The sequence below is a fragment of the Phyllobacterium sp. LjRoot231 genome, assembly GCF_964253365.1.
Classification (GTDB): Bacteria; Pseudomonadota; Alphaproteobacteria; order Rhizobiales; family Rhizobiaceae; genus Phyllobacterium.
Genome location: NZ_CAXUQT020000001.1, coordinates 1586160 through 2040457, shown reverse-complemented (window position 1 = coordinate 2040457; position 454298 = coordinate 1586160). Strand labels below are relative to the sequence as shown.

At 56.7% G+C, this 454298-nt stretch carries 446 protein-coding genes, 2 tRNA genes, 5 pseudogenes and 1 riboswitch (2 of these 454 cut by a window edge); of the genes and pseudogenes, 234 read left to right on the top strand and 219 right to left on the bottom strand.

Annotated features, from left to right (window positions below; genetic code table 11):
* The 3 genes in view from ACSQ3H_RS10015 to ACSQ3H_RS10005 are tightly spaced (at most 42 nt apart) and all read right to left on the bottom strand, a layout consistent with a single transcriptional unit that may run on beyond the window.
* A protein-coding gene (locus ACSQ3H_RS10015) for an alpha-ketoacid dehydrogenase subunit beta (protein WP_436116919.1) crosses the window boundary here: on the bottom strand, positions 1-356 show its start. Its footprint begins 643 nt before the window's first position; 356 of the gene's 999 nt are visible here — the first part of the coding sequence; the start codon lies at positions 354-356; the stop codon falls past the left edge of the window.
* An 8-nt stretch (positions 357-364) separates the two neighbouring features.
* Positions 365-1396, bottom strand: a complete 1032-nt coding sequence (gene pdhA / locus ACSQ3H_RS10010; RefSeq protein ID WP_436116918.1) for a pyruvate dehydrogenase (acetyl-transferring) E1 component subunit alpha — start codon at positions 1394-1396, stop codon at positions 365-367.
* Positions 1397-1438: 42 nt separating this feature from the next.
* Positions 1439-2758 carry an NAD(P)H-dependent oxidoreductase gene (locus ACSQ3H_RS10005; RefSeq protein WP_436116917.1) on the bottom strand — a complete coding sequence of 440 codons (1320 nt, stop codon included), beginning with the start codon at positions 2756-2758 and terminating at the stop codon, positions 1439-1441.
* Between the two features lie 160 nt (positions 2759-2918).
* On the opposite strand from ACSQ3H_RS10005, the gene ACSQ3H_RS10000 reads away from it, so the two are divergent.
* A complete protein-coding gene (locus tag ACSQ3H_RS10000; RefSeq protein WP_436116916.1) occupies positions 2919-3599 on the top strand; it encodes an HAD family hydrolase in 681 nt (226 codons plus the stop codon).
* Here the strand turns inward: ACSQ3H_RS10000 and ACSQ3H_RS09995 are convergent.
* Entirely contained in the window at positions 3596-3889 is a 294-nt protein-coding gene (locus tag ACSQ3H_RS09995; protein ID WP_436116915.1) for a hypothetical protein, read from the bottom strand. The genes ACSQ3H_RS10000 and ACSQ3H_RS09995 overlap by 4 nt on opposite strands.
* Before the next feature lie 146 nt (positions 3890-4035).
* Here ACSQ3H_RS09995 and ACSQ3H_RS09990 point away from each other — a divergent pair, with 146 nt between their 5' ends.
* Positions 4036-4767 carry an SIMPL domain-containing protein gene (locus ACSQ3H_RS09990; RefSeq protein WP_436116914.1) on the top strand — a complete coding sequence of 244 codons (732 nt, stop codon included), beginning with the start codon at positions 4036-4038 and terminating at the stop codon, positions 4765-4767.
* A 66-nt stretch (positions 4768-4833) separates the two neighbouring features.
* Here ACSQ3H_RS09990 and ACSQ3H_RS09985 read toward each other — a convergent pair whose 3' ends face one another.
* Positions 4834-5187, bottom strand: a complete 354-nt coding sequence (locus tag ACSQ3H_RS09985; RefSeq protein ID WP_436116913.1) for an antifreeze protein — start codon at positions 5185-5187, stop codon at positions 4834-4836.
* Positions 5188-5331: 144 nt separating this feature from the next.
* On the bottom strand, positions 5332-5787 hold the full coding sequence (locus ACSQ3H_RS09980; protein ID WP_436119403.1) for a YcgN family cysteine cluster protein: 456 nt from the start codon (positions 5785-5787) through the stop codon (positions 5332-5334).
* Between the two features lie 217 nt (positions 5788-6004).
* Here ACSQ3H_RS09980 and ACSQ3H_RS09975 point away from each other — a divergent pair, with 217 nt between their 5' ends.
* Both ACSQ3H_RS09975 and ACSQ3H_RS09970 read left to right on the top strand, forming a co-directional pair.
* Positions 6005-8098 carry an OmpA family protein gene (locus ACSQ3H_RS09975; protein ID WP_436116912.1) on the top strand — a complete coding sequence of 698 codons (2094 nt, stop codon included), beginning with the start codon at positions 6005-6007 and terminating at the stop codon, positions 8096-8098.
* Between the two features lie 125 nt (positions 8099-8223).
* Positions 8224-8748 (top strand): TIGR00645 family protein, encoded by a 525-nt coding sequence (locus ACSQ3H_RS09970; protein ID WP_436116911.1) that lies wholly within the window; start codon positions 8224-8226, stop codon positions 8746-8748.
* A gap of 66 nt (positions 8749-8814) precedes the next feature.
* Here the strand turns inward: ACSQ3H_RS09970 and rpoD are convergent, their stop codons facing one another.
* On the bottom strand, positions 8815-10842 hold the full coding sequence (rpoD, locus tag ACSQ3H_RS09965; RefSeq protein ID WP_436116910.1) for an RNA polymerase sigma factor RpoD: 2028 nt from the start codon (positions 10840-10842) through the stop codon (positions 8815-8817).
* A gap of 312 nt (positions 10843-11154) precedes the next feature.
* Complete coding sequence (gene dnaG / locus ACSQ3H_RS09960) at positions 11155-13110, bottom strand: DNA primase (protein WP_436116909.1); 1956 nt, start codon at positions 13108-13110, stop codon at positions 11155-11157.
* 372 nt (positions 13111-13482) lie between these two features.
* On the opposite strand from dnaG, the gene ACSQ3H_RS09955 reads away from it, so the two are divergent.
* On the top strand, positions 13483-15153 hold the full coding sequence (locus ACSQ3H_RS09955) for a Na/Pi cotransporter family protein (protein ID WP_436116908.1): 1671 nt from the start codon (positions 13483-13485) through the stop codon (positions 15151-15153).
* Positions 15154-15237: 84 nt separating this feature from the next.
* Here ACSQ3H_RS09955 and ACSQ3H_RS09950 read toward each other — a convergent pair whose 3' ends face one another.
* Positions 15238-15402, bottom strand: a complete 165-nt coding sequence (locus ACSQ3H_RS09950) for a hypothetical protein (protein WP_436116907.1) — start codon at positions 15400-15402, stop codon at positions 15238-15240.
* A gap of 125 nt (positions 15403-15527) precedes the next feature.
* On the opposite strand from ACSQ3H_RS09950, the gene ACSQ3H_RS09945 reads away from it, so the two are divergent.
* Both ACSQ3H_RS09945 and ACSQ3H_RS09940 read left to right on the top strand, forming a co-directional pair.
* Complete coding sequence (locus tag ACSQ3H_RS09945; RefSeq protein WP_436116906.1) at positions 15528-15989, top strand: GNAT family N-acetyltransferase; 462 nt, start codon at positions 15528-15530, stop codon at positions 15987-15989.
* Entirely contained in the window at positions 15989-16537 is a 549-nt protein-coding gene (locus ACSQ3H_RS09940) for a DUF1003 domain-containing protein (RefSeq protein WP_436116905.1), read from the top strand. The genes ACSQ3H_RS09945 and ACSQ3H_RS09940 overlap by 1 nt, the downstream gene beginning before the upstream one ends.
* A gap of 279 nt (positions 16538-16816) precedes the next feature.
* On the opposite strand, the gene ACSQ3H_RS09935 is transcribed toward ACSQ3H_RS09940, so the two are convergent.
* Positions 16817-18199, bottom strand: a complete 1383-nt coding sequence (locus tag ACSQ3H_RS09935) for a M20 family metallopeptidase (RefSeq protein WP_436116904.1) — start codon at positions 18197-18199, stop codon at positions 16817-16819.
* A 375-nt stretch (positions 18200-18574) separates the two neighbouring features.
* Between ACSQ3H_RS09935 and ACSQ3H_RS09930 the strand changes: the two genes are divergently transcribed.
* Positions 18575-20971, top strand: a complete 2397-nt coding sequence (locus tag ACSQ3H_RS09930) for an arylsulfatase (RefSeq protein ID WP_436116903.1) — start codon at positions 18575-18577, stop codon at positions 20969-20971.
* Between the two features lie 96 nt (positions 20972-21067).
* On the opposite strand, the gene ACSQ3H_RS09925 is transcribed toward ACSQ3H_RS09930, so the two are convergent.
* From ACSQ3H_RS09925 to ACSQ3H_RS09845, 17 genes are all read right to left on the bottom strand, one after another.
* Positions 21068-22428 (bottom strand): IS3 family transposase gene (locus ACSQ3H_RS09925; RefSeq protein WP_436116471.1). Its coding sequence is split into 2 segments (ribosomal slippage): positions 21068-21948 and positions 21948-22428, totalling 1362 coding nucleotides; the frame shifts between segments, so codons are not numbered across the junction.
* 485 nt (positions 22429-22913) lie between these two features.
* Entirely contained in the window at positions 22914-24800 is a 1887-nt protein-coding gene (locus ACSQ3H_RS09920; protein ID WP_436116902.1) for a TniQ family protein, read from the bottom strand.
* Positions 24797-25954: a TniB family NTP-binding protein gene (locus ACSQ3H_RS09915; RefSeq protein ID WP_436116901.1), complete on the bottom strand. Its 1158-nt coding sequence runs from the start codon at positions 25952-25954 to the stop codon at positions 24797-24799. Before ACSQ3H_RS09915 ends, ACSQ3H_RS09920 begins: the two co-directional genes overlap by 4 nt.
* Positions 25955-25958: 4 nt before the next feature.
* Complete coding sequence (locus ACSQ3H_RS09910; protein ID WP_436116900.1) at positions 25959-28181, bottom strand: Mu transposase C-terminal domain-containing protein; 2223 nt, start codon at positions 28179-28181, stop codon at positions 25959-25961.
* Positions 28178-28900, bottom strand: a complete 723-nt coding sequence (locus ACSQ3H_RS09905) for a hypothetical protein (RefSeq protein WP_436116899.1) — start codon at positions 28898-28900, stop codon at positions 28178-28180. The genes ACSQ3H_RS09910 and ACSQ3H_RS09905 overlap by 4 nt, the downstream gene beginning before the upstream one ends.
* The gene (locus ACSQ3H_RS09900) at positions 28897-29055 is read right to left on the bottom strand and encodes a hypothetical protein (protein WP_436116898.1); all 159 of its coding nucleotides are present in this window, start codon (positions 29053-29055) and stop codon (positions 28897-28899) included. Before ACSQ3H_RS09900 ends, ACSQ3H_RS09905 begins: the two co-directional genes overlap by 4 nt.
* A 1740-nt stretch (positions 29056-30795) precedes the next feature.
* Entirely contained in the window at positions 30796-32664 is a 1869-nt protein-coding gene (locus ACSQ3H_RS09895) for a mechanosensitive ion channel family protein (protein WP_436116897.1), read from the bottom strand.
* 12 nt (positions 32665-32676) lie between these two features.
* A complete protein-coding gene (locus ACSQ3H_RS09890) occupies positions 32677-33948 on the bottom strand; it encodes an alpha/beta hydrolase (RefSeq protein WP_436119402.1) in 1272 nt (423 codons plus the stop codon).
* A 76-nt stretch (positions 33949-34024) separates the two neighbouring features.
* Positions 34025-34198, bottom strand: a complete 174-nt coding sequence (locus ACSQ3H_RS09885; protein WP_436116896.1) for a hypothetical protein — start codon at positions 34196-34198, stop codon at positions 34025-34027.
* Positions 34195-35109 carry a formylglycine-generating enzyme family protein gene (locus ACSQ3H_RS09880; protein WP_436119401.1) on the bottom strand — a complete coding sequence of 305 codons (915 nt, stop codon included), beginning with the start codon at positions 35107-35109 and terminating at the stop codon, positions 34195-34197. The genes ACSQ3H_RS09885 and ACSQ3H_RS09880 overlap by 4 nt, the downstream gene beginning before the upstream one ends.
* A 71-nt stretch (positions 35110-35180) precedes the next feature.
* On the bottom strand, positions 35181-35390 hold the full coding sequence (locus ACSQ3H_RS09875) for a hypothetical protein (protein WP_436116895.1): 210 nt from the start codon (positions 35388-35390) through the stop codon (positions 35181-35183).
* A gap of 25 nt (positions 35391-35415) precedes the next feature.
* Positions 35416-35883, bottom strand: coding sequence for a DUF992 domain-containing protein (locus ACSQ3H_RS09870; RefSeq protein ID WP_436116894.1), 468 nt, complete (start codon positions 35881-35883; stop codon positions 35416-35418).
* A 90-nt stretch (positions 35884-35973) separates the two neighbouring features.
* A complete protein-coding gene (locus ACSQ3H_RS09865; protein ID WP_436116893.1) occupies positions 35974-36543 on the bottom strand; it encodes an OmpA family protein in 570 nt (189 codons plus the stop codon).
* A gap of 27 nt (positions 36544-36570) precedes the next feature.
* Complete coding sequence (locus ACSQ3H_RS09860; RefSeq protein ID WP_436116892.1) at positions 36571-36993, bottom strand: hypothetical protein; 423 nt, start codon at positions 36991-36993, stop codon at positions 36571-36573.
* 87 nt (positions 36994-37080) lie between these two features.
* Positions 37081-37449 carry a response regulator transcription factor gene (locus ACSQ3H_RS09855; RefSeq protein ID WP_436116891.1) on the bottom strand — a complete coding sequence of 123 codons (369 nt, stop codon included), beginning with the start codon at positions 37447-37449 and terminating at the stop codon, positions 37081-37083.
* A gap of 94 nt (positions 37450-37543) precedes the next feature.
* Complete coding sequence (locus ACSQ3H_RS09850; protein WP_436116890.1) at positions 37544-38179, bottom strand: response regulator transcription factor; 636 nt, start codon at positions 38177-38179, stop codon at positions 37544-37546.
* Positions 38176-40065 carry a sensor histidine kinase gene (locus ACSQ3H_RS09845; protein ID WP_436116889.1) on the bottom strand — a complete coding sequence of 630 codons (1890 nt, stop codon included), beginning with the start codon at positions 40063-40065 and terminating at the stop codon, positions 38176-38178. Before ACSQ3H_RS09845 ends, ACSQ3H_RS09850 begins: the two co-directional genes overlap by 4 nt.
* Before the next feature lie 397 nt (positions 40066-40462).
* Between ACSQ3H_RS09845 and ACSQ3H_RS09840 the strand changes: the two genes are divergently transcribed.
* The 3 genes from ACSQ3H_RS09840 (at position 40463) to ACSQ3H_RS09830 (ending at position 44137) form a co-directional block, all read left to right on the top strand.
* The gene (locus tag ACSQ3H_RS09840; RefSeq protein WP_436116888.1) at positions 40463-42181 is read left to right on the top strand and encodes an arylsulfatase; all 1719 of its coding nucleotides are present in this window, start codon (positions 40463-40465) and stop codon (positions 42179-42181) included.
* Positions 42182-42249: 68 nt separating this feature from the next.
* Positions 42250-43248, top strand: a complete 999-nt coding sequence (locus tag ACSQ3H_RS09835) for an HAD family hydrolase (RefSeq protein WP_436116887.1) — start codon at positions 42250-42252, stop codon at positions 43246-43248.
* A gap of 58 nt (positions 43249-43306) precedes the next feature.
* Positions 43307-44137, top strand: coding sequence for a hypothetical protein (locus tag ACSQ3H_RS09830; RefSeq protein WP_436116886.1), 831 nt, complete (start codon positions 43307-43309; stop codon positions 44135-44137).
* 63 nt (positions 44138-44200) lie between these two features.
* On the opposite strand, the gene ACSQ3H_RS09825 is transcribed toward ACSQ3H_RS09830, so the two are convergent.
* Together ACSQ3H_RS09825 and ACSQ3H_RS09820 are read right to left on the bottom strand one after the other, a co-directional pair.
* Positions 44201-44989 carry a hypothetical protein gene (locus ACSQ3H_RS09825; RefSeq protein WP_436116885.1) on the bottom strand — a complete coding sequence of 263 codons (789 nt, stop codon included), beginning with the start codon at positions 44987-44989 and terminating at the stop codon, positions 44201-44203.
* A 137-nt stretch (positions 44990-45126) separates the two neighbouring features.
* Entirely contained in the window at positions 45127-45555 is a 429-nt protein-coding gene (locus ACSQ3H_RS09820) for a DUF2721 domain-containing protein (RefSeq protein ID WP_436116884.1), read from the bottom strand.
* A 301-nt stretch (positions 45556-45856) separates the two neighbouring features.
* Between ACSQ3H_RS09820 and ACSQ3H_RS09815 the strand changes: the two genes are divergently transcribed.
* Positions 45857-46513 carry a hypothetical protein gene (locus ACSQ3H_RS09815; protein WP_436116883.1) on the top strand — a complete coding sequence of 219 codons (657 nt, stop codon included), beginning with the start codon at positions 45857-45859 and terminating at the stop codon, positions 46511-46513.
* A gap of 233 nt (positions 46514-46746) precedes the next feature.
* Here ACSQ3H_RS09815 and ACSQ3H_RS09810 read toward each other — a convergent pair whose 3' ends face one another.
* A complete protein-coding gene (locus tag ACSQ3H_RS09810; RefSeq protein WP_436116882.1) occupies positions 46747-47751 on the bottom strand; it encodes an anion permease in 1005 nt (334 codons plus the stop codon).
* Positions 47751-48395, bottom strand: a complete 645-nt coding sequence (locus ACSQ3H_RS09805) for a DUF47 domain-containing protein (protein ID WP_436116881.1) — start codon at positions 48393-48395, stop codon at positions 47751-47753. Before ACSQ3H_RS09805 ends, ACSQ3H_RS09810 begins: the two co-directional genes overlap by 1 nt.
* Positions 48396-48635: 240 nt before the next feature.
* Between ACSQ3H_RS09805 and ACSQ3H_RS09800 the strand changes: the two genes are divergently transcribed.
* The 7 genes from ACSQ3H_RS09800 to ACSQ3H_RS09770 all read left to right on the top strand — a co-directional run bounded on the left by ACSQ3H_RS09800 (position 48636) and on the right by ACSQ3H_RS09770 (position 55109).
* A complete protein-coding gene (locus ACSQ3H_RS09800; RefSeq protein ID WP_436116880.1) occupies positions 48636-49115 on the top strand; it encodes an NUDIX hydrolase in 480 nt (159 codons plus the stop codon).
* A gap of 139 nt (positions 49116-49254) precedes the next feature.
* Positions 49255-49764 (top strand): hypothetical protein, encoded by a 510-nt coding sequence (locus ACSQ3H_RS09795; protein WP_436116879.1) that lies wholly within the window; start codon positions 49255-49257, stop codon positions 49762-49764.
* A gap of 396 nt (positions 49765-50160) precedes the next feature.
* Positions 50161-50781 carry a hypothetical protein gene (locus tag ACSQ3H_RS09790; RefSeq protein ID WP_436116878.1) on the top strand — a complete coding sequence of 207 codons (621 nt, stop codon included), beginning with the start codon at positions 50161-50163 and terminating at the stop codon, positions 50779-50781.
* Between the two features lie 49 nt (positions 50782-50830).
* Positions 50831-52762: an AAA family ATPase gene (locus ACSQ3H_RS09785; RefSeq protein WP_436116877.1), complete on the top strand. Its 1932-nt coding sequence runs from the start codon at positions 50831-50833 to the stop codon at positions 52760-52762.
* Positions 52763-52910: 148 nt separating this feature from the next.
* Positions 52911-53234 carry a hypothetical protein gene (locus ACSQ3H_RS09780; protein WP_436116876.1) on the top strand — a complete coding sequence of 108 codons (324 nt, stop codon included), beginning with the start codon at positions 52911-52913 and terminating at the stop codon, positions 53232-53234.
* Positions 53235-53340: 106 nt separating this feature from the next.
* A complete protein-coding gene (locus ACSQ3H_RS09775; protein ID WP_436116875.1) occupies positions 53341-54480 on the top strand; it encodes a hypothetical protein in 1140 nt (379 codons plus the stop codon).
* A gap of 29 nt (positions 54481-54509) precedes the next feature.
* Positions 54510-55109, top strand: coding sequence for a hypothetical protein (locus ACSQ3H_RS09770; protein ID WP_436116874.1), 600 nt, complete (start codon positions 54510-54512; stop codon positions 55107-55109).
* A gap of 350 nt (positions 55110-55459) precedes the next feature.
* Here the strand turns inward: ACSQ3H_RS09770 and ACSQ3H_RS09765 are convergent, their stop codons facing one another.
* A complete protein-coding gene (locus ACSQ3H_RS09765) occupies positions 55460-55909 on the bottom strand; it encodes a GatB/YqeY domain-containing protein (RefSeq protein WP_436116873.1) in 450 nt (149 codons plus the stop codon).
* Positions 55910-56179: 270 nt separating this feature from the next.
* On the opposite strand from ACSQ3H_RS09765, the gene carA reads away from it, so the two are divergent.
* A complete protein-coding gene (gene carA / locus ACSQ3H_RS09760; protein ID WP_436116872.1) occupies positions 56180-57424 on the top strand; it encodes a glutamine-hydrolyzing carbamoyl-phosphate synthase small subunit in 1245 nt (414 codons plus the stop codon).
* Between the two features lie 144 nt (positions 57425-57568).
* On the opposite strand, the gene ACSQ3H_RS09755 is transcribed toward carA, so the two are convergent.
* The gene (locus ACSQ3H_RS09755; RefSeq protein ID WP_436116871.1) at positions 57569-58486 is read right to left on the bottom strand and encodes an aldo/keto reductase; all 918 of its coding nucleotides are present in this window, start codon (positions 58484-58486) and stop codon (positions 57569-57571) included.
* A gap of 91 nt (positions 58487-58577) precedes the next feature.
* Between ACSQ3H_RS09755 and ACSQ3H_RS09750 the strand changes: the two genes are divergently transcribed.
* Entirely contained in the window at positions 58578-59051 is a 474-nt protein-coding gene (locus tag ACSQ3H_RS09750) for a DUF1348 family protein (protein WP_436116870.1), read from the top strand.
* A 49-nt stretch (positions 59052-59100) separates the two neighbouring features.
* On the opposite strand, the gene ACSQ3H_RS09745 is transcribed toward ACSQ3H_RS09750, so the two are convergent.
* Positions 59101-60372 carry a TCR/Tet family MFS transporter gene (locus ACSQ3H_RS09745; protein ID WP_436116869.1) on the bottom strand — a complete coding sequence of 424 codons (1272 nt, stop codon included), beginning with the start codon at positions 60370-60372 and terminating at the stop codon, positions 59101-59103.
* A 183-nt stretch (positions 60373-60555) separates the two neighbouring features.
* Complete coding sequence (locus tag ACSQ3H_RS09740; RefSeq protein ID WP_436116868.1) at positions 60556-61020, bottom strand: Lrp/AsnC family transcriptional regulator; 465 nt, start codon at positions 61018-61020, stop codon at positions 60556-60558.
* Positions 61021-61166: 146 nt separating this feature from the next.
* Here ACSQ3H_RS09740 and ACSQ3H_RS09735 point away from each other — a divergent pair, with 146 nt between their 5' ends.
* Entirely contained in the window at positions 61167-61889 is a 723-nt protein-coding gene (locus tag ACSQ3H_RS09735; RefSeq protein ID WP_436116867.1) for an aspartate/glutamate racemase family protein, read from the top strand.
* Positions 61890-62080: 191 nt separating this feature from the next.
* On the opposite strand, the gene ypfJ is transcribed toward ACSQ3H_RS09735, so the two are convergent.
* The gene (ypfJ, locus tag ACSQ3H_RS09730) at positions 62081-63016 is read right to left on the bottom strand and encodes a KPN_02809 family neutral zinc metallopeptidase (RefSeq protein ID WP_436116866.1); all 936 of its coding nucleotides are present in this window, start codon (positions 63014-63016) and stop codon (positions 62081-62083) included.
* Between the two features lie 338 nt (positions 63017-63354).
* Between ypfJ and carB the strand changes: the two genes are divergently transcribed.
* From carB to ACSQ3H_RS09715, 3 genes are all read left to right on the top strand, one after another.
* Positions 63355-66840 (top strand): carbamoyl-phosphate synthase large subunit, encoded by a 3486-nt coding sequence (carB, locus tag ACSQ3H_RS09725; RefSeq protein ID WP_436116865.1) that lies wholly within the window; start codon positions 63355-63357, stop codon positions 66838-66840.
* A 115-nt stretch (positions 66841-66955) separates the two neighbouring features.
* Positions 66956-67192, top strand: coding sequence for a type II toxin-antitoxin system Phd/YefM family antitoxin (locus ACSQ3H_RS09720; RefSeq protein WP_436116864.1), 237 nt, complete (start codon positions 66956-66958; stop codon positions 67190-67192).
* Positions 67189-67587, top strand: a complete 399-nt coding sequence (locus ACSQ3H_RS09715) for a type II toxin-antitoxin system VapC family toxin (RefSeq protein WP_436116863.1) — start codon at positions 67189-67191, stop codon at positions 67585-67587. Before ACSQ3H_RS09720 ends, ACSQ3H_RS09715 begins: the two co-directional genes overlap by 4 nt.
* A 50-nt stretch (positions 67588-67637) precedes the next feature.
* On the opposite strand, the gene ACSQ3H_RS09710 is transcribed toward ACSQ3H_RS09715, so the two are convergent.
* Positions 67638-69422 (bottom strand): ABC transporter ATP-binding protein/permease, encoded by a 1785-nt coding sequence (locus ACSQ3H_RS09710; protein ID WP_436116862.1) that lies wholly within the window; start codon positions 69420-69422, stop codon positions 67638-67640.
* A gap of 333 nt (positions 69423-69755) precedes the next feature.
* Between ACSQ3H_RS09710 and ACSQ3H_RS09705 the strand changes: the two genes are divergently transcribed.
* Positions 69756-69968: a cold-shock protein gene (locus ACSQ3H_RS09705; RefSeq protein WP_099998246.1), complete on the top strand. Its 213-nt coding sequence runs from the start codon at positions 69756-69758 to the stop codon at positions 69966-69968.
* Between the two features lie 81 nt (positions 69969-70049).
* Here the strand turns inward: ACSQ3H_RS09705 and ACSQ3H_RS09700 are convergent, their stop codons facing one another.
* Positions 70050-70664: a glutathione S-transferase family protein gene (locus ACSQ3H_RS09700; protein ID WP_436116861.1), complete on the bottom strand. Its 615-nt coding sequence runs from the start codon at positions 70662-70664 to the stop codon at positions 70050-70052.
* A gap of 386 nt (positions 70665-71050) precedes the next feature.
* Here ACSQ3H_RS09700 and ACSQ3H_RS09695 point away from each other — a divergent pair, with 386 nt between their 5' ends.
* A complete protein-coding gene (locus ACSQ3H_RS09695) occupies positions 71051-72253 on the top strand; it encodes a pyridoxal phosphate-dependent aminotransferase (protein WP_436116860.1) in 1203 nt (400 codons plus the stop codon).
* Between the two features lie 41 nt (positions 72254-72294).
* Here the strand turns inward: ACSQ3H_RS09695 and ACSQ3H_RS09690 are convergent, their stop codons facing one another.
* The 4 genes from ACSQ3H_RS09690 to trxB all read right to left on the bottom strand — a co-directional run bounded on the left by ACSQ3H_RS09690 (position 72295) and on the right by trxB (position 75206).
* Complete coding sequence (locus ACSQ3H_RS09690; protein ID WP_436116859.1) at positions 72295-72615, bottom strand: type II toxin-antitoxin system PemK/MazF family toxin; 321 nt, start codon at positions 72613-72615, stop codon at positions 72295-72297.
* The gene (locus ACSQ3H_RS09685; protein WP_436116858.1) at positions 72609-72863 is read right to left on the bottom strand and encodes an AbrB/MazE/SpoVT family DNA-binding domain-containing protein; all 255 of its coding nucleotides are present in this window, start codon (positions 72861-72863) and stop codon (positions 72609-72611) included. Before ACSQ3H_RS09685 ends, ACSQ3H_RS09690 begins: the two co-directional genes overlap by 7 nt.
* Positions 72864-73274: 411 nt before the next feature.
* Complete coding sequence (locus tag ACSQ3H_RS09680; RefSeq protein ID WP_112530710.1) at positions 73275-74171, bottom strand: LysR family transcriptional regulator; 897 nt, start codon at positions 74169-74171, stop codon at positions 73275-73277.
* 60 nt (positions 74172-74231) lie between these two features.
* Positions 74232-75206: a thioredoxin-disulfide reductase gene (trxB, locus tag ACSQ3H_RS09675; protein ID WP_436116857.1), complete on the bottom strand. Its 975-nt coding sequence runs from the start codon at positions 75204-75206 to the stop codon at positions 74232-74234.
* A gap of 261 nt (positions 75207-75467) precedes the next feature.
* On the opposite strand from trxB, the gene ACSQ3H_RS09670 reads away from it, so the two are divergent.
* Positions 75468-75938, top strand: coding sequence for an Lrp/AsnC family transcriptional regulator (locus tag ACSQ3H_RS09670; RefSeq protein WP_436116856.1), 471 nt, complete (start codon positions 75468-75470; stop codon positions 75936-75938).
* On the opposite strand, the gene ACSQ3H_RS09665 is transcribed toward ACSQ3H_RS09670, so the two are convergent.
* The 3 genes from ACSQ3H_RS09665 to greA are packed head-to-tail and all read right to left on the bottom strand — an operon-like array spanning position 75935 to position 78205.
* Positions 75935-76666 carry a glycosyltransferase family 25 protein gene (locus ACSQ3H_RS09665; protein WP_436116855.1) on the bottom strand — a complete coding sequence of 244 codons (732 nt, stop codon included), beginning with the start codon at positions 76664-76666 and terminating at the stop codon, positions 75935-75937. The two genes, ACSQ3H_RS09670 and ACSQ3H_RS09665, sit on opposite strands and share 4 nt — an antisense overlap.
* Positions 76663-77712, bottom strand: a complete 1050-nt coding sequence (locus tag ACSQ3H_RS09660) for a glycosyltransferase family 4 protein (protein WP_436116854.1) — start codon at positions 77710-77712, stop codon at positions 76663-76665. The genes ACSQ3H_RS09665 and ACSQ3H_RS09660 overlap by 4 nt, the downstream gene beginning before the upstream one ends.
* Positions 77713-77731: 19 nt before the next feature.
* The gene (greA, locus tag ACSQ3H_RS09655; protein WP_436116853.1) at positions 77732-78205 is read right to left on the bottom strand and encodes a transcription elongation factor GreA; all 474 of its coding nucleotides are present in this window, start codon (positions 78203-78205) and stop codon (positions 77732-77734) included.
* Between the two features lie 290 nt (positions 78206-78495).
* Between greA and ACSQ3H_RS09650 the strand changes: the two genes are divergently transcribed.
* Positions 78496-79632, top strand: a complete 1137-nt coding sequence (locus ACSQ3H_RS09650; protein WP_436116852.1) for a PQQ-dependent sugar dehydrogenase — start codon at positions 78496-78498, stop codon at positions 79630-79632.
* A 67-nt stretch (positions 79633-79699) separates the two neighbouring features.
* Positions 79700-80617 carry a DMT family transporter gene (locus ACSQ3H_RS09645; protein WP_436116851.1) on the top strand — a complete coding sequence of 306 codons (918 nt, stop codon included), beginning with the start codon at positions 79700-79702 and terminating at the stop codon, positions 80615-80617.
* Here ACSQ3H_RS09645 and ACSQ3H_RS09640 read toward each other — a convergent pair.
* Positions 80607-80957 carry a DMT family protein gene (locus tag ACSQ3H_RS09640; RefSeq protein ID WP_436116850.1) on the bottom strand — a complete coding sequence of 117 codons (351 nt, stop codon included), beginning with the start codon at positions 80955-80957 and terminating at the stop codon, positions 80607-80609. The genes ACSQ3H_RS09645 and ACSQ3H_RS09640 overlap by 11 nt on opposite strands.
* Positions 80958-81158: 201 nt before the next feature.
* On the opposite strand from ACSQ3H_RS09640, the gene ACSQ3H_RS09635 reads away from it, so the two are divergent.
* Positions 81159-82148 carry an extensin family protein gene (locus ACSQ3H_RS09635; protein WP_436116849.1) on the top strand — a complete coding sequence of 330 codons (990 nt, stop codon included), beginning with the start codon at positions 81159-81161 and terminating at the stop codon, positions 82146-82148.
* Between the two features lie 82 nt (positions 82149-82230).
* On the opposite strand, the gene ACSQ3H_RS09630 is transcribed toward ACSQ3H_RS09635, so the two are convergent.
* Positions 82231-83442, bottom strand: coding sequence for a low temperature requirement protein A (locus tag ACSQ3H_RS09630; RefSeq protein ID WP_436116848.1), 1212 nt, complete (start codon positions 83440-83442; stop codon positions 82231-82233).
* A 302-nt stretch (positions 83443-83744) separates the two neighbouring features.
* Between ACSQ3H_RS09630 and ACSQ3H_RS09625 the strand changes: the two are divergent.
* Positions 83745-84035 (top strand): annotated as a pseudogene (locus tag ACSQ3H_RS09625) (VOC family protein); the annotation flags it as partial.
* On the opposite strand, the gene ACSQ3H_RS09620 reads toward ACSQ3H_RS09625, so the two are convergent.
* On the bottom strand, positions 84032-84370 hold the full coding sequence (locus tag ACSQ3H_RS09620; RefSeq protein WP_436119400.1) for an acyl-CoA thioesterase: 339 nt from the start codon (positions 84368-84370) through the stop codon (positions 84032-84034). The pseudogene ACSQ3H_RS09625 and the gene ACSQ3H_RS09620 overlap by 4 nt on opposite strands.
* Positions 84371-84595: 225 nt before the next feature.
* Here ACSQ3H_RS09620 and ACSQ3H_RS09615 point away from each other — a divergent pair, with 225 nt between their 5' ends.
* From ACSQ3H_RS09615 to uvrB, 4 genes are all read left to right on the top strand, one after another.
* Positions 84596-85792, top strand: a complete 1197-nt coding sequence (locus tag ACSQ3H_RS09615) for a mandelate racemase/muconate lactonizing enzyme family protein (protein ID WP_436116847.1) — start codon at positions 84596-84598, stop codon at positions 85790-85792.
* 202 nt (positions 85793-85994) lie between these two features.
* On the top strand, positions 85995-86252 hold the full coding sequence (locus ACSQ3H_RS09610) for a SemiSWEET family sugar transporter (protein ID WP_436116846.1): 258 nt from the start codon (positions 85995-85997) through the stop codon (positions 86250-86252).
* A gap of 154 nt (positions 86253-86406) precedes the next feature.
* Positions 86407-87297: an HNH endonuclease gene (locus ACSQ3H_RS09605; protein WP_436116845.1), complete on the top strand. Its 891-nt coding sequence runs from the start codon at positions 86407-86409 to the stop codon at positions 87295-87297.
* A gap of 103 nt (positions 87298-87400) precedes the next feature.
* On the top strand, positions 87401-90214 hold the full coding sequence (uvrB, locus tag ACSQ3H_RS09600) for an excinuclease ABC subunit UvrB (RefSeq protein WP_436116844.1): 2814 nt from the start codon (positions 87401-87403) through the stop codon (positions 90212-90214).
* Between the two features lie 7 nt (positions 90215-90221).
* Here the strand turns inward: uvrB and ACSQ3H_RS09595 are convergent, their stop codons facing one another.
* Entirely contained in the window at positions 90222-90803 is a 582-nt protein-coding gene (locus ACSQ3H_RS09595) for a TetR/AcrR family transcriptional regulator (RefSeq protein WP_436116843.1), read from the bottom strand.
* Positions 90804-90921: 118 nt separating this feature from the next.
* On the opposite strand from ACSQ3H_RS09595, the gene ACSQ3H_RS09590 reads away from it, so the two are divergent.
* Together ACSQ3H_RS09590 and ACSQ3H_RS09585 are read left to right on the top strand one after the other, a co-directional pair.
* Positions 90922-92226, top strand: a complete 1305-nt coding sequence (locus ACSQ3H_RS09590) for an MFS transporter (protein WP_436116842.1) — start codon at positions 90922-90924, stop codon at positions 92224-92226.
* A 123-nt stretch (positions 92227-92349) separates the two neighbouring features.
* Entirely contained in the window at positions 92350-93867 is a 1518-nt protein-coding gene (locus ACSQ3H_RS09585; RefSeq protein ID WP_436119399.1) for a helicase HerA domain-containing protein, read from the top strand.
* Here ACSQ3H_RS09585 and ACSQ3H_RS09580 read toward each other — a convergent pair whose 3' ends face one another.
* On the bottom strand, positions 93868-94569 hold the full coding sequence (locus tag ACSQ3H_RS09580; protein WP_436116841.1) for an HAD family hydrolase: 702 nt from the start codon (positions 94567-94569) through the stop codon (positions 93868-93870). It lies immediately after the preceding gene.
* A 196-nt stretch (positions 94570-94765) separates the two neighbouring features.
* On the opposite strand from ACSQ3H_RS09580, the gene ACSQ3H_RS09575 reads away from it, so the two are divergent.
* From ACSQ3H_RS09575 to ACSQ3H_RS09565, 3 genes are all read left to right on the top strand, one after another.
* Entirely contained in the window at positions 94766-95611 is an 846-nt protein-coding gene (locus tag ACSQ3H_RS09575; RefSeq protein WP_436116840.1) for a transglycosylase SLT domain-containing protein, read from the top strand.
* A gap of 394 nt (positions 95612-96005) precedes the next feature.
* Positions 96006-96221, top strand: a complete 216-nt coding sequence (locus tag ACSQ3H_RS09570; RefSeq protein ID WP_106718536.1) for a cold-shock protein — start codon at positions 96006-96008, stop codon at positions 96219-96221.
* 345 nt (positions 96222-96566) lie between these two features.
* Positions 96567-96983 carry a BA14K family protein gene (locus ACSQ3H_RS09565; RefSeq protein ID WP_436116839.1) on the top strand — a complete coding sequence of 139 codons (417 nt, stop codon included), beginning with the start codon at positions 96567-96569 and terminating at the stop codon, positions 96981-96983.
* A 49-nt stretch (positions 96984-97032) separates the two neighbouring features.
* On the opposite strand, the gene ACSQ3H_RS09560 is transcribed toward ACSQ3H_RS09565, so the two are convergent.
* The 3 genes from ACSQ3H_RS09560 to ACSQ3H_RS09550 form a co-directional block, all read right to left on the bottom strand.
* Positions 97033-97680 (bottom strand): MBL fold metallo-hydrolase, encoded by a 648-nt coding sequence (locus tag ACSQ3H_RS09560; RefSeq protein ID WP_436116838.1) that lies wholly within the window; start codon positions 97678-97680, stop codon positions 97033-97035.
* Positions 97681-97802: 122 nt separating this feature from the next.
* The gene (locus ACSQ3H_RS09555) at positions 97803-98114 is read right to left on the bottom strand and encodes a hypothetical protein (protein ID WP_436116837.1); all 312 of its coding nucleotides are present in this window, start codon (positions 98112-98114) and stop codon (positions 97803-97805) included.
* Between the two features lie 134 nt (positions 98115-98248).
* Positions 98249-99139 carry a branched-chain amino acid aminotransferase gene (locus ACSQ3H_RS09550; protein ID WP_436116836.1) on the bottom strand — a complete coding sequence of 297 codons (891 nt, stop codon included), beginning with the start codon at positions 99137-99139 and terminating at the stop codon, positions 98249-98251.
* 246 nt (positions 99140-99385) lie between these two features.
* On the opposite strand from ACSQ3H_RS09550, the gene ACSQ3H_RS09545 reads away from it, so the two are divergent.
* The 3 genes from ACSQ3H_RS09545 (at position 99386) to ACSQ3H_RS09535 (ending at position 102101) form a co-directional block, all read left to right on the top strand.
* Positions 99386-99889 (top strand): MarR family winged helix-turn-helix transcriptional regulator, encoded by a 504-nt coding sequence (locus ACSQ3H_RS09545; protein WP_436119398.1) that lies wholly within the window; start codon positions 99386-99388, stop codon positions 99887-99889.
* A gap of 58 nt (positions 99890-99947) precedes the next feature.
* On the top strand, positions 99948-100649 hold the full coding sequence (locus tag ACSQ3H_RS09540; RefSeq protein ID WP_436116835.1) for a response regulator: 702 nt from the start codon (positions 99948-99950) through the stop codon (positions 100647-100649).
* A gap of 156 nt (positions 100650-100805) precedes the next feature.
* Positions 100806-102101, top strand: coding sequence for an ATP-binding protein (locus ACSQ3H_RS09535; protein WP_436116834.1), 1296 nt, complete (start codon positions 100806-100808; stop codon positions 102099-102101).
* Here the strand turns inward: ACSQ3H_RS09535 and ACSQ3H_RS09530 are convergent.
* Complete coding sequence (locus ACSQ3H_RS09530) at positions 102098-102418, bottom strand: ribbon-helix-helix domain-containing protein (RefSeq protein ID WP_436116833.1); 321 nt, start codon at positions 102416-102418, stop codon at positions 102098-102100. The two genes, ACSQ3H_RS09535 and ACSQ3H_RS09530, sit on opposite strands and share 4 nt — an antisense overlap.
* Before the next feature lie 220 nt (positions 102419-102638).
* Between ACSQ3H_RS09530 and ACSQ3H_RS09525 the strand changes: the two genes are divergently transcribed.
* The 3 genes from ACSQ3H_RS09525 (at position 102639) to ACSQ3H_RS09515 (ending at position 105321) form a co-directional block, all read left to right on the top strand.
* Positions 102639-103034: a VOC family protein gene (locus tag ACSQ3H_RS09525; protein WP_436116832.1), complete on the top strand. Its 396-nt coding sequence runs from the start codon at positions 102639-102641 to the stop codon at positions 103032-103034.
* 97 nt (positions 103035-103131) lie between these two features.
* Positions 103132-103704, top strand: coding sequence for a gluconate 2-dehydrogenase subunit 3 family protein (locus tag ACSQ3H_RS09520; RefSeq protein ID WP_436116831.1), 573 nt, complete (start codon positions 103132-103134; stop codon positions 103702-103704).
* 45 nt (positions 103705-103749) lie between these two features.
* Positions 103750-105321, top strand: a complete 1572-nt coding sequence (locus tag ACSQ3H_RS09515; protein ID WP_436116830.1) for a GMC family oxidoreductase — start codon at positions 103750-103752, stop codon at positions 105319-105321.
* Positions 105322-105430: 109 nt separating this feature from the next.
* Here ACSQ3H_RS09515 and ACSQ3H_RS09510 read toward each other — a convergent pair whose 3' ends face one another.
* Both ACSQ3H_RS09510 and ACSQ3H_RS09505 read right to left on the bottom strand, forming a co-directional pair.
* Positions 105431-105778: a tRNA-binding protein gene (locus ACSQ3H_RS09510; RefSeq protein ID WP_436119397.1), complete on the bottom strand. Its 348-nt coding sequence runs from the start codon at positions 105776-105778 to the stop codon at positions 105431-105433.
* A 15-nt stretch (positions 105779-105793) separates the two neighbouring features.
* Positions 105794-106294 (bottom strand): YbjN domain-containing protein, encoded by a 501-nt coding sequence (locus ACSQ3H_RS09505; RefSeq protein WP_436116829.1) that lies wholly within the window; start codon positions 106292-106294, stop codon positions 105794-105796.
* Positions 106295-106798: 504 nt separating this feature from the next.
* Between ACSQ3H_RS09505 and ACSQ3H_RS09500 the strand changes: the two genes are divergently transcribed.
* On the top strand, positions 106799-106972 hold the full coding sequence (locus tag ACSQ3H_RS09500) for a hypothetical protein (protein ID WP_436116828.1): 174 nt from the start codon (positions 106799-106801) through the stop codon (positions 106970-106972).
* 73 nt (positions 106973-107045) lie between these two features.
* On the opposite strand, the gene ACSQ3H_RS09495 is transcribed toward ACSQ3H_RS09500, so the two are convergent.
* The gene (locus tag ACSQ3H_RS09495) at positions 107046-107363 is read right to left on the bottom strand and encodes an accessory factor UbiK family protein (RefSeq protein ID WP_436116827.1); all 318 of its coding nucleotides are present in this window, start codon (positions 107361-107363) and stop codon (positions 107046-107048) included.
* A 155-nt stretch (positions 107364-107518) separates the two neighbouring features.
* Here ACSQ3H_RS09495 and lgt point away from each other — a divergent pair, with 155 nt between their 5' ends.
* From lgt to ACSQ3H_RS09440, 11 genes are all read left to right on the top strand, one after another.
* Positions 107519-108382, top strand: a complete 864-nt coding sequence (gene lgt / locus ACSQ3H_RS09490; RefSeq protein WP_436116826.1) for a prolipoprotein diacylglyceryl transferase — start codon at positions 107519-107521, stop codon at positions 108380-108382.
* Entirely contained in the window at positions 108379-109461 is a 1083-nt protein-coding gene (locus ACSQ3H_RS09485) for a class I SAM-dependent methyltransferase (protein WP_436116825.1), read from the top strand. Before lgt ends, ACSQ3H_RS09485 begins: the two co-directional genes overlap by 4 nt.
* A gap of 63 nt (positions 109462-109524) precedes the next feature.
* Positions 109525-110316 (top strand): peptidoglycan editing factor PgeF, encoded by a 792-nt coding sequence (pgeF, locus tag ACSQ3H_RS09480; RefSeq protein WP_436116824.1) that lies wholly within the window; start codon positions 109525-109527, stop codon positions 110314-110316.
* Positions 110317-110320: 4 nt separating this feature from the next.
* Positions 110321-111472 (top strand): M24 family metallopeptidase, encoded by a 1152-nt coding sequence (locus tag ACSQ3H_RS09475; protein WP_436116823.1) that lies wholly within the window; start codon positions 110321-110323, stop codon positions 111470-111472.
* Positions 111473-111536: 64 nt separating this feature from the next.
* Positions 111537-112223 (top strand): hypothetical protein, encoded by a 687-nt coding sequence (locus ACSQ3H_RS09470; protein ID WP_436116822.1) that lies wholly within the window; start codon positions 111537-111539, stop codon positions 112221-112223.
* A 145-nt stretch (positions 112224-112368) separates the two neighbouring features.
* Complete coding sequence (locus ACSQ3H_RS09465; protein WP_436116821.1) at positions 112369-113301, top strand: ribose-phosphate pyrophosphokinase; 933 nt, start codon at positions 112369-112371, stop codon at positions 113299-113301.
* Positions 113302-113534: 233 nt separating this feature from the next.
* A complete protein-coding gene (locus ACSQ3H_RS09460; RefSeq protein ID WP_436116820.1) occupies positions 113535-114167 on the top strand; it encodes a 50S ribosomal protein L25/general stress protein Ctc in 633 nt (210 codons plus the stop codon).
* 30 nt (positions 114168-114197) lie between these two features.
* Entirely contained in the window at positions 114198-114923 is a 726-nt protein-coding gene (pth, locus tag ACSQ3H_RS09455; RefSeq protein ID WP_436116819.1) for an aminoacyl-tRNA hydrolase, read from the top strand.
* Positions 114924-114935: 12 nt separating this feature from the next.
* The gene (ychF, locus tag ACSQ3H_RS09450) at positions 114936-116039 is read left to right on the top strand and encodes a redox-regulated ATPase YchF (RefSeq protein ID WP_436116818.1); all 1104 of its coding nucleotides are present in this window, start codon (positions 114936-114938) and stop codon (positions 116037-116039) included.
* Positions 116040-116053: 14 nt separating this feature from the next.
* Positions 116054-116521, top strand: a complete 468-nt coding sequence (locus ACSQ3H_RS09445; RefSeq protein ID WP_436116817.1) for a MaoC family dehydratase — start codon at positions 116054-116056, stop codon at positions 116519-116521.
* A complete protein-coding gene (locus ACSQ3H_RS09440; protein ID WP_436116816.1) occupies positions 116518-116988 on the top strand; it encodes a MaoC family dehydratase in 471 nt (156 codons plus the stop codon). Before ACSQ3H_RS09445 ends, ACSQ3H_RS09440 begins: the two co-directional genes overlap by 4 nt.
* 6 nt (positions 116989-116994) lie before the next feature.
* On the opposite strand, the gene ACSQ3H_RS09435 is transcribed toward ACSQ3H_RS09440, so the two are convergent.
* The 6 genes from ACSQ3H_RS09435 to ACSQ3H_RS09410 all read right to left on the bottom strand — a co-directional run bounded on the left by ACSQ3H_RS09435 (position 116995) and on the right by ACSQ3H_RS09410 (position 124419).
* Positions 116995-117540, bottom strand: a complete 546-nt coding sequence (locus ACSQ3H_RS09435) for an adenine phosphoribosyltransferase (protein WP_436116815.1) — start codon at positions 117538-117540, stop codon at positions 116995-116997.
* A gap of 106 nt (positions 117541-117646) precedes the next feature.
* Complete coding sequence (locus ACSQ3H_RS09430) at positions 117647-118510, bottom strand: cytochrome c1 (RefSeq protein WP_436116814.1); 864 nt, start codon at positions 118508-118510, stop codon at positions 117647-117649.
* 20 nt (positions 118511-118530) lie between these two features.
* Positions 118531-119829 (bottom strand): cytochrome b, encoded by a 1299-nt coding sequence (locus ACSQ3H_RS09425; protein ID WP_436116813.1) that lies wholly within the window; start codon positions 119827-119829, stop codon positions 118531-118533.
* Between the two features lie 21 nt (positions 119830-119850).
* On the bottom strand, positions 119851-120414 hold the full coding sequence (gene petA, locus ACSQ3H_RS09420; protein WP_436116812.1) for a ubiquinol-cytochrome c reductase iron-sulfur subunit: 564 nt from the start codon (positions 120412-120414) through the stop codon (positions 119851-119853).
* A 187-nt stretch (positions 120415-120601) separates the two neighbouring features.
* Positions 120602-122452: an ABC transporter ATP-binding protein gene (locus ACSQ3H_RS09415; RefSeq protein ID WP_436116811.1), complete on the bottom strand. Its 1851-nt coding sequence runs from the start codon at positions 122450-122452 to the stop codon at positions 120602-120604.
* A gap of 119 nt (positions 122453-122571) precedes the next feature.
* Entirely contained in the window at positions 122572-124419 is a 1848-nt protein-coding gene (locus ACSQ3H_RS09410) for an ABC transporter ATP-binding protein (protein WP_436116810.1), read from the bottom strand.
* Positions 124420-124472: 53 nt separating this feature from the next.
* On the opposite strand from ACSQ3H_RS09410, the gene ACSQ3H_RS09405 reads away from it, so the two are divergent.
* Positions 124473-124988 (top strand): tRNA (cytidine(34)-2'-O)-methyltransferase, encoded by a 516-nt coding sequence (locus ACSQ3H_RS09405; RefSeq protein ID WP_436116809.1) that lies wholly within the window; start codon positions 124473-124475, stop codon positions 124986-124988.
* Between the two features lie 15 nt (positions 124989-125003).
* On the opposite strand, the gene ACSQ3H_RS09400 is transcribed toward ACSQ3H_RS09405, so the two are convergent.
* The gene (locus tag ACSQ3H_RS09400) at positions 125004-126107 is read right to left on the bottom strand and encodes an ABC transporter substrate-binding protein (RefSeq protein ID WP_436116808.1); all 1104 of its coding nucleotides are present in this window, start codon (positions 126105-126107) and stop codon (positions 125004-125006) included.
* A 221-nt stretch (positions 126108-126328) separates the two neighbouring features.
* Complete coding sequence (locus ACSQ3H_RS09395; protein ID WP_112530662.1) at positions 126329-126601, bottom strand: hypothetical protein; 273 nt, start codon at positions 126599-126601, stop codon at positions 126329-126331.
* A gap of 155 nt (positions 126602-126756) precedes the next feature.
* On the opposite strand from ACSQ3H_RS09395, the gene hemF reads away from it, so the two are divergent.
* Positions 126757-127671 carry an oxygen-dependent coproporphyrinogen oxidase gene (gene hemF, locus ACSQ3H_RS09390; protein WP_436116807.1) on the top strand — a complete coding sequence of 305 codons (915 nt, stop codon included), beginning with the start codon at positions 126757-126759 and terminating at the stop codon, positions 127669-127671.
* Between the two features lie 124 nt (positions 127672-127795).
* Positions 127796-127978, top strand: coding sequence for a DUF1059 domain-containing protein (locus ACSQ3H_RS09385; RefSeq protein ID WP_436116806.1), 183 nt, complete (start codon positions 127796-127798; stop codon positions 127976-127978).
* On the opposite strand, the gene ACSQ3H_RS09380 is transcribed toward ACSQ3H_RS09385, so the two are convergent.
* Genes ACSQ3H_RS09380 through ACSQ3H_RS09370 form a run of 3 tightly spaced genes read right to left on the bottom strand, consistent with a single transcriptional unit; the run spans position 127979 to position 130493 of the window.
* A complete protein-coding gene (locus ACSQ3H_RS09380; RefSeq protein WP_436116805.1) occupies positions 127979-129250 on the bottom strand; it encodes a CCA tRNA nucleotidyltransferase in 1272 nt (423 codons plus the stop codon).
* Positions 129247-129888 (bottom strand): CoA pyrophosphatase, encoded by a 642-nt coding sequence (locus ACSQ3H_RS09375; RefSeq protein WP_436116804.1) that lies wholly within the window; start codon positions 129886-129888, stop codon positions 129247-129249. Before ACSQ3H_RS09375 ends, ACSQ3H_RS09380 begins: the two co-directional genes overlap by 4 nt.
* Complete coding sequence (locus ACSQ3H_RS09370) at positions 129885-130493, bottom strand: DUF1285 domain-containing protein (protein ID WP_436116803.1); 609 nt, start codon at positions 130491-130493, stop codon at positions 129885-129887. Before ACSQ3H_RS09370 ends, ACSQ3H_RS09375 begins: the two co-directional genes overlap by 4 nt.
* A 138-nt stretch (positions 130494-130631) precedes the next feature.
* Here ACSQ3H_RS09370 and ACSQ3H_RS09365 point away from each other — a divergent pair, with 138 nt between their 5' ends.
* The 4 genes from ACSQ3H_RS09365 to ACSQ3H_RS09350 are packed head-to-tail and all read left to right on the top strand — an operon-like array spanning position 130632 to position 137466.
* Positions 130632-131639, top strand: a complete 1008-nt coding sequence (locus ACSQ3H_RS09365; protein ID WP_436116802.1) for an AAA family ATPase — start codon at positions 130632-130634, stop codon at positions 131637-131639.
* On the top strand, positions 131639-132553 hold the full coding sequence (locus ACSQ3H_RS09360) for a DUF58 domain-containing protein (RefSeq protein WP_436116801.1): 915 nt from the start codon (positions 131639-131641) through the stop codon (positions 132551-132553). The genes ACSQ3H_RS09365 and ACSQ3H_RS09360 overlap by 1 nt, the downstream gene beginning before the upstream one ends.
* The gene (locus ACSQ3H_RS09355) at positions 132550-135381 is read left to right on the top strand and encodes a DUF4159 domain-containing protein (protein WP_436116800.1); all 2832 of its coding nucleotides are present in this window, start codon (positions 132550-132552) and stop codon (positions 135379-135381) included. The genes ACSQ3H_RS09360 and ACSQ3H_RS09355 overlap by 4 nt, the downstream gene beginning before the upstream one ends.
* 9 nt (positions 135382-135390) lie before the next feature.
* Positions 135391-137466 (top strand): hypothetical protein, encoded by a 2076-nt coding sequence (locus ACSQ3H_RS09350; protein ID WP_436119396.1) that lies wholly within the window; start codon positions 135391-135393, stop codon positions 137464-137466.
* Positions 137467-137469: 3 nt separating this feature from the next.
* Here the strand turns inward: ACSQ3H_RS09350 and ACSQ3H_RS09345 are convergent, their stop codons facing one another.
* A complete protein-coding gene (locus ACSQ3H_RS09345) occupies positions 137470-137982 on the bottom strand; it encodes a GNAT family N-acetyltransferase (RefSeq protein ID WP_436116799.1) in 513 nt (170 codons plus the stop codon).
* Between the two features lie 323 nt (positions 137983-138305).
* On the opposite strand from ACSQ3H_RS09345, the gene ACSQ3H_RS09340 reads away from it, so the two are divergent.
* Positions 138306-139283 (top strand): glutathione S-transferase family protein, encoded by a 978-nt coding sequence (locus ACSQ3H_RS09340; RefSeq protein ID WP_436116798.1) that lies wholly within the window; start codon positions 138306-138308, stop codon positions 139281-139283.
* 3 nt (positions 139284-139286) lie between these two features.
* On the opposite strand, the gene ACSQ3H_RS09335 is transcribed toward ACSQ3H_RS09340, so the two are convergent.
* Positions 139287-139757, bottom strand: coding sequence for an NUDIX domain-containing protein (locus ACSQ3H_RS09335; RefSeq protein WP_436116797.1), 471 nt, complete (start codon positions 139755-139757; stop codon positions 139287-139289).
* 85 nt (positions 139758-139842) lie between these two features.
* Between ACSQ3H_RS09335 and ACSQ3H_RS09330 the strand changes: the two genes are divergently transcribed.
* Positions 139843-140766 carry a metallophosphoesterase family protein gene (locus ACSQ3H_RS09330; protein ID WP_436116796.1) on the top strand — a complete coding sequence of 308 codons (924 nt, stop codon included), beginning with the start codon at positions 139843-139845 and terminating at the stop codon, positions 140764-140766.
* 3 nt (positions 140767-140769) lie between these two features.
* Here ACSQ3H_RS09330 and ACSQ3H_RS09325 read toward each other — a convergent pair whose 3' ends face one another.
* The 8 genes from ACSQ3H_RS09325 to putA form a co-directional block, all read right to left on the bottom strand.
* Entirely contained in the window at positions 140770-141420 is a 651-nt protein-coding gene (locus tag ACSQ3H_RS09325; protein ID WP_436116795.1) for a hypothetical protein, read from the bottom strand.
* 126 nt (positions 141421-141546) lie between these two features.
* On the bottom strand, positions 141547-143244 hold the full coding sequence (gene leuA / locus ACSQ3H_RS09320; protein WP_436116794.1) for a 2-isopropylmalate synthase: 1698 nt from the start codon (positions 143242-143244) through the stop codon (positions 141547-141549).
* 298 nt (positions 143245-143542) lie between these two features.
* A complete protein-coding gene (locus ACSQ3H_RS09315) occupies positions 143543-144493 on the bottom strand; it encodes an alpha/beta hydrolase (RefSeq protein ID WP_436116793.1) in 951 nt (316 codons plus the stop codon).
* 291 nt (positions 144494-144784) lie between these two features.
* Positions 144785-145366 carry an NUDIX domain-containing protein gene (locus ACSQ3H_RS09310; protein WP_436116792.1) on the bottom strand — a complete coding sequence of 194 codons (582 nt, stop codon included), beginning with the start codon at positions 145364-145366 and terminating at the stop codon, positions 144785-144787.
* A gap of 26 nt (positions 145367-145392) precedes the next feature.
* Positions 145393-146301, bottom strand: a complete 909-nt coding sequence (locus ACSQ3H_RS09305) for a cation diffusion facilitator family transporter (RefSeq protein WP_436116791.1) — start codon at positions 146299-146301, stop codon at positions 145393-145395.
* Complete coding sequence (locus ACSQ3H_RS09300; RefSeq protein WP_436119395.1) at positions 146298-148481, bottom strand: anthranilate synthase; 2184 nt, start codon at positions 148479-148481, stop codon at positions 146298-146300. The genes ACSQ3H_RS09305 and ACSQ3H_RS09300 overlap by 4 nt, the downstream gene beginning before the upstream one ends.
* A gap of 233 nt (positions 148482-148714) precedes the next feature.
* On the bottom strand, positions 148715-150394 hold the full coding sequence (locus ACSQ3H_RS09295) for a formate--tetrahydrofolate ligase (RefSeq protein ID WP_436116790.1): 1680 nt from the start codon (positions 150392-150394) through the stop codon (positions 148715-148717).
* Between the two features lie 89 nt (positions 150395-150483).
* Entirely contained in the window at positions 150484-153576 is a 3093-nt protein-coding gene (putA, locus tag ACSQ3H_RS09290; protein ID WP_436116789.1) for a bifunctional proline dehydrogenase/L-glutamate gamma-semialdehyde dehydrogenase PutA, read from the bottom strand.
* Between the two features lie 110 nt (positions 153577-153686).
* On the opposite strand from putA, the gene ACSQ3H_RS09285 reads away from it, so the two are divergent.
* Complete coding sequence (locus ACSQ3H_RS09285; RefSeq protein ID WP_112530643.1) at positions 153687-154148, top strand: Lrp/AsnC ligand binding domain-containing protein; 462 nt, start codon at positions 153687-153689, stop codon at positions 154146-154148.
* Positions 154149-154598: 450 nt separating this feature from the next.
* Here the strand turns inward: ACSQ3H_RS09285 and ACSQ3H_RS09280 are convergent, their stop codons facing one another.
* The gene (locus ACSQ3H_RS09280; protein ID WP_436116788.1) at positions 154599-155729 is read right to left on the bottom strand and encodes a DUF2333 family protein; all 1131 of its coding nucleotides are present in this window, start codon (positions 155727-155729) and stop codon (positions 154599-154601) included.
* Between the two features lie 156 nt (positions 155730-155885).
* Between ACSQ3H_RS09280 and ACSQ3H_RS09275 the strand changes: the two genes are divergently transcribed.
* Both ACSQ3H_RS09275 and ACSQ3H_RS09270 read left to right on the top strand, forming a co-directional pair.
* The gene (locus ACSQ3H_RS09275; RefSeq protein ID WP_436116787.1) at positions 155886-156719 is read left to right on the top strand and encodes a hypothetical protein; all 834 of its coding nucleotides are present in this window, start codon (positions 155886-155888) and stop codon (positions 156717-156719) included.
* Positions 156720-156760: 41 nt separating this feature from the next.
* The gene (locus ACSQ3H_RS09270; protein WP_436116786.1) at positions 156761-157090 is read left to right on the top strand and encodes a hypothetical protein; all 330 of its coding nucleotides are present in this window, start codon (positions 156761-156763) and stop codon (positions 157088-157090) included.
* 55 nt (positions 157091-157145) lie between these two features.
* Here the strand turns inward: ACSQ3H_RS09270 and ACSQ3H_RS09265 are convergent, their stop codons facing one another.
* The 5 genes from ACSQ3H_RS09265 to ACSQ3H_RS09245 form a co-directional block, all read right to left on the bottom strand.
* Entirely contained in the window at positions 157146-158429 is a 1284-nt protein-coding gene (locus ACSQ3H_RS09265; RefSeq protein WP_436116785.1) for a DUF6638 family protein, read from the bottom strand.
* A complete protein-coding gene (locus ACSQ3H_RS09260; RefSeq protein WP_436116784.1) occupies positions 158429-160339 on the bottom strand; it encodes an AAA family ATPase in 1911 nt (636 codons plus the stop codon). Before ACSQ3H_RS09260 ends, ACSQ3H_RS09265 begins: the two co-directional genes overlap by 1 nt.
* Positions 160340-160352: 13 nt before the next feature.
* Positions 160353-161504, bottom strand: a complete 1152-nt coding sequence (locus ACSQ3H_RS09255) for a hypothetical protein (protein WP_436116783.1) — start codon at positions 161502-161504, stop codon at positions 160353-160355.
* A gap of 3 nt (positions 161505-161507) precedes the next feature.
* Positions 161508-162596: a hypothetical protein gene (locus ACSQ3H_RS09250; RefSeq protein ID WP_436116782.1), complete on the bottom strand. Its 1089-nt coding sequence runs from the start codon at positions 162594-162596 to the stop codon at positions 161508-161510.
* 136 nt (positions 162597-162732) lie between these two features.
* Positions 162733-163329 (bottom strand): thymidine kinase, encoded by a 597-nt coding sequence (locus ACSQ3H_RS09245; protein WP_436116781.1) that lies wholly within the window; start codon positions 163327-163329, stop codon positions 162733-162735.
* Positions 163330-163519: 190 nt separating this feature from the next.
* On the opposite strand from ACSQ3H_RS09245, the gene ACSQ3H_RS09240 reads away from it, so the two are divergent.
* The 3 genes from ACSQ3H_RS09240 (at position 163520) to choV (ending at position 166430) form a co-directional block, all read left to right on the top strand.
* Entirely contained in the window at positions 163520-164461 is a 942-nt protein-coding gene (locus tag ACSQ3H_RS09240) for a choline ABC transporter substrate-binding protein (protein WP_436116780.1), read from the top strand.
* An 86-nt stretch (positions 164462-164547) separates the two neighbouring features.
* The gene (gene choW, locus ACSQ3H_RS09235) at positions 164548-165390 is read left to right on the top strand and encodes a choline ABC transporter permease subunit (protein ID WP_436116779.1); all 843 of its coding nucleotides are present in this window, start codon (positions 164548-164550) and stop codon (positions 165388-165390) included.
* Positions 165387-166430, top strand: a complete 1044-nt coding sequence (choV, locus tag ACSQ3H_RS09230; RefSeq protein WP_436116778.1) for a choline ABC transporter ATP-binding protein — start codon at positions 165387-165389, stop codon at positions 166428-166430. Before choW ends, choV begins: the two co-directional genes overlap by 4 nt.
* A gap of 6 nt (positions 166431-166436) precedes the next feature.
* Here choV and ACSQ3H_RS09225 read toward each other — a convergent pair whose 3' ends face one another.
* Genes ACSQ3H_RS09225 through ACSQ3H_RS09200 form a run of 6 tightly spaced genes read right to left on the bottom strand, consistent with a single transcriptional unit; the run spans position 166437 to position 172007 of the window.
* Positions 166437-166697, bottom strand: coding sequence for a hypothetical protein (locus ACSQ3H_RS09225; RefSeq protein ID WP_436116777.1), 261 nt, complete (start codon positions 166695-166697; stop codon positions 166437-166439).
* 27 nt (positions 166698-166724) lie between these two features.
* Positions 166725-167558 carry an ABC transporter ATP-binding protein gene (locus ACSQ3H_RS09220; RefSeq protein WP_436116776.1) on the bottom strand — a complete coding sequence of 278 codons (834 nt, stop codon included), beginning with the start codon at positions 167556-167558 and terminating at the stop codon, positions 166725-166727.
* Positions 167555-168412 (bottom strand): ABC transporter ATP-binding protein, encoded by an 858-nt coding sequence (locus ACSQ3H_RS09215; protein WP_436116775.1) that lies wholly within the window; start codon positions 168410-168412, stop codon positions 167555-167557. The genes ACSQ3H_RS09220 and ACSQ3H_RS09215 overlap by 4 nt, the downstream gene beginning before the upstream one ends.
* Positions 168413-168416: 4 nt before the next feature.
* Entirely contained in the window at positions 168417-169334 is a 918-nt protein-coding gene (locus ACSQ3H_RS09210; RefSeq protein WP_436116774.1) for an ABC transporter permease subunit, read from the bottom strand.
* Between the two features lie 7 nt (positions 169335-169341).
* Positions 169342-170349: an ABC transporter permease subunit gene (locus ACSQ3H_RS09205; protein WP_436116773.1), complete on the bottom strand. Its 1008-nt coding sequence runs from the start codon at positions 170347-170349 to the stop codon at positions 169342-169344.
* A 53-nt stretch (positions 170350-170402) separates the two neighbouring features.
* On the bottom strand, positions 170403-172007 hold the full coding sequence (locus ACSQ3H_RS09200) for an ABC transporter substrate-binding protein (RefSeq protein WP_436116772.1): 1605 nt from the start codon (positions 172005-172007) through the stop codon (positions 170403-170405).
* A gap of 333 nt (positions 172008-172340) precedes the next feature.
* Here ACSQ3H_RS09200 and ACSQ3H_RS09195 point away from each other — a divergent pair, with 333 nt between their 5' ends.
* The 5 genes from ACSQ3H_RS09195 (at position 172341) to ACSQ3H_RS09175 (ending at position 176222) form a co-directional block, all read left to right on the top strand.
* Positions 172341-173102, top strand: coding sequence for an SDR family NAD(P)-dependent oxidoreductase (locus tag ACSQ3H_RS09195; RefSeq protein WP_436116771.1), 762 nt, complete (start codon positions 172341-172343; stop codon positions 173100-173102).
* 145 nt (positions 173103-173247) lie between these two features.
* Positions 173248-174441 carry a hypothetical protein gene (locus ACSQ3H_RS09190; RefSeq protein WP_436116770.1) on the top strand — a complete coding sequence of 398 codons (1194 nt, stop codon included), beginning with the start codon at positions 173248-173250 and terminating at the stop codon, positions 174439-174441.
* The gene (locus tag ACSQ3H_RS09185) at positions 174441-175028 is read left to right on the top strand and encodes a protein-S-isoprenylcysteine O-methyltransferase (protein WP_436119394.1); all 588 of its coding nucleotides are present in this window, start codon (positions 174441-174443) and stop codon (positions 175026-175028) included. The genes ACSQ3H_RS09190 and ACSQ3H_RS09185 overlap by 1 nt, the downstream gene beginning before the upstream one ends.
* A gap of 21 nt (positions 175029-175049) precedes the next feature.
* Positions 175050-175724 (top strand): hypothetical protein, encoded by a 675-nt coding sequence (locus tag ACSQ3H_RS09180; RefSeq protein WP_436116769.1) that lies wholly within the window; start codon positions 175050-175052, stop codon positions 175722-175724.
* Between the two features lie 105 nt (positions 175725-175829).
* On the top strand, positions 175830-176222 hold the full coding sequence (locus tag ACSQ3H_RS09175) for a DUF930 domain-containing protein (protein WP_436116768.1): 393 nt from the start codon (positions 175830-175832) through the stop codon (positions 176220-176222).
* Between the two features lie 21 nt (positions 176223-176243).
* On the opposite strand, the gene ACSQ3H_RS09170 is transcribed toward ACSQ3H_RS09175, so the two are convergent.
* The gene (locus ACSQ3H_RS09170) at positions 176244-177176 is read right to left on the bottom strand and encodes a cell wall hydrolase (RefSeq protein ID WP_436116767.1); all 933 of its coding nucleotides are present in this window, start codon (positions 177174-177176) and stop codon (positions 176244-176246) included.
* Between the two features lie 238 nt (positions 177177-177414).
* Here ACSQ3H_RS09170 and ACSQ3H_RS09165 point away from each other — a divergent pair, with 238 nt between their 5' ends.
* The 3 genes from ACSQ3H_RS09165 (at position 177415) to ACSQ3H_RS09155 (ending at position 179319) form a co-directional block, all read left to right on the top strand.
* Complete coding sequence (locus ACSQ3H_RS09165; RefSeq protein ID WP_436116766.1) at positions 177415-177606, top strand: hypothetical protein; 192 nt, start codon at positions 177415-177417, stop codon at positions 177604-177606.
* Between the two features lie 100 nt (positions 177607-177706).
* Positions 177707-178477, top strand: a complete 771-nt coding sequence (locus tag ACSQ3H_RS09160; RefSeq protein ID WP_436116765.1) for a HugZ family protein — start codon at positions 177707-177709, stop codon at positions 178475-178477.
* Between the two features lie 29 nt (positions 178478-178506).
* Positions 178507-179319 carry a TrmH family RNA methyltransferase gene (locus ACSQ3H_RS09155; protein WP_436119393.1) on the top strand — a complete coding sequence of 271 codons (813 nt, stop codon included), beginning with the start codon at positions 178507-178509 and terminating at the stop codon, positions 179317-179319.
* Here ACSQ3H_RS09155 and ACSQ3H_RS09150 read toward each other — a convergent pair.
* A complete protein-coding gene (locus ACSQ3H_RS09150) occupies positions 179287-180339 on the bottom strand; it encodes a hypothetical protein (RefSeq protein ID WP_436116764.1) in 1053 nt (350 codons plus the stop codon). The two genes, ACSQ3H_RS09155 and ACSQ3H_RS09150, sit on opposite strands and share 33 nt — an antisense overlap.
* Before the next feature lie 116 nt (positions 180340-180455).
* Positions 180456-181034 carry a DUF1134 domain-containing protein gene (locus tag ACSQ3H_RS09145; RefSeq protein WP_436119392.1) on the bottom strand — a complete coding sequence of 193 codons (579 nt, stop codon included), beginning with the start codon at positions 181032-181034 and terminating at the stop codon, positions 180456-180458.
* 319 nt (positions 181035-181353) lie between these two features.
* On the opposite strand from ACSQ3H_RS09145, the gene chpT reads away from it, so the two are divergent.
* From chpT to ACSQ3H_RS09130, 3 genes are all read left to right on the top strand, one after another.
* Positions 181354-181983, top strand: a complete 630-nt coding sequence (gene chpT / locus ACSQ3H_RS09140) for a histidine phosphotransferase ChpT (protein WP_112530603.1) — start codon at positions 181354-181356, stop codon at positions 181981-181983.
* A gap of 127 nt (positions 181984-182110) precedes the next feature.
* A complete protein-coding gene (locus tag ACSQ3H_RS09135) occupies positions 182111-182467 on the top strand; it encodes a response regulator (protein ID WP_436119391.1) in 357 nt (118 codons plus the stop codon).
* Positions 182467-183072 (top strand): YdeI/OmpD-associated family protein, encoded by a 606-nt coding sequence (locus ACSQ3H_RS09130; RefSeq protein ID WP_436116763.1) that lies wholly within the window; start codon positions 182467-182469, stop codon positions 183070-183072. Before ACSQ3H_RS09135 ends, ACSQ3H_RS09130 begins: the two co-directional genes overlap by 1 nt.
* Before the next feature lie 48 nt (positions 183073-183120).
* Here ACSQ3H_RS09130 and ctrA read toward each other — a convergent pair whose 3' ends face one another.
* Positions 183121-183822 carry a response regulator transcription factor CtrA gene (gene ctrA / locus ACSQ3H_RS09125; RefSeq protein WP_106718609.1) on the bottom strand — a complete coding sequence of 234 codons (702 nt, stop codon included), beginning with the start codon at positions 183820-183822 and terminating at the stop codon, positions 183121-183123.
* A gap of 493 nt (positions 183823-184315) precedes the next feature.
* Here ctrA and ACSQ3H_RS09120 point away from each other — a divergent pair, with 493 nt between their 5' ends.
* Positions 184316-184702 (top strand): flagellar export protein FliJ, encoded by a 387-nt coding sequence (locus ACSQ3H_RS09120; protein WP_436116762.1) that lies wholly within the window; start codon positions 184316-184318, stop codon positions 184700-184702.
* Between the two features lie 140 nt (positions 184703-184842).
* Here ACSQ3H_RS09120 and ACSQ3H_RS09115 read toward each other — a convergent pair whose 3' ends face one another.
* Together ACSQ3H_RS09115 and ACSQ3H_RS09110 are read right to left on the bottom strand one after the other, a co-directional pair.
* A complete protein-coding gene (locus ACSQ3H_RS09115) occupies positions 184843-185139 on the bottom strand; it encodes a GNAT family N-acetyltransferase (protein ID WP_436116761.1) in 297 nt (98 codons plus the stop codon).
* Positions 185140-185201: 62 nt separating this feature from the next.
* Positions 185202-187313, bottom strand: a complete 2112-nt coding sequence (locus ACSQ3H_RS09110) for a carboxy terminal-processing peptidase (protein WP_436116760.1) — start codon at positions 187311-187313, stop codon at positions 185202-185204.
* 231 nt (positions 187314-187544) lie between these two features.
* Between ACSQ3H_RS09110 and ACSQ3H_RS09105 the strand changes: the two genes are divergently transcribed.
* Positions 187545-188003: a paraquat-inducible protein A gene (locus ACSQ3H_RS09105; RefSeq protein ID WP_436116759.1), complete on the top strand. Its 459-nt coding sequence runs from the start codon at positions 187545-187547 to the stop codon at positions 188001-188003.
* A gap of 50 nt (positions 188004-188053) precedes the next feature.
* Here the strand turns inward: ACSQ3H_RS09105 and sciP are convergent, their stop codons facing one another.
* Positions 188054-188329, bottom strand: coding sequence for a CtrA inhibitor SciP (gene sciP, locus ACSQ3H_RS09100; RefSeq protein WP_091878079.1), 276 nt, complete (start codon positions 188327-188329; stop codon positions 188054-188056).
* 297 nt (positions 188330-188626) lie between these two features.
* On the opposite strand from sciP, the gene mnmA reads away from it, so the two are divergent.
* The gene (gene mnmA, locus ACSQ3H_RS09095) at positions 188627-189814 is read left to right on the top strand and encodes a tRNA 2-thiouridine(34) synthase MnmA (RefSeq protein ID WP_436116758.1); all 1188 of its coding nucleotides are present in this window, start codon (positions 188627-188629) and stop codon (positions 189812-189814) included.
* A gap of 34 nt (positions 189815-189848) precedes the next feature.
* Here mnmA and ACSQ3H_RS09090 read toward each other — a convergent pair whose 3' ends face one another.
* Both ACSQ3H_RS09090 and ACSQ3H_RS09085 read right to left on the bottom strand, forming a co-directional pair.
* Complete coding sequence (locus ACSQ3H_RS09090) at positions 189849-190973, bottom strand: DegT/DnrJ/EryC1/StrS family aminotransferase (protein WP_436119390.1); 1125 nt, start codon at positions 190971-190973, stop codon at positions 189849-189851.
* A gap of 163 nt (positions 190974-191136) precedes the next feature.
* The gene (locus ACSQ3H_RS09085; RefSeq protein ID WP_436119389.1) at positions 191137-192099 is read right to left on the bottom strand and encodes a Gfo/Idh/MocA family protein; all 963 of its coding nucleotides are present in this window, start codon (positions 192097-192099) and stop codon (positions 191137-191139) included.
* A gap of 423 nt (positions 192100-192522) precedes the next feature.
* Between ACSQ3H_RS09085 and ACSQ3H_RS09080 the strand changes: the two genes are divergently transcribed.
* Positions 192523-192599: transfer RNA gene (locus ACSQ3H_RS09080), tRNA-Met, on the top strand.
* A gap of 299 nt (positions 192600-192898) precedes the next feature.
* On the opposite strand, the gene ACSQ3H_RS09075 is transcribed toward ACSQ3H_RS09080, so the two are convergent.
* From ACSQ3H_RS09075 to ACSQ3H_RS09060, 4 genes are all read right to left on the bottom strand, one after another.
* Positions 192899-193198 (bottom strand): hypothetical protein, encoded by a 300-nt coding sequence (locus ACSQ3H_RS09075; protein ID WP_436116757.1) that lies wholly within the window; start codon positions 193196-193198, stop codon positions 192899-192901.
* On the bottom strand, positions 193191-194426 hold the full coding sequence (locus ACSQ3H_RS09070; protein ID WP_436116756.1) for a hypothetical protein: 1236 nt from the start codon (positions 194424-194426) through the stop codon (positions 193191-193193). Before ACSQ3H_RS09070 ends, ACSQ3H_RS09075 begins: the two co-directional genes overlap by 8 nt.
* Before the next feature lie 99 nt (positions 194427-194525).
* Positions 194526-195290, bottom strand: a complete 765-nt coding sequence (locus tag ACSQ3H_RS09065; protein WP_436116755.1) for a hypothetical protein — start codon at positions 195288-195290, stop codon at positions 194526-194528.
* A 119-nt stretch (positions 195291-195409) separates the two neighbouring features.
* On the bottom strand, positions 195410-196132 hold the full coding sequence (locus ACSQ3H_RS09060; protein ID WP_436116754.1) for a hypothetical protein: 723 nt from the start codon (positions 196130-196132) through the stop codon (positions 195410-195412).
* Between ACSQ3H_RS09060 and ACSQ3H_RS09055 the strand changes: the two genes are divergently transcribed.
* From ACSQ3H_RS09055 to ACSQ3H_RS09015, 9 genes are all read left to right on the top strand, one after another.
* Complete coding sequence (locus ACSQ3H_RS09055; protein WP_436116753.1) at positions 196088-197278, top strand: hypothetical protein; 1191 nt, start codon at positions 196088-196090, stop codon at positions 197276-197278. The two genes, ACSQ3H_RS09060 and ACSQ3H_RS09055, sit on opposite strands and share 45 nt — an antisense overlap.
* Positions 197278-197700, top strand: a complete 423-nt coding sequence (locus ACSQ3H_RS09050; protein WP_436116752.1) for a phage tail protein — start codon at positions 197278-197280, stop codon at positions 197698-197700. Before ACSQ3H_RS09055 ends, ACSQ3H_RS09050 begins: the two co-directional genes overlap by 1 nt.
* Positions 197697-197927: a tail protein X gene (locus ACSQ3H_RS09045; RefSeq protein ID WP_436116751.1), complete on the top strand. Its 231-nt coding sequence runs from the start codon at positions 197697-197699 to the stop codon at positions 197925-197927. The genes ACSQ3H_RS09050 and ACSQ3H_RS09045 overlap by 4 nt, the downstream gene beginning before the upstream one ends.
* A 4-nt stretch (positions 197928-197931) precedes the next feature.
* On the top strand, positions 197932-198960 hold the full coding sequence (locus ACSQ3H_RS09040; protein ID WP_436116750.1) for a phage late control D family protein: 1029 nt from the start codon (positions 197932-197934) through the stop codon (positions 198958-198960).
* Positions 198961-199000: 40 nt separating this feature from the next.
* On the top strand, positions 199001-199696 hold the full coding sequence (locus ACSQ3H_RS09035) for a TIGR02594 family protein (protein ID WP_436116749.1): 696 nt from the start codon (positions 199001-199003) through the stop codon (positions 199694-199696).
* Between the two features lie 34 nt (positions 199697-199730).
* Positions 199731-200042, top strand: coding sequence for a cell wall anchor protein (locus ACSQ3H_RS09030; protein WP_436116748.1), 312 nt, complete (start codon positions 199731-199733; stop codon positions 200040-200042).
* 48 nt (positions 200043-200090) lie between these two features.
* Positions 200091-200630, top strand: coding sequence for a hypothetical protein (locus ACSQ3H_RS09025; RefSeq protein WP_436116747.1), 540 nt, complete (start codon positions 200091-200093; stop codon positions 200628-200630).
* Positions 200631-200645: 15 nt separating this feature from the next.
* The gene (locus tag ACSQ3H_RS09020; RefSeq protein WP_436116746.1) at positions 200646-200918 is read left to right on the top strand and encodes a hypothetical protein; all 273 of its coding nucleotides are present in this window, start codon (positions 200646-200648) and stop codon (positions 200916-200918) included.
* Between the two features lie 211 nt (positions 200919-201129).
* Positions 201130-201609: a hypothetical protein gene (locus ACSQ3H_RS09015; protein ID WP_436116745.1), complete on the top strand. Its 480-nt coding sequence runs from the start codon at positions 201130-201132 to the stop codon at positions 201607-201609.
* 147 nt (positions 201610-201756) lie between these two features.
* On the opposite strand, the gene ACSQ3H_RS09010 is transcribed toward ACSQ3H_RS09015, so the two are convergent.
* The 4 genes from ACSQ3H_RS09010 to ACSQ3H_RS08995 form a co-directional block, all read right to left on the bottom strand.
* Positions 201757-202539: a putative nucleotide-diphospho-sugar transferase gene (locus ACSQ3H_RS09010; RefSeq protein ID WP_436116744.1), complete on the bottom strand. Its 783-nt coding sequence runs from the start codon at positions 202537-202539 to the stop codon at positions 201757-201759.
* 169 nt (positions 202540-202708) lie between these two features.
* A complete protein-coding gene (locus ACSQ3H_RS09005; RefSeq protein WP_436116743.1) occupies positions 202709-203668 on the bottom strand; it encodes a hypothetical protein in 960 nt (319 codons plus the stop codon).
* A gap of 24 nt (positions 203669-203692) precedes the next feature.
* A complete protein-coding gene (gene ligD, locus ACSQ3H_RS09000) occupies positions 203693-204751 on the bottom strand; it encodes a non-homologous end-joining DNA ligase (RefSeq protein ID WP_436116742.1) in 1059 nt (352 codons plus the stop codon).
* Between the two features lie 27 nt (positions 204752-204778).
* Positions 204779-205342 (bottom strand): hypothetical protein, encoded by a 564-nt coding sequence (locus tag ACSQ3H_RS08995; RefSeq protein WP_436116741.1) that lies wholly within the window; start codon positions 205340-205342, stop codon positions 204779-204781.
* 147 nt (positions 205343-205489) lie between these two features.
* Here ACSQ3H_RS08995 and ACSQ3H_RS08990 point away from each other — a divergent pair, with 147 nt between their 5' ends.
* Both ACSQ3H_RS08990 and ACSQ3H_RS08985 read left to right on the top strand, forming a co-directional pair.
* Positions 205490-205894 carry a hypothetical protein gene (locus ACSQ3H_RS08990; protein WP_436116740.1) on the top strand — a complete coding sequence of 135 codons (405 nt, stop codon included), beginning with the start codon at positions 205490-205492 and terminating at the stop codon, positions 205892-205894.
* Complete coding sequence (locus tag ACSQ3H_RS08985; RefSeq protein WP_436116739.1) at positions 205891-206496, top strand: hypothetical protein; 606 nt, start codon at positions 205891-205893, stop codon at positions 206494-206496. Before ACSQ3H_RS08990 ends, ACSQ3H_RS08985 begins: the two co-directional genes overlap by 4 nt.
* A 170-nt stretch (positions 206497-206666) precedes the next feature.
* Here ACSQ3H_RS08985 and ACSQ3H_RS08980 read toward each other — a convergent pair whose 3' ends face one another.
* Positions 206667-207473, bottom strand: coding sequence for a class I SAM-dependent methyltransferase (locus ACSQ3H_RS08980; RefSeq protein ID WP_436116738.1), 807 nt, complete (start codon positions 207471-207473; stop codon positions 206667-206669).
* 534 nt (positions 207474-208007) lie between these two features.
* On the opposite strand from ACSQ3H_RS08980, the gene copC reads away from it, so the two are divergent.
* The 11 genes from copC to ACSQ3H_RS08925 all read left to right on the top strand — a co-directional run bounded on the left by copC (position 208008) and on the right by ACSQ3H_RS08925 (position 216555).
* A complete protein-coding gene (copC, locus tag ACSQ3H_RS08975; RefSeq protein WP_436116737.1) occupies positions 208008-208376 on the top strand; it encodes a copper homeostasis periplasmic binding protein CopC in 369 nt (122 codons plus the stop codon).
* 7 nt (positions 208377-208383) lie between these two features.
* Positions 208384-209256 carry a copper homeostasis membrane protein CopD gene (gene copD / locus ACSQ3H_RS08970; protein WP_436116736.1) on the top strand — a complete coding sequence of 291 codons (873 nt, stop codon included), beginning with the start codon at positions 208384-208386 and terminating at the stop codon, positions 209254-209256.
* 526 nt (positions 209257-209782) lie between these two features.
* Entirely contained in the window at positions 209783-211462 is a 1680-nt protein-coding gene (locus tag ACSQ3H_RS08965; protein WP_436116735.1) for an arylsulfatase, read from the top strand.
* Positions 211463-211898: 436 nt separating this feature from the next.
* Entirely contained in the window at positions 211899-212297 is a 399-nt protein-coding gene (locus ACSQ3H_RS08960; protein WP_436116734.1) for a YkvA family protein, read from the top strand.
* Positions 212298-212310: 13 nt separating this feature from the next.
* Positions 212311-212916, top strand: a complete 606-nt coding sequence (locus tag ACSQ3H_RS08955) for a methyltransferase family protein (protein ID WP_436116733.1) — start codon at positions 212311-212313, stop codon at positions 212914-212916.
* Positions 212917-213715: 799 nt separating this feature from the next.
* Positions 213716-213934 (top strand): hypothetical protein, encoded by a 219-nt coding sequence (locus tag ACSQ3H_RS08950; RefSeq protein WP_436116732.1) that lies wholly within the window; start codon positions 213716-213718, stop codon positions 213932-213934.
* Between the two features lie 320 nt (positions 213935-214254).
* Positions 214255-214449, top strand: coding sequence for a CUE domain-containing protein (locus ACSQ3H_RS08945; RefSeq protein ID WP_436116731.1), 195 nt, complete (start codon positions 214255-214257; stop codon positions 214447-214449).
* A 558-nt stretch (positions 214450-215007) separates the two neighbouring features.
* Complete coding sequence (locus ACSQ3H_RS08940) at positions 215008-215682, top strand: SOS response-associated peptidase (RefSeq protein ID WP_436116730.1); 675 nt, start codon at positions 215008-215010, stop codon at positions 215680-215682.
* A gap of 15 nt (positions 215683-215697) precedes the next feature.
* Positions 215698-216054 (top strand): hypothetical protein, encoded by a 357-nt coding sequence (locus ACSQ3H_RS08935; RefSeq protein ID WP_436116729.1) that lies wholly within the window; start codon positions 215698-215700, stop codon positions 216052-216054.
* Positions 216051-216293 (top strand): hypothetical protein, encoded by a 243-nt coding sequence (locus ACSQ3H_RS08930; protein WP_436116728.1) that lies wholly within the window; start codon positions 216051-216053, stop codon positions 216291-216293. Before ACSQ3H_RS08935 ends, ACSQ3H_RS08930 begins: the two co-directional genes overlap by 4 nt.
* Positions 216286-216555: a hypothetical protein gene (locus ACSQ3H_RS08925; protein WP_436116727.1), complete on the top strand. Its 270-nt coding sequence runs from the start codon at positions 216286-216288 to the stop codon at positions 216553-216555. Before ACSQ3H_RS08930 ends, ACSQ3H_RS08925 begins: the two co-directional genes overlap by 8 nt.
* Positions 216556-216587: 32 nt before the next feature.
* Here the strand turns inward: ACSQ3H_RS08925 and ACSQ3H_RS08920 are convergent, their stop codons facing one another.
* The 9 genes from ACSQ3H_RS08920 to ACSQ3H_RS08880 form a co-directional block, all read right to left on the bottom strand.
* Complete coding sequence (locus ACSQ3H_RS08920) at positions 216588-216776, bottom strand: hypothetical protein (protein WP_436116726.1); 189 nt, start codon at positions 216774-216776, stop codon at positions 216588-216590.
* Positions 216777-217310: 534 nt separating this feature from the next.
* Complete coding sequence (locus tag ACSQ3H_RS08915) at positions 217311-218693, bottom strand: HipA domain-containing protein (RefSeq protein WP_436116725.1); 1383 nt, start codon at positions 218691-218693, stop codon at positions 217311-217313.
* On the bottom strand, positions 218690-218980 hold the full coding sequence (locus tag ACSQ3H_RS08910; protein WP_436116724.1) for a helix-turn-helix transcriptional regulator: 291 nt from the start codon (positions 218978-218980) through the stop codon (positions 218690-218692). Before ACSQ3H_RS08910 ends, ACSQ3H_RS08915 begins: the two co-directional genes overlap by 4 nt.
* Positions 218981-219653: 673 nt before the next feature.
* The gene (locus tag ACSQ3H_RS08905) at positions 219654-220433 is read right to left on the bottom strand and encodes a transporter (protein ID WP_436119388.1); all 780 of its coding nucleotides are present in this window, start codon (positions 220431-220433) and stop codon (positions 219654-219656) included.
* Between the two features lie 326 nt (positions 220434-220759).
* A complete protein-coding gene (locus tag ACSQ3H_RS08900) occupies positions 220760-221143 on the bottom strand; it encodes a DUF1214 domain-containing protein (RefSeq protein WP_436116723.1) in 384 nt (127 codons plus the stop codon).
* Positions 221082-221903, bottom strand: a complete 822-nt coding sequence (locus tag ACSQ3H_RS08895; protein ID WP_436116722.1) for a DUF1254 domain-containing protein — start codon at positions 221901-221903, stop codon at positions 221082-221084. The genes ACSQ3H_RS08900 and ACSQ3H_RS08895 overlap by 62 nt, the downstream gene beginning before the upstream one ends.
* On the bottom strand, positions 221842-222264 hold the full coding sequence (locus tag ACSQ3H_RS08890; RefSeq protein ID WP_436116721.1) for a hypothetical protein: 423 nt from the start codon (positions 222262-222264) through the stop codon (positions 221842-221844). Before ACSQ3H_RS08890 ends, ACSQ3H_RS08895 begins: the two co-directional genes overlap by 62 nt.
* 30 nt (positions 222265-222294) lie before the next feature.
* Complete coding sequence (locus tag ACSQ3H_RS08885; protein ID WP_436116720.1) at positions 222295-223767, bottom strand: DUF1254 domain-containing protein; 1473 nt, start codon at positions 223765-223767, stop codon at positions 222295-222297.
* Between the two features lie 383 nt (positions 223768-224150).
* A complete protein-coding gene (locus ACSQ3H_RS08880) occupies positions 224151-224945 on the bottom strand; it encodes a metallophosphoesterase (protein WP_436116719.1) in 795 nt (264 codons plus the stop codon).
* A 394-nt stretch (positions 224946-225339) separates the two neighbouring features.
* On the opposite strand from ACSQ3H_RS08880, the gene ACSQ3H_RS08875 reads away from it, so the two are divergent.
* From ACSQ3H_RS08875 to ACSQ3H_RS08860, 4 genes are read left to right on the top strand one after another with little or no spacing between them, the layout of a single operon-like run.
* Positions 225340-225741 carry a hypothetical protein gene (locus tag ACSQ3H_RS08875; RefSeq protein ID WP_436116718.1) on the top strand — a complete coding sequence of 134 codons (402 nt, stop codon included), beginning with the start codon at positions 225340-225342 and terminating at the stop codon, positions 225739-225741.
* Positions 225738-226085 carry a hypothetical protein gene (locus ACSQ3H_RS08870; protein WP_436116717.1) on the top strand — a complete coding sequence of 116 codons (348 nt, stop codon included), beginning with the start codon at positions 225738-225740 and terminating at the stop codon, positions 226083-226085. The genes ACSQ3H_RS08875 and ACSQ3H_RS08870 overlap by 4 nt, the downstream gene beginning before the upstream one ends.
* 3 nt (positions 226086-226088) lie before the next feature.
* On the top strand, positions 226089-226355 hold the full coding sequence (locus ACSQ3H_RS08865; protein ID WP_436116716.1) for a CopG family ribbon-helix-helix protein: 267 nt from the start codon (positions 226089-226091) through the stop codon (positions 226353-226355).
* A gap of 10 nt (positions 226356-226365) precedes the next feature.
* Positions 226366-226800, top strand: a complete 435-nt coding sequence (locus tag ACSQ3H_RS08860) for a hypothetical protein (RefSeq protein WP_436116715.1) — start codon at positions 226366-226368, stop codon at positions 226798-226800.
* Between the two features lie 138 nt (positions 226801-226938).
* Here the strand turns inward: ACSQ3H_RS08860 and ACSQ3H_RS08855 are convergent.
* Positions 226939-227289, bottom strand: a pseudogene (locus ACSQ3H_RS08855) (recombinase family protein); the annotation flags it as partial.
* A gap of 62 nt (positions 227290-227351) precedes the next feature.
* On the opposite strand from ACSQ3H_RS08855, the pseudogene ACSQ3H_RS08850 reads away from it, so the two are divergent.
* Positions 227352-227609 (top strand): annotated as a pseudogene (locus tag ACSQ3H_RS08850) (transposase); the annotation flags it as partial.
* A 12-nt stretch (positions 227610-227621) separates the two neighbouring features.
* On the opposite strand, the gene ACSQ3H_RS08845 reads toward ACSQ3H_RS08850, so the two are convergent.
* A complete protein-coding gene (locus ACSQ3H_RS08845) occupies positions 227622-228785 on the bottom strand; it encodes an IS30 family transposase (RefSeq protein ID WP_436116132.1) in 1164 nt (387 codons plus the stop codon).
* A 58-nt stretch (positions 228786-228843) separates the two neighbouring features.
* On the opposite strand from ACSQ3H_RS08845, the pseudogene ACSQ3H_RS08840 reads away from it, so the two are divergent.
* Positions 228844-229731, top strand: a pseudogene (locus ACSQ3H_RS08840) (IS3 family transposase); the annotation flags it as partial.
* A 566-nt stretch (positions 229732-230297) separates the two neighbouring features.
* On the opposite strand, the gene ACSQ3H_RS08835 reads toward ACSQ3H_RS08840, so the two are convergent.
* Together ACSQ3H_RS08835 and ACSQ3H_RS08830 are read right to left on the bottom strand one after the other, a co-directional pair.
* On the bottom strand, positions 230298-231971 hold the full coding sequence (locus ACSQ3H_RS08835; protein ID WP_436116714.1) for a SulP family inorganic anion transporter: 1674 nt from the start codon (positions 231969-231971) through the stop codon (positions 230298-230300).
* A gap of 101 nt (positions 231972-232072) precedes the next feature.
* Positions 232073-232561 carry a hypothetical protein gene (locus ACSQ3H_RS08830; RefSeq protein ID WP_436116713.1) on the bottom strand — a complete coding sequence of 163 codons (489 nt, stop codon included), beginning with the start codon at positions 232559-232561 and terminating at the stop codon, positions 232073-232075.
* A 172-nt stretch (positions 232562-232733) separates the two neighbouring features.
* Here ACSQ3H_RS08830 and ACSQ3H_RS08825 point away from each other — a divergent pair, with 172 nt between their 5' ends.
* From ACSQ3H_RS08825 to ACSQ3H_RS08805, 5 genes are all read left to right on the top strand, one after another.
* A complete protein-coding gene (locus ACSQ3H_RS08825; RefSeq protein WP_436116712.1) occupies positions 232734-233672 on the top strand; it encodes a polyphosphate kinase 2 family protein in 939 nt (312 codons plus the stop codon).
* Positions 233673-233764: 92 nt separating this feature from the next.
* On the top strand, positions 233765-234106 hold the full coding sequence (locus ACSQ3H_RS08820) for a hypothetical protein (protein WP_436116711.1): 342 nt from the start codon (positions 233765-233767) through the stop codon (positions 234104-234106).
* A gap of 136 nt (positions 234107-234242) precedes the next feature.
* Positions 234243-234650, top strand: a complete 408-nt coding sequence (locus ACSQ3H_RS08815; RefSeq protein ID WP_436116710.1) for a YkvA family protein — start codon at positions 234243-234245, stop codon at positions 234648-234650.
* A 179-nt stretch (positions 234651-234829) separates the two neighbouring features.
* Positions 234830-235300, top strand: a complete 471-nt coding sequence (locus ACSQ3H_RS08810; RefSeq protein WP_436116709.1) for a (2Fe-2S)-binding protein — start codon at positions 234830-234832, stop codon at positions 235298-235300.
* Positions 235301-235302: 2 nt separating this feature from the next.
* A complete protein-coding gene (locus tag ACSQ3H_RS08805) occupies positions 235303-237498 on the top strand; it encodes a molybdopterin cofactor-binding domain-containing protein (protein WP_436116708.1) in 2196 nt (731 codons plus the stop codon).
* A gap of 21 nt (positions 237499-237519) precedes the next feature.
* On the opposite strand, the gene ACSQ3H_RS08800 is transcribed toward ACSQ3H_RS08805, so the two are convergent.
* Positions 237520-239121, bottom strand: a complete 1602-nt coding sequence (locus tag ACSQ3H_RS08800; RefSeq protein ID WP_436116707.1) for an FAD-dependent oxidoreductase — start codon at positions 239119-239121, stop codon at positions 237520-237522.
* A gap of 545 nt (positions 239122-239666) precedes the next feature.
* Between ACSQ3H_RS08800 and ACSQ3H_RS08795 the strand changes: the two genes are divergently transcribed.
* Entirely contained in the window at positions 239667-240314 is a 648-nt protein-coding gene (locus tag ACSQ3H_RS08795) for an adenylate/guanylate cyclase domain-containing protein (protein ID WP_436116706.1), read from the top strand.
* A gap of 69 nt (positions 240315-240383) precedes the next feature.
* Here the strand turns inward: ACSQ3H_RS08795 and ACSQ3H_RS08790 are convergent, their stop codons facing one another.
* The 14 genes from ACSQ3H_RS08790 to ACSQ3H_RS08725 all read right to left on the bottom strand — a co-directional run bounded on the left by ACSQ3H_RS08790 (position 240384) and on the right by ACSQ3H_RS08725 (position 251560).
* The gene (locus ACSQ3H_RS08790) at positions 240384-240860 is read right to left on the bottom strand and encodes an SRPBCC family protein (protein ID WP_436116705.1); all 477 of its coding nucleotides are present in this window, start codon (positions 240858-240860) and stop codon (positions 240384-240386) included.
* Positions 240857-241201, bottom strand: coding sequence for an ArsR/SmtB family transcription factor (locus ACSQ3H_RS08785; protein ID WP_436116704.1), 345 nt, complete (start codon positions 241199-241201; stop codon positions 240857-240859). Before ACSQ3H_RS08785 ends, ACSQ3H_RS08790 begins: the two co-directional genes overlap by 4 nt.
* Positions 241202-241272: 71 nt before the next feature.
* A complete protein-coding gene (gene dhaK, locus ACSQ3H_RS08780) occupies positions 241273-242277 on the bottom strand; it encodes a dihydroxyacetone kinase subunit DhaK (protein ID WP_436116703.1) in 1005 nt (334 codons plus the stop codon).
* A 74-nt stretch (positions 242278-242351) separates the two neighbouring features.
* A complete protein-coding gene (locus ACSQ3H_RS08775) occupies positions 242352-242762 on the bottom strand; it encodes a hypothetical protein (protein ID WP_436116702.1) in 411 nt (136 codons plus the stop codon).
* Positions 242763-242827: 65 nt separating this feature from the next.
* Complete coding sequence (locus ACSQ3H_RS08770; RefSeq protein WP_436116701.1) at positions 242828-243172, bottom strand: HPr family phosphocarrier protein; 345 nt, start codon at positions 243170-243172, stop codon at positions 242828-242830.
* Positions 243169-243570, bottom strand: a complete 402-nt coding sequence (dhaM, locus tag ACSQ3H_RS08765; RefSeq protein ID WP_436116700.1) for a dihydroxyacetone kinase phosphoryl donor subunit DhaM — start codon at positions 243568-243570, stop codon at positions 243169-243171. The genes ACSQ3H_RS08770 and dhaM overlap by 4 nt, the downstream gene beginning before the upstream one ends.
* Complete coding sequence (dhaL, locus tag ACSQ3H_RS08760) at positions 243567-244214, bottom strand: dihydroxyacetone kinase subunit DhaL (RefSeq protein ID WP_436116699.1); 648 nt, start codon at positions 244212-244214, stop codon at positions 243567-243569. The genes dhaM and dhaL overlap by 4 nt, the downstream gene beginning before the upstream one ends.
* Positions 244171-245850 carry a dihydroxyacetone kinase subunit DhaK gene (locus ACSQ3H_RS08755; RefSeq protein WP_436116698.1) on the bottom strand — a complete coding sequence of 560 codons (1680 nt, stop codon included), beginning with the start codon at positions 245848-245850 and terminating at the stop codon, positions 244171-244173. The genes dhaL and ACSQ3H_RS08755 overlap by 44 nt, the downstream gene beginning before the upstream one ends.
* 66 nt (positions 245851-245916) lie before the next feature.
* Positions 245917-246924, bottom strand: a complete 1008-nt coding sequence (locus ACSQ3H_RS08750; RefSeq protein WP_436116697.1) for an ABC transporter ATP-binding protein — start codon at positions 246922-246924, stop codon at positions 245917-245919.
* On the bottom strand, positions 246917-248014 hold the full coding sequence (locus ACSQ3H_RS08745; RefSeq protein WP_436116696.1) for an ABC transporter ATP-binding protein: 1098 nt from the start codon (positions 248012-248014) through the stop codon (positions 246917-246919). Before ACSQ3H_RS08745 ends, ACSQ3H_RS08750 begins: the two co-directional genes overlap by 8 nt.
* Before the next feature lie 3 nt (positions 248015-248017).
* Positions 248018-248224, bottom strand: coding sequence for a hypothetical protein (locus tag ACSQ3H_RS08740; RefSeq protein WP_436116695.1), 207 nt, complete (start codon positions 248222-248224; stop codon positions 248018-248020).
* Positions 248221-249174 carry a carbohydrate ABC transporter permease gene (locus tag ACSQ3H_RS08735; protein ID WP_436116694.1) on the bottom strand — a complete coding sequence of 318 codons (954 nt, stop codon included), beginning with the start codon at positions 249172-249174 and terminating at the stop codon, positions 248221-248223. Before ACSQ3H_RS08735 ends, ACSQ3H_RS08740 begins: the two co-directional genes overlap by 4 nt.
* Positions 249171-250160 (bottom strand): carbohydrate ABC transporter permease, encoded by a 990-nt coding sequence (locus ACSQ3H_RS08730; RefSeq protein ID WP_436116693.1) that lies wholly within the window; start codon positions 250158-250160, stop codon positions 249171-249173. The genes ACSQ3H_RS08735 and ACSQ3H_RS08730 overlap by 4 nt, the downstream gene beginning before the upstream one ends.
* A 74-nt stretch (positions 250161-250234) precedes the next feature.
* Positions 250235-251560 (bottom strand): ABC transporter substrate-binding protein, encoded by a 1326-nt coding sequence (locus ACSQ3H_RS08725; protein WP_436116692.1) that lies wholly within the window; start codon positions 251558-251560, stop codon positions 250235-250237.
* 327 nt (positions 251561-251887) lie between these two features.
* On the opposite strand from ACSQ3H_RS08725, the gene ACSQ3H_RS08720 reads away from it, so the two are divergent.
* The 5 genes from ACSQ3H_RS08720 (at position 251888) to ACSQ3H_RS08700 (ending at position 259629) form a co-directional block, all read left to right on the top strand.
* Positions 251888-254110 carry a bifunctional diguanylate cyclase/phosphodiesterase gene (locus tag ACSQ3H_RS08720; RefSeq protein WP_436116691.1) on the top strand — a complete coding sequence of 741 codons (2223 nt, stop codon included), beginning with the start codon at positions 251888-251890 and terminating at the stop codon, positions 254108-254110.
* A gap of 131 nt (positions 254111-254241) precedes the next feature.
* Positions 254242-254985, top strand: a complete 744-nt coding sequence (locus tag ACSQ3H_RS08715) for a Tll0287-like domain-containing protein (RefSeq protein ID WP_436116690.1) — start codon at positions 254242-254244, stop codon at positions 254983-254985.
* Positions 254982-257696, top strand: coding sequence for a response regulator (locus tag ACSQ3H_RS08710; RefSeq protein ID WP_436116689.1), 2715 nt, complete (start codon positions 254982-254984; stop codon positions 257694-257696). Before ACSQ3H_RS08715 ends, ACSQ3H_RS08710 begins: the two co-directional genes overlap by 4 nt.
* 11 nt (positions 257697-257707) lie before the next feature.
* On the top strand, positions 257708-258073 hold the full coding sequence (locus tag ACSQ3H_RS08705) for a response regulator (protein WP_436116688.1): 366 nt from the start codon (positions 257708-257710) through the stop codon (positions 258071-258073).
* Positions 258074-258078: 5 nt separating this feature from the next.
* The gene (locus tag ACSQ3H_RS08700) at positions 258079-259629 is read left to right on the top strand and encodes an adenylate/guanylate cyclase domain-containing protein (RefSeq protein WP_436116687.1); all 1551 of its coding nucleotides are present in this window, start codon (positions 258079-258081) and stop codon (positions 259627-259629) included.
* Between the two features lie 30 nt (positions 259630-259659).
* On the opposite strand, the gene ACSQ3H_RS08695 is transcribed toward ACSQ3H_RS08700, so the two are convergent.
* A complete protein-coding gene (locus ACSQ3H_RS08695) occupies positions 259660-260559 on the bottom strand; it encodes a LysR family transcriptional regulator (RefSeq protein ID WP_436116686.1) in 900 nt (299 codons plus the stop codon).
* A gap of 132 nt (positions 260560-260691) precedes the next feature.
* Between ACSQ3H_RS08695 and ACSQ3H_RS08690 the strand changes: the two genes are divergently transcribed.
* Entirely contained in the window at positions 260692-261306 is a 615-nt protein-coding gene (locus ACSQ3H_RS08690) for a pyridoxamine 5'-phosphate oxidase family protein (RefSeq protein WP_436116685.1), read from the top strand.
* Between the two features lie 9 nt (positions 261307-261315).
* Here the strand turns inward: ACSQ3H_RS08690 and ACSQ3H_RS08685 are convergent, their stop codons facing one another.
* On the bottom strand, positions 261316-261576 hold the full coding sequence (locus ACSQ3H_RS08685) for a hypothetical protein (RefSeq protein WP_436116684.1): 261 nt from the start codon (positions 261574-261576) through the stop codon (positions 261316-261318).
* 328 nt (positions 261577-261904) lie between these two features.
* On the opposite strand from ACSQ3H_RS08685, the gene ACSQ3H_RS08680 reads away from it, so the two are divergent.
* Positions 261905-262564 carry a peroxiredoxin gene (locus ACSQ3H_RS08680; RefSeq protein ID WP_112530554.1) on the top strand — a complete coding sequence of 220 codons (660 nt, stop codon included), beginning with the start codon at positions 261905-261907 and terminating at the stop codon, positions 262562-262564.
* Between the two features lie 60 nt (positions 262565-262624).
* Here ACSQ3H_RS08680 and ACSQ3H_RS08675 read toward each other — a convergent pair whose 3' ends face one another.
* A complete protein-coding gene (locus tag ACSQ3H_RS08675) occupies positions 262625-263203 on the bottom strand; it encodes a transglycosylase SLT domain-containing protein (RefSeq protein WP_436116683.1) in 579 nt (192 codons plus the stop codon).
* 220 nt (positions 263204-263423) lie between these two features.
* Here ACSQ3H_RS08675 and ACSQ3H_RS08670 point away from each other — a divergent pair, with 220 nt between their 5' ends.
* Positions 263424-264251, top strand: a complete 828-nt coding sequence (locus ACSQ3H_RS08670) for an alpha/beta fold hydrolase (RefSeq protein WP_436116682.1) — start codon at positions 263424-263426, stop codon at positions 264249-264251.
* A 38-nt stretch (positions 264252-264289) separates the two neighbouring features.
* Here ACSQ3H_RS08670 and ACSQ3H_RS08665 read toward each other — a convergent pair whose 3' ends face one another.
* On the bottom strand, positions 264290-265036 hold the full coding sequence (locus tag ACSQ3H_RS08665; protein WP_436116681.1) for an isochorismatase family protein: 747 nt from the start codon (positions 265034-265036) through the stop codon (positions 264290-264292).
* 230 nt (positions 265037-265266) lie between these two features.
* Here ACSQ3H_RS08665 and ACSQ3H_RS08660 point away from each other — a divergent pair, with 230 nt between their 5' ends.
* From ACSQ3H_RS08660 to fic, 4 genes are all read left to right on the top strand, one after another.
* Positions 265267-266262 (top strand): ABC transporter substrate-binding protein, encoded by a 996-nt coding sequence (locus tag ACSQ3H_RS08660; protein ID WP_436116680.1) that lies wholly within the window; start codon positions 265267-265269, stop codon positions 266260-266262.
* Positions 266263-266277: 15 nt separating this feature from the next.
* Positions 266278-267039, top strand: coding sequence for an ABC transporter ATP-binding protein (locus ACSQ3H_RS08655; RefSeq protein WP_436116679.1), 762 nt, complete (start codon positions 266278-266280; stop codon positions 267037-267039).
* Positions 267040-267048: 9 nt separating this feature from the next.
* A complete protein-coding gene (locus tag ACSQ3H_RS08650; RefSeq protein WP_436116678.1) occupies positions 267049-267885 on the top strand; it encodes an ABC transporter permease in 837 nt (278 codons plus the stop codon).
* Between the two features lie 158 nt (positions 267886-268043).
* Entirely contained in the window at positions 268044-269144 is a 1101-nt protein-coding gene (gene fic, locus ACSQ3H_RS08645) for a protein adenylyltransferase Fic (RefSeq protein WP_436116677.1), read from the top strand.
* A gap of 39 nt (positions 269145-269183) precedes the next feature.
* On the opposite strand, the gene ACSQ3H_RS08640 is transcribed toward fic, so the two are convergent.
* The 5 genes from ACSQ3H_RS08640 to ACSQ3H_RS08620 are packed head-to-tail and all read right to left on the bottom strand — an operon-like array spanning position 269184 to position 274444.
* Complete coding sequence (locus ACSQ3H_RS08640; RefSeq protein WP_436116676.1) at positions 269184-269999, bottom strand: FAD binding domain-containing protein; 816 nt, start codon at positions 269997-269999, stop codon at positions 269184-269186.
* Between the two features lie 15 nt (positions 270000-270014).
* Positions 270015-270506 (bottom strand): (2Fe-2S)-binding protein, encoded by a 492-nt coding sequence (locus ACSQ3H_RS08635; protein ID WP_436116675.1) that lies wholly within the window; start codon positions 270504-270506, stop codon positions 270015-270017.
* Positions 270507-270524: 18 nt separating this feature from the next.
* Complete coding sequence (locus ACSQ3H_RS08630) at positions 270525-271031, bottom strand: SRPBCC family protein (RefSeq protein ID WP_436116674.1); 507 nt, start codon at positions 271029-271031, stop codon at positions 270525-270527.
* A gap of 13 nt (positions 271032-271044) precedes the next feature.
* On the bottom strand, positions 271045-271986 hold the full coding sequence (locus ACSQ3H_RS08625; RefSeq protein WP_436116673.1) for an ABC transporter substrate-binding protein: 942 nt from the start codon (positions 271984-271986) through the stop codon (positions 271045-271047).
* 16 nt (positions 271987-272002) lie between these two features.
* Positions 272003-274444: a xanthine dehydrogenase family protein molybdopterin-binding subunit gene (locus ACSQ3H_RS08620; RefSeq protein WP_436116672.1), complete on the bottom strand. Its 2442-nt coding sequence runs from the start codon at positions 274442-274444 to the stop codon at positions 272003-272005.
* 223 nt (positions 274445-274667) lie between these two features.
* Here ACSQ3H_RS08620 and ACSQ3H_RS08615 point away from each other — a divergent pair, with 223 nt between their 5' ends.
* The 3 genes from ACSQ3H_RS08615 (at position 274668) to ACSQ3H_RS08605 (ending at position 277679) form a co-directional block, all read left to right on the top strand.
* Positions 274668-276302: a UbiD family decarboxylase gene (locus tag ACSQ3H_RS08615; protein ID WP_436116671.1), complete on the top strand. Its 1635-nt coding sequence runs from the start codon at positions 274668-274670 to the stop codon at positions 276300-276302.
* A gap of 103 nt (positions 276303-276405) precedes the next feature.
* On the top strand, positions 276406-277092 hold the full coding sequence (locus tag ACSQ3H_RS08610; protein WP_436116670.1) for a GntR family transcriptional regulator: 687 nt from the start codon (positions 276406-276408) through the stop codon (positions 277090-277092).
* A 2-nt stretch (positions 277093-277094) separates the two neighbouring features.
* Positions 277095-277679, top strand: a complete 585-nt coding sequence (locus ACSQ3H_RS08605) for a UbiX family flavin prenyltransferase (protein ID WP_436116669.1) — start codon at positions 277095-277097, stop codon at positions 277677-277679.
* On the opposite strand, the gene ACSQ3H_RS08600 is transcribed toward ACSQ3H_RS08605, so the two are convergent.
* Both ACSQ3H_RS08600 and ACSQ3H_RS08595 read right to left on the bottom strand, forming a co-directional pair.
* Positions 277674-278180 carry a TIGR02444 family protein gene (locus tag ACSQ3H_RS08600; RefSeq protein WP_436116668.1) on the bottom strand — a complete coding sequence of 169 codons (507 nt, stop codon included), beginning with the start codon at positions 278178-278180 and terminating at the stop codon, positions 277674-277676. The genes ACSQ3H_RS08605 and ACSQ3H_RS08600 overlap by 6 nt on opposite strands.
* Positions 278181-278286: 106 nt before the next feature.
* Complete coding sequence (locus ACSQ3H_RS08595; protein WP_436116667.1) at positions 278287-279234, bottom strand: homocysteine S-methyltransferase family protein; 948 nt, start codon at positions 279232-279234, stop codon at positions 278287-278289.
* A 241-nt stretch (positions 279235-279475) separates the two neighbouring features.
* Between ACSQ3H_RS08595 and ACSQ3H_RS08590 the strand changes: the two genes are divergently transcribed.
* Complete coding sequence (locus ACSQ3H_RS08590; RefSeq protein WP_436116666.1) at positions 279476-280141, top strand: TetR/AcrR family transcriptional regulator; 666 nt, start codon at positions 279476-279478, stop codon at positions 280139-280141.
* 10 nt (positions 280142-280151) lie between these two features.
* Here ACSQ3H_RS08590 and ACSQ3H_RS08585 read toward each other — a convergent pair whose 3' ends face one another.
* The 3 genes from ACSQ3H_RS08585 to ACSQ3H_RS08575 all read right to left on the bottom strand — a co-directional run bounded on the left by ACSQ3H_RS08585 (position 280152) and on the right by ACSQ3H_RS08575 (position 282266).
* The gene (locus ACSQ3H_RS08585; RefSeq protein ID WP_436116665.1) at positions 280152-280832 is read right to left on the bottom strand and encodes an HAD family hydrolase; all 681 of its coding nucleotides are present in this window, start codon (positions 280830-280832) and stop codon (positions 280152-280154) included.
* 163 nt (positions 280833-280995) lie between these two features.
* On the bottom strand, positions 280996-281520 hold the full coding sequence (locus ACSQ3H_RS08580; RefSeq protein WP_436116664.1) for a Holotricin-3 precursor: 525 nt from the start codon (positions 281518-281520) through the stop codon (positions 280996-280998).
* A 122-nt stretch (positions 281521-281642) separates the two neighbouring features.
* A complete protein-coding gene (locus tag ACSQ3H_RS08575) occupies positions 281643-282266 on the bottom strand; it encodes a TetR/AcrR family transcriptional regulator (protein WP_436116663.1) in 624 nt (207 codons plus the stop codon).
* A gap of 192 nt (positions 282267-282458) precedes the next feature.
* Between ACSQ3H_RS08575 and ACSQ3H_RS08570 the strand changes: the two genes are divergently transcribed.
* From ACSQ3H_RS08570 to ACSQ3H_RS08560, 3 genes are read left to right on the top strand one after another with little or no spacing between them, the layout of a single operon-like run.
* Positions 282459-282935, top strand: a complete 477-nt coding sequence (locus tag ACSQ3H_RS08570) for a (2Fe-2S)-binding protein (protein ID WP_436116662.1) — start codon at positions 282459-282461, stop codon at positions 282933-282935.
* Positions 282932-283915: an FAD binding domain-containing protein gene (locus ACSQ3H_RS08565; protein ID WP_436116661.1), complete on the top strand. Its 984-nt coding sequence runs from the start codon at positions 282932-282934 to the stop codon at positions 283913-283915. The genes ACSQ3H_RS08570 and ACSQ3H_RS08565 overlap by 4 nt, the downstream gene beginning before the upstream one ends.
* On the top strand, positions 283912-286206 hold the full coding sequence (locus ACSQ3H_RS08560; RefSeq protein WP_436116660.1) for a xanthine dehydrogenase family protein molybdopterin-binding subunit: 2295 nt from the start codon (positions 283912-283914) through the stop codon (positions 286204-286206). The genes ACSQ3H_RS08565 and ACSQ3H_RS08560 overlap by 4 nt, the downstream gene beginning before the upstream one ends.
* A 198-nt stretch (positions 286207-286404) precedes the next feature.
* Here ACSQ3H_RS08560 and ACSQ3H_RS08555 read toward each other — a convergent pair whose 3' ends face one another.
* Entirely contained in the window at positions 286405-287439 is a 1035-nt protein-coding gene (locus tag ACSQ3H_RS08555) for a Tim44 domain-containing protein (protein ID WP_436116659.1), read from the bottom strand.
* A 194-nt stretch (positions 287440-287633) separates the two neighbouring features.
* Between ACSQ3H_RS08555 and ACSQ3H_RS08550 the strand changes: the two genes are divergently transcribed.
* Complete coding sequence (locus ACSQ3H_RS08550) at positions 287634-288734, top strand: nucleotidyltransferase family protein (protein ID WP_436116658.1); 1101 nt, start codon at positions 287634-287636, stop codon at positions 288732-288734.
* Positions 288735-288746: 12 nt separating this feature from the next.
* Here ACSQ3H_RS08550 and ACSQ3H_RS08545 read toward each other — a convergent pair whose 3' ends face one another.
* The 4 genes from ACSQ3H_RS08545 to ACSQ3H_RS08530 all read right to left on the bottom strand — a co-directional run bounded on the left by ACSQ3H_RS08545 (position 288747) and on the right by ACSQ3H_RS08530 (position 291706).
* Complete coding sequence (locus ACSQ3H_RS08545; RefSeq protein WP_436116657.1) at positions 288747-289523, bottom strand: molybdopterin-binding protein; 777 nt, start codon at positions 289521-289523, stop codon at positions 288747-288749.
* A complete protein-coding gene (locus ACSQ3H_RS08540; protein WP_436116656.1) occupies positions 289520-290392 on the bottom strand; it encodes a cytochrome b/b6 domain-containing protein in 873 nt (290 codons plus the stop codon). The genes ACSQ3H_RS08545 and ACSQ3H_RS08540 overlap by 4 nt, the downstream gene beginning before the upstream one ends.
* Before the next feature lie 204 nt (positions 290393-290596).
* Positions 290597-290890: a hypothetical protein gene (locus tag ACSQ3H_RS08535; RefSeq protein WP_436116655.1), complete on the bottom strand. Its 294-nt coding sequence runs from the start codon at positions 290888-290890 to the stop codon at positions 290597-290599.
* A 102-nt stretch (positions 290891-290992) separates the two neighbouring features.
* Entirely contained in the window at positions 290993-291706 is a 714-nt protein-coding gene (locus ACSQ3H_RS08530) for a DUF1223 domain-containing protein (RefSeq protein ID WP_436116654.1), read from the bottom strand.
* A 193-nt stretch (positions 291707-291899) separates the two neighbouring features.
* Here ACSQ3H_RS08530 and ACSQ3H_RS08525 point away from each other — a divergent pair, with 193 nt between their 5' ends.
* Positions 291900-292463 (top strand): sigma-70 family RNA polymerase sigma factor, encoded by a 564-nt coding sequence (locus ACSQ3H_RS08525; RefSeq protein ID WP_436116653.1) that lies wholly within the window; start codon positions 291900-291902, stop codon positions 292461-292463.
* A 251-nt stretch (positions 292464-292714) separates the two neighbouring features.
* Positions 292715-293365, top strand: a complete 651-nt coding sequence (locus ACSQ3H_RS08520; RefSeq protein ID WP_436116652.1) for an NrsF family protein — start codon at positions 292715-292717, stop codon at positions 293363-293365.
* Positions 293366-293533: 168 nt separating this feature from the next.
* Here the strand turns inward: ACSQ3H_RS08520 and iolB are convergent, their stop codons facing one another.
* The 5 genes from iolB to ACSQ3H_RS08495 all read right to left on the bottom strand — a co-directional run bounded on the left by iolB (position 293534) and on the right by ACSQ3H_RS08495 (position 299485).
* Positions 293534-294331 (bottom strand): 5-deoxy-glucuronate isomerase, encoded by a 798-nt coding sequence (iolB, locus tag ACSQ3H_RS08515; protein ID WP_436116651.1) that lies wholly within the window; start codon positions 294329-294331, stop codon positions 293534-293536.
* Positions 294332-294334: 3 nt separating this feature from the next.
* Positions 294335-294574: a DUF3329 domain-containing protein gene (locus tag ACSQ3H_RS08510; protein WP_436116650.1), complete on the bottom strand. Its 240-nt coding sequence runs from the start codon at positions 294572-294574 to the stop codon at positions 294335-294337.
* On the bottom strand, positions 294571-295455 hold the full coding sequence (iolE, locus tag ACSQ3H_RS08505) for a myo-inosose-2 dehydratase (RefSeq protein WP_436116649.1): 885 nt from the start codon (positions 295453-295455) through the stop codon (positions 294571-294573). The genes ACSQ3H_RS08510 and iolE overlap by 4 nt, the downstream gene beginning before the upstream one ends.
* Before the next feature lie 205 nt (positions 295456-295660).
* Complete coding sequence (gene iolD, locus ACSQ3H_RS08500; protein WP_436116648.1) at positions 295661-297523, bottom strand: 3D-(3,5/4)-trihydroxycyclohexane-1,2-dione acylhydrolase (decyclizing); 1863 nt, start codon at positions 297521-297523, stop codon at positions 295661-295663.
* A gap of 21 nt (positions 297524-297544) precedes the next feature.
* Entirely contained in the window at positions 297545-299485 is a 1941-nt protein-coding gene (locus tag ACSQ3H_RS08495) for a bifunctional 5-dehydro-2-deoxygluconokinase/5-dehydro-2-deoxyphosphogluconate aldolase (RefSeq protein WP_436116647.1), read from the bottom strand.
* Positions 299486-299673: 188 nt separating this feature from the next.
* Between ACSQ3H_RS08495 and ACSQ3H_RS08490 the strand changes: the two genes are divergently transcribed.
* Both ACSQ3H_RS08490 and ACSQ3H_RS08485 read left to right on the top strand, forming a co-directional pair.
* Positions 299674-299976: a hypothetical protein gene (locus ACSQ3H_RS08490; protein WP_436116646.1), complete on the top strand. Its 303-nt coding sequence runs from the start codon at positions 299674-299676 to the stop codon at positions 299974-299976.
* Positions 299973-300308 (top strand): type II toxin-antitoxin system PemK/MazF family toxin, encoded by a 336-nt coding sequence (locus tag ACSQ3H_RS08485; protein ID WP_436116645.1) that lies wholly within the window; start codon positions 299973-299975, stop codon positions 300306-300308. Before ACSQ3H_RS08490 ends, ACSQ3H_RS08485 begins: the two co-directional genes overlap by 4 nt.
* On the opposite strand, the gene ACSQ3H_RS08480 is transcribed toward ACSQ3H_RS08485, so the two are convergent.
* Positions 300305-301138 (bottom strand): MurR/RpiR family transcriptional regulator, encoded by an 834-nt coding sequence (locus ACSQ3H_RS08480; RefSeq protein ID WP_436116644.1) that lies wholly within the window; start codon positions 301136-301138, stop codon positions 300305-300307. The genes ACSQ3H_RS08485 and ACSQ3H_RS08480 overlap by 4 nt on opposite strands.
* Before the next feature lie 153 nt (positions 301139-301291).
* Between ACSQ3H_RS08480 and ACSQ3H_RS08475 the strand changes: the two genes are divergently transcribed.
* From ACSQ3H_RS08475 to ACSQ3H_RS08465, 3 genes are all read left to right on the top strand, one after another.
* A complete protein-coding gene (locus ACSQ3H_RS08475) occupies positions 301292-302401 on the top strand; it encodes a Gfo/Idh/MocA family protein (protein ID WP_436116643.1) in 1110 nt (369 codons plus the stop codon).
* A gap of 73 nt (positions 302402-302474) precedes the next feature.
* Positions 302475-302759, top strand: coding sequence for a type II toxin-antitoxin system RelE/ParE family toxin (locus ACSQ3H_RS08470; RefSeq protein ID WP_436116642.1), 285 nt, complete (start codon positions 302475-302477; stop codon positions 302757-302759).
* Positions 302731-303051: a HigA family addiction module antitoxin gene (locus tag ACSQ3H_RS08465; RefSeq protein ID WP_436116641.1), complete on the top strand. Its 321-nt coding sequence runs from the start codon at positions 302731-302733 to the stop codon at positions 303049-303051. The genes ACSQ3H_RS08470 and ACSQ3H_RS08465 overlap by 29 nt, the downstream gene beginning before the upstream one ends.
* 45 nt (positions 303052-303096) lie before the next feature.
* On the opposite strand, the gene iolG is transcribed toward ACSQ3H_RS08465, so the two are convergent.
* The 7 genes from iolG to ACSQ3H_RS08430 form a co-directional block, all read right to left on the bottom strand.
* The gene (iolG, locus tag ACSQ3H_RS08460; protein WP_436116640.1) at positions 303097-304086 is read right to left on the bottom strand and encodes an inositol 2-dehydrogenase; all 990 of its coding nucleotides are present in this window, start codon (positions 304084-304086) and stop codon (positions 303097-303099) included.
* Between the two features lie 258 nt (positions 304087-304344).
* A complete protein-coding gene (locus ACSQ3H_RS08455; RefSeq protein WP_436116639.1) occupies positions 304345-305373 on the bottom strand; it encodes an ABC transporter permease in 1029 nt (342 codons plus the stop codon).
* 176 nt (positions 305374-305549) lie between these two features.
* Complete coding sequence (locus tag ACSQ3H_RS08450) at positions 305550-307091, bottom strand: sugar ABC transporter ATP-binding protein (RefSeq protein WP_436116638.1); 1542 nt, start codon at positions 307089-307091, stop codon at positions 305550-305552.
* Positions 307092-307335: 244 nt separating this feature from the next.
* Complete coding sequence (locus ACSQ3H_RS08445; protein WP_436116637.1) at positions 307336-308265, bottom strand: sugar ABC transporter substrate-binding protein; 930 nt, start codon at positions 308263-308265, stop codon at positions 307336-307338.
* Between the two features lie 860 nt (positions 308266-309125).
* Positions 309126-310052, bottom strand: a complete 927-nt coding sequence (locus ACSQ3H_RS08440) for a calcium-binding protein (RefSeq protein WP_436116636.1) — start codon at positions 310050-310052, stop codon at positions 309126-309128.
* An 827-nt stretch (positions 310053-310879) separates the two neighbouring features.
* Positions 310880-311707, bottom strand: coding sequence for a TIM barrel protein (locus ACSQ3H_RS08435; protein WP_436116635.1), 828 nt, complete (start codon positions 311705-311707; stop codon positions 310880-310882).
* Positions 311708-312018: 311 nt separating this feature from the next.
* Positions 312019-313050: a LacI family DNA-binding transcriptional regulator gene (locus tag ACSQ3H_RS08430; protein ID WP_436116634.1), complete on the bottom strand. Its 1032-nt coding sequence runs from the start codon at positions 313048-313050 to the stop codon at positions 312019-312021.
* 136 nt (positions 313051-313186) lie between these two features.
* Here ACSQ3H_RS08430 and ACSQ3H_RS08425 point away from each other — a divergent pair, with 136 nt between their 5' ends.
* The 4 genes from ACSQ3H_RS08425 to ACSQ3H_RS08410 are packed head-to-tail and all read left to right on the top strand — an operon-like array spanning position 313187 to position 316679.
* On the top strand, positions 313187-314290 hold the full coding sequence (locus ACSQ3H_RS08425; RefSeq protein WP_436116633.1) for a fatty acid desaturase family protein: 1104 nt from the start codon (positions 313187-313189) through the stop codon (positions 314288-314290).
* A 30-nt stretch (positions 314291-314320) separates the two neighbouring features.
* Positions 314321-314635, top strand: coding sequence for a MocE family 2Fe-2S type ferredoxin (locus tag ACSQ3H_RS08420; RefSeq protein WP_436116632.1), 315 nt, complete (start codon positions 314321-314323; stop codon positions 314633-314635).
* Positions 314635-315873 (top strand): NAD(P)/FAD-dependent oxidoreductase, encoded by a 1239-nt coding sequence (locus ACSQ3H_RS08415; RefSeq protein WP_436116631.1) that lies wholly within the window; start codon positions 314635-314637, stop codon positions 315871-315873. Before ACSQ3H_RS08420 ends, ACSQ3H_RS08415 begins: the two co-directional genes overlap by 1 nt.
* Before the next feature lie 8 nt (positions 315874-315881).
* The gene (locus tag ACSQ3H_RS08410; RefSeq protein WP_436116630.1) at positions 315882-316679 is read left to right on the top strand and encodes a 3-methyl-2-oxobutanoate hydroxymethyltransferase; all 798 of its coding nucleotides are present in this window, start codon (positions 315882-315884) and stop codon (positions 316677-316679) included.
* 7 nt (positions 316680-316686) lie between these two features.
* Here the strand turns inward: ACSQ3H_RS08410 and ACSQ3H_RS08405 are convergent, their stop codons facing one another.
* The 12 genes from ACSQ3H_RS08405 to ACSQ3H_RS08350 form a co-directional block, all read right to left on the bottom strand.
* Positions 316687-317772, bottom strand: a complete 1086-nt coding sequence (locus ACSQ3H_RS08405; protein ID WP_436116629.1) for a 2Fe-2S iron-sulfur cluster-binding protein — start codon at positions 317770-317772, stop codon at positions 316687-316689.
* A gap of 5 nt (positions 317773-317777) precedes the next feature.
* Positions 317778-319019 (bottom strand): aromatic ring-hydroxylating oxygenase subunit alpha, encoded by a 1242-nt coding sequence (locus tag ACSQ3H_RS08400; RefSeq protein ID WP_436116628.1) that lies wholly within the window; start codon positions 319017-319019, stop codon positions 317778-317780.
* Between the two features lie 117 nt (positions 319020-319136).
* Positions 319137-319480: riboswitch (cobalamin riboswitch) on the bottom strand.
* A 124-nt stretch (positions 319481-319604) separates the two neighbouring features.
* Positions 319605-320882 (bottom strand): L-fuconate dehydratase, encoded by a 1278-nt coding sequence (locus ACSQ3H_RS08395; RefSeq protein ID WP_436116627.1) that lies wholly within the window; start codon positions 320880-320882, stop codon positions 319605-319607.
* 21 nt (positions 320883-320903) lie between these two features.
* Positions 320904-321638 carry an SDR family oxidoreductase gene (locus ACSQ3H_RS08390; protein WP_436116626.1) on the bottom strand — a complete coding sequence of 245 codons (735 nt, stop codon included), beginning with the start codon at positions 321636-321638 and terminating at the stop codon, positions 320904-320906.
* Positions 321639-321657: 19 nt separating this feature from the next.
* Positions 321658-322113 carry a MaoC/PaaZ C-terminal domain-containing protein gene (locus ACSQ3H_RS08385; protein WP_436116625.1) on the bottom strand — a complete coding sequence of 152 codons (456 nt, stop codon included), beginning with the start codon at positions 322111-322113 and terminating at the stop codon, positions 321658-321660.
* Entirely contained in the window at positions 322114-323187 is a 1074-nt protein-coding gene (locus ACSQ3H_RS08380; RefSeq protein WP_436119387.1) for a Gfo/Idh/MocA family protein, read from the bottom strand.
* A 10-nt stretch (positions 323188-323197) separates the two neighbouring features.
* The gene (locus tag ACSQ3H_RS08375; RefSeq protein ID WP_436116624.1) at positions 323198-323527 is read right to left on the bottom strand and encodes an L-rhamnose mutarotase; all 330 of its coding nucleotides are present in this window, start codon (positions 323525-323527) and stop codon (positions 323198-323200) included.
* 4 nt (positions 323528-323531) lie between these two features.
* Entirely contained in the window at positions 323532-324644 is a 1113-nt protein-coding gene (locus ACSQ3H_RS08370) for a mandelate racemase/muconate lactonizing enzyme family protein (protein ID WP_436116623.1), read from the bottom strand.
* A 5-nt stretch (positions 324645-324649) separates the two neighbouring features.
* Complete coding sequence (locus ACSQ3H_RS08365) at positions 324650-325747, bottom strand: ABC transporter ATP-binding protein (RefSeq protein WP_436116622.1); 1098 nt, start codon at positions 325745-325747, stop codon at positions 324650-324652.
* Between the two features lie 6 nt (positions 325748-325753).
* Entirely contained in the window at positions 325754-326620 is an 867-nt protein-coding gene (locus ACSQ3H_RS08360; protein ID WP_436116621.1) for a carbohydrate ABC transporter permease, read from the bottom strand.
* A gap of 1 nt (position 326621) precedes the next feature.
* Positions 326622-327518 carry a carbohydrate ABC transporter permease gene (locus ACSQ3H_RS08355; RefSeq protein ID WP_436116620.1) on the bottom strand — a complete coding sequence of 299 codons (897 nt, stop codon included), beginning with the start codon at positions 327516-327518 and terminating at the stop codon, positions 326622-326624.
* Positions 327519-327708: 190 nt separating this feature from the next.
* The gene (locus tag ACSQ3H_RS08350; RefSeq protein WP_436116619.1) at positions 327709-329025 is read right to left on the bottom strand and encodes a sugar ABC transporter substrate-binding protein; all 1317 of its coding nucleotides are present in this window, start codon (positions 329023-329025) and stop codon (positions 327709-327711) included.
* Between the two features lie 175 nt (positions 329026-329200).
* Between ACSQ3H_RS08350 and ACSQ3H_RS08345 the strand changes: the two genes are divergently transcribed.
* The 5 genes from ACSQ3H_RS08345 (at position 329201) to ACSQ3H_RS08325 (ending at position 335293) form a co-directional block, all read left to right on the top strand.
* The gene (locus tag ACSQ3H_RS08345) at positions 329201-330001 is read left to right on the top strand and encodes an IclR family transcriptional regulator (protein ID WP_436119386.1); all 801 of its coding nucleotides are present in this window, start codon (positions 329201-329203) and stop codon (positions 329999-330001) included.
* 14 nt (positions 330002-330015) lie between these two features.
* Entirely contained in the window at positions 330016-330867 is an 852-nt protein-coding gene (locus ACSQ3H_RS08340; RefSeq protein ID WP_436116618.1) for an amidohydrolase family protein, read from the top strand.
* 127 nt (positions 330868-330994) lie between these two features.
* Positions 330995-332830 (top strand): monovalent cation:proton antiporter-2 (CPA2) family protein, encoded by a 1836-nt coding sequence (locus ACSQ3H_RS08335; RefSeq protein ID WP_436116617.1) that lies wholly within the window; start codon positions 330995-330997, stop codon positions 332828-332830.
* 18 nt (positions 332831-332848) lie between these two features.
* A complete protein-coding gene (locus ACSQ3H_RS08330; protein ID WP_436116616.1) occupies positions 332849-333400 on the top strand; it encodes a DUF924 family protein in 552 nt (183 codons plus the stop codon).
* Positions 333401-333718: 318 nt separating this feature from the next.
* Positions 333719-335293, top strand: coding sequence for a TerC family protein (locus ACSQ3H_RS08325; protein ID WP_436116615.1), 1575 nt, complete (start codon positions 333719-333721; stop codon positions 335291-335293).
* Here the strand turns inward: ACSQ3H_RS08325 and zigA are convergent.
* The 4 genes and pseudogenes from zigA to aztA all read right to left on the bottom strand — a co-directional run bounded on the left by zigA (position 335290) and on the right by aztA (position 339254).
* A pseudogene (gene zigA / locus ACSQ3H_RS08320) lies at positions 335290-336494 on the bottom strand (zinc metallochaperone GTPase ZigA). The gene ACSQ3H_RS08325 and the pseudogene zigA overlap by 4 nt on opposite strands.
* A 101-nt stretch (positions 336495-336595) precedes the next feature.
* Entirely contained in the window at positions 336596-337525 is a 930-nt protein-coding gene (gene aztC / locus ACSQ3H_RS08315) for a zinc ABC transporter substrate-binding protein AztC (protein WP_436116614.1), read from the bottom strand.
* Positions 337526-337544: 19 nt separating this feature from the next.
* Positions 337545-338411: a zinc ABC transporter permease AztB gene (aztB, locus tag ACSQ3H_RS08310; protein WP_436116613.1), complete on the bottom strand. Its 867-nt coding sequence runs from the start codon at positions 338409-338411 to the stop codon at positions 337545-337547.
* 3 nt (positions 338412-338414) lie between these two features.
* The gene (gene aztA, locus ACSQ3H_RS08305; protein WP_436116612.1) at positions 338415-339254 is read right to left on the bottom strand and encodes a zinc ABC transporter ATP-binding protein AztA; all 840 of its coding nucleotides are present in this window, start codon (positions 339252-339254) and stop codon (positions 338415-338417) included.
* A 165-nt stretch (positions 339255-339419) separates the two neighbouring features.
* On the opposite strand from aztA, the gene ACSQ3H_RS08300 reads away from it, so the two are divergent.
* Positions 339420-339824 (top strand): Fur family transcriptional regulator, encoded by a 405-nt coding sequence (locus ACSQ3H_RS08300; protein WP_436116611.1) that lies wholly within the window; start codon positions 339420-339422, stop codon positions 339822-339824.
* A gap of 19 nt (positions 339825-339843) precedes the next feature.
* On the opposite strand, the gene ACSQ3H_RS08295 is transcribed toward ACSQ3H_RS08300, so the two are convergent.
* Positions 339844-340539 carry a TetR/AcrR family transcriptional regulator C-terminal domain-containing protein gene (locus ACSQ3H_RS08295; protein WP_436116610.1) on the bottom strand — a complete coding sequence of 232 codons (696 nt, stop codon included), beginning with the start codon at positions 340537-340539 and terminating at the stop codon, positions 339844-339846.
* Between the two features lie 239 nt (positions 340540-340778).
* Between ACSQ3H_RS08295 and ACSQ3H_RS08290 the strand changes: the two genes are divergently transcribed.
* From ACSQ3H_RS08290 to ACSQ3H_RS08265, 6 genes are all read left to right on the top strand, one after another.
* On the top strand, positions 340779-341975 hold the full coding sequence (locus ACSQ3H_RS08290) for an HlyD family secretion protein (RefSeq protein ID WP_436116609.1): 1197 nt from the start codon (positions 340779-340781) through the stop codon (positions 341973-341975).
* A 24-nt stretch (positions 341976-341999) separates the two neighbouring features.
* Positions 342000-343589, top strand: a complete 1590-nt coding sequence (locus ACSQ3H_RS08285; protein ID WP_436116608.1) for a DHA2 family efflux MFS transporter permease subunit — start codon at positions 342000-342002, stop codon at positions 343587-343589.
* Between the two features lie 393 nt (positions 343590-343982).
* Positions 343983-345086, top strand: a complete 1104-nt coding sequence (locus ACSQ3H_RS08280; RefSeq protein WP_436116607.1) for an ABC transporter substrate-binding protein — start codon at positions 343983-343985, stop codon at positions 345084-345086.
* Between the two features lie 160 nt (positions 345087-345246).
* Positions 345247-346146, top strand: coding sequence for an ABC transporter permease (locus ACSQ3H_RS08275; RefSeq protein WP_436116606.1), 900 nt, complete (start codon positions 345247-345249; stop codon positions 346144-346146).
* Entirely contained in the window at positions 346143-346934 is a 792-nt protein-coding gene (locus tag ACSQ3H_RS08270; protein ID WP_436116605.1) for an ABC transporter permease, read from the top strand. Before ACSQ3H_RS08275 ends, ACSQ3H_RS08270 begins: the two co-directional genes overlap by 4 nt.
* Positions 346935-346949: 15 nt before the next feature.
* Positions 346950-348017, top strand: coding sequence for an ABC transporter ATP-binding protein (locus ACSQ3H_RS08265; RefSeq protein WP_436116604.1), 1068 nt, complete (start codon positions 346950-346952; stop codon positions 348015-348017).
* Between the two features lie 39 nt (positions 348018-348056).
* Here ACSQ3H_RS08265 and ACSQ3H_RS08260 read toward each other — a convergent pair whose 3' ends face one another.
* The 7 genes from ACSQ3H_RS08260 to ACSQ3H_RS08230 all read right to left on the bottom strand — a co-directional run bounded on the left by ACSQ3H_RS08260 (position 348057) and on the right by ACSQ3H_RS08230 (position 355576).
* Positions 348057-348437, bottom strand: coding sequence for a type II toxin-antitoxin system VapC family toxin (locus ACSQ3H_RS08260; protein WP_436116603.1), 381 nt, complete (start codon positions 348435-348437; stop codon positions 348057-348059).
* Positions 348437-348649: an AbrB/MazE/SpoVT family DNA-binding domain-containing protein gene (locus tag ACSQ3H_RS08255; RefSeq protein WP_436116602.1), complete on the bottom strand. Its 213-nt coding sequence runs from the start codon at positions 348647-348649 to the stop codon at positions 348437-348439. Before ACSQ3H_RS08255 ends, ACSQ3H_RS08260 begins: the two co-directional genes overlap by 1 nt.
* 90 nt (positions 348650-348739) lie before the next feature.
* The gene (locus ACSQ3H_RS08250; RefSeq protein WP_436116601.1) at positions 348740-349906 is read right to left on the bottom strand and encodes an iron-containing alcohol dehydrogenase; all 1167 of its coding nucleotides are present in this window, start codon (positions 349904-349906) and stop codon (positions 348740-348742) included.
* A 152-nt stretch (positions 349907-350058) separates the two neighbouring features.
* The gene (locus ACSQ3H_RS08245; protein ID WP_436116600.1) at positions 350059-351444 is read right to left on the bottom strand and encodes an aldehyde dehydrogenase family protein; all 1386 of its coding nucleotides are present in this window, start codon (positions 351442-351444) and stop codon (positions 350059-350061) included.
* Between the two features lie 203 nt (positions 351445-351647).
* Positions 351648-353018, bottom strand: coding sequence for a glutamine synthetase family protein (locus ACSQ3H_RS08240; protein WP_436116599.1), 1371 nt, complete (start codon positions 353016-353018; stop codon positions 351648-351650).
* Positions 353019-353101: 83 nt separating this feature from the next.
* A complete protein-coding gene (locus ACSQ3H_RS08235; protein WP_436116598.1) occupies positions 353102-354682 on the bottom strand; it encodes an APC family permease in 1581 nt (526 codons plus the stop codon).
* A 72-nt stretch (positions 354683-354754) separates the two neighbouring features.
* On the bottom strand, positions 354755-355576 hold the full coding sequence (locus ACSQ3H_RS08230) for an N-formylglutamate amidohydrolase (RefSeq protein ID WP_436116597.1): 822 nt from the start codon (positions 355574-355576) through the stop codon (positions 354755-354757).
* Between the two features lie 148 nt (positions 355577-355724).
* Between ACSQ3H_RS08230 and ACSQ3H_RS08225 the strand changes: the two genes are divergently transcribed.
* The 3 genes from ACSQ3H_RS08225 (at position 355725) to ACSQ3H_RS08215 (ending at position 359018) form a co-directional block, all read left to right on the top strand.
* Complete coding sequence (locus tag ACSQ3H_RS08225) at positions 355725-356558, top strand: MurR/RpiR family transcriptional regulator (RefSeq protein ID WP_436116596.1); 834 nt, start codon at positions 355725-355727, stop codon at positions 356556-356558.
* A gap of 122 nt (positions 356559-356680) precedes the next feature.
* Positions 356681-358099: an NADP-dependent phosphogluconate dehydrogenase gene (gene gndA, locus ACSQ3H_RS08220; protein WP_436116595.1), complete on the top strand. Its 1419-nt coding sequence runs from the start codon at positions 356681-356683 to the stop codon at positions 358097-358099.
* 304 nt (positions 358100-358403) lie between these two features.
* A complete protein-coding gene (locus tag ACSQ3H_RS08215; RefSeq protein WP_436116594.1) occupies positions 358404-359018 on the top strand; it encodes an alpha/beta hydrolase in 615 nt (204 codons plus the stop codon).
* 33 nt (positions 359019-359051) lie between these two features.
* Here the strand turns inward: ACSQ3H_RS08215 and ACSQ3H_RS08210 are convergent, their stop codons facing one another.
* Both ACSQ3H_RS08210 and odc2 read right to left on the bottom strand, forming a co-directional pair.
* Positions 359052-359666, bottom strand: a complete 615-nt coding sequence (locus ACSQ3H_RS08210; protein ID WP_436116593.1) for a GNAT family N-acetyltransferase — start codon at positions 359664-359666, stop codon at positions 359052-359054.
* A 178-nt stretch (positions 359667-359844) separates the two neighbouring features.
* On the bottom strand, positions 359845-360978 hold the full coding sequence (odc2, locus tag ACSQ3H_RS08205) for an ornithine/lysine decarboxylase (RefSeq protein WP_436116592.1): 1134 nt from the start codon (positions 360976-360978) through the stop codon (positions 359845-359847).
* Positions 360979-361521: 543 nt separating this feature from the next.
* Here odc2 and ACSQ3H_RS08200 point away from each other — a divergent pair.
* From ACSQ3H_RS08200 to ACSQ3H_RS08185, 4 genes are all read left to right on the top strand, one after another.
* Positions 361522-362712, top strand: coding sequence for an amidase (locus ACSQ3H_RS08200; RefSeq protein WP_436116591.1), 1191 nt, complete (start codon positions 361522-361524; stop codon positions 362710-362712).
* The gene (locus ACSQ3H_RS08195; protein WP_436116590.1) at positions 362712-363611 is read left to right on the top strand and encodes a LysR family transcriptional regulator; all 900 of its coding nucleotides are present in this window, start codon (positions 362712-362714) and stop codon (positions 363609-363611) included. Before ACSQ3H_RS08200 ends, ACSQ3H_RS08195 begins: the two co-directional genes overlap by 1 nt.
* Positions 363612-363691: 80 nt before the next feature.
* On the top strand, positions 363692-364351 hold the full coding sequence (locus ACSQ3H_RS08190) for a DUF1007 family protein (protein WP_436116589.1): 660 nt from the start codon (positions 363692-363694) through the stop codon (positions 364349-364351).
* Between the two features lie 11 nt (positions 364352-364362).
* Complete coding sequence (locus ACSQ3H_RS08185; protein WP_436119385.1) at positions 364363-365427, top strand: nickel/cobalt transporter; 1065 nt, start codon at positions 364363-364365, stop codon at positions 365425-365427.
* On the opposite strand, the gene ACSQ3H_RS08180 is transcribed toward ACSQ3H_RS08185, so the two are convergent.
* Both ACSQ3H_RS08180 and ACSQ3H_RS08175 read right to left on the bottom strand, forming a co-directional pair.
* Positions 365424-365636 (bottom strand): hypothetical protein, encoded by a 213-nt coding sequence (locus ACSQ3H_RS08180; RefSeq protein ID WP_436116588.1) that lies wholly within the window; start codon positions 365634-365636, stop codon positions 365424-365426. The genes ACSQ3H_RS08185 and ACSQ3H_RS08180 overlap by 4 nt on opposite strands.
* A 220-nt stretch (positions 365637-365856) precedes the next feature.
* Positions 365857-366537 carry a GNAT family N-acetyltransferase gene (locus tag ACSQ3H_RS08175; RefSeq protein ID WP_436116587.1) on the bottom strand — a complete coding sequence of 227 codons (681 nt, stop codon included), beginning with the start codon at positions 366535-366537 and terminating at the stop codon, positions 365857-365859.
* Between the two features lie 359 nt (positions 366538-366896).
* Here ACSQ3H_RS08175 and ACSQ3H_RS08170 point away from each other — a divergent pair, with 359 nt between their 5' ends.
* Positions 366897-368072: a pyridoxal phosphate-dependent aminotransferase gene (locus ACSQ3H_RS08170; RefSeq protein WP_436116586.1), complete on the top strand. Its 1176-nt coding sequence runs from the start codon at positions 366897-366899 to the stop codon at positions 368070-368072.
* A gap of 176 nt (positions 368073-368248) precedes the next feature.
* Here the strand turns inward: ACSQ3H_RS08170 and ACSQ3H_RS08165 are convergent, their stop codons facing one another.
* Positions 368249-368962, bottom strand: a complete 714-nt coding sequence (locus tag ACSQ3H_RS08165) for a tellurite resistance TerB family protein (protein WP_436116585.1) — start codon at positions 368960-368962, stop codon at positions 368249-368251.
* Positions 368963-369052: 90 nt separating this feature from the next.
* Positions 369053-369982 carry an oxygen-dependent tRNA uridine(34) hydroxylase TrhO gene (gene trhO, locus ACSQ3H_RS08160; protein ID WP_436116584.1) on the bottom strand — a complete coding sequence of 310 codons (930 nt, stop codon included), beginning with the start codon at positions 369980-369982 and terminating at the stop codon, positions 369053-369055.
* A gap of 168 nt (positions 369983-370150) precedes the next feature.
* On the opposite strand from trhO, the gene ACSQ3H_RS08155 reads away from it, so the two are divergent.
* Positions 370151-370789: a 2-dehydro-3-deoxy-phosphogluconate aldolase gene (locus ACSQ3H_RS08155; RefSeq protein WP_436116583.1), complete on the top strand. Its 639-nt coding sequence runs from the start codon at positions 370151-370153 to the stop codon at positions 370787-370789.
* A gap of 244 nt (positions 370790-371033) precedes the next feature.
* Here the strand turns inward: ACSQ3H_RS08155 and ACSQ3H_RS08150 are convergent, their stop codons facing one another.
* Complete coding sequence (locus ACSQ3H_RS08150) at positions 371034-372944, bottom strand: DUF882 domain-containing protein (protein WP_436119384.1); 1911 nt, start codon at positions 372942-372944, stop codon at positions 371034-371036.
* Positions 372945-373338: 394 nt separating this feature from the next.
* On the opposite strand from ACSQ3H_RS08150, the gene ACSQ3H_RS08145 reads away from it, so the two are divergent.
* From ACSQ3H_RS08145 to ACSQ3H_RS08135, 3 genes are all read left to right on the top strand, one after another.
* A complete protein-coding gene (locus ACSQ3H_RS08145; protein WP_436116582.1) occupies positions 373339-375213 on the top strand; it encodes a M3 family oligoendopeptidase in 1875 nt (624 codons plus the stop codon).
* 263 nt (positions 375214-375476) lie between these two features.
* A complete protein-coding gene (locus ACSQ3H_RS08140) occupies positions 375477-376379 on the top strand; it encodes a heme-dependent oxidative N-demethylase family protein (protein WP_436116581.1) in 903 nt (300 codons plus the stop codon).
* A gap of 151 nt (positions 376380-376530) precedes the next feature.
* The gene (locus tag ACSQ3H_RS08135) at positions 376531-377976 is read left to right on the top strand and encodes a homospermidine synthase (protein ID WP_436116580.1); all 1446 of its coding nucleotides are present in this window, start codon (positions 376531-376533) and stop codon (positions 377974-377976) included.
* 49 nt (positions 377977-378025) lie between these two features.
* Here the strand turns inward: ACSQ3H_RS08135 and ACSQ3H_RS08130 are convergent, their stop codons facing one another.
* Positions 378026-378538 (bottom strand): GNAT family N-acetyltransferase, encoded by a 513-nt coding sequence (locus tag ACSQ3H_RS08130; RefSeq protein WP_436116579.1) that lies wholly within the window; start codon positions 378536-378538, stop codon positions 378026-378028.
* Between the two features lie 118 nt (positions 378539-378656).
* On the opposite strand from ACSQ3H_RS08130, the gene ACSQ3H_RS08125 reads away from it, so the two are divergent.
* From ACSQ3H_RS08125 to ACSQ3H_RS08085, 9 genes are all read left to right on the top strand, one after another.
* Positions 378657-379046, top strand: coding sequence for a hypothetical protein (locus ACSQ3H_RS08125; protein ID WP_436116578.1), 390 nt, complete (start codon positions 378657-378659; stop codon positions 379044-379046).
* A gap of 248 nt (positions 379047-379294) precedes the next feature.
* Positions 379295-381181 (top strand): 5'-nucleotidase C-terminal domain-containing protein, encoded by a 1887-nt coding sequence (locus ACSQ3H_RS08120; protein WP_436116577.1) that lies wholly within the window; start codon positions 379295-379297, stop codon positions 381179-381181.
* Between the two features lie 244 nt (positions 381182-381425).
* The gene (gene hemH, locus ACSQ3H_RS08115; RefSeq protein WP_436116576.1) at positions 381426-382475 is read left to right on the top strand and encodes a ferrochelatase; all 1050 of its coding nucleotides are present in this window, start codon (positions 381426-381428) and stop codon (positions 382473-382475) included.
* A 74-nt stretch (positions 382476-382549) separates the two neighbouring features.
* The gene (locus ACSQ3H_RS08110; RefSeq protein WP_436116575.1) at positions 382550-382831 is read left to right on the top strand and encodes a type II toxin-antitoxin system RelE/ParE family toxin; all 282 of its coding nucleotides are present in this window, start codon (positions 382550-382552) and stop codon (positions 382829-382831) included.
* A 19-nt stretch (positions 382832-382850) separates the two neighbouring features.
* The gene (locus tag ACSQ3H_RS08105; RefSeq protein ID WP_436116574.1) at positions 382851-383162 is read left to right on the top strand and encodes a HigA family addiction module antitoxin; all 312 of its coding nucleotides are present in this window, start codon (positions 382851-382853) and stop codon (positions 383160-383162) included.
* A 75-nt stretch (positions 383163-383237) separates the two neighbouring features.
* Positions 383238-384230 (top strand): SPFH domain-containing protein, encoded by a 993-nt coding sequence (locus ACSQ3H_RS08100; RefSeq protein ID WP_436116573.1) that lies wholly within the window; start codon positions 383238-383240, stop codon positions 384228-384230.
* A 16-nt stretch (positions 384231-384246) separates the two neighbouring features.
* Positions 384247-384705: an NfeD family protein gene (locus ACSQ3H_RS08095; protein WP_436116572.1), complete on the top strand. Its 459-nt coding sequence runs from the start codon at positions 384247-384249 to the stop codon at positions 384703-384705.
* An 82-nt stretch (positions 384706-384787) separates the two neighbouring features.
* Positions 384788-385021, top strand: coding sequence for a DUF1902 domain-containing protein (locus ACSQ3H_RS08090; RefSeq protein WP_436116571.1), 234 nt, complete (start codon positions 384788-384790; stop codon positions 385019-385021).
* Positions 385022-385219: a type II toxin-antitoxin system HicA family toxin gene (locus ACSQ3H_RS08085; protein ID WP_436116570.1), complete on the top strand. Its 198-nt coding sequence runs from the start codon at positions 385022-385024 to the stop codon at positions 385217-385219.
* Here ACSQ3H_RS08085 and ACSQ3H_RS08080 read toward each other — a convergent pair.
* Positions 385216-386211, bottom strand: coding sequence for a KpsF/GutQ family sugar-phosphate isomerase (locus ACSQ3H_RS08080; protein ID WP_436116569.1), 996 nt, complete (start codon positions 386209-386211; stop codon positions 385216-385218). The genes ACSQ3H_RS08085 and ACSQ3H_RS08080 overlap by 4 nt on opposite strands.
* Before the next feature lie 281 nt (positions 386212-386492).
* On the opposite strand from ACSQ3H_RS08080, the gene ACSQ3H_RS08075 reads away from it, so the two are divergent.
* Entirely contained in the window at positions 386493-388250 is a 1758-nt protein-coding gene (locus ACSQ3H_RS08075; RefSeq protein ID WP_436116568.1) for an outer membrane beta-barrel protein, read from the top strand.
* Positions 388251-388262: 12 nt separating this feature from the next.
* Here ACSQ3H_RS08075 and ACSQ3H_RS08070 read toward each other — a convergent pair whose 3' ends face one another.
* The 3 genes from ACSQ3H_RS08070 to galU form a co-directional block, all read right to left on the bottom strand.
* Complete coding sequence (locus tag ACSQ3H_RS08070) at positions 388263-388622, bottom strand: type II toxin-antitoxin system RelE/ParE family toxin (protein WP_436116567.1); 360 nt, start codon at positions 388620-388622, stop codon at positions 388263-388265.
* On the bottom strand, positions 388622-388984 hold the full coding sequence (locus tag ACSQ3H_RS08065; protein WP_436116566.1) for a CopG family ribbon-helix-helix protein: 363 nt from the start codon (positions 388982-388984) through the stop codon (positions 388622-388624). The genes ACSQ3H_RS08070 and ACSQ3H_RS08065 overlap by 1 nt, the downstream gene beginning before the upstream one ends.
* Positions 388985-389050: 66 nt before the next feature.
* Positions 389051-389950 (bottom strand): UTP--glucose-1-phosphate uridylyltransferase GalU, encoded by a 900-nt coding sequence (gene galU / locus ACSQ3H_RS08060; protein ID WP_436119383.1) that lies wholly within the window; start codon positions 389948-389950, stop codon positions 389051-389053.
* 220 nt (positions 389951-390170) lie between these two features.
* Here galU and ACSQ3H_RS08055 point away from each other — a divergent pair, with 220 nt between their 5' ends.
* On the top strand, positions 390171-391397 hold the full coding sequence (locus ACSQ3H_RS08055; protein WP_436116565.1) for a lytic murein transglycosylase: 1227 nt from the start codon (positions 390171-390173) through the stop codon (positions 391395-391397).
* A gap of 112 nt (positions 391398-391509) precedes the next feature.
* Positions 391510-392757 (top strand): SGNH/GDSL hydrolase family protein, encoded by a 1248-nt coding sequence (locus tag ACSQ3H_RS08050; RefSeq protein WP_436116564.1) that lies wholly within the window; start codon positions 391510-391512, stop codon positions 392755-392757.
* A 153-nt stretch (positions 392758-392910) separates the two neighbouring features.
* Here ACSQ3H_RS08050 and ACSQ3H_RS08045 read toward each other — a convergent pair whose 3' ends face one another.
* A complete protein-coding gene (locus tag ACSQ3H_RS08045) occupies positions 392911-394365 on the bottom strand; it encodes a glutamate synthase subunit beta (protein WP_436116563.1) in 1455 nt (484 codons plus the stop codon).
* Between the two features lie 116 nt (positions 394366-394481).
* Positions 394482-399200, bottom strand: a complete 4719-nt coding sequence (gene gltB, locus ACSQ3H_RS08040) for a glutamate synthase large subunit (RefSeq protein ID WP_436116562.1) — start codon at positions 399198-399200, stop codon at positions 394482-394484.
* A 426-nt stretch (positions 399201-399626) separates the two neighbouring features.
* Between gltB and ACSQ3H_RS08035 the strand changes: the two genes are divergently transcribed.
* The gene (locus ACSQ3H_RS08035) at positions 399627-400673 is read left to right on the top strand and encodes a threonine aldolase family protein (RefSeq protein ID WP_436116561.1); all 1047 of its coding nucleotides are present in this window, start codon (positions 399627-399629) and stop codon (positions 400671-400673) included.
* A gap of 149 nt (positions 400674-400822) precedes the next feature.
* Here ACSQ3H_RS08035 and ACSQ3H_RS08030 read toward each other — a convergent pair whose 3' ends face one another.
* Positions 400823-401293, bottom strand: a complete 471-nt coding sequence (locus tag ACSQ3H_RS08030) for an Hsp20 family protein (protein ID WP_436116560.1) — start codon at positions 401291-401293, stop codon at positions 400823-400825.
* A gap of 265 nt (positions 401294-401558) precedes the next feature.
* On the opposite strand from ACSQ3H_RS08030, the gene ACSQ3H_RS08025 reads away from it, so the two are divergent.
* Together ACSQ3H_RS08025 and ACSQ3H_RS08020 are read left to right on the top strand one after the other, a co-directional pair.
* Complete coding sequence (locus ACSQ3H_RS08025; RefSeq protein WP_436116559.1) at positions 401559-401990, top strand: hypothetical protein; 432 nt, start codon at positions 401559-401561, stop codon at positions 401988-401990.
* Between the two features lie 170 nt (positions 401991-402160).
* The gene (locus ACSQ3H_RS08020; protein WP_436116558.1) at positions 402161-403114 is read left to right on the top strand and encodes an alpha/beta fold hydrolase; all 954 of its coding nucleotides are present in this window, start codon (positions 402161-402163) and stop codon (positions 403112-403114) included.
* Positions 403115-403118: 4 nt separating this feature from the next.
* Here ACSQ3H_RS08020 and hisN read toward each other — a convergent pair whose 3' ends face one another.
* Together hisN and ACSQ3H_RS08010 are read right to left on the bottom strand one after the other, a co-directional pair.
* Positions 403119-403892 (bottom strand): histidinol-phosphatase, encoded by a 774-nt coding sequence (gene hisN / locus ACSQ3H_RS08015; RefSeq protein WP_436116557.1) that lies wholly within the window; start codon positions 403890-403892, stop codon positions 403119-403121.
* A 249-nt stretch (positions 403893-404141) separates the two neighbouring features.
* Positions 404142-405032 (bottom strand): N-formylglutamate amidohydrolase, encoded by an 891-nt coding sequence (locus ACSQ3H_RS08010; protein WP_436116556.1) that lies wholly within the window; start codon positions 405030-405032, stop codon positions 404142-404144.
* A gap of 386 nt (positions 405033-405418) precedes the next feature.
* On the opposite strand from ACSQ3H_RS08010, the gene cpdR reads away from it, so the two are divergent.
* Entirely contained in the window at positions 405419-405781 is a 363-nt protein-coding gene (gene cpdR / locus ACSQ3H_RS08005; RefSeq protein WP_008124673.1) for a cell cycle two-component system response regulator CpdR, read from the top strand.
* Between the two features lie 100 nt (positions 405782-405881).
* A tRNA-Val gene (locus ACSQ3H_RS08000) sits at positions 405882-405956 on the top strand.
* A gap of 23 nt (positions 405957-405979) precedes the next feature.
* On the opposite strand, the gene ACSQ3H_RS07995 is transcribed toward ACSQ3H_RS08000, so the two are convergent.
* From ACSQ3H_RS07995 to ACSQ3H_RS07960, 8 genes are all read right to left on the bottom strand, one after another.
* Positions 405980-407206 (bottom strand): hypothetical protein, encoded by a 1227-nt coding sequence (locus ACSQ3H_RS07995; RefSeq protein ID WP_436116555.1) that lies wholly within the window; start codon positions 407204-407206, stop codon positions 405980-405982.
* Positions 407207-407465: 259 nt separating this feature from the next.
* Positions 407466-407840: a hypothetical protein gene (locus ACSQ3H_RS07990; RefSeq protein WP_436116554.1), complete on the bottom strand. Its 375-nt coding sequence runs from the start codon at positions 407838-407840 to the stop codon at positions 407466-407468.
* A gap of 114 nt (positions 407841-407954) precedes the next feature.
* Positions 407955-409586: a ParB/RepB/Spo0J family partition protein gene (locus tag ACSQ3H_RS07985; protein ID WP_436116553.1), complete on the bottom strand. Its 1632-nt coding sequence runs from the start codon at positions 409584-409586 to the stop codon at positions 407955-407957.
* Positions 409583-410215, bottom strand: a complete 633-nt coding sequence (locus ACSQ3H_RS07980; protein ID WP_436116552.1) for an MT-A70 family methyltransferase — start codon at positions 410213-410215, stop codon at positions 409583-409585. Before ACSQ3H_RS07980 ends, ACSQ3H_RS07985 begins: the two co-directional genes overlap by 4 nt.
* Positions 410216-410218: 3 nt before the next feature.
* Positions 410219-410524: a hypothetical protein gene (locus tag ACSQ3H_RS07975; RefSeq protein WP_436116551.1), complete on the bottom strand. Its 306-nt coding sequence runs from the start codon at positions 410522-410524 to the stop codon at positions 410219-410221.
* Positions 410521-410838, bottom strand: a complete 318-nt coding sequence (locus tag ACSQ3H_RS07970; protein WP_436116550.1) for a hypothetical protein — start codon at positions 410836-410838, stop codon at positions 410521-410523. Before ACSQ3H_RS07970 ends, ACSQ3H_RS07975 begins: the two co-directional genes overlap by 4 nt.
* Before the next feature lie 54 nt (positions 410839-410892).
* A complete protein-coding gene (locus ACSQ3H_RS07965) occupies positions 410893-411081 on the bottom strand; it encodes a hypothetical protein (RefSeq protein ID WP_436116549.1) in 189 nt (62 codons plus the stop codon).
* A 104-nt stretch (positions 411082-411185) separates the two neighbouring features.
* Positions 411186-411527 (bottom strand): hypothetical protein, encoded by a 342-nt coding sequence (locus tag ACSQ3H_RS07960; RefSeq protein ID WP_436116548.1) that lies wholly within the window; start codon positions 411525-411527, stop codon positions 411186-411188.
* Between the two features lie 396 nt (positions 411528-411923).
* Between ACSQ3H_RS07960 and ACSQ3H_RS07955 the strand changes: the two genes are divergently transcribed.
* Positions 411924-412199, top strand: a complete 276-nt coding sequence (locus ACSQ3H_RS07955) for a hypothetical protein (RefSeq protein WP_436116547.1) — start codon at positions 411924-411926, stop codon at positions 412197-412199.
* On the opposite strand, the gene ACSQ3H_RS07950 is transcribed toward ACSQ3H_RS07955, so the two are convergent.
* Positions 412196-412495, bottom strand: coding sequence for a helix-turn-helix domain-containing protein (locus tag ACSQ3H_RS07950; protein ID WP_436116546.1), 300 nt, complete (start codon positions 412493-412495; stop codon positions 412196-412198). The two genes, ACSQ3H_RS07955 and ACSQ3H_RS07950, sit on opposite strands and share 4 nt — an antisense overlap.
* Positions 412496-412613: 118 nt before the next feature.
* Here ACSQ3H_RS07950 and ACSQ3H_RS07945 point away from each other — a divergent pair, with 118 nt between their 5' ends.
* From ACSQ3H_RS07945 to ACSQ3H_RS07815, 27 genes are all read left to right on the top strand, one after another.
* Positions 412614-412865, top strand: coding sequence for a hypothetical protein (locus ACSQ3H_RS07945; protein WP_436116545.1), 252 nt, complete (start codon positions 412614-412616; stop codon positions 412863-412865).
* A 126-nt stretch (positions 412866-412991) separates the two neighbouring features.
* Positions 412992-413435, top strand: a complete 444-nt coding sequence (locus ACSQ3H_RS07940; RefSeq protein ID WP_436116544.1) for a hypothetical protein — start codon at positions 412992-412994, stop codon at positions 413433-413435.
* Entirely contained in the window at positions 413432-414316 is an 885-nt protein-coding gene (locus ACSQ3H_RS07935; protein WP_436116543.1) for a hypothetical protein, read from the top strand. Before ACSQ3H_RS07940 ends, ACSQ3H_RS07935 begins: the two co-directional genes overlap by 4 nt.
* A gap of 42 nt (positions 414317-414358) precedes the next feature.
* Entirely contained in the window at positions 414359-414658 is a 300-nt protein-coding gene (locus tag ACSQ3H_RS07930) for a hypothetical protein (RefSeq protein ID WP_436116542.1), read from the top strand.
* Positions 414659-414780: 122 nt separating this feature from the next.
* Positions 414781-415050 (top strand): DUF2312 domain-containing protein, encoded by a 270-nt coding sequence (locus ACSQ3H_RS07925; protein ID WP_436119382.1) that lies wholly within the window; start codon positions 414781-414783, stop codon positions 415048-415050.
* Positions 415050-415424, top strand: a complete 375-nt coding sequence (locus ACSQ3H_RS07920) for a hypothetical protein (protein WP_436116541.1) — start codon at positions 415050-415052, stop codon at positions 415422-415424. Before ACSQ3H_RS07925 ends, ACSQ3H_RS07920 begins: the two co-directional genes overlap by 1 nt.
* The gene (locus ACSQ3H_RS07915) at positions 415421-416008 is read left to right on the top strand and encodes a terminase small subunit (protein WP_436116540.1); all 588 of its coding nucleotides are present in this window, start codon (positions 415421-415423) and stop codon (positions 416006-416008) included. Before ACSQ3H_RS07920 ends, ACSQ3H_RS07915 begins: the two co-directional genes overlap by 4 nt.
* Positions 416009-416243: 235 nt before the next feature.
* Complete coding sequence (locus ACSQ3H_RS07910) at positions 416244-417788, top strand: hypothetical protein (RefSeq protein WP_436116539.1); 1545 nt, start codon at positions 416244-416246, stop codon at positions 417786-417788.
* Positions 417785-418252, top strand: a complete 468-nt coding sequence (locus ACSQ3H_RS07905) for a hypothetical protein (protein WP_436116538.1) — start codon at positions 417785-417787, stop codon at positions 418250-418252. Before ACSQ3H_RS07910 ends, ACSQ3H_RS07905 begins: the two co-directional genes overlap by 4 nt.
* On the top strand, positions 418249-418680 hold the full coding sequence (locus ACSQ3H_RS07900) for a hypothetical protein (RefSeq protein ID WP_436116537.1): 432 nt from the start codon (positions 418249-418251) through the stop codon (positions 418678-418680). Before ACSQ3H_RS07905 ends, ACSQ3H_RS07900 begins: the two co-directional genes overlap by 4 nt.
* Positions 418673-420997, top strand: coding sequence for a hypothetical protein (locus tag ACSQ3H_RS07895; RefSeq protein ID WP_436116536.1), 2325 nt, complete (start codon positions 418673-418675; stop codon positions 420995-420997). The genes ACSQ3H_RS07900 and ACSQ3H_RS07895 overlap by 8 nt, the downstream gene beginning before the upstream one ends.
* Before the next feature lie 25 nt (positions 420998-421022).
* Positions 421023-421991, top strand: coding sequence for a hypothetical protein (locus ACSQ3H_RS07890; protein WP_436116535.1), 969 nt, complete (start codon positions 421023-421025; stop codon positions 421989-421991).
* Positions 421992-422014: 23 nt separating this feature from the next.
* On the top strand, positions 422015-422257 hold the full coding sequence (locus ACSQ3H_RS07885) for a hypothetical protein (RefSeq protein ID WP_436116534.1): 243 nt from the start codon (positions 422015-422017) through the stop codon (positions 422255-422257).
* A 145-nt stretch (positions 422258-422402) separates the two neighbouring features.
* Positions 422403-423503 carry a N4-gp56 family major capsid protein gene (locus ACSQ3H_RS07880; protein ID WP_436116533.1) on the top strand — a complete coding sequence of 367 codons (1101 nt, stop codon included), beginning with the start codon at positions 422403-422405 and terminating at the stop codon, positions 423501-423503.
* An 84-nt stretch (positions 423504-423587) separates the two neighbouring features.
* Positions 423588-424046 carry a hypothetical protein gene (locus ACSQ3H_RS07875; protein ID WP_436116532.1) on the top strand — a complete coding sequence of 153 codons (459 nt, stop codon included), beginning with the start codon at positions 423588-423590 and terminating at the stop codon, positions 424044-424046.
* Between the two features lie 90 nt (positions 424047-424136).
* Positions 424137-424739, top strand: coding sequence for a hypothetical protein (locus ACSQ3H_RS07870; protein ID WP_436116531.1), 603 nt, complete (start codon positions 424137-424139; stop codon positions 424737-424739).
* A gap of 2 nt (positions 424740-424741) precedes the next feature.
* The gene (locus ACSQ3H_RS07865) at positions 424742-425449 is read left to right on the top strand and encodes a phage adaptor protein (RefSeq protein ID WP_436116530.1); all 708 of its coding nucleotides are present in this window, start codon (positions 424742-424744) and stop codon (positions 425447-425449) included.
* Positions 425449-426075, top strand: a complete 627-nt coding sequence (locus ACSQ3H_RS07860) for a hypothetical protein (protein WP_436116529.1) — start codon at positions 425449-425451, stop codon at positions 426073-426075. Before ACSQ3H_RS07865 ends, ACSQ3H_RS07860 begins: the two co-directional genes overlap by 1 nt.
* An 11-nt stretch (positions 426076-426086) precedes the next feature.
* Positions 426087-426245 (top strand): hypothetical protein, encoded by a 159-nt coding sequence (locus ACSQ3H_RS07855; RefSeq protein WP_436116528.1) that lies wholly within the window; start codon positions 426087-426089, stop codon positions 426243-426245.
* Entirely contained in the window at positions 426242-426523 is a 282-nt protein-coding gene (locus tag ACSQ3H_RS07850; protein WP_436116527.1) for a phage fiber-tail adaptor protein, read from the top strand. Before ACSQ3H_RS07855 ends, ACSQ3H_RS07850 begins: the two co-directional genes overlap by 4 nt.
* Positions 426523-427725 (top strand): hypothetical protein, encoded by a 1203-nt coding sequence (locus ACSQ3H_RS07845; protein WP_436116526.1) that lies wholly within the window; start codon positions 426523-426525, stop codon positions 427723-427725. The genes ACSQ3H_RS07850 and ACSQ3H_RS07845 overlap by 1 nt, the downstream gene beginning before the upstream one ends.
* A 9-nt stretch (positions 427726-427734) precedes the next feature.
* Positions 427735-428007, top strand: coding sequence for a hypothetical protein (locus tag ACSQ3H_RS07840; RefSeq protein ID WP_436116525.1), 273 nt, complete (start codon positions 427735-427737; stop codon positions 428005-428007).
* Between the two features lie 11 nt (positions 428008-428018).
* Positions 428019-429764 (top strand): hypothetical protein, encoded by a 1746-nt coding sequence (locus ACSQ3H_RS07835; protein ID WP_436116524.1) that lies wholly within the window; start codon positions 428019-428021, stop codon positions 429762-429764.
* An 8-nt stretch (positions 429765-429772) separates the two neighbouring features.
* Positions 429773-430033: a hypothetical protein gene (locus ACSQ3H_RS07830; protein ID WP_436116523.1), complete on the top strand. Its 261-nt coding sequence runs from the start codon at positions 429773-429775 to the stop codon at positions 430031-430033.
* On the top strand, positions 430030-430455 hold the full coding sequence (locus ACSQ3H_RS07825; RefSeq protein ID WP_436116522.1) for a GNAT family N-acetyltransferase: 426 nt from the start codon (positions 430030-430032) through the stop codon (positions 430453-430455). Before ACSQ3H_RS07830 ends, ACSQ3H_RS07825 begins: the two co-directional genes overlap by 4 nt.
* 66 nt (positions 430456-430521) lie before the next feature.
* The gene (locus ACSQ3H_RS07820) at positions 430522-431691 is read left to right on the top strand and encodes a tail fiber domain-containing protein (RefSeq protein ID WP_436116521.1); all 1170 of its coding nucleotides are present in this window, start codon (positions 430522-430524) and stop codon (positions 431689-431691) included.
* Complete coding sequence (locus tag ACSQ3H_RS07815; protein ID WP_436116520.1) at positions 431688-433508, top strand: hypothetical protein; 1821 nt, start codon at positions 431688-431690, stop codon at positions 433506-433508. Before ACSQ3H_RS07820 ends, ACSQ3H_RS07815 begins: the two co-directional genes overlap by 4 nt.
* Here ACSQ3H_RS07815 and ACSQ3H_RS07810 read toward each other — a convergent pair whose 3' ends face one another.
* A complete protein-coding gene (locus ACSQ3H_RS07810; protein WP_436116519.1) occupies positions 433509-433745 on the bottom strand; it encodes a hypothetical protein in 237 nt (78 codons plus the stop codon).
* 155 nt (positions 433746-433900) lie between these two features.
* Here ACSQ3H_RS07810 and ACSQ3H_RS07805 point away from each other — a divergent pair, with 155 nt between their 5' ends.
* From ACSQ3H_RS07805 to ACSQ3H_RS07755, 11 genes are all read left to right on the top strand, one after another.
* The gene (locus ACSQ3H_RS07805) at positions 433901-449278 is read left to right on the top strand and encodes a PLxRFG domain-containing protein (RefSeq protein ID WP_436116518.1); all 15378 of its coding nucleotides are present in this window, start codon (positions 433901-433903) and stop codon (positions 449276-449278) included.
* 91 nt (positions 449279-449369) lie between these two features.
* Positions 449370-449915, top strand: a complete 546-nt coding sequence (locus ACSQ3H_RS07800) for a peptidoglycan recognition protein family protein (RefSeq protein WP_436116517.1) — start codon at positions 449370-449372, stop codon at positions 449913-449915.
* Between the two features lie 2 nt (positions 449916-449917).
* Entirely contained in the window at positions 449918-450151 is a 234-nt protein-coding gene (locus ACSQ3H_RS07795) for a hypothetical protein (RefSeq protein ID WP_436116516.1), read from the top strand.
* Between the two features lie 171 nt (positions 450152-450322).
* Positions 450323-450820: a hypothetical protein gene (locus tag ACSQ3H_RS07790; RefSeq protein WP_436116515.1), complete on the top strand. Its 498-nt coding sequence runs from the start codon at positions 450323-450325 to the stop codon at positions 450818-450820.
* Positions 450817-451179, top strand: coding sequence for a hypothetical protein (locus ACSQ3H_RS07785; protein ID WP_436116514.1), 363 nt, complete (start codon positions 450817-450819; stop codon positions 451177-451179). Before ACSQ3H_RS07790 ends, ACSQ3H_RS07785 begins: the two co-directional genes overlap by 4 nt.
* A gap of 1 nt (position 451180) precedes the next feature.
* Positions 451181-451381, top strand: coding sequence for an Rz1-like lysis system protein LysC (lysC, locus tag ACSQ3H_RS07780; protein ID WP_436116513.1), 201 nt, complete (start codon positions 451181-451183; stop codon positions 451379-451381).
* A complete protein-coding gene (locus ACSQ3H_RS07775; RefSeq protein ID WP_436116512.1) occupies positions 451378-451632 on the top strand; it encodes a hypothetical protein in 255 nt (84 codons plus the stop codon). Before lysC ends, ACSQ3H_RS07775 begins: the two co-directional genes overlap by 4 nt.
* 58 nt (positions 451633-451690) lie before the next feature.
* Positions 451691-451981, top strand: coding sequence for a hypothetical protein (locus ACSQ3H_RS07770; protein ID WP_436116511.1), 291 nt, complete (start codon positions 451691-451693; stop codon positions 451979-451981).
* A 95-nt stretch (positions 451982-452076) separates the two neighbouring features.
* Positions 452077-452328 (top strand): hypothetical protein, encoded by a 252-nt coding sequence (locus tag ACSQ3H_RS07765; protein WP_436116510.1) that lies wholly within the window; start codon positions 452077-452079, stop codon positions 452326-452328.
* A gap of 72 nt (positions 452329-452400) precedes the next feature.
* On the top strand, positions 452401-452712 hold the full coding sequence (locus ACSQ3H_RS07760; RefSeq protein WP_436116509.1) for a hypothetical protein: 312 nt from the start codon (positions 452401-452403) through the stop codon (positions 452710-452712).
* Positions 452709-454298: the 5' portion of a hypothetical protein gene (locus ACSQ3H_RS07755; protein ID WP_436116508.1), read on the top strand. 387 nt of this gene lie beyond the right edge of the window; 1590 of the gene's 1977 nt are visible here — the first part of the coding sequence; its start codon is at positions 452709-452711; the stop codon falls past the right edge of the window. Before ACSQ3H_RS07760 ends, ACSQ3H_RS07755 begins: the two co-directional genes overlap by 4 nt.

Below are 454298 nucleotides of genomic sequence, written 5' to 3'. Positions count from 1 at the left end.
ATCACCAGCGGCACCGAGACGGCGCCGCCAAGCATGTAACGGATTTTGGCCGCCTGGTTGACGATCTGCTCCATCGCCAGTGCTGCAAAATCCGAAAACTGGAATTCGAAGATCGGGCGCATGCCGGTCAAAGCCGCGCCGACTGCCACGCCTGCACCGCCAAGCTCGGAAATCGGCGTATCCATCACCCGGTCTTCGCCAAAACGATGCACCAGATCACCGGTGACCTGAAAGGCGCCGCCATAGACGCCAATGTCTTCACCCATCAGGAACACGCGGTCATCCGCCTCCATGGCAATGGCCATGGCTTCCTGGATCGCTTGCGAATAGCTCAGTTCGCGGATTATCTCGTTCATGTATTTTTTCAGTCCGTATAAACGTCGCGTGTCAGATTATCGAGGGTGGGCGATGGGCTGTTCTTCGCGAATTCAATTGCCTCGGCGATTTCCTTCTCTGCGTCCGCACGAATAGCCTCAATGTCAGCGTCGCTGACGAAACCAAACTCCTTGAGCTGATCTTCGAACAGATGAATGGGATCGCGATTGGTGATCCAGTCCTCGATTTCTTCCTTGGTGCGATAGCGATTGCGGTCGCTCTTGGAATGTCCACGATGGCGATAGGTCTTGCACTCGATGAGTGTCGGTCCCTCGCCCCGGCGCGCCCGTTCCACCGCATCGTGCGAGGCCTGGGCGACGTCGGAGAGATTGTTACCGTCAACGATAACGCCCGGCATATTATAGGCGCCAGCCCGATCGGCGACATTCGCCACGGCCGTTGATCGCTTGGTTGAAGTAGACATGCCATAGCCATTGTTCTCGCAGACGAAAACCACTGGCAGCTTCCAGACAGAGGCCATGTTGAGTGCTTCGTGAAAGGCACCCTCATTGTTGGCGCCATCGCCGAAATAGGAGATGACGACCTTGCCATTCTTCTGCTTCTTGGCTGAAAGAGCCGCACCGACAGCGATTGGAATGCCACCACCGACAATGCCATTGGCGCCGAGATTGCCCTTGGAGACGTCGGCAATATGCATAGAGCCGCCGCGGCCCTTGCAGTAACCGGTTTCCTTGCCGAAAAACTCGGCGAACATTTTCGAGACTTCCGCACCCTTGGCGATGCAGTGACCGTGACCGCGATGCGTCGAGGTGATCATGTCATCTTCGGCGAGCGGCATGGAAATGCCAACCGCGCTCGCTTCCTGGCCGATGGAAAGGTGCATCGTGCCGTGGATAAGGCCGCGCGTGTAGGATTCCTCAGCGCCCTCTTCGAAGCGGCGGATCAGATACATCTTGCGCAGGGCTTCCTTCAGCTGTTCTGGAGGGTAATGCCGGAACGCGAACGGAAGATTGCTGCCATCGTCTTGTCGCTTGGCACTTGAACTTCTGACGGATGCCATATCGGCACTCCTTGTCTGGTTGTCTAAAGATGCTTCCGAGGCTCACGCCCCATAAACCAGCTTGTCCTGGCGGGCGCGGAGTTCGACGATCTTGGAACCGGGAACGGGGGCGGCATTGGCGCTGGTGATGAGCTCACCCTTTTTGATCGGCCCTGTGACGCTGCCGCCCTGCAACAGGCCGCAGGGGATGGCACCGGCGGAGCGCGCTTCCGCCGCCGTCATGATCCAGGCGTGGTAGCAATATTCGCCGATGGCATCGAGCCTGTCGCCAGGCTGCAAATCCTTCTTGGCCACGGCACAGACTTCCGCCACCGGCTTGGAAAGCGGCACCATGTCGGCCTTGCCGTAGAGCACGACGCGGGCACAGGTCAGCGGCACCTCCAGCGAGGTCAGATGATAGGGGCGATGGAAGGTGAAATACGGACCCTTGCCCATCTTCAGATCTTCCATGCGCTCCGAAATGCGCGGATGCGACATGTCGGCGACGACGAAGACCCCCGGTGCCACGCCCTTGCCGATCGAATAGTCGACGACACCGACCCTTGAGAGCACGCCGCCGTCCTTTTCCGGCACAAGCACCTTGGACAATTGGTCGAGCGTTGCCGCCGGGCCATGCATGCCGGGCTTGTCGGGGACGAGGCCGGTGGCATTGGCGATCGCCGCCATCTCCACCATGGTCTTCGAGCCGTCGACGAACTCGACCAGCATGCGCACATTCATGTGGCGGCGTTTGGCCTCTTCCTCGTAATCATCGGGAATGGCATCGATGTTGAGCGGGTTGTTCTTGCCCTTGCCGGCGGCAACGATCGGATGGCCCATGGCCGAGACGAACTCGATCAGTTCCATGCAGGACGAGGGTTCATCGCCCGCCCCCAGCGAATAGGTGACGCCGAGCCGGTCGGCCTCGCTCTTCAGATAGGCGCCGATGGTCACGTCCGCCTCGACATTCATCATGACGAGGTGCTTGCCGTGTTCCATGGCCCTCAAGCCGATCTCGGCACCGACGGCCGGCACCCCGGTCGCATCGATGACCACATCGATCAGCTCGTTCTCGAGGATCAAATTGGCATCATGGGTAACGGCGATCTTGCCCGCCTCCATCGCCGCCGTCAGCGCCGAGGCGTTCGACACCTCGCGCGAATGACCCTGCTCCTGATAGGCGATATCGACCGCCTTCAAGGCATTCGGCAGGTTCAGTTCGGAAATCGCCCCGATCTCGATGCCGGGCATATGCGCCACGCGGGTGACAATGTCGGTGCCCATCTCGCCCGAACCGATCAGGCCGATGCGGATCGGACGACCCGTCTCCGCCCGCGCCTGCATGTCCCGCGCCAATCCCGTCAATGCAACATTCGTAGCCATCAATGCCTCCCTGTGCCAGCCTCTGATTGGGAGTCCGAAGCCGTTCAATTACAATCATCGAATATTGAACATTTGTATTTTAGTCAAGACCTATGTGCATTATAAGGATAGTAACAAGGCCGCGTAAAAGCCCTTCAAGCGTCTGAGAAAGAGGATGGAAATGCCGCAGAACCGATTTGATCTGGTGATTTTCGATTGCGATGGCGTACTTGTGGATAGTGAGCCACTGGCAGCGCTCGCCTATCACAATGTCTACGCCAATCAGGGAATGTCGCTTCCGGAAGGAACGATCGCCCAATGCGTCGGAATGAAGCAATCTGACATCATCAAGCGAATCGAAGAGCTGACGGGCCACCAGCTTCCTGACAAAGCTGAAGGCGGGATATGGCAAGAAACCAGGCGTGTGTTCAGTGAGTCACTTCAGCCGACATCCGGAATCCAAGAACTCCTTGAAAAACTGAACACATCACGTTGCGTTGCGTCATCTTCTTCGCTGGAACGCATCCATTTCAGCCTCGAGACCACAAATCTCGCGGGTTATTTCGGTGATGCGATCTACAGTTCCTCCATGGTCAGACATGGCAAGCCCGCACCTGACCTGTTCCTCCACGCTGCACGCGAGATGAAGGCCGATCCAAAGGGCTGCGTCGTTATCGAGGACTCGCCGTTCGGCGTGGAGGGCGCTGTCGCCGCCGGCATGATCGCTATCGGCTACACAGGCGGCGGTCATACCTATGGCTCACATGCGCAAACGCTGCTCGATAAAGGTGCCGTCGCAGTGTTCGCCGACTGGAAGGAAATCGGCTATTGGATGCACACCGCAAACGATCAACCAGTCTAATCGCCGAATCGATGCCCTTCCCGCTCTGGATCGCGAGCGATTTCGTCCTCCTCTTTATCATCAGGCAAGGCGTCATCGCTGTTCTGATAGGTGTTATCGTCGTCGTCTTCTGACAGGTCACCTGCATCCTCCGACGCTGCATGCCGCTCGCCGCGAATTGCCAACTCGTCGTCGACAGGCATTTCCTCCGCACTGACATCAGTCCAATCCCGTTTCTTCATCGATATCCCTGCCGGACCTTCGCGCCGCTTGGTCTTTTCACGGCTGTTCTTTGTTCTTTCGCTGATCATGATTCTGTTCCTTCTTTCATGAAGGAAACGCGCATGAAGGCATTTGGATGCACAAAGCGGGGCGCCGCCAAAAGTTTTGCCTTTCGCCCTAATCCACCCATAATCACCTGCGACGCAGCAGCTTCATCTTATTCGGGGAGATATCCATGACATCGAAATTTCTGAGCCTGGCATTTGCGACAACCGCAATGATGGCAGTGCCTTTCGCGGCTCTTGCCGACGAAGCACCGCGTCCGCGCATTGTTGTTACTGGCGAGGGCGAAGCGGCTGCCGCGCCGGACATGGCCATTATTTCAATGGTCGTGCTGCAGGAAAAGCCGACCGCGCGAGAAGCACTGACGGCCAACAATGAAGCCATGGCCAAGGTTCTTGATGCAATGAAAAAGGCGGGCATCGCCGAACGCGACCTGCAGACATCGGGCTTCAGCATCGATCCGCGTTATGTCTATCCAGATAACAACAACAATACTCAACCGCCCCAAGCTCCGAAGATCGTCGGCTACGCTGTCTCGAATTCGCTGACAGTTCGCGTGCGTGATCTGAAGAAAGTCGGCGAGATCCTCGACCAGTCCGTGACGCTTGGCGTCAACCAGGGCGGCAATCTGACTTTCACCAACGACAAGCCCGATGCCATTCTGGAGGAAGCACGCAAGAAGGCCGTAGCCAGTGCTATTGCGAAAGCAAAGACCTTGACCGAAGCAGCAGGCGTCGGCCTCGGCAAGGTCATCGAAATCAGCGAGCAATCATTCAATCCGAGTCCCATGCCAATGGGCCGTGCGAAGATGATGGCGGCCGCACCTGCGGACTCAGTTCCGGTTGCCGCCGGCGAAAACACCTACAACGTGAATGTGAACGTCACGTTCGAATTGAAGAATTGATCACATCGATCTGTAGACATGAAAAAGGGTGCCGAGCGGCACCCTTTTTGTTTGCTGTCAGATGCCTTAGCGAATGATCGGGCAGCCCGGAGCACGGGCAAATACAACGGCAGTGCGTAGACCACGCTTCCATCCGGAAACACGAACGACGTTGCGGTTAGCGACAATTCGTGGGTTACGGATACCCATGCGGCTGGCTTTGCTGGCGGCTTGGCCCGGTGTGCAAGCTGCTGGCCGGTATGGCGGGCGATAATGACCGTAGCGATAGTCGACCTGAACGAGCGGCGCAGATGCAGTGCCAAGCTCTACTACCCCCGAAGAAGCGGCGATCGGCGCCGCGAACGAGGTGTTCGCGCCCAGGATTGCACCGATGCTGATCGCAGCACCAACTGCCAGCAACTTGAGTGAAAGACTAGCCATATAAGCACTCTCCTGTTTGAATTGTCCGGGAATTGGGGGAGAGCGTTTCAGACATTCTGAAAACCGGACAGGCGCCCTTTGTCCCACAGACGATCTGAACAAATCCTCAATGCATTGTTCACCCGCGGTTCAGTTCGAAACCGCTCAGGATGGCAATTCAGCCTGCATCATATGGTCAAAATAATCTTCGTCACTCGCGAGTTCATGGTCAAAAGCGGTCACCCTGCCCCGAACCGAAATACCGGCCTCGTGCACGGTTTCTGCGCTGCCCGATATGAGAGGGTGCCACCAATAAAGATCCTTGCCCTCATCGATCAGACGGTAACCGCACGTCTCAGGCAACCAATCGACCGTCCGGACAATTTCAGGCGTCAGGAAAACGCAATCCGGCACCTTCTTCTTGCGATGCGTATAGTCTGAACACTGGCATGTTTCCGCGTCCAGCAAGGTGCAAGCCACTGTTGTGAAATAGATTTCTTCGGTGTCTTCGTCTTCCAGCTTGTGCAGGCAGCAGCGGCCGCAACCATCGCAAAGACTCTCCCATTCGGAGCGGTTCAGCTCGTCCAGAGTCTTGGTTTTCCAGAACGGTTCTTTCGGCATGCGCTCAAATACATCGCGCGCGCCGCGGCGTCCATATTTTAAACATGAACGCTGGATGAACAGCGTCTTCACTTGAGATACAGCCTGCCCCTGCAATCCTTCGTTTATTGCTAACCGGGATCGCAACAGACAATCGGTTGCCACAAAGCGGGAACAGGTTGCGATCACAAACATTTGACGTGTTTCAAACAATAAGGAACGCGAGACAGGGATGAACATGAAACGGACAGCACTCTTTTTTGCATCGACGGCGATTCTCTTTTCTTCACCATCGGCAATGGCCGAACAGGCCCCTCTCAACCGGCCCTTTATCTCCTCGAACACGAATGTGCCTTCGCAAATGCTGGCGCAGGCGGAAGAAGCCGCGCCGCAGGCTGATCCTGCTGTCGAGGAGTTGAAAAAACACAAGCACGGTCAACAGGCGGAAGAAGCAAAGAAACGCGCCGACGACGAAGCAGATGCCGCGGCGAAGGAGCAGCGCAAGGCTGAGGAGCAGGCGAAACATCAGGCCGATCAGGCCGCCAAGGCTGCCGAAAAGGAAACTGAACAGAAGGCCGAGGAAGCCAAGCGCGCTGCAAATGCCGAAGCCGACAAAGCCGCCAAGCAACAAAAAGCGATAGAAGAAGAAGCAAAACAGAAGGCTGCAGAAGAAGCCAAAGCTGCAAAGGCTGCGGAAAAGGAAGCGGCGCAGGAGGCAGAAAAAGCCAAGCGTGCCACCGAAGCGGAAGCCAACAACGCAGCGAAACAGCAGAAGGCCATAGAAGAAGAAGCGCGTAAGAAGGCAGCCGCGGAGTCCGATGCCGCAAAAGCCACCGAGAAGGAAACCGCAAAGGAAGCGGAAAAGGCCAAGAAGGCGACTGAACAGGAAGCCAACAAGGCTGCTGAAGCGCAAAAGGCTGCAGAAGAGGAAGCGCGCAAGAAGACTGACAACGCCCAGAAGGCGGCGGACAAACAAACGGACAAAGCCGCAGAGGACGCAAAGAAGGCAACTGAAAAGGCTGCCAAGGAAACGCCGATCGCTCCTGCACCCGAAGCGCCAGCTACCGCTGAAAAGCCCGCCCAGGAAACGCCAAGAACAACTTCTGAGCAGTCGACCGGCGAAAAGCCGGCTGTCCCCACCAAGCAGGCAAAGCCCGTCGACCCCGCAACCGGTAAACCCGTGCAACAGGAAGCATCGCCTCTGCCGGAAAACGCCGCGCCGGTTCTCGACAGCGCCAAGCCAGCCCCTGCTGGTGAAGGCAAGGATCGCGGCAAAGGCAAGGGTGATAAAAGCGGTCAGACCGCGGAAACACCTGCTGATCAAAAGCCCGTTGCTCAGCAGCCGGCCGTTGCGCCCGCAGCGCCGCCAAAGACCGATGCCGATGTTCAACAGGAGCTTACGCCCGTCAAGATCGAACCGGTGCTTACTGAAAAAGGCACACGCACTAAAGAGCCTCGGCCTGATGAACGTCCAAGCGACGTGCAGGTCATAAAGAAGTTCGGCGATCGAACCGTTGTCAATGTGGACAATAACATCTACGTCGAAAGCTCCGATCGTCCGCGCATGTCACGCAACTCCAAGGAAGTTTATTACGAAGATCTGCCGCGCAGTCGCACCCGTGAAACCATCGTTCGCGACAATGGCGTGCAGATCGTCACGATCCGCAACCGCTACGGCGATGTGATTCAGCGCTCGCGCGTCATGCCGGATGGACGCGAGGTTGTGCTGACATACACGCCCGACTATGACCGGGAAGAGCGTATGGCATGGCGTGACCCGGGTGATGATTTGCCGCCACTCGAGCTTAACATTCCGGTCCGCGATTATATTATGGATGCCGAAGAAGCGCCTGAGGAAGATGTCTACGCCTTCTTTGAGCAGCCGCCTGTGGAACGCGTCGAACGCATCTATTCGATCGACGAAGTCAAGCGCTCGGCCCGCATCCGCGACAAGGTTCGCCGCGTCGACCTCGATACGATCACCTTCCCGTTCGGTTCTGCGGATATCGGCGAGGACCAGATCAGCCACATTGAAAGCGTTGCAAAGGCCATGGCGCAAATCCTGAAGAAGAACCCTGCAGAAACCTTCCTGATCGAGGGTCACACAGATGCCGTGGGCTCGGATCAGGCCAATCTCGTTCTGTCGGACAAACGCGCCGAATCGGTGGCGCAGGCGCTGACCAACGTGTTCGACATTCCGCCGGAAAACATGGCAACCCAGGGCTACGGTGAGCGCTATCTGAAGATCAAATCGGATGGCCCGGAACAGCAGAACCGCCGTGTTGCCATTCGCCGCATCACGCCACTGGTTGCCCCGCTGGCCAGCAACTGACGCCAGCACAACTAGCAGGAAAACCCGGGCCTCGGTCCGGGTTTTTTATGATTATTGCTTGAGTTCAGCTCGGTCATTGCTATCTGATGGCTTAAGCCCGATTTTTCACAACCGGACCCCACTTCATGAAACGCATTGAAATCTTTATCGAAAACATCATTCTCGCCTCGCGCTGGCTTCTCGTAGTCTTCTATCTCGGCCTAGCTGTCGCCCTCGCGATCTACGCCTTTTCCTTCGCGGGAAAGCTCATCGACTTCGTCGCCAAGGTCACCGTTCTCGACGAGACGGATACGATTCTTAAAATGCTTGGTCTGATCGATGCGGCGCTGGTCGCCGGCCTCGTCGTTATGGTGATTATCTCGGGTTATGAAAACTTCGTCAGCCGCTTCGACGAAGCTGAAGAAGTGCATTGGCTCGGCACGATCGACGCGGGATCGCTCAAGATCAAGGTCGCATCGACAATCGTCGCTATATCTTCGATCCACCTGTTGCAGGTGTTCCTGAACTTGACACAGTTCAGTACCGAACAGCTGACATGGTTCACGGTGATTCACCTTGCCTTCGTTTTCTCGGCGCTGTTCCTCGCCTATATCGACAAGCTTATGGTCAAGGAAAAGATCGGCAAGAAGGCCGATGAACCATCGCTATGATCGAAATGGATCAACAAAAAGCCCGGCACTTGGCCGGGCTTTTTGTTTGATGGGCCATCCGAAAGATCAGCTGTCGAGGAACGAACGCAGTTTGCGCGACCGGCTCGGATGCTTGAGCTTGCGCAGTGCCTTGGCTTCGATCTGACGGATACGTTCGCGTGTCACCGAGAACTGCTGGCCAACTTCTTCCAGCGTGTGATCGGTGTTCATGCCGATGCCAAAACGCATGCGCAGCACGCGTTCCTCACGCGGCGTTAGCGAAGCCAGAACCCGCGTTGTCGTATCGCGCAAATTGGCCTGAATGGCAGCGTCGATCGGCAACAGAGCATTCTTGTCTTCGATGAAATCGCCAAGATGCGAATCTTCCTCGTCGCCAACCGGCGTTTCGAGCGAGATCGGTTCCTTGGCAATCTTCAGGACCTTGCGCACTTTTTCAAGCGGCATGGCCAGCTTTTCAGCGAGTTCTTCCGGTGTCGGTTCACGGCCGATTTCATGCAGCATCTGGCGCGACGTCCGAACGATCTTGTTGATCGTTTCGATCATGTGCACCGGAATACGGATGGTACGCGCCTGATCGGCGATCGAACGGGTGATCGCCTGACGAATCCACCAGGTCGCATAGGTCGAGAACTTGTAACCGCGGCGGTATTCGAACTTGTCGACCGCCTTCATGAGGCCGATATTACCCTCCTGGATCAGATCGAGGAACTGCAGACCGCGGTTGGTGTATTTCTTGGCGATGGAAATAACGAGACGCAGGTTTGCCTCAACCATTTCCTTCTTGGCCAGCGCAGCTTCGCGTTCGCCCTTCTGCACCTGGTTGACGATGCGGCGGAATTCCGAAATCGAAATGGCGGTTTCCTGCGCCATGTTCTGGATTTCCGTACGCAGATTCTTGATCGTGTCTTTCTCGTTCTTGGTGAACTCTTTCCAGCCACGGGTCGTGAGGTTCGAAACGGCTTTCAGCCAGTTCGGATCAAGCTCGTTGCCCTGATATTCCTTGAGGAAGTCCTCGCGGCGCACACCGTAAGATTCTGCCAGACGCAGCAGACGGCCTTCGTTCTGAACAAGACGCTTGTTGATGTCATAGAGCTGGGCGACCAGCGCTTCGATACGGTTCTGGTTCAGCGAAAGCGACTTCACCGCCTTGATCAACTGATCCTTGAGCTCCTTGTAGCGGCGCTCCTGGCTCGGCGACAGCGAGCCCGAGGCAGCGAGGCGGTTTTCCACCTGCTGGTCCTGCAACTTGCGCAGCTTCTTGTAGGTATCGGCAATGACGTCGAGAGTTTCCATGACCTGCGGACGCAATTCGGCTTCCATCGCGGCAAGCGACAGATTGGCCTCATCATCCTCGTCGTCATCTTCCTCGACCGGCGTATCACCGCCGACATTGGTGATGTCGTCATCGTCACGGCGGCTGCGCAAACGATCATTGGCCGCGGCGGGCTTTTCTTCCTCGACGCGTTCGATCACCGGGGCCTGCTTGGCTTCGGGACCCGCATAGGTGGTCTCAAGATCGATGATCTCACGCAGCAGGATCTTCGATTCGTTCAGATCCTCGCGCCAGATGATGATCGCCTGGAAGGTCAGCGGGCTTTCGCATAGGCCGGAGATCATGGTCTCGCGGCCAGCCTCGATGCGCTTGGCAATGGCGATTTCGCCTTCGCGCGACAACAGTTCGACCGTGCCCATCTCACGCAGATACATGCGGACGGGATCGTCGGTGCGATCAGTCGGTTCTTTCTTGCTGGTTGTCGGCGCTACAGCGGTGCCTGTCGACTCCGCGAGTTCACGGGCGTCGCTTTCCTCGTCAGCGCTGTTGTCCGTTTCTTCAGCGTCAGCGTCCTGCTCGTCATCTTCGACAACGTTGATGCCCATGTCACTGAGCATGGCCATGGTGTCTTCGATCTGTTCGGAAGTGACCTCTTCGGATGGCAGAACTGCATTGAGCTCGTCCATCGTCACATAGCCGCGTTTTTTCGCGAGCTTGATCATCTTCTTGACAGCGTCATCGGAAAGGTCGAGAAGCGGACCGTCCGGCGCGCCTTCGCGCTCGACTTCTACTTCCTCGTTTTCCTTTGCCTTCGTTGCCATATTCTATATCTCCAAGCGGTGTTCGCTTTGTTCCTGATGGGCGCTTTGTTCATGCATGAAAACAACGAGCGCGGCGGCGCACCGGTTCCCCTACATCATCAAGGTATAAATGATCGACTAGCCGAAATCCTGTTAATGGCGGATTAACCTTGTTATTCCGTCACGCTGCATATCTGCCGAATTTGCCGGTTTTTTTGCTTTACCGGCAAACGTCAACGAAATATCTTTAATTCGCGCACTCTGATTCCGTCATTATTGACCCACGTCAACCCCGACTCAACTGATTCGCGGAAAAAAAGCGAATCAATTCGGTCAAAACCCCTTGCCCGATCGCCCTGACGGTATTCCGAACCCTTCGATCAGCGCTTCAGTTGCCTGCGCATTGCGAATATCGTTCTGAATATCGAGGAGCCGGTTAAGGTTTTCATCGGTGGCTTCGCTCGCCAAGGCGGTTTCAGCTACTTTCAGCTCTTTATGTAGTGTGCTTGCGCGCTGATGCAAGTGAATCGCCTGCTTTAGCGCCTCCAAAGCGTCTTCTTCTGCTGCTTCCGCCGTCGCGGTCCACATGCGCGCACGCCGCGTCAATGCTTCCAGCGCTTCAATCAATGCACCATGGTTGGTATCGACCATTGCCTTGCGCATCTCGGTGCCGTTGGCGACATGGTGCTCGGCCATCGCGTTGAGCATGGCTGTATGAAACCGCTTCAGATCGGGATGGCTAAATTCAAGCCGCACCACCGTTTCGAAATCCTCCTCGATCAAACGCGGATGATTGAACAATGTCATCAGGATAGCGGTCTCGCGCAGCGGCGGCGCAGCCGATGTGGTCTTGACCAGAACCGAACGCGCCAGACTGTCAGAAACCGCAAGACGGCCATTGGCTGAGCCCCTGCCCCGCTGCCCGTAACCATTCTGCTGGCCGAAACCGTTCTGGTTGTTACCGCGTGGGTTGTTGTTGCTGCGCTGGTTCGAACCGAAGAACTGCTGGATACGGTCGCGCACATCCTGCGCATAGTGGCGGCGCACATTCTCATCGCCAATCAGCCCCGTCATCTGTTTCAGCCGTGCTTCGAGTTCGGCGCGCCGCTCCGGTGTATCGAAGACGCCGCCAGCCGTCTCGCGCGCCCAGAGCATATCGGCAAGCGGCCGTGCATCATCGAGCACAGCCTGGAAAGCCTGCGGGCCGGAACTCTTGACGAGATCGTCAGGGTCCTTGCCTTCCGGCAGCACAGCAAACCGCAAGGAGAAGCCGGGTTTCAACACGGGCAAGGCCAGATCGATCGCACGATGCGCCGCTTTGATCCCCGCATTATCACCATCAAAACAAAGCACGGGCTCCGGCGACATGCGCCAGAGGAGATCGAGCTGATCTTCCGTCAATGCAGTCCCGAGCGGCGCAACGGCCTGGGTGAAGCCCGCCTGAGCCAGAGCGATGACGTCCATATAGCCTTCGACGGCAATCACAGCCTTTGCCGGCTGGCCGGCCTGCGGTTGCGCTGCCTTTCTGGCGCGCAAGGCATTGAAAAGGATCTTGCCCTTGTGGAAAAGCTCTGTTTCGTTGGAATTCATATATTTTGCGATAGCGTTCGGCGCCAGCGCCCGCCCGCCGAAAGCAATGATCCGGCCACGCAGATCCTCGATCGGAAACATGATGCGATCGCGAAACCTGTCGAACGATACCGGCTTGTCATCGCCATAGACCACAAGCCCGCAGGCCTCGATCTGCTCTTTGGTGGCATTCTTCGACGCCAGATGTTCCTTGAGTGCGTTGCGGCTCTCGGGCGCGTAGCCCAGACGATACGAATGCTGTGTCGCAGCGCTCAGGCCCCGGTCGCGCAGATAGGCACGGGCCTTGGCTCCGCCAGCTGCCTGCAACTGCTCTTCGAAAAACTTGGTCGCCATCTCCATGACGTCGTAAAGCGTGGCGCGCTTGGCCTCGCGTATTTCCATTTCGGCGTCGCGCGCAGGCATCGGCACGCCGGCCATATCGGCAACGCGCTGCACGGCCTCGGGAAAACTCAACCCTTCGAGCTCGGTCAAAAAGCGGAAATGATCGCCGGTAACGCCGCAGCCGAAACAATGATAGCGGCCCTTGCGGTCCTCGCAGTGGAAACTCGGCGACTTTTCGCCATGAAACGGGCAGCAAGCCCAGAAGTCGCCTTTAGGCGCGTTGGTTTTTTTCCGGTCGAACGAGACACGCGTTCCGATCACGCTGGAGATCGGTACACGCTCCCTGATCTCATCGAGAAAGGACGGCGGAAATCGCATGCGGCTGGCCCTTCGCTCTTTTAAATTGACGCTTCGGAAAGTCGGTTTTGATAGCCTGGAACTCTATCTATCAGGCTTGAACCATATTGCATTAAATAAGAACACGACGGAAGTCCGACAAGCACGTCATCCCCTGTTCATCGCGTCGAATGGCTCCTCGACGGACTCTGATCTTTTACAAAGCCGGCAAATAATCGATTGGCAGATTCAAAACTATCATAAAATTGTTGCAATATGCCAAAAGCGACACATTTTTTCTTAGCCGGAACATATTTTTTTCCCTTTTTGATTGATATGTTATCTTAATAAATCGCAACTAAAATCGTGTAGTTGCATTACCGTGTTTTCCCTACTCGTCAGGATCATCAACAAGTGAACGGTTCCGCAATTTTGTTGCATCTGGCAGGCGCCGTGGCGCTCCTGCTGTGGGCAACACGCATGGTTCGCACCGGCGTCGAGCGCGCTTATGGCGAGCGCATGCGCCAAAGCTTGCGCGGCGTCCTGCACAATCCCGTTCTCGCCGTCCTGTGGGGACTAATGCTTTCCATCGCCCTGCAAAGCTCGACGGCTGTCAGTCTTCTAGTCGGTTCTTTCGTCGGATCCGGTTTTGTCAGCGGGATCGCGGGACTCATGGCCGTCAGGGGCGCCGAGGTCGGATCGGCGCTTGTCGTCAAGATCCTGAGCTTCGACCTGACTTTACTGGTGCCGCTCTGCCTCGTTGCAGGCACGGTGATCTTCTTGTCGACCGAACGAAGCAACTGGCGGCAAATGGGCCGTATCCTCATCGGTATCGGTCTTCTGGTGCTCTCGCTCGAGATGACCGGACAAGCAACCGAACCCTTGCGCGACAGTGAATTGCTGCCGGTGATCGTCGGCTATCTCAACACTGATCCCGTCACCGCCTTCCTGATTGCAGCGCTGATGACCTGGCTGTTCCATTCCAGCATCGCCGCCGTATTGCTGCTGGTGACGTTTGCCTCGCGCGGCCTTATCCAGCCGGAACTTGGCATCGTGATGATTTTTGGCGTGAACCTTGGCTCCTCCTTCATCGCGCCGCTTTTGACCCGTAATGCTGCCCCGCAGACACGTATCGTGCCGATGGGCAATCTGCTGATGCGCGGCGCCGGTTCTGTAGTGATCCTGATCCTCTATCTGACTTTCAAGCCGTCGGTAGCCTTCCTCGGCTCCACGCCCGCAGATCAGGTGATCAACGGTCATATCCTGTTCAATATCATCATTCTGCTTGCCGGCGTGCCGCTTTCCAGTCTCGTGCTCAAGGCCACCAAAGCTGTAGTCGCCCTCAATGTACCCATCGAGCAGCCGCGCTCACTGGATCATGCGGAACTCAGCGCGTTGGACGAAAGCGTGCTCGACACACCGAGTCTGGCGCTGGCCAACGCCACGCGCGAAACCGTGCGCGTCTGCGAAACTGTTGAGATCATGTTGCGCGGGATCATCGGTCTCTACGAGCATCCCGTACAGGAGCGCATCGACGAATTGTCGGCCCTTGATGACAAGGTCGACCGCAAGCACGCAGCCATCAAACTCTACCTCGCCAAACTGACGACCAAGCCGCTGAGCGATTTCGAAGTCGCGCGCGCCCAGGAATTGCTTGGCGCCTGCGTCAAGCTTGAACAGGTCGGCGACATCATCGTTCGCAACATGCTGGTGCTGGTGCAGAAGAAGATGGATCGGAAGCTTAAATTCACGGATGAGGGCTGGCTGGAACTCAGCAACTTCCACGCTAAGGTTCTGACGAATGCGCGTATGGCGTTTAATGTGTTGGTATCACGTGATCGCGAAACGGCCCATCAGCTGGTGCTTGAGAAAGACCACCTGCGCGATCTTGAAAAGCAAAGCAGCGAGCGGCATTTCCGCCGTCTTCGTGAAGGTACGACCCGCAGCCTTGAAACGAGTTCCATTCACCTCGATACGATCCGCGATTTGAAACAGGTCAATTCGTTGCTGGCCGCCATGGCTTATCCCGTCCTCGAAGAACAGGGCCTTTTGAACACCACACGTTTGCGCGCCTTGCACAGCTGATCGTTTTGGCGGGACGCATGCGCCCATCATCGCCGCGTGTTGATCACGCGGCTATTATCGCGCTTGTGCGAGCGTGCTTCGTGTTCAATAATCGCGATGAATGTGGGTATTTGACCCTATGAACGCGCCCATTGCGGACCCTATAAGCAGTCCCAAAAACACATTGCCCATCATTGCTTCGCCGACACCCGCACCGACCGACAAACCGGCCAAAATTCCGATGACAGTAGACCAACCATGTTCTTTCATTTTTCGCCTCCATTCTATCAACAATGAACGCGATAAGTTCATTCTAGTTCCGAACTGCTACGTTGCCTGTACAGATCGCGTGAACAATAAAACGAGAGGCCAGCGTGATGATCTCATTAAGACCGATGCGTGCCGATGAATATTCGGCCTATCTGGATTATTTCATCCCCGGCTACGCGGCTGAAATTATTGCCAATTATGGCCTCTCACCTGTCGAAGCTCGCTCGCAAGCGGTCCGGGAGATTGATGAGGATCTGCCGCAGGGCGTGGAAACATCAGGGCAAGTGTTGCTTTGTGTAATCGATCGCATTTCAAGCGACGACAGTATCATCGGTTATCTCTGGTACCGTCCGGATGTCCCTGCACGTTCGATCTACATAAGCGATTTCCATATTTTCGCCGCGCATCAGGGAAAAAGCTACGGCAAAGAGGCACTGGCCATCCTGGAATCGGAACTAGCCAGAACCGGGTTCACCCAAATCAAGTTGCGCGTGGCTGAAAACAACACACGGGCAAAACATGTTTATGATGTTTCCGGATTTCGCGTGACAGGCGTCAATATGAGCAAAGCGATCGGAATAAAATAATGACCGATGTCGAAGAAGTGAAAAAAGGCTTGTGGGATACCGAACGGAAGCTGCTGCATCATTTAAGGGAAATTCGCCGGCGGGATCGCAACATTAAACCTGCCGACCTCGAAAACCAGCTCACACGGGGACAAAAGATCGCCGACAAGGTTGCCGCAACGATGGGATCCTGGTCATTCATCATCATCCAGACGACAATCCTGTTTTTCTGGATTGTGCTCAACGTCACTGCCTATGTGCGGGAATGGGATCCCTACCCGTTCATTCTTCTCAATCTCGCGCTGTCATTTCAGGCAGCCTATGCCGCGCCGTTCATCATGATGAGTCAGAACCGCCAGCAGGACATCGATCGAAAAGAAGCGGAGAATGACTACCGTATCAATATCAAAGCCGAACTCGAGATCGAGTTGCTGCACGAGAAGATCGAACTGCTGCACCAGAAGATTGACCAGATGCGGGAGAAGGAAGTGGTGACACTCACCGAGGCTGTCGAGGAACTTGCAATCCAGAAACAGCCGCCTGAAAAGGCCGATGATACTCCCAAATAAAAAGGACCGCTGCGGGAGGAGGTGCAGCGGTCCTGATTGTAAATGTACCGCGGGAGGAGGTGCAGTACATTCGATGTTGGGGTATCTGGGAGGAGAAGAACCCAACACCTGTAAAATAGCACCGCACAAAAATCTGGCAACTTACAAAACTGCATAATAGCTATGCAAATTGTCGCATTGACCAGCTCTACGCTAGCGATTTCTAAAAATTTTGATTCACCGACTCACAAAAACCGGAAGCGATGCATGGCTTCGCCAATTGGCGGTACTTCCCGCCACCTATCTCAGATCACCGGTCGTTTCGCCTAAATCCCAATAAAGGGCAGCCATAATCTCCAGACCGTCGCGGATGAGACCTGACGGCAGGTGCTCATTCGGTGCATGCTGGGAACATGCGGGATAGGAATGCGGAATCCATACGGTCGGCAACCCAAGAATGTCTGAGAAAATGTCATTGGGCAGTGCACCGCCGAGATTGGGCAATATGGCAGGCTTGGTTCCGGTGGTCCGTTCGATGGAGTCGCTCGTCCATCGAACCCAGGGATGATCCGGATCGAGACGCGTAGCGTGGAAAATCTCATCGGCCGACCTGGTCACGCGAACATGAGCAAAGCCATTGTGATCGAGATGGGTACGCAGGGCAGGCAAGACGTTGTCCGCGTCCACACCGACCACAAAACGCAATTGACCGCGAGCCCAAGCCCTCGGTGGGATGGCATTGACTGGCATCGCGGGGCTTCCTGCCTCGAAGGCAAGAATTGCAAACGAACACCACCCGAACAACTTTTCCGCAGGTGCGAGGCCGGGTTCACCCCAGTCGGTGTCGATCTCAGGAATTCCGGGGCCGCTCTCGAGCTCGCAGTCGGCGAGTGCGCGCCGGACATTGTCTGGGATATGGTCAGGAAGCCACTCCTTGATCCGGATGCGACCGGTGGGGCCGGCGATGCTCGCGATGGCATGGGAGAGCTGGATGGCAGGGTCGGAAAGAACGCCGCCCCAATTACCGGAATGCTGGCCGCCCTGACGCGCATCGATCGACAGATCGAACGTGATTGAACCACGTGACCCGAGGAACACCGTTGGCCGCGATGCCGCAAGCCGGGGGCCATCCGAGGCGATCAGTACATCGGCGCTGAATAACTCCTTGTTGTCCGAACAGAGTTCGCGCAGGCCGGGTGAACCCACCTCCTCACCCATCTCAATGAGGTACTTGGCGTTGAACCCAAGTTTCCCGCGCGTTTCAAGCACCGCGCCAAGCGCGGCAATGTTGATGGAATGCTGGCCCTTGTTGTCGGCGATGCCGCGCCCGTACCACCGGTCATCACGCTCAGTCAGTTGCCAGGGCGAAAGGCCTGTATCCCAGGCGTCACCGAGACCACGGACCACGTCTCCGTGCCCGTAGCCAAGAAAAGTCGGCCGCGAAGGATCTTCGTTACGTTCCGCAAAAAGGAATGGCCGCCCCTCTTTGGTAAACGTTTGGCAGGCAAACCCGAGTGCCTCGAACGCAGGTGCGATTTCACCTGTCAGGTATTCCGTAAGCACCGGCGTGCGTTCAGGGTTCTGGCTCTCCGTCGGCATTTCTATGCGGCGGGCAAGGTCCTTGCGAAAGGCTCCGCTATCAAAATGCGCTGAAGCTCGGTGGATTGCAGTGTCTCGTGTCATGTCGCCGGCATCCACAACAGGTTGAGATCTGTCAAACAATCATTGGGGTGATCGTGGACCAGTACCAATGCAAGATCAATCTCTGAAATCGGAGCTTTGGACAGGAAAGCTGCCCACAGATGCGGTAGCGCCTTCTGGAAGTCATGTTCCGGGATCCGACGGCCACGTTCAGCCAGCCGGAGCGTATGTTACAGTAACCTACTTCACTGGCGGCTAGTAGTCTGAAACACTTTTGCAATCGCATCGTTATGTTGATGCATACACCGGCCTTACTGTTACGGACTTTCATCAGCGCACGAGCGAACATTTGAGAGCGGGGAGGTGTCGCTCGCTTTACCCGTTTTTTGGCTATTTGCCCAACAGGGAGCATTAACGATGAAAACGCGCGCCTACCTCGCGGTTCTCGCCGCCGGTTGTTTTTCCGTCTTTCCCGGCGCCGCCCAGGAAGTCACCGGGGCGCCCGGTTCATCCAGCGCCACGTCGACGATCGACGGCCAGTCGCTGCCGGCTGTGCCGCCAGCGTTCGGCGGGACCATCAATTTGGACGCCAAGAACTCAACCCCCTGGTGGCCGCCCACCGTGGTGCCGCCGAAGGGCGCACCGAACGTGCTGCTGATCATGACTGACGACGCGGGCTACGGCGTCTCGGGCACCTTCGGCGGTGTCATCCCGACACCAACGCTCGACCGGGTCGCGGCGGATGGGCTGCGCTACACGCAGTTCCACTCCACCGCGCTGTGCTCGCCCACCCGCGCCGCGCTGATCACCGGGCGTAACCACCATTCGGCGGGCTTCGGCGTCATCGCCGAGCAAGCCACCGGTTTTCCGGGCTATGATTCGATCATCGGTCCGGACAATGCCACGATCGGGAACATCCTCAAGGACCACGGTTACGCCACCTCGTGGTTCGGCAAGAACCACAACACCCCCACCAACGTATATTCGACGTCGGGCCCGTTCGATCAGTGGCCCTCCGGCATGGGCTTCGACTATTTCTACGGCTTCATGGGCGGCGAATCCAACCAGTGGGTGCCTTGGCTCTTCCGCGACCACACCCAGATCTTCCCATGGAAGGACCAGCCCGGCTTCAACCTGATCACCGGCATGGCCGACGACGCCATCAACTACTTGCGCGAGGTCGATGCCGCGGCGCCGGAGAAACCATTTCTCCTCTACTACGTGCCAGGCGCCACCCACGCGCCGCACCATCCCACCGAGGAATGGATCGAAAAGTTCAAGGGCAAGTTCGACATGGGCTGGAATGCCATGCGCGACGAGATCTTCGCCAACCAGAAGCGGCTCGGTGTGATACCGGAGAACACCCAGCTGACGCCGTGGCCGGACGACCTGCCAAAGTGGGACACGCTGACTCCCGACGAGAAGAAGATGTTTGCGCGTCAGGCCGAGGTCTACGCCGCCTATGTCGCTTATGCCGACTATGAGATCGGCCGGGTGATCGACGAGGTTCGCAACCAGGGCAAGCTCGACAACACGCTAGTCATCTACATCGAGGGCGACAACGGCACCAGCGCAGAGGGCTCGACCATCGGCACAGCCTTCGATCTGGCGGCGATCCAGGGCATCAACATGCCGGTCGCGGATCAGCTGAAATACTACGACGCCTGGGGATCCGATATGACGACGCCGCATATGTCGGTCGCCTGGTCCTGGGCCTTTGACACGCCGTTCAAGTGGACCAAGCAGATCGCCTCGCATTTCGGCGGCACCCGCCAGGGCATGGCGATGTCCTGGCCCGGCCACATCACCGACAAGGGCGGCATTCGCAGCCAGTTCCACCACGTGATCGACATCGTGCCGACGATCCTCGAGGCCACCGGCATCAAAGCGCCACAAACAGTAAACGGCATCGCCCAAAAGCCGATCGAGGGTGTCAGCATGGCCTATACCTGGTCGAAAGGAGCCAAGGACCTACCCTCAGTTCGCACGACGCAGTATTTCGAGATGTTCGGCGACCGCGCGATCTACCATGACGGCTGGATCGCCTCGACCACGCCGCCAGCCGGGCCGTGGCTTCTCGGGCTCGGCAAGCTTCCCGATGTGATCGACGGCTATAATTGGGAACTCTACGATCTGACCAAGGACTTCTCGCAGTTCGATGATCTCGCCACCAAGGAGCCGGACAAACTGCGCGACATGCAGCAGCTCTTCCTCGTGGAGGCCGCGAAGTACCAGGTGTTCCCGCTGGACAACTCGGTTGCCACGCGCTTCGGACAACAGCCGAGCGCCACCGCCGGCCGGGACACGTTCACCTACGCCGGCGAACTGTCCGGCCTGCCGCCCTCCGCCGCACCTAGCCCCTTGGGCCGGTCCTACACCATCACGGCCGACGTTGAGGTTTCCGAAGGCGGTGGGGAAGGCGTGATCAACACGCTTGGCGGCCGCTTCGGCGGCTACGGCCTCTATCTGCTGAAGGGAAAGCCGGTCTTCACCTACAACTTTCTGGGGCTGGAGCGGTTCCGCTGGGAAGGCACGGACGCGCTGACGCCGGGCAAACATAGCATCGTCTTCGATTTCACCTATGATGGGCCCGGCTTCGCCAAGGGCGGCACCGGTGTCCTGAGCGTCGATGGCGCCGAGGTCGCCAAGCAGACGATCCCGCATACCATCCCGTTCGTGGCGACGATCGACGAATCCTTTGACGTGGGCATCGACACCCGCTCGCCCATTGACGACAAGGACTACCAGGTGCCTTTCCGCTTCACCGGCACGCTCGACAAGCTGACGGTGAAGGTCGGGCCGCCGCAGATCTAGGCGGTTCCCGCGTCCTGTTGTGCGGGGCATCTCGCAAGCCCCGTCTCCAGTGCCCCTCGCAATGAACTGACCCCAAAAGGTTAGACGGTTGATGGGCTAGGATAATAAGGACTGGGTTCTGTATTGCACAGGGCTCAGTCCTTTCAGTTTCAGCTTTATGCGATGATGATTGTAATAATGGATATAGTCACTGAGACCATCCCGTAGGCTCTGGATGGTGTCAAAGCGGCTGAGGTAGAAGAACTCGGATTTGAGCACGGCGAAGAAACTTTCCATGGCGGCATTGTCGAGGCAGTTTCCTTTGCGTGACATACTCTGGGTAATGTTGTGCGTTCGAAGCCGACGCTGATAGACCGGCATCTTATATTGCCACCCTTGATCGGAGTGCAGGATTGGTCGTTCGTTGTTTCCCAACCGGCTCAATGCCTTGGTCACCATGCTTTCCACTAGCTTGAAGTCAGGTCGCGTTGCAGTTTCAAAGGCGACGATTTCGCCGTTGAATAAGTCCATGACTGGCGAGAGATAAAGCTTCTCACCGCTCACATGGAATTCCGTTACGTCGGTCACCCATTTCTGATTGGCTCCGTGCGCAGTGAATTGCCGCTGGAGCAGGTCCGGGGCAACCTGGCCAGCGCCGCCTTTATATGATCGATATTTCTTCGGACGCACCAGCGACTTCAATCCCATCTCAGTCATCAGGCGTTGTACCGTCTTGTGATTGACCTTTTGCCCGAGCTGTCGGATTGCCGCAGTTACCCGACGATAGCCGTAGCGGCCTTTATGAGCCTCGAAGATAGCCTTGACCTTCTCCTTGAGCGCGGCATACCTGCTCGTCAGTGATGATCTTTTCTGCCGGTAGTAAAAGGTACTGCGGGCAAGGCCTGCCAGTTTAAGCACCTCATCAAATGGATAAAGCGGCCTTAACGCTTGGACGATTTGTGCTTTCTGAGCACTGGTTGTTCTTGCGTTAAGGCCTTCAGTTTTTTTAGATAGGCGTTCTCCATGCGCAGATAATTTAACTCCGCCAGCAACTCTTCGCGGCTCTTGGCCTCGTCGCTCTGTGGAACGTCTGGTTCTTTAGGCACCGGCGGCTCGGGCATCGATCGAGGCTTTCTTCTGCGGCGCGGAGTCAATGCATCAATCCCGCCGATCTCATAGCACTTCTCCCAATCCGGTATACACTGAGAACCGTGAATATTGAACAGCACTGCCGTCTGACGATAGGACAAACCATCCTCCCACATCCGCTGCAGCACTGATAGTTTGAAATCTGCATCGTAGTGCTTCAGCTTCTTCTTCGTAATGCCAACAGCACCATGCGCCTTGTAGCGCGCTACCCATCTGCGAACAGTAGAATGATCGATACCATAAGGCCGGCCTGCCGCACGGTAACTCTCGTTCTCGTTCACGCACCGGCTAATAATCGATAGCTTCAAACTTTCGCTATATCTCAACATGCAAACCCCCGGAAGTTGGTGTCCAACTTTCGGGGGTCAGTTCAGCAACGGGGGCATTGACCTTCCGGAATGGAAGGCATCACCGATGCACAAACTCACTCTGGTCATCGCGAAGTTCGGCTAGTACGCCCTGATCATCGATATAGTCGGCGTCTTTATCCAAAATGCGCTACAGATGTGTAATCTGTTGTTGTTGCCTGATGGTTTATCTGAAGCCGGATGCACCGGGAGCCGCGACACAAAAATCTCCTTCGGCTCCGAGGTAACTTTCTTGTTGGCGCGTTAGCTCCGCGCGCACCGCATTTGATGGCTATAAATGTAGCCACTTTCAGAAGGCTGACTCAGTGACCCACAAAAACCCCAGCAAAATGGGCACTTTGGTTTTTGTTCTCGGTGGAAAGCCTGACTCGAATCGAGGAGAAGCCTGACTCAGATGCATCCTCGTGGCCGAAAGCCTGACTCAATGCAAAATTCGGGCAAAAAAATTATGTGGCCGCGTCACGGAGCGACGATCCCCGCCTCCTCCTACGTCCTTTCGGAAGATCAATCCCTTCGACGTCTACGCGCCGATAATAATACCGTCCGACATCCGAGTTGGTCATCGCCAGTGAAACTCCACGGTCTCTCAACTCTGGAACCAAAACTCTAACATGTGTGCCCTGTGCTTCCGCGATCTCTTGCGCGGAAGCGAACTCCTTCATGAATCGATTGGCCTCATCGACATGAATAAAAGTGGACCGCGTACCCTTTCTCACGGTTTCACGATATTCGCATGTTCCGATGTACCCGAGTCTCACAAGCTGTTGGGCGGTATAAAACTGCACACGCAAATGTTTTTGCAGATCGTCCATGTTGAGATATTCGGCGGGTCTGGACGGGATCGCGTGCCGGGCGAACCTATAGTCGACCAGAATTGCTCCCAATCCTGTCTTGCCTTTCAGGATGCCGACGCACGAAATCCTGCCGTCCAGCAGCATGCGAAGGATTTCGGAGCACGATGTTGATGCATAACGGGCTGCTCCAATGATGTTCTTGAACACGCTGGTCTGCTCATTGAAGACTTTGGTGGCACGTCCCCTCGCCTTAGCCACGATTCCATCAAGCTCGGATTTTAGAAACACGTGTTCGGACACCCCGGACTCGCCTGCTCGGATCCTCGGCACGACCAAACCAGCATCCAGTAGGTTTTTGATTGTTGCGATCGTCATCCCAAGGTAGTCGCGGGCCACGTTGTGGCTCATCGTATCCTTAAGGAACGCAATAATACGCAGAGCCTCGTCCCGCTTGAAGATTGGATCGGTTTCGTCCTGAGCGATTTCCCCGACCGCCCGGAGGATGTTTCCCGCCTTGTCCCAATGGACTCCTGACTCTTGATAAATGTGGATCAGCCGGAACAATTGACGCTCACCAACGGGTCGGCCAAAGAGAGGAATGTCAGGGCTGACGGGGATGTTTTCGAGAGCGTGCCGTCTGACAATCTCGATGACAGGTTGATAAATAGGATCGTCCTGTACTTCGTTCAGCCACTGATATGCCCGACCGTAGACATCAGACGCAGCCCAATGACTGCGGACACGTTGGGCCTCCCGTGCCAACGTGTCGAGCATTCCAACGAATCCTTCGCACTCTCCACCGAAGAGTTCGAACCCGCGATTGAGAGCGATGTTCTGGTCCACGATGCCGCCAAAGGTGTGAGCACGCTTCCCAAGTGCGGCCACGGCCCCCATGCGGTCCATCAGACGGATAGCGTGTGAAAGCGGCATCCCATCTAGGAAGGACCGCTCAATCCTTGGCGCGAAACCAATTCGCCCAAGGATGTATTTTTCAGCTTCGGCAGTCTCGACAGGTACGATCTGCAAATCATGCAGTGACAGATGCCTGCTTCTAAAGCCGTCGCGCAGCAACCTCATTGGATAGTTCTCGAATTTTCCCCAACCGGGTTGTGGTTCGGTGATCAGCCGAACCCGATGAAATGGACACGCGGTGAGGTGTGTCAGCATCCACCAGGAACGGATGTGCTCCGTTTTTTCACCGGGTCTGCCTTTAACGAAGCGATCTTCTTCCAGACAGCGCGGACAAACCTTCAGCGCGTGGGGCGACCAATCGAACTGGGGAAGAACTTCCGATCCGATGCGCGTCGCCCCTTCCGCGGTCCTGACGAAAGTCGATCGATCGAACACGTCGACGGAAAGTCCGGCGAGTTTGGCCAATTTACCAGATTGCTGCCCGCTTACGAGGCTCTGAAAATTCAAACCGTGGGCGTAGCAGAAGGTGCGTCCGGACGGAAACCCGACCTGATCCGCCAAACGAAGCATAAACAGGTAGGCAGCTTCGTCGGCAAAGACCGTCGGTCTTACGGGGAGAGCCATCATCGCTGTTCCCCTCTCGCCTGAGCCACGAGTCGGAGTGAGCGCGGATCTGGTGGCGCAGGACATCTGTCGATATCCGCAACCAAAAAGCAGTTGCCGGCGTCGCCTGTCTGATAAAGCCTTTCGAATGCGTTGGCCAAGTGTTCATAGGGAGCATGACCCTTTCCCGCCAGCGCCGCCTCCTCCGCCGCAGTTTTCAGAAGGCACATGACACGGCCGAAATGCTTGGCAGATGCCTTGTAGAAGCGTTTCTGCATATCGATCGTCTCCAGGCGCGGATCGGTTTCGAGGCCCATCTCTTTTTGGGCAGTGCTCAAAAATTCCGGCATCCCGACGAATTTCGGCCTCCCCTCCTCGTCGCGGCGGGCGGGAATTTCCCTGAAGTCGACTCCGACACATCTCCTCGAAAACTGGACAAAGTGTTCGGTGGTCCGGTTGTTCGTGACCTCTTTGGTTGAAGGCGTGCCCGCCAGGATCAAGAACACCGGATAGAGTTCGCCCTGATCGTCGACCAATCTTCTGGTGCGGTCGTCCTCACCGTCCGGGGGCTGAACGATCGTGGTTCCCACCATGACCGATTTTAGGGCCGTAACCAGTTCCTCGATTTCCGTTTGGGTCCGGCCGATCATCACATTGTGAAACTCGTTGATCTGCATCACCAGGACACTATGCGCGATGAGCAACTGGCGGACGGCATGCCAGATCAGGTGGACCTTCTCGGGGACTTTGGTCGCCGCCGGGTTGAGCGTTCGAAAAATCTCCAGACCGAGCGTTCTGAGCACGCAGGGTGAAGGAGCCTCGATCCTAAGAAGCGGAAGTCGTTGAACCCCATCCAGCATATAGGGTTTGAGCCGGGGATCCTTGGCGATCCGGTTGAGGCAATGGGACTTGCCCGCAAACGAAGGCGCGGTGATCACCATCGCATATCCCTCCTTTTCATTGGGAGGAATGTCGGGGGGATCGATATTGGTTCGGCAGGTCGCCGCAACTCTTTTGAGAAGTTTCTCCAGTTCGTGATCGACGCGCCGAATGTTGCCGTTGGTGCAGTGGGCATTGTGAATTTGGCGCAAGCGCTGCACCACTCCGGCATCCTCCTCCGACAGCGTCCATGGCAGAACTCGGGCGCTGGCGGAGGTCTTGTGAATGTCCAAGGTCACGTTCTCAATCCTCCCAGTTCTCGGGGTCGTCAAAGTCGACCTTGATGACAGTCTGATATTCCGGATCGGAAATCGGGGCAGATGCGATATCCGGAGCATCAACAACGTCGTCGCTCCGCGTTGACGGAACCGGGCCGTCAGAGCTCAGAACATCGGCGTTGGTGTCGTCGGCGACAGGCAATTCGCCATGGGTTTTTGCCTTAAGCGAGCGTTTACCCTTCGGAGTTTCCTCGTCGATGGTGTTGTCGAAGACGACGTCGTCCGGGTTTTCACGGAACCAGTCCAATTCCTCGACCTGCACGCGTTTAGTCGGGCGCGCGCCTTTTCGAGCAGCTTCGTCGTCCAGTCGATGACGCGCCTCGAGGAGAATTACCCGCGACGGAGCCATGCCGGCGTTCATTTGACGGGCAAGAATGCAAATTCGCTTCCATTCTGTCAGGGAGACGTCTTCCACCAGCTCCGGTGTCGTGCAGGGGACGTAGATCCACTTCTTTTCGATATCGTCCATGACAATCAACATGGACAAGTCTTCCGGATCCGCCTTGACCACGTATTCCATCCCCTTCCCGTTGCGGCGGTCCAAGAATTTCTTGAGGTCGTTCGACTGGTAGCGAAGGCCGAGGAAACGGATACCCTGCCGTTGCACCGTGCGCTGAATGGTCAGGGCGAGAACGGCGTCCAGGTCCTCCACCCGTTCAGCCAATTTCACGCCCAATTCTCTTGTGGCTTCCCATTTCTGAAGCGGGGTCATCCCGATCAGTCCGCTATGGGGAGAGTTGTGGTAGATGTCCACGATCCAGATGGCCATGTGTTTGCGAAGCTGTTTGAAGGTGTAGGTCGCCCTCGCTTCACTCTGATAGTCGCCCCGTTCTCCGGGATTTGAAAATGACTTGCCGGGGACGAACGCAAATGCGCTTTTGTTCATAGTCCGAAAGAACCGCTCGATTTTGCCGCGCAGTCTCGACTGTCCCGCCGGGCCGTAGTCTGCGACAAATCCAAGGCTTCCAGCCGCCATCTGCATCGAGTGGGATCGAAAGGCCCGCTCGTTGTCCATCCGCAGGATCTCGCAAATCCCGAAGCATGGATAGGGAGATTGGATTCCGTAACTGGCGTCGATCTTCTTCGGCAGCACCATGTGCCGCAGGCAGTGCATCACCGATTCCCACGAGGGAGCTTCGAACGTGATGTAATATCCGACGATCATTCTCGTCAGCGTGCAGATCGCGGCGATGATCCAGGGCCGGGACTTTTCCCAAGTTCCGTTGATGGGATTTCCGCGGTCGTCGACGCAGAAGTGATCAAGCCAGGTGTAGTCGATCTCGACGGTGTGCATGGGCCACAGACCCGCCGGCGCACGCTTGATCTGGCGAAATTTTTCGATTGCAACCTTCATCCCTTTGCGGGCGGCGACGATGTCGAACTCATCGAAATTGTCGTTGAGCCACTTCGTCACCGAGTCCACGCTCGGTTCATGGAGCAGGTTCAGCCCATCGCGAGACTTGTTCATTTGCTGGATTTCCCAACAAATTCCCTCTCGGACCGCCGACATTGGGGGGCATTCCAGGGTGAGGTAGCGTTCGCAGATGTATTTCCTGACGACTGCAACGACTTCTTCGTTCAGCTTGCTGCCCCGTACGCCCTTGTTGCCGTTCTGACGAATGAGCGCCACCAGCATGTAGCCGCTGGATTCCCAACGCTGGTACCATTCCTTCAGGGTCGAGCCGCCGACGTATTCCAGTCCCACCATGTTCAACGGCAGCTTCAACTCCGCCGCCTTTTGGCGACGCCGGAGGAAGGCCGTGATGCGGGCGGCACGCGTGTACCCGCCGTCCGCCCTTCTGTTGCCTTTTCCCTTTTCCTGCAGTCGACGGGCGATCCGGCAGTATTCCAGCCTCATCAGCGCGATCTCGATCTCGGATTTCTCGTACGAAGCCAGGGGCCTCGTCAGACCGTCTGCGATGACCGGAGATACCCTCCCGAAGGTCGCCCTTTTGATCTGCAACCGCCCGCCAAAATAAAGGGCGAACAGCTCCCCGTGCGACTTCTTCACCTTCACTTGGGAGCCGTCCTTGGAGATCAACAAAACGCCATCTTTGTCCCGCTCCAGCACTCCGTACCAGCCTCCATCCATGATGAAGGCGTCGCCTTGCTGAGCCATGAGATGCGGGACGTACTTGTTGTCCATGCTTAGTTCGTCGTTGGGAATGAATTGCCATTGATGTTTCATTTGACCTGTCCGTTGTTCTTGAGAAGGGTAAGGGCTGTCACGCCCAGCTTGTTGTCGATCAATCGTCCGGGATCGTCGGCGACCAATTTCGTGCTCCAGATAAGCTTGGCGACCGCCCTGAAGAGCTGCTCCTGGGGTCCCATGTTTTGTCGGATTTCGCCGATTGTGGTGGCTCGGCCCAGCTTGTGGGCACACTGAAGAATGCGTTCCAGCAAAGCAGGCTCGAATTCCTCGGACCCGACGCTGTGCAGGAGGTTGGAGTTGGCGATGCGGACCGGGTTTCTGATTTGGCTGTCAGTCCAGAGCTCGATGCGGTCATAGCCTTGCGCCCGTGCAAACGGCTCGATCAGGCCCAGAATTTCCCTGAGACCGTATTTCAGCACGACCGCCCCCCATTGAATCGCCACGATCGATTTCAGACCATTGCGACGCTGGACGACATATTGCGGGCGGAATTCATGCCAGTAGAGACCGTCCGTCCAGCGTAAGGGTGGTGCGTGGCCGTCAATGTTCACAATGTCTGGATCGGTGTTGAGTTGCACGAGCATCTCGCGCTCGAGACCGCCCTCAAACCAGATACATTGTCCCTTGTCGCCAGCAAGAACAGACGGCACAAATCCGCTGCCAATGTACGCGGAGGGTTTGCCGCGGGTGATGCGCACCCGTCGACGCCCGACCTTTGCGGCGCGCTTTTTGATATGGACGAAAGGCGCGTTCATGTTTCCGGCTCCTCTTCTTTGGACAAGAGAGGAAAATCGGTGTCGTCGAACTCTTCCCAGAGTGCTCCGAGCCACCTCGCTTCGGACAAAAGTTCTTTCAGCTCATCGAAGCTCAACGGCTGCGCGTCAGTAAGTTCGGATTTGTCGATACGCATTTGACATACCTTTCCCGTTCCCAGCTCCGCTTAGAACCAGGTTGGATGCTTAGTTGGATTTGAGCCGCAGCCGAGCGGGATCAGCCGCTCACATGAAAACGGAGTTCAAATCCAGGGAGTGTGGATGAGGCTGAAGTTCAGCCGAAGGTATTCAGCGCCGTATTCGAACGGAGCCAAACAACTTCGGGTGGCAAGCGATGGTTGTGAGGATTTTCATGCATACCCCTGATCAATTGGACCAGAAATCGGACTGACGCACGGCAACAACCGGCAATCATGGACCACGTTACGGCCACGCCGAAGACTGATGTGAGATTGGAGATTGGAGGTCTAGAACGGAGCACGCATGTGCTGTGCCCGCCGTTCTAGACGATGCGTATGACGCCTATTGGTCCAGTTATCAGAAACTGTGTCATCGCCTGGGTGTCCTGTATATCGATCAGGTCCTCGCTGGCCATCTGGCTCCGCGAAGGCGAACAAATAGAGAACAAACCATGGGATGTCAAACACTTTTTCCGACGCGTTCCCAACCCGCTTCCTTGACTACGACGAACAAGCGTCTGCCACGAGAGGTCGTAAGGAATTGTAAACCTTTTGGCGTCAGACTCCTTGTTGGCGCTAGTCCATAGTGCTGCTCCTTTCTTTGGTAGTGAGCTAAGGTGGAGTTTGGACCGTCCTCGACAGACGGACCGCGGATGGGGTCACCGATGAGGTGGCCTTATTCGTTTTTGGCGGTGGATAGCCTTTCCGACCGTCCGGGAAAAGTTTTTCTGTCGGGCTCGAGGGCTTGCCGAGCCGACGGGAGCGATGACAGACAGTCTGAGATCTCTATTTACGTCGAGCACATACGTTCTCTTTGTTGACTCGCGCACCCACATAGACCCTCGGTTCGAGTTGACGTTGACCGTCTAGGATTCGCAGCGAGCGGTTCTAAGGTCAGTAAACCGCTAAATTCTTAACAAAGTTTCTCGAATCCTAGAATATCTTTGCAGTAGGCTGTTCTTGTGCGCCCACTCTGCACTCCATGGCTAGCCCCTCTATCCTTTTTAAATTGTTGACAAAAAATCGCAATTTGCGCCGGGATGCCAAAAACTCTTCAAAAACAAATGACCCAGAAAGCGGCTTCTCGTAGAATATTATTCTAACAGTCTCGCAAATTCTTAACTTGCCGGAACAACAAACTGTGAGGAATGCAAGTTCTATTAAAATCAACAGCTTGCACTGCACGTTGAGCCGTATCCAACTTCGTTTGGAGACATCCAGTTTGTCAGCGATGTGGTTCGCACGTGTAAATCCGATCTCCGGATGGGTTGTCCCAGCACTCGACCTTGGTCCGGGCGACGTTGCTTTTGACGTTTCCCTGACTTTAACAGCCGGGAACCTCTGAAGGTTCAGATTCGTCCGCTAGAGAACTTTCGAAATATGTATCAGAGGAAGATCCTCGCTCAAATCATAAGAAGGAATACGACATGGAAACTGTGGAGATAACCACTCGAAGCGGAAGGCCCCAGGTCCTTGACCGCTTTGTCCAACGCTACTCGCATCCCCCACGCGTTCCATTGACCGAACTAAAGCTCGGTTACCTGCGCCACATTCCCCCAGGGTCCGCGATCACACTGGCATAGTTGAGTTATCGGTGGCCGATGCAATTGGGTTGCATGCTACTGGATGGTCACGACATGACCTACCGCAGGTCGATAAATCCTGATGGGAATGGCGGAACCAAAGTTCGCGTTCATCTCAACCCTGCCCTGCGGCGGTTTCTGGTTCAGCCGTGGCCGTCATTGGTTTTGGCACCGCCTGAATATTGTTCTCACGAAATGCGTTTTGCACGGCCCTCAAGACTGTCCTGCGGATCATTGATTGTTTGCCGGGCTTCGCCGTAAACGCGGCCCTGATGATCAGCGTCCCGTCTTCGACGTCGCCGATGCCCTTGCTCTTGAACGGTTCGATTAGGTCTGGGGCGAGTTCCGGGTCTGCGGCAATGTCCTGTCCGATTTTTTTGAAGAGCTTGCGCACCAATTCGACGTCAGTGTCGAACGCAACCCGAAATGTCAGCTTTTCGATGACCCAGTCGCGACTGAAGTTCTGGATCTTCCCTATTTGCCCGTATGGCACAGTCGCAATTGACCCGCGCGAACTGCGCAGCGACACGGACCGTATCGAAATCTTCTCGACGGTTCCCTTGGCACCTGAAGTTTCGATGTATTCGCCAAAACGGAAGGCATCGTCGATCAGGAAGAAAAGGCCGGAAACAACATCTTTCACAAGCGTCTGCGAGCCGAAACCGATGGCTAGGCCAAAAACGCTCAGACCCGTGATCAATGGCCAGACATTGACACCAAAAGATATCAGGACCGAGAGGAGCGCCAGCGCGAGAATGCTCGATTTTCCCACCGCGCTGATCAGCGGGACAATTGTTCCCAACCTTGATCGGGGGGCGTCCAGCGCGCCATCGGCAGCTAATGCAGGATGTGCTCCCTGCAGGGCACGGCTCGTCACTGTACCGATAATGTTCCATAGGAATGCGGCCAAAAGCGCGATCACGGTGATTTCGAATGCTTCGCGCGTGACGTTTCGCAATTGGAAGCCCAATCCCATGGCAAGCGGCGTTGCCCACAGGGTTCCCACCATGGCAACTGTGCCTATGAGAATGGTGAAGCGGGCTGTCTGCCGCGCTGCCGCTGCTGGAACGGAAATATGGTCCGCCTCCAGTTTGCGCTGCGCCCAATTGGCGATCATGGCATCAAGATGGGGTGTCAGAAGCAGCATGAGGACTGTCACTATGACCGCCGATCCAGGCAGCGGCGTCCCCATCGTGAGCGCTGCTTGACTGCTGATGAATGTAATGAGGAGGAAGCCGATGCTGATCGCAGGCCAGCGCCTGGCAAGTCTGTTGCGCCAGTGACTTCTCGGGCGCGGACCAGCCACGGCACTGGCCATTGTGCGTTTGTGATGCCACACGACACACGCAAGCAGGAGGTAGGTCGGCACCGCCATCAAAACCGTGCGCGTCAAGTCCCTCAGACCAGGTGCCGCGTCCCAAATCTGCAACGTCGTGACGAGGGCGATGCCGACTATCGCCCAGCAGATCGCGATCGACAGATCACGGGATAGCGCCAGCATATGGAAGGAATGGCGGCGGACATCAGGCCGCCGCCATGCCATCAAGACAAGTCGGGTGAGCCACAAAACGCCATACACGACAATCGTCGCAACAGACCACAATCTGAGCGTCCGCAAAGGCAGGCCAGGCGGCGCAAGGAACCTGGCGGCAATAAGGCCAACTGCGAGGGCAACGGCAGCTGCTGCCACGTCCATTGCAAATTTTCGACCGCCCGCACTTGCGTCGTGCCTGATTTTCACTTGCCGCTCCAGTATAAGAAGCGTGCCTGCAGTGAGTGCGATCACAAGAGCGACTGCGGAGAAAAGATAGAAAGGCGATGTCGAGACTGCCGCCATGGAGTGCAGCAAGCTATCCCACTCGTTGGGTAGCTCCGACAAAGCAGAAAATCGCGCGTGCAGACCGGCCGCAAAGCCTTCGGCAACCCGCTCAACGGCCGCTATGGCCGAATTGACATCGAGGTCCACCACTGTTTCTTCACTCACACGGGACCCTTTCTAATCGCATCGTTTGGTCGAGGTGGGTGTGGCACTACAGTCATTAGCTGTGCGTTTTGCACCGCTCTTCACTCCGCTCAATCCTGCCACTTGATTTGCGTAGTTTTCCCGGGTGTTCTGGTCGACGACAGCGATCGGGGCGGAAAGGATCAATCCGGCTGCACTCCCCGCTGCCGCCGCCGTTCCGGTCGTGGCTGCGAGAAGTTTGTCGCCGAGCCCGACCCTGCTGTCGGTCAGAGTTTGGCCCTGTGAGATGCGTGCACCGATGAGTTGTACGATCTGTGGGGATTCGGCGAACTTGCTGTGATGAAGGCTATCGCCCGCTTTGATTTTTGTGAGGTCGATTACGGCGATCTTGTTCGCAGCCAATTCCTCTTTGTATGGAGATTGTTCCGGGTCGATGGAGCCTATTCTCGGGATATCTCCCCAAACTCGCCGAGACAGGGCGAGCGCGCGATCGTCACGGGAAACGAAAAGAGTAAACTTGGGGCGCTGTGGTCCCATGTCGGCGATTTGGGAACGGAATACATCAACATCGACATCGGCATCGGCAAGCATGACGTTCTTGAATTTGGGGGGCAGTCTGCCGTTGCGGATCGCCATCTGCCGCAGGGATTCCAAAGCGAGCCAGTTTCCCATGGAATGTGCCAGGATAGAGACATCCTTCACTTCGGGATCCTTCGCCAGATACTGAAACAGCGTTTCGAGGGCATTGCGCGTGTAGTTCGTACTCTCCCGGTCATACCCATATGCGAGCAGGCTACCGCGCGAAGGCCACGTAACCAAAAGTGGCGTGTTGGGTATGCCCGAATCCTGCATGATCTGTGCGAAACGATAGACGGAATCTTCGAAGCGGTTGTTGAATCCGTGAATGAACACAATGACGCTGTGATCCGGATTTTTCTTGACCAAAGCATTCAGCCGTAACTTTGCTCCGTCCAACGTCAGTGCATCGGCTTTCAGAACCGCGAAGTCCGTCGCCGGGTTGGAGGGAAGCTTCTTTGGCCACGCGACCTCACCGACTTTTCGCACTTTGCTCGGCGGAATGGATACCGTTATATCGGCAAAGGAAGGTGCGAACCCGCGCTCGCCGCTGAACATTTGACCAGGGACGCTGGAACGGCTTCGCGTTGTCGTTACCAGCATTTCAACCTTGCTTGCCCCCGGGGATGTCTCGGCAACAGGCAACAACACGTTCTTAGGTCGCCCCGCGCATCCCGACAGGACAATTCCAACCGTACAAATCACGGCGCATCGCAGCGCTCTAGACAGCTGCCGTTGATTGCGTCGACCATAAATTGCAGGGCACTTCAGACTCTGGGGTGGTACGTGTTCAGTGTTCCGACGATCACTCATTTCGATTCCGGCACGAAGATGTCTTCCAGGCGTCTTTCATGCTGGCGACAATCCAGCCGTCGGTCTTCGCCTCGTCGAGACCTGTACGACATTCAGCACCGCGGCGATGAGCAACGCGGACGACAAGTGATACGGTGTGTGTGGTCTTCCTACGCAGAATGTTCATGAGAGTTCCCCTTTCACTATGCAGCGAAAGCCCAAGTGATTTGTCGCCGTATCCACAGGTTGGGCCATACGGGCCGCAGGTCGATAACGACGGCAATAGTTCGGTGCGCACAGATAAGAGCCGCCCTTCATGACCCTGCGCGGAATCTTTATGACGGGTTGACGCGGATCGGCGCTGTCCTCCACGGTTCCACCTCTCGGATTGCGCAACGTGCAACACGGACTGTCTATCTTGCCATGCTCCTGATACCAGTCAGTGGTCCATTCCCAAACATTACCGGCCATATCGAAAAGGCCATAGCCGTTGGCTGGAAATGACCCCACCGGCGCACTCCACTCGAAACCGTCTTGCTGAACGTTCTGCCAGGGAAATTCTCCTTGCCAAGTGTTCGCCATATGCCGCCCGTCAGGGGTCATCTCGCTTCCCCAGACATATTCAGCGCCATCGAGACCGCCCCGCGCCGCATGTTCCCACTCGGCCTCCGAGGGCAATTCCTTGCCCGCCCATTTGGCAAAGGCCTCTGCATCTTCATATCCAACATGGACAACCGGATGATCGAGAAGCTTGCTTATCGAACTGGCGGGTCCGCGCGGATGCCGCCAGTCCGCGCCGCGAATGTACTTCCACCAATTGTGAGTATTCCCCAAATCGACGCGTTGTTTCGGCTTGCAGAAAGCAACGGAAGATGGAGCAAGCATTTCCGGCAGGGCTCCCGGATAGTCCTCCAATTTGACGGGGCGTTCGACCAGGGTCACATACCCGGTCGCTTCGACAAATCTGGCAAACTCACGATTGGTAACCGTATGGGTATCCATCCAGAAGCCTTCGACTGCCACGTTGTGAGCCGGGGCTTCCTCCGGATAATGGTGATCCGAACCCATCATGAACACGCCGCCAGGAATCCAGACCATATCGGCAAGGGGTGCGTTTTCCTCCGGACTGGCGGAAATGATGTTTTTGATGCCAACGTGTTTCATGCCGCTCAATCCTTTTGCCGATCGGCTACGCGCGAATGAGAAAGAGGCCCGCAACCCCGGGGATCGCTGCCGCGGGCCCAGCGCTCATCCGATACGATGATCACCAGCGAATCGCCCTTGAAGAGATCGGCAACAGGCGAAAACGCGCCTCCGGCGCGCGGCCGCATTTCCACCGACGTTGCGAAATAATCGCCGCCCTCGAAGCCGAAATTCATCGATGCTGGGATTAGATGGCCATGGTCAAGGTGCCGGATTTAGAGTGACAGTCGTAACCCCTCCGGCGAAGTTGATGCCCTCCTGTCCCTCCACCGAAATGGGCTGCAGGGAAAACGCCTTGCCCGTGCCGCCCACAAGAATGTTTGCACCCGCGCCGGGGCCGACCGAGGCGTTGGCTCCAACACCAGCATAGGAACCTGCGAGGGCCCCTGCAGGAAGTCCGCTGGTCGCCGCAACAACGCCCCAGATCAGGTGCCCCGACGTGACTTCGCCGAGCGCGATCCCAAATTCGTCGATTGACCCGGTGTAGTTGTCGGTATTACCGCCTTTGTCCTGCTTGAATGTGCAGGAGAGTTTTTGCTTCTCCACGACAAACATTCCTATCCCTTTGGAAACGTCGCAGGCGAGCGTTCCAATTTGGGCAGATTCCGCACTTGCATCAAAAGGAATGAACACGGCGGTGCAGAAAAGAATTCTATGAAAAAAAGTCATTCGTAACTCCTATTCTTTTTCGATCATTAGGAAACATCGATGAGACGGCTCCGGCGATGCATTGAAGTGTGGGACCATGTCGCTTTGCCGTTACTTCATCCGGCCGAGGTTGATCAGTTGCACGCGCCGGTTGTCCGCTGCCTTCGGGTTGGCCGGATCGACGGGCATCTCTTGGCCCACACCGACGGAATAAAGCCGGCCTCGCGGAATGGCAAAGGTTGTCGCCAAGGCTTCCGTAATCGCGTCGGCGCGTTCCTGACTCAGTTTCAAGTTGTGTTTGGCATCGCCTGTCGAGCTGGTGTGTCCGACCACGAGGAACTTGTAAAACATCAAATTGGGATGATGCAGGGCATCGGCGATCAAACCGACCGTACGGTATGATTTGGGTTCGATGGCAATAGAATCGTTCTCAAAATCGATCTCGACAAGCAGCTGCGATAGGTTAGCGAGCTGGCTCCAGTTCGGTTGGCTGGCAACGCCTTTGCCAACGTTGGCATTGGCTTCCTGAGTGAGCAAAGCCGGATCGATGGCGGGTGCTGCCTTGGAGACCTGGCTCAGACTGCTGATCAGCTGCTGATTGCTGAGTTGCTGAGCAGAGGCGTTGCCGGCGACTAGCAGAAGTCCCAGTGCCACACCGGCACGGAGTTGACGAATGAACATTTTCTTTCCCCTCATTGTGGTCATGATCTACCGCCAACCTGCATCTGTGATAGCCTGGTTGCATTTGCTGTTATCGACGCGTTTCGACTTTAGCAGGCAGGCAAGAATGTTGCCCTCCCCCTTGACGCCCCCGCAGTATTGAGCGGCATCGTGCGCACAAATCTTGAAGAACCCGGTCTGGGCCGCCTGTCGCTGCTGGATCGAAGCGGTTACCTGCCCAAGCGTGGAGGTGCAGGTCGGCGAAACCTTTGCTTCGTTTTTCTGCAGGCAGTCCTGAATTTGGTTGTTGCCTAGATTGAGGCCTTTACAGACTTTCTTGATGTCCGAGCCACAATCCTTGGCAAGCGCCGTCACCGCATCGGCATAGCTCATGGTATCCGCTCGACCAACCACGGTTAGGGCCAGGTAAGCGATCACGATCGCCCCGCCAATTAAACCAAGTCTGTTCATTGCTCACACTCCCAAGATTGATTCCGGCGGCAGTCTACCGAATGGCCGGGAAGTGGCTATTGTCCTTAAGGGAAGGCAATCGTTCGCCTAAGCGGCCAACGCCTTGTCGATGGCGTCGATCAGGGAGGCAGCCGCAAATGGCTTGCGCAGATACGCAATGCAGCCTGCCCGCGCCGCTTCCGTTTCCAAAGCATCGTCTTCGAGTGCGGTCATGAAAATCACCGGAAGTTTTGAGCCGGAATCCCTCAATTGGCGCTGCAATTCGATCCCGGACATGCCGCCAAGATCGACATCGAGCACAAGACAGTCGATTTTGAGGACGGCGCGGTCCAGGTACGCTTCGGCCGACGAAAATCCTTCTGTCGTAAAGCCGTGGACATTGAGCAGGCGCTGGACACTCCTCAACATACTCGGATCGTCTTCCACGACAGCAATTGTCCATGGCAGCTTTTCCACCTAGTCCTCTTTTCAGCCGGCCTCCGAAGGTTACCAGCTCAACCGATGATAGGGCTCACGGACAACGTCGTATACTGTCCTAAGGGGAAGAGCATCAAGCGCGGCGCACTGGCTCGGGCGAAGTATCCGACAATCCCATTCTCTCGGCAATCGACACGGCTTCCGCCAGCGACTTGGCTCCCAGCTTTTCCATGACGCAGTGCCGATGGGCCTTGACGGTTCGCTCCGACGTGCTGATAGCGTAGGCGATTTGCTTGTTGCGATTGCCGCGGACCATAAGGCCGAACACTTCAGATTCGCGCGGGGTCAAGCTCGCCACGAGGGCCTCGAGAGCATGAACGCGATCATGTTCCGCACGCCGCCTTTCGTACTGGAGCAGGGCCAGGTCGATCGCCTCCTTCAGTGCCTGGCCGGAAGCCGGTTTCTCCAGAAAATCTTCGGCACCCGCCTTAATTGCGCGCACGCCGGCTTGGATGTTGCCTTCGCCGGTGAGATAGATGATCGGGAGCAGCGGCGCTGTTTCAGCAAGACGCTTTTGCAGCTCGGTACCGCTCAGACCGGGCAATTGAAGGTCGAGGAGAATGCAACCCGGTTCTGAATTCGGCAGCTTCGCAAGAAACTGATCGCCTGATTCATAGAACGCCACGCGGAAGCCGTATGCTGCGATCAATCGGCCCACCGCGGTTCGAAACGAGTTGTCGTCGTCGACGATGTGAATGACTGGGTTCATGAGACGCACCCACTCCGGACAAGGGGGAGCACAAAGCGGAAAACAGCGCCCCCTTCGGGGCTGTTGTCCGCCCATATCTTGCCTGCATAGGTTTCGACGATCATTCGCGCGATGGGAAGACCAAGCCCCGTGCCGGTCGGCTTGGTCGTGTAGAACGGGTCGAAAACCCCGACTAACTTTTCGCGGGGGATGCCGCGGCCTGTATCCGAAATCGACAACTCAACCTTGGATTCCTTGGTCAGTCGGGTCTGCAACACCAGCCTTCTCTCGGTCGACGACACATCGAGCATGGAGTCCATCGCGTTGGTGGCGAGATTGAGAATCACCTGCTGGATGTGGACCTTGTCGGCGCGCACCCGCAGCCCCTTCAACGCTGTGTGCGAGGTGATCAGAATGTTCCTCCGCTCGGCCTCCGGTTGGAGAATTCGGATTGAACTGTTGATCACCTCGTTCAAGTCAAATTCCTGCCAGTCGATCTGACTGCGTTTCTTGAGCAGGCCCCGCAGTCGGGCGATGATATCACCGGCGCGCTCGTCGTCTTCCAGTATATCGACGACGATCTGTTTGAGCAGTTTGAGATCGGGCGATTTGCCTTGAAGCAGGAGCTCCGCCGCTTCGGCGTTGCTGCGGATCGCGCCGAGCGGCTGGTTGAGTTCATGCGCGATCGAGGCGGACAGTGTGCCGGCCGTCGCGGACTGATTGAGGTGAACCACCTCAAGGAGGCGAAGCCGCGATTCCAGTTCCGCGGCACGACGGCGGCGGCGTTCGACAAGCAGGCCGGCAATGACGACGCCTTGCGCCGCGATGATGGCGACTGTGGCGAGGATCGCCAGCCAGTGCTCTTCCCAGAGCGTTTTCTCCTTGAACCATTGGACGGTTCCGGGCGGAAGCTGGCTCTCCGACAACCCCCAGCGCTTCAGTTGTCTCGCATCGGCAATATAGGTCGGCGTAGCGTCGGCATTGACAATCGGCTTGCCGGCTATCGCATTGAGGGCGAGGTCGGCAACGGCCAGACCGAGCGACTCGAAAGTGACCATGTTGCCGCCGACGATGCCGTAGTCGATGTAGGTCGGATAAAGACCGTAGAACGGTGCGTTGGCAGTTGCGGCTATCTGCCTGATCGCTTCGCGCGGAATGAAGTTACGGCCGGTGCTGTCTTTAAAAATGGTCAGGGCGAGAACGATGCTGTCGGGGGGGAAATGGGCGGCACGCTCGACGAACTCATCGATCGTCAAATCCTCAAGATAGGTCGTCTCATAGTCCCCGGCGAAAACGGCAAGGGCTGCACGCGCTCTCGTCAGCCATGCCCGGTCAAAGTCTGCGGATCCGCCTATGATGAAGAGTTCGCGCGCTTCCGGTTGCAGACCTCGGGCCATCTCCAGCGTTTTTACGATGTCGAACTCGGTGAAGGCTGCAGCCACGTCAGGGGGCAAGTTCATCTTCAAAGCGCTGGCTCTGCTGAAGCCGGTCGAAATAATCCGCGCGCCCGGAGCGATGGACGTTCTGTTTGAAACGATGAAGGTGGCCGCTTCTCCGCCTAGCGCAATCACCACATCCGGACGACGGTCGGCGTATTTCTCGGTGAGGAACCGCGCCATTTGCTCAAGGTGTACCTTTTCCGGGAATCTCGATAGATCGAGAAATTCGGAGAAAATGTCAACTTTGCCTCCGGTAGCTTCCAGAAGGCGGGCTCTCACCGCTTCACCGGCAGCCGTCGTTGCCGCTATCCGTTCGTCATACGGGTACAGAACAAGGAGACGGGGGAGCCGGCCCACGATCTCCATCGAGACTGCCGGTCCAGCGGCCAGTAGCGGGAGAACCAAGCAAAAGAACGCGACCAAACTCTGGGCGAATCGGCTCGATCGAACCTTCCAATTGCGCACCATGACCGTTCTTGCCCCCACAAGGTGGGTTTATAGTAGCAGATTGTGCGAAGGCCGCTATCCGTGGAAGTATGTAGGTGATCCCGAGGGGAAGCCCGCTCTCCGCGCCTCAGGCCGGATGGTCGTCGAATTGACGGGCCACAGGAACACGCGCCCTTTCGGTAAGACGTCGCCTCATTTGCCCTTAAGTACAATATCACCTCGCACCGCTCTTTCGTACGATACCGGCGACCTGCGCACCATTCTAGGCACGCGGGCTCGAATCTCGAGAAAGTTCTGGTTGAGCAGACGCATAAAGGTGAACACGTCGGTCGCGACGTGCATGTCCTGTCCTGTGCCCTCGTTAATCATCTCGTTCGATCGCAGTCAGGCTGGAAGGTTCAAACGGAGGAACTGACAAATGAACGGCAAATTCTTAAGTTACGGCCTTGGCGCATTGACCGCCACGGCCGTTCTCTTGGGCAGCAGCGCTCTTGGGCCCGCCGAGGCGCAGGAGACGCAAAACAAGCCCAACATCCTCTTCATCATGGGCGATGATATCGGCTGGATGCAGCCCAGCATCTATCACCAGGGCCTGATGGTCGGCGAAACGCCGAACATCGATCGCATCGGCCAGGAAGGTGCGAAATTCATGACCTATTATGCCGAGCAGAGCTGCACGGCTGGTCGTACTGCATTCATCACGGGCATGCAGCCGGTGCGCGTGGGTATGGTCCTGCCGGAAATTCCCGGAAGCCCGTCCTACCTGCGGGCCGGCACACCTCATCTCGCCAGATTCCTGAATGACCTCGGCTACTCGACAGGCGAGTTCGGCAAGAACCATCTCGGAGATACCACCGAATCCCTGCCGACGGCCCACGGGTTCCAGGAATTCTGGGGTTATCTCTATCACCTCGACGCCATGCAGGGTGTCAGCTTCCCCGACATCAACAAATCGCCGACAGAGCAGGGGATCGCGCCACCTTGCATGAATACGCCTATCCCCGGACTGTCCGAGGTTCCAGGCGCTGTCGATCCGAAGACAACGACCTGCCTGACGCCACCGCGTCCGATGCTCGCGTGCGGATCCTCCGACGGGACCCCGGCAAATCAATCCTGCAAGGACGAGGGCCCGCTAACGCTGGAGCGGTCAAAGACTATTGATGAGGAAATCTCCGCCAAGGTCGTCGACTTCCTCGACCGTAACGACCCGAAGAAGACCGATAAGCCGTTCTTCGTCTGGTACAACCCGGCCCGCATGCACATCACGACGGTGTTGCCTGATAAATATTTGAATATGATCGGCGAGCCCGGCGGCAAGGACTGGGGCATGAACGAAGCCGGCATGAAGCAGATGGACGACAATATCGGCGTCGTTCTCAAGAAGCTGGAAGACATGGGCCAGCTCGACAATACCATCGTCGTCTTCACCACCGACAACGGAGCCGAGACGATTACTTTCCCGGATGGCGGCGTCACCCCGTTCAAGGGTGGAAAGCTCAGCACCTGGGAAGGCGGCATGCGGGCCCCGCTGGTCGTGCGCTGGCCGGGGCACATCGAGCCCGGCACGGTCAAGAACGACATCTTCTCGTCGCTCGACTGGGTGCCCACCTTGGTCAACATCGCCGGCGGCCCGAAGGGCGACGAGCTGAAGAAACAGATCGAGGCGGGAACATATCCGAAAGTCGTCAAGACCACGCTCGACGGGATCGATCAGCGTGACTTCCTGGAAGGCAAGTCGCCATCCGCGCGCGACTCGTTCTTGTACTATTCCGGCAAGGAGCCGTCGGCGGTCCGTTACAAGAACTGGAAGATGTATTTCGCCATGGTCTCCGACGACCCGGCTGGCTTCATCTCAGGCGTGCAGCCCTACTCCTGGACGCAGGTCGTCAACATCAAACGCGATCCGTTCGAGACTTCTGTCGGACAGCAGATCAAGACACTCTTCGGTATGGGCGGCTCCATCGCGTCACCGTCCACCGCCTACGTCTATGACTGGAACATCCTGCCCATCGGCCAGGTGCTGTGGCTGAAGCATCTCGAGACCTACATCAACTTCCCGCCGCTCCAGGACCCTGCAAGCTACAATCTGGAGCAGGTGATGGCGCAGGTCCGCAGCATGAAGGTAGGTCACGACTGACGCATCCTCCAATGCTGGACGCCCTCGGGCGTCCGGCTCCTCGATCCCGTTCGTGATGGAGAACCCTCATGTTGTCGTCAAACGCACTCTTAAAGACCGTACTCGCCGGCGTTCTCATCTTGCTGGCCACCGCAATGGCGCAGGCACAGACAGATCCCTTACCGTCATGGAATGATACGGCCCCGAAGGCGGCCGTCCTCGCCTTCGTCGAGAAGGTGACCAAGGAGGGCTCAACCGACTTCGTTGCGGAACCAGAACGCATCGCCGTGTTCGACAATGACGGCACCTTGTGGGTCGAGCATCCGATGTACACTCAGCTCGCCTTCGCCCTTGACCGGGTGAAGGCCGAGGCCGCTTCGCATCCGGAATGGAAGGACACGCAGCCGTTCAAGGCGGTGCTCGAAGGCGACATGAAGACCCTCGCCGCAGCTGGCGAAAAGGGTCTGTTGGAGCTCATCATGGCGACGCACGCCGGAATGACCCACGAGGAGTTCCAGAAGATCGTCACTGACTGGATTGCAACCGCGCGCGACCCGCGGTTCAAGAAGCCTTACACCGAGCTCGTCTACCAGCCGATGCTCGAACTGCTTACCTATTTGCGCGCCAACGGCTTCAAGACCTTCATCGTGTCGGGTGGCGGCATCGAGTTGATGCGGCCGTGGACGGAGAAAGTCTACGGCATCCCGCCCGAACAGGTTGTGGGTTCGTCGATCAAGACGCAGTTCGAGATGAAGGACGGCGCGCCGACCTTGATGCGGCTGCCGCAAGTCAACTTCATTGATGACAAGGCCGGCAAACCCGTTGGTATCAACGAGCACATTGGCCGCCGTCCTATCGCTGCCTTCGGCAATTCCGACGGCGACCTCGAGATGCTGCAGTGGACGACTTTGGGCGACAAACCCGGTTTCGGGCTGATTGTCCATCACACCGATGCGGAACGCGAATACGCCTACGACCGGAATACGGAGTTCGGTCGCCTCGACACGGCCCTCGATGCTGCAGCGGTGAACCAGTGGACCGTTGTCGACATGAAGGCCGACTGGAAACAGATCTTTCCCGAAAAGTGACGCACGTCGGACATTGCAGTCGACTGGCACCTTTCCCGACAACTCGGAGGATACCGTTATGAAGATCCACCATCCCATCGCAGGCTCTATGGCCGTTGCCGCAGGTTTGGCGTTGGCAACGACCGGAGCATTCGCCCAGGATTCCGCCAAGAAGCCCAATGTACCGCTGGAAAAGACCATCGGGACTGTCACGCCGACCGGCCCTGTGCCGTCACTTGCAGTCATCAATTCGGCAGGGGCCAAGCTTGACGGCGGCAAGCTAGTTCTCAGCGGAGTGTCGGCGAATTCCATCGTCTTTGCCGACCGTCCGGTGCGGGCCGCAGGACATGTCGCCACCGAACAGTTCATCATGCAGTGGGATGAGGGCAAGGACAACTTTGCCATTGACCCGCCAAACGCCACGGTATCCGTGCTGGGCGGCGACGGATCAGGTGTGAGTGACGCTGTGGTCACCCTCAAATCTCCGAAGCTCGACGGCGGCAATCTCACATTCGACGTTACGGTTCTCGAAGGAAGCCTGGATGGTGGTTCGGGACCTGCGGCGCTCTTTATCGATCATTTCGGTGGAAGCTTCGGTGGCGGCGGCGGTTTCGGCGGCGGTGGTTTCCATGGAGGCGGGTTTGCCGGGGGTGGGAACTTTGGCGGAGGCGGCTTCCGTGGCGGCGACTTTGCTGCAGGAGATTTCCATGGAGGCTACGCCCATGTCGGTGACGTCAATGTTGCCCATGTCGGCGGGACCTACTGGCATGCTCCGGTCTATCACGGGGCCTGGTATGGCAGCGGTGCGGTAGCAGCAGGAGCGGTAGCGGGTGCTGCCATAGGTGCGGCGGCTGCCAATCCATACTACTACCCGCAATGTGGCTACTATCCCCTTCCACCTTGCTATTGAGTTGCACGTAAGGCTCACGCCGTCTTGGCGCGTGTGAGCCTTGCGTCCTTCCGCGTTCCTCCCTCAAAAACGTATGGCGACGCCGAAGATCGGTCCCTGCTGGACGACGTCGAGGACGAAGCCATCATCGCTGTAGTCGACACCAAGCGCGCGATAACCTGCGACGGCCGAGACCTTGTCGTTGAAACTGTAGCCGATGCCGCCTGCAACATCCCAGTCGACGTTCGCGCCACCGCCGCCGACAAGGCCCCACCCGGTCAGATACACCTTGTCAGTGATGGAATATTTGCCGCGCACGCCGGCCAATCCGTCGACCCAAGTCGCCCCGTCGCTGCGACCGCGACCGTCGAGGATGCCGCCGCTGAACGAAATGTCCGTACTGGCGTGCCAGACCCTCAAGCCTCCGACAAGATCGAGATTGCCCCGCTCATTCTGCAGCACCGAATAGCCGGCACCGATGAGGCCGGCAAATGTTTCGGATGAAACGTCGACGCTGCCGGCAATGATGCCTCGCGGCGTGCCGCGGCCGCTCGAAATCTTGGTGTACATAACATCGGAAAAAATGCTGTAGCGCTCGTAGCGCGCCTCAGCGATCGCCATCGCGGCAAAGTCGAGGTTTTTCAAAATGTCGCCGAAATCCATGTCGAGATGTACAGTCGGCAGGCCGAAAAGCCCGGCGTCACCGGACATGCCCGCGGCCCAGAAGTACGGGGCAATGGCAAAAGTCCAACCCTCCCTCTCGGTCTGCTTGAGTTCGGGTGCCATCGGCGACGTGATGTCGGCTGCCCGAGCCGGACTCGCAGCCATAAGACCTACTCCGATCAATGATATCAACGAAATGGAATATTTCATCTTGTTCCCCCCAACGTCGCTCGGCCGCTGCAACATTGCACGTCAAGACGCGACGCGGTCCAAATTAAATCCCCGCGCGCAAGGTAACACCGTTCCAGCTCGACTGCCATCTACCTTAGGAAGGCATCAATCGGTGTTCAGTGATGATGGTCAAGTTCGCTCAGGGCAAGTCTTACGTCCTGCAGGAAACGGAACAGAGCACCCACCAAAAAGCACAAAGACGCCATAAACAAAGCGGCCGCTCCGGGTTCATGGCGATAACCCAAAAAGGCAACCACAAAACCAACCAACAACAGCACTGCGATCCCGATTCCGCCAATCACCGCCATTTGCAGGGATTGGTTCAATAGTATCTCGCGGCGTTTCAGACGAGCGACATCGGCCTTAAGCCACACCCGCGCGGTGTCGTCATCGGCGATCTGATTGAGGTGCCGGATCCGATCGGTTATCCCTGCCATTCGCCCGATCAGGATCGCCACCAACGCCGCGACAGCGCCGAGCAGGAATGCCGGCGCTACGGCGTGAGAGATCATGTTTGACAACTGTTCGACGTCGACGAAGGGCATTTCCGAGGGTTGCCTGCTGCTATCTGAAAGGAAGCTTATTGACATCCAACATGGCACCGATTGATCTCTTCGGCAAACAGGTGCCTGGCACCAGGTCAACATAACGCCAGTGGCCTTGTGGCATCTTCGTGGCAGGTTTACGCTGCCGGTGCAGCTCTTCCGAGCGACGTCTCAGGAAAATGGCCAGGGGGAGAGGAAATATGAAACCGATCAGACTTGAAGCCGAGCTGGCCATGCGTGTGGGCTTTCGATCCGCCCGCCGTGAGACGGAATATATCGTGGCTGGACCGATCCAGCGCTGATGAACGGCCCGGGCCAAACCATCCGCGACGAACCACGCTGGGCTCCTGCGCTCGCAATACTGGTCGTGCTCGGTCTGTTTGCAGTGCTGCCCCAACATGTGCAGGCGATGCCGGGGTGGGTTTCCCACGTCGTAGCGCTTGTGGTGATCGTGCCCATGATTGTGGTCACACTCACTGCAAACACGTTGTGGATGCGCCTTGAGCGAACCGTAATCATGCTTCTTGGCGCAGCCTACGTCGTCAACACTGCGGCGGAGTTGGCAGACATGATCGGCATCATCACGCTCCACCCACCAGAAACCCGCGCCGTCTCATTGCTCTCCTCATCGCTTGCGATCTGGGTAACCAATGTTTTGACGTTCTCATTACTTTATTGGCAAATCGACCGTGGCGGACCCTCCGCTCGGGTGAACGGGGTGACAACAAAGCCGGATTGGCTCTTTCCACAGGCGGCGGCACCCGAAGTCGCATCACCGGACTGGCAGCCATTGTTCCTCGACTATCTGTATCTCGGATACAATACAGCGACTGCATTCAGTCCAACCGACGTACTTCCGCTTACCAGACGTGCAAAGATGCTGATGATGCTGGAGAGCACGATCTCGCTGTTGACGCTCGTCATCGTCGCCGCCCGCGCGGTCAACGCTATCCCGTAACGTCGTGCAAGCAATAAGTGGTGACCTGGAGATCCAATAGCGTGGGATGGGATTAACAGCACCGCTTAGGCCCGACATTCATCAAAGAGACGGACCTTCGCTCAAAATCAGACAACCATGTCTCTCCGCCAATAAGTCTTAAATGCTGGGGAGGTCTTGACGGTACATCTGAGCTTGTTCTGCTCCCACGCGTTCCGTCATCTCGTGCCGCCGCCGTCATTACCACTCCCGGTTTACAGACCGAGCCCGGCAACAACATAAAACAGTGCTGCAATAAATGCCGCTGCCGGCATGGTGATCAGCCAGGCGACGACGATGTTGCTCGCCAGTCCCCAGCGTACAGCCGAGACACGCCGCGCTGCCCCGACGCCGATGATCGCGCCGGTGATCGTATGGGTCGTCGATACTGGAATACCGAGCCATGTCGCTGCGAACAGCGTGATCGCACCCCCCGTTTCGGCACAGAAACCCTGCATCGGGTTGAGCCGGGTGATCTTGGATCCCATGGTATGGACGATACGCCAGCCGCCGAAAAGCGTGCCAAGCGCCATCGCCGACTGACACGCGATCACGACCCAGAATGGCACACTGAATTCTGTCCCGAGATATCCCTGCGAGAACAGCAGCACCGCGATGATGCCCATGGTCTTCTGCGCGTCATTGCCGCCATGACCGAGGGAATACAGCGAGGCGGAGACAAACTGCAGACCGCGAAATGTGCGGTCGACGGCGAATGGTGTCTGCCGGACAAAAATCCAGGAGACAATCAGCACCAGCAAAAGAGCCAGGAAGAAACCGATCATCGGTGACATGAAGATTGCGCCGACTGTTTTCAGCAGCCCGGTCCAGACGATCGCGTCAAAACCCGTCCTGACCAGTCCGGCACCGACGAGACCACCGACAAGTGCGTGCGACGAACTCGACGGGATTCCGAATATCCATGTGACGATATTCCAGATTATCGCGCCCATGAGCGCGGCAAAAATCAGGCGGGGCGTGACGATCGTGGGATCGATAATCCCGGTCCCCAGTGTCTCCGCAACGTGCAGGCCGAAGAACAGGAAGGCTATGAAGTTGAAGAAGGCAGCCCACAGGACGGCATATTGCGGACGGAGCACCCGCGTGGAGACGATGGTCGCGATTGAATTGGCCGCATCGTGCAGGCCATTGAGAAAATCAAAGAACAAAGCGATAGCAATCAGGCCCACCAGCAGGGGAAAGCTGAGCGCTGCATCCATCAGACGTTCTCGATCACGATGCCGCTGATTTCATCGGCGACATCTTCGAAGCGGTCGACGACCTTTTCCAGTTCGCCGTAAATCTCGCTGCCGATGAAGTAAGCCATGGCATCGGACTTGCCGTAGCGCTGGAACAGGTCCTTCAGTCCTTCATCGTGCAACTCATCGGCACGGCCTTCGACGCGCACGACTTCTTCGGCAATGGCACTCAGCCGGGCCGAATGCGTTCCCACACGGTTGAGAAGCGGAATTGCCTCTGCGATCAATCCCGCGGCTTCTACGATGAGCACGCCCATTTCGTGCATGCGAGGATGAAAGCTTGTTTGCTCGAAAAGCTGGATGGTCTTGACTGTCTTGTGCATCGTGTCGATGGCATCGTCCATCGACTGGATCAGATCCTTGATGTCGCCGCGGTCGAATGGCGTAATGAAACTGCGGCGCACGGCAAGCAACACCTCGCGCGTGATCTCATCGGCTTCACTTTCAAGTTCGATGATGCGATGGCAATGATCATCAAGCTCACCCTCGCCGGCCAGAAGAGCTTTCAGAGATGCCGCTGCCTCGACGACGACGCGCGAATGTTGTGCAAAAAGATCAAAGAAACGGTCTTCACGTGGCAATAAAGCGCGAAACCATTTCAGCATGGCGGGCACATTGTCATTAGCGGGCTTCCAATCAGCTGGCGGCTTAACCCGACATAGCTGGATCAACCTGACACTTCAACTGGGCTGATTGTTCGTGAGTTTAAGAAAGGCCGTAAGTCCGTCAACGGCATCTTCGGATCCGAATCCGTCGAAAAATGGTTAGACGGATAAAGAGAATCTGGTGATAATGAACTTTTTCCGGGTGTGTTCGTGCGGCGATGGAACCAATCAAGGTAAGAGATGTCGACGAAACAGGAAGAGCGTCACGCCAAGAGTGCCGGAAAGACGGCTTCGATGCCGCAGGTTGCCGCCCTGCCCTACCGCATCGGCGATGACGGGCAGGTCGAGATACTCCTGATTACAACCCGACGTACCAAACGCTACATCATCCCCAAAGGATGGCGAATGAAAGGGCGGAGCGACGCGGAGGCAGCCGCAGAGGAAGCCAAGGAAGAAGCCGGCGTTCTCGGCACGGTCTCGAAACATCCGATAGGCCAATATGTCTACTGGAAAGAGCTTTCCAGAATGTCGATTCAAATTCGGGTTTCCGTTTACGCCTTGGCGGTCTCCGAGCAATTGTGGCAGTGGCCCGAACAGGACGAACGCACTAGAATATGGGTACATCCTGACCGGGCAGCAGTCATGATAAGCGATCGCTCTCTCATTCCGTTCATCAAGGAGATAAACAACTTGCGCACAACTACGGATAGATACCCCTAGCAGGATTGCCATGAGTTTGTTTGGTTCGACACCTGTCGGCGGTAGACGGCGAGGATACTGGGGGTTTCCTGAAGGAAGGCTGTCAGGAAGACCGTGCTAGACTCCTCTTCCCTCGGCTGGCGAAGAAAGGCAGTTTACCATGACGAAATCTCCGTTTCTCGCTGCACTCGCATCCGAAGCTCCGCCACCCGACCGGGCGAAGGACATGAACCTATATGGGTGGCTAATCGGAAGCTGGGAAATGGACACCATCCGCCATCTCGCCGACGGCACAACCCAAGGATCGACTGGAGAAATCCATTTCGGATGGGTGCTGGAAGGTCGCGCCATTCAGGATATCTGGATCAGGCCCAAGCGCCCTGCGCCGTCCACAATGTATGGTACGACTTTGCGCATCTTCGATCCAGGCATTGGTGGCTGGCATATTATCTGGAGTGACCCTCTCAACCAAGATTACTCGCGCCAGATCGGACGGGCCGAGGGTAAGGACATTGTTCAGATCGGTGATGACTCGCGTGGCCTGAAAGCTCGATGGCGTTTCACTGAGATCACTGTCGACAGCTTCCATTGGATCGGCGAGGAAAGATCTTCCAACAGCGATCCTTGGCAAATCACTTACGAACATTTTGCCCGCAGAACCGATCCTTGATACTTTTGGGGCAGTTTTGACTGAAAGCGGCACTCCCGCGTTCCACGCTCAATGGTCATTTAGCATGAACCAATATCTGGCGGGTACTTCATGTTCAGATTGGGGCCTCTGAGATCGATGAGGCGAAGCGCTGTCGAGCGAGGGACGCGACACTCCAGATAACTATCTCAGCTGCCGCGTCGAGGATCTTTACGACCGGGCACGCCACCGGATCTGAAACGCCTGTGGACGCTTCTGGGCTGAATAAGCTATTTCTGCATAAACCTGTTGACCAAATGAATTTTGTTCTCTATTTGTTCGTGCATGACCCAGCTCGGAATCCACCTCATACGCTGACCTCGCGCTAAACCGCTCCTGCGGCTGCCGATCATTTTGCGTATGTATGTGGAGGGTCTCATGACCGCTCATACCCCAATCGACATCGATATCCTTGCATCCGTCCGCACGGAGGCTGCGCGGCATTCCTATCATCCGCGCGGCACCGTGCGCTGCGTTGGCGTGCCCCTGTTCCGCAACACGCTTGCAAGAGAATGCGCGTGCTTGCTCGATTTCGATCCGGACATCCTTTCGTGGTCTTGCCTTCCGTTGGAGCTTACCGACAAGAAATCGTTCCATGTCCCGGATTTCAGGATTGAGCGGTCGACAGGTCCGGCTCTCGTCGACGTTTTTCAATCGTTGGACGACGCTTCAGTCAGATGGATCAAGGAACGTGCTCTCGTAGCCGGATTCCAGCACGAGTTCGTTCTGGAGAAGCATATCAATTCAGGCTTCCGACTTCGGAACGCACAAGATCTGCTCCGCTACGCGCGCTGGCGCACCCCATTGGGAGATCGCTTGCGCCTGCTGGCTGCCCTGGACGAGCAGGGTAGCATGACGGTGTCGGAATGCCTGACTGCATTCAGGGAAACGCTTCCCATAGCGGGACTAGCCTCGTTGATCCTGCATCGGTTCCTGGAGATCGAGCTTGATGACGAACTGATCAATCCCGACACGACGGTAAGACGCAGACGCGGTTGAATTCCCTGCCTGAACCGTACCTGCCGACCTCTTTCAGAAACGGCTTCCCATGACCAATCTTACCGAATACCTGCAAACAAAAATCGCCAAGGACGTCGGCCGCTTCCTTGCCCATTGCGCCATTGTCAAGGCATGTCGCGATCAATATCACCTAAGACGAGGCCTGCCCGTCGTTTTGGGCATCGTCGTTCCCGACCCCGGGGATGTGGACATTTACATGGCCGCCTCAGAATACGTTGCCCATAGCGAAGCGCTGGCGCTGGGCTACGGCTTCGGGCGTGACGACAGCGCCACCTTCAAACAGGCGTTCGACGGCAATGGCAAGCGACCCGACAGCGCGGCAATCATGACGGCGCTGGCGACCACGGCCAGGGTCGTGGTTGTGGCCAGTTGCGAAGCAGCCCTCGCCGACCGTTTCGTGCAGGTTGCGGACTCTGTTGTCAGCGTATCGCGTCCGAATGCGCTCCATGTTCAGGCGGCCGTTTATGTTTGCCTCGGCGAACGCATCTCCCATGCCGATGCCTTCTTTATCTCTACGATGCCACTGAAGGTAATTGCCGCCACATTGCGGAAGGGCCGCCCCATCAAGAAATCCATCCTCATGATGAAACGTCTCGTTCAGGACTCGAACGCGCAAACTACGGATACTGCACTTCCACGATTGGAGGACCTGCACGGCCTCGGCGAAGCGGGAAAATGGGGACGCGAACTTGCCGTCGACCTCGCTGACTGGCGATCGGGAAAAATCAACTGGGGCGACATCGACAGAGGTATTTTGTTGAGCGGCCCTCCAGGCACAGGCAAAACGACATTTGCCGGTGCGCTGGCGAGATCCTGCAGCGCGCATCTCGTGATCGCTTCCCTCGCCCGTTGGCAATCGACAGGGCATCTCGGAGATTTGTTGAAAGCGATGCGGGCTTCGTTCAACTCGGCGCGCATCAATACGCCTAGCATTCTTTTCATCGACGAAATCGACGCGGTTGGCGACCGGGACAAGGCGGCCGGCGACAACAAGCAGTATCACATTGAGGTGGTCTCGAGCTTGCTCGAGCAACTCGACGGCGCGGAAAAACGTGAGGGCGTCGTGGTGGTTGGTGCCTGCAACAACCCCGGCCGATTGGACCCCGCCCTGACCAGAGCCGGCCGTCTGGATCGCCATATCGAAATTCCACTTCCCGATGCGGACGCGCGCCTCGGCATCCTGCGGTGGCACCTACGCAACGACCTCAAACATGAGGAACTTGGTGCCGTTGTCGATGCGGCAGAAAGCTGGTCCGGTGCCGCTATTGAAAAGTTGGTCCGAGATAGTCGCAGGCTTGCGCGGCGGCATCGTCGGAAGCTTCAGGTTGGCGACCTCATTGAATCTCTCCCCGCACGGTTCAAATTTTCATCCTCGTTTATGCGCCGCAACGCAATCCATGAAGTCGGGCACGCGCTCGTAGGCCTGGAACTCGGCATCGGAAATCTCGTCGAAATCAGGCTTTCGGACTCAGTGGAAACCAATGGTGCCAGCCACCAGGAGGGCGGGATTGTTCATTTCGATGAGATCGTGCACCTCGAAAGGCTTCCGGCCCAAATTCTGGACAGGATTGCGATGAACGTCGCAGGTGCCGCCGCAGAGCAAGTTGTGTTGGGCGTTCACGGTTCCGGTTGGGCGGGTGTCCGAGGGTCCGATCTTCATAGGGCGACCTTGATGGCCTTGTCGATGGAAGCATCGTACGGCCACGGCCAATCCCTCATCTATCTGGCAGACGACACGGAACCCGAACTGTTTGCCGCGATGAGGTTGAATCCCGTTCTGCAACAAAAGGTCCAGATCATCCTCGCGGAGCAGTTTGGCCGCGCGAAGGATATCTTGAACAGCCGACGCGGCGATCTCGAGGTCGTAGTTGAAGAGCTTCTGAGAAAGCGACGGTTGTCCGGATCCGATCTCCATCGAATCCTCGCAACTCAACCGAAAACCGGAGGGGCATCCCTGTGACGTTGAACCATTTCTCATTCTCTTTGGTCGCCGTTCCTTTTCCGATGCGCCCCACGCGAATATCGATCAGCGCGTAAGCGGAACGCTGCCGCAACGATAATTCAACAATTAAAACTCTGAAACCTCGCTTCCGCGATGGAGAGCCATTATGCAAATCATCAATGATGCCGACCAGGCTGCACAAAAACTCAATGTTGAAATCGAAACTCTCGAACATCTGCTCCGCGATTTGAAGCGCCTCCGCAGCGGAAACTTCCCCGACAAGAAGGAGTTGGCAACGGCACCCCTCATCGATCAATGGTCCGTCGGAACAAGACCCCTTCCCTGTCTTTACGGCGTGATCTCAGGCCACCCTCGTTTCCGGACGTCGGAAGGTGTCACCAGCGACGTTTGGGTGATGTCGCCCAACCTCAAGTTCGTCCGGACGTTGTCCCGGTATTACCGGCTGGGAGTCCGCGCTGAGACAGGATGATCTATCGCAATGCCGTAGACGATATGGACCAGTACAATATTACCACATCTTGTGCTATCTGCATTTTTTTGGTATGCATGTTGTATGTTCGTGCAGGAGATTGCATTTGGGTAGCCTTTTTGATCCACCTTTCCCAAAGCCGAGTGGCCTGAGCCTCCTTGGCGCTCTAATGGCCCCGACATCAAATACCACACAGTCGGAAGGCTTGTTGGGTCTCGGAAGCCTTATCTCGCCTACTCCCGTATCGCCCTTTGCTGCTGCTCTTGACATCAAGGGTGGCGGGCTCCTGGGGCTTTTGTCCGATCAATACCGCATTCGAAGTGAATGGAACGAAAGGTTTTCCCATTGGGAGCGCAGCGAAAGCACCAGCGAGACGCAGCGCATAGAACGTGCTCGGAACATGGTGCATAATGTACTGACGAAGAACACGTGGTTGTCCTCCCAACGGGTTTCGCTCGTGCCGCAGGGCAGCTTCACAAACCGGACCAATACCCGTCTGGAGGCTGACATTGATTTACGTGTCCAGCACCCCGCAATCAAAATAGAGTATTTGAATGGGATTGATCCCCAGGCGGCCTGGCGCGACGGAGGGTATGTCGCACTTGAACCGACGTTCGGCGAATTGTCGACACAAATGCGGACAGAAATCATCGCCGATCTCATCCGTATCTTTGGCGCAGACAAAGTCAACGCAGACGGTAATAAGGCCATCAGAGTCAGCGGACTCGATGGTAGCCGAGCAGAAGTTGATGTCGTTCCTGCCTTCAGACTCCATCGCATAACAGGAAATTCGCTGATTGGTGGCGTAACAGGAATTGAGGGCGTAGCAATTCTGTCACGCGATGGACAATGGACGGAAAATTATCCAGACCAGCACCTTGCCAACGGTCGCGCAAAAAGATTGGCCACTGGCCATCAGTTCAAGAGAACGGTCCGCATCGTAAAACGGCTGCGGGCCGATATGGCTGATCGGGGTGTTTTCAACGCAAAGGTTCCTTCGTTCCTCATCGAATGTCTGGTTTATCTGGTCGAGGACCACGCGTTTATGGTCGCCGCGGATGATCGCTATGATCGCGTCAAACGCGTATTGAACCGGATCGTCCAAATTCTGGAAAATCCGCTTCTTGCCTATAGCGCTACTGAGATTAACGGAGTCAAATTGCTGTTCGGCGGGAATCAAGCCTGGACTTTGGAAACGGCTAGAAGCTTCTCCAAGTTCGCCTTGGCTCATTTGGGCAACGCTTAATGTGGTCACTACTCTCGAAACGGTATCAATTGACTATTGTTATCGCGTCGGCCTTTCTAGTCGTCGTTGCAATAGAAGCCGCCTACGGTCTTGCGCTCGGCAATGAACCACCGATTTTCAAGCTGCTTTCACTTACGGTAACCGTCGTAGGGGGAATGTTGACACTGGTTTTAAACAAACTGTGGCCATGGATCTGGCGAACGTTTCCCAATATCCAAAAGAGCACTTTTCCCGATTTGAATGGTACCTGGGAAGGCCATCTGATCCCCACCTGGGTCGATCCAACGACAGCTCTTCAAACCCCGCCCATCGTGGCAGTGATAACGATACGCCAAAATCTGTTTTCGACGTCGATCACGCTAAAAACCACCGAATCCAATTCTCGCTCCACGCGTTCAATTCTTGAGGCGTTTCGCGATATAGGAAAATTCCGCATTTGGTACAGCTACAACAACGATCCTCAGGCGCAAATCCAACATCGTAGCTCCCCGCATGAAGGAGTGGCGTTCCTGGACCTCGATTATGACGCTGACCCGCATAAATTGACTGGCCGCTATTACACTGAACGTAAGACAACGGGCGATATCATCGTTCAAAGGAAACGCCCCGGTCGTCCACGGAAAATATAGCTTGAGAGAATCAAAGGATTCGTTGTTTTGACATCCGGTCAGGTCAGCGTTCCTAATGGGATTTGTCATATCACCTAAGACAGGCGAGCTATCTTCCAACAGCAAACCCGTTGGTCGAGCATGGCCTGTGGCGATCTCCCACCGCTCAAGCGGATTGCCGCGCTTTCGAGCCGCCATCGAATCCCCCATCGAGAATCAATTAAACGGCCATAATGCTGCAAAAGCGGTTTGTAGATCGTTGAACAGCGGCAAAAAAGAGGCTTGAGTCGAGCTTCTCGCCGGAACGAGTCAGACTCTCCCGGCAAATGAGTCAGGCTTATGCTAGTCGCTACAATAAATGCCGAGTATCCTTACTGCAGCAACTCTTTCACAATGGTGCTGGCCTTGCTGAAATCCATCTGGCCGGCATATCTTTCCTTCAGCACATTCATGCTCTTGCCCATGTCGCGCAGGCCGCTCGCACCGATTTCATCGATAACCTGCTTGGCCACCTGGCGAATCTCAGCCTCGCTCAACTGTTTCGGCATGAAGTCGCGAATGATCTCGATTTCCGCACGTTCCTGCTCGGCAAGTTCCAGCCGATTGCCCTCTTCATAAAGCTTTGCAGACTCTTCACGCTGCTTGATCATCTTGGCAAGAATGGAGCTTATCTCATCATTCGTTGCAGGGTCCTTGCCCGTACCCCGGTTGAGAATATCGCGATCCTTGATTGCGGCCATGATCAGGCGCAGCGTCGGTACGCGGCGCTTGTCCTGTGCCTTGATGGCTGTGGTCAGTGCCCCGGCGATCGTATCGCGCATATCTATATTCTCCTTGTCCCGCGCACTCTATGGCTGGCCCCACGCGAAAACAATCATAGTCCCATGCGGCTTGGCATGATTCCACGAAGAGTTCTTGTGTCGCAATTGACCTTAGGCGCGGCTTTGTTTATGGACTGGATCTTACCCAGACATTTTGTTGTTGCTGCGGTGGGGAGCCTTATCACCACCGCGTTCAGCCATGTCATATGGAATATTGAACGGCATTTTTCAACGCCGACAACGACGCAAGCCCACGTTCAGGAGTGCCGCATGACCGCCACAACAACGACAGAAGCCGGTACACAGCCAAAGACCGCGGGCTGGACAGAATTCAAGCCGACCGCCGTGCTGGTCCTGGCCGATGGCACGGTCATCGAAGGCAAGGGCCTTGGCGCAACGGGCATCTGCGAAGCGGAGGTCTGCTTCAATACCGCGCTCACCGGCTATGAGGAAATTCTCACCGATCCGTCCTATGCCGGCCAGATCGTCACCTTCACCTTTCCGCATATCGGCAATGTCGGCACCAACAAGGAAGACATTGAGGACCTGACCCCGGCCAATCGCGCTGGTGCGGTTGGAGCGATCTTCAAGGCTGATATTACCGCACCTTCCAGCTACCGCGCCGCCGACCATCTCGATCATTGGCTGAAAGCGCGCGGCGTCATTGCCCTCGCCGGTGTCGATACACGTGCCTTGACTGCTCTCATCCGCGAAAAGGGCATGCCCAATGCGGTGATTGCGCATGATCCGAACGGGAAGTTCGACATTCCGGCGCTGAAAAAACGCGCAGCTGCCTGGCATGGTTTGCTCAACCTCGATCTTGCCAAAGAGGTTACATCCGGCCAGAGCTCCGTATGGACCGAAAAGCCATGGGTGTGGAATGAAGGCTTTGACCAGCAAACGGCGCCGGAATTCCACGTCGTCGCTATCGATTACGGCATCAAGCGCAATATCCTGCGGCTCATCGCCGGTCTCGGTGCAAAGATCACCATTCTCCCTGCATCGGCCACCGCTGCAGACGTTCTAGCCTACAAACCCGACGGTATTTTTCTTTCGAATGGGCCTGGCGACCCAGCTGCGACCGGCCAATATGCTGTACCTGCGATCAAGGAACTTATCAAAACCGACATCCCGGTTTTTGGCATCTGCCTCGGTCACCAGATGCTGGCGCTGGCGCTCGGCGGCGATACAAAGAAAATGCATCAGGGTCATCACGGCGCCAATCATCCGGTGCGCGACGACACGACCGGCAAGGTCGAAATCGTCTCGATGAACCATGGTTTTGCCGTCGACGCGGAGTCCTTCCCGGACGGCGTCGAGGAAACCCACGTCTCGCTTTTCGACGGCAGCAATTGCGGTCTGCGTGTCGTGGGGCGTCCGGTCTTCTCGGTTCAGCATCATCCGGAAGCGTCGCCCGGCCCGCAGGACTCACATTATCTGTTCCGCCGGTTCTTCAATCTGATCCGGGAGAGCAAAGGCCTCGAGACGCTGCCCGAGCGGGAACTGCATAATTGAGGATGGCTCTTGTGGTGCGTGGTTCGACAAGCTCACCATGAGGGAAGTTTGCGAACTTATAAGCAAATCTCCAGCGGTCGTGCTAGGGCTTCATGCGGCGCTCCACCTCCCTCATGGTGAGCTTGTCGAACCACGCACACTTGTTTAAGCGACGTCCTTCCCCGTGCTCGCCTTTAGAATGGCAAACCATTGCTGGCGCTCGAGCTCTATATCGAGCGCCGCTGCCATTGCAGCCAGCCGCTCAGTCTTGAGACTGCCAAGAACCGGGATCAGCCGCGCCGGATGGCGCAAGAGCCACGCGATAGCAACGGCCGATATGTCGCCGCCACCCACTTCGTCCGCCACTGCCTTCAAAGCCTCGCGCACGCGTTGTTCTTGCACCCCATCTCCGGTGAACAGACTACCGCCACCAAGCGGTGACCAGATCATCGACGCATAGCGCAGGCGTTGCGCGTGATCGAGACTACCATCAAATAACGGCGTGGTATTCACGACAGACATTTCGATCTGGTTGGTGACCAGGGGGAATGGCAATCGCGAAGCCAGCAGATCGAACTGCGATGGCGAAAAATTGGAAACGCCGACTGCCCTCACCTTCCCTGTCTTGACGACACTCTCAAGTGCGGCCGCTGTTCCATCCGCGTACATCAGCGGATCGGGACGATGGATGAGCAATAGATCGATATAGTCGGTGTGCAGGTTCTTGAGGGAGCGATCCACCGAGGCTTTGATGTGTGCAGCGCTGGTATCGTAATGCTTGATCCGGTTATCAGGCCGTGCATCCGACTTCAGCATGATATCGCATTTGGTGACCAGCTCAATCGCCTCGCGCTTGCCGCCCCAGCGCTTGAGTCCCGCGCCAAATGCCTCTTCAACGCCGTAATTTCCATAAATATCCGCATGATCGAAGCTCGTCATGCCAAGATCGATTGCCGCAGCGATAAGCCTTGCCACACTGTCTGCATCGGGCTTCGGACCGTTCAGCAGGCGCCAGGCCCCAAGAACCAGCCGAGACAGGGTCAGGCCTTGAGCATTGAGCGCAATACGCTTTTCATAGGACATAGAAAAATCACCTCGGTTGGAATAGTTGTTGTTGCGATCAATATATTACCTGCGACCCTTCACGGAACGTGGAAAAATAGGAGTATCGACCATGTCGGAACAGCGCCCGCCCCTGCCTCCGTTCACTCACGAAACCGCGGTGCAAAAAGTCCGCGGCGCGGAGGACGGTTGGAACAGCCGCAACCCCGAGCGCGTATCGCTCGCCTATACGATCGACAGCTATTGGCGTAATCGAGCAGAGTTTGTGGAGGGACGCGAAGCGATTGTGGCTTTCCTCACGCGCAAGTGGAATCGCGAGCTCGATTACCGGCTGATCAAAGAGCTTTGGGCATTCACCGACAATCGCATCGCCGTTCGCTTCGCCTATGAATATCATGACGATTCGGGTAACTGGTTCCGCGCCTACGGCAATGAAAACTGGGAATTCGACGAAAACGGACTGATGCGCAAGCGGTTTGCCTGCATCAACGACCTGCCAATCAAGGAGTCCGAACGAAAGTTCCATTGGGATCGTTCCGGACCGCGTCCGGTGGATCATCCCGGCCTGTCAGACTTGGGGCTGTAATTATGGCGTAGCCGAACGTTCGGACATACGCAGCTAGTCAACTTGATCTTCATCCTGCCTCGTTTGGAGCCAATGCGCCCGGTGCGAGAACCTCGTCCCGGGCGAGTGATGGCTTTTCGACGCGCAGGATGAACGCAAGCAGGCCAATCAGCACGAAAATCCCGCCAAGCACATAGGGCGCCCCGCTAAAGGTGACGGATGCGCCCGGGGCGGTGAAGATGGCGAAAATCTGCGTGAAGATCAGCGGTCCGATAATGTTGGTAATGCTGAACAGGCTGGTCAGCGCCCCCTGCAACTCGCCCTGCTCCGAGGCAGGTACCTTGGCCGAAGCAATACTGCGCATCGCCGGGTCGGCTACGCCTTCGAGGCAGGTCGCGACAATCACGACATAGACGAGCCATCCCTGCCAGGCGCTGGCATAACCGAAGAAACCGAGCGCGGCGAAGGAGAGACCGATGACGGCCGTGCGCCACTCGCCAAACCTGGACACGATGCGAGGCAAGATTAGCCCCATCACGATGGCGCTGCAGAGGCCGTAGATGCCAAGCGACATGCCGATATCGCTTTCGCTCCAGCCATAGCGATAGCTGCCGACATAGGCCCATACAGCAGGATAGGACATATGACCGAGCGTCAGCATGAAGAACACCAGCCCGATCCACAGAATGCCCTTGTGATTGCGCATCTGCTTGAGTGCGCCGAGCGGATTGGAACGCTTCCACTCGAATTTCCGGCGATCCTTCGCGGCAAGCGTTTCCGGCAGGAGGAAATAGGCGGCGACAAAATTGAGAAATGAGATCAGCGCAGCCCCATAAAACGGAATGCGCGGGCCAAACTCGCCAAGGAAGCCGCCGATGATCGGTCCAAGAATAAAACCAATGCCGAATGCAATGCCAAGCAAACCGAAATTCTTGGCACGGTTTTCGTCGGTGCTGACATCGGCGATATAGGCGGAGGCCGTGGAGTAACTGCCGCCGCTGATACCTGAAAGGATTCGGCCAATCAGCAGGATGGCGAAGTTTGGCGCGAGCGCGCAAATCAGATTGTCCATTGCGAACGTAATAACCGACGTCAGCAATATCGGCCGGCGGCCGAAGCGATCGCTCAGATTTCCGATCAGCGGCGCAAAAACAAACTGCATTCCGGCATAGGCGAAAAGCAGCCAACCACCGTAGATTGCCGCATGCCCAACATCCGTACCGGTCAGTTCCTCAAGATATTCAGGCAGGACCGGAACGATGATTCCAATGCCGATAATATCCAGCAGCAGAATCATGAAGACGAGTGTCAGGCCGCGTTTGGCCAGGATCGGGTCAATCATCGGAAAACTCGCAAATGGCGTTTACGTCCGCGATTGACGCGGAAAATCATCATATTCGTTTCGCAAGCGCGAAACAATACGTGAACATGATCAGGAAATCCGCCATTCCGCCACCAGAAAGTGCTTTCAGGGCAAAATCCTCCTGACAGATCCTGTCAATTTGCCTTCATCCGACTTCCGCATCTAGCGCACATAATGGGTCGGCAATGCTGTTGTTACCTTCAATGTTTCCATCGAAACGGAGGCGGATATATCAAAGAATTCGACCTTCTCCACAAGCGCCTTGTAGATATCGTCATAGGCTTCGACGCGCGGCAAGACGAGCTTCAGGATATAGTCGATCGTTCCGGTCATGCGATGCACCTCGACAATTTCGGGAATGTCGATGATTGCCGCGCGAAACTGTTCGAGCCAATCAGCCGAATGACGAGCCGCGCGCACGATCACGAACATCGTTGTCGGCAGGCCGGCGTGTGTGCGATCCAGAAGCACAACCCGCTTGGCGATATAACCATCGTCCTCCAGACGTTGAATGCGCCGTGAACAGGCAGATATCGAAAGGCTCACCCGATCGGCCAGATCAGAGACGGCGAGCGACGCATTCTCCTGCAGCAAATTGAGAATCTTGCGGTCACGATCGTCGAGCATCTCGCCTCTCCAGCAATTTTTCAGCGCATTTGACGAATTGTACGCCTGATTTTTGCCTACTTGCAAGCAACCCTCGCAAACTTTGCGAACACTCGGCGCGCAAGCCGATTTATTATCCTGCCAGAAATCCACTTGGGGAACTTGCAATGCACACTATTGGACTGATCGGCGGAATGAGCTGGGAGAGTACTGCGGTCTATTACCGCCAGATCAATGAAATGGTCCGGGCACGTCTAGGCGGTCTCGCCTCAGCCAAAATCGCCATGCAGTCGCTGGATTTCGCCGAAGTGGTTGCCTTGCAGAAGAGTGATCGCTGGGCCGAAGCTGCAGCCCTTCTCGCCGACGCGGCAAAGAGACTTGAAGGCGCCGGTGCGGACTGCGTCCTGATCTGCACCAATACGATGCACCTGGTGGCTGATGAGGTTGCCGCGTCCGTCAATGTTCCGCTCATCGATATCAGGCATGAAACCGGCCGCACTTTGGCAGCGGCAGGCAAGAAGCGGCCGTTGCTGCTCGCCACCCGCTACACGATGGAACACGGATTCTATGCGGATTATATGCGCGATCAGTTCGGCATCGAACTTGTCGTTCCCAACGAGATCGACCGTGCCAAGGTACACTCTGTGATTTTCGATGAGCTTTGCTGCGGCATCGTCAAGGAAGAGTCCCGCCAAGCACTGGAAAAGATCATTCAGCGCGGCAAGGATGCCGGTGCTGACTGCGTCATTCTTGGTTGCACGGAAATCTGCCTGTCCCTAACCGATGACAATCTCGCATTGCCGGTATTCGATTCGACGACCATCCACTCAAGTGCCGCCGTGGCGCATGCGCTAGGTTTGAATTTTATGAGCGAGCAGGACGCGGTTTAGTTTGCGACGGTTGTAATATTGAAAGACCCCTCCCTGCTGCTGCGCAGCCTCCCTCCCCACAAGGGGAGGGTAACAGCGCTCTATCCTGCTACATTTTTTTACTTCACGCTGCAGTGGTGACAGTCGCGACAGCCTTACCCTCCCCCTTGTGGGGAGGGACGGAGCGAAGCGACGGGGAGGGGTTTTGATTTCTAAATATTGCCGCTGAACGTGTCGCAGCTCTCCAGCTTGCCACTGTCGAAGCCGCGTTTGAACCAGTTGGCGCGCTGGGCTGACGTTCCGTGGTTGAAACTTTCCGGCACGACATAGCCCTGCATCTTTCGCTGCAGCGTGTCATCGCCGATCTGCTGTGCCGCGTTGAGCGCTTCTTCCAGATCGCCCGCCTCCAGAATACCCTTTTGCTTGGTGAAATGCCCCCAGATACCGGCAAAGCAATCCGCCTGGAGCTCGACCCGCACCGACATGGCATTCGAATCCGCTTCGCTCATGTTCTGGCGCATGGCGTTGAACTTCGGCAGGACACCGATCAGGTTCTGAATGTGGTGGCCAACCTCGTGCGCAAGCACATAAGCTTGGGCAAAATCACCGGAAGCGCCGAATTTCTTGTCGAGTTCGTCGTAGAAACTGAGGTCGATGTAAAGCTTCTTGTCACCGGGGCAGTAGAATGGTCCGGATGCCGCGCTGGCAAAACCGCAGGCCGAGCGCACCTGGCCGCTGAACAACACCATGGTCGGCGCTGGGTATGTCTGGCCTTCAGCCTGGAAAATACCGCTCCAGACGTCCTCGGTTTCGGCAAGGACAGTACGTACGAACTGCGTCATTTGATCGTTGTTCTTGACCGACGTATCTCCAGAAGGCGCCTGGCTCTGGCCCGGCACCAGCTGGCCGCCGCCACCACCGGAATCGACGAGGATCTGCATCGGATCGATGCTCGTGCAGAATTTCAGGAACAGGAAAATTGCCGCAAGAATAACGATACCGGAAAATCCGCCGCCCCGCGCCGTGCGCATGCCACCGCCCGGAAAACGGAACCCGCCGCCTTGGCCAATACCGCCGGGAAACCCGCCGCCGCCTTCGCCGCGTTGATCCTCAACATTGTCACTCTGTCTGCGGCCCTGCCAACGCATTTTCCGTCTCCCGATCTCCCGCCGGTCCAACCGACCGATACGCTGCACTTTCAACACTATAGTGCCATATTAGTCTCACGCACGATGCAATTTTTCAACGTACGGCTGCATCGGATACATAGCCAATTTTCGTGACCGATTAATGCAGGCCATAGGTCGCGTGGCGAATAGGAAGAAAACTGCTGCGAAAAACCGTAAAATCGCGCGTTTTTGGGGTTACGCAACGCGCTTCCTTTGCCTATAAGGCAGCCTTAGCCTCGCATTTGGAATTATATGCCTGCCCGTACGGTCAAAACCGTGCGGTTTTTTGTGCAGCCCGCTATTGATAGGAACTGACCATGCCAAAACGCACCGACATCAAATCTATTCTGATCATCGGCGCAGGACCGATCATCATCGGTCAGGCATGCGAATTCGATTATTCCGGCACACAGGCCTGCAAGGCGCTTAAAGAAGAAGGCTATCGCGTCATCCTCGTCAATTCCAATCCGGCAACGATCATGACTGACCCGGAACTGGCGGACGCGACTTATATCGAGCCGATCACCCCGGAAGTGGTCGCCAAAATCATCGCCAAGGAACGACCCGACGCACTGCTGCCGACCATGGGCGGCCAGACCGCGCTCAACACCGCGCTGTCGCTGCGCCGCATGGGTGTGCTTGAGCGCTACAATGTCGAGATGATCGGCGCCAATGCCGAAGCGATCGACAAAGCCGAGGACCGCGCGCTTTTCCGCGAGGCGATGGCCAAGATCGGTCTCGAAACGCCGAAATCCATGTTGGCCAATGCCACCGAAGTAAAGGATCTCGACCGCAAGTTGCACCAAGAACAGCGCGAAGCTGTAAAAGCCAGATATTCCGGCGCCGAACTCGACGCGGCTTTGGACAAGCTTGAGACCGAGTGGCAGCTTGGCGAAGGCGATCGCAAGCAGCGCTATGTTTCCCACGCGCTAGGCATGGCCGGCGCAGCGCTCGATCATGTTGGCCTTCCCGCCATTATCCGTCCGTCCTTTACCATGGGCGGCACCGGCGGCGGCATTGCCTATAACCGCACGGAATTCTACGAAATCATCGGCAGCGGTCTCGACGCATCGCCGACCACCGAAGTCCTGATCGAAGAATCCGTCCTTGGCTGGAAGGAGTATGAGATGGAGGTTGTCCGCGACAAGGCGGACAATTGCATCATCATCTGTTCCATCGAAAACATCGATCCGATGGGTGTCCATACCGGCGACTCCATTACCGTCGCCCCTGCCTTGACCCTGACGGACAAGGAATACCAGATCATGCGCAACGCCTCGATCGCGGTACTGCGGGAGATCGGTGTCGAAACCGGCGGCTCGAACGTGCAGTTCGCAGTCAATCCGGAAAATGGCCGCCTGATCGTCATCGAAATGAATCCCCGCGTGTCGCGTTCGTCCGCCCTGGCGTCGAAGGCGACAGGCTTCCCGATTGCCAAGATAGCAGCCAAGCTCGCTATCGGATACACTTTGGACGAACTTGACAACGACATCACCGGCGGCGCGACGCCCGCTTCGTTCGAGCCCTCCATCGATTATGTCGTCACCAAAATTCCGCGCTTTGCTTTCGAGAAATTTCCGGGCGCCGAACCGACACTGACGACCGCCATGAAGTCGGTCGGCGAAGTCATGGCCATCGGCCGCACCTTCAAGGAATCGCTGCAAAAAGCGCTGCGCGGCCTCGAGACTGGCCTCACCGGTCTTGATGAAATCGCGATCCCTGGCCTTGGCGAAGGCAGTGACAACAATGCCATCCGCGCCGCCATCGGCGTACCGACGCCGGATCGCCTGCGCATGGTCGGCCAAGCCCTGCGTCTCGGCCTCTCAGTCGAAGAAGTTCACGAAGGCTGCAAGATCGATCCATGGTTCCTGGAACAGATGGCCGAGATCATCGCCACGGAAGAGCGCGTGCGCGAGCATGGCCTGCCGCAGGATGCGCAAAACCTGCGCATGCTCAAGGGCATGGGCTTCTCCGATGCGCGTCTTGCCAGCCTCGCCAAGATCGAACCCGGTGATGTTACCAAGCTGCGCAACAAACTGGACGTCCATCCGGTCTTCAAGCGCATCGATACCTGCGCCGCCGAATTTGCTTCGCCGACGGCCTACATGTACTCGACCTATGAAGTGCCGTTTGCCGGAGCTCTCGCCTCGGAAGCGCAGGTTTCCGATCGTAAGAAGGTCGTCATTCTCGGCGGCGGTCCCAACCGTATCGGCCAGGGCATCGAATTCGATTATTGCTGCTGCCATGCCGCCTTCGCCCTGCGCGACGCCGGCTATGAAGCCATCATGATCAACTGCAATCCGGAGACGGTCTCGACGGACTACGACACCTCGGACCGGCTTTATTTCGAACCACTCACGGCTGAAGACGTGCTGGAAATCCTGCGCGTTGAACAGACGGCTGGAACGCTGCACGGCGTCATCGTCCAGTTTGGCGGCCAGACACCGTTGAAGCTTGCCGACGCTCTCGAGAAAGCCGGGATTCCGATTCTCGGCACGTCTCCGGATGCGATCGATCATGCTGAAGACCGCGACCGGTTCCACAAGCTTCTGATCAAGCTCGATCTCAGTCAGCCCAAAAACGGCATCGCCTATTCAGTCGAACAGGCCCGCACCATTGCCGGTGAACTGGGCTTCCCGCTCGTCGTGCGCCCGTCCTATGTTCTGGGCGGCCGAGCCATGCAGATCATCCACGACGAACGCGGCCTGCAGAGTTACCTGCTCGATACGGTGCCGGAACTCGTGCCCGAGGATATCAAGCAGAAATATCCGAACGACAAGACCGGCCAGATCAATACGCTGCTCGGCAAAAACCCGCTTCTCTTCGACCGTTATCTGAGCGAAGCAATCGAGGTTGACGTGGACTGCCTCTGCGATGGCAAGGACACCTGGATTTCCGGCATCATGGAACACATCGAAGAGGCAGGCATCCATTCGGGCGACAGCGCCTGTTCGCTTCCGGTGCATTCACTCTCGGCTGAAACGGTTGCAAATCTCGAAAAGCAAACCGCTGCACTCGCGAAGTCACTCAACGTCATCGGCCTGATGAACGTGCAATACGCCATCAAGAACGGCACGATCTATGTGCTCGAAGTCAATCCGCGCGCCTCACGCACAGTCCCGTTCGTCGCCAAGACCATCGGAACGCCGATTGCCAAGGTTGCGGCGCGTATCATGGCTGGCGAAACGCTGGATGAAGCACTGGCCAATTATGGCGGCAAACCTTCGACCACCGGACGCAAGCATATCGCGGTAAAAGAAGCCGTATTCCCCTTCGCACGTTTTCCCGGCGTCGACACATTGCTCGGACCGGAAATGCGCTCGACCGGCGAAGTCATGGGGCTCGACTATGACTATGCCTTGGCCTTCGCCAAGTCGCAGCTCGGCGCCGGTGTCGACCTGCCCCGCGACGGAACGCTATTTGTGTCGGTACGTGACGAGGACAAGAAGCGCATTCTTGCACCGGTAAAGCGTCTGGCCGCATTGGGGTTCAAGATTCTCGCTACCGGCGGTACGGCCCGTTTCCTTGGCGAAAATGGCGTTGCAGCACAGAAGATCAACAAGGTTCAGGAAGGCCGTCCGCATGTCGAAGATGCCATCCGCAACCGGCAGGTGCAGCTCGTGTTCAATACGACGGATAGTGCGAAGGCGATCTCGGATTCGAAATCACTCCGCCGCGCTACTCTGATGCAGAAGGTACCTTACTACACGACTCTATCCGGAGCCGACGCGGTGGCCGAAGCTATTGCCGCGCTGAAAGCCGGATCGCTGGAGGTCAGGCCGCTGCAGGATTATTTTCTCTGATTGCGCCATCCTGACTGAAATCAAGGTGATCCCGCTCACGGATTCACCCTGCCAATTGCTGTAACAGCCCTGATGTACTATATATGACCATAGGCATATGACTATGGTTGGAATTATGGATCGCAATCAGGTATCGAAGTCCGAGTTCAAGGCCAAGGCGCTTGAATTTTTCAGACAAGTTGAATCATCGGGCGAAAGCCTGGTGGTAACGGATCACGGCAAACCAGTACTCGAGGTGCGTCCTTACCGCGCGATAAAGCGCGACCTGCTTGAAATATTGCGAGGATCGGTGGTGCGGTATGACAGGCCCACTGACCCTGTCGCTGATAACGAGTGGGATGCGGCGCAGTGATCATACTTGATACCCATGTGCTCGTGTGGTGGATCACGGGCGACCCGATGCTGAGCAAGCACGCCGCCGCAGCGATAGAACATGAGCAAGTCAGTGGTGGTGAGATCATTGTCTCGGCAATCTCTGCTTGGGAAATTGCGATGCTCGTGGAGCGCGAAAGGCTCGTTCTGTCGATGGATGTCGACAAATGGCTTGGCGCAGCGGCGGAGATTGAGGCGGTACGATTTGTTCCAGTTGACGTGGCTGTTGCCACTAAATCTGTTGTATTGCCCGGCGCGTTTCACAAGGATCCAGCGGATCGCATGATCGTGGCCACGGCACGCACACTCGCTGCGCCACTGATCACTGCAGATGAGAAAATACGTGATTATATTCACGTGAAAACGATCTGGTGAACCGGCAAGTGAGTGGCGCAGAAAAAAGCGCTTGATCCAAGCAGCCGAGCTCAAACGCCTTCGAGCCCTTCCTCTTCCAATCCATGCCCGGACGGATCGCTTACAAAATGAAGTACCTTGGAGAAGACGTGATCGTTCTTGTCCTCGCGCCCGATGTGCACCACCGTTGATTTCGCCAGATCAACGCGGAGGACAGCCGTAACCCGGCTGAAGGCGTCGTCCTCCATGCCATCCAGCGCCTCATCGATCACGACCCAGGTCGGCTTGTGTAGCTTGAGCCGCGCGAAAGCCAGTGACTGTTGTTCGTCGTCGCTCAATTCCCTGTCCCAGCGTGCCCTGAAATCAAGCATTGTTTCAAGACGGGTCAAGCCCAGTTCGTGCAGCGCCGAGACAAGTTCCTCGTCGGAAAACCCGTCTTTACCGACGGGATAGGACATCGCCTCGCGCAAGCTGCCCGGCGGAAAATAAGGCAGGCGCGGCATGAAGAGGATGTTTGCGTTGGCCGGCAGGCTGACAGTTCCGGCTCCCCAGGGCCAGAGTCCGGCAATGGCCCTGAAAAGTAGTGTTCTGTCGATCCCCGGTTCGCTGGTGATCAAGACACGCTCGCCTTCCTTGACGATCGCCTTCTTTTCTTTCAAGCGGACAGTTGCTCGCGGAGCGGTAATCTTCAGCGAATCGAGAACAATCTGGTTCGTTTCCGACTGCGTGAACTTGATCCGCTGTTCAACGCTGTTCTTGATGTCGGTTGCCTGCACCGCCTGCCGGAATGAAGTCACGCGCAAGAGTGTCGCGCGCCAGTCGGCAATAGCGCCGAAATTGTTGACGAACCATTTCAGGGCATCATGCACCTGATTGAACGCCCCGATCGCTGCCATCAACCCGCCAAATGACAGGTTTCCGGCAAAGTAGACCGGTGCTGCCACAAGAATGGGCGCGACAATAGTGATCCAGCCATAACCGGACGTGACCCAAGTGAGCTGTGTCAGCGCCGTGACCAGCAAGCGGATTGCAGCGAGGAGGCTGTCAATATCAAAGCCGATCCGGCGATTCTCGTCCGCCTCTCCTCTATAGAGCGAGATCGCATCGATATGCTCATTAACCCGCATCAGCGAAAAACGTAGCTCGGACTCCTTTTGGTAGCGGTCCGCGTTGTACCGGATCAACTTACGTCCAACGAGCCAGCTGAGCCACGATGCAGATGCGGCATATAGGATAGCTGCCCAGACCATATAGCCAGGGATGGAGAAACTATAACCAGAGATATTGAAGACGAAACCACTGGAAAATGTCCACAGCACTCCGATGAAGCTCACCAGCAATATCGAGGCCTGCAACAATCCAAACCCGAGATCGGTCGACATCTCCGACAGATGGCGCGCATCTTCGTGCAGACGCTGGTCGGGGTTGACGCCAATCGGTCCGGAATTGGACAGTTTGAATGCCCGGCGGGGCTCCAGCCATTCACCAACGAGATCCCGGGTCAGTCCTTCGCGCAATTTCAACCGCGTCATCTGGTTGAGCCAGGTTTGTGCCACGTTGAAAACGAGAAGAACCGAAGCAATTGCGAAAAACACCATCAACTGGTCGACGAAGGCCGGGAAATCCCGCCTGGACAATGAGTCATAAAACGGGACGTTCCATCTGTTCAGCAGTACCTGCCCCGCCGATGTGACGATGATGATACTGACGACACCGAGGACCATGAGAATCAAACGGTTGCGAACCGGCGATATCCAGTAGATATCTGCAATGACGCGCAGCTGGGAAAGCAGCCCGGCCTCCACTTCGCCCGCGACGGAGGTGGCGGTGGATCGGCTCTGTTTCTGCTCCGCCATGAGTCTCCCCCGTGGACGACCGCGATTCGGCCAGTTCACATTAGCATCTACTATGAAAACACGTCGGATAGCGCACTGGAATTCAACAGGGAATGTAGGGCCAAAATTTGCTCATGCAACCCGCTGCACTTAACCCTGACGATAAACCCATTTGAATACGGCTTGTTTTGGGGCAAATTCTGTCATATGTAATCGGCATCGATTTTATCGGTCGAGTGACTTTGCGACCTGCGTAACCCGTTGCGCTTCCTGATGAACTCCATTGCATAGGTTCGATTCCCTGGGCCGCAAATGTGCTTGCTGCCTGTCTTATATATCTGAAAGGAACTTCCCATGGCTTCGGGAACAGTGAAATGGTTCAACAGCACTAAGGGCTACGGTTTCATCCAGCCCGATACTGGCGGTGCAGACGTATTCGTCCATATTTCCGCTGTTGAACGCGCAGGTTTGCGCGGTCTCAATGATGGCCAGAAGGTCAATTACGAGATCGTACAGGACCGTCGTTCAGGCAAGTCGTCTGCTGACAACCTTAGCGTTGCTGGCTGATAACCGCATACGGGAATCGTCTGATTTCTGAACGCACATAAGTTTAAAAAGGCGGGATTTTCATCCCGCCTTTTTTTGCATTCAATCCGGCAGCCATGTGATCGGAACGTGACCTTCGTCGCCGGCGACACGGCTCAGCCATTTAGCAACCGATGGATAGGCGGAGAGATCATATCCGCCACGATTGGCCTCGTGTGTATAGGCATAGAGCGCAATGTCGGCGATGCTCATCGTACTGCCTGTGAAATAAGGCGTTTTCTGCAATTGGCTTTCCATGACAAGCAGCGCCTTGTTGCCGCCTTCAAGTGTTGCCGCCAGACGTTCGGGCGTGGCATCCTTTGCCCGCTCCGGATACACCAGCAGCGCCCGGCGAACCGCGATGTTTGGCTCATGGGTATATTGCTCGAAGAACAACCATTGATACATCAACGCTCGCTCGTAGGCATCCTCGGGAACAAAGCGGCTGCCTTCGGCCAGATGAAGAAGAATGGCATTCGACTCGGCGAGAAACCGTCCGTCGTCGAGCTCAAGCAATGGCACCTTGCCGTTCGGATTCTTCGCCATGAATTCAGGTTTGCGTGTTGAACCATCGGTTGAAGAAATCGAAATGTGCTCGAAAGGTATCGCCAATTTCGCCATTAAAAGCCGTGGCTTATAGCAATTCCCGGAATCTGGCTGTGAATATAATTTCGGCATGGCGCTGGTCTCCTGTGGCGGCGGGTTAGAGCCTTTTGAGAATTCAGCCTGATGAGACAGATGGTGTGATTTTCAAGAACCGGAGCGCAGTGGACGTTAAGTCCATGAGCACTGGAAGCGCAGAAAATCGCATCAGATGTCCATCAGGGTGGAGGTATCGAACGGCGCGAATATTTCCGCTACTGCACGATATGTCCAATCATTTCGATTGAAGGATCGTGTGAGCATCGCTGATGTTTCCGGCGTTCGATGTCACACCCTGCACAGAAAGTGCATAATGTGAAGCCTCATGATCATGCTTTTACTTGCGATTCGCCGGCCATTGCGACATAGCAGGCGCGCAAACCGTCTACCGGTAATCAAACCTGCTTCAGGAGAACGATACCATGGCATTCCTCGCCGACGCCCTTTCCCGTGTGAAGACTTCCGCAACGATTGCAATCACTCAGAAAGCACGCGATCTGAAAGCCGAGGGACGGGACGTCATATCGCTATCGGTTGGCGAGCCGGATTTCGATACGCCTGACAACGTCAAGGAAGCGGCCATCGCCGCTATCCGGCGCGGCGAGACCAAGTACACTCCTGTGTCCGGCATTCCGCAGTTGCGCGAGGCCATCGCACGCAAATTCAAGCGCGAGAACGAACTCGACTACAAGGCGAGCCAGACCATTGTTGGCACCGGCGGCAAGCACGTCATTTACAACGCGCTGCTCTCCACGTTGAACCCAGGCGATGAAGTGATCTGCGTCGCGCCCTACTGGGTGAGCTATCCGGAAATGGTCGCCCTTTGCGGCGGAACGCCGGTCATCGTCTCGGCTGTGCAGAAGAATGAATTTAAGCTGCAGCCTGAAGATCTGGAGCGTGTCATCACGCCGAAGACCAAATGGATCATCATGAACTCGCCTTCCAACCCGTCCGGCGCTGCCTATAGCTGGGACGAGATGAAGAAGCTGACCGATGTCCTTATGCGTCATCCGCATGTGTGGGTCCTGACCGACGACATGTACGAGCATCTGACCTATGGTGACTTCAAATTCGTAACGCCTGTGCAGGTCGAGCCAAATCTCTATGACCGCACGCTGACCATGAACGGCGTGTCGAAAGCCTATGCCATGACTGGCTGGCGTATCGGCTATGCGGCCGGCCCGATCGAATTGATCAAGGCCATGGATATGGTGCAAGGGCAGCAGACGTCCGGGACGAGCTCCATTTCGCAGTGGGCTGCTGTTGAAGCGCTCGATGGAACACAGGCGCACCTGCCGGTTTTCAAGAAGGCGTTCGAAGGCCGTCGCGATCTCATCGTATCTATGCTCAACCAGACCAACTTCCTCGAATGTCCAAAGCCGGAAGGCGCGTTCTACGTCTATCCTTCCTGTGCGGCGGCAATCGGCAAGACGGCGCCATCCGGCAAGGTCATCACAACCGACGAGGATTTCGTCAGCGAACTGCTGGCGACGGAAGCGGTTGCGGCGGTGCATGGATCGGCATTCGGTCTCGGACCGAACTTCCGCATCTCCTATGCAACGTCCGATGCCAACCTCGAAGAGGCCGGCAAGCGCATTCAACGCTTCTGCGCCAACCTTCGCTGAGAAATAAACTGATAAAAATCAGGGGCCTAATGGCCCCTTTTTCATTCTTCAAACACGGTCCTTAGCTTCGCAAGCGTTGTGTTGAGCGTGGTGCTGGAAACCCGGCCCAGTTTTTTGACCAGGCGCTGCTTGTCGATTGTACGGATTTGGTCGAGGAGCACCAGGCCGTCCTTGCCTTGAAACCGCAGAGCAACTCTAAAGCCAGCAGGACGACTGCCCGTTGTCATTGGGGCAGCAATAACCGTACGCAGATGATCATGCATTTCCGGTGGTGAAATCACAATGCAGGGTCGGGTTTTCTGTATTTCACTGCCGATGGTGGGATCAAAATTGATTAGCCAGACATCGCCACGATTCACCATGTCAATTCGCTGTCATCTTCGTTGGAGAACTCCGGCCACACCAAGGCGTCGTCGTTGTTTTCTGCGATTCTTTTCGCATCTTCGGCCCAGCCAGCACGCGGTGTACCACGTACGGGGGTAATGATGATGCGACCATCTTCAACAAGCAGATCAACCTCGTCGCCCGGCTGAGAGCCGATTTCAACAAGGAACGGTTTGGGAATAATGATTCCAGAGGAGTTCCCCATTTTCCGGACAGCACTTCGCATTACCGATCTCCCGTTACAACTTTGTTGTAACATACCACCGATCAATGATGACGTCATCTAAAATGAAAGCGAACCATTGAATCAACATACCCCTGAAAAGAAAAGAGGCCGGACAATTGCCCGGCCTTAAGTTTTGAAGGTGCCGTTTCCGGCTATACCTCCAGAGGGGAACACTTGCGGGCGCGCAATGGGAGGAGGAGACGCACCGGCAAGTGAGGTGGATATGAGCCCTTTGACCGTTTCCCGCAACATCCAATTGTGCAACGCACCCATGCGTTTGGTGCATACCGGCAGGAACATGCGAAATATTGGAATCTCACACGCCTGATCCCGCGCATAGGACAAACCCATGCTGCGAACAGGCATGACATTAGAAAGAAAAACTTTTCGGAAAATGCCGGAATAGTAAGCTTAGTACGACCAGGTGCGCGCTTTCGAGAAAAGGAAATCTCGAAACACGTGCAATTTGGCGGCGTTTTTGATTCCTTCGGGATAGCAAAAGAACGTGTCGAACGACGGCAATTCCATCTCCGGCAAAAGCCGGACAAGCGTCGAATCCTTCTCCACCATATAATCCGGCAGCACGCCGATACCGACACCCTTTTGTATGGCACGCTTGATCGACAAGAGGTTGTTGATCTGCAGGACAGCGGGTCTCAAATTGCCATCCGTCCGGCCGATCACCTCCAGCCAATTGAGATTGGTGAGATAAGACGGCGCGGGCTCGCCGAAACTGACAATGCGATGGGTATCGATTTCCTCGATACTTTCGATCTTGCCATATTTGGCGATATAGGCCGGTGACGCGTAGACATGCATGTGCACGGTAAAGAGCCGCCGCTGGATCAGGTCCGGCTGCTGCGGCTGACGCAGGCGAATAGCGCAATCCGCGTGACGCATCGTCAGGTCGAGTTCTTCATTGTCAAAGAGCAACTGCAACTGAACTTCCGGATAGAGCTCGATAAATTCCTGCACGCGCTCGATCAGCCAGCCGGAACCGAGGCCGACCGTTGTCGTCACCCGCAATTTACCCGACGGCCTGTCCTTGCTCTCTGTCAGGCGAGAGCGGACATTCTCCAACTTCATCAGGACTTCATGGGCGGTGCGGTAAAGCACTTCGCCCTGCTCGGTCAGGATAAGACCGCGAGCATGGCGGTGGAACAACGGAACGCCAACATCCTGCTCAAGCGCACTGACTTGACGGGAAATGGCCGATTGCGACAGATGCAGCGTCTCGGCGGCATGGGTGAATGACCCCGCCTCCGCAGCAGCATGAAATATTCGCAATTTGTCCCAATCAAGCGACATCGCGCAGTCTCTCCCCCAATCCGGCCACGCACATCGAGACCGGCTCTATACTAACGGCTGCTATTCGGCAGCTTGACGCACTGGTTCCTGAGCAGCCAGCCAACGTTCGGCTTCGAGTGCTGCCATACAGCCCAGCCCAGCGGCGGTGACCGCCTGACGGTAGATGTCATCCGTAACGTCACCGGCGGCAAAGACGCCCGGCACATCCGTTGCGGTAGAATCGGCTGCGGTCCAGAGATAGCCATTCGGCTTATGTTTGAGTTGCCCCTTGAAAAGCTCAACCGCCGGCGCATGACCAATGGCGACGAAAACGCCATGTGTTGCCAATTCCGTGGTTTCACCCGTTTTCACATTCTTCAAGCGTATGCCCGACACCGATGCAGGCATGGGCGCTTTGGCTTCTGTTCCCGTGATTTCGTCAACGACGTTATCCCAGATAACTTTGACATTTTCTTTGGCGAACAGGCGGTCCTGCAGAATTTTTTCCGCGCGGAAATGATCGCGGCGATGCACGATCGTGACCGACTTGGCGAGGTTTGCCAGATAAAGCCCCTCTTCCACGGCAGTATTGCCACCGCCAACGACCACCACGTCCTTGTTGCGATAGAAGAAACCGTCGCATGTGGCGCAAGCGGAAACGCCGAAGCCCATAAAGGTTTGCTCTGTCGGAATGCCAAGCCATTTCGCCTGCGCACCTGTAGCGATGATCAGCGCATCGCACGTATACTGTGTGCCGCCATCACCGATGAGCCGGAACGGGCGAACGGAGAGGTCAACTTCCGTGATGATGTCGTGGATGATCTCGGTGCCCACATGTTCGGCCTGGATCCGCATCTGCTCCATCATCCATGGGCCTTGCACCGTATCGGCATAGCCCGGATAATTTTCCACGTCGGTCGTGATCATCAGCTGACCACCCTGCTGCAGGCCGGCGACGATGACAGGCTTCAGGTTTGCGCGAGCCGCATAGATCGCCGCGGTATAGCCCGCGGGACCGGAACCGATGATAAGAACGGGCACATGGCGCTGTGACATAACAAGACCTTGAAGTGATATCTGTTTGACATACTAGAGATGGCACGAACTACCACGCTCTTTCAACGACTATAAAGTAGTGGTTCAGCACCCTTTGTTGCAAGGTCTTCGCTCAACATAGACGGGTTAGCCACAGCTTGTGGCGGAAGAGCGGCGTTTCCACGCGATTTGTGGAACCTGTTTGCAACCGTCACGGGATGTGATTACACAGCATGGGGAATCGCCTATGGTGACCGCAATTCTCTTGAGACAGGATAGAATATGCCTTTAAAGGCGGACCTCGACGCGATCGACTGGAAAATCCTGAAACAATTGCAGGACAATGGCCGCATCACCAATGTGGAACTGGCCGAGCGCGTCGGCATATCGGCACCGCCCTGTCTGCGCCGCGTTCGCAAACTCGAAGAAGCCGGCATCATCCAGGGCTATCGCGCTATCCTGAATGGCGCGATCCTCGGACAGGACATCGTCGCGTTCTGCATGATCCGCCTGCATCGCCAGTCGGATGCTGACCTGAAGAATTTCGCCGAAAAAACCAAGAACTGGACACTTGTGCGCCGCGCCTGGATGGTTTCCGGCGAGTCCGACTTCCTGCTGCATTGCGTCGCGAGCGATCTGAGCACGTTTCAGAATTTCGTCATCGAGGAATTGACCTCGACGCCAAATGTCGATTCCGTCCGCACCTCCCTGACGATCCGTTCGGTCAAGAATGAACCGCTGATGGTGCTCTAATAACGTCGGAACCGGCTGTAGAGGTAGAGCGTCACGCGGTACCAGGGGCGCAGGACTTCCCGCTTCAGCCGTCCAGGCAACGTCTTGTTCTTACCCTGAACGACCGACCCGCCAAGATCGAAATCGATCTCGCGAATGGTGATCGGCCGCGCTGACAATACACGTATGGGATGCAGCCAGCGCATCTGGATCGTCGTATCCACCGGCCTGTCGAAGCGTTCCGTCGCGGCAAGAAGCGCAATCGCCGCCTTGCGTCCGACGAGTTGCATCTGCATTCCAAGGCCAGGCAGTTCGGGATGAATGATAGAGTTCGCACTTTCGCGCGCGACCTCGGGTCCTGCCTCGCCCCGCGGCCATCTCGGAAAGCGGATATAATCTTGTGGTTGCACCGTGTCGATTGCCAGCTTCAACTGTGCGGCGAAAGCATCGTCCACCTCGACATCGTCCTCGATGATGAGACCTGCATCGAGCTTGCGATCGACAATTGTCTGCCACGCTTTGCGATGCGACAGGAAGCAGGCGACTTCGGATTTCCGCAGCTCGAACGGGTAATACGGACTGTGCAGCGAGCGCGTATAGACGGCGGCAATGTCGCCTTCACTCATGTTGAGAGCGTCCACCGCGTCTACGACCTCCGCAGCTACAGGCAATCGCTCCAACAGTCCGCGAACGTGTTCACCGCGCTTTGCCGCGCGCTCAAGATGGATGATGAAGGCCGCAACACTCACGATTTCAATCCGGCGGCGAAAAGCCGCTCGTAAACTTCGCCAATACGGCCGGCTTCCTTCTGCAATGGAAAGTTCTGGTGGACATGGGCAAGTGCCAGCTTTCCCGCTTCTTCGCACATCGCGGGATCGGCCAGATAAGGCGCAAGTGCCTGTTCAAGTGCACGACCATCGCCAGCGGGAACCACAGTTCCAGTTCCCGGCTCGATCATCTCGGCATAGGCCCCGGCATCGCTCGCCACCACCGCAGTTTGCGAAGCCATCGCCTCAAGCGGCGTTAGCCCAAAACCTTCATTGCGCGAAGGTGCCACGTAGAGCGTCATCCGGCGATACCAGGGGCGCACATCGGGCACCTCGCCCAGAAACAAAATGCGATCCTCAAGCCCCGCTTTCGCAATCCTGTCGCGCAATGTCTGCTCGAAGCCCTTGAATTCAGCCGTGGTCCGGCCGGTCATCACCGCGGTCCATTCGGGGTAGTGCGGCAATAGATTGATCATCGCATCGACGAAAAGATCGGTGCCCTTCGAAGGTCGGATGCGTCCCGAACAGCCAACGAGATAACGTCCCGGAAGTCCCGACGCTGCAAACCTGTCGTCGTCGTTGCGGGGCGGATGGAACAGCTCGGTATCGATGCCGTGCAGGATCACCGTGTGCGGCACCTTCAGATAACTGCCCGACTTGCCACTCGTTGCGATCACGGCATTCATCCGCCGGATCAGCCACTTGGTGAAAGGCCTGTGGTCGCGCTGGGCAGCGGAGGTGAACAACAGCCTCAACCGCATGCGCAACACATGGCGCATGAGAATACCGGCAATCATTTCATTGTTGCGGCGAGCGTGCCAGATGCGGAATGGCCTGTTCTTCGGCTTGAACCATAATCCCGGGAGCGCGGACCATCCGATACTCGGCAGGTCTGCTGGCAGACCGGGGCCCATTGTCACGATCTTCAGACCTTGGGCCCGCTGTAGCGGAACGAGTTGAATGATAGTCGAGGTGACCCCGGAAAGCTTGCGCTTGAAATTCGGAGCGATCACCTCGACGTTGCTCACGGCATCCAAAGACACCGGATTAAACGAATCTGAAACCGATGATTTCGTAAGACCGGGCACCACCGGGTGCGATGACTTCGATAGTCTCGCCTTCGCTCTTGCCGATCAGCGCACGCGCGATCGGCGAGGAAATGGAGATACGGCCAGCCTTGGGATCAGCTTCCTGATCGCCGACAATCTGATACACCTTTTTCTCTTCGGTATCCTCATCGATCAGATGGATTGTCGCGCCAAATTTGATCTTGCTGCCCGACAGCTTCGAAATATCGATGATTTCTGCGCGGGCCGTATAATCTTCCAGCTCGCCGACCCGGCCTTCATTGTGGCTCTGGGCTTCCTTGGCGGCATGATATTCGGCGTTTTCCGAAAGGTCGCCATGGGCGCGCGCTTCCGAAATCGCCTGAATGATACGTGGACGTTCTTCCTGCTGGCGCCAGCGCAATTCCTCCTTGAGCTTGTCGAATCCAGCCTGAGTCATCGGGACCTTTTCCATGCCCTCTCCTTTCGTAGTCAATGTCGAAGGGCGATCGATCGATGCCCCTCGACACAAAAAGAAAACGGTCGCCGAAGCACAAGACTCCGGAACCGTTCAGTCATTCGTACCTTAATATAGCACCGTTTCCGGCGATTTCACGCAGAAAGTGGAAAATGTCGCACGAGCGGAATTTGTGCCGGCAAATTAGCGCCGATGGCCGGACCATTCACACCACTGTGAGACGACCGGCTTGAGGGATGTGTGCAAAATGCTGCATCACTCGATCGAGCGAAGGAGGATCGTCGCCAATGAAACGAACAGCGAGCGTTGTATCCGCAACCTTATATGCCGTGCTGCTGGCCTTTGCTCCGACTGCTTCTGCCAAGGATTACAAAACTGAAACGGTGACCCTCTCTGCTGAAACGATTGCAGATGGACTTGATCATCCGTGGGGCCTCGCCTTCCTTCCTGATGGCGCACTCCTGGTGACGGAGCGCGGTGGTACGATACGTATCGTCAAGGATGGCAAGGTATCGAAGCCAGTTGCCAATGTTCCCAAGGTCGTCGTCAAGGGCGAAGGCGGTTTGCTTGATGTCGCGCTTGCAGCGGATTTCGCCAAGAGCGGAACGATCTATTTCAGCTACTCTGAACCACGCCCAAATGGCGCCGGCACGGCAATGGCGCGTGCCAGGCTCGTTCGCAATGGAGACGGCGCCGAGCTCGACAATGTATCGGTTCTGCTCTCCGTCAAGAAAAGCACCACGAAATCCGCGCATTTCGGTTCACGCATCCTTGTGGCACCAGACGGAAAGCTGTTCGTTACGATCGGTGACCAAGGCACCATGCAGCGCTCACAGGATTTCAAGGACGAGGCAGGTTCTGTCCTTCGCATCAATGCCGATGGCACCATCCCGGCGGACAATCCATTCGCTGACGGCAAGAAAGGCCTGCCTGAAATTTGGTCCAAGGGCCACCGCAATCCCCAAGGCGCGGTTTGGGATCCGGTTACCCGCTCGCTATTGACAATCGAACACGGCGCCAAGGGCGGCGACGAAATCAATGAGCCTCAGGCGGGTAAGAATTACGGTTGGCCGGTCATAACCTACGGCGTGGACTATTCGGGCGCGAAAATCGGCAAGGGCACCCATGCAAAAGGTTATGAACAGCCGCTATACTATTGGGACCCTTCGATCGCTCCCTCCGGGCTCGCGGTATATGAAGGATCAATGTTTCCCGAATGGAAGGGCGACCTCCTGGCTGGTGCTCTCAAGTCTCAGATGCTCGTCCGCCTGGACCGCGACGAAAAGGGCGCCATAAAAGGCGAAGAACGTATGCTGAAGGGCGAGTTCGGACGCATTCGCGATGTGCGCGTAGCGTCTGATGGTTCGATTTACCTTCTCACCGACGAAAGCGACGGGAAAATCATCCGGCTGACACGCGCATAACGCTTCGACCACCCCTTGCCGCCATGAACCGCAATCGGTAGAGAGCAATCGATGATGCGGATCTTGGATGACCGCTCCATTTCGCGGGATTCTCATGACGCACGGACGTGCCAATACTTTACTGCTTTTCGCCGGAGCGATCTGGGGCTTTGGCTTCGTCGCCCAGTCCAGCGCGATGGGCAGCGTCGGGCCGTTCATGTTTGTCACCCTGCGCTTTTTCCTCGCCGCCCTGACCATCATACCCCTCGCCTTTCGCGAAGCGAAGGCTGCACCGGCAAAACTCACACGCGCGGACTATTACGGGTTTTTCTTCATCGGCGTCCTGCTCTTTTCCGGAGCCGCGCTGCAGCAGGTCGGCATGCAGACCACGTCCGTAACGAACGCCGGGTTTCTGACTGGCTTGTATGTTGTTATGGTGCCGTTTCTTGCCGTCATTCTGTTTTGGCAGTGGCCGCATCCGGTTGTCTGGCCTTGCGCTTTGACGGCACTTACTGGCATTTATCTGCTATCCGGCGGACGTCTGGAAGGGCTGACCGTTGGTGATTGGCTCATCGTCGCCTGCGCGATATTCTGGGCACTGCAGATCATTTTTATCAACCGCATCGGCATGAGAAGCGGCAGGCCGATCATGTTGTCGTTTGTTCAGTTCATGGTCTGCGGCATGCTTGGGCTTGTGGCGACATTGTCGATCGAGCGCACTGAACTCTTCTCGATCGTTGCAGCCGCCCCCGAAATCCTCTTTGCCGGCGTGATCGCATCCGGCGTCGGCTTCACACTCCAGGCGGTTGGACAGCGCTTCACTACGGCTCCGCAGGCAGCAATCATGCTGTCCTCCGAGGCGCTTTTTGCAGCGCTTTTCGGCGCAATATTGTTGGGTGAGCGCATGTCACTTCAGGGCGTGACAGGTTGCGCCCTCATCTTCATGGCGATGATTGCCGTCGAACTGATACCCGCTTTGCGCAGCCGAGCTACCCTCAGGCCTTGAAGATCAGCGTCGCGCCGCCGGCTATCAATGCGAAACCGGCTACGTGCTGCCACGTGAAGGATTCCTTCAGGTAAAAGACCGAGAACAGGCTGAAAACAACCAGCGTGATGACTTCCTGCATGGTCTTGAGTTCAGCCGTCGAATAGACCGTGTGTCCAATACGGTTTGCCGGCACGGCGAGCCAATACTCGGCCAATGCGATGCCCCAACTGATGAAAACCACGGGCGTGAGTGACGCAGTCGGATATTTCAAATGGCCATACCAGGCGAAGGTCATGAACACATTCGACGCGATAAGAAATACAATCGGTGTGATTGAGGGTGAAAGCCAGGTTGGCATAATGGTTCTTTCGGGAGGAAGTAGAGACTTTATGCGGCCATTCCAGATGAACCGCTGATTGCAGCAAAATCAAGCCGCTTCAAGGAAAAATGGCGCCACATTTCCGACGCACACCTTAAGATGGTGCTGACCTTTCCTTTACAATTTTCCTCTATTTTTACGTGCATATGCCTGCGTAACGGGCGAAGGGGATGTGGTGACATGAGTATTGCGTTGTCGTCCGCCGCGCGTTTCAGGCGCCTTTCGATCGTGCTTGTCCTTTTCACGTCCACGGCGCTGAGTGGTTGCGGTATGGGCGATGTGCGGCGACCCATGGCGGATGTCGGCAGCGCGGACACGTCGGTGGCCAGCCAATCGCTTGCAAGCGAAGAAAACACGCAGGTCGCCACCGAGGAAACCCAGCCTCTATCCACCCCGCAGTCGGGCGAATTCGCCGCGCAAGAGCCCGAGGTGCCATCTGTACCCAACGCCAGCCAGCAGCCGGATGCAATTGTCGTGCCGGACGCCGCGCAGGTCGCGGAGCCGAAACCCTACTCTTTGCCGGAATCCGAGCCGGCCTCCGACGATGCCGAAAGCTACGGCTATCCGGGTGGTATCCGCGATCCCATTGCGCGCAGCGAAAGCGCGTTTGCCATGTCAGGCAGCGAGATTGCCTGCTGTACTCAGCTTAAACAACTTGGCGTTGTGTTTCAGGAACGGCAACCAATCAATGATAGCGGCGTCTGCCGGATCGACCATCCGCTGACCGTCAGTGGATTTTCCAGCGGGCGCATCAGGCTGAAGCCGAGTGCCACGCTGAATTGCCAGATGGCACTCGCCTTCGCGCGCTGGGTCAAAGGCGATCTCGTGCCCTCCACCCGTATGCGCTATCTTTCCGGTGTCAACACGATCCATCAGGCTTCGAGCTACTCCTGCCGGACAATGAGCAATCAGCGCGGAAGAAGCATGTCTGAACATTCCAAGGGCAATGCACTCGATATTGACAAGATCACGCTCAACAATGGCAAGGATATCCTGGTGCAGAAGCCCGGCTGGTTCTCATTCCGCCAGCGCGGGCTGTTGAATACTGTCCGCTCGGATGCCTGCGATTATTTCACCACGGTTCTCGGCCCTGGCTATGACAGGTTTCACCGCACGCATTTCCATTTTGATCTGATGCAACGCCGTAGCGGACACCGCGCCTGCCGCTGACGCCGCCTTTACCCTCCCCCTTGTGGGGAGGGTGGCGAAGCGGGCACCTTTGACCCTTCCTAAATCCAACTTTTATGGCGCTCTAGTGCTCAACGGGGTTGTCGGCCTCCACCCGGCCAAAATATTCCCAGATGGTGACGACGATAAGAATGCCGCTGGTCAGGGCACCAAGCAGTAATGGCGACAATGCCGCAGCAAAGAAAGCAAGGATCGCGCACAATCCCAGGCCAATCATATGAGACAGTGGCGGCCTTCCTGCGATATAAAACTTGAACAGCAGGTTACCGGTCAGATAGAGCGCCGTACCACCAATTGACGTCCAGATCGTTGCAGCGTCCGAATGCCCCGTCGGATGCGCGAGAACGAGTTCATCCGACACCGCAACGACGATAATACCTGCGACAAGCAGAATGTGCACATAAGTATAGGCAACGCGGGCGATTTTGCCGGGATCATCGGTCGCCGCAATCTTGTGATGGGCAGCCGATTGTCCGACGTTGAAGTAAACGAGCCACATGGCAACAGACGCAACGAAAGTCGTCAGAAATGCGGAAAACGAGATGAAATTCCATTCCTGATCCGTGAAAGTGGCCCCAGAAACAAGGATTGACTCTCCAAGCGCGATAATGATGAACAGCGCAGCCCGCTCGGCCATGTGATTGCCATCCACGTCCCAATCTTCTGTCGAAGATGCGCCAAGAGCGGGGGTCCAGAAGCCAAAGGCAGGTCCGAGCAGTTCAATTCCCAGTGCAATCGCCCAAAGGAAAAGCCGGCTCTCCGGTTCGACGAAACCGCCGGCGATCCAGAACGAGCCCGACACGGCGAGCCAGATCGTGATCCGCAGGAAATTCCGGTAATTGGACTGGTTGTGCTGCCGCAGCGCCCAGATCATGAATATTGATCGGCCAAGTTGCATGAAGACGAAAGCGCAAGCGAACACCAATCCGCGGGCCCCGAAGGCCGTCGGAATCGACGTCGAAAGTACAAGCCCGGCGAGCATCAGCACGAACAGCATGATTCGTACCGGCGGTGTTGCCGGGTCGAGCCAATTGGTGCACCACATCGTGTAGACCCAGACCCACCAGATCGCTGCAAGGATCAATGCACTCTCGATGAGACCTTTGAGGCTCAGATCGTGCAGGAGCAAGTGCGATATCTGCGTGATGGCGAAGACGAATACGAGATCGAAAAAGAGTTCGACGAAGTCGACTTTCGCGCTGTCCGCTTCATCGCGCTTGCGAGAGTAGTCTTGAATTGCTCCGAAAAAAGCCACGTTTTTGCCCCAATTTTTCATGCGATTTTTGCTCAAAATGGAATGCTTTTTACCAAAAATGAAATGCTTTTCTCCTGAAGCGGCGCAGGAACTGATCGACAGTTAACTGCATCGGAATGAAAGTGTCATCCAGGGACGACCTAAAACAGGGGGAAAGTCGAGCTGAAAAGTTCTCAGCTGAGAACTTATTCCTATTTAAGCTCCGGACAAACAGCCCTTGCCAATGTCTTTTCTGACCCTGTTCAATGTGGTGATCCGCAAAATTACAGGATGAAGAAAATGGCTTTCATGGACCGCTATCCGATTATAGTTCGGCGGAAGATCAGTCTGCTTCCATCGCCTTCATGACGCCCGATCATCCCTCCGCACCACCCGGTTCCGAGAGCTTCAGCGGAACAGGCATGTGTTTTGAATTGCAGGTAGAGGACGCCAGGGCAACGTTTGAAAAGATCAGCGCTACTGGTCTGAAAATCGAATATCCGCTGACGGACGAGCCTTTCGGTCAGCGCCGTTTCGGGTTTCATGATCCCTCCGGCCTGTGGATCGACATCGTTGAACAGATCGAATCCGAGGCCGGTTTCTGGGGCAAGTACATGATCGGCAGCCAGCTTTAACGCTCTCCTGGCACCGGCGTCGGCTTGCCTTCCTTGTCGAGGGCAACCATGACGAAATCCGCATGGGTGACGCGTTCCATCAAATCCGACAGGTAACGTTGCGCCCAGGCTTCGACTTTCAAGGTGATTGAAGTCCGGCCGACATGATCGATGTGGGTATAAACGCAGAGTGTATCGCCGATCTTTACCGGCTTGGCGAAGGACATTTCCTTGACTGCAGCCGTTACAACCCGGCCTCGTGCGCGCTCTGCCGCCCTGATACCGCAGGACAAATCCATCTGTGCCATGACCCAGCCGCCGAAAATATCGCCCGCCGCGTTGGCATCCGCCGGCATTGCGAGAGTACGCAGGGTCAGTTCGCCGAGCGGCTTCGTCTCTTCGGTCAATTGATATCTCCATCGATCATTGCAGATTTGCCGCATGATGCGGTGCAGCAGCCGATTTGAAAAGGGGCCACCGCAAGAACTGTCGGAAACCCGACAGACCGGGTCGTTGCGCGGTTTCGGCATTGCACATGCTCTGGCCTAGTCTGATCGGGTTAGCGAGCGTCCGGAGGGATCATGAAAATCACCGATGTCAAAACCTTCGTGGTCGGCAATCCCCCGCCATCCTTTGGTGGCACCTGGTTCCTCTTCGTCAAGCTCACTACCGATTCCGGCGTTGTCGGCTATGGCGAGGCCTACAACTCAACCATCAGCCCGCAAGTGATGCGCAAGGTAATCGAAGATGTGGCCGAGCGCTGGCTCATCGGCGAGGATCCCCATCACATCGAACGATTTTTCCGCCGTGCCTATTCCGGCGGCTTTACCCAGCGTCCGGATGTAACGATCATGGGTGCGGTGTCGGCGCTCGAAATGGCCTGTTGGGATATCATTGGCAAGGAAGCGGACAAGCCGGTCTATGAGCTCCTCGGCGGCAAGGTGCATGAACGGCTGCGCAGCTACACATACATTTATCCCAAGCCGGAACTTGGCGAGACATCCGCCATCTACTGGAATGCTGAAGCGTCAGCGGAGCGGGCGGCCGAATATGTTGCGCAAGGCTATACTGCAGTGAAGTTCGATCCGGTCGCGCCTTATACTTCATTCGATCCGCGTCAGCTGTCCCTCGAACAACTCGATTTGGGTGAAAAATTCGCGCGGCTGATCCGCGAAGCCGTCGGTTCCAAGGCTGATCTCCTGTTCGGCACCCATGGCCAAATGACCCCAACCAGCGCCGTACGCTTGGCGAAACGGCTGGAGCCCTACGATCCCCTGTGGCTGGAAGAGCCGGTCCCGCCGGATATGCCGGAGAATATGGGTTATGTGCAGCAGCACACCTCCATCCCGATCGCATCAGGGGAACGGTTGACGACGAAATATGAGTTTCAGCGCCTGCTGGTGAATCGTGCCGCCAATATCTTGCAGATGAACCTCGGCCGCGTCGGCGGCATCCTGGAGGCCAAGAAAATCGCCGGAATGGCAGAAACTTTTCACGCCCAGATCGCACCGCATCTCTATTGCGGCCCGATTGTCGGTGCGGCGAATATCCAGATATCGACGTGCAGCCCGAACTTTCTCATTCTCGAATGTATCCAGGCCTTTGGCGGTTTCCATGCCGACATTCTGAAAAAACCGATCCAATGGGAAGATGGATATGTCATTCCGTCAACAGACCCCGGCCTCGGCGTGGAGTTGAACGAGGAGGTCGCTGCAGCCAATGCCTATAAGGGACATGAACTCCATCTCAATATGGGTCGTGATCCGTTGATTGTCTGAAGCCGCAGCTGTTGGAAAATTGTCTCGTCCCCAAGCTATCGTATGGGCGGGATACACATGTTGAGAATAAATCACACGAAGAGGCCGTTCCGCGACACAAATTTTTATCGCACAAGGGCGCATTGGGACATGATTCCGCTATATTTTTCAGGCGAATACGTTCAATTATCAATTTATATCCATTCCTTTGAAAGTTCCGTTCGTGCCAATCCATATCGAGCTTGTCGGTAGCATCGCTGCCGCGATCACAACCCTGTGCTGGATTCCCCAGATCATAAAGATTGTCCGGCACCGCCAGACGGACAGTATTTCGCTCGTAACCAACATTTCGCTGGCGCTCGGAGTTCTGCTCTGGCTGTTTTACGGGATGATGATCAGTTCATGGCCGGTCATGGTAGCAAATGGGGTAACCCTCCTGCTTATTCTTACAATCCTCGGCCTTAAACTCCGCTACGGCTGAGAACCATCCGGCGTCTGCCATTTCAGATTGAGCGAGAAACCCGAAAATACAATTGCGAGTGCGTTTCGCTTCCTGCGCGATATCGCCATGTTGAAACAAGTCTCAGTTTCAACAGGTAAATTCCGGCTGGATGCACGCTATATTTCAAATCAAATTGACGGAGGAGGAAGCTGCTCCTGGAGCTCATGACAAACGCTATCGGTTTCGCAACAAGTATCTGAATATTGTTCGCGACGCGCTGGGTGATTGGATCATATATTATCAGCCGGCGCCTCGGGCCGGCACGCGTGTTATCGGATCTACTGGATATTTTGCGACCGCGCGCATCACTTCAATACGCCCTTTAGCGAACAGTCCTGAATATTCCGAAGCATCGCTCGAACAATATCTGGAACTTGAAGAGGCAGTGCCGTTTAGCATTACCGACCTGCAGTTTGAGAACAAATTCTACTTCGAAAAGAGCATGGTCCAGTCGGATGGCAGAATGAACTCGCATACAATCCAGCAGCAAGTTCGCGCTCTCTCCAACGAGGAGTATACAAAGATCGAGAGAGCCGGTTTTAGAAAAAACTGGATCAACGAAGAAGCGCGGGTAATGGCGGCGCCTCCCTATGGTTTTGCCGAAGACCCACCCGAATCCGTCGAGCGCGACCGAATCCTCACATCCCGAGCCTTCCGGGATCGCGTCTTCCGGCAACTCGTCGGCAAAGCTTATAATATGAGATGTGCAATGACAGGCATATCGATGCAGGCGCCTGACGGCAGTTTTGAAATCGAATGCGCTCACATCAAACCCATAGAACATTTCGGTCCAGACTCCATCAACAACGGCATGGCGCTTTTCCAATCAGTTCACTGGATGTTCGACAATGGGCTGATTTCCATAGGCCCGGACTACAAAATTCTGAAATCGTCCCGCTGTAATGAACCCAAAATCGGCGTCCTGATCAACGAATCAGGAAAGATTACTCTTCCAAAAAATAGCAGCCATTTCCCCCATCCCGAGTTTCTGCGCTACCATCGCGAGCATATATTCCTCCCATAAATCTGCATTGCTCATGACAGCCTCCTGTCAGGAGCAATCCGGCAAATCCAGTTTTCATCACTCGGGTCTTTCCATTTTGCCGGACTCCCACCATATTCAACCTATGGTTAAATCTCCTGACAGATATAACGCCGACGGTTTCGGCGAAGCGCCGCAACCTGAGCTGGAAGGCACTCCGCTTTCCGGCTCAATCAGTGATTGGGCGAAGCAGATCACTGAGGAGACAGCGAAAGCTCCACCGAAGGTAGCCAAGGCAAAGAAGCCGGGAAACAAAGAGGCGAACGCATCGCGTACGTCGCGCGGCACCTCAATCGGTGGGTCGACCGACCCGAAGACGCGTGCTGCAGCGGGTCTCAATCCGGTGGCCGGACTCGATATCAATCTGGAAGACGCAGGCAGCATCATGCCCGGCGGCGCCACAGCGACAGTCGCTGCTCTCTCCGCCCTGATCGAGAGCGGCAATCCGCTGTTCAAGAATGGAACGGCGTGGCAGCCGCATCGGCCGGCGCGTCCGGAGAAATCTGAAGGCGGCATCGCCATTCAGATGGAAACTGAGTTCAAACCTTCAGGCGATCAGCCGACAGCCATCAACGATCTCGTTTCCGGCATAAAGGATCATGATCAGACCCAGGTTTTGCTCGGTGTCACTGGTTCTGGCAAGACCTTCACCATGGCGAAGGTGATCGAGGAAACCCAGCGTCCTGCCCTGATTTTGGCGCCGAACAAAACATTGGCGGCTCAGTTGTACGGCGAGTTCAAATCCTTCTTTCCGAATAATGCAGTGGAGTATTTCGTTTCCTACTACGATTACTACCAGCCGGAAGCCTATGTACCGCGCTCTGATACCTATATCGAGAAGGAATCCTCGGTCAACGAACAGATCGACCGGATGCGCCACTCCGCCACCCGCTCCCTGCTTGAGCGTGACGATGTGATTATCGTTGCGTCGGTTTCCTGCATTTACGGTATTGGTTCGGTCGAAACTTATACGGCAATGACCTTCGAAATGAAGATCGGTGATCGTCTGGATCAGCGGGCCTTGCTCGCCGATCTGGTGGCGCAGCAATACAAGCGTCGCGAGATGGATTTCACCCGCGGTTCGTTCCGCGTGCGCGGCGATACGATCGAACTCTTTCCTGCCCACCTGGAAGACCGCGCTTGGCGCATTTCCATGTTCGGTGACGAGATCGAGGCGATCACTGAGTTCGACCCGCTTACTGGGCAGAAGACCGGCGACCTGCGTTCGGTCAAGATCTACGCGAATTCGCATTATGTGACGCCGCGCCCGACACTTAATCAGGCTATCAAATCAATAAAGGAAGAGCTGAAACATCGCCTTGTCGAATTGAACGCTGCCGGGCGTCTGCTTGAAGCACAACGGCTTGAACAGCGCTGCACCTTTGACCTTGAAATGCTGGAAGCGACTGGCTCCTGCGCTGGCATCGAGAATTATTCGCGCTATTTGACTGGCCGAAAACCAGGTGAGCCGCCGCCCACTTTGTTTGAATATATTCCTGATAATGCACTGGTTTTTATCGACGAGAGCCATGTGACGGTTCCGCAGATCGGCGCGATGTACAAGGGCGACTTTCGCCGCAAGGCAACACTGGCCGAATATGGTTTTCGCCTGCCCTCCTGCATGGACAACCGTCCGCTGCGATTCGAGGAATGGGATGCCATGCGCCCGCAGACCGTTGCGGTCTCGGCAACACCCAGCAAATGGGAAATGGAAGAGTCGGGCGGTGTCTTCGCCGAGCAGGTCATTCGCCCAACCGGGCTGATCGATCCACCAGTCGAAGTACGTCCGGCCAAATCGCAGGTTGACGACGTTCTGGGCGAAATCCGCGAAACGTCCGCTAAGGGCTACCGGACTCTCGTGACGGTTCTGACCAAGCGTATGGCGGAAGATCTGACCGAATATCTGCACGAACAGGGTATCCGCGTCCGCTATATGCATTCGGACATCGACACGCTGGAGCGTATCGAGATATTGCGCGATCTGCGCCTCGGCGCTTTCGATGTGCTCGTCGGCATCAATCTGCTGCGCGAGGGTCTGGATATTCCGGAATGCGGCTTTGTCGCTATTCTCGATGCGGACAAGGAAGGTTTTCTTCGCTCGGAAACTTCATTGATCCAGACGATTGGCCGCGCAGCGCGTAATATCGACGGCAAGGTCATTCTCTATGCGGATCAGATCACCGGCTCGATGGAGCGGGCCATGGCGGAAACAAACCGTCGCCGTGAAAAGCAGGAAGCTTACAACATCGAACACGGCATCACGCCCGCCAGTATCAAGAAAAACATCGGCGACATTCTCAACAGCGTCTATGAACGCGATCACGTTCGCGCGGATATTTCCGACTTCACCGATTCCGGCGCAATGATGGGCAACAATCTCAAGGCTCATCTCGAACATTTGATGAAGCAGATGCGAGATGCCGCAGACGATCTCGATTTCGAAGTCGCCGCTCGGTTGCGCGACGAGATCAAGCGTTTGCGCGAGATGGAACTGGCTATTTCAGACGATCCGATGGCGCGAGAAGTCGAAATGGAAAGCCCGGTTACAGGACGCACCAAAGGAAGGCACAATGCCGGCCGTGCCATGCATCGCGTCGTGACAGATCAAAACGACAAGGATTCTGCGCTGTTTCGCAAACCACACCTTGACGAGATGGGCGGCGACACGACCCGTCCCCTCGGGCCGGGGGTGTTCCGCAAGAACTCACTTGACGAGATGACCGTTGGCCGGACTGAAAAGCCGGTGATTGGTACGGTTCCGGAAAAGCCCGCTTTCACCGGCACGAACCGCAACGATCAAACGATCATTCGCCGCGAACGAACTGGCGCGGGTTCCTATGAAGATTCAGGCGATCGCAAGAAACGTCGCCCAGGGAAAACGGGACGTCCGGGACGGTAATTACGAATTATTCTCCCGGCTCGTCCGATCCAAAGAAAGCCTGGCCCGCGTCTAAAATTTCGTCAGCAAATTCGGGGTCATCCACGGCCCGGGATAAAACAACGGCGCCAACAAGTCCCGCCATCGTGGCGAGGGCTTTTTGGCGCTTCCTGGCTTTGGATCGCCCTGGAACCAAATCCGACAATATCTCAAGCAGCCTTTTCGTACCTTCGGTAAAGCGCGTCTGCACCGCCCCGCCTTGCCGCGCAATATCGGGTGCCAGCAATGCCATCGTACAACTGTTTGCCAGATCGCCCTTGTGGTTCTTGGCAAGGTAGGACGATGTGATCGCGGCGAGCGCAGGTTCCGGACCTTCCTGCGCATAAGACGACCATTTCTCTGCTGACCGCTTCATTGCGGCATCGCAGGATTCGGCAATGAGATCGTCTTTCGATGCGAAATGACCATAAAAACCGCCATGGGTAAGGCCGGCATTCTTCATCACATCGGCAACACCAATTCCGTCAAAACCTTTCTGACGAAATTGTTGGCTCGCAACTTCAATGATCCGGGCGCGGTTTTCCGCTGCCTGATCCTTGCTGACACGCATTTGCGGTCCCCTTCAAAACAACTATTGACAATTTATATGACGATCGTCATGAATAGTCAAATATGATGACCATCATCTAAATCGCAGCAGATTCTCCACTATCTCCGAAAGACAACTCATGATCTCCTCCCCTCTCGCTGCTTCGCTCGCCCGCCGCAATGTGCATTATGGTTGGGTGGTTATCGCCGTTACGTTCCTTACGATGCTGGTAACGGCCGCGGCGGTCGGTGCGCCTGGCGTACTGATTGTGCCGTTAGAAAAGGAATTTGGCTGGGAAACCGAGCAGATCGCCACTGCCTTTTCCATCCGGTTGTTACTGTTCGGACTCATGGGCCCGTTCGCCGCCGCATTCATGAACTATTTCGGCGTCAGGAAAGTGGTTTGCGTGGCGCTGGTGCTCATCACAGCGGGATTGTTCGCCTCCTTGGCAATGACGGAAATCTGGCAGCTTATCCTCTTGTGGGGCGTAGTCGTCGGCTTCGGCACGGGGCTGACGGCGATGGTTCTCGGCGCCACCGTTGCCGCCCGTTGGTTTACCGAAAGGCGAGGTCTGGCGCTCGGCATGCTGACCGCAAGCTCCGCCACGGGACAGCTCGTATTCATGCCGCTAATGGCCTCGCTCAGCGACAATTACGGCTGGCGCACGGCAATCATGTTGATCTGCGCTCTATTGCTGGTAGCAATGATCGCGGTATTTTTCCTCATGCGTGACCGGCCGTCGGATGTTGGTCTCCCCGCCTACGGTGACAAGGACATCACGACTGCCCTCCCCGTGACTGGTGGTTTGCTTTCACTGATTACGATGCCCCTACTTGTGTTGAAAGAAGCGTCGCGCAGCAGCACCTTCTGGGTCCTTTTCGCTACGTTTTACGTTTGTGGTGCGAGCACCAACGGCCTCATCGGTACACACTTCGTTGCGCTTTGTGGTGATTACGGCCTTGCAGCGGTAGGGGCGGCCAGTGTCCTGGCCATGATGGGATTTTTCGACTTTTTCGGCACCATCGGTTCGGGCTGGCTCTCAGACCGCGTCGATAATCGCTGGCTCCTGTTCTGGTACTATGGCTTGCGCGGGCTTTCCCTGCTCTATCTGCCCTATTCTGATTTTTCCTTCTATGGTTTGTCGCTCTTCGCCATGTTCTACGGTCTCGACTGGATCGCGACTGTCCCTCCAACAGTGAAGTTGGCAACGGATCGCTTCGGCCGGGAAAAAGCCGGGTTGATCTTCGGCTGGATATTTGCTGGACATCAGCTAGGCGCAGCTTCAGCGGCCTATGGCGGCGGCTTTGCTCGTACCGAATATGCCACCTATCTGCCTGCCTTTTTCGTAGCGGGAATTCTCTGCCTTATCGCAGCGCTCCTGGTGCTGACGCTGAGCAAACACAGCAAGGCAAACACGATGCTGGAGCCTGTACCAGCCGAATAAGCGATTAAATCAGTTGTGAGTTTCTCGGAACAGGGCGCATATCCTCCACGCAACACGGCAAAGAATGCTAAAGGTTTTGCGCGCCATACCGCGCGCAGAATCACTTGAACGCCTGGAGAGATGATGAAGGTCGATATCGACATGGGAGCGGCGCCCGCCGGCGCGAAAGCCATGCTCGATCTGGAAGAGCTCCTGGCCACTCGCCTGCTCGTTCAGGGTAATTCGGGTTCCGGCAAATCCCATCTTCTGCGCCGCTTGCTCGAACAGAGCGCGCAGTGGGTGCAGCAATGCGTTGTCGACCCAGAAGGTGATTTCGTCACATTGGCCGATAAATATGGCCATGTGATCGTTGACGGCGCTCGCACGGAGAATGAACTTACCCGCATTGCTGCGCGTATCCGCCAGCACCGCGTTTCCGTAGTGCTGGATCTGGAAGGGCTTGATGTCGAGCAGCAGATGCGCTGCGCCGCAGCCTTTCTCGGTGGTCTGTTTGATGCAGAGCGCGACTACTGGTATCCGATGCTCGTCGTTGTCGATGAAGCACAGCTTTTTGCGCCCGCAGTTGCCGGCGAGGTCTCGGATGAAGCACGCAAATTGTCACTGGGTGCGATGACAAACCTGATGTGCCGTGGCCGCAAACGTGGCCTTGCCGGTGTCATCGCCACCCAGCGCCTCGCCAAGCTCGCCAAGAATGTTGCCGCCGAAGCGTCCAACTTCCTGATGGGACGCACCTTTCTTGATATTGACATGGCACGCGCGGCCGATCTCCTCGGCATGGAGAGGCGGCAGGCCGAACAATTCCGCGATCTCGCTCGTGGCCACTTCGTTGCCCTAGGCCCTGCCCTGTCGCGCAGGCCATTGGCCGTTACCATCGGACCGGTGGAGACGTCAGCCCGCTCGTCGAGCCCAAAGCTGACGCCACTGCCGCAGCCGGACGGAGATGCGCATGACCTGATTTTCACACCGGCGCCGGAAGAGCGCCGTACGATCGTTCGGCGCACGCCTTCTCCGCCAACGTCGACACCCACGGCCGACATTCTGAACCAGCTCAACCAAGCCAAAATGATGGCACAGGTCGAGGTTCATGCGCCAACATTGTTCCCGGAAATAGACGACGCCGAGCGCAACAGCCTGATCGACGCGGTCATGCACGAAATGCTCAATGATCCCGACGCATCCTTCCGCACCGATGCGGTTCTTTACCAAGATTTTCTCGTTCGCTGCCGTATTCGCCGCGTGCCGGGGAACCCATTGTCATTGCCTGAGTTTCGTCGCAGATTGGCCGTCGCCCGCGCTGGGATCGATGGTGAAACGGCGCAAGGCGAGCCGTGGCAGCAGGCGCTCGAACTCTCAAAAAGCCTCCCGGACGATGTTCAAGGTGTGTTCTTCATTGTCGCTCAGGCTGCCGTTACTGCCAGTCCTTGCCCTTCGGACGCAACCTTGGCCCGAGCCTACGGCACTCATTCAACTCGGCGCGCGCGGCGGCTTCTCACCTATTTCGAAGAACAGGGATTGATTGTAGTCCGCACCGATTTTACCGGCAATCGTGTCGTTGCCTTCCCGGATCTCGGCTGCGAAACCGCGGCGGGTGATCCAAATGGCCCTGACGAAGAAATGCAGGAACAACACGCAGCCGAGTAATCAGCTAATCTCCGCCAAAAGCGGCAGCAACTCACCCAGATGTTCGATCTGACGGAAGCGCGGCGCGGCAAGGGGTGCTTCGACATGCTCGAGCGCCCAGGTCAGCTCATGCGGTACGAACACACCCCAGCTACCTGCCTCGATCGCTGGAACCACATCGGATTTCAGTGAATTTCCGATCATCATGCTCCGGGTCGGACCATCTCCGTGGCGCTTGAATATACGCTCGTAAGTTGCATTGTCCTTGTTGCTCACAATCTCGACCGCATGGAAGAAATCACCCAGACCCGATTGCGCCAGCTTGCGCTCCTGATCGAACAGATCTCCCTTGGTTATCAACACGAGCCTGTAGTGCGTGGTCAGTTCCTCGAGCGTTTCCTGCACATGGGGTAAGGTCTCTACCGGATGGCGCAGCATCTCCCGGCCCACAGCCAGAATTTCTGCAATAACCGAAGATGGTACTTGGCCTTCAGTGACTTCAATCGCCGTTTCGACCAAGGAAAGGGTGAAGCCCTTGATGCCAAAACCGTAGAGATCAAGATTTCGCTTCTCCACAGCGAGCAACCGGTTGGAAAGGTCAGTCGTGTCTGCATGGGAAGCCAACAGGTCAGCGAAGTGCTTTTCCGAGATTCGAAAGAATTGCTCGTTTTGCCAGAGTGTATCATCAGCGTCGAAGCCGATTGTGGTGATGGAGGAAGACATGGGCCGTTCACTTCTCAAATTGGTCTGCTCTGGCAGGCCAAACATACAGTACTAAGTTCAGACGTCATGTAATGTTATCGGATTGATGGAATCATTGCGCGGGTATCTTTTATCAGAAATAGGGCTGTGCATTATGCCAACGTGCTGACACATAAAGGGGAACGGCAACAGGGTGTATTGGTTCAGACAACTGGGTATGGTTGCAGCACTCTTGCTACTGACATCGCTAAGGGCATTGTCGGCTGATAATCCGTCCGTTTCGGTACCGGCGAAACCGCCAACACCAACGGTGGGCCAGATCTGCGCGGCCATAGCAACGAATGCTGACGGGCATGGCGTGCCGCGTGACTTCTTCGCCAGGCTTATCTGGAAAGAAAGCCGCTTCGATGTCCAGGCGACAAGCCCGGTTGGCGCACAAGGCATCGCGCAGTTCATGCCAGGAACAGCAAAAGAGCGGAATCTCAATAATCCATTCGACTTCACCGAGGCCCTCCCCGCTTCCGCGGCGCTGTTGAAGGACCTTCGAACAGCATTCGGCAACTGGGGGCTGGCTGCGGCTGCCTACAATGCGGGGCCGACGCGGGTGTCAAAATGGTTGTCGAGCGGTGGCTTCCTGCCTCTCGAAACGGAAGAATATGTATTGGATATAACCGGGAAGTCCGCAGATGATTTTGCGGCAGGCACCGAAATATCGACTCATCCGTTGAGCGTCAAGCTGAGCTTTGATGCAGCCTGCAGAAAGCTGCCAATCGTCCGCTTTGCAACCATTTCCATGGCCCAGATCAAGCCAAAACCTTGGGGCATCCAAATTGCCGGAAACTTCCGCCGCACAGCGGCTGTAGGGCAGTTGCAACGCCTGCGCCAAGCCTTTCCGGCTATCCTCGACAAGCATGAGGCTGTGATCAGCCGCAATCGTACGGCCATGGGGCGGCGCGGAATCTATGCCGTGCGTATAGGTGCCGACGATCGCGGCGAGGCCAATCAAATTTGTTCGCAGCTCCACAGCGCTGGCGGTGCCTGTATCGTGTTGCGTAATCGATAAAGCTGCAAGAAAAGTGCCCGCTTCAACTTGCTTGTCGTGATCACCGAAGGTGCGGTCGCAGGAATGCGAAACGAAATTTCCTACCTCCAAGTATGTAAGTTGCAAAGCCGTTCGATATAGTCGCCTAAATGATAGAAAAACTTTTGCTTGCCAAAAAACACTTATTCTAGCAGTCTCAAAGCGTTCGGGCATTTGCGAACACTGGAAGACTGGAAGAACGGCGCGCCGGAACCGCAAGAATACCGGGCCGGGAGTAATCCCGGCAATGATCGGCTCCTTTCCTGAATTCGAGAACTGCCTGCATGATCTCCGTTGGACGTATCTTACTGAAAACGGCACTACCAATCCCGCAAACCCGGAGGGGAACGCGGTAAGTAAGGAAAAGGAACTGAGCATGGCACAGACCGGTACGGTCAAATTTTTCAACAGTGAAAAAGGCTTTGGCTTTATCAAGCCGGATGATGGGGCAGCGGATATTTTCGTGCATATCTCCGCCGTTCAGGCATCCGGACTCACAGGTCTCGCAGATAATCAGAAGGTCTCCTTCGATACCGAGCCTGATCGTCGTGGCAAGGGGCCGAAGGCCGTTAACATCGCGGTCACTGAATAGTTCTGGCGGCTTCAGCCACCAAAAATCCCCGACAGAAGCCGGGGGTTTTGACTTAAGCCATATGTCGCGGCAGGGTCCACTCTGCCGCCATGGTGGGGTGTATACACGGCCGCGCCGTGCAGTAGTTGCAATCGCGCCGCTTTCCCGCCTCGGATTTGCTGAAATGTTATGTGCTTGCTCCTCGTCAGAATGGCGGTGGAACGATTACCTGTGATTTCCGTTCAGCTTGCATTCATTCTGAAGCGAATAAAACAGACCTACTGCTGGAGCTCCCATGATTCCAGCCAATATTGATGATGCGACGCGGAAGCACGCTTCGCGAAGGATGCTTCAAAGGAGGCACAAATGAACAAGAGTATGAAGATTGCCATTCTTGCAGCCGCCGCTTTTGCGACGGCCATGGTCCCACTCACTTCGGCTTCTGCCGATAGCTGGCGTGGCGATCGTTACTACCGGCACCACCACAACGGGAATGGCGATGCATGGGCAGCTGGTGCAATCGGCCTCGCAGCCGGCGCGCTGCTCGGAGGCGCTCTTGCCCAGCCCCGCGAACCAGACGTGATTTACCGCGATTATGACGATGGCTACGACCAGCGTCCAGTCCGGGTTTATCGTGAGGTGGCGCCTCGTTACTATGGCGCCGCTCAGCCTTGGTCACCCGGTTGGTACCGCTATTGCGCAAATCGCTACCGTTCGTTCGACCCCGAAACCGGTACATTCCGCGGCTATGACGGACGCGAGTATTTTTGCAACGCCAACTAATCTCTGATCCGCTGATTTTGAAGGGCCGCCGGTAATTCCGGCGGCTTTTTCATACTTCCGTCAAGAATGGATTGGTGCGGCGTTCCTCGCCAAAGCGGCCTCCTGGACCATGGCCACAGATAAAACCGATGTCGTCGCCAAGCGGCAAAAGCTTGGTTTTGATGGAATTGATCAGCGCGGCATGATCGCCGCCCTCAAGGTCGGTTCGTCCGATCGAGCCGTTGAAGAGTACATCGCCAACATGTGCGAACTTCGCCGCCCTGTTGAAATAAACAACATGGCCTGGCGCATGACCCGGACAGTGCAATACTTCGAAGATATGAGATCCGAAAGATACGGTATCGCCATCGTTCAGCCAGCGGTCCGGCGTACAATTGCGCACCTTCTCCCTAACGCCATATTTCAAGGCTTTGGATTCGAGACTGTCCAAAAGAAAACGATCGGCTTCATTGGGTCCGACGATATCGACCCCAAGCACGTCCTTCATATCCATAGCACCGGCAGCATGATCGATATGGCCATGCGTAATCCAGATCGCCTCAATCGTGATGCCGTTTGACTTGATGGCACTCAGTACCTGATCGTTGTCGCCACCCGGGTCGACGAGCACGCCATGCTTGTCGTCGCTGTCAAAAAGGATCGTGCAATTTTGCTGAAAGGCCGTGACAGGAATAATACCGGCCTGCAATTGTCCCATGTTACCAAATCCCATACGCTGCATTAGTTGGATCAATTGAATTCAATATGTAGGACAATAAACGCTCAAATGAAAAGGGCGGCCATCGACCGCCCTCGAAAATCGTTTGCGTCCTGGCTGGATCAGGTCTTGGCCATCGAATTCTTGATGAAGCCTACAATCGCCGTCAAGATAAGACCGCCAACACCACCACCGGCGACCTGGCCGATAATGGAGCCTAAATCCAGTCCCGAAGACGTTGCCGCGTTTGCCACCACCTCGGCACCGCCAGCGCCAAGGAATTGCGTTAGGTAACCACCTATAAGTCCGCCCACGCCGCCAGCAACAGTATTGCCGGTTGTGCCGAGACTCAGGTTTTTTAGAAGACCGCCGACAATATTTCCGCCGACACCACCCGAGATAAGCTGGATAATAATAGGAAGAAGCGCTTCCATGATTGAACCCCGTCAACGTTTCGAGCCAGACTCATGCCTGACAAACGTTATGATGACCAAGTTTTAATCAATGTCAAACAACTTGATACCTCACTGCAGAGGTATCAAGCTCACATCTTCGTTCTATCCAAAGGTTACTCGGCTGCGGCTTTCTTTGGCATTACTTCCGCTGCATAATCATTCATCAGATTGGCTGCAATCTCGCCAACGGAGAAATGATAGGGACCAACTTCCGAGACAGGTGTAACTTCTGCGGCCGTACCTGTCAGGAAGCACTGCTCGAAACTCTCCAGTTCTTCGGGCATGATCACTCGTTCTATAACTTCATAACCACGGCGCTTGGCCAAATCGATCACTGTCCGGCGTGTGATGCCGTCGAGGAAGCAATCGGGTTTCGGTGTGTGAAGAACCCCATCCTTCACGAAAAACACGTTCGCGCCAGTCGCTTCGGCAACCTGTCCACGCCAATCGAGCATCAGTGCGTCAGCATATCCCTTTGCTTCCGCCGCATGCTTGGAGATCGTGCATATCATATATAGGCCCGCGGCTTTGGACTTCGATGGCGCGGTTCTTGGATCAGGACGGCGATACTCGGCGAGATCAAGGCGGATGCCCTTGAGCTTCTGGGCTGGATCGAAATAGCTCGGCCACTGCCAGATAGCGATGGCAACATTGATTCTGTTTGCCTGGGCCGAAACACCCATTGACTCGCTGCCTCGCCAGGCAATCGGACGGACATAGGCGTCTTGGAAGCCCTGCTTGGCCAGTAGCTTGCGGCTCGCGTCATTCAACTCTTCAACGGTATAAGGTATTTTGAAGCCAAGAATGTGTGCCGATTCATGCAGACGCTCGGTATGCTCGTTGAGTTTGAATATCTCGCCGCCATAAGCGCGCTCACCCTCGAACACCGAACTGGCGTAATGCAAGCCATGGGTAAGCACATGAATCTTGGCATCCGCCCAGTGAACGAATTCGCCGTTCATCCAGATATAACCTTCAAGCTGATCAAATGGAACGGATGCCATGTTTTCCTCCAGGCGTTTGATTCCTGATAATTTTGCGGGTCTGTATGTCCGCCAACTGGTCCCGATTGCCAATTGGTGTACCATTGCCCACAACACAATAAGCGTTTGAACGAGAAAAATGTCTCAGAAACACCTATTGGCTTTTCGTTTAATTCAAAGTGTGGCCAACAGCTTGCCAAAAATTATCAGCAGTCTAAAATTAAGTCAACAAGACTGACATATTTTCAACAAGAGCGGGAACCCTGTATGAAATCTTATACACCAGAGCGGCATATTGAGACAGCCCTGACCCGAAAAGATGCAAGTCAACTCGATATTATCGAGCTGTTTTTCTTCGCCTATCGCGACTTCACCGCCGATCCGGATATGATACTTGAGAAGCTTGAATTTGGCCGCGCGCACCACCGCGTGCTATATTTCATCAATCGCAAACCAGGAATGACTGTCGCGGAATTGCTGGATGTCCTGCAGATCACCAAGCAAAGTCTTGCCCGCGTGCTAAAGCAACTGATCGATACGGATCACGTTGTTCAGATTCCCGGACCACGCGACAGGCGCCAGCGCGAACTCTACCCAACACCGAAAGGTCGCGAACTGGCGCTGGAACTCGCGGCACCGCAATCACGCCGCATTACCAGTGCATTGGAGCAGATCGGTCTTTCCGACCGGTCGGTGATTGAACATTTCCTTAAGGCGATGGTGAATCCCGCCCAATGGCAACAGATCGACAGCCTGCCGAAGGCAGGATAGAACCAATTGCATAGAGAAGGCGGATCGTAAATGTCCGCGAAAGAGGAGGAACATATTGGTGAGTGACGAACTGCCGCTTTCAGACGATGCACCACACCTGCTCATTGTCGACGATGACACCCGAATTCGAAATCTACTGTCGCAATATCTGACTGGCAGCGGTTTTCGCATTACGGTGGCTGCCAACGCGGATGAGGCTCGGCGCAAGCTGGCCGGGATCGACTATGATCTTCTGATCCTCGACGTGATGATGCCGGGAGAAAGCGGCGTTGCGCTTACAGAGTCACTGCGTCGGGAAAAGAATGTGCCGATCCTCATGCTGACGGCCCTTTCGGAGACTGACAGCCGTATCACAGGTCTGGAAGCAGGTGCAGATGATTACCTGCCCAAGCCCTTTGATCCACGTGAGTTGATCCTGCGTATCAATAACATCCTGCGACGCGGCGCTCCGGCCACACAAGCGAAGATCGAGCAGATCGTCTTTGGTCCCTATACATTTGTCATAGCGAAGCGCGAACTCAAGCGTTCGGGTGAAATGATCCGCCTGACAGACCGTGAGCAGGATATAATGGCAATCTTCGCTGCACGCGCTGGTGAAACCGTGCCACGTCACGAATTGACCGGACAGGAAGGCGATGTTGGCGAGCGGACGATCGACGTCCAGATAAACCGCCTGCGCCGCAAGATTGAAAATGATCCTGCCAATCCGGTTTGGTTGCAGACGGTACGGGGCGTCGGCTATAAACTAAGCGTGGAGTAGCGATCCGCCCATTTCAATGCGCAAGCGGATACTGGATAGATGGCACCGACGGATACCGCGAAACGCGCATTGGCAATCAGGAAGCGCCATTGGCGACGTAGACGAAGCACATTGCTTGGGCCTTGGCGAAAGTTCACGCGCTGGTTGGCGCACTGGATGCCAAAGCGACTATACGCGCGCTCACTGATCATCATCATTGCGCCTATGGTTCTGCTGCAATCGCTCATCGCATTTGTCTTCATGGAGCGGCACTGGCAGACCGTGACGCAGCGTCTGTCGACAGCCGTCGTGCGCGATATTGCCGGCATCATCGATCTCATGGAAACCTACCCTCAGGATCCCGCCTACGAAAACCTGATCCGGATTTCGCGCGAGAGACTATCGCTCAATATTTCAATCCTGCCCGCCGATCCTCTGCCTGCACCTGGACCCAAGCCCTTCTTCTCAATTCTCGATAGTATTCTGAGCGAAGAGATTACCAAGCAGATCAACCGCCCGTTCTGGATCGACACGATCGGCGATTCCGATCTGGTTGAAATCCGCATCCAGCTTGACAACAAGGTCTTGCGGGTTTTTGCACGCCGCAGCCAGGCCTACGCATCCAACACTCTAATATTCCTTGTCTGGATGGCAGGTTCCGCCCTCGTTTTGCTTGCCATCGCTATCCTTTTCCTGCGTAATCAGATTAAGCCAATTCAACAGCTTGCTACCGCCGCCGACAGTTTCGGCAAGGGCCGCGCCGGCCCTCCGGACTTCAAACCACGCGGCGCAGAAGAGGTACGCAGGGCCGGCGCGGCGTTCATCGTGATGCGCGAACGCATCGAGCGGCAAATCGAGCAGCGCACGACCATGCTGAGTGGGGTAAGCCATGACTTGCGCACAATTCTGACCCGCTTCAAGCTCCAGCTCGCTCTCGTCGGCAACAGAGTCGATACGGAAGCGATGGAGCAGGACATCGAAGATATGCAATCGATGCTGGAGGGCTACCTCGCCTTCGCTCGTAGCGAGGCAGAGGAAGAAACAGGCACATTTAATCTGGGGCGCTTGTTTGGCAAGCTGAAGGAAGAAGGCGCTCTGCTCGAACGCGGCTTCACGTCGAAAATCCGCGGCGAACCGGAAATACAGGTTCGCCCGAATGCGTTCTCCCGTCTGATTTCCAATCTGGTGTCGAATTCATTCCGCTACGCGAAAAACGTGTCGGTTGCTGCCGATCACCGCGATGGATGGCTGACCATAACCATTGACGATGATGGACCGGGGATTCGGAAGGAAATGCGTGATGAAGTCTTCAAGCCATTCTTTCGTCTCGATGAGGCACGCAATCAGGATTCAAGCGGGACGGGACTGGGCCTCGCAATAGCACTCGATATCGCCCGCAGTCATGGTGGCGACATTATCCTCGACGACAACCCTGCAGGTGGTTTGAGGGCGGTTGTCAGGATTCCAGCCTAGGCAGCCTGGTCTCCAACAAGTGTACCATTCTTTACGGTCACTGTTTCTGCGCAAGCCTGGACGCCACGCAAGTACAGCGCACAGGTCGTGCGGAGCATCGAGGCAAAATTCGGAATCTCTCCCTGCGCCTGAAGTGCCTCGTCGTAAAGCGTCGAGATGAATCGCGGTGTGGTCATATTCTGGCTATCGGCGATCTCGTCCAGGAGTTTCCAGAACGTTGCCTCGAGTTGAATGCTCGTTGAATGTCCGCCAATGCGTACAGAACGATTGATCTGCCGATAACCCTGCGGATCCTGTTCTGCAAATACTTTACACATTCCAAGAACCTCCCTTCCAGCGTGCCTGACGAGCTCGCTACCCATGTGCAAAGGTGGTATTTTGCGCGCCAGTGCATCATGGGCAAAAATTATTCCGCTCGTATCGCAGTGTGGTAGCCGATTGCCACCACTTTTCTTCTCCCAGGCTCATAATCACCGACAAGCCCTGACACTGCAACCATAGTTTTTGGGCAATGTATCAATAGTTGAGGAGGAGCTTTTGGCAAAAGCCATTCATTCCATGATCCGCGTTCTCGACGAGGAGAAATCGAGAGCATTTTATAAGTCGGCATTCGGTCTGGAAGCAGCTGACAGGCTCGATTTCGATACCTTTACGCTGGTCTATTTGCGCAACAGCGAAACGGATTTCGAACTCGAACTGACAATCAACAAGGGACGCACAGAGCCCTATAATCTGGGCGATGGCTACGGCCATCTCGCGGTCAGCGTCGATGATCTCGATGCCGAGCACGCGCGCCTCAAGGAACAGCAACTCAAAATCCGCGACATCGTTGAATTCAAGCGCGAAGGCACAATGCTGGCGCGTTTCTTTTTCGTCGAAGATTCGGATGGCTACAAGATCGAGGTTTTGGAACGACAAGGCCGGTACATATGAGACCGGTTGAACGGCGTTGGAGGAACGCCATCAGCCAGCAAGGGCATTCTGCGGATTTCCCGCCGAAATGCCGAGTAGCAAGCAAGGGAGGAATTCTATGGTTACCATCTTCAACCGCAAGGCGGCGGCACCGGACACGCCGGAACCAATAGAAAAACACGGATTATCGCGACGCGATCTGTTGAAAGGCGGCACGGTCAGCCTTGGCGCCATTCTCGTTATCAGCGGCAGTTCCATCATCCATCCGCAATTTGCCTGGGGTCTCGAGACATCCAATCTCAAGCCAGAAACAATGGCGACGCTGATCCAACTGGCACGGGATATCTATCCTCATGATCACGTTCCGGACCGCTTCTATGCCATTGCAGTCAAACCCTACGACGCCAAGGCGGGAGCGGATCCGAAGAGCAAGAAGATGATTGAGGATGGTATTGCCGATCTCGACAAGCGCGCAGGCAAGGGTGGCTATATCGATCTCGGATGGGAAGATGGCCGGCTTGCCATCCTTCGAAAAGTCGAAGACACGCCGTTTTTTCAAACAATTCGCGGTGGGCTCGTCACCGGCCTCTACAATCAGGAAGAGATCTGGCCGCTATTTGGTTACGAAGGCGAGTCCTACTCGAAGGGAGGCTACATCGCGCGCGGCTTCAGCGACATCGAATGGCTGTGAACGGCTTAGGCACTAGAAGAATTTTCGGGCTATTGGGAGGAAACCATGGCTGCACCTTATGATCTTAAGGACGACAGTGTTGTCGTCATCATTGGCTCCGGCGCGGGCGGCGGAACGCTCGGCAATGAACTCGCACAAAAAGGCATCGACGTCGTTATTCTCGAAGCCGGTGCCCGTCACGAATACGAAGATTTCGTCAATAATGAATGGGACAGTTTCGGCCAGCTTGCCTGGGTGGACAAACGCACCACTTCCGGCGATTGGCGCGTTGCCAAGGATTTCCCCAACCTTCCAGCGTGGATCGTCAAATCCGTCGGCGGATCGACAACCCACTGGGCCGGCGCATCCCTGCGCTTTCAGGAACACGAATTCCAGGATCTGACCCACTACGGCAAGGTCAAGGGCGCTAACCTGCTCGACTGGCCCATTACCCTGGCGGAACTCGAGCCCTACTACGCCAAGGCTGAAGACAAGATGGGTGTCACCCGCACCAACGGCATAGCAGGTCTGCCGGGCAACAATAATTTCAAGGTGCTGAAGGCAGGTGCTGACAAGCTCGGCTACACGGAATGCCACACTGGTAACATGGCGATCAATTCCGCGGAGCGCGATGGCCGCATGTCGTGCCAGCAAACCGGTTTCTGCTTCCAGGGCTGCAAATGGGGCGCAAAGTGGTCGACGCTCTATGCGGAAATTCCAAAGGGCGAAAAGACCGGCAAGCTAGAAGTGCGTCCGAACTCCATGGCCCAGAAGATCGAGCACGACAAGAGCGGCAAAGTTACAGGCGTTCTCTATGTGGATAAAGATGGCAAGCAGCAGTTGCAGAAAGCCCGTATCGTCGCCGTTGCCGGCAATTCAATCGAAAGCCCGCGCCTGCTGCTCAATTCCAAATCGAGTATGTTCCCCGATGGACTGACGAATTCATCCGGGCAGGTCGGACGCAACTACATGCGTCATACAACGGGTTCCGTCTACGCTACTTTCGAAAAGCCGGTGCACATGTATCGCGGCACCACCATGGCTGGCATCATCCGTGACGAAGCACGTCATGATCCAACCAGGGGTTTCGTCGGCGGCTATGAGATGGAAACGCTTTCGCTCGGTCTGCCCTTCATGGCGGCGTTCCTCGATCCCGGTGGCTGGGGGCGTTCCTTCACATCGGCGCTCGACCAATACGTCAATATGGCAGGCTTGTGGATCGTGGGTGAAGACATGCCGCAGGAAGACAACCGGATCACGCTCCACAAGGATGAAAAGGACAAATATGGCCTGCCCATCGCCAATGTGAACTTCAGCGATCATCCGAATGACATCGCCATGCGCGATCACGCTTATCAGCAGGGTCAGGCACTCTACCACGCTGTTGGTGCAACCCGCACCTTCCCGACACCGCCTTATCCTTCAACACATAATCTTGGCACCAACCGAATGAGCGAGAAGGCGAAGGATGGCGTGGTCAACAAACATGGCCAGAGCCACGACATCAAGAACCTGTTCGTGTCCGACGGTAGCCAGTTCACAACCGGCGGTGCGGAAAATCCGACTCTTACGATCGTCAGCCTCGCAATTCGGCAAGCAGACTACATTGCCAAGGAGATGGCAGCGAAAACGATCTGACGCTTGATCAGCGCCTGCCCAAACGCTGACAACCAAACTACGCCATTGACGCAATTCCTCTCGCGAGGGTTGGGCCAACGGCATCTTTTTTGTTTGCGAAGGGAATTTTCTAGAACAGCTTGCCGCCGTTCGGCACAGGTTTACTGACGGCAGCAAGGACGACTGCGCCTTCTTCATCCGGAAAACCCAGTGTCAGCACTTCCGACATGAACGGGCCGATCTGGCGTGGCGGAAAATTGACCACCGCCATGACCTGCCGTCCCCTTAGCTCTTCCAATGTGTAGTGCTTGGTGATCTGTGCCGATGATTTCTTGATGCCAATTTCTTGGCCGAAATCGATCTTCAACTTGAAAGCAGGCTTGCGCGCTTCCGGGAAAGTTTCGACCTCGACGATTGTGCCAACGCGGATATCCACTTTCTCGAAATCATCGAAGGTGATTGTCGTCACTCTAATGATCCTGAATTATTTGTCTCAGGCGGAACCTACTGTCTCGAACAGTATGCTGTCGAGTGATTCCCGCGCGGTCGAGCCGGACCACACCACGAACTGGAAGGCCTGGAAATATGTCTCACAGGCGTCAAGCGCGCTGGAAAGTAGAACCTCGACCTGTTTGCTCGTGGGCTCGGCCCCACCCGACAACAGTAGTGACTGACGATACATGACCGCGCCCTCCTGCCGCCAGAGGTCGAAATGGCCCATCAGGAGCTGTTCGTTGACCAATGACAGCAAGCGCATCACCTCGTTGACGCGCGGCTCGCTGACCGCGATGTCGAAGGCGCACGCTAGGTGCAGCGCCTCGAAATCCTCCATCCACGAAAAGGAAATCTGGTAATCAGTCCAGCTCCCCTCAACCGTAATGGCGATTTCATCTTCCCCGGTGCGCTCGAATGCCCATTCGTTAGTGTGGGCCACATGCTCAATCACATCAACCGGATGCAAATCGCGCGCAATCTCTATTTCCAGAAGGCTCATCGCCACTACCTGCTAAATCGAATCTCGTATAACGCTGCGGGAGCACAGCGCACCCACCCAAAGGACACCAAACGCTTGAAAACTCACCGGCAGATAGAACGCACCAGCCGGGTTGCGGTTAAGAACCAGTTTACCGCTGCATGACCCTTGAAACGAATCATGCTGTAATTTCAGTGTATTGATGCTGAGTCCGAGCGCCAGTCCCCTTTTGGTCGAATGGCGAGAATGGATGTGGACAGAAGTTCGGAAAAAGATTCACGAGCCGCCCTTAACTGACTCTAAGACAACGATTTTCGGCGATTTCCACCTGTTGATAAATACTTAAGATTTATTTTGGGGATAGGCATACGGAGCATCGAAATATCGGAAAACAGGCAACCAAACAGCAATCTCTTTCACGCACCCCTGCCGACAAGCGTCCAGCTAGGCGTTAAACGGTCGTCATATCTCCGATATCCACATCATCTAGATTGCCTGTATTTGTAACACAACAGGAGGGTAGCGATGACAAGCGAGCCAAATACGAAAGTGACCGCAACTCAGAAAAATGATGATGGACGGTGGTATTATGTAATTACCGTCGATCAAGAAGAGGGGAACAAAGTTGGCCCTTACGACACGAAAGAAGAAGCGATCGCAGCAGGCGAGCAAAAATTAGCGGGAAATGCTAACGCTTAAAAGCGTTTGGATTGAGGAAGCCAGCAATTTACAGTTTTTGGTTTCCGAACGAGCTTCGGTGCTTGTTCGGCAATCAAGCCTTCTTTGTTCGGCCACCAGAAGCCGCCGGCTTTTCCGGCGTATCGCCCGGAGCCTTACCCTTCTGGCCTACAAGGGCCTCCAGTGCTTCGATGCGTGCCAGGAGCGCGGTATTTTCAGCTCGGGCCCGGATAGCCATCTCGCGCACAGCTTCAAAGTCTTCGCGCTGAACGACATCCATCGTGTTGAGCAAGCGTTCGGCTTGACCGCGAAATGCCGTCTCGACTTCGCGGCGCACACCCTGAGCGGCACCCGCAGCGTCGGTTACGAGCTTTGCCAGTTCATCAAGAACGCGGTTTGATCCATTGGTCATGACGGATACCTCTCTCATTTTCCAATCAAATAATCGCCGCGCTAGACGATTGCAAGCAAGTTGGCATTGGATCGGCAACGCACAAATGTTACCGGAGGAGCAACTTGACGCTGTTCTTACCCTCGCGCATGGTCCCGCCAAATTGAATCGCGACTATGGAGTGCCTTGTGAGCGAAATACTTCTACCAACATTTGCCGCGATCGCATTTCCCAATATCGATCCCGTTATTTTCACATTGGGGCCGCTATCCGTCCATTGGTATGGTCTCGGCTATGTGGCTGGTATTCTTTTTGCCTGGTGGTATGCCAAAAAGCTCATCAGCAAGCCCCGGCTCTGGGCCAACAACACACCGCCGATGAAACCTGCAAACCTGGACGATTTCGTTTTGTGGGCAGCACTTGGCGTCGTGCTCGGCGGGCGCATCGGCTATATTTTGTTCTATGATTTCGCCCGCTATATCGCCCATCCGCTCGACATGTTCAAAGTCTGGGAAGGTGGCATGTCGTTCCACGGCGGCATGCTCGGCACCATTCTTGCCATGGTGCTCTTTGCCCGCTCCCGCAGGATCAATGTCTACAGCATGCTCGATACGATTGCCGCAGGCGTACCTGTCGGTCTCGGTCTTGTGCGCGTTGCCAATTTCATCAATAGCGAATTATGGGGACGCCCGACGGACGTGCCATGGGGCATGGTCTTCCCGACAGGTGGGCCGTTCGTGCGCCACCCGAGCCAGCTATATGAGGCAGGTCTCGAGGGATTCGTATTGTTCACGGTTTTGGCTCTATTGATCTTCTACGGCCGCAAGCTGAAAAGCCCGCGCTTTATCGGCGGAACATTCGTTACGCTCTATGGACTATCGCGGATTTTCGTCGAGTTCTTCCGGGAGCCGGATGCGCAACTTGGTTACCTTTATGGCGGCTGGCTGACGATGGGGATGGTTCTTTCCGTTCCTATGGTCCTCGTCGGGTTGGCATTCATCCTGTCTGCCCGCAACCCTGAGGTCGCAACCGGACGATGAACCTCAAGCAACGCATTATCAAGCAGATCAGGGCCACCGGCCCGATTAGCGTTGCTGACTATATGGCGATGTGCCTGTTTGATCGCGACGCGGGATACTATACGACCCGCGAACCATTCGGGAAGGACGGCGATTTCATCACGGCACCTGAAGTGAGCCAGATTTTCGGCGAACTCATCGGTGTCTGGTGTGTCAGCACATGGCAAGCGCTTGGGTCGCCGGATCAATTCGTCCTTTGCGAAATCGGGCCTGGACGCGGCACGCTTATGAAAGACCTCATCCGCACAGCCGGCAAGATCGCACCGGGTTTTATCGCCGCCGCTAAAATCCACATGGTGGAAATCAGCGAGCGTTTGACGCGGATTCAGCAAAAGACGCTAGGAAAGCACAGTGGTGCCATCATCTGGGAAAAGAACTTCAGCAATATAGCGTCCGGTCCGCTGATTACCATCGCCAATGAGCTTTTCGATGCCATTCCCTCGCGTCAATACGTGAAGACGAAAGGGCGCTTTGTCGAACGCGTGCTCGCGCTCGATGCAGAGCAAAATCTTGTCTTTGCTGCCGGTTCCGGCTCGATTGACGCCGCTCTGCTTCCGCCGGGTAACGATATCGCTCCGGAAGGGAGTATTTTCGAGATTGCTCCAGCCCGCAATGCCCTCATGCAAAAGATTGCCGCGCGCATTCATCATGACCGAGGTGCAGCGCTGTTGTTCGACTACGGACATTTGCAACAGGGCTTTGGCGATACCTTGCAAGCGCTGAGCCACCATAATTCTGTCGATGTCCTACATATTCCCGGCGCAGCCGACCTCACCACCCACGTAGACTTCCATGGTCTCGCGCTGGCTGCACGTACAGAAGGTTGCAAGACCAGTGCGATGACCCAAGGCGACTTTTTGCTTGCGATGGGTTTGCTTGATCGCGCCGGAGCGCTGGGCCAAGACAAATCAGCGGAGGTCCGGGACCAAATTCGCCTCGAAGTCGAACGGTTGGCGGGACCGGAACAGATGGGAGCATTGTTCAAGGTGCTGTGCGTCAGCGATCCGGCAACGCATGTTTTCCCGTTCGAAGCGAAATAAATTCTGGCAATTGACTTCAATCGATTGCTCAACCACCATCCGCTCCCTTGAAAGGCATTCGGTATGATCACGTCAGACAAGCCAGCACCACTGCGTTCCTCCTTGCTGGGCTCCCCTGAAAAAGACCGAATCGCTCATGGGTTCTTTACCCGCAAAGGCGGCGTGTCGGACGGCATCTATCGCGGCTTGAATGTGGGCAGCGGTTCAAATGACGATCAGGATCGTGTCAAGGAAAATCGCAGACGCGTAGCTGAGTCGTTAGGCGCGCCCTTATCGCATCTGGTCACCGTCCATCAGGTGCATTCACCCGATGTCGTTACCGTGACGGCACCGCTTGGTGGTGACCGACCCCAGGCCGATGCCATGGTGACCGCCACTCCCGGCATCGTCATTGGTGCTCTTTCTGCCGATTGCGGCCCTATCCTTTTTGCTGACACCGAGGCGAAAGTGGTGGGCGCAGCGCACGCTGGCTGGCGCGGAGCCATCGGCGGCATTCTTGAAAATACCGTCGATGCGATGATTGCCCTGGGCGCGCGTCGCAACCGGATCCAGGCTGTTCTCGGCCCAACGATCGGTCCTGACAATTACGAAGTGGGAGGAGAGTTCTACGACCAGTTCGTTGGAACTGATCCCTCCTACCGAACGTTCTTCCGCGACTCAGCCAATAATGGTCACAAGATGTTCGACCTGTGGGCCTTTATCACGACGCGGCTTGAGCGTACCGGGGTAAAGGCCTCCGGGCTTCAACAGTGCACCTATGCGGATGAGGAGCAGTTTTTCTCCTACCGCCGGACGACCCATCGCAAGGAAGCTGACTACGGCCGCCAGATATCAGCGATTACGATCACGGAGTAAGAGTATGGCCCTTCATTTCGAACCGGAAGAATTTGCTGCGCGCCGTGACCGGCTGATGATGGTGATGGCCGAGCAGAAGCTTGATGCGGTCCTGCTATTTGCTCAGGAGAGTATGTACTGGCTCACCGGTTACGACACATTCGGCTTCTGTTTCTTCCAATGCCTGATTGTAAAGGCGGATGGCAGCAACGTGTTGATGACCCGCTCTGCCGATTTGAGGCAAGCGCGCCAAACCTCGAACATCGAGAATATTATAGTCTGGGCAGACCGCGATAACGCTAATCCGGCTGCCGATTTACGCGAACTTCTCAACGATCTCGATCTGCTCGGTTGCCGCATTGGTATCGAATACCAAACGCATGGGCTCACCGCCGCCAACGGCCGGAAGCTTGATGAACAGCTCACCGCATTTGGGCAACTCGTCGACATATCTGGCATTGTCGACAAGCTCCGCGCCCTCAAGAGCCCAGCGGAAATCGTCTATAGCCGCAAGGCGGCGGAGTTGAGCGACGAAGCGCTGGGCGCGGCATTGAAACTTATAAAGGCCGGTGCAGATGAAGGTACAATACTCGCTGCCATGCAAGCGGCAATCTTTGCCGGCGGCGGCGATTATCCGGCCAACGAGTTCATCATTGGCTCCGGTGAGGATGCACTTCTCTGCCGTTACAAGTCCGGGCGGCGCAAACTCACAAAAAATGACCAGCTGACGTTGGAGTGGGCTGGCGTCTATCGCCACTACCATGCCCCTATGATGCGCACTATACTGACCGGCAAGGCATCGAAACGTCATCAGGAGCTTTACGACGCGGCACACGAAGCGCTTGAAGCTGTCGAAGCAGCAATGACGCCTGATTTCACCTTCGGCGATGTATTCGACGCTCACGCCAAGGTGATGGAGGCGCATGAACTGACCCGACACCGGCTCAATGCCTGCGGCTATTCCGTTGGTGCCCGCTTCACACCATCCTGGATGGATATGCCCATGTTTTATTCCGGCAATCCCGAACGGATCCAACCCGATATGACATTGTTTGCCCATATGATTATTATGGATTCCGATAGCAACACGGCCATGACTCTGGGCCGTACCTATCTTACGACCAATGGCCAGGCGGAACCGCTTTCACGCCAATCTCTTGACTTGATCGTAAAATAAAACTTTTGTCTGTTTCTGTTTGCAAATGAGCACATATGTGACTCATGACGGGGTTTGACTGAAGATGAAGTCTCGCAACTCACTGACCTGTGTATTCGGAGTTCTGGCCGGTCTCTCACTTACGGCGTGTAATAGTTCAGAATCCCCGATTGGCGTTACGAAAACTGATCTGCCGTCGGCGCAGGGAAGCCAGACAACACCCGCGCCGGGAGCCCCGGCAACACCAGGCGCTTCAGCAACACCCCCCACCGCGACGCCTGGCACAAATGCACAGACAACGACGACGCCGGGCACGGTCCCCTCAGCCCGGGCGCCGTCAAGTGCGACTGTCACAGCCTCAGGGACCACCCAGACGGGAACGCCAGCCACGCCCGGGGCACAGCGCACGGCAAAGTTGCGGTTTGCGCCCATTGTCGGCGCACCTATTGCAGCGGCTACGCCGCTATCGCAACGCCTGTCCGCACTTGCCAAGGAAAAAGGCATCGTCCTCGGCACGGCTGCCGATACGGACAACACCCATATCATGAAGGGCTATTTTTCTGCCCTGCCCGACGGCAACCAGACGACGATCATCTACGTATGGGACGTACTTGACCCCGCGGGTACGCGCCTGCATCGCATACAGGGCCAGGAGAAAGTTCCGGGTGGGGGGACCGACCCATGGAGTACAGTCCCGCCGAAGGTTATGGAAGGCATCGCCGACAAGGCCATCCAAGGTTATCTGGCGTGGGTATTCGGCGCCAAGACGTGACATATTTACACGTTTAACGCGATATTCTCGATGAATTGTGCATGAATCCTGCTTGCCCGCTTGCAATGTGCGTCAAGGGCAGTAAAAGGCCCGCCATATCCTTTACTTTGGCTGCGCTCTGAAAAAGACGTGGAGAAAATACGGCATGAAACTCTTCGCGGGCAATTCCAATCGTGTTCTCGCCGAATCTGTCGCCAAATATCTCAATATTCCGCTCGGAAAGGCCAGCGTTCGCCGCTTTGCCGATCAGGAGATTTTCGTTGAGATTCAAGAAAACGTCCGCGGCGAAGACGTCTTTGTCATGCAGTCAACTTCTTTTCCGGCAAACGATCATCTGATGGAATTGCTGATCATGATCGATGCGTTCCGCCGTTCGTCGGCAAAACGTATCACTGCCGTTCTTCCTTATTTCGGCTACGCCCGTCAGGATCGCAAGCCAGGTCCGCGCACGCCGATTTCTGCAAAACTCGTGGCAAATCTGATCACCGAAGCTGGTGCAAACCGCGTCCTCACGCTCGATCTGCACGCTGGCCAGATTCAAGGCTTCTTCGATATCCCGACCGACAATCTCTACGCTGTTCCGGTCATCGCCCGCGATGTCCGTGCGCATTACGGGAAATCAAACGTCATGGTCGTTTCCCCCGACGTCGGTGGTGTTGTCCGTGCGCGATCTCTGGCAAAACGCATCGATGCACAGCTTGCCATTGTCGATAAGCGTCGTGATCGTCCCGGCGAGTCAGAAGTCATGAACGTTATCGGTGATGTGCGTGGCAAGGATTGCCTGTTATTCGACGATATCGTCGATTCCGGTGGCACGCTGTGCAACGCTGCTGAAGCACTCCTTGCAAAAGGCGCGACAAGCGTTACCGCCTACATCACTCATGGCGTGCTGTCTGGCGGGGCTGTCGCCCGTATTTCTAGCTCCAAGCTCAAGGAACTGGTTATCACCGATTCCATTCAGCCGACCCCAGCGATTGAAGCCGCACCCAATATTCGGGTACTGTCGATTTCCGATCTGATCGGTGAAGCCGTCTCTCGCACGGCATCGGAAGAGTCCGTTTCCAGCCTGTTCGACTAAATCATCCATATTCTATGCATGGACTTGGACACATCTGCGCAAGCAACAAACTTGCACATCCATCATCTTTCCGTTATAGAGCCGCCATCCGCGTAGACACCCTTGGAGGCAACGCGGAATGGAGCGGTCATTTCATCCGGTTCCGGATGAGCGTGCGACCGCTTCATGTTTTTTGAACAGCCATCCATTGGCCTCGAAAAACACTCCAGATTTGAACCTCGAAAGGAAATGCCATGAGCGAAGCATACGAGCTCAAGGCCGAGGCGCGCGAACGGGTTGGTAAGGGGTCCTCCCGGGAAATTCGCCGCAACGGTAAAGTGCCAGCTGTCATCTATGGTGACAAGCAGGCGCCAATCTCGATCACCCTCGACTACAAGACGCTGTACTACAAGATTCACGGCGGCGGTTTCAAGACGACGATTGCCAACATCCTTCTGGATGGCAAATCGATCCAGGTCCTTCCGAAGGACTTCCAGCTTGATCCGGTCAGCGACAAGCCAGTACACGTCGACTTCCTGCGCGTATCGGCCAAGTCGATCGTCAACGTGCATGTACCAATTCACTTCCACAATGAAGACGCAGCGCCTGGCATCAAGCGCGGCGGCGTTCTCAATATCGTTCGTCACGACGTTGAGCTTCATGCCCCGGCAAATGCCATCCCGGAAGCGATCGACATCGATCTGACCGGCTTGCAGATCGGTGATTCGATCCACATTTCCGCTGTGACCCTGCCGAAGGGCGTCACGACGGTCATTCAGGATCGCGATTTCACCATCGCCACCATTGTTGGCCACGCTACCGAAGTGGAAGAAGTCACTGAAGCAGTTGCGGAAGAAGCTGCAACGGAAGAAAAAGAAGGCGAGTAATCGTCTTGTCGATTGTTGGGAGCTAGGCGCGTGCTACTCATCGCAGGTCTTGGCAATCCGGGCTCCCAATATGCTACCAACCGGCATAATATCGGTTTTATGGCGGCGGATGAAATACACCGCCGCCATAATTTTTCCCCCTGGACCAAGAAGTTTCAGGCGCTCATCGCCGACGGCACCATCGAAGGCGAAAAGATCATCCTGATTAAACCCCAGACGTTCATGAACCTGTCGGGCCAGGCCGTCGGCGAAGCCATGCGCTTCTACAAGCTGGCTTTGAGCGATCTCGTCGTCATCTATGACGAGCTTGATCTGACCGCCGGCAAGGTGCGTGTAAAGACAGGCGGCGGCTCAGGCGGCCACAATGGCATCAAGTCCATCGACGCGCACTGCGGCAAGGATTATCGCCGCGTCCGCCTCGGTATCGGTCATCCCGGTGTCAAAGAAATGGTCACCAATCATGTACTCGGCAACTTTGCCAAGGCAGACAGCGAATGGCTGGAACCGTTGCTCGACGCGATTGCAGCAAATGCGGGATTGCTCGTCAAAAAGGACGATGCCGGTTTCATGAACCGCGTTTCTGTAGCTCTCGGCGGCGGCAGCAAGACCGAGCGGGAAGCGGTTGAAAAGCCAGTTGCAAAATCCGCTGGCCAAAGTCATATCCGGCAGGCTCGTCAGCAAAAGCCTGCCGTCAACATACCGAAATCCGGCCCAATGGCCGACATGCTGAACAAGCTCTTCGGCAAGAAAGAATAAGGATCGCACATTATGGGTTTCAAATGCGGCATCGTAGGGCTGCCCAATGTCGGTAAGTCGACGCTTTTCAACGCGCTGACCAAAACAGCCGCGGCCCAGGCTGCGAACTATCCGTTCTGTACGATCGAGCCGAATACCGGGGAAGTTGCCGTGCCTGATCCGCGCTTGCAGGCTATTGCCAAGATAGGCAAATCCGCAAACATTGTGCCAACTCGGATCGGCTTTGTCGATATCGCCGGCCTCGTGCGTGGTGCGTCGAAGGGAGAAGGCCTCGGCAACCAGTTCTTGGCCAATATTCGCGAAGTCGATGCAATCGTACACGTGCTGCGCTGCTTTGAGGACGACGATATCGCCCATGTGGAGGGGCGTATCGATCCCGTTTCGGATGCCGAGACGGTCGAAACGGAACTGATGCTGTCGGATCTCGAAAGCCTTGAACGCCGTATCGTGCAGTTCCGCAAGCGGGCGAGCAGCAAGGACAAGGAAGCACTGACCGTGCTCCCCGTCATGGAACAGGCACTAGCGCTTTTGCAGGAAGGCCAGCCAGTTCGCTTTATGCTGAACGGTATAGCAGCGGAGGACCTTGCCATTCTACAAGGGTTAAACCTCCTGACATCGAAGCCAGTGCTGTATGTCTGCAATGTTGCCGAAGAAGATGCAGCGGCGGGCAATGAGTATACAGAAGCCGTCGAAGAGATGGCGACCGGCCAAGGCGCTGAAACAGTCACCATTTCCGCGGCTATTGAAGCGGAAGTAGCGCAACTGCCGGAGGAGGAAGCGAAGGAGTATCTGGACGCTATGAACCTGGACGAACCGGGTCTCGATCGCCTTATCCGCGCCGGGTACAAACTCCTCCATCTCATCACCTATTTCACGGTTGGCCCGAAAGAAGCTCGCGCATGGACCGTCGAACGCGGCTCGAAAGCACCGCAGGCGGCTGGTGTCATCCATACGGATTTCGAACGCGGCTTTATTCGCGCCCAGACAATTGCCTACAATGATTATGTCTCCCTTGGTGGCGAAGTCGCAGCAAAGGACGCAGGCAAGGCGCGCGATGAAGGCAAGGAGTATGTCGTGCAGGACGGCGACATCATGCTGTTCAGGTTCAACACATAAACTTCAGGCAGAACATGAGCAAACACTCTCCCCGATACGCCTATGAGGATTTTACGATTGGCAGCGAATGGCCACTCGGATCAAAAGTCGTTAGGGCAGAGGAGATCATCGATTTCGCCAGCCAGTTCGATCCGCAACCGTTCCATCTGGACGAGGCTGCCGGCAAGGCCAGTGTGCTTGGCGGTCTTGCCGCGTCAGGCTGGCACACAGTCTCCATGTTCATGCGTATGCTGTGCGACGCATACCTCCTGGATTCTACATCGCAAGGCGCGCCGGGGATCGACTATCTGAAGTGGGTTCGCCCGGTTCTTGCGGGCGACATACTAACCGGAAAGACGACAATCCTCGACCGGCGCCCGTCCAAGTCAAAGCCTTCCCTGGGGTTTGTAAAGCTGCACCACTCGGTCTTTAATCAGGATGGTTTGCTCGTCTGCGAGTTGGAGCACACGGCGATGTTTTCCCTGAGGGGGCCAGCCACATGAGCAGTATCGAACAGTTGATCGGCGTGGAACGCGATCTCGGCACACACACCTTTGAAGCAGACGAAATCATCAACTTTGCAACAAAGTATGATCCCCAGCGCTTTCACGTCGATCCAGAAGCTGCCAAGAAAAGCAACTTTGGCGCGCTTTGCGCTTCTGGTTGGCACACAACCGCCGTGTGGATGCGCCTCAATGTCGAAGACATCAAGAACGTAGTCAAAGCAGCAATCGGGCGAGGTGAGCAACCTCCGCAATTCGGCCCCTCGCCCGGCTTTGAAAACCTCAAATGGCTGAAACCGGTTTATGCCGGCGATACGATCCGCTTCACCCGTACGGTGACTAGCATTCGGGCGCTTCAATCGCGTCCCGGCTGGTCGATGATGCAGCTGTCCTCTGCCGCTTATAATCAGAACGGCGAAAAGGTTTTGGAATTTGATAATGCTGCGCTCATAGCGCTGCCTGCTTGAATACGTTCAGTGTCCATCGAAAGCGATTAGCGTACGAACATTGACGCCGAGAGCTTCGAGCTTCTTCCGTCCGCCGAGCTCCGGCAGATCGATGATGAAACACGCACTGACAATATCCGCTCCCATTTGCTGCAATAGCTTCACTGCGGCTTCTGCAGTGCCGCCGGTCGCAATCAAATCATCCACTAGAATGACCTTGTCACCCGGCACAATCGCGTCGCGATGCATCTCCATCTCATCGACGCCATATTCGAGGCTGTAGGCAATACGCACTGTATCGTGCGGAAGCTTACCCTTCTTACGGATGGGCACGAAACCGGAAGAGAGCTGGTGCGCCATGGCTCCACCGATAATAAAGCCGCGTGCCTCGATGCCAGCCACTTTGTCGACCTTGCCGCCAGCATAGGGATGTACGAGCTCGTCCACAGCTCGCCGGAAAGCGCGGGCATTGCCGAGCAATGTCGTAATATCGCGGAATACCACCCCGGGTTTGGGATAGTCGGGAATGTTGCGGATGGCGTCGACCAGCGTCTGCTTCAGAGTTGAATCCATCTCGTTGTTCCTTCGTGCCGACCGCAGGACACAGACAATCTACTGTCCTGACTTCAAAAGAAAAGGGCGCAACGCGCCCCTTTCAATATCCAATATCTCTCATCGATCAATGCTCGACGTCAGCCCAAATTCTACGTTTTGCCACATAGACCAGACCGGCGAAGAGAACGAGGAAGACCATGACGCGGAACCCGGTCTTCTTGCGCTCTTCAAGATGCGGCTCTGCAGCCCACATCAGGAACGCAGCAATGTCCTGCGAGTATTGAGACAGCGTCTGCGGCGAACCATCATCATAAGTCACCTGGCCATCCTGCAGCGGCGGCGCCATTGCGAGCGACTTGGCGGAAATGAAGTATGGATTGTAGTGCGTGCCTTCTGGAATCTGCATGCCTTCCGGCGGCGTTTCGCCAAAACCGGTGAGAAGCGCATGAATATAATCCGGGCCGCCTTCCTGATACTGAGTGGCGATATCGAACACGAAGCGTGGGAAACCTCGTTCTACCGCACGCGCCTTGGCGATCAGCGAGAAATCCGGCGGCGCCGCACCGTTGTTAGCGGCGGCTGCAGCCTGAACATTGGGGAACGGCGAAGGGAAATAGTCGGAGGGCAGTGCCTTGCGGGTGAACATCTCACCTTCAGCATTTGGGCCATCCTGTACTTCATATTCAGCAGCAAATGCCTTTACCTGCGCTTCCGTATAGCCCAGTTCTTCAAGCGAACGGAACGCCACAAGATGCATCGAATGACAGGCAGAGCAAACTTCCTTGTAGATCTTCAGACCGCGCTGCAGCTGCTGCTTGTCGTAGTGACCGAACGGACCGGCAAAGGACCAATTCACCTCGGCCGGCTCCTTGATCGGGAAGTGAGTTGGTTCAGCCGCATTGTGTGCTTCTTCGGCGGCATTGGCGACACCGAATGCCAGCATTGTGCCGAGGCCGGCAGCTGCGAGACCGAGGAGGATTTTTTTCATGTTTGAGCCCTTCACGATTCTCAAGCCCTGGTTTCCGGAGCGGCAGCGACGCCAGCCGGTTGGCCGCCACTCTTTGTTTTCGCAAGCACAGCTTCGGTAATCGAATTCGGCAACCGCCGCGGCGTCTCGATCAGGCCAAGCAGAGGCATGACAACAATGAAGAAGCCAAAGTAGTAAGCCGTTCCGAACTGCGAAAACAGCGTGTACAAGCCCTCGGCCGGTCGTGATCCAAGCCAGCCAAGCATGATGGCATTGGCGATGAAGAGCCAGAAGAACAGCTTGTACCAAGGTCGGTAGACAGCTGAACGTACCTTCGACGTGTCGAGCCATGGCACGATGAACAGGATAGCGATCGAACCGAACATCGTCAGAACGCCGCCGAGCTTGGAATTGATCGGTCCAATGTTGAAGGTGATGGCGCGCAGCATTGCGTAGAACGGCAGGAAGTACCATTCCGGAACAATGTGGGCTGGTGTCTTCAGCGAGTCAGCCTGGATGTAGTTGTCCGGATGGCCCATGAAATTTGGCAGATAGAAGACAAAATACGCGAAGAGGATCAAGAACAGCAACAGTCCGAACGCATCCTTGACAGTCGCGTAAGGGGTGAAGGCAACCGTGTCGGTCTTCGATTTGACTTCGATGCCGGTCGGATTCGTCTGACCGGTTACGTGCAGTGCCCAGACGTGCAGGATGACAACACCTGCGATCATGAACGGCAGCAGATAGTGCAGCGAGAAGAAGCGATTGAGCGTCGGATTATCAACGGCAAAGCCACCAAGCAGCAACTGCTGGATCGGGTCGCCGATAATGGGGAACGCCGTGAAGAATCCGGTGATAACCGTCGCACCCCAGAAGGACATCTGTCCCCATGGCAGCACATAGCCCATGAACGCCGTTGCCATCATCAGGAGAAGGATGATCACACCGAGGATCCACAAGAGTTCGCGCGGCGCCTTGTATGAACCGTAGTAGAGCCCGCGGAAGATATGCACATAGACCGCGAGGAAGAACATCGACGCGCCGTTGGAATGCAGATAGCGCAGCAGCCATCCGGAATTCACGTCACGCATGATCTTTTCTACGGAGTTGAACGCCAGTCCGGTATCGGCGGCATAGTGCATGGCCAGAACGACGCCGGTCAGTATCTGGGCGACCAGCATGATCGCCAGGATGCCACCGAAGGCATAGGCGTAGTTGAGATTGCGCGGGACCGGATAGGCGACGAAAGAATCGTAAATCAGACGTGGCAACGGCAGTCGCGCGTCGATCCATTTTTCGATGCCGGTGCTCGGCGTATAGGATGAATGTCCACCGCTCATGTCGTGTCTCCCCGTGGAACCTTAGCCGATCTTGATGACGGTGTCGGAAGTGAAAGTAAGTGGCGGGATGGCTAGATTTTCCGGCGCTGGGCCAGAACGAATGCGCCCGGCGGTATCGTATTGCGAACCGTGGCACGGGCAGAACCAGCCACCAAAATCGCCTTGCTGACCGAGGGGAATGCAGCCGAGATGGGTGCAAACGCCGATCATCACAAGCCAGCTTTCCTTGTCCTTGGCGGCAGCGCGGTCCGTGTCGGTTGCTTGAGCGTCGCTTGGCAGATTGGCATTGCGCGCAATTGGATCCTTCAACTGACTCAATTGGACGTTTTTCGCATCCTCGATTTCTTTCGGCGTCCGGTTGCGAATGAAAACCGGCTTGCCCCGCCATTTGACCGTCAGGGACATACCTGGCTGAACAGCCGAAACATCAACTTCGATAGACGAGACTGCCAGCGTCGACGCGTCCGGTCTCATCTGATCGATAAAGGGCCAAGCAAAGGCTCCTGCACCGACCACACCGGCCATACCTGTCGCAATATAGAGGAAGTCACGCCGTGTCGGCTCGGTCGTATCGTGTGCGCTCACGGGGCCTGTTCCTTTCCGAATAACAACGCAGCGGGAGAGTCCAGATTGTCAGCACAATAGAAGACTGGCCCAAGAACTGAGCCATGAGGAATCCCCAACATATGGCGTGGTTTCTAAGCATGTCGCTTGAGCTTGTCCAGTGAGACAGCGTCACAAGGGCAGGATGTCGCAGGGATAAGCTGCCAAGCTAGTCATGCCCTATAAAGCCGCCGGATTGCCTTGCCCAAAGCCCGGCGTAAATGCCGTTGGAAGCAATCAGTTCTTCATGGGTGCCGCTTTCGACAATCCGGCCTTCGTCCATCACAACCAGACGGTCGAGAGCGGCAATAGTTGAAAGCCTATGCGCAATGGCTATGACGGTCTTGCCATGCATCAGGCGGTAGAGGCTGTCCTGAATCGCAGCCTCAATCTCTGAATCAAGCGCGGATGTGGCTTCGTCCAGAATGAGGATCGGCGCGTCCTTCAGCATCACGCGGGCAATAGCGATGCGCTGGCGTTGACCGCCGGAAAGTTTGACACCGCGCTCGCCCACATGCGCATCAAAGCCGTGCCGCCCGCTCGGATCGCTCAAGCCGCCGATGAAGGCATCAGCCTGAGCATTCGCGACTGCCTGCCGCATCATCTCGTGCGAAGCATCCGGTCTTCCGTAAAGAATGTTGTCGCGGACCGAACGGTGCAGAAGCGACGTATCCTGCGTGACCATGCCGATATGTGCACGCAGCGAGTCTTGCTCGACTTTCGAGATGTCCTGGCCATCGACGAGGATGCGCCCGCCTTCAAGATCGTAGAATCTGAGTAACAGATTGACTAATGTCGACTTGCCCGCACCCGAACGACCGACAAGCCCAACTTTTTCGCCCGGCTGGATAGCTAGCGACAAGTCTTCAATGACGTTCCTCGAACTGTCATAGTGAAATCGGATGTTTTCGAATTGGATCGCCCCAAGGGGTACGGTCAGCTCTGCAGCACCCGGTCGATCGATGACTGTGACCGGTCGTGCCAGCATCTCCATGGAGTTCTGGATCGTACCATAATTCCGCAGGAGCCCATTGAGATTTGCCATCATGCGGGTCAGGAGCATGCTCAACCGAAGGACGAGGCCAAGCGTGAATGCCACTTCGCCGGACGAAATTTCACTTCGGAGCCAAAGATCGATCGAGACATAGGCGACGACGCAGATCATCACCCCGCTCGTCGAAGCGAGCGAAATGCGTATGCCGCTCAGGCCCCGTGTCAGCGCACTGATCGCGACGAGCCACCGATCCATACCACGGCGCATATAGGCGTCGTCGCGCCGAGCGGTACCGAACAGCTTGAGCGTCTGGATATTGCTGTAGCCGTCGACCAGACGCCCCATGGCGACGGAACTCGATTCAGCCGTTTCCCTTGCCGCGCGCCGGACCCGCGGCAGGAAGTAACGCGCAGTTATGCCAAAGACCGCGAGCCAGATCACCACCACCAATGCGAGCCGCCAATCTAGCCTGCCAATCAGAATCAAGGTTGTTACGCAGTAGACCAAGCTGAACCACACGGCCTGAAGCAGGGTCACCATGAAATCCCCGAGGGCCTGCCCGAGCGCCCAAACCTTTGTAACGATGCGGCCGGAAAAATCATTCTGAAAGAAGGAAAGGCTCTGCCGGTAGACAATGCTATGTGCCTGCCATCGCACCAGATTGTTAAAGCCAGGAACAATAGCCTGCTCTTCGACCAGCGCCGCCATGGAAAGTACGATCGTACGCCCAAGGAACACAGCCAGAAGCATCAGGAGAAGCGCGATGCCGTGCTTGTCGACCAATCCGTCCCAACCCGCAGTGCGATCGGTCGATGACAGGATGTCGATGATTTTTCCGACAAACCAGAACAGGCCCGCTTCAAAAAGTGCAATCAGCCCACCACAAACAAGCATAGCCAGGAATACATATTTTTCCTGGGCGACGTAGAACCACATGAATGCCAGGGGTTGATTTGGCACCTGGTCCGCGGGCGGATTAGCGTAAGGATCAACCCAGCTTTCGAACAGGCGGTAAAGGCTTCTCATTCAATCCACATCAGTCAGATATTCCTCGGGGTTCGGAAGCTGTGGAATACAAAGCATTCGTCATGAGCAGGATACCTTTGGGTGAGTCCTGCCAACGGTCAAACTAAACTTGCTCTGGCTTACTCTGCAGCTTCCTGATCATCGAGACCAAGGAATCCGCCTGACTGTCGCGCCCACAATCCGGCATAGATTCCATTGGCAGCGATGAGTTGCTCATGGCTACCGCTTTCGACGATCTGCCCCTTGTCCAGAACAATAAGCCGGTCGAGCGCCGCAATGGTCGACAACCGGTGCGCAATGGCAATAACGGTTTTTCCCTGCATGAGCCGATAGAGATTGTCCTGGATCGCCGCTTCCACCTCGGAATCGAGCGCTGAAGTTGCCTCGTCCATGATGAGTATCGGGGCATCCTTGAGCATGACACGAGCGATAGCGATGCGCTGGCGCTGACCGCCTGAGAGTTTTACGCCGCGCTCGCCGACATGGGCTTCAAAACCCCGCCTGCCTTTAGGGTCAGAAAGGTCTTCGATGAAGCCATCGGCTTGCGCATTCCTCACCGCGCGAAGCATCATCTCCTCCGGCGCATCTGGACGTCCATAGAGCACGTTATCTCGAACTGAGCGATGCAGCAGCGACGTATCCTGTGTTACCATGCCGATATGAGCGCGAAGCGAATCTTGCGAGACCTTCGAAATGTCCTGACCATCGATAAGAATCCGGCCCGATTCGAGGTCGTAAAACCGAAGGAGCAAGTTGACCAGCGTAGACTTGCCGGCGCCTGATCGTCCAACGAGACCGATCTTTTCGCCCGGACGAATGTCCAATGACAATCGATCGATGATGCCAGTCCCTTTGCCGTAGTGGAAACCGATTGAATCGAAGCTGATCGCCCCTGCACTGACTTTCAGCTCAGGCGCATTCGGGACGTCAGGCACAAGTCGCGGCAGGGAAATGGACGTAATACCGTCCTCGACGGTGCCGATATTCTCGAACAACGCCGACATTTCCCACATGATCCACTGCGACATGCCGTTGAGGCGAAGCACTAGCCCAATACCCACCGCTACAGCGCCGACGGAGATTGCCGAGCCGAGCCACAGCCAGATGGCAATGCCGCCAACCGAAAACAGCAACAGGCAATTCATCGCATAGAGCGAGAAGTGAAAACTTGTCACCATCCGCATCTGCCCGTGGACGGTTTGCAGGAAATTCTCCAGTCCTTCACGTGCATAGCTCTCTTCCCGCCTGGAATGCGAGAAGAGCTTTACCGTGGCGATGTTCGTGTAGCTGTCGACGATTCGGCCTGTCATCGTCGATCGCGCGTCGGCCTGCCGTTGGGATATGACCCGTATTTTCGGAATGAAATAGCGCAGCAGCCCAATGTAAATGATAAGCCAGACAACAAAGGGCAGCATCAGCCGCAAATCAGCTGCCGCTGCGATAATCAGTGTTCCAGTGAAATAAACGATGACATAATTGAGGACGTCGAGCAGTTTCATCACCGTTTCGCGCACGGCGAGCGAGGTCTGCATAAGCTTGGTGGAGACACGGCCCGCAAACTCATCCTGAAAGAAGGTCATGGACTGGCGAATGAGATAGCGATGCACCATCCAGCGGATACGCATGGGATAGTTGCCGAGTAAAGTCTGATGGATGATAAGCGAATCGGCCAACACAATGCCGGGCATCACAATCAGCACGACACCGGAAATCAGTGCCAGTTTCCAGCCTTCATCGGCGAGGAACGTTTCGCGCGAATGATTGGAAAGCCAGTCAACGATATTGCCCATGAATGCGAACATCGATACTTCGAGCACAGCGATCAGAGCCGTGCAGACAGCCATAAGCGCGATCCATGGCCAAGCGCCTTGGGTATAATGCAAGCAGAATGCGACGAGAGTTTTCGGCGGCTCACCCGGTTCAGCGGATGGAAAAGGTTCAAGCCTCTCTTCAAACCAGCGAAACATTGTTAAACCTCATTGGCCTTGTCGATCCGTATCGACTCATGGAGGACCTATCGTTGACTGCACCATATACCGACTTGCGTGTCGCACTCTACCAGCCTGACATTCCCGGCAATACCGGTACTATTTTGCGCATGGCTGCTTGTTTTGGCGTTGGCGTCGATATCATCGAACCTGCGGGGTTCGACATTTCTGATCGTGCGCTGAAGCGAGCCGGAATGGACTATCTCGAACAGGCGGCGCTGACACGTCATGCCAACTGGGAGCAGTTTCAGGAATGGCGGCTTGGCCAAAAACGCCGGGTTCTGCTTTTCTCCACCAAGGCGGCCGAGCCTTACACTCAGTTCACGTTCTTGCCCGGTGATATTCTGTTGTTCGGCCGCGAATCCGCAGGCGTTCCAGACGACGTTCATCAAGCCGCAGATGCCAGGCTGATCATTCCTATGGTTGCTGGTGGACGTTCGCTCAATCTGGCGCTTTCCGCTGCCATTGCAACGGCGGAGGCCCAGCGGCAATTTTTCGTTGATTTTATGAAAACCCGCCGATCATCACTGGCCGGCGGGTTTTCCTAGTCCACGACTTGCGTGTCAGTCTATCTGGGTGGCCTTGCCGCCTTCCCACTTGTAGAAGACGAAAGCAGGCGTGTTCAAATCTCCCGTGCTGGAATAGCTGAGATCGCCTGCTACGGTCGGGAATGCTTCACCCGACTTGATCTTTGCCGCAACTTCAGTTGGTTCAGCCGAGCCAGCCTTCTCGATACCTCCAGCGATCACTTGCAGGGCAGCATAGGCGTTGAGCGTGAATGCTTCAGCCGGAATGTTTTTAGCCTGAAGCGCTTCCACGACCTTCGCCGCAGCGGGATTTTTGGTTGGATCGGCACTGTTGGTGAACAATGTACCCGCTGCGGCCTCGCCGCCAATTGCCCAATATTCGGTGTTCGACAGGCCATCGGGGCCAATGATCTGAGCCTTGATGCCCTGATCGTTCAATTGACGGGCGATCAGACCGCCTTCAGCATGATAACCGCCGAAGTAGATCACGTCGGCTTTTTCGGACTTGATGCGGGTGATGAGCGCGCTGTAGTCCTTTTCGCCGGCATTGATGCCTTCAAAAACGACCTCGGTGACACCGCCCTTGTTAAGCACGGCCTTCAGGCCATTTGCGATACCGGTGCCATACGGCGTTTTGTCGTAGACGATAGCGATGCGCTTGTCCTTGAACTTTTCGAGCATGTACTTCCCCGCAACATCGGCTTGCTGATCGTCGCGGCCGCATGTGCGGAACACGGTTTCGAGCCCACGTGTCGTCAAGTCCGGTGTGGTAGCCGTCGGAGTGACCATGACAATACCATTTTCAGCCAAAACGTCTGAAACCGGCATTGCAACACCGGATGTCACCGGGCCAACCACGAACTTGATGCCTTCACCAACCACCTGGTTGGCAACCGACACGCCCTGCTTTGGCTCACCGGCATCGTCAAAGACCTTCGTTACGATCTTTTCGCCTTTGATGCCGCCTGCTGCATTGATGGCTTCGGCAGCGCTTTCGACGCCATTCTTAACCTGCAGGCCATAGGCCGCGACGGGCCCGGTCACGGGGGCGATAATTCCGACGACGATGTCGGCTTTGGCAAACGACGTCACCGCCATGACAGCGACCAACGCTACGCCAGAGATCAATGATAAGCGCATTGTGTCCTCCTTAGATTTTCTTATGCGTCCGGAAGATTCTCCGGTGCTGGCAAAGTTCTACTGTCTTTGGAAATGGCTGTCAGCCACGATCACTCGAAATTCTGAAGAAATGGAAGAAAATCCGAAGAATTTTCAGAAACTGGGACCGTTTTTGGCCGAAACAATCAGTTATTTGAAAAAGAAGATCAATTTTATTGTTGAATCGCGGAATTATCGTATTTTCAATCTGCGTTTGGCAAGCGGCGCATCGTGAATTCGATGATATCTCCAGGACGCTCATACCAGCTCTCAATTTCGGTCCAATAGGCGGCTTTGGGATACTGCTCAAACCATTCGCGTGCCTTTTCGCGCGCCGCGAGACGCGGCAGTTTAAAACTCTCGCGAACAAATGCACCACGTTGCTGGCTCGGAGCTTCGCGGCTTTCCTTCAGTCTTTTTCGCAAACCGTCAAGCGGCGGCTTTGGATATTGCGACCGGGGTGCTTTGGAGACCATCTCGTATCCCTCACTGAACCCTATGATAATAAGATTAGGTGCAGTACAGCCGGAAAACGAGTCATTTTTTTATGGATAGACCGAATGAGCGGGAGGTCCTTCCTTTTGGCTTCAAGTTGATGTGATAATGTCCAGGCGAAAAAGGATTCTTTGCCATGGACCGTCCAGATATCCCCGCCGTTCTTCCCGAAGCGCTCGACGACAAGAAAGCCGATGCCACTGCCTGGTTTATGGAATTGCGCGACAAGATTTGCGCGAGTTTCGAGCAGTTAGAAGACGAACTGGACGGACCACTTTCCGACCGTACGCCCGGTCGCTTCAAGCAAACACCGTGGCAACGCGACGATGGCAAGGGCGGCGGCGGTTTGATGTCGGTGATGCACGGCCGCGTTTTTGAAAAGGTTGGCGTTCACACGTCCACGGTCCACGGCGAGTTCTCGCAGGAATTCCGCAAACAAATACCGGGAGCTGACGAGGATCCCCGTTTTTGGGCGTCAGGAATCTCGCTGATCGCTCATCCTCAAAGTCCGTTTGTCCCTGCTGTACACATGAATACGCGCATGGTGGTAACGACGAGGCAATGGTTCGGCGGTGGGGCTGACCTTACGCCAGTTCTTGATCGCAAGCGCAATCAGGAAGACCCTGATACACTCGCTTTCCACAAGGCGATGAAGTTTGTTTGCGACAAGCACTCCGCCGTCGCGGATCATGAGAAATTCAAAGCGTGGTGCGACGAGTACTTCTACCTTCCTCATCGCAAGGAGCCACGCGGGACGGGCGGAATTTTCTATGACTGGCTGCATTCTTCAGAAGAAAATGGCGGCTATGCTGCCGATTTCAATTTCACACGCGATGTAGGCCGGGCCTTTTCGGTGGTCTACCCCTATCTCGTGCGGCAGAATTTCAATCACGACTGGACAGATGCCGACCGTCAGGAACAGCTTGTCCGCCGTGGCCGCTATGTCGAATTCAACCTGCTCTATGATCGCGGCACAATCTTCGGCTTGAAGACCGGCGGGAATGTCGATTCCATTCTCTCGTCGATGCCACCTACGGTCAAATGGCCATGACTGGATATTTAAGGGATCAATCCGCCGCTTGATGCGTTATGCTATCCGCTGGTGCGGCGAAGGGGCCGCGCTGTTGTGAACAAAGCACGCATTTTTTGCGGGCTTACAACAGGGAGAGAAAGCCATGAAAGAACTTCATTGCATTGTTCCCGGTTGCCAGTGGCATACACGTCACGACACCGAAGCTGAAATCATTCGCCGCGCCACTGAGCATTTGCGTGAAACCCATGGTGAAACGGTTATTCGCGAGCCCATGCTCGAAACCATCAAGGCAAATATCCAGCCCTCGAGAGGTCAGGCGGCCTGATCAGACTTTTCCTGCGTAACTAGAGATTTTGGCAAGCAGTGCATCGCGCTCAAGGGTGAAGCCGGACTCGATCCATTCATCCTCCAGTGCGCGTTGCACTTTGCCGATTTCTGGTCCCTTTTGGAGACCAGCAGCGACGAGATCGCCTCCGGATACCGGAAACTTTGGCTTCTCGTAATAGTCAAGAAATTCCAGCAATTTGGACAGGTGTCCCGCGCGCATCATCGCATTGTTGTCATTGACAGCATCCGCACGTGCGGAAACCAACGCGAGACGAAGGCGATCACGCATGCCCTGTTTATCACTGCAGTAGAGTTTCTTCGCAAATCCGGTCTCGGAAATCTCCGGTTGCGGCATTGCCGTTTCAGCCCAGGCCTCCAGACGTGCGCGCTCGCTGTTGGAAAGTTTCAGCCGCGACGCCATTTCTGCGATGCGGCCGGCTTGCGGCGGGATCATACTAGCCAGGCGCAAAAGTGGATCTATCTCCCAATGAAGGTCCCGTTCCGCCTTCACCAAAGAGTGGATCGTATCAATGCCCCACTTTTCGCTTTCCGGCAAAACCGCTGTCAGAACGCCAGCCTGCCGCATCCACAAGAGAGCGCGCGAAGGGTCAGGTGCAGCCAGCAATTTCTTCAGTTCCGACCAGATACGTTCAGCCGAAAGCCGGGCAAGCCCGTCCTTCAGGCGCGCGCATGCCTTCAGGCCTTCGCTTTCGGGCCTGCCCTTTCCGTACCAGGCAAAAAACCGGAAAAACCTCAAAATACGCAGATAGTCTTCGCGAATACGTTGCTCCGGATCGCCGATGAAGCGCAGCGTGCGACTTTCAATGTCTGCCAGCCCGCCAACGAGATCGACGATGGTACCATCCGCCTCGACGTACAAAGCGTTTATAGTGAAGTCGCGCCGGTTCGCATCGACCTGCCAGTCGCGGCCATAGGCAACCTCCGCATGCCTTCCATCGGTCTCGACATCGGCACGCAAGGTCGTCACTTCGAATGGCCGGCCGTCAGCGATAACCGTGATCGTGCCATGGTCGATGCCGGTCGGAACTACCTTGAAGCCGGCATCTGCCGCGCGCCGCAATGTCTCCTCCGGCAGACAGGTCGTTGCGATATCAATATCGCTGACCTCTTGCCCCAGAAGCGTATTCCTTACCGCACCACCAACAACGCGAGCAGCCTCGCCTTCAGCAGCGAGTACAGCAAGCAGCTTTTGCACGGAGCTTTCTTTCAGCCATGCGGCCTTGTCAGCAATCGAAACAGTCCTGCTCAAGAATAGAGCCTTTCATACAGTGTACGAATAATGCCTGCCGTGACACCCCAGATGAAGCGATCGCCGAATGGCATCGTATAGTAGAATCGTTCCTTGTCCTGCCATATCCGGCTTTCACGGCGATGATTGCCAGGATTCATCAGGAATGACAAAGGAACTTCGAACACATCGGCGACTTCATCAGGGTTCGGGGTTAGTTCAAATGGCGGATGAACCAGTCCGAGTACCGGCGTGATCGAATAGCCGGTCGTGGTCAGATAGCGCGGCAGCCGCCCTATGACCTCCACATGGCGACCCTCGAGCCCGATTTCCTCGTGCGCCTCGCGCAGTGCCGCTTTCTCCGGCTCGTAATCGTCTTCAGGATCAATCGCACCACCCGGAAAGGCCACCTGCCCCGAATGTTTGCGCATATTAGCATTGCGCAGAGTGAGGATCACGCTCGCCTCGTCGCCGCGATCGACAATCGGAACAAGTACCGCCGCGTCGCGTAATGGATTTGCTGCGATCACCGCATCAAGTTCAGGATTGAGCAAATGATCGCCGCGATCCTGATCCAGTGTTTCCTTGCCCTTGAGCGCCACACGTTTTGCAAAGGCGCGGGCGGAAAAGCCCTCATCCAATGATTTGGTCTGGCTCATTGGCTTTGTACTTCCAATTCGCCCGACGACATGATCGGGAACACTGCCCCCTTTGATCGGACGGCGAACATGGGCTTTTCGTCGATGGTAAGTTCCTCGCCATGACTGACCAGTTCATACATCACTGGGCGTGCAAGTAACGCCTCGAGGCGCCCCCGCACCGAGAGATAAGGTTTTAGCCCGCCATTGATTGTATCGATGACAAACCGCAGCGGATTTTCGGCACTCGCCTCAATGATATCACCAACATTTGTGCGAAACGTCATGACCCGCTCATCTCCCTCACCAGACACATCGAGTTCGACCGCCAGAAAAGGCGCATCCTCGACACGGATCCCCACCTTTTCGACCGGTGTCACGAGATAGGTCCTTCCGTCGGCGTCCTTGCGCAGGACAGTGGAGAACAGACGCACGAGCGGCTGCCGCCCTATCGGAGTACCCATATAGAACCAAGTTCCGTCGGCCTTGATCTCCATATCGAGATCACCGCAAAAATCGGGATTCCACTTATCAACCGGTGGCAGGCCTTTGCCCGGCGTAGCAGCACGAGAGATCAGCGCTTCGAGCCCTGCTGCATCCCCTAGAGTGTCCTCTGATCCTGCCATGGCCTGCCTTTTTTCTGTATACGTCACGAAATAGTCAACGTTGGACCGCTTGTCAGCATGTCATAGTGACTTAGAGTCGTTTTACGTTAGAGTCATTTAAGAGAGACTCTGTGCAGATACCAGCGGTGAGGTGAACCCATGACCATGATTAAACCTGAGGTACCGTCCGATCCCAAGGCAATGATTGCCGAGGCCGAGAAAGCGCTGGCAGACATTGCAAAGATAAAGACGGGCATTGGAACTGTTATCTTTGGACAGGAAAGTGTCATCGAACGAACCCTTGTGGCGCTGCTGGCAGGCGGACATGCTCTCCTTGTTGGTGTCCCGGGTCTCGCCAAGACAAAGCTGGTGGAAACATTGGGGACTGTTCTCGGGCTCGATGACCGCCGCATTCAGTTCACGCCGGATCTCATGCCATCGGATATCCTCGGCTCCGAGGTCATGGAACAGGATGACAATGGCAAGCGCTATTTTCGTTATGTCAAAGGGCCGGTTTTCGCTCAATTGCTCATGGCCGACGAAATAAACCGCGCATCGCCCCGCACGCAGTCGGCGCTTCTACAGGCCATGCAGGAATATCACGTTACGATTGCGGGCGAGCGGCATGATTTGCCCCAGCCGTTCCATGTGCTTGCGACGCAGAATCCGCTTGAGCAGGAAGGGACCTATCCGCTGCCAGAAGCGCAGCTCGATCGGTTTTTGATGCAGATCGATATTCTCTATCCAGAACTCGAAGCTGAACGCCGCGTGCTTCTCGAGACCACCGGCACATCCGATGCCAAAGCGGAAAGGACCATTGATGCAGAGCGCCTGCGCGATATGCAACAGCTTATCCGCCGCATGCCGGTACCAGAAGGTGTAGTCGACGCTATTCTCAAGCTTGTTCGTTCCGCTCGTCCGGGAGCCGACAATGACATTGCTAAGACGTTCATCTCCTGGGGTCCGGGTCCTCGCGCCAGCCAGGCTTTGATGCTCTGTGCTCGCGCACGCGCGCTCTATGATGGCCGGCTCGCTCCGTCGGTAGACGACGTGAAGGCTCTCGCGGAACCAGTTTTGCAGCACCGGATGGCGCTGACATTCGCTGCGCGTGCCGACGGAATGAATGTACGCGATGTTATTGGCAACCTTACAAAAGTTGCTTTCTAATGGCAGCAATTGGCACGCAGGTTCAAAGAGCCGAGACAGGTGATGCGCTTGCGCGCGCCCGCCAGCGTGCCGCTCTGCTGCCTGACCTTCTGGTCGAAGCGCGCCGTATTCTCAACACCGTCAACACCGGCTGGCATGGCCGGCGCAAGAGTGGCGTTGGTGAAACTTTCTGGCAGTTTCGGCCATACGCTCAAGGTGAGGCCGTCTCGCGTATCGACTGGCGGCGCTCAGCTCGCGATGATCGCACATATATCCGCGATCAGGAATGGGAAGCAGCTCATACCGTGTGGCTGTGGGCTGATCCTTCGCCTTCCATGCTCTACAAGTCGGAACAGGCGCATGTGTCGAAAGAATCGCGCGCGCTCGTACTCGTTTTGGCGCTGGACGAACTTCTATCACGCAGCGGTGAGCGAATAGGCTTTCCCGGTGTGGCAGATCCCTTATCTGCTCGAAATGGAGCGGAACGCCTCGCGACCCTGCTCGCGCACACGACAAATCTGCCTGCCAGGCCTGACCTGAGCAAAGTGCGGCGCTTTTCCGATGTAGTTCTTGTCAGCGATTTTCTTGAGCCCGTGGAAGATACGCTGGCTCTTCTCCAGCAATTGGTTCAAGCAGGCGCTCGTGCGCATTTGATAGAGGTCTATGATCCAGCCGAAGAAGATTTTCCCTACAAACGGCGCACCGAATTCGTCGACCCTGAAACCGGTGCGTCTCTAACATTCGGGCGCGCTGAGGACTATGCCGACGACTATCGGCGTTTGTTCTACGCTCGGCGCGAAACCCTCAGCGGCTTTTGCAGACGGATCGGCTGGAGTTATACCACCAACCGCACTGACCGTCTGGCTTCCGACGCGCTCGTGTCAGTCCACATGAACATGACCGCCAATATTGGCCACGAGGGGAACGGCGCATGAATGCACTCCCGTTGGCCTTTGGCGCGCCTGCCATCCTTATCGGACTCATCGCTCTTCCGATTATCTGGTGGCTCTTGCGAGTTACCCCGCCCCGTCCGGTCACGGAAATATTTCCCCCGCTGAAAATCCTTGCTCAACTTCTCAAGAAGGAAGAGACGCCCAACAAAAGCCCTTGGTGGATGACGCTCCTGCGGCTGTTGCTCGCGGCTTTCGTTATTCTCGCGCTGGCTGAACCTGTATGGAATCCGCGAGCCGAAACACTGACAGGCAAGGACCCGGTCGCAATAGTCCTCGACAATGGGTGGTCGTCGAACGAGGAATGGAGTTCACGCAAGGATACTGCTGAGCGTTTGATTTCTGACGCCGAGAATTCCGGGGCGCTGATTTACATTTTGGGTACGGCCGAAAAAGCCAACACAGATATCGGACCTTTCGATGCCAATACCGCGCTGGAACGCCTCCGGGCTATGACCGTGCGTCCAATCCCGGTTGACCGGCCGGCCGCGTTTGCGCGGTTGAAAACGGCGCTGGCAAACGTGTCCGGCACAAGGCTTGCCTATCTCAACGATGGTGTGGACACGCCACAGGCAACGGAAGCAGTCAAGTCGCTCGAAGGTTCAGGCATCGCATCAATAATCTGGTACCAGCCGTCTATAACATCGCTGGTCGCTCTTCGTCAGGCCGTCAACAACGCGAATGGCCTGACTGTTCGTGCAGTACGGCCAAGCAATGATCGCGGGCAGAACGGAATCACTATAGGTGCATTCGATGAGAAGGGCCGGCGTATTGCTGAAACCGGTTTGGTCTTTACCGCCGGCGAGACCACCGGCGAAGCCGTCATCAACGCGCCTTACGAATTGCGCAATGACTTCCACACATTGCGTGTTGACGGCACTGCGCAGGCAGGTGCTACCTATCTCATTGACGATAATAACAAGCGCAGGCGCGTCGCATTGCTTTCCGGATCAGAAGCAGACCTGTCACAGCCATTACTCTCACCGCTCTATTACATCTCGCGGGCGCTCGAGCCGTTCGCCGATCTTCTGCGCCCTCGCAACCCGGAACTTGTCCGCGCCGTTCCCGAACTCCTCGAACAGAAACCCTCTGTTTTTATCATGGCGGATATCGGTAAACTACCGCCGGAGACTGAGCAAACACTTTCAGATTGGGTCAACAAGGGCGGTACGCTGATCCGTTTTGCCGGACCACGCCTTGCAGGTAACAGCGATCAGGATCCATTGCTGCCCGTGACCTTGCGTAAAGGCGAGCGATCCCTTGGCGGCACGTTGTCGTGGAAAGAATCGCAACCGGTTGCTGCCTTCCCGGAGAACGGGCCCTTTGCAGGCCTGCCAACTCCGCAAGATGTGACCGTGACACGGCAGGTTTTGGCGGAGCCATCCTCCGACCTCTACGACAAGAGCTGGGCCAATCTCGCAGACGGCACGCCGCTCGTAACCGGCGAGACACGCGAGCGTGGCCAGTTGGTACTGTTCCACGTAACGCCTGAAGCCACGTGGTCAAACCTGCCGATCAGCGGCAGTTTTGTCGACATGCTGCACCGTCTTGTTTCATTGTCCAACGCCGCTGGACCATTGGCGAATGATAATACCGCAAGCGGCTCGCACGTCCTTCCACCCTATCTCACATTAAATGCCGAAGGCTCGCTGACACCGCCAAACGGCGATACCAGACCGCTTCTCATCAGGAATGGTGCAAGTCCACAGGTGAGTTTCGATAATCCTCCCGGCTTTTACGGCGTTGAGGGCGCCATGACGGCGCTCAACCTTTTCAAGCCTGATGGCGAGATCAAGCCACTGGTGAGGCCAGATCTGGCATTTCCAGTGATGACGGCGCGCTATGCGGTGGACGAATCCTTGCCGTTGCGTGGACCACTCTTGGCGCTTGCGGCGCTGTTGCTGGCACTGGATGCCATTGCCGTACTTTGGCTGGGTGGTCATCTGCGTCGCCGATATCGCACGACTGCAGCGGCATCGCTGGCCATCCTGCTGTTACCGGCTATTCTTGCCTTTGGTCCTTCTTTGGCGCACGCCCAGCAAAATGACAGCAAGCCCGGCGATCAAACCATCCTGGATGCCGTCAATGCCACGCATCTCGCCTATGTCATTACTGGCGATGGTGCTGTTGACGATGTCAGCAAGGCGGGTCTGCTCGGCCTGTCGAAAGCCCTCTCCGACAGCACAGCTCTCGAGCCCGGTGAACCCATCGGCGTCAATCCTGCGACTGATGAACTCGCCTTCTATCCCTTGATATATTGGCCTGTCGATGCTGCCGCAAAAATGCCGGCACCCGAGGCGATCGCCAAGATCGATGCATATATGCAGCAGGGCGGAACAGTGCTGTTCGATACGCGCGATCAGGATGCGGCCGCTATCAGTTTTGACAACTCCACCACGCCCGCCAATCAAAGGCTGCGTGACATTCTTGCCGGGCTCAACATACCCCCGCTTGAGCCGGTACCCAGCGACCACGTGCTGACCAAATCCTTCTACATTCTGCAGGATTTCCCTGGCCGCTATCGCGGTAGTCCCTTGTGGGTGCAGGCTTCGCTCTCGACCGAGACACGCTCCGATCGGCCTGTGCGAGCAGGAGATGGTGTCACGCCCATCATGATAACCGGCAATGATTTCGCTGGCGCCTGGGCGGCCAATGCCGACGGGTCTCCACTCTACCCGACGATCCCCAACGATCCGATGCAACGTGTTTATGCCTACCGCGCCGGTATCAATATCGTCATGTATATGCTGACCGGCAATTACAAATCCGATCAGGTGCATGTGCCTGCCCTCCTCGAACGTTTGGGGAACTAAGCCATGTATCTGTCATTGGACTTCCAGCCTCTCGTTTCAAACACGCTTCTAGCCCTTTTGCTCGTGCCGCTGTTTGCTTTGACACTGGCCGGAATCTATTTTCGCCAACGCGGCAGCCTTATCCGGTTGTTGGCCGCTGCGGCATTTGCCCTGGCACTTTTCAACCCGATCGTTGTGAATGAGGAACGCGAGCCACTGAAGAGCGTCGTTGCGGTCATTGCTGACCGCAGCCAGAGTCAGGATATCGGCAATCGCACGGCAGATACGGATGCGGCCCTTAAGCAGGTGCAGACGGAGCTTGGCCGGCTGCCGCAATTCGAGGTCAGGACCGTCGAGACCGGTCAGGCTAACGAAAACGACGATGCAACGTCTACACGTCTGTTCCAGGCGCTGAACGGGGCTTTCCGTGATGTGCCGCCTGCGCGTATCGGCGGCGCAATCCTGATCACAGATGGTCAAGTCCATGATATCCCTGCCAATACGGCCGGCCTCGGTTTCAACGCGCCGGTGCATGGGCTAATCACCGGCACACCCGGCGAGATCGACCGTCGCATCCAATTTGTCCGCGCACCACGTTTCGGGTTGACCGGCAAGCCGCAAGAAATGACATACAAGGTGACAGCATCGGGCGAACCGCAAGGCGGCCGTGCTCGTGTTCGCGTGCGGGTCAACGGCGATGAGATTAACAGCCAGGACGCCATCATCGGCCAAGAGATGCCGCTGGAAGTTACGCTGCCCCGTGCGGGCGTAAACATTGTCGAGATCGTCGTCGATTCAGTCCCAGACGAACTGACGGAAGTCAACAATCGGGCCGTTGCCATGGTTGACGGCATTCGCGAAAATCTGCGCGTTCTGCTGGTCTCGGGCGAACCGCACAATGGCGAGCGTACATGGCGCAACCTTTTGAAATCCGATGCATCCGTCGATCTGGTTCATTTCACGATTTTGCGTCCGCCCGAAAAACAGGATTCGACTCCGATCAACGAACTTTCGCTGATCGCATTTCCAACGCGCGAACTCTTCGTCGATAAGATCGAGCAATTTGACCTCATCATTTTTGACCGCTACCAGCACCGCGATGTTCTGCCGCTGCTCTATTACGACTATATCAATGATTACGTTCAAAAGGGAGGCGCGCTCCTCATCGCCGCTGGTCCCGAATATGCGGGCAACATGTCGATCGCCAATACACCGCTTCTTTCGGTATTGCCCGCGACACCAACCGGCAATATCGAAGAAAAGGCCTTCTATCCGCGTCTGAGCGAACAAGGCAAACGTCATCCGGTAACACGGGGCCTGGAAGGGAGCACGCAAGAGCCTCCACACTGGAGTCGCTGGTTCCGCGTTATTGACGTCAATCAGCCAGAAGGCACAACGGTTATGGATGCCGGCGACAAACCATTGCTGGTGCTCAATCATGTGGGTGAAGGTCGGGTCGGCATGTTCCTTTCCGATCAAGGTTGGCTCTGGGCACGCGGTTTCGAAGGCGGCGGCCCGCACGCCGCGCTCTACCGGCGCATCGCCCACTGGCTAATGAAAGAGCCCGAATTGGAAGAGGAAGCGCTGACAGCGACCGGCAGCGGCCGCAATCTCGAAATTCGCCGCCAGACCATGCAGAAGACAGCCAATCCCGCGAGCATCATCACGCCATCGGGAAAGACAAGGTCTGTTCCGCTTACCGAAACAGAGCCCGGCGTCTTTACAGCCTCAGTGCCGACCGATGAAATCGGTCTCTATCAGGTGGCCAACGGCGATTTGACGACCCTCGCCCATGTCGGACCGGTCGATGCACCGGAATTCAGCGATAATGTTTCCACTACCGCCAAGCTCGATCCACTGGCACGCGAAACCGGCGGTGGTACGCGCCGGCTACGGGCAACCGCTGACCAGAACACGATCGAGGTTCCGAATATCGTAGCTTCTCGCGGCATGGCGAGCGCCAGCGGCGATAACTGGATCGGACTGCGCCCAACCAACGAGACGGTTCTCAAAAGCGTTGACCGCCTGCCGCTGTTTTCGGGCTTCCTCGGCCTCGCAGCAATGATCCTGGTGCTGGGCGGCATGTGGTACCGCGAAGGCAAATAGCACCTACCGTTCGCTCATGGCAGCGTGGCGTACCCGTCCCTGAACATCCTGCAGGGAGCGCGGTGTAAGTTCGCAGGCGAGAAACCGGGCTGGGTCCACCGGCGCCGGCATCTCGATCAGACGACCCGGGATAGGGCGAAAGCCAAACGGCGCATAATACGGCTCATCACCGACAAGGATGACCAGATGGTGGCCTGCCACACGCGCCGCTTCCATGCTGGCGCGCATCAGCGCAGCACCGATGCCCTGATTTTTCCATGCAGGACGTACGGCCAAGGGGCCGAGAAGCATTGCCGATGTCGTGCCGATCTGGATAGGCGTTAGCCGGACCGACCCTACTACATGCTCGCCGTTCAATGCGACGAAGGAAAGATTGCGATCATGCGGGCCACCTTCGCGGATGCGGTATGCAACACGAGCAAACCGTCCCGGTCCGAAAGCTTCCTTGTTGATGTCTTCTATGGCAGCATCATGCACCGGTTCTTCCGGTGCGTAGGTCACGACATGGGTGAGCATGTTGGATATCTTTTTTCAAAAGGGGTGAATAATCGCCTGGACCAGATGAGGTCGTTGGCCAATACAGGAACTTCCGCCGCTTGGTTAAGCGCCGGTTCGGGTTTCATCGTCGGATGAACAGAATTCCTGCCACAAAAGTCTCCCTTTTTTGTCCGCGTAACATCAAACGAAACAGACGTAAACCGAAAATCCAATTTGCCGGGCAAAAAGTGACACTCTGTTCACCGGCCGATGGTGGACCGGAGACGATAAAAGCCTAGGTATAACACTCGATAACGAACACTTGTGTCGACCAGCGCACAGCGTGGTCCAGGAGAAATGATATGGGTCTATTGATTGATGGCGTGTGGCATAACCAGTGGTACGACACAGCGGACAGCGGCGGCCGTTTCATCCGTACCGAGTCGCAGTTCCGCAATTGGGTGACCGCCGACGGCAGCGCTGGACCGACCGGCAAAACAGGCTTCAAGGCAGAACCCGGCCGCTATCACCTTTATGTTTCCTATGCTTGTCCCTGGGCGCACCGCACTCTCATTTTCCGCGCACTCAAACAACTGCAGGACGTAATTTCGGTGTCAGTCGTCGACCATTACATGGGAGCGGAAGGCTGGACTTTCTACGAGAAGGACGGCGCCACACCCGACCACCTCTTCGGCGACAAGCGCTTGCATGAAATCTACACGCGCGCCGATCCCAACTATTCGGGCCGCGTGACCGTGCCGGTTCTTTGGGACAAACAGCAAAATACCATCGTCTCCAATGAATCCTCGGAAATAATCCGGATGCTCAATTCTGCATTCAACGACTTCGGCGATGCCTCTCTCGATTTTTATCCCGAAGCTCTGCGCAGCGAAATCGATGAGATCAACACGCTGGTCTACCCGAACATCAACAATGGCGTCTATCGGGCTGGATTTGCTACGACGCAGGAAGCCTATGAAGAGGCATTTGGGCAATTGTTCAATGCACTTGATCACGTAGAAGAACGGCTGTCCCGGCAGCGGTATCTCGTCGGCAATCAGCTAACAGAAGCCGATTGGCGCCTGTTCACCACCCTGCTGCGCTTCGACCCGGTCTATGTCGGTCATTTCAAATGCAATCGTCAGCGCATCGTCGACTATCCGAACCTGTCGAATTACACGCGCGAACTATATCAGGTTCAGGGCGTGGCCCCGACAGTGAACCTGAAACACATCAAGGCGCATTATTACGGTAGTCACAAGACTATCAACCCAACAGGGATAATTCCTGTTGGACCGGAGCTCGACTACGCAACCCCACACGATCGCGACCGATTCTGATCACTACCAGTCAAGCGGAATCTCTGCACCGTCCAGAATCTCGGCGAGCCGTCGCCGGGTGGACGGTGTGGTATCCTTCGGCAGGGCATCGAGCTTGAAAAACCCGGCTTCGGCGATTTCGCGACTAGGAGTGAAGGGAACAGTCTGGCGGAAGGAACGGCAGATATAAAGCGCGACGTGATCGCGTCTTGACGCGTGCGCATTGTGATAGATGGCGAAAAGCTGCGGCCGGCCCGTCAACTCGATATTGCCCTCTTCCATCAATTCCTTCTTGAGCGTCTGTTCAACCGTATGGCCCGTTTCCACCCCGCCGCCCGGAAATTGCCAGCCGGGAACATAAGTGTGGCGAATGAGAAATACCGATTGCTCCTTCTCGTCGAGAACGACGCCGCGTGCTCCAAGCGTCATAGGTCGACGAAGCAGGAAATAAGTATGGAACAGGCGATGACGCCATTTTGAACGCTTTTTACCCATTCTGCCTGACCTTGGCCGGAACCGCTCCGGCGTGCGACGGTTGTATCACTGGATTTCGCGTCGATACTCTCATAAAGCTGAGTTGATGTTCCACCTCGCTCATATCTCCGACATACACCTGTCGCCTTTACCCGCGCTGACCTTGCGCGAGCTGATTTCCAAGCGCATCACCGGCTACATCAATTGGCGATCGAACCGCGAAGGTTCGATGACCGGCGGTACATTGGATGTTCTTGTGGCCGATATGAAGGCACAGGCACCGGATCATATCGCCGTCACCGGCGATCTGGTCAATCTTGCATTGGACGAGGAACTGGAGACTGCACAGCGCTGGCTCAAATCGTTGGGCAACCCTGCTGATGTGTCGGTCGTTCCCGGCAATCATGACGCCTACGTGCCAGGCGCACTGAAAAAGACGCGCCGCTTTTGGCAACCCTGGATGCGCGGCGACGCGCAAGTGGCGGCAAACAGCCCTGTGGAGTTTCCATATCTGCGCGTCCGCGGAGATATAGCTCTCATTGGCGTCTCCTCCGCGCGCGCCACCGCTCCTTTCATGGCAACTGGCGATATTCGCGAACGGCAAGCCCGGAAACTGGGTGAAATTCTTGACGAAACCGGCAAACGTGGTCTGTTTCGGGTGATCATGATCCACCACCCGCCAGTGCGCGGCGCGGCGCCTTCGCATAAGCGCCTGCTCGGCATTGGTCTTTTTCAGCGAACAGTCCGCAAGCATGGCGGCGAATTGGTACTTCACGGCCATACACACCTCGCGACCAGATACGAGATTGATGGTCCAAGCTGGAAAATCCCCGTGATCTGTGTTCCGTCGGCAAGCCAGAGTTTTGGAAATCATAAACCGCCTGCGGCGTTCAACCTGTTTTCTATCGCCAAAACCAATATCGGCTGGTCGTGTCACATGATCGAGCGCGGAGTTGTTGACGAACAGATGACCATCCGGCCTATCCGCGAACACGATCTGGCAGTCGGCGCTGTCCTCGCTCCAGTGTGACACTCAAAAGTACTGCGATAATCGATCCCAGAAAAAAGCCAGGAGTGTTCCCGCCCCTGCCAGCGCGCCGATGACGAACCAGGTTACTACGGTGATGAGTTCGCTCAAAACCGATCGCGAGGGACGCGTTGAAGGGGAAGAAACTACCGGTGGCCGAACCAATGCATGCTCAGTTGAACCGGGGTTTTCATTTTCTTGATGAGTTAAAACGACGGCAGGGCGAAGGTTGATCCTCTCGCCCTCCATCAAGCGCTGGCGCTCGACAATCCGCTCTGCGATATAGTTGGTCACCGCATCCGATACGGGCCGCACTTCGGGCGATTCCGCCACGACGATCCGCCCAAGCCTTGTGTCCCGGACGAAGCGATATGTCCGGCGATCCCGGCCCATCACCACATGGGAGGTGGAGTCAATCCACAAGCGGGGTTGCTGTCCGGTCGAAACTGCGAAATCCCACTGCAGATCGTCGGCGGGAACATCATCAAATACCGGCTTCAGATCCTGCGCGAGAATTTCGATCCGGGCGAGGTCCGCTTCCTTCATATCGACAACGACATCGCCGCGATCAGCAGCAGCAACCTGCGCACCCCGAACGGCGTCAGCAAGTTTTCGCCGGTCATCAACGGCGGTGATCTTTTCTCGCATCTCACTCATAAGCGTTTCCGGCATGGAGCTATGGTTAGGACATCATTAACCATATGTCCCGGCCATTGCACCAGAAACTTGTCGGGACTGATTTTCATTCCCCCGAATAAATGAAGGCCCCGAGGGGGCCCTTCATCACTTTCCGATAATCCGATTTGCCGCCGAGACAATGCCCTCAAGCGACGCGGTCACAATGTTCTTGTTGATACCTGCACCGAAGATTTTACCGGCCGGATGCTCAATTTCCATATAGCTGATGGCAGCCGCGTCGGAACCATGCTGGAGCGAGTGTTCCGAATAATTCACAACCGACAGTTTGATGCCAAGATAGTGCGAGAGAGCATCGATGAAACCATCGACCGGGCCTGTTCCCCTTCCCTCGATCCTTTTGGTTTCGCCACGATCAATAATCTCTGCAGAAAGCACACGCACACCCTTGCGCTCCGTATCGGGATAGGTGTGGTGGTCGACGAATTTCAGGCGAGCGTCAGGCTGTTCGACATAGAGTTCCTGGAAACGCTCATAGATGCGCTTGGAGGGCATTTCCTTGCCTTCTTCATCCGTGATCTGCTGAATGACCTCGCGAAACTCTACCTGCATGCCGCGCGGCAGGTTCAGGCCATAATCGGCTTGGAGAATATAGGCGATGCCGCCCTTGCCCGATTGCGAATTGATGCGGATGATTGCTTCGTAGCTGCGCCCGACATCCTGCGGATCGATAGGCAGGTAGGGCACTTCCCACAAGGTCTTGTTGGCCTGCTTGATCGCCTTCATGCCCTTGTTGATCGCGTCCTGATGCGACCCGGAGAATGCTGTATAAACCAGCTCGCCGACATAGGGGTGGCGTTCCGGAATAACCAACTGGTTGGAATACTCGTAGACCTCCTTCATCCGGTTGATGTCGGAGCAGTCGAGTTCTGGATCGACGCCTTGCGTGAACATGTTCAGCGCCAAGGTGACGATATCGACATTCCCGGTTCGTTCGCCATTACCGAACAAAGTGCCTTCGACACGGTCAGCACCAGCCATCAAGCCGAGTTCGGTCGTGGCAACGCCCGTGCCGCGATCATTATGCGGATGCAGGGAGATGATCAGGTTTTCGCGGTTGTCGAGCTGGCGGCACATCCATTCGATGCGATCCGCATAGATGTTTGGCGTGGACATCTCCACCGTCGAAGGCAAGTTGATGATCAACTTGTTATCCGGCGTCGGCTTGACGATTTCCGTTACCGCATTGCAGATTTCCAGCGCCACTTCGAGTTCGGTGCCGGTGAAGCTTTCCGGCGAATATTCGAACCGGTAGCCGCCACCCGCTTTGGCCGCCATGTCGGTAATCATCTTGGCGGCGTCTGTGGCAATGGTCTTGATGCCCTGAACGTCCTTGTTGAACACCACGCGGCGCTGCAACTCACTGGTTGAATTGTAAAAATGCACGATCGGTTTGTGCGCGCCTTCCAACGACTCGAACGTACGGGTAATCAATTCCGGCCGGCATTGCACCAACACCTGCAGCGAAACATCCGTCCCGGAATTACCCTCTTCCACGCACCAGCGGGCGAAATCAAAATCCGTCTGCGAGGCTGAAGGAAAACCGATTTCGATTTCCTTGAATCCCATGTCGAGCAACAGCGCGAACATGCGCACCTTGCGGTCGTGTCCCATCGGATCGATGAGCGCCTGATTACCGTCGCGCAAATCGACGGAACACCAGATCGGTGCCTTCTCGATTCGTTTCGAGGGCCATTGCCGGTCCTTCAAATCTACGAAGGGATAGGGTTCATACTTCTTGCTGGCATCGGGCATGCCCGCATTCTGTCGGATCATATCGGTCATTTGCTTCTCGTTTCCGGCCGGATGCGCATAAATCTGGCGCGATCTCGGCACTCTTCTTAGGCGTTACATTTGTCTTGTAAAGGGATAAGGAGCGATAGCCTGGCAGCCAGTTCGACCGCCGGACGCTCCTTAACGAGCCCGGCGATCGCCGATAAGGCCGAGAAGAAGCGGAAGGAGAAACGCGCGATTGGTCAGGCCCGCATAAGCAGACTGAGCAAAGGACTGATGTGTCGGGCGCGTTTTCATGGCCAGACAATTAAACGACTGTCCGGCCGGATGCAAGAGGAATGGTGCAGGCTTAATTCTTCTTCAACTGAGCCGTTGCGCTACCAGACAGCCATTCGCTGACGACTTTCACGTCGTCCTTGCCAAGACCGTGATCGGACTTGATCGAACGCGCTTCCACCCGCGCTCCATGCGAGCGCAGCAGATCTTCAAGCGCAGGCGCATAGGGCGCATAAAGCTGATCCGAAGCGCCGGAAACGGTCAACACGCGGGCATTGGCAAGATTAGCCTCAACGGTCCCTGTCAAGACTGGCATGGAGCGCAAGAGAACGGCTTGTTTCACCAAGTCCGGGTACAGCATCATCACGGCATTGACCAGGTTGGCGCCATTGGAATAGCCGAGGAAAGTCGTCCGGTTGGGATCGAATTTGTATTCCCGCGTAGCCTGCTTCAGGAATTCAGCAAAAGCCTTTGCTTCGGATCGAATGTCCTGCTGGTCGAAACTGATGGGTGTCAGCCGGCGATACCAGCGATTCGAACCATCCTGCACTACACGCCCGCGCACGGCGAGTAGAACAGCATTCGGTGCGATCTTGGAAGCAAAGGAAACGAGGCTCGTTTCATCCTGGCCTGAGCCATGCAGGAGAACCATCGTGTCTCCATTCTGTGCTTCCGGACGATAGATGCGGTATTTGAATGCGAGATCCTCATGCAGCGAACCTTCACTCTGCGGGAGAATGTCGCCTTTTATTGCTTTCTTCAAAATACTGCCACTGCCTGTCGTTGCGATATTGACGGGTGCAACCTTCGCAGGTGTCTGCGAAAGCGCCTGGCCTTTTTGGGGGCACGTATCTGCACTGCCATTTTTATCGACATCGGGTTGCGGATCAACCGTATTCAACAAGACTTCCGCTTTGCCGGACTGCAGCTTGTCGCAGTCGGCTGTATTGCGCGCATTTGCGGGATGCGCAGCCGCGATCATAGAAAGGCCTGCAATTAGCGCGTAGATATAAAGTTTCCCCATACGTTAATCCTGGCAGATCAAGGTTAACTAAGATTGTAAACAGCCGCGGTCGTCCGCTGGGCGCTGCCATGCGTATTGGCGATCATTTCTCAATGAGGGAAATGACGCTTTTGCCAAAATCGCTTCCCCGGACTTTGCGCTTTGGCGCGTCGTCATGATGGAGATTTCGCATTGCTGAGTGACATGTCACCCGGCAACGTATTTATGTCAACACAATTGTAACGAAATCATGACTGGCTGAAACAATCCGTTACAAAATGTTGCGGGTCTGCATCGAATTTCATGAGAAAATCAGGAAATAAGATCATTCAGCTTCACATGCTGCAATAGCATGATCGTCTTGGCATCAACGATCTGATGCTGGCGGACCAGGGCCAACGCCTCGTCCAGTGTCATCTCCAGTACCTCGATATCCTCACCCTCGCCTTCGTGACCGCCCCCATCGGAAATGCGATCCGATGCATCATAAGCTGCAATGAAAAATACCAGGCGCTCGGTGACGCTACCAGGGCTCATGAAAACGTCGAAGACGCGCTCGATATCGCGCAAACGATAACCGAGTTCTTCTTCGGTTTCCTTGCGTGCCGTTGTCTCCGCATCATTGTCATCAAGCAGACCGGCGCAGGCTTCGATCAGCATCGGGTCATGTCCCGTCACAAAGGCTGGCAGGCGGAATTGCCTGATGAGCAGTACCGTTCCACGGGCTGGGTCGTAGGGTAATACGACAGCCCCGTTACCGCGATCATAGACTTCCCGGGTGTGCGGTTCCGTTTGTCCGTCGCGCCGTACGAAATCATAGCTGTATTTCTTCAGCATCCCCCAATTATCGGAGAGCAGCTCGACTGATTTCATCCGGACGGGACTATCGCTCATGTGAAACTCCGGCAAAAATGGAATGGTTACGCGAAAGGAACGGCCGCTGTGCCGATGGGCAGTTTTGCCTCGTCTTCGGGTTCGACATGGATGACCACACTGGCGTCCGGGATCTGTTCCATCAAGGCGTTTTCGATACGGTCGCAAATGATGTGTGCATCGCCGACGCTCATGTTCGCCTCAACCACCAGATGAAATTCGATAAAGGTTACACGACCGGCGATACGTGTCTTCAGATCATGAACCTCAAGCGCCCCACCGGCATTGGCCGAAATGACATCACGGATGCGCATCGTTTCTTCCGTCGCCACGCCCATATCCATCAAGCCCTGCACGGAATTGCCGATCACACTCCATCCCTGCCATAGGATGTTGAGCGCGACAATGACGGCAAGCAGCGGATCGAGGATCGTCCACCCGGTCAGGACAGCACCGACCAAACCGGCAAATACGCCGGCAGAGGTCACCACATCGGTCATGATGTGCTTGCCGTCGGCCAGCAATGCCGGGGATTTGTGTTTGCGTCCGCGGTTGATGAGCAAAGAAGCCCAGAACGCGTTGATGATCGATGCACCGCCGTTGATCGCAAGACCAAGCCATGGCTGCTCCAACGTCCGGGGCGTCTCCCAGGCGACCCACACTTCCCTCAGGATCAGTAGCGCAGCCACGACGATCAGCACCCCTTCGAGCACGGCGGAAAAGTACTCGGCTTTATGGTGCCCAAAAGGATGATTTTGATCGGCGGGCTTGTAGCTGACCCGGATCGCCCACCAGGCGGCCATTGCGGCCACCACATTGACGATCGATTCCAGTGCATCGGAATAGAGCGCGACAGAGCCTGTGACGTAATAGGCACCATATTTCAGCGCGAGCACGGTGATCCCGATGAAAATCGACCAGAACGCGATGCGCTGAACTGTGGTGTTTTCTGTCATGCTGCTCGTATCTTTGCGCGACGTGGCAGGTGCGCCACAACATTCTCGATCATCCGCATACCAGCGTTGTGACCGAGTGTCATGATCGATTCCGGATGAAATTGCACAGCGGCGATCGGCTCGCTCCTATGCTCGAACGCCATGATGACGCCGTCTTCCGTTTCTGCGGTAACGATGAACTCGTCCGGCAGGCGAACAGGATCGGCGAAGATCGAGTGATAGCGGCCCACAGTGACTTCCTTGGGCAGACCCGAGAAAATCTTGCCCTGCTTGGTAATGCGGATGCGCGAGGGTTTGCCGTGCATCGGAACATGCAGTTGTCGCAGCGATCCGCCATAGGCCTCGGCAAGCGCTTGCAAGCCGAGACAGACACCAAAGATCGGCAACTCACGCTTGCGGGCTTTTTTGATCGTCGCCTTGCAGTCGAAATCTTCCGGCGTACCTGGGCCTGGCGATAGCACCACCAAATCCGGCTTGATCCGGTCAAAGATTTCGTCGGCAACCGGCGTACGCACGGTCGTCACTGTTGCTCCGGTCTGGCGGAAATAATTGGCCAAGGTGTGGACAAACGAATCCTCGTGATCGACCAGCAGGATTGACAATCCCTCACCCACCCGAGCGACTGCGCGTTCTTCGGGCAGGATATTGCTCTTGTGGGCATCGCGAACCGCAGCGATCATCGCCGAAGCCTTGAGCTCGGTCTCAGCTTCTTCCTCTTCCGGGATTGAATCATAGAGCAAAGTCGCACCAGCACGGACCTGCGCGATCCCATCCTTGATGCGGATAGTGCGAAGCGTCAGGCCCGTATTCATGTCGCCATTGAAATTGACCATTCCGATGGCACCGCCATACCAAGCGCGCGGGCTCCGCTCGTTTTCTTCGATGAAACGCATAGCCCAGAGCTTCGGTGCACCGGTTACCGTCACAGCCCAAGCGTGCGACAAGAACCCGTCAAACGCATCCATGTCTTCACGCAAACGGCCTTCGATGTGATCGACCGTATGGATCAGACGCGAATACATTTCGATCTGGCGGCGGCCGATGACGCGGACGGAACCGGGCTCGCACACACGGCTTTTGTCGTTGCGATCGACATCCGAGCACATGGTAAGCTCGGATTCGTCCTTTTTCGAATTCAGCAGCTTGATGATCTGCTCGCTGTCGGCAATCGCATCTTCGCCGCGCTTGATCGTACCCGAAATCGGACAGGTCTCTATGCGACGGCCAACCACCCGCACGAACATTTCCGGCGAAGCACCCACAAGATATTCGTTGTCGCCGAGGTTGATATAGAACGAATAGGGTGACGGATTGATGGCTTTCAAACGCCGCGAAATGACCGACGGCTTGGTCTCGCATCGCTCGTAAAAGGTTTGGCCCGGAACGACTTCAAAGAGATCACCACGCATGAAGCTTTCCTTGGCCTTCTTGACCAATTCAGCATATTCGCCCGGATTGTAATCACCCCGCCCTGGAATCTTGTCTGTAGGCATGAAGGGATTCACCGCCGTATCGCGTGCAAGCCCCTCCGTCGAGACGCCATCGAAGGCATACTCGTAACGATCGAGCCATGCCTTGGCGGCATGGTGATCGACGACGAGAATTTCGTCGGGCAGGTACAGAACGATATCACGCTGATCGTCCGGACGTTTCAACTTGTATTGGACGGTGTCGAACTGGAACGCCAGATCGTAACCGAAGGCGCCATAGAGACCGAGATTGGCGTCGTCTTCGGTAAAAAACAGACCAACAATGCCGCGCAGGACCGTGAACACCGAAGGAATGCGCGAACGCTCTTCTTCGGTGAAGTGGCGGCTCGGCAGCGCAATCTCGAGTTCAAGCCTGGTCGCATTTGCCGCGGTGATGGACACCTCCTCAAGCGCCGCGATTGCTTGCCTGATGGGCATCAACAAAACTTCGCCGCGCTTGTTCAGCGCTTCAATCGTCATATGACGACCGTTCGATGTGATCACCACCGGCGGGTCCACAATTGCCGTATCCCAGCGGGTATAACGGCCTGGATATTCGTAGTTTGACGAGAAAACAGCGCCCCGCCGCTCGTCGAGCGCGTCGACATAACCGTCAATCGCGCTGGCATAGGCCGTTGCAATACGTGACCGCGTAATCGTGACACCGCCCTTGGTGTCGAATATCTCCACGTCGCCCTCAATTCTATGCATCATCAATTCCTTTGTTGCATCTGGCGTTGCGGGCTTCTGGCGGTCAAACAAAAAGGCCGCCCGGAAAACCCGTCGCGGCCCTGTTCCCTTTTCACAAACATGCAAAAGGCTGCGTGGCCGCTATCAGCGAGCCCACCACCAGCCATTTGAAAGAATGCGCGTGTTCATGGCCGTGATTGTTAGCGTTACGCAACGTCGCTTGCAACAGCAAAAATGATAGTTTGAGCCGACGTCTAGAAAAGTCCCTCAATCAAGCCATGTCCGTTCAGATGGATTCGCTCAGCCGAAGGCGACTTTGGCAGGCCCGGCATGGTCATGATCTCACCGCAGATTGCCACGATGAATCCGGCACCGGCCGACAAACGCACTTCGCGAACATGGACGACGTGATTGACCGGCGCGCCACGCAAATGCGGATCGGTTGAGAACGAATATTGGGTCTTTGCCATGCACACCGGAAGATTGCCGTATCCAGCATCTTCCCACTGCCGCAATTGTTCGCGCACGCTGGCATCCGCATCCGCTTCTGCACCTCGATAGATGCGCTTGACGATAGTCTCGATCTTGTCGAACAGTGACAGTTCATCTTCATAGAGCGGCGAAAACTGCGCCGAGCCGCTTTCAGCCAATGCAACAACCTTGTGCGCCAGTTCTTCGATGCCGGCTGACCCTTGCGCCCAGTGCTTGCAAAGAATGGCTTCAGCGCCATGGGCAACGACGAAAGCCTTCACCGCTTGAATCTCTGCTTCAGTATCCGCAGTAAAATGATTGATCGCTACAACCACGGGCACACCAAACTGCCGGACATTTTCCATATGACGACCAAGGTTGGCGCAGCCCGCTTTGATGGCGGCGATATTTTCCTGGCCCAGATCCTCTTTAGCCACGCCGCCATGCATTTTCATGGCGCGTACGGTCGCAACGATGACAGCCGCGGCCGGTTTCAGCCCCGCCTTGCGGCATTTGATGTCGAAGAATTTTTCTGCGCCAAGATCGGCACCGAAACCAGCTTCCGTCACCACATAGTCGGCGAGTTTCAGCGCCGTCGTGGTGGCAACGACTGAATTGCAGCCATGCGCGATGTTGGCGAACGGGCCACCATGCACGAAGGCCGGGTTGTTTTCCAGCGTCTGCACCAAATTGGGCTGCATCGCATCCTTGAGCAGGACGGCCATTGCCTTGTCAGCCTTGAGATCACGGGCATAGACCGGGGTCTTGTTAAAACGATAACCGATGATGATTTCGCCCAGCCGCTGTTCCAGATCGTTGAGATCGTTGGCAAGGCAAAGGATCGCCATGACTTCGGAGGCAACCGTGATATCAAAACCCGATTCCCGTGGGAACCCGTTGGCAACGCCGCCAAGCGATGACGCGATGTCGCGCAAGGCCCGGTCATTCATGTCCATGACCCGCCGCCAGGTTATACGGCGCGTATCGAGATTGAGCTCGTTGCCCCAGTAGACGTGGTTGTCGATCATCGCCGCGAGCAGATTATGCGCGGCTGTAACGGCGTGGAAATCGCCGGTGAAATGCAGGTTGATATCTTCCATCGGAATGACCTGCGCATAGCCGCCACCCGCGGCACCACCCTTGGTACCGAAACAAGGACCGAGTGAAGCTTCACGAATGCAGACGATGGCCTTTTTGCCAATGCGGTTAAGCCCGTCGCCAAGCCCGACAGTCGTCGTGGTCTTGCCTTCGCCGGCCGGTGTGGGGCTCACGGCTGTCACCAAAATGAGTTTGCCGTCCTTGGCGCCACGCTTCGAACGGATGAACTCCGCCGAAAGCTTGGCCTTGTCATATCCATAGGGAGCGAGATGTTCGGGTGGTATGCCGATCTTCGCGCCGATCTCCAGCACCGGCTTTTTCGCCGCAGAGCGCGCAATCTCAATATCGGATTTGACGATAGCCATCGGCGTTTCCCCCTATCGGAAGTACGTCAAATAGCATTCTACAAGCGAAATGAGGATAGCCCGTTCTGACTATCCCCAGTTGCAGTCTCCTATTCGCCCATTGCAATAAGGCTTGCGTTGCCTCCTGCGGCGGCTGTGTTGACGGAAACCACCTGTTCAAGTGCAAAACGCGTGAGGTAAGCCGGGCCGCCTGCCTTTGGTCCGGTGCCAGAAAGACCGGAGCCGCCAAAGGGTTGCGTGCCGACGACAGCGCCGATCGTATTGCGGTTGACATAGACATTACCGATATCGAGCCGGTCGATAACTTTTGTCACGGTCGCTTCAATGCGGGTGTGCAAGCCAAACGTCAGGCCGTAGCCGGTCGAGGCAATCTGGTCGAGCACTTTATCGAGGTCTATGGCCTTCCAGCGCACGACGTGAAGCACAGGACCAAACACCTCGTGCTCCAGCGCTTCCGCCCGGTTGAGTTCCACGATATGTGGCGCAAAAAACAGGCCTTCTTTTGGAGCTTCACCTGCAAAACGCACTTTCTGGGTCTTTCGCATCGTCGCGATATGATCTGTCAGCATATCGCGCTGTGCCTGATCGATGATCGGTCCGACGTCTGTCGACGGCAATGAAGGATCTCCCAGAGTGAGTTCCTTTGCTGCACCTTCGATCATTTCGAGCATGTTGTCGGCGATATCTTCCTGCAGATAGAGAATACGCAGGGCGGAGCAACGCTGGCCAGCTGAACGGAAGGCCGACATGACAACATCATCGGCGACCTGCTCGGACAGGGCCGTCGCATCGACGATCATCGCATTGAGGCCGCCCGTCTCGGCAATCAGCGGGACAATCGGTCCCTTCTTTGCAGCCAAGGTCCGGTTGATCGCCCAGGCCGTGTCCGTCGAACCGGTAAAGGCCACACCGGCGATCTCTGGATGCGAGGTCAGCGCTGCACCGACAGAACCGTCGCCTGGTACATAGAACACCGCATCTTTCGGTACACCAGCCTCGTGCAGGATACGGATAGCTTCGTAGGCAATCAACGGTGTCTGCTCGGCCGGTTTGGCGAGAACCGTATTGCCGGCGGCAAGCGCTGCTGTCACCTGCCCCAGGAAAATTGCCAATGGGAAATTCCACGGGCTGATGCAGACGAACGCGCCACGGCCGCGATGCCGCAGCTTGTTGTCTTCACCCGTTGGTCCGGGCATTACCTTGTCTACAGCAAACTGACGGCGTGCCTCGGCGGCGTAGTAACGGCAGAAATCCACTGCTTCGCGGATTTCGGCAATGCCATCATCTATCGTCTTGCCCGCCTCGCTCGACAGGAGATCAAGAAACAGGTTGCGATTGTCTTCCAGGAGGTCAGCAGCCTTCTCCAGCGCCTTTGCCCGTATTTCTACTGTCACTCGCGACCATGATGCAAACCCCTTGCGGGCAATACCAACGGCTTTCGCGGCCTCGTCAGCAGTCGCAAAGACCACTGTACCAACAATCGAGCCATTCACCGGAGAGAGCACATCCTGCGCCTTGCCGGATGCCTTCACGCCGTCGATCAACGGGACCGCTTTGACAGTCGTTGATGCCTTGGCAATTCCAGACAGCAGAGCAGCCAATTCCTTGCGGTCGCCTAGCTCGACGCCAAGGGAATTGGCGCGTCTCCCGTAGAGTTTGGACGGCAATGGAATATTCGGGTGACGGTAGCCCTTGCCATCATTCAGTTTTTCGGCCGGCCGGATCAACAGATCTGCTATCGGCACATCATTATCGCCTACAACCGAAACGAACGAAGAATTCGCACCATTTTCGAGGAGACGGCGCACGAGATAGGCAAGAAGATCGCGATAACCACCGACCGGCGCATAGATCCGGCAAGCTATCTTGTCGTTTTTCTCGGTGATCTGCTTGTAAAGGCTCTCTCCCATGCCGTGCAGGCGCTGGAATTCGAAGCCGCTCTTGTCGGCGCCTGCCATTTCCAGAATCATGGCAACGGTCAACGCATTATGCGTGGCGAATTGCGGGAAGATACGCGGTCGCGCATCGAGCATACGCTTGGCACACGCAAGATAGGATGCATCGGTCGCAGGCTTGCGGGTGAATACCGGATAGTCGGCGAGACCGCGTTCCTGCGCCCGCTTCACCTCCGTATCCCAATAAGCCCCCTTGACGAGACGTACCATCATCTTGCGATTGTGGCGCGCCGCCAGCCGATCGATGTGATCGATCACATCAAGCGCCCGCTTCTGATAAGCCTGAATTGCAAGTCCAAACCCATCCCAGCCATCGAGCGAAGGATCGGCAAAGACCTGATCGATCACGTCTAGCGAAAGCTCAAGCCGGTCTGCCTCCTCGGCATCGACGGTAAAATTGAGGTCATAGGACTTTGCTTTTTGCGCAAGAGCCAGAAGGTCCGGCACCAACTCGGCCATGACCTGATCATGATGTGTCGCCAGATAACGCGGATGTAGCGCCGAAAGCTTGACCGAAATACCCATACGATCTGGAAGCTTCTTATTGCCGGTGGCGCGGCCTATCGCATCGATGGCGTCGGAATATGATTTGAAATAGCCTCGCGCATCCTTACGGGTACGGGCTCCTTCGCCTAGCATATCGAAGGAATGGCGATAACCCTTGGCCTCGTTCGTGCTGGCGCGTTTCAGCGCATCCTTGATTGTTTCACCGAGAACAAAGTGGTGTCCGAGATAGCGCATGGCCTGTTTGGTGGCGGTCCGGACGGTCGGCAGCCCGATACGTTTGACCAGTGAGGAAAGCACGCCTTCCGGCGTCTCTCCCGGCTTGATCACTTTGGCGGAGAGACCCAGCGCCCAGGCTGAGGCGGAAACGAACCATGTATCGCCGCTCGGCTCGTGCTCTGACCAGTGTCCTTGCTTCAACTTGTCCTCGATCAGCTTGTCCTGCGTCGCCGCATCCGGCACGCGCAGCAAGGCTTCGGCGAGAACCATCAGCGCCAAGCCTTCACGAGTGGAGAGCCCATACTCGCGCAGGAAATCTTCGACGCCGCCAATGCCGCTCGCTTCCTTGCGGATCGTCGTGATATATTTGCTGGCGCGTGCATCGATACGGCGGTTCACATCCTCGGGAAGAGTGATCGTCTTCAGCAGCGATGCGACCAGTTGCTGGTCATCGACGGCATAGGGTGCAGAAAAGTCGTTGGTAGATAGCAATGGAGCGGTCATCAGGCTTCCCCTTATTGATTTTTCCCATATAATCTATTCCTCTCAGGTATTCTCACCAATGAATGTGAGAGAATGCGTGCAAAAAACTACAAACGGGGAATATTTTAGCGATGAAAAATTTGGACAGTCTCGATCGCAGGATATTGCGCGAGCTGCAAAAGGATGGACGCCTGACTAACACAGAATTGTCCGAACGCATCAGCTTGTCACAAACCGCAACGACTGAACGGGTAAAGAGGCTGTCCCGCGACGGCTATATTCTTGGATACACGGCGAAACTGTCGCCCAAAAAGCTCGATCGCGCAATGCTCGTTTTCGTCGAGATAAAGCTCGACCGCACCACGCCAGATGTTTTCGCGACCTTTGCCGCTGCCACTCGCCGCAACCCGGACGTGATGGAATGCCATATGGTCGCCGGTGGCTTCGACTATCTGATCAAGGCCCGCGTCGCCGACATGGAACATTACCGGCGTTTTCTCTCCGATATGTTGCTTTCCCTGCCGGGCGTTCGTGAAAGCCACACTTACGCGGTGATGGAAGAGGTCAAGGAAACATCAAGCCTGCCGGTGTGAGTTTCGTATAATGAGCATCGACTGCAACCGATCGCGTGATTCCATGCAACCTGACATTCGTTGCCGAACCAATCAAACACCTTCATGTATGAAATCGTCTGAGGGTTAAAGCAACAGCACCGGGCCAGCGGTGTATCGGAGGAGATTGGCTGCTCTGAGCCCATAGCGCCGCGTCCGTGGGACGCACAAAGGCGCTGTGAAAACTAAGATCGCCTGATCCTCGTAAAGAAAATCGTTCCGATTTTCGGATCATGCGGGGCATCAGCCTTGCCTCAAACTTGGAGGTGACGTGATGTGGTTTAAACCGCTGAGCATCACCCTGGTGGTGAAACGAACCCGGACAGGCTGGCAGGTCTCGATCCGGGTTCAGTTCACAAACTAGGAATGGGGGTGGGCCAAAAGCTCGTCCCTACTCCAAGACTAATATAGCAATTTAGCCGCCCAAGTCCACTACTGCTGCAATACCTGCTTGATATCGATCAGGTTCGACCGCACGCGCAGGATATAGAACCCCATCGTCGTTAGATGATTAGGCAACAGCCAGCCGCCCTCGCTGCCATTGGCAATAATCCATGGTTTAATGTTCAACGCTGAACGAAGCTGTCCGTCCATACCGTCCCATAGCGGCGTCAGGTGCTTTTCATCCAGCACCTGTTTGAAATCCACCTGTGCCGCGTTCATCAGGCCATAATAAGCATAAAGCTGGCCGTAGGCGAACCAGAACCGGTCATCGGCGCGGGTATCGAACCAGCCATAATTGTTGTTCTCCGAGCGATCCTTCAAAATGGCCGAGGTCGCGCCGATATCATTGGCGATACGGTCGATGAACTGTATGAGGTTATCCGCCCGCGCGTCAAAAATGGCGTTGCATGCCTCAAGTTTGGTATTGAACGTGCGCAAATCCTTGACCGCTGAGCGATAATAACTCGGCGTCGGTGTCTTGGGACCAAAAGGATTGAGGCCAAAATACCAGGCATCCTCGGTGAACTGCAGATTGCCGCGCGCCTTCTGCAGGTCGGCATCGATTTGCGACGTGCCGCGAACACGGCCAAGTGTATCGACGAGTTCAACCGCCGTGCGGCGTACCGCGGAATTTATGCCGCGCTGGAACGACGCCTTGTTATCGAGGAAAGGCGTATTGTCCCAGTCGACACCAAAGAACCCTAGTTTGTACAGAAGCATGGAGGAAATCCACGCGTTCTGGTTGACATTGAAATCCGTTAGGTCAGCCGTAACCTGGACAATTGCCGAACGAGCACATGTCTTGGCCGCAGTGCCCGCCGCCTGCGCTGGTGCCGCCACAGGCTCACCTGCCGGTACAGTCTGGTTCTTGAAATTATAGGCATTTATGTAGTCTGGATTGAAATTGGTCCATGCCTGCGTGTTGTAGAAGAAATAGCCATAGAGCCCGAGCCATATGAGCACCGCGACACCAAGCACCGCCTTGAGGATAATACCGCGCTGAACATACCAGCGGCCCGCCCAAATGAACGGCAAAAGAATAATGCCGATAACGAAGCCGATACCGCGTCCAATGTAATAGAAAATCCGGCTGAAGAAATTGATCACGGGCTCGAGCATTCTGTTTCCTTCACTGTTCAAGTCCATAGAGCCGTTTGCGCCAGCCCCCTTTCAGTCACATAGGTTGTTTTGAGAATATCGACAATGCGGTGTGAAATAAATTGCCCCTTTACGACTAAGGTCAAATTGACGGCTACGTGCACGGCAGCGTTTATTATGAATATTTTCAGCCGTTTGAATGGAGTCGGCATGCATCGTTTCCGTTTGTTTGTAGCTGGCCTCTTCGCGTGTCTGATGCTGGCGGCCGGGGGCCTAACATCAAGCGCGTTGGCGCACGATCCTCTTGAAGGAAATCACCAGACTGGCTCGCGATTTTCCGAAGGACTTGTAAAAGAGGGTGCTATCTGGCCGCTCGGAGATCGACCGATAGTGACCTGTTGGCAGATGGACGCAGCACAGTTCAACCAATACGCCCCGCAGCGAGAAATCGTGCGGCAGGCCGTCGCCAACACATGGGAAGCTGTTTCATTGATTCGTTTCACGGGGTGGCAAAAGTGCGAAGGTGACGGGAGCGCTAACGGAGGGATTTCAATCACGGTCAATGATGCGACTCCGGCCACATGGGGATTGGGAAAAACGTTAAAGAACTTCAAGCCTCAGGCCACCGGAGATGCCAAAAGGCTCTACGCTTATGCCAGCGTTGAGCTGAATTTTGAATTTATCACATTTCGACCTGCTAGCTGTTCGAACCAAAAAAATGATTGCATTCGTAAGATTGCCGTTCATGAATTCGGGCATGTCCTTGGCTTTGATCATGAGCAGAATCGTCCCGATACATTAGCCGGATGCGCTCCAGATAGAGAACCGACCGCCAATACGACACCTTTTGGACCATGGGACCTTGCATCGGTAATGAATTACTGCAACCCGGTGATGGAAAATGGCGGAGTTCTGAGCGCTGGTGATGTCGCAATGGTTAGATATTATTATGGCGATCCAAGCCGTGCTGACTTCGATATGAGCCCAATTACGTATCTTCTATTGAACTAAATCAGCGACACCATTTTCACTATGTTTACCAGAGAATTTTAATGAAATTTTTAAAGTACACTGTTGCCGCCGCACTCATTACACTCTCATTACCTGCACAAGCAGGGACAGGCTCAGGCTTGGTACGTGCTATTATCGCTCACATAGATGGCGTTGTCATATTTACTGTAGACACGCACACAGACGTCCCTGCGTGCGGAACAATGAAAACGGACTTTGCCTTCGACGGCAGCACTACGGAAGGGAAGAATAAATACGCACTCCTACTTGCTGCTGCCAACGGCAAGAAATCAATCAGTGTGCAGGGGACGGGGACCTGCAAGGCATGGGGAGATCGTGAAGATGTCCAATATATGCACGTAGCTTTTTGACCTAGATTGAGTTTTCCCATCTACTACCGTAGACCCGAGCATTTTGTTCACTTCACTATTCCAACCCATACAACCTCTTCCTCAATCCCTCCTTATCCTTCAAATAAATCGTCTTCAGAATATCGACGACATGTGCCTGATAGGGAGGGCTCCAGCCCTGATAATCGGCATAAAATCCCGGTTTGTTGAACACATAACGTGACAGGAAATCCCACGGCACGAAATCGCTGATCAGATGATTGACCAGCCACGCATCTGGATGGCGCGGCAAGGCGCGTGTGACAAGAAACCGGCGTTTCGGGTCGATTTCGGCCATGTTGAGCTGCCCGGTCTGGCCGATTTCGCGCTTGACCGCATTGAGGAATGGCCATGTGCCATCATGATTGATCAGGCTGGCATTGGCGTGGATCCATGTCTGCAGCCAGATGCGGTCGATATTGGTGAGGTCCCGCGTCGGCTCCAGCGACTGGATCAGATGGCGGATGATCATCTCACCGCGGTTTTCCAGATAGCCGGATTGCTCGATCCATGAGGCGCGCGGCAGTTCAATCCGCGAGGTGGATGCGAGGAACTGGAATACCTGTTCGGCGTCCTTGCTGGAAATGTAGTTGACCTGCCAAGGCCGCGATCGCCGGAATCCCGGCGCGGAAGGATCGCCGATGACGGTCGTCGTATTGTCATCGACGAAGATGAAAGTACCGCCGAAATGGCTGGTCCAGAACGCCCGATGCCGGAAGATCACTTTGTCCGGGACCAGCGAATTTTCGCGGATATCGCCGGTGACCTTGGCGAGTTCCACCATGCGGTTGATGAGTTCGTTGTTGCGCCAGGCGTCCGGCTCGTCCTCCAACCGGTCGACCAGCAGCCGCAATTCTGCCGCCTGCCCCATGACGTTTTCCGCAGAGAGCACCCGAAATTCCACCTGATTGATCGACAGCAAATCCTCGATATCGTTGACGACCGAGACGGAATCCTCGATCTCGCCGTAGAGCACATCCTTGATCGTCAGCGCATTGATGGCGCGGGAATTGTTGGTGAAAAACTCATACATCAGCTGCGATGTATTGGAGAATTGCGTGTGTACGACCGGCAAGTCCGCCTGCGCCGGGGTCAAAATGATGAACCTGCGGTTGACGCCGTTCGGATCGAGATAAGATGGGTCGTTCAGCTCCTTGGCGAGCTCCGGCGAAAAGCCAGTCCGGTCAATGTTGAATTGCTTGAGCTTGGTGGCAGGAAAACCGAAGGACTTCAACGCGCGATTATAACGCTCGATCAGATGCGGCTGGTCGATCGTCAGCAAGCGTCCATAGATCAGCTCGTTTTCGTAGAGAAGGTCCATCAGACGTCCCACTGCCCCTTGGCTTTGAGCGCCTCGACTTCCCGCACCGCCCGCTCGCGCAACCTCGCATCGCGGACCATCTTGTCCACCGCCGCATCGTCGGATTTGTCCGCATAGCGGAACTCCGAATCCGCATATCGGTTGGTTTCCTGCAGCACCATTTCCATCGTGAAGGGATTGCGCAGCTCCTCGATCATCGCTTTCTTGTCATCATAGCTCTTGTGCATGAAGGTCTCGGGCTTTTCGAACCATTCATCCGGCAGTTCCACGTCCATGGCCCGCATCTTGATCGCGTCGGTGACATTCTTGATGGCGCGGCCGGTAAAGCGTGGCTCGCGCTCCTTGATCATGTGCAGATAGGTGCCGATGTCCGACAGCGTTTCCGGCTCGCCATTCTCTTTGATGAAGCGGTCATAGACGGCCTTCAGCCCGTCCTCCTGCGGCTTCGACAGTTCATCATAGGCGGTCTCAACCGCTCGTTCGATCTGCTGGGCTTCGAACAGCTTGTGATCGCCTAGCGGGATCTTGTGGTTCTTGCCGGCGAGCAGCGCAAAAATATCGATATAGTCGTTACGCGTCTGCGGACCGTCCACCAACCAGCGCGCACCCGCACGCTGCCGCAACGCGTCATCGACATTTTCCGGATAGTTGGAAAGCATGCCGAACGAACAATTGCCGCGAATGACGGTCGAGGCACCGGAAAAGGCCTCCATCAGCACACCGGTGATTTCGTGCTGGCCCGAGGAAGCGCGGTCATCGGAGCGCTTAGCCGCAACCTGATCGACATCATCGATCGTACCGAAGCCGATAACCCGCGGATTGAGCACATTGGTCACAAACTGCTTGCAGTTCTGTCCGGACTTGCCCTGATAGGACGAAATCTGGTCGACGCCGAAATTTTCGTAATGGAATGCGTAACCCGCGACCCGGCAGTAATCATTGACCAGTCCGGCGATCATCTGGATCAACGTGGTCTTGCCCGTGCCCGGCGCGCCATCGCCGATAAAGGTAAAGAGAAATCCGCCAAGCTCGACAAAGGGATTGAGCTGCCGATCGAAATCATAGGCCATCAGCATCTTCGAAAGCTTCAGTGCCTGATATTTGGCGATGTGATTGCCAACCACCTCATTCGGCTTCTTGAAGGTCATCACCAGCGGCGTGCGCTTTTTTGACGGTGCCACATCAAACCCGTCCAGCGTGAAATCATCGCTGTCGAGACGCAAATGCATATCTTCGAAGCTGCCGAGCCCATCGAACCGGCCCTTGCGCTGCAACAGTCCTTCTATGGCGAGCGCTGAAAATGCCTTGGCGCGCGATAGCATGGCTTGCTCATCGCTCACCCCCGAGATGGCGCGATCAAGACTGGCAATGACCGATTTCAACGCGTCCTGCGCGGTGTCGAAAACGAAGTCCGGCTCGGCAATATCGTTCGCAGGTTCGCCGTCCGCCTCGATCAATTGCGCGAGATAGGCGGCGAAGGCAAAGGCGGCAACGTAAGACGCGGCTGACAAAAGTCGCTTGAAGTGGCCCGCGTCCTCGCCTTGCAACGGCGCGGAAGCATTGCGCGCCATCAGGCTTTCGAGATCGCTTTGACGCCCGAAGACTTCGGCGACAGCCAGGGCAATTGCCACGCCGCGCCGTGCCCGGAACAGCAATGTATGCTGGGCGATCGACAACATCTGGTCGGCGGGTCGCACGGACTGGATGGTCTTGGCAAGTTCCACCTCGCGCGTTTTGCGCAATCCGCCAGTGGAAACGGTCGAAACAAAACGCCTGCCAGTCCCGGCAATTTCCGTTCCGGATTTGCCATCGCCGGTCTCGAGCGAAACGAAGCGCGTCACGAGTCCCTGCGCGACGGCTAAATGCCTGGCGATGTCCTTTTCCTCAATCGTGGTCAGACCGACATCCATGCTCGTTTCCTCCTCAAATGCCGCTGATCACCTGACCATTGGACAGGATATGCGTCTCAAAGCCAGTGAAAATGCGCGCTGCCTCACCCGAGGCATAGAGCGCCTGATAGGCCTCGTGCGGTACAAGCGCGTGCTGCTCATAGTGGCTGACGCCTTGCCGCGCCGCTTCAAGATCATCCGTATTGATGTGGAACTCCTCACGCGATGGTTCCGATGACCACAGACCGCGCTTGCCCGGTTTTTCAGCCTTGGAGAACACTTCCTGCAAGGTCCAGGTCAAAAGCCAGGCATCCTCGGGCTTGCGTACGCGCTCAAGCACGTCCGCAACCTTCTGATTATGTTCGGTAATCCCGGCCGTATAAAACGGCCCTAGGACAACACGGCGCAACTGCTTGGGGTGCAGTTCCGGAAAATCCTGATCGAGGCTCGTTGCGATAGTTACAGGTGACAGAGAATAGGCCGAATTCTTCGCAGCAAAATCATCAAAGCGGCGGGCAAGGTCCGGATTGAGCAGACCGCCGACGGGGAGCGGAATTCTCACCTTGGTATTGAGCTTGCCATCCTTGCTCACCAGCGTCTCGACCATATCTTCGGATGAATCCTCGATGACGGCCATGTAGATCAATGGCAGGTTGGAGGCCCCATCGAATGCGCCCCAATGCACCACATAGAATGGCCGCATAGTCTTCGGGTTGACCGAAACGCGGATCGTCACCGGCAGGAGGAACGGCGAGAAAACGTCACCCTTGGTGACAGTTTCAAGATAAATCCGTTCCGCCATGGATTTTTGCAGATCGCGCGGAAACTCACGGTTGCGCAGGATGAAATCGGCCATTTCGCTCCGCAGCGCTTCCGCCGGGGGAATGGCTGAAAGCCGTTCTTTCGCATCCTTCTTGTCGTTTTCGAGCTCAAGGACATTCTGGAAGACCGGAAACCCGCTTTCCGCTTTCGATATGCGAAAGCGCTCGGCAAAGCCAAGCCGATTGCGCCAGCATTCGAACGAGGCATCCAGCCGCTGCAGATATTCAGACACAGTCTGGGCAACCAGATCATGCTTGTAGAGCGGCGAATCCTGATTATTCAGAAAGACCTCGAGCCCATCCAGCGCGGCGCGTATGGCGCCAAAATAACGCTCAGCCGCTGCAAGATCCGCATTGTCCCTCATTGATTAGCTCTTCACGTAATCAGCGGAATTGTGCTTCTTCAGGACTTCAGAGAACCGGCGGGAGAAAGCATCGTCCGCCAGCTTCTTCCGGCGCTGGATATCCTGCGAGCTCACCATGTTCCTCTCGTGCATTTCGAGAAGATCGCCAATGTGCTTTTGTGCAGCAGCCCCGACACCGGCCATCGTTTCCTCTGCCGCCGTATCGACCCTACTGCCGAGCGTGTTTATCTTGTGCGCCACGTCCTGCTGTGCTGCCGTTTTCAAAGAATCTTCCAGCGCCTTGTAGAGAACGATGCGCTGCTCGGTATCGATGGACAGCTTGTTGATCAGCGTGCTTTGTGCCGCGATCTGGTTGTTGAGTGAGTCGACGAAAGTCTGGAACATTGAGGTGTAGCGCTCCAGTGTCTGGCTTTCGGCAAGAAGCTCCTGTTCCTTGGCCTGGCGCTCGTTATATTCTGTCGCGAGCTTCGACCGTTGACCTTCAAGCTCGGTGCGCGTGCCCTGATCTGTCGACGCAGCAATCTTGTTTTCAATATCCAGCAAGAGTGGGTTGAGTTCCTCAATCCGCTTTTGGGTCGCTTCGAGGTTAGCGATCGTCGTCTTGCGGCGTTCGATGACGGTGGCAAGGCTTGTTTCGGACGTCTTGTAGCGATCATCCAGAACAGCCTTTTGTTCTTTCAGAATGCCGACAATACGGTCGGATTTAGCGAGGAGTTCCTGAAGGTTTCCCGCAAGCGACATGTTGCGTACACGATCCGAACGCAGGCGCTGCATCCTCTGCTTGGAGAAAACGCCAATGAACTTTTCCCAGCCGGAATAGCCCTTCATGCTCTCGAATTCGGAGCCGAACACGTTGGTGGCGTCCTCTAGGCCAATGATAAGCTCGGCGATATTGCCTTCCATCACCTTCTGCTGGCGCAGGACATCGTCTATGCGCGCATTTTCGATGTCGAAATCGGAAGCGCCAATCTTTTCATCGGCCTTGGCAAACTTGTCGAGAACAACTGTGGACTGATCGATCTTCGTGCGCATGTCGTTGACCATGGTCCTGGTCTTTTCGATCTCGGAATCGAAGTTCTGCAAGCTTGCCATTTATGTATTCCCCTGATTACTCAAAAAGTCATTGCCGCGCCTACTGAATATAGACGCGCGATAGTGCGAAAAAAAGCCTACGGGAAAATGACAGGCCAAAAGGTAAACTTGCAAGCGGAGAATCGCGGTCTAAGACTTATGGAACGCCCTCTGGAGTAATCCGCCCCGTTTCCTCTTCCCAGTGCTTACGACAGAGCGAGACATAAACGGATTTCTCGATTGCCACCTGATCACCTTCAATCAGGGCCTTGCCGTGCTGGTCATGACGCACCACCATCGTCGCCTTGGCGCCGCAATGACAGATGGTACGGATTTCCCGTAATGTGTCGGCGATGGCGAGCAGTTCGGCAGAACCGGGAAACAATTTGCCCTGAAAATCGGTCCGCAGACCGAAACACAAGACTGGCAGATTGAGCCGGTCGACGACCCGTGCCAATTGCCATACCTGGTCCCTGGTCAGGAACTGGGCTTCGTCAACGAAAACACAACTCAAGTCGCTTTCACCATGAGCTTTGGCGATTCGCGCGAACAGATCGTCCTTTTCGCGGTAAAGCTCTGCCTCGGCGCTGACGCCCAGCCGCGAAGTGATCCTTCCGACGCCGTTTTCGGCGTAATGCGCGGCTGTAAACAGCATCGTCCGCATGCCACGTTCCTGATAGTTGTAGGAAGCCTGCAGAAGCAGCGTCGACTTGCCGGCATTCATCGCCGAGTAACTGAAATAGAGTTTTGCCATATCCCGCTTTAATCAGAGTTGGGTCTTCGCATGAACCCTTCCATCCTACTCCCCCGCAACTTTTGTCGGAATATCAACAACTGTCGCTATTTGACTGAATTTATGCGCGCCTATGCTTGAATGCTTAGCTGTTTGGTGCTTGGTTTATGACATTGAAAATCCGGTAAAAACCGGAAGGGGAGAACTATCGATGAAAGTACTATCCAAACTCACCATTTCCCTGGCTTTGGTCCTCTCTGCAGGCACAGCATTCGCCGCAGAACCTGAATCCTGCAAGACCGTTCGATTCGCCGATGTAGGCTGGACCGACATCACAGCCACCACGGCTGCAACGAGCGAAGTGTTGAAAGCGCTGGGTTATTCAACCGACACGAAGGTTCTCTCCGTGCCGGTGACCTATGCCTCACTCGGCAAGAAAGACATTGACGTGTTCCTGGGCAACTGGATGCCGACCATGTCTGCGGACATAAAGCCATATCTCGAGAACAAGACCGTCGAAGACCTCGGCCCCAATTTGACAGGTGCCAAATACACTCTCGCAGTGCCGCAATATCTCTATGACAAGGGTCTGAAGGATTTCAAAGACATCGCCAAGTTCAAGGATGATCTCGGCGGCAAGATTTACGGCATCGAGCCCGGCAATGACGGCAATCGCCTGATCCTCGACATGATCTCGAAGGACCAGTTCGGGCTGAAGGGTTTCCAGCTGGCCGAGTCTTCCGAACAGGGCATGCTGGCGCAGGTCGCGAAGCAAACGAAGAGCAAAAAGCCGATCGTCTTCCTCGGTTGGGAGCCGCACCCGATGAACACGAACTTCAAGCTCGCCTATCTTTCCGGCGGCGATGATGTCTTCGGCAAGGATTTTGGCGGCGCCATCATTCATACGAACGTTCGTGCCGGTTACACGACCGAATGCCCGAATATCGGTAAGCTCCTGACCAATCTCAAATTCAACCTGACAATGGAAAATGAGATCATGGGCAAGATTCTCGACGATGGCGAGGATGGCGCAAAGGCGGCGACCGAATGGCTGAAAGCCAATCCGGCGATTCTCGATACCTGGCTTACCGGTGTCACGACGTTCGACGGCAAAGAGGCCCTTCCGGCGGTCAAGTCGTCGCTGGGACTTTAACGCCTTGTCCCTGGTGAAATAACGGAACGTCCGGCCATCGGCCGGGCGGCTCTTTCCACTTATACGCTACAGAGGGATAGTTCGGCTTGGACTGGTTAACGCAAGACAAGATTCCCGTCGGCAGGACAGCGAAAGCGGTCGTCGATTGGCTCACCACCAATTTTGCCGGGTTTTTCGATGGCTTGGCGGCTGTCATGCAGGCCTTCATCGATGGCCTGATGTTCGTGCTGAAGTATCCGCATCCTCTGATCATGGTCGTGATCTTCGCCGCTATCGCTTACGCTTTGCGCCGGTCAATCGGCGTCACGCTTCTCACCGTTCTCGGCTTCCTGTTTATCCTCAACCAGGGATATTGGCAGGAGACGATGGAGACACTGACGCTGGTTCTCTCCTCATGCATCCTGTGCATGGGTATCGGCGTTCCGATCGGCATCATCGCCGCGCACCGGCCAAAGTTCTATGCTGCTATTCGCCCGGTCCTCGACCTCATGCAAACGTTGCCGACGTTCGTCTACCTGATTCCGGCCATCGTCTTCTTCGGCATCGGCATGGTTCCGGGCCTGATAGCAACGGCAATCTTCGTGCTTCCTGCTCCTATCCGCCTCACCCATCTCGGCGTTTCCTCGACACCCCAACACTTGATCGAAGCCGGTGAGGCCTTTGGCGCATCGTCCCGCCAGCTCTTGTGGAAGATCGAGCTGCCCTATGCCATGCCGCAAATCCTGGCTGGCCTCACCCAGACGATCATGCTGTCGCTCTCCATGGTGGTCATCGCGGCGTTGGTGGGTGCCGATGGCCTTGGCGTTCCAGTCGTGCGCGCGTTGAACTCCGTCAATACCGCCTTGGGCTTCGAGGCTGGTCTCGTCATTGTGGTCGTCGCCATTATACTCGACCGTATATTCCGTCCCGGCAAGGAGCCAGGTGAATGACCGCGATCACACTGGATAATGTCTGCATCATTTTCGGCAAGAAAACCGACGGTTCGCTTTTCCTCGCCGATCAGGGGAAAAGCCGCTCCGACATCCAGGCCGAAACCGGCCACGTGCTCGGCGTGCACAATTGCTCTATCAACATCGCCGAGGGTGAAATACTGGTCCTGATGGGTCTTTCCGGTTCCGGAAAATCCACGCTCTTGCGCGCAATCAATCGTCTCAATCCGATCTCGCGCGGCTCCGTCGTCGTTCACAATAATGGACGTTCGATCGATGTCGGCAAGGCTGACAAGGCGACCCTGCGCAACCTGCGCAAGCATCTCGTATCAATGGTCTTCCAGCAATTTGGACTGCTACCATGGCGCACCGTGGAAGAAAACGTCGGTTTCGGCCTTGAGCTCTCAGGCGTTCCAAAGGAAGAACGCGCAAAGGCAGTGCAGCAGCAGTTGGAACTGGTCAATCTCAAGGACTGGGCCAAGCGCAAGGTCGGCGAACTCTCCGGTGGTATGCAGCAGCGCGTCGGGCTTGCCCGCGCCTTTGCAACAGGCGCACCGATCCTGCTCATGGACGAGCCCTTTTCAGCACTCGACCCGCTTATCCGCACGCGTCTTCAGGACGAACTTCTCAGCCTGCAGGAGCGCCTGAAGAAGACCATTGTCTTCGTTAGTCACGATCTCGATGAGGCAATGAAAATCGGCAATCGCATAGCCATCATGGAAGGCGGACGAATCATCCAATGTGGTACGGCGCAGGAAATCCTGCTCAATCCTGCTGATGAATATGTTGCGGACTTCGTGGCCAACATGAACCCACTCGGGGTCCTGACTGCCGCCGACATCATGGTGCCGCTTGACCGCACGCGCCCTGCCGGCAGACCGTTTGCCGCCACGGCTCGCCCAGAGACACCCGTTCGGGAAATTATGCAAGCAATAGCGAAAAACAGCGGCGATGTCGGCGTGGTCGATAAGGGCACCATTCTCGGCATGATTTCTGCCGATGACATCGTCCGCGGGCTGTTAAAGCACCAGAAGCATTAGCTTGAGCTATTCTTCTTCCGCGTCCTCATCACCAGATTTCCCGGCTGGTTGCCAGGAATGCGGAGACACTTTTTTCTGGGTGTTGGAATCCGTGAATATCCACCAGCCAGCGTCGGTTTCGTCCCACTGACCGCCCGTGGCTTTCAGTCGGTCGAGAGAACGATATTGCCCGATGGATTCGTTTTCCTGTCCGTCTTCGTCGGTCCAGAAAATCTGAACTTTGCTGCCATCCTTCGGCGCTGTCGAGATTGGCTGCTTCTTGCTCATGCTATCCCCTGGAGTTTCGCTGTGAATTCAGGCTGCGGCCTTCTTTCTAGCAAGCCGTGCCTTGATACTCGCGACATCGGACTTCGGCGTCGCCGCAAACAGCGTCTTCGTATAGCTGTGCTGCGGATTAGAGAACACCTCTTCCCGCGTGCCGTACTCGACGACTTCGCCGTAATACATCACCATCACCTCATCGGCGATATAGCGCACCACCGATAGATCATGGCTGATGAAGACATAAGTCAGGTTGAACTCGTCTTGGAGATCGGCCAGCAAGTTAAGCACCTGCGCCTGGACCGAAAGATCGAGCGCCGACACCGGTTCATCCAACACCAGCAAACTCGGGCTCAGCATAAGCGCACGCGCAATAGCGATGCGCTGGCGCTGACCACCAGAGAACATATGCGGATAGCGATTATAATGCTCAGGGCCGAGCCCAACCTTCACCAGCATCTGCATGGCGAGATCACGTCGCTCGGCTGCCGTCCTTTTGGTGTTGAGCAGCAAAGGCTCGCCCAGAACTTCGCCGATCTTCTGGCGTGGATTGAGCGAACCGTAGGGATTCTGGAAGATGATCTGCACCTTGCGGCGCAGTTCGTGCGTTACGCGATCCCTGGCGATATTGATCGGCTTGCCGTCGATCAGCAATTCGCCGGATGTTTGCGGGTCGATCAGCGTGAGTATTCGCCCCAGTGTGGACTTACCGCAACCGCTCTCACCGACGATGGCCAGCGTCTTACCCTTTTCCAGGGTAAAACTGACGCCTTTGACCGCATGCACGGTCTTCGCTTTGCCGAACAGGCTGCCGCCGACATGGTAGTCTCGAACGATATTGCGCCCTTCAAGAACGACGTCGCTCATGGTGCCACTCCTGCATTGGCCGCTGCTTCACTCTTCATGAAATCCGCAACGGTCGTCAGGCGATCGCCTGTCGCGTTTTCCGGCAGCGCAGAAAGAAGCGCACGCGTATAGGGGCTCTTCGGCGACTCGAACAGCGAAAGCACGTCGGCCTCCTCCATCTTGCGGCCCTTGTACTGGACGATCACCCGATCGGCGGTTTCTGCGACCACGCCCATATCGTGGGTGATCATGATCAGACCCATGCCATACTTCGCCTGAAGGCTGACGAGAAGGTCGAGAATCTGCTTCTGGATTGTCACGTCCAACGCGGTTGTCGGCTCGTCAGCGATCAGCAATTTCGGGTTGCAGGCAATGGCGATGGCGATCATCACACGCTGGCATTGGCCGCCGGACATTTGATGCGGAAAGGAGTTCAATCGCTCTTCAGGCGCCGGAATACCCACCTGCTGGAAAAGCTCGATCGCCCGCTTGCGCCGTGTCGCCGCATCCATTTTCATATGGAAGCGCAACACCTCTTCGAGTTGGAAACCGACTGTAAAGCAGGGATTGAGGCTCGCCATCGGTTCCTGAAAGATCATGGCGACGTCGCGGCCGATGATTTCCCGCCGCCGTTTGCCGGTCATGGTCAACATATCATGGCCATCGAAGCTCATGCTGTCGGCAGTGACAGTTGCGGTTTTCGGCAACAGGCCCATCACCGCAAGCATGGCCACTGATTTACCCGAACCGGATTCTCCGACAATCGCCAAAACTTCGCGGGCATCCACCGAGAGATCGATCCCCTGTACCGCCATGAACTGGCCAGCATTTGTATCGAAGCCAACCGAGAGGTTCTTGATTTCAAGTAGCGCCATGACCTCAGCTCCTTTTCAACTTGGGATCGAGGGCGTCGCGCAGACCATCTCCAACGAGATTGATCGCAAGGACAGTGATCAGGATTGCAAGGCCGGGGAATGTGACAACCCACCAAGCACGCAGGATGAATTCGCGCGCCTCCGCAAGCATCGTACCCCATTCCGGCGTTGGCGGCTGCGCCCCCATACCGAGAAACCCGAGAGCTGCCGCTTCGAGAATAGCATTGGAAAACGACAATGTTCCCTGCACAATCAGCGGTGCGAGACAGTTCGGCAGGATCGTCTTGAACATCAGACGCAAATGGCCGGCTCCGGCAAGTTTCGACGCAATGACATATTCTCGATTCTTTTCGCTCATCACCGCCGCGCGGGTCAGGCGGGCGAAGTGTGGCTGCAGAACCAGGGCGATCGCGATCATGGCGTTGAACAGGCCAGGTCCAAGGATCGCCACCAGCACCAGCGCGAGCAACAGCGGCGGAAAGGCCAGGATAATGTCCATGATGCGCATGATCAGCGTATCGACCCAGCCGCGGAAGTAACCGGCAAGAACGCCGAGAATGACGCCGGTGATCATGGCGAAGGTCACAACGATCAAGCCAATAAACAGCGAATAACGCGCGCCATAGATCAGGCGGGAAAGTAGATCGCGGCCCACGGCATCGGTACCGAGCAGAAACTGCTCCTTACCGCCCACCTGCCAGGATGGCGGCGTAAGTAGCGCATCGCGATATTGCTGGTAGGGAGCATGCGGCGCGATGAGCGGACCGAATATGGCAATCAGCACCAGAAATACCAGGACTGCAAATCCAATTACGGCACCCTTGTTGACGCTGAAATAGAACCAGAATTCCGAAAACCGTGCCAGACGTCCAGAACTCTGGGTTGAGGCTAACGGTACGGGCGGGGAAACTTCGTTGGTCACGGGTTCCTCACTTTACGCGAATACGCGGGTTGATGACCGCATAGAGCAGATCAACAATCAGATTGACGACCATGACGATAAGCGCGACCAGCATGAGGCCACCCTGCACGACGACGTAATCGCGACGGGAAATGGCATCGATCATCCACTTGCCGATACCAGGCCAGGAAAAGATGGTCTCGGTCAGGATCGCGCCGGCCATGAGCAAACCCATCTGCAAACCGATCGTGGTTATGACGGGGATCATGGCATTGCGCAGTGCGTGCACGCCGATGACGCGCCTGGGTTCAAGGCCTTTGGCGCGGGCTGTGCGCACATAATCCTCACCCAGAACTTCCAGCATGGCTGAACGCGTCTGACGGGCGATAACCGCAAGCGGGATGGTCCCAAGCACGATTGTCGGCAGGATCAGGTGCGAGGCCGCAGAGCGGAATGCGCCTTTCTGTCCCGAGATCAGACTGTCGATCAGCATGAAGCCGGTGGTTGGCTTGAAGAAATAAATGAGGTCCATCCGACCCGAAACCGGTGTCCAATGAAGCATGCCTGCGAAGAGGATGATCAGGAGAATTCCCCACCAGAAAATCGGCATGGAATAACCCACCAACGCAATACCCATACTCAGCTGATCGAAGATCGATCCACGTTTGACGGCAGCGAAAATGCCGGCCGGAATACCGATGATGACGGCAAAGAGCATGGCGCAGATGCTTAGCTCCAGTGTCGCAGGGAAAAGCGCCAGGAAATCTGCGAGCACGGGCCGTTTGCTGGCGATCGACGTGCCGAAATCTCCATGAAAAATACCCCATAGGAACGAGAAATACTGTTCCCAAATCGGCCTGTTGAAACCGAACTGATCCATCAGCAATTGATGTCGTTCCGGGGTCATGCCCCGTTCACCGGCAAGAGCGATGACTGGGTCGCCGGGCAACAAACGAATGAAAATGAAGGCTACAAAACTGATACCGATAAATGTTGGGATCAGTAGCAGCACTCGGGACGCGACATAACGAAACATGGTGACCCAATAAAAATGCGGTACCGGCCGAAGCCGGTACCGCAAGGAGTAAATTACTCTGCGATGTCGACGCTGGCGAAATTATGAACCCCGAGTGGGCTGGGGACGTAACCAGACACATTCTTGGTCATTGCCGTCGTCACGAGCGAGTGAGCAAGCGTTGCCCACGGTGCTTCACGCTTGAACACAACCTGCGATTCTTCGTAGAGCTTGGTACGCTCTGCGGGATCGGAGACGACAGCCGCCTTGTTGATCAAATCCGTGAATTCCTGGTTGCACCATGCGGCGCGGTTGGACGTACCAACAGCCTGGCAAGAAAGCAGGGTTGCAAGGAAGTTGTCCGGGTCACCATTGTCACCGGTCCAGCCGATAATAACAGCGCCGTCATGCTTCGGATCGGAAGCCTGCTTCAGATATTCCTGCCAATCGAAGGTTACGATCTCGGCCTTGACACCAACCTTGGCAAAATCGGACTGGATCAGTTCTGCAGTGCGCCGGCCGTTTGGCATGTACGGACGTGCAACCGGCATTGCCCAGATCTTCATCGACAGATCCTTCACGCCAGCCTTTTCAAGGGCTGCCTTTGCCGCTTCAGGATTGTATTCGTCATCCTTGATCGACTTGTTGTAGGACCACATTGTCGGCGGGATTGGATTGATTGCCGGTGTACCCTGGCCGAGATAGACGGCATCGACGATAGCCTTCTTGTCGATAGCCTGGTTGAGCGCTTTACGCACTTCCGGCTTGTCGAACGGCGCCTGCGTCGTGTTATAGGCAAGCGTCGAGACGTTCAGGCCTTCTTCCTGAATAACATTCAGGTTGGTATCGGCCTTGAGGCCTTCCACATCCGCTGGGTCCGGGTAGATCGTCAGCTGGCATTCGCCAGCCTTGAGCTTCTGCACGCGGACAGCAGCATCAGGGGTCACGGCGAAGATCAAACTGTCGAGCTTAACTTTGCCTTTATAATAGTCCGGATTGGCTTCATAGCGGATGGCTGTATTGAGCTGATAGTCGACGAACTGGAAAGGACCCGTGCCAACCGGCTGTTCATTGAGCTTTCCAGGTGTGCCGTCAGCCAGGAGCTTGTCGGCATATTCCTTGGAGACGATGGACGAAAAGTCCATGGCAAGGTTTGCCAGCATTGGTGCGTTTGGCTTGGTCAACGTGATCTTGACAGTCAGATCATCAACTTTTTCCACCGATTTGATCAGCTTGGGGAAATCCATGCCTTCGAAATATTCATAGGAAGCGCCGTCGACATATTTCGCCCATGGGCTGCCTTCCTTCTGGCGTTCGAAAGAAAAGACCACGTCATCGGCGTTAAGCTCACGCGTTGGCGTGAAATAGCTTGTTGTCTGAAACTTGACGCCCGGATGCAGCTTGAACGTATATTCAAGGCCATCATCGGAAATTGTCCAGCTGTCAGCCAGGCCGGGTTCAACTTCTGATGTACCCGGCTTGAATTCGACCAGTTTGTTAAAGACAGCTTGTCCTGTCGCATCGAGTGTTTCACCACCCGTGTAAAGCGCCGGATCAAAACCGCCTGGAGCAGCTTCCGAGCAAAAAACTAACGTCTTGGCCGAGGCTCCACCTGCCATCAGCCCACCTGTCAGCATTGCGAGCGCGGTCGCCGCAAGGAGTTTCTTGTAGGTATTCATCTTTTCCACCTTCAGAGGTTTTTTGTGTTGCAGGCCCCCATGCCTGTAACGAAGATTGCATGGAAGCCTTTGCAATGTCGCAATGCAAGCAGATTTATTCGCAGTCAACCCACCGAAACGCCGATAATATTGGATTCTGGGGAATCTCTCCCTCAAGACCCCAAAAAAAGTGAAAATCCCTAAAAATCCGTCCACTGGCGTTTAGTATGACGCGTCGCAGCGGACCTTTTGCTTGCGCCGCAGAGGGAGGGTTTGGCCAAAAAAAAACCGCGAAATGGCTGGATAAGCACTTGAACCCATGCGAGAAGGCAAGAACGAGCATAGGAGACGATCATGGACACCCAAGGACATGTGGCGATTGTAACAGGCGGAGGTTCAGGTTTGGGCGCGGCAACGGCACGAGCACTTGCCGCGAAAGGTGCGAAAGTCGCACTTTTCGACATCAATCTTGATGCCGCGCAAAAAGTCGCGACAGAAATCGGTGGTCTTGCCGTGACCTGCAATGTATCGAGCGCCGAGGATGCCGAGAAGGCCGTTGGACTTGTCACTGATGAACTTGGAACGCCGCGTATTCTCGTCAACTGTGCCGGTATAGCCAATGCGGGGCGGATCGTCGGTCGCGATGGCCCACACGATCTCGAGCTTTATCGTCGCGTGATCGAAGTCAATCTCATTGGTTCATTCAACATGCTGCGGCTTGTCGGCGATGCCGCGTCGAAGCTCGAGCCATTAGAAACCGGCGAACGCGGCGTTATCATCTCCACCGCATCCGTCGCCGCTTTTGACGGCCAGATCGGTCAGGCCGCTTATGCTTCTTCCAAGGCAGGTATAGCCGGTCTGACCCTGCCCGCGGCGCGGGAACTTGCACGTTTCGGTATTCGCGTCATGGCCATTGCTCCGGGCATTTTTGGAACGCCCATGTTGCTCGCCATGCCGCAAGAGGTTCAGGATTCGCTTGCCGCCTCCATTCCTTTCCCTTCGAGACTTGGCAAGCCGGAGGAGTACGCGGCTCTGGCGCTGCATATCATCGAGAATCCGATGCTTAACGGCGAAACAATTCGTCTCGATGGTGCAATCCGGATGGCTCCAAAATGAGAGGCAAGTTGACGCATAAATCGAATGCGGGTTGCAACTTTTACGTACCGGCGATGTTCTGTTAACGTCGGTCATCTAAAGTCCTTTGGCAAGCTAGTCATAGGTCGCTGACACCGATTGAACCCGATCGTGAAAAAGGTTGCAGATGTCCGTTATCAATCGTCTGGTCGTATTATTACCAGGCTTTGAACATATGCCTGTAGAAGCTCATCATCGCCGCTTCACCCGCGAAGCGGCCAAGACAGCGCCGGTCTACGACATGTCCTTGACCGAGTGTGAACCGCTCCGTGTTTCCTCGACGGATGATGCGGTTGCAACCGGCGAGTTCAGTCTGCATGCTTCGGGCGATGGCTGGTCGGCTAAAACAGAGTTCCTCCTCTACGGTCTTGGCGACATCACCCTTTTCTACGCATCCAGAAATCCCCTCAGGCGGTTGCTGAGCGGAATTGTGGCCCTGCTTGATTTTATCGTCACTGGAACATTCTTCCGCTTTGTTGTGACGAGTTGGCGCTACGCCCTGTTTTTCATTTATCCGCTGTTGATCTGCTGTGCCATACTTGCCGCATCCTACGGCACCGGGCGTCTTGCCGCGTCATACAACCAAACCAGCGCGCCGATCGCGCCGGTGATAGCCTTGATGACCGCCATCCTGTTGTTCTGGCTCGCCGCCTCGAAATTCCATTTCCTGCTCCTCATGGATGACTGGACGTTCGCCCGGGATATGGCGCGGGGGAAACGAGCGGATGTGATGCGGAAAATGGATCGCGTCATCGCCGATGCGGCCGCCCGTATCAGCAATGCTCCGCCCGACACGGAAATTGTTGTCGCAGCCCATAGTCTGGGCGCCGTCTGCGCGGTTCCGATTCTCGATGCCGCTCTTCGCCGCGAGGGTTCGCGCCGTTACGGGCTCCTCACTGTCGGGTCCAGCCTGTTGAAGGTAGCATTGCACCCTGCTGCTCGCACGCTGCGGAAAAGTGTTGAGACCGTTGCAAATAGCAAAACAGTCTGGATCGACGCGCAATCGCTGACGGATCCAATGAATTTCTACCAATCGGATCCTGTGCGGGACCTGAAAATAAATGGTGGGAAATCACCCATCCTGGTGAGAGTGCGTTTCCGCAACCAACTTTGCGATGAGGCATATAAGTCCATTCGACGGGATTTCTTTCGCGTCCATCGCCAATTTGTTTTCGGCGTTGAAAAACGCACGCACTATTCATGGCATGCCATACTGTGTGGTCCGGAACAGTTCGCCGATGTCGCCGCGTTGGGTGGCCTTCGCTGCGATCGGACCGCAGCTTCTCCGCAACTCAATGTTGCTGGAACTGCGACCACATGATTTCTCTGGTTTCTGTCGGCAAGATCTTGTGGGTCCTTCATGTCGTTGGCTGGTATATGCTGCGCCGGCCATTCAATCGGCGCGCGCGCAAGATGAACCTCACCGTTGATCGGCGGAAGGGCGCCGATACGATTCGGCTTGCGGTTTCCCTCACCGGGCTCGGTATCATTCCTGCAATCTACGTTATGACTGGCCAGCCGCGCTTTGCATCCCACCCGGCAAGTCCCATACTTTTCGTGCTTGGTATTGTCTCCGGAATAGTCGCTCTGATCCTGTTCCGCCTCACTCACAAGGCGCTTGGAAAAATGTGGTCCGTATCACTGCAGTTGAAGCAGGACCACAAACTCATCACGACAGGTATCTACAAACGCCTCCGTCATCCGATGTACACGGCGTTCTGGCTCATGGCGCTGACCCAGGCCCTGCTACTGCCCAATTATGTTGCGGGACTGGCTGGCCTTCTTGGCTTCGGTTATCTGTTTTTCTCTCGAGTTGGCCCTGAAGAAGAGATGATGCAGGAGGCATTTGGAGAAGAATACAATCGTTACCGTGCGCGCACCTGGCGCATCCTGCCTTATGTTTACTGACCAGTTGAGAGAAGATTGACCGTGCCTCCAGCATCCCTCAAAGCAATCATGGCCAGCACAATCGCAATTGCCCTTGCTGCCTGTCAGTCGGTCCCCGCGTCCACAGATGCGATCGCAATAACTGCCTACGCTCCGGAAACGCCGCAGCTTGGTTGCGCAGCGCAGGGCAATCCCGATGGAGCCGCTGCAAAACTGACCGCCAATCGCACAAAACCCGGTGACCCGGCCTACATCGAATTCCGCCAGCGCTTCTCCCCCGGCATACCCAGCGGCCATACCTACGTGGTTTTTGGGCGATTGGACGCCAATGGCAATCCGGTGTCGCGCCTATATACCGGTCTCTTCCCGAAAGGCAGTGTTTTCGGCCTCTACGGCGGTGCGATAATTCCCATGCCCGCGGATCTGACGCCCAGCTATGCAGACTGCCATTTCACGCCAAACGCGGCGTATCGCGTATCGCTGACCGAAAGTCAGTACCAACAATTACTTGATAAAGTGCAGGCAAATCTTGCCAATCCGCCCATGTGGCGCATGTTCGGCTATAACTGCAACAACTACGCCGCGTCATTCGGTAGCGTTGCGGGACTGGTCGAGCCTGCCAATCCCGCACAACCGGCGTTCTCCTACATCTATGCCTATATCGATGCGAACGGCGACAAAGGGCGGAAAAGCATCGAGTTAGATCATTCATCGTAGCAAGAAATAAGTTTTCATAATTTGGTCCCAATCCGTTTGGTATCTATACGACGCTGGGACCAGGGGCGTCCGTTGCGTTCTTTTGCATCATGAAAGCCAGTTACGATGAGAATAATAAGCGCCATGCTCTTGCTGTCGGTCGCCTTGGCGAGTCCGGCACGCGCTATGGACAACGGCGCTGCTGAAGAACTGAAACGGCTTGATCCGCAAACACGGCTCGAACAGCGCTGCGATCTCGAAGCAATGGAGCGCATCCACAAGGATCCTGCCAAGCTGGTAGCCGACGAACTCGTCGCCTATGCTTTTGAAGAGCCGAAGATCAAAGGGGATAAAATCCGTTCAGCAGGCGCCGCATTCCGCAGCAAGGGCGAGTGGTATCATCTGTCCTACACCTGTGCGACCTCGCCCGATCACATGACGATACTGTCATTCCAATATGCCATTGGCCAAATCGTTCCCCACAGCGAATGGGCACATCACTATCTCGTGTCCGAATAGTACACTCGGACTTTTCAATAGTCAGTTGAGAGAATTGGGACGATCCTGCGCCAAAAGCATCTGGCCGATCGCGTCTACCTTCTTTGCAGTCGGCGCTTCATAGGCTAGTGCGCTTGCCTGCATAGTTCCCTGTGCCGTCGCAGCCGGCATCGTCACGGGTTGTGAAGCTGTATATTCCATGGCCTGCGCCGGAGGATCGACAGGCACCGCTACCTTGTCGCTGGCAAACGCCATCTGAGGCGGCAAGGGGAGGTCGGCCTGCGCAACGACGATCGGCAGTTGGCTGGTGTCCTTCATAACACGGCCGGACGTCGCTGTGGACGTCGTCGCAATGGCCGGCGCAGCGCTGGCCATCTGCACTTTGCCGCTGGCCATTCTCGTACTGGCAATATAGGCGTTGGCAATTGCACGGCTGGCTTCATTCGAAGCGATATCCGCTGAATGGTAGCGGTCACGCTTTTCGTAAAACGCATTGCCACCCGCTACAACAGTGTAGTGCATATTCTTGTAAGGGAACCGAAGACCCGCGGTATGGAAATACATCGCATTCTTCACTTTGGGGTTGCGCTCTCCCTTGAGCACGGCATCCGCTGCTGCCTGCACATCCGGCAGCGCAGTAGATTGCATCTCGCGTGACAGTACACCCGGCGCGAACTGGTTCTTCTGGCCAACCACGCCGCAGATGGAATTTCCCCACTTGCCTGAATCGAGACGATTCATCACCACAGTACCGACCGCGAGAAGGCCTTCCTTACTGGAGCGATTGGACTCGAAGAACATCGCCCGTTCAAGGCATTCCTTGTCCTTCGGCGTGTAGGCGTAAGAAGTGGAATGCGTCGTTAGACCGGCCGATAGCTTGCCTGAATTCTGGCTCGTCGTACAACCGCTTACAAGCCCGGCGGCTGCAACCATGCCCACGATAGAGCCGACTTTCCATCTACCGAAGCCGTTCACGAAGCATTTCTCATCGCTGTTAATCCTGCTGGTGAAGTTGCTGACAGATTGATGCGATTTAGGGCCAAACAATGGCAGAGACGATTATTGTGATATACGACATTACCATCCATTTGAAAATATGCAGTTATTTTATGCATTTCAACAGCAAAAAAATTTCAATAATGGCAAAATTAAGAACTTGTTTACCACATTTGCCCTAAACTTTGTGCAACTGACCAAGCTCAAAAGGCACGTTATGCGCAATTCTTCAGTCCGTTATGATACTCGCGAATCGCTCATGGCAGCGCTTGTCGAACTGATGGCGTTGCAAATTCCGGTTGAAGAGGTTGCCCCAGTTCTGTGCACGATCGGACCGGTCGACCTCGATCTGCTGGCCGATTGCATGAACGATGCCGGCCTCAACGACAATCGGACGATCGCAGCCTGATATTCCCAATTCATCCTCGGCCCCAGATCCGCACAGGACTTGTCCCGGTCGCCGTGACAAACTATCAATCACCACGATGACCGGGTTTGAGGGATGACACGTGGCCGAAAAGAAAGATGTCCTCCGCGAGATTGACGACGGTGCGATTCGCCTTGCCCGCACGTTGATGCGTACCGCACGTCATGGGGTGATTGCGACGCTCGATCCGCAATCCGGCGCTCCGATTGCCACCCGCGTTGGCGTCTCGACCGATCATGACGGCGCGCCCATCATTCTTGTTTCGGCCCTCGCCGCGCACACACCGGCACTGCTTGCCGATCCGCGTTGCTCGCTTCTGGTCGGCGAACCTGGCAAGGGCGATCCCCTCGCCCATCCTCGCATGACGATAACCGCCAAGGCGCGCGAAGTTGCCCGGGATACGCCGGAACATGCCCGCATTGAATGGCGCTACCTTTTGCACTTGCCCAAGGCCAAACTCTATGCCGGACTCGGCGATTTTCGTTTCTTCCGGCTCGAGCCTGAAAGCGCCAAGCTGAATGGCGGCTTTGGCCAAGCTTATCAATTGTCAGCAAATGAATGGCTGAGCCTCAGTCCCGTCAACGAGGAACTCGCGGCCGCGGAAAAGGGTGCCGTCGATCATATGAACGAAGATCATTCCGATTCGATCGCGCTTTACGCCCGCTATTATGCCAAGGCGCCGGGCCGCAAATGGCGCATGACAGGGATTGACGCAGACGGTTTCGATCTGGCCGATGGCGACGATGTGCTGCGTATCTTTTTCAATGAGCCGCTGAGCTCTGCCAGGGACATGCACATGACGCTCGTGCGCATGGCTGGCGAGGCCCGTACCGGGCTCGCGGCGCAGCTGTGAAAACTTCGGCTTCCGAAGAGCATAACTGGTTGCAACAGCGGGTAACCCAGGTCGCCGATCCCGAAGACGATCGGCTTGCTCCCTATCGGAATGTGCGTGAACGCGATCTCGTAGGACGCGAAGGCCGCTTCATCGCCGAGGGCAAGGTCGTTCTCAACGTCCTCTTGTCCAACCCGGCTTTCGCAGTGGAATCGCTGCTCGTACTGGAAAACCGGCTTGCGGGGCTCCGCCAACAGCTCAAGCTTTGCCCGCCCGATGTGCCGGTCTATTGCGTCTCGCGCGAGGTCATAGATGCAATTGCCGGCTTTCCCATGCACCGCGGTATCCTCGCCGTCGGCAGGCGCAATACGCCACGATCCATCGATGCATTGATCGATACAATGCCGGACAAGGCATTGGCGGTCGTTTTGTGCGGCATTTCAAACCATGACAATATGGGATCGATCTTCCGCAATGCTGCCGCCTTCGAGGCGGACTGCGTTCTGATGGACGAAACGAGTTGCGATCCGCTCTACCGCAAGGCCATCCGCGTATCGGTCGGCGCTGCGCTGAAAGTCCCCTTTGCCAGGGAAGGATCGATTGAAGCCATCGTGACCAGACTGCAAACTGCCGGGTTCGAGGTCTTTGCGCTCAGCCCCTCCGGCACAATAGATATCTACGACGCCAAGCCCTCGCGACGCGTGGCGCTGCTTCTCGGCACGGAAGGCGAAGGCTTGCCAAGGGCGCTTTTGCAGAAACTGAAAACAGTGAAAATTCCTATGTCCGGGAGTTTCGACAGCCTGAATGTTGCGACTGCGTCCGGCATCGCCCTATCGCGGTTCAGCCGCTTTTCCAGTCTTTGAAGCTTCCGCCTGCAAAGCCCGAATACGATCTGCCAGGCTCACGATGATTTCGCCGTTTTCATCGTGCACCGGAGACATTTCGTTCTCAGCTTTCGCCAAAAGTTCGTTGACCTTCGAGGTTGGGCCCTCAAGCCGTGCAACCATGGCAACGACCTGCGAGGCGAGCGTATTCATCTCTTCGCGCAAGAGCTCGGTTTCCTGCGCTTGAACCACTGCCTGCTTGCCGCGCGGCGTATCCAGCACAGACGATCCTTGCTTGCGCCCCTCAGCGAGCACCTTGCGCAAACGTTCATTGATCCGCTCGATTTCCTTCTCGCGTCTCGAAAGCTTGGCCTCGCTATCGGAAATTTGCCTGAGCAGGGCATTCGACCGTTTCTCAAGCTCGGCGCTTCGCTTGGTTTCCTGCGCCAGTGAATGCTGCAGTGCCTTGATATCTGCTTCGGCCCGTTGTCTCAGGTTGTCGCTGTCGCGCTTATCCTTCCGCGCCTCTTTCAGATCGTCCGTAAGATTATCGATCCGGGCTGATTGGGCTGCGACTTCGATTTGAAAACTGTCCGCGTTCATCGCTACGCTGGACATCCGCCGATGCAAGAGTTCAAGTTCAGCCGATTTTTGCTCGATCAGCCGCTCGTGCCCGACGATCAGGGCCGCGGCTTTCTCCAGTTCCTGTTCACGATCGGCAAATGACGATCGCAGTTCGACAATCGTCGTCTCGCGCGCCGCAAGATCAGTGTTAAGATTGCGTAGGAGACGCTCTTTCTCGCCGAGTTCAGCCAATTGCAGTGCCGATTTTTCGCGGGATTGTTCGAGCGTCAACTCAAGCTTGCGCTCGGCGATCGCATGTTCGGCACGCAAGCCGTCTCTCTGGGCTTGTATCTCATTGAGCGTAAGCGGTGTTTCCGCTTCGACTCGCTTGCGGGTGAGCAGCGTTGCCCGGCGCCAGATGGGCGGTGCGACCAAAAGCGCCAGCAAGACGGCGCACAGGAATCCGAGAGCAAAATATAGCGCAGACTGGATCACGATCAGGGTCCTGTTGGATATCTATCTTGGCACAAGGTGTACTACCAGTCAGGCCCTGAAACGCAAAGACGCGAACTGAGGAGTCCGCGTCCGGGTACGAATACCAGTTCAGTGTATCAAAACGGGTTCCACGTCGGCGATTGGGTGATTTTCAGATAACCGACATTGACACCGAGCCGTGCTCCCACGCCCGTTCTGATTGGAACGAGCAGGACCTGGTTGCGTTTGAGCACATTGAAACCGACGCCGGCGAAGAGATAGGCGGAGCCAGCAACACCGACGAAGCGGCCATAGAGATTCTGCACATCATCGAGATTGTAGACGAGCATCATGACGCGCGAGCCCTGCCCGCCGAAATCCCAGCCGATCGATGGTCCTTGCCAGAAGGTTTTGTGATCACCGGCATTCTTGGTGTAGAGCGAACCTTCACCATAGGTCAGGCCGCCGATGAGCGCGCCGGATCCTTCCTCGCCGAGAACATAGCCGTTGGGCAGGCCATAACTCTGGAAGACTTTTTCGACAGCCGTCGCCAGCCCGCCCGAAGTCGATCCGAAGAACCGTTGGCCGGAATTGACGATTTCTTCCATCGTATATGTGTCTTCTGCACGCGCCGTCTGCGCCTGGGCGACCACGAGTGACACAAGTGTCAGAAAGAGAAGAAAGCTGCGGTTCAAAGACAAGAGTAGAGACGCCATCATAATTCCTTTTGGCTGTTCGCTTCTTTGCCTGACGCCTGATGCAATGATGAGCAGGTCTTACGCCTGCTTTGAGAATCGAGTTCATTTTAAGGCGCTAAACCTTGTATAAAAGTTTATGAATCGATCTTGGCATTTCAATGACTTGCAAAGAATGGCAAAAACCTTGAAATTTCAACATCTACAGGCTTTAGCCACGACGTTCTTGCCGATCATGGTCGAGCTATGTATCCAAATAGGCCAGAAATCAGAGTGATTCGCCTGCTACTGATTCGCGGCGGCCTCTGAACCAACCAGCCAATCTTCAGGAGATTTCCCCATGACATTGCCCGTTATTCTCTCGGCAACGGACCTCGGAGCGCTCCTGAGCAGCCGCATCTGCCACGATATCATTTCGCCTGTTGGTGCCATTAATAATGGGCTGGAACTTCTCGAAGAAGGCGGCTCCGATGAGGATGCGATGAGCCTTATCAAATCCAGCGCACGCAGCGCCTCCGCCCGTCTGCAATTCGCGCGCATTGCTTTCGGCGCGGCCGGTTCCGCCGGTGTTCAGATCGATACGGGCGATGCGCAGAACGTCGCCAACGAATACATGAAAGGCGAAAAGGCGGAATTGAGCTGGGAAGGTACCCGGGTTCTTCTGCCGAAGAACAAGGTCAAGCTCCTGCTCAATCTCGTTTTGATCGCCAACGCCGCTTTGCCCCGCGGTGGCACATTGTCCGTCGCGCTGCAAACCCCGGAAACGCAGCCGCGTTTTGTTCTGACATCACGCGGCCCGATGCTGCGCGTACCTCCGAAATTCCTTGAACTGCATAGCGGCAAGGTTCCTGAAGAACCGATCGACGCCCATGGCGTTCAGCCCTACTACACACTGCTTCTGGCCCAGGAGGCCGGCATGACCATCTCGATCCATGCCAGCCCGGAAGAGATTGTCTTCACCGCGGCATAACGGATCGAGCAAGTTGTCCTAAAAATTTACCATCAACCTTGGGTGTTTATTCACCCAAGGACTGGTAGTCTCAGGCTCGGACAAACGCAATTTGCCTTTTGCGGGGAGAGTTCAATTGCTACGCTGCATGATTGTTGATGGATCTCCTGTGGTCAGGAAGGTTGCGCGGAGGCTTATTGCCAACGACACAACTATCGTGACAACAGCCGATACTGGCTATCAGACGATTGCCGCGTGCAGCGTAGAAATGCCTGACGTCATCATCCTCGACGATGCGCTGTCCGATATGCCGGCCCCCGATATTATCAGCCAGGTGCGTGCTTTGCCGGGCGGCGCGCACAGCAAGATCTATCTTTGCCTGCCTGAAGTCGACCTGAGCCGGATCATGCGGGCCAAGCGCGCTGGTGCCGCCGGCTACCTTCTCAAACCCTTCAATCGTGCTTCCATCGCCGAAATCCTGCCGCCGGTGCCGGTCGAAGGCTGATGCCAACCGGCAAATCTGATCTTCCGATCATGTTGTTTGGATCGATCGCAAAATTCGAATCCTGGCTGGCCGAACAGCCACGTTCCTCGCCGGGGATATGGCTCAAACTCGCAAAAGCAGATTCCGGCATCGCTAGCGTATCACAGCCCGAAGCCATTGAATGCGCGCTGTGTCACGGCTGGATCGATGGCCAACTCGACAAATTCGACAAGCATCATTGGCTTATCCGCTTCACTCCGCGCAAGCCGAAGAGCAAATGGTCCGAGCGCAACCGGACAAAGGCGCTTGAGCTTGTTAAACAGGGCCGGATGAAAGCATCGGGGCTGGCGGAAATAGAAAAAGCCAAGGCCGATGGCAGGTGGGATGCTGCCTATCCGCCCCAGAGCACGGCGACCGTACCTGATGATCTGCGGGAAGTTCTCGATGCCAACCCCGCGGCGCTGGACCTGTTCAATCGGCTCGACAGCACCAATCGCTACGCGATTCTCCACCGCGTCCATGATGCCAAACAAGCCAAAACGCGCGCAAACCGCATCGAAAAATTCGTCGCGATGCTTGCCAAGGGCGAAACGATTTATCCCATGAAAACCAAGCCATCCAAATAAAAAAGCTCCGTTCACACGGAGCTTTTTGTTTCCAATCGTTATCCTGGATCAGGCGATTTCGCGCAAATCCGAAGCATCCGGCTCGCGGAGCACGTAGCCACGACCCCAGACTGTCTCGATATAGTTGATACCGCCGGAAGCACTGTCGAGCTTCTTGCGCAGCTTGCAGATAAAGACGTCGATGATCTTGAGTTCGGGTTCGTCCATGCCGCCGTAAAGGTGGTTGAGGAACATTTCCTTGGTGAGCGTCGTACCCTTGCGGAGCGAGAGCAGCTCCAGCATCTGGTATTCCTTGCCCGTCAGGTGAACGCGCTGGCCAGTGACTTCGACCGTCTTGGCATCGAGATTGACGATTAGATCGCCGGTAGTGATAACCGACTGGGCATGCCCCTTGGAACGGCGCACGATCGCATGGATGCGGGCAACCAGTTCGTCCTTATGGAAAGGCTTGGTCATGTAGTCGTCGGCGCCGAAACCGAGGCCGCGAACCTTGTCCTCGATGCCGGCCATGCCGGAGAGGATCAGTATCGGTGTTTTCACCTTCGACAGACGCAGGGTCCTCAGAACTTCATAACCGGACATATCCGGCAGGTTGAGGTCGAGGAGGATGATATCGTAGTCGTAGAGCTTGCCGAGATCGACACCCTCTTCGCCCAGATCCGTCGTATAAACATTGAAGCTTTCCGACTTGAGCATCAACTCGATGCTCTGGGCCGTTGCACTATCGTCTTCGATTAAAAGAACCCGCATATCATTCCCCTTTTCCCGCCGCTGAAATGGGTTGCCCAACAAACCTCAGTCAGGGCAATCCCGAAGTCAGGTCGCGAAACAAGCCGTTTCCATAACGTTAAGATTGCCACCGAATGGTTAACAAAATCTAATTCCGCTTTGCAAGTGTCTTTGACTCTTGATTTAAAAATCACAGACACCGCGTTGATTCATAAGGTCAACTTACCGGCCAAAAACCATCAGACGAAGCATCAGGTTCTGGCCTTAAGCGATTCATTCGACTCAATAAAATCGCTGTCTAAAAACTTCCGACTTCGATTTACAGAGCTTTAAGTCTTAAGGCGTATGATTAATGCTGAACGTAAAGGAAAGGTTACCAGACAGGGCAACCTTTAAGTTTTTGTTTCATTTTCCCGAAGTGATTCGGGGTGAAATCTTGCCGGATGATCGCTCGCCAGCGTTTTGGCAGCGTCAGAGTACCGGCTTTTGATAAAGTGTTGAGGGGGTAGTGAATATGAAGTCGCATGAAGGTTTGGTTCGGCTGAAGCTCTTTCAGGTCAAGGAAAAGCGCCGTCAACTCGGCCAGCTTGATTTGATGATGGGCGAGTTCGAACGCATGGCGGCTGAATTGGACGCGCAGATCCTGTCCGAGGAAAAGAAGGCCGGCATCACCGACACCTCGCATTTTGCCTATCCGACTTTCGCCAAGGCCGCCCGTCAGCGCCGCGACAATCTGTTTGATTCGATCCGCGACCTGAAGTCACAAAAGGATGACGCCGAGGCAGCCCTTACCGAATCGGAAGCGGAACTTGCCAAGGCCGAGGCACTCGAGCAACGCGACGGCAAACCGCGTGACATCGAAGAGGTTTCTGTCACCGACAAGCGAGCGATGATCGGCTGATTTTGAGACCTTTTGAGAATTCAGCTTGATGAGACAGATGGTGCGGTGATCGAGAACCGGAGCGCAGTGGACATTCTCGTCCATGAGCGCCCGGAAGTGCAGACCGCAGATGTCGATCAGGGTGAAATTATCGAAAGATCTCATTTTTGCTGAACGACATCAGCCCACTCCTCATGCCGAAGCGATTGGGCGCGCATGAACGGACACAGCGGAATGATTTTCCAACCCCCTGCCCGGGCATCTTCCACCGCATGCAGCGCCAGGGCCTGCCCAACACCCTGACCGCGCAATGCATCCGGCACTGCGGTATGATCGATGATGATCAGATGCGGACTGGCTCGTGAAAACGCCATTTCGGCTTCATGGCCTGATACGACTGCCACATAACGCCCACCGCTTCCCGTCTCTTCCTTCGTGATCTTGATCTGATCTACCATTGCTGCACCATTTGTCATTGAAGCGCCGGCGGTCAACGCTGGCGCCAATCACCCTTGTTGGATTAATTGTTCTTTGCAGACTTGACCTTAAGCAGGTCGGATGCGTCGCTGAGAATATGCACCGTCTCGTCCAAGAGAACGTCTTTTGCATCCTTCAGCGCCTTCTCGCTCGCTATATCAGCGCTGAGGCTGCGCTCGTCGGCCTGCAGCCCATCTTCCTGAAATACGAGATCCGTCGGTGACACAGAACCCTTGCCGTCAGCTGCCTCGCGGGCCTTCAGGCGGTTAACCTGACGATCCCTTTCAGCGCGCCTTTCGGTTTCGTTGAGTGAGATAACGCGCTTGTTGCGCAACTCGTCGAGCTCATTCACGTCTTCAACGAGCTCTTTGAAATCCCTGTCTTCTTTGACACGGGCATCGTGGCGGCTCTGGAGTTCCGGCAAAATAGGCTTGATTTCACCAAGCGGTTTGTAGTTCGCGGGTTTGATCTGCAGCCATGGCAGGGCATTGTCGTAGCTCGACTCTCCGAGTTTCTCCTCGTCCGAGAATCCCGGCAAGACGATATCTGGCGTCACGCCGCGAAGCTGGGTGGTGCCGCCATTGATGCGGAAGAACTGCGCAACCGTCATCTTCAATTCGCCGAATTCCGGCTTTGGATTGCGTGCTTCCTCGTCCAGATCGACCACTGTTTGCACAGTGCCCTTGCCGAAACTCGGTTCGCCAATGATGACGCCGCGGCCATAGTCCTGGATTGCCGCAGCAAAAATCTCGGACGCCGAGGCAGAACCGCGGTTGATGAGCACGGCCAGCGGACCGGTCCAGCGCGCCTTGCCGCGGTCATTGCCATTTACTTTTATGTCGCCCTCGCCATTGCGCTGCTGCAAAACAGGTCCCTTGCCTACGAACAAGCCGGTCAGTTCGATGGCTTGCGGCAGGGAGCCTCCGCCATTGTTGCGCAAGTCGATAACGACGCCATCGACCTTGTCTTCTTCCAGTTCTGCCAACAGCTTGGCGACATCGCGGCTCGCGCTTCGATAGTTCTTGTCACCGCGGCGCCGCGCATCGAAGTCCTCATAGAATGTGGGCAACGAGATCACGCCGATTTTGCGCGAGACATCGCCATCCTTCACAATCTGAACGCTTTTCTTGGCGGCCTGTTTCTCCAGACTGATATTGTCCCGCACCAATGTGATCAGGCGATGCTTGCCGTCGAGTCCCGCATCGGATGGCAATATATCCAGCCGTACGACGGTATCCTTTTCTCCGCGTATCAGTTTGACGACTTCGTTCACCCGGGTACCGACGACGTCCACCATCGGGCCGTCCTTGCCTTGAGCAACGCCAACGATTCTGTCGCCGGCAGCGAGTTGGCCCGATAGTTGGGCCGGCCCGCCCGCGACCAGCTCTCGTATGGTCGTATATTCGTCGCGCTCCTGGAGCACGGCGCCAATACCGACCAGTGAGAGTTTCATCGAAATGTCGAAATCCGACGCCGCTGCCACACCAAAATAGTCCGTATGGGGCTCGATCGAGGTCGTGTAGGCATTCATGAACGTCTGAAATACATCGTCGCTCTTGTACTTGTAGGCCCGCGCCTGCGAGTTCGCGTACCGCTTGCCAAGCGTCTCGCGTATCGTTGCATCCGGTGTTCCGGCCAACTTCAGGCGCAGCCAGTCGTTCTTGACGCGTTTGCGCCACAAGTCCTGGCTTTCCGCTTCCGATTTTGGCCAAGGCTCCTTGTCGCGCATGACCGTATAGTCTTCGTTCTGACTGAAATCGAAGCCCTTCTTGAGCAACTCCCTTGCGTAGTTCAGTCGCTCCACGACACGCTGGTCATACACGTTGAAAATCGCAAAAGGGATGGTGAGATCTTCACCATAAATGGCATCATCGATCTTGTCCCTGTTGGCCATGAAGTGGTCGATATCGGACTGAAGGAAAAAGAAGCGCTCCGGGTCCAGTGACTCTATATAGCGATCAATTATTTTAGCGGACAAGGCGTCGTCCAGCGGCACCTTCTTGTAGTGGTAGTATGTCAGCACCTGCGCGCTCAAATGCGCCGCCTTGGCTTGATCCTCCTCCGGTGCCAGCACCGGGGGTGAGCCGGTCTCCAGTGCCTGGGCCGGAGAGACAAGGGCCAGGAAAACGAATAGCAAGCCAAATTTGGTACGCATAAGGGGCATCAATCCAATGTTCTGTGTCGATCAAATCATCAAGAATTCAAATGTTCTCAATTACTGCCGGCAGCACGCCGGTCCTGTTACCCTAACTATGGAGATCGCCCATGGGAAGCGTCAATCGGTGCAAGCGAATGTGATCCAGTGTGTCTTGTCGTCGCCCATCCTTGACGGCCACCGTCGGTTTCCTTCATTCATAGCGCCGATCAGCTTTGGTTCGGGAGCAGCATGTCGGCAAGATCAGTCATTCCCATCTTTATCTTCATCGCCACATTTTCTCTGGCACTGGGGATGACCATGCCGCTGATGAATGTCAGCAGGCTTTATTTCTTCGAGGACAATCCTTCACTCCTCGGCATAATTCGATCGCTCTGGGCGGGCGGCGACTGGTTGCTCGCGTCTGTCGTCGCGATCTTTTCGGTCATTCTTCCAGTCACAAAGCTGGCCGTCGCACAATTGGCAGCAGTTCAAGTACCCGCTGCCGTCCATGTTCTGCACCGATGGATCGGACTGTTGTCGAAATGGTCGATGCTGGATGTATTGCTTGTGGCTCTCGTCATTTTCGCCGCAAAGACAAGCGGGCTCGCAACCGCAATCGCGCAGCCTGGACTCTGGTTCTTCACCGCATCGGCAATTCTGTCGGCAGTGGCAACGCACTTGATCGTACGCGAGGAAAAGACTTCATAAGCGAAGGGGCTGATCTTGCGACCAGCCCCTTTTCTTCATTGCACCATCATCTAATGACGATATTGCTGTATCCGGGTCGTTCTGAGACCAGCCAGACCATGATCGGAGATCGAGGACTGCCAGGACAGGAACTCTTCCACCGTCAACGTATAGCGATGGCAAGCCTCCTCAAGACTAAGAAGACCACCGCGCACAGCGGCAACCACCTCAGCCTTGCGGCGAATAACCCAACGCCGCGTGTTCGCGGGTGGAAGATCGGCGATGGTCAGCGGGCTGCCATCCGGGCCGATTACGTATTTTACTCTCGGTCGAACAAGATCGGTCATTGTACTCTCTACACTAAACTTCAAGACCTATCGCAGCTGACATTACAGTCAGGGCTTTAATAATTGCCTAAACGCTGAGTCATTCTCTGGTAACTTCGGTTAATGGAATGGCCGTATTTTCGTTAAACTTTGGTCTAACTTCCAGAATTTTCGGGTTTTGGCGGCAGCGGTACGCAAAAATCTTGTCTCAAGAAAAATTTCTCCCACGCCACTTCTTATTGGCAAGACCGGGTCGATGGCCTATATAAGGGCCACGAAGCGCTGCGCCTTTATGCCGCGACGAAAACGGATCCGCTTATGACACTGAATAATCTCGATCTGCCGGGAAGACCGGAAGACACTCGCATCGTCGTCGCCATGTCTGGCGGCGTGGATTCTTCTGTTGTGGCAGGCATCCTCAAACGCCAAGGCTATGATGTCGTCGGCGTTACACTCCAGCTTTATGATCATGGCTCATCGACCCATCGTGCCGGTTCCTGCTGCGCTGGTCAGGACATTGAGGATGCGCGCCGCGTCTCCGAGCGCCTCGGCATTCCGCATTATGTACTCGACTATGAAGCCCGTTTCCGCGAAGCCGTGATCGATCCCTTTGCCGCGAGCTATGTCAGCGGCGAAACGCCGATCCCCTGCGTCTCCTGCAACCAGACCGTCAAGTTTGCTGACCTGCTGCAGACCGCCCGCGATCTTGGCGCCGACGCACTCGCAACAGGCCATTATATCCGCAGCAATGCCAATGGTGCACATCGTGCTCTTTTCCGTCCTGTCGACACCGACAAAGACCAGAGCTATTTCCTCTTTGCCACCACCCAGGAGCAGATCGACTACCTGCGTTTCCCGCTCGGCGGACTGACGAAGCCAGAGACTCGCGCTATCGCCGAGGAGCTTGGCCTCACGGTTGCCAACAAGCAGGATAGCCAGGACATCTGCTTCGTACCGCAGGGAAAATATTCGGACATTATTTCCAAGCTGAAGCCGGAAGCCGCCAATCCTGGCGACATTGTCCACATCGATGGACGCGTGCTCGGCCGCCATGAAGGCATCGTTCACTACACGATCGGCCAGCGCCGCGGCATTGGCGTCGCCACTGGCGATCCGCTCTACGTCGTCCATCTCGATGCGGCCAATGCCCGTGTCATAGTCGGCCCGCGCGAAGCGCTCGAAACCCGCAAGGTGTATCTCCGCAACGTCAACTGGCTTGGCGATGACGCATTGGAAGATATTCCGGCAGGCGGTGTCGAGGTTTACGCCAAGGTGCGTTCCACCCGCCCGCCACGTCCGGCGGTCCTGCATCATCAGGCGGGCGAAACCTGGGTCGAGCTCGTCGATGGTGAAAGCGGTATCGCACCAGGCCAGGCCTGCGTGCTCTATTCGGACGATAGCAACACCGCCCGTGTGTTCGGCGGCGGCTTTATCGGCCGTTCCGAACGCGCCCCGCAGGCCGAAGCCATGCTCAAGCGCCTGGCCGAGCAAGGCCAGCACGCCTGATCAGATTGGTTCGAAGTTGAAGGAAATGGGGCCGTCAGGCCCCTTTTTCGTGAAAATCGCGGATCGTGCCGATAATCCGGCCCTGATCGGCTTCGCTTAAGTATGGATGCATCGGCAAGCACAGAATATTCTTCGGCAATGTTTCCGAAACCGGCAGACCGCCCGGCGCGCGCATGTAATGTGAATAAGCCTCCTGCAGATGCAGCGGCTTCACATAATAGATCACCGACGGAATGCCATTGGCCTGCAGGTGCGCCTTCAAGCCGTCGCGGTTCTTCGTCTCGATCGCATACTGCGCCCATGCCGAGCGCGAACCTTCCGGCATCAAAGCCACTTTGACGATGTCCTTGAGGCCATTGGCATAGCGCCTGGCTATCACCTGCCGGGCTTCCATCTCGTCTTCGAGAATGGCGAGCTTTTCGATGAGGATCGCCGCCTGGATCGTGTCGAGACGGGAGTTCAACCCGATACGTACGTTGTCATATTGCGTTTCGCCCTTGCCGTGGAACAGTACGGAACGCAGCACTTCAGCGAACGCGGCATCATTGGTGAACATAGCCCCACCATCGCCATAGCAGCCGAGCGGTTTGGCGGGGTAGAAGCTGGTTGCCCCCACATCGCCGAAGGCGCCGCACATGGCATTGTCGCGCTTGCCGCCGATCGACTGCGCTGCGTCCTCGATTACGAACAGGTTCTCTCTCGCAGCGACTGCAGAAAGCGACGTGTAGTCGGCGGCAAGGCCAAACAGATCGACGGGGATGATCGCCTTCGGCTGCAACCGGCCTTCCGCACGCACCGCGGCAATTGCTGCCTCGAGCTGCTTCACGTCGAGATTATAGGTGTCGGGATCGACATCGACAAAGACCGGCTCGGCGCCGGCCAGCGCCACCACTTCCGCAGTCGCGGCAAAGGTGAAGCTAGGGACAAACACCGCATCGCCCGGTCCAATCCCCTTTGCCATCAGCGGAATGAGCAGCGCGTCCGTACCATTGGCGCAGGCAACGACATGTTCAACGCCGATATACTCCGCAAGACGTTTTTCGAATTCGGCAACTTCCGGTCCAAGGATATATTTGCCTTCGCGCACGACCTTGGCGATCGCCGCGTCGAGTTTGCTGCTAATCCGTTCACGCTGTGCGCCGAGATCGATGAACTGCATCATTGCTCCAATCTGTCTTCCGCGAATCCAACGCGGTCAAGGCAAGTCTCTAAAGGGGCCACGATGGGTTTGCCAGAGCTTGCCGTTCAAAGTTTGCCTCATCCTTTAACAAGGCGTTGGCCTTGTAACAATGGCTGCAGGAGAGAGCAATGCGACTGACTGTTCACTCGCTTTTGTTGTGAGCAACCGTACCCGCCGTAAGGATTCGCAAGACGCGAATGGCTTCCTCGCCGTCTGTTTTCGGTTGCTTCCGCGTCTGGATGCTTTCGATGAACGATTGGCACTCGCGCGTCAGGGGCATGCCCTGCGCAACTTTGACATATGTCGGCTCTTCCGTCGTCGAGGCCCACTGGCCATCATCCTGCCAGATCGAATGTTTGTAGACAGCGAGCTTTTTATCCCACTGCTCCATGTCATCGAACACGGCCATCGCCTTGGTACCGACCACCGTCAAACGGCGCTCGCGGTAGGGGTTAAGCCGCGAGGCGAAGAGATGCCCGCGCACATTGTTGGGAAAGCGCAAATGCAGATGTGCAAAATCGCTCAAATGATCGAGCACCGCCGCACCCTCGCCGCGCACCTCCAGCGGCTCAGTTTCCGTGATTGCCAGGATCATCGACAGATCATGCGGCGCCAGATCCCAGAGGGCATCATTTTCCGTATGGAATTTTCCAAGGCCAAGCCGGTGCGAGTGGATATAGCGCACCTTGCCTAGATCGCCGGCCTTGATAAGCTCCAGCAGCTTTTCGAACGCGGGATGAAATCGCAGCACATGGCCAACCATGAAGATCCGGCCATTGTCATGCGCAGCCTTCACGGCGGCTTCCGCATCGGGCACGGTCAGCGCGATAGGCTTCTCGACAAGCACATCCTTGCCATTGGTTACAGCGCGGATTGCCGCTTCCGCGTGGAACTGCGGCGGCAACGCCATGACGATGGCATCGACCTCCGGATGGGTGAAAAGATCTTCGACCTCGATATGCAGAACGCCCTGCTCAGCGGCAAAACCGGCGGCGCGATCGCTGTTCTCATCGGAGACGGCAAAAAGAGCGCCGAGGCTCTTCAATGTACGGATATGATTGCTGCCCCAGTAACCGCAACCCAGCACAGCAATCCGTGGAGCCATCTTTTCAGCCTTTTTCATGTCGGCATCCATTATCTGTACGACGAAACTATGACAAGTGCTGGAGGACGTACTTCCAAGGGAATCGCATTTCAAAGTTGCATATCTATTGTGCGTGGTTCGACAAGCTCACCATGAGGAAGACAGGTGGACTGCAAGGCTAATCACTAACATCGCAGAACTTGCCTCCCTGCAATCAGCCCATCCCCTTCATGGTGAGCCCTCCCGAGCTTGTCGAGGGGCGAACCACGCACAATGGTAATGCAGCCCGATGTGATCGTTTACTGCATTCACTGCGATTGCTCCAGAAGATTGCTTGACAGGCTGTTGTCACCCCCATATATCCCGCCCCGTCCCTGTCACTTGACAGCGCGTCCTCCGGTATTCCTTTGCAGGCAAACCGTCTACGGGTCGCGAGACACATGGGGCGAAGTAGCTCAGTAGGTTAGAGCAGAGGAATCATAATCCTTGTGTCGGGGGTTCGAATCCCTCCTTCGCTACCATCGCTCCCCCCCACACGTTCGGGATGTGTTCCCCCGTAAGGGCGGCGATATAGGTCCAAACTTCGGCTTGATACATGCATCTTCAATTCCGGGTTTGCCCGGAAGGGGTTTACAAGCATCGAACGTGTCTGCCCCACTTCGGAGGCACCGGAGCCGATGAACAATTCTGTCCATCCGATCTCAACAATCGCAGCGCCGGGAGGAAACCCCGTCGTTTCGAAATCAAATACTTTAACGAGCATCGTTGCTCATCCTTCAAAATATAGGGAGGGAGCGGCGGGCCGAAGCCCACCGGGGGCCTAAAGGGGCGTGTCTGAAGAGGCGTTCGCGGCCATTCCGAGCAGCGCAGCGCGGGCAGTAAGTGCCGCCTGCTCTGCCCGACTGATCGCGGATTTCGCCATTGCCTCGAAGCCCTTGCCGCGCATCATGTCGTTGAGAAAATCACCCATGATGTTCGTCACGACCGGCCCGTCGTTAATGACGGCGATCCGAAGCCGAAAAGCCCCGCCATTATCGAAGAATTGCCGGACCTGCTCGGCCTTCGCCTCCGCATCGCGCCATTGATTGAGAAGGCTTTCGTATGAACCAAGATCAGTCATTGCCGCCGTCCTCATTCTTCGCCGCGTCGTAAGCGCCGAGCCAAAGATCGCGCTCCTTTTCGCGACCCTCCCGGGTGTACTCTTCGGGGACGCCCTTGCGGCTCATGCCTTTGTGGTAGGCGTCGTGACCGCGATCGCGAGCGAGCTCGAAATCATCTTCTGTCGGCGGGTCGAGTTCGGGGTGGTCACCTTTTTCGCCTTCGCTTGCCGCTCCATCTGCCGCATCATCGTTCGAAGCCGCATTTTCTGCGGGATCGGATTTCTCCGATTTTGCCTCAGATTTTTTCGCTTCGGCATCTTTTGGCTTTGCGTCGGCGTCGGAATTTTTAGCCTTCTTGCCCGATGCCTCCTGCACGCCCGCGTCACCTTTCGAGCTTGGCTTCCCCTTATCCTTTCCACCATCGGCGAAATCCTGCATCTTGCCTTTGAGGTCTTTCTTCTCGCCACCGTCGGATGATTTCCCGCCGCCGAACATTTCTTCGACGGTTGCCTCCCCGGATTTTAGCGACGCATGCATTCCGACAAGGATCGGCAGGTGTTCAATCATCACGTCATCCATGCCCGACAGACCGACAGCCGCGAGAACTTGCTCCGGCTTGATGCCGAATGCCGCAAATGCAGTCATCACGCGGTCGCGGCGCTCGGTCAGCGTCTTGATATCGCCCTTGACCGTGGCAAGCGCTGCATCATGGGCTTTGCGCCAGACAGCTTTGGGTACTCCACCAAGGATGGCATTTCGCTTCGCGATCGAGCATGCGGCATTGCCGGTCATGATGATCATGTCATCGTTGAAAAGCCTGCCTTTGCTATCCACGATCCTGCGACGGACGCGCGCGGTCGTGGCGGCGTTGGTCTCAAGGTCATGAAACACACCCTCGGCCTCGACATACTTTTCGGCTCGATCGACGTGAACAACGCGTGCGCCGACGCGGCAATTTCCCCATTGCCCGGCGACGATTTCGGCCAGGCGGATTGAAGGGCCGGTGATTGCCTTCCCGCCGCGCGGCAAGGCGTAGTTGCATTCTGCCGCCGCTTCCTCATCGATGGTGACAAGCGACAGAATATTCTTAGTCGCACGGCTGATTGCACGTGGATAAGCATGCGCGGTAGAAATCTGTTGATCGATTTCAGCGCGGGACAGCCCGATCGCGAGGCTCATCTGCTCCACGGTTGCGGTGGAGGTGATGATTTCCCCGTCTTCGGTGATAGTCTCAAGTTCCTTCGCCATGTATGGCGTTCTCCTATGAATGTGGCGGGGCATTCATCGCGGCATTCTGATCCGCAATTACTGGCCCCGCCCCGGCCCTTGGCCGGATCGGTGGATGGGTTAGATACGGAAGGTGGCCTTCACGTTTTCGAAGACTTTCACGCCCTCGATCAGCGCTGATCCTTTCTGGATGCGCACCATCGACCGGATTGCCTTTTCGACATCCTCGCGCCGGAAGAAGGGGCGAAGCTTGTTGAGGTCAATCTTGTCGTAATCAACGATTGAGAAATCCCAATTCGTTTTCGCTCCTGCCGTCACGCCGCTTTCGGTGCGGAGCTTGGCAATTGATGCAGCGCTTTGGAAAGCAGCTGCTTCGGCTTCATCAGCCTGATCTAACAGGTGGTCGGCCTCGTCGTTTTTCCGGGCTGCGGTGCTTCCCCGCTTGGCGGCTTCGGCCTCCTGCCGCTTCTTCTCGGCATCGGCGCGGAGCTTCGCAGCTTCATCTTCGGCCTTGCGGCGCTCTTCGGCGACCTTCTCGCGCTGATATTTCGTGGCGATTGCTTCAAAGGTGTCCGTGATCCGATCGAGGCGATCCACAACCGGGTTGAAGAAATTATCGACTTCCTTGCCAGCATCGAGGTGCGGCTGCTTTTCGAACTTCCGAATTCCCTCGATCTTCTTGGCGAGCGACTTGCAGTCGGTTACGACGACACCGATCTTTTCCAGATCCTTTTCGCATTTAATTTGCCGAGGTAGGTCGTCGGCGCGCACGGCCAGGGGATCAACGAGGGCGAGAAGAGCGTGATGCTTCTCCGCCATCACTTCGGGAATGGGGGGATTATTGCCGCCCAATACTGCGCGTTCATTTATTTCTGGTATAGGCAATACTGCCTCCTATAGTGGCCAACTGTGGGTCGGTGGCGACCGGCGCGGATCAAGGTGCTGTGAACACCCCGCGCTGGTCGTGTGATCCCGTTCGGACAAAAGCCGATCGGGCCGTCCGCCTAATCAGGCGGTGGAACTCGCAGGACGCGGTAAGAAGCAGGATCGACCGTAAACCCAGCCCGCTTCGTCAGCTTCCACGTGATCTTTCGACCGCCGGGCAGATGCCCGATCGATGCGCCCTGCAATTTGAATTTGATTTCGGCGTCGGTGGCTTCTATCTGATCGCCGCAAGCCTTCATTGCCGTTTTCAACCGATGCCGATTAGCGATCAGGTCGTGTATGGAATTGTCACGCGAAAGGTCTATTTCCTCGCCATGATCGAGTTCGAACATCCGCTCGATGACATGCGCATCGCGGCTGAAATCCGGGGGCGGCTCGTTGCCGGACGCGATCATCTTCCAGAAGACCCGCGTTTCACCCTTGATCCGATCGATGACGCCGGGGATCAAATCTATTTCGATTAGAGGCATATCGATGCCGTAGCCAACAACCAGCGGGGCAACCATGGCCCACGTGCTTCCTGTCAGATATGCCTCAACCGCCGCCTGCAAGGCGATCCACATAGGCGGCTCCATGCGATCCTCATCATCGATCCATTTCCGGCGATAAGCGCCCTGCTCCACTGTCTTGATTTGGACTATACCCGTCCCCGGACGCTGCGGATCAATGGCAATCACATCGGGGGTAGCGCCAAGGCGGACGTCTGGATCGCGGAAATAGTCACCCGGTCCCGTATTGTGAGTAATTGTCCAATCCGGGCGTATCTCTCGAAGAAGCTGCACCGCTATCCGCAGCTGACCACGGCGATCGTCGGTGCAACTGGCGGATTGATCGCTTTCCGGGTGGCCGCGATCGCATCGAACTTTGTCGGCCTCAACCTTAAGGGGTCCGTCTTGTCGATTGCCCTCGGCTTCACCCGCCTGGGCGGCGCTGCGCGATGGACTGCCCTTATGATGGGCGCTCCCTTCGTTGGCGCTGCAAGGGGCGTTGTCGGCATGATGCAGACGATCGCGCTTCGCAATCGGCTTGCCACGGCGTCGCTCGGCGCTACGCCGGGCATCCTGACGAGGGTTGGCGATGCCTTCCTCGTAGCCGGACGCTCGGCAATCCGGTTGCTTAGCCCGTTGCGGTTCCTGCGAGCCGCTGCCGTTGTTCTTCGCGGCGCTTTGATGTTCTCCGGGGTCGGCGCGGTCCTTACTGCGATCGCCGGGGCCGGGACGTTCATCTATAACAATTGGGAGGGGGTCAAAGCCCTGATCCAAGGTGTCGGCGAAGGCTTTATGAAGGGCCTCGCTCCGGTGAAGCCCATCCTTGAGCCGATCGGCAATCTCGCCAAATCGATCTACGACAGCATTGCCGGGCTTGTCGGCCCGCTCGATGTCTCCACGGAGAAGTGGCGGTCGTGGGGCGAAGTGATTGGCGGATCAGTGGCGCAGGGCGTGCAGGCGGTCGTAACTGGAATTCAGAGTATCGTCGGCCTGTTCGTCACGGCATACGAAAAGGCTGTCGCATTTGGAAACGCCATCAAAAACATAACAGGTTTCGGCCCCGGCCCGGCCAATGGCGGCGCTCCTGCTCCGGTTCCGGAGGTAAATGTCGGCGGCGCACTTGCAGGCGGTGGCCCCACCCGCAAGGGGACCTCCTATCTTGTCGGCGAGGAAGGTCCGGAGCTTTGGACCGCAGGTGCAAACGGAAGAGTGACGCCCCATAGCGAAACCCTATCCCTGATGCGAAAGAGCGCCTCGGCAATGTCCGGCAGATCATCAGGAGGCGGATCGAAGCCAGCCGGTGGCCTAAATCTGACCATCCCTGTCACGATCAATGGAGTGCAGGATATTCGAGGCGCAGCCGAGGAAATCGGGCGCTTGATCGAAGAGAAAGCCCGCTTCGCGATGCGAGGCGTCTATGCAGACGTGGGGGTCGGCTGATGCTCTATAGCCTTGGATCACTCACCATCAAGATCGCGCCCTTCAACGTCCACGAAGTGCAAAGGGATGCCGAAACCGAGTATGCGCAAAAGCCTATCCTCGGTGCCGAACCAACCCTCGAATTCGTGGGCGAAGGCGCGAACACTTGGCAGCTTTCGGGGCGCTTGCTCCCCGAAAAGCTTGGCGGCTTGGCAGAACTCGACATCCTTCATCAAATGAGGATTTCGGGCCTGCCTCAATACCTGATGCGGGGGGACGGAAAGCCCCTCGGTTGGGTCGTTATCGAAAGCGTTAGCGAGAAGTCGTCGTATCTCGGCTCTAACGGCGTCGGGCAGATCATCGAAGTTTCGATCAGCCTCCGGCGGTCGCGCAAGCCGGAAAATTCGTCGTTCTTCTCCATCATATCGGGGCTTTTCTCATGAGCGATGTTTACGAAAAGGTCGTCGTCGCAGGCGACAACATCACGATATCCCTTCTGGTATGGCGGCGCTTCAAGCGCCCCATGCCGGGCATTGTTGAATACATCCTCGACAGCAATCCGGGATTAGCGAGGAAGGGGCCGATCCTGCCGGTGGGGACGGAAATCCTGATGCCGATCCCCTCGCCGCGTCCCGTCAACAAAGTGAAACCGATTAGCCTTTGGGATTGATGAAATGAGCCGGAAAGCAATTTTCAGTGTCGTAGTCGATGGCCTCGACATTTCGAGCCGCCTCAATCCCATCTTGATCAGTCTTCGCGTCAGCGACGCCGCAGGATCGGCGAGCGACACCGCACAGATGGACCTCGATGATACCGGCGGGCAGGTCATCCTACCGAGCGAGGGCGCGCAGATGACCGTTATGCTCGGCTTCGAAGATACCGGCCTTGCCACCGTCTTCGCGGGGGTCGTGGATGAGGTCCGCAGCCGTGGCGATCGTGGCGGGCGCGTTCTCTCGGTATCTGCGAAGGGCTTCGACAGCGGGGGCAAGGCGAAGGAGCCGCAGCAAAAGCATTTCGACAAGAAATCCGTGAAGGATATTTTGACGGAAGCCGGAAGGGATGCAGGGATTACCGACCTGCGCGTTGACAGCGAGTTCGCCTCCATCATCCGTGATTACGAGCAGATGGACGACGAGAGTTTCATCAATCTAGGGCGGCGGCTGGCTTCGGAGCTTGGCGGGACATTCAAAATATCCGGCAACCGCGCGGCGCTCGCCAAAAGGAACGGCGGCACGGCACCATCGGGGAAAGCCCTTTCAGTCGTTTCGGCCATTTGGGGTGTCAACATGCTGTCATGGGAGATAGCCCCTTTCCTCGGTCGCGGGCGCTACAAGCGCAGCCGCGCCCGCTACTACGACAAGAAGGAAGCGAAGTGGAAGGAAGTCCTCACGGAAACCGATGACGAGGACGCCGAAGCCACAACGACTGATCGCTTTGCTGCACCCGCCGAAAGCGAGGCGGAGCAGAAAACCAAGAACGACAAGGCGAACAGCGAGCGCGAAGGCGGCGAAGGTTCGGTGTCGATCGACGGAAACACCGCCGCCCAGGCGGAAGGCAATTGCATCGTTAGCGGGGCAAGGCCCGGCATCGATGGCACTTATCGGATCGAAAGCATCGAACACGAATACAGCCGATCCGGGTTCATCACCCGGCTATCCTTGAAGCAACCGCAAGGCTCTGCGGGCAAAGACGGCCGGAAATAGCAACGAGGCTCCGCGCCTCAATTCCCTCGGAAAAATTATCATGACTGTCACGACGCAGGACATCCAGCGGCGCTTGGTTGCGCTTGGCTATGATTTGGGAAAGAGCGGCGCTGATGGCGTCTTCGGTCGCATGACGATCGCCGCTATCAAGAAGTTTCAAGCCGACAAGAAGCTCGACATTCAATATCCCGGCACCGTCGGCCCCAAGACGATCGCGGCCCTCGGCCTCGATCCCGCACAGGGGGAAGCTCTGCTTCCGCCATGGATCGCGGAAGCCCTGCGAAAAAAGGGTCTCCACGAAAGGCTGAATAATGCCGCCCTTCGCGCCTACCTGAAAAGCGACGGGAAGGCGCTAGGAGATCCTGCCAAGCTCCCTTGGTGCGGCGACTTCGTGGAAACTGTCATCGCGCTCGCGCTCCCGAAAGAGCCGATGATCGAAAACCCCTATTGGGCGCGCAATTGGCTCAAGTTTGGCGTTTCGGTTTCGATCGACAGGCCGGTGATGGGCGCGATCGGCGTTGTCGAGCGCGACACTGGCGGGCATGTCTTCTTCGTCATTGGGCATGACAAGACCTATTGGCACGCCCTCGGCGGCAATCAGTCCGACAGCGTGAGCATTGTCAAAATCCTCAAGTCGCGGACGCTCGGCCTGCGCTTTCCAAAGACCTTTGCCATCCCGGCAAAGCCCCTGCCCCTCACTGCATTCAGCGGGACAATTTCCACCAACGAAGCCTGATCAACCCTGATCGGCATAACTGAAAGGGACTTCAATGCGCCGTATCCTCATTGCGTCGATGGCTTGCCTTGCCCTCGGCGTCGCCGCCTGCACAACCCTCGATCTAAAAGAAAGCCTCCCTCGGACCTGTTACTTGATCAATAAGGCCCACGCCGCCTTTCTGATCGTCACGACTACCGGCGATGTTTCGCAAAAGAACATCGATCGAGAGGCTGTCGCCTATGCCGGGATCAAGGCAGTTTGCGACAATCCGACGTCTGTCACTCCGGACAATGCACTTGTCCTAGCCGCGCAGGCATACGCGACGATCACCCTCGCCCTTCGCGACGCGAAACGCTCGAACTAGCCAGTTGCCCTGGCATTCCCGTTCGAATAACTGACAAGGAAAATAATCGTGAAAAATCTTTGCTTAATGGCGGTCGCATTGGCGACCGCCTTTTTCTTGGTCCCGATCGTGGCCATCGCTCAGAATGGGCCGGAAACCATCATCCCGCCCACGTCTTTCCTCTTTGACGTTTGGGAAATCGTCCAGCCGATCGCGGTCGTTCTTGGCACTACCGTCGGCCCGATCATCGGGCTTTGGATCGCGAAGCAGGTAATCACCCTGCTCAACATCACAGAGGCGACCAAAAGCCAAGAGCTTGAGGACCGGCTTCGAGAAGCCTTGCACGCTTCTGCGATGAACGCGCTGAAATATGCAGCTGCAAAGGCCGGGCTTCCGCCTGTGGCGCTCGCGGCAACGTCCAGCGCGGTCAGGGATGCGATTACGTACATCAAGACGAAAAATCCCGACGCGATCGACGCCTTCGGGCTTTCCGATAAGGCGCTTCAGGAGATCATCTTAAGTAAGCTGCCGGAGGTGAATGCGATCCTCGCATCCGCAAAGCAGCTTCCGCAGTCGCCGCCCATCGGCGGCACTGCTGCCCCCCTTTAATCGGGAGTTTCAGCGATGGAACCGTCTACGGGTTTCGTTGACTTTCTACTTGGACAAAGCGCGTTAGGCGTCATCGCTGCATGGGCTGCTTATCTCTATTTCACCATGCGGAAAGAGAATGCAGAACTCCGCGACAAGCATGAAAAAGAGATTGCAGCCGAACGGAAGCTCAATGCGGAATTGCAGGAAAAGCGGCACGAAGAAGCAATGCAGCTGATGGACGTTGCACGATCGGTTCGGCAAACGCTCGCTGATTTCCTGCTCGCAATTCGAGGAAATACGCCATGAAGCCATTCAGGAGGATTTTCACTCGACGGCAAACCGACGCGCCGCCGCCGGAAGTAAAGCCAGCGCCCCCGCCCGATCCCGCCCTTGAAAAAGCGATAAATCAGACCATCCCGCTCCTTAAGCGGGAGGTTCAGACCGTGGCAAGGCAATCGAGACAAATCCGACAAGCCTTGATGCATGGCGCTCTGTTGCATGTCTATGGAGATAAGAAGTGAAACGGATAACGAGCAACATAGCGATCCTTTATGCCATTGGCGGGGCGGCGATCTACCTGATCGGCTGGCTCGCCTTCCCCTATGAAACGGTGAAGGTCCTTATCGATGGCGCGACATTCGGCGTGATGTTGATGGTGACTATCACTTGGTCCCCGGCGGCGTATGCAGCCATCCGAGACGGAGCACGCGAGGGGTGGATGCAGGCGGTCGTCGCCGTTTGGTTGGTGGCGACAGCATTGTTGATCCAGCGCACTTTGATCCTCTTCCTCACCTGGCTACACCGCCCTGATTGGCTCGTCACTTCGCCAATTGCTGGTTTGGTGGCCTATATGCTGATGGTCGCGGGCTTAATCTTCTTGGTTTCGCCCGGCCTATCAGATGGCGAGGTTCCCCCTCGAAATCGCTATTACCTTATGGTCGCTGGCTTCGCCGGATCGCTGATCATCGGGATCACTATCGGCGCAAACCTGCCTTAAGGTTCGCTCCCCGGCAGCGGCGTGCCGGGTCGCAGCGGAGCGAGGGGTCGGCTCTGACCTCGCCGACCCCTCACCAATTAAAAGGCCCGCCCGGTGAAAGCCGGGCGGGCCTTTTTTGTGCCTAGATTTAGGAGAACAGGATAAGCGTCAAATTTTCATCAAAAAACGCTCTTCTCTCAATATCCGCTCAATCTGCCGGATGCGTTCGCGCCTGCGTTTAAGCTTTGGCCCGATCCGACGCATAAAGAGCCGCTTCTTTTGCTTCGCTTCGCGGCTTGCTTGCAGCTGCTCGATATATACAACGTCCGTTTTCTCGTTGGTCAATCGGTCAAAAATCCAGCAGAAAGCGACAGGCAGGGATCCAACGCGAAACTGCGGTTCGCCGGAGGCCTGATCCTCAGCTATAATTTGCTGCAACACAACTTGATCCCAAACATCCGGGTCCTTGTCGCACCGATCTTTCCATATTTCGAGCAGGCGAAGCGCGGCGGGTGTTTCGTTGATCAGGATCGTCGCCGATATCAGCCGCCCGTCAATGGAATAGTGGACAGCTAGGTCGCCGTCATAGGTGGCGAGCGCGGGCCATGGATTGCGATGGACTACGGCATCCACATCCACATAAAGAAGCGGGCCGCGTTTATCACTCCGCTCCTTCAAAAGGAATGTCGGCTTCAAGGCCGCATTTCGGACCCAACTGCCAGCGCTCGAAACGGCTGTTGCCGCGACGCTAAGCCCTAACCGAATGGCTGATGCCGCCATGCGCTCGGCTTCCTGCTCGTAGAACGAATTGGCTGTATAGAAGGCCACTATTTCGCCCGGCGCCTGGGCGGTTTGTTGGCGAAGGATATCTGAAGCTTTCGGGAACGGGACGGTCATGGACCGATGCGCGGATTTGGTCGCGCGAAAAACATCGAGGATGCGGGACAGCAAGATTGATTACTCCGGCGAGAAGGCACGGTGGCCTTTACGGGTAGTTGAGTTGGATCAGAATGAAGGGAGTAGCAAGTAGGTGTAGGCGACTGAATTCGTTTGCATTATTGCAATACAGCCGTCAATCCCGCGCGGTAAAATTAGGGACGGAGTTTTTGCGTTTTGTAGCCTAGCGACGAGCCTTTTTCGAACGCTCTACAGCCGCGTCCATGTATGATCGCAACAGTTTGTCCGCCAATTGCTCTACGCTGAATTCCCGCTTTTCGTTACTGCGATCGACGTATCCCGATCGATTTGGCCCCAAAAGCGTGAAGTTATACTTTTCAGACGAAAATCTTCTTCCTTTTTCATAGCCCATTAGTCCAGGAAGATCAGGCACCCCATCCCACATTTCTATGCGCAGTTCTGAACCGTCAAGATCATTTGAGTACTGGTTTCGCCAGTATAGTGTCATGAACAATCCCCCCAGCCCCCTCAAATAATAGAAGCCTTGAGTTTCATTCATCACCATGAGGGTCTTAGGATCGCTTTCCGCGATGGTCGCACAATTGCTTTTGATCAATTCAATGAGCCGATCGGCTGCTAACCTAGCATCCCGCACGCCGATCTCTGTTCGGCCAAAGAGTGCCTTTTTTTCTTGAAAATCTGCTTCCCGCCTAAACCTTGCGGCTCGGTCGGTGATGCTTTCGACCTGCGGGTTCCCACCTTGCTGTTGGATGCGCGTCTCGACAACAGCCGCCGCACCATCCAATCCAAATCGGTCGAGGCCGTAATACAGTTGCGTCTTCGGAAGCCATGGCGGCATTTGGGGAGTCGGGACTGTCGGTATAAAAAGTGTGAAATCGTATCCCTTGGAGAAAGCCCTGTTTCTGATAGCCGTCTGCTCAATGCGGGTGAACGGTGTTTCTCCCCATTCAGGACGATAAAAAACAATAACGACGCGCGCTTCGCCGCCATAGACGGCATTGAAATTCTTTTCGCCGTCGGTGCCTGCAAGCTTTTTCTGCTGTTCGGAATAGATGAAGGTTTTAAATCGATCGCTTAGAAGGTCATTAAGCTGCGTGGCAATCCCTTCGTCCAAGGAATGGAAAGAAAAGGCTACATCGTACAGAAAACCATTCTCGTCCATATTTCCCCCGGCACAGCCGCGCGTTCAAGACAACTCCAAAACTTCCGAATGGTCCTCGACCTCGCGGAAGCCTTTGAATGATGTATGACGCAGCTTACCATCATGTGTCCAAGCACCAAAGGTCACTTCAGCGACAAGCTTTGGCTCCACGAAAACGTATTTCTTTCCTTTGATCCCAACTGCCGCTGGTTCGCTGATCCGCATGCCGTCGAGCAACACCTTGAGGTCGCGCGCCAATTTGATGGAAAAGCCGGTCCCGACGTGTCCCACGTAAACTAACTCGTCGCCCCTGCGCGCAGCAAGCAATAGACTGGCGATGCTACCGCGAACTTTGATTGATGGTTCATAGCCGATAACCGCAAAGCTCTCACTATTGGAGCATTTGATCTTAAGCCAGTCTGTCCAACGGCCCGAGCGATACGGCTTATCCTTATGCTTCGCTATAATACCTTCAAGCCCATGCGCGCAGGCAGAACGCAACAGCGCTTCGCCATCGTCGGTTTCGATTTCCTCGGACAAGCGGATTGCGCCGGTTTCGCCTTCCAGCAATGTGCCGAGCAAATGCCGCCGGGACGATAGTTCGAGGCGGGTTAGATCGTGACCGTCGAAGTAGAGGAGATCAAAGGCATACAGGACGGCATTGTTAGCCGCGCGCGTTGCGCGGCGACCACCAAGCGCCTGTTGCAGCATACCGAAATTCGGCGTGCCATCCTCCCCAAGCACGACAGCTTCGCCGTCGAGAATAAATGTCGCCGGGCCGAGAGCTTTCGCGGCTTCCTTGATCGCGGGGAAATAGCTTGTCCAATCGTGGCCACCCCGCGTGATGATGCGAATGCGGTTACGTTCCGAATGAACAGCAAGACGATAGCCATCCCACTTAATTTCATAAGCCCATCGGTCCCCTTTTGGCACTTTGGTCGCGAGCGTGGCCAGTTGAGGTTCAATGCGAACAGGCATCGGATCGAGCGGAAGGCGCGGCTGCGCTTTGTCGCGCGGTTTCTGTGCCGGGCTTTTCAAAGGCTCGTTTAGGTCAGACAAAAGACCAATCGTCTGTAACTTTCTAGTCGATGGTTTTTTTCCCATGCCAGACTTTCTCCCTATCGATACCGATCAGGGATTTATCGGCTTTTGTAAAAGCTGCGGCTGCTCGCCGCCCGGCGTCGGTTTGGTCAAATAAGGAGCGGTATTCTGCTGCGGCGTGGGCTGCATATTGTTTTCGCTTGGCACGTGCTGCAACCATGAAGAGCCCGCACCCTCGGCAGACTTCAAGATTAGTTGCTCGATAGCTTTGAACTTGGCGTCCGTAACGTTGTTGACTGTGTTGCCAATCCGCTCCAGTGCGGCGGGTGAAGCCAAATAGTCATCCAAGACGCCCTGGCTTATTTCGGGTGCCCTTTGCATTACATTAATCTCGGGGACCGTGCCGCTGTCGATCCACGCTTGGTCATCCACCTTGTCGAGCGCGTTTGGGGCTATTTCACGCATCAGGTTCATTGCAAAAATTCGACTTTGCTTTGTCTTGTCGCTGATTTCTCCGCGAAGGATCGAAAGCGACATTTTGATTGTTTCAAGGTCAGTTTCGCGATCTTTGCTGTAATATTGCAGACCGGCTCCGCCGATGCTTACAGCCGCCGCGATGACCGCCAAGGTAGCGCTAATCGTTTCGGATTTCATCCCGATCCCCCATGATCAAATCGATCTACCCCGTATTGTGAGGGGCAATAGTTAAATGATCTTTCAAGCAAGCCAGAAGGGGTAAAGGCGCTGTTCTTTCCTCGCGCGTAATCTTGAGATATGTGTCGCCAAAACTCGGAGGCAGAATTGAAGCGCATTGTATCGATTGCGGCTGTTGGTGCCGCGCTAATATCCGCCCAGGCGGCGGCATCTGATTTGCCTTCATCCGAGGCGAAGGCCGGTAAGGAAGCAATTGAGCTTCATTACATTAATCAGAAAATCTATTCCCCCGTCGTTTGCGACCAGCGCGAGGTCGATGGGACCGCGTTCGTGAACTGCGGTCCTTCGCGGGGCAGCGTTGACGGTGGCTTATGGGCGGTCGAGGCCGGGCCGACGGTTCTTGCTGTGAATGGTAAAGCCTTGCAGCACGCGGGGAGCATTGGGACGACGATCTTCGACCCAGACGGCAAGCTGGTGAAATATGCCGAATGGCGAAAGGTCCATCAGGATAAGCCGGTCAATGTTCCGGACGTTCTGAAAGGCTTTCAATGACCCCGCTCTGGCTGGAACTTCAGCTTCTTAATAAACTGCGCCTTCTAAAGAAAGCTGGTGTTGTCATCGCCTCAAGTGCGCTATTTCTTCTTGCATTGTGGCACTTCATCGACATCAAGCCTGCCAGCCTTTCTTGGTGGAAATGGGTGGAGCACGCCGTATATCGATATCAGACATTGATTACGGGGCTGCTGGCTACTTGGTTTGTGGCCCAACAATTGCGAACGCAGCGAAAGCATCATAGGCTGGAACGCGCGTTCACCGTCAGGAAAGAAATGGCAGCGGCAAACGAACTTCAGAGAATTGGTTTTACTATCTCTGAGCATTTAAGAACGCCCGGAGATTTAATTGTAGCTGATATCGATCAGAGTTTGGCTGTATATCGCGATCAATATAATCCTGCCATTTTGAGCATCCTTGAAGATCTGCGTCAGTTAGCAAAACGCTACAACAAGCTGGCAGTACTATCAGGGAACGCGACAGAGGATCAAAAGGCTTCACTAGATGTGGTTGTGGAACTGATCCAGAAAAGCATCCATCGTCTAACCAACCATGCTTACGGCATGCACATCGACGCTGAAGATATGGTAATGTCGGACTAGGTTGCAAATTTGCCTATACCATAGTTCGAAACCTAGTGGTCAAAATCTAACGCTTGGTACCCAACACGAAAGACCAATTCCGACCCTATCGGACCTTCCTTCAACGACGTCATACGGCAGCCCCTGACCCACACCGGACCCTCGCAGGCCCCATTGCATGCCCTCCAGGATCAGGCTGGGACCAAGCCACGCACCACACGGAACATCATGGGAAATGACCGGGGTCCATCGGGCAGGCCAACCAGATATCCGGCACGAACATGCTGCTCGATCGAACCGCGGGCGTCATCCGAAAGTGCCATCAATATGCCTGTGACGCTGCCCGGGCCGTCGGTGAACGTAGCCCAATAATCCGCGAAGGACTGATACTCGCAATCCACGACGACGGGAACCTCCGTCACGTCGGCGAGGCCGATCTTCCGCCACAACGCCGCCTGACCGTTAGGCCAGAAGAGCTGGCGCCCCGCCCGCATGGATCTCAGCCTGGCGAAGTCGGTCTCAAGCACAGCACCGGTGTGAATGACGAGGTCCCAGGCGGGCATGCCACCAAAGAACTGAGTAACAGCGGAAGCGACCACGCCGCCTGGACGGGTCACGCGCTTCATCTCGGCAACTACCTGTTCAATTTCTGGGATAACGTCCAGGGCCAGCGTGGAAACGGCCGCATCGAATGCATTATTGTCGAACCGCATGTGCCGGATATCGCCGTGTTCATATGCGATGTTGGGGTGGGATCGACGAAGCCGGGCTCCTTCCAGGTATCCCTCCGATGCATCAATACCGATCACATGCGCCCCCGTCTCGGCCAGTGCTTTCGCCAACACACCTGTCCCACAGGCTACATCGAGCACGTTACCGCCCGGAGCGACATTGACGCGGTTGAGAAATGGGCTTGCCAGATGTTCGCTCCAGCGCCCCATGAAAGCCTCGTAGACATCAGCATCAGCCCAATTATATCGTAGTTGTCCGGTTTCCATGGCTTGCCATCCTCCCTCGATCAAGAATGGACCTTAACACGATCATGCGGCCGCGCGTATCGCCGTCACACCGGGCAATCCAGCGGAACCTTGTTTGCGCAAAAAGCCCAATGAGCAGGCGAGGACTGCGTTCGATCAGTGATCGCAAAATGGGACATTAGGGGCCGGTGTTTCTGCCGAATTAAGCGCGGAATTTTCCGATGCTTATGATTTCCTGCTGATCGCGGTTTCGAACCTGCGCCCATGGGGGGGACCGATCGAAACGCACCTTCGCTACCGAACAAAGCGCACTGGCCCAACTATGGGCCGGTGCGCTACCTGTCCCCTGTAGCGGGTCACGCGGTTTTGATTTTTTTCCACCTGATTTTGGAACTACGCATCTCTAAAACCGACGTTCCGAAAAGAGCTTAAAGCTCAGTTCAAGGTTCCTTAAATGCCGTTCACCTGCCAACATGACAAGCTGGCGCTTGGTACCCAGATGTCGATCGTACGACCTACTATCGGTGTCACTTTAGAATTAAAAGGCTCTCTCTCATGTCCGATCTTCCCTACACGTCCGCTGCTTTGGCAGCCATCGTCAGTTTCGGGCTTTCCGGTCAAGCCCTGGCCCACGCGCACCTCAAATCTGCTGTTCCGGCGGTCAACGGCGTTGTGTCCACCCCCTCCGAACTCGATCTCACCTTTTCGGAAGGCCTTAACCTTAAATTCAGCGGCGTGAAGGTTTCCAGGCCGGACAAGGCGGCTGTGCCCACGGGCGATGCGAGGCTCAAGACAGGCGATGACACCACGCTCATCGTGCCGGTGACGGGCAATCTTGAGCCCGGTGTTTATACAGTCGATTGGCGCGCCCTCTCCTCCGATGGCCACAAGACGAAAGGCAGCTACACATTTACGGTGAAATGAGAACCTGATGAGCCCCGAAGCTGCCCTCATAGCCTGCCGGTTTCTGCACAATACCTCGGCCATCCTGCTTTGGGGTGGGTTCGCATATTTGTGGATGTGCGTTCCCGAAAAACTCGCCGGTGACATCGTGCAGCAGCTCAATCCGTTGAGGGTCGTTGCGATAGGCATTGCGGTTGCAACGACCCTCGTAGCGCTTCCATTGGAGGCTGGCGTGATCGGCAATGGCTGGGCGGATGCACTCGATGCGTCGGTGATCCAGGCCGTCCTCTACGAAACGACTGTGGGCAAGGCCTGGCAATTGCAGGTCCTTGCCGCCCTCCTTTTATTGTTGGCCGTTGTTCTGCCTGCACGTCAGCGTCCAATGGGGACCGCAATTACCTCCGGATTGCTTCTCGCAAGTCTCGCCCTGATCGGCCACGCCGCGATGCACGAAGGTCGGCAAGGTCTCTTTCATCGCCTCAATGACATTGTCCATGTGCTTTCAGGTGGGGCGTGGCTCGGCGCGCTGCTGCCCCTCACGCTGATCCTGAAAAAGCCAGACGCCTCGGAGAACCGGCTTGCTCTCATGCGCTTCTCCTCAGTGGGACACATCGCCGTCGCGCTTGTCGTCGCATCCGGGGTGATCAACACGTTGTTCATCCTCGGACATTTGCCGACGGACTGGTCGTCCCCCTATCAAGCCATGCTTGCCGTTAAGATTACTCTGGTGGGGGCGATGACCGCGCTTGCACTCGTCAACCGCTACAGATTTGTTCCAATGGCCACCATGAACCAGCCGCACGCTCTGCGGGCTATTCGGCGAGGAACGGTTATTGAGATCGTCTTAGGTGTGCTCGTCATCTGCCTTATTTCGTGGTTCGGCACGCTAGAGCCGGTTTGAAAAACGCGATCGCCTGTTGTTAACGTATTGGGCCTATCAAGAGCGGGGATTATGCAGCAAATTTGCCAATGCTGATGCATTCCCCCTGATCACGGTTTCGAACATGCGCCATTGGGGGGGGAACGTTCGAAACGAGCCTTCGCTACCGATCAAGCGCACAAGCCCCGGCTTGGGCTTGTGCGCTGGCCTGATTAAGCGCGGTGTAGCCGGACGCAAAATTGATTTTTGGACACCAGATTTTAGAGCTACCAATTTTTCGAGCTAGCGGACGAATGTTACTGTTACGTACTTTACCGATAGCCAATAACCCGAGATGCTCTTGGAGCCCGCAAGTACCGGTCTAGTGACGCGAGCATTCTAGATGACATGTTCTTGGACTGTGCCCCGTCGAGATGGGCCGCCGTCAATTTTCCTTGGTTCAGCGACGTTCTTTAAGAGCGGAATGTTCTACATCCAATCAGCCTACCCATCTTGCGCCGTGCCTGTTCACGGCAGGCGCTCAACCAGCAAAAGGTAGATAGCAGTCATGAACAAGAGAAGTGTGAAATGCTTTGCGCTAGCCGCTGCATTAGCATGCAGCGTATTCGCTGTTCCGGCGCAAGCTCAGAACGCGAAACCCAACATCGTTGTCATCATGGGTGATGATGTTGGTTGGTTCAATATCGGCGCCTACCATCGGGGCATCATGTCTGGAAAGACGCCAAACCTCGACAAGCTGGCGTCTGAAGGCATGATGTTCACCGACTATTATGCCGAGGCGAGTTGCACTGCTGGCCGGGCGAGTTTCATTACCGGTGAAATCCCGCTGCGCACTGGTCTGACGACCGTCGGCCAGGCCGGGGCTGACGTGGGCATGCCGGACAAGGCCGCAACCATCGCTGCCGCTCTCAAGACCGAGGGCTACGCCACCGGCCAGTTCGGCAAGAACCATCTCGGCGATTTGAACAAGTTCCTGCCGACGCTGCATGGCTTTGATGAGTTCTTCGGCTACCTGTATCACCTCGACGCGATGTCTGATCCCTATTGGTATTCCTTCCCGAATGATCAAGCTTACCGTGATAAAGTCGGCCCGCGTGATGTGGTGCATAGTTTTGCGACGGACACGGACGATACGACAGAGCAGCCGCGTTGGGGCAAGGTCGGCAAGCAGAAGATCGTTGATGAAGGCCCCCTGGCACCGTACCCCGACATGTCCAACGTGCCGAACATGCATGACATCACGCCCAAGGCCAAATACGACATGGGGACCTTCGATGAAGTGCTGGTCAAGGCTTCGACCGACTTCATGGACAAGGCCAAGAACGACGGCAAACCGTTCTTCGTCTGGCACAATACGACGCGCATGCACGTCTGGACGTTTCTGTCGCCCAAGTACCAGGGCCTGATGAACAGCCAAACCAATTATGGTCTAGAAGAAGCTGGCATGGCGCAGTTGGATGACAGCGTTGGTGCCATCATGAAACACATTGAGGACATGGGCGAAGCTGACAATACTATTGTCGTCTTCACCACCGACAACGGCGCAGAAGTATTTACGTGGCCCGATGGTGGCATGACACCGTTCAAGGGTACCAAAGGTACGGTGATGGAAGGTGGCTTCCGCGCCCCGGCGATCATCCGTTGGCCCGGCAAGGTCAAGCCGGGCACGGTCGAGAATGGTATTTACTCGGCTCTGGATTGGTTCCCCACACTCGTGGCCGCAGCCGGCAGACCCGACATCACCGACGAACTTCTGAAAGGCGTGAAGCTGGGCGAGAACACCTACAAGAACCACCTCGACGGCTACAACCAGCTGGACCTCCTGCAGGGCAAAGGCCCATCCGCACGGCATGAATTTTTCTACTTCGGTGGCCCTCATCTGGGTGCAGTTCGCATTGATGACTTCAAGTACCAGTTCTATCAACAGCCGCAGGGTTGGCCCGGCGCGAAGGTAACAACGGACATGCCCACAATGGTCAATATCCGTCAGGATCCCTTCGAGCGGACACCCTCGATTGGCGAGCAAAGCCTTAATGACCTCGGTGGAGGATACATGAATGACTTCTTTGCTCGCGAGTTCTGGCGGTTCGTCAATGTGCAGCAGGAGGTCGGGAAACTTGCCCTCACCGCGATTGACTACCCGCCGATGCAGGACCCGGCTTCCTTCAATCTTGATGCTGTGAAGAAGCAGATCGACGCGGCGATCAAGAACAAGCCAGGCAACTAAGGCAACACGGGTTCAATGCGACGGGCAGTCCCCAAGGGCTGCCCGTTTGTTTTATTGAAGTTCCACGAGAAAAATATCTAAGAGCGTATCTAAGAGCGCCCCATCGTTCCAATTCCTGTCCCGTGCGGGTTTCCTGAGTGCCGGTTACGGTCCTGAGAGAGGCCAGCATCTGGCGCACTAAGCTAATTAAGCAATGAACTTTCCAATACTGAAAATCGCCGTTGGTACTAGCGCGCGCCTATCCAAGAATGGGGGGGAACGTTCGAAACGAGCCTTCGCTACCGAACAAAGCGCACAAGCCCGCCTTGGGCTTGTGCGCTCCTTATGCCACTCGATTGTCAGACATTCGCCGCTTTGTGCTTGCAAGCAATCGTTGTGAGCGGCTAAACGCGCCGATCAACGATGGACAACGACTTCTCTTAGCGAGGATTTCGGAATGACGCATGTACAGCCTCCGGGGTGGTCTGCGCGGCTGCGAGGATGGGCTAAAAATCTAAAGAGAGATGTCCATGCGATCTACTTGGCTGCGCGCGATAGGCGAACGCCATGGTATGCGAAAGCCTTGGCCTTTATTGTGGCTGCGTATGCTTTGTCGCCGATCGATCTCATTCCAGATTTCATACCAGTTATTGGTTATCTCGATGATTTGATCTTGGTGCCGCTCGGAATTTTTCTTGTAATCCGAACGATCCCCCCACACATCATGGCGGAATGCCGTCAGAAGGCAACTATCGCGGGAACCCGTCCGATCAGTCGAGGTGCTGTCGTTATAGTGGTGGTCTTATGGATTATAACCGCAGCAATCGCACTGCGGTATATTTTGTCTTCGCAGTAACGGATAAACGAAAATGCCAAGCTTGGCCCACGTGCAAACAGCCAGAAAAATTGTGTTAGCAGCGGCGTTCCTGTTCGTCATGACGGCTTTTTTTCTCACACGTTCAGCTCAACATGACATAGAGCGCGACATAATTCAAAAGATCGGATGGACAGCAATTGTCAGTTGCATTCTCGGACGCACTTGGTGCTCGCTCTATATTGGCGGGCTTAAGAATAAGAGTGTGATCAAGCTTGGCCCATATTCCGTGGTGCGAAATCCGCTCTACGTTTTCTCCGTGCTTGGGGCAATTGGCGTTGGCCTATCGTCGGGAAGCATCCTTTTCGGCCCTTTAATTGGCGTGCTGGTATTCGCCGTCTTCCACATTGTAATTCGATATGAAGAGCGTCACCTTAGTTGGAAGCTCGGTGATGATTACATCCAATACAAAGCCAGAGTACCTAGATGGCTACCGAACCCGCTTTTATGGAGGGATGCCAGGGTGCTTGAGGTTTCGCCGCGCATGGTTACGAGAGTATTTCTGGACGCCATGATTTTCATATTGGCGATACCTTTCTTCGAAGCGCTCGAACGATTGCAGGACGCCGGGATCACTCCGATCCTCATGCTCCTGCCTTAAAACGGGCCCGACAGCGGAGAACGCATTTACCTACGGCGCGGCGGGCGGACTAAGCAGCAAATTTGCCAATGCTGATGCATTCCCCCTGATCGTGGCTTCTAGCGTGCCTCCATGGGGGGGAACGTTCGAAACGAGCCTTCGCTACCATTTTATCCCAATAAATCAATGGCTTAGCCAAATACGGTGAATCGAGCTGAGGCTTTAATTTCTCGCTTTTAAGTGTATGTACCGCTTCTGTACCTTTTTCGAAATATTTGAGCTATATCGACAACGGTCAACATTTTTGACGGTGGTAATCACCCATGAACGGCGAAAATCTTTTGGAATCAACTAATTAAATCCGAAGTAGGGTGTTCTGAAGATCCTTAGCTCACGGTTGCTAGCAGTTGTCGGGCATCTTTGGTCGGTTTGACAGAAAACCGCGCCTCTCTCAGCGTTTTTTGACGGGTAAATGAAGGGGGAATCAAGTTGCTGTCCTTGGCGATGGGCCGTAAGACCGAGCGTCGCCGCCAGGCTGGGCAAGATCATTCGACATCAAGAACTGACTGAGCTGCCCAACTCCGTCCGGCTGTTGGCCCTTAGGACAGCTGGTGGATACTCGCACGTTGGGAGATCAGCAGCTCCAACAAGGAAACAGCATCAGAAGCGCCAAAACCAGCAAAAATATCAGCTGACCATCTATCACCCTTTTGCAATGTGAGCCATCATATCTCGGCGCGGCCGAGCAAATGGGGGTTCAGCCTATGTCGTTCCCGTTAGTGTCGAGCATTTCCATCGAGACGTCGAAGGGCCTGGTCCCATGCCAAAGAACTCAATCGATAAAAAACCGCGAGATGCACTAACGGCGTACTCGAAGGGACTGCTCTCGCGGCGGGAAGCTATCCGCCGCCTTGGTCTACGAGATTCTGCTGACCTGTTGGTGGCGCTGGGAGATGCCAATCTACCTATGCCGCTTCCGCCAGAACACGAGATCGCGAGCCAGGCTGCGACGTTCGTCAAGCTCTGGCGAATGGGCTAAGGAGTTAGTGTCGTCCACCTTGGGGTCAATTCACCTTGCTCGTTCGGGACGACGGGGTCTGGAGTTCAAATCTCTCCACTCAGACCAGATTTAAGCCATTGAAATGACTTAATATTTTGAGGGTTATTCTTTGTCCAGAAAACCCTACCGCCACCGCCGCCACACCACGGCCATTCGAGAGCCGTTCTCCTTGACTCTTTTCGCTATCGGAACAAATATAGAACAAACACGGTAGCGGCGGCCGTTTAACCGACAATTTGAACTGGAAATCCTTTGTCTGACATGGGGACGGAAAGGTTTGTCCGGAGAGGAGAGAGCCAATGAACGAAACGGCGCTGAAACATGATGATGATGTCGAACGACTGATTGCCGAGCACAATGGCGATGTCCAGGCCGCGATCGAGATTCTTCTGTCCGAACGCAGTTTCCTGATCAAGGAACTCGAATACGCATCACTGGCCATGGGTTACGGCTTCGCCCGCGGCTGGAAGCCGAAGCTCACATCGAAGTCTTGATCATGTCAAGGAGTCGAGGCGAACCGCCTGCAGGACTGATTGACCGGGAATATCCGTTTCAGGTGGCTTTGCTTGCCTGTGAGGTATCTTGGCGATTTGAAAACGTGATGTTTTTGTCTCAAAAGCTCGGGTGCTGGAGGCTCAACCATAATCTTTTTGTCGATGGCGAGGGTTTCGTTGTCTACTGCTTTCCCCAAATTGAGAGCGCCGAATGTTTCTTGAAGGCATTTGACGGAGAATGGATCACGCCGGCGGAGCGGAAGAAAAAGACGTGGCGTTCAAAGAATGTTCGTGTGAGGGCGGGCAGAGATGGCTTCCAAGCGATATCTTAGGCCGATCAAAGAGACCGCACGATTTTCGGATCTGGAAAGCTGGGACGATCTGCTTGCATATTGCATCCACTGTGGTCGGATAGGTTCGTTGGACCGATATGCATTGGAAGGGAAATATGGAAAACACGCGACCGTCCGCGGTTTAAACAGAAAACTGCGCTGCATTGTTTGCGGATCGCGAGAAATGAATATGATCGGTGCCAGGAACAAGCTGAGAGATTAGCTGATGTGCAACCTTTATAATGCCACCACGACACACGAAGCGATGCGGCAACTCTTCCTGCCGATCAACGACCTGACCAATCGGCTGACACCACAGATGGACGTCTTTCCCGACTATCCGGCACCGATTGGAAGGAAGGACGCCAACGGCGACCGTGAACTGGCAATCGCCCGATGGGGCATGCCGACGCCACCGCAGTTTCTCAAGGTCGATGTCGACTACGGTGTGACGAATATCCGCAACGTGAAATCACCGCACTGGCAACCATGGATAGGTCCCGCCAGTCGCTGCGTTGTTCCGGTGACCAGCTTTGCGGAGTATGGCAAGGTTCCAGATCCGGTGACGAAGAAGAAGCCGCTCTACTGGTTTGCCCTCAGAGAGGACAAGCCGCTGTTCTGGTTCGCTGGCATCTGGACAAGCTGGTACAGCGTGCGGAAGAAAAAGGAAGGGCCAGTGCAAGCTGATATCTTCGCGTTTCTGACGACCTTCCCGAATGCCGTCGTCAAACCGATCCATGAGCAGGCAATGCCAGTCATCTTGCGCACCTCCGAGGAAATCGACGTTTGGATGAATGCGCCGGCCGAGGAAGCGCTACAGTTGCAAAGACCTCTGCCCGATAATGAACTGATTGTTTTGCCACAACCGAAGGCAGAGGAAGAACAGCCGCTACTGCTCTAATCGGAGGATTGAGCCATGCCATGGAAAGTCAGGTTCCGCGATAAGGATTTCATTGGAAATGAAGGCTGGGATCCGGAATTTGAATTTGAGGTCAGGGAGGCTTTGACGGATACGCAGGAGCTTTCAGGTTCTGCAGAAATAGTCATTCATGTGAAGGACGAATCTGTTGACGACGTGACCGTTCACGAATCCTCCGATCCCAACGAGTTCCCGTTTAATGGTGTCCACGGTCATCATCCCGAACTCGGTGAGGTATTTCTCTTTTCAGGCGTGCCCAATGAAGGCGAAGGACAATTGATCGCGCTATATAGCGCGACAGACTTCGGCGAACCGCCCTACAACGATGAGCGGTTCACAGGTGACGGCTCATGAAGATTCCCGGCCCGACGCGCACGAGAGACGACCCCGATCGCTTCGCTGACTGTCAGCGGGCAGTGGAGGACCGGATGCTTGAATTGCTTGGCGATGCCCAGGTTGCCGGATGGACCAAGGAAGAGATCCTTGCCGCAATGATTGAAGTCGCCGAAAATACCAATCTGGCAATGCATCCAAATGTGCTGCTGTCGGTTGAGACCGAATTACGCAAATTGATGAAGAAAAAGGATGTCTGAATTGGCTGACGCCAAAGCTCATCCCGCGCGCCTTATTGTTGTTGTCGCATTCGGCCGAGCTGACAATGGGCAACTTTTGCCTGCTTACGATCCGATGCAGTTCGATACCCCGGAAGACGCTACGCGAATGGCGCGTTACCTCGCGGCGAAATGTGCGGGCGTTTTGGCTTGGAGTCGGGAAGCCCAACCTGTTATCGGTGAATACGGGCCGCCGCCGATTCTGTTTCAATCCGGCGACGTGCCGGAGCTGGAGCAATATTGACGCCTGAACGATTTAATGAATGCCTGAAGCTTCTACGATGGTCCCAACTTGATCTGGCAGCCGCCCTGGAATGCGATGTGTTTCTGGTCAACGCCTGGAGTAACGATATTGAGCCCATGCCTGGCGACATTGCGGCGTGGCTCGACAAGCTGGCGAAAGCCCATGCCAAGGCAGGGATTTGCGTCACAAACGGTCGAAGCTTCGCCTACTTTGAGGTGCATCCGCTGCAGCTGATCCGAGACACGCTCACCGCCCAAAAGTCGGGCGCTCGAATGAAGACAATTTCCTGTCATCAACCAGGTAGATAGGGTCACTGGGGATGGCTTGTTGGGGTGGTGCCCAAGGATTATTGCAAACGGACTTTGCCCACTCACGGGTGAGAAGCGGACAGATTCCCCGCTTTGCGGCATCAAAGTCATCCCACCCATACGTCCTGATCTGGACTTCCAGTGTATCAAGCACGGGTGCGGTGGCCGGAGAACTTGCTACTTTGCGGAATGCCTCGAGGCGTTCTAACGCGGCCCGACGGGCACCTTCTTTGTCGAATGAGAAGGACGGTTTCATCGTAACAAGTCCGCTCAATGCAACAAAAGGCATTGTTAGTGGTACATCTCCGACGATCACATACGCGTCGGATGCGAGGAACTCTACCGAGGGGCCCTTGGGCGATGGAGAGCACGCCGCAGCCACCGAATTCTTGATCGGTTTTTGGAGGGCGAGAGAATATCGAAACGCATAGGAAGCATCCCGGAGAACTACGGGGAAATCAGAATCTCTTCCGACGGCTCATCAGGCGTCCTTGGGGGGTCTTCTGTTTCGTCGTCGTCAGGGGAAGGGTCGGTCTTCAGGTTGCTGATCATCTGACGACAGTAGTATGTCACGTACTCTGCGATTTCTGTGTAAACGCCGGATTTCAAATCGGACGCTTCCATTTCCTTCACGACACCCGGTAGCGCCTTAAGGGTCGCCGCCGACAACTCTGCTACCCTGCGCCTGACAGCGGTCGCTGAAAGCCCGTTCTCTTCCGAGAACTTATCCCAGTGCCTCCCATGGATGTGCGCGCCGCGCTGCTTCTCAGCGATCTTCATGGCCAGGTTGCGGGTTACGCCAGGGTAGATGTCGCCATTCACCACGTCATAGATCGGTGCCATCGACACCTCGCCTGGCCTTATGAGAATGGAATAGTTTTTGGCATGGGCGTCGACGTTTCCGCACAGCACATTGAACAGCATCATGTCGAGGAAGCGTAGCTTGCTGAGCACGGCTGCCGATGTCTGGGTCAAGGCATCCATGCAATGTTTCAGGCCGGGACCGGGCTGTGCAACGTCCTTGTTCCATTCGTATTTCAGGTATGGCGGAAACCCGGTTGCCTGACAAAGGTCTTCCTGGTGAATGCGGCGCACCCGCCGCCGCTCGGTCACACGGTCATAGCGTTCAACAAGAAGGTAGGCGATGTCTTCGACGCGTCCGGTCGAAGCCTTCGCCGCAGGCAGGCCAAGCGCGGCTGCGAGACGAAGGCAGAATGCCTCGTTTTCTACCGATGCACGGAACTTTGTGTTCCGGGGTTTGAGGATGTGCGTACTGGCCGCGCCATCGAGCGCCAACCCGATACTTCCGTCATTGTATTTGACCACCGGAAGCTTGTCCTGCGCTCCGGCGGCCGACATGTGTACTCCGTCCTCGCCGACCAGCATCGGTCGCTCAGGAAGGCGTTGGATCACTTCGGCTAGTTCCTTTTCGCTCAACCGACGATAACGGGGCTTCAGCTCTGCGACATCGATCCCACTCTTTCGGATGTCGAGTGCGCCTGGCAGATCGCGCCCCATCTCGCCGAGTATTGCGAAGACATCCAGCTCATGAACCTTGAGTATGCTGCCGACCGTAGCGAGTGCGCGCCCTTCCGGGAGGAGGTTCAGAAACCACGGATACACGACCGAAGGCTCATGATCTTTCAGAGAGAGAGGCATGGTGGTCGAGATCGGAAAGCTGGATCTGGAATCGATCCAACTCTGGTCGTACCGGAACCCGAGATCGAGGACGGAATTGCTGCGTCGCTCGATATGCCCAACTAGCTGATCCTCGAACCAGACATCGAGCTTTTCGCCCGACATGCCATCTTCACGCGTTTCGATCCTCATGGGTTCGGGAACTCCATATCGTCGTCAATTTCAAGTTCAGGCTCCTCGTCCCGCTTCGATGAATGGATCGGCGCGCTGGTGGCGGTCATCTGAATTCCCAGGACATCGAGAAGGCGCAGCACCTTCCCGACCTGGCAGGTCTCTTTCCCGTTCTCGATATCGACGATGAACCTGATTCCCACATTGGCCACCAGAGCAAGGTCGGGCTGTCTAAGTTGCAACGCTTGCCGACGATCCCGGATCAGATTTCCAAGAGAATGGGTATCAGTGACGGCGTTGACGAGCATGGTAACCTCATTTCCCGATCGGTAAATAATGGCTACGAGGGAAGCTCAAGTCAAGTCGAATTTACCGATCGGGAAATTTAACGTGCCAGCGCAGCCTTTCGGTCGAGAATTTCCCGATCGGGAAATTACTCACATAGCCAGCGGTGGGAAAGGACGAAGGCATGGGCCTTCCGTCGTTAAAAGCGCTCACCATTTCGGTTGATCCCTGATGGCGCTCTATTCTACTCGAAATTTTGTTGTAATTCAGCCACTTAATTAGAATTTGGTGGTTTTTGATACCTAATGCCGCAGAATTGCAGTCACGATAACAGCCAGTATACCGAATATTCCCGTGACAGTTGCGATAATCAAAGGATGTTTAGTTATTTGCGCCAGTACTGCACCGAGAGATTGATACCTAGTCAAACCGCCTGGTGCCGACGCTGTTGGGTCTGAGCTAGGGCTTGGACTCTTTCGAAATTAGGTAGCAAATGCCACCAAGCCTGCATTAAGTAATTGATTCAAAGACGTATTTGTCTGATAGCAATAGATTACCAGCAGCGCCACTTCGGATGAAGTTTGAATTGGCAATTTCGAAACAGCTACATGGTATCGGCATTCCTACGGGTACGAGCCAATCGCCCTACTTAGCACTGAGCGCCATTATTGGGCGGGAGTTTGATATCGCGGGGCCTCATTTTGGGAACAAGAACGTCAGGGCGAGCCGTGCGCCAAATCCGTCAGGTCCATTGCTCGGACTTTCTGCCCAATACCGAACACCAGCCTGCAACTGAATTGGCTGTTTGTTAACCTTCACGAGCTTGGCGATAGTGAAATTGATCGGGACGGACCAGTCCTCAGTTTCCCAATTATAGGTGCTCTCGGTATTGAGCGCGAAGGTCCAGGCTTTCGGTGTCGTGTAGGAAATGAAGGGCTGCAGGAACGTGGCGTTCACGTCCGGTCGATCGTCATCGCCCGCGAATGACCAAACGTGGTTGGCCAGAGCCCCGACGGTCCAGGGGCCCTCCTGCTTGAGGACCACGCCAGTGGGACCTGCCCCCCATTTCTCGCCTCCCAGTAAGTTATCAGTGGCGGTTGGCAGCAAAAAGACCGGACCGATACCCCAGATGATCCCAGCGGTCGGTTTCTTCGGAGAGAAGAACAGGCTCTGCGTCGTATCCCCAAGACCGAACTGATCGCCGGACCGCCCCGCGATGTCATTCTGCCAGGCAATCGGGACGATAGTGCGGGAGATGAGGTTCCAGTCCTCGTTCAACGTGAACGGAATGACGGGCTGCACATTGATGTAATATTTATCGCCATCGTTTGGGCCATAGCCGCCATCGTAGTTACCCTGGAATGGCACGCTGATCAGTGAGGCAATCGGATTTGAAAGTTTTTTCGCCAGTTCCTGGGCGTTGTCTTGCGCCATCGCCGAAGATGTGAATGCGGCGAAGATCGTTAAAGCAGACATCGTACGGAATAGAGGCATGGCTTCGCTCCTCAACGGAGAACCCCTTCAAAGATCAGTGAAAGCGTTCCCCAACACTCGCGTTCAAATGGTCGCCCCTAAAGTGGTCGGCAAAGATTACCGTACTGTAACTTCGGGCTAACGTCTCCAGCTGTTTTGTGCACAACCAGCAACACTGCTATGAAAACCACGGACTGTTGCATGAAAGTAGCACGCGTCGTCCTGCTGGCTTTGATTGGTTGCTTTTTACCTTATCTGGAAAAGCAAGTCCCAATATCTTAAAGGGGGATATGGCGGGTGTTCGACGTCATGTCCCCCGCGAAGTCTTGCTACTTCACCTTGACGATATCATCCGGTTTCCAGGTCTGGTCGAAAAACGCCTTCTTCGGGCCGTAGAGACGGAAGAGCGTGAACCAGCCTTTGCCGGGGAGCGTGGCCACCCAGTTCTTGCCCTCAACGGGCGACTTCGGACCGAAGTAGATGTCGAAGCTGCCGTCTGCGTTCTGCACAGGTTTATCCATGTCATTTAGCGATGGAAAAGGCTGGCCATTGTCGAGACCGGAGCCGGTGATCGGGTCATAGACGGTCACCGACCAGAAGAGGGCAACGGGGACGTCCTTGGGCACATGCAGCCTGTAGTGCTGGTCGCCACTAAAAAAATCGCCGTCGGCGTCGGTGTAGGCGGCAAGATACTTCGCGCCGACGTTTTCCATGCTGATCGCCATGCCCGGACTGGTGGAATAGGCATAAGTAAAGAAGGCGGCGCGCGTTGAGGTAGTCGAACGTGTCCGACGTGAAGGTGGCGTTAGACGGAAAGGCGTTGATGTAGTGTCGGTCGGGATACCACAGTTGATTCTTCAGGAGCGGCGACGGCGTGTAGGCGAGGACATGGCCCATGCGCGTCGCCGTGTGCGCCGCTTTGTCGAGCAACCCGCGGGCTTTGGCGTCGGGCGCAAACGGCTGGCCTTTGACGATCCCGAGCTGTGCCGCCATGCCACGCATATACATGTCGGCGGGGTCCACATACTCATGGTCGATGAATCGGGCCAGCATGTCGAACGCCGTGCCATCTTGCGGATAGAGCATATTCGCCGGCACGCCCGAGGCGTCGGGGAATTGCATCGGCTTGGCCGTTTCCTTCTTCCCGAGCGGATAAATCCGTGTCTGCTCCATCACCCGCACGGGTTCTTCGAGCTGCTTCGGGTCTTTGAAAAAGCCGCGCCAAAAGACGAACACGCCGTATGTGCCGGACCGGAAGGTCAAATAACCCGGCGGAACCTCGCCCGAGTAATCCGGCGGCAGAACAAGGTATTTGCCGCCCTCTCCCCTGTCCGGGCCGGGCAAGCCGACGTCGCCAGCCCACTTGCGCCCGTCAATCTCACCGACGGACGGGATCGGGCGCTGCCAGAAGTCATCGAGAATACCCTGCATACCCGGTGGCACTTCGATGACCATTGGACCGTCTTCTTTCAAGTCGAGATAACCCAGCGCGTAAATGACGTCCGAGTTCGGCGTCGTGATCAGCGTCTTGGCATTGAGCCCTCTGCTTGAAGATCGGCAGCACATTGTAGCCTTTGCCAAAGACCTTCTCCGAGCCTTCCTTCATGCCATACATGTTGAGCGCGGGCAGCGCCCATAGGTAGGTCTGCACCGCGCGCTCGAAAAACAATTCCTCAAGCAGTTTTGGATCATTGGCCTTGGCGATATAGCCGTCTTCGAAAGGCATCGTCGCAAAGTCATCGTAATGCGATTGAGCCTGCGCCGGAGGGCTCGCGATGCTGAATGCCAGCGCAACAGCGGCAGCCATGAGACTGTGCAGGAGAGTAGAACGCATCGACGTGCCCCTTTTTGGTTGATTGATTGCTCACTTCACCTTGTCAACAACGGGTGGCGTCCACGTGCCATCAAGGATGGCTTTCTCCGCCCAGTAGGCACGGATATACAGCGAGAAGGTCCCCTCGGGCGCGGGCAGCCAGTTGTTTTCCTTGTCCTTGCCGGGCGATTTGGCACCTGCATACAAAGTGAGTGAACCGTCCGGGTTGAGCACGAGGTTCTTGTTCTTGGTTCCCAACGAATACCGCTTCAGCGGATTGTCGTGATAGAAATGTTCCGCGTTATACAACGTGACCGACCAGAACCCTTTGACGGGCGGTGTCTGGCCTTTGGCGAAGGTGACGCTGTAGAGATTGGTTCCATCGAGTTGCTGGCCGTTGATGTCATTGTCGGTGTAGATGTATTTCGTCTCTTCCGGCCGGTTTTCGTAAATGTTCGACTTCGCTGTCCCGGTCCGGTTGAGATAGTCGGTCCCCCACTTCGCATTGTTGACAGGCGAGTTCCAGCCGTTGCCTGCCGCGCGGCCGATGTTGACCCATTTAAGATACGCCGGCAGCACCTCGGTATCCGTAGCGACCGCGGTTTCCTTGAGCGTCTGCATGGTTGCCGGGTCTTTTTCGGCTGCCTCCAGCACACTGCCGATCCATCTGTAAAGGGCCTCCTCGCCCGGTAAAGGCGGCACCTGCTTCATCACGGCGGGCAATTCGTTGAAGAAGGTTTCCGGGTTCACCCATTTGGTCTCGCCCGAGCCCGAGGACTTCTCCGCGGGGAAGTGCGGGAGCTTGCTCCAGTCCTTGATCTTCATCTTCCCGTCGAACTGCGACAGCGGGTAGAAATTGATCTGGCTCAGCACTGGTTGGATGGCCTTACGATCTTCCGCCGTATCGTCCAATAATATGCGCGGAATGGCAAATGCCAGTTGCGTGGACGAATGCACCACTGCCGTAATGCCGGATGGAGTCTCGCCCTTCCAGTCCGGGCCAACGACCATGTAGAAGCCGGGTTTGGTGCCGTAGGCCTGGCCGATCTCCGAAAACTCGTCTGTGCGTGCGTCATACAGAGCGTAAACCCAGAAGCGTTCGCCGAAGTCCGGCACCTGGAAGACAAAAGGCTCCTTGTCGAGCGGCAGAAAACCGGGGCCGTAGACGACGTCCTGGTTCGAACAGGCGATGACACGCTGGTCAGCAGTTACGTAGTCGGTCAGCATCGCGATTCCACCATAGGCAATCGGCACGACGCCGCCGACCAGTCCCGGCTCGGGTGCCTTGGAGAAAGCCAATGCTCGGTTGGCGTTGGCGACGAGCGGCCATCCCCAGAAGTAGGCCATTTGACCGACCATCTGGACGTACTCCTTGGTCATTGTATTGCCCGCCGCAGGGCCGGGAACTTCGGCGGCGGTCTGTGGGATCGGGAACTGCTGTGCCTGCGTACTGCCCCCTAGCATCGAGAGGAAGACAGCAGTCGCGCAGGCGGTGGATTTGAGATGCTTCATAGCCGGTTTCATGTGGCGCTCCTTCACTTGGCGAGGAAATCCCAACACTGCTGGCAGAAATTGATTTCACACTGACGCGCGGCTTAGTTTGCGGCGGTATGCCAGGCAGGATGTCAGCTGTGTTGCTTCTTTTGAAGTACGTAACAGTTACGAGCCTCAGCCTACCCAATTAGCCGCCAGCAATGGGGAGTGTGTAATGCCCACATGCAACGTTTCCCCCCCATTCCCCACAGGTACGAAGTGGCGCGAACGGCACCGATCGCAGATCGCTGATCCTTCCCGCCTGCTCTCAGCGGATGGGCTTCGCTATCCGCTTCCGGCATGTGATCGACTTACGACCGAGTAAGGTTGCGATTTGGCCCGTCCATACATTTGGGGACGTGCATAGGGTCTCACTAAATCTCGATGACGAGCGTGGGATTGAATAGCGAATTCTCTTCGTTATAACCCCTTGGATTGCAGATGATTCGCGTATGCCCGACGACATAATCCACACTGTCGTGCGTATGCCCGTGAACCCAAAGTTTCGGTCGACCCTCCTCGATCAGCTCGCTTAGATCTGACGCGAAGGCTGCGGTTAACAGATCGCCGCGAAAACGTGCTGGCACCGAAAGCATGTGGGGTAGATGATGTGTGATGACAACCGTCTCGCCGTTGAACGACGTAGCCAGAGCAGCTCTCAGCTGGGCTTTGGAGTGCGAATGCATGGATACCGTCGATTCCGGCATGAGACGCCTCCAAGGCCGCTTGCTGAGCGAAATCCGCCTGTAGTCTTTCATACTCGTTCGCGCATGATACATCGCCATTTCCTGATTGCCTTGAATCCGGAAATCCGTCCATAACGTTGCGCCGACAAAACGGACGCCGTCGATTTCAACGCTGTCGTTCTCGAGAAAATGGACGTCTGGAAACTGGCTTGCAAGCAGCCGTGCTTCTTCGAGCCCTTCCGTGATCGCTCCGGCATAGAATTCATGATTGCCGGCCACGTAGATCACGGGCATCCGAGGCGCGACGTACTTCCCCAACCATTCGGTCGCGTTCCCAAAGCCCCGGTGGATGTCACCAGCCGCAATGCAAACATCAGCGACGTCAGGAACCTGCGGCGGACGCACGAAGCGATCGAACTCGAGGTGCAAATCGCTGATGATCCAGAGCTTCATGATGATCCTGTGCCCGCCACTGCTGGCCATGTCATCGCAATTTCAAGAAAAGTAAATGTATTTTTCAACAGTCAAACAAAGTGCGCGTTATACCTCCCTACCGACATTTTCGACGGTCAGACGAAGTGCGCGTTAAACCTCCATACCTACATCTTCGACAATTACTCGAAGTGCGCGTTAAACCTCCATACCTACATTTTCGACAATTATACAAAGTGCGCGTTAAACCTCCATACTAAATATCGCTAGCGGTCACACAGAGTGCGCGTTATATCTACACAGCGTAAGTGACTATATTCCGCATTAATCGTATAATTGAACACTGTTCAAAAATATATTTGTTGGGACTCCGATGCTTGCTTTTACAAAAGGCTTTTTTTGCGTATGCTTTGGCTGATGATTCGATGAATACTGGAGGCAACTAATGTCAAGCCTGAGGATCAAGAAGTCCACAAAGCCGAGCGCGAGGTGGCAAAAATGGCAAGCGATAACCACACTTGATGACCGCGATGCAGCGTTTGACGAAGAAATCGAGAGTCTTGAGCGTCTTGTCGCCGATCTTAAGCGCATTCGCTTCAGCGATTTTCCGACGTCGTCAGACATCGAGAAGATGCCAGTGATTAATCATTGGGAAATGTCCCGAACGATGGTGCCGTGCTTAGTTGGAACTGTCCGGAAGCACGCCGTCGGCCGCCCGGGTGTGGAAGTGACTTCAGAGCTTATCGTCTTTGCGTTTGATAAAGGCTTCGCGAGAACTCTCTCAGGCTTCTATGCACTCGGGCCCGAAATCGACGACCCTCTCACAGAGGAGAAGCTTCCGAAATGATAACAGTCGACGACGCCGAAAGTTTATATGCTGACCCTCGTCTCCATGCGGAAATCGAGTGTCTAGACCGCCTAGTCGCGGATTTAAGGCGCATTCGCGATGGCCCGCTTCCAACGCCGGCAGAGATCGAGACGATGCCAATGATCAACAACTGGCAGCTAGCAGCAAGAACGCTGCCGTGTTTAGTCGGTACGATCACTGGTCATCCAAAGATCGGGATGACGGTCAACAGAGACATGAGTATGACAAGCGACCTTTGGGTTCATGCGCCAAGATACGGGTTTGCGCGAACCCTTTCACGGTTTTATGCGCTCGGCTCACAATTGGGCGACAGTGAGAACTGATCGATGTCAAAGTCCAATCTATCTGATCCAATTGCGATCCGTCTGCCCGAAAATATTCTGGCTGACATTGAACAGGTGGCTGAGACTTGTGACAGGCCGCGCAGCTGGGTGATGGTAAGGGCGTTAAAAATGTACCTCGCCGGCGAAGGTGCGGACATCCTTGCCGTCAGGCGGGCCCGAGATCAGGTTGCAGGTGGCAACGTCCATGACATCGATGATGTGTTGGCCGAGATCAACGAGATCATCAACCGCAAGGAACCTCTCAAGTAGGCCTGGGTCCATGTGCGCGGATCGCTGCGAAAAAAATAAAACTGGTGCGACGGAATCTTTGGAAGCCGCTCGCAGGAGAGGCAAAAGCGCTGTTGCTGATATCCTAAGTGGTGACGACATGCTCACCGCCGAAGAGTTTTCCAAAATAATCGGTGCAGCCCGAGCGACGGTAAATAATAAAAGGCAACGACATCAGATTCTTGGTTTAGATGGACCTGTCCGTGGATATAAGTACCCGCGATGGCAGCTTGATGCCAATGGGAAGCCGTTTCCTGAAATCCCTGATCTGTTTGACCGACTCGGTGGTGATGCGTGGGAGGTATACAGATTCCTTATGCAGCGACATGCAGAGCTTGACGGGCTGTCGGGCAAGGATGCTCTTCATAAAGGCCAAGGCGTCAAAGTCATTGACGCTGCGGAGAGCGTTGCGCGGGCGTTCAGCTGAATGCCTTGCAAGATATAGTTGCACTTCGCTGGCGTTGAAATCAGTATCGCAGCCTTGCGCCGACATCCAGACTGGGAAGGCTATACTCAGTTCGTTATACGATGATGATCAACTGCCATCTTGCTCTTCCAGGTGGTCTTATTTGGTCATGCGCTTGATTCCGTCGGCGCGCAATTCGCCATTGGGGCCTACATGGCGATAAAGCGTCTGCCTGGATATGCCGAGCTCTTTGCAAAGAGTTGCCACTGATGTTTCTGGATCCCCCATGGCTGCTTGCGCGAGGCGAACCTTAGCTGCCGACATCAATGGCTTACGCCCACCTATGTGGCCACGGCTGCGAGCTGAGATCAATCCCGCGACCGTTCGCTCTTTTATGAGTTCCCTTTCGTACTCGGCCAACGACGCAAATATGCCAAACAGAAGCTTGCCTTGGGACGACTGGGTATCAATCTGAAAGTGGCCACTAAGTATCTTTAGATTGATAGTCCTGGCCTGCTGCCGGTTTCATAGACACTGAGTTAAGGTGTTCTGCATGAAACCGGAGAGTATGAATGCAAAGACGGAAGTTCAGCCGCGAATACAAGCTTGAAGCGGTGAAGTTGGTGAAGGAGCGTGGCGTGGCTGTTGCGCAGGCTGCCCGCGACCTTGAAGTTCACGAGAATATGCTGCGCAAATGGATCAGGGAGCACGGCTCCGATCCGGTCCAGTCCTTTCCAGGGCATGGACAGATGAAGCCGGAACAGCTTGAGATCGAGCGGCTACGTCGTGAGGTCGCGAAGCTGAAGGCGGAGCGCGATATCCTAAAAAAGGCCGCGGTGGGTTCAACCGGTCAACGCAACATCTTCGGCGAGTTTATCAGCGGGCGATCGAAAGCCAAGTGTCTTGCGAGGTCGAGTATTCAGTCGCATCGCGACCGCGTCCAGATCAGCCTGGCTATAACCTAACAAGCTGGTCCCCTTCGGAAAATATTGTCGCAGCAATCTGTTTGTATTCTCGTTGGTGCCGCGCTGCCACGGACTTTGAGGGTCGCAGAAGTAGACCTTCACATTCGTTGCCAGGCTAAATCGCTTGTGCTGCGCCAATTCGCTACCACGATCCCAAGTCAGACTCATCATCAAGTTCTCGGGAAGCTTTAACGCCTCTCTGGTCAAAGCGCCGACGACGCTGTCGGTGTCCTTTCCAGCCACATGCACAAGAACAATGTACCGGGATTTCCGCTCGACGAGAGTCGCAATATGGCTGTTGGCACTTCCAGAAAGAAGGTCTCCCTCCCAGTGGCCAGGAACTGCACGATCTTCAACGTCAGCAGGTCGCTCCCGGATCGAAACGGCGTCAATAATCTGACCGCGTGGCTGACCTTGTGTCGTCGATTTCCTGCTACGTCGCATCATGCGGTTCGTTCGCAAGTGCGCGAGCAGTTCTTTCTTCAGGACACCGCGAGCCTGAATGAAAAGGCTTTTATAGATCGTCTCATGAGACACGAGCATCGTCTCGTCGCAGTGGGAGAATTTTACTTTTAGCCATCCAGCGATCTGTTCAGGGGACCACTGGCACGCCAGTTTCCCGGCCACGATAGCACACAATGCCTGGTTCCGGGTCAGCAGGCAGGGTTTGGGACGGCAAGCCCGTTGCCAGGCGCGTTCGTCAGCTCTTACCGCTCGATAGTGCCTTCGTCCGTCATTACGGTTGATCTCACGGCTTACCGTGGATGCTGACCGTCGTAACCCTGCAGCTATGCTGCGAACGGACATGCCCGCAGCCAGCCCCCTGGAAATCTCTTCGCGTTCATATAAACGAAGTGACCGCGAGGATCGTTTACGATCCGTCGGCTGAATTCCACCTGTCGCGGACAAGACGCCGTGAACAGAGCCTGCATGTTTGCCGAGCGCACGCCCGATATCACTGAGAGACTGGCCATCTTTCCAGCGTTGCCAAAGCTCTTTCTTCTGTTGTTGCGTTAAACCTGGTCGACCTGTTCTCGCCATCGTGAGCCTCCGGATGCTTCATGAAATCAATCATGTTGCGTTGACCGGTTGAACCCACCGCAGCCTACTTTGCAAGGGACGCGATATGAAGTTCGCATTCATTGCAAAGCACCGTTCGATCTGGCCGGTGGCATGGCTCTGCGAAGCGCTGGGGGTTTCCCGTTCCGGCTTTCATGCCTGGCTCAACCGCTCGCCGAGCGACCATGCCCTCTACGACGAGGTTCTGTTGGACAAGATTGGGCAGAGTTTCAAGTCCAGCGACAGAACCTATGGTGCCCGGCGTGTCTGGCATGATGTGCTGGCTGAAGGGTTGTCGTGCGGTCTTCATCGCATAGAGCGGCTGATGCGTCAGAATGCGCTCAGAGCGAGGCCGCGTCGGCGCGGTCTGCCGAAAGATGCTGGCGACCGATCTATCATCATGCCCAATGTCCTGGATCGCCAGTTCGAAGCCGACAGACCGAACCAGAAATGGGTGGCCGACTTCACCTATATCTGGACGGCCGAGGGTTGGCTTTATGTTGCCGCCGTCATCGACCTGTTCTCACGCCGTGTCGTCGGCTGGTCGATGAATGCGAACATGACGGCGCAGCTCGTCACCGATGCCCTCATCATGGCGATATGGCGCAGAGGAAAGCCGGATGCGCTGTTGCATCATTCCGATCAGGGCAGCCAATACACCAGCGAACAGTTCCAGCGCCTGATGGGCGATCACGGCATCACCTGCTCCATGAGCAGATCGGGGAATGTCTGGGACAACGCAGCGATGGAAAGCTTCTTCTCATCACTGAAAACGGAGAGAACGGCACGAAAGGTTTATCGGACAAGAAATGATGCAAGGGCGGACGTGTTCGATTACATCGAGCGCTTCTACAACCCAAGGCGTCGCCACTCGACATTGGGCTATCTCAGCCCGAACGATTTTGAAACCAAGGTGGGATTAGCTTAACCTCGTGTCCGAAAAACCGGCAGCAGGCCACTTCGCCCGCAAGCTTCAAAGTGCCGCTCTGTTCGTCGTATCGGACTTTGTTGAGCTTCCTCATATGCATTTCACAGCCCTTTACAGCAAAGATAAGCTCACCGGCGGTCTATATCGTCTCTATTTGGGGACAAATCACCTTTCGATCCAGTTAATATGAACCAAACAACCCATGCACATCCGGCTGCTTCCAAAATCTTGAGAATTATAGACAGCCACATTGGTAGTGCCCCCGGTCGCCAATCAACCTTTGCAGATACTACTCCCCAGCGCAGACCTTTTCAAACATACTCGTCTCCGGCAGCCGGGATGCATTACGAGGCCAATAAGCAACGATTTCTCGCGGCTATGTGATGAATTTTCCGATGCTTATGATTTCCTGCTGATCGCGGTTTCGAACATGCGCCTTTGGGGGGGAACGTTCGAAACGAGCCTTCGCTACCATAACCCCAGAGCGGACATTGCTCCGGCTCGCATTTTTGTCGTGGGTAGGCAGATTGCGCGTCATCGTTACATGCCCCACGGCGTGCCATGGCTTAGGTGGTTTCAGAATTCTCTGAGAATGCCCTGATCGCGTCCTCCAAATCATCAAAAATCATGACGGGACCGACTCTGGCCACGACGCCTGAACGTTCCAATATTTCAAGCGGCTCGCTGTGCAGTTCTACGATACCGAATTTCAGGCCATGCTCCCCGGCGAGGACGCGTATGTCGTCGAGCATGGAGGCTGCCGTGCTATCCATCTGGGCGGCCGCTCCCGCATCGAAGATGAACCACTTTGTGTCCGGAGATAGTTTCGCCATGACATCTTCAATGCGTCCTTTGACGTAGTCTGCGTTGAAGAACAACAAACTGCCCTGGAGAAGATAGATGGCCAGCCCGGGAACTGGCTGCGCTTGCGCGTACCGATGGAGCTTGTAGAACCCGTCGCGCCCCGGAATGCGACCCAGCATAGCGTCGCGCGGTCTCAAGCCTTTCATAAGCAGATAGAGCAATGTAGCGCCAACAGCGATGATGACTCCGTTCAGGACGCCGAGGCCAATGACTCCCGCGATGCTGACAAGCGCAAATGAAAACTCGATCCGGCTGATCCTCCATAACTCCCTCAGGGTATGCAGGTCGATCAGGCTGACTGCAGCGGAAGCGAGTACGGCGCCTAGTGCCGGCTTCGGGAGGATAGCCAGCGCATCGCTAAGGAACACAACCGCGAACGCTACCGCAGCTGCGGAAACAAGACCGGCCAATTGCGTCTTGCCGCCCATCAAATCATTGATTGCAGTGCGAGAATCGGATGCGGTCACAGGGAAGCCGCCGAACAATCCGGAGGCGAGGTTTGCTCCTCCAAAACCCAACAATTCGCGATTGGCATCGACTGGATATCCATTTTTCGCGCCGAAGCTGCGGGCGGTCACGATGCCCGCCCCGAAACTCACAATCAGCACAGCCGCCGAGCCGAGAATGAGGTTGCCGATGGAGACGCCTTGCGGGATCGGCAGTGCCAGAGAGGGTAGCTGAGAGGGAACCTCACCAACAACAGATATTCCCAATCCCGGAAAGTCAAATAAAGCTGACAGAGCGGCGGCGAGTCCCATGGCAACCAGTGGTCCTGGAACAGCTGGAAGCCATGCGCCTAGAAGCCGGAGCAGGATGAACAGCCCGATGCCCAATGCCAGGGAGGGCCAGTGAATCAGCCCGGCTTTTGCTGCAAGTTCAATCAGGGGCCTGAACAGACCGTCGCTCTCGATCTTGACGCCGGTGAAGCGACCCAGCTGGCCGACAAGGATCGACAACGAAATACCCGTCATGAATCCGGTCAAGATCGGACGTGACAGGAAGTTGGCGATGAAGCCAAGTCGAAGGACGCTTGCGAGGAAGCAAAGCAGGCCGACAATAGCGGCTATCGCAGCCGATGCCACGATTTGTTCATCGGTTGATGACAGGCCGAAAGACAAGAGAACTGCCGCCAAAACCGTCACCGTGCCCGCGTCCGGCCCGACAATGAGCTGCCGCGACGAGCCCAATAGGGCATAGCCAAGGAGCGACATGATGCTCGCGTAGAGACCGACCTCCGGCGGCAACCCGGCAAGGGCGGGGTAGGCAATTGCACTTGGCAATCCGACTGCGGCAATGGCAAGCCCGGACGTGACATCATAGCGGAGCCATTCGGGCCGATATTCTCTTAAGCTGGATATCAGGGGCAGCGTCGGCATAGCGTCGTGTATCCATCATCGGGGCGGCGCTATCACGGAAGAGATGATTGCGCATCGCATTCCAATTTGCGCAACGTCAGAGAATGCAGGCTTGCACAGGCCTAATGCGGGCGAATTTCGCCCCAGCTGATAAAAAGACCAACATCTCCCGGCATTCCATTTGGCCATTCGACGATCATGGCCGTCAGACGATAACCGGCTGGCTTCATATTCTGCTGCCACAATTCAAACAGTTGTCTTGGGACACCCGTCAGTGTTTCTGGCCAATCGGGCTCACTGTTGTTAATCGCCCGACCCGTATCCGTGCAAAGCTCGACGGGAAATTGGAGGACCATAAGTTCGGTTTTACCCTCCTCGGCGGCCTGTCTTACCTGGGTCCTGAAGCTGACTCGCATCTCTTCGGTAATCGTCATCGGACGTGATAATTTGTCCATCAATTTCTTTCGGGCATCCTCCGCGTCCTTCATGCCGCCGAACGCCTTCGATGCCCGCGCCGTGTCAATTTTGTCTGCGTATGAACGCAATTCCTCGGCCGACATGAACAGATTGGGCTTTGCGCTCTCCGCGCTTGTCTCGCTTTGCTTTGTCATAACTCCTCCCGATACTTCCCAGCACATTCGTGGTCAGTTTCGAAGGCTACACGTCAGAAATGCCCCGATACTGGACCAGGCTATTGACTTTGGATCGTATGACTTTCCTCCGCAAAAATGATACCATGTTTTCGCTTGTTGGCCAACGGTTGGCATACTGCGGGAGGGGCAGATGAAACTAGACGTGGACTTTGACAAGAAGCATGAAATCGAGGTTGGATCGGGTGGCAAGGTAAAATTCAGATTCCGCGATATTGCAGTGGAATCCGGAAAGGCCGTGTCTCTCAAGAAAGACTTCGACCCGGGTTTCACCGGCGGCTATGATGACAAGGCCGGGGCGCTTGAACAGGTGGCTTCAAACGTCCAGCGTCTGTCTGCCATGCAGGAGCTCCTTTATGCTCAGGACACCTACGCCCTGCTCATGATCTTTCAAGCAATGGATGCGGCCGGAAAGGACGGGGCGATACGGCACGTCATGTCAGGCGTCAATCCGCAGGGGTGCCATGTCACAAGCTTCAAGTCGCCGTCAGCCGAAGACCTGGATCAGGGTTATCTATCGCGGTCTTTTAAGGCGCTCCCGGCGCGTGGCATGATCGGCATATTCAACCGATCCTATTACGAAGAAGTCCTTGCTGTGAGGGTTCACCCGGAATTTCTCGAAAAGCAAAAGCTTCCACCCCTGGCTGGAGGTGGAGACATTTGGCAGCGTCGGTTCAAGGAAATAAACAACTTTGAAAAATATCTGCGTCAGAACGGCACTATCATTCTGAAATTCTTTCTCAATCTTTCCAAAAACGAACAAAAACGCCGCTTCCTCGCGCGGATCGACGAGCCGAAAAAACATTGGAAGTTCTCTGCAGCGGACTGTGAGGAACGCAAATATTGGGACGACTATCAAAAAGCGTTCGAGGATATGCTCGAGCATACCAGTACGGATTGGGCTCCGTGGTTCGTCATTCCGGCCGACAATAAATGGTTCGCTCGGCTTGCAATCTCGCAGGTGGCATCGGCGGCTCTCGAGAGGCTTGATTTGAGCATGCCCAAGAGCAGCGAGCAACGGAAGGAGCAGTTGATGGAAATCCGTGGCCAACTTCTCGCTGAACTAGATTGATGGCGAGATGGCAACGAATGGCGTGATGGGACACAGGCCCATATTCCATGGATGAAGGCGACCGTTAGCGGGAGTATCAGGGAGCAGGTGCGATGAAAACACGACGATTTTCTGCCGGTTCACTAGCCTTAGCCCTGTTTCTACCGTGCTTCGGCAACCTCGCGCTCGCTAAAGCGCCGACATTCGTTAAGCTTCAAGAGATGTGCCGGAACGCAAAAGATCCGCTGCAATATGGATACTGTGTCGGATTTGTCGAGGCCATCGCCTTGCGTATTGCTCGTGAAAACAAGCACTGTACTTTCCTTCAAAACTTCATCGATAACACAAACGCGAATACTGCGCTTCCCGATGTAATCAGTGATCTCAATCCTAAAGAGTATTCCAATGACGCATTTGGAGCCGTGGAAAAATTCTTCTACAGCAAAGGGTGCTAAGCAGCTTCGTTCGGGTATTGTCGCCAACCATAGCCGTGCCTTCTAATGGAACAAAAAGAGCCCCGCCACCCTTTGCGGACAACGTACCTCCCGTCCATGAGTTGTCAGCCCCACCTCCTGAATCAGGATGAACGAAATGACCACTGCCCACCATTCAGGATGGTTTGAACAACTGCGACGCTGGGCCAAAAGCATCAAGCGAGATGTCCATGCGCTCTATTTCGCTGCGCGCGACAGACGCACGCCTTGGTATGCCAAGGCGCTTGCCTTCGTTGTAGCAGCCTACGCCTTGTCGCCGATCGATCTAATTCCCGACTTTATCCCGGTCATCGGCTATCTGGACGATATTATTCTGGTGCCCCTCGGTATCCTGCTGGTTGTCCGAATGATCCCACCGGAAATTATGGCCGAATACCGGCACACCGCAGCTGCTATGGATGGCCGTCCCACCAGTCTGGGTGCAGCAATTGCGATCGTCATCGTATGGATTTGTGCCGCAGCTTTCACTCTTTGGCTCTTTTTGTCGTGGCGAAGGTCCTCGTGAGGTGCCTCGTACATCCATATTAGCTGGATATGGAGGCGTGGCATTCTGGAATGTCCTAAAAAGGTGCATAAATGACCTTTGCGCCACCCGCCGAACGCCTAAGATCGAGTTAGGTGCGCGCGGCCCCTCGGACCAGGGCGGCGCCCCATCCCCGGCAATAGCAAAAGGGCTCGACGAACATGGCCACCACAATCAAGATCAACGGGGTCGACCGAAGTGTCGACGTCGACGATGACACTCCGCTCTTGTGGGTCCTGCGTGACGTGCTCGGCATGACCGGCACAAAATTTGGCTGTGGCATGGCGCTATGCGGTGCCTGCACGGTCCATATCGACGGCGTAGCCACACGCTCCTGCATCACGACGATCGATAGCATCGGTACGTCCGAGGTTACGACGATCGAGGCGATCGGCGCGACATCAGCGGGCGCAAACATCCAGAAGGCCTGGCTTGATCTGGAGGTTGTTCAATGCGGTTACTGCCAGTCGGGCCAGATCATGTCGGCTTCGGCATTGATCGCCGATAATCCACATCCGAGCGATAGCGATATCGACGATGCGATGGCCGGGAATATCTGCCGGTGCGGCACCTATGTTCGCATTCGGGAAGCCATCAAGCACGCCGCCAAAACGGCAAGTCAGGGAGGTTGATCATGATCCTCGATCGCTTGAACTTCCTGACCGGACCTGAACCGGTGGAAAAAAGCGGGCTTTCCCGCCGCCAATTCCTGCAAGTGAGTACAGCTGCCGGTGGTGGCTTCCTGCTCGGACTGAACCTCCCCGTGGCAACGAGCAACGCCGAGGCTGCGGCTGGCAGCTTTGCGCCGAACGCCTTCATCCGGATTGATGGAGACGGTACGGTGATCCTGACCATGCCCTATGTGGAGATGGGCCAGGGTACGTATACCTCCGTCCCGATGCTGATCGCCGAAGAGCTCGAAGTGAGCCTGTCGCAGGTGCAGTTGGAACACGCTCCTCCAAACGAACACCTCTACGGAAATCCGCTCGTCGGCGGTGTGCAGGCGACTGGCGGCTCGACCACGATGCGTGCGGTTTGGCAGCCCATGCGCCAGGCAGGTGCGACGGCGAGAATCATGCTGGTCGCGGCGGCAGCCAAACGATGGGGGGTCGACCCCTCGTCATGTACCGCAGAAAACGGCGAAGTGCTTCATTCAGCCACGCAGCGCCGCGCGAAATATGGCGATCTCGCAGCTGATGCCGCGCTGCAGAGCGTTCCAGAAAACGTGCCTCTCAAACGCCGCGAGGATTTCAAACTTATTGGTACTCCAGCGAAGCGGTTGGACACACCGGCAAAGGTCAATGGCACGGCCATCTACGGCATAGATGTCAAACTGCCGGATTTGAAGTTCGCGACGCTCGCGCAGTCTCCAGTCTTTGGCGGACGCGTGAAGAGCGTGGACGATACCGCGGCAAAGGCCGTCAAGGGAGTACGTCAGATCGTGCGTCTCGACGATGCCGTTGCTGTGGTGGCCGACCACATGGGAGCGGCGAAGAAGGGGCTTGCTGCCCTCACGATCGAATGGGATGACGGACCTCACGCCAAGCTCAGCACTGACGACATCCTGCACGAACTGGAACAGGCGACGCTGACCCCCGGAGCTGTTGTCCAAAACATCGGCGATGTCGCCAAGGCGATGCAAGGCGCTGTGACCAAGATCGATGCGACCTACCACGTTCCATTTCTTGCCCATGCGGCACTCGAACCGATGAATTGTACCGTACACGTTCGCAAGGATTCTTGCGAAGTCTGGGTCGGAAACCAGGTCATCGCGCGCGCTCAAGCGACCGCTGCCGCGGTCACCGGGCTGCCGCTGGACAAGGTCGTGGTGCACAATCATTTGATCGGCGGCGGCTTCGGCCGCCGGCTGGAGATCGATGGCGTCACCCGTGCCGTGCAGATCGCCAGGCAAGTGGACGGTCCGGTCAAAGTCGTATGGACCCGCGAGGAAGACATCCAGCACGATATGTACCGGCCCTTCTTCTTCGACCGGTTCTCGGCGGGCCTGGATGCGCAGGGCATGCCTGTCGCGTGGAACCATCACCTCGCCGGCTCGTCTATCCTGGCGAGATGGTTGCCGCCAGCGTTTCAGAACGGCTTCGACCCCGAAACCGTCGATGGCGCGGCCAATGCTGTCTACACGTTTCCGAATATGCACGTCGAATATACACGGGTTGAGCCCCCGGCTATCCCGACGGCTTTCTGGCGCAGCGTCGGGCCGTCGCACAACATTTTTGTTGTCGAAAGCTTTATCGACGAACTTGCTGCCGCAGCGAAGAAAGACCCGGTCGAATACCGGTCAGCGCTGCTCGAAGGCGCCCCTCGCGCCAAAGCTGTCCTGGCATTGGCTGCAGAAAAAGCGGGATGGGGAAGCACGCTGCCGCAAGGGAGCGGCCGCGGTGTGTCAGTCCAGTCCGTCTTCGGGTCCTACATGGCACATGTTGCCGAGGTCGAGGTATCGAAGGATGGTAGCGTTCGCGTCCGGCGGGTTGTCTGCGCGGTCGACTGCGGCACGGTCGTTAATCCCGATATCGTGCGTGCGCAGGTCGAGGGTGCTGTGAACTTTGGCATCACGGCGGCGCTCTATGGCGAGATCACCCTCAAGGACGGGCGTGTCGAACAATCGAATTTTGACACCTACCAGATCCTGCGGATGAACGAGGCGCCCACGATTGAGGTCCACATCGTCGAGAGCAACGAGGCACCGGGCGGCATGGGCGAGCCGGGAACGTCGGCAATCGTTCCGGCAGTCAGCAATGCCATCTTCGCTGCCACGGGAAAGCGCTTGCGCAAGATGCCGATCGATGCATCTCAGTTAAAGTCGGGATAAAAGGACGCGCGGTGCGAGGTGCTAGGCGAAACCATACTGAGCCTTGATGTGATCGGCAAGACGCAGAGTCAGGGCGACAATTGTCAAAGTCGGCATATCATTGCCACATGTCGGGAAGACCGAACTGCCAGCGATGTGCAGATTGTGCATGCCGTGGACTTTGCAATTCTTGTCCACCACACCAAGGCGCGGGTCAGCATGAATACGCGTAGTTCCCATGTGATGATTGCAGCCAATAATCGGAAGCTGCAGCCCTGTGTCTGCCTGCTCCAGATCAACACGCCCCATACCCGAAGCTTCGAGCTGGCTCTTCATCAATCCCAGCATTCGCAAATGGGTACGTTTTTCCAGATCGCCAACCCGCCAATTCAGCTCGGCCCGGTTGAGGCCCAGGCCGTCGCGTTGCCGCGAAAGGGTGACACGGCTCTCCCGGTCCGGAACCGGTTCAACGACACTCTCGATCTGGAAATAATCCGATTTCGCAGCGAGCTTCAGCCTCCTGTAGAGCAACGACGCCATCAGATTTGGGCTGCCACGCGCAACGGTCGCAAACGTTCTCAACTTGATGTCGCGGTAGTTCTTTAACCGAATGGCGCTGTAAAGTTCATGGAAGCGCTCGGTAACGTCGCTGTCTTCCCCCGCCCGGCACGCGCGGAAATAGGTGCGGCACTGGACCAATTTTTCATGCCGCTGAACCTGTTCGGCCAACCCGAAATGTGCACTGGCGCTGGTACCATCCACCGCAAGCTCGGGATTGTGATAGGTATGCCGTGCATCGTAAAAGCGGAAAGCGGTTGCATTGCTTGACGGTATCATCTGTCCGTGGCGGATGCGCGGGTGTTCCATGAAATAGCGGCCGACCACGTCATGCTGGTTGCCGAGTCCCTGTTGGGCAACCTTGTTGGAAAGCAGCATGAGGCGGGCATTTTCGACTCCGCCCGCGGCAAGAATCGTACGTTTCGCCCGCACGAAAAAAGTCTTCTGTGTCGAGGTTGCGACGTGGACGCCTGTCACGGTAGTGGCGTCATCGTTCGTCGCGATCTCGGTCACGTTGGCGTTGAGCAGCACCTTCGTCGTCCGGGCCGCCGCCAGAGATGCATGATAGTCGCGGCCAAAGCGCGCCGGCGGGCTAAACTTGCTCACGATTGTCTCAAGCGACCCATCGTTCAGCTCCAGCAGCTGAACCTGTTTGACGGAAAGGTGTTCGCGCCAGAATTGCGGTTCAAAGCTGTGGTCATTGACCTTAACAAGGTCGTTTGCACGGTGATAGAACTGTTCGACCTCAGTCAGATCGAACGGCCAGCCGCTGTTTGGTACCCAATCCCTTCGCTCGAAATCAATGTCTATAAACGGACGTATCCAGCCACCCCAGCAATTGGAGCTACCGCCCAATTGCCGCGTCCTGCTGGCATGAAGATCGTAAGCGAGGCCAACATTTTCGCTCCGGTAGAGGGCTTGCGATGCAGAATTAAATTTGAGCCCGCCGCCTTCAAGGACGCATGTCTCAATGCCGCGTCGCGCAAATTCGAGAGCAAGTGTGATACCCGCGACTCCGCCGCCGATGATGCAGATTTCTGCATCCAGAACAGACCCGCTTGGAAATTCTCTGGCATCGATAAACATTGGCGTTACAAGGCCCCCTTCCCCCTGGAGTACTCTTGTAATCATGCGTTAGAACCGGCCTGAGAAAAATGCGCCGCGTTGGGTAGCCGGCGCAGTCTTTTGGTGGAACACCCCCGTCATTTGATTGCTATTTATAGTCCAAAGGTGATGTGTTGTTCGCTTTGGTCACCCCGCGTCGCCTCGTGAAACCGCTCCCCGCTAAAGCGAGGCATGGAGTTTATGTTTCAGCGGATACCCTATGGTCCGGTTCAGCGTCGAATTTTCATTACGGCAGATTTGAACGGTTGCTGGCTGCAACGACGTTTGATTGACTGCATAACCGGAAACTGGTGAGGGTTCGGGCTGTTCATCGGCGAATCCTCCTCCGATCGACGCAATCAAGACAGTGCAAAGTCCGACACTTCGAGATGTGTCGAAACACCAAACCGTTATCTTTTGCCCTGAAAAATCTCCAATTCAGACAAAACTGTGCGACACCTTGCGCCTAGCATCCAGGAGATAGCAAACGGCCTCGTTAGCTGCTTCGTAAATGAAGGATGTTGAGAATGCAGACCGAAAATTCAATGAGCGAACACAAATACCCGCTCAGTTATCCAACGATATCTCAACTTGATGATAGCCCGGACGTGAAGGTGGTTTACGCCGCCGTACTTTTTGCAGACATCAAAGGCTTCACGCGCTTTTGCCAGTCCGTTGATCTATCCACGGCGTTCCACACCCTGTCTGTATTTCATCAGCGGATGGCACGGGTCATTTCAAGCTATGCGCAAACCGTTACAACCAAGGCCGGAGATGAAGTCATGGCCGCGTGGTGTGGAGAACCCTCCATTGTAACGACGAAGGCGCTTCGATGCGGGTTTGCGATGCTCGAGACGATGAGAGCCTGGAACAACGAAGATTTTTCATCGAGACAGGCGCTGAATATTGGCATCGGCGTTCATGCTGGCCCGGTTGTCCTTGGCCGTATTCCTGGCGAAAGCCGAATGAGCGTGTTTGGCGATACGGTCAATACCGCAAGCCGCCTTGAGCAGATGACGAGAACCTATTCAACTGATCTGATTGCCTCGGATGAGCTGGTATCGACGGCGTATTCACGCACTCCATTCGAAGTTGGCCCCAGCCGTTTCTGCCCATCGGTAACAATCAAGGTTCGTGACCGAGCGGGATCACTTCCGATCCGCATTGCCGTGTGATGTTCCGGAGGTTTTCGCTGGCTGGCGCCTGGCAGACATGTCGGGGTCGCACGTGCTGGCCCCTCTCCGTTACGATTGTCGCTCTACGAGTTTGGCGAGTTGCTCCGCGACGGTGCCCCAACCGTCGTAAAAGCCCAATTCTTCGTGCGTGTTTCGATCGGCGTTGTTCTTGTGCATCACGTGGGCGACGTAGTCGGTGCCGAGGGGATGATCCTGTAACGTAATGATAGCCGTCATGAATGGCTGTTCTGCAGGTCTCCATCCGCCGACCAGAGAATTTGTGAAGACGATCCGTTCGAGATCATCGAGGGCGAGAAAACAGCCGCTCAGATGCGGCATGAAATCGCCGCCGTTCTCGCTGATCTGGGTCACGAATGCGCCGCCGGGACGGAGGTCCATCTCCGAAACCTTGCATTTGGCCGGCGCTGGAATCCACCATTGTTCGAAGCTCTCTGGATTCGTCCAGGCGCTCCAAACAACTGATCGAGGTGCCTTGATGACCCGGGATATCGTCAGGTCGAGATCTGGATTTGAAGATGGGATCATTTTGATTTTTCCTTTGTGCGGGCGGTGGCGACAAACTGCTCAAGCCTGTCGGTGCGGCCTTCCCAGAGGGCGCGTTGTCCGGACAACCACGCATCGACCGCAGCAAACTGTTTCTTCTCGATGACACACGTCCTCACGCGACCTTCCTTGCGCGTCTGGATCAATCCGCTGTCCTCGAGAAAATGGATGTGCTTCATAAAGGACGGTAGAGCCATATCGAATGGTCTTGCCAAGTCGCTGATGCTTGCAGGGCCTTTCCCCAGGCGGCCCAGCACGGCCCGGCGAGTGGGGTCGGCAAGCGCTTGGAAGATTCCGTTTAGCTGATCTGAATACTGTTCCATAAGGCTAAGTATCATGGCATAACACTTAGCGCAAGAGCTAACTATCAGAGGCGCAAAAGCCGTTGCAATACTCAGAGTTTCGCGAGGCTCCATTGCAACGCAGCCGTCGAAACGGGACTGTCCCAAAGATGCAGTCCTTCCTCGTCAAGCAGCGCCAAGGTGACAGAGAGACCGGCCATATCGAGCGAGGTCACATAGGTTCCTACCAGTGATCTCGCGACACTGATGCCTTTGGTTTCAAAAAGGCGACGGACGACATTGTAGATCAGGTAGAGTTCCGGCGTCGGAGTTCCCCCGAAGCCGTTCACCAGAACCAATGCACGGTCAGTATTTCGCAGCTCTATGTCTGCGAGGATAGTATTGCAGACCATGCTGGCAATCGTGTTCGCATCAGCCATCTTCTCGCGATGAAGTCCGGGTTCGCCATGAATACCGACCCCGACCTCCATCTCATCCGGTTCCAGTGTGAAGGTAGCACGTGCCGTGTCCGGAACGGTAACGCCACCGAGCGCGACGCCCATTGTGCGTATTTGCATGGTCAACCGGTCACCAAGCGCCTTCAATCCGGCCAGATCCATTCCGGCCTCGGCGGCAGCTCCAAGAATTTTCTCGACGACGAGCGTGCCGGCGACACCTCTGCGGCCAGAACTTCGCGCCGCGCCATGGGCCGCGATATCGTCGCTTATGATAACAGTCTCGATCCGGTGCCGCCCTGTCATAATCTCCGCGGCCATTTCGAAATTCATCACATCGCCGTCATAGTTCTTGACGATCAGCAGGCACCCCGCTCCGGTGTCCGTCTCTTCGATGGCGGCTACAATCTGGTCGGGCGTCGGAGAGGTAAAGATATGTCCGGTACAGGCAGCATCCAGCATGCCTTGCCCCACGAAGCCGACATGCATTGGCTCATGGCCCGCTCCCCCACCCGATATGATCGCAACTTTTCCTGGCGTAAGATGGCGCCGTCTGACAAACTTCCGGTCCGCACCGAACATGACCAAACGGTCATGGGCCGAGACGAAGCCTTCGAGGCTTTCGGCAACCATGGACGCAGCCTTGTTCATGAATTTTTTCATCGTGCCCCTCCACTGGCATCGACTTATTCAAGCGCGGCGCTTGACCTTACCACCAGGCCATCCTGAGGATAACGCTAATCTGAATTCCCCAAAAGCGTTGCGATCTTCTGGATAAAATCTGTAATCGCTTCGTCCACCAGTCGATTTTTCTTCTCGTCTCCAAGATCCGGGACCATCAGGGATAGCGACCTCAATCCTTCGGAACTGCCGAAATCCGGCAATTTTCCCGGATGCGCAACGTGATAGGCTTCGACAAACCGCCCCTGTTCCACCGGGCTGAAGTGGCAAACCCTGAAAATCGTCGCGAGGTGGCGCGCCGGTAGCGGTGTCGAATAGGCCGGGCTGGTAATCTGGGTAACGAAACTCCGGTGTTTGCCGAGCGCTGTGGCCAGACGCTGACGGGTTCCTGAAGGGCGATTGTCGATGATCTGGGCCAGAATGGTTTTGTAGGCCACAATGGGATCTTCCATAACGTCCCGCGCCATCTTAATTCTCCGCCGCCAGCGTGCCGTCAGCGTCGTTGAACTCGAGCCTCACATGACCCCGCAATCTAAACATTTCGGCCATCGATTTTTCCCTCGTCGAAATTATGTTCGACCAGTTCCTTCAATGCCGCGATCGCTTCCGCCGCACCAATTCCGTCGGCGCGGATTTTCAGGACGGAACCCTTCCGGATTTTGGCTCCCATAACCTTTACGATGCTTTTGCCATTGAGCCAGATGCTGTTTCCGTTCACCTCTATCTCGATCGTGCAGGGAAAGGATTTGGCAAGACGGGTGAAAATCACGGAAGGCCGGGCATGCAACCCGGTCCCGTGCACGACTTCGATTTCCGTCTGCCGCTGCGCCGTCACGCGATCCGCCTCCTGTATTCTCGCATCCTGCTTGTCGCTCATGAGGGCGATAGTTCCTCGGCTGTGGCGACCACTTTTGCAAGCGGCGCCCCACCGGACGCTTCCGCCGCGGCAATGACCGCGCCCTCGACCAGGGGTGCATTGCAGACGACGACCATGCCGGAACGTGGTTCGCCCAGCATTTCGATTGCCATTTCGCTGTTGGTCTCCGCACCGCCGAGATCGACGAAGACCGCAACTCCATGATCGGACCACGCTGCCTCTATAGCCTCAAGAATGCCCGCTGCGTTGGTGCCGAGACCTCCTTCTGCATTGCCTCCGCACCATGAAAGCGGCACGCTCTCGCCAACCATCTGGCGCACCATATCGGCAGTGCCTTTCGCCACGAGTGGCGAGTGCGAAACAATCACAATTCCCACATTTGCATTCTTGCCTTTCATGCCGGACGATACTCCTTCAGGTAGCGGCAAATAGCTGTCGTCAGGAGAGCACAGCTCGATGCCCCCGGATCGATATGGCCAATGGAACGATCTCCAAGGAACGAAGCACGTCCCCGCATCGCCTTCATGTCAGCGGTCAGTTGAGCAGATACCTCCGCCCTTTTGGCTATATTGATCAGGGCCGATTGCCTTACCATTTCAGTTTGAACGGGGTAAAGCACGTCGAGCAATGTCTTGTCACCCGCATGAGCGCGCCCGCGCCGGGCCACTGCATCGACCGCCTCTCCAAGGATGGTGGCGAAATCCGTCTCGTTTTCCCAGGTGCTAAGCCGCCGTCCGATCTCGATCAGCAAGGTCCCGTAAAGCGGCCCTGCAGCGCCGCCGACGCTCATGACAAGCGTCATCCCGATTGTCTCGATTGCCTGCGGCAGCGGCAGGCTGCAAAGCCTTTCCCGATCGAGATACACCGCCTCGCAACCACGCCGCATGTTGGTGCCATGATCCCCGTCGCCGATGGCCCGATCGAGCTCACACAGGTCATCAGCATGGATCACGATGACCTCGTGGCAGGCTTCGATCAGTCCCAGAATAAGTTCCCGATCAGTCTGCAACGAAGGAAGCCTCCCCTCGCGCCACTTTACCATCGATCACCTTTGCCGCAGTTTCGAAAGCAGCAGCGACAGCGATGGCTCCCGGATCAGCGACACCGGCGAGATCCCTTGCACCCACATACGATGCGCGGCCGGCGTTTGCTTTGGTCATCGCCATGGTGGCATTGGCACCCGCAGCGGCCGCCCGAGCAGCGTCAGGCAGCCCGCTTGCCGCCAGGGATCGCAACGCCGGATCGAGCGCGTCCACCATGGTTCTGTCACCCGGCTTGGCCCCGCCGTAAAAAGTCATGCGGTCAAGTCCTTCGAGCAGCGCACCCGGTAGATTGCCTGTCTCGGTCATTGCCTTTGCTGCGGCCGTGAAAAAGATGGAGAGCAATACACCGCTCGAGCCCCCCATGCTTGTCGCAAGGATACCGCCGATCGCTGCAAGCGTTTCCGCTCGGCCGGCAAGAGGCAACGACTTGATCTTGGCAAGGACGCCCCGCGCGCCCGCAGCAACTGTCGATCCCGTATCGCCGTCACCGGCACGGGCATCCAGACGATTGAGTTCCGTTTCCATCGACATAAGATGCTGGCAGATGGCCGTCACCATTTCTTCCGCCAGCGGATCGCGACTAGCCGCGGCAATGGCCTCTCCAACCGGGACCTTGGGCGCCGGAAGAACATTCAGGCCATGACGCAGAACCGGCGAAACCCAGGCGTGAGGATCGACGGTAAAGGCAAGTGCCACCTCACGTTCTGCGTCAAGCCGGATGAGCGACAGTGAAAAGCCGTTCATGTTGAGCGCCGTCATCATCGGCGATGGCCCGATCACCAGCTTCACCCGATCGGCAAGCGAGGACGCAAGAACATCATGGGCAATGAGGCTCATTTCCAGCGGCGGCACAGCGCCCAGATTATTGATCAACAGCGCATACTCACCCGTTCCCGGCAGAGCTGCCGCGAGGCGCTCCGCCATGATGGCGACGATCTTCTCGGCCTCCTGTAGTGCGATACGTTCGACCCCGGGTTCGCCATGAATGCCAAGACCAAGCTCGCCCTCGTCGGCGCCGAGGCGCTGCTCCTGCACCTGCCCCGGGATCGAGCACGTGGACAGCGAAACACCCAGCGAAACAATCTCGGCCGCCGCGGACGCGGCGGAGGCTGCCACCTCATCGAGGTTATCGCCGCGTTCGGCGAAAAACCCTGCGATCTTGTGAATGAACAGCGTACCCGCCACACCGCGCGGCTGGGCAAGGTCCGGAAGGGCGATGTCATCGGCGACAATGACCATCTCCACCTTGAACCCCTCGGCGCGCGCCCTTTCAGCGGCGAGCCCGAAGTTCAGCCGGTCGCCGGTGTAATTCTTGACGATCAGCAGGCACCCTTTCGGACCTGTAACGGCACGGATCGCTGTGAGAACCGCATCGACGCTGGGAGAGGCAAAAATTTCGCCCGAAACGGCGGCCGTGAGCATGCCCCTTCCGACAAACCCGGCATGGGAAGGCTCATGGCCCGCACCGCCGCCGGATACGACGGCGACCTTGGATTTATCCCAGTCCGCACGCACGATCACCTTGATATCCGGATAGCTATCCAGCCGCGCCAGCATTCCCGGACGACTCGTCAACAAAAGACCATCCAGCGCCTCGGTGACGATGTTTTCCCTGCGGTTGAAAAAGTGTTTCATCGGCATTTTCCAGTCTTTTCGCCTTTTACGCGTGTTGAACAAACAATTCGGATCGCGGGCAATCCTTCAAAACACCCGGTTCCCGTCCGCACCGAAATAGAGCGGATTCCTCAGTGCAAGACCAATCGGATCTCCTGGTTTTACCGGGAGACGCGGGTTGGCCAAGGTGATCAGCTTGCAGTCGCCGACCCGTATATGCAGGTGATTCTGATCTCCCAGATGTTCGACCCAATCGACGTGTGCATTGGCATCGCCGCCTAGCGTTATGTCCAGATGTTCAGTCCGCGCTCCGATCGTTCTTGTCCCTGCCGGGACCCTGCTGTCGGGCAAAAGGTTCGCCGGAAAAAGATTGATGTGCGGCTGCCCAAGGCGGGCAGCAACATGAATATTCGCCGGATTGCTATAGATTTCGCGTGGCGTCCCGATCTGTACCAATCGTCCCTCGGTGAGAATGCCGATGCGATCGGCCATTGTCATGGCTTCGATCTGATCATGTGTCACGTAGAGAAGCGTTGATCCTAGCTCTTTCTGAATGCGTTTCAGTTCCAGCCGAAGATCGGCGCGCAACTTGGCGTCCAGCGACGAAAGTGGCTCGTCCATGAGATAGATCGCGGGCCGGCGTACAAGTGCCCGGCCGATGGCGACACGTTGCATTTCGCCGCCCGAAAGCCGGGTCGAACGGTTTTCGAGCTTGTGATCGATGCGCACCATCCGCGCAACTTCCCGAACCCGCCGGTCGATCTCATCCTTGCCGAGACGGCGTGCCGGCGACCGCAGGGGAAAAGCGAGGTTGTCGTAGACCGACAGATGCGGATAGAGCGAATATTGCTGAAACACGAACGCGACATCGCGGCCGGCCGGTGCTTCTCTTGCCACATCATATCCACCAATAACGACGCGGCCGCGATCCGGCCGTTCCAGCCCGGCAATCAGGCGCAGCGTGGTGGTCTTGCCGGCTCCGGTGGGGCCAAGCAGGACGACGCACTCCCCGTCGGCGACTACCAGATCCAGATCGGAAACGGCATGGGTTTCACCGAAATTCTTGTTGATGCCTTGCAGGATGACTTCAGCCATGATGATGCTCCGCATAGCGGGATGACGGAACGGCCCTGCCGGATGTGCAGTCGAAGAGGGACAGTTTGTCGTAGTTGAGTTCAAGTCCCACGGTTTCGCCGATGCGGAAATTCTGGTCGGCCGGCACCCGCGCCTTGACCAGTCCCTTACCCATCTCCACGGCGACGATCTGATTGGTCCCGTGGTACTCGCTGCCGAAAACAGCACCGCGCAAGGACGAAGCAACGCTGAAACTTATATCTTCGGGACGCACCCCAAGCGCGAGCTCGCCTTCTGCAAGGTCCTGATGGATTTCCGGCACTGAAATATCCACGCCATCGACGACAACGGATCGCGCGCCCTTCTGCAGGCCAGACGTAAACCGCAGGAAATTCATCGGCGGCGAGCCGATAAAATCCGCGACATACATGGTCGCCGGACGATTGTAGATTTCCTGAGGCGTACCGAATTGCTCGATGATGCCGTGGTTCATCACCGCGATCTTGTCTGCCATCGCCATCGCTTCCAGCTGGTCATGGGTCACGTAGACTGTGGTGGCATGGATCCGGTTATGCAGTTCGCGTAGCTCGCGCACCATAAGGTCGCGGAATTCCGCATCCAGCGTGCCAAGAGGTTCATCCATCAAAAAGCACTTCGGACGGCGAACAATGGCCCTTCCGAGCGCCACGCGCTGACGATCGCCGCCCGCCAGACCCGACACCGACCTGTCAAGAATATGGTCGATCTGCAAGAGCTTTGCCGTCTCCTCGACGCGAGAGCGGATTTCAGTTTTGGCAACGCCTTGAGCAAGCAGGGGAAACGCTATGTTCTTGCGTACATTCATGTGCGGATAAAGCGCAAAGAGCTGGAAGACAAAAGCAATATCCCGCTCCCTGGCTCGATTGAAGGTGACGTCTTCACCGCCAAGGAAGATCTTGCCGCTGGTCGGCAGCTCAAGACCCGCGATCATCCGCAGTGTCGTTGTCTTGCCGCAACCCGACGGGCCAAGCAGGGCCAGGAACTCCCCATCGCGGACAACGAAGCTCGAATCCTCCACAGCACTGAAAGCACCGAATTCCTTGCGCAGATTTTCTATTCTGATCTCTGCCATCGCCTACTCCGGAAACTTTGAAACGACGATGAACATGAGGGTCCCAGCCAACAGTGTGACAAGCGACCAGGTATAAAAGATCAGAAGAAAAGGCTGGAACAGCATCAGGAATCCGAGGCCGATCAGAGCGGTCGCGATATTTTCCATCGGACCGCGTCTGAAAAAGAACGGCCGTTTTGGTTTCGCGGGTACAGGTGTTTGTGCCGTCATTTGCGTACAGCTCCAAAGGTGATGCCGCGCAACAGCTGCTTGCGCAGGAGGATAGTGAAAACGAGGATCGGAACGACGAAGATCGTGGTTCCGGCGGCAACCGCCGGCCAGTCCTGTCCGCCCTCGCCAATAATCGTTGGAATGAACGGTGGAGCAGTCTGGGCCGCACCCGAGGTCAAAAGCACCGCAAAGGCATATTCATTCCAGGCAAAGATCAGGCAGAAGATGGCCGTGGCGGCGATCCCGGTAGTCGCCTGCGGCAGGACAACCTTGAAAAAGGCCTGCATGCGCGTGTAGCCGTCGATCATTGCTGCCTCTTCGTACTCGCGCGGAATCTCGTCGATGAAACCCTTCAGGAGCCAGACGGCAAGCGAGACGTTCACGGCCGTGTAGAGCAGGATCATGCCCAGCGCCGTGTCAGACAGGCCAAGCTGCCGATACATCAGATAAATGGGGATTGCGACGGCGATGGGCGGCATCATTCGCGTCGAGAGAATGAAGAATAAAAGGTCCTCCGCGAGAGGAACCTTGAAACGTGAAAATCCGTAGGCCGCAAGAGTGCCGAGCGAGACGGCGAGGAACGTTGAGCCGAAGGCGATCACCAGCGAGTTCTGGAAGCGCGGCCAGTAATTCGAAGGCCCGGCGATGACCATGTTGCGGCTTCGCGTGATCTCATCACAGGTGCTCGTCGGAGCGCCAAGCGAAGCGATGTACTCGGAGGTTTGCCGCGTGCGCGTTGTGAACAGGTTGCAATAACCCTCCAGCGTCGGCTGAAACACGATTTTCGGCGGATAGCTGATCGAATCCGGAGGTGATTTGAAGCTGGTCAGAACGATCCATACAAGCGGGACCATCGTGATCACTGCATAGGCGATGACGATCGTCGCGGCGATACGCTTTGATGTGACGCTCGGCTCGACGACCGAATGGGCAGTATTGACAGAGCTCATCGCTGTTTCACCTTGTTGAGGGCTTTCACATAGATGTTGGCAAGACCGAACACCGCGACAAAGAGAATGATCGCAAAGGCGGACGCACGGCCGGTGCGCCAGCTTTCAAATGCCTCCCGCTTCAGCGTGATGGAGGCGACTTCCGTTGTCGAACCCGGACCGCCTCCCGTGAGAAGGGTCACCATGTCGAACATCTTGAAGTTTTCGATGCCACGGAAGAGCACTGCAAGCATGATGAAAGGCAGTGCCATCGGCAGCGTGATCGACCAGAACTGGCGCCAAAGCGAAGCGCGATCCACCTCTGCGGCCTCATAGATGTAGTCGGGGATCGACCGCAGCCCGGCCAGGCAGATCAGCATGACGTAGGGCGTCCACATCCAGGTATCGACGATGATGATTGCCCAGGGCGAAAGCCGGACCGAACCCAGCATTTCGAATGAGGACGGCGGGATACCGGTTAGGAAAGACACGATGTGATTGAAAAGGCCAATCTGCGGCTGATAGAGAAACCGCCAGAAATTGCCGACAACGGCTGGAGACAGCATCATTGGAACAAGGATGACGGTCGTCCAGAAAGCGTGCCCGCGGAACTTCCGGTCAATCAGATAAGCGAGAGAAAATCCGATCAGCGTCTGCAGCAGGATCGTCCAGAAGACGAAATGCGCCGTCGTCTGCATGGCTTGCCAGATATTCGGATCATTCAGTACCCGGCTGTAATTGCTGAGGCCAACACTTTCCAGCGCAGCATTCGGCCGGTTCGCCCTGAAATTCGTAAATGAGAGGTAGATCGCCCAGATCAGCGGAAAAATGTTGACGGCCAATAACAGGGCGATGGCGGGCGTAATGAACAGCCACGCCATGGAGCGATCGGACAGGCCGCGAATTCTGGAAGCGATGGGCGCCGGCGTAGCACGGGCAACAGCCTCACCCAAAATGGTGGAACTTGTATCGGTCACGGACTTCACCTGGGTTTTAAAGCGTCGCATTCGAAAGAACTGCCCGGTACGTTTTCGGATCCGGGCAGTCATTTCAGCACGGGGCCACCTAAAGCGCCGAAGCTCTAGAGCTTCCCATCGTCCTTGAAGACCTCTGTCCAGTCCTTGACCAGCCCATCAAGCGCCTCTTTAGCCGTGCCCTTGTCTGCAACGACGTAATCGTGGAGGCGTTTCTGCATAGCCTGCAGAAGAATAGCATAGGACGGTTCCTGCCAGAAATCCTGAACCTGATTCATGGCCACCAGGAAGTCCGCTGCAAATGGCTGGCTCTCCGTAAACGTCGGATCGTTCAGCACCGATTTGTGTACGGCGTAGCCGCCAAGCGACCACCATTTTTTCTGAACATCCGGCTGGGCAAACCATTTGATATAGGCAAGAGCACCTTCCATGTTGTCGGTATTGGCAACGACGGAAATTCCCTGTCCGCCAAGTGTCGAGGCCGCGACCTTCTCCTTCGGATTGACAAAGAACCCGATCTTGTCGCCGCCAACCTTCTCGTCCTTGTAAAGGCCCGGGAAGAAAGCGAACCAGTTCATCGCCATTGCCACTTGCCCGGATTTGAAGGCATCGAGGCTTTCGCCCATATAGGCATCCGTGTAACCGGGCGGCGTGCAGCATTTGTAGAGTTTCTTGTAGGCTTCGAGCCCGGCGACAGCGTCAGGCGAATTGACCGCGCCCTCCATGTCATATTTGCCCGGCGTATTTTCATACTTGAAGCCATAGGGATAAAGCGCCGATGTTGCGCCCATGGTGATGCCTTCGGATGCGCGTTCGGTGAAGATCGCGGCTCCGTAAACCTTCTTGCCGTCGATTTCCCGCCCATTGAAGAACTCGGCCACCTGTATCAACTCATCCCAGGTCGTTGGGGCAGCCAGATCGCGATTGTACTTCTTTTTGAATTCGGCCTGAATTTCAGGCTTGGCAAACCAGTCCTTGCGGTAGAACCAGGCATTGGCGTCGCCCATTGCCGGCAGCGCCCAATAGTTCGGCGTGCCTTTCGGCCATGTCGCATAGGCGTTGACTGCTGCGTCGGCGAAATCGCTCATCTTGATCCCTTCCTTGTCGAAGAAATCATTGAGCTTTACATAGTAGCCGTTCTCAGCCGAACCGCCGAGCCACTGGCTATCGCCGATCAGAAGATCGCAGAGCTTGCCACCGGAGTTGAGTTCATTGAGGATGCGGTCGGCGAAATTCGGCCAAGGCACGAATTCGAATTTCATTGTCGTTCCGCTTTGAGATGTAAAATCTTTCGATAGCTCAACCAGTGCGTTGGCGGGATCCCATGCCGCCCAACATAGGGTGAGTTCATCTGCCTTCGCCAGATTCGGCGCGGCCATGAACAGCACAAACGCCGAGGTCGCCCCGAGCAGGGCCTGCTTTATCGTTTTCATGCATTCCTCCCAGATACATAAGCGACACCGTGCCGCTTTCGACAATATTGTTTGTTCCCTTGATCCTCACACGATCTCTCTCCACCGTGTTGAGTAATTTTGTTAAGTAGTACCTACTTTACTGAACATTTCAAGTATGAATCGTTGCTGCATTGCACACTGATAATGCGGCATGCAATGCTCGGGGGTGCAGTTGGAGCGGAGTGTTGAAGCGTTTGGGCGGGTCTGAGCTGAACGCTTGGCGATGGTTTGGTTCGCAAATTTCGCACCCGTCCATTTTCGATTAGATACTTTGCTTTATAACACGCTGAATGCGAGACCGTTTCAATGACTGATACCAAGCTTTCTCCGACATATCGGACGTCCCTGCTCAAGTCAGCCATGCCAATTCTTGGAATTGCCATGGCCGTCTGCTTTGCAATTTTCGTGCTGCTTGCATGGTCGAGCCGCATGACTGATCAGATCGCTGTCGAGCGGCAGGAACGGCTACTCGCCTTGGTACTATCGCAGGCGCAGTTCTCGATCGCTCACGACCAGGAAAGTTCGACCGTCTGGGATGAAGCAGTCCGCCAAGTCAAGAGCCCCGACAGTGCGGAGTGGCTGAACAACAATCTTGGCGGCTGGATGACCACGTATTTTGGTCATGATGCGGTCTACATCCTCGACCCAAAGGATGATGGTTTGTTCGCGTTTGCTGGCGGCAAAATGATCGATCGATCTGCCTATGATGGCGTCAAGCCCAGCGTCGCGCCGCTCGCGTCAAAGCTCAGGGAATCCTTGCGCCATCCCGATCCCAACGGATTTGGCGAACGGGTGTTAAGCGCCGGCGCCTCGGAAATTTTGACACTGGATAGCCGGCCGGCCATCGTCAGCGTCAAACCGATCGTCTCCGACAGCGGCAACATTTTACAGACGGTTGATGAAACATACCTGCACGTTTCCGTTCGCTATCTGGACAAGAGCTTCATCGCAGACCTTGAACGGGACTATCTTTTTGATGGCCTGCGATACTCCTCACAAGACGCGTTGCAAGCCGGCGAGTACAGTTATCCACTTCGGTCGACCGCCGGGAACACGATCGGATATTTCATCTGGCAGCCCTACCGCCCCGGTTCCACGGTCATGAGACAAATTGGCCCGGCATTGGTCGGCATCCTGTTGTTTATGTTGGGAACCATGGCGATCCTCCTCGCGGTCCTCCGCCTGAGATCCGCCAAGTTGCGTGCGAGCGAAGAGCGGATGAAATTTCTCGCACTGCATGATTCCCTGACCGGTTTGCCCAACCGGGCACATTTCAATGACAGGCTCGATGGGGCGCTGTCAAACGTCAAGAATGCCTCAGTGGCAGTGCTTTATCTTGATCTCGATCGATTCAAGCAGGTCAACGACACACTCGGTCATCCGGTGGGTGATGAGCTCATCCGGCAATTCACGACGCGCCTTAAAGACATTATCGACCAGAACACTTTCATGGCCCGGGTCGGCGGTGATGAATTTACGATTATTGTTCCCAACTTCGCACCCCTTTCGGCGCTCGAAGCGCTTTGCGAGCAAATCATCACGATCGTCCGCCATCCATTCGATATCGATGGAAATCATATCTTCATCGGCGTGAGCATCGGCGTCGCCACCGCACCTCAAGACGGCACCGGGGGAGATGAGCTTGTCAGAAAGGCGGACATTGCGCTCTATCACGCGAAGACCACTGGGCGAAGCCGGTTTGCGGTGTTTGGTAAAGAAATGGACGCAATGCTCCAGCAGCGCCGCGCCTTGGAACGCGAGTTGCGTGAGGCAATGCAGTCGGAGACCCAGATACAGGTTCACTATCAACCGCTTTATTCGGCCGAGGAACAGCAGATCACCGGAGTTGAGGCTCTCCTGCGCTGGCAGCACCCGGAACACGGGTGGATTTCGCCGGAAGTGTTCATTCCGATAGCAGAGGAAGCAGGCCTGATCGAAGCGCTGGGCGAACGTGTCCTGCGGCAGGCTTGCACGGAATCGAGGTCATGGCCAATCGAGACGCTCGCGGTAAACGTGTCGGCAGTCGAATTGAGAAATCCGGCCTATGCAATGAAAGTTGCGAAATTGTTGCTGGCAATCGGAACGGATCCGCGCCGGCTTGAACTGGAGATTACGGAAAGTACCCTTACCGACAGTGCCGGACATTGCGAACACAATATCAGGGCGCTTCGCGCACTGGGTGTGACTATCGCGCTTGATGATTTTGGAACGGGTTTCTCGTCACTCGGACGACTGCAGCAGCTGGAAGTCGATCGCATCAAGATTGATCGAAGCTTTGTTCAGGGCTTCGGCCGCTCGGCCAATGACGAAGATATTGTCAGAGCCATCGTTAATCTTGCCCATGCAAAAGGTCTTCGTACGACAGCAGAAGGCGTGGAAACAACCGAGCAAAGCGACTATCTGCGCCAGATCGGCTGCGATGATCTCCAAGGCTTTCTTCTGTCCCGTCCTGTGCCCGTCAAGGAAATCGAACGCCTGCTTCGTGTATCTGCTTCACTTGATCTGCATATTCCGGCCTCGCGCAGCTGAAGTAGCGAGAACCGTAAGCCGATTCGAGTACAGTCCCGATCGCCGCTAAAGTCGCCCAAATGGGGCGCTTTTGAATTCTTCATGCGTCTGTTACAATAATTCCCATAATCAATAAAAATATGGGGAATATCATGCATCGCGTTCTGAGGTGCGGAATCTTTCTGGCAGGAGTTGCTTTTTGCGCTTTTGCTGGTGCGGTTGCCGCAGACGACAGTAGCGACGTCGCTACGGGAGAACGGCTAGCGGCGTTCCTGCGTGCTGGTCGAACTGTGATTTCAAGCCACCAGAACCTGATCAACAATGCGTCGATAGGCGAGAAGCATCTGACCGGGCAACGCGTTGCGGACGAAGCACTTGAAATCTTCGCCAAGGGAAAACCCGCGCCGGAGGACAGTTTCGATGCGCAGGACAGAAAACTTTTTGATGCCCAACTCGCTGCCTTGCGCGAAGTCGTTGATGAGCATCAGAAGATGATCGATGTGCAGGGCGTGGGTTTCAAAGGCTTTATTCCTGCTACATTTGCGCGCCTCGTCAATGAACGCTTCGGAGAAAAAGTCGGCGATCAGGCAAAGATGAAGGTGACGGCTCCAAAGGAACTGGTGCGAAATCGCAAGGCCCTCCCCGATCAGTGGGAGCAGAAGGTCATCGAAGAAAAATTCTTGTCCGCGGATTGGCCAAAAGGCAAACCCTTCGTCGAAGAGGTGCCTATGAATGATCGCCCTTCGTTTCGCATGCTCATACCCGAATACTATTCAGCGTCCTGCCTCACCTGCCATGGACAACCCAAGGGCGAGATGGACATTTCCGGCTATCCGAAAGAGGGCGGCGCTGAAGGCGATCTGGGGGGTGCGATCAGCATCACGCTCTTCAAATGAACGCTTTTAATGCCATTCGGTCCCGCATCGGCCGTTTGCTCGAACGGAAGATACCACTGCGCCTCGCCTGTCTTTCGGCGGGTCTTTTGGGCGCGCTTCTTCTCAGCGTCGCCTTCATGGCCCATGACCTTCTCGACAACCAACGGCGTGTCGAGGCGGCCAATGCGCGTTTTCATATGTTCGGCGAGGCCGTCAAGGCACACCGGCATTTTGGTGAAGTACGCTACTGGCTGACCGATCTGTCGGTGAGCCTGCTGACACTGTCGGAGCGCCGGGCTGAAACCGCAAGGACCGCCCTTGAGGCGGATTTGGCACGCATCAGGGAATTTGCCCCCGACGCCGCCGATATGATCCAGAAGGGTGCAAAAGCCTATTACGATCAGGCAATGGAAGCGGTCGACGCCTACACCGATGACAACCGTGTTGTCGGCAACACACGGCTAGCGGCAGCAAGAAGTTATAGTGACGAAATCGACGGTGTACTGACGGCGCTTGAAACACGTCTTGAAACCGAAGCCGATGCAGCGCGCGATATGGCCGTCAAAACGATGCGAAACACATTTCACCGCGCCATAATTGCGGTCAGTGCCATTACCATCGTTGGCGCGATCATGACCTGGCTGGTGCTTAGATCGATCCTGGTGCCGCTGGGCCGCGTCGACAGGGCAATGGCTCAACTCACCCGGGGACGCGAGGATGTCGAACTTCCTCCCGAAGGGCGTGACGAGTTTGGTCGGCTTGCAACGACATTGCGACTGTTGCGCGACGGGCAGGCCGAGCGCCGCATGCTCGAGGCGGCCGCCGAACGCCAGCGAAATACTGTCAGGACCGCAATCGAAACCATCCCCGATGGCTTTGCGTTCTTCGACGCAGACGACAAGCTCGTCCTGGTCAACCAGCGGTATCTGGAGATTTTCCCCGAGACAGCGGACCTGATGACACCTGGAACGCGCTTCGAAGATATCATGCGCGCGCAAGCAGAACGCGGCAGGACCGGGATAGATGGCGCTGACAGGGAAGATTGGATAAAGGAGGCCGTGCGCCGCCATCATGATCCGCACGGGACGATCGAACGTCAATTCGCCAATGGCACGTGGCTTCGCATTGCCAAGCGCAAGACACCGGAAGGCGGAACGGTCGCAGTTTATACGGATATCACGGATCTGAAGCATCGCCAGACGGAACTCGAGGAGGCGCGGCGCGGCGCCGAAGTTGCCAGCCACGAGAAGAGCCGTTTCCTCGCTTCCATGAGTCACGAATTGCGCACGCCGCTCAACGCGATCATCGGCTATAGCGAGATGCTCATCGAGGACGCCAGTGACTGGGACAAGCCCGGTTTTGTTGCCGACCTAGGTAAAATCATGGGATCGGGCCGGCATCTCCTTGCATTGATCAATGATGTCCTCGATCTTTCGAAGATCGAGGCGGGCAAGATGGAGCTCTACATCGAGCCTGTCAGCCTGAAACAGCTTCTGGCCGAGGTCGAGAGCACGGTCGCTCCGCTGATCACCAAGAAGGGCAACCGGCTGACGGTCACCGCGTCAGTCGAGCCTGACGAAATCGAGACCGACAAGACCAAGCTGCGGCAAAACCTTTTCAATCTGCTCTCGAATGCCGCCAAGTTTACCGAGAACGATGAGATCCGGCTGTCGGTCAGGCGCTATCAGGACGAGCGTGGCGATCTGGTGGAGTTCGCTGTCAGCGATAACGGTATCGGCATGACGGAAGAGCAGCAGGCAAAACTTTTCCAGGCATTCGTGCAGGTCGATGCGTCCACCACGCGAAACTACGGCGGCACCGGTCTTGGTCTGGCGATTACCCAGCATTTCATCAAGATGATGGGTGGAACCATCGAGGTGGAAAGCGAATTCGGCAAGGGTTCGACCTTTCGCTTCACGATACCGGCAAATTGCACCGTTCCCCTCGCCCAGGAAACTCCTCAGCAGATCGAGGTGCCCGACGGAGTACGTATGCGTGGAACGGTTCTTGTCATCGACGACGAGGCCCGGGCACGCAAATTCATTTCGGAAACAGTACGCGGTGCCGGCTTCAGGGTGATCGAAGCTGCCGGCGGCGAAGAGGGCATGGCAAAGATGCGCAAATCGCGTCCGGACGCGATCATTCTGGATGTGATCATGCCCGGCCAGGATGGCTGGTCGGTATTGCGCGAGATCAAGTCTGACAAGGCGCTGCGCGATATACCGGTGATCCTCGCAACCGTCGTGGCGGATCGGGAGATGGGCCTGGCCTTCGGCGCAGCGGGCCATTTGGTCAAGCCGATCGATCCGCGCCAGCTTGTCGAAATGTTGAACGCCGTGGCGGGTGCCGGACGGCACGACGTGCTGATTGTCGATGACGACCCGGCAACGCGGGAGCTTTTTCGAAGAGTACTTGTTCGCGAAGGCTGGCGGGTTCGGGAGGCGACCGATGGCCGGCGCGGGCTCGCCGAGCTTGAGGCTGGACGTCCGACAGTCATGGTCCTCGATTTGATGATGCCGAATATGGACGGCTTTGCGCTGCTTCGGGCTATTCACGACCGGCCGGACCTGGTCGATATTCCCGTCGTTGTCGTCACATCGAAGGATCTTACCCGCGACGAACTGGATTGGCTCAATACGCGCGCAAGTGAAGTTGTCAGAAAAGGAACCAAAGGCCGCGCCGACCTGATCGCAGCCTTGAAGCGGCATGTGCCACTGAACGAAGATGCCTGAGGAGCTGGAATATGGTCAAGATTCTTCTCGTCGAAGACAATGAGATGAACCGCGACATGCTTTCCCGCCGGTTGGAACGGCGGGGATATGAGGTGATTATCGCGACCGATGGCCTCGCTGGCGTCGAAGCGGCCGTCAGCGGCAAACCTGATCTTGTGTTGATGGACATGAGCCTGCCGGTGATCGATGGCTGGGAAGCAACGCGGCGGATCAAGGGAAATCCCGCCACTGCGGCCATTCCTGTTATCGCTCTCACTGCCCATGCCATGGCCGGTGACCGGGAAAAGGCCATGGAAGCCGGTTGTGACGATTATGATACCAAACCCATCGAATTGCCGGCGCTCCTCGACAAGATCGTCCGTTTGACGGGAGGTTGAGGCTGGTGTCCCTGCCCACTGACATCGGCCGCCGCGCCTATATTGCCAGGCTCGTGCAAAAGATCGCCGACCCCGCGCAGGCCATACTAGGCTATCAGGAACTGGTGATCGAAGATGTCCAGGCGACCGGGCCAGCGGAGGCACTGCCAGATCTGGGCCGAGTGCTCTCCGCCGCCCGCGATCTCAACGATCTGATCAGGCGCCTCCTCGACATGGAGGCATCCGATGCCGGGGGCGTATTCGCCCTAGACAGTGAATTACGGCATGACCTGCGAACGCCGATGAATGCGATTCTCGGCTATTCGGAGATGGTTATCGAGGATTTTGCCGAGGCCCTTTCCCCAGGCATCGTTGAGGACATCTCAAGGATCATCCATGAAAGCCGGCTTCTGCTGGAGCAGATCGATGGACGGCTCGATATCTTCTCCGACGATCCTGATGAAAAGCCGACAGATCATGTCGATGTCACGATCGCGGCCGATCTCGCGCGAACCCTTGCGGCCCGCTCGCCCCTTTCTTCCGAGGAAACAGGACGTATTCTCGTTGTGGATGATACGGCCTCGAACCGCGATCTCCTGAACAGGCGCCTCAGTCGCGACGGACATCTGGTCACCGTGGCAGGTTCCGGCGAAGAGGCCCTCCGCATTCTGGAAACACAAGAATTCGATCTCGCATTGGCCGATATCCTCATGCCCGACATGAACGGCATCGAGCTCCTCAGCCGGCTCAAATCGCACAAGCGCTTGCGCGAAATCCCGGTGATCATGATTTCGGGCCTGAAGGATGATGACGCGATTATCCGCTGTATCGAAGCGGGAGCCGAAGATTATCTGCAAAAGCCGATAGATCCGGTGCTGTTGCGGGCCCGCATAACTGCCTGCCTCGAACGCAGCCGTTGGCGCGAACGTGAAAGGCGCTATCTTGCGCAGATCGAATTCGAGAAGGAGCGGGCCGATACGCTGCTTCACGCCATTCTTCCGAGGCAGGTGGTAAAACGGCTGGCCGATGGCGAGAAGGTGATCGCCGACCGCATCGATATGGCCACGATCGTCTTTGCCGATATCGTCAATTTCACGGAATTTGCGGCACGAACCCCGGCTATTGTATTGGTGCAAAGGCTTGGGGAGCTGTTTTCGCGTTTTGACGAACTTGCCGATCAGCACGGCGTCGAGAAGATCAAGACCATCGGCGATGCCTACATGGCTGCGGCCGGATTGCCCGACCCCCGCCCGGACCATGCGCAGGCAGCCGTGGCTTTTGCCAGGGCCATGCTGGCCGAGATGTGCCAGCTCACAGGTCCGGAGCCTCCGCTCAAGCTGCGGATCGGAATAAACAGCGGGCCTGTGATCGCCGGCCTGATCGGCCGGAAGCGCTTCGTCTACGATGTCTGGGGACACACGGTGAACGTTGCCAGCCGCATGGAATCATGCGGCACGCCGGGACGTATCCAGATTTCGCAAAGTACGTTCGAGGCGCTGGGACCGGACTTTGGTGAATGCCACCGGGAAGTCAGGGATATCCAGGGGATCGGGAAATACCCGACATACTTGCTTTAATGATCTCGCCCCCTTCGGCTTGCCTGATCTTTACGCCGCAGTCATCCGCTCCCTCAGCCTCGGCACCGCGAAATCAATAAACGCCCGCAGTTTCAGCGGCACCAGGCCTTGAGCCACGTAGATCAGGCTCACCGGCCAAGGCTCCGGTTCGAACGCCTCAAGCACGATTTGCAATTCGCCCGCCGCGATAGCGCGGGCCGCCTGGTAGGACAGGAGGCGCGTTACCCCGAGCCCCGCGACTGCCGCATCGATCGCCGCTTCCGCCGTGCTGACACTCAGCCGCGAGTGGACCGGCACGGCGACCTCCTTCTTGCCCTCGATGAAAGTCCAGCTTCGTGGCGAATTCAGCCCCTCGAACGTGATGCACTCGTGGCCATCGAGGTCTTCAGGGCGCTCCGGTACGCCGCGTTGCACAAGATAGGCCGGGCTCGCATAGGCCGCACGGCGGATCGAACCGACCCTGGTCGCGACAAGATTGCTGTCCGGCAGGTTGCCGATACGCAGCGCGAGATCGATATGGTCTTCCACCAGATTGACCTGACGGTCGCTGAGACTGAGCCTCAAATTGATTTCCGGATAGATCTTGAGGAATTCGATGACGACGGGCAACACATGAAGGCGCCCGAATACCACGGGCGCTGTAATCGTCAGGTCCCCCCTCGGCGTCGTGTATTCGCCCGCAGCGGTTCGCTCCGCCTCATCGACCTGCTCCAGAATTGCCTTGCTCGCCTCGACATAGGTGCGGCCGGCATCGGTCAGCGACACGTGGCGGCTCGAACGGATAAGCAAACGCGTCTTCAGATGCGCCTCAAGGTCGGAGATTTTGCGGCTGACGGTTGCGAGCGGTGTGCCAAGCCGGCGTGAGGCGGCGGACAGGCTTCCTGTCTCTGTAACAGCAAGAAGTACAGCCATTGCATCCAGACGATCCATTCGAACCTTCCATTTTTCGGAATGAAAACTCCAATAGCTGACGTCTACAGCAATTTCATGGAAGAGACTACATTACCGCCGTTCTCGCATCATATCTGCGCTTGGTATCTCAATCTCTCAGAGGAGTTGGTCATGTCGTCTGAACACGCCTTTTCCAGCGACGTCGCTTTCACACCGACGGTCAAGTCAATTCAGACCCGCAAGGGATCCCGGCATGGCTACGAGAGCATGGAGCAGCGCGGCTCATGGCAAACGCGCATCACGCCCGACCTTGCGGATTTCATCCATAGCCAGACCAGTATCTTCTTCGGCACGGCAAATAACGAGGGACAGCCCTACATTCAGCACCGTGGCGGACCACCCGGTTTTCTGCGCGTCATCGACGAGACGACCATCGCTTTCGCGGATTTTACCGGCAACCGCCAGTACATCACATCGGGCAATCTTGGCGATAATCCGAAGGCCTTCCTGTTTCTCATTGATTACCGCAACCGGCAGCGGGTGAAGCTGTGGGGCGAAGCGCGCACTGTCGAGGACGACCCACATCTCACGCAACGGCTGATGCCGGAAGGCTACCGCGCGCGTCCGGAACAGGCGATCCTGTTCACAGTTACTGCCTGGGACATGAACTGCCCGCAGCACATTCCCATGCGTTTCGAAGCCACCGATGTGGCGGCATTGTTGGCCGAACGCGACGAGCGCATCAAGTCGCTCGAAGCGGAACTCGCCCGCTTGCGGCCAGCTTGACGAGGCGCGTCAATTATATCGAACCGGAATATCCGTTCTCAGGCGTTCGATCCTGCTCGCCAGTAGAGTGGAGAACTGAGAATTCCCCACTCTCGAGCCAATGTCGGCGATTTCGTCGAAATCCACGTCCAGCAGCAAGCCGCGCGCACTTAACAGTGACATCACTCCAGTGACGAGCGTGCGCTCTACCGCGTAGTCCATATTGAGTTGTGCTATTTCGTCTGATTGTTCTTTGAGAATGCTAATAAGCTGCCCCAATTTGTCATTCATTATTCGGTGCCCACCTCGTAATCTCCTGCTTAAATCTTTCCAAGATTCTTGACGGAAACGTAATAGACCGTAAGAGCTATTTAACAGCAAATTTTTAGCCAATGCGGATTAGCAGGATTAACGTCGGGCCTAACCCGGCATCCTTGTAGCTAGTTGAACTGCCGGTCCTATTGCCTGTTTATTTCCGTAACCGCGAAAGATGGGTGGTCACAGACATATTCATGCAATGCCGCTTGTGATACGTTCGCAGGGAAATAAAACTGGACACATTCGCCTGGTTCGCGCGGCGGATTGGCGGAAATTTTCACATCACCACGGGAGAAACGCGATGGGCCTTCGCATCAACGACACTGCACCGGATTTCACTGCTGAAACCACGCAGGGCGAAATCCATTTCCATGACTGGATCGGCGGCAGCTATGCCGTGTTGTTCAGTCATCCGAAGAATTTTACACCGGTCTGCACGACCGAGCTTGGTTATATGGCCGGGCTTGCTCCGGAATTCGCCAAACGCAATGCCAAGATCATCGGCATTTCGGTCGATCCTGTCGAAAATCACGATAAGTGGAAGGCGGATATCAAGACGGCGACCGGACATGAGGTCGACTATCCCCTCATCGGCGACAGGGATCTGAAGGTCGCAAAACTTTATGACATGCTGCCGGCCGAAGCAGGCGATACGTCCGAGGGCCGCACACCGGCCGACAATGCCACTGTGCGCTCGGTCTTCGTTATCGGTCCTGACAAGAAGGTGAAGATGACCCTCACCTACCCGATGACCACGGGCCGCAATTTCGACGAGATCCTGCGCGCCATCGACAGTATCCAGCTTACCGCGAAGCACCAGGTCGCAACGCCTGCCCAGTGGAAGCAGGGCGAGGATGTCATCATCACAGCAGCCGTATCGGATGAGGATGCCAACCAGCGTTTCGGCGGGTTCGAGCGTGTATTGCCCTATCTGCGCAAGACCAAGCAGCCGAGCGCCTGAACGGTACAATATGAGAAACCCGCCCTAACCGGCGGGTTTCATTTTTCGATCACTTCGTCGCTACTGTAATCCACAACTGGCGAGCTGATTGGCATAGGTGTTCGCCATCTCTGCCGTTCGCCGTGCGGTCCGGTCAATGCCCGGCTTACTTCGCCATGTACCGCGCGCATAGTCATTCGGACCCGCGTAGTAGGCAACATAGAGATTGTAGGCATCGTTGAGCTGGATGCCGTTCATCTGATGGCTCCGTGCATGATACCAGCCAATGAAACGAACCGCGTCGCTAAAGTCGGTGCGCCGGGCAGTCCAGCGTCCGGTTTCGCGCTGGTAGTCTGCCCAGGTTCCGTCGAGCGCCTGTGAATAACCATAGGCGGTGGATGGCCGTGTCCAGGGAATGAAGCCGAACAGTTTGGTGCGTGGGGGTTTGACCCGCGCCTGAAAGCCCGATTCCGTATAGATCGTCGCCATGAGGATAGGAACAGGCACACCGTATTCCGTTTCGACGCCCTTGGCTTGCTTGTACCAATTGTTGAAGAAGCCGTCCCTTTGATCGAATACGGCACAGACATTGTTGGTCTGGGTGGGCGCTGTGGCGCAGCCTGTGAGCAACAACAACGCAATGAATATGATGCGGCGCATGGGCAAGTCCTTGTCTTCCCAATCACCTATCCCCGAATCCCTAACAGCAGGTTACCGGTTAATTGATTCGTAATGCCCTCCTTAAAATTTGATTAAAGATCGATATGGCACCGCGGTGCTCACAGCTCTTGACCCATCAATTAATACCGTCATACAATACTACGATGAGCGACAAACATCGCTAGCGATCTCCACCCAATGCTGAAGCGGAACAATTACCATGAGCGATTTGATGCCCACTCAAACGATAGGCTTTGCGGAAACTCGCGACGGGATAAGGCTTTCCTATCGCATCGTACCGGGGACCGGCGATGGCCGCTGCGTTCTCATTCATTCGCTGGCGATGGACAAGTTTTTCTGGGAGCCAACCGCCACCGTGCTTGAGGGTGCATCCGAGGTTCTCATTTATGATTGCCGCGGCCACGGCGTTTCCGGCAAACCGGCAGGCGCCTACAGCACCGCGCAATTCGCCGATGATCTCGCCGATCTCATGAATCACGTTGGCTGGTCATCGGCCGTCGTCGCCGGTGCCTCCATGGGCGGTTGCATCGCCCTCGCCTTTGCCGCAGCCTACCCTGAGCGCGTCGATGCTCTCGGCCTGTTCGACACCACGGCCTGGTATGGGGAGAATGCTCCGGAGGCCTGGGCTGAACGTGCCGAAAAAGCCAGGAGCGAAGGCCTGAAGGCACTTGTCGGCTTTCAAAAGACCCGCTGGTTCAGCGATGGCTTTCGCGAGGCTAACCCGGACGTGGTGGAAGCCGCCGTGTCGACCTTCCTCGCCAATGAAATTGACGCCTATGTCTCGACCTGCAACATGCTCGGTGCGGCGGACCTGCGCGCCGCATTGCCGAAGTTCGATTTTCCATGCCGTGTTGTCGTGGGAACCGAGGATTACGCAACACCGCCGGAAATGGCGCGTGTCCTTGCTGACAACATTCCCGGCGCGATACTGACGATCCTCGAAGGCGCCCGCCATTTCACGCCGCTGGAAGTTCCGGCCATCATCGCCGAAAATCTCCGGCTGCTGATCGAGGCATCCAGAGCCTGAAGTATCGAAGGACGGCGCGATCACTCGCGCCGTCTTTCTTAGTCCGCCGCCTTCGGACTGGCGCCACGCGGCAGATTGTACAGGCCGCGCGGCAGCCCGGACAGAAATTCGATGACCTCACTGCTGTCGATCACGTCGGCATATTTGGCGTTCATGTCGCACAGCGTCATGGCGTGGCTTGCTTCGGAACGCTCGAAGCAACCGTCTTCGACCATCGTTACCCGCAGATTATAGCTGAAGGCGTCGACGACGGTCGCCCGCACGCAGCCACTGGTTGCGGTTCCGGCAACGATGACGCTGTCACAGCCCAGCAATGTCAGATAGCTGATGAGGTTGGTACCGTGAAAGGCGCTGGGCTTCTGCTTGTAGATGACGATGTCGCGCGGTTCGGGCGCGATCTGCGGCATGATCTCGTTGCCGTCGCGATTGCTGCCACCCGGCTTTTCACCACTGCGTTCGTTCTTCCATGCCCAGCCGCCCGCATCCCAATTGTCAGAGCGCCGTATTCCCGTCGTGTAGATCACCGGTACCTCCCGATCCCGGGCCGTGCCGATCAGCTTCTGCAGTACAGGCAGAGCATCCCAGGCGGCTTCGCCACCCGACTGGCGCCATCGCTTGACCGATTCAAGCAGGGGCTCGCGTTTATCGCCGCAAAACGCGTAATTGACATCGACGATCAGCAGCGCCGGCCGTTTGCCAAACCCTGCTCGCGCGCCATATCCGGCAAGCTTGAACACTTCCTTGTCGCGCTCGGTCAGGAACTTGTCCCAGATTCGCTCGGCCATTTAGCCTATCCTCCATCGTATGAAATCTCCGGAAAACCATGCCATGGCGCCGCCGATCGGGTGAAAACACGCTTCTGTGTAGGCTCTTCCCGACAAAAAGATGCCTTGGCGACTTGACTTCTCCCACAAATTTGTTTGTATGGCAAACATACATTATAACAGAATGACAAGAGAATTAGGCTACCTGTATTTGCATGAATGCCCGAAGGGCGCCCTTGGAGGAGGAACCTATGGTTTACCAATCGATCAAAACCCGCTTTGCCTGCGCTTTCGCCGGCGCGATCCTTGCATCGACCGCAATGACTTCGATAGCCAGCGCTCAAGAGGCGTGGCGTCATGGCATCGTTGAAGCCAAGGGGGATTCCGGTTTCCTGTTTCAGGCTGCGGAAGGCGGCTTCGATGACAAGCATGGCATCAATATCGACATGGTACAGTTTACGGGTGGTCCGACCGCGCTGAAGGCTTTGATCGCTGGCGATCTGGACAGTTTCGAAGCGAGCCCCGTCATCGCGCTCTCCGCCTTGCATCAGGGCGCCGATGTCAAGATCATCGGCTGCGACTGGCCCGGCATGACCTATACCGTCTTTTCCGGCAAGGACATCGCCACTGCGGCTGATCTGAAAGGCAAGACAGTCGGCGTTTCAGCGCCTGGCTCGCTTCCCGATATTTTCACCCGCCTCGCCCTTGAAGCCTCGGGCCTTGCCAACACGGACGTAACTTTTGCCAATGCCGGCGGCAGCGCCGACCGCGTCAAGGCCGTCGGCGGCGGGGTGGTCGCGGCCGCGGCGAGCTCAAGTGAATTCGCGGTCGATGCAGACGCGTTGAATGTCAAGCCGCTGCTGAAGGGTGCAGAGGTAACGCCGCAGTTCCTCAAGGTCTGCATCATGACCACCGGCAAGAAGATCGCCGAGCGCCGCGAAGCTATGACCAATTTCCTCGCTGCCGAAATGGAAGGCCTTGCTCACGCCATCGCCAACAAGGATGCGATGCTGGAGGTTGCGCGGAAGGTTGGCCACCTGTCTGAAGACGACAAGACCGCCGAGTTCATTTACAATGAGGCCCTCGAGTACAAGGCGATCAATGCGGATCTGGCCATTCCATTGGACAAGCTGCAATGGGTCGACGACGAGATGGTCAAGCTGAAGGTTCTTGACGGCAACATGGACACCAAGAATTTCGTCGATGACAGCGTACGCACCGAGGCTCTCGCACGCGTCAAGAAATAATGTTGGAAAACTGATATGCCCCATCTGGAAGTACAGAACATCACCAAGTCCTTTGGCACGCATCATGCGCTGGACGGTGTCTCCTTCAATGTCGAAAAGGGTGACGTCGTTGCTCTGATCGGTCCAAGCGGATGCGGCAAGACGACCGCTCTGCGCATCATCATGGGGCTTGAAACAGCCACATCCGGTCAGGTCAAAGTCGCCGGGCGCCCTGTCTCCGGCTGCGGTCACGACCGCGGTATGGTCTTCCAGCATGCCGAATTGCTGCCATGGCGCAACACGCTCAGCAATATCGGCTATGGGCTGGAGATGAAGGGCATGAAGGAGCCTGAGCTTTCAAGGACTGCCATGCATTATCTCGAACTGGTGGGTCTGACCCAGGCAAAGGACAGACGCCCGCACCAGCTTTCCGGCGGCATGAAACAGCGCGTGGGTATTGCCCGCGCGCTGGCGATCGATCCGGAAGTGCTGCTCATGGACGAGCCTTTCGGCGCGCTGGATTCGCAGACGCGCGAGGGGCTGCACGGCGAATTGCTTTCCATCCATGCCAAGACGCAGAAGACCATCATTTTCGTGACCCATGATCTCGACGAAGCGGTGATGCTCGCAGACCGCGTTGCGGTCATGCACGCTGGCAAGATAAGCCAGATCGTCCCGATCGAACTGGAGCGCCCGCGGCTCGATATGCGCGCCATTCGCACTTCGGCGGAATATTCCAAAAAACGCACGCTGATCTGGGAAGCCCTGCACGATGCGGGCGTTTCAGTTGCGGCCTAAGGAAAGACTATGACGACAGATGCAGAAATACAGGCGCCGGCCCGCGTGGAGCGCCGCACAGGTCAGGCAAGCTGGACAACCACTGTACCGGCATGGGTGATCACCACCATATCGGTTGCCATAGCGACCGGCCTTTGGGAGTTCTTCGGCAGGGACGTCAATCCGCTGCTCGGCACCTATCCGAGCGCCATCATCAAGGCGTTTTTCTCGATGCTGCAGACCGGCCGCCTGCAGGACGCGCTCATACAAAGCAGCCAGCCATTCGTGGTCGGCTACATCGTCGCCGCGATTGTCGGTATCCCGGTCGGGCTGTTGCTCGGCCGATACCGTTTTCTCGAATCCGCCCTGGGCATTTATGTCACCGCTGGCTACGCCACGCCGCTGATTGCCCTCGTTCCCCTGCTGATCCTGTGGTTCGGTCTTGGCTTCATGGTCAAGGCCGTTGTGGTTTTCCTCCTCTCCTTCTTCCCCATCTGCATCAACACATGGTTCGGTGTGAAGGCAGTGCCGAAAACCATGATCGAGGTGGGCACCGCCTTCTGCGCTTCGCAGACGGCCATCATGCGCGGCATCATTCTGCCCGCGACTATTCCCTACATCATGGCCGGCCTGCGGCTTGGCATCGGCAAGGCGGTCATCGGCATCGTCATTGCCGAATTCCTCACCGCGATCTCCGGCCTTGGCGGCATCATTATCACCTCGGCCAACAGTTTCCGCACCGCCGAGATGTTCGTGCCCGTCATCCTGATCATGGTCCTCGCCGTTGCGCTGACAGCACTGGTCGGATGGCTCGAGAAATACGTCGCACCCTGGCAGAGCGAAATCACCGGCCACGACGGCGTCTGACACGACAACAGCCGACGTAACCAAAAACCGCTGCGGGCAACTGCGGCGGTTTTTGCCGAACATATCGATATAATTTGATTCTATCGACATGTTCCTGCAACATGTCGATTCGATCGACATTTCCAAACAACGTGTCGACAAAAGCTGGGAATGCCGACATGCCGTTCTATCCTGAACGCCCTTACAACGATCTGCCGCTACTCCCCCCACAAAACGATGTGGAGACGAAGGCAATCCTGAAAGCTTGTATCGAGGCACGTGCGGCTTTGGCAGAGTTACGAGTTTCCGGTCAACTGATCCCAAACCAAGCGGTCCTGATCAACTCAATCCCACTCCTTGAAGCGCAAGCGAGTTCCGAAATTGAGAACATCGTGACCACAACTGATCGCCTGTTCCGCTACGCCAATGAGGCAGGCAATCAGGCAGATGCAGCAACGAAAGAAGCTCTGCGATACCGGACAGCTCTCTATCAAGGCTTTCGCATGCTGGAGCAGCGCCCGGTATCGACGTCGGTAGCAATAGAAGTCTGCCGAACCATCAAAGGCATCAATCTCGATGTTCGGGCCACACCAGGGACAGCGCTCATGAACGACGCAACCGGTGCCGTCATCTACACTCCGCCTGAGGGAAAAGAGCTGCTGCGCGACAAACTCGCGAACTGGGAGCGTTATATCCACGAGACCGACGAGGTCGACCCGCTAATCCGCCTTGCCGTGATGCACTATCAGTTCGAAGCAATCCATCCCTTTACCGATGGCAATGGCAGGACAGGGCGCGTCCTGAATCTACTTTATCTCGTCGACAAAGGTCTCTTGGAAATCCCGATCCTCTACCTCAGCCGCTATATCATCAGAAACAAATCCGTCTATTATCAACGGCTTCTGTCCGTTACGGCAGATAGCGAATGGGAGAATTGGATTCTCTTCATGCTTGAAGCAGTGCGGGACACCGCACGATGGTCTACATCGAAGATCCGCGCGATTCGCGACCTTTTAAACGAAACCACTGCTAGAATTCGTCAGGAACTGCCAAAAATCTATTCTCGAGAACTTGCAGAAATTATCTTCGTCAACCCTTACTGCCGTATCGGTGATCTCGTTGACGCAGGAATTGCCAAAAGGCAAGCCGCTTCCACTTATCTAAAAGCACTGGTCGGCATTGGTCTGCTTCGAGAAGTTCGATCTGGACGCGAGAACCTTTACATCAATCCGCGACTGCTTGATCTTCTGTCCGAGAGCAGCCAGCCTAACGGCACATGACATGCCATCGGCCCCGGTCGCTTGGGAGCGTCGTGTTCGTTATTCGATCAGCGTACCGCCGAGATTCTCCACAGCACGTCGGGTTACGACCCCGACAAGATGCGCGCGATAGTCGGCAGGGGCGTGCATGTCGCCCATGAGGTCGTTCTCATCCGGCAGCAGTCCCTGCACCGCATCCGGCTCGAACCGCGCCTGCAGTGCTTCCTCGGCTTCGGCCCAGCGGAAGACGCCGGAGTTTCCGGCACCCGTGATCGCCACATGGATATTGCCATCGCGATGGCGGGCAACGAAGGCAGCCGCCAAGGCATATCGCGACGCAGGATTGCGGAACTTGGCGTAACAGGCGATCTCCGGCACCTTGAACTCGATGCGAACGAGAATTTCGCCAGGTTCCAGTGCCGTCGTGTAAAGCCCGGCGAAATATTCAGAGGCCGGGATACTCCGGCGCTCTGTATGCAGCGTCGCATCGAGCGCCAGCACGGCTGATGGGTAATCGGCCGCCGGATCATTATTGGCGATCGAACCGCCGATCGTGCCGACATGCCGTACCTGCACATCGCCGATCGAACCCGCGAGGCCGCAAAGCGAGGGAATGAGCGCTCTGATCTTCTCCGATGCGGCAACGGTCGCATGCGTTGTCGCGGCGCCAATGACGATGCGATCAGGGCCGACAGTAATCCCTGAAAGCTCGGGGATTCGGCGCACATCGATCAGATGGGCAGGAGCCGCAAGCCTTCCCTTCATTGTGGGTATCAGCGTGTGCCCGCCGGAAAGGTAGGCTGCTTCCTCGACCTCGGAGAAGAGGCCGACCGCCTCATGAAGCGTCTTCGGCTGATGATACCTGGTCTCATACATGAGAGTCTGCCTTCTTCATTCCGCTGCGACGGCATGAGCCGCGCGATGCTTTTCGGCGGCAGAGAGAACCGCCTTGACGATGTTGTGATATCCCGTGCAACGGCAAAGGTTGCCTTCAAGCTCGTGCCGGACCGTTGCTTCGTCGAGGGCCCCGTCATGACGCGCGATCATATTGACCGATGCCATGATCATGCCCGGCGTGCAAAAGCCGCACTGCAATCCGTGATGCTCATGAAAGGCGGCTTGCACGTCATGCAGCTTCTCGCCATCGGCCAGGCCTTCGACCGTAGAAACTGACGCGCCGTCAATCGACGCGGCAAGGATCGTGCAGGATTTCACTGCCTTGCCATCGACGATGACGGTGCAAGCGCCGCACTGCGTCGTGTCGCAGCCGACATGCGTTCCGGTCAGGCCAAGGTGATCGCGCAGGAACTGGACGAGCAACGTACGGTCTTCGATCTCCCTCGTGTGGAGAGTGCCGTTGACGGTGATGGCGACGTTGGACATGGGTGCCTTACCTTTGTTTTATCTGGAGAACCAGCGAGCCTTGGGTCGCTCGGCCGGTGTTTCAAGTGCTGCGGCCGCAACGTCAGCAGGCACTGCGCGTGCTGCAAGGCTGGCGAAGAACTCATCGGCGAGCTTCTTGGCCGTTGAATCGATCAGCCGCGAACCGAGCTGTGCCAGCTTGCCGCCGACCTGCGCCTTGGCGATATAGGTCAGAACCGTCTCGCCATCGATATCGGCCAGATGGACATCGGCGCCACCCTTGGCGAAACCGGCGATACCGCCCTTGCCGGCTCCGGAGATCGTATAGCTCTCCGGCGCCTTCACGTTGCTCAGGGTGACTTCACCCTCGAATGTCGCCTTGACCGGGCCGATCTTGGTGGTCACGCGGGCGGTAAAACCGTCCTCCAGCGAGCCTTCAAGGCTGTTGCAGCCGGGGATGCATTCGCGCAGCGCCTGCGGGTCATTGATCAACGCCCAGACATGTTCGCGTGGCGCAGCAATGCGGTATTCGCCCTTGAGATCCATAAAACTTCTCCTCTCAGTTCGCGCCGGTTACGGCCTCGTAATGCGACAAATCCAGATATTTTGCCGGGTCGGTCAGCGGTGCCCCACCCTTGCCGTAGCGCGAGCGCAGTTCGAGAACACGCGTCATGCCTTCCGGAATGATTTTCGCATCCGGTGTCAGCCCCGACTTGGGCGACAGCAGGCTGGTCATCACCGATTGCAATGCTGCGGGCTGGATTTCCGGCATCTTCGCCTGCAGCAGCTTTTCGGCGGCCTCGCGATTGGCCGGATCGAGTGTCCAGGCGAGGCCCTTCAGGTAACCGCGAATGAACGCGCGAACAGCTTGCGGGTTTTCCTTTGCCCATGCGCGCCGCGCGGTAACCACGCCGCCCTGATAGGTGTCATAGAGTCTGGTCGACACATCGAGCACATTGAAGCCCGAGCGGCGCGCGATGCTGGTAAACGGTTCAATGGTCAGGGTCGCAGCATGTTCACCGCCCTTCACCGATTGCCAGCGCTGCGGCGTGGCTCCCACCGGCGCATAGGTCGCGTCGTCCCGCTTCAGTCCGCCATCTTCGAACATATCGAAAAGGACAAACGCAAACCCTGTCGAGAGCGCATCGAGCGCGACGGATTTCCCTTTGAGGTCTGAGTATTCCTTGATCTCGGGGGCCGTGACGATCGCAAGTTCAAGCTGCGTCCCGCCCATCAAAACGACATAACCCGGATCGACGCCGGCGCCTGCCGCACCCTGCCCTTCGCCGTACGCCACGACATTGTCGAATGCGGTGAAAACTACGTCGAATTCGCCCGCGGCAGTCCGCTGCGCCTGCTCGACCGAGCTCCCCGTGAGACTTAATTCGACCGACAGATTCTCATCGGCGAAGAATCCCTGCTCCATTGCCGCGAATGTCGGCAGGTTGGGAGCGCCCGGAAAAGCGATGACGCGGATATTGGTTTTCGTTTCTGCAGTCATTTGCGAGAAATCCTCCTCAGGACGCGCGAGCATCGCGCTCGCCTTTCGATTCATGAATTGCCCGCCACACGGTATGGGGGGTGACCGGCATATCGATATCCGTGACGCCATAATCCTTGAGCGCGTCGAGTACGGCGTTGACGACCGTCGCAAGCGCGGGCGTCGTTCCGCCCTCGCCGCCGGCCTTGATGCCAAGCGGATTGGTCGGCGAAATTACTTCGGCAATCTCGCACTTGAAGGACGGCATATTGTCGGAGCGCGGCATGCCGTAATCCATGAACGATCCCGCGAGCGGCTGGCCCGACGAGGCATCCACTGCGCAAAGCTCCCACATCGCCTGCCCCACCCCTTGCGCGATACCGCCATGGGTCTGGCCGTGCACGATCAGCGGATTGATGCAGCGGCCCACATCATCGACGGTCGCGTAACTGGTGATAAGGACATGCCCGGTCTCCGGATCCACTTCGACTTCGCAGATGGCCGCGCCGTTCGGGAACACCGGCGTGTGCATCTCATTGTCACGCGCCACCCGCAATGGGCCGTCCTTCTCGCGCGACAGGTTGCCGAGCGTAAAAATATCGATCGTCTGGTTGGTGTCGCGCAGCTTGAAATGACCGCTCTCGAAATCGATAGCATCGAAGTCAGCGCCGAAATGCTCCGCTGCACGGCGGCGCCCTTCCTTGAGCAAATCCGCCGAGGCCATGGCCATCACGGTTCCCGCATGGCGCATGGAGCGTCCCGAATGCGAGCCGCCGCCCACGCTGACTATGTCCGTATCGCCAAGGATGATCCACACTTTTTCGACAGGCACCTGGATCATGTCGGCAACCACTTGCGCGAAGCTGGTTTCGTGACCCTGGCCACTCGGCTGGGTACCGATCACGACCTCGACTGTGCCATCCTGCTTGATTTCGATCTCGGCACGCTCCTTCGGCGAACCGATGGAGGACTCGACATAATTGGCGAAACCTCGGCCCAGCAATTTGCCGCGGCTCGCGGCTTCCTCGCGGCGCACCTCGAAACCGTTCCAGTCGGCAAGCTCGAGCGCACGGTCCATGTTCTTTTCATATTCGCCGCTGTCATAGATCGAGCCCACGGCGTTGGTGTAAGGCATCATATCCGGTGAAACGAGGTTCTTGCGGCGCAGCTCCAGCTTGTCGAAGCCGAGTTCGCGCGCGGCCTTTTCGACAAGACGCTCGATTGCGTAAGTCACTTCCGGGCGGCCCGAACTGCGGTAGGCCTGCGTGCACATCGTATTGGTGAAGACGGCGCGAGCGCGCAGCGTCGCCACCGGAATGTGATAGGAGCCGGTGATCAGACCGGATCCTTTGCTCAGCGGTGACAAGGAAACGCAGCGCCCGCCCACATTGCTGAGATTGTCCGCCCGCATCGCCAGGAATTTGCCCTCGCGATCAAGCGCCAGCTCCACCTTGGTGATGAGGTCCCGGCCCTGATAATCCGTTAGAAACGCCTCGGAACGCGTTGCCGTGTATTTGACCGGCCGCCCGATCTTCTTCGATGCCCAAAGCACAAGGCCGAACTCGACATAGACGCGATTGCGCGCTCCAAAATTGCCGCCGACATCGTAGGAAAGCACGCGCAGATTCTTCGGCTCGATACCGAGAACCTTGGAAAGCTCACCCTTCTGGCGTACGGCACCGCCGCTGCCGGCATAGAGCGTATAGCGGCCGGTTTCCTCATCGAAATGCCCGAGCGACGACCGTGGCTCGATCGGCACGGCGGTCACGCGGCCGATATGGAATTCAGCCGTGACCACATGATCGGCAGCCTTGAAGGCGGCGGCCGTACCCGCTTCGTCGCCAAAGCTCGAGTCAATGAAAACATTATCCGGCACTTCGTCCCACACCGCAGGCGCGCCGGGCACCGCGGCCTTTGCGGTTTCGGTGACGTGCGGCAATTCCTCATAGTCGACGAAGACTTTTTCCGCTGCATCGGCCGCCTGCGCTGCCGTCTCGGCAACGACAATCGCTATGGCTTCGCCCACATGGCGCGCCTTGTCGGCCGGCAGCAGATAATGCGGGCCTGTGAATGGCGTGCCGCCGCCAGCAGCCGTCAGCTTCACGTCGAATTTCGTCGAGGGAACCGGATTGTGCGGGATCGGTTCAAGCCCGTCGGCGAGCACATCGGCGCCAGTCAGCACAGACAGTACGCCGGGACTGGCCAGCGCTTCGGACGTGTCAATGCCGAGGATACGCGCATGCGGGTATGGCGAGCGGACCATTGCGGCAAATGTCTGACCGGGCAGGCTGAAGTCGTCGGAAAAACGGCCCTTGCCGGTAATCAACCGCCCATCTTCCTTGCGCGGAAGCGGCTTTCCGACATGGCGGAACAACGCATCGCGTACAAGCTTCATTTCCGGCGACAGGCCAGCTGGCTCAGACTTTTCCAGTACGGCCGTCCCGTGTCCGCTCGTGCTTCTATGAAGTGGGCTTCCCATAAATCCTCTACCCCTGCCGGCTGAAATTACGTCGGCGACATTCTGTTGCTCTTCGTATTAATGTATGACAGTATGTCGGAGTAATGCAATCGAAAAGATGCGGGTTCGCACGCAATATCTTTCTGACGGGGCTGATCGCTCTTATGATTATGAGTGGGTTTTGCGTTTTCACCCTCGCCTGCGCGGCGTTGGAGAGGCGCATATTCGGGAGTATGAGACTTACATGACGACGCAAAAGCGCAAGGCTCCATTGGACCTGCAAGAACATCTGGGGCGGCTGGAAGAACGCGGTCTTCTGACGCGAATCCAGGTTCCGATCGACAAGGACAGTGAATTGCACCCGCTGGCACGCTGGCAGTTCCAGGGCGGTCTGCCCGAATCGCAGCGGCGGGGTTTTCTCTTCACCGATGTGAAAGGTGCGAAGGGCGAGAAATACGATATTCCGGTTGCAGTCGGTGTCCTCGCCGCTTCGCCGGAAATCTACGCCATCGGTCTTGGCGTACCCGAGAGCGAGATCGGCGACGTTTGGGTCAACGCCATGGAAAACCCCATCGACCCCGTCATGGTCGAGGACGCGCCCTGCCAGGAAGTCGTCATCATTGGCGACGATCTCAAGATCGAAGGGCGCGGCCTCGGCAGCCTGCCGGTTCCGGTCTCGACGCCCGGCTTCGACAGTGCTCCCTATTTCACCGCGACACTCTGCGTCACGCGCGATCCGGAAAATGGCATCCGCAACATGGGCACCTATCGCGCCGCGCTGAAAGCCGAAGACCGGCTTGGCGTGCGCATGGCGAGCCGTCTCTCCGGTGCAGGTGGTTATCAGCATTGGCTGAAGTACCAGAAGCGCGGCGAACCCATGCCCTGCGCCATCGTGATCGGCTGCGCCCCGGCCGTGCTTTTCACCGGGCCGCAGAAGCTTCCGATTGATCAGGACGAGCTCGGCGTTGCGGGAGGTCTTATTGGAGAAGCTGTCCGTATCGTCAAGTGCAAGACTATTGATCTGGAAGTACCGGCCGACGCCGAAATCGTCATTGAAGGTTTGATCGACACCGAGCTACTGGAGCCGGAAGGGCCCTTCGGCGAAAGCCATGGCCACGTGGCGCTCGAGGATTTCAACATGTCGATGCGCGTGACGGCGATCACCCGCAAGCGCAAGCCTGTACTTGTCTCGATCGTCAGCCAGGTCACGCCCAGCGAATCGAGCGTTCTCAAGCGCGTTGCCTATGAGCCGCTGTTCTTCAATCACCTGAAGAAAGTGCTCAACATCAAGGGCATCAAGCGCGTGGTCATGCATGAACCACTTACCAACATCCGCAAGGTGATCTTCCTCGAATTCGACCGCAGTGCGCCGCAATCGGAAATATGGCGCGGCCTGCAGGGCGCGGCGATGCTTCAGGCGCAGTGCGGCAAGATCGTCATTGCCGTCTCCGACGATATCGACGCCCGTAATGCTGACGCCGTGTTCTGGTCGCTCGCCTACCGCGCCAATATGATCGATGACGTGCATGTCACGCCTTACCGCTCCGGCGGGCATGGGCCGAAATCGGCAAACAAGAACGCCGAAGGCACGCTTCTCATCGACGCCACATTGAAGGCGCCCATGCCGCCCCTGGCCTTGCCTGCGGAACCCTACATGGTGCGTGCCCGCGAGATATGGGAAAACCTGCAATTGCCGCCGCTCTCGCCGCAACCGCCATGGCACGGCTATTCGCTCGGCGACTGGAGCGATGTCTGGAGCAACTTTGCCGATGAGGCCGTCAGCGGCGATTGGCGCTCCAATGGCGAAAACACCTTCTCGCGGCGCAAAGGCGGTATGAAACCGGAAACACCGGCGCGCGATATTGAAAAGAAAGCATAATCAGGCGACTATCGCCCGATTCTGATATACTGGCAGCGCCGACCGGGATTGGCGCTACCAGTACAGGCAACACAACGCAGGCAGCAGCATTGCGAGGGATAAAATGAACGATCCGGTCATGGAACCATTCGGTCCGCTTACACATGAGTCTGCGCCGCTGAGAAACAAGATCATGAAGTCGCTCCGGCGCGCAATCGAGACGGGATTGCTGGAGCCGGGTACGCGTCTTGTGGAGAAAGACCTGTGCCAGCAGCTCAATGTCAGCCGCACCTCGCTGCGCGAAGCGCTGCGCCAGTTGCAATCGGAAGGCATTCTCACCGACCTCAACAATCGCGGCCTTGCCGTGGTCACCATAACGTCCGAGGACGCCGAGAACATCTACCGCATCCGCGGGGTGCTCGAACCGTTGATTGTCGAACAGTTTATCGAGAACGCGCCTGAAACAGAGGTTGAGGCGCTGAAAGCCCACTTTGTGCGATTGAAGGAAGCTTACCTGCATGGCAATGCCGAAGAAATCGTCGCCAGCAAACGCGATTTCTACGACAGGATCTGCACGGGAGCGCGCAATCCGATTGCGTTCGGTGTTCTCAGCAAGCTGACGGTGCTGACGTCGCCGCTGCGCCGGCGTTCCGTCGTGCGTCCGGAGCGGCGCGTCCAGAGCATTGCCGAGATCGAGAAGATCGTCACTGCCATCGCCAAACGCGACAAGGCTGCTGCAAAGGCTGCGGCTGAGGAGCATGTGGCCCACTCCGCCCGCTCGGCGCTGCATGCATCAGAGTCGGCCAATTAGTCATGCGCCGCCTAATTATCGCCATTACCGGGGCCTCCGGGGTCATCTACGGCGTTCGCGCCTTGCAACTCCTGCGCGATGTCAAAGATGTCGAGACGCATGCAATCGTCTCGCCGTCAGCGCTGCGCACCGCCGCCGACGAACTCGACATGAGCGCCGACGAGATCCGCAGCCTCGGCGACAAGCTTTACAACTACCGCGATATTGGTGCGGCTATCTCGTCCGGTTCCTTCCGCACCGCCGGCATGCTGGTCGCGCCCTGCTCGGTGAAAACCCTGAGCGGCATCGCCAATTGCTACAATGACGAATTGATCGTGCGCGCTGCCGATGTCTGCCTCAAAGAGCGCCGCCGCGTCGTTCTGCTGCTCCGCGAAACGCCGCTGCACGCCGGGCACATCGCGCTGATGGACCAGGCGACGCGCAATGGCGCCATCATCATGCCGCCCGTTCCGGCCTTTTACAGCAAGCCGAAGACGATCGATGACATGGTCAACCAGACCGTCGGACGCGCACTCGATCTGTTCGATATCAATCTGCCGCTCGTCAAACGCTGGAAAGAAGACGAATCCGGCCAGCAATCATCATAAGCCAATCAGTGCCCGTTCAATGGTCGCGATGGCCCGGCGCGCGCCCGCATCCAAGGTCGAGCCATGGTAATAACGCACGACGAGCGTCAGGTTTTCGCCGGCGGAACGGTTGCTGTCGTCTGAAATCGTGGCGAGAGCCAGCCCTGCCGTTTCGAGTTCCATGAGTTCGATCCGTTCTGCGGAAAGCTCGGCGGCCTTCACGGCGTCACGCAGGGCTTCGGTGTGCTTGTCGGGCCCAGGTTTTGGCCCGGTCTTCATCCGTTGGCGGATGGCGCGCAGCGGTGCAACAACTTCATCGCGCCATTCGTCGACCAGCCCGATAATCTGCACTGTCTTTGCCGGAGAAAGTGCAATCGACCCTTGCTTGAGCCATGCGGCGAACAGCAGAACCGGCACGTCCACGCCACTCTTTTCCTGCAAGGCAAGGCATGCATCGGCGACGTCAGGGGCCTTGTAGAGACGCAGGGCGAAATCCCATAGTCCGATATTCATGTCCTGCATGCTTTCCCTCATGGCAATTGCGGGGCCAGATGACTTGATCCGGCCCCGCTTTACCAGTTTCGCGAGCATGAAGGAAGGCAAACCGGATAATGTTGGCTCGTCCGGTTCAAGCAGTCTGTGGCAAACAGGCCTCGCAGATCGCCGCAACGTGGCGATGGTCCGTACCGCAGCACCCGCCCAGAACACGCATCTTCGGAAATGACCGGGTCAGGCCATTGTACCACCGCCCCAGATCGACCGGGTCGCCCGCATCGAGCGTAACCGAATCATCGAGCTCCGCATGGCTCTTGGTCGAAGCATTCGCCTTGACGCCGCGCACGCGATCGAGCCACGCTTCACCCTTTGCCAGTGCATCGGCAAAATGGCTCGGATGCGCGCAGTTGATCATGTAGTAGGCTGGCGAACCCCCGGTTGCATCGTCCACCCGGTTGATCGCATCGCCGAGCGACAAGCCCGTCACCAGTTTTCCATCGGTCTCGACCGTGAATGAGATCACGCAAGGCATGGCATGGGTTTTTGCCGCCTGTGCGATGCCGATGGCCTCATTGTAGTTGGTGAGCGTATAGGCCGCGACCATATCCGCTTCGGTTCGTGCAAAACTCTCGATCTGCGCCGCGTGGTATGTTTCGGCTTCTTCAGCATTCATGTTGCCGGCCTTGTAGCCATCGCCGCGCGGTCCAATTACCCCGTTGATCACGCAAGGCGTCGTAGCCGCCTCGAATTCCTTGCGAAGGTCGAGTAGCAGATCGACCGAATCCCTGTTTACCGCCCGCAAAGCGTCGGCGTTATACCCAAGCTTGGCGCCCCAGTCCGGGTTTGCCCGCCATGTCGGGGTATCGAGGATAAAGCCGGTTCCATTCTCCCGAGCGATCCTGAGATAGCTGATGTAATAATCTTTCAGTCGCTGCCTGCCTTCCGGGCTGGCCATCAACACGAAGGACGCGAATTCGGGAAGGTCGATCCCGTCGTGAAAGATGAATGTCGTCTCCATGCCACCGTCGCTGAGGAAGGTGCTCCCGGCGAGTTGCGGCAGGTTTTGGCGGTACTTGGGCATGATTGTCTCCACTGACAAGAGTGGCCGGTATGGGCTGATTGCCTCTCCTCCCGGCATGTTCCGTTTTGCGCCTTTCGTTCCAGGCAATCTAGAAGCCTCATGGTCGGGTTGTTTCGCACACAGAAAAACGAATGCAATTTCAGTGAGATAGGCCAAGAAATAGCGATGGAACGCTTCCCTGTGCTATCATCGACCGGCTGAAACCGTACTGGAGGTACAGTAGTTCTGAGGGGATAATGCCATGCGCAAGGGAGACGAGACCCGCGAACGTATTCTTGAAATCGCCGAGATGTCAGTGTTGGCCAAGGGCTTCGCTGCGACATCGATAGAGGAGATTATCGCTGAAGCGGGCATAACGAAGAGCGGGTTTTTCTATCACTTCAAGGACAAGAACGAACTCGCTCACATTATGCTGAAACGATACGTCTGCTCCAATGACCGGGTGTTCGACGATGTCATCGAGCGCGGGCACCAACTGTCGGACGATCCGCTCCAGGCTTTTCTCATCGCCCTGAAACTCCTCGCCGAGGTCATGTCTGATCTGCCGAATGGTCACCCCGGCTGTCTCATCGCTTGCATTTGCTATCAGGAGCGGCAGTTCGACCGCGAAGTCCTGAACCTGACGGCACGGTCGGTTGAAGCATGGAACGCAAGGTTCCGGGCTATTCTCGACAATATCGCTCTCGTGCACCCCCCGCGCGACCAGATCGATTTCGATGATGTGGCGGACATGCTGTCCTGCGTTATCGATGGCAGTATCATCATGTCGAAGGCACTGGACGACCCGACCAGAATCGAAAGGCAGGTCATGGCCTTCCGCAGCTTCATCAAGCTGCTGTTTTCTTCAACGCCGCACCTAACGATCCCGATGCCGAATTCCACCACCGTTTCGGAAGCGGTTAACTGATCGATATTCTTCACGCATCGACTGTTCTCATCAGGAACAGCCGCCCCTCCCGATCGACCTGTGTGTGCAGGTCCTGGTAATCGTGAATGGTCGTGTGCGCAGTCTCGATGGGGTGCTTGTGCGTCGCGGTGATCACCATCACATCGGCCCCTGCAGCATCGCCGGCAAGGATCCCCGGAACGGCGTCCTCGAAGACAAGGCAGTCCTTCACGTTAACTCCCAGCTTTCGTGCCGCCAGCAGATAGCAGTCCGGATTGGGTTTGCCGACCTTTACGTCTTCGGCCGTGACGATATTGTCAGGCACGGGAATTCCCGCTGCGGCCAGCCGGCGCTTTGCCAGTTCAAGCGGCGATGAGGTTACGATTGTCCATTTCGCCGGCGGCAGTGCCTCCAGAAATTCCGCAGCGCCTGGCAGCGGCACGATCCCTTCAACATCGAGGATTTCGGCATCGGTGATCCTGATGGCTTCCTGCTCCGGATCGACCCCAGGCAGACCCAGCCTGCGCACGGTATCGACAGCACGGGCGCCATGCATGGTCGGCAGGAACGTCTTGACGTCGAGCCCATGTTCTTCCGCCCACCTTGCCCAAACGCGCTCTGCCGCCGCTGTAGAATTCAGGATGGTCCCGTCCATGTCGAACAGGAACGCTGCGTATTTTTTGTCGAAAACCGATGAAGCTGCGGCTGGCACGATATTCTTCTCTCCAAGTTAACCTGTTCTGCGCGAGGCAGACTAGAGCATAGGATGTTCAAATGGTACCGCTCAGCCCAGTCAATGTTCGGCCATGGGCTTCAAATGAAAACAGCGGCCCGAAGACCGCTGTTCGAAAATCACCGTATGGACATTGCCAAGGTTATTGACGTGCATCCAGCAATGCGTTGACGCGATCGACCTGCGCATCGGTCAGGGTGCGTCCAAACGCTGTTTCGAGCTCTGCCACCGCGTCATCGAGCGCCTGTTCCCTGAGCGCAGGATCGGCCAGCGCCAGTGCTTCCTCGCGGCTGCGTTCATATGTGGCAATCTTGCCTACGGACGAGTTGGGTGAAGCCCGTTCTCTTGCCCGTGCAGACGCATGAGCGGCATTGAGAGGACCGAGCTTGACATTATCTTCGTCGTCATCCGCATCCAGAGATGCTTTCTCGATTTTGGATTTGTCGTGAGCCTTGGCCGAATTGCCACGATCGGCGGACTTGCCGTGATTTCCACCGCTGTTCCCATTTCCATTTCCATCGCCACCGCCATTCCCATGGCCACCACCATTCCCGCCCTTATCGGCAAAAGCTGGTGCTACAAAACCATCTGTCGTTGATAGAACTGCGCCGCTTACGAACAAGCCAAGGCAAGCTGCTACAATGACGCCCCGTTTAAATTGAACCATATCCACCTCCCAAAAACACTTCCAATAACTTACAGAAATAATCGTTCGTTTGCGGCCCCAATGTGGCAACGGGGGACACGGACGCTCACATACCATTTCAGCCTGATACGGTGGCCCGGCTGTCAGGACCTCGCCTTCGGCGATCCCCAACGTAGCCCATCCATCAGCAACGAGACAAGGCGGCGGGAACGGTCGCGCCAGTCGGGCGTATCAGGGGCTGAATAGATCCCCGACAGAGCCTGAGATATATCGTTTATATCGATATCGCTGCGGATGGACCCGTCGGCAACGGCAGCATCGACGAGACGCTGCAAGGCCAGCGCAACCATACCTGACGTATTGGCAAATACTTCGGAATTCGCGTCGAAGAGGATGCGCAGACTGTTCGCCATGCCGCGCTTTGCGGCAATATAATCGACGAAACGCTGCATCCATTCGGCCAGGGCAACATCCGGTGCTTTGTTCTGCGCCAGTTCTTCCGCGGCGTCGCAAAGCGCCTCGACCTCGCGCCGGTAGACCACTTCGACAAGATGTTCACGCGTTGGAAAATGCCTGTAGAGCGTACCAATGCCTACGCCGGCCTGCCGCGCTATATCCTCGAGCGAGGCGTTACCGCCTCGTTCGGCAAAGGCAATCCCGGCAATCTCGATGAGCTTTTCCCGATTGCGGCTGGCATCCGCCCGCAAGCGCTTTTCCGGCAGGGACGAGCGTGTCTCCTTCAACTCGGTTGACGCATTGCTGCCCAATATTGCAACTCCAACAAGAAAGTGACTTGAACCCTTAGCGGCAAGTCGCTATGTTAAGAAACGGAGGCACCTCCGATTATTCCGGAACCTTCGAACTATTACCCCATTTAAGTCCACTATGTCATGTTTTTTGGGCCTTGACCTCAGAAGAACTCCGCTGGACACCCCTAAGCGTACTGGAGCAGGACGCCTATGACCAATCAAACCACCATCAATCTCGAAATCAATGGCCGGACACAATCCCTTGTCGTCGAACCGCGCGTGACCCTTCTGGATGCGCTGCGCGATCACTTTGAACTGACCGGCACCAAGAAAGGTTGCGACCAGGGCCAATGCGGTGCCTGCACCGTGCATGTCGACGGCGAGCGTGTGCTTTCCTGTCTGACACTGGCAGTTCAGGTCGAAGGCCGCGCGGTCACGACCATCGAAGGGCTTTCCGATCCCGGCGCCGAGCTTCACCCGGTCCAGTCCGCGTTCCTCGAGCATGACGCCTTCCAGTGCGGCTACTGCACGCCGGGACAGATCATGTCCGCGGTGGCCTGCATCCGCGAAGGCCATGCCGGTTCCGACAATGAAATCCGCGAATATATGTCAGGCAACCTCTGCCGATGCGGGGCCTATCCGCATATTGTCGAGGCGGTCCGCGAAGCTGCAAAGGTGATGTCATGAGAGATTTCTCCTATCTTCGCGCAAACTCGATCGAAGAAGCAGTAAGTGCGGCGGCCGTGCCAGCGACCATGCTGCTTGCCGGCGGCACCACGCTCCTCGACCTTGCGAAATGCGGTGTCACCAATCCAGAGCGGGTCGTTGATATCACCCGCCTCAAAGGTCTCGATGCGATCCGTGTCGATGCCGAAGGCGCTTTCATTGGCGCCTTGGCAAAGATGAGCCACGTCGCTGCCGATCCTGTAATCCTTTCGGCGTTTCCGGCGGTGTCGGAAGCCCTGTGGCAGGCGGCGTCAGCGCAGATCCGCAACATGGCAACCATCGGCGGCAATCTTCTGCAGCGCACGCGCTGTGCCTATTTTCGCGACCCGGCAGCTTTTCCCGCCTGCAACAAACGCGTTCCCGGCAGCGGCTGCTCGGCCATGGAAGGCGTCAATCGCGGCCATGCGGTTCTCGGCACCAGCGACGCCTGCATCGCAACCTATCCGGGCGATCTCGCCGCTGCCCTCGTCGCCTTCGATGCCGTCGTGCATCTCGGCGAGCGTAAAGTCGCAATCGACGATTTCTTCCTTCTGCCCGGCACCACACCGAACAAGGAACACGCGATGCAGCCCGGCGAGATGATCACCGCGATCACGATCCCGGCGTCAGCCGCCGCGCGTTGCTCCACCTATTTGAAGGTGCGCGACCGCCAGTCCTATGAGTTCGCCGCTGCAAGCGCTGCTGTCGGCATCGAGTTCGAGCCGGATGGCGAAACCATCCGCGATATTCGGATCGGTCTTGGGGGCGTTGCAACCAAACCCTGGCGTGCCCGCGCAGTCGAAGATGCGCTTCGCGGCAAGGAGCTGGAGCCGGACACCATCAAGAACGCCAGCCGTCTCGCTGTCGAAGGCGCTATCGCCCATGGCGGCAACCACTACAAGATCGAGCTCGCCCCGCGCGTCATTGAACGCGCCATTCTCAAAACGGGAGCCATGGCATGACCATTGTCGACACCAAAATGAAACACGGCGACGCTTCGGACGGATTGCTCGGTGGCCGCCTTGCCCGCATCGACGGCCCCGCCAAGATCACCGGTTCGGCCGATTACGCGATGGAGCACTCTCCGGAAGGTATGGTCTACGCGGTCATCGTTGACAGCACGATCGCTTCCGGCCGCGTCGTCACCCTCGATACCGCGGCGGCGGAGGCCTCTCCCGGTGTCCTGCTTGTCCTGACGCCGGACAACGCCTTGCCGATCAAGACAGCGACGGACTGGACAGGCGCTCCGCCGCCCGCCGTTCCCTACGATCCCCTGGCACGGGATATCACCTTCAGCGGCCAGCATATTGCCGCTGTCATTGCCGAGACCTTCGAGCAGGCAACCGCCGCTGCGGCACTCGTCAAGGTCACCTATGAGGAGACCACCCCCATTTCGAGCTTCGACGATCCGCGGTCCGGCGAAGGCTATCCGATCGATATGATGACCAAGGAATGGGGTGATGCCGAAGCTGCGCTTGCTGCCGCTCCCGTCCGCATCGAGCAGGAATACAGGACACCGCGCGAATACAACGTACCGATCGAGCCCCATGGCCTGATCGCCCAATGGCAGGGCGATATGCTGACCCTCTGGGAGCCCAGCCAGTGGATCGACGGCATGTCCCGCACCTATGCCGAATGGTTCGGCATACCGTTCGAGAATGTGCGCATGCTGTCGCCCTATATTGGTGGCGGCTTCGGTTCGAAGGCTCTGCCAACCCGCTACGGCGCGGTTGCGGCAATCGCCGCGAAGATGCTCGACCGTCCCGTCAAACTTGCCATCACGCGGCCACAGACGTTCACCGCTTTCGGCGGCCGGCCTGCGACACGGCAGACCATCGCGCTCGGCGCTACAAGCGAAGGCAAATTGCTGTCGATCGTGCATCGCAGCGCCAACGAGACGTCGATGAATGACGTCGCGGTCGAACCCTTGGGCTCGGTCACGTCCATCATGTATGCGACGCCGAATTTCTCGTCGCGCCAGAATATCGTGCCGGTGAATACGGTGAAGCCCGGCGCGTTGCGCGCGCCCGGCGAAAACCCCAGCGCCTTCGGCATCGAATGCGCCATCGACGAACTTGCCTACGAGGTCGGCATCGATCCGCTCGATATCCGTCTGCTCAACTATGCCGAGGAGGACCGGCACGCCAAAAAGCCATGGTCGACGCGCCGGCTGCGCGAAGCCTATGCCGCAGGCGCGGAAGCCTTCGGTTGGGCGAAGCGCAACCCTGGCGTCCGCTCCATGCGCGAGGGCAAGCAGCTGATCGGCTACGGCGTTGCCGCGGGCACATACCCGGTTCGCCGCACGCCGGGCGAAGCAATGGTCCGGATCTTGAGCAATGGCACGATCGAAGTCGCCAGCAGCGGCATCGACATGGGTCAGGGCACCTATACGATCCTCGCGCAAACTGCGGCCGAGGCGATCGGCGTGCCCGTCGAGACAGTCGTGGTCAAGCTCGGCGATTCTTCGTTGCCGCGCGCGCCGGTTGCCGGTGGTTCGCAACTCGCCAACCTGATGACCGGCGCTGTGCACGTAGCCGCTCTTGCAGCCCGCGACGAGCTGATTGGCCTCGCCATCAACGATCCGAATTCGCCGTTCCGCGACCTGCAGGCGAACACGCTGACCATCGAGGGCGGGCAGATTTCTTCACCGCGCGATGCAGGTTCCAGTGTCGCTATTGCCGAGGTGATGCGGCGCACCGGCCGTGAGCGTATCGAGGCGCTGCGGGACACGCTGCCGGAAAACCTGCGCAACAAGGACGACCATTACCGCAACTTCACCACGATCTCGACCATGCTTTCACCGACCGAGGGCGACTACTCGATGCACAGCTGGTGCGTGCATTTCGTTGAGGTGCGTGTGGATGTGGATTTCGGCACGGTCCGCGTTTCCCGCATGGTGTCCGCGCTGGATTCGGGCCGGCTCTATAACCCGAGGCTGGCCGAAAGCCAGTGGAAGGGCGGTATCATCATGGGCATTGGTCAGGCACTCCTCGAGGAAGGCCTCATCGATCAGCGCAATGGCCACGTGATGAACACCAACCTTGGTGACTATCTCGTTCCGACCAATGCGGACATTCCCAATCTCGAGGTCATCTCGGTCGGTATTCCCGATACGAACGCCTCGGTCCTGGGCGGCAAGGCGGTGGGCGAACTCGCCATTGTCGGTGTTGCGCCCGCCATCGCCAACGCGGTCTACCATGCCACCGGCATACGGGTCCGCGACCTGCCGATCACGCTTGAAAAGCTGATCTAGGAAACAAAAAACCCGGCACTTGTGCCGGGTTTTTCTATGTCGAATATCTTGGGCAGAGACCGTTTGAGAATTCAGCCTGATGAGCGAGCTGGTGTGGTTTTCGAGAACCGGAGCGCAGCGGACTTGTTGGTCCGTGAGCACCGGAAGCGGAGAAAATCGCATCAGATGGCCATCAGGGTGAAGTAATCAAATGGTCTCTCAGGCGGCGTCCTGAATGGCCGCAAGCTTCCAGTCCGAATTGGGCTTGCGCACGAAAGTCCAGACTTCTGTCGTCTGCGATGGTTGCCCGTCATCGCCCTTGACCACACGCCCGGTCGTCCGGTCGACCATGGCATCGACGCTCGAGTAGCGCATGGCCGTCGTCGCGTATTCCGCGTCGCCCTCGGCCCAGGCCTCGGCGATATCGGCCTGCAGGAGCTTCACATCGGAGACGCTGTTGCGCAGACCGTCCGTCGCATTCTGGCCGAGCTCTTCCGCGAGGTAGGACATGGCTTCCGGCGTGGTGAGATTGCGCAGCGTCGCGTAATCCTCTTTGCCATAGGCCGTCTGCACGTCGGTCAAAAGCCGCTCGAAGGTTTCGAGATCGTCCTGCTTCAGGCCGATCTCATCGGAAGCTGCAGCGGGACCTGCCGACGCATAACCCTGACTGTAACCTGCCGTGCCCTGCCCTGCCGTATTCTGGTTCGAGGCAGAGCCTATCGTCGGCACCCGCATCGGCGAGACGTTGGACGGTTCTTCATTATAGGCGTTGCGGCCAAAACCCTGTCCCGCACCGGCCGCTGCCGTCGAAGACTGGCGCGAACGGAAAAAGCGCATGGCGAGCATGACCGCACCGATGACCAAGGCGATCTGCAGCAGCATGCCGAGCATGCCGGCGGCACCGCCGAAGCCATATCCAAGGAACGCGCCGAGCAAACCGCCGACCAGCAGGCCACCGATCAGCGAACGGCCCATGCCCCCGAACAATCCTGGACGCTGCGCCGCCTGCGGGGCCATTGCACCGGGCTGGTTCTGCGGCTTGGGTGTCATCGAGCGTTCGATCGGAGCAGCAGTTGAAGGCGCAGTGCGCGTTGGCGCGGGGGCCTGGAAAGTACGTGAACCGCGGCTGCCGAAACCACCACCAAAACCGCCGGCACGCCGGGCATCGGCCTCATAGACAACGCTTAACGAAACCGCCAATCCAATGACGAGTATCGCGGCAATCCGGCCGAGACGAGAAAGGTGAAGCGGCATGCAAAAAACTCCTCTATGCGTGTCACGTGACACTTCGTCCACGCATATGGTGTGGGCAAGCGCTGATTTTAAGGATTGGCGAGCAAATTTTGGGATAACCAAGTTATAATGTTTCCGCAAAAACATTATAACTTGAACAAGTTTGACCTCAGTTATAATGTTTTTGCGGGAACATTATAACGCGGGAGTTTTAAGTGAAGGAAATCGACCTTGTCTATCGTACGATGTTCGCCGAACTCGGGCAACGATCGCTTGATGCAAGTTTCAAGGCAGACTTCCCACTGGAAGGCCGCTTCGTATCAGTTGCAATCAAGGGCCACGATTACTGGTACTTTGATCGTCCAACCGAAAATGGTGACAAGAGGACATACGTGGGTCCGAAGAGCGATGATGAAATTTCAAAACGAGTAGCTGCATTCAAGGACATCAAAGACGATCTGCGTGCGCGGCGAAAGCTCGTTTCAACATTGACGCGGGAAGCGGGAATGGCGGCGCCCGAACGTTTCACTGGCGACGTTGTCGAAGTCTTGGCTAATGCCGGGGTTTTCAGGCTGAGATCAGTGTTGGTCGGCACGGTGGCTTTTCAGACTTACTCCGGAATTCTCGGGGTCAGACTACCAAACTCCGCCATGCAAACCGGCGATGCGGATTTCGCCCAGTTTCATTCCGTTTCAACTGCAATACAGGATACTATCCCCCCAATCCTCGATGTTTTGCGACAGATTGATCCGACATTTCGCGAAATCCCGCACCAAAATGATGGGCGCAAGACAACACAATTTCAAAATGCAAAGAAATACAAGGTCGAGTTTCTGACTCCAAACATTGGCAGTGATACCAATGCGGGAAAGCCGCTCAAAATGCCTGCCCTCGGCGGCGCGGCGGCCGAACCACTGCGATTTCTCGACTATCTCATCTACGAACCTGTTCGCTCGGTGTTGCTTCATAAGAGCGGAATACCCGTGAATGTTCCTGCCCCGGAGCGGTATGCAGTCCATAAGCTTATCGTGGCTGCCAAACGTCGGAGCGACGACAACGCATCAAGCAAGCGCGACAAAGATATAAGACAAGCAACGTTGCTTATGGATGCATTGATAGGCACCCGCCGTCAATCCGACCTGGCAATCGCATTTTGTGAAGCCTGGAAACGAGGTTCCGCATGGAAGGATGCAGTTACTCTCGGGCTTTCCTACGTTCCTGAACGTCAAATAGACGGCATAAGACGTGGCTTGGCCGAAGGGACGAAGGACATTGACGAGAATCCGTCTGACTATGGGATACCAAATGCACCATAGGGATTTGGGATATTAAATGCCGGCGTACCACTCATACCCGCGGTCTTCCCAGAAGCCACCCTTGCCGCCCGCCAGATTCTTGAAGCTATCGACGAGCTCGATGCCCATGACGTATTTGGCATGCTTGTAGCCGAGCTGGCGCTCGACGCGCAGGCGCAGCGGCGCACCGTGGGCGACTTCGAGATCCTTGCCGTTCATGCTGTAGGCAAGGATCGTCTGCGGATGCCAGGCATCGACAAGATCGATGCTTTCATAATACCGGCCGCTACCGTCCAGCGATGGCTCGAGGTCATCGGCGCAATGAAACACCGCATAGCGTGCGCCGGGCGCGAGCCCGGCCTTCTCCAGCGCGAGCCCGAGCGGCACGCCTGTCCATTTGCCGATGGCGCTCCAGCCTTCGACGCAATCGTGCCGGGTGATTTGCGTGCGCGATGGCATCGCCTTCAGATCGGCCAGCGACAGGTTCAGCGGCGTTTTAACCATGCCATTCACCACGAGCTTCCAGTCGGCGAAATTGTTCTCCGTCATGCGCGTATAGTCTTCGCTATCGGGCTGCGTAGTGCCGTTACCCTTGAAAAGCGGGGAAATATCTGCCTCGGAGAACTCCCGCGCCAGGGTCTGCTGCGACATGAGCAGGCGCTGCGCGCCCATGGTCAGGGATTCTGCCTTTTGCAGGATATCGTTGACGGTCGTGCTCTGCACGAGCCCATCGCCGCAACCCGTCAGCAGTCCGGTTGCCGCGACACTGGAGCCAATCAGAAAACGGCGGCGGGTAAGATCGAAGCTCATTTTGGCGCTTCCTTGTTTGGTTCGAACTTCAACGCATAGTAGCCGGTGATCATCGAGCGCAGATTGTTCCAGACGCCGGAAACCAGCACCATGACGATGTGAACGATAACGAAGATGACGATCAGCGACGCCGAGATGAAATGGATGGTACGGGCCGACTGACGGCCGCCGAAGACATCGAGCAGCCACGGAAAGATTGCATCGAAGCCCGGGGACATGGTCAGGCCGGTTAGTACCATCAGCGGCAGGATGATGAAGATGATGGCCATATAGGTCAGCTTCTGCAGCGAATTATAGTGCCGCGCTTTCTCGCCCTTGGGAAACCGCAGCCGCGCATGGTCCGCTATCTCCTGCGCCAGATGGCTCGGCGTCAATTGATCCTTGGACGGTACGAGATCGCGGCGGAAATGCCGGCCGATCAGGCCGTAGAGCAAATAAACCAGGCCATTGATGACGAAGAACCAGGCGAAGAAGAAGTGCCAGCGGCGCCCGGTGGCAAGGTCCTGATAGCTCGGAATGGTGATCCAGGAAGGAAAAGCACGCGGGCTAAGCTCGCCGTCTTCGGTCGAGGCGCCAAGCACGCCGGTCGTATTCAGTGACAGCGAACCGATGCGTGTCACCCCTTTGATCGTATCGCCATCCTCGACAGCACCAATGGATATGAACGAAGGGTCTGGAAGCGCGTCAGAACCGTACTGGCCCCAATAAAGGTATGGATGAGCGTTGAAGATTTGCAGGCCGCTCATCAGCAGGAAACTCAGGCACAAAACGTTCAGCCAATGGGTGATGCGCACCGCGATTGAATGCCGGTAGAACAGCACCTTCTTGGGCTTGGCGGTGTCGGTGACACCTGATGTGACGCTTGTCATTCGAGCCTCCATGGGCCTTTACAATCAGAGGAGCGGGTTGTGCGTGGTTCGACAAGCTCACCATGAGGGAGGTTGGCTCAATGCAGCAATGCACAAAGTCGCGAGGTTGGAACCTGCGCTCACCATAAGCACCAACCTCCCTCATGATGAGTTCCTTCCTCGTGAGCCTGTCGAACGGCGAACCACGCACAACCCAATCAAATATTAGTTTGTTGTCGTCTTCTTCTTCGGAGCCATCGTGCCCATGGTATCAGGCTTCATCGCATCCTTTTTCGTCATGGTGCTTTTCTTCATTGTATCCTTTTTCATCGCCATTGTGTCGCATTCCTTCATCATGGATTCCTTCTTCATGGCGTCTTTTTCCATGCCTGCATGTTTCATGCAGTCAGCCTTGCTCATCGGTTTCGTGGCGTCCATGGCCGATGCCATGTTCACACCGGCAAATCCTGTTGCGAGAACGAAAGCGGAAAGAGCGATGCTGCGTGTGAGAATGTTCATGATTGTTCTCCTTGGTTTGAATGAGACACGATTGAAAGTGCCTTCAAGTTTCAGATGCCTTTGACATCCACGTGATCCTGGGCATCGCCAGGAATTCCTTGGTTATTGCGTTGCAGCGGCAAGGATCGGCCCGCCATTCGGCGTCTGTATGAGAACTGCCGTGCGCAGTCCCGGCTTTGCCGCGGGCAAATCCACAGTCTCAGGCTTGCCGTCCCAGCTTCCGAGCTTGGTCAGGCTGTGCACAACGTTCTTATGGGGAAGCGTGTGACCACTGTTCTCGCCGCTTCTGACTGGCACATTCACGGTGTGATCATTGTAAGTGACAAACCAGATGTCGGCTTTGCCGCCTGGTGCTGTACCTTCGCCTATCGTCAGGGAACGATTGTTCAAATCAAGCGATGGCGAGTTAAGCTTGCCCTGCGCCGCGATCAGTTGATCCACTTCGGAAATCCTGTTGCCGACGACATCGGCGCGGCCGTTGACCACCATTTGCGGCGTGAAAGGTCCGTCACGGCCGAGTGGAGTCTCATAGACCTCCTGCCGGTCCGTGTATTCGGGCTTGGCAAAAATATCCTTCCAGCCGAGCCGATCCCAATAGGTGACGCCAAAGCTCAGGGCAAGGATGCCGGGGCGTTTGCTGAGTTCGATCAGATTGGCGTTCGCCGGAGGGCAGGACGAGCAACCCTGGCTGGTGAAGAGCTCGACGACGGTGAGCGGCTTCAATGCATCGGCATACGCTGCGCTGGCGCCAAGCATCACCGTTGCGGCGCTCATCGCGAAGGCAAGCACATGGAACCGGTTTTGCTGATTTCCCATCTTCGTCTCCTCACGTTCCCGAATGACCGGACAAAATGTGCCGGTCACATCAGGGAATACGGAGGGCGACAGGAATTGGTTACAACGATCACGGATTGGTGATCAATCTTTGGCGGATTGTTATCACGGGCATTGACCTTCTGCCGCGTTCCACTTCATCTGTAACTTTTATCCCGCTTCGCGCGAATAAGGAATGAACGGAGTGAATCCGGTCGAAACGCGATTGAAGGAACTGATGCTCGCGAGCCTTGATGGCGATGCGCGGAGCTATGGCGTTCTCCTCAACGACTTGGCCAAGCATCTGCGCTTTTATTTCCTGCGCCGGCTGGCGGAAGCGCACAAGGGCGACGCCGACGATCTCGTGCAGGAAACCCTGATGGCGCTGCATACGCGGCGGGCAACGTACGAGACCGACCGGCCCTTCACCTCTTGGTTGCATGCGATTGCGCGCTACAAGCTGATCGATCATTTCAGGCGCAACCGCATAAGGGCGACAGTGCCGCTCGACGACGTGGAGGACCTGTTTGCGCAAGACCTGTCCGATGCGGCGGCGGATCGCATGGATGTGGAACGGCTCTTGCAAACGGTACCGGAAAAATCGCGGGATCTGATCTACCGGACAAAGATCGAAGGCCAGTCTATCGCCGAGGTAGCGCAAAGCACCGGACTTTCGGAAACATCGGTCAAGGTTGGCATACACAGAGGAATAAAGGCGATCGCGGCAAAGTTGAAAGGACATGCACCAGATGACGGCTAGAGCGAGATGCTGCCATATTGAAGCGTTCTGCCGGAGGGAATTCGGGACAAGGTCAAGGGATTTGGCGAGGCCGATGCCTTTCCATCGGACGATGCCGAAGCCCGATGGATTTGGCCCGAATTCACCCGGCCCTTCGGGTTTCCGGCTGGCGGACACCCACGTTGTCATGCGGCATCGTCCGATGGAAAAACATCGGCCTCGCCACCTTCCTAGTGATTGTCTCGCCAGCCGAGAAACAGAACGGATTCAATATGACTGCATCTCGCTCTGAAGACCTGATCGCGCGTCTGACTGGCGAACTCAAGCCGGTATCGCGCATGGCTGTTCTCAAGCGGGTCGGCGTGGGACTGGGCATTAGCCTCGTCGTATCGGCCGTCCTCATGTACTTCTGGCTCGGCATGCGCCCCGACATGATGACGGCTAAAGGAACGATGCCGTTCTGGAGCAAACTGATTTATACGCTTGCCCTCGCTGTTGTCGGCACATGGGCGATCAAACGCATCGGCCACCCCCTCGGAAGCATCCGTGTCAATCTCGCTATCATGGGAATGCTTATCGTTGTAATCAGCATGCTCGGCTTCGTACAGCTCGCAATGGCTCCGCTCGGGGCCCAATATTACCTTTTGACCGGCGAGTCCGTCACCGTCTGCACGTTCAACATCGTGATGCTATCGCTGCCCCTGCTCGTCGGTGCATTCTGGGTGCTGCACGGTCTGGCGCCCACCCGTTTGACCATTGCCGGTGCAGCCGCCGGCCTGGCAGCTGGCGCCATCGGCTCACTGGTCTATTCGTTTCACTGCACGGAAAGCACCATGCCGTTCGTCGCCATCTGGTATACGCTCGGCGTTCTGATCCCCGGCCTGATCGGCGCCATTACCGGGCGGTTCGTGCTGCGGTGGTAGCTCCCTGCCCTCCCCCTTGTGGGGGCCGTAGGCGGGCGAGACACGTGGCTCGCCCCGGTAGTGGCTGCGAAGCAGCCGGGAGGGGAGACTTGCTAATTTAAGAAAGACCCCTCCCCGTCGCTTCGCTCCGTCCCTCCCCACAAGGGGGAGGGTCAGAGCGCTCACACCCTATAGTTTCGTCAGCCACTCATGCTCTACCGCATTGTGGAATTTCCACGTGCGCTTCGGGCCGGCCATCACATTGAGATAATAGAGGTCGTAGCCGTGGCAGGCGGCGCAGGGGTGATAACCCTTCGGCACCATGACCACATCGCCGTCCTCGATCGCCATCGCCTCATCCAGTGAGCGGTCATCCGTGTAGACCCGCTGGAAGCCAAAACCCTGCGGCGGGTTGAAGCGGTGGTAATAGGTTTCTTCCAGATAGGATTCTGCCGGCAGGTTATCCTGATCGTGCTTGTGCGGCGGGTAGCTCGATGTATGACCGCCGGGCGTGATCACCTCGACCACCAGCAATGAATCCGCCGGTTCGTTTTCGGGGAGGATATTGGTGACATAGCGGGTATTGGTGCCTTTGCCGCGTGTTTCCTGGCCGAGATCGTCGGGCGAAATCACCCGCACCGGCAATCCGCCGCCAAGACCCGGCGCTGAACAGACCGCGAGTTCGAGGTCCGTTTCCGCCACGACCGACCAGTCGCAGCTTTGCGGTACATAGACCGACCATGGCTTGCCCTCGAAGGGCGACATGCGCTTGCCGAGCAGGCCGAGATCTTGCCCGTTGACTGTCACTGTTCCCTTGCCGGTGACGAACACCAGACAGACTTCCTTGTCCTCGCTTCTGCCGGAAACGGTCTCGCTTGGCGCAGCACGGTGCAGATCGAAGCCGACATAGGTCCAACCGGCACTTTCCGGCGTGACATGCGCCACATGGCCCTTGCCCTTCTGAGCTTTCAGCAGCAGTTTCGACATGGTTTACTCCTTATCGGTGCCAAGGTCTTCCGGCTTGACAGCATCCGCCGGCTTAACAGGGTCCGAAGCATCGAAGATGATGAAGAATTGCCAGATCCCGTATCCGGCAAAAGCCAGCACTATGATGCCCCAGAATGGTGTTCCGGTCGCAAACTCGAAAATTGCCCAGGCAATGCAGAACGCCACGACAGCAACGCGGCGCCAAAGCGGACGAAAAAACGGATGGTTCGAGTCTTTGTTCAAGCGAGCCCTGCTTCCTTGATGAAGCGGCTGAGATTGGCGTGGCCGAGCTTCGAATAGGTGGCCGGATCGGCCTTCTTCGGATCCTGCTCGGCTTCCACCACGACCCAGCCGCTATAACCCTGAAGTTCCTTCAGCACACGAACATAATCGATCATGCCGTCGCCCGGAACAGTATAGACGCCTGCCAGCACGGAATCGAGGAAAGACCAGTCTTCGCGGTTCGACTGCCACATGACCGCCTCGCGAATATCCTTGCAGTGCACATGGCCGATGCGCGTCTTGTAGTGCCGCGCCAGCCGGGCCGGATCGCCGCCGCCCCAGGTCGCATGGCCGGTATCGAGCAAAAGGTTGACGGCGCTTCCCGTCACTTCCATGAAACGGTCGATCTCGGCCTCGGTCTGCACGACCGTCCCCATGTGGTGGTGGTAGACCAGCTGCAGGCCATAGGTCTGCTTCACACCTTCGGCAAATCGCGTATAGCGCTCGCCGAAAACTGTCCATGCCGCCTTCTGCAGGACGGGGCGCGCCGACAGCGGCAGGTCCTTGTTGGAATGAATGGCGTTGGAGGTTTCCGCTGCGATCAGCACCGAGCAGCCCATATCCCTGAGCAGCGTCGCATGGCCCTTGACGGCTTCGAGTTCCGCATCGACATCGCGTGTGAGAAGCTCGGTCGAATACCAGCCACTGACGAGGCTGTGGCCATAGGATTCGAGGATTGGCCGCAGCTTGTCGGCGGTGCGCGGAAACTTGTTGCCAAGCTCCATGCCGGTGAACCCGGCAGCCTGAGCCTGCTCAAGGCAGGTTTCCAGCGGAATATCGCCGCCGATTTCCAGCATGTCATCATTGGACCAGCCGATTGGGTTCGCCCCGATACGGATCATTCGTATGTTCCTTCAGTTATGTGCGCGTTGCACAAAATTCCTGGTTGGGCGCTTACCCTCCCCCTTGTGGGGAGGGCGAGCGAAGCGACGGGAGGGGTCTTTCTAACGGCAGATGTTTTCAAAGATTCCCCTCCCCGGACCTGCGGTCCGTCCCTCCCCACAAGGGGGAGGGTAAGGCACCCAGACTGCCATCATCTGTCTAAGTCTAATCACCCACCCGCTGCAATCGCAGCTTCTCTTCATAGTCCTTCCGCGCTGCGTTTACCTCTGGCCGCGCGCTTACTTCCGGCACCGCGACATCCCACCAGGTACCGCCCTCTTCGGTAGAGATCAGCGGATCGGTATCGATGACAACCACCGTCGTGCGGTCATTCTGCTTGGCCCGGGCGAGCGCGCTTTCGAGCTCGGCAATCGACGCCACCTTTTCGGATATCGCGCCAAGACTGCGTGCATGCGCGGCAAAATCGATATCCGGCAAGACCTCGTGTTTCGTGTCCTTGAGCAGATTGTTGAAGTTCGCCCCGCCCGTCTCCATTTGCAGCCGGTTGATGCAGCCATAGCCGCGATTGTCGAGCAATACGATATTGATCTTCTGGCCGAGCATCACCGATGTCGCGATTTCCGAGTTCAGCATCAGGTAGGACCCGTCGCCGATCATGACGACAACCTCGTCATTGGGCTTGGCCATCTTGGCACCCAGCCCGCCCGCGATCTCGTATCCCATGCAGGAAAAGCCATATTCCGCGTGGTAGGAGCCAGGTGCCCCCGCCTGCCACAATTTGTGCATCTCACCGGGCAGACCACCTGCCGCATGCAGCACGGTCGCTTCGCTACCCATCGCCCGCTGCACGGCACCGATCACCTGCGCATCCGAAGGCAGCGCCGCATTGGCCAATGGGTTGGGGAGCCCGGTAACCTTGGCGGCGGCTCTCTGCCATTCCGCCTTGCCGCTCTTGGCATTGTCGGTCCAGCTCGCCGGTGCCTTGTAGCCCTGCAGTCCTGCAGCAAGCTCCAGCAGCCCTTCCTTGGCATCAGCTACAAGCGGCAAAGCCCGGTGCTTTGTTGCATCGAAGGGCTGGACATTGAGGCCGATGAAGGTTTTCTCCGAATTCTGGAACAGCGCCCACGAACCGGTGGTGAAATCCTGCAGCCGCGTACCGACAGCGACGATAACATCGGCTTCCTGCGCCAGCCGGTTGGCGGCGGAGGTTCCAGTGACGCCGATCGCCGCCATGTTGAGCGGATGCATGTCCGGCAGCGAGGACTTGCCGCCTTGCGTCTCGCAGACGGGAATACCGGCAGCTTCGACAAACTCCGCCAGCTCTTTCGACGCTTGCGAATAGATGACACCGCCGCCAGCGATAACCAGCGGCTTCTTCGCCGATTTCAGCGCCGCGATGGCGGCCGCCAGTTCGTCGCGGTCCGGCCTTGGCCGCCGCTGCGTCCAAACACGTTCCTCGAAGAAGCTTTCCGGATAGTCATAGGCTTCGGCCTGCACGTCCTGACACAGTGCAAGCGTCACCGGCCCGCATTCTGCCGGATCGGTCAGCACCGCCATCGCCCGCGCCAGCGCCGGGATGATCTGTTCCGGCCGGGTGATCCGGTCGAAATAGCGCGAAACCGGCCGAAAACAGTCATTGGCCGAAACCGTGCCGTCGCCAAACGATTCCACCTGTTGAAGAACAGGGTCCGGTACCCGGTTGGCGAATACATCGCCGGGTAGAAGCAGCAGCGGCAGCCGGTTGACATGCGCCAGCGCCGCGGCCGTCACCATATTGGTTGCACCCGGCCCGACGGAACTCGTCACTGCCATCATGCGGCGGCGAAAGCTCGCCTTGGCAAAGGAGATGGCGGCATGGGCCATAGCCTGCTCGTTGTGACCGCGATAGGTCGGCAGTTCTTCGCGGACCTGATACAGCGCCTCGCCGAGGCCCGCGACATTGCCATGGCCGAAAATAGCCCAGACACCGGCGAAGACCGGAACCTTCTTACCGTCCACAATCGTCATCTGGTTACTCAGGAACCGCGTCAGTGCCTGCGCCATGGTCAGGCGTATCGTCTTGGTCATGTCGGTCTCCTCCCGTGCCAGCTATGCCGCTTGTTTATTGCGGCTGGCAAGCCAGGCCTTGGTCAATTTTTCGAAACGATCGGCCATATCGGTAATAGCAGCCTCATCGGACGTACGGCCCGAGAGCCAGTTTTCCGCCGCATCCATGAACAATGTCCGCCCAACGGCGAAGCCCTTCACAATCGGCGTACTGGCCGTCGCGGCAAAAGCTGCTTCCAGCTCGTCATGCGGCGCTTCCAGCCCAAGCAGTACGACACCGCGGCACCAGGGATCGTTCTTCTCGATCACCGCCTCGATCTTTTTCCACGCGGCAGCGGAAGCCTGTGGTTCCAGTTTCCACCAGTCCGGCTTGATGCCAAGCGCATAAAGTTCTTCCAGCGCCTGGGGAATGGTGTTGTCGTCGAGCTTGCCGTGCTTGCCGGCGATAATCTCGATCAGCAGTTCACGCCCGACCTTGCGCGCGGCTTCAAACAGTGTGCGCAGCTTTGCCTGCTGCTCCGCCTTCAGGTCCGCCGGATCGTCCGGGCGATAGAAGCACAGGCATTTGATGCAATGATCCACCGGCCATTCCGCCAGCTGCGAGCCGATATCCTGCGAAAATTCGAAGCGCAGCGGACGCGAACCTGGCAATTCCACCGGACGCCCCAGCCAGTCGAAATTGTGCCGCGCAAACTCGAACATCGCCTCGCGGCCGAATTTCTCGTCGAGCAGCATGCCATAGCCGCTGCGGCCGCCCGCAACCTTTGCCGCCGCCTTCACCGCCAGTTCCTTGAACACACGCACCTTGGCGACATCCGCGCCTACCTTTTGCGCAAGGTCTTCCAACTGGACCCTGTGATCGATGGCAAAGGTCATCATCGACGGTATTTCATGCCGCCGCGTCGTCGCCCAATGCACGTGGTTGATCGCCTCGTCCTTGCGCAAGGCATGATAGGTGCTGCCATGCTTGAGGAAATATTGCAGCTCCTCGAAGGTCGGGATTTCCGGCGAGCAAAGCAGCCGCGACACCGCAAAGGCGCCGCAGGCATTGGCCCAGGTTGCAGCCGTTGCCAGCGGCTCGCCGCCGAGCCAGCCGCGCAGGAAACCGGACATGAACGCATCGCCGGCGCCAAGAACGTTGAACACTTCGATAGGAAAGCCCTTGCCGACAATACCATCCTCGAGATCGTCGGATATTGCGCCTTCATAAACGATGCAGCCCATGGGGCCGCGCTTCAGGACGATGGTGCCGCTCGAAAGTGCCCGGATGGTCTTCAACGCGCTGAGCAAATCGGCTTCACCCGACGCGATCAGCACTTCCTCTTCCGTGCCGACGATCAGGTCGCAATCAGCCAATACCGTCTTGAGATGGTTGGACACCGCATCGGAGGCGATATAGCGGCTGTCACCTTCGCCATGCCCGGCAAGGCCCCACAAATTGGGCCGATAATCGATATCGAACACCACTTTTCCGCCCGCTTCCTTCATCAGGCGGATTGCCTTGCGCTGCGCCGCATCAGGTTTCGGCTTGGAGAAATGTGTGCCGGTAACGACAACGGCGCGTGCCGACTGGATGAATGCCGGATCGACATCGCCTTCATCGAGCGCCATATCGGCACAGTTCTCGCGATAGAATATCAGCGGAAAGCTCTTGTCGTTCTCGACCGACAGGATCACCAGCGCCGAAAGCCGTTCCGGGTCGGTGATCACGCCATCGGTGGCAACGCCCTCGCGCATCATCTGCTCGCGGATATAACGGCCCATCTGCTCATCGCCGACGCGCGACAACAGCGCCGAGCGCAAACCGAGCCGCGCCGTACCGATGGCGATATTGGCAGGACACCCACCGACTGACTTTGCAAATGACGTGATATCCTCGAGGCGCGAGCCGATTTGCTGGCCATAAAGGTCCACGGACGAACGACCGATGGTAATGACATCAAGCGGCGTGCCAAGGGGCGTCCTTGCATCAGCTCTGTCCATGATAGTCCTCCCGATAGACTGATAAGTCCCGGCATAAAGCGGCCAGGAATTTTCCTATATGAAATAATAATTCTATCAAATCGTCAATATGGAATGTCTGTTCTTTTTGTATTTCCGGACCATACTTTCACGTTGACTAAAATATGTACGTGCATTATAAGTACATAATGTATGTACGGGAGTTCTCCATGCCACGCACCAGCCAGCACCCTAAGGCCGACACATTCAACTTCCGCATTGACCCCGATTTGAAGGCTGCTTTTACCCACGCAACCGAGGCCGAGGACAAGCCTGCAGCTCAGGTTCTGCGGGACTTCATGCGGAGCTATGTGGAACGCCAGCAGCGTAAGGCATTTGAACTTGAAGCGCGACGGCAATCACTTGCTATTGCAAAAAGGTCTCGTAATCCATCTACAGATGATTACGCGTCTCTCAAGGAATTGGAAGCTCTGTTTGACGAGGCTGCTGTCGATGATGACCGCGCGAAATGAAGCGTGGAGACCTGGTTACGATTGTCGTCAGCGGTGACTACGGCAAACCTCGTCCCGCAATCATCGTACAGTCGGATGCATTTGCGCAGCTCCCGTCAGTGACCGTGCTTCAATTGACAAGCGACGTTCACGATGAACACCTCGCTCGTATTACAGTTAACCCGTCCGCTGGAAATGGCCTGCGTGAACGCTCGCAGGTAATGGTCGATCGGGCTATGACCGTGCCCCGAACGAAAGTCGGGCAGGTTTTCGGACATTTGGACGCTGAAACGATAACCGATATCAACAGGGCGATGGCGCGTTTTCTGGGACTGGAAGCCAGCGCCCCCTAAACACTCCGCCGCTTCTCCGCCACGCTCACCGTAAGCGCCATGGCGAGCGCCATCGTTCCCGATAATGAACGAAACCCCGAAAAATCCCCCTCCGCCGCCTCGAACCACACCTTGGCCGATTGGGCGAGCGGCGAGAATGCGCTGTCGGTGATGGCGACGACCGGCACATTGCGTGCCGCCAGCGCCGCCGCATGCTCGATCGTCGCCGATGCGTAAGGCGAAAAGCTGATGGCGATGGCAGCATCATTCGGTCTGGCAAAGGACAGGATTTCGGGATCGATACCCGCCGTCGATTCGATCAATTGGTTGCGGATTTTCAGCTTCCCGAAGGCATAGGCCATATAGGCGGTGATCGGGTAAGAGCGGCGCCGCGCCAGAAGGTAAATCGTCTCTGCCCCCGCCAGGATATCCACGGCGCGGGTCAGTACATCCTCCTCGACATTGTGCGAAATCGTCTCGATCGAATGACTGGCCGCTGTCAGGAACCCATTGAGAATAACACGGTTCTTGGAAAGGCCGTGCGTGTCACCGCGCAGCGCAGACAGCCGCTCTTCGTAGGAAACCTGCCGCTCGCGCAGCCGTTCCCTGAACACCGATTGGAGGCTCGTGAAACCGTCGAAACCGAGATGTTGGGCAAAGCGGATCAATGTCGAAGGCTGGACGCCTGCCGTCTGGGCAATACTTGCCGCGGTGCCGAAGGCGATCTCGTCGGGATTGCTCAGGGCATAGGCCGCGATCTGCGCCAGACGTTTCGGCAGCATCTCGCGACGATCGAGGATCATCGTGCGCAGCGCATCAAAATCCCGCGGTAACGATATTTCATTGTCCATGCTTTCCACCCGTATCGTTCCCTCTTTGCTGTTCATAGTCCGAGCAAAATATTTATATCAAGACGGATCAGTTATTCCATTTTTCTTTGTTATAGATTATTTCAATCAACAACTGCAAGCGACGGGCCAAGCTGAATCGTTAGGAGAGAGCATATGTTAGGCGTAGGACTGATCGGAACGGGCTTTATGGGCAAATGCCATGCGCTGGCATGGAATTCGGTTCGCGCCGTCTTCGGCGATGTGCCGGCAGTACGGCTCGTGCATCTTGGCGAAGCCAACACCGAGCTAGCCGTGCGCCGCGCCAACGAATTCGGTTTCCAGAAAGCCTCGGGCGATTGGCGTGCGGTCATCGACGATCCGCAAGTCGATGTGGTCTCCGTCACGACCCCGAACCAGTTCCATCCCGAAATGGCAATTGCAGCGCTAAAAGCTGGCAAGCATATCTGGTGCGAGAAGCCCATGGCGCCTGCCTTCGCTGACGCGGAAGCCATGCTCGCCGCCGCTAAGCAATCTGGCAAGGTTGCCGCCCTCGGCTACAACTACATCCAGGGTCCGGCCATCCGCCATATCCGCAAGCTCCTTGCCGAGAAGATCATCGGCGACGTCAATCATCTGCGCATCGAGATGGACGAGGATTTCATGGCCGATCCCGATGCGCTGTTCTATTGGAAACACGAAGCAACATCCGGTTATGGAGCGCTCGACGACTTTGCGGTGCATCCGCTCTCGCTGCTGTTCACGCTGTTCGGACGCGTTGCCCGCGTCATGTGCGACATGTCGAAACCCTATGCCACCCGCAAGACGGCAAGCGGTACTGACCGCGCTGTCGAGACCTATGACAGCGCCAGCGTACTTATGCACATGGAAAACGGCGTTGCTGGCACGCTGCAAGTCAATCGTTCAGCCTGGGGCCGCAAAGGCCGCATTGCGCTGCAGATCTTCGGCTCGAAGGGCTCGATCCTGTTCGACCAAGAACGTGCCAATGAGTTCCAGCTTTATGTCACTGCCGACCGCGCCACCGAACAGGGCTATCGCACCATTCTGACGGCGCCGCATCATGAGCCCTATGGACAATTTATCCCGGCCCCCGGCCATGGCCTCGGCTTCAACGATCTGAAGATCATCGAGTGCCGTGAGCTGATCAAGCGCGTCAACGGCCAGCCCGCCCATCTGATCGAATTCGCCGACGGGCTTGAAATTGAGCGCACCGTGCATGCGATGGCCCGTTCATATAACGAACAGCGCTGGGTGGATGTGCGGTAGTTTTTGTCAATACAACCAAAGGCAACCACTATGACGCGTTGCGTTATAGTGGTATGTAACTTATTCTCGGGCCATGATCCAAAACTTTGCTGATGGCGAAACGCAATTGATCTGGTCCGGTGTTAGAAGTCGGAAATTGCCATCTGATATTCAGACGGTTGCTTTGCGAAAACTGCGCCTTTTAAATCAGGCACGTGTAATGGAGGATCTCCGGATTCCACCCGGCAACCGTCTTGAAGCGCTTAAGGGCAATTTGGCCGGACAGCATTCGATCAGGATCAATGATCAATGGCGTATTTGTTTCGTTTGGCAGGAAGGAGGCCCAAGAGATGTCAAAATCATCGACTACCACGACTAACAGGAATTGGTTGCCGAATCCGCATCCTGGCGAAATACTGTTGCATGAATTCTTGAAACCGATGGGCATCAGCCAGAATGCCCTTGCCCGCGCGGTTCACGTTCCACCACGTCGCATCAACGAAATTGTATTGGGCAAGCGAGACGTTACTGCCGATACCGATCTTCGCCTTGCGCGCTATTTCCGCATGTCGGAGGGATATTTTTTGGGGCTGCAATCCGATTATGATCTTTTGCAAAGACGCCGGGAGATCGATAGCGATCTAGCAACTATCGAGCCAAGAGCAGCTTGAGCATTTAAGAGGTGCGTGGTTCACCATGCACCTCAACACCTTTGGTTAAACCGCAATCGTCTTGCCTTCCTTGACCGACCTTAGCGCTGCATCGGCCAATGCCAGCGCGATCAACCCATCCTCGCCGCTTGGCGCAGCTTTCACGCCTGTAGCAATCGCGTTGATGAAGGCGGCGATTTCGTTGGCGTAGGCCTCCGTATAGCGCGTCATGAAGAAATCGTGCAGTGGCGGGCGGGTATAGCCGCTGCCATTGGCAATCTCGATCGAGACCGGCCGCTGGTTTTCTGCGGCGACCATGCCCTTCGAGCCGTGAACCTCGATGCGCTGATCATAGCCATAGGTGGCGCGGCGCGAATTGGAGATCACGCACTGCTTGCCGGAGGCAGTCGACAGGATCACACTGACGCTGTCATAGTCGCCAAGCTCACCGATCTTTTTGTCGACCAGCACCGACGCATGCGCGGTGACGGCCACCGGATCTTCACCGAGGAGAAACCGCGCCATGTCGAAATCATGAATGGTCATGTCGCGGAAGATACCACCGGAGCGGCTGATATATTCGGCCGGCGGGGCACCCGGATCGCGCGACGTGATGGTGACCATCTCGACATCACCGATCTGACCATCGTCGATCGCCTTGCGCACGGCGGCAAAATGCGGATCGAAGCGGCGGTTGAAGCCGACCATCAGCGTGGCATTGGTTTCCCTGACCACGGCAAGGCATTCTTCGACGCGTTTCACATCGAGGTCGATCGGCTTCTCGCAGAAGATTGCCTTGCCGGCACGGGCAAAGCGCTCGATCAGGTCCGCATGCGTATCCGTCGGCGTGCAGATGATGACCGCATCGATGTCGGAAGCTTTTTCGATTTCGTCGATCGTGCGGATTTCACAGCCATGCGCGGCGGAAAGATCCTTGGCGGCCTGTTCGAAAGCATCGGCGACGGCGACGAGTTTCGCCTGGGGGTTCGAGGTCACCGCCTTCGCGTGAACCTTGCCGATACGACCTGCACCGAGCAGACCAAAGCGTACAGTCATTTCTAATCCTCTTAAAAGAAGCCCGAAACAGTCCCGGGCGTTACAGATTAATCTAGCCGGCAAATCCATTGTGCGTGGTTCGACGGGGCTCACCATGAGGGAGGTGAATTGATTGCAGGGAGCCAACGCTATGAATGTTGGCGATTACAGTCGCAACCTTCCCTTGCTTGACTCCCTGCAACCACTCAAGTCCCCTCATGGTGAGCCTGTCGAACCACGCACATGGTCATGCAAGCCTGGATAGTGCTGAGCGCACTGCTAAACTTTGCGCTTCTTCTGGCGATATACATCGACAATAACAGCTGCAACGATGATCACGCCCTTGATGATCTCCTGGTAATAGGCATCGACGCGCAGGAACGTAAACCCGGAGATCATGACGCCAAGAATGATGGCGCCGATGACCGTACCGGTGATACGGCCGATACCGCCGGTCAGCGATGTTCCGCCGATAACGGCGGCGGCAATCGCATCGAGTTCGTAGGTGACGCCCATTCCGGCCTGCGCCGTTTGTGCACGGGCGGCGCTGACGATACCGGCGAGCCCCGCCAAAAGACCAGCAATGGCATAGACCTTGATCAGATGCCGCTCGATATCGATGCCCGAAACCCGCGCCGCCTGCACATTGGCGCCGATGGCATAGGTGAATTTGCCGTAGCGCGTGTAGCGCAGGGCGATGTGGAAGATCAGCGCCACGACCAGGAATACGACCACCGGCCAGATGCTCGTGCCGATGAAGTTGAACTGGTCGGTGAGGCCTGAAACCGGCGAACCCTTGGTGTACCATTTCGCCACGCCGCGGGCGGAAACCATCATGCCGAGCGTGGCGATGAACGGCGGAATCTTGGTATAGGCGATCAGCCAGCCATTGACGATGCCGGCAAGAAGCCCGATGCCAAGACCAATGCCGATGGGGACGAAGAACGGCATGTCGGTCAGCGCCGGATAGACCGGCCGCGCCCAGGTGGAGGACTGGGCGAAACTCGCCGCGATCATCGCCGTCATGCCCACCACGGAGCCGGAGGAAAGATCGATGCCGCCGGTGATGATCACCTGCGTGACGCCCACCGCAATAATGCCGATGACCGAGACCTGCAGGATGATGATCCGCAGGCGCTGCACGTTCATCAGGAAGCTTTGCCCTGCGAAAATCCAGCCGAGTATCTCGAAGACCAGTGCAATACCGATCAGCACCAGCAGGATGTTGACCTCGGGCGGCATGCGCCGGCGGTGCCTGCGCGCAAGTGCCGGTGTTGCTGCCTTGGCGGTTACCTGTTCGCTTGTCATTATAAACTCCTCCCAATATTCCAGGTAGCGCTAAACAACCTTTTAAGAATTCAGCCTGACGAGTTAGCTGGTGTGGTTTTTGAGAACCGGAGCACAGCGAACATTTGAGTCCGTGAGCACCGGAAGCGCAGAAAATCGCATCAGATGACTGTCAGGGTGGATTATCAAATGGTTGTTCATTTCGACGCCAGCTCCATCACCTTGACCTGGGTTGCTTCGGCGCGATCGAGAAATCCGGTCACCCGGCCCTCATGCATCACCATGATCCGGTCGCTCATTCCGAGCACTTCCGGCATTTCCGACGAGATCATGATCACCGCCACGCCCTGTTTGGCGAGCTGCGATACGAGACGGTGAATTTCCGCCTTGGCGCCGACATCGATACCGCGCGTCGGCTCGTCGAGAATGAGGATCTTCGGGTTGGTCAAAAGCCAGCGGCCGATCAGCACCTTCTGCTGGTTGCCGCCGGAAAGGTTCTCGACCCTCTCATGCATGTTCGGCGTCTTCACCCGCAGCGTATCGCTCATCGTCTTGCACGCCGCGCTGATGCCGTTTTCCTGGACAAATCCGTATTTGACGAAACGGTCCTGCAGCACCGCGATCTGCATGTTCTCGAGCACGTCGAGAATGAGCAGGCAGCCGGTCTCCTTGCGGTCTTCCGTAATGAAAGCCATGCCGTGGCTGATCGCCTGCGTCGGCGAACTCATCTTGATCGCTTCGCCCTTGATCTCGATGGTTCCGCTTGTCGCCGGCGTCACGCCGAAAACCGTCTCCGCGACGTTCGAGCGGCCCGAACCGACCAGCCCGGCAACGCCGAGAATCTCGCCCGCCCGCACATCGAACGACACGTTGTGGAACACATTCTTCAGCGAGAGGTCTTTTACCGAGAGAACCACGTCACCGATCGGCACGGTCTCCTTCGGGAACATCTGGGTGATCTCGCGCCCGACCATCATCTTGATGATGTCGTCGCGCGTGACATCAGTGGAAAGGTGCGTGCCGATATAACGGCCGTCGCGGAACACCGAAAACTCGTCGGCGATCTCGAACAGCTCGCTCATCTTGTGGGTGATGTAGACGATACCGATACCCTGCGCGCGCAGGCCCCGGATAATCTCGAACAGATGTTCCACCTCGCGCTCGGTCAGCGCCGAGGTCGGCTCATCCATGATCAAAACATCGGATTCATACGAAACCGCCTTGGCGATCTCCACCATCTGCCGGTTGGCGACGCTCAAATCACGCACCTGGCTTTCCGGGTCGAGCGCGATGTTCAGCCGCTCAAACAACTCGGCGGTCATGTCGTACATCTTGCCGTGGTCGACGAAGCCGAAGCCGTTCTTCGGCTCGCGCCGGATCCAGATATTCTCCGCCACCGTCATGAACGGCATCAAATTGAGCTCCTGATGGATCATGGCAATGCCATTTTCCAGCGCGTCGAGCGGTGATTTCAGCCGGATCGGCAGGCCTTTCAGATAAACTTCGCCCTGATCTGGAATATATATTCCAGCGAGAATCTTCATCAGAGTGGATTTACCGGCGCCGTTCTCGCCCATCAGCGCGTGCACGGTGCCGCGCTTAAGCCGGAACTGCACATTGTCCAGCGCCAGCACGCCGGGAAATTCCTTGCGGATGTTTTCGACGTTCAGCAGATATTCGGCCTGCGGTATGGCGCCACTGGCGCGCACCGCTGCCATGGTCGAGGGACTGACTGCCATGATCATCTCCTCCCAGAGAGGCTTTAGTATAGCATCAAACGTCGATGCCGATTATCTCCCCCCTTGTGGGGGAGAAAGCGATTTCAGCATCTTAGCTCTTGCTAAGTGCTAGAAATCGCAAGAGAGGGGATCTTGCATTGTGCACTCCAAATCCCCTCTCTTGAATTTTCTAAGGATTTAGCAAAGAGGCTAAATCCAAGAAAATCCTTTCTCTCCCGCAAGGGGAGAGATAGGCCCGGCGTCCTCAGTTAGATTTCTGATACTTCGACAGATTCTCCGGCGTCACCAGCTCGAACGGTACATAGACCTTGGCCTCGACCTTTTCGCCCTTGGCAAGCTTCAGCGCCGCATCGACGGCACCACGCCCCTGACCGGCGGCGTTCTGGAACACCGTCACGTCGAGATCGCCGGCAGCCATGGCGGCAAGCGCGTCCTGCGTCGCATCGACACCGCCGATAACAACCGAGTCCATCGAGCGGCCCGCCGCCTTCAGAGCCTGGATCGCGCCGATTGCCATTTCGTCATTGTTGGAGACGACCGCATCGAATTTGAGCCCGGCGGAGAGCCAGTTCGTCATCAGGTCGGCGCCCTGTGTGCGGGACCAGTTGGCGGTCTGTTCTTCAACGATTTTAAGGCCTTTGCACTCATCCGTAGCGATGACGTCATGAACGTCCTTGGTGCGCTGGCGGGCGGCCTGATTGGAGAGTTCACCCATCATGACCACGATGTCGCCCTTGCCCTTGAGCAGACGGCAGACTTCCTTGGTTTCAAGCGTGCCGGACTCCACTTCGTTCGAAGCAACGAAGGCCTGCTTCTCGGGAAGCTGGTCCACATTCACCGGTTCGCGGTTGACATAGACCAAGGGAATACCGGCCTCGGCGGCAATCTTCGACATGGCCGCGGTGGCGTCCGTATCGACCGGATTGACGATGATCGCATCGACCTTGGAAGCAATGAAGTTCTGGATCTGGCTCTGCTGCTTGGCCACGTCGTTCTGCGCGTCCTCGACCTGCAGGTTCACGCCATCCAGCGTCTTGCCATAGTCCTGCATACCATTGCGCAGGACCGTCAGGAAATTGTCATCGAACAGCGCCATGGAGACGCCGATATTCGCGGCCGAAGCCGACCCCGCCATCAAGGCTGAAACAGCCACACCAAGCAAAAACTTTTTCATGTCTTCTCCTCCACAAATGGTGCCCCGGCTGCACCTGTTTTAATCCGGAACCCTTCATACCCCGATTTTGCAGCCCACCTTGTCCCTGGCTGGCAATATAAGGACATGAAGCGTGCGCGGCGTTTGCGCGCAAACTTGATCCTGAACGTCCATTACGGAATATACGAACCGTTACGCTCAGCTTCTGAAATATTTATTCCATTTTATGCAAGAAGCGTCAAGCGGGATTTGAGGACTATAGACCAATTAATGAGTGGTTCCAGATTGCACAGCCGTGCAGTTTGGGGGACCGGCTTTCTCTCCGTCATCCTCGGGCATCTCTCCTCCCGTCATCGTAACGCATCCTCTTCTCCGTCATGACGAACTCCTCCCTCTCGGTCGTCATAAAGCACCTCCCTCTCCGTCATCGTAAAGCACCTCCCTCTCCGTCATCCTCGGGCTTGACCCGAGGACCCACGGCAAAGGAGCGCGACCGCTTCACCCCGCGCGGCGCGCTCCAGAGTTCTGGAAACTCAACGAATGCTGCCGCATTGTTAACGTCCGCTGGATCCCGTTGAGCTCGTGGCGATGATAGTGCTCCTTTGCCGTGGGTCCTCGGGTCATCCCCGGGTTTAACCCGAGGACCGAGGATGACGGAGGGCGGAGGGCGGAGGAGCTTTACGATGACGGAGAGGGAAGTGCTTTATGGTAGCGGAGAGGGGTAGTGCTTCAGGATGATGCAGATTGGCTGGTGCGTGGTTCGCCGTTCGGCGGGCTCACGACGAACCACGCATCTCTGCTGGACCGTCGAACTGTGGCCAGCCAAGCCCATAAACGGGCGGTGTCGCCACCGCCCGCCCGTTTATGGTGCATATCTTGCACTAAAGTTGGAAATCGCCTGCATCCACAACTCCATTACCTCCAAATTGTGTCATGAGAATAGCCATCTCCGCGCCATCCGCACCAACGGTATTTACTTCAACGTGATAAACACCACCAATGAGTTGTGCCCGCACTTGACCTGGGGTGCTGAACGCTGCGCTTCCGATAAAGCTGAACGCTTGGTTGCCGTCCGAACTGTCACCATTGGCGTCAATAGCAGACAAACCGATGAAGTCTGGAGCAGGTCCATCATTGGATTCAAAACTTCGTATAGTATCGGGGTTACCAGGCAGGCTCTCGTCCGTAGAGCGAAAAACAAAGTTGTCGATGCCGCCATTTTGATCTACGCGACCGGTCCCGCCAACCATGGTATCTTGGCCCAGGCCACCAATGAGTACGTCGCCACCTGGCCCTCCGGTCAGATTATCATTACCCCGACCGCCATCCAGTCTGTCGTTGCCATCACCACCGAAGATCCTGTCATTGCCATCCAATCCAGCGAAGACATTGTCCTCCGCGCGGTCGTCGGCAGACCTGATCGTGTCGTTGAAATTTGAACCAACGACGTTATCAATGCTAATCAACGTATCTGCCAACCCGTCACCGCCTGTCGCGGTCCCCCCACCCACACCCACAATAAAGGTAACCGTGACCGGGCCACCGGCGGTGGCATAGCCTGCCGTGTCACGGCCATTACCACCATTGATTGTATCAATACCGGCACCCCCTTCGAGATAGTCATTTCCGTTATTGCCATTGAGAGTATCGAGAAGTCCAGCATGGCCGAAAATGTAGTCGCTGCCCCCACCGCCATTGAGGGCTTCTCCCACCAATGGATCGTCATTACCCTCTACGAGGTTAACCGGCTCAGTGATCCCGAGCACACTGAAAAGTTCCTGTACTTGTGGATTAATTGGCATGTTCATGCCCTCCCCGTTATAGGGTGCAAAGCCGGTCCCCGGAATGGCGGCCTGTTGCCCGCATCCAAGCTGTTTATAGTACGCTTGATTTAAACATTATCAATATAATTACTGATGATGCTTGATAACGATTCAAATAACTAATGTTTTTCAATTATTTATAATATGAATTGTCCATAATAAGACGAAGAAAATCTTTAAGTTATTTATCAGATCAAAAAAGCTTTGGTTATGGTCCGGTGCAGTTCGCGCTATACACCGCCTCTCCACCTCCTCGGGAGGACCAGAGACGTTGACACGACCACGAGCCTTACGGGAGTTCACCCATGAGGGATATGTGGTTTGCGGGAATTTCTGTGATAGCACCAACCCTTACCCTCCCCCTTGTGGGGGCCGAAGGCGGGCGAGACCCGTGGCTCGCCCCGGAAGACGGAGCGAAGCGACGGGGAGGGGCTTATATAAACATTCACTTTTCCCCTGCCAGCGTTTTAAGTTGCCATGAAGACCCCTCCCCGGACCTACGGTCCGCCCCTCCCCACAAGGGGGAGGGTAAAAGCGTTCCATTGTACGGGCAAATCCCCTCTCTTGCGATTTCCAGCACTTGGCAAAGGGCCAAGATGCTGAAATCGCTTTCTCCCCCGCAAGGGGGGGAGATAATCGGCATGAGCGTCTCCGCCTCTCCGCAGGACCGCCAGCCCTCACACGGGCGGTGCCTACCGGGAGGAAACAAAGCCGCCAAGCGTCGAACTGAAAATTGGCGAGGGTGGCGTGTCCATCCAGGAGAACTGACATTCCCGAGCAGTGCAACGAAGCAGCCGGAAATCCAATGCCGTTCAAACCAATCCGGCTTTTATCGTGTCCATGCTCGCCGAAATCGCTTCGGATGGATTTTCCAGATCCTGTACTTCGGGAGCGAACGGCTCGAACGAAAACGGCCCCGCATAACCCTGATCCAGCAGCGCGCGCATCTGCCCGATATTGCCGAGCCGGTCATCCGCATCGACCAGAACCCGGTGCGGATCGCGCATGTCGCTGACCGAAACATCCGGATCGGTGACGCCGGAAATATGCACAAGGCCGGTCATCGCCGGAAACAACTCGGGCTCCCCGGCGAGGTGGTGATGGAACGTGTCATGCACGAGTTTGAACCGGCCGTGCCCGCCGACTGCCTCGATGGCTTCCACCGCCTCGCGCTTTGAACGCAGCGAACAGATCTCGAAGCCGAGCGGTTCGACGAAACCCATGAGGCCACGCTGTTCGAGGATCGGTTTCAGTGCCGTCAATGCGGTGCGCAGGTTCGCCTGCCGCTCGCCGTCCGTCTGTCCCGAGCCGTCATTGACCGGAACCAGCACCAGCGCGCTCGCACCCACATCGCGCGCATAGTCGGCAAGTTCGATTGCCTCCCTTTCGCGCTCCGGCGTCCACTCGTTGAAGCGCTGCAACGCGTTGATTGTGGCAATACGAACGCCTGCCTCTGCGGCTGCCGCCCGGACTTCTGCCGCCGGCGTTCCATCGATGATGGCATTGTCGTTAAGGTCGTTGCGGATCTCGACATCGCTGAGGCCGAGCGACTTCGCCAGCTGGAAAAATTCGGCCGGCGTCATCTTCGGCGCGGCGATATGGTTGATCGCAAAGACGGGGTGAGAAATCGTGTCGCTCATCTGAATATACTCCCGGTGGTATTTAAAGCGGTCTGCGCCCATGGGTTGCAACGGCCCGCAAATGCCGGCGCAACCATCTGTCGGAGCCGTCATTCCGTCAATCGGGAGAATGATCGAAAAACTATCATTTCTGATAGATTCCGATGCGCGAGAAAAAGAAAACAAGGGTCACGGGATCCGACGGAACTTTTGCGCAACAATGTTCGAATCTCATGCAAGAATATGCGATTCTCACGCATGAATCCTCGATTCTGGCGCAAGAATTTCAATCGCAGCGGGCAATTTAGTTGTGGCCGCGTGTAAAATGCCGCTCAGATGTTCTCCGGAAGGTAGATATCGAACGGCAAAAAGGTCTGCCCGGGGACGTTCGCGGCACCGCGCTCGATGGCATGGCCCATCAGTTCGGTAAGCTCCCGACAGAGCCGTGGCAGGGGTGTTGCGATGGCCATGGTGACGATTTTGTCCGCCAGCGCCGCCCGCGATTCCGGGGTAATTTCGTTGACGATCATCACCGGAGGCTGTTCTATTTGCGCCTCGCGAATTGCGGCGATCGCGCCTTCCATTCCGCCGCCTGCCACATAGCAGCCGGCAAGGTCCGGGTGGCGGCGGAGTAGCTCCGACATCGCCTCATTGGTGATCTGGCGCGTCTCCAGATTGACCATCGCGTCGAGCACGGTGAACTCCGGCGCCTCTTCGCGAAAAAACGCGCGGAACCCGATCTCGCGCAGTTCATGCCCGTGAAAGCGATGACTCCCAACAAAAATCGCGACTTTTCCGGAGGTTTTGGCGGCTTTCGCGATCATCCAGGCCGCTGTGCGCCCTACTTTGCGATTGTTCACGCCGACATAGCCCTCGCGAATACCCGCCGCAAAATCCGAAAGCAGCGAGAAAACCGGGATATTCTTTGCCTTGAGCTCATCGACAGCGGCCGTGATCGACGGGTGGTCCGGCGCGACGAGGCCGATTGAGCGGCAGCGTCCGGCCAGTGATTTCAGCTTGGCGACGATCTCGTCCGGCGCTTGCGATGCACAGAACTCTATCGCAGCAACGCCACGGAAATGCGGCGCCTGACCGACGGCGTTTTCGACCTCCCGCGCAAATTCCTGATAGAAATAATGGCCGGGTTTCTGCAGCAGGAAGCCGAGGCGATATTCGGGCAATTCCTGCCGCATGCGCTGGCGGATCAGCCCGGCCGCATGATAACCGATGCTGTTGGCGGCTTCGTACACCCGCCGCGCCGTTTCTTCGCGCACCGGCAACCGTCCGTTCAGGACCCGGTCCACCGTCGCAACGCTCACCCCCGACGCGCGCGCCAGATCCGCAATTGTCGGCCTGTTTGCCACCTTATACGCTCCATGATAGAATCTATCATAGAATTATACCAATCTCTGATTGAAAATGATAGAATTTCATCATCTGTGATTGAGGCGGGTTGCAGCCAAGCCTATTGTCTCCCCATCGTTTGAGGGAGGTCTCGACATGAATTCTGCGTGGCTCGTCGTACCGACAAGACGCGATTACAGCCTGATCGGCCGAGACTCGCAGTTAGCTGTGGAGTCAGGTCTTGCTGCGGCCGAGTGGTATCACACCGACATTCCGCGCAAGCAAATGAAAGAGCTGATGAAGCGCTCCGACGGTCCGGCAATCCGCGATACGGCGATCTGGCTTGGCAGCATGGTGGTTTTCGCCGGCCTCGGTGTTTATTTCTGGGGCTCCTGGCTGTGCGTGCCGTTTTTCCTCGCCTACGGCGTGGTTTATGGGTCTGCATCGGACAGCCGCTGGCACGAATGCGGCCATGGCACGGCTTTCAAGACGCGCTGGATGAACGACGCTGTCTATCAGATCGCCTGCTTCATGATCATGCGCAATCCCGTGACCTGGCGCTGGAGCCATACGCGGCACCACACGGATACGGTCATCGTCGGCCGCGATCCGGAAATTGCCGTTATGCGACCGCCGGATCTCTTGCGTGTCGCATTGAATTTCTTCGGTATTCTGGATGTCTGGCATGCCATGGGCGATCTGATCCGCAATACTCTCGGCATCGTTAGTGCCGCGGAAAAGACCTTCATTCCTGAGCAGGAACAGCCAAGGGTCGTGCAGATCGCCCGTATCTGGGCAGCTATTTACGCAGCGACCATCGTTTTATCCCTGTATACCGGATCGATCCTGCCGCTGGTGCTGGTTGGCCTGCCGCGGCTCTATGGAGCGTGGCATCACGTGCTCACAGGCCTTTTGCAGCATGGCGGACTTGCCGACAACGTCACCGACCACCGGCTCAACAGCCGTACTGTCCTCATGAACCCGATCAGCCGGTTTATCTACTGGAACATGAATTACCACGTCGAACACCATATGTTCCCGATGGTGCCCTATCACGCGCTGCCGCAGTTGCATGCCATGATCAAGCATGATCTGCCAGCAGCGAACCCGTCTATCCTGCACGGCTACCGTGAAATGGTACCGGCGTTCCTGCGCCAGCTGCGCAACGAGGACTATTTCCTCAAGCGCGAACTGCCGCCCACAGCCAAGCCTTATCGAGGGGAGTTTCACGACGAACCAATGGCGGCGGCAGCGGAATAATATTCTAGAAACGACCGGGAGGATTGAGTTATGAGCAACTGGATAGAGGCCTGTACATCGGACGACATTGATGAAGAAGATGTCATGCGTTTCGACCATGCCGGAAAGACCTTTGCGGTCTATCGCAGCCCCGACGATGAGTTTTTTGCAACGGACGGACTGTGCACCCATGAACACATCCACCTCGCCGACGGTCTGGTGATGGATGAGATTATCGAATGTCCCAAGCACAATGGCCGTTTTAATTACAAGACGGGCGAAGCCAAGGGAGCTCCGGTCTGTGTCAACCTCAAAACCTACCCAGTCAAAGTCGAGTCTGGCAAAGTATTGATTCAGCTGGGATAATGGTCATGGAAAATGGAATGGTCATCATCGGCGCCGGGGAATGTGGAGTTCGCGCTGCCTTCGCCCTGCGGGAGAATGGTTATGAGGGGCCGGTCATCTTGATCGGCACTGAAAAGCATCTGCCCTATGAACGCCCACCTCTTTCGAAGGAAGCCATGGTCTCGGAAGACCATCCGATACCAAGGACCATAGCTGCCGAATCCCTGTTCACCGAAAAAAATATCAGCTTCATCGGCAGCTCAACAGCGTCGTCAATCGACCGGAAAGCCAAATCTGTCACCCTCGATGATGGCCGCCAAATCCCCTATGAGCGTCTTCTTTTTGCGACAGGTGCGGTTCCACGTCCGCTGCCCCTCGCGGTAGGCAGCAAACATTGCATCACCCTGCGCAGCTTTGACGATGCGCTCGCCATCCGTGCGCGGTTTCAACCGGACGCACGGATCGTCATTGTCGGCGGCGGTTTCATCGGGCTTGAACTTGCGGCAAGCGCCCGCAAACGCGGCGCATCGGTCACCGTGATCGAAGCGCAAAGCCGCATCATGATGCGCGGCGTTCCACAGGAAATCGCCGAGGTTATCGACACGCGTCACCGGGACGAAGGCGTAACCATCCTCTGCAATACCGGAATTGTCTCCATTGCCGACACTGCAGACAATGTTGCGATCACGCTTTCGACCGGCGACGTAATCTTGGCCGATCTTGCCGTGATCGGCATCGGCGCCAGCCCGGTCACCGCGCTGGCAGAAGCTTCCGGCCTTGAGACAGGCAACGGCATTGTCGTCAATGATTGGCTGCAAACCAGCGATCCGGACATCTACGCGGCTGGCGATTGTTGTGTTTTCCCGCTCGCCATCTACGGCGGGCGTCGGGTGCGGCTCGAAGCCTGGCGCAATGCTCAGGAACAGGGCGCTCTGGCTGCGCGCAACATGCTCGGCGCGCAAGAGCCGCATCAATCGGTTCCATGGTTCTGGTCCGATCAGTACGAGCTTGGCCTGCAGGTGGCTGGCCTCTCGGACGAAGGCACGCAGACCATCCGCCGCGACCTCGGCGATGGCGCCTTCATTCTGTTCCACCTTGCTGCCGACGGCCGTCTTGTTGCCGCCAGCGGCATTGGTCCCGGCAATACGGTGGCGAAGGGCATAAGGCTCGCCGAAATGTTGATTGCCCGTGGTGCAAGGCCGGATCCCGCACAGCTCTCCGCATCGGACGTCAAGCTCAAATCACTGCTTGCAGCATAGGGCGGGACATGAACAGCAAACGACCGACCGTAGCGGACATACTCGCGCTGAAAGGCCGGCGTCAGTTGACCATGCTGCGCGTAGAAACGCTGGAGGAGGCCGAAGCGGCAGAGCGAGCCCGTGTCGACATGCTGTCCGTGCCGCCAGCGCTGCTGTCGCCGGAGTTTCGCGATGCTGCGCCTTCAGTCTTTACGGTGCCGGGACTGGAGTATGGCGATTTCATTACGGCTGAAGACTATATGCGGGCTGCGTTCAAGGCGTTGCGTGCAGGCGGCGATGCGGTTTATTGCGCCGCCAGCCTCGCCACAGTGCGCCGCATGCGCGACGAGGGAATTCCCGTTTGCGGCCATGTCGGGCTTATCCCATCCAAGGCGACCTGGACCGGAGGCTTCAAGGCTGTGGGCAAGACGGCGCAAAGTGCGCTGGAGATATGGCGGCAGACGAAAGCGCTGGAGGAAGCCGGCGCATTCGCGGCCGAAATAGAAGTCGTGCCTGTTCCGATTGCGACAGCGATTTCCGAGCGCACATCGCTGTTCATGATCTCGATGGGCGCAGGTGCGAGCTGCGATGCGCAGTACCTCTTCGCGCAGGATGTTCTTGGCACAAATCGCGGCCACTATCCGCGTCACGCCAAGGTCTACCGCAACTTCACCGCCGAATATGATCGCCTGCAGCAGGAAAGGATCGCAGCCTTTTCCGAATTCGTCGCTGACGTCCAGTCGCAAAACTATCCCGGTCCGGAACACATCGTCGGAATTCCGCGCGATGAGCTGGATCGATTTTTAAAAGAGATTTCTGATACTTAGTTTTTAATCAGGCTTCAATCTCGACATTGCCGAGAGGCTTGGAACAGCAGGCGAGGACATAGCCCTCGTCGATCTCCTCGTCGAGAATACCGCCATTGTGGTCCATGTCGACATCGCCGGAAATCTTCATCACCTTGCAGGTACCGCACAGGCCCGACTCGCAGGCTGCCGCGATGCGAATGCCAGCGCCCCGCGCCGCCTTCAGGATCGTCTCGCCCGCCGCACACGGCACGTCCATGCCCGACATCGAAAAGGTCACCGTCGCCGCGGTTTCGACAGCCTCGGTCGATATCGCATCCAGCATAGGCAGTACCGGCTCGGCGGCAGGGCCGAAACTTTCCTGATGATAGTTGGCCATGTCGAAGCCGGACGCTTCCAGCATCGCCCGCACGTCGCGCATGAAGCCTTCCGGCCCGCAACAGAAGATCGTCCTGTCCTTGAAGTCTGGCGCGAGCAGGGGAAGCTTTGGCGCTTCGAGCCGCCCCCGAATACCGGTCCAGACCTGACCCATCTCGTGTTCCTTGATGAGGAAGGCGAGCTTCAGGTTCGGCATGCAGCTGGTGAGATATTCGAGTTCCCTGCGGAAGATGATGTCGCTGGGCCGGCGCGCGCAGGTCACGAAATTGATATCGCTTTGCGGCGCACAATCATGCATCCAGCGCGTCATTGACATCATGGGTGTGATGCCGGAACCCGCCGAGATGAACAGATATTTCTCGCCGGGATGCTTCCGCATGGAGAAATCGCCGAGCGGGCCGAACGCCTTCAGCCGCGCACCCGGTGTCAGATGATCGATCATCCAGCGCGTGCCAATACTGCTGTCCTGCGCCTTCACCGTCACGGCAATGGTGAACGGCCGCGACGGACTGGAAGACAGCGTGAAGGTGCGCAAGACAGCTTCCGGCTGCACCGGCAGTTCGAACGTCATGAACTGGCCCGGCTCGTAGCGGAACCAGTTATGGTTGTCCGACCTGAAGGTGAAGGTTTTCACATTGGGCGCTTCCTCAATGATTGACAGGCACTCCAAGAGATGCAGACGGTCGTTCCACGGCTGCATCTGATCGAGGTGCGGATAGCTTTGAGGAAGGCCCATGTTCACTATGCTACCCTGCTGAGTTTCTTGTCGCCGGAAAGCCGCGTTTCCATCGAGTTGCTGTACCATTCGAGGAATTGCAGCACACCGCCTTCATGCTCGACCGAGTAAGGGCCGGGCTCATAGGCGGGCGAGCGGATGCCGAAAGCGTTTTCTTCAACGATACGGCGGTCCTGATTGTTGGTTTCGAGCCAGACATGTGTCAGTTCTTCGATATTGTAATCGACGCCTTCAACCGCATCCTTGTGCACGAGCCACTTCGTCGTGACCTGCGTCTCGTTCGGGCCAAGGGGAAGCACGCGGAAAGATATCGCCTGATCGCCCAGAATATGGTTCCACGTGGTCGGGTAGTGATAAAGCAGCAGCGAACCGATCTGCTTGGCATTGACGTCATCGCTGAGTTGCCTGCCGACCGCACGCTTGCCACTGATCGTGTAGCTCTCGGCACCGCTGAGCAGCGGCACACGCGTTGCACGATACTGCCCGTCCTCGGCGATGCGGAACACACTTGGGAGGCCTACTGCCTCACACTTCTCCCAATGCGCAACCATTTCCGGATCCTCTTTGGAGCCCTGGATGCCGGTAGCGCTGGGTGCTTCGGGGAAGGTCTTGCACAGTTCCGGGTGATTGGCGACGCAATGGTAACACTCGCGATTGTTTTCCCAGACAAGCTTCCAGTTGCCCTTTTCGACGATTGAACTCTGAAATGCGACTTTGGTTTCGGTCAGGCGATGTGGAGCGAGATAGGGTTCGAGCAGAGCACGCGTTGGGCCGAAATCCGGAGCAACGGGCGCGAGGCAAATGAAGATATAGCCGCCGACGCTCTCACAATGCACCGTTTTCAGGCTGTGTTGGCTGGCGTCGAAATCGTCGCCCATCTGGCGGGCGAACAGTAGCCTTCCATCGAGCTCATAGGTCCATTGATGGTAGGGACAGACGAGCTTCGCTGCCGTGCCCTTTTCGGCAGAACAAACGCGCGAGCCGCGATGGCGGCACGAATTGTGGAAAGCTCTGATCTGTTTCTGGCGGTCGCGGACAATGACGACTGGATAGTCGCCAACCTGGACCGTGAAGAAATTACCCGGCTTCGCCACTTCGCAATCATGGCCGATGAACAGCCAATCGCGATAGAAGATGTTTTCCATGTCGAGACGGTAATAGTCCGGATCGGAATAGAAGGCCTGTTCGAGACCGTAGCCGGGTTTCCGGTTTTTGAGGTTCCGGAGCAGTTCGTTCGTTAAGTCCATGTCGTGTCCTCGCCCTTATAGCCGCGAAAGAACTGACTGGTGGTGAAGGAGAACCTCCGCGCAAGTCAAACGTCGCCTGCACAAAATCATGCTCCTTGATCGCCCACCGCGATCAGTTGGTTTATCTTCCTCAAGGCTGGTTTCCGGGCTCTGGAGTTGCCGTTTCGGGCCTCACGGCGCCTTCCCGGGATTGCGGTCCCAGTGGCTGTTTTGCCGCGTTTCACTCCACTACCGTTGCGGGGGCAGCGCCGGGTTTAAGGATGTGATGGAATTCAGATCAGGGCGAGCCGAAAATGATGCTTTTCGAGAACCGGAGCGCAATGGACTTTTGGGTCCATGAGCCCCGGGAGCGCAGAAAGGTATCATTTGCAGGCCGCCATGGTCTGGATTTACACATCCTGGACCGGCTTCCCAATTCTCCGCTTCCCCTAGAAAGCGGCACCTCAAGTGCCCCGATAAAAGCACCGGCCATGAAAAAAGAATAGGCGCGGAAACGACATCGCATTTACGCAAGGCGACACGCATCATGAAACGAGAAACGGTGGCATTTCCGCCACCGAATCTCACCATTCAGGAACATCTATTTTACGGGCGATACAAATACTGCTTGATCGACTCCGGCTTCATCTCGATCGAGAAGCCGGGCAACACCGGCGGCATATAGGCTGCATCCTGGATATTGCAGGGATCAACGAAGTGTTCATGCAGATGGTCGACATATTCGATCACCCTACCCTCCTTTACGCCGGATACAGCCACATAGTCGATCATCGATAAATGCTGCACATATTCGCAAAGCCCGACACCACCGGCATGCGGCCAGACCGGAAGCTTGTATTTCGCCGCGATCAACAAAACCGCGAGCACTTCGTTGAGCCCACCCATGCGGCAGGAATCGATCTGCACGACATCTATCGCGCCCTCGGCGATGAACTGCTTGAACATGATGCGGTTCTGGCACATCTCGCCTGTCGCCACCTTCACCGGGCTGATGGCCTGGCGAATCTTGCGATGGCCTGCCACATCGTCGGGGCTTGTCGGTTCTTCGATGAAGAACGGTTTGACGAAGGCAAGCTTGTTCACCCAGTCGATGGCTTCATTGACTTCCCAAACCTGATTGGCGTCGATCATTAGGATACGATCTGGCCCGATCACCTCACGGGCAATGGTGAGGCGACGGATATCGTCGTCGAGGTCGCGGCCGACCTTCATCTTGATATGCTTGAAACCAGCGTCCACAGCTTCCCGGCAGAGACGGCGCAGCTTCTCGTCGGAATAGCCGAGCCAGCCCGCCGACGTTGTATAGCATGGATAACCTGTCGCTTTCAGATCAGCGATGCGTTCCTGCTTGCCCGCCTCCGCGTTGTGCAGGATTTCGAGCGCTTCGTCCCTCGTCAGCACGTCGGTCAGATAACGAAAATCGACGATATTGACGATCTCCTCCGGCGTCATTTCGCCCACCAGCTGCCATACTGGTTTCCCCGCTTCCTTGGCCAGCAGGTCCCACACCGCATTGACCACGGCTCCCGTCGCCAGATGCATCGCGCCCTTGTCCGGCCCGATCCAGCGCAGCTGGCTATCGCCAGTGACAAAGTGCCAGAAGCGGCCCGGATTCCCCTTCACCCAATCGAGTTCCAAGCCAATGACAAGGTGTTTCAGCGCCTCGATTGCGAGACAGACGATTTCATTGCCGCGCCCGATGGTGAAGGTCAGCCCATGGCCGGCAAGCCCATCGACATCCGTGTCGAGGACGACATAAGCGGCCGAATAGTCTGGATCCGGATTCATCGCATCCGACCCATCGAGGCTTTGCGAGGTGGGAAAGCGGATATCGAAAACACGAAGATCGGTAATGCGGGTCATAATATTACTCCTGTGGAGACCTTAGACGGTCCATCCACCATCGATGTTGTAAGCTTGACCCGTGGTGTATGTTGCGCCAGCGAGATAGACGGCAAGGTCAGCGATTTCTTCCGGCAAGCCGAGACGGCCCATGGGCTGGCGCGCAATGAAGGCGGCGCGTGTCGCATCATAGTCGCCACCGGCGCGCATGCGCTGTTCCAGCGACGGGCTTTCGACCGTCCCGGGGCAGATCGCGTTGCAGCGGATTCCTTGCGTGATGTAGTCGGCAGCAACCGCCTTGGTGAGACCCAGCACGGCAGCCTTGGTCACACCATAAGCGAAACGGTTCGGCACGCCTTTTACGCTGCTTGCCACAGACGACATGTTGACGATCGCGCCGTCCTTACGCTCGATCATGCCCGGCAAAACAGCTCTGATCGTGCGGATCATGGCGCGGACATTGAGATCGAGCGCAAAGTCCAGGTCAGCATCCGGCATTTCAAGAATTGAGCCACCGTGCACGAACCCGGCGCAATTGAACAAGATGTCGATTGCGCCGAGCTCGCCAATCACCCGATTGACTTCGTCCGTCTTCAGCACGTCGAGCTTGCGAGGCTTGATGCCTGCCTCCTTTGGCAGCGCGTCCAGCAGCTGCTGGTTGATGTCCGTCGCATGAACGATCGCGCCTTCGCGGGCGAACGCAAGCACCGAAGCGCGGCCAATGCCCTGCCCCGCTGCCGTGATCAGAACACGCTTGCCTTCAAGCTTACCAGTCATTTCAAATCTCCATTCGGCTTTACGTCGCCTTGCTCTTACGCTCGGCTATCAAAATATGGTCGGCAGCGAGCACCACCTCGTCGCGTTGATTGATGACCTCGCAGCGCTCGACTATGCGCCCGCTGTCGGGCCGTTTCGGATCATCATCCTTGGCGCTTATTGTTACGCGTGTGCGGATCGTATCGCCAATGAAAACCGGCCTGACGAAGCGCAGGCGGTCGTAACCATAGGAAAACGCCACGGGGTTGATGAGGCTTGCAGTTAGCCCGACACCGATCGAAAAAATCATCGTGCCATGGGCGACGCGCTGGCCGAAAGGTGTGGTCTTCGCGAATTCCGCATCCATGTGATGCGGAAAGAAATCGCCCGTATGGCCGGCATGCACCACAAAATCCGTTTCTGTGATGGTACGCCCGGTTGTGACCCGTACATGGCCGAGTTCATAGTCCTCGAAATAGATCGCTTGTTCGGACATTTACGCCTCCGGCTTTTGTGCGAGCCGCGTTGCCGGCGCTGCACTGGATTGATAGGCCGCTTCGACCAGCGCCATTGTGTGCCATGCATCCTCAACTGAACTCACAAGTGCATTGTCCTCGCCGCTGGCAAAGCGTTGCAGATTGGCCATGCGCCCGACGAACGCATCGGGGAACCAGGCACCGTTCAAAGGGATGTTGACCCACTCCGAGCCATCCTTCGGGTAGATCATCAATTCGTCCGGCTCGCCGCGCGGATAGTCGAGATTGACACCGAGTTTCACATAGGCCGCACCTTCCGTGCCGCTTACGCGGAACTCGCAGGCCTGGAATTTGCGCCCGAACTCGTGATCGTGGTTGATCGACAGCGAACAGCGCACCCTGTCGCCGTAGTCGAGGATAGCGCTGGTCCGGGTCTGCGCTACCTTGTGGTTGGGATGACCCAGTGTCTTGGCATGCACGCCTAGCGGATTGCCGAGGACCTGCCGGATGAGGTCGATATAGTGGATCGAATGCATTGCAATCTCGACACGTGGCAGATCGGCAAGAAACGGCCACAGCGACCACGGCGTATCCAATGCCAGCCAGGCATCGAAATCGATGACTTCGCCGAGCCAGCCCTGTGCAATCGCATCTTTCAGCGCCAGCATCATCGGCGCAAACCGTAGCTGGAAATTGACGGCGGCGGTGATGTTGCGCTCGCGGCAGATGCGCAGGATTTCGGAGGCTTCCGCGAGGTCGCTGCCCATCGGCTTCTGGATCAGTGCGAACGAGCCTTCCGGCAGGGCTCTCAGCACATCGGCATGGCGAGCTGGTGGCGTAGCGAGATCGAAGATCGCATTCTCTACTGCAGCAGCCTCAGCGACGGAACTAAAGGTCGTGACAGCCCACGCCTCGGCCAGCTTCCGCGCCTTCGCCTGATCGGGGTCGAAGAGCCCAGCAATCGGAAACCCACCTTTTCTGTAAGCCGGATAGTGCGCATCGCCGACAATGCTGCCCGCGCCGAAGGTCACGATCGGGCGCGGCTTCGCCGGTAGCGGCCAGCTCTGCTGCAAGGTTGCGGGGTCAAAACTCATCATGCGTCCTTCAATCGAGATGGAAAACTTCTTCCATCATCGCCCACCATTCGCCTTCGGCGCGGGAGTCGAGCGGCACCTGGCAAGGCATACATACGGCCCACCATTCCTTGTTCTTCGGGTTGTCGGCCATCTTGGCCATATCGGCCTCGAAGTCCGTGCCGTGGTACTCCCATGTTCCAAACAGGATGTTCTCCGGCTCGCGCAGGAAGATGGTGTAGTTGCGGATATTGCAGCTCGATATCAGCTCGAGGATTTCCGGCCAGACAGCGGCGTGCAAGCGCTTGTATTCGGCAATCTTGTCGGCGTTCAGCCCGATCATCATCCCCATACGTTGCATGATACTAGCTCCGTATCTCGGTGGTGAATTCGTCAACGCTCCGCGCTTTCACCGCGTCCCAGTCCCAGTCTATACCGATACCGGGCTCCGACGGCGCAATCGCATAACCGTTCTCGATGCGCATCTGCGTGTGCGTAAGGTCATCAAGCTGCGGAATGTATTCGACATATCTGCCGTTCTGCGCAGCGCAGGTCAGGCTTACATGCAGCTCCATCAGGAAATGCGGGCAGACCGGCATGTCGAAGGTTTCCGCCGTATGCGCTACCTTCAACCAAGGCGTAATCCCGCCGATACGGCCGACATCCACCTGCACGATGGAGCAAGCGCGCTTCTGCATATATTCGCGGAAATGCCGGATCGAATAAAGCGACTCGCCAATTGCAATCGGCGTCTGCGTTGAAGATGAAAGCCGCACATGGCCGTCTATATCGTCGGCCGGCAGCGGCTCTTCCAACCAGGCGAGATCGACATCGCGCAAAACCTGCGAGCGGCGGATGGCTTCATCCAGCGTAAAACCCTGATTGGCATCGGTCATGATCTCGAATCCTGCACCGACAGCGTCGCGTACAGCCGATAGCCGGTCCAGATCCTCGGAACCATGCGGCCTACCAATCTTGACCTTGGCTCCCTTGAAACCCTTGGCCTGCGCTTGCAGCGCATCATCGACCAGCGCCTGCTTTTCGATATGCAGCCAGCCGCCTTCGGTCGTGTAGAGCGGGCAGCGATCCTTCGCGCCGCCAGCAAGTTTCCACAGCGGCAGGTTTTGCTTCTTCGCCCGTAAATCCCACAACGCGATATCGACGGCTGCCAGTGCAATCGCCGTGATCGCGCCTATGGTCGTTGCGTGGGTGGCGAATTCCAGATCCCGCCAGATCGCCTCGATCTGATCGGCATCCTTGCCGAGCAGGCGCGGAACCAGATGATCGGAAAGCAGCCGCATCACCGAGGAACCGCCCGTGCCGATCGTGTAGCTGTAGCCCGTACCGACAGCGCCATCGCTGTCGGTGATGGTGACGATGGGCGTTTCCTGGCTGACAAAGCTCTGGATCGCATCGGTGCGCAGCACTTTCGGCGGCAAGTCCACCATACGCAATTCAACTTTTTCGATCTTTGCCATAGCTATTATCCCCGCAAGGTTTTGCCGGTTTCAGGCGAGAACAAATGCGCCTGCGACAGGTCGAAACTGAATTTTACCACTTCACCGGCGCCCGTGGGACGTGGATTGAGCATACGCGAAACCCATTCGCGCTCTGCCATCGTAATAAATAGCAGCGTCTCGTTGCCGAGCGGTTCAGTAATCGATACCGGCAGCTCTATCTCATGCACATCGGTGGCCTCACCAGAGTTCAGTCCGTGGCCGGTTGGATAAATGTCATCGGGGCGCAAGCCGAAAATCACCTTGTCGCCAGCCGCCACCTTGCTACGGAACTCGATCGGCAGCGGCAGGGTCTGTCCACCGGCAAACACAAGTTTTCCATCTGCAATAGTGGCCTCGTTGAGGTTCATCGGCGGCGAACCAATAAATCCGGCGACGAAGCGTGTCGCCGGCCGTTTGAACACTTCCTCCGGCGTTCCGACCTGTTCGATATAACCGTCGCGCATGATGACGATGCGATCTGAAAGCGTCATCGCTTCCACCTGGTCATGCGTCACATAGATCATGGTCGCCTGCACCCTCGCGTGCAGACGCTTGATCTCGGTGCGGACCTGCGTGCGCAGCTTGGCGTCGAGGTTGGAGAGAGGTTCGTCGAACAGGAATACGTCCGGCTTTCGCACAATTGCACGACCCATCGCTACGCGCTGGCGCTGGCCACCGGAGAGCTGCGATGGACGGCGATCCATATACTTGTCGAGGTCGAGGATCGCGGCAGCCTCGTTAACCCGGGTATCGATCTCGGCTTGCGCAACCTTGCCGATCTTCAGCGAAAAACCCATGTTTTCGCGTACCGTCATATGCGGATAGAGCGCATAGGACTGGAACACCATCGAGATATTACGGGCACGCGGCGGCAGATCGTTCACCGGCTTGCCGCCAATTTCGACGACGCCGCCGCTGATGTCCTCGAGTCCGGCAATCATGCGCAGCGTCGTCGATTTTCCGCAGCCGGACGGACCTACCAGCGCAATGAACTCGCGATCTTTGACTTCCAGGTCGATGCCATGGACCACATCGACATTGCCATAACTCTTGACCAGTTTCTTTAGTGTTACGGGAGCCATAACGAGTTAACCTTTCACCGCGCCGAACGTCAGTCCGGACACGAGATGCTTCTGAATGATGAAAGTGAGCGTGAGCGCCGGAATGATCATAACCACCGCAAGGGCGCACATGCCACGCCAGTCGATGGTGAACTCCGACGTGTAATCGAGAAGGCCGACAGGCAGCGTCTTCGAATTCACCGAGCGGGTGATCTGCGATGCCAGCGCATATTCATTCCACGAGGTGAGGAAGGCGAATATGCCTGCCGAAGCGATACCGGGGCCAGCCAACGGAAACTCCACCTGCCAGAATGCCTGCCAGCGCGTGCAGCCATCGATCTGCGCCGCTTCCGCCAGATCCTTCGGCACCTGCCGGAAGAAACCGTCGATCAGCCAGATCGTGAACGGCACGTTGAGAGCCACATAGATGAGGATCATCGCGAAATGCGTGTCGATGATGCCGATGCGGGCAAAGATCATGAACAGCGGCAGCGACAGAGCGATACCGGGAACGGCACGCGTCAGCATGAAGCCAAGGAATACGCCTGACTTGCCCTTGAACTTGTAGCGGGCGAAGGCATAACCGCCCGCCATGCCGATAATCAGCGCAATGATTGTCGAGGTGATCGAGATGATCAGCGAGTTGCGGAAATACTCCCACACCGGAATACCGCCCTGTCCGGCGCCGCCGAACATGGCACGGTAAGCATCGAGCGAGATATCGCGTGGTATCCAGACCGGTGGTTTCGCCATGATTTCCACGGTCGGCCGCAGCGAACTCAAGACAATCCAAAGACCCGGCAAGCAGATGATCAACATGGCCACAAACAATCCGACCAGGTGCAGGACTTTGAGGCCGCGGCGTTTCAGACGATGAGAACTGTTCTGGTCCATCTTACCACTCCGCTCCGATTTGCTGGCGCGCGGCAGCCAGTTTTCTGAAGAAATATACGGTGAAAAGGATCGACAGCAGGATGGATATGTAAGCCATAGCGTTGGCAAGGCCCATGCGCGCATCGCTGTAGGCCGTGCGGCCCACCAGCGTCCACAACAGCTCCGTGCGCTTGGCTGGCCCGCCATCGGTCATGATCTTGACGATGTCGTAGGCGCGCGCCACATCGAGCGACCGGATCGTCATGGCGATGAAGGCGAATGGCATCAGATAGGGCCAGGTGACATAGCGGAATGTCTGCCATGGCGTGCAGCCGTCGACCCGCGCTGCTTCCACAGGCTCCTGCGGCATCGCCAGCAGCCCAGCCAGGATCAGGATGGCGAAGACGGAAGTCGACGACCACACCTCGGCAATGATGATCGAAAACAGTGCCAGATTGCCGTCGATCAGCCAAGGTACCGCGCTTGTGGTCAGCCCCAGCGATTGCAGGGCATTGTTGACGAAACCGATATTGTCATTGAACAGGAACTTGAACTGGAAGCCGACGAGCACCGGCGAGAACATCATCGGGAACATCATCAGCGTGCGCAGGATGCGCTGACCGCGAGTCGCTTTGTTGACCAGCATGGCAAGCCCGAGACCAAGAAACATTTCGGCGTTGAGCGCAATGGTCAACAATAGAACGGTCCGGCCGAAAGCGGTCCAGAATTCCAGATTGGTCAGCACGCTGACATAGTTGCGAAAGCCGATGAATATCCAGATCGATTCCGGCTTGGTCAAGCGGAATGGCGTGAAGCTCGAATAGAGTGAGAACAGTAGCGGCAGCACGATGACAGCGGCGAGAACGATGATAGCAGGCAGCAGCAAAAGCGTCGGCGCTGATAGTTTGGGAAATCTCATCTGAAAAATTGGCCTTTTGATCTCTGCTTCGCCGCTTCGCGCCCTCTCCCTTGTAAGGAGGAAAGCTGCGAAGCAGCCGGGAGGGACTTACTTATTTCGTTGTTGAATTAGCCGCGCTGGTCAAAAAAACCCCTCCCCGGACCTGCGGTCCCTCCCTCCCCACAAGAGAGAGGGACCGCAGTGCTTGCCTTCAAAGCTTGCCGGCATCCTTCAGGATATCAGTTGCTTTCTCGGCAGCGGTGTCGAGCGCTTCCTTCGATGTCTTGTCGCCGAGAATAGCCGCCTGGAGTTCTGGATAGACAGCATTGGAGATCTCGATCCATTCAGCCAGCGGTGGAACCGGGAAAGCGTTCTTTGCTTCTTCCTGGAAGGCATTCAGCACTTCGGTCTTGTAAGGATCGCCCTTCGCCTGCTCGATGTCCCATGCCCAGACTGCCGTGCGTGTCGGCAAAGGTCCAGCCTTGGCTTCGAGCTTCTGGCTGTCCTCGTTGGTCAGCCACCAGACGAGCGACGCCGCTGCATCCTTGTGGGCGCAGGCTTCCGTCACCGAGAAACCGTGATGACCGGACCAGCCAGTGCGCTTGCCGGACGAGCCGGCAGGCGCAACCTTGACGCCGACATTGCCGGCAACCTTTGACGACTTTGGATCGTTGAAGAAGCTGGCCCAGCCCGGCCAGTCCAAGTTGATGGCGATGGAACCGGAGGCGAAGCCCTGGCCGAGGTCGTCCCAAAGATAATTGGTCGTACCTGCCGGAACGGCTTTCGCTTTGTAAAGATTGACGAACCAGTCGAGCGCCTTGACGCCTGCTTCAGAGTTGAATGCAGGTTTGCCATCCTTGTCGATGTACTCGCCACCGTCGGCAACCAGCATTTCATAGAAACGGCCGTTGATTGCCTCTTCCTTGCCGGCAAATTGCGTGCCGTAGAAGTCCGGCGCCTTGGTGAAGAAAATCGCCTGGTCACTGACCTGTTGCCAGGTGTCCGGCGGCGTCAGATCATAACCGTACTTTTCCTTGAAGGCCTTCTTGTTGGCCTCATCCGCATAAATGCTCTTCTGGTAATAGAGCGCCGAAACGTCGAACTGCGCACGCGGCAGCATGACCAGCTTGCCGTCCAGCGTCGAGGACTTGATGTTCGTGGGAACGAAAGCGGCGATTTCTTCCGCCGGAAGCAGTTTGTTCAGATCGGTGTAGATATCGGGATATTGCGGTGCAAATGATGAGTGGTTTGAGCCAACGCACCAATTCAGACTGCCCGAAGCGATGTCGGACTTGATCTCCTTGTCGAGTTCGAAATGATTCTTCTTCGACAGGATGTTGACCTTGGCGCCAGTCAGCTTTTCCCACTCACCGATACGCTCGTAGAGCGGCTCATATTGCTGGCCGCCGATAAGCTTGGCGTCGATCGTCACGCCCTCGAATTTTCCCGGCAGGTCCGCACCAAGTGCAGCTTGCGCGCTGAAAATTGCAATAACGCCAGCCGAAACGCTGGCCAACAGGTTTTTCATGGTTCCCTCCCGTGATCGAGCGGCCGCTCCCCGGCTCTCGCAATTGTGCAACACCCACATATGAGCGTTTCATTCATATACAAACATTTATGCGCTTGACCGTCAAGCATGGAAACTGCTTTCCTACGAATATCGTCTTCGTATATGAGTGGGGATGAGGGAGAGACTTGGTATGATGGAAGACGACGACAGCGATCGTTATCGCGCGCCTGCGCTTGATAAGGGTTTGGACATTCTCGAGCTTCTTTCCGGTATCGATGGCGGCCTCACCCAGGCGGAAATCGCCAAATTCCTCGGCCGCAGCCCCAACGAATTTTATCGTATGCTCGATCGCCTCGTGCGCAGGGGATATGTGACGCGGCTTGAGGGCGATCGGTATTCATTGACGTTGAAACTGTTCGGTCTTGCCCAGTTGCACGCGCCTGTCCGCCGCCTCGCTTCCTATGCGACACCACTGATGCGCGAACTCGCGGTAATGTCGAAACAGGCCAATCAGCTCAGCGTTTTCGACCGCGGCGCGGCGGTGGTAATCGCCCAGCAGGAAGCGCCGGATTATTGGGGCATTTCAATTCGGGTCGGCTCGCATATCAGCCTGTTCAACACCGGTTCCGGCCACGTCCTTCTGGCATTCCGTTCCAATGAAGAGCGGGCCTTGATGATAGCCGAATATGAGCAGCATGCCGACGATATCGCCCAGCCACCGGATTTCCGTGAGCGTCTCAACCAGATCCGCGAGCGTGGCTACGAGATCATGCCGAGCGCACAAACAGCTGGCGTTTTCAACGTTTCCGCACCTGTGTTGGGGCCCGACGGGAGGGCGATTGCCGCGTTGACCTGTCCCTATATTCAACTGCTCAATATGCCCGATGCGCCGAACGTGAACGAAGCTTGCAAAATGCTTGTCGCAACGGCGCAGAAGCTGTCGGAACTCTCGGGCGCGGATGTGATACATTCCAGTGTGCTGCGCCAAGCCTGAGCGAGGAGGATCGCATGGCAGTCACCCCATTGATCGACACCCACCTGCATCTCATTGACCAGTCGGCGCTGTCCTATCCCTGGTTGTCGGGCTCCGAAGCGCTGAACCGCAATTTTCTTTATGAGAAATATGCGCTTCAGGCCCATCGCGCCGGGATCACTCATGCGTTGCACATGGAAGTCGATGTCGCCCCTACGGACATCCAGGCGGAGACGGATTATATTGCGGGTCTCGCGAGGCGCGGTGGCAGCCTGATTGCCGGTGCAATCTCGGCCTGCCGTCCGGAAGAGCATGGCTTTAGGATTTTCCTTGAGCGTCAACAGATCAACCCTCTGGTAAAGGGCTTCCGCCGCGTGCTGCACGTCATGCCCGACGAACTCTCGGAACATCCGCTCTTCCGCGAGAACATTCAGAAGCTTGGCGGCACGGGGCTTACCTTCGATCTTTGCGTCCTGCCGCGGCAGATCGACAAGGCCATCGCGCTTGTCGATCTTGCCCCGGATGTGCAGTTCATCCTCGACCATTGCGGCGTTCCGGACATTAAGGGCGGCGATGGCCTCGACGAATGGCGCGGCAAGATTACCGATATTGCGAAACGTCCGAATGTCACCGCCAAGATTTCCGGGGTGGTCGCCTATGCGGATGCAGAGACTTGGCGCGTCGAAACGCTGGAGCCTTACGTCCATCATGTCATAGAAAGTTTCGGCTGGGATCGACTCGTATGGGGCAGCGACTGGCCGGTCTGTACGCTCGGCGGCGGCCTCGCTACCTGGATTGCTGCAACCCATGCCCTGCTTTCTGGCTGCAGCCAGGATGAAAAGACCAAACTGTTTTCGGGGAACGCCCGCCGGATTTGGAACCTCTGATGAATCGGCTCCATGAGGGAGGTTGTGTTTCGCAAACGCGAATTTCTCTCAATGAATAAACTTGCCTGCTGCATCCCGTCGCTTTACCTCTGAGGCTCGAGATCAAGCCAAAGCAGCAGGAGAGACGATGGCGGCGGAAATAAATGGACCTGACCTACTCAGCGTTGTCGTTCTGCTCGGGGCCGGCGTTGTTGCCGTGCCGTTGTTCAAACGCCTGGGTCTCGGCTCAGTTCTCGGCTATCTCGCCGCTGGTCTGGTCATAGGTCCGTTCGGCCTCAAATTCTTCACTGACCCGCAAACAATCCTGCATGTGGCGGAACTCGGCATTGTGATGTTCCTGTTCCTCATCGGCCTCGAAATGCAGCCATCCCGGTTGTGGGGATTGCGCAAGAATATTTTCGGTCTGGGTGCCCTGCAGGTCGGCATTTGCGCACTGCTCCTGACCGGGGTCGGTATTGCTACCGGCTTTCCCATTGCCCAATCCTTCGTCGCCGGAGCCGGCTTCGTTTTGACATCGACCGCGATCGTCATGCAACTACTCGAGGAGCGCGGCGAAATTGCCTCGCCGCAAGGCCAGCGCATCGTGTCGATCCTGCTGCTTGAAGATCTCGCCATCGTTCCGCTCCTCGCCCTTGTCGCCTTTCTGGCGCCGATGAGCACGACGGCGACCGGCGGCCTGCACTGGATCGATATGGGGATCGGCATCGGCGCCATTGTCGGTCTCGTCCTGGCAGGAAGGTACCTGCTCAATCCGCTGTTCGGATTCCTCGCTCAATCGCGTGCCCGCGAGGTCATGACTGCAGCCGCTCTTCTTGTCGTCCTGGGCGCCGCCCTGATTATGCAGGTCAGCGGCCTGTCCATGGCCATGGGCGCATTTCTCGCCGGCGTGCTCCTGTCCGAATCGACCTTCCGTCACCAGCTCGAAGCCGACATCGAACCGTTCCGCGGCATTCTGCTTGGACTGTTCTTCCTCGCCGTCGGTATGTCGCTTGACCTGAGCGTCGTCGTAGCCAACTGGCACACCGTGCTTTTCTATGTCCTGGCCTTCAAGATCGTCAAAGGCGCCGGCATCTATATTGCCGCGCGACTGCTCAAATCCTCCAACCGCGAAGCGCTGGAGCGGGCGGTCATCATGGGACAAGGCGGTGAATTTGCCTTCGTTTTGTATTCGACCGCCACCGCCGTCGGCATTCTCGATGGCGAAGCCAATGCCATCCTGACCGCAATCATCATCTTTTCGATGGTGTTGACACCGCTTTTCATTCTCGCCCTGCGCCTTCTATTGCCAAAGGAGGAGCAGGCGATCGAGGGCGTTGACGTTGCCGAAGGTTTATCCGGTAGCGTCCTGATCATCGGTTTCGGCCGTTTCGGTCAGATTTCCAGCCAGCCGCTGTTGCTGCGCGGCGTCGATATCTCCATCATCGACAATGACATCGAAATGATCCAGGCTGCGGCGCAGTTCGGCTTCAAGGTCTACTACGGCGACGGAACCCGGCTCGACATTCTGCATGCCGCGGGCGCTGGACGTGCCCAGGCCGTGCTCATCTGCGTCGACAAGGCTGAAACCATTCTGACCATCGCCGGTCTGGTCAAGTCAGAATTTCCGCTCGTGCAGATTTATGCGCGCGCCTACGATCGCGGCACGACGATCGAACTCATCAAGATCGGTGTGGATTACCAAATGCGCGAGACATTCGAATCGGCGGTGGTCTTCGGCGAAAACACCTTGATCGGCCTCGGCGTGGATCCGCAGGAGGCAGCTGATATCGCTGCCGACGTGCGCCGCCGCGACGCCGAACGCCTTGATCTGCAACTCGCTGGCGGCATCGGGGCTGGCGGCGACCTGATGAAGGGCAACGCGCCGGTTCCGGGGCCACTGATCAAACCGCGGCAGACCGGCCGCGCCCTCAACGAAGAGACCGCAAGCGTGCTGCCAGCCGCACAAAAGGCCGACGCGAACTGAGGAATGGGGAGAGCAATCATGCGTGGGGACGAACAAACGACCATTGCCGGCATCGTCCAATTCTGGCGCGAGGTGGGTGAAGACAAATGGTTCGTCAAAGACGAGGAATTCGACGAGATTTGCCGCCAGCGCTTCCTTGATGACCACTACGCCGCAGCCCGCCGCGAATACGGACAGTGGGTCGAAACAGCGGACGGCGCGCTGGCGCTGATGATCCTGCTCGATCAGTTTCCACGTAATTTCTTTCGCAGCACCGCGCATATGTACGCAACCGATACCCTCGCACGCATGTATGCCAGCCATGCACTGGAAAAGGGCCATGATCTATCGTTCGAGGCGCAATTGCGCGCTTTTTTCTATTTGCCGTTCATGCATTCAGAGAATGTCGATCACCAGCGCCGCTCAGTTGAGTTATGCCGCGAGGGTGCCCCGGCCAATCTCGAATACGCCGACCATCACTATGACATTATCCGCCGCTTTGGCCGCTTTCCACATCGCAATTCTATTCTCGGACGTCCGAGCACCGAGGAGGAGCTGGCGTTTCCTGAGGCGGGCGGCTTTGCCGGATAGACCCAAATCTGCGGCTTCGTTGCCTTTCTTTCGCCTTAACTATTGAACGTGCCTGCTCAGACTGCCATTATATGCGCATCTGGCACACAGAAGATTCACAATGCCGCCAGTGAAACAGGGACTGACCGCGCATCAATGCCGGACGAAAAATCTGAAGAGCCTCCGAGTCCTGACTTGCGAAGCAAGCTGACCCCACATATGTGGCGTCAGCAACAAACTCCCTTTAATTTCCTATTTCGTTATTTTGCCTGCGCCGCAGCCGTTTGCGCTTGCGCTGCCGCACGCTGATTTCATTTCTCAAAAGGAACCGACCTCCCCATGGAATGGACACTAGACTGGATTGTTGACCCCAATGCCTGGATTGGCCTCGCCACGCTTGTCGTGCTCGAGATCGTGCTCGGCATCGACAATCTCGTTTTCATCGCGATCCTCGCTGACAAGCTGCCGCCAAGTCAGCGCAACCGCGCCCGCATCGTTGGCCTGTCGCTGGCCTTGCTCATGCGCCTGCTATTGCTTGCCTCGATTTCATGGGTCGTGAAGCTGACGACACCGCTGTTCAGCGTGGCCGGCTTCAATTTTGCCGGGCGGGATATCATTCTCATCCTCGGCGGCGTTTTCTTGCTGTTCAAAGGCACGATGGAATTGCATGAGCGGCTTGAGGGCCATCTATCCGCCAAGGAAAGCAATGCCGCGCATGCGGTGTTCTGGCAGGTCATCGCGCAGATCGTTGTCCTTGATGCCGTATTCTCGCTCGACAGTGTCATCACCGCAGTCGGCATGGTGAAATACCTCGAAGTCATGATGATCGCTGTTGTCATTGCTGTCGGCGTGATGATGCTCGCATCGAAACCCTTGATGAGTTTCGTCAACCGCCATCCGACGGTGGTTATTCTCTGCCTCGGCTTCCTGATGATGATCGGATTCAGCCTTATCGTCGAAGGCTTCGGCTTCCATATTCCGAAGGGCTATCTATACGCTGCTATCGGCTTCTCGGTGCTTGTCGAGGCTGCCAACCAGGTCGGCCGGCGCAATCGCGAAAGGCGAACCACCACCATGGATCTGCGCGATCGTACTGCCGGTGCGGTCCTGCGTCTGCTCGGTGGCGGGCGCAACGGCGACGCCGCACATTCCGATGCGCTCGATGTCATTGCCGAACAGAGTGCAGCTGGTGATGTGTTCCATCCGGAAGAAAAGGAAATGATCCGCGGCGTGCTCGATCTCGTCGAGCGCCCGGTGCGGTCGATCATGTCGCCGCGCAATGAAGTGGAATGGCTGGATCTCGACGAGACCAATGAGGAACTGCTCGCCGAGATCCGCACCCTCGCCCACAGTCGCGTCGTGCTCGCCCGCGGACGCGTCGATGAGTTCGTGGGCGTAGCCCTGACCAAGGACCTGCTTTTTGCCATTCTCGATGGCGGCAAGATCGATTGGGACAAGGTCACGCGTCAGCCGCTGATCTTCCATGAAAACGCCAATGTGCTGCGCGTCATGGAGCAGTTGCGCGGTTCGTCGGTGCAGATGGGCGTGATTCTCGATGAACATGGTTCGTTCGAAGGGGTGGTCACGCCGACGGACATCCTCGAAGCCATTGCAGGTGATTTTCCTGAAGAGGGTGAGGAAAGCCCGATCCTCGAACGTTCGGAAGATGGCAGCATGGTGGTTGATGCTTACATCGACATCCGCCGTCTTGGTGGCCTGATAGATCGCGATCTGGTCGATGAAGGTGACCGCTATACGACGCTTGCCGGCTATATATTGTGGAACCTCGGTCATATCCCGACGGAAGGCGAGAGGCTCACCGTCGACGATCTCGAATATGAGATCGTCGAGATGGACGGCCGCAATATCGGCAAGGTTCGCATCTCGCCGACGCAGACCGCGGCTTTCATTTAGGCCGCCTGCCGCGCCCAGCTTGGAAAGGGATCAAGCAGCCGTTCCCATTGGTGCGGCGTGAACTCCGTCGCATCGACCAGACACGCATCCAGCTCGGCCCGGAGTTCGGCTTCATTCATCGGATCGACGCCGATGAAAACGAGTTCCTGACGCCGGTCGCCCCAGACCGCATCGAGGTAGGGCTTCATCGCTTCGAGCCATTCGGGATGATCAGGCCAGCGATCCTTGGACACCGATGCCCACCAGAGACCACGCTTCTCCGTCCGCACCAAAGGGCCGGCCTGGCTGAGTTCGCCCACATGATCTGGCCGCGTCGCCAGCCAGAAGAACCCTTGGCGCGCACCACACCGGGCCAGTTGCTGTTGATGAAATTCTGGAACTTCTGCGGATCGAATGGCCGCCGCTCGCGATAGACGAAGGAGCGGATACCATATTCCTCGGTCTCGGGCACATGGTCCGCAAAGCCGTTCAGTTCCTTGTACCAGAGCGGATGTTCCTGCGCCTTGTCGAAATCGAAAAGGCCGGTGTTCAGAACATCACCGAGAGGCACTTGTGCAAAATCCGTCTCGATCACCTTTGCGTCGGGGTTGAGCGATCGGATTATCTTGCGCGCCAGATCGCGATCATAGAGTGATGCGGCGGAGATCTTGTTGAGGATGATCACATCGGCAAATTCGATCTGATCGACCAGAAGATCGACGAGCGTGCGATTGTCCTCATCGCCCAGCGACTCGCCCCGATCCTTGAGGAAATCGCTCGACGCATAGTCGTTGAGGAGGTTGGCCGCATCGACAACCGTCACCATCGTATCGAGCCTTGACACGTCGGCAAGGCTGTTGCCGTTCTCGTCGCGGAAATCGAAGGTGGACGCGACAGGCAGCGGTTCGGAAATGCCAGTCGATTCGATCAGCAGATGATCGAATCTTCCCTGTTCCGCCAAGGCCCGCACTTCCTTCAGCAGATCGTCGCGCAAGGTGCAGCAGATGCAGCCATTGGTCATTTCGACGAGCTGTTCGTCGGTGCGCGAGAGATTGGCTCCGCCATCCCGCACCAGCGCTGCATCGATATTCACCTCGCTCATATCATTGACGATCACCGCAACGCGGCGGCCTTCACGATTGTTGAGAATGTGATTGAGAAGTGTTGTCTTGCCCGCACCGAGAAATCCCGAAAGAACGGTGACCGGCAGCCGGTTGTCTATGGTTTTGCTTTGCATGGCAAAAGCCTTTCATAGCGTAATAGTATTACATTTTTGAGGCTGAAAAAGGCGGAGGCATCGCTCCGCCCTTCGCGTTCCGATTATCAGCTGCCGAGAATGGCCTTTTTGAACGTCGCGATATTGTGGTGCATCATGTCGATATAGGTTGCAGCACCTTCGTCAGGCTTGGAAAGCGCATCCGAAAACAGCGTACCACCGACATTCAGCTTGGTTTCGCTGGCGATCTGCTCGATGAGGCGCGGATTGGTGATGTTCTCAACGAAGATCGCCGAGGCCTTGTCTTCCTTGACCTGTTTGATCAGTGCAACGATATCGGCAGCAGATGCTTCCGAGTCAGTCGAGATTCCCTCGGGGGCCAGGAATTTCAAACCATATTCATGCTGGAAATAGCCGAAGGCGTCATGCGACGTGATGATCAGACGTTTTGATTCCGGGATCGAAGCAATGGCTGCCTTTACTTCTGCCTCAGTGGCATCGAGCTTCTTCGTGTAAGCCGCCGCATTGGTCTTGTAGATGTCGCAGTTCGTTGCGTCTGCTGTGCAGAAGGCGTCGACAATGTTCTGGACGTAGATTTTGGCATTGCGGATCGACTGGAAGGCATGCGGATCATAGGCGCCATGCTCTTCCTTGGCCGCGCCGCTATCGCCGTGATCTTCCTCGGCGCTCTTGATCGGCTCGACGCCCTTGGTCAGTTCGACGATGGGAGCCTTGGTGGCGCTCGCTTCCACGAGACGTGGCAGGAACCCTTCGAAATGCAGCCCGTTGACAAGCACCACATCCGCGCCGGCCACCGCGACAGCATCGGATGGCTTCGGTTCATAGACGTGGGCATCGCCATCCGGTCCGACCAGCGTGGTGATTGAAACCTTGTCGCCGCCGACGTTTTTGGCGAAGTCGGAAATGACAGTAAAACTCGAGACAACCTTCAAAGCTTCCGCCGAGGCCACGGAGTAACCGGCGCTAAGTAATAGTATAACATTCAAGGCTGTGGCGAATTTGAGAACCTTCATCATAGCGTTTTCCTTTTGGTTGCTAAGCTGTTCTGTGGCGATAGGGGCGCAGGCGGCTGTTGATGATGCCGCGGGTGCCAACGAGGATCGAGCCGAGATAGATTGCGCCCGCCGAAAGGATGATGGCCGGTCCGGACGGCACGGAAAAATGATACGATATCAGCAACCCGCCTACGCAGGATACGCAGCCGATGACGATGGCCAGCGCGCACATCGGCCCCACCCGCGACGTCCAGAAACGCGCGGCGGCCGCAGGAAGCATCATCAGCCCGACCGCAAGCAATGTGCCGAGCGCCTGGAACCCGCCAACGAGGTTGATCACCACCAGCGCCAGAAAAATGAAGTGCACAGGCGTGCCGATACGGCTGACCGAGCGCAGGAACAGCGGGTCAAGACATTCGGCAACCAGCCCGCGCCAGAAGATCGCGAGTGTGACGACACTGATCGCCGAGATCATGCCGATCAGGCTCAGCGCCTCGTTGTTGAGCGCAAGAACCGTTCCGAACAGCACATGCATCAGATCGACATTCGATCCGCGGAGCGACACGATAAGCACGCCAAGCGCCAACGAAATCAGATAGAAAGCCGCCATCGAAGCGTCTTCCTTCTGGATGGTGAAGCGTGATACCGCGCCGGCGCCGAGCGCTACGATGACACCGGCAACCAGTCCACCGATGGTCATCGGCACGATCTGCAGCCCATAGAGCAGGAAACCCACCGCAGCACCCGGCAAAATGGCATGCGCCATCGCGTCGCCGGTCAAGCTCATACGCCGCAGCATCAGGAAAACGCCAACCGGGCAGGAACCGAGCGACAGCGCCAGTGAGCCTACAAGTGCACGTTGCATGAAGCTGTAGTCGACAAAGGGCGCGATGAGATAATCATACATAGTCTATGCCGCCCCCCTCTTGAGTGTAGTCTGGGGCCCATTGTGATGATCGTCTGAGTGATGATGATGAACGTGCGGATGCGCGTGATCGTGCGCATGGCCATGGGCAGCGTCATCCTCGCACCAGGGTGCACCCTCTTCCCATGCCTCGTGAAATTGTCTGGCATGTAGCAGGTTTTCAGGACGGAGCGTCTCGCGTGACGCACCCCAGGCGATCGGCTTGCGCGCCAGAAGCAGCGTCTCCGGGAAATGCTCGCGGACAAGATCGAGATCGTGCACAACGACCATGATCGTACGGTTTTCGCCATGCCACCGCTTGATCAGATCGATCAGGTCGCTGACGGTCTTGGCGTCGATCGCATTGAATGGCTCATCGAGCAAAATGAGGTCGGCGTCTTGCACCAGCACCCGTGCAAACAAGGCGCGCTGCAATTGCCCGCCGGACAGCGTGTCGACCGGGCGTTTTTCGAAGCCCGCCAGTCCAACGCTCATCAGCGCCCTCGATACTTTTTCCCGATCTTCAGATGTGAACCTGCCGAGCAGTCCACGTTTCGGCCACAGGCCAAGCGAGACGAGATCGATAACGCGCGCTGGAAACGACCTGTCGAGTTCGGATTGCTGCGGGAGATAGGCGATGCGCACATCTTTTTCGACAACGCATGAACCGGACATCGGCTTGAGAACGCCGACAATCCCTTTCATCAGCGTCGACTTGCCCGATCCATTCGAGCCCACGACCGCTGTCAGCGAGCCACGGCGAACGCTGCCGCTCAAATGATGAACAGCCGGATGCCTGTGATAGCCAAGCGTCAGATCGTGAAAGGTCAGGCATGGTTCAGTCATCTGATATCCGCATCTTGAAGTTGAGCGCTTCTTGCGTTTCGATATGTGATGTTATTACATTAGTCAACAATGGCGAATTTGAGAATAGCCAAATTTAATGTATCCACTGGCGGAAAAGACAAATCTTTCCTATGTGTTATGGATTAACAAGGAGCCAATCCGGCAATGACCACTACGCAGGAGCTGACAAAAAACCAATCGCTGGTTTTCAACGCGTTGGCTCGCGCCGATGGGCCGCTCAGCGCCTATACGATCCTCGACCAGCTGCGCAATGATGGTTTCCGCGCCCCGCTCCAGGTGTATCGCGCGCTCGACAAGCTGCTCGACTATGGCATGATTCACCGGCTCGAAAGCATCAATGCGTTCGTCGCGTGCGCGCATCCTCACAGCCATAGCCACAGCCACGGCATGATCGCCTTTGCCATTTGTGAAAAATGCGGTCAGGTCTCTGAATTCTCGGATGATGTGATCACCGGCCGCGTCCGCGAGTGGACCAACAGCAATGGTTTCAAGCAGTCAAAGACGACCATCGAGATCAGAGGTGTTTGCGCCAACTGCGCTAACGCCTGAGCCAAAGCATCTCCAGCAGTCAGCGCTTGTATGCCTTTAGAAACACGTCGACACCGGACGCAACCGTCTTGCGGATGAGTTCTTGCGACGGAGCACTCGCCATGCAACCAAACAGGCGCTTCTTGAACATTCCTGACATAAACAGATCCGCCAACTGATAGGTGGCAAGCTCGGTGTCTTCAATATCGAGTGTGCCCGCGGCCACATGTCTCTCGATGAGCGCTCGCATCAGAGCCTGCCCGCGTCTCGGGCCCCTCTCATAGAAATCGCGGCTCATCGACGGCATGCGCTCGGCAACGCCGATCACCACGCGCTGCGCGCGAATGACGACATCGGACGTAACCACGGTCGCCAAAGCTGTACCGAACTCGATCAGCGCCTCGCGGAGATCCCCATCGCTTTCCAGTGCATGGTAGATACCGGCGAACAAAATCTCGCGATAGTGGTTGCAGAGCTCCATGAAGAGCTCTTCCTTGCTATCGAAATAGACATAAATCGTCCCCTTCGACACACCGGCTTCGCGCGTTATGTCGTTCATGCTGGCTGCATCGAAACCCATCTGCGAAAAAACGCGGTTCGCGCCTTCAAGGATTTGCTGGCGCTTGGCCGGATCCTGCCCGGCTGCCAACCTGCCCTGCCGCTCGTCGACAGGCATCATCGCTTCCAAGGCAGATGCCTTCATCGATGACACGTGGGACGCCTTCGTAGATGACATTTTAATCTCGTTTCCTCATTTATGATTCTTTTTCGAACCAATCGGTTCGATGCACTTGATATGCGCTCTCATTTGCGCTATGTCAACGATCGAACCGATTGGTTCTATCACTTTTCACTTACTGCGGCATGCATCCACTTGGGATGCACAAGACGCAGTAACAAGTTGAGTGGCGCATAAACCCAAAAATCGAAGGGTTTTTGGGTTTATGCGCTGAACATCCGTAGAAAGAGCCTCACATGTCCGCGTCGAACGCCAAGAATGAAGCTGAAATTCGTCAGTTTCCAGCCCCGGCTCCTGCTTCGAAAGCTGAAGCACCCGTAAAGCCGGATGCTCCTGAAAAGACAGAAGCACCGCAACCTGATGTTGCAGTCCAAGCGCCTGCCAAGCCCAAGCGTTCGGCCAAGCGCTTCATATTGCCCATATTGATTGTCGCAGCGATTGGCGCCGGTGCATGGTATGGTCATGAATACTGGACCACCGGGCGCTTTATGGTCTCGACCGACGACGCCTACATTCAAGGCGATATCACGGCGATTGCACCGAAAGTCACCGGCTATATCGACAGGATCGATGTTGTTGCCAACCAGCGCGTGAAGGCTGGCGATGCGCTGGTCACGCTGGACAATGGTGACTACAGGATTGCTGAAGAGCAGGCTGAGGCCCAGATCGCGACGGAAAAACTCTCCCTCGACCGCATCAATGCACAGATTGTTGCCGCAAGGGCCTCGTTGCAGCAGGCGCAAGCTGGCAAGCTCAACGCCCAAGCCGTATTGACCAATGCACAGGCTGGTTCTGTGCGCGCCAAACAGCTCCATGCAACAAGCTTCGCATCGCAGTCGCAACTCGATGATGCGACCGCTGCCCTCGATCAGGCGAAAGCTAACATAGCTTCCGCAGATGCCCAGATTGCCGCCGCTGCTGCCAATGTCGGCGTGCTCGAAGCCCAGTACAAGGAAGCCGAAGGCTCCATCAGATCGCTTGAGCTTGCCAAGGACAAGGCAGCCCGCGATCTTGGTTTCACCGTCATTCGCGCTCCGGTCGATGGTGTTATCGGTAATCTTGCCGCCAAGACAGGCGACCTCGTCAGCCCCGGCCAACGGCTCGCGGCCCTTGTTCCGGTGAACGCGCTTTATATCGACGCGAACTATAAGGAAACACAGCTGCGCGACATCGTTGTCGGCCAGAAAGTCAGCGTCAAGGTTGACGCCCTGTCCGGCGATACGTTCGAAGGCACTGTCTCCTCCATTGCCCCCGCCTCCGGCGCCGTCTTCTCGTTGCTTCCGCCGGAAAACGCCACAGGCAACTTCACCAAGGTCGTACAGCGTGTGCCGGTGCGTATCGCCCTGCCTGCCGATGCCCTGGCGAGCGGCAAGCTGCAGGCCGGTCTGAGTGTGGTCGTCGACGTCGACACACGCACGACGCCCAAGCAGTAACTGAACTCTGACAGGCCGAAGTTCATGTCGAAAGCCACCACCGTCGGAGGTCCCGGAGCGCCTGCTGTTCCGGACGAACATATCGATCCGAAGAAAGCCTTCGCCTTTCTGGCGATGGTGTTCGGCATGTTCATGGCCATTCTCGACATCCAGATCGTCTCGGCGTCACTCGCCGAGATCCAGGCAGGACTAAGCGCTAGTTCCGATGAGATTTCATGGGTCCAGACCTCTTATCTCATCGCTGAAGTCATCATGATCCCACTGTCCGGCTTTCTCGGACGGCTGGTCTCGACGCGCATTCTCTTCTCCGTCTCCGCCGCCGGCTTTACCGCCGCGAGTATCCTTTGTGCCACGGCAACGAACATCGATCAGATGATCGTCTATCGCGCCATCCAGGGTTTCATTGGTGGTGGTATGATCCCGAGCGTGTTCGCGGCGGCGTTCACCATTTTTCCGCCATCGAAGCGCTCGATCGTCTCACCCATGATTGGCCTTGTGGCAACGCTTGCCCCGACCATTGGCCCAACTGTCGGCGGCTATCTGAGCAACGCCTTCTCCTGGCACTGGCTCTTCCTCGTCAATGTCATTCCCGGCATTGCCGTGGCGATCGCCGCGTGGAACCTCATCGATTTCGACAAGGGCGACCGCTCGCTGCTCAACAAGTTCGACTGGTGGGGCCTCGCCGCCATGGCAGCCTTTCTTGGGTCGCTCGAATATGTATTGGAGGAAGGTCCGCGTAATGACTGGCTGCAGGACAATGCTGTTTACTATTGCGCCATCGTCATGGTTCTGGGCGGCGTCACCTTCTTCTACCGTGCCTTCACTGCGGAACAACCGATCGTCGATCTCTTTGCCTTCAGGAACCTCAACTTTGCCTTCGGTTCGGCTTTTTCCTTTGTCCTAGGCATCGGCCTTTATGGCTTGACCTATGTCTATCCGGTCTATCTCGGCCAGGTCAGAGGCTACGATGCTCTGATGATCGGCGAAGCGCTCTTCGTCAGCGGTCTTTGCATGTTCCTGACAGCACCGGTAGCCGGCTTCCTCTCCGGCCGCATGGATCCGCGCATCATGATCATGATCGGCTTCCTCGGCTTCGGCGCTGGTACCTGGACCATGACGCATCTGACGGCGGACTGGGACTTCTATGAACTGCTGGTCCCGCAGATCTTCCGCGGTGTCTCGCTGATGCTCTGCATGGTGCCGATCAACAACCTTGCGCTTGGCACGCTGCCCCCTGCCCGGCTGAAAAACGCTTCCGGCTTGTTCAATTTGATGCGCAATCTCGGCGGCGCCGTAGGTCTCGCCGTGATCAACCAGGTTTTGACCGACCGCGGCGCCATGCATTATGCTCGTCTTTCTGAAAGCGTGAATTGGGGCAATCCAGAAGCCGAGAACCTCATGGCGACGATGAGCAAGAATTTCGCATCCCACGGGCTTGACGGGAATGCGACTGCACTTGCCAAGATTTCCGGCATGGTTCATCTGCAAGCCTCGCTTCTATCGTTTATGGATGTCTTTTATATCCTCACCCTGCTGTTTGCTTCGCTTGCGGTTTTCGCCGTCATGATGCGCAAGCCGGGCGCGCCCGCCGGGGGCGGTGGTGGCGGACACTGAAGATTCGATGTCGGCTCGCCACAGCCTTGGTGCTAAATTTTTAGCCAGAAAAGATTAGTCCCCTAATCTCTATTGCATCCCTCGATTTTCGCTCCGTCAGGAGTAATGTCGCAACTAGCGAAATACGACAGGTATCATCTGCTCAACTGCCGCGGCCAACTATATTTTTGTCGTTATTGAGCCAATAGTTGGAACGGCTGAATTCGCTACAGATTTACCGTTTGGTTGAATTGCTAAGCCGCCAAAAAAGTGGTTCACTTCACTTTACTGCTCAGGAAAAGACTGTTCATCAGCACGTCACCGGTCTGTCATCCAACTGACACGAGACACCTATATCGGGTTGCTGAACGTCGATAAGAGCCAATGACGTATCGCTCAACAGGGGTTTTTAAAATGGTTGGTTATTCAAAACGCTTGCTCGCATTGTCAACAGCTGTGCTGTTCGCGGGCACGACAATTTCATTCGCCGACGCACCGGCCGAGTTGGTCGCGGCTGCGAAGAAAGAAGGCTCGCTCACAACAATCGCCTTGCCGCATGATTGGTGCGGTTACGGTGACGTTATCGCTGGCTTTAAAGCCAAATATGGCCTCGAGGTCAACGAGTTGAACCCGGATGCCGGTTCGAAAGACGAAGTCGAGGCGATCAAGGCAAACAAAGACAACAAGGGCCCACAGGCGCCTGACGTTATCGACGTTGGTCTTTCGTTCGGCCCAGATGCCAAGAAAGACGGTCTGACGCTGCCTTACAAGGTTTCCACTTGGGATTCGATCCCGGCGGAGTTGAAGGATGCTGACGGCCATTGGTACGGTGACTATTACGGCGTTATGGCGCTTGAGGTGAACACCGATATCGTCAAGAACGCTCCGAAGGACTGGTCTGACCTGCTCAAGCCGGAATATGCAAACACCGTCGCGCTGGCCGGTGATCCGCGCGCATCGAACCAGGCTATCCTTGCCGTACAGGCTGCTGGTGCATCGACTGGGGCCAAACCCGGCGCTGCGGCTGCCGAAGCCGGTCTGAAGTACTTTGCCGATCTGAACAAGGCTGGCAATTTTGTTCCGGTTATCGGCAAATCCGGCACGCTCGCACAGGGTGCAACGCCGATCATCGTCACCTGGGATTATAATGCCCTGGCCGGTCGCGATACACTCAAGGGCAATCCGCCGGTTGAAGTGGTCGTGCCTGCATCAGGTGTTCTCGCCGGTGTCTATGTTCAGGCCATCAGCGCCTATGCGCCGCATCCCAATGCTGCCAAGCTCTGGATGGAGTATATCTATTCCGACGAGGGGCAGATTGGTTATCTGAAGGGCTATTGTCACCCGACACGTTTCCAGGATCTGGTGAAGAGCAACAAGGTGCCGAAAGAAGTCCTCGACAAGCTTCCGCCAGCTGCAGCCTACGAAAAGGCATTCTTCCCGACCCTTGATGAACAAGCGGCCGCCAAGGAAGTCATTACCAAGGGCTGGGACAAGGTCGTCGGCGCCAACGTGAAATAAGTTCTGACTTGTGAATCCCCGCGGAGCTATCCGCGGGGATTCCTGCTTGGCAGGACGCCGTGTACCACTTTGTACACAAAACGATGGTCGGGTTGGTTTGCCTTGGCAATTGCGCAGGCAGCAACGATACGGAACCCCAAAAGCGGTCTCGAATACACCCATGAGTGTGATCTCAGAAAACAGTCCCGCAAGTCCGGCTACCACGCCGGAGCGAAAACGCCTGTCGCTCGACTGGCTCGGCGTCATGCCATTCATGATTTTTGCCGTGATGTTCCTGGTCCTCCCAACGATATATCTTGTGGCAGGTGCCTTTCAGGATCCACAGGGCAATCTGACCCTGGTCAATTTGGCTAATCTTTTCCAGCCGCAGATTATCGACGCGTACTGGATATCGATCAAGATTTCCCTTGCTTCAGCCCTTTTGGGCGCAGTAATCGGCTTCAGTATTGCCGCTGCGGTCGTTCTGGGCGGCCTGCCAAGCTGGATTCGCTCGCCGCTGATGACCTTTTCCGGCGTCGCGTCGAATTTCGCAGGTGTTCCCCTGGCTTACGCCTTCCTGTTCACACTTGGACGCACTGGCTTGGTAACCTACCTGCTGGTTAATATTTTCGGCTTCAACCTCTATGCCCATGGGTTTAACCTCCTGAGCTTCTGGGGCCTGACCCTCACCTATCTATACTTCCAGATTCCCTTGATGGTTCTGATCATCACCCCTGCCCTCGACGGGCTGAAAAAGGAATGGAAGGAAGCGTCGCTCATTCTTGGCGCCACCGGGCCGCAGTACTGGCGCATGGTTGCATTTCCAATCCTCTGGCCGGCCCTGCTTGGTACCATCCTCCTGCTTTTCGCCAATTCTTTCGGCGCGATCGCCACGGCATACGCGCTGACGGGTTCATCCCTTAGCATCGTGCCGATCGTTCTCTACGCTCAGATCCGCGGGGACGTGCTGCAGGATCCGCAACTTGGTTATGCCCTGGCCTTCGGCATGATCGTTATCACCGGCGTTTCCAACGGCATCTACATCTGGATGCGCGCCCGCAGCGAGCGGTGGCTCAAATGAAAACCAATCGGATTTGGTCCTGGATCGCTCTCGCGTTCGGCATTCTCTATTTCGTGTTACCACTGCTCGGCCTGCTTGAATTTTCATTGCGCATGCGGCGTGGCGTCTATTCGCTCGATGCCTATTGGGTGGTGCTGACCGACCCGGGTTTTCAGGCGACATTTGCCTATTCCGTCATGATGGCAATCGCTACCATCATCGTTGGCGTCGTTCTGGTCGTCCCGACTGCTTATTGGGTGCGATTGCGGCTGCCCGGCTGGCGGCCTTTCATTGAGTTCATTACGTTGCTGCCGCTGGTCATTCCGGCAATCGTCATCGTGTTTGGCTATATCAGGCTTTACAATACCTCCTCGATCCTGCCCCTGACAGGTTCGGCGATGGGAACAAACATACTGCTCTGCCTTGGATATACGACGCTGGCCTTGCCCTATATGTACCGCGCTGTCGATACGGGCCTAGGCTCCATCGATATCCGGACCATGACCGAAGCGGCTGAAAGCCTCGGTGCCAGCCGGGTTACCATTATGTCGAGCATCATTCTTCCCAATGTGCTGGTCGCGGTTCTATCCGGTGCGTTCCTGACCTTTGCGATTGTCATCGGCGAATTCACCATGGCGGCGCTGCTCAATCGCCCGGCGTTCGGTCCATTCCTGCAGTTGCTGGGCGCAAACCGGGCCTACGAACCTGCAGCGCTTTCCGTGATCGCCTTTGCCATCACATGGGTCTGCATGGGCCTGATCCAGATCGTCACCCGCTTCAATAAATCCCTCGCTGCAACCAAGCGATAAGCCGGAACCCTGCACATGTCATTCCTCACCATCAGCCATTTGAAAAAGAGTTTCGGCGCCACAACCGTCGTTCACGATTTCAATCTGAACATCGAGAAGGGTGAATTCATCTCCTTTCTCGGACCCAGCGGCTGCGGCAAGACGACAGTCCTGCGCATGGTTGCCGGCTTTGAAACGCCAACCTCCGGCATCATCAGCATTGGCGGCAAGGATGTCGTCAATCTTAAACCGAACCAGCGCAATATCGGTATGGTTTTCCAGGCCTATGCGCTGTTTCCCAATATGACCGTCGCGCAGAATGTCGCCTTCGGCCTCAAGGTTGCCAAGAAGCCGCAAGCGGAAATCGATGCAACGGTGCATGAAATGCTGTCGCTGATCAAACTCGATCATCTCGCCGAGCGCTATCCCTACCAGCTGTCCGGGGGCCAGCAGCAGCGCGTGGCGCTTGCTCGCGCATTGGCAACCAAGCCGCAAGTGCTGCTTCTCGACGAACCGCTTTCCGCTCTCGATGCAAAAATCCGCGTTTCATTGCGCGAGGAAATCCGCGCGATCCAGCGCAAGCTTGGCATCACCACCATTTTCGTCACCCACGACCAGGAAGAGGCGCTGTCAATCTCTGATCGCATCGTTGTGATGTATGAGGGAAATGCCGAGCAGGTCGGTGCACCATTCGAGATCTACAACCAGCCATCTTCGCGTTTCGTCGCTTCCTTTGTTGGCACGCTTAATACACTGGACGCCACCGTGCGCGATGCAGCCACCGGCGTCATCACAATCGATGGTAAGGATATCGCGATCGACCGGACGCGCCTCAATGGCCACAAGACCGGCGACAAGATTTCACTTGCCGTCCGTCCCGAAGCCGTCAGCCTCGGCGAAGCGACCGACAAGCGCGAAACCACGCTCGATGGCAAGATCAACAGCGTGCATTTTCTGGGATCGGTCATCCGTATCCGTGCCTCGCTCGGGCAAAACACGGTGTCCTTCGACACGTTCAATAATCCGAGTGCTCCACCGCCGGAACCTGGCGAAGACGTGAAAGTCAGCCTCGCTGCGAAGGATTTGCTGGTGCTGGGACATTAAGGGTGGCTGTCACATGCCTGAGGCTACAAGCCAAACTTGTCAGGCTTTGGTCTTCGCAACGAAAATGATGTCCGGCAGGCCTTCGAAATGTGCATCGCAGGTCAGGAGCTTCGCTCCGTATTCCAATGCGGTCGCATAAACGATGGCATCAGCGGTCGCGAGTTTGTGCTTTACGCAAAGTTCGGCCGCCAAGAGGGCAATCGAGGTCTCAAGTGGTGCGACAATGCAAGTGTGTGTGAATGCAATTACCTGATCGGCCTTATCCCCTCCGACCTCGCGAGCAAGCCATTTTGCCAGCTCAAGCTGCACGATTGTCGGCACAAGCCAATCTTCACGTGAGGGAATCATACCCCCTACAGCCTTGCCTGTAGGGGATGCGATCAGCCACTCGATCCAGGCGGACGTATCGACAATCAGCATCAGAAGCGATCTTTGCGATCGCGATAGTCCTTGGCGTTTGCACCCTCCGCGATCCCGGCAAGCTCGTCGGGTTTTGGCACAGGAACAAGCAGCACGCCCGTTCCCTTGGGTATGAAGGCAAATTCCTGGCCAGCCCTCCACTTGTGCGCGGTACGCACGGCCTTGGGAATCGATATCTGGAACTTTACTGAAAGCGTTGCTGTGTCGGGCATTTTCTTACCGTTGGTTGATCGATCAACAATGGTAAGAAAATATCATGAATTGACTTTCCGCGAAAGCCTCGTTGCACACTTCCTGACAGACTACCCCTCGATTGACTGATCGAGCAACTTCAGCGCTGCCTTCTTCGTCAGCTTGACCGGATTGCCGCCAGCTGTCGGATCGACGATGGCCATGTCGGCTATCAGCTCTTTTTGCTTTTTGGTCATATTGAGGTCCTTGATCAGACCCGGCAGCGTATGCGGCACCTTCAGCTCCTTGCGCAGCTTGAGCACTGCTTTCGCGAAACCGTCGAAACCGCCCTTGATGCCGATATAGCTGGCAAGGCGTGCGATCCGCTCCTCCACCGCGTCGCGGTTGAAAGCCAGCACATACGGCATGAACACCGCATTGGTCATGCCGTGGTGCGTATCATAAATCGCGCCGATCGGATGTGACAGCGAGTGAATCGCGCCAAGGCCCTTCTGAAACGCCGTCGCTCCCATCGCAGCGGCGCTCATCATATGTGCCCGCGCCGTCAAATCCTTGCCGTTGGCATAGGCTTTCGGCAGGTTCTCGAACACCAGCCTCATGCCTTCGACAGCGATACCGTCGGCCATCGGGTGATAGCCTGGCGCGCAGTAAGCCTCCAAACAATGGGCCAGCGCGTCCATACCCGTACCCGCTGTTATAAAACCCGGCATACCGACCGAAAGCTCCGGATCGGCGATGACGATTGCCGGTAAAAGCTTCGGATGGAAGATCACCTTCTTCGTATGGGTTTCCTCGTTCGTGATAACACCCGCGCGACCGACTTCCGAGCCGGTACCGGCGGTCGTCGGCACCGCGATGATCGGCGCAATGGCGTCACTGTTGGCACGGGTCCACCAGTCGCCGACATCCTCGAAATCCCACACCGGCCGCGTCTGGCCCGCCTGAAAGGCGATCAGCTTGCCGAGATCAAGCGCAGAACCACCACCGAAGGCGATCACGCCGTCATGTTTGCCCTTTTTGAACACAACAATGCCGGCGGTCAGATTGGACTCGACCGGATTGGGCTTTACTTCCGAGAATACCCCATGAGGCACCTTGGCATCGGCGAGAATTTTCAAGGTGCTCGCCACCACCGGCAGCCTGGCAAGGCCGGGATCGGTGACGAAAAGCGGATTCTTGATCCCCGCCGCTTCAAGAACCTCCGGCAACTCCTTGATGCGTCCCGCGCCAAAGCGAACGGTGGTCGGATAGTTCCATTTGGAAAAAAGCTGGCTCATGTCATGTCTCTCTTTAGAAAAACGAGGGGGTTTGAGAATTCAGCCTGATGAGTCAGTTGGCGCGATTTTCGAGAACCGGAGCGCAGCGTACTACAGTACGTGAGCACCCGAAGCGCAGAAAAACACGTCAAATGACCATCAGGGTGGATCAATCAAATTGCCTCACGAAGGTGATAGGATTTTGGCCTAGTGAGATTGCCATAGCCAATAGCCGACATGGCAGCGCCCTTGCCTGTCTCCTTGACACCGGTCCATACCAGCGCCGGGTCGATATAGTCGCAGCGGTTCATGAACACCGTGCCTGTCTCGATGCGGTCGCCTATATCCGCCGCGTGGTCCGTGTCGGTCGTCCACAGCGATGCTGTCAGCCCGTATTGGCTGTCGTTCATCAGCGCCACGGCCTCCTCATCATTGCGCACCTTCATGATGCCGACGATGGGTCCGAAGCTTTCTTCGCGCATGACGCTCATCTGGTGATCGACGCCCGTCAGCACTTCCGGCGCGAGATAGGGCGAACCGGCCCTGTCATTGGCAACGCTCATATTGACATGCGCCTTCGCGCCCTTGCGCAGGGCTTCGGCCCTCTGTTCGCGCACGAGATCGGCAAAGCGCGTCTGCGCCATCGGTCCCATTGTCGTTGCCGCATCCAGCGGATTGCCGACCACATACTGCTTGGTGAGGTCGATGAACCCATCGACGAAGCGGTCATAGACCTTTTCGTGCACATAGATCCGCTCGATGCCGCAGCAGCACTGGCCGGAATTGAAAAAGGCGCCGTCGACGAGATTAGCAACCGCGTGATCGAGATTGACATCCGGCAGCACATAGGCAGGGTCCTTGCCGCCAAGCTCGAGCCCCAGCGTCATGAATGTCCCGGCAGCCGCCTTCTCGATGGCGCGCCCGCCACCCACGGAACCGGTGAAATTGACATGATCGATGCGCCCCCAACCCAGCAGCTTTTCAGTCTGGGCATGGTTGAGCACGATGTTCTGGAACACGCCTTTCGGCAGGCCTGCCTTTGCAAAGGCCTGAGCAAAACGTTCGCCGACGAGCAGCGTCTGCGCCGCATGTTTCAGGATCACGCTGTTGCCCGCCATGAGCGCCGGGATGATCGTGTTGACCGCCGTAAGATAGGGATAATTCCACGGCGCGATGACCATGACCACACCGAGCGGCGCATGCTTGATATAGCGACGGAAGCCCGGCTTGTCGTTTTCGACGACGGGCGCCAGCGCCTGTTCGGCGATCTTGACCATATAACGCGTGCGCTCTTCGACGCCGCCCTTTTCGCCGCCGTAGCGTACCGGCCGCCCCATCTGCCAGGCGATCTCGGGCACGATCTCGTCATTCATCGCGAGCAGCGCATCGAGCGCCGCGAGACAAAACCTGCCACGCTCGGCAATGCTCGTCTGAGCCCAATCCACCTGCGCCCTCTTGGCCGATTCCACGGCGGCATCGATAGCCTTTTCGGTTGCGATGGGACGTTCCGCATAGACGGAGCCGTCGATCGGCGTAATCAGTTTGACCGTGTCGGTCATGGCAAAACCTCACATATTTAGTTTAAGACCCCTCCCCGTCGCTTCGCTCCGTCCCTCCCCACAAGGGGGGGTAAGATCGTTGCACCTGTCATTACTGCCATCGTCAAGCTTGAAAGTATCTCAAACTTGGCTCCATTTACCCTCCCCCTTGTGGGGAGGGAGGCTGCGCAGCAGCAGGGAGGGTATTCCTACATTTCAGTTCTTCAATACCGTTCGAAGCCGCGATGCAACTCCCAGTCGGTCACCCGGCGATCATATTCGAACTGTTCCCACTTCGCCGTATGCACATAGTGTTCGATCACATCTTCACCCAGCGCCTCTTTCAGCATCTTCGAACGGCTAAGCGTATCCGTCGCCTCACGCAGCGTCTTCGGAATTTCCCGTAAGCGCGCCCCGCCATAGGCGTCACCCTGGAAAGGCTTGCCGAGTTCCAGCTTCTCGTCGATCCCGGCAAGACCGGACGCGATGAGCCCGGCAAAAGCGAGGTAGGGATTGAGATCGGCACCACCGATGCGGCACTCGATACGGATACCTTTTGTCCCCTCGCCGCACAGGCGGAAGCCAGCGGTGCGGTTATCGAGACTCCATACATTCTTCGTCGGCGCAAAGGTGCCCGCCTGAAAGCGCTTGTAGGAATTGATATAGGGCGCGAGAAAGTAGGTGAAATCATCGGCATATTTCAGCTGTCCCGCCACCCACTGCCGCATCAGCGGCGACATCGTGTGTTCAGCCTTTTTATCGAAGAACAGCGGCGTCTTGCCGTCTGCGCTCCACAGGGAATTGTGGACATGGCTGGAGCTTCCGGCGAGGGAGTAGTCATATTTCGCCATGAAAGTGATGGCCTTGCCCATCTGGGTGGCGATTTCCTTGCAACCATTCTTCATGACCACATGGCGGTCGGCCATTTCCAGCGCTTCGGCATAACGCACGTTGATCTCTTCCTGGCCCGGACCCCACTCGCCTTTGGAATTTTCGACCGGAATGCCCGCGTCAAACAGACCGTTGCGGATAGCCCGCATCACCGCGTCTTCCTTGGTGGTCATCTGGATCACGTAGTCCTGGATGTAGGGCGAAGCCGTCGTCATGCCCTTCCAGTGCTTGGCACGAGCGCTCTCATAGGTCTCGTCAAACAGGTAGAATTCAAGCTCCGAGGCGAAGTAGGCGAGATAGCCGCGATCCTTCAACCGGGCGAGCTGGCGCTTCAGGATGCTGCGCGGCGAATGCGCCAAATCCTCGTGGTGGTGATGGTCGAGAATATCGCACAGAACCAGCGCGCATTTCTCCAGCCATGGAATATGGCGGATGGTGGTCAGGTCCGGCTTGATGACGAAATCGCCATAGCCCTGTTTCCAGCTCGCCGCCTTGTAGCCCGGCACCGGCTCCATATCGATATCGTTGGCAAGGAGGTAATTGCAGCCATGCGTTTCGTCATGCGCGGATTCGACGAAATAGGAAGCGTGGAACCGCTTTCCTATCAGCCGGCCCTGCATGTCGACGAAACAGGCCAGAACCGTATCGATCTCGCCATTGGTCACGTGGCGCTTTAATTCGTCGAAACTCCAATGTCCGGGCATATTTTTTCCTCAAAAACGTCAATCTTGGGCAAAATAAAGGGGCGACCGGCCAGAGCTTCGGCCGGTCGCCCTTGGTTCTGAAATCAGCCCGTTTCGCCGACAGCCTTTTCCGCAGCGGCAATTACCGCGGCGCGTCTGGCCACTTCTTCGCCAATGGGCGGTCCACGGAAGCGGCGGCGTTCGAAGCCGTACCAGACAATCGCTGTGACGACCAGGAACCCGACAGTGATATAGAGCGCCCATTCATTCGGCGGCTGGATGCCGATGATGAAGATCAGCGCCATGGCAAGCGCGGAAAGCACCGCAAACAGCTTGAACGTGGCCTCACCCAGGTTCCACGGTCCCATCTTGTTCCATTTCGGAGTGCCCCAGGCAAAGAAGCCCAGCGCAATCGGAATGGCGAACGAGAAGAACAGGAAGATCACCGTGCAGGAAACGACGATCGTGTAAACCGGTGTCTCGCCGATCGACACCAGCGATGAGCCCCAGACAAACAGGACAGACAATATCGAGCCTGTCCAGATCGCAGCTACCGGCGTGCGGTGCTTCCGGCTCACTCTTGACAGGGCGCTGGCCCCGGGCAGGCCTTTGTCACGGGCAAAGGCGAAGATCATGCGCGAGACGGAAGTAACCGTCGCAAGACCGCACAGGAACTGTGAGATGAAGATCAGGAAGTAGAGTATATCCTTGATCAACGGATTAACCTGCTCGCTCATCGCCCAGAAGAACACGTTCCAGCCCTGCGCAGCCGCCGCATTCATATCGGGGATCATCAGCACAAAAGAGCAAAGCATGATGTAGCCGAAGATAGCAGACCATAGTACTGACGAGATCATTCCACTTGGCACCGAATGAGCCGCCTTCTCGGTTTCTTCGGATGTATGCGCAGAAGCATCGTAGCCGGTGATCGTATAGATCGGCAGCAACAGGCCGAGAAGGAACACCCAAAGACTGGACGTCGATGGCCATACCGACGCACCGGTCAACGTTCCATCGGCAGCCATTGTCGGTTGCCCCGAATAGTTGGCGAAGGTGAATAGACGGCTAATGTCATAGCTATCGGCAACCGCCAGGCACACGACCGACAGGGCAATCGCCGTGGCGAAGATCAGGTAGCCTGAAAAGTCCGTCAACTTGGCAGTGAGGCCAATGCCCATGTGATTCACGAGGGCCTGCACACCCGTCAGAATGACGAGGAAGATGATTCGTACCGCAGTCGTATCCTCCATGCCGAGATAACCGCCGAAAGCACCGATGAAGAAATAATAGGTGCCAACATTGATCGCGCCGAGAACGGTGATGAGGCCGAGCAGGTTGAACCATGCGGTCAGCCAGCCGGTGCCGCGATTACCGAGGATCGAACCCCAATGATAGAGACCGCCCGCGGTCGGGTAGGCTGAGCTGATCTGCGCCATGGCAACGGCGAAGACCGCAGAAACGAGACAGCCGAGCGGCCAACCGATGCCGATTGCGGCACCGCCCGCGCCGGAAGTCGCCTGCGCCAGCGAATTGATGCCGCCGGACAGGATGCAGATGATCGAGAATGAAATTGCGAAGTTCGAGAAACGGCTCATTCGCCGTTCCAGCTCCTGGGCATAACCCATACTATGGAGGACCTTCACGTCCTCCAATTTGTCTGTGTCCGTATAATCTTGGTGTGTCATCACGTTCCCCTGTTATTCTTGAAAGAGTTGCAACGTCAGATTACCAGCCGCCCGCAAGCGCAAATAAACGCACTAATTCCTGTTTGCCGTTTCCTTCTTTGATGTCCCCGCTTTTCCCGTAAGCGGGTTTTGTACGATGTTTTCGAGAAGGCGTGAGAGCAGATCCCCCCACATCTTCTCTTCCTGCTGCGTGGTGATGAGATCATTGCGTATCTCGATCATCACAGCCGGCAATCCAAAGGCGGAAGCGTGCCGCTCCAGCGTGGAATAGACACGGTCTGCCGGTGAATAGGGTTCATTGACGCCGACGCTGAATTGATTGAGCGACTGCAGGCCTGCAATCAATGGCGCGGCTATCCTGTCGTCGTCGTCATGAATGATGCCGATGTGCCAAGGCCGCTCGACCCCGCGATAGACCGGCGTATAGGAATGAACCGCCACATAAATTGGCTCGGGAAGGCTCCTGCTCGCGCGTTCCCGCGCCAGCTCTGCAATGGCCGCATGATATGGCGCATGCGAAAGCGCGATACGCTGTTGCCTTGCCGTCTCGTCAAGATTGAGATTGGCAGGGATTGTCGTCGCTTCGCTCAACGAGGGGATAAGGTCCGGCGCATCCAACGTCCGGTTGCAGTCTATAATAAGACGCGACACGCAGGATTCGACCAGTGGAGCATCCAGCTGTTGGCTCATGGCTTGACTGACACCCAGGGCACCTGGATCCCACGCGATATGTCTTTGCAAGTCCGCAGGCGACAAGCCCAGCGTGCCGTAACCTTCCGGCACATAGTTCGAAGCATGATCGCAAAGAATAACAAACGACCCGCTCCCGTCGGGGTTCGACACCCGGACAGGACTCCATTGATGCTCCATCCCTTTGGGGATCGCCTGGCCCATTTTTGCCCTTTCCGGCAAACTGTACTTTACGTTACATTTTGTATTTTTATTTCCGCTCTCGTATGATTTGATACACAACAATTAAAATTGTCAAATCCGAAAATCATGTTTGCCAAATTCGGATTATGGCTGGAGGGGAAAAATACCGATGAGCGCCAGCATTTCCGAGCTGATAGCTGAGAAAATCGACACGATGCCGGCATCGGAGCGCAAGGCTGCACAGACGCTTATCGCCAATTATCCGTTGATCGGTTTACGCACCGTAGCGGAGTTTTCGACTCAGGCGGGCGTGAGTTCACCGACGATTCTGCGCTTTGTTTCCCGCCTCGGCTTCCAAAGCTATCCGGAATTTCAGGGCGCGTTGCAGGAAGAGCTCGCCGCGCAAGTTCAATCGCCATGGAATCGGGCAGCAGCGATCCAGCCTTCAAAGGGCAGCGCCGCATTTCCGCTCATGGAAGCTGCGATCGAGAATATTCGCGAAACTTTCCAGCATCTGTCGGCTCAGCAACTTGATGACGTAACGGACGCCATCAGCCACAGCCGCGCCCGCATCTACCTTCTGGGTGGACGCTTTACCGATCCCATTGCCAGATACATGGCTGTGCACCTCAAGATCACCCGTCCGGGCGTCACACACCTGACCGGACAGGAAAGTCACTGGCGCGACCAGCTGATCGATATGGGCAAGAAGGACGTCCTCATCATCTTCGACATCCGCCGCTATCAGGACAGCCTGATCCGCTTTGCCGAAAAGGCGCAGGCGCGCGGCGTCGAGATAGTCCTCATCACCGATCAGTGGCTCTCGCCCATCGCTCGCTTCGCCCGCCATGTCATTGCCGGACGCACGGCCGTCCCCTCGCCATGGGACTCGTCCGCCACACTTTTTCTCGTCGCTGAAACCCTGATCGCCGAGGTCACGCGCAAGCTGGAGAAAAGCAGTGCAAATCGCATCCGCGATATGGAACAGCTACGAGATAGCTAAACTGTCAACGCAACTAACCATTGCCGCGACCGCGCATTGATATACAAATGCTGTTCCCGGCCCCAGAGGGCTCGCAGGGCTCGCCCAGCGTTGAAACAAATAGCGAAATAAGGACTATAATCATGCAGCAAGCTGACATCGGATTGATCGGCCTTGGCGTCATGGGCGCCAATCTGGCGCTCAATATTGCCGAAAACGGTTATCGTGTCGCGGTTTTCAACAGGACAGTGGCAAAGACCCACGAGTTCTACGATGAGGCTGGCAGCCTGAGAGACCAGATTATTCCGTGCGAAACGCTGGAAGACCTCGCCAAAAACATCCGCGCGCCGCGCCCGATCATCCTGATGGTCAAGGCCGGCGAAGCCGTCGATGAGCAGATCGCGGCTTTGAAGCCGTTCCTTGCCAAGGAAGACATCATCATCGACGCAGGCAATGCCAATTTCCACGACACGGTGCGCCGTCTTGCCGAACTCGGGCCGAACGATCCGACTTTCGTCGGCATGGGCGTTTCCGGCGGCGAAGAAGGCGCGCGACACGGTCCGTCGATCATGGTCGGCGGCACGCCCGAATCCTATGCCCGCATCGAGCCTGTCCTGACCGCGATATCCGCCAAATATGAAGAAGAATCCTGTGCCGCGCTGCTCGGCCCTGACGGCGCCGGTCACTTCGTCAAGACCATCCACAACGGCATCGAATATGCCGATATGCAGATGATCGCCGAGGTATATGGCGTACTGCGCGACGGGCTCGGACTTGCTCCCGATGCCATCGGCAAGATTTTCGAGAAGTGGAATGCCGGCCCGCTGAATTCCTACCTCATCGAGATCACCGCCAAGGTCCTGCTCGCGACCGACAAGAAGACTGGAAAGCCCGCTGTCGATGTCATCCTCGATAGCGCAGGCCAGAAGGGAACCGGGCGCTGGGCCGCAATCGAGGCGCAGATGCTCGGCATTCCGGGAACCGGCATCGAGGCCGCCGTCGCCGCTCGCTCGATCTCGTCGTTGGTCCAGCAGCGTAGCGAAGCCTCCAAAGCCTATGGCGATCTGAAGACAGCCAAGCTTGCGGATGGGGGCGCTGCCTTCATCGACGCGCTGGAGGAAGGACTTCTCGCCGGCAAGATTGCCGCTTACGCGCAAGGGTTCGACGTCATGGCAGGCGCGTCGAAGGAACACGGCTGGAATATACCGCTTGCAACGACGGCCCGCATCTGGCGTGCCGGCTGCATCATCCGTTCGCAATTCCTCGATCAGATCGCCGCTGCATTCGAAGGCAGCGAGGGCAAGAACCTGCTGCTCGTGCCTGCGTTCGTCGAACGGATGAAAACCGGATCGCAATCGCTCCGCAAGGTCGTCGCTGAAGCTGCTCTTGCAGGACTGCCGACCCCGGCGCTCTCCGCCGCACTAAGCTATTTTGATAGCTTCCGGCAGGCGCGCGGCACAGCTAACCTCATCCAGGCTCAACGCGATTTCTTCGGTGCGCATGGTTTCAAACGGATTGACGAGGAAGGCGATTTCCATGGCCCTTGGTCGGACGCGAACTGATTGCGTTAACTTTTCATTGACCCTCGAACTCGACTGTCTCCGTGGCAGCGACAATGCATCAAGCGTGAGCCGGGTTTAATTCTTCTGGCTCCCGCCACATCTGTGGGGCATGCAAATGCAAGGAAGCGGGCACCAAGAAGCCGCACTGCGAGACCGTTTGAGAATTCGGCTTGACGAGGCAGATGGTGTGATTTTTCGAGGACCGGAGCGCAGCGGACATTTTGGTCCGTGAGCACCGGAAGCAGAGAAAATCGCACCAGATGCCCATCAGGGCGGATTTGCAGAGGCCTCTGAAAGGTTAGACATGTCGACCAACACTTACCAACATCGTGTATATGCTGCTGAACAGCCGGGAATGCCATTGCTCTTCGTGTTCCATGGCACCGGCGGCGATGAAAATCAGTTTTTCGATTTTGGCCGGCAGTTGCTGCCGCAGGCCGGGATCGTTTCACCCCGCGGCGATGTCTCCGAACACGGTGCGGCGCGCTTCTTCCGCCGGACGCACGAAGGCGTCTATGACATGGATGATCTCGCCAGGCGTACCAGCACCATGGCGGGTTTTATTCGCGCGCATAAGGACAAGGCGAAACCGTCGAAGACGGTCGGGCTCGGCTATTCCAACGGCGCCAATATCCTGGCATCCGTCATGCTGTCGCATCCGGACCTGTTCGACGAGGCTGTCCTGATGCATCCGCTTGTTCCATGGACGCCCGCGCCGCAGCTCGGCCTTGCCGGCAAGCGCGTGCTGATTACAGCGGGCCGATTGGATACGATCTGCCCGCCAGCCCTCACACAGACTTTCGCAGATTACTTGATTGAGCAAGGGGTCGAGACCGATCTCGTCTGGCATTCCGGCGGTCACGAAATCCAGCAAAGCGAAGTCGCTGCCATTGAACGCTTCGTTCGCGCCAAGGCCTAAATGAAAACCGGCCCGAATGGGCCGGCTTTTGTCCTACCGCGAGAATCGCAGCGAAACCGGTAATACCCTCATCGCATGCGAGGAACGGCGGCCCTTCGGCGTCAGCAATCCATGGCACCCTTCAAGATGGCCCGGCTTCAATTCCAGCGCGAGGAACCGCCGCCGTTCGACCGGACCCGGCATGGCAAGGTCCGTTGTCTTGGTGCCGCTGAACCCGAAGCGCTCGTAATATTCCGGATCACCCACCAGAATGATAGCTCCATGGCCAAGACGTGTAGCCTCGGCTGTCGCATGGCGCATCAATGCCACACCAATGCCCTTGCCCTTGAGTGAGGGTTCGACCGCAAGCGGCCCAAGCAGCAACGCCCGTACGGGTTTGCCTGCCGCATCGTGTCCGGCCTGGATATCCCAAAGCCGTACCGTACCAAGCAATGTGTTGTCTTCGCCACGCGCCACGAAGGCTAGGCCAGCGGAAGGCAGCCTGCCGCGACGCAGCTTTTCCGACGACTTGCGGCGGCGGCTTGTCCCCATGGCACGGTCGAGCAAAGCTTCGCGCGCCCGCTCGTCCTGAGCGGTTTCGTTGAGGATGGTGAAAGCCTGCGATCCATCCGGATGCAGATTTTGTTCGATAAAGTCTACTGCGCTCATTGTCTTGACCAATCTACGATCGTAAGGCGGTTTCCTTTACCCTCCCCCTTGTGGGGAGGGAGGCTGCGTAGCAGCAGGGAGGGGCCTTTTTGAAATATTCACGTATCGCCCAAAGACCCCTCCCCGGACCTGCGGTCCATCCCTCCCCACAAGGGGGAGGGTAAGGAGGTGCCTACTGTTAAATTACGTATGATCGGAGAGGTTCGAACCCGTTGAAAGCGACGGCAGAGTACGTAGTAGTATAGGCACCCGTACCCTCGATCAGCACCTCATCGCCAATGGTCAGCGAAATCGGCAGCGGATAGGGGTTCTTCTCGTACATCACGTCGGCGCTGTCGCAGGTCGGGCCCGCAAGGACGCAAGGCTCGCTGCGATCGCCATCGCGCGGCGTAGTGATCTGGTAGCGGATGGCTTCGTCCATCGTCTCGGCGAGACCGCCGAACTTGCCGATGTCGAGATAGACCCAACGAACGTTATCGTTGTCGGCCTTCTTCGAGACAAGCACGACTTCCGCCTTGATGACGCCGGCATTGCCGACCATGCCGCGGCCCGGCTCGATGATGGTCTCAGGCAGACGATTGCCGAAATGCTTGCTCAGTGCCTGGAAGATCGCCTGGCCATAGGCCTGCGCTGTCGGCACGTCCTTCAGGTAACGGGTCGGGAAGCCACCGCCCATATTGACCATCTTCAGCGTGATGCCTTCCTTGGCCAATGTATCAAAAACCTGCTTGGCGTCGCCAAGCGCACGATCCCAGGCTGCGAGATCCGTCTGCTGCGAACCGACGTGGAACGATACGCCATAGCTGTCGAGGCCGAGCTTCTGCGCGGCGCGTAGAACGTCCACAGCCATCGCAGGCACGCAGCCGAACTTGCGCGACAGTGGCCATTCGGCACCGGCGCCATCGGTAAGAACGCGGCAGAACACGCGCGAGCCGGGAGCGGCACGGGCGACCTTCTCGACTTCCTCGACGCAATCGACAGCGAACAGGCGAATGCCGAGTTCGAAAGCGCGCGCAATATCGCGCTCCTTCTTGATCGTATTGCCGAAGGAAATGCGGTCAGCAGTCGCGCCGGCATCGAGCGCCATCTCGACTTCGGCAACCGAGGCCGTGTCGAAATTGGAGCCGAGCGAAGCGAGCAGGCGCAGGATTTCCGGCGCAGGATTGGCCTTCACCGCATAGAAAATCTTCGATTCCGGCAGAGCCATCTCGAAATTATGGTAATTTTCCCGAACCACCTCGAGATCAAGCACCATGCATGGGCCATTCGGGCGTCGGGTATTGATGAAGTCGAGAATGCGCTGCGTAGCCATCTTGGGTCTCCAACTCGTAGCGGCACTTCCGGCCGCCTTGATGCAAGTCGCGGTGTCACGGGGTGCGCCCGATAAACCGCTAAGGACAAAGTGCATGAATCCGTCCCCCGCGAAGCCAGCCTTTGGAGATGCTGAAAACACGCGAATGGTCATGCGGCGATGGATCGACGCTAAAAGTCAGCGTAGGTCCGCTTTGTCTGCCTTGGTTTGGATGAACCCATCCGCACTACCGGCAATGAAGGTGTGCCTCTTCAGTAATTCCGGCTTATGGACAGCCGAAAGACACCAGAAAGGCCCGCACCGTCGTTGCTTCAGATGTCCTCAGCTTGGCAGTAGGCCGACAAACTGACTGGAGGGGTTAGTTCCAGGTACCATACCGTTTCCTCACCATAATGAGGATCGGCGGACACCCATGGGCACGTGCGACTTTGGGCAAGGGCCATATAAGTGGAAAGATGTGTCCAATCAATGAAAATAATGGGAAGGCGCAAAATTTTTTATTCATTGAACAACAGGGGATAAATGCCCTAGAATCGTTGAACGATGAACACTATTCCTCCCCTGAATGCCCTGCTTGACCTGCCTTTACCCGACATTTCTTCGGGTGATGGCCCGCTGACTGGTGAAACACTGGCGGTCAAAGACATATTTGACGTGGCTGGCCTGCGCACCGGCTGCGGCAATCCGCAGAAATATGACGAATCAGCAGCGGCCGCCAAAACCGCCCCTGCAATTCAAAGCCTGCTTGATGCCGGCGCGCGCTTCATCGGCAAGACCCAGACGGATGAGCTCGCCTTCTCGATGATGGGCCAGAACACGCATTTTCCCTACCCGGTCAATCCAAAGGCGCCGGATCGCGTTACCGGCGGCTCGTCTTCGGGCTCCGTATCGGCGGTCGCGGGCGGTCTTGCCACCATTGCGACGGGTTCCGACACTGGCGGGTCTATCCGTGCTCCAGCAAGCTTCTGCGGTCTCGTTGGGCTCCGCACTAGCCATGGACGTATCTCGCTGGATGGCACCATGCCGCTCGCGCATTCCCTTGATACATTCGGCTGGTTCGCCAAGGACATTGCGCTCTATGAAAAGGTCGGTGAGGTCCTGCTTGGACCCGATACCCAGGATTTCAAGCTCAACCGCCCGCTCTTCATCCCCCTGCTTGAACATCTGCTTCTTGGTGAAGCGGAAGATGCTGAATACCGGAGGATGTATGGCATCATAGCCGCTCATCTCGGGCATGCGCGTTCGGCCCGCCAGGCCACAGCATCGATGGACGATCTTTATCTCTGCTTGCGGCAGATCCAGGGTTTTGAAGCCTGGGCGGCACATGGCGCCTGGATTTCGGAAAAAGAGCGGAACCTTGGTCCCGCCATCAAAGAGCGGTTTGACTACGGTTCGACCATCGATCTCGAAGCCTACCAGCGGCAAACCAAGCGGCGCGACCTGTTTCGCAGCGAGCTCGGCGATCTCCTGAAAGATGACGGTGTCATGGTCATGCCGACCGTTCCGGGTGCCGCCCCGCTCGTCAGCACGTCCTTCGACGATAGCCAAGCCTATCGCGAACGCTGCGTCCGGCTGTTCTGTCTATCCGGCCTGTCCGGTTTCCCGCAGATCACCCTGCCGCTCGGCCAGGTCCACGGCGCACCATTCGGCATCTCGTTGCTTGGACCAAAGGGCAGCGACCGCGCCCTGATCCGGCTTGGCCGAACCATTCTTCAATCTGCCGAAAGGTTCTGATGGACACGCTCACCCGCATGCGCGCTTTTATCGACGTGGTCGAGGCAGAAGGTTTCTCTGCCGCAGCGCGCAAGATCGGGCGGTCCAAGGCTCTCCTGTCCAAATATGTGCGCGAACTGGAAGATGAACTCGGGGCGCTGCTGCTCAATCGCACCACCCGCCAGTTCTCGCTGACGGAAGCCGGCCACACCTATTACCAGCGCGCCAGCGAAATCCTGCGCGAGGTCGAGAGCCTGCAGGAGGCCGTGCGCGAATCAAGCAGCGACATCAAGGGCCGCATCAAGATCTCGGCATCGCGCTCTTTTGCCGACGCGGGCATCGGCCAGTGCCTCATCGACTTCTGCGCCGAGCAGCCTGACATCATTCTCGATGTGCGGTTGGATGACCGCTTTGTCGATCTTGTCGAGGAAGGTTTCGACCTCGCCATACGCATCACCCGCATGCAGGACTCGTCCCTCATTGCCAAGCGCCTCGCCCCCTTTCGGGTCATCGCCTGCGCCTCGCCAGAACTGATCGAGCGCATCGGCCGGCCGGAACGGCCGGAACAACTGGTCTCCCTGCCCTGTATCATCGACACCAACAATCGTTCCCGCAACACCTGGCAATTTCACAATGAAGGCGGACCGCCGATTTCCGTGCAGCTTTCCGGCCCTATCGAAATCAACAGCCCGCTGGCGACCAGGCGCGCGGCACTTGCCGGGCTCGGCTTTGCCTTGCTGCCGGATTTCATCGCCCTGCCGGACATCGAAAGCGGCAGACTTGTCTCAGTCCTTGAAGAATTTGTGATGCATGACGCCGGTATTTACGCGGTCTATCCGCATCGCCGTTATCTGCCGGCGAAGGTGAGGGTGCTTGTCGATTACCTGACAAAATGGTTCAAAGACAATCGCCGCGCCTGAACCGCAAGACGCGAATGTGTTATATCGTCCCAATTTCGCCAAGTTCGGCATGTCCTGTGCGGCAACTAAAGGGCAAATCCATGCACCAACGATTCGGGGTTTTCATCGGCGCACTGGCCGCGGGATTGACCTTCGCCACGCCAGCCTATGTGCATCCGCATGTCTTTGCCGAGGCTCGTCTGGATATCACCATCAAGCCGGATGGCACCGTCGAGAAACTCGGTCATGTCTGGCGCTTCGACGATTTGTTCTCCAGCACTGTCCTCGTTGAATTCGACAAGAATGGCGATCTGAAGCTCGATGAGAAGGAATTGGCGGATCTCGCCAGCACCATTAACGAGTCCGTCTCGGAATTCGATTACTTCCAGACGGTTCAGCTCAATGGCAAGACCATTGTCATGGCCGCGCCGGAACATTTGCTCGCTGACTTCCAGAACAACCAGCTGCTGATCATCTTCGAAAGCAAGCCGAAACAGCCGCTCAAGCTGGGCAAGAAGACCAGCTTCGGCGTCTACGATCCGACATTCTACACCGCCATCGACTACGTAAATGACTCCGATATCCACGTTACGGGCGTGCCCAACGGCTGTACTCAGAAGGTTGTGCGCCCCGATCCCGACCAGGCAATCGCCCAGAATCAGGCAACGCTGACCGATAGTTTTTTCAACGACCCCACCGGCACCAACATGTCGAAGATATTCGCGACGCGGCTCGAAATCGAATGTCCTGCGAAGAGTTAGGAATGGAAATGATGCGGAAAAGAACTCTGTTCGGTGCACTTGCCCTGACGATATTTTTGACCGGTCATGCGCTGGCTCAGAAAACGTCCCTTGGCATCGGCATGAATGAAGTCGCCATGCAGCCCACCGGTCCATTTGCCGAAATCATTCTCTGGATCAACATGCAGCAGCGCAGTTTCTATCTCGCCATGACACATGCGCTGAAAGGCATGCGCGAGGATCCCTGGCAGGCGTCGATCCTTGTTGGCCTCTCATTCCTCTACGGCATTCTTCACGCTGTGGGCCCAGGCCACGGCAAGGCTGTGATTTCGTCCTACATGCTTGCCAATGAAACGACGTTGAAGCGCGGCATCGTCCTCTCTTTCGCTTCGTCAATGCTGCAGGCCTTCACCGCGATTTTCGTCATCGGCCTGACCTTCCTTGTGCTGCGCGGCACGACGGTCTCGATGGACGACGCCACGCACTACATGGAAATGGCGAGCTTCGTTCTGATCATCGCCTTTGGCCTGTCGCTGCTCTGGCGCAAGGTGCCAGCGCTTTTCCGTCCTCGCGTTGCGCATCTCATGCCTGAAAAGGTTGCGGCGGGTCACCATCACCACGCCCATGACCATCATGGCCACCACGATCATACCCGTGCGCACAGCGCCCATAGTCATGATCATCATGACCACGGCCACCATCATAATCATGCGGCGGGTGAAGTCTGCGAAACCTGCGGCCATTCCCATGCGCCGGACCCTGCGATGATCGCCGGTGACTTCAACTGGAAAACCGCGTGGTCGGCAATTATAGCCGTCGGCTTGCGCCCCTGCTCCGGCGCGTTGATCGTCCTGACTTTCTCGCTGCTGAACGGTCTTGTCATCGGCGGCGTTCTCTCGGTCTTCGCCATGGCGCTCGGCACGTTCATCACCGTCGCCATATTGGCAACGCTGGCAGTGACCGCAAAGAATGTCGCGCTGAGAGTTTCCGGCGCTTCCGCCCTTTCAGGCCGTGTTCAAAACATAATAGAGATCGGCGGTGCGCTGTTCATCGTCCTCTTCGGTGCATTGCTTCTGACTGCCTCGCTTCAGTACTAAGGCTGGTCATTTTCATGCTGTTTTCTGGCGCGCAGCCAGAAGACAAAGAAGAAACCCGCGACAAAGACCACGGCAAAGGTCCCTGCCGCAAGGGTCGAACGTTCGCCCAGCGCCAGCATCAGCGTCGGCATCCAATAGGCGACGAAGCCAAAGCCAAACATGATGCAGGCGGCTGCAATGGCGGCATTACGGGTTTTCGGATCGGTCACGCTCGTTGCCTTTGTTCAATGCATCTCAGCGCGTTGTAGTCGCGTGGCGGTTTAATGCAAGTGCAGGGACAATTCAGGGGGCAATACTGCTGTGCGTGGTTCGACGGGGCTCACCATGAGGGAAGTGGTTGATTGCACGCAAACTCGGGGAACCTCGGGCGTTTCCTGGCTCCCTGCAAGACTCTACCCTCCCTCATGGTGAGCCCCGTCGAACCACGCACTACGATATTGCGGCCCGAAACTCTTCCAACCGCTTGATCTGCATCCCAGTTGCATCGAAATTATCCGGCGAAAGCCAAGCCTGATAGGCGGCTTTCAGTGCGGGCCATTCGCTGTCAATGACCGAATACCACGCCGTGTCGCGGTTCTTGCCCTTCTGCACCATATGCTGGCGAAAGATGCCTTCGAATGTAAAACCGAACCGCTCCGCCGCACGCTTTGACGGCTCATTGGCATTATTGCATTTCCACTCATAACGCCGGTAACCGAGATCATCGAAGGCGTATTGCATGAAGAGGAACTGCGCTTCCGTCGCCGCAGGTTTGCGCGAAATCAACGGCCCCCAATAAATATTGCCTATCTCGATCACACCGAACGTCGGATCGATGCGCATCAATGTCTGACGGCCGGCCACTTTGCCGCTTGCCTTGTCGATGACCGCGAAGAACAACGGATCCTTGCTCGCTTCGACCTTTTGCAGCCACGCCGCAAAGGCTTCGCGATCCTCCGCCGGATTTTCGAAAAGGAACCTGAACCGGTCGCCCGCGTCTGCAACCGACGACGCCTCGTAGAGCTCGTCGGCGTGCTTTGCCGCATCGAGTGGTTCCAGTCGCACATAGCGGCCCTCGAGCGGTTCACGGGCAGGCAAAGGGCGCGGCGTCCAGTTTGTCAGATCGATCATGATGCAATTTGCTCGCTCGAGTTGAGAATATTTGACTTGTTATGCCACTCCACGCACAAAGCAGAAGTTGAAAATTGTATGTGAGACAAGAAAATGCTGCGCACGAGAGCGAAGTGGGGCCATATTTCGCGCGTTCTGTTTCCCGGATGGCGAGACAATCCACTAGGAAGGTGGCGAGGTCGATGCCTTAGCATCGTCCGATGCCACATGACAACGTGGTTGGCCGCCAGCCGGAAACCCGAAGGGCCGGGTGAATTCTGGCCAAATTCATCGGGCTTCGGTATCGTCCGATGGAGAGGCATCGGCCTCACCAAATCCCTTGACCTTGTCCTGAATTCTCTCCGGCAGAACGGTGAAATATGACCCTACTTCGCTCTACTTCGGGATTCGATCGTATCGGCGAAGAGAATGCCTTTGCCGTCCTCGCCCGCGCCACTGCTCTCGCCGCCCAGGGCAAGGACATCATCAATCTCGGCATCGGCCAGCCGGATTTCAAAACCCCGGCCCATATCGTCGAAGCCGCTATCAAGGCGCTCAGGGACGGCCACCATGGCTATACGCCGGCGAATGGCCTGCTCGCCACCCGCGAGGCGGTGGCACGCCGCACGCTCACCACAACAGGCGTCGAGGTCTCGCCGGAAAACATCATGATCGTTCCGGGTGGCAAGGTAACGATGTTCGCGGCAATCCTGATCTTTGGCGAGCCCGGAGCTGAAATCCTTTATCCGGATCCAGGCTTCCCGATCTATCGCTCGATGATCGAATTTACCGGGGCCAAACCAATTCCCGTGCCCATCCGCGAGGAGAACGGCTTTGCCTTCTCCGCCGAAGAAACCCTTGCGTTGATCACGCCGAAGACACGGCTTTTGATTCTCAACTCACCCGCCAACCCTACTGGTGGCGTGACGCCGAAATCCGAAATCGAAAAGCTGGTGAAAGGCCTCGAAGCCCATCCGCATGTGGCGATCATGTCCGACGAGATCTACGACGTCATGACCTATGATGGCGAGGAACATTGCTCGCTTCTGACCTTCCCGCAGATTCGCGACCGGCTGATCATATTGAACGGTTGGTCGAAAACCTGGGCGATGACCGGCTGGCGCATGGGCTGGTCGATCTGGCCGGATCAACTGTACGACAAGGTGCGCAAGCTAGCGGTCAATTGCTGGTCCTGCGTCAATGCCCCGAGCCAGTTTGCCGGCATCGCCGCCATCGACGGCCCGCAGGACGATGTCGAGAAGATGTGCAAGGCATTCGACAACCGCCGCAAGATCGTCGTCGATGGCCTCAACAGCCTGCCCGGCATCAGCTGCGCCACGCCGAAAGGCGCATTCTATGCCTTTCCCAACGTCAAGGAGACCGGCTGGCCCGCAAAGCAGCTGGCGGCGGCGCTATTGGACGAGGCGGGGGTTGCGCTGATTGGCGGGCCGGATTTCGGCATTCTCGGCGAAGGCTATGTCCGCCTGTCCTATGCCAATTCCGAGGAGAACATTCTTCGCGCCATCGAGCGGATCGAAAAGTTTCTGACGAGGTAGTCAGCGCTACCTTTGGCGGCAAAAACATGGTGCGTGGTTCGACGGGGCTCACCATGAGGGACATGGGTGGATTGCAATGCTAGTCGCAAACGTTGCAATTCTTGGCTACCTGCAACCAACTACTTCCCTCATGGTGAGCCCCGTCGAACCACGCACCCACCAATTTGCAATCTCTGTCAGGTTGGACTGTTGACCTTCACGTCGGCCACAGTCGCTTCGATATGATCGATCAGATTGTCCGGCAGTTTCAGACGTCCGGCGAGGAGATCGAGATAGCCGCGCTCCGCCCGTGTCTTCGGATCAATCGCAAGGCGCGAGGCAGTATAGAGCTCGACCTTCTGCGCATCGGTAACCGCAGCAGCCACCAGTCCGTCCACATCGACGGGGGAGTTCAGCTCGTTTGCCAGAAATTCCTGCGTATCGCTGTTGATGCCGGAGAGCGACAGCTTCTCGATGATGCGCGCCTTTTCGGCCTCGTCTACCATGCCATCGGCACGGGCAGCCGCGATCATCGCGCGTACAAGCACCAGCGCAAACTCGTGTTCACCCTGTGGCGCGGTCTCGGGGCGGAAGCTTGAATCATCCGGCGGCGGCGCAAGCTCGCCAGTTGTGGCCTGTGTTGTCTCGGCGGGAGCCTTGCCGGACTGGTAATTCTGATAGGCTTTGTAGGCGAGCCCGGCGACGGCGGCGAGACCGCCAAGCTTCAAGGCACTGCCGGCCACTTCACGGCCCGTGCCGGTCCCAAGAAGGATCGCAGCCAGCGCGCCAGTGGCGAGCGGATTATCCTTGGCCAGTTGCGTCGCCTTGCCGGCCGTGTCGCGAACCGAGGTTCCGGTTCCGGGAATATTGCTTCCCAGGAAATCATCGAGAATCTTCTTCGGATCAAGCATGCGTCTCTCCCATGGCTGCATGAATTGGCTCCGCTTAGTTAGGACCGGGTTCATGGCATTGCAATGACAGCAGAGGAATTTGTAAGGCGCTCAGGAGCCTATGTGCTGCTTAAGGCCGCGCTCCTTGGCGAGCCGCACCTGCTTCTGCCGTTCGGCAAAACGGGCGCGGTCTTCATCCGTGCGTTCGTGATAACAATTCGGGCAGGAGACGCCCTCCTCGAACAGCGGTGAAAGCTTGTCCTCCGGGGCGATCGGATTGCGGCAGGCATGGCAAAGTTCGGCCTCGCCCTCGACAAGGCCATGGCCAACCGATACCCGCTCGTCGAAGACAAAGCACTCGCCTTCCCAGCGGCTTTTTTCGGCGGGAACGTCTTCGAGATATTTGAGGATGCCGCCCTTCAGATGAAAGACATCATCGAAGCCGAGGCCTTTGACATAGGCAGTCGCCTTCTCGCAGCGAATACCGCCTGTGCAGAACATGGCAATCATCTTGCCTTCCAGCTCTTCGCGATGGCTTTCCACCCATTGCGGAAATTCGCGGAAGGTTTTGGTCTGCGGATCGATCGCCCCTGCAAACGTCCCGATCGCTGTCTCGTAGTCATTGCGTGTGTCGATGAGGATCGTATCCGGATCGGAGATCAGCGCATTCCAGTCCGTCGCGGGCACATAGGTGCCGACGCTTTGCAGCGGGTCGATATCGTCGACGCCCATGGTTACGATTTCCTTCTTCAGCCGCACCTTCATGCGCTTGAAAGGCATCTCACTGGCGTGGGAATATTTGAGTTCCATCCCGGCAATGGCGGGCTCGGCCTCGAGGAAATCAACGAGCTTCTTGATCGCCGCCTCGGTTCCGGCAACCGTTCCGTTGATACCCTCCGCCGCCAGCAGCAGCGTGCCCTTGATCCCCTGCCCGCAGCAAAGCTTCGCCAGCGGCTCCTGCAGCGACTGGTAGTGATCCAGCCGGGCAAAGCGATAGAGTGCGGCCACCGTAAAGGGCATGTTTGAGGTATGGTCTGTCATGATCGCATCCAACTACTGCGCTAGGGTCGCAATTTCAAGGGTTATGCGCAAACACAAGCGAGGTCCCATGCTCTCGCCTCACTTCGAGGCCAGTATTTTCGTGATTCAGTAGACAAACCGGCTGCACGCCACTAAATCGATTGAAGTTCAAGCCAGCGGAGAAATGAGATGACCCAGAAGACCGATTTGCTATTACCTGTCCTCAGGGGCCAGCCGGTTATTCCGGTCATTCTCATCCAGAATCTGGCTGATGCCGTGCCTCTGGCGCGGGCGCTCGCCAAGGGCGGCCTCCCGGCAATCGAGATCACGCTGCGCACCGCAGCCGCACTCGATGCCATTCGTGCCGTCGCCAATGAAGTGCCGGAGGCCATCGTCGGGGCCGGAACCATTCTCAATGCCCGCCAGTATGACGAGGCTGTTAACGCAGGTTCCCGCTTTATCGTCAGTCCCGGCGCAACACCGCAGCTCATCGAAGCTGCGCGCGACAGCAAGGTGCCACTGCTTCCCGGCGCCATCACGCCCGGCGAGATCATGGCCTTGCGCGAAGAAGGCTACACCATGTTGAAGTTCTTCCCCGCCGAACAGGCAGGCGGCGTGGCATTCCTGAAATCGCTGTCCTCGCCGTTGGCTGGCACGCTGTTCTGCCCTACCGGCGGCGTCAGCATCGCCAACGCCAAGACCTATCTCAACCTGCCGAACGTCGTCTGTGTTGGCGGCTCATGGGTTGCCCCGGAAGAATTGGTCAAGGCAGGCAAGTGGGACGAGATCACCAAGCTCGCAGCCGAGGCAGTAAAGCTGGCTAGTTGATGCCGATTATCCCTTGTGGGAGAGAAAGCGATTTCAGCATCTTAGCCCTTGCTAAGTGCTAGAAATCGCCAGAGAGGGGATTTCAAACTCACAACACACTCCCCTCTCTTGGATTTTCTAAGGATTTAGCAAGGGCTAAACCCGAGAAAATCCTTTCTCCCCCGCGAGGGGGAGATAAAACCAGCGTTCAAACAAAACCGGCGGCTCTTCATCAGAGCCGCCGGTTTTGTTTCTGTTTGAGTTCTTACGATCCGTGGGTCGGATTGAACTTGGCGATCTGCAGGAATGTAACCGCCTTGCCTGTGAACTTGTTGGCGTTGGCGACGGGCAGGGTCTGCTGGAACCCGGCAGTATAGACCGTCGTCGGGGCAGTGCGCATTTCTGCATTGCGCAGGACTGCCGGTGTCACTGTCGGCGCCGTGTCGGCAACCTGCTCGGTCGAGAGCGCACGATCCGGAACATCCGAGGAAACCTGGATCGCTTTCGGAGCTTGTTCCTGTGCAGCCTGCTTGCGCGGTTTGGCACCCTTGGCCGTGGTGATCACGCCATTGTTGAGCACGGCAACCGGATCACCGGAGCCCTGAGCATCGAGCATCGTCCGGCGCAGTGATGGCTGTGTTTCTATCGATGCCATTTGCATATTCTGCCGCGCAGATTTTACACGTCCACCCGTCGTTCCCGGCAATGTCGGCATCTCGGGTGTGGGCTGCGAAGCGGAAACAACATTTCCATGTTCGCTATCGGCCTGCATGATAATCGCCTGCAGATCATCATCCGGAACCGGGATGACATCTTCGGCCGCCGCCATAGCCTCAACGGTTTCAGCAATGGGACGCTGGTCCGGCACGAGGGACGCAACCATCATGTCACTGTGCTTCGGCCCATTGCGCGGCTTGTCGAAGGGAACCGGCACCAGTGCATTGGCCATTTCTGGCTGCGCCGAATCGGCACTCGCATCGTTGGGATTGGCTGCAATCATCTCGCGGATAGCGCTGGCGCTGTCCTGCGGCTGCGGTCGTGGCATCGGCAGGGCGGCGATGACAGTCGACTTATCCTCGGCAAGCGCATTGAGCGTTGATGGGTCTTCCGGCGCCGGCGTCGGCGAATAATCGGGACGGCGCAGCGGCACGGGAACCGCAAAGGCCAAGGCCTGGTTGTCCTCCGGCGATGTCGCAAGCGGCGCATCGGGGCGCGGCGCCGTCAAAGGCGCGGGCGCATCGCGCACCGGCAGGTCAGGAGCGATCTCCTGCGGTTGCTGCTGGGCGCGTGTTGCGACAGCAGGGGCTGTTGCGGCGGGAGCGGCCTCACCTCCGTCGGCTTCCTCGGCTATCGAGGCTGGCTTGGTCGAAAGCGTCTTCGAGGGCTTGGAAGCAGAAGCGACAGCAACTGCACTCTCACCGGTATCCTCTTCCTCGTCGGCACCGCCGCCACCAAAGAGAATGCCAAAGAGGGTCTTGCCACTACGGCCGGAACTCGACGAAGCGCTTGCAACCTGAACCGAGCTGCCGCTGCGCTTGCGGGCTTCATAGGCAGCGACTGCCTGCTCGTAGCCGGGTAATGGCTTGCCGTCGGATGGAATGTGCATCGTCTTGCCATCGGGGAATACGGCCAGCAGTTCCCTGCGGCTCATGCGCGGCCAGTGGCGGACATTGCCAACATCGGTATGGACGAAAGGCGAGCCGGAGGTCGGGTAGAAGCCAACGCCGCCGGCCTGGAATTTCATGGCTGTAACGCGAAGCGTCGCAAGCTTCACGCCCGGCAGATACCAGTCCATCGCCTTGCCCAGCATATGCTGGCTGGTTTTCGCTACACCGCGTGAACGGGAACGCAGCATGGAATTCGTGGCAGGAGAGCGATAGGCAGACACCACATTGATGTAGTCCCTGCCGCCGACGTTTTGATAAATCTGCCAGACCAGATCGAAGAGGCGGGGGTCCATCTTCGTCGGTTCGTTGCGGCGCCAATCGCGCAGGAATTTGTTGAGCTTGTTCAGACCATCCTGCTGGTAACGACCATTTTTCTTGAATGTGATCTCGGCACGTTCTTTGGTGTGGATGAAATAGAGCCTGAGAGTCCTCGTCTCAGCGGAAGCCTGCGCGGATGCAAACAACATCGACGCAAAGACCATGAGGAACACAAACCAGCCGGCGCGCATTATAGAAAACGCCGTCGATCTGCCGTTCTGTGCATGATTCATGTTTGACAATTTCGTCCCCAACCTTGACCGTCTTTTCCAACCCCCGAATAGCTGGATTATCCGATTTAATGGTTAATGGTCGCTTTATTGAAGAACAATTACGTTGAGAGCATGGCAAAAACGCATATCGAATCCAGTGCTTCCTGACATGGTCAACGGGTTGTTAACAGCACGATTAAGGCTTTTTAACAAATGAATCCACCCCTCAAAAGTCTAAAAGTTGCTTCAATGTGCGATAAGCAAGACGGTATTAGCCAAATTGCCAACCCACTCTTAAGGTTTAGCTCCTTTATCCAGGGCTCCTGATTCGCCCTCGAAGCTTCAATATTATGGTGCCAAAATGACCTCAGAAATGAAAAAATACGCCCTAGATACGGCGCTCAAGGTTTCCTCCAAATCGGGCGGCGCCGCTGCCGTGAAAAGCGATCAGGCTGCGCTGGGCATGCTGCCCGAATGGAACCTCGCCGATCTCTACCCGTCGACTGAAAGCAGCGAACTCAAGGCCGATCTCAAAAAGGCCGATGAACTCGCCGTCGAATTCGAGAAGCGCTGGAAGGGCAATCTCGCTACAGAGGCCGCCGAGCCAAGCGGCGGCAACTTCGCGCAATCCATCCAGGAATTCGAAGTACTGGAGGAACTGATCGGCAAAATCGTCTCCTTCGCCGGCTTGGTCTACGCCGGCGATACTTCCGATCCGAAGCGCGCCAAGCTTTACGGCGATATCCAGCAGAAAATGACCGATGCCAGCACGCATCTGATCTTCTATAGCCTCGAACTCAACCGGATCGATGACGCCGTGATCGAAAAGGCGATGGACGATAATCCGGCCATCGCTCACTACCGCCCATGGCTGGTCGACCTGCGCAAGGACAAGCCTTACCAGCTCGACGACAAGATCGAGCAACTGTTTCACGAAAAATCAATCACCGGGCGCGGCGCCTGGAACCGCCTGTTCGACGAGACCATGACCGCGCTGCGCTTCGAGGTGAACGGCGAGGAACTGCCGCTCGAACCGACCTTGAATCTTTTGCAGGACGCCGATGCGTCCCTGCGCAAAGCCGGATTCGAAGCACTCGCCAAGACCTTCAAGGAAAACTTGCGCATTTTCACCCTCATCACCAACACGCTGGCGAAGGACAAGGAAATCTCCGATCGCTGGCGCGGCTTTGAGGACATCGCCGATAGCCGCCACCTCGCCAATCGCGTCGAGCGCGAGGTGGTGGACGCGCTTTCCGAAGCCGTGCAGGCCGCCTATCCGCGCCTGTCGCATCGCTATTACGCACTCAAGGCCAAATGGCTCGGCCTCGACTATCTGAACAACTGGGATCGCAACGCCCCCCTGCCGGAAACCCCGCAGGCGATCATCTCGTGGACCGATGCGCGTGAAACCGTGCTTTCCGCCTATAATGGCTTTGCACCGGAAATGGCCGATATCGCGAGGGCTTTCTTCGACAAGAACTGGATCGATGCACCAACGCGCCCCGGCAAGTCACCCGGCGCCTTCGCTCATCCGACGGTTCCCTCAGTGCATCCCTATGTGCTGCTCAACTATATGGGCAAGCCGCGTGATGTGATGACGCTTGCGCACGAACTCGGTCACGGTGTGCACCAGGTGCTTGCCGGCGATCAAGGCGCGCTCATGGCTTCGACGCCGCTGACCCTCGCCGAGACCGCGTCCGTCTTCGGCGAAATGCTGACCTTCCGCTCATTGCTGGAAAAGACCCGCGACAAGCGCGAGCGCAAGGCCATGCTGGCGCAGAAGGCCGAAGACATGATCAACACCGTCGTACGGCAGATCGCGTTCTACCAATTTGAGCGCCGGGTTCATACCGAGCGCAACAATGGCGAACTGACCTCCGACCGCATCGGCGAGATCTGGCTGGATGTGCAGAAGGAAAGCCTCGGACCGGCCGTGCATTTCGGTCCCGGCTACGAGACCTTCTGGACCTATATCCCGCACTTCATCCACTCGCCTTTTTATGTCTACGCCTATGCCTTTGGCGATTGCCTGGTGAATTCGCTCTATGCAGTCTACCAGAACGCCGAAGCGGGCTTTCAGCAGAAATATTTCGATATGCTCAAAGCGGGCGGCACCAAGCATCATTCCGAATTGCTCGCGCCCTTCGGCCTCGATGCGACGGACCCGGCCTTCTGGCAAAAGGGCCTGTCGGTCATCGAAGGTATCATTGACGAGCTGGAGGCGATGGACGCCGATGGCCCTGTCTAACACTTGGAGGCTATCTCCGTCGATGCGTGAATCATGCCACTTCCTTACCCTCCCCCAACGTGGGGAGGGTCGCCGCGAAGCGGCGGGGTGGGGGGCTTGCAAAGAAACTCTTGTTCACTGAGAACGGTCACGATGCTGAAAGTCTTAACCACCACCCACCCCGAACCTGCGGTTCGACCCTCCCCACGTGGTGGGAGGGTAAGCGCGGGCGATGCTGCGGCCTTAATTCTGCAAGAAAATCTGGGGGCGATGGACGCCGCATAATGACCACCCCTGCCCCCGCATACACGCCCTACGATGGCTCGGTGCAACCCTTCACCATAGGGTTGCAGCAGCTTGACCTGAAGAACTGGATCGAGATCGACGGCAATCTTCTCGCCTATCTCGCCGAAAAGCAGCGGCTTTTTGCACTCTATGGCGACAGGATCCTGGTCGAGGAACCGGGCACACACGACGCACAAAAAGAGGTACTGGAACTGCTCAGCACCCATCTGGTGGAGCAGTATCCCACTCTCTACTCGCGCGACGGCGAAAACATCACCATTACGGGATTGGACAAATCCGTATCGCTCGGCGACACGGACACGTCCTGCCTGCATCGAGCCGCCAGCCTCGTTCAGGAAGACCTCGTTTTGATGCGCAAGGACGGTGAGCGCGGCTGGCATCTCGCCGCCGCCTCGCTGTCCTTTCCCTCATCGTGGACCCTTTTGGAAAAGTTCGGCCGCTCCATGGACGATATCCACGCACCCGTGCCGGATTTCGGCGCAGGCACCCGCAATGCCGGGCTGATCAGCCGCATGTTCGACAATCTGCGGCCAGACCGCTCTGTCCAGCGTATGAACTGGTCGCTGCAACCGGACGGCAATCTTTACCACCCGCTTGCAAGCCACCAGAAAGGCGCGCGCTATACCGACGATGATATCGCAGCCCAGAGTTATGTTCGCGTCGAGCGCCAGACCTTACGCAAATTACCCGTCTCCGGCGATGTTCTTTTTACCATCCGCATTTATCTCGATCCTATAAATGCTCTGAAGAAACACCCCGAATGCCGCGCCGTAGTGGAAGCTTTTGCCCGCCAGCTCGAAGCGCTCAATCCTGCGCAATTGCATTATAAAGGTATTATGACAATCCGCGACCGGCTTATCGACGCGCTGAAACGCCTATAGCCGCGTTTTAATTAACAGTAGACTCAAATTTCATCATAAAAGCGCAACGGGTTGTTTGCTCTTTGCGATCACTATGCTCTATGGTTTCTTTGAAGCCGATCTATAGCGGCCGTCCTCATTGATGGAGATCAAAATTAGGAGCAACAAAAAAATGGCGAAGGCTGAATGGCCTGTACATGGAGAAATTACCGGTCCGATCGTGATGATCGGTTTCGGGTCCATCGGACGGGGTACCCTGCCCCTCATCGAACGCCACTTCAAATACGATAAATCCCGCCTGATCGTTATCGATCCAAGTGATGCCAACAAGAAACTGCTCGATGAGCGCGGCATCCGCTTCATTCAGGAAGCTGTCACACGAGAAAATTACAAGACGCTGCTCAAGCCGCTTTTGACCGAAGGTGGCGGACAGGGCTTTTGCGTCAATCTTTCCGTCGATACATCGTCCGTCGATATCATGCATCTGTGCCGCAAGCTCGGCGCGCTCTATATCGATACGGTCATCGAGCCCTGGACCGGCTTTTACTACGCCAGCGACATCGACAACGCCGACCGCACCAATTACGCTTTGCGTCAGACCTTGCTAGCCGAAAAGAAAAAATATCCTGGTGGTCCGACTGCGGTTTCCTGCTGTGGCGCCAATCCCGGCATGGTTTCGTGGTTCGTCAAACAGGCTGTGCTCGATCTCGCGCACGATCTCGACATCGAACATGACGAACCCTCGCGCACCGATCGCGACGGCTGGGCCCGCCTGATGAAGAAGACCGGGGTCAAGGGTATTCATATTGCAGAGCGCGATACACAGCGCGCCACTGAGCCAAAGCCCTTCGGCGTCTTCTGGAACACATGGTCGGTCGAAGGTTTTATCTCCGAGGGCCTGCAACCGGCCGAGCTCGGCTGGGGCACCCATGAAAAGTGGATGCCGAAGAACGCCCGCAAGCAGACAAAGGGCAACAAGGCCGCGATCTTCCTGGAACAGCCTGGCGCCGACACCCGCATCCGTACATGGTGCCCGACGGAAGGCGCACAGTTCGGCCTGCTGGTCACGCATAACGAGGCAATCTCGATCGCCGATTTCTTCACGGTTTTCGACAAGAAGGGCAAGGCCGCCTACCGGCCGACGTGCCACTACGCCTATCACCCCTCTAATGTTGCAACGCTGTCACTCGACGAGATGTTCGGCGCAGCAGGTACGCCACAGACCGAGATGCACGTGCTCGAAGAATCGGAGATCGTCGACGGCGCCGATGAACTCGGCGTTCTGCTCTACGGCCACGACAAGAACGCTTATTGGTACGGTTCGCAGCTGACGATCGAGGAAGCCCGCAAGCTTGCTCCCTATCAGAACGCGACCGGCCTGCAGGTCTCGTCCGCGGTCATGGCCGGCATGGTCTGGGCACTCGAAAATCCCGACGCTGGTATCGTCGAAACCGACGAGATGGATTTCCGCCGCTGCCTCGATGTGCAGACGCCCTATCTTGGCCCGCTTATGGGCCATTATACGGACTGGACGCCGCTGGCAAATCGCCCCGGTCTCTTCAAGGAAAACCTCGATCTTGAGGATCCCTGGCAGTTCCGCAACATCCTGGTGCGGTAAGTTCTAATACCCTAACGGGTTAAAAACGGCAGCCTCCGGGCTGCCGTTTTCATTTCAGCCATTTCACCATCGGTTGAGCGCTCATCCCGGCCCATAGTTCCGGATCTCCACTATCCTCATATCCGTGCGCCAGATAAAACCGATGAGCTGTTTGGGTGCTCGACAGGAAGCTCTTTTTGTTTCCCTGTGCACACACATAGGTCTCGAGATACCGCATCATCTCCAGACTGACACCCTGAAACCGGGCATCGGGTGAAACATAGTTCAGCAGAATTTCCCCCTTGTCAGATGCAGATCCTACTCCGAGAATTTCGCCCGCAATTTCGGCAACAACCACTTTCTGCTCGGGCGATTCAATCCACGCCCGAACATTCCCGACCGTTTTGTTGGCGAGCCACTGATCGAGCGTCGACTGATCTCCTTCATGATCGGCGATACATAGCTCCGAGATCGAACGTCGCAGCACGATGCATGCCTGTTCCGCGTCAGACGCTGTTGCAGCCCGCACAAGCATAGACTTCCCTCTACATTCCCACACTGACCGGCGCACCAGCCGTTCCAACAGACATTAGCCGGTAGAGCAAACACCCTGTACTTCGAATTTACAATTAAACTTATGTCTTGTTTTTGCTTGATTTTCGCGGCATTGAGAGAGCGAGATCCATTGGGAGATTGTCTGGATGAAACGCTTTTCGGTTGCCATCGGCACAGCCACACTGGCCCTGACCCTTTCCGGCTGCATGAGCGGCGGCGTCCAGGAGGGCGGCCCAAATCAGGTCACCCGCCCCACTGATGCGGTGCAGGGTCAATGGTTCGACACGTCCGGCGTCGCCTTCTCCAATTTCAACGGCGGCGTATTCGAAACGCGCGCCAATGACACCAAGGAAAAACTGGCCGAGGGCAATTATCGCTTTGCCTCTGCCAATCTGATCGAGATCAATCTTCGCTCGCTTGCCCGCGGCACCCAGTCCAAGGTCAATTGTGCCCTCGTCAGCGCCGGTCAGTTGAACTGCACGTCGTCATCGGGCCAACAGTTCTCCCTGACACGCCGCTCCCCGCAAGTGGGTTAAGTCGTGCTTTTTCCGTCGCTCAAATCCGAATTGATGCCGATCAAGTGGACGATGGGGTTCGTTCTCGCGTTTCAAATTGGCATCTTCGCCAAATTATTCATGTCCTGGAATACGGCCTGACGTTTTTGGATCAGAAAAGCCGGTTTCTGATGCGGCCAGTTCTGTGCTTGTCATATCTTCTTGACGCACGAAAAATAGGATGAAGATACTAGAGTTTCCCCTGATCGAATGAACATGCGGAGCAGATCATGTCCAGAATCCTCGCCCGAATTTTGCCGAATCTCCTGATTGCAACCTCAGCCCTTGGCATGACGGCCGGCGCGGCGATGGCGGATTACACGCTGAATATACTGCACATCAACGATCAGCATTCGCGCATCGAGCCGATCAACAAATATGATTCCACCTGCTCCGCCGAAGAAGAGACCAAAAAAGAGTGTTTCGGCGGCATTGCCCGCGTCAAGGCCAAGATCGATGAGCGCCGCGCCGCGCTCTCGAAGGACGGCGGCAATGTCATCGTGCTCGATGCCGGAGACGAGTTCCAGGGCTCGCTGTTCTATACGACCTACAAGGGCGACGACACGGCCGAATTTATGAACGGCATCGGCTTCGATGTCATGGCGTTCGGCAATCACGAGTTCGACGACACGCCGGTCACGCTGGCCAAATTCCTCGACAAGATCAAAGTGCCGGTGATTTCCAGCAATACAGAAGCCGCGCCGGATTCGCCCATCGCCGGAAAGTACAAGCCCTATATCATCAAGGAAATCGGCGGCCAGAAGATTGGCATCATCTCCGCCCTGACTACCGATACGGCGGAAATATCGAGCCCTGGTCCCACGGTGAAATTTGCCGATGAGGTCGAGACACTGAAGAAACAGGTCGACGCGCTGAAGGCAGAGGGCGTCAACAAGATCATCGCCCTCAACCATGACGGCTATCTGAAGGATAAGGAAATCGCCGCCAAGGTCGACGGCATCGATGTGATTGTCGGCGGCCACAGCCACACACTGCTGTCCAACACCGATCCGGAAGCGCTAGGACCTTACCCGACGCTGGTCAAGAATCCCTCCGGCCGGGATGTGCCGATCGTCCAGGCGAAGTCCTATTCGAAATATCTCGGCGAACTGAAGGTCACCTTTGACGATGAAGGCAATGTGACGAAGAGCGAGGGCGCGCCGATCCTCCTCGATTCCTCCGTCACGCCGGACCCGGCCTTTGTTGCCCGCGTCAAGGAACTGGCCAAGCCCCTCGAAGAGTTGAAGGCGCGCAAAGTCGGAGAATCCGCCGGCGTGATCGAGGCAGCGCGTGAAGTCTGCCGCTTCAAGGAATGCAGCATGGGCGATCTTGTGGCCGATGCCATGCTCGACCGCGTCAAAGGCCAGGGCGTCACCATCGCCATCATCAATGGCGGCGGCTTGCGCGCTTCCATCGATGCGGGCGACGTCACCATGGGCGAAGTGCTGACGGTGCTGCCGTTCCAGAACACGCTGGCGACATTCCAGCTGCGTGGTTCCGATGTCGTCGCGGCGCTGGAAAATGGTGTGAGCCAGATCGATCAGGGGGCCGGGCGTTTCCCGCAAGTCGCGGGACTGAAATATGCCTTCGATGTCTCGAAACCGGTGGGCAGCCGCATATCCGATGTCCAGGTGATGCAGGGCGAAAGCTGGCGGCCGATTGATGTCGAGGCAACCTATGGTGTGGTCTCAAACAATTACATGCGTGCCGGCGGTGACGGCTACAAGATTTTCTCTACGAACGCTGTGAATGCTTATGATTACGGTCCGGGGCTTGAGCTGGTTCTCGCCGATTATCTGGCCAAGCATACACCGTACAAGCCCTATACGGACGGGCGCATCACCGCTGCTGTTGCCGGATCCGCGCAAACCACTGCAGCACCCGAAGCGCCAAAGGCAACTGAGGCATCAAAGCCTGCTTCGGAGACAACAACTGCAGCACCCGCACCAAACCATCATCCGGACACTTATACGATCAAGCGCGGTGACAATTTCTGGGACATTGCGGAAGAGGTCTATGGCAAAGGCATCGAGTGGAAAAAACTCGCCGAAGCCAATCCGGGCATGAAGGTGATGAAGCTGCCAATCGGCGCAGAGATGAAGGTTCCGGCGATTTAGAGTGCAATGCGGTTGTGCGTGGTTCGACAGGCTCACCATGAGGGAGGTGGGAGCGTTGCAAGGACCCAAGACCACGAGCCCGCAATCAACCAACATCCCTCATGGTGAGCCTGTCGAACCACGCACGAGGATCTTTGCCAGCGAAACCTAAATCGTTGACTGACCCACTCAACATGCGGCCTTTAGCACTCTTGCATTCACGCTCGTGCCCACTAGGTTCCACGCGCAGAAGTGGAGTGTTCATATGGCAATTTCGGGAGGTGATCTGTCAGCAGTGAGAAAGCCGGAAGACCATCCGCGCATCGAAACATCGAAGATCGGCGTGCTTCTCGTTAATCTCGGCACGCCGGACGGCACCGACAAGACATCGATGCGGCGCTATCTCAAGGAATTTCTCTCGGACAAACGCGTCATCGAATGGCCGCGTGCCATCTGGCTGCCGGTGCTCCATGGCATTGTCCTCAACACCCGCCCGAAGAAATCCGGCGCGCTCTATGACAAGATCTGGAACCGCGAGCGCAACGAATCCCCCTTGCGCACCTACACCCGTTCGCAGGCTGAAAAGCTCGGCGCAGCGCTGGCCTCGCATCCCGAGATCGTGGTCGATTGGGGCATGCGCTATGGCCAGCCTTCGATCGAACAGGCGCTGGAGCGCCTGGACAAGCAGGGTTGCAAACGCATCCTCATGTTCCCGCTCTACCCGCAATATTCGGCAACGACGACAGCGACCGTGAACGACAAGTTCTTCGAGGCGTTGATCAAGATGCGCTTCATGCCGGCAACACGCACCGTACCCTCATATCAGGACGAAGCCGTCTATATCGATGCGCTCGCCACCTCGATCGAAAAGCATTACGCCACGCTCGATTTCGAGCCGGAACTGCTCATCGCCTCCTATCACGGCATACCGCAGAGTTATTTCAAGCGCGGCGATCCCTATCCGTGCCATTGCTGGAAAACCACACGGCTCCTGCTTGAACGGCTGGGCTGGAGCGAGGACAAGCTGATCACCTGTTTCCAGTCGCGTTTCGGCCCGGAAGAGTGGATGCAACCCTATGCGGACAAGACGCTGGAGAAACTCGCGAAAGACGGCGTGAAATCGGTCGCGGTGTTCAATCCGGGGTTCGTATCGGATTGTCTGGAAACGCTGGAGGAGATCGCCGTTGGAGGCGCCGAAATCTTCCGGCACAATGGCGGCGTCAACTTCACCCATATCCCCTGCCTCAACGACAGCGAGGAGGGCATGAACGTCATCGAGCAACTGGTCCGGCGCGAATTGCAGGGCTGGGCCTAGCAAAGACTCCCTAGCGTATCGATAGGCGGTACAGATTGATTGCAATGCGTACTGCGATGCGGTACGTTCGAATTGTGATCAAAGATTTTCGAGATGCGAAAACACAATCGATCTGGGAGCGGCGTCTGATCAAGGGCGTTCCAGCTGACATTGCCAAAGTCGCATTGCGCAAGCTTCGTTATCTCGACGCAGCGCAGAGTCTCGAAGATTTGCGAATACCGCCCGCTAACCGGCTTGAAGCCTTGAAGGGAAACCGGCGGGGGCAGCATTCAATCCGGGTGAACGACCAGTTCCGGATTTGCTTCATATGGAAAGATAAAGACGCGCATGGTGTCGAGCTTGTCGATTACCACTGACGAAGGGAAGGAATGCGATATGACCGTGAAAAAGCAGTATGACCTTGCGCTTCCCCATCCAGGCGAGATTCTGCGCGAGGACTTTTTGATTCCCATGCACCTTTCTGTCTATGCGCTAGCCAAGGCTATCGGTGTGACGCGCCCGCGTATCAACGAAATTGTACACGGTAAACGTGCTATCACACCGGAAACCGCGTTGCGGCTTGCACGTTATTTTGGAACATCGGCGGAGTTATGGATGAACCTCCAGATGAAATATGATCTCGATATGGCGAAGGAACGGCTCGAACAGGACATCGAGGTGATTGCTCCGCACAAGTCCGCAGCCTAATCGTGCAGTACCAGCATAAGATTCCATGTACACATCGTTGACGCTGCCGATGCGGTCAGCCAGGGGAGGCTATAAATGAGCGGTTTTGACTTCACGATACCAGTACTCGTCGTTCTTGTGCTTGTGGTTCTGTTTGCGGGTGTCAAGACCGTGCCGCAGGGCTACAACTACACGATCGAGCGCTTCGGCAAATATACCCGCACGCTTGCGCCGGGCCTCAATCTCATCGTGCCCTTCTTCGATCGCATCGGCGCCAAGTTGAACATGATGGAACAGGTGCTGAACGTTCCGACGCAGGAAGTCATCACCAAGGACAACGCCAACATCGCCGTCGATGGCATAGCCTTCTACCAGATCCTCAATGCGCCGCAGGCTGCCTACCAGGTCAGCGGGCTGCAGAACGCCATTCTCAACCTGACCATGACCAATATCCGTACCGTCATGGGCTCCATGGTTCTCGACGAACTCCTGTCGAACCGCGATACGATCAATGACCGCCTGCTGCGGGTCGTTGATGAGGCGGCGCATTCCTGGGGTATCAAGATGACCCGCGTTGAGATCAAGGACATCAACCCCCCGCAGGATCTGCTCGATAGCATGGGCCGCCAGATGAAGGCGGAGCGCGACAAACGCGCCGTCGTTCTGGAAGCGGAAGGCACGAGGGCGGCGCAGATCCTGCGCGCCGAAGGTCTCAAGCAGTCGCAGATCCTCGAAGCCGAAGGCAGACGCGAGGCAGCTTTCCGCGAAGCGGAAGGGCGTGAACGTCTGGCGCAGGCCGAGGCCAAGGCGACAGAGCTGGTTTCCGTTGCGATCAGTGCCGGCAATGTGCAGGCGCTGAATTATTTCGTCGCGCTTAAATACACCGAGGCCTTCGGCAAGTTTGCCACCAGTCCCAACCAGAAGGTCATTCTGATGCCGATGGAGGCCTCATCGCTCATCGGCTCGCTCGGCGGTATCGGCGCTATCGCCCGCGAAGTTTTTGGCGATGGTGCTGCGACGGGCCCAACCACCCCGTCAACGCCGCCAGCACGGAGCCGCACCGTTCCAGGCACCGGATCGAATTCGTAAGCTCGGGGCCTCTAACATGCTGGAACGTCTCTTCGCTGAACTTGGACCGTGGAACTGGGTGGTCCTCGGCCTGATCCTGATGATTCTCGAGGTCGCGGCGCCGGGAATATTCTTCCTGTGGTTCGGTGTCGCCGCGCTCATCGTCGGCGCGCTGGCGATCTTGTTTGGCGAGGCTTCATGGGTGAACTGGGAAGTGCAGGTCATTCTGTTCCTGGTCCTCTCCGTCATCGCGGTCTTCATCGGCCGCAGGCTGATCGGCGCAACGGATGTCGAATCGGACGAACCGCTGCTCAACCGGCGCGGCGAACAGCTGATCGGACAGGTGGTGACGCTCGAAGAGGCGACGGTCAACGGTCGCGGCCGCGCCCGCGTCGGCGACAGTCTTTGGCGCGTGACCGGGCCGGACCTTGCCGCCGGTACACGCGTGCGCATCACCGGTATCGATCGTGGGACACTGGTGGTGGAGGCGGCTTAGGCTCTCGCATTAGCCCATTGTCTTGTTTGCTGTACCGATCACCCCTGTGATATGGTTTGCTCAACAATCGGGAAAACAAGCCATGCAGAAACCTGTGATTTTTACAATCACGACGGTATGGGACGCCGAGGCCTCCGTTTGGTCTGGGCATTGCGATGACATTCCTGTCGCAGTCGACGCGTCCACGCTTGACGAACTGTTGGAGAAAATCTCATCCATTACAGTCGATATCATGCCAGACAATCATCCTGACATCCCGCTATCGTCCGTATTCTTACAAATCGTTGCTTTACGCGAAATAGATCAAGCAGCCTGAATGGCTCCGGCTTTTGACCGCAGCTTGCGCAAGCTACTTATGAAAGATGGTTGTTTTTTGGTCCGCCAAGGCAAAGGTAGTCATGAGGTCTGCCACAGTCCGATTACAAAGCAAAACATTGCGGTACCCGTTCACATACCAAGCCGTCACACTGCCAATTCTATTCTCCGACAAGCTGGTCTGCCGAAGGCATTCTAGGCAGCGCCTATCCTGAGCAAATCATGGAAATGCACGATCCCGATCGGGACATTCTTTTCGGTCACGATCAGTGCGCCGATATTGTGATCGTTGAGCAGCGCCAGCGCCGCGCTTGCCAGCATGGTCGGCGGCACGGTCTTCGGTTCTCGCGTCATGATCTCCTCGACGGTCATCCCCACCAGGTTGCGGTGCAGATTGCGCGACAGGTCGCCGTCGGTGATGATACCGGCCAGCGTGCCCTCGGGATTCAGCACAGCGACGCAGCCGAAGCGCTTCTGCGACAGAACCTTCATTGCGTCGGGAACAGGCATTCCGAGCGGCACAAGCGGAAGTTGGTCGCCGCGATGCATGATCTCGCGCACATGTGTGAGACTTGCCCCGAGCGATCCACCCGGATGGAATGTCTTGAAATCGCCCGCTGTGAACCCGCGCGCCTCAAGTAACGCAACGGCCACCGCGTCACCCATCGCCAGTTGCATCAGCGTCGAGGTCGTCGGTGCAAGACCGTGCGGACAGGCTTCGGTCACCCGCGGCATCAGGAGCACTATATCGGCGGCCGTTGCCAGCGCGGAATTCTCGCCCGCCGTCACTGCGATCAGCGGAATGCGGAAGCGCCGCGAATAGCTGACGATGCCCTTGAGTTCTGCCGTATCGCCCGACCAGGAAATGGCGAGGATGGCGTCATCGACGGCGATCATGCCGAGGTCGCCATGATTGGCCTCGGAGGGGTGCACGAAGAACGCCGGCGTACCGGTGGAGGCGAAGGTCGCGGCTATTTTCGAGCCGATATGGCCGCTCTTGCCGACGCCAGTGACGATAATCCGTCCGCGTACCCCGGCGATCATTTCGATCGCCTTGCAAAAAGCCTCGGCCAAGGGACCTTCCAGCGCGCTGCTCAGCGCAGCCAGCCCGTCCGTCTCGGTTGAAATTGTCCGCTTGGCGGAATCGACCGCTGCGGTTTTGTCCAGTTCGGTGTCGTTTATTGCCTGCATGGCCGCAACCGTTAGCGCTTTGCTCGTCCGCTGTCCAATTTTTGTTCGTCGCAGCACCTTACAGGCGAACCAGTTAGCCAGTCATTAACCATGGCTCTTTACCATCGTTAACGTTCGAGGCCGATTGAGAAGCCAATCTGATGAGGCAGGTGGGGTGACTTTCGAGAACCGGCGCGGAATGGACTTTTGGGTCCATGAGCACCGGAAGCAAAGAAAGTCGTACCAGATGTCCATGAGAGTGGAATTATCAAGCGGCCTCGTAGAACCCGTTGGCAAACCTATTGAAGCACATTTCTCAACCACGCTTTGAAGCGCCGCCGCCTGGCGGCAGCTTCAGGACTGCAGTCAACGTCTGTCTGATGACGGCGTTGCTCAGCAGCACCGTGTTTGCCGTCAACCTCAGAGCCTATGCCCAACAAGCAACGCCGCTGCGTGGAGCCCTACAGGATAACGTGCTGCAGGCGCAAAACAACAATAATTCCAGCACCGCGCAGACCGGCAATCCACCGAATGCCCCTGCTCCGCCAACAGATAGCGGCATTCCGTCGAGACGTTACGAGCCGGTCAGTCCGGGCGCATTGCCGCCTGACGATGACAATGGCAATCTCGGCCTGCTCGGCGTACCGCTGGACGATGGTTCGCCGCCGTCCGGTCCTGCCGACAACAGCGGTGGCATGAACCCCGACTCCGCTGCCCTGCCCGGCGGCGAAACTGCGCCTGTCCCTGCTGCGCGGCCGCTGCGTCTGCGTCCGGGCGAGAGATCGCTGTTGGAGGAAGAACGTGCGGATACGTTCGACAATGGGCCTATCGAGCAGAACAGGGAGGCTAACCCGCCAGCCGTCCGCACTGATCGCGACAATCTGCCGGAACCGGCTCTCGAAAAACGTATCATCCGGCCTGATCCCGAACCCTTCGCGCCGCTCGGCATCAGGGCTGGTCTCGTAACGCTGCGACCGTCCATCAGCACGGGCCTTCGCGCGACCACCAATGCCGATGGCAGCTCGGACGGCAGCGCCGCGCTTCTGTCGGAGACGCGTCTACGCGCCCGCGCCACCACGGATTGGGCGCGCCATTCCGCCTGGCTCGATTTCGATGGCACCTACGACAAGACAATTTCGGGCGAGGAATATTCCGCGCCCAATATCGGTTTGCGCAGTGGCATACAGCTCGACCTTGGCGAACGCACCACCGTGAAGGGCGAAGCAGGCTACCTCTACCGCCAGGAAGATCCGAGCGCACCGACAACCATCATCGGAACCTCGAACCGGCCCGCCGTGCAGGAGCTCGATGGCAGCCTCGGCGTGCGCAAGGAATTCGGAAAATTCTTCGCCGATGCCAAAGGCAATGTCGATCGCACCACCTACGGCAATGCGGAATTCTCCGATGGCTCCGTTGTCAGCCAGAAGGATCGCAACAACACCTTTGCCAGCATCGCGCTGCGTGGCGGTTTCGAAATGTCCCCGGCCATCAAACCCTTCGCCGAAGTGGGGATCGGCAAGTTGATGTATGACGAGAAGGAAGATTCGAATGGCTTCCAACGTTCCGGTGTTCGCACCGGCCTGCGCGGCGGCGTCGAGGTCGATTTCGCCGAAAAGCTGGTGGGGGAATTCGCGCTCGGCTATCTGCATCAGGGCATAGACGACGACCGCCTTGTCCCTGTAGACGGCCTCAGCGTCGACGGCGCCATGAAATGGTCACCGCAGCGCGGAACCGATGTGGATATCGGCCTCCTCACCCGCGTCGAAGGTGCCACGGCGCCCGGCGATAGCGGCTCGATCTTCTATGAAGGCACGGTCGGCATCAAGCGGCAGGCCCGCGCCAATCTCGATCTCAAGGCAACGCTGATCGCATCGCTGCGTGATAACAAGGACGGGTCCGGGTGGGACAAAGGTTTTGGCGCAGAAATCGGCGCGACCTACTGGTTCAATCGTTTCTTCGGGTTTGATATCAGCGCCCGCCATGAATTCACGCGCAGCGAGGTCGAAACACGCCAGACCAATGAAACCAGCATTTTCATGGGCGTAACGCTGCAGCGGTAGGGATTGCATTCCCTAAATCTTGGCCCTTGGGTCACTTATATCCCCATTTCCCTCGTGATCCAGATCCATTTCGTCTGCCAATTCCGTTGGAGCATAGGCATCGCCTTGTCTCGAATGGCGTATTGCCGCGATCTCCAGCACCTTATCCTTGAATCTAGTTGTCAGGACATACGGTTTCATCACAACACGCCGCGTTCCAGATATCGCGCCGCGGACACCTAAGTCAGGAAAGTCCGCAAGTCTCTTTTGTAGGTCACGCATTTTTTCAGTAATCTTTGCCGCTGCCGACGGGCTATGTTCTGCGACATATGCGATTTCTTCCAGAAACCATCGCTCGGCTTTGGGCGAAAGCTTGATGCTGACCGGCTTCATCAGCCAAGCCTTCGAATTTCTCTTTTCCTTGCCGATGAGATTATCGCGTCAGCCTTGCCGAGAACTTCATCGAAATCAACACCCTCGCCACGATCCAGTGACTCGAGTCCTTCAGCTTCTTGAATGATTTCAGCACCTTCAGCGTCGAGGTATTGACGAAATGCACGCAGCATAAGCCACGTGCGATCCCGGTCTAGAGCCCGGGCAACCAATTCAAACTCTTGCAACATTTCATTTGGGACACGAAGAGAAACTTGAGTTTTGTCGTGGGTCAACATCGCCTGTCCTTCCGTAAAGTAACGTAAGACAATGTATCCCAACGCAATTCGGCATTCAACCCAGACTAAAGTTGCTGAGTTCATCTCTCTCCCGTGTGAGGGAGAGAGATGGCACAGGCGAATGGCATAGCCTCAAAACAGCGATTTCGCTCAACCCCTAGGCTGGATCGTCTTCAGCATATTGCCGATATTGTCGATGACACCATTGCGGATGTCATTGCGCCACAGCGCAAACGCCACATTGGCTTCGACAAAACCTTCCTTGGAACCGGTATCATAGGTCCGGCCCTTGAAATGGTAGCCGAAGAAATCCTGCTCTTTGGTCAGTTTCAGCATCGCGTCGGTCAGCTGGATTTCATTGCCGGCGCCGCGTTCCTGATTTTCGAGGATGCCGAAAATCTCCGGCTGCAGGATATAGCGGCCATTGATATAGAGATTGGAGGGAGCTGTGCCTTTGGCGGGCTTTTCGACCATTTCCGTCAGTTCGAAACCGTTGCCGATAGGTTTGCCCTGACCGACAATGCCGTATTTGTGCGTCTCGGCCGGGTCGCATTCCTGCACGGCAATCACATTGCCACCCGATTGATTATAGAGTTCGACCATGTCGGCAAGGCAGCCTTTGCCTTCCGGCTGCATGATCATATCAGGCAAAAGCAGCGCAAACGGTTCGTCGCCGACGATATCGCGCGCGCACCAGACCGCATGGCCAAGGCCCATCGGCACCTGCTGCCGGGTGAAGCTTGTTGTTCCCGGCCCGGGCTGAATGCTCTGCAACTCATCAAGCAGGCTTGTCTTTCCGCGTTCCGACAGGGTGGCATAGAGCTCGTACTGAGCATCGAAATAATCCTCGATGACCGCCTTGTTGCGGCCGGTGACGAAGATGAAATGTTCGATACCGGCTTCGCGTGCCTCATCCACCACATACTGGATGACTGGCTTGTCGACGACCGTCAGCATCTCTTTCGGAATGGACTTTGTCGCGGGAAGAACACGGGTTCCAAACCCCGCAACTGGAAAGACGGCCTTACGTATCTTCTTGGGTTCGGACATCATTACCTCGTTACTGATTACGATTGATAGTGCGGGAATTTCCTCGATAGACTTTTTTGTCTCAAAGACCCAAAATGCACACGACTGTAAAATAAATAATCGTTGCCGGTGTTAATGTAGCCGATTGTCAGTCCGTTTGCCCATGCATGGTAAACCAATTCCTAACTTTGACGTGCGTAATTTATCCTTTGACCAAAAATTCTGGAAACGAGGAGAAGACATGATCGGGAGTTTAGCAGCTTTTTCCAAGCGTACCTTGATTCTTGCCGCGGCAGCGGGCCTTGCTTTCGCCGTTACAACCAACAACGCGGCTGCCGATGCAAAATTCCAGAGCTGGATCGCAGATTTCCGCAGCACCGCCTTGAACAGCGGCGTTTCGGCCTCGACCTACAGCCGTGCCTTTGCCGGTGTGACCGAGATCGATCCGGAAGTCCTGCAGAAAGCCCAGTTCCAGCCGGAATTCACCGCGCCTGTCTGGGACTATCTCGATAATCGCGTCAATGAGCAATCGGTCGCAACCGGCCGCGAAATGGCGCGCAAATATAGCCGCTGGCTCGGCGCCATTGAAAAATCCTTCGGCGTCGATCGCAATATCCTGCTTGCCATCTGGTCGATGGAAACCAATTTTGGCGAGATCATGAAGCGCGACGATGTGATGCGCGACGCCGTGCGCTCGCTCGCCACCCTCGCCTATGCCGATCCGCGCCGCGCCAAATATGCCCGCACGCAACTGATCGCGGCGATGAAAATCCTGCAGAAAGGCGATATCGATCGCAGCCATCTGACCGGCTCGTGGGCCGGCGCGCTCGGCCACACCCAGTTCATTCCGACAAGCTATCTGGCCTATGCGGTCGACATGGACGGCAATGGCAAACGCGACATCTGGAATTCTGTGCCTGACGCGCTCGCAACTGCAGCCAATCTCCTGAGCAAGAATGGTTGGCAGACTGGCCGCACTTGGGGCTATGAAGTCGTGCTACCCGCCGGGCGCAAATTTCCCGCCGGTTCTCACACGATAGCCGAATGGCAAAAACTCGGCCTTACCCGCGCCAATGGCAAGGCTTTCCCAAGTGGCAGCGAGAAGGCAACCTTGAAAGTGCCGGACGGCCGCGATGGTCCGTCCTTCCTGATGACACGGAATTTTTACGTCCTCAAAGCCTACAACAACGCCGATAAATACGCGCTTGGCGTTGGCCTTCTGGCCGATCAGATCGGCGGTTCTTCGGGCCTTCGGCAGGACTGGAATCGTCCTTTCACGCCGATTACAATGAAGGAGCGCGAAGAATTGCAAAATCATTTGCGCGAACTCGGCTATTATGACGGAAAGGTCGACGGTAAGATCGGTGACAGCTCGCGGAATGCCATCCAGGCATTCCAGAAGCAGATGGGATTGGATCCCGATGGTCACCCAAGCATGGAAGTGCTGACGGTGATACGGAAGAAGTAGAGCAAGCGTCTCTGGTCGACCTGCAGAACGGCGGTGGTGGTTCGACAGGCTCACCATGAGGGAGCTGGGTTGATTGCAGGGAGTGAAGAAATTGCAAGGTTGGCGATTATCGATGCAGTCCACCAATCCCCCTCATGGTGAGCCTGTCGAACCACGCACCACTTTCCCACCCCTGTTGCTTTCATTGGCTCTCGCCCTTGCCGCCACCCTCGTCTTCACCGAAACCGCCTCCGCACGCACGATCCTTGATATGTTGTTCGGGCCGCGCCAGATCTATCGCGAAGATACGGACCGGCTCATTGAAGATGGCAACGGAAGGCGGGTTCGGCAGCCAAGCCGGAACCGGCCGATCAAGCGCGCACGTCCGCGCACCGTCGCACCCGACGCTTCCATAAATCCCGCGCCCGGCGCTGTGGTCAAGGAACCTGCCATTCCGGAGAAATTGCCCGATGCCAAGACTGTGCTTGTTGTCGGCGACTTCATGGCGAAAGGCCTTGCCGAGGGTCTCGATGAAGCGTTCATCGATGCACCTGGAGTTCGTGTCGTTGATAAAAGCGATGGTTCGTCGGGCTTTGTTCGCGATGATCACCGCGATTGGCCGGCAACGATCGGCGGTGTGATCGAAATGGAAAAACCCGCAATCGTCGTCATCATGGCCGGAGCCAATGATCGTCAGCAATTTGCCGACGGCCAGACATTGCTGAGCGATGGGTGGGACAAGGAATATCAGGCGCGGATCGGCGCATTTCTGGAAGCCGTCAAGAAAACCGGCCGTCCGGTCGTGTGGGTCGGTCAGCCCTCCTTCAAGACCAAGAGCATGACCAACGACGTGCTGGCTTTCAACGAGCTCTATCGCAATGCGGCGGAGAAAGCCGGCGGCGCATTTGTCGATATCTGGGATGGGTTTGTCGATCAGAGCGGCAGTTTTACCCTGTCGGGTTTTGACATGTCCGGTCAGACGGCGCGGCTGCGCAACAATGACGGTATCGGCCTCACCCCGGCTGGCAAACGCAAGCTCGCCTTCTATGTGGAGAAGCCCTTGCGGCAGATGCTGGGCAATGCAACCTCGCCCGATATTGCTGCAATCAAGCCGGGTGCCCCGGTGCAGGCACTTCCCGAAACGCCCCAAGCGCCGGTGAGGGTCGACCGCCTCGCGCCGATCAGTCTCAACGACCCCGAGCTCGATGGTGGCACCGACCTCCTCGGCGCCACGCCGCGTGGTGCGCCTGCGCCGGAAAAATCCGCGCGTGACCGGTTGGTCATCGACGGAGTAGCACCCGAAAGTCAGCCAGGACGGGTCAATGATTTTTCCTGGCCGAAGCAACCGGATGCAACTCCGACCACCGGCGCCGTACGCTGATCAAGTTCGACAGAGCCTGTCGTTTCCTGCAAGGTTTTTGCACGAGATCATCCGATTCCTGCACGTGAATGGCCGAAAATGGGGCAAGAATCATCGAATCCGGGACAAGAATTTCAACCGGCACGAGAGTTTTGAGTGTGCCGGGTTGAAAGTTTACCTTGGTAGCACCGAAACTCCCATCAGTGCAGCGTCGATGGATTGCGCTGCCTGACGGCCCTCGCGGATCGCCCAGACCACCAGTGATTGCCCACGACGCACATCCCCAGCCGTGTAAAGCTTGTCGACGCTGGTGCGGTAATTATTGTCATCCGCTGCAACCGAACGATTACCACGGCGATCAGCGCGCATGTCGAGCGAGCCTGAGAGTTCTTTGACGATTCCATCCTCGAACGGTCCGGAAAAACCGATGGCGATGAAGGCGAGGTCAGCCTTGATGAAGAATTCGGTGCCTGCGATCGGCTTGCGCATCTCATCGACTTCGCAACACTTCACATGGGTCAGCGTGCCGTTTTCACCAATGAATTCAAGCGTCGCCACCTGGAATTCACGGTCGGCGCCCTCGGCCTGCGAGGAAGATGTACGCATCTTGGTCGCCCAATAAGGCCAGACGCTGAGCTTGTCTTCCTTCTCTGGAGGCTGCGGCCGGATGTCGAGCTGGGTGACCTTCACCGCACCCTGACGGAACGCCGTGCCGACGCAATCGGATGCCGTATCACCACCGCCGACAACCACGACGTGTTTTCCCGAGGCAACGATCGGGTCGCTCGGCCAGGCGACGGATTCGATATTCTCGCGGCCGATGCGGCGGTTCTGCTGGACGAGATATTTCATGGCGTCGTGCACGCCCTCGAATTCGCTACCGGGAATACCGGCTGGGCGCGGTGTTTCCGCTCCGCCGCAGTAGAGCACTGCGTCATAGGTGGCGATAAGCTCTTGAATTGGCTTGTCTATTCCGACATTAACCCCGCAGAAGAACGTAACGCCTTCGCCTTCCATCTGGGCGATCCGGCGGTCGATGAAGTGCTTTTCCATCTTGAAATCCGGAATTCCGTAGCGAAGCAAACCACCCGGCCGACTCTCGCGTTCATAGACATGGACTTCATGCCCCGCACGCCCAAGTTGCTGTGCCGCCGCGAGGCCTGCGGGCCCCGAACCGATGACCGCGACGTTCTTGCCGGTCTTGGAAACGGCCGGCTGCGGAATGATGAAGCCCTTTTCATAGGCCTTGTCGGCGATCGCCTGTTCCACTGTCTTGATCGAAACCGGCACGTCTTCGAGGTTCAGCGTGCAGGCCTCCTCGCAAGGCGCCGGACAAATCCGGCCGGTAAATTCCGGGAAATTGTTGGTGGAATGCAGGTTTCTGATCGCCTCGTCCCAATTATCGTTGTAAACGAGGTCATTCCAGTCCGGAATCTGATTGTGGATCGGACATCCCGTCGGCCCGTGGCAGAACGGAATCCCGCAATCCATGCAGCGCGCCGCCTGCTTCTTGACCTCGCTATCCGACATGGGAATGGTGAATTCCTTGAAGTGCCGGATACGATCCGACGCCGGCTGATACTTGCCGACCTGCCGGTCGATCTCGAGAAAACCTGTAACCTTACCCATAAATAGCTCCCCTCGCCTCTCGGAGGGCTACCCGTTCCAGTTGTAGGAACCGGGCAGCATTGGACCCCATGCCGAGCATCGTCACGACGACGCTCGAAGCATGAAGTGCGTTGACCTTATTCGGCTGCGACACCCATCCGCATGCGCTCCATATCTTCGAGCGCGCGGCGATATTCGACCGGCATGACTTTCACGAATTTCGGCCGGAAACTCTCCCAATTGTCGAGAATTTCTTTCGCCCGGCCCGAACCCGTATAGTGCATGTGGTTCGAAATCAGCTGCACCAGACGCTCTTCATCGTGCCGCGTCATATTGGCCGAAACATCGACACGCCCCTTGTGCATGAGGTCGCCGCCGTGATGATGCAGCTTCTCAAGGATGTCATCCTCTTCCGGAACCGGCTCCAGCTCGACCATCGCCATGTTGCAGCGTTGGGCGAAATCACCAGCCTCATCAAGCACATAGGCGACACCGCCTGACATGCCGGCTGCAAAATTGCGCCCGGTCTGACCGATAACGACAACAACACCGCCGGTCATATATTCGCACCCATGGTCGCCCGTACCCTCGACGACAGCGATGGCGCCCGAGTTGCGGACAGCGAAACGCTCGCCGGCCACGCCGCGGAAATAGGCCTCGCCCTCAATCGCACCGTAAAGCACGGTATTGCCGACAATGATCGACTCTTCCGGCACGATCTTCGTGTTCTCCGGCGGACGAATGACGATGCGGCCGCCGCAAAGACCCTTACCGACATAATCGTTGCCATCGCCGATCAGTTCGAACGAAATCCCGCGCGCCAGGAACGCACCGAAAGACTGCCCGGCGGTTCCGGTGAACTTGACGGAGATCGTATCTTCCTTCAGGCCCTTGTGGCGATAACGCTTGGCGACTTCACCGGACAGCATCGCGCCGGCAGAGCGATCGACGTTTTTGATCCCCATCTCGATCTTGACCGGAATCTTGCTCTCAAGCGCAGTTTTTGCCTGCTCGATCAGCTTACGGTCGAGAATATCGACGATCGGATGGTTCTGCCGTTCGGTCCAGCGGATCTTCTCCTCGGGCGCCTCCGGCTTGTGGAAAATGCGTGTAAAATCAAGGCCCTTGGCCTTCCAGTGGTCGATCATATCGCGCTTTTCGAGAAGCTCGGCCTTGCCGACGATCTCTTCGACCTTGGTGTAACCCATTTCCGCAAGGAACTGCCGCACCTCTTCCGCCATGTAGAAGAAGAAGTTGATGACATGTTCCGGCGTGCCCTTGAACCGCTTGCGCAGGACGGGATCCTGCGTCGCGACGCCGACCGGACAGGTGTTAAGATGGCACTTGCGCATCAGGATACAGCCCGCGGCAATCAGGGGTGCGGTGGAGAAACCGAACTCGTCGGCTCCCAGCAAAGCGCCAATGATGACATCGCGGCCGGTCCGCAAACCGCCATCGACCTGCAGGGCGATGCGCGACCGCAGACCATTGAGCACCAGAGTTTGCTGCGTCTCAGCCAGCCCCATTTCCCACGGACTGCCCGCATGCTTGAGCGAAGTCAGCGGTGAGGCGCCGGTCCCGCCATCGTAGCCGGAAATCGTAATGTGGTCGGCGCGCGCCTTGGCAACGCCGGCGGCAACAGTGCCGACACCGACTTCAGAGACGAGCTTGACCGAGACGCCGGCTTCCGGGTTGACGTTCTTCAGATCGTAGATGAGCTGCGCCAGATCCTCGATGGAATAGATGTCATGATGCGGCGGCGGCGAAATCAGGCCGACACCCGGCGTTGAATGACGAGTCTTGGCGACAGTCGCATCGACCTTGTGACCGGGTAGCTGACCGCCCTCGCCTGGCTTGGCGCCCTGCGCGACCTTGATCTGCATCATGTCGGAGTTGACGAGATATTCCGTCGTCACACCGAAACGGCCGGACGCCACCTGCTTGATCGCCGAGCGCTCAGGGTTTGGCTTGCCGTCGGGTAGCGGATAGAAGCGGTCAGGCTCTTCACCACCTTCACCCGTGTTCGACTTGCCACCGATCCGGTTCATGGCAATGGCCAGCGTCGTATGCGCTTCGCGGCTGATCGAACCAAAGGACATGGCCCCGGTCGAAAACCGCTTGACGATCTCCTTGGCCGGCTCGACCTCATTGATCGAGACAGGCTTACGGCCGGTATCCGAAGCCATTTTAATCTTGAACAGGCCGCGGATCGTCTGCGCCTGCGCCGACTGGCTGTTCACCATGTCGGAATATTCCTTGAACGTCGTGGGTGATTCCGTCCGCACAGCATGCTGCAGCTTTGCAACCGCATCCGGCGACCAGAGATGCGCCTCGCCGCGCATGCGGTAAGCATATTCACCGCCGACTTCCAGCGTGTTCATCAGCACAGGATCATTGCCAAAGGCATCGCGGTGACGGCGAACCGTCTCTTCTGCGATCTCTTCGAGCCCCACGCCTTCGATCATGGTCGCCGTTCCGAAGAAGAACCGGTCGACGAACTCCGACTTCAGCCCTACGGCATCGAAAATCTGCGCGCCGCAATAGGACTGGTATGTGGAAATGCCCATCTTGGACATGACCTTCAGGATACCCTTGCCGATCGACTTGATGTAGCGCGTAACGATTTCGCGCGAGTCGACTTCCGGCGGAAACTCGCCGCGCTTGTGCATGTCGAGCAGTGTGTCGAAAGCAAGATAAGGATTGATTGCTTCCGCGCCATAGCCGGCGAGGCAGCAGAAGTGATGCACTTCGCGCGGCTCGCCCGATTCCACAACCAGACCAACCGAAGTACGCAGCCCTTTGCGTATCAGGTGGTGATGAACAGCAGCGACAGCCAGAAGCGCCGGGATCGGTATGCGATCCGGACCAACCTGCCGGTCTGAAAGGATGATGATGTTGTAGCCGCCATGCACGGCCGCTTCCGCGCGGTCGCAAAGCCGCTCGACCGCACCGGCCATCCCCGCAGCGCCTTCTTCGACGTTGTAGGCAGTATCAAGCGTCTTGGTGTCAAACCGGTCTTCCGTATGGCCAATGGAGCGGATCTTTTCCAGATCGCCATTGGTCAGGATCGGCTGGCGCACTTCAAGCCGCTTGCGGCGCGACGTTCCGACCAGATCGAAGATGTTCGGACGCGGCCCGATGAAGGACACGAGGCTCATCACCAGTTCTTCACGGATTGGATCGATAGGCGGGTTGGTGACCTGCGCGAAGTTCTGCTTGAAATAGGTGTAAAGCATCTTCGACTTGTCGGACATGGCCGAAATCGGCGTGTCCGTGCCCATCGAACCGATGGCTTCCTGACCTGTCGTCGCCATCGGCGACATCAGAATGCGCGTGTCTTCCTGTGTGTATCCGAACGCTTGCTGGCGGTCGAGAAGGCTCACGTCCTTGCGCAGCGCGCGCGGCTCGACCGGGCTCAATTCTTCCAGAATGAGCTGCGTGTTCTTGAGCCACTGCTTGTAAGGATGGCGGTTGGCGATCTCGGACTTGATCGTGTCGTCTGAAACGATCTCGCCCTTTTCCATATCGATCAGCAGCATGCGGCCCGGCTGCAGCCGCCACTTCTTGATGATCTTCTCTTCCGGCACGGGCAAAACGCCGGCTTCCGAGGCCATGATGACGAAATCATCATCGGTGACCAGATAGCGCGCCGGGCGCAAACCATTCCGGTCGAGCGTTGCGCCGATCTGGCGGCCATCGGTGAAGGCAACCGCGGCGGGGCCGTCCCATGGCTCCATAAGCGCGGCGTGATATTCGTAAAACGCCTTGCGGTCATCGGCCATAAGCTTGTTGCCGGACCATGCTTCCGGGATCAGCATCATCATCGAATGCGCGAGCGAATATCCGCCCTGGAACAGGAATTCCAGCGCATTGTCGAAGCAGGCCGTATCCGACTGCCCCTCATAGGAGATGGGCCACAGCTTGGAGATGTCGTTGCCGAAATATTCGCTATCAACCGAAGCCTGACGCGCCGCCATCCAGTTGACGTTGCCGCGGAGCGTGTTGATTTCGCCGTTATGGGCAACCATGCGATATGGGTGCGCCAGCTTCCATGACGGAAACGTGTTCGTCGAAAACCGTTGATGCACGAGCGCGACCGCACTTTCGAAGCGCGGATCCTTCAAATCCTTATAATAGGCGCCGACCTGATAGGCGAGAAACATGCCCTTGTAGACGATCGTCCGCGAAGACATGGAAACGACGTAGAAATCGCTCTCTTTGCCACCATTCTCCTGATAGATGCGGTTCGAAATCACCTTGCGCAGAACAAAGAGCCGGCCTTCGAAGTCCTCGTTGGTCTCGATGTTGGGATTGCGCCCGATGAAGACCTGCCGGTGGAATGGTTCCGTCTCGGCAATGTGGGGCGCCTTGGACAAGGACGAGTTGTCGACGGGAACATCGCGAAAGCCGATCAGCGACTGACCTTCGGAGGCGATAACTTCGGTGATCACGGCCTCGATGTGCGCGCGTTCCTCAGGGTCCTGCGGCATGAACAGATAGCCCACCGCATATTGGTTGACGGGAGGCAGTTCGACGCCCTTTTCGGCCCACTCGGCACGGAAAAAAGCATCTGGAATCTGTACAAGCAGCCCCGCACCGTCACCCATCAGCGGATCAGCGCCTACGGCACCGCGGTGCGTCAGGTTCTCGAGCATGAACAGCCCGTCTTCGATGACCTTGTGCGACTTGACGCCCTTCATATGGGCGATGAAACCAACACCGCAGGCGTCATGTTCGTTGCGCGGATCATATAGACCCTGTCGAGCGGGAAAGCCTGACGATTTATTGGTTTTGACCGCACGAGTCTGTACGGCCTGAGCGAGTTCAGTCGTTACAGATGGCGTCAAATCCGACATCGTCAATTCCTCCATTTGAGCCCCTTGCGGGCGGTAATATCTCATGGGACGGAATACCATAATTCCAGTCCCGCTTCATGCGGCATATCTTCCGGTTGCGGATTGCGGTCACCATTATAAGGACGGAAGCGCCTGCTCACCATCCTCGTTTCGGTTCACGCAAATAGGACAGCAATGCTGTCTTATTATCGTATGCCAGAATTATTCCAAACAAACAAGATGGAAAAGCAAAAAATATCCGCATTCCACGAAATATCATTGCGCAAAATGCACCAAAAGTATGCCGTTAGTTTCGAAACAGGCGGTTTCCCCTAAAAGTGATGGGAGAAACAGGTAGTTCCACATGGGTAGCCTTTCCTGCTCCCTATTCACTAGCAGGAGAAAGGCGTATGCGTGTCTCCGTCAGTCAAAATCCGAGGTCATTTCATGCATTTTGCTTCCGATAATTGGGCCGGAGCCCACCCGAAAATTGCCGAGAATCTGAACAAACATGCAAGCGGTTTCGCAAGTGCCTATGGTACGAGCACCCTGGATAAAGCCGTGGAGCAGACATTCAATGAGATTTTCGAGCGGGAGGTTGCGGTTTTCTTCGTCGCCACCGGCACAGCGGCCAATTCACTTGCCCAGGCCAGCATTGCCAAGCCAGGTGGCGTCACCTTCGCTCACCGCGAAGCACACACGATCGCGGACGAAGGCGGAGCGCCTGAATACCTGACTGGAGGTGCAAGGCTCCATCCGGTCGATGGATCGCTCGGATGTATCGAAATCGACAATCTGAGAAAAGCAATTGCTGGATACAATAATGTTCGCGCTGGCCAGCCAATGGCGGTTTCAATCACGCAGCTGACCGAGAGCGGTACCCTCTACGAGCTTGGCGATATCGCAGCTGTATCAGCCGTGTGCCGCGAAAACGGACTGCCGCTGCACATGGATGGCGCCCGCTTTGCCAATGCGCTGGTCTCGCTTGGCTGCTCTCCCGCAGATATGACCTGGCGGCAGGGCATCGACATCCTTTCCTTCGGCGGAACGAAGAATGGCTGCTGGTGCGCCGAGGCCCTTGTGTTCATGGACCCGGCGCGAGCCGAGGCCTTTCCCTTCATTCGCCAACGGGCAGCACAGCTCTTTTCAAAGTCCCGCTTCATCGCCGCCCAGTTCGAAGCCTATTTCGCAGGTGACCTTTGGCTCGATCTGGCAAGACATTCCAACGCCATGGCGAAGCGTCTTGCCGGGCATATCGCTGCATCCGGCAAGGTCCGGCTCGGCTGGGAGCCACGCGGCGGTAACGAGGTCTTTGCCATTATGGACAAAGCGACTGCGGCACGATTGCGCGAAAACGGGGCGCTCTTCTATGACCAGAACCCGCCCCATGCCGAAAAACACCTGGTCGGCGAAAACGAAACGCTCGTTCGGCTCGTTACCAGCTTTGCCACGACGCCGAGCGAAATTGACCGTTTCGGCGATCTGATCGCATAGAAAAAGCGGCGCACCTACGGCGCCGTGCGTCCACTTGGACGCACAAAGGACGCAGTAGCACTTTTATTTGGCGCATAGTCCTTTCCAAAAATCGATTTCGATTTTGGGGCTATGCGCTGCGCCGCTTTTCTCACTCTTGCACCAATCGCTTAGTTCGTGGCTTTCGCCTCGATCTGCTTGGCTTCCTTGTCGGACAAGGAAGTAACAGCGATCTTGCGCGGCTTCATCTCTTCCGGAATTTCGCGCTTCAGTTCAATGTGCAGAAGGCCGTTTTTCAGGCTGGCACCACTAACTTCGACGAAATCAGCAAGATGGAAACGGCGCTCGAAAGCGCGCGAAGCAATACCGCGGTAAAGCGTTTCGGCCTTTTCCTCAGACTTCTCGGCAACCTTCTCACCCGTCACCTTGAGCTGGTTGCGATGAGCCTCGATCTGGATTTCGTCCTCCGAGAACCCGGCAACAGCGATGGTGATGAGATAGGTGTTCTCGCCGGTCCGCTCGATGTTATAGGGCGGATAGGTCTGGGCACCTTCTGGCTGAGCCAGCGAATCAAGAATGGTGAAAAGCCGGTCAAAACCGACGGTTGAACGGTAGAGTGGGGAAAAATCAACGTGACGCATGTTTAAGCCCTCCTTTAGAGCGACAATGTTTGCGTGTTTTGGCTCTGTTTGGAACTCCCGTATTGGCAAGTCCCGCTGAACCAGTGACCCCGATATGGCGGCCACGGAAATTATTTGGTTAGGCTCGCAGCCGTTTTCAAGGGCATTGCAAGTGTCTCTGTGGATGAACGCAAAATGAACATCATCTTCGGAATACGTTCACATCGATGCCATTATAACTGCACTCGAGATTGGAAACGATCCGACACTACAAAGGATACTGATAATGAAGAAAACCGTTCTCGCACTCACCGCTACGGCGCTTCTCGTCACCGGGTTTGCCGCTTCAGCAATGGCTGACGGTCGGTATTACAGAAATTCCGCGCCGGCGATCTATGTCGACGACGATGACTACGAAGGCGATGGCTATCAGGTCCAGGAACGTCGCTACTACGATAACCGCGATGATGGGCGCTACTATCGCGACCGGTTTGGCCCCCGCGACGTAGCACGGATGCTTGAGCGCCGCGGTTTTCGCGTTCGTGACGTGAATTTCGAGCGCGGCCGTTACTTCGCACGTACGTCACGTCGCGGCGAGCCGGTACTGGTCGTCGTGTCGCGTGATGGCGACATCCTGGAAACCCGCCGCATGGGGGGTGATCGTTATCGCGATCGTCGAGAAAGCGGTTTCCGCATTGAGATAAACCCGGCTTACTGAGTACAAAAGCCGAATTCGTTCCGGGTGTAACGTCCCTTCCGCCTGGAATGAACTGACCGGAAGCTCCCGACAGAGTTTCCGGTCATTCTTTTGCAGAGTCCAGTTTGACCTTTGCACCGCCGCATTTTATCACAGGGAGATTGGCGCAAGATAGGGATTGACCAGATCAAATGATCCGACCACTCGTCGAAATTCCCGCCAATCCGATCCCGTCAGGCACGCGCGTTGATTCGCTAAGTCTTCGCGACGGCAAGGAACTTCGCTACACCATCACCCCTGCCAGTGCCCAGCCTCCACAGGGCACAGTCATCGTTTTGCACGGGCGTAACGAGTGCATCGAAAAATATTTCGAGACAATACAGGACATCGCGTCCCGCGGCTTTACAGTTGCCACATTCGACTGGCGCGGCCAGGGTGCATCCAGCCGGCTCCTGCGAAATGCCGCCAAAGGCCATGTGAAAAGCTTCGACGACTACGCGGCTGACTTCGAGCAATTGTTCGAAAGCGTCCTCCTGCCCGATTGCCGTGGACCGTTCTATATCCTGGCCCATTCGGCCGGAGCGCTCGCGGCCTTGCTGGCAGCCCCCGCTCTTTCGAACCGCATCCGCCGGATGGTGCTGCTCGCGCCGCTATTGGATATCAATGGCAGCCGCGCCAGAAAGACAATGGCCAGAGTTGGTGCAAACGCCCTTCGTTATACCGGACTGGGCCGGGCTTATATGCTGGGCGGGCCGCACAGGATAAAGCCCTTTGAACTCAATGAAGTAACCTCCGATACGGCGCGTTATCTGCGCAATTGCAATGTTCTCGAGCAAGCGCCGGAACTGGCAATCGGCGGGCCGACGGCAAGCTGGATCGTCGCAGCCGCCAAAGCGATCAAAAAGATCAATCGGCCGGAATTCATCGAAACGATCCGGATCCCCTTGCTGATGATTGCCGCAGGCGCCGACAGCGTTGTATCCACCCCGGCGATCGAGCGTTATGCTTTGCAATTGCGCAATGCCACATTGCTAACGATCGATGGAGCCAAACATGAAATCCTTCAGGAAAAGGATTTCTTTCGCGAGCAGCTCTTTGCGGCATTCGACGCCTTCATTCCAGGCACCGGCAGCGAGACGGAATAGCACGTCAGCGGCTGAGCAATTCTAAAGCCTTGCTATGCAACTCGGGCGTAGCGGCAGCAACGATACCGCCGGCCTTTTCCGCCGGACCTCCATCCCATGTGGTGATCACGCCACCCGCCTTCTCGATAATGGAAACAAGCGCGACAATGTCATAAGGATGCAGGCCGGTCTCGACGACGAGATCGACGAACCCGGCGGCCAGCATGGAATAGGCATAGCAATCGGTGCCGTAGCGCGCGAGCCGCACGCTTTGTTCGACACGATCATAGGCGGCGCGCTTCTCATCCTTGAACATCGCCGGCGTGGTCGTAAACAGCGTTGCCTCGGAAAGTTCGGTCGTTTTCCGCGTTTCGAGGCGGCGAATGCCACCCGGACCCTCATACCAGGAAGCGTCGCCGTCACACATGAACAGCTCGTTGGTAAACGGTTGGGCCATGAGCCCCGCCACTGCATCTCCGTCAATGGTAAGACCGGCCAGTGTACCCCAGAGCGGAATGCCGGAAATGAACGCGCGGGTACCATCGATCGGATCGATCACCCAGACGTGCGAGTGATCGAGGTTCTCGCCGCCGAACTCTTCGCCCAGAATGCCGTGATCGGGAAAACTGGCGTTGATCAGTTTGCGAATCGCCTTTTCAGCCTCCCGGTCGGCCTCTGTAACCGGGTCAAAACCTGTCTGATACTTGTTGTCGACCGGCGAAATCGTACGGAATCGCGGCAATGTCTGCTCCGCTGCGACACCAGCGATCTGCCTCAAAAAGGAAAGTTCGATGACCAAAATGGCTCCTTGCGATTAAAATATTCTCATTTTTCTGCGTGGCCGGCCAATTTCTTGCATTTTTTTTAGGCACCTAACAATAGTGCACAAAAAAACATACAAATCGCTTGACATTTGTGCGACGCAGCATAGATTGATACACGGACGGGGCGACCTGTCTATGCCCTCCTTGGGCGTTTCCTCCCTAGACTTGGGCCGCGCTTATGCGCGGTCTTTTTTTGTTTTGGAGATCCTGCTGGTGCTGAATGGCTATTCGGCCGCAAGCGGGATATCGAGGAAGTAGAAATCCGGCAGCGAAACGAGATCGCTTAGAAACAGTGCGATATCACGCTGCAGCTGGTCGAAGCCTGCCTTCTTTTCATAGCTGTGTTCGTTGAGGTAAAGACCACGATTGACCTCGATCTGCAGGGCATGGAACTGCTTGAGCGGCCGCCCGTAGTGCTCGGTAATATAGCCGCCGGCATAGGGTTTGTTATGCGCCACCACATACCCCATTTCTCGAAGCAGGTGGATCGCCGCATTTGCCAGCTCTGGCGCACAACTCGTGCCAAACCGGTCACCGATGATAAAGTCCGGGCGCATACCGCTTTCCGGAAAACGGATGCCTGTCGGCATCGAGTGGCAATCGACAAGGACGCCGTAGCCAAAGCGTTCACGCGTTTTGACGAGCACATCGCCAAGGAGCGCGTGATACGGCTTGTAGATTGTTTCGATACGGCTCAGCGCTTCGTCGAGGTGGAGCTTATGTGCATAGATTTCCTGCCCCTCGCCAACAAGACGCGGAACCGTGCCCAGCCCTCCGGCAACCCGAGCCGAATGCCCATTCGCGTATGACGGGAGCGGTTCGAGAAACATTTTGGCATCGAGCTCGTAGGGCTCCCGGTTCACATCGAGATAGGCCCGTGGAAAATGCGCGATCATCAAGGGTGCGCCGAGCATGACGGCCGAAGCGAACAACTGATCGACGAAACAATCTTCCGAGCGACGGATCGTCTGCGGATCGAGCTGCGCCTGCTGCAGGAAAGCTGCTGGATAGTACCGCCCGCTATGGGGTGAATTGAAAACAAATGGAATGCGCTGATCGGACGGTTGCCGCAATTCGTAAGGCAGACTGTCAGGAAAATCACGCTCGGCGGTCATCGTTCACTTCAAAGGTTCATTGCAGGGCACAGAGTGTCCTTGGCACTCTAGATCAAGTTTCCTTCAGATGGAATTGACCAACGGTCCTGCGTAACCAACTTTCTGGCGTATCTGATCTACTCCTGTAGGGGTGTGAATCCTGCAAACGGGCACCTCGACTTTTGCAGCGTTCGCCCTTATTTCTAGCAAATCATTCACGCGATCTTTACCTAAAAAGCGTTTTCTAAACTGTGAGACGACGCTGGTCTGGGGATGATCGGGCATTTGTTGCGCCACCCGTCCTCTCGGACAAGTAAAAGGCGCAGCAACACTTTTAATGGGCGCATGATCCTTTCCAAAAATCGAAGGGATTTTTGGGGTTATGCATGGAGAATTCGGACGGACTGATGAAGAGAATCCTTCTTGCAGAAGACGACAATGATATGCGGCGCTTTCTGGTGAAAGCGCTGGAGAAGGCGGGGTATCACGTCACGCATTTCGACAATGGCGCCAGCGCCTATGACCGCTTGCGCGAAGAGCCGTTTTCACTGCTTTTGACCGACATCGTTATGCCGGAAATGGACGGAATCGAACTGGCGCGCCGCGCCTCGGAAATCGATCCGGACCTGAAGATCATGTTCATTACCGGCTTTGCTGCCGTTGCGTTGAATGCCGATTCGAAGGCTCCCAAGGATGCAAAAGTGCTGTCCAAGCCATTCCACCTGCGCGATCTCGTCAACGAAATCGAAAAAATGCTGGTCGCAGCCTGATCGGCTGCGGCATTCATTCCCAGTTGCAAAGAAAGCCTGATAAGTTCTCGCCACAGCTATTGACGGGGCGAATTCAATATGGTGTATGCGCCCGTCAGATGGGCGTGTAGCTCAGCGGGAGAGCACTACGTTGACATCGTAGGGGTCCACAGTTCGATCCTGTGCACGCCCACCATCTGACCTAATAAAATCAAGCACTTACGCCACCTCTTTTTGATCAACAACCAGTTTTAAATGCGAGCTTGCACGCAACTTGCACGCAAACAGGGGGCGCGGCGTGTGCTTTTGCAGCTGCGAAATGATGCTTTGTGTTGCTTGCACGCATTCCGCCAGATATTCCGGATCGAAACTTTCGTACGAATTCGCGGTGCGCTTCTCGTCGTGCCCGAGCCAAACATCGCGCTGTTCCTTGTGAACACGCGGCGTCTCTCTGCGGCAGTACGTCGCCATGAAATGCCGAATCGTGCCCTGCGTGAATTCCGTCAGACCGATGTCCTCGGCCTGGCGTTTGAAGGTTCGTTTCATCGTGGTGATGGGTTTGCCGTTCCACGACAGCGGAGCTTCCGCCTTCCACTCGTCCAGCCACTCACGCAGATTGTCGGTCAACGGAAGCACCGGTCGATACTTGTCAGTCTGCTCTCGGCCAACCGGGTTTAGGTCGATCGTTCCAAAGCGACGGTTCACCTGCGCAGGGGTGTCGCGAATGTCGATGACAGTTTCCGGCCGCGCCCAGGTATTGAGGGAAAGGATGACAAACCGGAAAAGGTTCTCCTTCCGCTTGTCGATCGACGTGATGAACGCTCCAAATTCTTCCATCGTCGGTAGGTAGTGGCGCGGCTTCGGAATGGCGATGTTGGCCGTTTTGGCGACCGTCTTTCCTTGCGTCACCACGTCAGGCGCATTGTCGAGCATCTTCACTTCGTGCCGTGTGCCAAACGCATCGATCACCACGACCAACTTCTTGGCGTGATGGAACGCAGAGGACACAACCGACAGGTTGCGCGCGATATAGGATGCGCCATGCCCTTCTGTGCGATCACGGCTCCATTCCATAAACTCGCGCTGGCGAATGGGACCAAAGGAGGCCACCGACGCCTTCACATCCATGCGCTCTTTCAGGAATTCCCGAACCAGCGTGATCGCGCGGAATGCTTGGTCCCCTGACGGCTTATGCTTCACGTCGTGCTCGTAGTAGTGATCGAGAACGGACATGATCATGACTTTATCGGGAGAACGGCTCCCGTCGATTTGGATCGAGCCGACGAGGTCGATGAGCTTGTCTTGGGCTTCGGAGAGTATTTCCGTTCCAAGTGATTTGCGAGCACTTCGGCGCTTTCCTTTGTCGTACCAGTAGGCATAGAGCTGGAGGGAACCGTCTGCCCTTCCAATCCAATAGCCTCCGTATTCCCATAGTCTGTCGTGCATGAGCTTTTCTTCCTTTTCAGATAGTCGGCCACGGCGCTGGGGTGATAGAAGATGCTGCCCCATTTGCCTGTCACGAACTCAATCAGGCCACGCTTCCGCGCACTCGAAAGCTCCCGGTATCCGAAGAGGCGTGTGAATTTAACCTCAACCTCGGCTTCCGACATCAGTTCTTCGAAGTGTTGCAGAGCAGCTGACATTCAGTTCGACCTCATCAGTTCCATAATCTTGCGGCGGCGCGCAATTGCGCAAAAGGGATCAGTTAAAACCAAGTGTTCGCTATCCCGGCGGCGGTGACGCCAAGCCAGAAGCCAATAACGGCACAGAAAATCCCCGTGTCGCCTATTGAGGCCCACACAGCGGCACGGATCGTCCGCTGCGCTGGTTTCGCTCGATGCGCTGGTTGAAGGCTTTCAGGTACCGTCACGTCGGACGCCTTCCAGTGTTCGACGGGCAGGACGTATGCCACGGCCAAGATATCCGCGATGCGCTGGGTCTTTACCGATGCGCCCATAGGACCATTGAGCAAGGCCATGCGCCGCGACACGGCATCAAGCAGGTGCTCGCAGTGCATCGCGTCCATGTTGAGCACCTGCTGGTCGTAAAGGTTCCGCGTGGTGAAAAAACTATCGGCCATCTTGGTCATCCCTCGGCTGCATGCCCTTGCGAACTTCTGCCAACCACCTGCCGAGCGACTTCGGGTACGCCCAGCAAGTGAACACGATTACGAATAGTTGCACCCCCAATGCGGTCATTCTGCACCTGGTCCGGAGTAGTGAACGGTGCGCAGCTCGACGGGGAGCCAGCCGGTAGGCGGAACATTCGCCAGGGCGAACGCGGCAAGATCCGGCTTCTTCAACGATGCGACCTTGCGCGCCTCATCCTCGTTGAGTGCTTCCACGATGGCCTTCATCACGAACGCCTTGGGCACCGACTTGAAATAGTCCTCATAGTCCATGCGACCGCGCAGCGCGACGTAAGTGTTGCCTGCGTCCAGCTCCGCAGCGAGAACGCCATTACCGTCTTTGAATGGCATGCTGTGTGGATTTTGGCTGACGATATCGAGTGCGGCCGCTGCAATTTCGGCGGCAACCTCGAACAGCCCTTCGTCCGACTTGTTGCATAGAAGCTCGAATGCGCTGGTGAAACTGATTTCGCCACGCTCGCGGGATTTGGCCCAACCCTCATGGGAAGCCTTCACTGGCTTCGTGCTGTAATCGTTGGTCATGTGAGCTGCAAGCAAGGCAATCAACCCGATCCGCGGATCGAGAACGATCGCGTCTCGCATCGCCTCCGTTGCCTGCACCGAAAGGCGTTCCATCAATGCAGCCGATATCATCGCTGGTTGCGCTGGTTCATCGCTCGATGCGCTGGTGACGCTGGTTGCCTTTGACTTGGCAGGCATCACTATGCCTTCGTGGATCACCACATCGCCATTGAACTGAACTTCAATCGCGCAGCCAGCGGTAGCCTTCTGCTCGGTCGTGAACACACCCTTCTTAGGCGTGATCTTGTCCATGTAGCGCCAGTTGTAGCCCATGGCATCAGTGAAGCTTGCCCAAGACCACCCGTTCGCAATCAAAGCCTCCTGCTTGTCGATCAGTGATTGGTCCGCGAGTTGCTGTGCAAGTTGTGGATCCGCAACGGCGTGGCTTTCCCCAAACAGGTCGACCACTATCGCGCCGCCGGCTGCTTGGTAAGCTTCTATGCCGCAGATCCTCAAGTTCTTCTGTGTGGCTTGATCGCCAGCACCGAATGCCTTGCCGACTTGGTATGAATTCAGGCTGTCAGACTGTTTCAGATCATCGAACACGCGGACCTGATCTTCCTGAGTCTTGCCCATGGTGAACGCGCGGATAATGGGGATGGCATCGCGGCCAAGTTCATCGTTGCGCCAAGCGTCGAGGATCACTGGAGCGATATTCCCGAGCGCTAAGAATTTCCGGACGCGGACAGGCTCTACACCGAAGCGATTGGCGATCTGCACTTCGTCCAGGTCGCGCTGGGAGAGTTCTTTGAACGCTACGTACATATCTGCCGGATGAAGATCCTTGCGCATGATGTTGGCGGCAAGCGACAACTCGGCGGCATCGCTGCCGCTTTCGTCCAACTCGCATTTGACCTGCATGTGAGCATCGATAGAGCCCAAACTGGCAAGATGATTAAGCGCAGCCAGGCGGCGATTGCCGTCAGCGACGAAATATTCACCATCGATCTTTTTCACCAGTAGCGGGTGGATCAGGCCGTGCCCCTCGATCGACCCGGCGAACTCCTTGATCTCGCTATCGCGATCGGAAAGACGCGCGTTGATCGGCGGCGTAGCTTCATGCCCGAAATGAAGGTCATTGAGAGCGATGGTTACGGAATCAGTCTGCAACGTCATGTCGCTATCCTTTTGAGCGGTGTCCCCGCGTGATTGAATTTGTCGATTTGATCGCCCCACGCCACGAAACCGGGACGCTGGGTGCGTGTGAACATTTCCAGCACTGCTTTGCCGCGCCCGGCGTACTCTTGCGCAGCGTTGTAAAAGCCTTCCGGCTTCCGGCTATGCTCGCGGCGTGGTTCAACGATGAGCTGGTGAATTGATTTGCTGTGACGGCGCGGCCTGCCGCGACGGCCAAGGATGACGTATTCCGCGTTCTGACGCGTGGTGTGCCCCATGCCCATCACAAAGTCGTCGATGCTGATCGCACCAAGGGGGCGCATTTCGCTGGCAGAGCCCTTCTTCGGCTTGACCCAGACAAAAGCCATGGAGGACGGCTCGAAGCCCCATGCCTTCATGATGTGAACGTGGTCGCCCCGAACAAGGTGCGGTCCGGTCATCCAGAGCATCAGATGACAGTTCTTAGCGGCCACTTCCCGCACAGGAATGTTGCAAATCGCTGCAAGCGGAGCCGTCACGTAATGACGTTCCGGTGCCCGGCCTAAACCTTTGTCGGAATAGGCTTTGAACTTGTGATTTGGATCAGCAATGATCAGATCAAACGGTCCTGGGGGAAGTGGCAAGAACATCAGTTAGAAACCGCCATCCTGTTCGAGGTCGAACAGAGCGCGCACCTTGACCTTGTAGATGCGGGCTAGTCCGTCCCGCTTCTCGGTCATGACCTTTTCGTCAACCAACAGATCGCGCTCGTACGCTCGTACCCGCGCGAGCTTGCTGACGACGCCGGCAACTTCGCGATCGGCTTCCTCCAGATTGATTTTCAGGCGCTGCACGTCTTCACGCGCGAGCGTCGTCTCACATTCCTTGATGTAGGCTACCCCCACGAATTCAGGCTGCACCATTGCAGTTCGCTTCGTGGTTTTTGCGAAAAAAGTCATTGGGCTTGTTCTCCGTATTGTTCAGCAACTAAGACGCCGACAACTTCGTCGGTGAATTCTTCGCGCCACCAGGGCGTTCTCTTCGAAATGTAGACGTGGGTGGTTCCCGCTTTCGGTGTCTTGTATCCGAGACATTTGGACAGACCGATTTTGCGTGCCTCGGGAAAGACAGCGGTCAGCGCATCAAGCGCGTAGTGGCGCGCGCGCAGAGTTTCCGGAGCGAACGCCATCAGCGGGTTTTCACCCGTGCATTTGCATGCGGCAACGATCGCCTTGGCGATCTCGTCTGCAGTCGGGAATGTTGCCTCGGTCATGGTGTCTCACTGGCAGTTGGGAAACCAGCCCGCGCGGGGCTGGAGATCAAACCGTCACTTGCTGACGCGGAGCAGGAAAGCCACCATGTCATCGACGAGGCGACCGGCCTGCGTTTCGTGATGATCCTTGATATTCTCTTCTGTAAGGCCGTTATCGCTGAGGATTTTGCGCAACCCGCGCCGCGCGGTAAGCTCAAACTCCCAATACTTCGGGTGTTCCATCTGCTTTTCGCTGAGTGCCATTTTGTTGCTCCATGGTTGAGGTGAAAAAATAGGCCCGACAGGTACGCAGGAGGGAGGAGGTTTCCTATCCTGCCGGGCCATAGTCCGGTGGAGGGGGAACCGGACTATCTGGGATACGGCGTGATGTCGTAGGCGGCGTAAAAGATATCCTGCCACCAGCGCATCAGGACGGGGAGAACTAAATCAATTGATTGATGGTCTGTGGGGCACATGCTCGGGCGGAAACAACGCCCTTCAAGGTAATCCAGCCGGGATTGTGCGTCGCACATGTTCAGAAGCACGCAAAATTCATTAGCCAGAGACTTGTCAGCCACGAAATTGCCACTAATGTCGATTGGGGGCACGTCATAATTCCATACACAGTTTGATGTAAGCGCATCGCTGATCCGGCCGACGTTTCCCGATCTGATCACAACGTTGGTCTGGCGGGTGGTCACCTGAAACATTTCCAGTCTCCTATCGATTGAGCGTGGCGTGACACGTGTCGAAGCTGTGCGTTTGTTCGCACTGCTGCATTCCATCGGGGAGGATGGAAACAAGGACTATGGATATGAGAAAACCCGCTACCAGCGCACCGAGTGCGCATCTGCCCGGCGCTGCGCCCGTCCGACAAACTTTGTCTTTTGATGGACAATTTCTCGTGACGGCGCGATTATCGTTATAATGGAACACCATTCCCCAAATCCCCTCGGACAGACCGCATGAGCGAAGCAGCGGCGTTAACTGTGTTGGAGGTTATCAACAAAATGTTTAATGTGCAATCTATCATTAAACAAAAAGTTTAATTACCATTTGAACAAATGATGAGAGATTGTTGTTGATGATTCGACAGAGGAACGTATGTGGGCGACCGGGCAGAGGATAAATCAAAACACCAGCGATTGCGCATGCTTGCCATGCAGCTGTCTGGTCAGCTGCCGGACGATCCGGACGATGCGTTCATTGTACTGAAGTACATGCGTGAGCTTTTCGAAACCTATCTGGATCAGAAGGTCATGATGAAGCCGCACATCGTGCTCAGTGAACACGACGAGATCCCAAGCGTCGGGAATCAGCAGAATGTACTCAAATTTCTGCGCGAGCAGATCGAGGGCAAGACCGTAGAAGGCAGCGACTAGGCCTGTCGCTTATTGCTGCCTGTGCTTTGCTCGCCGATGAGTTGCATCAGCTCGTAAGGCATGTTTCTCGGGTCGCCGAACAGGATGAAATCTGAGGTGGCTCCAGTGAGCTGCCTGATCTTCGCCAGGTCGGGTGCTGGTGGCACGCTCCGCCCGTTTTCATAAGTGTACCAGCGCTGCGGTGATGCACCGATAGCCGCCGCCATAAATGTGGCGCTCCATCCCTTCGCTTTGCGTAGCGCAATCAAGCGACTGGCAATGGCTTCTCTACTCGTATCGGGCTCGTACTCAGACATTTAAACAATATGTTACAATTCCGGCACGAATGATATAAATCATTAGTTTATAGTTGATTTTAAACTTTTTGTTTATTAACGTCCCGCACCGAGGGTTACTCTCTACCAGCGGGGCATCGTGTCCGAACCAAATAATCTGACAACTGTTGGGGCAGTGATCGACGTTCTCGGCGGCAATACTGTCGTGCAGCGAGCCACGGGCGTTAACACATCCCAAACAGTATCGCAGTGGCGCATTCGTAATCTAATGCCCGCGCGCCTGTATAATTTCATGATCAGCGGCGTTCAGAAACGCAATTGCAGTGCCCCCAAATCACTCTGGGGCGTGGTCGAGGGCGAATGGGGGGACGCAGATGACGTCGCCCACTGATCGCGAGCGAAGCCAGGCTGATTCGGCTGACCCCGGAAAGCGCGACGACATCGAGTACGTGGTGGACGGTAGCGCGCAGCTCACGGTGGAGGGATTTATTCACCGCGACTGGAGGGGGGAGAACCGATGGTTCAAGCACCGGTACGCGTAGCGCCACCCGAACACAAGTTCCGCGTCACGTTCCATGCCGTTACCCGATACATCCAACGGATTATGGGCGTCGTGGTCAAAACGCCTGAAGGCATGTCGTTCAAGCTGGTTGCGCAGGCGCATTGCGATGCCGTCTCCATGAGCATGGATGACATCAAGGCAATCATCCTCTGCCCTGCCGTCATAGCCGCCTGCATGGTAGGCATGACCGGCGTGAGCACACGCGACTTCCGTGTCGCTATCACGCCTCTTACCGGCGTAGTTGTCACTGTCGCGGAACCGAAACGCAACCGCTTCAAGCGGCGCAAGCTCTTGGTCAAGACCCGCCGTGAAATCAAACAGGAGTCGAAGGAACACATCCGACGTGTGAAGCGCCGACCGTCCGCACAATGGCTCAAAGAGCCGGAAGAGGTCGGATGACGATCATCACGCGCCAGCGATCGGACAATTTCGCCATCATTCCAAACGCCGTTGCGGAGGACAACCGCCTGTCGTTCTCGGCGCGCGGCCTGCTGGTCTATCTGCTCGCCAAGCCGAACAACTGGCAAGTGCGCATCGAAGACATACGCACCTCGGGCGGCATTGGACGCGACCAGGCATACAAGCTGCTGGCTGAGTTGAAGGCCGCTGGCTACATCGTGATCGAGACAAAGCGCACTGCGGCGAACACGTACGCCTCTCATAATTACATCGTTTACGACAATGCGGTTGTGGAAAAGCTGCCACTTCCTGAAAACACGGAAGTGGATGCGCCACTTACTGAAAACACGGAAGTGGCCGAGCCACTTCCTGATTTTCCGGTTACCGGAGAACACGGACGCATAATAAGAACTAATAATAAAACAAATACTCAATCTTCCCCCCTACCCCCGGAACGAACAGCAGACACCCCAAGGTTTCTCGATCTCTGGGAGGCATGGCCACACCGGGAACGACCGGACAATCGGCTCATGGCCGAGTCACTGTTCGACAAACTTCGGCAGAAAGACCAGCGGTTGGCGATCAGGTTCGCCGAGGCATATCGGACGATGCTGGTGCTTCGTTCTGAGCCCTACCGGATGATCTCCTACCTCAAGCAAAAAAGCTTTCGAGAGATGGCCGGAGCCCCGGCGATCAACAATCACGGCGCATTCCTGATCACTCCAGATCGTCCCGAGTGGGAGCCATGGATGCAGGACATGCGTAATCGCAATGGACCCGCCGTCGAAACAATTGCCCGCGAAAATCGGTGTGTGAGCGTCAAGACGCGATGGCCGGCAGGCTACGTGCCGATGGGCGATCTGCTCGACATGACTGGTTAACCCCACCCTTAACCCAGCCCTTAACCCAGAAGGAAAACCACGATGAGAAGTCTCAACGCCACCGTCAGTGCCAAGGCAGATGCACCCCGCCCAAACTCCCCGATCGAATTTTCGATTGATGAACATGGCCATATGCGGAACGTGCGCAATCGCCTAGCCGCGCTAGTCGAGAGGCTGATCGGGGCAGGCCATTCGGGCGGCGCCGAAGGTAGCAAAGATAACGTCAAGGCGTTGCCACCCACCGGGCGGCTCCTAGCTCTCGAGTCTGCCGCTCAGGACGCCAACAACCAGTACTCAGAGATCGATGACCTCTTCAACCGCATCGAAAGCGCCATCGAGTGAGCGACGCGACGTACGACCCGTACAACGCTCCACCTGTGAAGCCACTCGCAATCAACGTGCGAGTGGCTCCAGCGCGTCCAGAAGGTGGCGAGGTGCCACTGGCGCAGCGTGGCGTCACAGAGATGTTCAGCGCCGGGGAAACCGGCGAGGAACGCGTAGAAGCCGTCGCCGCGGCGGAATTGCGTCAGTTCATCGAGCGCATCGAGCGGCTTGAGGAAGAGAAGGGCACGCTAAACGAGGACATAAAGGAGATTTTCGGGGAGGCCAAGGGGCGCGGCTACGACACGAAGATAATCCGCGTCATTGTCCGCCTGCGCAAAAAGGACGCCAACGAGCGCAAGGAAGAGGAAGCCATCCTCGAACTCTACATGAACAGCCTGGGGATGGTGTAATGGCAGTGTCCGTTGCAATCACCAGACGGCACAATCGGCGGCACGATGCCGCCGATCGCATTGAGTTTGCCGTGCTTGAGCAAACGATCTGGCGAGGTGGCAACTCGTTTTTTATGTCCCCCCAGCAATTCCGCCTGGCGTTAGTGATGACCGTCGCCGCTGCCAACAGGATCAGCCTCACGACCGACGAGTTGGTCGACGCCCTGTACGCCGACGACATAGACGGTGGGCCCGACACCGCGAGCATCATAGTTCGAAAGCACATCTGGCGGTTTCGCATGGTGTTTCGCCCGCTTGGCATGACCGTAATCCGCGAACGTCAAAACTTCTATCGCATGTCCATAGAGCCGATGCTGGGAGCTATCGCAGCATGACGAAGAAAAAGCGCAAAACACAGACTGCAGTTGCGCATCGTCCGCTGTCGGAAAAGCAGAAGTTGTTCGCTGCTGAATATCTCAAAGACCTGAATGCAACGCAGGCTGCACTACGCGCTGGTTACAGCCGCAGCTGCGCCAAAGTGACGGCTTCGCGGATGCTAACTAATGCTAACGTCGCGGCGTTGATCGAGAAGGGGTGCAAAGCCCAGCTTGCCGAGGTGAAATACGACTCCGACACGCTGTTGCGCGAGCTGCTGGAAGAGAACCGCGCAGACATTGCTGACATCTATGACGACGATGGCAATCTGTTGCCTATGCGCGATTGGCCGATGGTCTGGCGACGCGGCCTGGTGCAAGGAATCGAGATCGAGGAGATATTCGAGGGCAAGGGCAAAGACCGCGTCAGCATCGGTTTTGCGAAGAAGATCAAGATCTCCGATCGGCTGAAGCGCAAAGAGCTAATCGGCCGGCACACGAAAGTGCAGGCGTTCAAAGACAAGGTTGTTCACGACGTCACCGATCCGCTTCAGGAGCTGATGAAGCAGATCATCGGTAACAGCATTAGGCCGGTGGAAGATTGAGCACGGTAGAGCGAATACCATGCTGTGTCCCCTTCTGCCGGCGCACCCACGCCAACAAGGAAGGCTTTGCTGAGTGGATCTGCGCTGCGCATTGGAGCGCCACCACGCCATTCGTGCGCCGCATCTGGCGAAGGCGCGTCAAGAAGTGGCGCACTGACCCTGACTATTCGTCCAAGTACCCGGACGCGATGTGGCAGGTGCTGAAGAAGCAGGCAATTGAGCGGGCGGTGGGCTTATGACCACTGATATCTCGCATCTCACACCAGCAGAGCTGATTGAGTGCCTCGCAGATCCTCACTGGCGTCTGCATAACCTCTATTGGGTGTCCGACAAGGACGGCAAAGAGGTCAAGTTCGTGCCATGGCCCGAACAGCAACGGTTTCTCGACAACATCTGGTTTCGCAACGTCATCCCAAAGGCACGCCAGCGCGGGTTTAGCACAGTGGTGCAGATCATGATGCTCGACGCCTGCATATTCACGCCGAACACGTCAGCTGCCGTCATCGCCCAGGATGACACCACTGCCATTCAGATTTTCTCGAAGAAGATCAAATTCGCATGGGATCGCCTGCCTGAAATCGTGCGCGACATGTTCCCGCTGAAGTACGACAACCAGCACAAGCTCGAATGGAAGATGGGTTCGAGCATCGTCGTCGCCACCTCAGCGCGCGGTACTACGCTGCAATACCTGCATGTGTCAGAGTATGGCCAGATTTGCGCCAAGAACCCGATCCATGCGGACGAGATTCAAGAGGGCGCGCTACCTTCTGTGGATCAGCGCGGCGTGATCGTCATCGAGTCGACGGTGGAAAGCCCGTTCGGAATATTCTCCGACATGGTGCGCACCGCCGAGGCGACACTACTGACCGGCCGCAAGCTATCGCCCATGGATTACCGCCTGCATTTCGCGTCGTGGTGGGATGCCGACGAATACGAGACTGACCCCGGAAATGTGGTCATTTCCACAGAAGACAATGCCTACTTCTACCGTCTCGAAGGCGAGATTGGCAGGGAGATCAGCGAACGCAAGCGCGCCTGGTACGTGGCAACCCGCAACAACACGTTCGGCGGCTCCAACGAGAAGATGTGGCGGCAGTATCCGTCAACGCTCAAGGAAGCGTTCACGGTGTCGACCAAAGGTCTCTGGCTGTCCGAGCAGATGGCATTTGCCCGCCGGCAGGGCCGCATCTGTCGTCTGCCGATCTCGATGGACTATCCAGTTAACACCTTCTGGGATCTACGCGACAACAAGGTCGTGTGGTTTCACCAGCGCGTGGGCCCGTGGGATAACTTCGTTGATTACATCGAGGCCAGCGGCGAGCCCTACAATACCGTCGTCAAGGAGATGTTCAAGAAGCAGAGCGAGGATGGTTACGTCTGGGGCGCTCACTTCCTGCCCCATGACGGCAACACCAAGATCGATGGCGCCGAGAACATCAAGACGCCTCAAGACATTCTCCACGATCTCGGTCTGCGCAATCTCCACATCGTGCCACGTATCGCGCACCTGACCACTGGCATCGATCTGTTGCGTCAGGACATGGCGAACTACCGCATCGACGAGGTGCGCTGTGCGCCCGGCATTAGGCATTTGGACGGCTATTCCAAGGTTTGGAACCAGACCATGGGTATCTGGAGCGAAGGTGTGCAGTCGAACGGCCACGACCACGCGACGGACGCCATCCGCCAGAAGGCGCAGATCGCGCACGAACTCACGTCGCTAATGGGCGGCGGAGCAACAACCCCCAAACGAAGAAACAGAAGTGGAATGGCTGCATGACAACCATCGCATATCGAGACGGCGTGCTCGCCTCGGACAGCATGTTGAGTGGTGACGCATTGGCGTGGGGATCTGTGTCGAAGATCGTTCGCGCAAAGAATGGTGCCATTGGTGGCGCGTGCGGTCGATTGGAGAAGACGCTTGAATTTCTAGCCTGGCTCGAAGCCTTCAATGGCGATGCGCTGGACCATCCTCCTTCCCAGATGGAAGCAGATGGCATCGTAGTTACGCCAGATTTGAAATTGCTGCTTTGGACGGGTGGATCACAGCTCGCAATCGTGGATGCGCCGTTCCTCGCGATAGGAACCGGCGCAAAGATAGCCATGGGCGCGATGGCTATGGGTGCTTCGCCAGCGCAGGCCATTCGGATCGCCCGTGAATATGATGTTTACACCGGAGGTGAAATCAAGATACTGAGCATCGATGCAGATTCCTCGCCCCAAACGAGGAGTATCGCTCAATGACCCGCGCGATCGACTTGTCGCTGCGCCACTTCACGCACACCCATGGCGACATATTCGTCATCGGTTCGTGGATTTCCATTGAGGGCCGTCACCGCCCCTGCTTGATCCTCATCCGCACCGGCGACGAAAACAACGAGCACTGCATTCCCTGCGTCATGACCTCCGATAAGGCTTGGATTTGGTCCGAGGCAATCGGTGATCCGCGCCAGGCTGCGCAAATGGCCGCTGGGTTCATCCAGGCATTGCGGCTCAACGAGCACGATCAGCGGAATTTCATTCGCATCGCGTCGATCATCCACGATCACCTTGGCGATCTTCTCCACATCCCTCCCTACACAGCGCCTCAGTCTGAAGTCGTTGCCGAGATCCTCGTCACCGATCAGCGGACAGGCAAAACCAGAGAAGTAGAGATCCGCGACGATGTTTGATCTTCAGGCCACGGATGGTTCAGTCCGCAAAAAGGCATACGACAGCCCTATCCCGGCCGACAAGGCGAGCGAGCCCGCTATCACTGATAGTAAGCTCGACGCACCCGAGATGGTGGAACTCCACCACCAGCTTCTGGACATTTACTTGAGAGAGATCGATCGGCAGCACGATAACCGCATCGAGCAAGCCGTCGAGGAAGACTTCTACGACAACATCCAGTGGAAAGAGGAGGACGCGCAGACGTTGCGCGATCGCGGTCAGCTGCCGCTGGTCTACAACGTCATATCGGCGAGCGTGGACTGGATAACAGGCACCGAGAAGAAGACGCGCACTGATTACAAAATCCTGCCCAGGCGCGAAGAAGACAGCAAGCCGGCGGAACGCAAGACAGCCCTGATGAAATACCTGTCAGACGTAAACCGCACGCCATTTCACCGCTCGCGAGCTTTTGAGGATGCGGTCAAGGTGGGCATTGGCTGGCTTGAGGACGGCGCAACTCACAACAGCGAACTCGAATTGATCTACAGCCGATATGAGAGCTGGCGCAACATGCTGTGGGATAGCGCCGCGACTGAACTCGACCTAACTGATGCGCGGTTTATCTTCCGTTCCAAATGGCTCGATCTGGACGTTTCGCATGACATGTTCAAGGAGCGCATAGACCTACTCAATCGATCAGCGGCTTACGACAACGAATTCATCGGGCTTGATCAGTTTGGCGACGAAGCCATGGATCAGCAGGAAATGACGCTTGAGCGCAACGGCCAATCCACCCGAAGCGACAGCGTCACCGGCGGATATCAGCGTAAGCGAGTGAGGGTCATTGAGGGCTGGATCAAACGCCCATGCGGGACCGATCGATTGAAAGGCGGCATGTTCGGTGGCGAAGTTTACGATGCTCGTTCCGTAGGCCATCGCGAATCGGTGGAAAGCGGGGAAGCCGAGATCGTCACCCAATCAACGATGCGCATGCACGTTATCATCTTCACGGAATTGGGTCTGTTGTGGCACAGCCCATCTCCTTACCGGCACAACAAATTCCCGTTCACGCCGATCTGGGCCTACCGTCGCGGTCGCGACGGCTTGCCTTACGGTATGATCCGCCGACTGAAAGATATTCAGGAGGACATCAACAAGCGCGCCTCCAAGGCGCTGCACATCCTTTCCACGAACAAGACCATCATGGAAAAGGGCGCTGTCGATGATCTCGACGAGTACATTGAAGAGGTTGCCCGGCCAGACGGTGTGCTTGTCGTTAATGCAAACAAGCGCCTTGAACTCAACGTCGATCGAGACCTGTCGCAACACCAGCTCGAACTCATGTCGCGATCCATCGCCATGGTACAACAGGCGTCTGGCGTCACTGATGAGTCCATGGGACGCACAACGAACGCCTCTTCCGGTATCGCTATCAAGCGCAGGCAGGATCAGGGCTCTATGGCCTCTGCCAAATACTTCGACAATCTGCTCTTTGCGTCCCAAGTCCAGGGGGAAAAACAGTTGTCCCTCGTTGAGCAGTTTATGGAGGAAAAGAAAGCCTTCCGCATAACCAACTCGCGCGGTACGGCGCAGTTCATCAAGGTGAACGATGGAGAGCCAGAGAACGATATCGTTCGTTCGAAGGCTGATTTCATCATATCCGAAGAGGATTGGCACGCAACGCAGCGTGAAGCGGCCGTTGATGCGCTCATGCTCACTATGCAGAAGTTCCCGCCAGAGGTGACGCTGGTCATGCTCGACCTCATTGTCGAGAACATGGACTTGCCGAACCGCGAAGAGATCGTGAAGCGGATTCGCGGCATGACGGGCCAGCGTGATCCAGATGCCGGCAACGAGATGACGCCTGAAGAGCAGGCAAAGGCAGAGGCCGCGCAGAAGCAACAGCAGTTGCAGGAAGCTGGTGTGATGGCGGCGCTGAAGAAGGCGTTGGCCGACGTCGCCAAGACTGAAGCCGACACACTGAGGTTGAACGCTCAGACCGAACAAATCACAGCGCAGACTACCGGAACTAACATCGATGCGCTGGTGAAGGCTTTGACGGCTGCATTGCAGACCGCCCAGGCACCGCAGATAGCGCCGATCGCCGACCACATCCTCAACGAGGCCGGTTTCGTCGGCAAGCCCATGATCGACGGGCAAGTCGCACCGCCGCAGCAACAGCTACCGCCCCCGCAGGCGCAGCCAGGCGCACCGCAGCCCGGCCAACCATCGCAGCAACCCGGGTTAGCCCCCGGTCTGCCACCACAGGCTCCCGCGCAGGCTCAACAGCCCATGCAGGCCGATCTTTCCCAGCAACCCGGTCTAGTGCCGGCATAGTCCCCAGCCCGAAAGGAACTACCCCATGCCTACGCCCAAATTTTCAGAAGAAGAGCTCGAATTGCTGTCCCCAGAGGAACGCGAGGGAATGCTTGAGGATATCGACAATGGCGACGATGAAGAGAACGATGAACTTAATGCTGGTGGCGACGCTGGTACTGTTGCCGCTGGTGCAGATACTAGTGGTCTGGGCGTTGATCCGCTCAAGCCCGCTCCCGTGGTGGCCGCTGCTGCTGGTGACGCTGGGGCTGATGGCAAGCCTGCTCCAGTTGTTGTACCTGATCCGGCCGCAGCTGCCGCTGCCGCAGCTGCTGCTGCGCCAGTGGTGGTTGAAGGTACGGACCCGTCAGTTCCGTACGCGGAACCAGTAGGCCCGTCTGCTTTCACCCCTAAGTACGAGCCCCCTGAAGTCAACGAAAAGAAGGTCTCGGAGCTTCAAGCGCAGATCGACGCGGCCGACAAACTCTTCGACGACGCGGAGATATCAGCAGCGGAGCTTACAGCACAGAAGCGCCCGCTGGAAAAGGAAGTCCGACGGCTTGAACGGATTATCGACAACTCCAAGGATGTCGTCACGAACTGGTCGGAAAATATCGTACCGGCGTACTTCGATGCCAATCCACAGTTTCGAGCCAGCGCTGCTATGTGGGCAGAGCTTGATAATCAGGTTCGGCTGATACAGGCCGAATCGCTGAATCCCTTTGACCCGTCGATCCTGCCGCGTGCTCACAAGGCTGCGGTGGCTTCCATGCGAGCGGCAATGGGATTGCCACCGGAAGACCCAGCCAAGCCTGCACCGAAGCCACCAGCTGGTGCACGGCGGGATCTGCCGCCGAGCCTTGCCAATGTTCCAGCATCCGACATTAGCGACACAGTCGACAACAGTGAGTTCGCTTACCTCGACCGATTGCAGGAACGTAACGACACCTCATTCGAGGACGCATTGGCAAAACTCACCGAAGAACAACACGCACGCTATCTGGCCGCTGGTTAGCGGCCTACGAAAGGGGAACCTACATGCTGTCACTCACTGTCCGCATCGGACAAGCCGTCCAGCTTGGTGAATACGCAGTGATCAAGGTCGAGGAGAAATCCGGACGCAATGTCCGGCTTGTCTTTGCGACGGCGATCCAGGGCATCCACCTGCTTGCTGATGGCATAATCCCGAAGCGCTTCACCGTGGGTATCACGGGCGAGCGCAAGGTTGTCGATATGCCACGCCCGGCGCAAGACGATAGGCTGCAAGCAGCAGCTGGGTGACATAGCGACCGCTTTTTCGGATTTGGTTGCACAGACTGACGTGCAACCAAATCCGACGATCCTATCCCGTTGCGTTGTGGCGGTTTTCCCTGTATCACATACCCATTGCGCATGACGTGCTCCCAACTCTATTAGGAGACACGTCATGGCCGGTCCTACGACCATCGCATTCGGCGACGCAAAAGCCCAGAAGAAGTGGTCTGGTTCGCTTTTCCTCGACACCACAAAGAAATCCTACTTCGACCGCAAGTTCGTTTCCACGGAAGACAATGCTGTCATTCAGCGTTTGACCGATCTGGAATCGGATGCTGGCGACACGATCGACTACGATCTGTCTGTGCAGCTGCGTCAGAAGCCTACCTCTGGCGACCAGCGCCTGCAGGGCAAGGAAGAAAGTCTCAAGTTCTATTCCGATCAGGTGATGATCGACCAGCTCCGCCACGGTGTATCCGCCGGCGGCAAGATGAGCCGTAAGCGTACGGTTCACAACATTCGGAAAATCGGCAAAGACCGGCTCTCTGATTATTGGTCGAAATACATCGACGAAATGAACTTTATCTACCTTTCGGGCTCGCGCGGCATCAACGAGGACTTCACTGAAGAAGTCACTTACGTCGGCCACGCTGGTAATCCGCTCCAGGCGCCGGACACCACGCACCTTGTTTACGGCGGCGACGCCACCAGCAAGGCCAGTGTTGACGCTACGGACAAGCTGACCCGCGTCGTCATCGAAAAGGCTTCGGTGAAGGCTCGCATGATGCGCTCCACCGATCCGACCACAGCGAACATGCTGCCGGTCATGATCAACGGTGAAGCCCACTACGTCGCGCTCATGTCGCCGTTCCAAGAACACGACCTGCGCACCGCCGACACGACTGGTTGGCTGGACATCCAAAAAGCCGCTGCTACCGCTGAAGGAAAGGCCAATCCGATCTTCAAGGGTGGGCTCGGAATGATCAATAATGTTGTCTTGCACAGCCATGAGAGCGTTATCCGTTTCTCGGACTATGGCGCAGGCTCCAACGTTAAAGCCGCACGTGCCCTCTTCCTCGGCCGACAGGCTGGTGTCGTGGCCTACGGTTCGTCCAGCGGGCTGCGCTTCTCTTGGACCGAAGAGATGCAGGATCACGGCAACGAACCTGTCATTTCAGCCGGTTTGATCATCGGCGTGAAGAAGACACGCTTCAACAACAAGGATTTCGGCGTCTGCGCGATCGACACAGCCGCAGTCGATCCGAACGCCTAGTCGGCTTGATCGCCGTGGCAACCGCCGCGGCGATCTTCCTTTGTGAATTTCACTCCGATCGAACAAGTTTTGGAGAACTGACAAATGACCATCCTACAGAGCAATGCCGCTAAAGGCACCCTGCCTATCGCCTATCCCGGCTATGCCGGTCAGGCCGTCACTCAGCGTCACAGCATCGTTGTCCCTGCCAACGTCGCTGCGAACGATATCCTTGAAATGCTGCCGATACCCCCGGGTTGCCGTTCAGTCGAACTGGTTATGGACAGCGACGATCTCGACACCGGCGGCGCACCCGCGATCACCATCGACGTTGGTATCATGAGTGGCGATTTCGGCTCCACCGATCCAGCGCGCACAATCGGAGCCGAGTTCTTCGCGGCCTCGACACTGCCGCAGGCTGGCGGCGTTGCACGCCCCACGCTGGCCTCTGCCTATCGTGTGCCCACCTCGGCAACCGAACGTTCGATTGGCATCAAGATCAAGACCGTTGCCGCAACGCCTGTTGCAGGCACGATCGGCCTTACTCTCACCGTCGTTGCGTAGAGCTGGGGCGAGCTGCGAAGCGATGTGAGTGGCGGCGGCGGGTTCATGTGATCCGCCGCCGTTTTCCCAACCAACCAAACGGAGGCAACGATGCCCTTGATCGAATGCAAAGCCGGACCCACCGAAACGCCTGTTGCAGGCACCATGTACCACTTCGAGCGCGACAAATACGGTCGCTTCGTCAGTGAAGTCTACAACCCCAAGCACATTGAATGCTTTCTGTCGGTTGTTCATTTTCAGCAAGTCGAGGCTGATCCAGCACCGGAAGAGACGGAAGCTGAAGTCGTCCAGATCGAGCCGCCTGTTGCTGCTGTGATCGTGCCACCGGCTGAACCCGTGAACGTGCCACCGGCGGCAGTCATTACGCCACCATCTCCGCCTGCGCCACCAGCTGCTCCCGTGCCTCGCATGCGGATGGCTCCTTATGCGCCATCAGCTCCAATTCCGCCTGTACCAGCTGGCGGCGCACTGCCTGCGCCAGTTGTAGCGCCAGTTGTAGCGTCTCCCGCACTGCCGACCGGCACGTTTGGTCTTGGTCAGGCAGCAATCGGCCAGGCATTACCGGCAGGCGACGCCGCCTTGACGCCGCCAGCCGATCTAGCGCCGCCTCCTGCCGATCCTGTCGTGGTTCGGGCTCAGTTGGCTGAGAAAGCCGCAACGCGCCGCTCCACGCGTCGCCGCAAAGGCAAGTAAGCATGACCACCGGCCGCAAGATCATGGAACTGGCGAATATTATCCTCAATGACAGGGATAACGTTCGCTGGACGCTGCCTGAAATTACGCGCTGGATCAATGAGGCTGTGCGGGCGATCGTGCTCGCAAAGCCGTCCGCATCGTCTACGAGCACTGCAGTCCAGATGAAGGCCGGCACGCTCCAGTATCTGCCGGCGACGACACAGGAAGGTGCGACGCCACTGGCCCTCACCCGGCTTGTTCGCAATTTGAAGGATGGCTCAACCAGCCGTCAGGGAACGCGCATCATCACTGCTACATCGAGGGTGTTGCTCGACGCTCAAGACCCAAACTGGCACGACGCGACGCGGACACTTCCGAAGAAGGAAGTCCGACAGTACGTCTATGATGAGGCGACACCGCTAGAATTCTACGTCTATCCCGGTAACGATGGCACGGGCTGGGTTGAGGCTGTGTTCTCGTTCCTGCCGACCGAGTTGGTTGCTACCGGAGTGGTCACCGATATTGCATCATATGACGTCGATATCGGCCTGCCCGAGCCCTATTCAGTGCCGATTCTCGACTATGTGTTGTTCCGCTGCTTTTCCAAGGATGACTTGGGGCAAGGCCCAGGTCGATCAGCTGCTCACTATCAGCAGTTTGCGTCGGCTGTTGGCCTCAAGATCCAAGTCGAGGGCGCGACCAGCCCCAACACTCGGAAGGCCGCATAATGGCGATGATCGATATCGAGGAGTTCCTGCCCGACGTGCTGACGAACGCTCCCAGCTGTCCGGAGCCTCTTGCGTATCGCTGGATCCGCGAAGCCGCGAAAGAAGTTTGCCAGCGCGGCAAGATGTGGCGTGAGTGGGATGAGTTTCAGGTGACTTCGCCGGAAAGCGAAGGGACCAACACAAACCAGAGCGCCAGTATCTTCTCGATCGAGAGCGCGACACTCGACGGAAGTCCGCTCGAGGCGCAAACGCTGGCATGGCTCGACACAAACATCAAAGGTTGGAACGACCTTACCGATATCGCGTCAGCCAAATATGTCACCCAGCTCACCCCGAACACTGTGACCGTGGTGCCGAAAATGACGGGCCTGCTGAAATTGCGCCTGGTGCTCTTTCCATCGCGGACGGCTGAGTCACTGCCGGATTTCCTGCTTGAACAGTATGGGGCAACCATCGCCAAAGGTGCGAGCGGCCGCGTTCTGACCACGCCGAACAAGGATTTCGCTAATCCGCAGCTTGGCCTCGCGCTGCTCAGCGAATTCAAAACCGAGTTGGACACCATCGCGCTCAACGCTGCGAAGGGTCAGCAGCGCTCACGGCTCCGCGTCACTGGCAGGTACTTTTAGGGAGCGCGGACATGTCTGGATCATTCGATATCGTTCCGGTCCCAGCTTCACGGCGCGACATGTTCATGTTGGTTGAGAATCGGTCGCGCTCAGTTCCCGAGCAACGCCGGGCAATCTGGGTGCAGCCGGATATCCCGCTCGAAAACAATATCGCTAAGGAGACGCCATGAGTTCGGTGCAGTTGGAGAAGTCGCCGGATGACGTGCTCGATTACGATATCCACTATGACCGCTGGTTGCCCGCGAGCGATGTAATCGCGTCTGTCGTCACCAGCATCGCATCCACGACCGCTCTGATCGACAGGAACGAATTCACCACAAGCTCCGTGAAGGTTTGGGTCAGCGGCGGCGCCACTGGTGAAAACGGCACGGTCACGGTTGTGATTACCACGCAGGAAGGCCGGACCAAGGAAGCCTGCTTTCGCCTGCGCATAAAGGATTGCAGCTAATGGCTATGAAACTTGCGAACAACGCGACCACGCTCCTAGCCGCTAACATCACGTCCGGAGCGACGACGCTTACCGTCACGTCGATCGACGCTGACAAGTTCCCGGTATTGTCCGCTGGCGACTGGTTTCCAGCCACCATCATTCCCAACACTGGCGCTATCGAGATTGTGCGCGTCACTGGGCGCGCTGGCGCTGTTTTCACCATCACGCGTGCGCAGGAAGGTACGACGGCCAGAGCATTCAACGCTGGGTCTCGCGTCGATCTCAGGCTGACTAGCGGTTCAACGGCTTCCTTCGCGCAGGTGGGTGACGACGCTAAACTGTTAGCATCGCAAACCCGCAACATCGGCGAGCAGATCAACGCGGCAGGACCGGCACTTGATCCGCCTGACGATGGCGACCTGATCGCGGGCGTTCTGGCAGGTGTCGCAACACTTTTCACCATGACATGGGCCAATTTAGTGGCTTGGCTTGGGCTGCTTTTCGTGAAGAAGGCCGGCGACACGATGGCTGGCGGTCTTGGCTTCGGTTCCGTGGTTGCGACCACCGCCAACGACCTATCGAAGCATCTTGCTCTGTACGGAGCGGCTTTTGGTTTCAACGTCACCAGCGGGACGCTAAACCACAATTCCTCCGCAACACATGACTTCTATGCTGGAGCTACCCGCGTAGGCCGATTCAATACGACAGGGCTGAACGTATCGGCCAGCATCGTCGCAGGCACGTCGATTGCAGCCACGACTTCGATTTCCTCCGGTACCACGATGACAGCTGGCGGGCGCATCCAGGGCAACACCGATATTGTGTCCGCTGGCATCGTCTATGCCGGTAACGGGCTGGCGAGTATGCAGACGAATGGCGACATTACCGGCTCGGTTTGGGCTCCTTGGGGCAGTGCCAGCGCTATTACTGCGATCAACGCCCAGATTGAAGCGCGCGGCAACGCTTACATGAATGCCGCGATCGCAAACATCATGCCGACTGTAGCCGCACAAGGCGCTGGTGCGGTTGGTAGTTACGTTTTCGCCAAATGCAGCGCTGCTGGTGTTATCGGCGCAGGGACGGCTGGTACAACACTGGTCCCTGCTGGCCTCATAACCACTGGAGGCAGCAGCATGGGCGCAGGATCGTACCGGGCGATGGGTGATTTCAGCGGCACTGCCGGCGCTGGACGTACAACGCTATTCCTCCGATTCGCTTAAGGACGTTCAATGACGCTAACCATAGACCAGCAAGTCGCACTAAACGGTCACCTCATCGGGGTCTATTACCCCTACACAGACGTGACTGATCTCCATTGGTTTGATGCAGAGCATACCATGCTCAACTGCACCGTGGCGTTTACAGACCCCCGTTTAGGCACTTCGCCATACACGGCCATGGCAGAGGACATTACCCTGCATTGCCCTGAAATATTCGCGAGAGCGATCAACGACGAGTTCGGACCGATCGCCGAATATGTCCCGCCATCTGAAGCACCGTAACGGGAGCCGCAATGCCCGCAATCAAGCTCAACGCGTTCACAGGTGAACAGCCGCGCATCATCCCGAGGCTGCTACCGGCTACAGCGGCGCAATCCGCCGTAAACACTCGCCTGGACGATGGCGGTCTGACGCCGACGCGCAAGTCAGTGCAGGTTGCGACACTCATAAGCTCCACTGCCAAGACGATCTACAAGCACCTCGGCGTCTGGCGTGAGTGGGAAACCGTTGTCGACGCCGTTCCCGGTCCCGTCGCGGACGATCGCCTATATTATACCGGCGACGGCGTGCCAAAGGTGTCGATCGCCGGTACCGAGTATCCGCTGGCAGTTCCGTTCCCGGCCGTGAAGCTGACGGCGACTGTCACGCTGACCAGCACCGCCGATATCGTCACTCGGACATACGTCTACACCTACGTGACAGGCTTTGGCGAGGAATCAGAACCGTCGCCAGCGAGCACACCGGTTGATTGGCGTCCCGGTCAGACCATGACGCTTTCCGGTTTCGTTGCTCCGCCTGCAGGACGAAATATCACGAAGCGCCGCATCTACCGTTCGCAGAGCGGACAGAGCGGCACGTACTTCTATCTGATCGATGAAACCGCAGCTGTTGCCACCAACTATGTCGACGCCATCGCCGTCGATGGTTTTCAGGAGCAATTGCCGTCCGCGAACTACAACGCGCCGCCGGATGATCTTACGGGCCTTACAGCGATGCCAAACGGTATCATGGCCGCATTCGTGGGCCGCAAGGTGTACTTCTGTCAGCCATACCAGCCACACGCATGGCCGGAAATCTACGTCATAACAGTGGATTTCCCGGTTATCGGGCTTGGTGCGATCGGATCGTCGCTGGTCGTGGCCACGACGGGCAATCCGTACTTTCTGACAGGATCGCACCCCGATTCCATGCAGCAGACCAAGCTTGAGCAAAACCTGCCCTGCATCAATGCCCGCGGCATCGCGGATCTCGGCTTTGCCATCGCGTATCCTTCGAATGAGGGGCTTGTCGCTGTGCGCGCCGATAGTTCAATCGGCTTGGTCACGACACAGCTTTTCAGTCCGGACGGATGGCGTGCGCTTTCGCCCAGCACATTCGTTTCAGGACAAATCTATGGTCGGTACGTCGCGTTCTATGACACCGTGGACGTGGACGGTGTTCCGCAGCAGGGTGCGATCTTCATTGATATCGCTGGCACTCCGTTTCTGATCCGATCGGACACGCAAGCCAATGCAGTGTTTTTCGAGATAGAAACCGGCGCGTTGAACTTTCTCGTTAAAGCCAGCACTGCCGTTCATCGCTTCGACTCTCCAGACGGCCTGCGCGAGAAAATGTACTGGCGCTCAAAAATCTTCGTGCTGTCCTATCCAGAGAATTTCGGCGCCATCATTGTAGATGCGACCGAAAATCTGACCGGAGAAGAAACTGCCAATCTAAACGCTCAAATCGCGGCAGTCGAAGCGGCGAACGCTGCGTTGATCGCGGCGGGCTCCATCATGGGCGACATGAACTCCATCGTCTTGAATGAGGTGCCTTTGAACGGTGATATCCTCGCGATTGCTCCCACTCTCGTTGGTGTGATCAACGTCGGCGTGTTCGCAGATGGCGTGAAAGTGGCGCAGATATTCCGGACGAACCAAGTATGTCGCCTCCCTGACGGGTTTACAGCCCGCAGCTGGGAGATCGACGTTTCGGGCGATATCGACATTACCCAGATCGTCATGGGCAAGACCGTAAGCGATATTATCGAGGTACAGTAGGGTACAACATGGCTGATCCTTCGTCCGACCGACTCAAAGAGAAGATCGAGGTGCTTGACGGCTCTCGCAGCGGCGATCGCAAGCGCTCCGCCCTCCGCATTCAGGATTTGCAAGCGATCCTGGACTATGCCCCCAAGCTGAAATCAGCCAGTGCAGCTGGTGCCGCGCCAACCAAGGTAGAGCATGATGCGCTGGTGACTGATTTGCTGGCCATCCACAAGGCATTGTTGGCCGTGTCGGCCGCGATCAACCTGAAGCTCCTACCGTGAATATCGTTTACGGGGAGGATGCCCGTTTCATTGCCTGGGCGGAAGAAACCATGGGCGACATGCGATTTCGCAACGACGCTTATGCGCTGGGGTGCGAGCGCGACGGCGAAATTGTCGGTGCAGTGATATTCGACACCTTCGGTTCATCGGATTGCCTGATCCATGTCGTCACCAACGGCAAGCGGCGCTGGTTCAATCGGGAGTTGGCAACCCGGGTGTGTGCTTTCCCGTTCACCCAGTGCGGTTTTAAGCGCATTACTGCTTTGATTTCAGCGGACAACGAGCCTTCGCTACGCTTTATCAAGGGCTTCGGTGGCTTCGTACAAGAGGGTGTAATGCGACAGGGCGGTACCAAAGGCGAGGATCTGATAATGTTCGGTCTACTTCGCCGTGACTGTCGATGGTTGCCACTGGCATTTTGACCGCGTCCGCGTTATAAAACCTCGTCCGGCGCATGATGTGCAGATCCTCAGTCAAGGAATGCACCCATGGGTAAAGACTCCTCCCCCGCTCCTAGTCCAGATCCGCAGATCGGTGCTGCCGCGCTTGCGCAGGCGCAGACCGGGCAGGATTGGCTTAGTTTCGCCAAGGATTCCTTTGCCGTCTCGACAGAGCGCCAGAAGGGCCTCGATGCGATCACCAAGCAGGTAACGGAGAAGCAGCTCGGCGTTGCCGACCAGCAGGCCAAATGGGCGACAGAGGATCGAGATCGATACAACACGGTCTTCAAACCTGTCGAGGATCAGTTCGTCCAAGAGGCGAGCAACTATGATACTCCGGAAAAGCAGGCAGCAGCAGCCGCAGCAGCCACAGCAGACGTACAGACCGCATCGACCGCAGCTCGCGCTGGAGCGGAACGGAACGCCTCTGCAATGGGCCTTAATCCCACGTCAGGACGATATGCGGGCATCGAGCGCGCTGGTGAAATGGGAACCGCACTTGCCACCGCTGGTGCAGCAAACAGCGCACGCCAGGCTGTCGTGGACAAGGGACTAGCGCTGAAGGCCGATGTTGCCAATATGGGCCGTGGCCTGCCCGCTCAGTCAGCACAAGCAACCGCGTTGGGACTTGATGCCGGATCGAGTGCTGTTGGTCTTACGGGCAGCGCGAATGCTCAGCAAATGCAGGCTGGCAATGTCATGAATTCTGGATTTTCGGGGCAGATGCAAGGCTACGGCGCTCAGGCAAGCGCCCTTAACACACAGTATTCGAACACGCTCAATTCGTGGAACGCCCAACAGGCCGCTGATGCCGCGAGTGTGGGTGGTATCGCTTCGGCAGTGGGAGGCATTGCAGGCCTGATTTACAAATCCGACGAGAATGTCAAAGAGGACAAGGTGGCCATGGATGAAGGTGCCGGCCTCGATGCTGTCAACGCTATGCCGGTCGAGGAATGGTCTTATAAGCCGGGCGAAGGTGACGGTGGTCGCCATGTCGGGACGTATGCGCAGGATTTCCAGAGGGCCACTGGCAAAGGTGACGGCAAATCCATCAACGCAATCGACGCGATCGGCATCACCATGAAAGCCGTGCAGGATCTCAGCAAGAAGGTTGACAAGGTCGCCAGCGCTGTTGGTCTTGGTCAAAGCAGAGGCAGGAGCGCACCGCCTCCAGCTGCTCGCCGCAATATGCCTGTTGGCTTGGGAGTAGCAGCATGAGCAGCTTGGGAATCGGTCTTGGCGCATTTATGGGCGGGTTCGAGAACGGCTATAATCTTGGCGACAAGATAAACAAGGATAAGCGCGCCGACAAACTCCAGGCCGAAGCCGACGCGAGCACGGAAAGGCTCAAGGGCATCGAGACAGACACCCAGGCGAAGTTCGACCAGGGTGTGAAGGACGGCACTCAGGATGGTTCGAAGTTCGACGACTTCTGGCTCAAATACGCTTTGCCACAGCGCAAGATGGAAATGCTGAAGCAGGGTAAGGTTGCCGAGGCAAAGGATCTCATGGATTGGGGGCAGAGCGAGGACACACTGAAGGGTGGGCGACTTTTCGCCAGTTCGCTGTTCAAGGCCCAAAATGGTGATGCCGAGGGCGCGTTCAATGATGCGATCAAGGCCGGGCAGCTGAAGGGCTACATCGACCACGGATATGAGTTTGACGGGAAGGACGATCTACAGCAGAACGGTCAAACTATCGGGTTTCGCGTTCGTCTCAAAGGTCCGGACGGTAAAATCACGACTCAGGATATCCCGAAGGGACAGCTCGGCGAAGGTATTGCGCGATGGCTTAGTCCGGACGCGGCTATTGCGCAGAACGCCGCCACTCGTGCCGCTGCGACAAAGCGCCAGCAGGACTTGGAAGACTACACGACCAAGAAACAGGTCGATCTGCGTTATGCTCCGGACAAGAAGGATGTGAACGCAGAGGCTTACGGCAAGGTGCAAGAAAACCTTCTGAAAAACGATCTCGACTTCGCTGATCTGTCGCCAGAAGATCAGGATAAGAAAATCCGTGCCAATCTCGCGGCAGCGGATCAATATTCAGCGGACAGGTCGCCCGGCCTTGGTCGCCCGACAAACCGTCCCGCACCTCCGCAGAAGGTCATCATTGATACGCAGTCGGGTCAGCCGGTCCAAGCACCAGCTCAAGCCGCGCCACCAGCTCCACAGCAGGCAGCTCCAGCGCAGCAACCCGGATTGGGCGGGCAGGCACAGGCGGCACCGGCTCCCACACCAGCGCCTAACCCTAACAACATCAACAGTTCGATGGCACCGGGTTCGCAGGGTGAAATCAGACGCGGGCCGGATGGCAGGACATATCAGTATGCCGAAACAACAGGCATGGCCGGAGCTACAGGCGACCAAGGCTGGATTCCCGTTGCCGATACGGGACAACAATCGGCACCAGCCCCGGCACAGCCGCAGCAGGCATCATCTGCCGCGCAACAACCCGGTCTGGGTCAGGTACCTATACCGACTCCAAGACCTTCACGGGCCGCGCCAACCCCGACGCCGGCTGGGCAGCCTATGACAATGGCCGGTGTTGACGTCAAGGGATTGGTTACGCCGGGCAACATTGATCTTACAAAGCGCCCCGTGGTGAAAAATGCGGATGGTTCGATAAGCACGGTTCGTTCGATGTCTTTCCAGAACAACAAGGGGCAGGAAGTCCTCATCCCAACCGTTGCCGATGATGGCTCCCGCATCCTCTCGGATGATGAGGCCAAGGAGCAATATGGACGCACTGGCAAGCACCTTGGCATCTTCGACAATCCGGATGACGCGACGGCGTACGCTGAATCGCTCCACAGCCAGCAGGAGCAGATGTACGCGCCGCAGGCTCAATCTCAGTCGGCTCCCACTAAGGAAGACATGATCGCTGATGCGGCCGATTATATGTCACAGGGCGGCAACCCGAATGCGATCGCGCAGCGGCTCGTGAATGCCGGAATCAGTCCGGAAGAATGGCCTACGGCGCTGAAGCAGGCGGTTCAGAAAGCCCGGACGGCAGACGCCGAGCCTGCACAGTAGCTACGATCGGGCGAGTAAATTGACGATCCCGCACGTGGGCTTGTCACGATCGACGACGATCTGAAGGGCTTGGCCGTATGAAAGGCCCATGGCCCTTTTCGCCCACTCGTCCCATGTTTCATCCCAATACCGGGATAGGGCAGCAACGGCTTTTTCAGCCTCTTCGGAAAGCTCCGGAGCGTCAGTAGGAGTGATCTCGAAATTGGTTATTTTCATCTGGACAACGTTTTCAGTCATGACCGCCCCTTAATGTTGCGCGGACCTTATATGCGCGGATTTAAGCCATCAACTTAATATTACGAGCTACCCCCTCTCGCGCCAACCGCCGAGTGCATCTATAGTCGCCAAATCAAGGCGCATGACGTGCCGCTCCTCCATATGCGGATCACGTCATGGCTATTATCGATGTTGGCAAGGATTTCCAGTTCGGTGGCGACTTCGCCCAGGCAAATAAGCCGGAAACCCCAGCCCTCCCGCAATCCACCTCCGCGCCGATCGGCAACGCCAACGACCGCGATTTCAATGACGTTGTAAACACCGTGATCGCCGAAGCCGGCGGCGAAGGTCCGGAGGGCATGGCCGCTGTTGCGTCGGTCATCAAGAACCGCGCCGCGACGCGCAATCAGGGCATTGGTGACGTTGTCCGCGCTCCCAAGCAGTTCGAGGGTTATGAAAACCCCGGCGAAGGCTCGCGGCTTGCACAGCAGGATCCGGCGGTGCGTTCGCAGGCAGAGCAGATCGTGCGCGGCATTCTCGACGGCTCGATGCCTGACCCTACCGGCGGCGCTGATCACTTCAAGAACGACAGCGCCAACCCGGATTGGGCGGCAAAGATGCCAGCCGTTGCTCGAATCGGCAAACAGACGTTCTACAATTCCGGCGTAACCGCTGGCGAGCCGTCACAGGCACCGGCGGCGAAAGCGATCGAGAACCAGCTGGGTCTTGGTCAAGAGCCTCAACCTGACAGCCGTCGTGGCCTTGCGCGCCTTGTGCCCCCAGACCCAGAGCCGAAATATGAAGGCACGGGCGGCGCGCTGCACTTCAACCACCCCGATCAGGACAAGCTCAATCCTGCTTTTAATGCCATCCTGAAAGATACGTCCAAGGCATTGGGCATGGATTTCACGATCACGTCCGGCTATCGCTCGCCACAGCACCCCATAGAGGCCGCAAAGGAAAAGCCAGGCGAGCACGCCCTTGGCGAAGCTGCCGATATCGATCTGCGCGGCATGAATGATCAGCAACGCGCTGCGCTGGTGCAAGATTTGCGCGCCCGTGGTGTGAAGCGCTTTGGCACGTATTCCGACTCGCCAAATATGTTGCACGTCGATCTGAAGGACCAAACCGGCAAGGGTGGCGACTGGTTCATGCACGATCGCACCGCGCGGCTTATGAACAAAGCCCCGGCATGGTTTCAGCAAGTCGCGCAGGGCAAAGCACCGACTGCAGTGAGCAGCAAGTCATCCGGCAAGGCTATCGAGGTCGGCGCCGACTTCGTTCCCCAAAATCCGATGGGGCTCATCATCGATGAGGACAATCCGTTCGGTATTCAGCAGCCAGAGCCCGAAGCACCAGCACCCGCTCCGGATGCGGCACAACCTGACGCGACTAATCCGATGCTCCAGCAGCTCGAGGCGAAAGAGCCCGGCCGCTACAAGGAGATGACGCAGGAAGAGTACGGCGCGTTCAAGAAGGATTTCGACGCCAAGCAGCCTTGGCTCATAACCGACATGACCAACTATGTCGTGGGCGGCGCGTTCAAGGGGATTAGCGCCCTTGTTCGTACTGCCGGTCAAGCCGCGAATATCGTGGGCGGTCCCACCGTCACGGACATAATCAACCCGATCTTCGGGACGAATTACGAACCCAGCAACGGTCTGACGATGCCGGCCGACTGGTTGTATAAGTTCGGCGACGAAGTGCAAAATAATCCGGTCGGCGTTTCGGCCGCGACACGCGAGGCCGTCGCCAACACGAACCTCAGTGGCGATATCTTGAAACCGTCGACATGGTCGCTCGGCGAAAAACCAAGCGCGCGCGGATTTATGGCACTTGGCCTCGATATATTTGGTCAGATGCTTCCCATCGTTGCCGGTGCCGCGCTGTCGGGTGGCAGTACCACCGTCGGTATGGCGCTGGGCGGTGCTCAAGGCGGTGGCTCTGCCGAACAGACGGCGCGTGAAACAATCGATGAAATGGCGAAGCAGCCCGGCATGCTCGAAAGGGAGTCGGCCTATTACCGCGAGCAGATCGCCGCTGGTAAGACCCGCCGACAGGCGATCGACGCGACGAAGGAAGCCGCTGGTAAATCTGCGTTCATGTGGGATTTCCCGGTGTCCGCATTGGGCGGTGCAATGACTACGAAGCTCATCCACCCCGCTTCGCATTTGTTCGAAGGTGGAAGGATCGCCACCCGCGTTGCTGGTCGTGCCGTTGCATCGGGCTTTGAGGAAGGTTCGCAGGAAGTAGGCGAAACCATCGCCACTCGCCACGGCGTCAATGAAGGCGTTGGTACCGATCTCGATCTTACCGAGGGCACGTTCTCCGACTTCGTGCTCGGCGCGCTTGGCGGTGCCGTCCCCGGCGCTGGCGGTGGTCTGTTGAGCAAGCGTGCCGAACACGGCGCGGCAGAGGATCATTCGGCGGAAGAGCCCGCGACACCCGAGGCTCCTAAAGGCCCGCTGGCCCGTGCCGCTGAATATGGCGCGCAGCAGAACGTCCAGAAGTTCACCGTGAACGATGGGCCAATCGGTGACTCGGGACCGGGTGCGTTCAACGGTCAGACCGTGACGCTGGCTCCGGATCAGACCGGCGTATCCACGAACATGCGCCGTGTCGTGCTTCCGGACGGCCGCACGACGGTAATGGGCAACAATCTTCTGGGCTCGCAAAGCCCGCGGCCTTTGCCTGCCAAGAATGCGGCACCCGATGGTGCTCCCAAGCCAGGTGCAACGGTTCGCGTTGATGCGCCCGGCGTGGATCCGTTCATGGGCCGCATCGACAGCTATCAGGATGGCGAAGCACAGGTCATTGATTCCAGCACTGGCGAGGTAATGCAGATCCCGGTTGCCAGTCTGACCCAGATTGCAGCGCCGCCGGAAGAGATCGTGGCGAAGGAGAAAGCCGCGAAGGAAGAAGCAGCTGCACCGGCAGAGCGCCCGATCATCACTCAGGGCATGCGCTCCCAGATCGAGGGTATGGGCTACACACCCGAAGCCATTCGGAAGATGACGCCGGAACAAGCCGACGACATCCTGAAGAACAACAAGCCAGCCGTCACTGAACAGACCATGCCGGCAGCGGAACCCGTTGGAGGCGAGCGCAAATCGACGCTCCCGCCGGAATCGGATCAGATAAAGGCCGCATCGCGTCCGCAAGGCCCGCCCATGGCTGGCGAGCGTGTCATCGTCCAGGCGCCGGGAGTTGAACGCTTCAGCGGTCGCATTGAGCGCTGGGAAGATGGCGAGAAAGGTCCGGAGGCCGTTGTCACCAACGAGGCCGGCACCGAAATGCAGGTTTCGGTTGATGACATGTATGTCACCAAGGAAACCGCCAAACAGGCCGAACAGGAGGCTTTGAAGAACGATCCGCCCGTTGAGCGCGAAAAGATCGCGCCCGCGCCAGAGAACCGCACGGTGGGCGGCAAACAGATGGTTATGCCCGATGCGCTCCACGCGCAGCTGTTCGACCTCGGCAAAGAGCGCATTACGTCCAAGCGCTTGCTCGGCACGTCGGCGCTCGATCTGGACCGTGCATTCCCCGCGAAGCAGGGCGAGCTCGCTGACAAGTTCGGTGTGACGCCTGAAACGCTCGGCAAGCTCGCAGACGATTACCGGTACCGCGTCGAGCGTGCTGCGAAGGAATCGCGCTCCGATCTGCCCGTGAACATGCACGAACTCAATGCCGAGCGCCTGAAAACCGCCCGCGCAGAGCGTACAGCATCCGATCCGTTGCCGATCGATGAAGCGGCAGAGGCCGCAAAGCAGGCGAAACAGTCGCTCGCAACCTGGTGGGACAGCGAACTGAATGACGATCAGCGGAAGGACATACTGGCGAAAGCCGGTGTGAAGCGTTCCGAGAAGTTCATTTGGAAGAACCACAAGCCGAACATTCAGGCCAAGCTTGCCAAGTACCGCGCCGCTGCACCCGTGGAGAAAGCCAAGACCGTAGGGGATATGACCTACGGAGACGCTGGTCTGTTCTCCAGCCTTCTCATGGACGGTGTAGCGGTTAAGGACGATAACGGCGACTACACCGGCGAGACTGCGATCAATCTGACGGACGAGGAGAAAGATCGGCTGCGCGGCTACGGCGTCAATATTGCCGGTGACGGCATGGCTAGAATTAGCAGCACAGATACGCAGAAGATTACCGCGCTCCGCGACAAAAACTGGACAACCGAAGAAAAGGCCGAAGGGGTACCGAAAACTGGTACCCCCGCAGATCAAACGTTCGAAGAGCAATTGAAGGGGATTCGGGAAGCCGCCAAGGATGCTGGACTGGATCCGGACGCTACAGCAGCTGAATGGATTGCTGATCGTGAAGCGGGCAAGGCGAGCGAGCAGGAAGCGGCTACGCGTAGTGCGATAATTGCAGAGCAGGATGCAAGGCGCAAAGCCCGGAAGAATGGAGTCACCGCGCCGATTGATATCGCTGCGCATGAAGCGGCTACCTCGCCCCAAAACGACCGTCCAGAGCCATCGCAGGCGCAGAAGGAAGCCGGGAACTACAAGCTTGGTCATGTCAGCCTGGGCGGCATGGATATCTCGATCGAGAACCCGGCCGGATCGGAGCGTAAGGGCGTCGACTCCAAGGGTAAGGCTTGGGCTGTCAAAATGAAGAGCCATTACGGCTACTTCAAAGGCACCATTGGCCGTGACAAGGATCACATTGACACCTTCGTTAAGCCCGGTACCGAAACACTGACCGATGCGTCGCCTATCTTCGTTGTCGATCAGCAAAGCCCGAACGGCACGTTTGACGAACACAAGGTCATGACCGGCTATGCCAACGAGGTCGAGGCCCGCGTTGCGTACAACGAGAACTACGCCAAGGGCTGGAAAGGCATGGGCGACGTCACAGCGACCACGCTAGGCGATTTCAAGCGCTGGTTGAGCAATGGCGACACGACGAAGCCGTTTGCGCCCCAGAGCGAGGCTGCGACGGTTGCGGAAGCACCGCAGGGTAAACAATCCGCTCCCGTTCAGCGTAAAAGTGTACCCCAGATCGAAGAATTTGACGGTATGCACGATATCGTCAAGCGGAAGAACGTTGTTGCGAAATGGCTGAATGACCTTCGCGACGAGGATTATAACAAGCTCGCGAAAGCCTATGGCGGTCCTGATGCCTTAGCCCGTGAACTTGGCAATTCATCCAATCCAGTGAAACTGCGCGAGCAGATGGCGTCAGAACTCGACGCTCTTGGCACGGTAAGCCTCGACAACCATCCCTTCTCGGAGCTTTGGAATGGTCCGGACGATGCGATACAAGACGCACTTTCTCGCCTTGCCAGCCAAGTAAAAGGTGGAGATCAGCGCCTTGAAGATGAGGTAGCGCGTGCCGGCACAGATGCGGAATTGCTCGCAGTGGCGGACTCCGTCTTCGGCACTGGCGGTGCCACAGGCCGCAAGTACATGCTCGAAACTCGCCCCGGTCCCAAGGCCACGATTATTCTCGATACCGACGACGGGCCACAGAGACATGTTCTTGAAGGCAAGCGACTTGCGGACGCGTTGCGCAAGACGTTCAATTTCCGGATGGTGGAAAAGGCCCCGCCAACGCCAGATGCACCGAAACCAACAGCCAAGAAGAAGGCAAAGGCGAAACTCCCGCCCCTCTTCGATCGACTGGAAAACTATTTCCAGCCAGGCCGGATCGTTCAGGGCTACGGCGGTCTTGATAAGGTTATCGGATTCGAGCGTGACGGCGATCGCTGGAAGGTTCGCGTCATCGCCGTGGACGCCGATGGTGTGCCGCTGAAAGATGCACGCGAGCGTGTTCACGCCACCCAGCCAGACACCCGCGAGTTGGTAAAATGGGAGCGCGATAATCCCGTTCCAGTTGATCAAAAAGCCGATACGGTTGTCGCAAAGCCCGATACGGTCGCCTCCAAAGCCGATTCAGTTGACCAGCAGCCAGATATTGCGGCATCGCCGGTACCGGCGGATTGGGGCTCGACAAACAAGCTTGTGTCGCGCGATCGCGCCGACGAGGTCCGCGCAAAACTCCGCGCGAAGCTGAATGGTCAGATTTCATCCGGCATCGATCCGGAGATTTTGGCGCTCGGTACCGAACTCGCTGCGTTCCACATCGAGGCCGGTGCGCGCCGCTTTGCTGACTTCGCCAAAGCCGTCGCGCTCGACATGGGTGTGACCGTAGAAAAAGTTCGACCATTTTTGCGCGCATGGTATAACGGCGCTCGGGATCTGATGGAGGACTCCGGCATAGACATTGCCGGTACCGACGATGCAGAGGCCGTCAAGACCGCACTCGCCGCGCTGAAAGAGGAACCGGCAAATGGCAAATCTGCAAAATTGGGTGGAGCTGGCTCGGCAGCACTGGAAGGAATTCCTTCCGAACCGGTACAAGGAACTGAAGGAAGGCGGGATACTGGAAGAGAGTCTCCAGTACGCGGCGAACCAGACCTATTTGGAAGTGAGCCAGCTGGAGGACAGCGGGTTCCAACCGGACGAGGCGTGGCAGATGGTGCGCGAGGAGTATCTACTTCTGAGGCCGGAAGATCAGCCAGCGAAGCCGGCACAGGGCGCGTCACTGACGCACCAGATGAGGGACGCAGTTCGAAGCGGCCAGCGGACGATGCCAATCAGGTAGATGCGTCTCAGTCGGTCGCGACACCAGCGGCAGACCGACCAGTTGATTATACCATTTCCGATGCCGACGAACTCGGCCAGGGTGGCGCGAAATCCAAATTCCGGAACAATGTTGCAGCCGTCAAGCTGTTGCGCACACTCGAATCCGAGAACCGTCCAGCGACGCGCGACGAACAGTCCGTGCTCGCCAAATGGGTTGGCTGGGGTGGCCTGCGCGCTGCGTTTGCCCGCGAGGACGGTACGGTCAACAAAGGCTGGGAAAAGGAAGCGTCCGAACTCAAGGAGCTGCTGACACCCGAAGAATTCAGAGCCGCGGAATCTTCCACCCGAAACGCACACTACACCTCGCCAGAAGTTGTCGAGGCCATGTGGCGCATTGCGCAGCGTCTCGGCTTCCAAGGTGGTCAGGTGCTTGAACCTTCGGTTGGTGCTGGTAACTTCCTCGGCTTGATGCCCGGCGCGTTGCGCGATGGTGCCATGGTGACCGGCGTAGAGCTGGATCACATCACGGGTGGCATTGCGAAAAACCTCTATCCCGCTGCGAACATCCAAGCCCCTGTAGGCTTCCAAGAACTATCGGTACCGGATGGACACTTTGACCTTGCGATCGGCAATCCGCCTTTCGGAAGCGAGCGCCTTTATGACAAGGCCCGGCGCGCGCTCAACAAGTTCAGCATTCACAACTTCTTCTTTGCGAAGAGCGTCGATGCGCTGAAGCCAAACGGCGTGTTGGCGATGGTCGTAACGAACGCGTTCCTTGACGGTGCAGACGCCAAGGCCCGCCAGTACATCAGCGATCGCGCGAACCTGCTTGGCGCTATCCGCCTGCCTAACAATGCGTTCCTGAAAAACGCTGGTACCGAAGTGACCACGGATATCATTCTGCTGCAAAAGCGGCTAGATGGTGAGGCTTCGAGCGATGCGTCGTGGGTGAACGTCGGCACGTTCAAAGACAAGGAAGGCCGCACCCTCCCGCTCAATGACTATTTCACAAAGCATCCGGACATGATGCTGGGTGACTTCGGCGGTTACGGCTCCATGTATCGCGCCGATGAGCCTGCGCTGGTTGCACGTCCCGGCGAGGACTTGGCCCAGCTGCTCGACCAGGCTATCGGAAAACTGCCGGACGGCGTGATGGAAGCGCCTGGTGCGCCCGTAGCGGTGGAGACTGTCGAAGTTCCGGACACCGTTGATACGGCACAGCCCGGCTCCATGTTCCTATCGCCAGACGGCACGGTTCACATTCGCGGCGCGGATTCGCTGGGTAAGGCGCAATCCAGCGTTGTGGATCTCGGCAGTGATAAGGCGAAAGAGCGCGTTGCGGCTATGATCCGCATCCGCGATGCCTTTGCACGGCTGCGCCGCGCGCAGATCGATGAGAACGCCACCGATGCCAAGCTCACCAATCTGCGCAAACGCCTCAATGAGTTCTACGACGCGTTGTTGAAAAAGCATGGGCCCATCAATTCCGACGCTAACCGCCGGTTGTTCCGTGACGATCCGACATGGCCGCAAATCTCGGCGCTTGAAGAGGGTTACGACAAGGGTATCAGCGCCGCCGTCGCCAAGGCCACGGGCGAGACAGCACGCGGTCCCTCGGCTCGCAAGGCACCAATCTTCACAAAGCGGACCCAAGAGCCCTATCGTCTGCCGACCACCGCCACATCCGCCAAGGATGCGCTGGCGACGGTGCTTGCCGATCGCGGCCATGTCGATCTCGACGCAATGTCGAAGCTCTACGGCAAGTCCGCTGACGCGATCGTGAAAGAGCTTGGTCCGCTGGTCTACAAGACGCCGGCAGGCTCTTATACCACGGCAGACGATTACCTTTCGGGGAACGTGAAGCAGAAGCTGGCGGAGGCCCAGCGCGCGGCGGAAATTGATCCGGACTATCGCCGCAACGTCGCGGCGCTTCGTGACGTCATCCCGGCCGACATCGAGCCAGTCGATATCGACGTGAAACCCGGTGCGCCATGGTTGCCCGCGAACCACGTCGCTGACTTCGTTGATCTGATCACGGACGCCAGCGGCGCTCGCGCGTTCTTTTCGAAGGCGAATGCAAAATGGGTGGTCGAGGCTAAACGTCCGACCGAAGCCGCAGCTGCACAATATGGCACCGATCGCACCAGTGTGCAGGCTGTGCTCGATGCCGCGATGAATGGTCAGGCGATCACTGTTCGCGACACGCACCGCGACGGCACCTCGACGGTCAACCAGGCCGCGACCGATGCGGCCAATGAGAAGCTTGAGCGTGTCAAGGCAGAGTGGAAGAAGTGGCTTTGGACGGACGATGCGCGCCGCGAGCAACTCAGCCGGTTGTACAACGATACGTTCAACACCGATGTTCTCCGCACCTTTGACGGCTCGCACCTTTCGCTGCCGGGCAAGGTTGGTAACAAGATTATCGAATTGAAGCCCAACCAGATCAACTTTGTCTGGCGCACGCTGCAGTCCGGTACCGCGCTTGCGGATCACACCGTCGGCGCTGGTAAAACCTTCGCGCTGATTGCCTCGATCATGGAGAAGAGGCGCATCGGTCAGGCGAAGAAGCCTATGCTAACCGTGCCGAACCATCTTGTCGGGCAGTGGGCCGCAGATTTCATCAGGCTCTATCCCGGCGCAAAGGTGCTTGCCGCCACCAAGAAGGATTTCGAGGCCGAGAACCGCAAGCGACTGTTCGCTCGAGTAGCAACAGGTGATTGGGATGTGGTGATCGTTGCGCACTCGTCATTCGGCAAGATTGGCGTCACTCCGGAGTTTGAGGCGAAGTTCATCCAGGAGCAGGTTGCCGACATGGAGGCTTCGATTGGCGCATTGCGTGAAGCCACGGGCGAAAAGAGCCGAAACGTCGGTGCGCTGTCGAAAGCACGCGACACCTTGGTTGCGAAACTTCAGCGCCTTCTTGACGCCGGACGAAAGGACGATGGCCTGTATTTCGATGAGCTGGGTGTCGATGCACTCTATGTCGACGAGTTTCACGAATTCAAAAACCTCGCCTTCAGCACGTCGATGCAGCGTGTCGCTGGTTTAGGAAACGCCGCCGGTAGCCAGAAGGCCGCTGATATGTACCAGAAGATCGCGATCGTGCTTGAGCGCACGGGCGGTCAGAACGTCGTGACGGCTACCGGCACGCCGCTGTCGAACACGATGGCGGAAATGTTCACGCTACAGCGCTACCTCGACAAGAAGGCGCTCAAAGACCTTGGGGTCTCGCATTTCGACGCATGGGCGCGGGTGTTCGGCGACGTGGTGACGGATTGGGAGCTATCGCCATCCGGTCAGTACAAACTCAACAGCCGGTTTGCCCGCTTCGTGAACATGCCTGAATTGATGCAGCGGTATTTGAGCTTCGCCGACGTTATCAACAATGACGATATCAAGGCTGCGCTCGCCGCCAAGGGACAGAAATTTGCACTGCCGAGGGTGAAGGGCGGCAAGCCGCAGAACGTCGTCGTTGAGCGCTCAAACGATCAAGCCAGGTTCATTGGCGAAGGCACTACGGACAAAGACGGTGTTCTGTCGTTCCCCTCCGGCTCGCTGGTTTACCGCGCCGAAAACCTGCCGAAGAAGGCGGAAAAGGGCGGCGACAATATGCTCAAGGTCATGTCCGACGCGCGTAAGGCCGCGCTCGATATGCGCCTGATCGATCCATCCTATCCCGATAGGCCCGGCTCCAAGGTCCATATTGCAGCCGACAACATCAAGCGCATCTATGACGCGTGGAACGAGAAGAAGGGCACGCAGCTTGTGTTCATCGATCTTTCCACCCCACAGAAGGCCAAAGCGAAGGAAGCGGCCGCTATCCGCGAACTGATGCGGAAAGCAGAGACAGGCGACGAGGCGGCGCAGACCAAGCTCGACAACATGTCGCCGGATGAGTTCGATGCGCTGGAAAGCAAGTTCAGTGTCTATGACGATCTGAAAGAGAAGTTGATCCGCCGCGGCGTGCCTGAGAACGAAATCGCCTTCATCCATGACGCCAACACTGATCTTCAGAAGGAAGAGCTGTTCGGCAAAGTCCGGTCGGGGCGGATTCGCGTGTTGCTCGGCTCCACGCCGAAGATGGGTGCCGGTACCAACGTTCAGAACAGGCTTGTGGCGCTGCATCACCTCGATGCCCCGTGGCGTCCTTCCGATCTTGAACAGCGTGACGGTCGCGGCATCCGCCAGGGTAACGATCTTTATGGCGAGGATCCGGACGGCTTTGAAATCGAGATCCTGCGCTATGCGACCAAGAACACGCTCGATGCGCGCCAGTGGCAGACCATCGAAGGCAAGGCCCGTTTCATCCAGCAGATGCGCAAAGGCGGAATCAAGACCCGCGAAGTAGAAGACATTGCTGGTGAAGCTGCCAACTCAGCCGAGATGAAAGCAGCCGCATCCGGCAATCCGCTGATCCTTGAAGAAATGGACCTTCGACAGAAGGTGCGCAAGTTGGAAGGTCAGTCGGCAGAGCACGACCGTGAGCAACATCGCCTTGTTCGCCGCACCCGTGAAATGCGGGAAGAGAAGCAGAGCCTCACGAAGCAAATGGTGTCTGCATTGAAAGACGCCGCCACGGCCACGGAAGCCGCGAAGCAACCATTCTCGGCTGTTGTCCAGGGTGAAACGTTCGAGAAGCAGAAGGAATTTGGCGCTGCGCTGGTTGCCGCCGGTCGCGCCATGCTGAAGGACAAGACAGAAGAGGTGAAACTTGGCAAGTATGCCGGGTTTGATTTGACGATGGTGCATGACCACACCAGCACGTTCACGATCAACATCGATGGCGCCGATCTGCATGAAGTCGTCATCAAGGATATCGAGGAAGCCGACGCGCTCGGTACCGCGATGAAAATCCTCAACACGGTTCGCCGGTTGCCAGACGCACCGCTTCAAATTGAGGACCGCATTTCCGATATCGACAAGTCTATCCCAGCATTGGAAAAGCAGATTGGTCCGTGGTCCGGAGCGGATCAACTTACCGAATCGTCGCAACGTCACCGGGAAGTGCTCGACCAGCTGAAGCCCAAGCCAAAGCCAGCCTCAGCGCCAGCAACCGAAGCACCGAAAGGCGCAGAGCCTTCCTTGGCCGGTTGGGACACCGTAGATGGTGGAACCGTCGAGCGGCCAGCGCTAGACGAAGCCGCGCAGCAGGAAATCCGCGATATCATCAAGGAAGTTTCCGGCCTCTCCGATGTAGCGTTCACCCAGCGCATTGACTTGCCGAATGGTGCGCCTGGTTGGGGCAATGACGCGCCGACCACAGCCGCTGGTTTCTATGATCCTTCCAAGGATGCCATCACCATAGCGCTCGATAGCGGCTCCGCCCGCGTAGCGTTCCATGAGGCGTTTCACAGACTGCAGCGTCTATTCCTCACCAGCAAGGACCGGAACGTGCTGAAGGCCGAAGTGGGCCGGTTGCGCCGCATCGTGTCGGGCGCGCTCGGCCGTGAGGCGCAGGCCGCGAACATGAGCCAGAAGGAGCTTGAAGCGGAAGCGTTCGCGATCTACGCCGCCGGAAAGGCCACCATCAAGCCACACGTTGCCGTCAGGGCGTTGTGGGACCGAATTGCCACGCTCGTACGCCGCGTGCGCAATCTACTCGTTGGGCGCGGCTTCCAGACCGCAGAGGATGTGTTCGATCGTGCCAGAAGCGGCGAAACAAGCCGGGGCAACGCTGGTGCAGACAGCCAGGCATTTTCGAAATGGTTTGGCCAAAGCAAGGTTGTCGATAATTCTGGTAAGCCACTTGTGGTTTATCATGGGTCGAACAACGACATTGAAGCTTTTGAGCCGGGGCATGGAGAAGCCGGTCGCGGTCTATATTTTTCGGCTGACCCTAAGCTTGCCGGCATTTTCAGCAGTAAGAACAAATCGACTGACGGGAGTGGACGCTCTGTTTATCCGGTGTACCTCCGGATCGAGAATCCGCTCGTTGTAAAGGGGCCGGGATTTGTTGAGAAGGTCAAAGCGCGCCTCAATGGAAAGCGCGTTAGTAACCGTGGTGAAAAGTCTGCCTATCTCGATAATCGGCGCATAGCAGAGTTGAAGGCGCAGGGATACGACGGGATTGTCAACGAGGGTGTGAACGAAATAGTCGCCTTCGATCCGACGCAGATCAAGTCCGTCAACAATCGCGGCACCTTCGATCCGAACGATTCCCGCATTAGCTATTCCATTGCCGAAAGCAGGATCGCCACCATCACTCAGGAGAAGGTGATTGATGAGGTTCGCGGCAAGCTGACCGATATTCAGCCGAAACTCCTGAAGGCGGTACCGCTGAATTACTTCACGGAACTGGCACAGCCCAACATGACGGCGGTGGATGATTACCTGCGCACCAAGCGCGCCCTTGACGCCTATCGTGGTCACAAACAGGCAGATGCCGATACCATCGCAAAGCGCTGGTTGAAATACGTCCGTGTAGGGCTCAAGAGCAACACGACCAAGGCGGCGGAACTGGCCGACATGATGCACACCGCGACGCTCGCTGGTGTCGATCCTGCCAAGACTGACGAAGAGAACACCTCACATCCGCGCTACCAGGCATTGCGTAAACAGTTCATAGCGATGGCTCCCGCTGCGCGTGAACTCTACATCGAGGTGCGCGAAGCCTATAAGGCGCAAGCCGCAGAACTGGACAAGATACTGCTCGACAACGTGCGGAAGGCACATGAGATCACTCAGCGTAAGGCGGAAGCCGCGCACCGCGAAGAGATTGAGCGCATCGAGCAAACCCGCATGTCGCCATCGGCACGCCAGCAAGCACTGGAAGATGCTGAAAAGGCATATGTTGGAGCTTCGACGCGCGCTGGTTGGTCGATGAAAGCCCGGCTTACCAAGATGCGCGTTGCCTTCGAAGCAAGCCGAGTCCAGGAGCCATACTTCCCGCTGGCACGCCATGGGCGGTATTTCGTCACCGTCCGCGACGTTGACGGCACCGTCTTGTCGTTCTCGCGCCGTGAGAATGCCGCCGATCGGAACCGTCTCGCCAAGGAAATGCGCGAATCGTACCCCAACGCCAAGGTGGATACTGGTGTCATGGAAAGCGGCTCCGAAATCCGTCAGGCCATGGACCCGCGCATTCTTGCCGAGATCCAGACCATCCTCGGCGGTACCGGGCTTGACGGCTCGACCATGAACACGGTGCTCGATCAGATTTGGCAACGGTACCTTGAAACCATGCCGGACCTCTCGACGCGCAAGAAGTTCATTCATCGTAAGGGCACCGCTGGTTTCGATGGTGATGCGCTGCGCGCCTTCGGTTCCCACATGTTCCATGCCGCTCACCAGATGGGCCGCTTGAAGTATGGCATGGAGCTTCAGGAACTTACCAACAACGCCGCCGATCAGGCCAGAAAGGCAGACAATCCGGATGCGGGCATGACGCTGGCAAACGAGTTGAAGAACCGCCACGATTGGGTGATGAACCCCATGGGCGGTCAAGTGGCGCAGATCATGTCGAGCACCGCCTTCGTATGGTATCTCGCAGCGTCACCCGCTTCTGCCCTCGTCAACATGACCCAGACGCCTATGCTTGGCATCCCCATGCTTGCCGGCAGGTTCGGCAGCTTCACCAATGCCGCCGCGGCGATCGCAAAGGCTTCGCTGGATAGCGTCAGGGGCAAGGGTTCGGTCACAGATGCGAACCTCACTCCGGACGAGAAGAACGCCATGCAAGCGTTCTACAACAGCGGCATGATCGACAAGACACAGGCTCACGATTTGGCGGGTGTCGGCGAAACTGGCGTGGACTACTCGGTATGGCGTTCCAAGGTGATGGGCGTCCTGTCTTGGGCGTTCCACAAGACAGAGGTTTGGAACCGCGAGGTGACTGCTCTTGCCGCCTATCGCATGGCTCGATCCGCTGGTCAGAACCAGACCGACGCCATCAATACGGCGCATGATCTGACATGGAAAACGCACTTCGACTATTCCAACTCGAACCGCCCTGCCATCATGCAGAACGATTTTATGAAGGTGGTTTTAACGTTCAGAACCCATAATATTAATATGCTGTACCGGGTAACGCGGGATCTGCACCAGGCATTCAAAGGGGCTACGCCGGCAGCGCGTAAGGAAGCTCGCTACCAGCTCGCTGGTGTGTTCGGCATGATGTCACTGCTCGGTGGTGTCACGGGCGTCATGGGCTTCAACATCGCAATGATGATCGCTGGTGCGATATTCGGCGACGATGACGATCCGCTGGGCTTTGAGCAGGAGTTCCGCAAATCGGCAACGGACATACTCGGTCCCGAGCTGGCGGGTGTCGTGCTCAATGGCGCACCCGGTCATTATCTCGGTGTCGATCTGACCAGCCGCATCGGCATGCCCGATCTTTGGTTCCGTTCGCCACCACGCGAGCTGCAAGGCCAGGGCGAGTATCAGTATTGGGTCATGAACACGCTTGGTGCCACCGTTGGCATGGGCGGCAACATGTGGAACGGCTTCAGCCTGATCAAACAGGGAGAGGTTGCACGCGGTATTGAAGCGGCAGCACCGAAGGTCGTAAAAGACCTGATGAAATCCTATCGCTATGCGACTGAGGGTGTCCAGAACATCGGCGGCGACGAGGTACTTGCGCAATCCGAGATGGACCCGTGGGACTTCATTGCGCAGGCAGTTGGTTTCACCCCGGCGAAGGTGACTGAAACCTATGATCGCAACTCCGCACTGAAAAATGCAGAGGCGCGTGTTCTCGACAAGCGGCGTGCCCTCATGAACGCTTATGCGCTGGCTGCAACGATGCACGATGACGAAGGCAAGGCGGAAGTGATGGAGAAGATCAAGCGCTTCAATGCTGTCCCGATCAACCGTCCCCTCGCTATCGGCGCCGACACCCTGCATCAGTCGCTGAAAACGCGGGCACGCAACGCGGCGAAGCGTGAGGACGGCGCTCTGATCGCGAATCCGCGCCTCGGAAAGATGTTGAGGGAGCGCTTGCCGGAACGCATAAACTAGGAAGAGTGGGGCTTTTGCTCCATTCTTATTTCTGCTAAACACGGTCCAGCGACTGCGCATGACGTGCGGCTACCCTTTCGGAGCCCACGTCATGACCGCCAATCCATCCCCCATCATTCCTGCCCTTTGGATGCCAAAATGTAAGATGACGCGCGTCATCTGCCATTGGACCGCTGGTGGCTACAAAGCCAGTGTCATCGACAAAGAGCACTACCACGTCATCTGGGAAAGCGACGGCAACGTCGTGCGCGGCGATCATTCCATTGATGACAATGTGAACACGGCCGACGATGACTATGCCGCCCATACCAAGGGCTGCAACACGGGCTCGATCGGCGTTTCGCTCGCCTGCATGCTCGATGCGATCGAGAGCCCCTTTAACGCCGGCAAGTATCCCATGACACGGACGCAGTTCGACGCCATGACAACCGGCGTTGCGCAGCTCTGCAAGTTTTATGGCATCCCGGTCACTCCCAAGACCGTGCTCAGCCACGGCGAGGTGCAGAACACGCTCGGAATCCAGCAGGCCGGGAAGTGGGATTATACCCGCTTGGCGTTCGATCCGTCCCTCATCGGTCAGAAGGCTTGCGGCGATTACCTCCGCGCGGAAGTCTCGGCGAAGCTGAAAGCACTCTGAAAATGGAGGGATCACCCGGAGTCCTCGACGCTATCGTGCAGATCATCCTGCAAAACGGCATGGCCGGGGTGGGACTCATAGCGCTTGCGTATGTGAACCGGGCGCAATGGCTTCGCAACAATACCCTGACCGATCAGCTGATCGAGATGGGACAGCAGAGCGTCAAGGCACAAGGGGAAACAGCCGCGTCCATGAACAGGCTGGTTGATGTCATTCGCGTGAAAGTTCCGGAGTGATCATGACGGGTTTTTTCTCATCGCTGTTCAAACACGACACTCGTCCCCAAAAAGCGATCCTCGAAAAGGTCGATCGATCGCGGCAGGAACTAACAGAGACGCGCGGACGGTTGGAAGACACGATTGCGGACTTTCTAAACGAGAACGACCGACTGAGAAAAAGGACGCAAAATGTACCGAAACCTCGCTCTTAACAGGGTCATCCAGATCGGCGTCCTTCTCGCGCTGCTCTTTGCCGTGCTTGTGCGCTTTGTCGACGTCGAGAACCTTATCGTGGTCTTGAACAGCGTGTTCATGGGCTCCATGGCCGCAATCATGGTTGCGTACTGGCGGCTGCTGCTCAACGCAGCCCTTGGCATCTTCCCGTTCAACCGTGTGCGCCAGATGACGCTGGGGTTTTTCTTATGCTGGGTCGCCTACAACGTGGACGTGCTTACCTCGATCTACTTCCGGTCACGCGGTTTCGATATGAACTCGTCGATGCTGACGGCCGCTGGCAGATACGTGGCTATTATCGCAGCGGTGCTACAGGTGACGGCACCCGATTTCGGATTGGGGCTTTTTCACGGCCGGGAACGTCAAACGCTCTGGACAGGTGGTATGCTGGGATTGCTGATCGCAATTCTAGCCATCATCGCCCAGGACTCGTCAGTGCTGGCGCTGCAATGACGTACCTCAAGATCATCCCTTACCTGTTGCTGGCTATCGCCATCGGTGCGGCGCTGTGGTTTCGCGGCAATGCCATCGATGAGAAGGCGCGCGCCGATCGCGCAACGGCTGACGCCACGACAGCCGTTGATGCGAACAAAAAGCAGGCTTCGACCATCGAAGAGCTTCATGACCTCGATGCGCGGAAGAACGCACTGTTCGCTGAAATCACAAGGCAGCTCGCCACGATCAATCAGAACGTCATCGACACCAACAAGGCGGTGTCAGATTTGGAAGTCACCGATGCGGACGTGCGCAAATATCTTGAAACTATTCCTCCTTCTGAGCTGCTCCGCCTGCTCAACAGGAAGGGAAATTAAAGTGGTGCAGGCTCCCGAAGTGATCGTGGCAGAGCCACCAGCTGCTTTCCTCGAACCCATTCGAGATCCGTACAAGGCCGTCGCTACCACTGGCGGGATTGTCGATCAGCTCATCGCCACGCGCGGGACGCTGCAAGTCTGCACCGCTCAAGTCGATGGCATGCGCCGTTGGCGAGACACAACAGTAAGGAAACCTCAATGAACCCCAACATTGAAAAGCTGATCTTCGCCACTGGAGCGCTGGCCTTTGCCCTCGTCGCTCTGCTTACCGTCATCGTTTTCGGCGACACCGTAGCGCGATCGTTCGCGGTCTGGAGCGCGCTCTTTGCGTGCTGGTCGCAATTCGTTGCGCAGGACCGCCACCCTGTTGCGGGAAAGGCGTCGATCGCCCTCGCCTACATCGGTTTCGCGCTCATGTTCGTGGCGCTGATCTATTTCACCAAGGGCGGTTGACGCTCTTACCAATCCGCGCCCGGCGGTACCGGGCAGACTCTAACCGAAAGGACGCAATATGCGCCTGCTATTCTTTGGCTCAATTGCCGCTCTGGCCTGCATGGTCATGTTCGCCGCACCCCAGATTGCATCGAGTAGCGCTGATCCGCTGGTCGTGCCGATCGCATATGTCACCCAAGCCGATCACGTCTTGCCGACACCCTATGTCGAGCACCGCGTCACGCAGGCGGCTCTTCCGGCCTTTGCCTTTGCGCGAATGGACCGGATTCGAACGTACAACGACAAGGTGCGATTTGATTTCCGGAACATCGGCGTCAATCCGAAGCCTGGCGACCGCTACCTCTGTTAGCAGCCCCTCCCAGGGCTGAAGCGGCCCGTCGCCTACAACGGCGGCGGGTTTTCGATCCGCTCCCGGCGGTACCGGGTAATCAAAGGAGAAGCCGCATGAGCGCGCCAGTAGTAAGAGCGAAGTTTTTTGTCACCGAGGTCAAGCATACCGGCACGCCGGGAACTGCCCCCTATGCCACCATTACACTGGCTCCGGTGTTCGGAAGCTATGGCGACGGCAAGGTGAATGAAAGCTGGTCGAAGTACACCCCATCGGGAAAGATCGAGATGGCTGTCACCAATCCGTCAGCGATAGACGCCTTCGAGATCGGCAAGGCCTACTTCATCGACTTCACCCCCGTCGAGTAATTTTATCCCGCACGCCACGGTGTGCGCTTGCAGCGGCCTTCGGGTCGCTGCGTCAACTCAAAAGGAATTACGATGGCTCTCGTAAATGTGTCTCTTGGAAGATTGCTCGATGGCACCACGAAGGGCCTAGCGTTGCTTCCTGCATCCAAGCCTATTTCGTCTGAGGCGATGACGTCTGCGGCAGGATCCGCACAAGGCACCCAGATCGCGCCCGACAACAAGGGCCAGCTATTCTGGTCTGTGACAGCATCAGGCGGAGACGTATGGGTGAAATTCGGGATCAATCCCATTGCTTCCGCTGGTGGCGATTGGCTCGTTTCGGACGGTCAAACGCGCGAGTGGACCGCCACGCCCCTTGAAAAGATCGCGGTGGTAGACGCATGAGCCGGTTAGCTCTTGGTTTGGGGCTTGGCATGTCGCGCCGCTCGAGCGGTGGCGGTCCCGGTACACTCACGTCCGAATTTGCCATAACAATTACCGCCGAAGGGCCTGCCCCGACCTATCTGGGACAGGGTGCTGTCGGCGCCAACACCTCAACAACCAGTGTCACGCCAGCATTGCCCGCCGGCATGCAGGCCAATGACATTATCGTCATTCAGGCATTGTGCCTCAATTCGAATACCGCCTTCGACGTTCCAACCGGCTATAGCGAAATCACACAATTTAATGTGGGCGCGCACCGCGTCGGCTGGTTTTGGAAGCGCCACACGGGATCGGAAGCAGCCCAAGCAGTTATCAACGCTGGGCGTACGTCGACAAACCTTCTCGCTGCGCAGGTTACGGCCCGTCGCGGTTGCATCACCACTGGCACCCCATACGAGGCGCTGGGTACGGTCTTGCAGGCCGCAGCGGCGGTTGTGACCGGCGTTGCCGTCACATCGCTAGGCTGGCGTCGCCTTGCCGAACAGAACATCATGCGGCTCGCTGCGAATACCGCGTCCGGAGCCTCCGTGCCATGGATTGAAAACCTTGATCAGGGCACGACAGGCGGCGGTGGTTGCCGCTTCTACATCGCGACACTGACGCAGGACTTCCCCGAAACCGCCCCAGCCGTTGATATCGCGGGCGCAAACGTGATCTATGGCGCGATCGGACTGGCTTGGAAGGGTGTTCCCCCAGAAATCACGATCTCGCCTGCGAAGGTCCAGAGGCGCGGCCTGTGGGTTTGGACCTACGTCCAGACCATCGCCTCGACCAGCCAAAAGAACATCCTTCTCAATGAGTGCATCAACAGCTCGATCACGGATCTGTATTGTTTCACGACTGCAGCGCTGGTTGAGGCCAATGCGGCGGCGATGCAGAGTTTTAACGCACAGGCCAATGCCCTTGGCATCCGCGTCTGGGGACTTGATGGCAACCGCGGGCATTTTTCCGATGTTGACGGTTATCAATTCCTGTTCGCCAACATCGATGCCGTCATCGCATTCAATCAGACCGCGACAGCGGCGCAGAAGTTCTACGGCTTCCATATTGACTGCGAACCGGCCGATCAGGAGGGATTCTTTACGTTTCACAACGGAATTGCCTCCTCTGCCCTCAGCACCGTCGGCGGTGGCGAGTGGAAGGCTACACAGGCGCTCGATCGAGAATATCTGATGCGCGATTGGGTTGAGATGCACAAGCAGTGCAAGGTGCGTTGCGCCAATGCCAACATGCTATTTGCGTCTGCCCTGCCCGTATGGTTCGATGATTATTTCGGGGAACCCATCACCTGCACCTATGATCATGGCGATGGTGCCGGCGCGATCACTCAGAACGTATTCTTGCACCTGGCCCGTTATACCGATGTCGCTGCGATTATGTCCTACACGACCACTGCACCCAATATCATCGATCGAGTTCGATATGAGGTGAACAAGGCGAACAATATAGTTCCGCCGGTGCAATTCGGCATGTCCATCGAGAGCGTGGTGGGCGTCGGTAGCGGCGTTTCTTACGGCGATACGGTCGGCAAGCAGACCAAAGCCGCT

Coding starts and splice junctions, on each gene's coding strand:
- ACSQ3H_RS08590 (WP_436116666.1), top strand. CDS start 279,476: ATGCGCAAGGGAGACGAGACCCGCGAACGTATTCTTGAAATCGCCGAG.
- ACSQ3H_RS08735 (WP_436116694.1), bottom strand. CDS start 249,174: ATGAGCTCTGTCAATACTGCCCATTCGGTCGTCGAGCCGAGCGTCACA.
- ACSQ3H_RS07765 (WP_436116510.1), top strand. CDS start 452,077: ATGAGCGCGCCAGTAGTAAGAGCGAAGTTTTTTGTCACCGAGGTCAAG.
- ACSQ3H_RS08750 (WP_436116697.1), bottom strand. CDS start 246,924: ATGGCTGAAGTCATCCTGCAAGGCATCAACAAGAATTTCGGTGAAACC.
- ACSQ3H_RS07770 (WP_436116511.1), top strand. CDS start 451,691: ATGCGCCTGCTATTCTTTGGCTCAATTGCCGCTCTGGCCTGCATGGTC.
- ACSQ3H_RS09940 (WP_436116905.1), top strand. CDS start 15,989: ATGACCGATGTCGAAGAAGTGAAAAAAGGCTTGTGGGATACCGAACGG.
- ACSQ3H_RS07840 (WP_436116525.1), top strand. CDS start 427,735: ATGACGCTAACCATAGACCAGCAAGTCGCACTAAACGGTCACCTCATC.
- ctrA (WP_106718609.1), bottom strand. CDS start 183,822: ATGCGGGTTCTTTTAATCGAAGACGATAGTGCAACGGCCCAGAGCATC.
- ACSQ3H_RS09050 (WP_436116752.1), top strand. CDS start 197,278: ATGCTCTATAGCCTTGGATCACTCACCATCAAGATCGCGCCCTTCAAC.
- ACSQ3H_RS08865 (WP_436116716.1), top strand. CDS start 226,089: ATGTCAAAGTCCAATCTATCTGATCCAATTGCGATCCGTCTGCCCGAA.
- ACSQ3H_RS08920 (WP_436116726.1), bottom strand. CDS start 216,776: ATGCACCTCAAAGTAGGCGAAGCTTCGACCGTTTGTGACGCAAATCCC.
- ACSQ3H_RS09765 (WP_436116873.1), bottom strand. CDS start 55,909: ATGCGCGATACGATCGCCGGGGCACTGACCACAGCCATCAAGGCACAG.
- ACSQ3H_RS08240 (WP_436116599.1), bottom strand. CDS start 353,018: ATGCCCGGACATTGGAGTTTCGACGAATTAAAGCGCCACGTGACCAAT.
- ACSQ3H_RS09860 (WP_436116892.1), bottom strand. CDS start 36,993: ATGAACAGACTTGGTTTAATTGGCGGGGCGATCGTGATCGCTTACCTG.
- ACSQ3H_RS08580 (WP_436116664.1), bottom strand. CDS start 281,520: ATGGTTCAATTTAAACGGGGCGTCATTGTAGCAGCTTGCCTTGGCTTG.
- ACSQ3H_RS09035 (WP_436116749.1), top strand. CDS start 199,001: ATGACTGTCACGACGCAGGACATCCAGCGGCGCTTGGTTGCGCTTGGC.
- ACSQ3H_RS09785 (WP_436116877.1), top strand. CDS start 50,831: ATGACCAATCTTACCGAATACCTGCAAACAAAAATCGCCAAGGACGTC.
- ACSQ3H_RS07940 (WP_436116544.1), top strand. CDS start 412,992: ATGGTTCAAGCACCGGTACGCGTAGCGCCACCCGAACACAAGTTCCGC.
- ACSQ3H_RS09565 (WP_436116839.1), top strand. CDS start 96,567: ATGAACAAGAGTATGAAGATTGCCATTCTTGCAGCCGCCGCTTTTGCG.
- ACSQ3H_RS08880 (WP_436116719.1), bottom strand. CDS start 224,945: ATGGCCAGCAGTGGCGGGCACAGGATCATCATGAAGCTCTGGATCATC.
- ACSQ3H_RS08625 (WP_436116673.1), bottom strand. CDS start 271,986: ATGACTGCAGAAACGAAAACCAATATCCGCGTCATCGCTTTTCCGGGC.
- ACSQ3H_RS08690 (WP_436116685.1), top strand. CDS start 260,692: ATGTCGTCTGAACACGCCTTTTCCAGCGACGTCGCTTTCACACCGACG.
- ACSQ3H_RS08965 (WP_436116735.1), top strand. CDS start 209,783: ATGAACAAGAGAAGTGTGAAATGCTTTGCGCTAGCCGCTGCATTAGCA.
- ACSQ3H_RS08650 (WP_436116678.1), top strand. CDS start 267,049: ATGACGACAGATGCAGAAATACAGGCGCCGGCCCGCGTGGAGCGCCGC.
- ACSQ3H_RS09310 (WP_436116792.1), bottom strand. CDS start 145,366: ATGAGCGATAGTCCCGTCCGGATGAAATCAGTCGAGCTGCTCTCCGAT.
- ACSQ3H_RS08480 (WP_436116644.1), bottom strand. CDS start 301,138: ATGGACAATGAAATATCGTTACCGCGGGATTTTGATGCGCTGCGCACG.
- ACSQ3H_RS09005 (WP_436116743.1), bottom strand. CDS start 203,668: ATGGACGAGAATGGTTTTCTGTACGATGTAGCCTTTTCTTTCCATTCC.
- ACSQ3H_RS08385 (WP_436116625.1), bottom strand. CDS start 322,113: ATGTCCGAACAAGCGATCTATTTCGAGGACTATGAACTCGGCCATGTA.
- ACSQ3H_RS08770 (WP_436116701.1), bottom strand. CDS start 243,172: ATGAGCGACAAGCAGGATGCGAGAATACAGGAGGCGGATCGCGTGACG.
- ACSQ3H_RS08285 (WP_436116608.1), top strand. CDS start 342,000: ATGTCGAAAGCCACCACCGTCGGAGGTCCCGGAGCGCCTGCTGTTCCG.
- ACSQ3H_RS09810 (WP_436116882.1), bottom strand. CDS start 47,751: ATGGATGCAGCGCTCAGCTTTCCCCTGCTGGTGGGCCTGATTGCTATC.
- ACSQ3H_RS09550 (WP_436116836.1), bottom strand. CDS start 99,139: ATGGCATCCGTTCCATTTGATCAGCTTGAAGGTTATATCTGGATGAAC.
- ACSQ3H_RS09535 (WP_436116834.1), top strand. CDS start 100,806: ATGCCAAAGCGACTATACGCGCGCTCACTGATCATCATCATTGCGCCT.
- ACSQ3H_RS08330 (WP_436116616.1), top strand. CDS start 332,849: ATGCGTGGGGACGAACAAACGACCATTGCCGGCATCGTCCAATTCTGG.
- ACSQ3H_RS07815 (WP_436116520.1), top strand. CDS start 431,688: ATGAGCAGCTTGGGAATCGGTCTTGGCGCATTTATGGGCGGGTTCGAG.
- ACSQ3H_RS08185 (WP_436119385.1), top strand. CDS start 364,363: ATGCGGAAAAGAACTCTGTTCGGTGCACTTGCCCTGACGATATTTTTG.
- ACSQ3H_RS08805 (WP_436116708.1), top strand. CDS start 235,303: ATGATCCTCGATCGCTTGAACTTCCTGACCGGACCTGAACCGGTGGAA.
- ACSQ3H_RS09115 (WP_436116761.1), bottom strand. CDS start 185,139: ATGGTAGATCAGATCAAGATCACGAAGGAAGAGACGGGAAGCGGTGGG.
- ACSQ3H_RS09920 (WP_436116902.1), bottom strand. CDS start 24,800: ATGATGGCTCTCCCCGTAAGACCGACGGTCTTTGCCGACGAAGCTGCC.
- ACSQ3H_RS09335 (WP_436116797.1), bottom strand. CDS start 139,757: ATGGGTAAAAAGCGTTCAAAATGGCGTCATCGCCTGTTCCATACTTAT.
- ACSQ3H_RS08665 (WP_436116681.1), bottom strand. CDS start 265,036: ATGGCCGAGCGAATCTGGGACAAGTTCCTGACCGAGCGCGACAAGGAA.
- ACSQ3H_RS09720 (WP_436116864.1), top strand. CDS start 66,956: ATGGATCGCAATCAGGTATCGAAGTCCGAGTTCAAGGCCAAGGCGCTT.
- ACSQ3H_RS08490 (WP_436116646.1), top strand. CDS start 299,674: ATGCCACGCACCAGCCAGCACCCTAAGGCCGACACATTCAACTTCCGC.
- gltB (WP_436116562.1), bottom strand. CDS start 399,200: ATGTCGGATTTGACGCCATCTGTAACGACTGAACTCGCTCAGGCCGTA.
- ACSQ3H_RS09910 (WP_436116900.1), bottom strand. CDS start 28,181: ATGAAACATCAATGGCAATTCATTCCCAACGACGAACTAAGCATGGAC.
- copD (WP_436116736.1), top strand. CDS start 208,384: ATGAGCCCCGAAGCTGCCCTCATAGCCTGCCGGTTTCTGCACAATACC.
- lgt (WP_436116826.1), top strand. CDS start 107,519: ATGGAGTGCCTTGTGAGCGAAATACTTCTACCAACATTTGCCGCGATC.
- ACSQ3H_RS09865 (WP_436116893.1), bottom strand. CDS start 36,543: ATGTTCATTCGTCAACTCCGTGCCGGTGTGGCACTGGGACTTCTGCTA.
- ACSQ3H_RS08935 (WP_436116729.1), top strand. CDS start 215,698: ATGCCATGGAAAGTCAGGTTCCGCGATAAGGATTTCATTGGAAATGAA.
- ACSQ3H_RS08120 (WP_436116577.1), top strand. CDS start 379,295: ATGTCCAGAATCCTCGCCCGAATTTTGCCGAATCTCCTGATTGCAACC.
- ACSQ3H_RS09640 (WP_436116850.1), bottom strand. CDS start 80,957: ATGCCAACCTGGCTTTCACCCTCAATCACACCGATTGTATTTCTTATC.
- ACSQ3H_RS07820 (WP_436116521.1), top strand. CDS start 430,522: ATGGGTAAAGACTCCTCCCCCGCTCCTAGTCCAGATCCGCAGATCGGT.
- ACSQ3H_RS08985 (WP_436116739.1), top strand. CDS start 205,891: ATGACCCCGCTCTGGCTGGAACTTCAGCTTCTTAATAAACTGCGCCTT.
- ACSQ3H_RS07790 (WP_436116515.1), top strand. CDS start 450,323: ATGTACCGAAACCTCGCTCTTAACAGGGTCATCCAGATCGGCGTCCTT.
- ACSQ3H_RS09705 (WP_099998246.1), top strand. CDS start 69,756: ATGGCTTCGGGAACAGTGAAATGGTTCAACAGCACTAAGGGCTACGGT.
- ACSQ3H_RS08265 (WP_436116604.1), top strand. CDS start 346,950: ATGTCATTCCTCACCATCAGCCATTTGAAAAAGAGTTTCGGCGCCACA.
- ACSQ3H_RS09280 (WP_436116788.1), bottom strand. CDS start 155,729: ATGCTCGAGCCCGTGATCAATTTCTTCAGCCGGATTTTCTATTACATT.
- ACSQ3H_RS09500 (WP_436116828.1), top strand. CDS start 106,799: ATGACAAGCGAGCCAAATACGAAAGTGACCGCAACTCAGAAAAATGAT.
- ACSQ3H_RS08560 (WP_436116660.1), top strand. CDS start 283,912: ATGACCATTGTCGACACCAAAATGAAACACGGCGACGCTTCGGACGGA.
- ACSQ3H_RS08790 (WP_436116705.1), bottom strand. CDS start 240,860: ATGATCCCATCTTCAAATCCAGATCTCGACCTGACGATATCCCGGGTC.
- ACSQ3H_RS08410 (WP_436116630.1), top strand. CDS start 315,882: ATGAACAGCAAACGACCGACCGTAGCGGACATACTCGCGCTGAAAGGC.
- ACSQ3H_RS08325 (WP_436116615.1), top strand. CDS start 333,719: ATGGAATGGACACTAGACTGGATTGTTGACCCCAATGCCTGGATTGGC.
- ACSQ3H_RS08295 (WP_436116610.1), bottom strand. CDS start 340,539: ATGTCATCTACGAAGGCGTCCCACGTGTCATCGATGAAGGCATCTGCC.
- ACSQ3H_RS07760 (WP_436116509.1), top strand. CDS start 452,401: ATGGCTCTCGTAAATGTGTCTCTTGGAAGATTGCTCGATGGCACCACG.
- ACSQ3H_RS08520 (WP_436116652.1), top strand. CDS start 292,715: ATGACTGCATCTCGCTCTGAAGACCTGATCGCGCGTCTGACTGGCGAA.
- ACSQ3H_RS08495 (WP_436116647.1), bottom strand. CDS start 299,485: ATGGACAGAGCTGATGCAAGGACGCCCCTTGGCACGCCGCTTGATGTC.
- ACSQ3H_RS09885 (WP_436116896.1), bottom strand. CDS start 34,198: ATGAACATTCTGCGTAGGAAGACCACACACACCGTATCACTTGTCGTC.
- ACSQ3H_RS08010 (WP_436116556.1), bottom strand. CDS start 405,032: ATGACCGCCGAGCGTGATTTTCCTGACAGTCTGCCTTACGAATTGCGG.
- ACSQ3H_RS08795 (WP_436116706.1), top strand. CDS start 239,667: ATGCAGACCGAAAATTCAATGAGCGAACACAAATACCCGCTCAGTTAT.
- ACSQ3H_RS08630 (WP_436116674.1), bottom strand. CDS start 271,031: ATGGATCTCAAGGGCGAATACCGCATTGCTGCGCCACGCGAACATGTC.
- ACSQ3H_RS09130 (WP_436116763.1), top strand. CDS start 182,467: ATGCCAACCGGCAAATCTGATCTTCCGATCATGTTGTTTGGATCGATC.
- ACSQ3H_RS09545 (WP_436119398.1), top strand. CDS start 99,386: ATGAAATCTTATACACCAGAGCGGCATATTGAGACAGCCCTGACCCGA.
- ACSQ3H_RS08175 (WP_436116587.1), bottom strand. CDS start 366,537: ATGATCGATCTGACAAACTGGACGCCGCGCCCTTTGCCTGCCCGTGAA.
- ACSQ3H_RS07990 (WP_436116554.1), bottom strand. CDS start 407,840: ATGGCCGATAGTTTTTTCACCACGCGGAACCTTTACGACCAGCAGGTG.
- ACSQ3H_RS08210 (WP_436116593.1), bottom strand. CDS start 359,666: ATGAGCGCAGTAGACTTTATCGAACAAAATCTGCATCCGGATGGATCG.
- ACSQ3H_RS08910 (WP_436116724.1), bottom strand. CDS start 218,980: ATGCTCGTCAACGCCGTCACTGATACCCATTCTCTTGGAAATCTGATC.
- ACSQ3H_RS08755 (WP_436116698.1), bottom strand. CDS start 245,850: ATGAAACACTTTTTCAACCGCAGGGAAAACATCGTCACCGAGGCGCTG.
- ACSQ3H_RS09795 (WP_436116879.1), top strand. CDS start 49,255: ATGACGAAATCTCCGTTTCTCGCTGCACTCGCATCCGAAGCTCCGCCA.
- ACSQ3H_RS08950 (WP_436116732.1), top strand. CDS start 213,716: ATGCCAAAGAACTCAATCGATAAAAAACCGCGAGATGCACTAACGGCG.
- ACSQ3H_RS09995 (WP_436116915.1), bottom strand. CDS start 3,889: ATGATCAGCGAAAGAACAAAGAACAGCCGTGAAAAGACCAAGCGGCGC.
- ACSQ3H_RS08530 (WP_436116654.1), bottom strand. CDS start 291,706: ATGGGAAATCAGCAAAACCGGTTCCATGTGCTTGCCTTCGCGATGAGC.
- greA (WP_436116853.1), bottom strand. CDS start 78,205: ATGGAAAAGGTCCCGATGACTCAGGCTGGATTCGACAAGCTCAAGGAG.
- chpT (WP_112530603.1), top strand. CDS start 181,354: ATGACATTGCCCGTTATTCTCTCGGCAACGGACCTCGGAGCGCTCCTG.
- ACSQ3H_RS09040 (WP_436116750.1), top strand. CDS start 197,932: ATGAGCCGGAAAGCAATTTTCAGTGTCGTAGTCGATGGCCTCGACATT.
- ACSQ3H_RS07785 (WP_436116514.1), top strand. CDS start 450,817: ATGACGTACCTCAAGATCATCCCTTACCTGTTGCTGGCTATCGCCATC.
- dhaL (WP_436116699.1), bottom strand. CDS start 244,214: ATGGTAAAGTGGCGCGAGGGGAGGCTTCCTTCGTTGCAGACTGATCGG.
- ACSQ3H_RS08370 (WP_436116623.1), bottom strand. CDS start 324,644: ATGGCAAAGATCGAAAAAGTTGAATTGCGTATGGTGGACTTGCCGCCG.
- ACSQ3H_RS08450 (WP_436116638.1), bottom strand. CDS start 307,091: ATGGCAGTCAGTCCCTCGACCATGGCAGCGGTGCGCGCCAGTGGCGCC.
- ACSQ3H_RS09850 (WP_436116890.1), bottom strand. CDS start 38,179: ATGAACCCAGTCATTCACATCGTCGACGACGACAACTCGTTTCGAACC.
- ACSQ3H_RS08300 (WP_436116611.1), top strand. CDS start 339,420: ATGACCACTACGCAGGAGCTGACAAAAAACCAATCGCTGGTTTTCAAC.
- ACSQ3H_RS08470 (WP_436116642.1), top strand. CDS start 302,475: ATGATCCAAAACTTTGCTGATGGCGAAACGCAATTGATCTGGTCCGGT.
- ACSQ3H_RS09300 (WP_436119395.1), bottom strand. CDS start 148,481: ATGCATAGAATTGAGGGCGACGTGGAGATATTCGACACCAAGGGCGGT.
- mnmA (WP_436116758.1), top strand. CDS start 188,627: ATGACACTGAATAATCTCGATCTGCCGGGAAGACCGGAAGACACTCGC.
- ACSQ3H_RS08335 (WP_436116617.1), top strand. CDS start 330,995: ATGGCGGCGGAAATAAATGGACCTGACCTACTCAGCGTTGTCGTTCTG.
- ACSQ3H_RS07795 (WP_436116516.1), top strand. CDS start 449,918: ATGGAGGGATCACCCGGAGTCCTCGACGCTATCGTGCAGATCATCCTG.
- ACSQ3H_RS08095 (WP_436116572.1), top strand. CDS start 384,247: ATGCTGGAACGTCTCTTCGCTGAACTTGGACCGTGGAACTGGGTGGTC.
- ACSQ3H_RS09975 (WP_436116912.1), top strand. CDS start 6,005: ATGAAACGGACAGCACTCTTTTTTGCATCGACGGCGATTCTCTTTTCT.
- ACSQ3H_RS08100 (WP_436116573.1), top strand. CDS start 383,238: ATGAGCGGTTTTGACTTCACGATACCAGTACTCGTCGTTCTTGTGCTT.
- ACSQ3H_RS09270 (WP_436116786.1), top strand. CDS start 156,761: ATGAAATTTTTAAAGTACACTGTTGCCGCCGCACTCATTACACTCTCA.
- ACSQ3H_RS07830 (WP_436116523.1), top strand. CDS start 429,773: ATGGCTGATCCTTCGTCCGACCGACTCAAAGAGAAGATCGAGGTGCTT.
- ACSQ3H_RS09680 (WP_112530710.1), bottom strand. CDS start 74,171: ATGTCGCTTGATTGGGACAAATTGCGAATATTTCATGCTGCTGCGGAG.
- ACSQ3H_RS08090 (WP_436116571.1), top strand. CDS start 384,788: ATGCAGAAACCTGTGATTTTTACAATCACGACGGTATGGGACGCCGAG.
- ACSQ3H_RS08675 (WP_436116683.1), bottom strand. CDS start 263,203: ATGCGCCGCATCATATTCATTGCGTTGTTGTTGCTCACAGGCTGCGCC.
- ACSQ3H_RS09685 (WP_436116858.1), bottom strand. CDS start 72,863: ATGCGAAGTGCTGTCCGGAAAATGGGGAACTCCTCTGGAATCATTATT.
- ACSQ3H_RS09750 (WP_436116870.1), top strand. CDS start 58,578: ATGTCGGAACAGCGCCCGCCCCTGCCTCCGTTCACTCACGAAACCGCG.
- ACSQ3H_RS08125 (WP_436116578.1), top strand. CDS start 378,657: ATGAAACGCTTTTCGGTTGCCATCGGCACAGCCACACTGGCCCTGACC.
- fic (WP_436116677.1), top strand. CDS start 268,044: ATGCCGTTCTATCCTGAACGCCCTTACAACGATCTGCCGCTACTCCCC.
- ACSQ3H_RS08980 (WP_436116738.1), bottom strand. CDS start 207,473: ATGGAAACCGGACAACTACGATATAATTGGGCTGATGCTGATGTCTAC.
- ACSQ3H_RS08070 (WP_436116567.1), bottom strand. CDS start 388,622: ATGAAGCCGGTCAGCATCAAGCTTTCGCCCAAAGCCGAGCGATGGTTT.
- ACSQ3H_RS09460 (WP_436116820.1), top strand. CDS start 113,535: ATGAGCGAAGCATACGAGCTCAAGGCCGAGGCGCGCGAACGGGTTGGT.
- ACSQ3H_RS09430 (WP_436116814.1), bottom strand. CDS start 118,510: ATGAAAAAAATCCTCCTCGGTCTCGCAGCTGCCGGCCTCGGCACAATG.
- gndA (WP_436116595.1), top strand. CDS start 356,681: ATGCAGCAAGCTGACATCGGATTGATCGGCCTTGGCGTCATGGGCGCC.
- aztC (WP_436116614.1), bottom strand. CDS start 337,525: ATGATGAAGGTTCTCAAATTCGCCACAGCCTTGAATGTTATACTATTA.
- ACSQ3H_RS08955 (WP_436116733.1), top strand. CDS start 212,311: ATGCCAAGCTTGGCCCACGTGCAAACAGCCAGAAAAATTGTGTTAGCA.
- ACSQ3H_RS08940 (WP_436116730.1), top strand. CDS start 215,008: ATGTGCAACCTTTATAATGCCACCACGACACACGAAGCGATGCGGCAA.
- ACSQ3H_RS07895 (WP_436116536.1), top strand. CDS start 418,673: ATGTTTGATCTTCAGGCCACGGATGGTTCAGTCCGCAAAAAGGCATAC.
- aztB (WP_436116613.1), bottom strand. CDS start 338,411: ATGTATGATTATCTCATCGCGCCCTTTGTCGACTACAGCTTCATGCAA.
- ACSQ3H_RS08535 (WP_436116655.1), bottom strand. CDS start 290,890: ATGAACATTCTCACACGCAGCATCGCTCTTTCCGCTTTCGTTCTCGCA.
- ACSQ3H_RS09790 (WP_436116878.1), top strand. CDS start 50,161: ATGACCGCTCATACCCCAATCGACATCGATATCCTTGCATCCGTCCGC.
- ACSQ3H_RS09085 (WP_436119389.1), bottom strand. CDS start 192,099: ATGGCTCCACGGATTGCTGTGCTGGGTTGCGGTTACTGGGGCAGCAAT.
- ACSQ3H_RS08610 (WP_436116670.1), top strand. CDS start 276,406: ATGAACGATCCGGTCATGGAACCATTCGGTCCGCTTACACATGAGTCT.
- ACSQ3H_RS09690 (WP_436116859.1), bottom strand. CDS start 72,615: ATGGTGAATCGTGGCGATGTCTGGCTAATCAATTTTGATCCCACCATC.
- ACSQ3H_RS08620 (WP_436116672.1), bottom strand. CDS start 274,444: ATGGGAAGCCCACTTCATAGAAGCACGAGCGGACACGGGACGGCCGTA.
- ACSQ3H_RS09735 (WP_436116867.1), top strand. CDS start 61,167: ATGCACACTATTGGACTGATCGGCGGAATGAGCTGGGAGAGTACTGCG.
- ACSQ3H_RS08435 (WP_436116635.1), bottom strand. CDS start 311,707: ATGAGCGACACGATTTCTCACCCCGTCTTTGCGATCAACCATATCGCC.
- ypfJ (WP_436116866.1), bottom strand. CDS start 63,016: ATGCGTTGGCAGGGCCGCAGACAGAGTGACAATGTTGAGGATCAACGC.
- ACSQ3H_RS08035 (WP_436116561.1), top strand. CDS start 399,627: ATGCATTTTGCTTCCGATAATTGGGCCGGAGCCCACCCGAAAATTGCC.
- ACSQ3H_RS09360 (WP_436116801.1), top strand. CDS start 131,639: ATGGCAGCAATTGGCACGCAGGTTCAAAGAGCCGAGACAGGTGATGCG.
- ACSQ3H_RS07920 (WP_436116541.1), top strand. CDS start 415,050: ATGGCAGTGTCCGTTGCAATCACCAGACGGCACAATCGGCGGCACGAT.
- ACSQ3H_RS09835 (WP_436116887.1), top strand. CDS start 42,250: ATGTTGTCGTCAAACGCACTCTTAAAGACCGTACTCGCCGGCGTTCTC.
- ACSQ3H_RS08155 (WP_436116583.1), top strand. CDS start 370,151: ATGACCCAGAAGACCGATTTGCTATTACCTGTCCTCAGGGGCCAGCCG.
- ACSQ3H_RS08025 (WP_436116559.1), top strand. CDS start 401,559: ATGAAGAAAACCGTTCTCGCACTCACCGCTACGGCGCTTCTCGTCACC.
- ACSQ3H_RS08875 (WP_436116718.1), top strand. CDS start 225,340: ATGTCAAGCCTGAGGATCAAGAAGTCCACAAAGCCGAGCGCGAGGTGG.
- ACSQ3H_RS08190 (WP_436116589.1), top strand. CDS start 363,692: ATGCACCAACGATTCGGGGTTTTCATCGGCGCACTGGCCGCGGGATTG.
- ACSQ3H_RS09045 (WP_436116751.1), top strand. CDS start 197,697: ATGAGCGATGTTTACGAAAAGGTCGTCGTCGCAGGCGACAACATCACG.
- ACSQ3H_RS09475 (WP_436116823.1), top strand. CDS start 110,321: ATGGCCCTTCATTTCGAACCGGAAGAATTTGCTGCGCGCCGTGACCGG.
- ACSQ3H_RS09485 (WP_436116825.1), top strand. CDS start 108,379: ATGAACCTCAAGCAACGCATTATCAAGCAGATCAGGGCCACCGGCCCG.
- leuA (WP_436116794.1), bottom strand. CDS start 143,244: ATGACCGATATGATCCGACAGAATGCGGGCATGCCCGATGCCAGCAAG.
- ACSQ3H_RS08455 (WP_436116639.1), bottom strand. CDS start 305,373: ATGACAAGCGAACAGGTAACCGCCAAGGCAGCAACACCGGCACTTGCG.
- ACSQ3H_RS08195 (WP_436116590.1), top strand. CDS start 362,712: ATGGACACGCTCACCCGCATGCGCGCTTTTATCGACGTGGTCGAGGCA.
- ACSQ3H_RS07835 (WP_436116524.1), top strand. CDS start 428,019: ATGCCCGCAATCAAGCTCAACGCGTTCACAGGTGAACAGCCGCGCATC.
- ACSQ3H_RS09375 (WP_436116804.1), bottom strand. CDS start 129,888: ATGAGCCAGACCAAATCATTGGATGAGGGCTTTTCCGCCCGCGCCTTT.
- ACSQ3H_RS09265 (WP_436116785.1), bottom strand. CDS start 158,429: ATGGACCTTCTCTACGAAAACGAGCTGATCTATGGACGCTTGCTGACG.
- ACSQ3H_RS09075 (WP_436116757.1), bottom strand. CDS start 193,198: ATGACTGATCTTGGTTCATACGAAAGCCTTCTCAATCAATGGCGCGAT.
- ACSQ3H_RS09425 (WP_436116813.1), bottom strand. CDS start 119,829: ATGAGCGGTGGACATTCATCCTATACGCCGAGCACCGGCATCGAAAAA.
- ACSQ3H_RS08080 (WP_436116569.1), bottom strand. CDS start 386,211: ATGCAGGCAATAAACGACACCGAACTGGACAAAACCGCAGCGGTCGAT.
- ACSQ3H_RS08870 (WP_436116717.1), top strand. CDS start 225,738: ATGATAACAGTCGACGACGCCGAAAGTTTATATGCTGACCCTCGTCTC.
- ACSQ3H_RS09410 (WP_436116810.1), bottom strand. CDS start 124,419: ATGTTTCGCTGGTTTGAAGAGAGGCTTGAACCTTTTCCATCCGCTGAA.
- ACSQ3H_RS08340 (WP_436116618.1), top strand. CDS start 330,016: ATGGCAGTCACCCCATTGATCGACACCCACCTGCATCTCATTGACCAG.
- ACSQ3H_RS09970 (WP_436116911.1), top strand. CDS start 8,224: ATGAAACGCATTGAAATCTTTATCGAAAACATCATTCTCGCCTCGCGC.
- ACSQ3H_RS09225 (WP_436116777.1), bottom strand. CDS start 166,697: ATGAGCAAGAAGCAGCCAATCTCGACAGCGCCGAAGGATGGCAGCAAA.
- carA (WP_436116872.1), top strand. CDS start 56,180: ATGACCGCCACAACAACGACAGAAGCCGGTACACAGCCAAAGACCGCG.
- ACSQ3H_RS09945 (WP_436116906.1), top strand. CDS start 15,528: ATGCGTGCCGATGAATATTCGGCCTATCTGGATTATTTCATCCCCGGC.
- ACSQ3H_RS07875 (WP_436116532.1), top strand. CDS start 423,588: ATGACCATCCTACAGAGCAATGCCGCTAAAGGCACCCTGCCTATCGCC.
- dhaM (WP_436116700.1), bottom strand. CDS start 243,570: ATGAAAGGCAAGAATGCAAATGTGGGAATTGTGATTGTTTCGCACTCG.
- ACSQ3H_RS09345 (WP_436116799.1), bottom strand. CDS start 137,982: ATGCTCACCCATGTCGTGACCTACGCACCGGAAGAACCGGTGCATGAT.
- ACSQ3H_RS08715 (WP_436116690.1), top strand. CDS start 254,242: ATGCATCGCGTTCTGAGGTGCGGAATCTTTCTGGCAGGAGTTGCTTTT.
- ACSQ3H_RS08200 (WP_436116591.1), top strand. CDS start 361,522: ATGAACACTATTCCTCCCCTGAATGCCCTGCTTGACCTGCCTTTACCC.
- ACSQ3H_RS08085 (WP_436116570.1), top strand. CDS start 385,022: ATGGCTCCGGCTTTTGACCGCAGCTTGCGCAAGCTACTTATGAAAGAT.
- ACSQ3H_RS08925 (WP_436116727.1), top strand. CDS start 216,286: ATGTCTGAATTGGCTGACGCCAAAGCTCATCCCGCGCGCCTTATTGTT.
- ACSQ3H_RS08440 (WP_436116636.1), bottom strand. CDS start 310,052: ATGAACATGCCAATTAATCCACAAGTACAGGAACTTTTCAGTGTGCTC.
- ACSQ3H_RS09385 (WP_436116806.1), top strand. CDS start 127,796: ATGAAAGAACTTCATTGCATTGTTCCCGGTTGCCAGTGGCATACACGT.
- trxB (WP_436116857.1), bottom strand. CDS start 75,206: ATGTCACAGCGCCATGTGCCCGTTCTTATCATCGGTTCCGGTCCCGCG.
- ACSQ3H_RS09190 (WP_436116770.1), top strand. CDS start 173,248: ATGTCCGTTATCAATCGTCTGGTCGTATTATTACCAGGCTTTGAACAT.
- ACSQ3H_RS08835 (WP_436116714.1), bottom strand. CDS start 231,971: ATGCCGACGCTGCCCCTGATATCCAGCTTAAGAGAATATCGGCCCGAA.
- ACSQ3H_RS08260 (WP_436116603.1), bottom strand. CDS start 348,437: ATGCTGATTGTCGATACGTCCGCCTGGATCGAGTGGCTGATCGCATCC.
- ACSQ3H_RS09195 (WP_436116771.1), top strand. CDS start 172,341: ATGGACACCCAAGGACATGTGGCGATTGTAACAGGCGGAGGTTCAGGT.
- ACSQ3H_RS09175 (WP_436116768.1), top strand. CDS start 175,830: ATGAGAATAATAAGCGCCATGCTCTTGCTGTCGGTCGCCTTGGCGAGT.
- ACSQ3H_RS07850 (WP_436116527.1), top strand. CDS start 426,242: ATGAGTTCGGTGCAGTTGGAGAAGTCGCCGGATGACGTGCTCGATTAC.
- ACSQ3H_RS09985 (WP_436116913.1), bottom strand. CDS start 5,187: ATGGCTAGTCTTTCACTCAAGTTGCTGGCAGTTGGTGCTGCGATCAGC.
- ACSQ3H_RS08145 (WP_436116582.1), top strand. CDS start 373,339: ATGAAAAAATACGCCCTAGATACGGCGCTCAAGGTTTCCTCCAAATCG.
- iolB (WP_436116651.1), bottom strand. CDS start 294,331: ATGTCGAAACTGCTGCTGAAAGCTCAGAAGGGCAAGGGCCATGTGGCG.
- ACSQ3H_RS07960 (WP_436116548.1), bottom strand. CDS start 411,527: ATGTTTCAGGTGACCACCCGCCAGACCAACGTTGTGATCAGATCGGGA.
- ACSQ3H_RS09805 (WP_436116881.1), bottom strand. CDS start 48,395: ATGCTGAAATGGTTTCGCGCTTTATTGCCACGTGAAGACCGTTTCTTT.
- ACSQ3H_RS08045 (WP_436116563.1), bottom strand. CDS start 394,365: ATGGGTAAGGTTACAGGTTTTCTCGAGATCGACCGGCAGGTCGGCAAG.
- aztA (WP_436116612.1), bottom strand. CDS start 339,254: ATGACTGAACCATGCCTGACCTTTCACGATCTGACGCTTGGCTATCAC.
- ACSQ3H_RS08235 (WP_436116598.1), bottom strand. CDS start 354,682: ATGACACACCAAGATTATACGGACACAGACAAATTGGAGGACGTGAAG.
- ACSQ3H_RS08425 (WP_436116633.1), top strand. CDS start 313,187: ATGAATTCTGCGTGGCTCGTCGTACCGACAAGACGCGATTACAGCCTG.
- dhaK (WP_436116703.1), bottom strand. CDS start 242,277: ATGAAAAAATTCATGAACAAGGCTGCGTCCATGGTTGCCGAAAGCCTC.
- ACSQ3H_RS08400 (WP_436116628.1), bottom strand. CDS start 319,019: ATGGACTTAACGAACGAACTGCTCCGGAACCTCAAAAACCGGAAACCC.
- rpoD (WP_436116910.1), bottom strand. CDS start 10,842: ATGGCAACGAAGGCAAAGGAAAACGAGGAAGTAGAAGTCGAGCGCGAA.
- ACSQ3H_RS08395 (WP_436116627.1), bottom strand. CDS start 320,882: ATGACCCGCATTACCGATCTTCGTGTTTTCGATATCCGCTTTCCCACC.
- ACSQ3H_RS09990 (WP_436116914.1), top strand. CDS start 4,036: ATGACATCGAAATTTCTGAGCCTGGCATTTGCGACAACCGCAATGATG.
- ACSQ3H_RS08105 (WP_436116574.1), top strand. CDS start 382,851: ATGACCGTGAAAAAGCAGTATGACCTTGCGCTTCCCCATCCAGGCGAG.
- ACSQ3H_RS09295 (WP_436116790.1), bottom strand. CDS start 150,394: ATGGCTATCGTCAAATCCGATATTGAGATTGCGCGCTCTGCGGCGAAA.
- ACSQ3H_RS08635 (WP_436116675.1), bottom strand. CDS start 270,506: ATGTCCAACGTCGCCATCACCGTCAACGGCACTCTCCACACGAGGGAG.
- ACSQ3H_RS08055 (WP_436116565.1), top strand. CDS start 390,171: ATGATCGGGAGTTTAGCAGCTTTTTCCAAGCGTACCTTGATTCTTGCC.
- ACSQ3H_RS09415 (WP_436116811.1), bottom strand. CDS start 122,452: ATGAGAAGCCTTTACCGCCTGTTCGAAAGCTGGGTTGATCCTTACGCT.
- ACSQ3H_RS09200 (WP_436116772.1), bottom strand. CDS start 172,007: ATGAATACCTACAAGAAACTCCTTGCGGCGACCGCGCTCGCAATGCTG.
- ACSQ3H_RS08525 (WP_436116653.1), top strand. CDS start 291,900: ATGAACGGAGTGAATCCGGTCGAAACGCGATTGAAGGAACTGATGCTC.
- ACSQ3H_RS09695 (WP_436116860.1), top strand. CDS start 71,051: ATGGCATTCCTCGCCGACGCCCTTTCCCGTGTGAAGACTTCCGCAACG.
- ACSQ3H_RS08570 (WP_436116662.1), top strand. CDS start 282,459: ATGACCAATCAAACCACCATCAATCTCGAAATCAATGGCCGGACACAA.
- ACSQ3H_RS08705 (WP_436116688.1), top strand. CDS start 257,708: ATGGTCAAGATTCTTCTCGTCGAAGACAATGAGATGAACCGCGACATG.
- ACSQ3H_RS07980 (WP_436116552.1), bottom strand. CDS start 410,215: ATGTTCTTGCCACTTCCCCCAGGACCGTTTGATCTGATCATTGCTGAT.
- copC (WP_436116737.1), top strand. CDS start 208,008: ATGTCCGATCTTCCCTACACGTCCGCTGCTTTGGCAGCCATCGTCAGT.
- ACSQ3H_RS09325 (WP_436116795.1), bottom strand. CDS start 141,420: ATGAGTGAGATGCGAGAAAAGATCACCGCCGTTGATGACCGGCGAAAA.
- ACSQ3H_RS09505 (WP_436116829.1), bottom strand. CDS start 106,294: ATGAGCCTTCTGGAAATAGAGATTGCGCGCGATTTGCATCCGGTTGAT.
- ACSQ3H_RS08030 (WP_436116560.1), bottom strand. CDS start 401,293: ATGCGTCACGTTGATTTTTCCCCACTCTACCGTTCAACCGTCGGTTTT.
- sciP (WP_091878079.1), bottom strand. CDS start 188,329: ATGACCGATCTTGTTCGACCGAGAGTAAAATACGTAATCGGCCCGGAT.
- ACSQ3H_RS08230 (WP_436116597.1), bottom strand. CDS start 355,576: ATGGGCCAGGCGATCCCCAAAGGGATGGAGCATCAATGGAGTCCTGTC.
- ACSQ3H_RS09645 (WP_436116851.1), top strand. CDS start 79,700: ATGACCGCTCCATTTCGCGGGATTCTCATGACGCACGGACGTGCCAAT.
- ACSQ3H_RS09580 (WP_436116841.1), bottom strand. CDS start 94,569: ATGTCTTCCTCCATCACCACAATCGGCTTCGACGCTGATGATACACTC.
- ACSQ3H_RS08565 (WP_436116661.1), top strand. CDS start 282,932: ATGAGAGATTTCTCCTATCTTCGCGCAAACTCGATCGAAGAAGCAGTA.
- ACSQ3H_RS10005 (WP_436116917.1), bottom strand. CDS start 2,758: ATGGCTACGAATGTTGCATTGACGGGATTGGCGCGGGACATGCAGGCG.
- hemH (WP_436116576.1), top strand. CDS start 381,426: ATGGCAATTTCGGGAGGTGATCTGTCAGCAGTGAGAAAGCCGGAAGAC.
- ACSQ3H_RS08640 (WP_436116676.1), bottom strand. CDS start 269,999: ATGTATGAGACCAGGTATCATCAGCCGAAGACGCTTCATGAGGCGGTC.
- ACSQ3H_RS07880 (WP_436116533.1), top strand. CDS start 422,403: ATGGCCGGTCCTACGACCATCGCATTCGGCGACGCAAAAGCCCAGAAG.
- ACSQ3H_RS08380 (WP_436119387.1), bottom strand. CDS start 323,187: ATGAGTTTTGACCCCGCAACCTTGCAGCAGAGCTGGCCGCTACCGGCG.
- ACSQ3H_RS07810 (WP_436116519.1), bottom strand. CDS start 433,745: ATGACTGAAAACGTTGTCCAGATGAAAATAACCAATTTCGAGATCACT.
- pdhA (WP_436116918.1), bottom strand. CDS start 1,396: ATGGCATCCGTCAGAAGTTCAAGTGCCAAGCGACAAGACGATGGCAGC.
- carB (WP_436116865.1), top strand. CDS start 63,355: ATGCCAAAACGCACCGACATCAAATCTATTCTGATCATCGGCGCAGGA.
- iolE (WP_436116649.1), bottom strand. CDS start 295,455: ATGATCCGTATCGGGGCGAACCCAATCGGCTGGTCCAATGATGACATG.
- hemF (WP_436116807.1), top strand. CDS start 126,757: ATGGACCGTCCAGATATCCCCGCCGTTCTTCCCGAAGCGCTCGACGAC.
- ACSQ3H_RS07900 (WP_436116537.1), top strand. CDS start 418,249: ATGACCCGCGCGATCGACTTGTCGCTGCGCCACTTCACGCACACCCAT.
- ACSQ3H_RS09070 (WP_436116756.1), bottom strand. CDS start 194,426: ATGGCGAAGGAACTTGAGACTATCACCGAAGACGGGGAAATCATCACC.
- ACSQ3H_RS08860 (WP_436116715.1), top strand. CDS start 226,366: ATGTGCGCGGATCGCTGCGAAAAAAATAAAACTGGTGCGACGGAATCT.
- ACSQ3H_RS08605 (WP_436116669.1), top strand. CDS start 277,095: ATGCGCCGCCTAATTATCGCCATTACCGGGGCCTCCGGGGTCATCTAC.
- ACSQ3H_RS08725 (WP_436116692.1), bottom strand. CDS start 251,560: ATGAAAACGATAAAGCAGGCCCTGCTCGGGGCGACCTCGGCGTTTGTG.
- ACSQ3H_RS08615 (WP_436116671.1), top strand. CDS start 274,668: ATGACGACGCAAAAGCGCAAGGCTCCATTGGACCTGCAAGAACATCTG.
- ACSQ3H_RS09435 (WP_436116815.1), bottom strand. CDS start 117,540: ATGGATTCAACTCTGAAGCAGACGCTGGTCGACGCCATCCGCAACATT.
- ACSQ3H_RS08660 (WP_436116680.1), top strand. CDS start 265,267: ATGGTTTACCAATCGATCAAAACCCGCTTTGCCTGCGCTTTCGCCGGC.
- pgeF (WP_436116824.1), top strand. CDS start 109,525: ATGATCACGTCAGACAAGCCAGCACCACTGCGTTCCTCCTTGCTGGGC.
- ACSQ3H_RS09260 (WP_436116784.1), bottom strand. CDS start 160,339: ATGGATGTCGGTCTGACCACGATTGAGGAAAAGGACATCGCCAGGCAT.
- ACSQ3H_RS08720 (WP_436116691.1), top strand. CDS start 251,888: ATGACTGATACCAAGCTTTCTCCGACATATCGGACGTCCCTGCTCAAG.
- ACSQ3H_RS07905 (WP_436116538.1), top strand. CDS start 417,785: ATGACAACCATCGCATATCGAGACGGCGTGCTCGCCTCGGACAGCATG.
- ACSQ3H_RS08595 (WP_436116667.1), bottom strand. CDS start 279,234: ATGCCCAAGTACCGCCAAAACCTGCCGCAACTCGCCGGGAGCACCTTC.
- ACSQ3H_RS09800 (WP_436116880.1), top strand. CDS start 48,636: ATGTCGACGAAACAGGAAGAGCGTCACGCCAAGAGTGCCGGAAAGACG.
- ACSQ3H_RS09520 (WP_436116831.1), top strand. CDS start 103,132: ATGGTTACCATCTTCAACCGCAAGGCGGCGGCACCGGACACGCCGGAA.
- galU (WP_436119383.1), bottom strand. CDS start 389,950: ATGTCCGAACCCAAGAAGATACGTAAGGCCGTCTTTCCAGTTGCGGGG.
- ACSQ3H_RS09365 (WP_436116802.1), top strand. CDS start 130,632: ATGACCATGATTAAACCTGAGGTACCGTCCGATCCCAAGGCAATGATT.
- ACSQ3H_RS09205 (WP_436116773.1), bottom strand. CDS start 170,349: ATGTTTCGTTATGTCGCGTCCCGAGTGCTGCTACTGATCCCAACATTT.
- ACSQ3H_RS07845 (WP_436116526.1), top strand. CDS start 426,523: ATGGCTATGAAACTTGCGAACAACGCGACCACGCTCCTAGCCGCTAAC.
- ACSQ3H_RS09615 (WP_436116847.1), top strand. CDS start 84,596: ATGAAAATCACCGATGTCAAAACCTTCGTGGTCGGCAATCCCCCGCCA.
- ACSQ3H_RS07975 (WP_436116551.1), bottom strand. CDS start 410,524: ATGACTTTTTTCGCAAAAACCACGAAGCGAACTGCAATGGTGCAGCCT.
- ACSQ3H_RS09145 (WP_436119392.1), bottom strand. CDS start 181,034: ATGGCGTCTCTACTCTTGTCTTTGAACCGCAGCTTTCTTCTCTTTCTG.
- ACSQ3H_RS07855 (WP_436116528.1), top strand. CDS start 426,087: ATGTCTGGATCATTCGATATCGTTCCGGTCCCAGCTTCACGGCGCGAC.
- ACSQ3H_RS09440 (WP_436116816.1), top strand. CDS start 116,518: ATGAGCAGTATCGAACAGTTGATCGGCGTGGAACGCGATCTCGGCACA.
- ACSQ3H_RS09585 (WP_436119399.1), top strand. CDS start 92,350: ATGAAGGTCGATATCGACATGGGAGCGGCGCCCGCCGGCGCGAAAGCC.
- ACSQ3H_RS07930 (WP_436116542.1), top strand. CDS start 414,359: ATGAGAAGTCTCAACGCCACCGTCAGTGCCAAGGCAGATGCACCCCGC.
- ACSQ3H_RS09285 (WP_112530643.1), top strand. CDS start 153,687: ATGAAAAATTTGGACAGTCTCGATCGCAGGATATTGCGCGAGCTGCAA.
- ACSQ3H_RS09250 (WP_436116782.1), bottom strand. CDS start 162,596: ATGGCAAGCTTGCAGAACTTCGATTCCGAGATCGAAAAGACCAGGACC.
- ACSQ3H_RS07865 (WP_436116530.1), top strand. CDS start 424,742: ATGACCACCGGCCGCAAGATCATGGAACTGGCGAATATTATCCTCAAT.
- ACSQ3H_RS09635 (WP_436116849.1), top strand. CDS start 81,159: ATGAGTATTGCGTTGTCGTCCGCCGCGCGTTTCAGGCGCCTTTCGATC.
- ACSQ3H_RS09740 (WP_436116868.1), bottom strand. CDS start 61,020: ATGCTCGACGATCGTGACCGCAAGATTCTCAATTTGCTGCAGGAGAAT.
- ACSQ3H_RS08545 (WP_436116657.1), bottom strand. CDS start 289,523: ATGAGCTTCGATCTTACCCGCCGCCGTTTTCTGATTGGCTCCAGTGTC.
- ACSQ3H_RS08135 (WP_436116580.1), top strand. CDS start 376,531: ATGGCGAAGGCTGAATGGCCTGTACATGGAGAAATTACCGGTCCGATC.
- ACSQ3H_RS07925 (WP_436119382.1), top strand. CDS start 414,781: ATGTTCAGCGCCGGGGAAACCGGCGAGGAACGCGTAGAAGCCGTCGCC.
- ACSQ3H_RS09530 (WP_436116833.1), bottom strand. CDS start 102,418: ATGTGTAAAGTATTTGCAGAACAGGATCCGCAGGGTTATCGGCAGATC.
- ACSQ3H_RS08995 (WP_436116741.1), bottom strand. CDS start 205,342: ATGAAATCCGAAACGATTAGCGCTACCTTGGCGGTCATCGCGGCGGCT.
- ACSQ3H_RS09650 (WP_436116852.1), top strand. CDS start 78,496: ATGAAACGAACAGCGAGCGTTGTATCCGCAACCTTATATGCCGTGCTG.
- ACSQ3H_RS08885 (WP_436116720.1), bottom strand. CDS start 223,767: ATGAAACCGGCTATGAAGCATCTCAAATCCACCGCCTGCGCGACTGCT.
- ACSQ3H_RS09825 (WP_436116885.1), bottom strand. CDS start 44,989: ATGAAATATTCCATTTCGTTGATATCATTGATCGGAGTAGGTCTTATG.
- ACSQ3H_RS07910 (WP_436116539.1), top strand. CDS start 416,244: ATGACCACTGATATCTCGCATCTCACACCAGCAGAGCTGATTGAGTGC.
- ACSQ3H_RS09515 (WP_436116830.1), top strand. CDS start 103,750: ATGGCTGCACCTTATGATCTTAAGGACGACAGTGTTGTCGTCATCATT.
- ACSQ3H_RS08225 (WP_436116596.1), top strand. CDS start 355,725: ATGAGCGCCAGCATTTCCGAGCTGATAGCTGAGAAAATCGACACGATG.
- ACSQ3H_RS10000 (WP_436116916.1), top strand. CDS start 2,919: ATGCCGCAGAACCGATTTGATCTGGTGATTTTCGATTGCGATGGCGTA.
- ACSQ3H_RS09370 (WP_436116803.1), bottom strand. CDS start 130,493: ATGGCAGGATCAGAGGACACTCTAGGGGATGCAGCAGGGCTCGAAGCG.
- ACSQ3H_RS08140 (WP_436116581.1), top strand. CDS start 375,477: ATGACCACCCCTGCCCCCGCATACACGCCCTACGATGGCTCGGTGCAA.
- ACSQ3H_RS09245 (WP_436116781.1), bottom strand. CDS start 163,329: ATGGCAAAACTCTATTTCAGTTACTCGGCGATGAATGCCGGCAAGTCG.
- ACSQ3H_RS08445 (WP_436116637.1), bottom strand. CDS start 308,265: ATGAAAAAGTTTTTGCTTGGTGTGGCTGTTTCAGCCTTGATGGCGGGG.
- ACSQ3H_RS08390 (WP_436116626.1), bottom strand. CDS start 321,638: ATGACTGGTAAGCTTGAAGGCAAGCGTGTTCTGATCACGGCAGCGGGG.
- iolG (WP_436116640.1), bottom strand. CDS start 304,086: ATGACTGTACGCTTTGGTCTGCTCGGTGCAGGTCGTATCGGCAAGGTT.
- ACSQ3H_RS08785 (WP_436116704.1), bottom strand. CDS start 241,201: ATGGAACAGTATTCAGATCAGCTAAACGGAATCTTCCAAGCGCTTGCC.
- ACSQ3H_RS09560 (WP_436116838.1), bottom strand. CDS start 97,680: ATGGGACAATTGCAGGCCGGTATTATTCCTGTCACGGCCTTTCAGCAA.
- ACSQ3H_RS08825 (WP_436116712.1), top strand. CDS start 232,734: ATGAAACTAGACGTGGACTTTGACAAGAAGCATGAAATCGAGGTTGGA.
- ACSQ3H_RS07950 (WP_436116546.1), bottom strand. CDS start 412,495: ATGTCTGAGTACGAGCCCGATACGAGTAGAGAAGCCATTGCCAGTCGC.
- ACSQ3H_RS08670 (WP_436116682.1), top strand. CDS start 263,424: ATGAGCGATTTGATGCCCACTCAAACGATAGGCTTTGCGGAAACTCGC.
- ACSQ3H_RS08810 (WP_436116709.1), top strand. CDS start 234,830: ATGGCCACCACAATCAAGATCAACGGGGTCGACCGAAGTGTCGACGTC.
- ACSQ3H_RS08250 (WP_436116601.1), bottom strand. CDS start 349,906: ATGAGCCAGCTTTTTTCCAAATGGAACTATCCGACCACCGTTCGCTTT.
- cpdR (WP_008124673.1), top strand. CDS start 405,419: ATGAAGAGAATCCTTCTTGCAGAAGACGACAATGATATGCGGCGCTTT.
- ACSQ3H_RS07965 (WP_436116549.1), bottom strand. CDS start 411,081: ATGGCACTCAGCGAAAAGCAGATGGAACACCCGAAGTATTGGGAGTTT.
- ACSQ3H_RS09575 (WP_436116840.1), top strand. CDS start 94,766: ATGGTTGCAGCACTCTTGCTACTGACATCGCTAAGGGCATTGTCGGCT.
- choV (WP_436116778.1), top strand. CDS start 165,387: ATGACCGCGATCACACTGGATAATGTCTGCATCATTTTCGGCAAGAAA.
- ACSQ3H_RS07800 (WP_436116517.1), top strand. CDS start 449,370: ATGACCGCCAATCCATCCCCCATCATTCCTGCCCTTTGGATGCCAAAA.
- ACSQ3H_RS09465 (WP_436116821.1), top strand. CDS start 112,369: ATGAAACTCTTCGCGGGCAATTCCAATCGTGTTCTCGCCGAATCTGTC.
- ACSQ3H_RS09400 (WP_436116808.1), bottom strand. CDS start 126,107: ATGCGCTTATCATTGATCTCTGGCGTAGCGTTGGTCGCTGTCATGGCG.
- ACSQ3H_RS08020 (WP_436116558.1), top strand. CDS start 402,161: ATGATCCGACCACTCGTCGAAATTCCCGCCAATCCGATCCCGTCAGGC.
- ACSQ3H_RS09745 (WP_436116869.1), bottom strand. CDS start 60,372: ATGATTGACCCGATCCTGGCCAAACGCGGCCTGACACTCGTCTTCATG.
- ACSQ3H_RS09875 (WP_436116895.1), bottom strand. CDS start 35,390: ATGAATTTCGGCTTCGAGGGCGGCGATTATTTCGCAACGTCGGTGGAA.
- ACSQ3H_RS07885 (WP_436116534.1), top strand. CDS start 422,015: ATGCTGTCACTCACTGTCCGCATCGGACAAGCCGTCCAGCTTGGTGAA.
- ACSQ3H_RS09845 (WP_436116889.1), bottom strand. CDS start 40,065: ATGGTGCGCAATTGGAAGGTTCGATCGAGCCGATTCGCCCAGAGTTTG.
- ychF (WP_436116818.1), top strand. CDS start 114,936: ATGGGTTTCAAATGCGGCATCGTAGGGCTGCCCAATGTCGGTAAGTCG.
- ACSQ3H_RS09780 (WP_436116876.1), top strand. CDS start 52,911: ATGCAAATCATCAATGATGCCGACCAGGCTGCACAAAAACTCAATGTT.
- ACSQ3H_RS09950 (WP_436116907.1), bottom strand. CDS start 15,402: ATGAAAGAACATGGTTGGTCTACTGTCATCGGAATTTTGGCCGGTTTG.
- ACSQ3H_RS08245 (WP_436116600.1), bottom strand. CDS start 351,444: ATGACCGACACGGTCAAACTGATTACGCCGATCGACGGCTCCGTCTAT.
- ACSQ3H_RS09255 (WP_436116783.1), bottom strand. CDS start 161,504: ATGAGGGACAATGCGGATCTTGCAGCGGCTGAGCGTTATTTTGGCGCC.
- iolD (WP_436116648.1), bottom strand. CDS start 297,523: ATGACCAAGACGATACGCCTGACCATGGCGCAGGCACTGACGCGGTTC.
- ACSQ3H_RS09820 (WP_436116884.1), bottom strand. CDS start 45,555: ATGCCCTTCGTCGACGTCGAACAGTTGTCAAACATGATCTCTCACGCC.
- ACSQ3H_RS08350 (WP_436116619.1), bottom strand. CDS start 329,025: ATGAAAAACCTGTTGGCCAGCGTTTCGGCTGGCGTTATTGCAATTTTC.
- ACSQ3H_RS08415 (WP_436116631.1), top strand. CDS start 314,635: ATGGTCATGGAAAATGGAATGGTCATCATCGGCGCCGGGGAATGTGGA.
- ACSQ3H_RS08165 (WP_436116585.1), bottom strand. CDS start 368,962: ATGCTTGATCCGAAGAAGATTCTCGATGATTTCCTGGGAAGCAATATT.
- ACSQ3H_RS07870 (WP_436116531.1), top strand. CDS start 424,137: ATGCCCTTGATCGAATGCAAAGCCGGACCCACCGAAACGCCTGTTGCA.
- ACSQ3H_RS08915 (WP_436116725.1), bottom strand. CDS start 218,693: ATGAGGATCGAAACGCGTGAAGATGGCATGTCGGGCGAAAAGCTCGAT.
- ACSQ3H_RS09590 (WP_436116842.1), top strand. CDS start 90,922: ATGATCTCCTCCCCTCTCGCTGCTTCGCTCGCCCGCCGCAATGTGCAT.
- ACSQ3H_RS09495 (WP_436116827.1), bottom strand. CDS start 107,363: ATGACCAATGGATCAAACCGCGTTCTTGATGAACTGGCAAAGCTCGTA.
- ACSQ3H_RS09030 (WP_436116748.1), top strand. CDS start 199,731: ATGCGCCGTATCCTCATTGCGTCGATGGCTTGCCTTGCCCTCGGCGTC.
- ACSQ3H_RS08355 (WP_436116620.1), bottom strand. CDS start 327,518: ATGAGATTTCCCAAACTATCAGCGCCGACGCTTTTGCTGCTGCCTGCT.
- ACSQ3H_RS09870 (WP_436116894.1), bottom strand. CDS start 35,883: ATGACTTTTTTTCATAGAATTCTTTTCTGCACCGCCGTGTTCATTCCT.
- ligD (WP_436116742.1), bottom strand. CDS start 204,751: ATGGGAAAAAAACCATCGACTAGAAAGTTACAGACGATTGGTCTTTTG.
- ACSQ3H_RS08215 (WP_436116594.1), top strand. CDS start 358,404: ATGTCGACCAACACTTACCAACATCGTGTATATGCTGCTGAACAGCCG.
- ACSQ3H_RS07935 (WP_436116543.1), top strand. CDS start 413,432: ATGACGATCATCACGCGCCAGCGATCGGACAATTTCGCCATCATTCCA.
- ACSQ3H_RS08555 (WP_436116659.1), bottom strand. CDS start 287,439: ATGCCGCTTCACCTTTCTCGTCTCGGCCGGATTGCCGCGATACTCGTC.
- ACSQ3H_RS09830 (WP_436116886.1), top strand. CDS start 43,307: ATGAAGATCCACCATCCCATCGCAGGCTCTATGGCCGTTGCCGCAGGT.
- ACSQ3H_RS09935 (WP_436116904.1), bottom strand. CDS start 18,199: ATGACACGAGACACTGCAATCCACCGAGCTTCAGCGCATTTTGATAGC.
- ACSQ3H_RS08540 (WP_436116656.1), bottom strand. CDS start 290,392: ATGACAAGCGTCACATCAGGTGTCACCGACACCGCCAAGCCCAAGAAG.
- ACSQ3H_RS09135 (WP_436119391.1), top strand. CDS start 182,111: ATGATTGTTGATGGATCTCCTGTGGTCAGGAAGGTTGCGCGGAGGCTT.
- ACSQ3H_RS08050 (WP_436116564.1), top strand. CDS start 391,510: ATGCAGTCCACCAATCCCCCTCATGGTGAGCCTGTCGAACCACGCACC.
- ACSQ3H_RS09900 (WP_436116898.1), bottom strand. CDS start 29,055: ATGCGTATCGACAAATCCGAACTTACTGACGCGCAGCCGTTGAGCTTC.
- ACSQ3H_RS09240 (WP_436116780.1), top strand. CDS start 163,520: ATGAAAGTACTATCCAAACTCACCATTTCCCTGGCTTTGGTCCTCTCT.
- ACSQ3H_RS07775 (WP_436116512.1), top strand. CDS start 451,378: ATGAACCCCAACATTGAAAAGCTGATCTTCGCCACTGGAGCGCTGGCC.
- ACSQ3H_RS09880 (WP_436119401.1), bottom strand. CDS start 35,109: ATGGTCTGGATTCCTGGCGGCGTGTTCATGATGGGTTCGGATCACCAT.
- ACSQ3H_RS08275 (WP_436116606.1), top strand. CDS start 345,247: ATGAGTGTGATCTCAGAAAACAGTCCCGCAAGTCCGGCTACCACGCCG.
- ACSQ3H_RS09220 (WP_436116776.1), bottom strand. CDS start 167,558: ATGAGCGACGTCGTTCTTGAAGGGCGCAATATCGTTCGAGACTACCAT.
- ACSQ3H_RS08485 (WP_436116645.1), top strand. CDS start 299,973: ATGAAGCGTGGAGACCTGGTTACGATTGTCGTCAGCGGTGACTACGGC.
- ACSQ3H_RS09980 (WP_436119403.1), bottom strand. CDS start 5,787: ATGCCGAAAGAACCGTTCTGGAAAACCAAGACTCTGGACGAGCTGAAC.
- ACSQ3H_RS08685 (WP_436116684.1), bottom strand. CDS start 261,576: ATGAATGACAAATTGGGGCAGCTTATTAGCATTCTCAAAGAACAATCA.
- ACSQ3H_RS09355 (WP_436116800.1), top strand. CDS start 132,550: ATGAATGCACTCCCGTTGGCCTTTGGCGCGCCTGCCATCCTTATCGGA.
- ACSQ3H_RS07805 (WP_436116518.1), top strand. CDS start 433,901: ATGGCTATTATCGATGTTGGCAAGGATTTCCAGTTCGGTGGCGACTTC.
- ACSQ3H_RS07970 (WP_436116550.1), bottom strand. CDS start 410,838: ATGACCGAGGCAACATTCCCGACTGCAGACGAGATCGCCAAGGCGATC.
- ACSQ3H_RS08815 (WP_436116710.1), top strand. CDS start 234,243: ATGACCACTGCCCACCATTCAGGATGGTTTGAACAACTGCGACGCTGG.
- ACSQ3H_RS08775 (WP_436116702.1), bottom strand. CDS start 242,762: ATGGCGCGGGACGTTATGGAAGATCCCATTGTGGCCTACAAAACCATT.
- ACSQ3H_RS08905 (WP_436119388.1), bottom strand. CDS start 220,433: ATGTCTGCTTTAACGATCTTCGCCGCATTCACATCTTCGGCGATGGCG.
- ACSQ3H_RS09755 (WP_436116871.1), bottom strand. CDS start 58,486: ATGTCCTATGAAAAGCGTATTGCGCTCAATGCTCAAGGCCTGACCCTG.
- ACSQ3H_RS09395 (WP_112530662.1), bottom strand. CDS start 126,601: ATGGTCTCCAAAGCACCCCGGTCGCAATATCCAAAGCCGCCGCTTGAC.
- ACSQ3H_RS08680 (WP_112530554.1), top strand. CDS start 261,905: ATGGGCCTTCGCATCAACGACACTGCACCGGATTTCACTGCTGAAACC.
- ACSQ3H_RS09930 (WP_436116903.1), top strand. CDS start 18,575: ATGAAAACGCGCGCCTACCTCGCGGTTCTCGCCGCCGGTTGTTTTTCC.
- ACSQ3H_RS08360 (WP_436116621.1), bottom strand. CDS start 326,620: ATGGACCAGAACAGTTCTCATCGTCTGAAACGCCGCGGCCTCAAAGTC.
- ACSQ3H_RS08800 (WP_436116707.1), bottom strand. CDS start 239,121: ATGTTTATCGATGCCAGAGAATTTCCAAGCGGGTCTGTTCTGGATGCA.
- ACSQ3H_RS09090 (WP_436119390.1), bottom strand. CDS start 190,973: ATGCAGTTCATCGATCTCGGCGCACAGCGTGAACGGATTAGCAGCAAA.
- putA (WP_436116789.1), bottom strand. CDS start 153,576: ATGACCGCTCCATTGCTATCTACCAACGACTTTTCTGCACCCTATGCC.
- ACSQ3H_RS07995 (WP_436116555.1), bottom strand. CDS start 407,206: ATGCACGACAGACTATGGGAATACGGAGGCTATTGGATTGGAAGGGCA.
- ACSQ3H_RS09670 (WP_436116856.1), top strand. CDS start 75,468: ATGCCTTTAAAGGCGGACCTCGACGCGATCGACTGGAAAATCCTGAAA.
- ACSQ3H_RS08290 (WP_436116609.1), top strand. CDS start 340,779: ATGTCCGCGTCGAACGCCAAGAATGAAGCTGAAATTCGTCAGTTTCCA.
- ACSQ3H_RS09305 (WP_436116791.1), bottom strand. CDS start 146,301: ATGACAGAAAACACCACAGTTCAGCGCATCGCGTTCTGGTCGATTTTC.
- ACSQ3H_RS09555 (WP_436116837.1), bottom strand. CDS start 98,114: ATGGAAGCGCTTCTTCCTATTATTATCCAGCTTATCTCGGGTGGTGTC.
- dnaG (WP_436116909.1), bottom strand. CDS start 13,110: ATGCGATTTCCGCCGTCCTTTCTCGATGAGATCAGGGAGCGTGTACCG.
- ACSQ3H_RS08945 (WP_436116731.1), top strand. CDS start 214,255: ATGAACGAAACGGCGCTGAAACATGATGATGATGTCGAACGACTGATT.
- odc2 (WP_436116592.1), bottom strand. CDS start 360,978: ATGGCTACGCAGCGCATTCTCGACTTCATCAATACCCGACGCCCGAAT.
- ACSQ3H_RS07860 (WP_436116529.1), top strand. CDS start 425,449: ATGGCGATGATCGATATCGAGGAGTTCCTGCCCGACGTGCTGACGAAC.
- ACSQ3H_RS08475 (WP_436116643.1), top strand. CDS start 301,292: ATGTTAGGCGTAGGACTGATCGGAACGGGCTTTATGGGCAAATGCCAT.
- ACSQ3H_RS08695 (WP_436116686.1), bottom strand. CDS start 260,559: ATGGATCGTCTGGATGCAATGGCTGTACTTCTTGCTGTTACAGAGACA.
- ACSQ3H_RS09020 (WP_436116746.1), top strand. CDS start 200,646: ATGGAACCGTCTACGGGTTTCGTTGACTTTCTACTTGGACAAAGCGCG.
- ACSQ3H_RS08730 (WP_436116693.1), bottom strand. CDS start 250,160: ATGCGACGCTTTAAAACCCAGGTGAAGTCCGTGACCGATACAAGTTCC.
- ACSQ3H_RS09315 (WP_436116793.1), bottom strand. CDS start 144,493: ATGGGGAAACTTTATATCTACGCGCTAATTGCAGGCCTTTCTATGATC.
- ACSQ3H_RS09620 (WP_436119400.1), bottom strand. CDS start 84,370: ATGCCGGCGGATGCCAACGCGGCGGGCGATATTTTCGGCGGCTGGGTC.
- ACSQ3H_RS09840 (WP_436116888.1), top strand. CDS start 40,463: ATGAACGGCAAATTCTTAAGTTACGGCCTTGGCGCATTGACCGCCACG.
- ACSQ3H_RS08465 (WP_436116641.1), top strand. CDS start 302,731: ATGTCAAAATCATCGACTACCACGACTAACAGGAATTGGTTGCCGAAT.
- ACSQ3H_RS08150 (WP_436119384.1), bottom strand. CDS start 372,944: ATGCGCGCCGGCTGGTTTGTGTTCCTCATGGTCTTTGCGTCGATGTTG.
- ACSQ3H_RS07915 (WP_436116540.1), top strand. CDS start 415,421: ATGACGAAGAAAAAGCGCAAAACACAGACTGCAGTTGCGCATCGTCCG.
- ACSQ3H_RS09340 (WP_436116798.1), top strand. CDS start 138,306: ATGGGTCTATTGATTGATGGCGTGTGGCATAACCAGTGGTACGACACA.
- ACSQ3H_RS08845 (WP_436116132.1), bottom strand. CDS start 228,785: ATGGCGAGAACAGGTCGACCAGGTTTAACGCAACAACAGAAGAAAGAG.
- ACSQ3H_RS08405 (WP_436116629.1), bottom strand. CDS start 317,772: ATGGGCCTTCCTCAAAGCTATCCGCACCTCGATCAGATGCAGCCGTGG.
- ACSQ3H_RS08065 (WP_436116566.1), bottom strand. CDS start 388,984: ATGAACTCAGCAACTTTAGTCTGGGTTGAATGCCGAATTGCGTTGGGA.
- ACSQ3H_RS08270 (WP_436116605.1), top strand. CDS start 346,143: ATGAAAACCAATCGGATTTGGTCCTGGATCGCTCTCGCGTTCGGCATT.
- ACSQ3H_RS08900 (WP_436116723.1), bottom strand. CDS start 221,143: ATGGAAAACGTCGGCGCGAAGTATCTTGCCGCCTACACCGACGCCGAC.
- ACSQ3H_RS09815 (WP_436116883.1), top strand. CDS start 45,857: ATGAACGGCCCGGGCCAAACCATCCGCGACGAACCACGCTGGGCTCCT.
- ACSQ3H_RS09105 (WP_436116759.1), top strand. CDS start 187,545: ATGTCGGCAAGATCAGTCATTCCCATCTTTATCTTCATCGCCACATTT.
- ACSQ3H_RS08745 (WP_436116696.1), bottom strand. CDS start 248,014: ATGGCAGAGATCAGAATAGAAAATCTGCGCAAGGAATTCGGTGCTTTC.
- ACSQ3H_RS09595 (WP_436116843.1), bottom strand. CDS start 90,803: ATGCGTGTCAGCAAGGATCAGGCAGCGGAAAACCGCGCCCGGATCATT.
- ACSQ3H_RS08740 (WP_436116695.1), bottom strand. CDS start 248,224: ATGACGGCACAAACACCTGTACCCGCGAAACCAAAACGGCCGTTCTTT.
- ACSQ3H_RS09330 (WP_436116796.1), top strand. CDS start 139,843: ATGTTCCACCTCGCTCATATCTCCGACATACACCTGTCGCCTTTACCC.
- ACSQ3H_RS08600 (WP_436116668.1), bottom strand. CDS start 278,180: ATGCAGGACATGAATATCGGACTATGGGATTTCGCCCTGCGTCTCTAC.
- ACSQ3H_RS08710 (WP_436116689.1), top strand. CDS start 254,982: ATGAACGCTTTTAATGCCATTCGGTCCCGCATCGGCCGTTTGCTCGAA.
- ACSQ3H_RS09700 (WP_436116861.1), bottom strand. CDS start 70,664: ATGCCGAAATTATATTCACAGCCAGATTCCGGGAATTGCTATAAGCCA.
- ACSQ3H_RS08960 (WP_436116734.1), top strand. CDS start 211,899: ATGACGCATGTACAGCCTCCGGGGTGGTCTGCGCGGCTGCGAGGATGG.
- ACSQ3H_RS09215 (WP_436116775.1), bottom strand. CDS start 168,412: ATGGCGCTACTTGAAATCAAGAACCTCTCGGTTGGCTTCGATACAAAT.
- uvrB (WP_436116844.1), top strand. CDS start 87,401: ATGGTTAAATCTCCTGACAGATATAACGCCGACGGTTTCGGCGAAGCG.
- ACSQ3H_RS08830 (WP_436116713.1), bottom strand. CDS start 232,561: ATGACAAAGCAAAGCGAGACAAGCGCGGAGAGCGCAAAGCCCAATCTG.
- ACSQ3H_RS07985 (WP_436116553.1), bottom strand. CDS start 409,586: ATGACGTTGCAGACTGATTCCGTAACCATCGCTCTCAATGACCTTCAT.
- ACSQ3H_RS08890 (WP_436116721.1), bottom strand. CDS start 222,264: ATGCGTTCTACTCTCCTGCACAGTCTCATGGCTGCCGCTGTTGCGCTG.
- ACSQ3H_RS09570 (WP_106718536.1), top strand. CDS start 96,006: ATGGCACAGACCGGTACGGTCAAATTTTTCAACAGTGAAAAAGGCTTT.
- ACSQ3H_RS08420 (WP_436116632.1), top strand. CDS start 314,321: ATGAGCAACTGGATAGAGGCCTGTACATCGGACGACATTGATGAAGAA.
- ACSQ3H_RS08655 (WP_436116679.1), top strand. CDS start 266,278: ATGCCCCATCTGGAAGTACAGAACATCACCAAGTCCTTTGGCACGCAT.
- ACSQ3H_RS09630 (WP_436116848.1), bottom strand. CDS start 83,442: ATGAAAAATTGGGGCAAAAACGTGGCTTTTTTCGGAGCAATTCAAGAC.
- ACSQ3H_RS09165 (WP_436116766.1), top strand. CDS start 177,415: ATGCGCAATTCTTCAGTCCGTTATGATACTCGCGAATCGCTCATGGCA.
- ACSQ3H_RS09710 (WP_436116862.1), bottom strand. CDS start 69,422: ATGGCGGAGCAGAAACAGAGCCGATCCACCGCCACCTCCGTCGCGGGC.
- ACSQ3H_RS09275 (WP_436116787.1), top strand. CDS start 155,886: ATGAATATTTTCAGCCGTTTGAATGGAGTCGGCATGCATCGTTTCCGT.
- ACSQ3H_RS08255 (WP_436116602.1), bottom strand. CDS start 348,649: ATGCCCGACACAGCAACGCTTTCAGTAAAGTTCCAGATATCGATTCCC.
- ACSQ3H_RS09905 (WP_436116899.1), bottom strand. CDS start 28,900: ATGAACGCGCCTTTCGTCCATATCAAAAAGCGCGCCGCAAAGGTCGGG.
- ACSQ3H_RS09445 (WP_436116817.1), top strand. CDS start 116,054: ATGAGCAAACACTCTCCCCGATACGCCTATGAGGATTTTACGATTGGC.
- ACSQ3H_RS08170 (WP_436116586.1), top strand. CDS start 366,897: ATGACCCTACTTCGCTCTACTTCGGGATTCGATCGTATCGGCGAAGAG.
- ACSQ3H_RS09470 (WP_436116822.1), top strand. CDS start 111,537: ATGAAGTCTCGCAACTCACTGACCTGTGTATTCGGAGTTCTGGCCGGT.
- ACSQ3H_RS09110 (WP_436116760.1), bottom strand. CDS start 187,313: ATGCGTACCAAATTTGGCTTGCTATTCGTTTTCCTGGCCCTTGTCTCT.
- ACSQ3H_RS08365 (WP_436116622.1), bottom strand. CDS start 325,747: ATGGCTCCCGTAACACTAAAGAAACTGGTCAAGAGTTATGGCAATGTC.
- ACSQ3H_RS08280 (WP_436116607.1), top strand. CDS start 343,983: ATGGTTGGTTATTCAAAACGCTTGCTCGCATTGTCAACAGCTGTGCTG.
- ACSQ3H_RS08375 (WP_436116624.1), bottom strand. CDS start 323,527: ATGCAACGTATGGGGATGATGATCGGGCTGAACGCCGACAAGATTGCC.
- ACSQ3H_RS09120 (WP_436116762.1), top strand. CDS start 184,316: ATGAAGTCGCATGAAGGTTTGGTTCGGCTGAAGCTCTTTCAGGTCAAG.
- ACSQ3H_RS08345 (WP_436119386.1), top strand. CDS start 329,201: ATGGAAGACGACGACAGCGATCGTTATCGCGCGCCTGCGCTTGATAAG.
- ACSQ3H_RS07890 (WP_436116535.1), top strand. CDS start 421,023: ATGCCTACGCCCAAATTTTCAGAAGAAGAGCTCGAATTGCTGTCCCCA.
- ACSQ3H_RS08930 (WP_436116728.1), top strand. CDS start 216,051: ATGAAGATTCCCGGCCCGACGCGCACGAGAGACGACCCCGATCGCTTC.
- trhO (WP_436116584.1), bottom strand. CDS start 369,982: ATGACAGACCATACCTCAAACATGCCCTTTACGGTGGCCGCACTCTAT.
- ACSQ3H_RS08820 (WP_436116711.1), top strand. CDS start 233,765: ATGAAAACACGACGATTTTCTGCCGGTTCACTAGCCTTAGCCCTGTTT.